The sequence below is a fragment of the Oxynema mangrovii CENA135 genome, from assembly GCF_016632315.1.
In the GTDB taxonomy this organism is placed as follows: domain Bacteria; phylum Cyanobacteriota; class Cyanobacteriia; order Cyanobacteriales; family Laspinemataceae; genus Oxynema; species Oxynema aestuarii.
Map to the genome: position 1 here is coordinate 57,672 of NZ_JAEOXH010000001.1, position 461,373 is coordinate 519,044.

361 protein-coding genes, 5 tRNA genes, 6 rRNA genes, 1 other RNA gene, 3 pseudogenes, 1 CRISPR repeat array and 1 riboswitch (2 of these 378 running past the window's edge) are annotated in these 461,373 nt (G+C 52.0%); of the genes and pseudogenes, 192 read left to right on the forward strand and 184 right to left on the reverse strand.

Going from position 1 to position 461,373, the window contains the following annotated elements:
• From JJD41_RS00190 to JJD41_RS00200, 3 genes are all read left to right on the forward strand, one after another.
• Positions 1–1,187, forward strand: the 3' portion of a protein-coding gene (locus JJD41_RS00190; protein ID WP_200664194.1) for a right-handed parallel beta-helix repeat-containing protein. The gene continues 247 nt to the left of window position 1, outside the view; only the last 1,187 of its 1,434 coding nucleotides appear in the window; the start codon falls outside the window, past its left edge; it ends in the stop codon at positions 1,185–1,187.
• 65 nt (positions 1,188–1,252) lie between these two features.
• A complete protein-coding gene (locus JJD41_RS00195) occupies positions 1,253–3,451 on the forward strand; it encodes a right-handed parallel beta-helix repeat-containing protein (RefSeq protein WP_200664195.1) in 2,199 nt (732 codons plus the stop codon).
• Between the two features lie 194 nt (positions 3,452–3,645).
• A complete protein-coding gene (locus tag JJD41_RS00200; protein ID WP_200664196.1) occupies positions 3,646–4,359 on the forward strand; it encodes a pentapeptide repeat-containing protein in 714 nt (237 codons plus the stop codon).
• A 240-nt stretch (positions 4,360–4,599) separates the two neighbouring features.
• Here JJD41_RS00200 and hypD read toward each other — a convergent pair whose 3' ends face one another.
• The 3 genes from hypD to JJD41_RS00215 all read right to left on the reverse strand — a co-directional run bounded on the left by hypD (position 4,600) and on the right by JJD41_RS00215 (position 9,563).
• Positions 4,600–5,706 carry a hydrogenase formation protein HypD gene (gene hypD, locus JJD41_RS00205; RefSeq protein ID WP_200664197.1) on the reverse strand — a complete coding sequence of 369 codons (1,107 nt, stop codon included), beginning with the start codon at positions 5,704–5,706 and terminating at the stop codon, positions 4,600–4,602.
• 51 nt (positions 5,707–5,757) lie between these two features.
• On the reverse strand, positions 5,758–8,061 hold the full coding sequence (locus JJD41_RS00210; protein ID WP_200664198.1) for a 6-phosphofructokinase: 2,304 nt from the start codon (positions 8,059–8,061) through the stop codon (positions 5,758–5,760).
• 260 nt (positions 8,062–8,321) lie between these two features.
• Positions 8,322–9,563: an ATP-dependent 6-phosphofructokinase gene (locus tag JJD41_RS00215; protein ID WP_200664199.1), complete on the reverse strand. Its 1,242-nt coding sequence runs from the start codon at positions 9,561–9,563 to the stop codon at positions 8,322–8,324.
• Positions 9,564–9,945: 382 nt separating this feature from the next.
• On the opposite strand from JJD41_RS00215, the gene JJD41_RS00220 reads away from it, so the two are divergent.
• Entirely contained in the window at positions 9,946–10,416 is a 471-nt protein-coding gene (locus JJD41_RS00220) for a hypothetical protein (protein WP_200664200.1), read from the forward strand.
• Positions 10,409–11,335 (forward strand): 3'(2'),5'-bisphosphate nucleotidase CysQ family protein, encoded by a 927-nt coding sequence (locus tag JJD41_RS00225; protein ID WP_200664201.1) that lies wholly within the window; start codon positions 10,409–10,411, stop codon positions 11,333–11,335. The genes JJD41_RS00220 and JJD41_RS00225 overlap by 8 nt, the downstream gene beginning before the upstream one ends.
• 20 nt (positions 11,336–11,355) lie before the next feature.
• Here the strand turns inward: JJD41_RS00225 and JJD41_RS00230 are convergent, their stop codons facing one another.
• From JJD41_RS00230 to JJD41_RS00240, 3 genes are all read right to left on the reverse strand, one after another.
• Complete coding sequence (locus JJD41_RS00230) at positions 11,356–12,006, reverse strand: methyltransferase domain-containing protein (RefSeq protein WP_200664202.1); 651 nt, start codon at positions 12,004–12,006, stop codon at positions 11,356–11,358.
• A gap of 169 nt (positions 12,007–12,175) precedes the next feature.
• Positions 12,176–12,523 carry a 4a-hydroxytetrahydrobiopterin dehydratase gene (locus JJD41_RS00235; RefSeq protein ID WP_200664203.1) on the reverse strand — a complete coding sequence of 116 codons (348 nt, stop codon included), beginning with the start codon at positions 12,521–12,523 and terminating at the stop codon, positions 12,176–12,178.
• A gap of 301 nt (positions 12,524–12,824) precedes the next feature.
• Positions 12,825–13,679, reverse strand: a complete 855-nt coding sequence (locus tag JJD41_RS00240; RefSeq protein ID WP_200664204.1) for a DUF6671 family protein — start codon at positions 13,677–13,679, stop codon at positions 12,825–12,827.
• Between the two features lie 175 nt (positions 13,680–13,854).
• Here JJD41_RS00240 and JJD41_RS00245 point away from each other — a divergent pair, with 175 nt between their 5' ends.
• Entirely contained in the window at positions 13,855–14,247 is a 393-nt protein-coding gene (locus JJD41_RS00245) for a hypothetical protein (RefSeq protein WP_200664205.1), read from the forward strand.
• Positions 14,248–14,318: 71 nt separating this feature from the next.
• Here the strand turns inward: JJD41_RS00245 and JJD41_RS00250 are convergent, their stop codons facing one another.
• Positions 14,319–15,800, reverse strand: coding sequence for a protein adenylyltransferase SelO (locus JJD41_RS00250; RefSeq protein WP_200664206.1), 1,482 nt, complete (start codon positions 15,798–15,800; stop codon positions 14,319–14,321).
• Positions 15,801–16,555: 755 nt separating this feature from the next.
• Between JJD41_RS00250 and JJD41_RS00255 the strand changes: the two genes are divergently transcribed.
• From JJD41_RS00255 to JJD41_RS00265, 3 genes are all read left to right on the forward strand, one after another.
• A complete protein-coding gene (locus JJD41_RS00255; RefSeq protein ID WP_200664207.1) occupies positions 16,556–17,656 on the forward strand; it encodes a mechanosensitive ion channel family protein in 1,101 nt (366 codons plus the stop codon).
• Positions 17,631–18,776: a mechanosensitive ion channel family protein gene (locus JJD41_RS00260; RefSeq protein ID WP_234488440.1), complete on the forward strand. Its 1,146-nt coding sequence runs from the start codon at positions 17,631–17,633 to the stop codon at positions 18,774–18,776. Before JJD41_RS00255 ends, JJD41_RS00260 begins: the two co-directional genes overlap by 26 nt.
• Before the next feature lie 177 nt (positions 18,777–18,953).
• Positions 18,954–19,229, forward strand: a complete 276-nt coding sequence (locus JJD41_RS00265) for a Calvin cycle protein CP12 (RefSeq protein ID WP_234488441.1) — start codon at positions 18,954–18,956, stop codon at positions 19,227–19,229.
• 115 nt (positions 19,230–19,344) lie between these two features.
• Here JJD41_RS00265 and JJD41_RS00270 read toward each other — a convergent pair whose 3' ends face one another.
• Together JJD41_RS00270 and JJD41_RS00275 are read right to left on the reverse strand one after the other, a co-directional pair.
• A complete protein-coding gene (locus tag JJD41_RS00270; RefSeq protein ID WP_200664209.1) occupies positions 19,345–20,526 on the reverse strand; it encodes an HNH endonuclease in 1,182 nt (393 codons plus the stop codon).
• A 53-nt stretch (positions 20,527–20,579) separates the two neighbouring features.
• Positions 20,580–22,223 (reverse strand): Ppx/GppA phosphatase family protein, encoded by a 1,644-nt coding sequence (locus JJD41_RS00275; protein ID WP_200664210.1) that lies wholly within the window; start codon positions 22,221–22,223, stop codon positions 20,580–20,582.
• Positions 22,224–22,460: 237 nt separating this feature from the next.
• Between JJD41_RS00275 and JJD41_RS00280 the strand changes: the two genes are divergently transcribed.
• The 4 genes from JJD41_RS00280 to JJD41_RS00295 all read left to right on the forward strand — a co-directional run bounded on the left by JJD41_RS00280 (position 22,461) and on the right by JJD41_RS00295 (position 26,634).
• Positions 22,461–23,342 (forward strand): 4-hydroxybenzoate solanesyltransferase, encoded by an 882-nt coding sequence (locus JJD41_RS00280; protein WP_200664211.1) that lies wholly within the window; start codon positions 22,461–22,463, stop codon positions 23,340–23,342.
• Positions 23,343–23,449: 107 nt separating this feature from the next.
• Positions 23,450–24,049, forward strand: coding sequence for an FHA domain-containing protein (locus JJD41_RS00285; RefSeq protein ID WP_200664212.1), 600 nt, complete (start codon positions 23,450–23,452; stop codon positions 24,047–24,049).
• A 139-nt stretch (positions 24,050–24,188) separates the two neighbouring features.
• Positions 24,189–26,132, forward strand: coding sequence for an FHA domain-containing protein (locus tag JJD41_RS00290; RefSeq protein ID WP_200664213.1), 1,944 nt, complete (start codon positions 24,189–24,191; stop codon positions 26,130–26,132).
• Positions 26,133–26,214: 82 nt separating this feature from the next.
• Positions 26,215–26,634, forward strand: coding sequence for a hypothetical protein (locus JJD41_RS00295; RefSeq protein ID WP_200664214.1), 420 nt, complete (start codon positions 26,215–26,217; stop codon positions 26,632–26,634).
• A gap of 372 nt (positions 26,635–27,006) precedes the next feature.
• On the opposite strand, the gene JJD41_RS00300 is transcribed toward JJD41_RS00295, so the two are convergent.
• The 3 genes from JJD41_RS00300 to JJD41_RS00310 form a co-directional block, all read right to left on the reverse strand.
• A complete protein-coding gene (locus JJD41_RS00300; protein ID WP_200664215.1) occupies positions 27,007–27,552 on the reverse strand; it encodes a GIY-YIG nuclease family protein in 546 nt (181 codons plus the stop codon).
• A 115-nt stretch (positions 27,553–27,667) separates the two neighbouring features.
• On the reverse strand, positions 27,668–28,000 hold the full coding sequence (locus tag JJD41_RS00305; RefSeq protein ID WP_200664216.1) for a hypothetical protein: 333 nt from the start codon (positions 27,998–28,000) through the stop codon (positions 27,668–27,670).
• 178 nt (positions 28,001–28,178) lie between these two features.
• Positions 28,179–28,535, reverse strand: coding sequence for a HepT-like ribonuclease domain-containing protein (locus JJD41_RS00310; protein WP_234488442.1), 357 nt, complete (start codon positions 28,533–28,535; stop codon positions 28,179–28,181).
• A gap of 399 nt (positions 28,536–28,934) precedes the next feature.
• Here JJD41_RS00310 and JJD41_RS00315 point away from each other — a divergent pair, with 399 nt between their 5' ends.
• Positions 28,935–29,099 carry a YqaE/Pmp3 family membrane protein gene (locus JJD41_RS00315; protein WP_168570015.1) on the forward strand — a complete coding sequence of 55 codons (165 nt, stop codon included), beginning with the start codon at positions 28,935–28,937 and terminating at the stop codon, positions 29,097–29,099.
• 50 nt (positions 29,100–29,149) lie between these two features.
• Here the strand turns inward: JJD41_RS00315 and JJD41_RS00320 are convergent, their stop codons facing one another.
• The 4 genes from JJD41_RS00320 to JJD41_RS00335 form a co-directional block, all read right to left on the reverse strand.
• Positions 29,150–29,653 (reverse strand): hypothetical protein, encoded by a 504-nt coding sequence (locus JJD41_RS00320; RefSeq protein WP_234488443.1) that lies wholly within the window; start codon positions 29,651–29,653, stop codon positions 29,150–29,152.
• 205 nt (positions 29,654–29,858) lie between these two features.
• Positions 29,859–30,056 (reverse strand): hypothetical protein, encoded by a 198-nt coding sequence (locus JJD41_RS00325; RefSeq protein ID WP_200664217.1) that lies wholly within the window; start codon positions 30,054–30,056, stop codon positions 29,859–29,861.
• 378 nt (positions 30,057–30,434) lie between these two features.
• Positions 30,435–30,761 (reverse strand): DUF2973 domain-containing protein, encoded by a 327-nt coding sequence (locus JJD41_RS00330; RefSeq protein ID WP_168570016.1) that lies wholly within the window; start codon positions 30,759–30,761, stop codon positions 30,435–30,437.
• Positions 30,762–30,871: 110 nt separating this feature from the next.
• On the reverse strand, positions 30,872–31,207 hold the full coding sequence (locus tag JJD41_RS00335; RefSeq protein WP_200664218.1) for a DUF2605 domain-containing protein: 336 nt from the start codon (positions 31,205–31,207) through the stop codon (positions 30,872–30,874).
• A 246-nt stretch (positions 31,208–31,453) separates the two neighbouring features.
• On the opposite strand from JJD41_RS00335, the gene thrS reads away from it, so the two are divergent.
• The 3 genes from thrS to thrB all read left to right on the forward strand — a co-directional run bounded on the left by thrS (position 31,454) and on the right by thrB (position 35,475).
• The gene (gene thrS / locus JJD41_RS00340) at positions 31,454–33,280 is read left to right on the forward strand and encodes a threonine--tRNA ligase (protein WP_200664219.1); all 1,827 of its coding nucleotides are present in this window, start codon (positions 31,454–31,456) and stop codon (positions 33,278–33,280) included.
• 193 nt (positions 33,281–33,473) lie between these two features.
• Positions 33,474–34,280 carry a hypothetical protein gene (locus tag JJD41_RS00345; protein ID WP_200664220.1) on the forward strand — a complete coding sequence of 269 codons (807 nt, stop codon included), beginning with the start codon at positions 33,474–33,476 and terminating at the stop codon, positions 34,278–34,280.
• 223 nt (positions 34,281–34,503) lie between these two features.
• Positions 34,504–35,475: a homoserine kinase gene (gene thrB, locus JJD41_RS00350; RefSeq protein WP_200664221.1), complete on the forward strand. Its 972-nt coding sequence runs from the start codon at positions 34,504–34,506 to the stop codon at positions 35,473–35,475.
• A 129-nt stretch (positions 35,476–35,604) separates the two neighbouring features.
• Here thrB and JJD41_RS00355 read toward each other — a convergent pair whose 3' ends face one another.
• The 3 genes from JJD41_RS00355 to JJD41_RS00365 all read right to left on the reverse strand — a co-directional run bounded on the left by JJD41_RS00355 (position 35,605) and on the right by JJD41_RS00365 (position 39,064).
• Positions 35,605–36,225 (reverse strand): HhH-GPD family protein, encoded by a 621-nt coding sequence (locus JJD41_RS00355; RefSeq protein ID WP_234488444.1) that lies wholly within the window; start codon positions 36,223–36,225, stop codon positions 35,605–35,607.
• Positions 36,226–36,358: 133 nt separating this feature from the next.
• Positions 36,359–37,480 (reverse strand): homoserine O-acetyltransferase MetX, encoded by a 1,122-nt coding sequence (gene metX, locus JJD41_RS00360; protein WP_200664222.1) that lies wholly within the window; start codon positions 37,478–37,480, stop codon positions 36,359–36,361.
• A 270-nt stretch (positions 37,481–37,750) separates the two neighbouring features.
• Entirely contained in the window at positions 37,751–39,064 is a 1,314-nt protein-coding gene (locus JJD41_RS00365; protein ID WP_200664223.1) for an O-acetylhomoserine aminocarboxypropyltransferase/cysteine synthase family protein, read from the reverse strand.
• A gap of 629 nt (positions 39,065–39,693) precedes the next feature.
• Between JJD41_RS00365 and JJD41_RS00370 the strand changes: the two genes are divergently transcribed.
• On the forward strand, positions 39,694–41,322 hold the full coding sequence (locus JJD41_RS00370; RefSeq protein WP_200664224.1) for an NAD(P)H-quinone oxidoreductase subunit 4: 1,629 nt from the start codon (positions 39,694–39,696) through the stop codon (positions 41,320–41,322).
• Positions 41,323–41,571: 249 nt separating this feature from the next.
• Positions 41,572–42,306, forward strand: a complete 735-nt coding sequence (locus JJD41_RS00375; protein WP_200664225.1) for a 2-phosphosulfolactate phosphatase family protein — start codon at positions 41,572–41,574, stop codon at positions 42,304–42,306.
• 31 nt (positions 42,307–42,337) lie between these two features.
• On the opposite strand, the gene JJD41_RS00380 is transcribed toward JJD41_RS00375, so the two are convergent.
• On the reverse strand, positions 42,338–43,657 hold the full coding sequence (locus JJD41_RS00380) for a lipid-A-disaccharide synthase-related protein (protein ID WP_200664226.1): 1,320 nt from the start codon (positions 43,655–43,657) through the stop codon (positions 42,338–42,340).
• A gap of 198 nt (positions 43,658–43,855) precedes the next feature.
• On the opposite strand from JJD41_RS00380, the gene ssrA reads away from it, so the two are divergent.
• Positions 43,856–44,244, forward strand: a transfer-messenger RNA (tmRNA) gene (gene ssrA / locus JJD41_RS00385).
• Between the two features lie 86 nt (positions 44,245–44,330).
• Here ssrA and apcB read toward each other — a convergent pair.
• Entirely contained in the window at positions 44,331–44,840 is a 510-nt protein-coding gene (gene apcB / locus JJD41_RS00390) for an allophycocyanin subunit beta (protein WP_200664227.1), read from the reverse strand.
• 467 nt (positions 44,841–45,307) lie between these two features.
• On the opposite strand from apcB, the gene JJD41_RS00395 reads away from it, so the two are divergent.
• From JJD41_RS00395 to JJD41_RS00415, 5 genes are all read left to right on the forward strand, one after another.
• Complete coding sequence (locus tag JJD41_RS00395) at positions 45,308–46,090, forward strand: RNA-guided endonuclease InsQ/TnpB family protein (protein ID WP_200664228.1); 783 nt, start codon at positions 45,308–45,310, stop codon at positions 46,088–46,090.
• Between the two features lie 465 nt (positions 46,091–46,555).
• On the forward strand, positions 46,556–47,977 hold the full coding sequence (gene glnA, locus JJD41_RS00400; RefSeq protein WP_168570027.1) for a type I glutamate--ammonia ligase: 1,422 nt from the start codon (positions 46,556–46,558) through the stop codon (positions 47,975–47,977).
• Between the two features lie 127 nt (positions 47,978–48,104).
• Positions 48,105–49,178, forward strand: a complete 1,074-nt coding sequence (locus tag JJD41_RS00405) for a class I SAM-dependent methyltransferase (protein ID WP_200664229.1) — start codon at positions 48,105–48,107, stop codon at positions 49,176–49,178.
• Positions 49,179–49,315: 137 nt separating this feature from the next.
• Entirely contained in the window at positions 49,316–49,789 is a 474-nt protein-coding gene (locus JJD41_RS00410; RefSeq protein ID WP_200664230.1) for a YbjN domain-containing protein, read from the forward strand.
• Between the two features lie 36 nt (positions 49,790–49,825).
• Positions 49,826–50,656, forward strand: a complete 831-nt coding sequence (locus JJD41_RS00415) for a lipoate--protein ligase family protein (protein WP_200664231.1) — start codon at positions 49,826–49,828, stop codon at positions 50,654–50,656.
• Between the two features lie 15 nt (positions 50,657–50,671).
• Here the strand turns inward: JJD41_RS00415 and JJD41_RS00420 are convergent, their stop codons facing one another.
• Positions 50,672–51,910, reverse strand: coding sequence for a site-2 protease family protein (locus JJD41_RS00420; protein ID WP_200664232.1), 1,239 nt, complete (start codon positions 51,908–51,910; stop codon positions 50,672–50,674).
• Positions 51,911–52,144: 234 nt separating this feature from the next.
• The gene (gene psaK / locus JJD41_RS00425) at positions 52,145–52,411 is read right to left on the reverse strand and encodes a photosystem I reaction center subunit PsaK (protein ID WP_200664233.1); all 267 of its coding nucleotides are present in this window, start codon (positions 52,409–52,411) and stop codon (positions 52,145–52,147) included.
• Positions 52,412–52,553: 142 nt separating this feature from the next.
• Here psaK and JJD41_RS00430 point away from each other — a divergent pair, with 142 nt between their 5' ends.
• Complete coding sequence (locus JJD41_RS00430; RefSeq protein ID WP_200666930.1) at positions 52,554–53,204, forward strand: phosphoribosylanthranilate isomerase; 651 nt, start codon at positions 52,554–52,556, stop codon at positions 53,202–53,204.
• Between the two features lie 37 nt (positions 53,205–53,241).
• On the opposite strand, the gene folE is transcribed toward JJD41_RS00430, so the two are convergent.
• The 6 genes from folE to JJD41_RS00460 form a co-directional block, all read right to left on the reverse strand.
• Positions 53,242–53,973, reverse strand: a complete 732-nt coding sequence (folE, locus tag JJD41_RS00435; protein WP_200664234.1) for a GTP cyclohydrolase I FolE — start codon at positions 53,971–53,973, stop codon at positions 53,242–53,244.
• A gap of 56 nt (positions 53,974–54,029) precedes the next feature.
• Positions 54,030–54,755, reverse strand: coding sequence for an SDR family oxidoreductase (locus JJD41_RS00440; protein ID WP_200664235.1), 726 nt, complete (start codon positions 54,753–54,755; stop codon positions 54,030–54,032).
• Between the two features lie 64 nt (positions 54,756–54,819).
• The gene (locus JJD41_RS00445; RefSeq protein ID WP_200664236.1) at positions 54,820–55,032 is read right to left on the reverse strand and encodes a hypothetical protein; all 213 of its coding nucleotides are present in this window, start codon (positions 55,030–55,032) and stop codon (positions 54,820–54,822) included.
• Positions 55,033–55,255: 223 nt separating this feature from the next.
• Positions 55,256–56,236: an acetyl-CoA carboxylase carboxyl transferase subunit alpha gene (gene accA / locus JJD41_RS00450; RefSeq protein WP_200664237.1), complete on the reverse strand. Its 981-nt coding sequence runs from the start codon at positions 56,234–56,236 to the stop codon at positions 55,256–55,258.
• 102 nt (positions 56,237–56,338) lie between these two features.
• Positions 56,339–57,361 carry a long-chain acyl-[acyl-carrier-protein] reductase gene (locus tag JJD41_RS00455; protein ID WP_200664238.1) on the reverse strand — a complete coding sequence of 341 codons (1,023 nt, stop codon included), beginning with the start codon at positions 57,359–57,361 and terminating at the stop codon, positions 56,339–56,341.
• Between the two features lie 310 nt (positions 57,362–57,671).
• Complete coding sequence (locus tag JJD41_RS00460) at positions 57,672–58,367, reverse strand: aldehyde oxygenase (deformylating) (RefSeq protein WP_200664239.1); 696 nt, start codon at positions 58,365–58,367, stop codon at positions 57,672–57,674.
• 151 nt (positions 58,368–58,518) lie between these two features.
• Here JJD41_RS00460 and JJD41_RS00465 point away from each other — a divergent pair, with 151 nt between their 5' ends.
• From JJD41_RS00465 to purF, 3 genes are all read left to right on the forward strand, one after another.
• Entirely contained in the window at positions 58,519–59,331 is an 813-nt protein-coding gene (locus JJD41_RS00465) for a carbohydrate ABC transporter permease (protein WP_370583692.1), read from the forward strand.
• A 314-nt stretch (positions 59,332–59,645) separates the two neighbouring features.
• Complete coding sequence (gene purL, locus JJD41_RS00470; protein WP_200664240.1) at positions 59,646–62,000, forward strand: phosphoribosylformylglycinamidine synthase subunit PurL; 2,355 nt, start codon at positions 59,646–59,648, stop codon at positions 61,998–62,000.
• 50 nt (positions 62,001–62,050) lie between these two features.
• Complete coding sequence (gene purF / locus JJD41_RS00475) at positions 62,051–63,577, forward strand: amidophosphoribosyltransferase (RefSeq protein WP_200664241.1); 1,527 nt, start codon at positions 62,051–62,053, stop codon at positions 63,575–63,577.
• A gap of 101 nt (positions 63,578–63,678) precedes the next feature.
• Here the strand turns inward: purF and JJD41_RS00480 are convergent, their stop codons facing one another.
• A complete protein-coding gene (locus tag JJD41_RS00480) occupies positions 63,679–64,254 on the reverse strand; it encodes a chorismate lyase (RefSeq protein WP_168570042.1) in 576 nt (191 codons plus the stop codon).
• A 156-nt stretch (positions 64,255–64,410) separates the two neighbouring features.
• On the opposite strand from JJD41_RS00480, the gene JJD41_RS00485 reads away from it, so the two are divergent.
• The gene (locus tag JJD41_RS00485) at positions 64,411–64,965 is read left to right on the forward strand and encodes a heme-binding protein (RefSeq protein ID WP_200664242.1); all 555 of its coding nucleotides are present in this window, start codon (positions 64,411–64,413) and stop codon (positions 64,963–64,965) included.
• A gap of 8 nt (positions 64,966–64,973) precedes the next feature.
• On the opposite strand, the gene JJD41_RS00490 is transcribed toward JJD41_RS00485, so the two are convergent.
• From JJD41_RS00490 to JJD41_RS00525, 8 genes are all read right to left on the reverse strand, one after another.
• Positions 64,974–67,322 (reverse strand): PAS domain S-box protein, encoded by a 2,349-nt coding sequence (locus JJD41_RS00490; RefSeq protein ID WP_200664243.1) that lies wholly within the window; start codon positions 67,320–67,322, stop codon positions 64,974–64,976.
• Positions 67,323–67,397: 75 nt separating this feature from the next.
• The gene (locus JJD41_RS00495; RefSeq protein WP_200664244.1) at positions 67,398–70,922 is read right to left on the reverse strand and encodes a PAS domain S-box protein; all 3,525 of its coding nucleotides are present in this window, start codon (positions 70,920–70,922) and stop codon (positions 67,398–67,400) included.
• A 165-nt stretch (positions 70,923–71,087) separates the two neighbouring features.
• On the reverse strand, positions 71,088–71,507 hold the full coding sequence (locus tag JJD41_RS00500) for a secondary thiamine-phosphate synthase enzyme YjbQ (RefSeq protein ID WP_200664245.1): 420 nt from the start codon (positions 71,505–71,507) through the stop codon (positions 71,088–71,090).
• Between the two features lie 34 nt (positions 71,508–71,541).
• Positions 71,542–71,958, reverse strand: coding sequence for a hypothetical protein (locus JJD41_RS00505; protein ID WP_200664246.1), 417 nt, complete (start codon positions 71,956–71,958; stop codon positions 71,542–71,544).
• On the reverse strand, positions 71,955–72,518 hold the full coding sequence (locus tag JJD41_RS00510; protein ID WP_168570048.1) for a hypothetical protein: 564 nt from the start codon (positions 72,516–72,518) through the stop codon (positions 71,955–71,957). The genes JJD41_RS00505 and JJD41_RS00510 overlap by 4 nt, the downstream gene beginning before the upstream one ends.
• Positions 72,515–73,654: a glycosyl transferase gene (locus tag JJD41_RS00515; protein ID WP_200664247.1), complete on the reverse strand. Its 1,140-nt coding sequence runs from the start codon at positions 73,652–73,654 to the stop codon at positions 72,515–72,517. The genes JJD41_RS00510 and JJD41_RS00515 overlap by 4 nt, the downstream gene beginning before the upstream one ends.
• Positions 73,655–73,829: 175 nt before the next feature.
• On the reverse strand, positions 73,830–75,050 hold the full coding sequence (locus JJD41_RS00520; RefSeq protein ID WP_168570050.1) for an aminotransferase class V-fold PLP-dependent enzyme: 1,221 nt from the start codon (positions 75,048–75,050) through the stop codon (positions 73,830–73,832).
• A 529-nt stretch (positions 75,051–75,579) separates the two neighbouring features.
• A complete protein-coding gene (locus JJD41_RS00525; protein WP_200664248.1) occupies positions 75,580–78,480 on the reverse strand; it encodes a response regulator in 2,901 nt (966 codons plus the stop codon).
• A gap of 421 nt (positions 78,481–78,901) precedes the next feature.
• On the opposite strand from JJD41_RS00525, the gene JJD41_RS00530 reads away from it, so the two are divergent.
• Positions 78,902–80,398, forward strand: coding sequence for a TM0106 family RecB-like putative nuclease (locus JJD41_RS00530; RefSeq protein WP_200664249.1), 1,497 nt, complete (start codon positions 78,902–78,904; stop codon positions 80,396–80,398).
• A gap of 7 nt (positions 80,399–80,405) precedes the next feature.
• Positions 80,406–81,599: an esterase-like activity of phytase family protein gene (locus JJD41_RS00535; RefSeq protein ID WP_200664250.1), complete on the forward strand. Its 1,194-nt coding sequence runs from the start codon at positions 80,406–80,408 to the stop codon at positions 81,597–81,599.
• Between the two features lie 9 nt (positions 81,600–81,608).
• On the opposite strand, the gene JJD41_RS00540 is transcribed toward JJD41_RS00535, so the two are convergent.
• The 7 genes from JJD41_RS00540 to JJD41_RS00570 all read right to left on the reverse strand — a co-directional run bounded on the left by JJD41_RS00540 (position 81,609) and on the right by JJD41_RS00570 (position 90,723).
• On the reverse strand, positions 81,609–83,564 hold the full coding sequence (locus tag JJD41_RS00540) for an NACHT domain-containing protein (RefSeq protein WP_200664251.1): 1,956 nt from the start codon (positions 83,562–83,564) through the stop codon (positions 81,609–81,611).
• 310 nt (positions 83,565–83,874) lie between these two features.
• Positions 83,875–85,545: a DNA mismatch repair endonuclease MutL gene (mutL, locus tag JJD41_RS00545; RefSeq protein WP_200664252.1), complete on the reverse strand. Its 1,671-nt coding sequence runs from the start codon at positions 85,543–85,545 to the stop codon at positions 83,875–83,877.
• A 184-nt stretch (positions 85,546–85,729) separates the two neighbouring features.
• Positions 85,730–85,847: ribosomal RNA gene (rrf, locus tag JJD41_RS00550) — 5S ribosomal RNA — on the reverse strand.
• A 53-nt stretch (positions 85,848–85,900) separates the two neighbouring features.
• Positions 85,901–88,789: ribosomal RNA gene (locus JJD41_RS00555) — 23S ribosomal RNA — on the reverse strand.
• Between the two features lie 154 nt (positions 88,790–88,943).
• Positions 88,944–89,016 (reverse strand) — tRNA-Ala (locus tag JJD41_RS00560).
• 12 nt (positions 89,017–89,028) lie between these two features.
• Positions 89,029–89,102, reverse strand: a tRNA-Ile gene (locus tag JJD41_RS00565).
• A 131-nt stretch (positions 89,103–89,233) separates the two neighbouring features.
• Positions 89,234–90,723, reverse strand: a 16S ribosomal RNA gene (locus JJD41_RS00570).
• The 16S, 23S and 5S rRNA genes sit together here with 2 tRNA genes alongside, the layout of an rRNA operon.
• 311 nt (positions 90,724–91,034) lie before the next feature.
• Here JJD41_RS00570 and nadC point away from each other — a divergent pair.
• Positions 91,035–91,895, forward strand: a complete 861-nt coding sequence (gene nadC, locus JJD41_RS00575; RefSeq protein WP_200664253.1) for a carboxylating nicotinate-nucleotide diphosphorylase — start codon at positions 91,035–91,037, stop codon at positions 91,893–91,895.
• 93 nt (positions 91,896–91,988) lie between these two features.
• Here nadC and JJD41_RS00580 read toward each other — a convergent pair whose 3' ends face one another.
• Complete coding sequence (locus tag JJD41_RS00580; protein WP_234488446.1) at positions 91,989–93,629, reverse strand: WD40 domain-containing protein; 1,641 nt, start codon at positions 93,627–93,629, stop codon at positions 91,989–91,991.
• Positions 93,630–94,213: 584 nt separating this feature from the next.
• On the reverse strand, positions 94,214–95,995 hold the full coding sequence (gene radA, locus JJD41_RS00585; protein WP_200664255.1) for a DNA repair protein RadA: 1,782 nt from the start codon (positions 95,993–95,995) through the stop codon (positions 94,214–94,216).
• Positions 95,996–96,164: 169 nt separating this feature from the next.
• Here radA and rpaB point away from each other — a divergent pair, with 169 nt between their 5' ends.
• From rpaB to JJD41_RS00600, 3 genes are all read left to right on the forward strand, one after another.
• Positions 96,165–96,893 (forward strand): response regulator transcription factor RpaB, encoded by a 729-nt coding sequence (rpaB, locus tag JJD41_RS00590; protein ID WP_168571755.1) that lies wholly within the window; start codon positions 96,165–96,167, stop codon positions 96,891–96,893.
• Positions 96,894–97,037: 144 nt separating this feature from the next.
• Entirely contained in the window at positions 97,038–97,688 is a 651-nt protein-coding gene (locus tag JJD41_RS00595) for a cofactor assembly of complex C subunit B (RefSeq protein ID WP_200666934.1), read from the forward strand.
• Between the two features lie 33 nt (positions 97,689–97,721).
• On the forward strand, positions 97,722–98,225 hold the full coding sequence (locus JJD41_RS00600) for a DUF456 domain-containing protein (RefSeq protein WP_200664256.1): 504 nt from the start codon (positions 97,722–97,724) through the stop codon (positions 98,223–98,225).
• Positions 98,226–98,288: 63 nt separating this feature from the next.
• Here the strand turns inward: JJD41_RS00600 and JJD41_RS00605 are convergent, their stop codons facing one another.
• The gene (locus tag JJD41_RS00605; protein WP_200664257.1) at positions 98,289–99,035 is read right to left on the reverse strand and encodes a creatininase family protein; all 747 of its coding nucleotides are present in this window, start codon (positions 99,033–99,035) and stop codon (positions 98,289–98,291) included.
• Positions 99,036–99,337: 302 nt separating this feature from the next.
• Here JJD41_RS00605 and JJD41_RS00610 point away from each other — a divergent pair, with 302 nt between their 5' ends.
• Together JJD41_RS00610 and purB are read left to right on the forward strand one after the other, a co-directional pair.
• On the forward strand, positions 99,338–99,967 hold the full coding sequence (locus JJD41_RS00610) for a hypothetical protein (RefSeq protein ID WP_200664258.1): 630 nt from the start codon (positions 99,338–99,340) through the stop codon (positions 99,965–99,967).
• Between the two features lie 110 nt (positions 99,968–100,077).
• Positions 100,078–101,373 (forward strand): adenylosuccinate lyase, encoded by a 1,296-nt coding sequence (gene purB, locus JJD41_RS00615; RefSeq protein ID WP_200664259.1) that lies wholly within the window; start codon positions 100,078–100,080, stop codon positions 101,371–101,373.
• Between the two features lie 54 nt (positions 101,374–101,427).
• Here purB and mrdA read toward each other — a convergent pair whose 3' ends face one another.
• Positions 101,428–103,224, reverse strand: a complete 1,797-nt coding sequence (gene mrdA / locus JJD41_RS00620; RefSeq protein WP_200666936.1) for a penicillin-binding protein 2 — start codon at positions 103,222–103,224, stop codon at positions 101,428–101,430.
• 578 nt (positions 103,225–103,802) lie between these two features.
• On the opposite strand from mrdA, the gene modA reads away from it, so the two are divergent.
• Together modA and modB are read left to right on the forward strand one after the other, a co-directional pair.
• The gene (gene modA, locus JJD41_RS00625; protein WP_200664260.1) at positions 103,803–104,639 is read left to right on the forward strand and encodes a molybdate ABC transporter substrate-binding protein; all 837 of its coding nucleotides are present in this window, start codon (positions 103,803–103,805) and stop codon (positions 104,637–104,639) included.
• A gap of 177 nt (positions 104,640–104,816) precedes the next feature.
• Positions 104,817–106,730, forward strand: a complete 1,914-nt coding sequence (gene modB / locus JJD41_RS00630; protein ID WP_200664261.1) for a molybdate ABC transporter permease subunit — start codon at positions 104,817–104,819, stop codon at positions 106,728–106,730.
• 78 nt (positions 106,731–106,808) lie between these two features.
• Here the strand turns inward: modB and JJD41_RS00635 are convergent, their stop codons facing one another.
• The 4 genes from JJD41_RS00635 to JJD41_RS00650 form a co-directional block, all read right to left on the reverse strand.
• Positions 106,809–107,234, reverse strand: coding sequence for a DUF3887 domain-containing protein (locus JJD41_RS00635; RefSeq protein ID WP_200664262.1), 426 nt, complete (start codon positions 107,232–107,234; stop codon positions 106,809–106,811).
• 30 nt (positions 107,235–107,264) lie between these two features.
• Complete coding sequence (locus JJD41_RS00640; protein ID WP_200664263.1) at positions 107,265–108,794, reverse strand: YifB family Mg chelatase-like AAA ATPase; 1,530 nt, start codon at positions 108,792–108,794, stop codon at positions 107,265–107,267.
• A 234-nt stretch (positions 108,795–109,028) separates the two neighbouring features.
• The gene (locus JJD41_RS00645) at positions 109,029–114,434 is read right to left on the reverse strand and encodes a trifunctional serine/threonine-protein kinase/ATP-binding protein/sensor histidine kinase (RefSeq protein WP_200664264.1); all 5,406 of its coding nucleotides are present in this window, start codon (positions 114,432–114,434) and stop codon (positions 109,029–109,031) included.
• Positions 114,435–114,665: 231 nt separating this feature from the next.
• The gene (locus JJD41_RS00650; RefSeq protein WP_234488637.1) at positions 114,666–115,511 is read right to left on the reverse strand and encodes an undecaprenyl-diphosphate phosphatase; all 846 of its coding nucleotides are present in this window, start codon (positions 115,509–115,511) and stop codon (positions 114,666–114,668) included.
• Positions 115,512–115,962: 451 nt separating this feature from the next.
• Between JJD41_RS00650 and JJD41_RS00655 the strand changes: the two genes are divergently transcribed.
• From JJD41_RS00655 to nadB, 4 genes are all read left to right on the forward strand, one after another.
• Positions 115,963–116,664 carry a DUF3120 domain-containing protein gene (locus JJD41_RS00655; RefSeq protein WP_370583693.1) on the forward strand — a complete coding sequence of 234 codons (702 nt, stop codon included), beginning with the start codon at positions 115,963–115,965 and terminating at the stop codon, positions 116,662–116,664.
• A gap of 124 nt (positions 116,665–116,788) precedes the next feature.
• Positions 116,789–117,769: an adenylate/guanylate cyclase domain-containing protein gene (locus tag JJD41_RS00660; protein WP_200664266.1), complete on the forward strand. Its 981-nt coding sequence runs from the start codon at positions 116,789–116,791 to the stop codon at positions 117,767–117,769.
• Positions 117,770–117,872: 103 nt separating this feature from the next.
• Positions 117,873–118,301 (forward strand): photosystem II complex extrinsic protein PsbU, encoded by a 429-nt coding sequence (gene psbU / locus JJD41_RS00665; RefSeq protein WP_168568207.1) that lies wholly within the window; start codon positions 117,873–117,875, stop codon positions 118,299–118,301.
• 180 nt (positions 118,302–118,481) lie between these two features.
• On the forward strand, positions 118,482–120,254 hold the full coding sequence (gene nadB / locus JJD41_RS00670; RefSeq protein ID WP_200664267.1) for an L-aspartate oxidase: 1,773 nt from the start codon (positions 118,482–118,484) through the stop codon (positions 120,252–120,254).
• A gap of 94 nt (positions 120,255–120,348) precedes the next feature.
• On the opposite strand, the gene JJD41_RS00675 is transcribed toward nadB, so the two are convergent.
• A complete protein-coding gene (locus JJD41_RS00675) occupies positions 120,349–120,573 on the reverse strand; it encodes a hypothetical protein (RefSeq protein WP_200664268.1) in 225 nt (74 codons plus the stop codon).
• 383 nt (positions 120,574–120,956) lie between these two features.
• Positions 120,957–123,191, reverse strand: a complete 2,235-nt coding sequence (locus JJD41_RS00680) for a CHASE2 domain-containing protein (RefSeq protein ID WP_200664269.1) — start codon at positions 123,189–123,191, stop codon at positions 120,957–120,959.
• Between the two features lie 286 nt (positions 123,192–123,477).
• On the opposite strand from JJD41_RS00680, the gene JJD41_RS00685 reads away from it, so the two are divergent.
• Entirely contained in the window at positions 123,478–123,660 is a 183-nt protein-coding gene (locus tag JJD41_RS00685; RefSeq protein ID WP_234488447.1) for a hypothetical protein, read from the forward strand.
• Here JJD41_RS00685 and btpA read toward each other — a convergent pair.
• Entirely contained in the window at positions 123,638–124,495 is an 858-nt protein-coding gene (gene btpA / locus JJD41_RS00690; RefSeq protein WP_200664271.1) for a photosystem I biogenesis protein BtpA, read from the reverse strand. The two genes, JJD41_RS00685 and btpA, sit on opposite strands and share 23 nt — an antisense overlap.
• 751 nt (positions 124,496–125,246) lie before the next feature.
• On the opposite strand from btpA, the gene JJD41_RS00695 reads away from it, so the two are divergent.
• Entirely contained in the window at positions 125,247–126,170 is a 924-nt protein-coding gene (locus JJD41_RS00695; RefSeq protein WP_200664272.1) for an SGNH/GDSL hydrolase family protein, read from the forward strand.
• Positions 126,171–126,216: 46 nt separating this feature from the next.
• Here JJD41_RS00695 and JJD41_RS00700 read toward each other — a convergent pair whose 3' ends face one another.
• The 10 genes from JJD41_RS00700 to dapF form a co-directional block, all read right to left on the reverse strand.
• On the reverse strand, positions 126,217–127,293 hold the full coding sequence (locus tag JJD41_RS00700; RefSeq protein ID WP_200664273.1) for a Gfo/Idh/MocA family protein: 1,077 nt from the start codon (positions 127,291–127,293) through the stop codon (positions 126,217–126,219).
• Between the two features lie 299 nt (positions 127,294–127,592).
• Positions 127,593–128,282 (reverse strand): hypothetical protein, encoded by a 690-nt coding sequence (locus JJD41_RS00705; protein WP_200664274.1) that lies wholly within the window; start codon positions 128,280–128,282, stop codon positions 127,593–127,595.
• A gap of 66 nt (positions 128,283–128,348) precedes the next feature.
• Positions 128,349–128,768 (reverse strand): hypothetical protein, encoded by a 420-nt coding sequence (locus JJD41_RS00710; protein ID WP_168568216.1) that lies wholly within the window; start codon positions 128,766–128,768, stop codon positions 128,349–128,351.
• A 29-nt stretch (positions 128,769–128,797) separates the two neighbouring features.
• Positions 128,798–130,171, reverse strand: coding sequence for a hypothetical protein (locus JJD41_RS00715; RefSeq protein ID WP_200664275.1), 1,374 nt, complete (start codon positions 130,169–130,171; stop codon positions 128,798–128,800).
• A gap of 481 nt (positions 130,172–130,652) precedes the next feature.
• Complete coding sequence (locus tag JJD41_RS00720) at positions 130,653–131,009, reverse strand: phenylpyruvate tautomerase MIF-related protein (protein WP_200664276.1); 357 nt, start codon at positions 131,007–131,009, stop codon at positions 130,653–130,655.
• Between the two features lie 170 nt (positions 131,010–131,179).
• Positions 131,180–131,659: a flavin reductase family protein gene (locus JJD41_RS00725; protein WP_168571758.1), complete on the reverse strand. Its 480-nt coding sequence runs from the start codon at positions 131,657–131,659 to the stop codon at positions 131,180–131,182.
• A 39-nt stretch (positions 131,660–131,698) separates the two neighbouring features.
• A complete protein-coding gene (cobM, locus tag JJD41_RS00730) occupies positions 131,699–132,544 on the reverse strand; it encodes a precorrin-4 C(11)-methyltransferase (protein WP_200664277.1) in 846 nt (281 codons plus the stop codon).
• Between the two features lie 151 nt (positions 132,545–132,695).
• A complete protein-coding gene (gene lgt / locus JJD41_RS00735; protein ID WP_200664278.1) occupies positions 132,696–133,538 on the reverse strand; it encodes a prolipoprotein diacylglyceryl transferase in 843 nt (280 codons plus the stop codon).
• A 135-nt stretch (positions 133,539–133,673) separates the two neighbouring features.
• The gene (locus tag JJD41_RS00740) at positions 133,674–134,831 is read right to left on the reverse strand and encodes a hypothetical protein (protein ID WP_200664279.1); all 1,158 of its coding nucleotides are present in this window, start codon (positions 134,829–134,831) and stop codon (positions 133,674–133,676) included.
• 297 nt (positions 134,832–135,128) lie between these two features.
• Positions 135,129–135,980 (reverse strand): diaminopimelate epimerase, encoded by an 852-nt coding sequence (gene dapF, locus JJD41_RS00745; RefSeq protein WP_200666940.1) that lies wholly within the window; start codon positions 135,978–135,980, stop codon positions 135,129–135,131.
• A gap of 245 nt (positions 135,981–136,225) precedes the next feature.
• Between dapF and JJD41_RS00750 the strand changes: the two genes are divergently transcribed.
• Positions 136,226–136,438 carry an Hfq-related RNA-binding protein gene (locus JJD41_RS00750; protein WP_200664280.1) on the forward strand — a complete coding sequence of 71 codons (213 nt, stop codon included), beginning with the start codon at positions 136,226–136,228 and terminating at the stop codon, positions 136,436–136,438.
• A 10-nt stretch (positions 136,439–136,448) separates the two neighbouring features.
• On the opposite strand, the gene JJD41_RS00755 is transcribed toward JJD41_RS00750, so the two are convergent.
• Positions 136,449–138,755, reverse strand: a complete 2,307-nt coding sequence (locus tag JJD41_RS00755) for a cation:proton antiporter domain-containing protein (protein ID WP_200664281.1) — start codon at positions 138,753–138,755, stop codon at positions 136,449–136,451.
• Positions 138,756–139,070: 315 nt separating this feature from the next.
• Here JJD41_RS00755 and JJD41_RS00760 point away from each other — a divergent pair, with 315 nt between their 5' ends.
• Positions 139,071–140,021: a M23 family metallopeptidase gene (locus JJD41_RS00760; RefSeq protein WP_234488449.1), complete on the forward strand. Its 951-nt coding sequence runs from the start codon at positions 139,071–139,073 to the stop codon at positions 140,019–140,021.
• Positions 140,022–140,169: 148 nt separating this feature from the next.
• A complete protein-coding gene (locus tag JJD41_RS00765) occupies positions 140,170–140,727 on the forward strand; it encodes a late competence development ComFB family protein (RefSeq protein ID WP_168568226.1) in 558 nt (185 codons plus the stop codon).
• Between the two features lie 121 nt (positions 140,728–140,848).
• On the opposite strand, the gene JJD41_RS00770 is transcribed toward JJD41_RS00765, so the two are convergent.
• Complete coding sequence (locus JJD41_RS00770; RefSeq protein ID WP_200664282.1) at positions 140,849–141,301, reverse strand: ATP-binding protein; 453 nt, start codon at positions 141,299–141,301, stop codon at positions 140,849–140,851.
• A gap of 279 nt (positions 141,302–141,580) precedes the next feature.
• Positions 141,581–141,709, reverse strand: a complete 129-nt coding sequence (locus JJD41_RS25160) for a hypothetical protein (protein WP_255547197.1) — start codon at positions 141,707–141,709, stop codon at positions 141,581–141,583.
• Between the two features lie 59 nt (positions 141,710–141,768).
• Between JJD41_RS25160 and JJD41_RS00775 the strand changes: the two genes are divergently transcribed.
• Positions 141,769–142,935: a PP2C family protein-serine/threonine phosphatase gene (locus JJD41_RS00775; protein ID WP_200664283.1), complete on the forward strand. Its 1,167-nt coding sequence runs from the start codon at positions 141,769–141,771 to the stop codon at positions 142,933–142,935.
• A 30-nt stretch (positions 142,936–142,965) separates the two neighbouring features.
• Here the strand turns inward: JJD41_RS00775 and JJD41_RS00780 are convergent, their stop codons facing one another.
• A complete protein-coding gene (locus JJD41_RS00780; protein WP_200664284.1) occupies positions 142,966–143,304 on the reverse strand; it encodes an STAS domain-containing protein in 339 nt (112 codons plus the stop codon).
• A 260-nt stretch (positions 143,305–143,564) separates the two neighbouring features.
• Here JJD41_RS00780 and JJD41_RS00785 point away from each other — a divergent pair, with 260 nt between their 5' ends.
• The gene (locus JJD41_RS00785; protein ID WP_200664285.1) at positions 143,565–144,638 is read left to right on the forward strand and encodes a DUF3474 domain-containing protein; all 1,074 of its coding nucleotides are present in this window, start codon (positions 143,565–143,567) and stop codon (positions 144,636–144,638) included.
• A gap of 142 nt (positions 144,639–144,780) precedes the next feature.
• A complete protein-coding gene (locus JJD41_RS00790; protein ID WP_200664286.1) occupies positions 144,781–145,119 on the forward strand; it encodes a P-II family nitrogen regulator in 339 nt (112 codons plus the stop codon).
• A gap of 120 nt (positions 145,120–145,239) precedes the next feature.
• Here JJD41_RS00790 and rdgB read toward each other — a convergent pair whose 3' ends face one another.
• The 3 genes from rdgB to JJD41_RS25165 all read right to left on the reverse strand — a co-directional run bounded on the left by rdgB (position 145,240) and on the right by JJD41_RS25165 (position 147,556).
• Entirely contained in the window at positions 145,240–145,851 is a 612-nt protein-coding gene (rdgB, locus tag JJD41_RS00795) for an RdgB/HAM1 family non-canonical purine NTP pyrophosphatase (RefSeq protein ID WP_200664287.1), read from the reverse strand.
• A gap of 83 nt (positions 145,852–145,934) precedes the next feature.
• Entirely contained in the window at positions 145,935–147,410 is a 1,476-nt protein-coding gene (locus JJD41_RS00800) for a phosphoglucomutase/phosphomannomutase family protein (RefSeq protein ID WP_200664288.1), read from the reverse strand.
• A 14-nt stretch (positions 147,411–147,424) separates the two neighbouring features.
• Positions 147,425–147,556: a hypothetical protein gene (locus tag JJD41_RS25165; protein ID WP_255547198.1), complete on the reverse strand. Its 132-nt coding sequence runs from the start codon at positions 147,554–147,556 to the stop codon at positions 147,425–147,427.
• Between the two features lie 301 nt (positions 147,557–147,857).
• Here JJD41_RS25165 and JJD41_RS00805 point away from each other — a divergent pair, with 301 nt between their 5' ends.
• On the forward strand, positions 147,858–149,006 hold the full coding sequence (locus tag JJD41_RS00805; RefSeq protein ID WP_200664289.1) for a calcium-binding protein: 1,149 nt from the start codon (positions 147,858–147,860) through the stop codon (positions 149,004–149,006).
• Positions 149,007–149,092: 86 nt separating this feature from the next.
• Here the strand turns inward: JJD41_RS00805 and JJD41_RS00810 are convergent, their stop codons facing one another.
• A complete protein-coding gene (locus JJD41_RS00810) occupies positions 149,093–149,458 on the reverse strand; it encodes a hypothetical protein (RefSeq protein WP_200664290.1) in 366 nt (121 codons plus the stop codon).
• Between the two features lie 276 nt (positions 149,459–149,734).
• Here JJD41_RS00810 and JJD41_RS00815 point away from each other — a divergent pair, with 276 nt between their 5' ends.
• From JJD41_RS00815 to JJD41_RS00855, 9 genes are all read left to right on the forward strand, one after another.
• Entirely contained in the window at positions 149,735–149,914 is a 180-nt protein-coding gene (locus tag JJD41_RS00815) for a hypothetical protein (RefSeq protein ID WP_200664291.1), read from the forward strand.
• Between the two features lie 194 nt (positions 149,915–150,108).
• On the forward strand, positions 150,109–150,939 hold the full coding sequence (gene psbO, locus JJD41_RS00820) for a photosystem II manganese-stabilizing polypeptide (RefSeq protein ID WP_200664292.1): 831 nt from the start codon (positions 150,109–150,111) through the stop codon (positions 150,937–150,939).
• A 281-nt stretch (positions 150,940–151,220) separates the two neighbouring features.
• Positions 151,221–153,446, forward strand: a complete 2,226-nt coding sequence (locus tag JJD41_RS00825; protein WP_200664293.1) for a protein kinase domain-containing protein — start codon at positions 151,221–151,223, stop codon at positions 153,444–153,446.
• Between the two features lie 260 nt (positions 153,447–153,706).
• The gene (locus JJD41_RS00830; protein ID WP_234488450.1) at positions 153,707–154,252 is read left to right on the forward strand and encodes a hypothetical protein; all 546 of its coding nucleotides are present in this window, start codon (positions 153,707–153,709) and stop codon (positions 154,250–154,252) included.
• Between the two features lie 56 nt (positions 154,253–154,308).
• A complete protein-coding gene (locus JJD41_RS00835) occupies positions 154,309–154,914 on the forward strand; it encodes a hypothetical protein (RefSeq protein ID WP_200664295.1) in 606 nt (201 codons plus the stop codon).
• Positions 154,915–155,033: 119 nt separating this feature from the next.
• Entirely contained in the window at positions 155,034–156,374 is a 1,341-nt protein-coding gene (locus JJD41_RS00840) for a TIGR03279 family radical SAM protein (RefSeq protein ID WP_200664296.1), read from the forward strand.
• Positions 156,375–156,563: 189 nt separating this feature from the next.
• Positions 156,564–157,076 (forward strand): PadR family transcriptional regulator, encoded by a 513-nt coding sequence (locus JJD41_RS00845; protein WP_200664297.1) that lies wholly within the window; start codon positions 156,564–156,566, stop codon positions 157,074–157,076.
• 449 nt (positions 157,077–157,525) lie between these two features.
• Positions 157,526–159,331, forward strand: coding sequence for an efflux RND transporter periplasmic adaptor subunit (locus JJD41_RS00850; protein WP_200664298.1), 1,806 nt, complete (start codon positions 157,526–157,528; stop codon positions 159,329–159,331).
• A 10-nt stretch (positions 159,332–159,341) separates the two neighbouring features.
• Complete coding sequence (locus JJD41_RS00855) at positions 159,342–162,536, forward strand: efflux RND transporter permease subunit (protein ID WP_200664299.1); 3,195 nt, start codon at positions 159,342–159,344, stop codon at positions 162,534–162,536.
• 156 nt (positions 162,537–162,692) lie between these two features.
• Here the strand turns inward: JJD41_RS00855 and JJD41_RS00860 are convergent, their stop codons facing one another.
• The 5 genes from JJD41_RS00860 to JJD41_RS00880 all read right to left on the reverse strand — a co-directional run bounded on the left by JJD41_RS00860 (position 162,693) and on the right by JJD41_RS00880 (position 166,837).
• Entirely contained in the window at positions 162,693–163,166 is a 474-nt protein-coding gene (locus JJD41_RS00860; RefSeq protein WP_200664300.1) for a hypothetical protein, read from the reverse strand.
• Between the two features lie 66 nt (positions 163,167–163,232).
• On the reverse strand, positions 163,233–163,400 hold the full coding sequence (locus JJD41_RS00865; protein ID WP_200664301.1) for a hypothetical protein: 168 nt from the start codon (positions 163,398–163,400) through the stop codon (positions 163,233–163,235).
• A gap of 88 nt (positions 163,401–163,488) precedes the next feature.
• Positions 163,489–164,616, reverse strand: coding sequence for a ribonuclease III (rnc, locus tag JJD41_RS25565; RefSeq protein ID WP_200664302.1), 1,128 nt, complete (start codon positions 164,614–164,616; stop codon positions 163,489–163,491).
• Positions 164,617–164,679: 63 nt separating this feature from the next.
• Positions 164,680–165,033 carry an HNH endonuclease gene (locus JJD41_RS00875; RefSeq protein WP_200664303.1) on the reverse strand — a complete coding sequence of 118 codons (354 nt, stop codon included), beginning with the start codon at positions 165,031–165,033 and terminating at the stop codon, positions 164,680–164,682.
• Between the two features lie 292 nt (positions 165,034–165,325).
• A complete protein-coding gene (locus tag JJD41_RS00880; protein ID WP_200664304.1) occupies positions 165,326–166,837 on the reverse strand; it encodes a hydroxysqualene dehydroxylase in 1,512 nt (503 codons plus the stop codon).
• 863 nt (positions 166,838–167,700) lie between these two features.
• Between JJD41_RS00880 and JJD41_RS00885 the strand changes: the two genes are divergently transcribed.
• On the forward strand, positions 167,701–169,242 hold the full coding sequence (locus JJD41_RS00885) for a methyl-accepting chemotaxis protein (protein ID WP_200664305.1): 1,542 nt from the start codon (positions 167,701–167,703) through the stop codon (positions 169,240–169,242).
• Positions 169,243–169,301: 59 nt separating this feature from the next.
• On the opposite strand, the gene JJD41_RS00890 is transcribed toward JJD41_RS00885, so the two are convergent.
• Both JJD41_RS00890 and JJD41_RS00895 read right to left on the reverse strand, forming a co-directional pair.
• Entirely contained in the window at positions 169,302–169,652 is a 351-nt protein-coding gene (locus tag JJD41_RS00890) for a histidine triad nucleotide-binding protein (RefSeq protein ID WP_200664306.1), read from the reverse strand.
• Between the two features lie 178 nt (positions 169,653–169,830).
• Positions 169,831–170,460: an NAD(P)-dependent oxidoreductase gene (locus JJD41_RS00895; protein WP_200664307.1), complete on the reverse strand. Its 630-nt coding sequence runs from the start codon at positions 170,458–170,460 to the stop codon at positions 169,831–169,833.
• Positions 170,461–170,748: 288 nt separating this feature from the next.
• Here JJD41_RS00895 and JJD41_RS00900 point away from each other — a divergent pair, with 288 nt between their 5' ends.
• Positions 170,749–171,543, forward strand: coding sequence for an AraC family transcriptional regulator (locus JJD41_RS00900; RefSeq protein WP_234488451.1), 795 nt, complete (start codon positions 170,749–170,751; stop codon positions 171,541–171,543).
• A 3-nt stretch (positions 171,544–171,546) separates the two neighbouring features.
• Here JJD41_RS00900 and JJD41_RS00905 read toward each other — a convergent pair whose 3' ends face one another.
• Positions 171,547–172,473 carry an SRPBCC family protein gene (locus JJD41_RS00905; protein WP_200664309.1) on the reverse strand — a complete coding sequence of 309 codons (927 nt, stop codon included), beginning with the start codon at positions 172,471–172,473 and terminating at the stop codon, positions 171,547–171,549.
• Between the two features lie 28 nt (positions 172,474–172,501).
• On the opposite strand from JJD41_RS00905, the gene JJD41_RS00910 reads away from it, so the two are divergent.
• The 9 genes from JJD41_RS00910 to aroF all read left to right on the forward strand — a co-directional run bounded on the left by JJD41_RS00910 (position 172,502) and on the right by aroF (position 179,447).
• On the forward strand, positions 172,502–172,984 hold the full coding sequence (locus JJD41_RS00910) for a MarR family winged helix-turn-helix transcriptional regulator (RefSeq protein ID WP_200664310.1): 483 nt from the start codon (positions 172,502–172,504) through the stop codon (positions 172,982–172,984).
• Between the two features lie 427 nt (positions 172,985–173,411).
• Positions 173,412–173,930, forward strand: a complete 519-nt coding sequence (locus tag JJD41_RS00915) for a dihydrofolate reductase family protein (protein ID WP_200664311.1) — start codon at positions 173,412–173,414, stop codon at positions 173,928–173,930.
• Between the two features lie 294 nt (positions 173,931–174,224).
• Positions 174,225–174,701 (forward strand): hypothetical protein, encoded by a 477-nt coding sequence (locus JJD41_RS00920; RefSeq protein WP_234488452.1) that lies wholly within the window; start codon positions 174,225–174,227, stop codon positions 174,699–174,701.
• 85 nt (positions 174,702–174,786) lie between these two features.
• The gene (locus JJD41_RS00925) at positions 174,787–175,689 is read left to right on the forward strand and encodes a hypothetical protein (protein WP_200664312.1); all 903 of its coding nucleotides are present in this window, start codon (positions 174,787–174,789) and stop codon (positions 175,687–175,689) included.
• A gap of 76 nt (positions 175,690–175,765) precedes the next feature.
• Positions 175,766–176,512 (forward strand): sucrose-phosphate phosphatase, encoded by a 747-nt coding sequence (locus JJD41_RS00930; protein ID WP_200664313.1) that lies wholly within the window; start codon positions 175,766–175,768, stop codon positions 176,510–176,512.
• A 222-nt stretch (positions 176,513–176,734) separates the two neighbouring features.
• Entirely contained in the window at positions 176,735–177,367 is a 633-nt protein-coding gene (gene ruvA, locus JJD41_RS00935) for a Holliday junction branch migration protein RuvA (protein WP_200664314.1), read from the forward strand.
• Positions 177,368–177,462: 95 nt separating this feature from the next.
• Positions 177,463–177,732, forward strand: coding sequence for a 30S ribosomal protein S15 (gene rpsO, locus JJD41_RS00940; protein ID WP_200664315.1), 270 nt, complete (start codon positions 177,463–177,465; stop codon positions 177,730–177,732).
• A gap of 14 nt (positions 177,733–177,746) precedes the next feature.
• On the forward strand, positions 177,747–178,202 hold the full coding sequence (locus tag JJD41_RS00945) for a PAM68 family protein (RefSeq protein WP_200664316.1): 456 nt from the start codon (positions 177,747–177,749) through the stop codon (positions 178,200–178,202).
• 183 nt (positions 178,203–178,385) lie between these two features.
• Positions 178,386–179,447 carry a 3-deoxy-7-phosphoheptulonate synthase gene (gene aroF, locus JJD41_RS00950; RefSeq protein WP_200664317.1) on the forward strand — a complete coding sequence of 354 codons (1,062 nt, stop codon included), beginning with the start codon at positions 178,386–178,388 and terminating at the stop codon, positions 179,445–179,447.
• A gap of 129 nt (positions 179,448–179,576) precedes the next feature.
• Here aroF and JJD41_RS00955 read toward each other — a convergent pair whose 3' ends face one another.
• Together JJD41_RS00955 and JJD41_RS00960 are read right to left on the reverse strand one after the other, a co-directional pair.
• On the reverse strand, positions 179,577–180,692 hold the full coding sequence (locus tag JJD41_RS00955; protein WP_200664318.1) for an ATPase, T2SS/T4P/T4SS family: 1,116 nt from the start codon (positions 180,690–180,692) through the stop codon (positions 179,577–179,579).
• Positions 180,693–181,433: 741 nt separating this feature from the next.
• Entirely contained in the window at positions 181,434–181,604 is a 171-nt protein-coding gene (locus JJD41_RS00960; protein WP_234488453.1) for a hypothetical protein, read from the reverse strand.
• A gap of 441 nt (positions 181,605–182,045) precedes the next feature.
• On the opposite strand from JJD41_RS00960, the gene JJD41_RS00965 reads away from it, so the two are divergent.
• The 3 genes from JJD41_RS00965 to JJD41_RS00975 all read left to right on the forward strand — a co-directional run bounded on the left by JJD41_RS00965 (position 182,046) and on the right by JJD41_RS00975 (position 185,286).
• A complete protein-coding gene (locus JJD41_RS00965; protein ID WP_200664320.1) occupies positions 182,046–183,272 on the forward strand; it encodes an RNA-guided endonuclease InsQ/TnpB family protein in 1,227 nt (408 codons plus the stop codon).
• Between the two features lie 370 nt (positions 183,273–183,642).
• Positions 183,643–184,467 (forward strand): sulfurtransferase, encoded by an 825-nt coding sequence (locus tag JJD41_RS00970; RefSeq protein ID WP_200664321.1) that lies wholly within the window; start codon positions 183,643–183,645, stop codon positions 184,465–184,467.
• Positions 184,468–184,536: 69 nt separating this feature from the next.
• The gene (locus tag JJD41_RS00975) at positions 184,537–185,286 is read left to right on the forward strand and encodes a DUF561 domain-containing protein (protein WP_200664322.1); all 750 of its coding nucleotides are present in this window, start codon (positions 184,537–184,539) and stop codon (positions 185,284–185,286) included.
• A gap of 32 nt (positions 185,287–185,318) precedes the next feature.
• Here JJD41_RS00975 and JJD41_RS00980 read toward each other — a convergent pair whose 3' ends face one another.
• Together JJD41_RS00980 and JJD41_RS00985 are read right to left on the reverse strand one after the other, a co-directional pair.
• The gene (locus JJD41_RS00980; RefSeq protein WP_200664323.1) at positions 185,319–186,920 is read right to left on the reverse strand and encodes a sensor histidine kinase; all 1,602 of its coding nucleotides are present in this window, start codon (positions 186,918–186,920) and stop codon (positions 185,319–185,321) included.
• Between the two features lie 212 nt (positions 186,921–187,132).
• Complete coding sequence (locus tag JJD41_RS00985; protein ID WP_200664324.1) at positions 187,133–187,882, reverse strand: hypothetical protein; 750 nt, start codon at positions 187,880–187,882, stop codon at positions 187,133–187,135.
• 459 nt (positions 187,883–188,341) lie between these two features.
• On the opposite strand from JJD41_RS00985, the gene JJD41_RS00990 reads away from it, so the two are divergent.
• Both JJD41_RS00990 and JJD41_RS00995 read left to right on the forward strand, forming a co-directional pair.
• Positions 188,342–191,242: a DNA phosphorothioation-associated putative methyltransferase gene (locus JJD41_RS00990; protein ID WP_200664325.1), complete on the forward strand. Its 2,901-nt coding sequence runs from the start codon at positions 188,342–188,344 to the stop codon at positions 191,240–191,242.
• 237 nt (positions 191,243–191,479) lie between these two features.
• Positions 191,480–194,302 (forward strand): FG-GAP-like repeat-containing protein, encoded by a 2,823-nt coding sequence (locus JJD41_RS00995; protein ID WP_200664326.1) that lies wholly within the window; start codon positions 191,480–191,482, stop codon positions 194,300–194,302.
• 101 nt (positions 194,303–194,403) lie between these two features.
• Here the strand turns inward: JJD41_RS00995 and JJD41_RS01000 are convergent, their stop codons facing one another.
• Both JJD41_RS01000 and folB read right to left on the reverse strand, forming a co-directional pair.
• Complete coding sequence (locus JJD41_RS01000; RefSeq protein ID WP_200664327.1) at positions 194,404–195,390, reverse strand: patatin-like phospholipase family protein; 987 nt, start codon at positions 195,388–195,390, stop codon at positions 194,404–194,406.
• A 51-nt stretch (positions 195,391–195,441) separates the two neighbouring features.
• On the reverse strand, positions 195,442–195,810 hold the full coding sequence (gene folB / locus JJD41_RS01005) for a dihydroneopterin aldolase (RefSeq protein WP_200664328.1): 369 nt from the start codon (positions 195,808–195,810) through the stop codon (positions 195,442–195,444).
• Between the two features lie 185 nt (positions 195,811–195,995).
• Here folB and JJD41_RS01010 point away from each other — a divergent pair, with 185 nt between their 5' ends.
• A complete protein-coding gene (locus JJD41_RS01010) occupies positions 195,996–196,448 on the forward strand; it encodes a DUF4864 domain-containing protein (protein ID WP_200664329.1) in 453 nt (150 codons plus the stop codon).
• Between the two features lie 75 nt (positions 196,449–196,523).
• Here the strand turns inward: JJD41_RS01010 and JJD41_RS25570 are convergent, their stop codons facing one another.
• Genes JJD41_RS25570 through JJD41_RS01030 form a run of 4 tightly spaced genes read right to left on the reverse strand, consistent with a single transcriptional unit; the run spans position 196,524 to position 198,922 of the window.
• On the reverse strand, positions 196,524–196,991 hold the full coding sequence (locus tag JJD41_RS25570; protein WP_200664330.1) for a M28 family peptidase: 468 nt from the start codon (positions 196,989–196,991) through the stop codon (positions 196,524–196,526).
• Positions 196,979–197,164 (reverse strand): M28 family peptidase, encoded by a 186-nt coding sequence (locus JJD41_RS25575; protein WP_370583694.1) that lies wholly within the window; start codon positions 197,162–197,164, stop codon positions 196,979–196,981. The genes JJD41_RS25570 and JJD41_RS25575 overlap by 13 nt, the downstream gene beginning before the upstream one ends.
• Positions 197,165–197,191: 27 nt before the next feature.
• The gene (locus JJD41_RS25580; protein WP_200664331.1) at positions 197,192–197,563 is read right to left on the reverse strand and encodes a hypothetical protein; all 372 of its coding nucleotides are present in this window, start codon (positions 197,561–197,563) and stop codon (positions 197,192–197,194) included.
• A gap of 51 nt (positions 197,564–197,614) precedes the next feature.
• Complete coding sequence (locus JJD41_RS01030; RefSeq protein WP_200666948.1) at positions 197,615–198,922, reverse strand: glutamate-5-semialdehyde dehydrogenase; 1,308 nt, start codon at positions 198,920–198,922, stop codon at positions 197,615–197,617.
• 441 nt (positions 198,923–199,363) lie between these two features.
• Between JJD41_RS01030 and JJD41_RS01040 the strand changes: the two genes are divergently transcribed.
• From JJD41_RS01040 to JJD41_RS01050, 3 genes are all read left to right on the forward strand, one after another.
• Entirely contained in the window at positions 199,364–201,103 is a 1,740-nt protein-coding gene (locus tag JJD41_RS01040; RefSeq protein WP_370583695.1) for a M48 family metalloprotease, read from the forward strand.
• A gap of 117 nt (positions 201,104–201,220) precedes the next feature.
• Positions 201,221–202,186: a 3'(2'),5'-bisphosphate nucleotidase gene (locus JJD41_RS01045; protein ID WP_200664333.1), complete on the forward strand. Its 966-nt coding sequence runs from the start codon at positions 201,221–201,223 to the stop codon at positions 202,184–202,186.
• A gap of 532 nt (positions 202,187–202,718) precedes the next feature.
• Positions 202,719–203,669: a class I SAM-dependent methyltransferase gene (locus tag JJD41_RS01050; RefSeq protein WP_200664334.1), complete on the forward strand. Its 951-nt coding sequence runs from the start codon at positions 202,719–202,721 to the stop codon at positions 203,667–203,669.
• 135 nt (positions 203,670–203,804) lie between these two features.
• Here JJD41_RS01050 and JJD41_RS01055 read toward each other — a convergent pair whose 3' ends face one another.
• A complete protein-coding gene (locus JJD41_RS01055; RefSeq protein ID WP_234488454.1) occupies positions 203,805–204,050 on the reverse strand; it encodes a hypothetical protein in 246 nt (81 codons plus the stop codon).
• A gap of 428 nt (positions 204,051–204,478) precedes the next feature.
• On the opposite strand from JJD41_RS01055, the gene JJD41_RS01060 reads away from it, so the two are divergent.
• Both JJD41_RS01060 and JJD41_RS01065 read left to right on the forward strand, forming a co-directional pair.
• Positions 204,479–206,080 (forward strand): polyamine aminopropyltransferase, encoded by a 1,602-nt coding sequence (locus tag JJD41_RS01060; RefSeq protein WP_200664335.1) that lies wholly within the window; start codon positions 204,479–204,481, stop codon positions 206,078–206,080.
• 92 nt (positions 206,081–206,172) lie between these two features.
• A complete protein-coding gene (locus tag JJD41_RS01065; RefSeq protein WP_200664336.1) occupies positions 206,173–206,754 on the forward strand; it encodes a DUF4178 domain-containing protein in 582 nt (193 codons plus the stop codon).
• Between the two features lie 20 nt (positions 206,755–206,774).
• Here JJD41_RS01065 and JJD41_RS01070 read toward each other — a convergent pair whose 3' ends face one another.
• Positions 206,775–208,151, reverse strand: a complete 1,377-nt coding sequence (locus JJD41_RS01070; protein WP_200664337.1) for a protein kinase domain-containing protein — start codon at positions 208,149–208,151, stop codon at positions 206,775–206,777.
• A 201-nt stretch (positions 208,152–208,352) separates the two neighbouring features.
• Positions 208,353–209,045: an NUDIX hydrolase gene (locus JJD41_RS01075; protein ID WP_200664338.1), complete on the reverse strand. Its 693-nt coding sequence runs from the start codon at positions 209,043–209,045 to the stop codon at positions 208,353–208,355.
• A gap of 172 nt (positions 209,046–209,217) precedes the next feature.
• On the opposite strand from JJD41_RS01075, the gene JJD41_RS01080 reads away from it, so the two are divergent.
• The 8 genes from JJD41_RS01080 to JJD41_RS01110 all read left to right on the forward strand — a co-directional run bounded on the left by JJD41_RS01080 (position 209,218) and on the right by JJD41_RS01110 (position 218,776).
• On the forward strand, positions 209,218–210,048 hold the full coding sequence (locus JJD41_RS01080; protein WP_200664339.1) for a protein phosphatase 2C domain-containing protein: 831 nt from the start codon (positions 209,218–209,220) through the stop codon (positions 210,046–210,048).
• 85 nt (positions 210,049–210,133) lie between these two features.
• Positions 210,134–212,020 carry a hypothetical protein gene (locus tag JJD41_RS01085; RefSeq protein WP_200664340.1) on the forward strand — a complete coding sequence of 629 codons (1,887 nt, stop codon included), beginning with the start codon at positions 210,134–210,136 and terminating at the stop codon, positions 212,018–212,020.
• A 109-nt stretch (positions 212,021–212,129) separates the two neighbouring features.
• Positions 212,130–213,161, forward strand: coding sequence for a cysteine hydrolase family protein (locus JJD41_RS01090; RefSeq protein WP_200664341.1), 1,032 nt, complete (start codon positions 212,130–212,132; stop codon positions 213,159–213,161).
• Between the two features lie 124 nt (positions 213,162–213,285).
• Entirely contained in the window at positions 213,286–214,074 is a 789-nt protein-coding gene (locus JJD41_RS01095; RefSeq protein ID WP_200664342.1) for a hypothetical protein, read from the forward strand.
• Positions 214,075–214,185: 111 nt separating this feature from the next.
• The gene (locus JJD41_RS25170; RefSeq protein WP_255547199.1) at positions 214,186–214,308 is read left to right on the forward strand and encodes a hypothetical protein; all 123 of its coding nucleotides are present in this window, start codon (positions 214,186–214,188) and stop codon (positions 214,306–214,308) included.
• A 252-nt stretch (positions 214,309–214,560) separates the two neighbouring features.
• A riboswitch (Glutamine riboswitch) is annotated at positions 214,561–214,652 on the forward strand.
• A 32-nt stretch (positions 214,653–214,684) separates the two neighbouring features.
• Entirely contained in the window at positions 214,685–215,134 is a 450-nt protein-coding gene (gene gifA / locus JJD41_RS25585) for a glutamine synthetase inactivation factor IF7A (protein ID WP_168568285.1), read from the forward strand.
• 497 nt (positions 215,135–215,631) lie between these two features.
• A complete protein-coding gene (locus JJD41_RS01105; protein ID WP_200664343.1) occupies positions 215,632–215,790 on the forward strand; it encodes a hypothetical protein in 159 nt (52 codons plus the stop codon).
• A 67-nt stretch (positions 215,791–215,857) separates the two neighbouring features.
• Positions 215,858–218,776, forward strand: a complete 2,919-nt coding sequence (locus tag JJD41_RS01110) for an ATP-binding protein (protein WP_200664344.1) — start codon at positions 215,858–215,860, stop codon at positions 218,774–218,776.
• Positions 218,777–218,791: 15 nt separating this feature from the next.
• On the opposite strand, the gene JJD41_RS01115 is transcribed toward JJD41_RS01110, so the two are convergent.
• Entirely contained in the window at positions 218,792–219,733 is a 942-nt protein-coding gene (locus tag JJD41_RS01115) for an isoaspartyl peptidase/L-asparaginase (protein WP_200664345.1), read from the reverse strand.
• A 242-nt stretch (positions 219,734–219,975) separates the two neighbouring features.
• On the opposite strand from JJD41_RS01115, the gene JJD41_RS01120 reads away from it, so the two are divergent.
• The 5 genes from JJD41_RS01120 to JJD41_RS01140 all read left to right on the forward strand — a co-directional run bounded on the left by JJD41_RS01120 (position 219,976) and on the right by JJD41_RS01140 (position 227,197).
• A protein-coding gene (locus tag JJD41_RS01120; RefSeq protein ID WP_200664346.1) for an IS5 family transposase occupies positions 219,976–220,736 on the forward strand; the annotation gives its coding sequence in 2 pieces (ribosomal slippage) (positions 219,976–220,402 and positions 220,402–220,736; 762 coding nt in all).
• A 269-nt stretch (positions 220,737–221,005) separates the two neighbouring features.
• Positions 221,006–221,452, forward strand: a complete 447-nt coding sequence (locus JJD41_RS01125) for a helix-turn-helix domain-containing protein (RefSeq protein WP_200664347.1) — start codon at positions 221,006–221,008, stop codon at positions 221,450–221,452.
• A gap of 677 nt (positions 221,453–222,129) precedes the next feature.
• Positions 222,130–224,607 carry a PAS domain S-box protein gene (locus JJD41_RS01130; RefSeq protein ID WP_200664348.1) on the forward strand — a complete coding sequence of 826 codons (2,478 nt, stop codon included), beginning with the start codon at positions 222,130–222,132 and terminating at the stop codon, positions 224,605–224,607.
• A gap of 174 nt (positions 224,608–224,781) precedes the next feature.
• Positions 224,782–226,155 carry a VWA domain-containing protein gene (locus JJD41_RS01135; RefSeq protein ID WP_200664349.1) on the forward strand — a complete coding sequence of 458 codons (1,374 nt, stop codon included), beginning with the start codon at positions 224,782–224,784 and terminating at the stop codon, positions 226,153–226,155.
• Positions 226,156–226,228: 73 nt separating this feature from the next.
• The gene (locus tag JJD41_RS01140; RefSeq protein WP_200664350.1) at positions 226,229–227,197 is read left to right on the forward strand and encodes an ARPP-1 family domain-containing protein; all 969 of its coding nucleotides are present in this window, start codon (positions 226,229–226,231) and stop codon (positions 227,195–227,197) included.
• A 730-nt stretch (positions 227,198–227,927) separates the two neighbouring features.
• On the opposite strand, the gene pyk is transcribed toward JJD41_RS01140, so the two are convergent.
• From pyk to JJD41_RS01160, 4 genes are all read right to left on the reverse strand, one after another.
• The gene (gene pyk / locus JJD41_RS01145) at positions 227,928–229,349 is read right to left on the reverse strand and encodes a pyruvate kinase (protein ID WP_200664351.1); all 1,422 of its coding nucleotides are present in this window, start codon (positions 229,347–229,349) and stop codon (positions 227,928–227,930) included.
• Between the two features lie 459 nt (positions 229,350–229,808).
• Positions 229,809–230,516 (reverse strand): hypothetical protein, encoded by a 708-nt coding sequence (locus tag JJD41_RS01150; RefSeq protein WP_200664352.1) that lies wholly within the window; start codon positions 230,514–230,516, stop codon positions 229,809–229,811.
• 29 nt (positions 230,517–230,545) lie between these two features.
• Positions 230,546–231,016: a hypothetical protein gene (locus tag JJD41_RS01155; RefSeq protein ID WP_200664353.1), complete on the reverse strand. Its 471-nt coding sequence runs from the start codon at positions 231,014–231,016 to the stop codon at positions 230,546–230,548.
• A gap of 18 nt (positions 231,017–231,034) precedes the next feature.
• A complete protein-coding gene (locus JJD41_RS01160; RefSeq protein ID WP_200664354.1) occupies positions 231,035–232,477 on the reverse strand; it encodes a MotA/TolQ/ExbB proton channel family protein in 1,443 nt (480 codons plus the stop codon).
• A 538-nt stretch (positions 232,478–233,015) separates the two neighbouring features.
• Between JJD41_RS01160 and JJD41_RS01165 the strand changes: the two genes are divergently transcribed.
• Together JJD41_RS01165 and JJD41_RS01170 are read left to right on the forward strand one after the other, a co-directional pair.
• Positions 233,016–234,866 (forward strand): DUF3352 domain-containing protein, encoded by a 1,851-nt coding sequence (locus JJD41_RS01165; protein WP_200664355.1) that lies wholly within the window; start codon positions 233,016–233,018, stop codon positions 234,864–234,866.
• A gap of 105 nt (positions 234,867–234,971) precedes the next feature.
• Entirely contained in the window at positions 234,972–237,146 is a 2,175-nt protein-coding gene (locus JJD41_RS01170; protein WP_200664356.1) for a serine/threonine-protein kinase, read from the forward strand.
• A gap of 2 nt (positions 237,147–237,148) precedes the next feature.
• On the opposite strand, the gene JJD41_RS01175 is transcribed toward JJD41_RS01170, so the two are convergent.
• A complete protein-coding gene (locus tag JJD41_RS01175; RefSeq protein ID WP_200666964.1) occupies positions 237,149–237,445 on the reverse strand; it encodes a hypothetical protein in 297 nt (98 codons plus the stop codon).
• A 217-nt stretch (positions 237,446–237,662) separates the two neighbouring features.
• On the opposite strand from JJD41_RS01175, the gene pap reads away from it, so the two are divergent.
• The gene (gene pap, locus JJD41_RS01180) at positions 237,663–239,153 is read left to right on the forward strand and encodes a polyphosphate:AMP phosphotransferase (RefSeq protein ID WP_200664357.1); all 1,491 of its coding nucleotides are present in this window, start codon (positions 237,663–237,665) and stop codon (positions 239,151–239,153) included.
• Between the two features lie 8 nt (positions 239,154–239,161).
• Here pap and JJD41_RS01185 read toward each other — a convergent pair whose 3' ends face one another.
• Positions 239,162–240,019: a pentapeptide repeat-containing protein gene (locus tag JJD41_RS01185; protein ID WP_200664358.1), complete on the reverse strand. Its 858-nt coding sequence runs from the start codon at positions 240,017–240,019 to the stop codon at positions 239,162–239,164.
• Positions 240,020–240,655: 636 nt separating this feature from the next.
• On the opposite strand from JJD41_RS01185, the gene JJD41_RS01190 reads away from it, so the two are divergent.
• From JJD41_RS01190 to JJD41_RS01205, 4 genes are all read left to right on the forward strand, one after another.
• Positions 240,656–241,669, forward strand: coding sequence for an ElyC/SanA/YdcF family protein (locus JJD41_RS01190; RefSeq protein WP_200664359.1), 1,014 nt, complete (start codon positions 240,656–240,658; stop codon positions 241,667–241,669).
• Positions 241,670–241,758: 89 nt separating this feature from the next.
• Positions 241,759–243,504: an ABC transporter ATP-binding protein gene (locus JJD41_RS01195; RefSeq protein ID WP_200664360.1), complete on the forward strand. Its 1,746-nt coding sequence runs from the start codon at positions 241,759–241,761 to the stop codon at positions 243,502–243,504.
• Positions 243,505–243,587: 83 nt separating this feature from the next.
• Positions 243,588–244,343: a peptidylprolyl isomerase gene (locus JJD41_RS01200; RefSeq protein WP_200664361.1), complete on the forward strand. Its 756-nt coding sequence runs from the start codon at positions 243,588–243,590 to the stop codon at positions 244,341–244,343.
• A 208-nt stretch (positions 244,344–244,551) separates the two neighbouring features.
• Positions 244,552–245,679 carry a HetZ-related protein 2 gene (locus JJD41_RS01205; RefSeq protein ID WP_200664362.1) on the forward strand — a complete coding sequence of 376 codons (1,128 nt, stop codon included), beginning with the start codon at positions 244,552–244,554 and terminating at the stop codon, positions 245,677–245,679.
• Between the two features lie 246 nt (positions 245,680–245,925).
• Here the strand turns inward: JJD41_RS01205 and JJD41_RS25590 are convergent, their stop codons facing one another.
• Both JJD41_RS25590 and JJD41_RS01220 read right to left on the reverse strand, forming a co-directional pair.
• Positions 245,926–246,399, reverse strand: coding sequence for an IS5 family transposase (locus JJD41_RS25590; RefSeq protein ID WP_200664364.1), 474 nt, complete (start codon positions 246,397–246,399; stop codon positions 245,926–245,928).
• 98 nt (positions 246,400–246,497) lie between these two features.
• Positions 246,498–247,316 carry a hypothetical protein gene (locus JJD41_RS01220; RefSeq protein WP_200664365.1) on the reverse strand — a complete coding sequence of 273 codons (819 nt, stop codon included), beginning with the start codon at positions 247,314–247,316 and terminating at the stop codon, positions 246,498–246,500.
• A 264-nt stretch (positions 247,317–247,580) separates the two neighbouring features.
• Between JJD41_RS01220 and JJD41_RS01225 the strand changes: the two genes are divergently transcribed.
• A complete protein-coding gene (locus tag JJD41_RS01225) occupies positions 247,581–247,964 on the forward strand; it encodes a hypothetical protein (protein ID WP_200664366.1) in 384 nt (127 codons plus the stop codon).
• 453 nt (positions 247,965–248,417) lie between these two features.
• Here JJD41_RS01225 and rrf (JJD41_RS01230) read toward each other — a convergent pair.
• The 7 genes from rrf (JJD41_RS01230) to JJD41_RS01260 form a co-directional block, all read right to left on the reverse strand.
• Positions 248,418–248,535, reverse strand: a 5S ribosomal RNA gene (gene rrf, locus JJD41_RS01230).
• A gap of 53 nt (positions 248,536–248,588) precedes the next feature.
• Positions 248,589–251,477 (reverse strand): 23S ribosomal RNA (locus tag JJD41_RS01235).
• Positions 251,478–251,631: 154 nt separating this feature from the next.
• A tRNA-Ala gene (locus tag JJD41_RS01240) sits at positions 251,632–251,704 on the reverse strand.
• A gap of 12 nt (positions 251,705–251,716) precedes the next feature.
• Positions 251,717–251,790: transfer RNA gene (locus JJD41_RS01245), tRNA-Ile, on the reverse strand.
• Positions 251,791–251,921: 131 nt separating this feature from the next.
• Positions 251,922–253,411 (reverse strand): 16S ribosomal RNA (locus JJD41_RS01250).
• A gap of 430 nt (positions 253,412–253,841) precedes the next feature.
• Positions 253,842–255,584, reverse strand: coding sequence for a M23 family metallopeptidase (locus tag JJD41_RS25530; protein WP_305082415.1), 1,743 nt, complete (start codon positions 255,582–255,584; stop codon positions 253,842–253,844).
• Positions 255,585–255,662: 78 nt separating this feature from the next.
• Positions 255,663–256,520 (reverse strand): biotin--[acetyl-CoA-carboxylase] ligase, encoded by an 858-nt coding sequence (locus tag JJD41_RS01260; protein WP_200664367.1) that lies wholly within the window; start codon positions 256,518–256,520, stop codon positions 255,663–255,665.
• Positions 256,521–256,691: 171 nt separating this feature from the next.
• Between JJD41_RS01260 and pgeF the strand changes: the two genes are divergently transcribed.
• Complete coding sequence (pgeF, locus tag JJD41_RS01265) at positions 256,692–257,495, forward strand: peptidoglycan editing factor PgeF (RefSeq protein ID WP_200666968.1); 804 nt, start codon at positions 256,692–256,694, stop codon at positions 257,493–257,495.
• Positions 257,496–257,971: 476 nt separating this feature from the next.
• The gene (locus JJD41_RS01270) at positions 257,972–258,583 is read left to right on the forward strand and encodes a CPP1-like family protein (RefSeq protein WP_200666970.1); all 612 of its coding nucleotides are present in this window, start codon (positions 257,972–257,974) and stop codon (positions 258,581–258,583) included.
• A 163-nt stretch (positions 258,584–258,746) separates the two neighbouring features.
• On the opposite strand, the gene JJD41_RS01275 is transcribed toward JJD41_RS01270, so the two are convergent.
• On the reverse strand, positions 258,747–261,218 hold the full coding sequence (locus JJD41_RS01275) for an ATP-dependent Clp protease ATP-binding subunit (RefSeq protein WP_200664368.1): 2,472 nt from the start codon (positions 261,216–261,218) through the stop codon (positions 258,747–258,749).
• Between the two features lie 891 nt (positions 261,219–262,109).
• Here JJD41_RS01275 and JJD41_RS01280 point away from each other — a divergent pair.
• The 5 genes from JJD41_RS01280 to JJD41_RS01300 all read left to right on the forward strand — a co-directional run bounded on the left by JJD41_RS01280 (position 262,110) and on the right by JJD41_RS01300 (position 265,960).
• The gene (locus tag JJD41_RS01280) at positions 262,110–262,748 is read left to right on the forward strand and encodes a hypothetical protein (RefSeq protein ID WP_200664369.1); all 639 of its coding nucleotides are present in this window, start codon (positions 262,110–262,112) and stop codon (positions 262,746–262,748) included.
• 550 nt (positions 262,749–263,298) lie between these two features.
• A complete protein-coding gene (locus JJD41_RS01285) occupies positions 263,299–263,448 on the forward strand; it encodes a hypothetical protein (RefSeq protein WP_234488456.1) in 150 nt (49 codons plus the stop codon).
• Positions 263,449–263,565: 117 nt separating this feature from the next.
• Positions 263,566–264,000, forward strand: a complete 435-nt coding sequence (locus JJD41_RS01290) for a ferritin-like domain-containing protein (RefSeq protein ID WP_168570784.1) — start codon at positions 263,566–263,568, stop codon at positions 263,998–264,000.
• 154 nt (positions 264,001–264,154) lie between these two features.
• The gene (locus JJD41_RS01295) at positions 264,155–265,084 is read left to right on the forward strand and encodes an FTR1 family iron permease (RefSeq protein WP_200664371.1); all 930 of its coding nucleotides are present in this window, start codon (positions 264,155–264,157) and stop codon (positions 265,082–265,084) included.
• A gap of 87 nt (positions 265,085–265,171) precedes the next feature.
• A complete protein-coding gene (locus JJD41_RS01300; RefSeq protein ID WP_370583696.1) occupies positions 265,172–265,960 on the forward strand; it encodes an MOSC domain-containing protein in 789 nt (262 codons plus the stop codon).
• Between the two features lie 276 nt (positions 265,961–266,236).
• Here the strand turns inward: JJD41_RS01300 and polA are convergent, their stop codons facing one another.
• Positions 266,237–269,170, reverse strand: coding sequence for a DNA polymerase I (polA, locus tag JJD41_RS01305; protein WP_200664372.1), 2,934 nt, complete (start codon positions 269,168–269,170; stop codon positions 266,237–266,239).
• A gap of 214 nt (positions 269,171–269,384) precedes the next feature.
• Here polA and JJD41_RS01310 point away from each other — a divergent pair, with 214 nt between their 5' ends.
• Together JJD41_RS01310 and JJD41_RS01315 are read left to right on the forward strand one after the other, a co-directional pair.
• The gene (locus tag JJD41_RS01310) at positions 269,385–276,254 is read left to right on the forward strand and encodes a hybrid sensor histidine kinase/response regulator (RefSeq protein ID WP_200664373.1); all 6,870 of its coding nucleotides are present in this window, start codon (positions 269,385–269,387) and stop codon (positions 276,252–276,254) included.
• 247 nt (positions 276,255–276,501) lie between these two features.
• On the forward strand, positions 276,502–278,385 hold the full coding sequence (locus JJD41_RS01315; protein ID WP_200664374.1) for a two-component system response regulator: 1,884 nt from the start codon (positions 276,502–276,504) through the stop codon (positions 278,383–278,385).
• A 226-nt stretch (positions 278,386–278,611) separates the two neighbouring features.
• Here JJD41_RS01315 and JJD41_RS01320 read toward each other — a convergent pair whose 3' ends face one another.
• Both JJD41_RS01320 and JJD41_RS01325 read right to left on the reverse strand, forming a co-directional pair.
• Positions 278,612–279,352, reverse strand: a complete 741-nt coding sequence (locus JJD41_RS01320; protein ID WP_200664375.1) for an SAM-dependent methyltransferase — start codon at positions 279,350–279,352, stop codon at positions 278,612–278,614.
• A gap of 35 nt (positions 279,353–279,387) precedes the next feature.
• On the reverse strand, positions 279,388–279,567 hold the full coding sequence (locus tag JJD41_RS01325; RefSeq protein WP_200664376.1) for a hypothetical protein: 180 nt from the start codon (positions 279,565–279,567) through the stop codon (positions 279,388–279,390).
• Between the two features lie 195 nt (positions 279,568–279,762).
• Here JJD41_RS01325 and cobA point away from each other — a divergent pair, with 195 nt between their 5' ends.
• Positions 279,763–280,545, forward strand: coding sequence for a uroporphyrinogen-III C-methyltransferase (cobA, locus tag JJD41_RS01330; protein ID WP_168568784.1), 783 nt, complete (start codon positions 279,763–279,765; stop codon positions 280,543–280,545).
• Between the two features lie 707 nt (positions 280,546–281,252).
• Here the strand turns inward: cobA and JJD41_RS01335 are convergent.
• The 8 genes from JJD41_RS01335 to hemL all read right to left on the reverse strand — a co-directional run bounded on the left by JJD41_RS01335 (position 281,253) and on the right by hemL (position 288,299).
• Positions 281,253–282,056: an MBL fold metallo-hydrolase gene (locus JJD41_RS01335; protein ID WP_200666974.1), complete on the reverse strand. Its 804-nt coding sequence runs from the start codon at positions 282,054–282,056 to the stop codon at positions 281,253–281,255.
• Between the two features lie 58 nt (positions 282,057–282,114).
• Complete coding sequence (locus tag JJD41_RS01340; RefSeq protein WP_200664377.1) at positions 282,115–282,723, reverse strand: anthranilate synthase component II; 609 nt, start codon at positions 282,721–282,723, stop codon at positions 282,115–282,117.
• 129 nt (positions 282,724–282,852) lie between these two features.
• Entirely contained in the window at positions 282,853–283,308 is a 456-nt protein-coding gene (locus JJD41_RS01345) for a diacylglycerol kinase family protein (protein ID WP_200664378.1), read from the reverse strand.
• Between the two features lie 185 nt (positions 283,309–283,493).
• Positions 283,494–284,000, reverse strand: coding sequence for an rRNA maturation RNase YbeY (gene ybeY / locus JJD41_RS01350; protein WP_200666976.1), 507 nt, complete (start codon positions 283,998–284,000; stop codon positions 283,494–283,496).
• Between the two features lie 27 nt (positions 284,001–284,027).
• A complete protein-coding gene (locus tag JJD41_RS01355; protein ID WP_168568781.1) occupies positions 284,028–284,237 on the reverse strand; it encodes a DUF3285 domain-containing protein in 210 nt (69 codons plus the stop codon).
• Between the two features lie 309 nt (positions 284,238–284,546).
• Positions 284,547–285,675 (reverse strand): peptide chain release factor 2 gene (gene prfB, locus JJD41_RS01365; protein ID WP_200664380.1). Its coding sequence is split into 2 segments (ribosomal slippage): positions 284,547–285,602 and positions 285,604–285,675, totalling 1,128 coding nucleotides; the frame shifts between segments, so codons are not numbered across the junction.
• A gap of 221 nt (positions 285,676–285,896) precedes the next feature.
• A complete protein-coding gene (locus tag JJD41_RS01370; RefSeq protein WP_200664381.1) occupies positions 285,897–286,622 on the reverse strand; it encodes a Bax inhibitor-1/YccA family protein in 726 nt (241 codons plus the stop codon).
• Between the two features lie 378 nt (positions 286,623–287,000).
• Complete coding sequence (hemL, locus tag JJD41_RS01375; protein ID WP_200664382.1) at positions 287,001–288,299, reverse strand: glutamate-1-semialdehyde 2,1-aminomutase; 1,299 nt, start codon at positions 288,297–288,299, stop codon at positions 287,001–287,003.
• Between the two features lie 317 nt (positions 288,300–288,616).
• Here hemL and JJD41_RS01380 point away from each other — a divergent pair, with 317 nt between their 5' ends.
• The 3 genes from JJD41_RS01380 (at position 288,617) to JJD41_RS01390 (ending at position 292,663) form a co-directional block, all read left to right on the forward strand.
• The gene (locus tag JJD41_RS01380) at positions 288,617–289,489 is read left to right on the forward strand and encodes a calcium-binding protein (protein WP_200664383.1); all 873 of its coding nucleotides are present in this window, start codon (positions 288,617–288,619) and stop codon (positions 289,487–289,489) included.
• Positions 289,490–290,149: a bifunctional phosphoribosyl-AMP cyclohydrolase/phosphoribosyl-ATP diphosphatase HisIE gene (gene hisIE / locus JJD41_RS01385; RefSeq protein ID WP_168570061.1), complete on the forward strand. Its 660-nt coding sequence runs from the start codon at positions 289,490–289,492 to the stop codon at positions 290,147–290,149.
• A gap of 540 nt (positions 290,150–290,689) precedes the next feature.
• The gene (locus JJD41_RS01390; RefSeq protein WP_200664384.1) at positions 290,690–292,663 is read left to right on the forward strand and encodes an adenylate/guanylate cyclase domain-containing protein; all 1,974 of its coding nucleotides are present in this window, start codon (positions 290,690–290,692) and stop codon (positions 292,661–292,663) included.
• 265 nt (positions 292,664–292,928) lie between these two features.
• On the opposite strand, the gene JJD41_RS01395 is transcribed toward JJD41_RS01390, so the two are convergent.
• Positions 292,929–293,810, reverse strand: a complete 882-nt coding sequence (locus JJD41_RS01395) for an EI24 domain-containing protein (protein ID WP_200664385.1) — start codon at positions 293,808–293,810, stop codon at positions 292,929–292,931.
• A gap of 231 nt (positions 293,811–294,041) precedes the next feature.
• The gene (locus JJD41_RS01400; RefSeq protein WP_200664386.1) at positions 294,042–295,154 is read right to left on the reverse strand and encodes a hypothetical protein; all 1,113 of its coding nucleotides are present in this window, start codon (positions 295,152–295,154) and stop codon (positions 294,042–294,044) included.
• Positions 295,155–295,364: 210 nt separating this feature from the next.
• Here JJD41_RS01400 and JJD41_RS01405 point away from each other — a divergent pair, with 210 nt between their 5' ends.
• Positions 295,365–295,718: a hypothetical protein gene (locus JJD41_RS01405; RefSeq protein ID WP_200664387.1), complete on the forward strand. Its 354-nt coding sequence runs from the start codon at positions 295,365–295,367 to the stop codon at positions 295,716–295,718.
• 66 nt (positions 295,719–295,784) lie between these two features.
• Here JJD41_RS01405 and JJD41_RS01410 read toward each other — a convergent pair whose 3' ends face one another.
• Positions 295,785–296,957 (reverse strand): helix-turn-helix transcriptional regulator, encoded by a 1,173-nt coding sequence (locus JJD41_RS01410; protein ID WP_200664388.1) that lies wholly within the window; start codon positions 296,955–296,957, stop codon positions 295,785–295,787.
• Between the two features lie 254 nt (positions 296,958–297,211).
• Between JJD41_RS01410 and cas10 the strand changes: the two genes are divergently transcribed.
• The 14 genes from cas10 (at position 297,212) to JJD41_RS01480 (ending at position 314,485) form a co-directional block, all read left to right on the forward strand.
• A complete protein-coding gene (gene cas10, locus JJD41_RS01415; RefSeq protein WP_200664389.1) occupies positions 297,212–300,190 on the forward strand; it encodes a type III-B CRISPR-associated protein Cas10/Cmr2 in 2,979 nt (992 codons plus the stop codon).
• Positions 300,190–301,296, forward strand: a complete 1,107-nt coding sequence (locus JJD41_RS01420) for a type III-B CRISPR module-associated Cmr3 family protein (protein ID WP_200664390.1) — start codon at positions 300,190–300,192, stop codon at positions 301,294–301,296. The genes cas10 and JJD41_RS01420 overlap by 1 nt, the downstream gene beginning before the upstream one ends.
• Positions 301,296–302,150 carry a type III-B CRISPR module RAMP protein Cmr4 gene (gene cmr4, locus JJD41_RS01425; RefSeq protein WP_200664391.1) on the forward strand — a complete coding sequence of 285 codons (855 nt, stop codon included), beginning with the start codon at positions 301,296–301,298 and terminating at the stop codon, positions 302,148–302,150. Before JJD41_RS01420 ends, cmr4 begins: the two co-directional genes overlap by 1 nt.
• A 51-nt stretch (positions 302,151–302,201) precedes the next feature.
• Entirely contained in the window at positions 302,202–302,591 is a 390-nt protein-coding gene (locus JJD41_RS01430) for a hypothetical protein (protein WP_234488458.1), read from the forward strand.
• A gap of 4 nt (positions 302,592–302,595) precedes the next feature.
• Positions 302,596–304,560, forward strand: a complete 1,965-nt coding sequence (locus JJD41_RS01435) for an RAMP superfamily CRISPR-associated protein (RefSeq protein WP_234488459.1) — start codon at positions 302,596–302,598, stop codon at positions 304,558–304,560.
• Entirely contained in the window at positions 304,545–306,239 is a 1,695-nt protein-coding gene (locus JJD41_RS01440; RefSeq protein WP_200664392.1) for a hypothetical protein, read from the forward strand. Before JJD41_RS01435 ends, JJD41_RS01440 begins: the two co-directional genes overlap by 16 nt.
• Positions 306,240–306,373: 134 nt before the next feature.
• Positions 306,374–306,652 carry a CRISPR-associated protein Csx18 gene (csx18, locus tag JJD41_RS01445; RefSeq protein ID WP_200664393.1) on the forward strand — a complete coding sequence of 93 codons (279 nt, stop codon included), beginning with the start codon at positions 306,374–306,376 and terminating at the stop codon, positions 306,650–306,652.
• A complete protein-coding gene (gene cas1 / locus JJD41_RS01450; RefSeq protein ID WP_200664394.1) occupies positions 306,649–307,644 on the forward strand; it encodes a CRISPR-associated endonuclease Cas1 in 996 nt (331 codons plus the stop codon). Before csx18 ends, cas1 begins: the two co-directional genes overlap by 4 nt.
• Positions 307,644–307,925, forward strand: coding sequence for a CRISPR-associated endonuclease Cas2 (gene cas2, locus JJD41_RS01455; RefSeq protein ID WP_200664395.1), 282 nt, complete (start codon positions 307,644–307,646; stop codon positions 307,923–307,925). The genes cas1 and cas2 overlap by 1 nt, the downstream gene beginning before the upstream one ends.
• Before the next feature lie 185 nt (positions 307,926–308,110).
• Positions 308,111–309,640: a CRISPR direct-repeat array (repeat unit 36 nt; unit sequence GTCCCCACTCGCTGGGGAAACTAATTGAATGGAAAC).
• A gap of 443 nt (positions 309,641–310,083) precedes the next feature.
• On the forward strand, positions 310,084–310,923 hold the full coding sequence (locus JJD41_RS01460; RefSeq protein ID WP_200664396.1) for a DUF4382 domain-containing protein: 840 nt from the start codon (positions 310,084–310,086) through the stop codon (positions 310,921–310,923).
• Between the two features lie 38 nt (positions 310,924–310,961).
• Positions 310,962–311,450 (forward strand): carboxypeptidase regulatory-like domain-containing protein, encoded by a 489-nt coding sequence (locus tag JJD41_RS01465; protein ID WP_370583697.1) that lies wholly within the window; start codon positions 310,962–310,964, stop codon positions 311,448–311,450.
• 3 nt (positions 311,451–311,453) lie between these two features.
• A complete protein-coding gene (gene cbiM / locus JJD41_RS01470) occupies positions 311,454–312,101 on the forward strand; it encodes a cobalt transporter CbiM (protein WP_200664397.1) in 648 nt (215 codons plus the stop codon).
• The gene (cbiQ, locus tag JJD41_RS01475) at positions 312,098–312,859 is read left to right on the forward strand and encodes a cobalt ECF transporter T component CbiQ (protein ID WP_200664398.1); all 762 of its coding nucleotides are present in this window, start codon (positions 312,098–312,100) and stop codon (positions 312,857–312,859) included. The genes cbiM and cbiQ overlap by 4 nt, the downstream gene beginning before the upstream one ends.
• A 429-nt stretch (positions 312,860–313,288) precedes the next feature.
• Positions 313,289–314,485: an HhoA/HhoB/HtrA family serine endopeptidase gene (locus tag JJD41_RS01480; protein ID WP_200664399.1), complete on the forward strand. Its 1,197-nt coding sequence runs from the start codon at positions 313,289–313,291 to the stop codon at positions 314,483–314,485.
• A gap of 245 nt (positions 314,486–314,730) precedes the next feature.
• Here JJD41_RS01480 and JJD41_RS01485 read toward each other — a convergent pair whose 3' ends face one another.
• The 5 genes from JJD41_RS01485 to rpsT all read right to left on the reverse strand — a co-directional run bounded on the left by JJD41_RS01485 (position 314,731) and on the right by rpsT (position 326,178).
• Positions 314,731–318,822 carry a DNA-directed RNA polymerase subunit beta' gene (locus JJD41_RS01485; RefSeq protein ID WP_200664400.1) on the reverse strand — a complete coding sequence of 1,364 codons (4,092 nt, stop codon included), beginning with the start codon at positions 318,820–318,822 and terminating at the stop codon, positions 314,731–314,733.
• Between the two features lie 106 nt (positions 318,823–318,928).
• Entirely contained in the window at positions 318,929–320,809 is a 1,881-nt protein-coding gene (locus tag JJD41_RS01490; RefSeq protein WP_168570777.1) for a DNA-directed RNA polymerase subunit gamma, read from the reverse strand.
• Positions 320,810–321,071: 262 nt separating this feature from the next.
• Positions 321,072–324,374, reverse strand: a complete 3,303-nt coding sequence (rpoB, locus tag JJD41_RS01495; RefSeq protein ID WP_200664401.1) for a DNA-directed RNA polymerase subunit beta — start codon at positions 324,372–324,374, stop codon at positions 321,072–321,074.
• A gap of 288 nt (positions 324,375–324,662) precedes the next feature.
• Positions 324,663–325,481 (reverse strand): TatD family hydrolase, encoded by an 819-nt coding sequence (locus JJD41_RS01500; protein WP_200664402.1) that lies wholly within the window; start codon positions 325,479–325,481, stop codon positions 324,663–324,665.
• A 391-nt stretch (positions 325,482–325,872) separates the two neighbouring features.
• Entirely contained in the window at positions 325,873–326,178 is a 306-nt protein-coding gene (gene rpsT / locus JJD41_RS01505) for a 30S ribosomal protein S20 (RefSeq protein WP_200664403.1), read from the reverse strand.
• 213 nt (positions 326,179–326,391) lie between these two features.
• Here rpsT and hisD point away from each other — a divergent pair, with 213 nt between their 5' ends.
• A complete protein-coding gene (gene hisD / locus JJD41_RS01510) occupies positions 326,392–327,690 on the forward strand; it encodes a histidinol dehydrogenase (RefSeq protein ID WP_200664404.1) in 1,299 nt (432 codons plus the stop codon).
• Between the two features lie 290 nt (positions 327,691–327,980).
• Positions 327,981–328,412 carry a universal stress protein gene (locus JJD41_RS01515; protein ID WP_200664405.1) on the forward strand — a complete coding sequence of 144 codons (432 nt, stop codon included), beginning with the start codon at positions 327,981–327,983 and terminating at the stop codon, positions 328,410–328,412.
• A gap of 8 nt (positions 328,413–328,420) precedes the next feature.
• Here the strand turns inward: JJD41_RS01515 and JJD41_RS01520 are convergent, their stop codons facing one another.
• Complete coding sequence (locus tag JJD41_RS01520; protein WP_234488461.1) at positions 328,421–330,187, reverse strand: ShlB/FhaC/HecB family hemolysin secretion/activation protein; 1,767 nt, start codon at positions 330,185–330,187, stop codon at positions 328,421–328,423.
• Positions 330,188–330,800: 613 nt separating this feature from the next.
• On the opposite strand from JJD41_RS01520, the pseudogene JJD41_RS01525 reads away from it, so the two are divergent.
• The 5 genes and pseudogenes from JJD41_RS01525 to JJD41_RS01545 all read left to right on the forward strand — a co-directional run bounded on the left by JJD41_RS01525 (position 330,801) and on the right by JJD41_RS01545 (position 336,576).
• Positions 330,801–331,403: pseudogene (locus JJD41_RS01525) on the forward strand (IS607 family transposase).
• A gap of 37 nt (positions 331,404–331,440) precedes the next feature.
• A pseudogene (locus JJD41_RS25595) lies at positions 331,441–332,505 on the forward strand (RNA-guided endonuclease InsQ/TnpB family protein).
• Between the two features lie 143 nt (positions 332,506–332,648).
• Positions 332,649–335,216 (forward strand): CHAT domain-containing protein, encoded by a 2,568-nt coding sequence (locus JJD41_RS01535; RefSeq protein ID WP_200664406.1) that lies wholly within the window; start codon positions 332,649–332,651, stop codon positions 335,214–335,216.
• Positions 335,217–335,320: 104 nt separating this feature from the next.
• Positions 335,321–335,764, forward strand: a complete 444-nt coding sequence (locus JJD41_RS01540; protein ID WP_200664407.1) for a metal-sensing transcriptional repressor — start codon at positions 335,321–335,323, stop codon at positions 335,762–335,764.
• 200 nt (positions 335,765–335,964) lie between these two features.
• Positions 335,965–336,576, forward strand: a complete 612-nt coding sequence (locus JJD41_RS01545; protein ID WP_200664408.1) for a hypothetical protein — start codon at positions 335,965–335,967, stop codon at positions 336,574–336,576.
• 20 nt (positions 336,577–336,596) lie between these two features.
• Here the strand turns inward: JJD41_RS01545 and JJD41_RS01550 are convergent, their stop codons facing one another.
• The 3 genes and pseudogenes from JJD41_RS01550 to JJD41_RS01560 all read right to left on the reverse strand — a co-directional run bounded on the left by JJD41_RS01550 (position 336,597) and on the right by JJD41_RS01560 (position 338,157).
• Positions 336,597–336,743, reverse strand: a complete 147-nt coding sequence (locus JJD41_RS01550) for a hypothetical protein (protein WP_200664409.1) — start codon at positions 336,741–336,743, stop codon at positions 336,597–336,599.
• A pseudogene (locus tag JJD41_RS01555) lies at positions 336,730–337,347 on the reverse strand (type IIL restriction-modification enzyme MmeI); the annotation flags it as partial. The pseudogene JJD41_RS01555 and the gene JJD41_RS01550, both read right to left, overlap by 14 nt.
• A 375-nt stretch (positions 337,348–337,722) precedes the next feature.
• Entirely contained in the window at positions 337,723–338,157 is a 435-nt protein-coding gene (locus JJD41_RS01560; RefSeq protein WP_200664411.1) for a hypothetical protein, read from the reverse strand.
• A gap of 722 nt (positions 338,158–338,879) precedes the next feature.
• Here JJD41_RS01560 and JJD41_RS01565 point away from each other — a divergent pair.
• Positions 338,880–339,410 (forward strand): pentapeptide repeat-containing protein, encoded by a 531-nt coding sequence (locus JJD41_RS01565; protein WP_200664412.1) that lies wholly within the window; start codon positions 338,880–338,882, stop codon positions 339,408–339,410.
• A gap of 124 nt (positions 339,411–339,534) precedes the next feature.
• Here JJD41_RS01565 and JJD41_RS01570 read toward each other — a convergent pair whose 3' ends face one another.
• Complete coding sequence (locus JJD41_RS01570; RefSeq protein WP_200664413.1) at positions 339,535–339,714, reverse strand: hypothetical protein; 180 nt, start codon at positions 339,712–339,714, stop codon at positions 339,535–339,537.
• Positions 339,715–339,727: 13 nt separating this feature from the next.
• Here JJD41_RS01570 and JJD41_RS01575 point away from each other — a divergent pair, with 13 nt between their 5' ends.
• The gene (locus JJD41_RS01575) at positions 339,728–342,850 is read left to right on the forward strand and encodes a PAS domain S-box protein (protein WP_200664414.1); all 3,123 of its coding nucleotides are present in this window, start codon (positions 339,728–339,730) and stop codon (positions 342,848–342,850) included.
• On the opposite strand, the gene rimM is transcribed toward JJD41_RS01575, so the two are convergent.
• Complete coding sequence (gene rimM, locus JJD41_RS01580) at positions 342,847–343,509, reverse strand: ribosome maturation factor RimM (protein ID WP_200664415.1); 663 nt, start codon at positions 343,507–343,509, stop codon at positions 342,847–342,849. The two genes, JJD41_RS01575 and rimM, sit on opposite strands and share 4 nt — an antisense overlap.
• Positions 343,510–343,513: 4 nt before the next feature.
• Positions 343,514–344,794, reverse strand: a complete 1,281-nt coding sequence (locus tag JJD41_RS01585) for a valine--pyruvate transaminase (protein ID WP_200664416.1) — start codon at positions 344,792–344,794, stop codon at positions 343,514–343,516.
• A gap of 603 nt (positions 344,795–345,397) precedes the next feature.
• On the opposite strand from JJD41_RS01585, the gene glgP reads away from it, so the two are divergent.
• Positions 345,398–347,626, forward strand: coding sequence for an alpha-glucan family phosphorylase (gene glgP, locus JJD41_RS01590; protein WP_200664417.1), 2,229 nt, complete (start codon positions 345,398–345,400; stop codon positions 347,624–347,626).
• 128 nt (positions 347,627–347,754) lie between these two features.
• Here glgP and JJD41_RS01595 read toward each other — a convergent pair whose 3' ends face one another.
• From JJD41_RS01595 to JJD41_RS01630, 8 genes are all read right to left on the reverse strand, one after another.
• Positions 347,755–348,144: an SH3 domain-containing protein gene (locus JJD41_RS01595; RefSeq protein ID WP_200664418.1), complete on the reverse strand. Its 390-nt coding sequence runs from the start codon at positions 348,142–348,144 to the stop codon at positions 347,755–347,757.
• A gap of 354 nt (positions 348,145–348,498) precedes the next feature.
• The gene (locus tag JJD41_RS01600; protein ID WP_200664419.1) at positions 348,499–349,365 is read right to left on the reverse strand and encodes an aldo/keto reductase; all 867 of its coding nucleotides are present in this window, start codon (positions 349,363–349,365) and stop codon (positions 348,499–348,501) included.
• Between the two features lie 289 nt (positions 349,366–349,654).
• A complete protein-coding gene (locus JJD41_RS01605; protein ID WP_200664420.1) occupies positions 349,655–350,437 on the reverse strand; it encodes an ABC transporter permease in 783 nt (260 codons plus the stop codon).
• A gap of 392 nt (positions 350,438–350,829) precedes the next feature.
• Entirely contained in the window at positions 350,830–351,621 is a 792-nt protein-coding gene (locus JJD41_RS01610) for an ABC transporter permease (RefSeq protein ID WP_200664421.1), read from the reverse strand.
• A 58-nt stretch (positions 351,622–351,679) separates the two neighbouring features.
• On the reverse strand, positions 351,680–352,720 hold the full coding sequence (locus tag JJD41_RS01615; protein WP_200664422.1) for an ABC transporter ATP-binding protein: 1,041 nt from the start codon (positions 352,718–352,720) through the stop codon (positions 351,680–351,682).
• Between the two features lie 20 nt (positions 352,721–352,740).
• Positions 352,741–353,916 carry a DNA replication/repair protein RecF gene (gene recF, locus JJD41_RS01620; RefSeq protein ID WP_200664423.1) on the reverse strand — a complete coding sequence of 392 codons (1,176 nt, stop codon included), beginning with the start codon at positions 353,914–353,916 and terminating at the stop codon, positions 352,741–352,743.
• 168 nt (positions 353,917–354,084) lie between these two features.
• On the reverse strand, positions 354,085–356,928 hold the full coding sequence (locus tag JJD41_RS01625) for a cation-translocating P-type ATPase (protein ID WP_200664424.1): 2,844 nt from the start codon (positions 356,926–356,928) through the stop codon (positions 354,085–354,087).
• A gap of 199 nt (positions 356,929–357,127) precedes the next feature.
• A complete protein-coding gene (locus JJD41_RS01630; RefSeq protein ID WP_200664425.1) occupies positions 357,128–357,970 on the reverse strand; it encodes an SDR family oxidoreductase in 843 nt (280 codons plus the stop codon).
• A gap of 132 nt (positions 357,971–358,102) precedes the next feature.
• Between JJD41_RS01630 and JJD41_RS01635 the strand changes: the two genes are divergently transcribed.
• Positions 358,103–360,493 (forward strand): nitric-oxide reductase large subunit, encoded by a 2,391-nt coding sequence (locus tag JJD41_RS01635; RefSeq protein ID WP_234488463.1) that lies wholly within the window; start codon positions 358,103–358,105, stop codon positions 360,491–360,493.
• A gap of 118 nt (positions 360,494–360,611) precedes the next feature.
• Here JJD41_RS01635 and JJD41_RS01640 read toward each other — a convergent pair whose 3' ends face one another.
• From JJD41_RS01640 to purE, 6 genes are all read right to left on the reverse strand, one after another.
• On the reverse strand, positions 360,612–363,113 hold the full coding sequence (locus tag JJD41_RS01640; protein WP_200664427.1) for an eCIS core domain-containing protein: 2,502 nt from the start codon (positions 363,111–363,113) through the stop codon (positions 360,612–360,614).
• A 386-nt stretch (positions 363,114–363,499) separates the two neighbouring features.
• Entirely contained in the window at positions 363,500–364,741 is a 1,242-nt protein-coding gene (gene dcm / locus JJD41_RS01645) for a DNA (cytosine-5-)-methyltransferase (RefSeq protein WP_200664428.1), read from the reverse strand.
• 238 nt (positions 364,742–364,979) lie between these two features.
• Positions 364,980–366,185: a 4-hydroxy-3-methylbut-2-enyl diphosphate reductase gene (locus tag JJD41_RS01650; protein ID WP_200664429.1), complete on the reverse strand. Its 1,206-nt coding sequence runs from the start codon at positions 366,183–366,185 to the stop codon at positions 364,980–364,982.
• Positions 366,186–366,319: 134 nt separating this feature from the next.
• Positions 366,320–367,162, reverse strand: a complete 843-nt coding sequence (locus tag JJD41_RS01655) for an SGNH/GDSL hydrolase family protein (RefSeq protein ID WP_370583698.1) — start codon at positions 367,160–367,162, stop codon at positions 366,320–366,322.
• 287 nt (positions 367,163–367,449) lie between these two features.
• Positions 367,450–368,973, reverse strand: a complete 1,524-nt coding sequence (locus JJD41_RS01660; RefSeq protein WP_200664431.1) for an ammonium transporter — start codon at positions 368,971–368,973, stop codon at positions 367,450–367,452.
• Between the two features lie 663 nt (positions 368,974–369,636).
• The gene (gene purE, locus JJD41_RS01665; protein ID WP_200664432.1) at positions 369,637–370,158 is read right to left on the reverse strand and encodes a 5-(carboxyamino)imidazole ribonucleotide mutase; all 522 of its coding nucleotides are present in this window, start codon (positions 370,156–370,158) and stop codon (positions 369,637–369,639) included.
• Positions 370,159–370,261: 103 nt separating this feature from the next.
• Here purE and nagA point away from each other — a divergent pair, with 103 nt between their 5' ends.
• The gene (gene nagA, locus JJD41_RS01670; protein WP_200664433.1) at positions 370,262–371,524 is read left to right on the forward strand and encodes an N-acetylglucosamine-6-phosphate deacetylase; all 1,263 of its coding nucleotides are present in this window, start codon (positions 370,262–370,264) and stop codon (positions 371,522–371,524) included.
• Positions 371,525–371,693: 169 nt separating this feature from the next.
• Here the strand turns inward: nagA and purM are convergent, their stop codons facing one another.
• A complete protein-coding gene (gene purM / locus JJD41_RS01675; protein ID WP_200664434.1) occupies positions 371,694–372,725 on the reverse strand; it encodes a phosphoribosylformylglycinamidine cyclo-ligase in 1,032 nt (343 codons plus the stop codon).
• A 517-nt stretch (positions 372,726–373,242) separates the two neighbouring features.
• On the opposite strand from purM, the gene JJD41_RS01680 reads away from it, so the two are divergent.
• The 3 genes from JJD41_RS01680 to JJD41_RS01690 all read left to right on the forward strand — a co-directional run bounded on the left by JJD41_RS01680 (position 373,243) and on the right by JJD41_RS01690 (position 377,722).
• Positions 373,243–374,466 (forward strand): septal ring lytic transglycosylase RlpA family protein, encoded by a 1,224-nt coding sequence (locus tag JJD41_RS01680; RefSeq protein ID WP_200664435.1) that lies wholly within the window; start codon positions 373,243–373,245, stop codon positions 374,464–374,466.
• Between the two features lie 142 nt (positions 374,467–374,608).
• Positions 374,609–376,177, forward strand: coding sequence for a bifunctional pantoate--beta-alanine ligase/(d)CMP kinase (locus tag JJD41_RS01685; protein WP_200664436.1), 1,569 nt, complete (start codon positions 374,609–374,611; stop codon positions 376,175–376,177).
• 561 nt (positions 376,178–376,738) lie between these two features.
• Positions 376,739–377,722: a polysaccharide deacetylase family protein gene (locus JJD41_RS01690; protein WP_234488464.1), complete on the forward strand. Its 984-nt coding sequence runs from the start codon at positions 376,739–376,741 to the stop codon at positions 377,720–377,722.
• A gap of 150 nt (positions 377,723–377,872) precedes the next feature.
• Here JJD41_RS01690 and JJD41_RS01695 read toward each other — a convergent pair whose 3' ends face one another.
• On the reverse strand, positions 377,873–382,540 hold the full coding sequence (locus tag JJD41_RS01695; protein ID WP_200664437.1) for a glutamate synthase-related protein: 4,668 nt from the start codon (positions 382,538–382,540) through the stop codon (positions 377,873–377,875).
• A gap of 689 nt (positions 382,541–383,229) precedes the next feature.
• Positions 383,230–383,928, reverse strand: a complete 699-nt coding sequence (locus JJD41_RS01700) for an RNA-guided endonuclease InsQ/TnpB family protein (RefSeq protein WP_234488465.1) — start codon at positions 383,926–383,928, stop codon at positions 383,230–383,232.
• Positions 383,929–385,203: 1,275 nt separating this feature from the next.
• On the opposite strand from JJD41_RS01700, the gene JJD41_RS01705 reads away from it, so the two are divergent.
• From JJD41_RS01705 to JJD41_RS01740, 8 genes are all read left to right on the forward strand, one after another.
• On the forward strand, positions 385,204–385,620 hold the full coding sequence (locus JJD41_RS01705; protein ID WP_200664438.1) for a cupin domain-containing protein: 417 nt from the start codon (positions 385,204–385,206) through the stop codon (positions 385,618–385,620).
• Between the two features lie 129 nt (positions 385,621–385,749).
• Positions 385,750–386,121 carry a HesB/IscA family protein gene (locus tag JJD41_RS01710; protein ID WP_370583699.1) on the forward strand — a complete coding sequence of 124 codons (372 nt, stop codon included), beginning with the start codon at positions 385,750–385,752 and terminating at the stop codon, positions 386,119–386,121.
• Positions 386,122–386,315: 194 nt separating this feature from the next.
• Positions 386,316–386,687, forward strand: a complete 372-nt coding sequence (rpsL, locus tag JJD41_RS01715; protein ID WP_168570733.1) for a 30S ribosomal protein S12 — start codon at positions 386,316–386,318, stop codon at positions 386,685–386,687.
• A gap of 294 nt (positions 386,688–386,981) precedes the next feature.
• Entirely contained in the window at positions 386,982–387,452 is a 471-nt protein-coding gene (gene rpsG / locus JJD41_RS01720) for a 30S ribosomal protein S7 (RefSeq protein ID WP_168570732.1), read from the forward strand.
• 864 nt (positions 387,453–388,316) lie between these two features.
• Positions 388,317–390,392: an elongation factor G gene (gene fusA / locus JJD41_RS01725; RefSeq protein WP_200664439.1), complete on the forward strand. Its 2,076-nt coding sequence runs from the start codon at positions 388,317–388,319 to the stop codon at positions 390,390–390,392.
• Positions 390,393–390,554: 162 nt separating this feature from the next.
• Positions 390,555–391,784 (forward strand): elongation factor Tu, encoded by a 1,230-nt coding sequence (tuf, locus tag JJD41_RS01730; protein WP_200664440.1) that lies wholly within the window; start codon positions 390,555–390,557, stop codon positions 391,782–391,784.
• Positions 391,785–391,938: 154 nt separating this feature from the next.
• Entirely contained in the window at positions 391,939–392,256 is a 318-nt protein-coding gene (gene rpsJ, locus JJD41_RS01735; RefSeq protein ID WP_168570729.1) for a 30S ribosomal protein S10, read from the forward strand.
• 364 nt (positions 392,257–392,620) lie between these two features.
• Positions 392,621–393,265 (forward strand): LON peptidase substrate-binding domain-containing protein, encoded by a 645-nt coding sequence (locus JJD41_RS01740; protein ID WP_200664441.1) that lies wholly within the window; start codon positions 392,621–392,623, stop codon positions 393,263–393,265.
• 59 nt (positions 393,266–393,324) lie between these two features.
• Here JJD41_RS01740 and JJD41_RS01745 read toward each other — a convergent pair whose 3' ends face one another.
• Both JJD41_RS01745 and pheA read right to left on the reverse strand, forming a co-directional pair.
• Positions 393,325–394,743: a hypothetical protein gene (locus JJD41_RS01745; protein ID WP_200664442.1), complete on the reverse strand. Its 1,419-nt coding sequence runs from the start codon at positions 394,741–394,743 to the stop codon at positions 393,325–393,327.
• 77 nt (positions 394,744–394,820) lie between these two features.
• A complete protein-coding gene (gene pheA, locus JJD41_RS01750) occupies positions 394,821–395,660 on the reverse strand; it encodes a prephenate dehydratase (RefSeq protein WP_200664443.1) in 840 nt (279 codons plus the stop codon).
• A gap of 362 nt (positions 395,661–396,022) precedes the next feature.
• On the opposite strand from pheA, the gene JJD41_RS01755 reads away from it, so the two are divergent.
• Both JJD41_RS01755 and JJD41_RS01760 read left to right on the forward strand, forming a co-directional pair.
• Positions 396,023–396,613 (forward strand): DUF1997 domain-containing protein, encoded by a 591-nt coding sequence (locus tag JJD41_RS01755; RefSeq protein WP_200664444.1) that lies wholly within the window; start codon positions 396,023–396,025, stop codon positions 396,611–396,613.
• 98 nt (positions 396,614–396,711) lie between these two features.
• The gene (locus JJD41_RS01760; RefSeq protein WP_200664445.1) at positions 396,712–397,263 is read left to right on the forward strand and encodes a DUF1997 domain-containing protein; all 552 of its coding nucleotides are present in this window, start codon (positions 396,712–396,714) and stop codon (positions 397,261–397,263) included.
• Between the two features lie 204 nt (positions 397,264–397,467).
• On the opposite strand, the gene JJD41_RS01765 is transcribed toward JJD41_RS01760, so the two are convergent.
• Entirely contained in the window at positions 397,468–398,619 is a 1,152-nt protein-coding gene (locus JJD41_RS01765) for a GUN4 domain-containing protein (RefSeq protein WP_200664446.1), read from the reverse strand.
• A 76-nt stretch (positions 398,620–398,695) separates the two neighbouring features.
• Between JJD41_RS01765 and JJD41_RS01770 the strand changes: the two genes are divergently transcribed.
• Positions 398,696–399,456, forward strand: a protein-coding gene (locus JJD41_RS01770; protein WP_200664346.1) for an IS5 family transposase whose coding sequence is annotated in 2 segments (ribosomal slippage) — positions 398,696–399,122 and positions 399,122–399,456 — 762 coding nt in all. Because the reading frame shifts where the segments join, the coding sequence is not laid out codon by codon here.
• Here JJD41_RS01770 and JJD41_RS25600 read toward each other — a convergent pair.
• The 3 genes from JJD41_RS25600 to rne all read right to left on the reverse strand — a co-directional run bounded on the left by JJD41_RS25600 (position 399,359) and on the right by rne (position 402,992).
• Complete coding sequence (locus JJD41_RS25600) at positions 399,359–399,925, reverse strand: 4-Cys prefix domain-containing protein (RefSeq protein ID WP_200664447.1); 567 nt, start codon at positions 399,923–399,925, stop codon at positions 399,359–399,361. The two genes, JJD41_RS01770 and JJD41_RS25600, sit on opposite strands and share 98 nt — an antisense overlap.
• 263 nt (positions 399,926–400,188) lie before the next feature.
• Positions 400,189–400,800 (reverse strand): ribonuclease HII, encoded by a 612-nt coding sequence (locus JJD41_RS01780; protein WP_370583816.1) that lies wholly within the window; start codon positions 400,798–400,800, stop codon positions 400,189–400,191.
• Positions 400,801–400,928: 128 nt separating this feature from the next.
• Positions 400,929–402,992 (reverse strand): ribonuclease E, encoded by a 2,064-nt coding sequence (gene rne / locus JJD41_RS01785; protein WP_200664448.1) that lies wholly within the window; start codon positions 402,990–402,992, stop codon positions 400,929–400,931.
• A gap of 42 nt (positions 402,993–403,034) precedes the next feature.
• Here rne and JJD41_RS25175 point away from each other — a divergent pair, with 42 nt between their 5' ends.
• Positions 403,035–403,160: a hypothetical protein gene (locus tag JJD41_RS25175; protein WP_255547201.1), complete on the forward strand. Its 126-nt coding sequence runs from the start codon at positions 403,035–403,037 to the stop codon at positions 403,158–403,160.
• A gap of 19 nt (positions 403,161–403,179) precedes the next feature.
• On the opposite strand, the gene JJD41_RS01790 is transcribed toward JJD41_RS25175, so the two are convergent.
• The 3 genes from JJD41_RS01790 to JJD41_RS01800 form a co-directional block, all read right to left on the reverse strand.
• Entirely contained in the window at positions 403,180–404,466 is a 1,287-nt protein-coding gene (locus tag JJD41_RS01790; RefSeq protein WP_200664449.1) for an RNA-guided endonuclease InsQ/TnpB family protein, read from the reverse strand.
• Between the two features lie 870 nt (positions 404,467–405,336).
• Complete coding sequence (locus JJD41_RS01795; protein WP_200664450.1) at positions 405,337–407,979, reverse strand: TIGR03960 family B12-binding radical SAM protein; 2,643 nt, start codon at positions 407,977–407,979, stop codon at positions 405,337–405,339.
• A gap of 462 nt (positions 407,980–408,441) precedes the next feature.
• Complete coding sequence (locus JJD41_RS01800; RefSeq protein ID WP_200664451.1) at positions 408,442–408,777, reverse strand: STAS domain-containing protein; 336 nt, start codon at positions 408,775–408,777, stop codon at positions 408,442–408,444.
• 382 nt (positions 408,778–409,159) lie between these two features.
• On the opposite strand from JJD41_RS01800, the gene JJD41_RS01805 reads away from it, so the two are divergent.
• Positions 409,160–409,339: a hypothetical protein gene (locus JJD41_RS01805; RefSeq protein ID WP_168570717.1), complete on the forward strand. Its 180-nt coding sequence runs from the start codon at positions 409,160–409,162 to the stop codon at positions 409,337–409,339.
• 301 nt (positions 409,340–409,640) lie between these two features.
• A complete protein-coding gene (locus tag JJD41_RS01810; protein ID WP_200664452.1) occupies positions 409,641–410,834 on the forward strand; it encodes a pyridoxal phosphate-dependent aminotransferase in 1,194 nt (397 codons plus the stop codon).
• Here the strand turns inward: JJD41_RS01810 and JJD41_RS01815 are convergent.
• Positions 410,804–411,160, reverse strand: a complete 357-nt coding sequence (locus JJD41_RS01815) for a hypothetical protein (protein WP_200664453.1) — start codon at positions 411,158–411,160, stop codon at positions 410,804–410,806. The genes JJD41_RS01810 and JJD41_RS01815 overlap by 31 nt on opposite strands.
• Positions 411,161–411,254: 94 nt before the next feature.
• On the opposite strand from JJD41_RS01815, the gene pth reads away from it, so the two are divergent.
• A complete protein-coding gene (gene pth / locus JJD41_RS01820; protein WP_200664454.1) occupies positions 411,255–411,890 on the forward strand; it encodes an aminoacyl-tRNA hydrolase in 636 nt (211 codons plus the stop codon).
• Positions 411,887–412,150, forward strand: a complete 264-nt coding sequence (locus JJD41_RS01825) for a DUF3146 family protein (RefSeq protein WP_168570713.1) — start codon at positions 411,887–411,889, stop codon at positions 412,148–412,150. Before pth ends, JJD41_RS01825 begins: the two co-directional genes overlap by 4 nt.
• Here JJD41_RS01825 and JJD41_RS01830 read toward each other — a convergent pair.
• The 5 genes from JJD41_RS01830 to JJD41_RS01850 form a co-directional block, all read right to left on the reverse strand.
• The gene (locus JJD41_RS01830) at positions 412,147–412,578 is read right to left on the reverse strand and encodes a RuvC family protein (RefSeq protein WP_200664455.1); all 432 of its coding nucleotides are present in this window, start codon (positions 412,576–412,578) and stop codon (positions 412,147–412,149) included. The two genes, JJD41_RS01825 and JJD41_RS01830, sit on opposite strands and share 4 nt — an antisense overlap.
• A gap of 81 nt (positions 412,579–412,659) precedes the next feature.
• On the reverse strand, positions 412,660–414,291 hold the full coding sequence (locus tag JJD41_RS01835) for a DUF3084 domain-containing protein (RefSeq protein ID WP_200664456.1): 1,632 nt from the start codon (positions 414,289–414,291) through the stop codon (positions 412,660–412,662).
• Positions 414,292–414,325: 34 nt separating this feature from the next.
• Positions 414,326–414,487, reverse strand: a complete 162-nt coding sequence (locus tag JJD41_RS01840) for a hypothetical protein (RefSeq protein WP_234488466.1) — start codon at positions 414,485–414,487, stop codon at positions 414,326–414,328.
• Positions 414,488–414,575: 88 nt separating this feature from the next.
• Positions 414,576–415,241: a global nitrogen regulator NtcA gene (gene ntcA / locus JJD41_RS01845; protein ID WP_445974485.1), complete on the reverse strand. Its 666-nt coding sequence runs from the start codon at positions 415,239–415,241 to the stop codon at positions 414,576–414,578.
• Between the two features lie 371 nt (positions 415,242–415,612).
• A complete protein-coding gene (locus JJD41_RS01850) occupies positions 415,613–415,813 on the reverse strand; it encodes a hypothetical protein (RefSeq protein WP_200664458.1) in 201 nt (66 codons plus the stop codon).
• Positions 415,814–415,815: 2 nt separating this feature from the next.
• On the opposite strand from JJD41_RS01850, the gene fabI reads away from it, so the two are divergent.
• The 7 genes from fabI (at position 415,816) to JJD41_RS01885 (ending at position 425,881) form a co-directional block, all read left to right on the forward strand.
• Complete coding sequence (gene fabI, locus JJD41_RS01855) at positions 415,816–416,592, forward strand: enoyl-ACP reductase FabI (RefSeq protein ID WP_168570709.1); 777 nt, start codon at positions 415,816–415,818, stop codon at positions 416,590–416,592.
• A gap of 224 nt (positions 416,593–416,816) precedes the next feature.
• A complete protein-coding gene (gene hisB, locus JJD41_RS01860; protein ID WP_200664459.1) occupies positions 416,817–417,473 on the forward strand; it encodes an imidazoleglycerol-phosphate dehydratase HisB in 657 nt (218 codons plus the stop codon).
• A gap of 311 nt (positions 417,474–417,784) precedes the next feature.
• A complete protein-coding gene (locus JJD41_RS01865; RefSeq protein ID WP_200664460.1) occupies positions 417,785–418,669 on the forward strand; it encodes a Tab2/Atab2 family RNA-binding protein in 885 nt (294 codons plus the stop codon).
• A 120-nt stretch (positions 418,670–418,789) separates the two neighbouring features.
• Positions 418,790–420,103, forward strand: coding sequence for a TldD/PmbA family protein (locus JJD41_RS01870; protein WP_200664461.1), 1,314 nt, complete (start codon positions 418,790–418,792; stop codon positions 420,101–420,103).
• Between the two features lie 152 nt (positions 420,104–420,255).
• On the forward strand, positions 420,256–422,952 hold the full coding sequence (locus JJD41_RS01875) for a chloride channel protein (protein WP_200664462.1): 2,697 nt from the start codon (positions 420,256–420,258) through the stop codon (positions 422,950–422,952).
• 111 nt (positions 422,953–423,063) lie between these two features.
• A complete protein-coding gene (locus JJD41_RS01880) occupies positions 423,064–424,179 on the forward strand; it encodes a glycosyltransferase family 4 protein (protein WP_200664463.1) in 1,116 nt (371 codons plus the stop codon).
• A 388-nt stretch (positions 424,180–424,567) separates the two neighbouring features.
• Positions 424,568–425,881: an NYN domain-containing protein gene (locus JJD41_RS01885; protein ID WP_234488467.1), complete on the forward strand. Its 1,314-nt coding sequence runs from the start codon at positions 424,568–424,570 to the stop codon at positions 425,879–425,881.
• 218 nt (positions 425,882–426,099) lie between these two features.
• Here JJD41_RS01885 and JJD41_RS01890 read toward each other — a convergent pair whose 3' ends face one another.
• Both JJD41_RS01890 and JJD41_RS01895 read right to left on the reverse strand, forming a co-directional pair.
• Complete coding sequence (locus JJD41_RS01890) at positions 426,100–426,309, reverse strand: hypothetical protein (RefSeq protein ID WP_168567323.1); 210 nt, start codon at positions 426,307–426,309, stop codon at positions 426,100–426,102.
• A 302-nt stretch (positions 426,310–426,611) separates the two neighbouring features.
• Positions 426,612–427,745, reverse strand: coding sequence for a cob(I)yrinic acid a,c-diamide adenosyltransferase (locus JJD41_RS01895; RefSeq protein WP_168570702.1), 1,134 nt, complete (start codon positions 427,743–427,745; stop codon positions 426,612–426,614).
• A 226-nt stretch (positions 427,746–427,971) separates the two neighbouring features.
• Between JJD41_RS01895 and fraC the strand changes: the two genes are divergently transcribed.
• The 7 genes from fraC (at position 427,972) to JJD41_RS01930 (ending at position 434,396) form a co-directional block, all read left to right on the forward strand.
• Positions 427,972–428,505 carry a filament integrity protein FraC gene (gene fraC, locus JJD41_RS01900; protein WP_200664464.1) on the forward strand — a complete coding sequence of 178 codons (534 nt, stop codon included), beginning with the start codon at positions 427,972–427,974 and terminating at the stop codon, positions 428,503–428,505.
• A gap of 1 nt (position 428,506) precedes the next feature.
• Positions 428,507–429,601: a DUF5357 family protein gene (locus tag JJD41_RS01905; protein WP_200664465.1), complete on the forward strand. Its 1,095-nt coding sequence runs from the start codon at positions 428,507–428,509 to the stop codon at positions 429,599–429,601.
• A gap of 78 nt (positions 429,602–429,679) precedes the next feature.
• Positions 429,680–430,453 (forward strand): ABC transporter permease, encoded by a 774-nt coding sequence (locus JJD41_RS01910; RefSeq protein WP_200664466.1) that lies wholly within the window; start codon positions 429,680–429,682, stop codon positions 430,451–430,453.
• Between the two features lie 95 nt (positions 430,454–430,548).
• A complete protein-coding gene (gene larE / locus JJD41_RS01915; protein ID WP_168570698.1) occupies positions 430,549–431,379 on the forward strand; it encodes an ATP-dependent sacrificial sulfur transferase LarE in 831 nt (276 codons plus the stop codon).
• Positions 431,380–431,781: 402 nt separating this feature from the next.
• A complete protein-coding gene (locus JJD41_RS01920) occupies positions 431,782–432,426 on the forward strand; it encodes a histidine phosphatase family protein (protein ID WP_200664467.1) in 645 nt (214 codons plus the stop codon).
• A 63-nt stretch (positions 432,427–432,489) separates the two neighbouring features.
• Positions 432,490–433,509 carry a glucokinase gene (locus tag JJD41_RS01925; protein WP_200664468.1) on the forward strand — a complete coding sequence of 340 codons (1,020 nt, stop codon included), beginning with the start codon at positions 432,490–432,492 and terminating at the stop codon, positions 433,507–433,509.
• Positions 433,510–433,625: 116 nt separating this feature from the next.
• Positions 433,626–434,396 carry a YebC/PmpR family DNA-binding transcriptional regulator gene (locus tag JJD41_RS01930; RefSeq protein WP_200664469.1) on the forward strand — a complete coding sequence of 257 codons (771 nt, stop codon included), beginning with the start codon at positions 433,626–433,628 and terminating at the stop codon, positions 434,394–434,396.
• Between the two features lie 299 nt (positions 434,397–434,695).
• On the opposite strand, the gene JJD41_RS01935 is transcribed toward JJD41_RS01930, so the two are convergent.
• Both JJD41_RS01935 and psbH read right to left on the reverse strand, forming a co-directional pair.
• Complete coding sequence (locus tag JJD41_RS01935) at positions 434,696–434,959, reverse strand: TatA/E family twin arginine-targeting protein translocase (protein WP_200664470.1); 264 nt, start codon at positions 434,957–434,959, stop codon at positions 434,696–434,698.
• 139 nt (positions 434,960–435,098) lie between these two features.
• Entirely contained in the window at positions 435,099–435,302 is a 204-nt protein-coding gene (psbH, locus tag JJD41_RS01940) for a photosystem II reaction center phosphoprotein PsbH (protein ID WP_168570693.1), read from the reverse strand.
• 84 nt (positions 435,303–435,386) lie between these two features.
• On the opposite strand from psbH, the gene psbN reads away from it, so the two are divergent.
• Complete coding sequence (gene psbN / locus JJD41_RS01945) at positions 435,387–435,518, forward strand: photosystem II reaction center protein PsbN (protein WP_168570692.1); 132 nt, start codon at positions 435,387–435,389, stop codon at positions 435,516–435,518.
• Between the two features lie 44 nt (positions 435,519–435,562).
• On the opposite strand, the gene JJD41_RS01950 is transcribed toward psbN, so the two are convergent.
• Positions 435,563–435,769, reverse strand: coding sequence for a hypothetical protein (locus tag JJD41_RS01950; RefSeq protein WP_234488468.1), 207 nt, complete (start codon positions 435,767–435,769; stop codon positions 435,563–435,565).
• Between the two features lie 65 nt (positions 435,770–435,834).
• Here JJD41_RS01950 and JJD41_RS01955 point away from each other — a divergent pair, with 65 nt between their 5' ends.
• From JJD41_RS01955 to JJD41_RS01980, 6 genes are all read left to right on the forward strand, one after another.
• Positions 435,835–436,260: a hypothetical protein gene (locus tag JJD41_RS01955; RefSeq protein ID WP_200664472.1), complete on the forward strand. Its 426-nt coding sequence runs from the start codon at positions 435,835–435,837 to the stop codon at positions 436,258–436,260.
• A 109-nt stretch (positions 436,261–436,369) separates the two neighbouring features.
• Complete coding sequence (locus tag JJD41_RS01960) at positions 436,370–436,795, forward strand: hypothetical protein (protein ID WP_200664473.1); 426 nt, start codon at positions 436,370–436,372, stop codon at positions 436,793–436,795.
• Between the two features lie 242 nt (positions 436,796–437,037).
• Positions 437,038–439,809, forward strand: coding sequence for a TIGR02921 family PEP-CTERM protein (locus tag JJD41_RS01965; RefSeq protein WP_200664474.1), 2,772 nt, complete (start codon positions 437,038–437,040; stop codon positions 439,807–439,809).
• Positions 439,810–440,034: 225 nt separating this feature from the next.
• Positions 440,035–440,814 carry an SAM-dependent methyltransferase gene (locus tag JJD41_RS01970; protein ID WP_200664475.1) on the forward strand — a complete coding sequence of 260 codons (780 nt, stop codon included), beginning with the start codon at positions 440,035–440,037 and terminating at the stop codon, positions 440,812–440,814.
• A gap of 65 nt (positions 440,815–440,879) precedes the next feature.
• Positions 440,880–441,215, forward strand: coding sequence for a cupin domain-containing protein (locus JJD41_RS01975; protein WP_200664476.1), 336 nt, complete (start codon positions 440,880–440,882; stop codon positions 441,213–441,215).
• Positions 441,216–441,444: 229 nt separating this feature from the next.
• Positions 441,445–441,921, forward strand: a complete 477-nt coding sequence (locus JJD41_RS01980; RefSeq protein ID WP_200664477.1) for a hypothetical protein — start codon at positions 441,445–441,447, stop codon at positions 441,919–441,921.
• 7 nt (positions 441,922–441,928) lie between these two features.
• Here JJD41_RS01980 and JJD41_RS01985 read toward each other — a convergent pair.
• Positions 441,929–441,999: transfer RNA gene (locus tag JJD41_RS01985), tRNA-Gly, on the reverse strand.
• Between the two features lie 55 nt (positions 442,000–442,054).
• The gene (locus JJD41_RS01990) at positions 442,055–442,672 is read right to left on the reverse strand and encodes a hypothetical protein (RefSeq protein WP_200664478.1); all 618 of its coding nucleotides are present in this window, start codon (positions 442,670–442,672) and stop codon (positions 442,055–442,057) included.
• Positions 442,673–442,848: 176 nt separating this feature from the next.
• Between JJD41_RS01990 and JJD41_RS01995 the strand changes: the two genes are divergently transcribed.
• Together JJD41_RS01995 and JJD41_RS02000 are read left to right on the forward strand one after the other, a co-directional pair.
• Entirely contained in the window at positions 442,849–443,448 is a 600-nt protein-coding gene (locus JJD41_RS01995; RefSeq protein WP_200664479.1) for a MiaE family protein, read from the forward strand.
• Between the two features lie 279 nt (positions 443,449–443,727).
• Positions 443,728–447,921 carry a PAS domain S-box protein gene (locus tag JJD41_RS02000; protein WP_234488469.1) on the forward strand — a complete coding sequence of 1,398 codons (4,194 nt, stop codon included), beginning with the start codon at positions 443,728–443,730 and terminating at the stop codon, positions 447,919–447,921.
• On the opposite strand, the gene JJD41_RS02005 is transcribed toward JJD41_RS02000, so the two are convergent.
• Positions 447,918–448,865, reverse strand: coding sequence for a glycosyltransferase family 2 protein (locus JJD41_RS02005; RefSeq protein WP_200664481.1), 948 nt, complete (start codon positions 448,863–448,865; stop codon positions 447,918–447,920). The genes JJD41_RS02000 and JJD41_RS02005 overlap by 4 nt on opposite strands.
• A gap of 347 nt (positions 448,866–449,212) precedes the next feature.
• On the reverse strand, positions 449,213–450,268 hold the full coding sequence (locus JJD41_RS02010) for an Npun_R2821/Npun_R2822 family protein (protein WP_200664482.1): 1,056 nt from the start codon (positions 450,266–450,268) through the stop codon (positions 449,213–449,215).
• 223 nt (positions 450,269–450,491) lie between these two features.
• Here JJD41_RS02010 and JJD41_RS02015 point away from each other — a divergent pair, with 223 nt between their 5' ends.
• Together JJD41_RS02015 and JJD41_RS02020 are read left to right on the forward strand one after the other, a co-directional pair.
• A complete protein-coding gene (locus JJD41_RS02015) occupies positions 450,492–451,715 on the forward strand; it encodes a glycosyltransferase family 4 protein (RefSeq protein WP_459543057.1) in 1,224 nt (407 codons plus the stop codon).
• A 173-nt stretch (positions 451,716–451,888) separates the two neighbouring features.
• Positions 451,889–454,345, forward strand: coding sequence for a hypothetical protein (locus JJD41_RS02020; protein WP_200664484.1), 2,457 nt, complete (start codon positions 451,889–451,891; stop codon positions 454,343–454,345).
• Here the strand turns inward: JJD41_RS02020 and JJD41_RS02025 are convergent.
• Entirely contained in the window at positions 454,342–454,830 is a 489-nt protein-coding gene (locus JJD41_RS02025) for a hypothetical protein (RefSeq protein ID WP_200664485.1), read from the reverse strand. The two genes, JJD41_RS02020 and JJD41_RS02025, sit on opposite strands and share 4 nt — an antisense overlap.
• A 413-nt stretch (positions 454,831–455,243) precedes the next feature.
• Positions 455,244–456,293, reverse strand: coding sequence for a fatty acid desaturase (locus JJD41_RS02030; RefSeq protein WP_200667001.1), 1,050 nt, complete (start codon positions 456,291–456,293; stop codon positions 455,244–455,246).
• Positions 456,294–457,115: 822 nt separating this feature from the next.
• On the opposite strand from JJD41_RS02030, the gene JJD41_RS02035 reads away from it, so the two are divergent.
• Positions 457,116–457,571, forward strand: coding sequence for a hypothetical protein (locus tag JJD41_RS02035; protein ID WP_200664486.1), 456 nt, complete (start codon positions 457,116–457,118; stop codon positions 457,569–457,571).
• A gap of 44 nt (positions 457,572–457,615) precedes the next feature.
• Here the strand turns inward: JJD41_RS02035 and JJD41_RS02040 are convergent, their stop codons facing one another.
• Complete coding sequence (locus JJD41_RS02040) at positions 457,616–457,807, reverse strand: hypothetical protein (RefSeq protein WP_200667357.1); 192 nt, start codon at positions 457,805–457,807, stop codon at positions 457,616–457,618.
• Positions 457,808–458,134: 327 nt separating this feature from the next.
• Here JJD41_RS02040 and thrC point away from each other — a divergent pair, with 327 nt between their 5' ends.
• Positions 458,135–459,175 (forward strand): threonine synthase, encoded by a 1,041-nt coding sequence (thrC, locus tag JJD41_RS02045; RefSeq protein ID WP_234488663.1) that lies wholly within the window; start codon positions 458,135–458,137, stop codon positions 459,173–459,175.
• Positions 459,176–459,288: 113 nt separating this feature from the next.
• Here thrC and JJD41_RS02050 read toward each other — a convergent pair whose 3' ends face one another.
• Entirely contained in the window at positions 459,289–459,831 is a 543-nt protein-coding gene (locus tag JJD41_RS02050; RefSeq protein WP_200664488.1) for a hypothetical protein, read from the reverse strand.
• Between the two features lie 259 nt (positions 459,832–460,090).
• Here JJD41_RS02050 and JJD41_RS02055 point away from each other — a divergent pair, with 259 nt between their 5' ends.
• On the forward strand, positions 460,091–461,278 hold the full coding sequence (locus JJD41_RS02055) for a YihY/virulence factor BrkB family protein (RefSeq protein ID WP_200664489.1): 1,188 nt from the start codon (positions 460,091–460,093) through the stop codon (positions 461,276–461,278).
• 18 nt (positions 461,279–461,296) lie between these two features.
• Here the strand turns inward: JJD41_RS02055 and JJD41_RS02060 are convergent, their stop codons facing one another.
• A protein-coding gene (locus JJD41_RS02060) for a hypothetical protein (RefSeq protein WP_200664490.1) crosses the window boundary here: on the reverse strand, positions 461,297–461,373 show its end. 121 nt of this gene lie beyond the right edge of the window; 77 of the gene's 198 nt are visible here — the last part of the coding sequence; the start codon falls outside the window, past its right edge; it ends in the stop codon at positions 461,297–461,299.

The following is a 461,373-nucleotide window of genomic DNA, read 5'->3' on the forward strand; positions in this document are numbered from 1 at the left end:
GCGCCACCTCTGGAACCACCATCCAGCTTGCTCCCGGTCGTTACAGTGCGGGAGAAAACTTTCCCCTAGAAGTGAAAAGTGGCGTCATTTTGCGTGGGGACGAATCGCAACACGGCGAACGAGTGGTGATTACCGGAGGCGGCGATCGCCTGACGCGCAGTTGGGCCAAACAAAATATCACGATCGCGGCGGGAAATAACAGTCAAATTCTCGGGGTTACCGTGACCAATCCCAACACCCGAGGAACGGGAATTTGGGTAGAAAATACCAATCCGACGATCCGCAATAGCACCTTTGTCAACAACAATCGCGAGGGAATTTTTGTTTCGGGAACGGGAAATCCGACGATCGAAAATAATAAATTTACCTACAACGGCGGCAACGGAATTTCGGTGACGCGCGACGCGAGTGGGCAAATTATCGGCAATGAATTTCACGATACCGGATTTGGCTTGGCGATCGGTCACAATTCCACGCCGATGATTGCCAATAACCAAATTCGCCAGAACCGAATTGGCATCGTCGTCACCCAACAAGCGCGCCCGGTCTTGCAAGGAAATACGATCGAAAATAATACGGATTACGGTTTGGTGGCGATCGCCCAATCTCAGCCCCAAATTGCCTCAAGTAACGTATTTCGCGGCAACGAACGCACGAATCAACTGATTACCCGAGCGCAACAAGATACGCCCCCGACACCGGACGATCGCCTCTCTCATAACACCCAATTTAGTTGCGAACCTTACGGAAACGGCTACGCGACGATCGCCCATAAAACTCTCGCATCGATTCCCCAACCGATGATTACTTGGAATAATCGGGAATTCGATACGCCGCAAAATCGCTGTAGCGAAGTGACGCAAAAATTAAATCAATTAGTGGTGAATCATGGCGGTCAGTTAGATCGAATGCTGTTTGCGACCGGACGGGTGAATAACTCCAAAGTGGTCTGTTTGGTCGATGACGTGCGCCAAAGTTGCCAACCGGAGAACATGCTATTTAATTTGAGCGGTGACAACGCCAGCAATCCCGCCGAAGTGTTGCGCCGATTAGTTGCGTTTAGCGTGCAAGGTAAAGGCAATCCGGTGCAGGAATTGGGAGAAGAGGCGATCGCCCCTCTCGAATCGGTCGCGCGCAATTTAGAACCGGAATTGGGCTTGTGGTTCGTGAAGGAAGGAAAGATCTGACTTTTTAGCCCTCAATCATCGCGGGTTCGCGATCGCGGTCGATGGCGAACCCGCCATCGATCTCTATGAATCAAAACTATTTTGTCGGCGCGATCGCCTTGGGCACCTGCGTGGCGATCGCCGTTTCCGAAATTGCCGTATTCGCCCTGACTCCGGCGCAAGTCAACGATATCGCCGCCCAAGTTTCCGTGTTAATCGGTCCCAATTTGACCGCCAAAGGCAATCGGGCGATCGTCGAAGGGGAAAAAACGGGCAGTGGGGCGATCGTCGCGCGCAGTGGTAATACCTATTATGTGGTCACGGCGTGGCACGTCGTCTGGCGGACGGGTGGGTTCCACGCGATCGTCACTCCCGACGGACAAGTGCATTACGTCGATGCATCTGAAGGGAGTCCGGACGTTATCGGGTTCGGGCGTCTCGACCCGCAAAGCGAACGGGCGATCGTCGGTTCGGATCTAGCTCTGTTGCGGTTTCGCAGCGATCGCGATTATCCCGTCGCCTCCGTGGGCAGCCAAAAGGTGCAATCCGGTGACACTGTGTATATTAGCGGTTGGCCGAATCCGGACGATTTACGTCGCACGAGGCGCGATCGCACTTTCAGTGCCGGGGCGATCGCCCAAGTCGTCAACCCGCCCTCCGCCGATGGCGGTTACAGTTTACTCTACGACAACCGCACCCGCAGTGGCTTGAGCGGCGCCCCCATTTTTAACGCCGACGGCGAATTGATCGGCATTCACGGACGGGGCAAAGGGGCAGAAAATAATTGCTCGACTCCGGAAATCAACGCCCGTCACAGTTGTGGTATGGCGATCGATCTCTTGATCGCCGCCACCCGCGATCGCGGGCTGTCCGTCGCCTTCAATCGCACGCCGCCGAGGTTGGCGATCGATCGCGACCGCCCCCCGGCTCAACCTCCCGCGAATCCGACGCCGCCGCCCGTTTCGCCGTCCCCGTCGGCAACTTCTGCGGAGGTTCCCGATTCCAGCCATACTGTCTATTACGTCGATCCCTTGCGGGGTAACAATAGCGCCAGCGCCGGAAACAGCCCGGATAACCCCTTTCGCACGATTTCTTACGCGATCGACGGCGCCCGTCCGGGAACGGTGATTAACCTCGCCCCCGGTCAATATAGTAGTGGCGAAACCTTTCCCTTGATTCTCAATCGTGGCGTTATTCTCCAAGGAAATGAAGCTCGACAAGGGGAAGGAATTGTCATTCGTGGCGGCGATTTTTATTCGACGCGCAGCGCGGCGAATCAACATTTAACTATTTTAGCATTAGCAGATACTCAAATTGCGGGAGTAACGATTAGTAATCCCGACCCGGAAGGAACGGGGGTCTGGATTGAAGATAGTGCGGCGGCGATCGTCCGCAATAATACATTTATTAATAACGGACGGGATGGAATTTACGTGGGCGGTAGCGCCAATCCTGCGATTGATAATAATCGGTTTACGAACAGTGGAGGCAGTGGAATTTCTGTGGATCGCAATGCGACTGGAGAAATTCGTAATAATTTATTTGTCAATCTGGGAGTGGCGATCGCGATCGGCGGGGATGCGTCGCCGACGATCGCCGCCAATCAAGTGCGCGCTAACGATACGGGAATGGTGGTTTCCGAACGGTCTCGACCGCGATTAAACGGAAATTTGGTCGATAATAATCGCGAGTACGGACTGTTGATTTTAGAGGGGGGTCAGCCGGAGGTTAGCGAGGATAATTTATTTGAAAACAACGCGATCGCCGATCGGTTGAACGCGCCGACGGCAGCGTGGGGATTGGACGTTCCCTCGCAAAGTTCAGAACAAACTTTATTCGCTTGTTTGGAATATAACGGCCAGTTGGCAACTTTTGTTAAAACGGGAGTCGATTCGATCCCGCAACCGTCGATCGCCTGGGAAGATAGCGAGTTGGGTTCGGCTCTCAATCGCTGTCGTTTGGTAACGCCAAGTTTAAATCGAATTGTAGCGCTCAATAACGGCAATCCGAACGGGATCTTTTTGGCAACGGGTCGGGTGAATAATAATAATGCGATTTGCGCGATCGAGGGCGCGCAAGGGGTTTGTCGCGATGAAAATGTGTTGTTGTATTTGAGTGGAGAGGAACAACGTAATCCGAGTGAAGTGTTACGAAATTTACTGATTTTCGATCGCACTCAAGGGCGAGGAAATCCGGTGCAAGAGGTAGAAACGGGGGCGATCGTGCCGTTGGCTTTTTGGGGCGATCTCGTGCAACCGGAACCGGGATTGTGGTTTACTGATTGAGGGGCGATCGATCGGCGATCGAGGGGCGATCGATCGTTGACGGGACAGGAGGAACCGATGGGGCGGAGATCGGTCGATTGCTGGCATTTCGCAGAGATTTTACCGAACGTCTAGCAGAGTTCATCGACTCTTTAAATAGAACTCAGTGAATCTACGGTATAACAACATTTGTCAGCTACATCAGGGGAATCGTCATGGCTAGAAACACGGGGTTTTCAGGCGCGAAATGCAACGGGGTGTCGCCATCCGTGCCAGGTTTCGGGAATGCAGAGGAGGGGAGGATAACTCGCCAGCTAGAGAGTCGCTATTGTGCGGGTTGCGACTTGAACGGCGCCAATTTATCCGAACGGGACTTAAGCGGTGCGGATTTGGGATTTACGAACCTCAGCAGCGCCACTCTGCGCGCGACGAAGTTGAGTGGGGCCAATCTCAACAGTGCGGACCTCAGCAGCGCCAATCTCTACGATGCCAATTTGGCGGATGCTCATTTAGGTAATGCGGATCTCAGTGGCGCCGATTTGAGTTTTGCTCGCTTAAATCGCGCTCGTTTGACGAATGCGGACCTCAAAGGTGCGAACTTGAAGGGGACGAATTTGAGCGGTGCCAACTTACGGTTTACGGATTTGCGATTTGCGGACTTGCGCGGTGCGGATTTAAGTGGTGCGGATTTGCGTTTTGCAGATTTACGCTTTGCGGATCTGCGTTTTGCCCATTTGCGCCATACCATTTATAACGAAAATACGATTTTTCCCGATCGCTTCGATCGCGCAACCCCTGGATTGCAGTGTGAAAGCCGTGACGCCCAAGATCGCCGCAGTTGCAATTTAGAAAAACGGGTTGACGATTCGGTCTTGTCGCAATTTTTAAACTTCCGCCTGTTTTCTTGCAAACAGAAAAAAGTTTCCTGAATTTTGAATCGAATTTTGGGCGATCGAAGGGTTTAAAATAGATTGTCAACAGTTCGGCCAGACTCGGCGCGATCGCTCCTCTTTTCGATCGTCAAAAACTAAATCGTCAACACCTAATTTTTCTCTAGAACTCATTGTTGGGTTCACTCCGATACATTTTCAAAGAAATTAAAAGAAAAACAGCTCGGTCAATCTCGATGGGTTCGGCGATCGCCTTCCGAGGGATCCCCTCCCTCCTTCTCACACCATCGCCCGTTCCGTCGCGTGCTTGCGGTAGCGGTAGTAAGCCGCACAAGCCCCTTCGGAAGAGACCATCGGCGCGCCGAGAGGATGTTCCGGGGTGCAGGTGGTACCGAACGCGGGGCAGTCGTGAGGTTTCTTGACCCCTTGCAAGATTTCGCCACTGATACAATCCGGGGATTCGCTGCTGCGGACGTGACCGAGGTCGAAACGACGTTCGGCGTCGAACTCGGCATATTCCGGGCGCAGTCCCAAACCGCTTTGGGGGATTTCGCCAATGCCGCGCCACTGGCGGGAGATGACTTGAAACACTTGCCTGACGAGCTTTTGAGCGGTGGGGTTGCCTTGATAGCGGACGGAACGGGTATATTGATTTTCGACTTCGGCGCGTCCTCGTTCCAGTTGTTGCACGCACATGTAAATCCCTTGGAGGATATCGACGGGTTCAAATCCGGTGACGACGATCGGCACTTGATATTTAGGGGCGATCGCCTCATATTCGCGATATCCCATCACGGTGCAGACGTGACCCGCCGCCAGGAACCCTCGCACGGCACAATTGGGGGCGGATAAAATCGCTTCCATCGCCGGGGGTACGAGGACGTGAGAGACGATCGTCGAGAAATTGGCAATTTGCTGTAGGCGCGCTTGATAGACGGCCATGGCGGTCGCGGGGGTGGTGGTTTCAAAGCCGACGGCGAAGAATACCACCTGCTTGTCCGGGTTCTCTTTGGCGAGTTTGAGACAGTCGAGGGGGGAGTAAACGATCCGCACGTCGCCGCCGTCGGCTTTGACGCCGAGCAGGTCGGTGTCGCTGCCGGGAACGCGGAGCATGTCGCCGAAGGAACAAAAGATAACCTCCGGACGCTTGGCGATCGCGATCGCCCGATCGATCGCGCTGACGGGGGTGACGCATACCGGACAGCCGGGGCCGTGAATTAAGGTAATTTCCGGCGGCAATAACTCGTCAATGCCGAATTTGACGATCGCGTGGGTTTGACCGCCGCAAATTTCCATGATCGTCCACGGACGGGTGACGAGTTCGGCGATCGCGCGGGCGTAATCCCGGGCTAAGTCGGCGTTGCGATATTCTTCTACATATTTCATGGCTACTCGCTCTCTCCCTGATTGTGAGATTATTTCTTTCGATCGACGGATTTAACCGATTTTTTTCGGCGGTTGAGCCAACATTTTACTCATCGGCCAAATATCAAACCACCATTGATCTTTCGGACGTCGGAACGTCTTATCGACCATGCGCGGCATCAAGCTGAGGTCGATAAATTTGACCTGACCGCCTTCAACCCCCATCAACGCTCCGGCGGGATTGGGTTTTTGGGCTTCGTCGATTAAGAAATCCAGCCCTTTTTCCGCGAGGCGGGTGGCTTGGATGCGATCGAACGGGGTGGGGTCGCCCCCTTGTTGCAGGTGTCCGAGAATCGCCTGTCGGACTTGAAAGACTTCGCGCCCTTCTTCGGCAAACAGGGAACAAATAAAGTCGGTATTGTAAACCGGGTGGGCGTTTTCGTTGCAGACGATCAGACCGACGCGCTTGCCGTGTTTGAAGCCTTCGATCAGGTCGGTGATATCTTTTTGCAGGTCCGTGAGGGTAATTTGTTCCTCGTGGATGTAAACCCGTTCGGCTCCGGTCGCCAAGCCGCTCATGACGGCGAGATAACCGCAGTAACGTCCCATGACTTTGACGACAAAACAACGGTTGGAGGCGACGGCGGACTGTTTGATTTTATCGACGGCTTCGATGATGTTGTTGAGGGCTGTATCGGTGCCGATGCTCAATTCGGCGCCGGGGAGGTTATTGTCGATGCTGGCGGGGACGCAGAGCATGGGGATGTTGAAGGCGGGGAAGGTATCGCGCTGGGAGTAAAGCTGGTAAATGGCTTCGTATCCGGCCCAACCGCCAATCATGAGCAGACCGTGGATGTCGTGGGCTTCCAACTGGCGGGCAATTTGGTAAAAGTCGCGCCCTTCGGGAAGTTTGCGGCTGGTTCCCAGTTCCGAACCCCCCGTGGTGGCCCAGCCGCGAACGCTCAGCCAGCCGAGTTCTTTGATGCTGCCGTCGATCAAGCCCCGAAAACCGCGATCGATGCCGAGCATGGTGTGACCGCGATCGATGCCGAGGCGGACGGCGGCGCGGACGGCGGTGTTCATGCCGGGGGCGGCGGCGCCGCAGTTGAGGACGGCGATCCGCCGGGATTGACGATCGCTCGATGGGGTATGGGGAGCGGCTTGCATCAAGGTTTGGAAGGTGTGGCAGGCGTCTTTAAAACTGTTGCCGCGCAGGTCCATGGCGCGCTCGTACTCGCCGTTGGCGATCGCCTCGGCGACGACGTGGGTTTGTTGGACGCAGTGCATCAGGGGCGATCGCACGATGCGGTTGCCGTGCATCCCGATCAGCAGGGGTTCCGGATGGGGTTCGTCTTTGAGAATTTCGTCAACGGCGGCGCAACCGAGCAAGGTGCTGAGGTTGCGATCGAAGGCGCTGGGAGACCCGCCGCGTTGGACGTGACCGAGGATCGTCACCCGCGCGTCTTCGCCGAGGCGTTCTTCGAGGACTTGTTTGATGCGATCGCTCGAAATCGGATTGCCGTCACTGTCGCGGGACCCCTCGGCGACGATGACGATCGTGTCCCGGCGTCCGGAGTCGCGTCCGGCTTTGAGGACGCTACACATTCGATCTTCCCAGGAACCGTTATCTTGCGGCGGTTGTTCCGGAATCATCACCCAGTCGGCCCCGGTGGCGATCGCCCCCATCAAGGCCAAATAGCCGCAATTGCGCCCCATCACTTCGACAACAAAGGTGCGCTGGTGGCTGGCGGCGGTGGAGGAAATCGCGTCTACTGCTTCCGTAATCCGGTGTAAGGCCGTATCCGTGCCGATCGTCATGTCGCTGCCGTACATGTCGTTGTCGATCGAAGCGGTTAGCCCGACGATCGCGAGCTGGGGATAGGCGGCGGCTTCTTCCGGGCGAATTTCGCCATTTTCGACTAATTCCTTCAGTAATTCCGACCATTCGCGCCGGAAGAGGTCGGCCCCGGTGAGGGTGCCGTCACCGCCGATCGCCACGAGGCGATCGATCCCTTCCCGGATTAAGTTGCGGGCGGCCCGGCGGCGACCTTCCCGGGTTTTAAAGGCCAAACTGCGCGCGGTTCCAATAATCGTTCCTCCTTTTTGGAGGATGCCACTGACTTCGTGCCAGAAGATCGGACGGATGCAGGCTTGTTGCGGCAGGCTGACATTGCCCATAAACGGTTCGTTGTCGCGACTCGAAGGCGCCGGGAGGGGGCATTCTCCCCCTTCCACCATGCCTTGGTAGCCTTCGTAAATGGCGTAGACTTCCGCCCCTTTGGCGAGGGCCGCGCGGACTACCGCCCGGACGGCGGCGTTCATTCCCGGCGAGTCGCCGCCACTGGTGAGAACTCCGAGACGTTTTTTCTCCTGCACGATCTATCTCCCAATTTTGCTGACAATGACGACGGTGACGACCCCTCAGCTTGCACCTCAGACCGAAACCAGAAAAATTTTATCGTCCTCACCCCCTCCCGATCCCGATCGCCGGGTGGATTGCCGAGGCGAATTTGTGCGGTTCCGATGGCCGCGATCGCCCGCGTCAAGCGCCGTCAAGGCCGATCGCTCGCTCGGCGGAACCCGCCGGGGATGTCAGGATTTTTAGGTTTTTTTTCGGGATCGATCGCCGCGCGAGCCTAGAGACTGGACTGACTCGCTTCTTCCACCGTCGCCACTTCCACCGTCGGCCCTGGCGCTTGGGGAGAATTCCAGGCGCTCGGGTCGCCGACGTAAATCCCCAGCGCTCTCGCGCTTTGTACCATAAAGCCGTTGGAATCCACCGGGGACGGACAGCGCTGCTGTTGGTGCGCTTGGGAAATCAGGGCGATCGCCTGTTCTAACGGCTTGCTCTCGACTTTGCCCCCTTCCCACACCACGAGGCGGTTGTATTGTTCGCCATCGATCAGTTGCACCGCTTTGATGCCGAAACTGGTCGCCAACAGGCGATCGAACGACGACGGCGTACCACTGCGCTGCAAGTGACCCAACACCGTCACCCGGGTATCGACTTCCTGCATCCCGCAAAACTCGATCGCGTCGCGATCGCACAAATGCTTGCTGTACGCCTTAATTTGCTTCGCTACGTAATCCCCGATCGCCCGCGACTGGCGCCGATCCTCGTGCTTGACCCCTTCCGCGACCACGACCAACGCGAATTTGCGCTTTTCCTGGTGCAAGCGCGCAATTTTATGGCAAATATTATGCACGACCTCCTTATTGACGATCGGGGTCAGTTCGGGAATCAAAATCACGTCCGCCCCCCCGGCAATCCCGGCATGAAGGGCCAAATGTCCCGCATCTCGTCCCATCACTTCCACCACCATCACCCGTTCGTGAGAAGCGGCGGTAAAGGTCAAATCGTAAAGCGCCTCGGTCACCGTATCCACTGCGGTATCGAAGCCCACGGAGCGTTCGGTAAACGGTACGTCGTTGTCAATGGTTTTCGGCACCCCGATCAACTTCCACTGCCCTTTTTGAGCGAGTTGGTACAGAATTTCCAAACTGCCGTCGCCGCCGACTCCGATCAGGGCGTCGAGTCCCAATCGGTTATATCCTTGTATAATTTTCTCGGCGATCTCCGGATCTCCCGTGTTGCCTTTACTCAACGATCCGAGGACGCTACCGCTTAGAAATTGCAAGACATCTAGCCCCTGCAGCAGTCCGGGGATGTCGTAGCCGTGTTCGTACAGTTTCAGGTCTTCCGGCTGGCGATCGCCGTTGGTAATGTCGATAAAACCGTCCGTTCCGTAAGGAATCCCGTAGACTTCCCAGCCTTTATGCGAAGCGCATTTGACCACGGCACGGATCACCGCGTTCAATCCCGGACAATCGCCCCCACTGGTGAGAATCCCGATGCGTTTTTTCGACGAATTATTCATAAACTATGGTTAAAATGACAAGACGCTGTTTTTCTAATTTAACAAGGAATCAATCCCTTGCCAGCCCGCTATGTCGTTAAAATTACATTTTTTTCAAAAACTTAAGATCTTGTTGTTAAAGCCAACAACTACTCATTTTAACCCTGTTTTTTCGATCGCCCCCTCGGCAAAAACCCCAATCTATATTCTTAATAAAAACTAAAACGGCAAATTTCTTGATTCTCCATTGTAGGGATTGGATCGCCGCTACCATTCTACCTTTAAAAAGCCGTTAAAAAGCCGTTTCGATCCCCCTTTCCCCTGCGATCGCCGCCGCAGGAGGGTAGATTTTTCCGCCAAAGCCAGAGACAATCGAGAAGAACACCCACGATTGTCAGATTGTATGCAGACCAACGATCTAAAACTCGGTTTGACCCGCGCGCAACATTTGTGGATTGCTGGGGCCATTTGGACCCTCGTCGGAACGGGGTTGCTGACAATGGGATTAGTTTTCTGGTTTCACTTCCCCTATTTAGGATTCCTCGACCGCACCCATTTACTCGGAGGATTCGCCGCCGTCACGGTCGGTTCGATCAAAGGAAAACTGATTCTCGATCGCACCGCCAACCGCGTCATCGATCGTGTCGAAACCCTCAACGAACCCAACCCCTTTAAAAGCATCTTTCAGATGTTCGGCGCCAAAACAATTGCCCTGATTCTCGCCATGATGGGAATCGGGATCGTCTTGCGCCTCGCCGGGGTCAGCTTTGAAGTGCGCGGTCTGATTTACATCGCCGTCGGAACGGCCCTGGTCTGGAGTTGTCGCCGTTATTGGATTTCGTCCTTCCAGCCCCCTATCGCCGCCGATGAGTAACCCCCCCTCGATCGCCTCGACCGCCGCCCGGATAGACGGGCGGGATTTAAACCGACTCGGCGCGATCGCTCGTGAGATCGCTTGGGGCGCTGCCGATATACTCATCCCCCACCACGGCAACGCCACCGGAGGCTTGCGGGTTCGTCACCAAGCGGACGGCCCGGTGACCAGCGCCGATTTGGCCGCCAGTCACTACATTTTGCAACAATTGCGCGTCGCCGTCGGTAGTCAAGACTACGCCTTCGTCAGCGAAGAAACCTACAAACTCGATCCCGACTCGCGCGATCGCTGTCGCCACGATTGGGTCTGGATTATCGACCCGATCGACGGGACGCGATCGTTCATCCACGGCGATCCCAACTACGCCATTCATATCGCCCTCGCTTACCGGGGGCGTCCGGCGGTCGCCGTGGTCGCCATTCCCGCCGCCGACAAGCTCTATTACGCCCACCTCGGCGGTGGGGCGTTCCTCGAAACCCGCGACCGACAGCACACTCGGGTCCGCGTTTCCCCGCGCGATCGCCTCCAAGAATTGTGCGTCGTCACCCGTCGCTCCGATCGCGACAGTCGCTTGTATCAATTATTGGCTCACCTTCCCTGTCGTCACCGCCCGCAGCTCGGAAGTATCGGTTGTAAGATGGCCGCTTTGATCGAAGGCAACGGCGACGCTTATATTTCTCTGTCCGGTCGGACGGCTCCCAAGGACTGGGATTTGGCCGCGCCGGAATTGATTTTGACCGAAGCGGGGGGACGATGTACCTATCTCGACGGTACGCCGTTGCAGTACAATCGCGCCGATATCAGTCAGTGGGGTTGCGCGATCGCTTCCACGGGAGGCTGTCACGACGCCCTGCGATCGGCGATCGCGCGGAGGTTGAGTGAGATCGATCGCCGCCGCAGCCAGATCGAGTATAGATGAACGGAGCGATCGCCTCGGCGTTAGGGAACCCGTTTCTCGGCGACGACCGCATAAAACGGATCGCCGCCTCCGATTCCCAATAATTGCAAAATCGTGGGAACCTCCGACTGACGGGCGATCGCTTCTACTTCCCCAAAGCCTTCGACCGAGTTAAAATAACCTTTGACTAATTTCAAGCGATCGCCCTCACTTCCGTCCCGCCAGACTTGAATCGCCTTTTGATAAAACATCCGATTCGAGAAACTGACGATCGCCACCCCTCCCGGCTTGAGAACGCGCAGCATTTCCCCAAAAATAATTTCCGGCTGTTGCAAATACTGCACCGATACCGCGTTGAGAACGGCATCAAAACGGTTATCTTCTAACGGTAAAATCGGATTTTTATTCAAATCTTGCACGAAATATTCGTCAAAACACGGGTTTTTTGCCAATTCTTCCTCATTGAGTCCGTGTCCCACCACCCGGGAAAATTCCAGATCGTCGGGAAGGTGAGACACCCAAGAACTCATTAAATCGAGAATTTCCGCCTTCGGTCGGAGGCGATCGCGGTATAACTGGGTGAGGCGATCGATAAAGCCATTATCGACATGGGTGACGAATCGGGGATAAGCATAAAAAAGGCGATCGTCACTTTCATCTAACTTAGTTCGCTGACTCGTTTTCAGTTGCATCCTCTACCCCTCCGTTCGATTTCATCTCAATATTTTAAGCGAAGGATTGACAAAAATAGAAAAGATAGGACACGGCAATGCCGCATCCCTACGGAGATATGGGGTTAGATCCTGGCTGAATCCTAGACCCCATTGGATCGATTTGCACCGACGGGCGATCGCCTTTATATTAATTCGCAGAACTAGCGATTTCATCGGTTTTTGCCGCCATAATAAAATCATTGCGGTGCAATCCCGAAATCGTATGCGTCCACCAGGTAACCGTCACTTTTCCCCATTCAGTCAATAAGGCGGGATGGTGTCCTTCCGCTTCTGCTAAATGACCGATTTGATGGGTAAAGGCGAGGGCTTCTTTGAAGTTTTTAAAAGCATAGCTTCGCTGTAGTCGTGGTTCTCCCTCGACTTCGATTAAATTCCACTCCGGAATTTGCGGTTTTAATTCGGCAATTTCTTCGGCATTTGCAGGTTGAGACTGCTTGTTACACGCCGAGCATTTTTCTTGAGTTAAGGTAGCCATTGCGATTTTTAATGTCTTTAACTGCATTCTCAAACTATCGTTTTTTGTGCCAATCTGCCTCTTCCAAAAGTTAGAAAATTCCCTGTTTTAATTTTAAAACGATTGGCTTCCCGATCTCGCGATCGGCAGAAAATGCACCTACAGCACTCGGGGGGATCGAGGAAAGTAGGGGTTTGGTGACCAAACCCCTACCTGGCGAGGGGGATTTAGGGGGATCTAAATGTCTTGCATAACAGAGGACAATGCTATATCTCGATTTTGGAGTGAACCCAATGAGGAATCTATAAAAGCCACAGTTAGTTTAGGGATTGCAATAATGACATTCCCCAGGATTGGCGGTCTTTCGTCCTTCAGGAAACAAAACTTCCTGTTTGAATCCACATTTTTTACAGCCATGAATTTCAGCTAACATCAATGCGGTGGGTAAATTACACCACTCGCAAGGTAATCCCGCTTTGCGTTCGACAACATCAAATCCGGGCCAATTGCATTCGGGACAACTGCACCCTAATTTTCGGATTAAATCTAAGGTTGCTTGTTCGATCGCTTGGAGACGTAAAGGATTGAAATGAGCGCGCATATCGGTTTCTAAATGAACTTTTTTATCTGCCGATCGCGCGAGTCCAGTTTCGATAATCTCTGCTAACTGTTCTGAATCGTTAATTCCTTTAAAAATCTCCTCTTTCTCGCGATCGCCGACAATCGCCACTAATCCATGTTCGGGAAATCGAATCTTTTCGGCAAATTCTAAGGCTTCCTCAACGGAAGAAACCCGCCGATGACTGTAGTTTGTTTTTGTAGAAATGGCTTCGCCAATCACTTCTAAATCTGTCGTGCGATCGTACAGTAAAACCACTTCCCGATTGGAGGGTAAAAACGGGATGGCAGGATGGGGGCCAAAACTGCCTTCACTGGCGATCGCCAACGTTTCTCCCGTCAGTTCGATCGCCGCGATCGCCTTCAAGCGTGCGGTTTCGATTTGGGTTCCCTTCCGCTTAATTTCGCGGGTAAACGTCCCAAAGCGATCGGTGTTAAAGTTTGGCGGGACAATGCTGCGAATTGCCAATTTTTCCGCCAAAATTGGCGCGATCGCCCGTTCTTTACCGTGCATAGTCGCGATCGCCGCTACCCGTTTTTTTAAAAAATCTGCGGTCATCGTTAATCGATCTTTGACTTCCTGAGTTGACAAGAATTTTAAAATTAAATTAGGGATTATTTGAGGGATTTCAATTATAATTATTTATAAACCGATTAATAACAGGTGATGACTCGACTTCCACGAGTTCGCTATAATCGGCGATCGACCCATCGACACCCATTAACCCCAAACCGTGACTGAAAATTTCAATCTAAATCGTGAAATTCCCTCCGCTTGGCACAGCAAACTTGAAGAAATTGCTCGACTGAGACAGACATCGAGCGATTCCATTGTAGCAGAGGCGATCGCGCAATATCTCGGTGAAGACACCCCACCGCCCGATCGCCGTCTGGAAGCGCTAGAAAATCGTGTTTCTCAATTAAGCCAAAATCTCGATCGCCTCCATACAATTTTATCTCAATTACAACTGCAAAACTTATCCGGCGATCGCGATCGGCCATTACCCCCCTCTCCAAAAACTCCCACTGTTTCACCTCCTCCCAATTTCTCGCCGATGGATGAAGTCATTTACGACGAACCCGACGAAATTCTTTACGATTTTCTCGAACCGGAAGCAACGGAATAAGATTTATCGAGAATTTCCTACAGGAATCTATTCCCTACCGACTCGATCGCCGATCGATACCAATCGATTATCTATCGTTGGATCCGTTTGAGCAAATGGTAAAAGGGATCCCAATTGTCGTGTAAGGCGATCGGTTCCCAAATGGCCTCAATTTCCGGACGGACAATAACCGTTTCTGGGTTGTAACGGGTTAAGCGTTCGGTCATCGTCTCTCGTTCGTCTACAGAAATAAATTGCAGTAAATGATAGTAACAATGCCGCCAATGAGTGACAATTTCTTCATCGGAGAAGTTCGGTAAAACTTGGGTGATATCCTCCCACCAGTTGCGATCGAATTGTTTGCGAATTTGCCAGAAAAACTCGTGATAACCGACGTCTGTTTGCTGCAACAAGGCAATCGTTGTTTTCACTAACTCCGTCCCGGCTTCTTCTGGGAAGCCTTCGGCAAATCCCAACTTTGCCAGCATCAAACGGCGATATTCTCGATTGTAATCATCGTAAAATGGCTCTAAAGCAGCGTCCATTTCTTGGGAGTCGGCGATCGCTCGCAAAGGCACTTGTAACATTTGTAAATTCCAGCGACAAATCGGCGCTTGGTTACCGTAACTGTAACGTCCGAAATAGTCGAAATAAGCGGCAGTAAATTGGGGATCGTAACGGGGAATAAATGCATAAGGGCCGTAATCGAAACTTTCCCCAGTAATGGCCATATTATCGGTGTTGAGAACGGCATGACAAAAGCCTGCCGCCATCCACTGCGCCGCCAATTTGGCCACCCGTTTGACTAACTCGGCATAAAACAATATATATTTTTCGGTCGAACTCGGGCGATCGCCGGGTGCATAAGGAACGACCGGATCGGCGTTGGCGCGATCGACCTCGGGATAGTATTGCGCGATCGCGCGATCGAGCAATTTGGCGATTAAATCTTTACGACCCAGATAGTGTAAGCGCTCGAAGGTTCCGAAACGAATGTGAGACTCACTCAGGCGCACCATCACGCACGATCTCGTCGGCGAGGGTTCGTCCCCGCGCCACAATTGTTCCCCCGTTTCAATGACCGTCAAACAGCGCGATGTCCTAACCCCCATGCGATGCAGCATCTCCCCGGCCAAAACTTCCCGAACGCCACCTTTGAGGGTCAGGCGACCGTCTGCGGTACGAGAATAAGGCGTCCTGCCGCTTCCTTTAGTGCCGAGGTCGTATAATTTACCATCCGTACCTCTGAGCTGGCCGTAAATAAAGCCGCGACCGTCGCCGAGTTGGGGGTTATACTCGCCAAATTGATAGCCGTGATAGCGCAAAGCGAGAAACGGACGCACTCCCCGAAACTGTCCGAAGGCTTCGATCAAGTCGTCATCGCGGACGGTCGCCGGATTGAGGCCAATTTTAGCCAGCAAGTCATCATTGCGAAAACGCAACCGATGCAGGGGAAAATCGGCGGCAGTTACGATATCGTAATAGTCGTCCCCTAGGTTTTCTAGGAAGGGTTCGTAAGCGAGATCGAGCAGGGGATTGTCGGTCGCGGGGTTGGGGGTTTCCTCTAGAGTCATCAGTCCGATTTTGCCAGTGGTCTGTTTTGATTTTGCCAGGAAGTGCGATCGATCGCACGGTTGGGAATTTTAGATTTTAGATCTGAGATTTTAGATCTTGCTTTTCGTCTTCCTCGGCGTTGGTGAGGGAATCCGTTTTTACACGGGATACAGTTTATTTTAGGTCAATTTGGGGACGATCGATATAAGTTTAGCCAACAGACATGATTGGGAAAGAGTTATATAGTAATTTTAAATAATTTGTAACCCAACTAGGGAGCAGTATGCTCCCACTTCCAGGGGGTTCGGGGGGTCACCTTGACTTAACTGATTTAGGACGGCTATATAGCAGTTTCTTGAATCCTTTAAATTCAAAAATTACCGCACTAAAAATTAGATTGAAAGGCCAATTCTCCCGTCGTCAATTGTTTATGCTGACTCGCGAACGGCAATCCCGATTTTCCAACGATCGCGATCGCCGTTATATAATATAGGCAGATTACTCGATAAGCTGTCGTTGTTGGCAATGGCGTACCTCTAAGGATTGTGGCAACCTGTCTCTGTACTGGTGCCGATTTGTTTGGGGATTTTTGCTTACTTTTTAGCATTGCCCTGTTTTAGATCGTTATCTCCGTTGACGGACGGTAATAGAAGCCAAAAACTTCTCTATAGATCTCCGATTTTATACCGTATTTTGGCTTTTTGATAAAATTTATTCCCCCCTAATTGTCGAGTAATCTTTTTTGATGTCATCGGTAAGCTAGTGGAGTTTTGCTATGTTAGATGCTTTTCCTGAAGGAGTCATCGTCGATCCGGGATTCCAGTTTTTTTTATTAGGAATTTCCGGCGCGATCGCCTTTCTAGCAGGATATTTCATTCCGAAAATGATTCAACCCGCGATCGCGATCGCCGTTTCCGAAAAAGCCGGAGATACTTATTCTAAAATTGTCGATCCTTATCGGAGTTTAATTGGGATTGTCATTGCTTTAGGAATTACCGATATTTCTTGGTTGATTATTCCTTCTCCCAACGATCTATGGTTTGAGATTGTTGAAATTCCTCTGAGTTTAACATTGGCGATCGCCGCAACTTGGTTAGCCTCTCGGTTATTTTCAAATTTCTTCGATGTCTACTTACTCGATGCGGCGTTGAGAAAGGGGAGAAAAACGAATAGCGAATTGCTAATCCTCGGCAAATATATCGCTAATGCTGCCTTTATTTTTGTCGCAATTGTTATTTTCGCTCAAGCTCATCAAATCAATATTTTAGGGATTTTGGCAAGCTTGGGAATTGGCGGTTTAGCGGTAGCTTTTGCGGCGCAAAAAACCTTAGAACAACTCCTCGGTGGAATCGTGCTTTATGTCGATCGCCCTTTCTCGGTCGATGACTATATCGGCTTACCCGACGGCACTTTTGGACGGATCGAATCGATCGGATTGCGATCGACAAAAATCCGCTCTTCCGGGAAAGGAACCTTAATCATCGTCCCCAATAGTTCCCTGACTCAAGTTACTATTGAAAACTTCACTGGGGCGAAAAAAGTGATGGCTATTTTATATCTCAATTTGCATCAAGTTATCCCCAGTGAAGAACGCGCCTTAATCCGTCAAACCATTGTCAATAGTACCGACGATATTTTTGGGATCGACTCGCGCAATACCGATGTAGCGTTCCGCGATCGCAAAAATGGCGGTGACAATATCACCCAAGTTCAAATTACCTTTTTCATCTTAGGTTCGGGCGATGTATCGATGGATTTACGGCGTCAACTGCTCGATTTAGCCACTCAAAGTATTACTCAACAGTTGAGAGGTTACGGCATTGAATTTGATATTGAAGAGTCTACCATTTATGTTGATTCCCCAATTACTATCTAACATGGATTTTTCCGATGTATTGAGTTTCTTTGTCAAGCCAGAAATCCGGCGATTAATCGGATTTTTCATATTTTTCTGCTTGTCTTTGCTGGTCGGCGAATATACCCCGAGCATCGTTAGAATCATTATTCACCGCTTTTCTCCCCAGCAAGTTACGATTATTTACGATAACTTGATCGACCCAATTAAAGGAGCCTTCAAAACCGCCGGGAAGTTTATTTTGATTTCTCTAACCTTTATCTGGTTGGAGCAAGATTATCAAGCGATTAACAACTTTCTAACTCCATTTATTAATCTCGGAGTTGTCAGTAGTGTGGCTTGGTTGCTCTCGCGGTTGTTCCGTCAGTTCGTCCGCTTTTACGGAATTGACTTGATTCGCAAACTCGGGCGAGAAGTCGATGAATTTTTGCTCGTTTTCGAGACATTAGCTAATATCGTGATTGGTTTTTTTGCCGCCTTGGTTTATGCCAATAGTTTGCGCATCAATTTAATTGGTTTAATGGCCAGTTTGGGGATTGGGGGTTTGGCGGTGGCTTTCGCCGCCCAAAAGATTTTAGAACAGTTACTCAGTACGATCGTGTTGTATTTAGATCGTCCTTTTATTCCCGGGGATTACATTCGCTTGCAAAACGGTCAGTTAGGACGGGTCGAATCGATTGGGTTGCGTTCTACTAAAATCAGGACTTCGGCCAAAAGTACCTTATTTATCGTTCCGAATTCGACGTTGATTAGTATGGAAATTGAAAATATTACCCGGGCGAAAAAGGTGATGGTCTTACTCTATCTTGAGTTTTTCCGGGTATTAGACCAACGGGAACATGCTCTCGTTCAACAGACGGTGAAGGAAAGCACGAATTCTCTGTTTGGAATCGATCCGGGGAGTACGAAAATTACGTTTAACGATCGCTTCATCAAGCGCAATGAGGAAGGGTTTGAGAAAGAAATTACCCAAGCTCGCATTACTTTCTTCATTCTCGGATCGAGTGAAAACTCTATTGAGTTGAGAAAGCGATTGCTCGAAATTGCCAACGATTCGATTTCGCACAAATTGCGATCGTTCGGCGTCGAATTTACGATGCAAGACCCGACGATTTACGTGGAATCCCCGGTCACACTGTGAGATAAGTCAGGTAAGTTTACACTCGATCGCGTTTGGTAATGAAGTGTTACGGTTTTACCCCCTTCCAGATCGGGTTTACGGGGCTAGAATAAAAACATGAGGTCCAAAAACGATGGTTTTCGACGGATTCACTCTGTCAAAGAACCGCAGATTTATATTTCAGGAGGGATACACCTCATGTCTCCAACGTTCGCTAGTTCCGCAACTCCCCTCGGTGTCAGCCCTTATACCGAAAAAACTTTAGGCGATCGCATTGACGACGCGATCGCCGAAGCACGAGCGATTACCGACGAAAAAGGGGTAGAATCTCGTGAAAGCGCAGTTGCGTGGGATATTGTCGAAGAATTACTGTCAGCTTCGGCTCATCGTCGCGAAAAATTGCCCAAAAACGCCTTTGAAGTCTATTGTTCGGAACATCCCGAAGCTCAAGAAGCGCTGATGTACGACGTTTGATCCCGATCGCTCCCGACGGTTGACGGTTAACGATTGACCTCAAAAGATCGCGCGATCGCCCGACCCCAACGATCGCGCGAAGCGGCCCCAGGCTTTGCGGTTATCCGCACTACAGTTAAGGCGATCGCTCGCCTTCTAAATCGATCCAAGAACACCGACGATAGTGCCGTTCGAGTAACTCTAAATTCGGGCGCGCTTCCTCATCTGAAGGCAGTTCCAAGCGTCGCCCCGCTAATTTTCCATAGCTCGTTTGCGCTAATTCTGGCGCGATCGCTACGGTCAGTGTTTTTGGATCGATCGCCAGTAAATTCTGGTTAAATAAGTTATGTAAATCGGCGCGCAAAATTAAGCCATTTTCTAAGTCTTTTGCCCCCGCCGCGCGATCGCGATCCAGCCGCACCGCGTCGATCGCCGCCTCTACCTCACATCCAGTCAAAGGGCAGCGACCGCTATATGCAGCGAGCAACTTCGTGCGAAACTCGGGTGATTCGCGTCGGCTCCACCACCACGCGACCCAAGGGATCGCGCCGCCGCCGACGATCGCTCCGGCGATCGCCCCGGCGCCCAAGATCAGAAAAAATTGACGGTTCGAGTCCGGAACCGCGCCCACCTGGGGCATTTGGGCGATCGCCAAACTGCTGCCGATCTCCTCTTGCGCCGCCTCCGCATCCACCGCCGCCTCTCGAACCCGGTCTAACTGCTGTTGCTTGAGTTCGACTCGTTTCTCCAATTTTTGCCGCTCTTCGGCGTCGCCACCTGTATAATTGTCCCGTGCTTGGCGGGCCGCCTCCAACTCCTTGCTAATTTCCGGCAATTGCCGCTCGATATTTTGTAACACCCCTTGCAAAGAATTTTGATTGAGCAAACGGCTTTGTTGGATCATCGCTTGCATCAATAATTGCGCGGTTTCTTGCGCCGATTGCGCCGTTTCGTCGCGATAGTAAACCTCCAGCGCCGAATTCCCGTCTCGATTGACAACCCGCAGTGAAATTCGCTCCAATAACGTCGGTGGGGTTTCGTTCACCCGCGAACTCACCGCTTCTAAAATATTATCTGCCAGCAAAATTTCTTTAGACAGTTGCTTCCCTTGTTCGAGAATTTGGGTAGCCGTTTGGGAAAAAGAAATCGGCGGATTTGCACCGACTAAAACCCCACGGGCCACATATTTCGGAAGGGGATCGAGACCCATAAAGGCCCAAATTCCCGCGCCGCCGACGCTCATTGTAAAACAGGCGATCGCGATCCATTTCGAGCGATTTAAAAGCTGAAAATAACGTCGCATTAATGACCCGTTCATGGGGAATTCCCGAACGACAACAAACCCGCACGATTTTGAAGCTTCACCCCAGTTTATCTCACGCCCATCGGCGTTTTGATTAACTCGACAACTAACTTCACCTCATATTCCTGCTCGAAGACTTCTTTTTTCTGTTCCAAACTCCACAATTCGAGGGCGCATTCGTCGCCGGGATCGGTGGGGTGTAACTTCAAGCAAACCTCTTGCTTCTGTTTGTCGTACTCGCATTTTACTTGGGCGATCGCCCCGATCGAACGGCGATCGAGCGCCACCGCCAAGCGCAACAGCGCACTTAACTGAGACACTAACTTCCGTTCTTGTTTGCTCGGTAAATTGCTATAATTATCGTGTTTTTTCTTCGGCGCACTCTTGCGGTGGTAGCGCGCTAAATTGGCGATAATTTCAATTTCCGTTTCCGTATAACCGAGCAGTTCGCTATTGCGAATTAAATAATAAGAATGTTTGTGGTGCGACGAATGATTGACGTGAACCCCGCAATTGTGCAGGATCGCCGCCGTCCACAGCAATTCGCGCTCTTCGAGGCCCCACTCGTGGAGGCGATCGCGGGTTTGGTCGAACAAACTCAGCGCAAACGCCGCAATTCGCTCGCTAGAGTCCAAATCCACCTGATATTTGCGCGCAATTTTCATCGTACTGCGCTGGCGGATCGAACTTTGAAACCGCAAGCGGTCTTCGATCAACCCGTGGGTCAACATCCAATCGACGATCGTCCCTTCGCGCAACGCCCGCTCGCAAATAGCGATCGACTCGACCCCCAACATCGCCATCGTTTCTTGTAAAATCAGCGCCCCCGCCACGATGATCTCCGATCGCCGCTCCGACATCCCCGGAACGTCCGCGCGTTCCTCCTCGGACATCTTGCGCAACCGAGAGATAATCCCGCGCAGATCGTCCAAACTCATCTCGTATCCCGTCAACACTGACGGTTCCGTTCCCAAGGTCTCGCGCGCGTGAATTTCCGCCAGGGTTTCGATCGTTCCCGAGGTTCCCACCAAGCGCGGACGTTCCCCGGGTTTGAGATGCGCTTGCAACTCTTCCACCGGACGTTCCATCATCCCGCGAATGTACGCTTGCAAATATTTAAACTCTTGACTGCTAATCGGGTCCGTCGAGACAAATTCGCTCGTCAGTCGCACCGCGCCGACCTTGGTACTACTCAGCGATCGTGGTTCCTGTCCGTCCCCGAGAATCAGTTCCGTCGAACCGCCGCCGATATCGATAATCACGTGGGGTTCCTGGTTGAAATCCATCCCCGAAAGCACCCCGAGATAAATCCGCCGTGCTTCTTCCTGACCGGGGATTAAATTGACCCGTACCCCCACCTCTTTTTCGAGCAGTTTTAAAAAATCTTTACCGTTAGGCGCTTCGCGAACCGCACTCGTCGCCACCGCGACCACCTGTTCGGCGTTGAGCACCGTGGCAATTTCGCAAAAGCGTTGCATTGCAGCGATCGCGCCCTTCATGATTTCCGGTTTCAGATTCCCGGTCTTCACCTCGCGATCGCCCAAACGAACCGTTTCCTTTTCTCTCGCGATAATCGTAAACGTCGGTAGGGTCGGATCGATCCGCACCACCACCATATGCAGGGAATTCGTCCCCATATCGATCGCCGCTAGCGTGCGCTGTTTCTCCGCCGACGGCGCCGGAATTCTCATGACTGGAACAGACTTGATCATAACGATCTCTTTTGAGGGATACCCTCACTCAGACCTCCAGCCTAACAATATCGTATCCCGTGCGGGGAATTTTAGATTTTAAATTTTAGATTTTAAATTTTAGATGGAGAGGGCCACGTTTTTCGTTCTAATTTCTATAGTCTGACGGGTAGGGAGACCCCCGCTACCGACCCTCCAATCTTCTCAATCCCTTACCATCGCTGTAATCATTCATCCAACAAGCCATCCAACAAGCTCATGCTGAGTTTACATCCTCACGAAACCGAACCCACTTGGTCTAAAATCGTGCGACTTTTACGGTGGGACAAACCCGCCGGACGCCTTATTTTAATGGTTCCCGCCCTTTGGGCCGTCTTTTTAGCCGCCGAAGGAACTCCACCACTTCCCCTTGTCGGCGTGATTATTTTAGGAACCCTCGCCACCAGCGCCACCGGATGCGTCGTCAATGACTTGTGGGACCGCGACATCGACCCCCAAGTCGAACGCACTCGAACCCGTCCCCTCGCCTCGCGCGCTTTATCGGTCAAAACCGGGATCGTCGTCGCCGTTATCGGCTTAATTTGCGCCGCAATTTTGGCGTTTTATCTCAATCCCCTCAGTTTTGTCCTCTGCGTCGCCGCCGTTCCCTTGATTATTGGCTATCCTCTCGCCAAACGGGTGTTTCCCGTCCCCCAACTCGTTCTTTCTCTCGCTTGGGGATTTGCAGTGTTGATTAGTTGGAGTGCGGTTACCGCCGATTTGAGCCGTCCCACCTGGATTTTATGGGGCGCAACCGTGTTGTGGACCCTCGGTTTCGATACGGTTTATGCGATGAGCGATCGCGAAGATGACCGCCAAGTTGGTATTAATTCTAGCGCTCTCTTTTTCGGCGATCGCGCCCCGGAAGCCGTCGGTATCTTTTTTCTCGGAACCAGCGCCTGTCTGGCGAGTTTGGGCATGATTTTAAATCTGTATTTTTCCTTTTGGATTGCCCTCGCCGTTGCCATCTTTTTCTGGGCTTGGCATTACTATCAACTCCGCTTTCACGAAGAGTCCCGACCCTATAGCGCCATTTTCGGTCAAAATGTTTGGATCGGCTTTATCGTCCTTTTGGGTCTAATTTCCGGCAGTCTATTTTAGATGAACTCCCCGTAAGGACATGGCATTGCCGTGTCCTTACCCTTTTCAAAACAGGGGATAAATTATGGCATTTTTTCACACTTTTTTCACACCACGAGTCCTCTTTTATGAATCCTCAATCGTCATCAACTCAATGGCAATTAACCCTAAGTTGGACTGAGTTAGGACAACAAAGAACCGAAACCATTAGCGAAACCCAAGCGGCTAAAACTCCCGGACTGGTTCGCCTCGGTCGCGACCCCCAACAATGTGATTTTGTCTTTGCTGAAGAAGCAGACAGTCAAAGTATTTCGCGCCTCCATATCGAAATTTTTTTTAAATCTGACTGGCAACGCTTTTATTTACGCAATCTCAAACCCAATAATCCTGCGATCGTCGATGGCGGTCGTTTGATTGAAGGGGAAATCGCCTTAAATACTGGAAATATTATTTATTTAGGACACAAGAAAATAGAAGTGGTTGAAATTGCTAAAATTCGAGGCGATCGCCCTCCCGAAACCGTCTTACTGTCTCAAGATCCTCCTCCTTCTGGACAACCCGAAGAAGTCGATCGGCCCGTTTTATTCTCTCCGCCAAAATCGAGTCATTTAAAATGTCCGAACTGTGGTAAAATATTGCCTGCAGACATGCGAAACTCAGCCTGTACTACCTGCGGTCATTTTCTCGTAGATGCCGTTAGTATCGTCACGAACGATCCGATCGAATAAGTTTTATAGTGTGTACAAATTTCAGTCACTAATCGTTAGATAAATTCTATTTTATCAAAAAACATAAATTAATTTGGCAAAAAGATGCGGATCGACGGTCTATTACAAATCACTGGATAACTGATTCAATTGAAGATTCATGAATTCCGAATTTGGTCAAATCCAATTACAGTGGACCGATCCGAAAACCGGACAGGTGCGATCGCCCTATTTAAACCCACCGATCGCCCTCGGACGAGTGTTTAACGAAATGCCCGCCGAAATCAACGGTCGGCGCGTTTCTCGCATCGTTCTCGACGGCGATCGCGTCTCCCGTTACCACGCGACAATCGCCGTCGAACATAACCATTTAGTCATCATCGATCGCCTCAGTCGCAACGGCACTTTTATCAACGGCAATCCTTGCGATCGCCTCATGCTTTCCCACGGCGATCGGCTCCAAATTGGCCCTTTTGAAATCACTGTTTCTTTTAAAAACAATAGCCCGACCGTCGTTCCCTTTCATCCCCAAACAGGCTTACCCGATCCCGCCCCTTCTCCAACTCAAACCTCCTCTAACTTTCCCCCCGCCGAATTTAGCAAAGCCGAATTTATTTCCTTAAAATTCCTCCAAAAAACGGGCAATTTCAATCCAGAAACCGATGAATTTCTGTATGCAGCCGTCGGCGCCGGAATCGGTAGTTATATCTTCGTCGATTATCTAAGAATTTGTGGCGTCAGAAGTCGCCATATTGTCGCCATCGGGAACCAGCCCAAACCTTACGGAAAATATCAACAACTCTGTCTCAATTCTCAAATTCCCTTACACGAACGCTTGCAATCGAATTCCGATTCTTGTCCCGATAACCTTTGGGGATGGCCCGGTTACGCCTTACGGGAAGCATGGCGCGACCTTCGCCAAGGAAAAGGCGATCGCGCCGTCCGCTATTTGTGGCAGGTCTTCGCCGAACCCAATTTCGCCGAAACCTATACCCCGCGCGCCGTTGACCTGTTTCGTTCCATCGATCGCGAAGCCAAGCGGATCGGCTGGGACGAGATTTATCGTTATGGAAGCGTGCGCGCCATTCGCAAAACCACCGACGGACGTTATGCGATCGCCTACTCCCTCGGCGGCGGTCACTACGGCTATCTCGTCGCCCAAAACGTCCAGATCGCCACGGGTTATCCCGCCATCCGCTTTCTCGAACACCTGCAAGCCTACCGCGATCGGACTGGAGATCTCACCGCCGTCGTCAACGCCTACGAAGACCACGAAACAATTTACGAAAAACTTGCACAAAATGGCGGGACGGCGATCGTCGAAGGACGCGGAATCGTCGCCTCGCGCATCATTCAGCGTCTCTGGGAAGTCCGCCAAACCTCCGGATCGAATTTGCAGATCGTGCATTTAATGCGATCTCCCGTCGCCGACGGTCATCAATTCGGTTGGGCCCGCCGTCCGGTGAAACATCATTGCGAACTGCAACCCTTCAACTGGCCCAAAGCCTGCTGGGGCGGCGACTTGCGCGAAATGTTAGAAAAAGCCAACCCCAAAGAACGCCTCGCCTTGCTACAAACTTGGGGCGGAACCACCACCGCCGACCGCCAAGATTGGCAGCAGATTATCGAAACTGGATTGCGCCAGGGCTGGTATGAAATGACCTTCGCCACCGTCAGCGAAGTCCGACAAAAACCCGATCGTCGTCTCCACGTTACCCTGCAAGCCGCCCAGGGCGATCGCGAACTTGACGCAAACTTCATCATCGACGCCACCGGACTCGAAGCCGACCTCAGCAGCAGTCCCCTCCTCAACGATTTAGTCACCCACTACCAACTCCCCCGCCTCGATAATGGCAGACTCGCCGTGTCGAACGACTTTGAAATCAGTTCGATGTATAACAATCCCGGTCGGATGTATGCCGCAGGCGCCATTACCCTCGGCGGACCCTATGCGGCGGTCGATAGTTTCCTCGGTTTACAATATGCTGCCCTGCGGACCATCCACAGCCTGCGATCGTGCGAAGCCCCGCAAATCAAGGCTTTAAGCGGCTGGCGGTCTCTCAGTCAATGGTTGAAATGGGCCGTGGGGCGATCTCCCGGTTAATACGGTTCTCTTTCTCGCCGACCTAAATCAAATAATAATAAATCTAAAATCTAAACTCTAAACTCTAAACTCTAAATTCCCCATGACTTTTACCCTATTCGGACGCTGGCAAACCCGGATATTCCTGATTTCAACAGTTGGCGTACTCGTGACGGTTCCGTTCGCAGCGATCGCCTCTTATTCCTCATTAACTTTTTTGCTAATTCTATTTTATCTCACCCTATTGGGACTCATTTGGGATGGATTGTACAACTTTTTACAACAGTTTAAATGGGATCGAGATTGGCCGGGGATTTTTCAACTCTTCGCCGGAATTTGGGAAGCTTTGTTTCTCATCACGCTCATCAAATCGATCGGTTTACCCCTGATTCCCAAAACCTTAGCTATCCCGATCTTTGTCGTTCACTACACTTGTGTGTGGTTGGCGATCTATCTCAGTTCTCAAATTTTAATGAAACTCCTGTTTCCTCACTGGCGGTTTCACGGCGGTCGTTTATTTTAAACCTCCAAGCTGTTAAGTCACCCCAACTCAGGGGTTTGGAAACCACAGCCCTACTTGTCTAGGGTTTGGAAACCACAGGGTTTGGAAACCACAGGGTTTGGAAACCAAACCCCTACTAGATTATTTTTATTCTCTTTATCAACAGTCTCTTCAACTGTACCGGAGTAACTATAGTTTGGAAACCACAGGGTTTAGAAACCAAACCCCTAGATTATTTTTATTCTCTTTATCAACAGTCTCTTCAACTGTACCGGAGTAACTATAGCCAGCCTTATTTTTCTAATAAAAAAAGCCTTTAACTGTTACCCTTATCCAAAACAAAAGGTGGGTCAATTTCCCACCTAAAAAATATTTTGTCATCGCCTCAAACACCTATTTGAGATCGAGTAACCCCGTTTCTTTTTGCTTCGGATTAAAACGCAATTTTTCGCTCAATCCTCTTGCTTGTAATGTCTCTAAAAGTTCCGCTTCTACTCGTCGGGCTATTTTTTTCAAACATTTAATTTGAGACAGTTCGTACCCCGATACTTTTTCATAACTTTCTCGTTCTTCCTCGGTCATCATTGTTTTAACATCGATCGCCTGCGTCCACTTTGCCTCGTCTTCGCCATTTCCCGGCGGAACGGAACCATTTTCGGCAATCCACGCATCGCGAATTTGTTCGAGAATGCTGCGACTGGGGCGATCGATCGTTTCAACTTTAAACCAATAACAGCGATCGCACTGGCGGACGAAATGCTGTTTTAAACTCAGAGAAATATCCCGAGAATAACCGATAAACTGTAGGTTTTTGGCTTCGTCAAAGATAGCGTAAACCCCAACTTTCTTAGCAAAACTTTCGTCGAACAGTCCCCCTTCGTTCAAATAGGGAAGATAATCGAGACTGGCGAGGGTAGGAATATTTGTTTGGGTTGTCATGGTAAATTGAGAAAGATTGGATTCGAGCAAAGGGCGATCGCCTGGGAAAGGCGATCGATAGCCGTCTGCGAACAAGCGTCAATGGCAACAATCAGCTAAAAAAGCCGTAAGTTATTTAATTTTCCGAGTTAATTTTCCGATAAATGGCACAGAGGCGACTCGGTTTAAAAACTTTGGCTTTAAACATGAACGGCGGCGGGACATTAATCACGAGATAATCGTCGGATTCGTGATAGGACTCGAATTCTTTAGGCATTCCTTTCGGCGTATTTTCGCTATAAGGAACGGGTTGAAACAGTTTTTCGGTAAATTCCAAGGCTTTACACTCGGTTTGCGCCATCATTTGCCTTAAGAAGGTTTCGTCTGTCAGCAAGCTGAAGAGGGTTGCTTGGGCGTCCGGGGTGAGGGTAAAGCTGGCGTCAAAGTTTTGAACGATCTTGAGACCCATTAGCAATCGGTTGGGATAACGTCAAACGGGACTGGGCCGATTCTCCTGGGGAGACGCTTTCGCGTTCCCCTCGAATCGTTTTCATGGCGATCGGCTCGCAGTTCCCTCACCGATTTTACGATCGCTGTTTCGATTTGAAGGTTAAGTTTTACCAAGCGCGCGATCGCCTTAGATCGCCTTAGAACGCTTCTTGCAGTTTTTCCTCGGGCATCACTTTTTCAATTTCTGCAATCAATTTAGGTAAGTCATTCTGCACGGTATTCCAAACCACCTCTAAATCGATCTTGTCGTATTCTTTGACAATCTGATTTCTCATTAAAATTAACGGAATCTTAGATAGGGAAATTCTCGTCCCTTCAGACAGTCGGCGTTCGGCTTCTCCGATAATTTCCAAGCGTCGGATCGCGGCATCTTGCAGTTGGATATCTTCTAAAAAGTGACTCCAAGAATGTTGCGATAAATAACTTTCTGCAATTTTGGCCGACACTAACATATCGTACAAGTAATGTAAGTCTCGCGGTGGCATCGGTCGCATGAAAATTCCCCTCGATTGACTAAAAAACATTAATTTTGAGGTGTTGAATGCCTCTCAATCTCCTCGATCGCCATTGCTGGCGTTGACCGCGCCCCTCGGGGAAATATTCAACCGTCGAGGCTTAAATTGTACGGGGAGGCGATCGCGCGGCAATTCGGGTAACAAGATAATGGGTCTAATCTAACAAAGGTCTTTTCCCGATTGGGAACCATCGACCCGAACAGATCCGACCATCCGAACGACGAACCGGATTGCCTTCTGGTTTTTTCTACCTTGGTGCAGATAGCTAGGGGCAAGCCGAATCGTTATTATCAATATAGATGTAGCGCGAACCCTTGCAATTGGCTAGGGCGATCGCGAAAACCCAACTCGAATTTTAACCGAAGGGAGGATTTGACAATGGATTTGGTCAGAATCTTATGTGCGATTTTTTTACCGCCCCTGGGCGTTTTCTTGCAAGTGGGATTGGGGAAACATTTTTGGATTAACTTGCTGCTGACAATTTTTGGGTTCTATATCCTCGGGATCGTTCACGCGGTCTGGATTATTGCCAAAGTCGATTGACCCAGACCCGCTACCGTCGAACGGCGATCGCCCGCCCCCCGGCGAGTCCCTCAAACGACCCGATTGACAATCGTCCACACTTCGCCGTCGGATCGGACGTGTGGGACGGAAATGCTTTTAAATCCGGTAATAAAGGGCTTGTAATAGACCTGCCAATAACTCGGGGAAATTTCATCGGCGATCGCCTTGAGCGCTTTGACTTCTTCGGCCAGTTCCACTGCCAGGTCGTTAATCCGTTCGGCGTGGACGATCGCCCGATCCCGCGCTCGCTCCACGCGCTCTTGCATCGGGTGGCGTCGGTGGTAGCGAGCCAGTTCCCCTTGTTTGCGCTCTAATTGCACGTTCAAGGCGGCGATCGCGTCGTCGATCCCCTTCAATTCGGCGGCAATTTCCGAGGTTTCGCGCGCCTGACGCCGATAAGCCTGGGCGAGTGCTTCCGGCGAAATTTCGCCCGGATCGACTTCGATCGCGGGCAATTGGGCGCGTTCTCGTTTTAACGATTCAATTTGAGTGACAATCGCCGCTATCTCGGCTTTTAGTTCGTCGATCTTCATGGGTTCTCACGTGGATGGTAAAAGAGAGGTCGTCAGGATCGACTCGCTCCCCCTCTGCTATTATCCACTCTCCCTAGAGGCGATCGCGCGATCTCCAATGCACTGGTCGCCGACAAAGAAACGTGCTGGGTGCGGGTTCGCCGAACTGAGCGATGTTTGGAGATCGCCGCCAACTGGAGTATCGGCGCGATCGCCACTCCCGAGTCTATACCGATTCCGATTGGCTCGGGGTCGCCACCGCCACCGATCCCCGAGAACTCTCGTTCTCTCTACTTTTCTGCGTCTTCGACACCAGATCGGCGATCGCCTTCGACCAATCCAAGGTCAGCAACCTCGGCAGCAGAATGCAGATCGTTGCGTTGAAAAGGGTTAATAAAGTAAAGTCAAGCCAGTTTGTAAACATAAATTTCTAACTCCGTATTCAACTGATTGAGGCGATCGCCCGCCGTGCCGATCCAAAAATTGGTAATAGAACCCCCAAGGTGGAGGAGTCAAAGGCTCCCCCACCTGCATCAAATATTTCGATTCTTTCCTCTTGGGCGACACCTTGCCGCCGATTAGAACCAGTATGACGGCAAAGTTGGAGCAATCGTCACAAACGCAAGTTTAATTTTCTTTTGTTTTGGATAAGATATTTTGATGGTTTTGCCATCTCAAGCGATCGTTTTTATGGTAATAAAACCGGAATAAAAACAACGAGGGGCGATCGCCATGCTCGTTCCAACGGCCAACTGCCCCTCCAACTTATTCAAATGGGTTAAGATTCGATCGCACCCCAGCCTCAAACGTCGTCCCGTCTTTCCCCCGCTTTCCCCGGAGAGGAATCGTAAAGGGCGTCAAGCCGTTCGCGCACGTCGTCCACACTCATCGATTTCATCACCATCAACGGTTCGCTGACCACCTGACCCGACGCATCGAGCAGTTCCGGATGGGGCGTCGGACGTCCCTGAGAACGAGCTACGGGAGAGGTCGGCGCTTGCTGGTTCCATTGTTTGGGAGGATAAGTACGGCTCGATTCGCTACTGAGGGTCACTAAAGAGCGAATTAAGTTTCCCACCGCCAGAAAAGCCAAAATCGTAAACGCAAGAATATAAAGCAGGTGCAACATAGTAGAGTTCCTCCGGGGCGAACAGACGTTAGGGTGAAAATGAGAAGCCAATCCCAATTGGCTAAAAAATTTTATCTTTAACAAGCGATCGAGCGCACCACTGACAAGCTTTAGCCGTCAGTAGACCGACGGGCGGAATTTTCCATACGAAACCGCATCGCCACTTGCCAGCATTCAGTCAACAATCGGTGCCACGGCATTAACACTTCCATCTCTACACCCGCTTTGCCGTCGGTGGCGTCAAACAGCATCTGAGCCGTGCTGACTTCTTGCTGGGCGCGTTCTACCCGGGACAGTAACTCTGCTTGCGCCCGATCGCCGAGAAAGCCGATTTTTTCAGTTTCTAAGAGCTTGCGCGATCGCCCAAACCAATATTGGAAATCTTCTAACAACGGTTCGAGTACGCTTTTAAGCAAATCCGGTTCGGGTAGATTGGGATTCAGCATAAATGAAAAATGACTTACTATTCTAGGCCAATTTTAACTTACTTTACAATTTGTAACATTTGAAGGCGGGTTTTTCAAGAGCCAACGGCCCCCGGGGAGCGGCATTCGCCCCGATCCCCGAGGATCCCAGCCCCTCCGAATCGCGAGAGTGGGCGATCGCCGCCGAGGAACCCGAGGACTCACGCAACAGCCATTAAAATGAAAAGTTGTAAGACCTAAAACATAGGGATTGAAATTAAGCAGCCGATGCCTAGTTCGTCTCCGCCTCCCGAGGAAAACCCCGCCAAAATCGATCTTCCGAAAACGGAAGAATCCGATCGCTTAAAACGGATTCGCCATACCGCCTCCCACGTCATGGCCATGGCCGTTCAGAAGCTCTTTCCCAAAGCTCAAGTCACGATCGGCCCGTGGATTGACTACGGCTTTTACTACGACTTCGACCATCCCGAACCGTTTACGGAACAAGACCTCAAAGCCATCAAAAAAGAGATGGTCAAACTGATTAACAAAAAGCTGCCCGTGATTCGGGAAGAAGTCAGCCGCGAAGAAGCCCGACGCCGCATCGAAGCCATTCAAGAACCGTACAAACTCGAAATTCTCGCCGACATCAAACAAGAACCGATTACCATCTATCACCTCGGCGAGGATTGGTGGGACTTGTGCGCCGGGCCTCACGTCGAAAATACCGCCGAACTCCACCCCAAGGCGATCGACCTCGAAAACGTTGCCGGAGCATACTGGCGCGGCGATGCCAAGAAGCAACAACTGCAGCGCATTTACGGTACCGCCTGGGAAACCCCCGAGCAACTGCAAGAATACAAACGCCGCAAACAAGAAGCCCTCAAACGCGATCACCGTCGTTTGGGTAAAGAACTCGGCTTATTCATCTTTTCCGATGCCGTCGGCCCGGGACTGCCCTTGTGGACCGGGAAAGGAACGATCGTGCGATCGCTGCTCGAAAACTTCCTCAAAGAAGAACAAGTCAAACGGGGCTATCAAGGGGTCGTCACCCCCCACATCGCCCGGGTAGACCTGTTCAAGCGATCGGGCCACTGGCAAAACTATCAAGAAGATATGTTTCCAATGATGGCCGAGGACGAGCAAGCCGCCGCCGCCGAGCAAGGCTTCGTCCTCAAACCGATGAACTGCCCCTTTCACATCCAAATCTATCAAAGCGAGTTGCACTCCTATCGCGACTTGCCGATCCGACTCGCCGAATTCGGCACCGTCTACCGCTACGAACAGTCCGGCGAACTCGGCGGCTTGACCCGGGTGCGCGGCTTTACCCAAGACGACTCCCATCTATTCGTCACCCCGGAACAGTTAGAGTCGGAATTCCTCAACGTCGTCGATTTAATCCTGTCCGTCTTTAACAGCTTGCACTTGCAAAACTTTAAAGCGCGACTGAGTACCCGCGACCCCGAATCGGACAAGTATATCGGCGATGACGAAGCCTGGGAAAAAGCCGAAAATGCCATCCGTCACGCCCTCCAAACCCAGGGGATGGATTACTTTGAAGCCCCGGGAGAAGCGGCCTTTTACGGCCCGAAACTCGACTTTATTTTCCGCGACGCCCTCGAACGGGAGTGGCAGTTGGGAACGGTGCAAGTCGATTACAACTTGCCGGAACGCTTCGAGTTGGAATACGTCGCCGAAGATGGCACCCGTCGCCGTCCGGTGATGATTCACCGCGCGCCGTTCGGTTCGTTAGAACGCTTGATCGGGATTTTGATCGAGGAGTATGCCGGGGATTTCCCCTTGTGGCTGGCTCCGGTTCAAGTGCGCTTGTTGCCCGTCAGCGACCAGTTTTTACCCTATGCCCAACAGGTGGTCGCTCGGATGCGTCAACGGGGCATTCGCGCCGAAGTCGATACCAGTGGCGAACGACTGGGCAAATCGATCCGCAATGCGGAGAAACAAAAGGTTCCCGTGATGGCGATCGTCGGCGCGAAAGAGGTCGAATCTGAAAGTTTGAGTATTCGGACTCGGGCTTCGGGAGAACTCGGCTCGATGAGTGCGAGGGATGTCATCGAGAAAGTAGAAGGGGCGATCGCCGATCGCACTAACTTCTAAGCGCTGAGGTGGGCGACCGTGCCCACCTTATCCGTGGAGTCCTTGCAATTGCCCGGTCGGCTAAGATTTTTGGCCTCGACGACCGCGATCGCACCGATTGGGACAGGCCCGAAGGGTCTCGATCGGAGCCGTTCTCCCAAATGGGATAACATACTTTAACAACTTGGAAAATCACAGACGTGCGCTAAACCCTATGGGGCAGAAACGCTGGCTATTTCTTTTAAAACTCTTCCTGTTAATCCTGTTAGGGGGCGCGTTGGGTTTGGCTGCGTTTTGGTCTGCGTTTTGGGGCGATTCGATCTATCGGACCGTCGCCTTATGCTTGCCTGCGGCTTTAGTGGTCTTTTGGCCGATCGCCAACCATTTAGCCACTCGCCCTTACCGTCGGACTCTCGCCAGACACGAAAGTGTCCTCGAAGTCGGTCTTCGCTTTTTGGGAACCGTTCTCGCGGCGATCGCGGGGGCGGGAGCGGCGATCGCCGGGGGAACGGCCCTCGTGTGGGCGGCCATGGGTCAGAGCGATCGCGCCATTTGGGCGGCCCTGTTGGGGCTCAAAGCCCTCGGTATCTGTGCCGGATTGGTCGCTTTCGTCCTCGCCCTCGTTTTTGGCGGCGATTGGCTCAGTCGGAAGGTGAAAGCGGTCGAAATCGATATCCTCTATCTCTGTGGCGCCGGAACGGCGATGTTAGTCTTCGGGAGCTTGGTGTTGGGCGAAACCTGGATCGGCTATCTCGACCCGCAACAGGTGGCCGATCGCAATGCCCTCGCCACTTGGATCGGCGTTCTCGGTGTCGTTTACGCGATCGTCCAAATTATTGCCGCCACCGAGAAAGAAAAGCGCGCGGTCACCTCAGACTCGACGACCACGGCTGTGGTAGTAATAATAATGGCTGCTTTATTTTGGGCGCTCGGAGAAGCCTTTGTGCCTGTAGTCATCGGCGTTTTAGCGTGGCTCGGGGCCTTGGTGTTGGACAAGGAATGCAATCGTTCCAAATGGTAGGGAGTTCGGGGCGAGCGAACCCCGCCTTGGGCGCGCGATCGCCCCAAGTGACGGTTGCCCCTCTCCTTGTCTGAGTGAAGTGAGCCGTCCCTTAAGCGTACTGCGATCGGTTGACGCGCCCAGCTCCCGATTCAATTCCCTCTAACCGACCCTAACTGCGATCTCCATGCTTAACTCTAATTTGGCATCTCCTCTTTCACTCTCTAGCCCTGAGAAATCGTTCATGTCCCGCACCTCGTCTGTTACCGTAACTGTTCCGGCCACAACTGCGAATCTCGGTCCCGGGTTTGACTGTATTGGCGCGGCACTGACGCTCTACAATCACTTTAAGTTTTCTCGCCTCGACCGCCACCCCCGGCGCTACGATTCCGAGCAGTCTCTGGAAATTTCGGTCAGTGGTGCGGAAGCCCATCGGGTCAGTACGGATGAGAGCAATCTCGTTTATCGTTCGTTTCTCAAATTGTACGACTGTCTCGGTCACGAACCTCCCCCAGTGGCGATCGAGATCGATTTGGGGGTTCCGTTAGCCAGAGGCTTAGGGAGTTCCGCCACGGCGATCGCCGGAGGCTTGGTCGCCGCTAATGCCTTGGCGGGAACGCCGTTAACCCGCGCCGAAATCGTCCAACTGGCGATCGAGATCGAACGCCATCCCGATAATGTGGTTCCCGCTTTGCTCGGGGGCTGTCGTCTGGCGGCGGCGAGTACCTTTGGCGAGCGATCGGACCTTCCCCGAATGTGGGAAATTTGCGAGATTCCCTGGCACCCGACGATCGTCCCGGTGGTCGCCATTCCCACTTTTGAACTCTCTACAGAAAAAGCCCGTGGGGTATTGCCGGAGCAGTATACCCGCGCCGATGCGATTTTCAATACTTCTCATTTAGGATTGCTCGTGCGCGGTTTGGAAACGGGTAACGGCAATTGGCTGCGCGCCGCCATGCAAGACCGCATCCACCAGCCCTATCGCGAAATACTCATCCCCGGCTATCAAGCGGTACGGGCGGCGGCGATCGAGGCTGGAGCTTACGGGATGGCGATTAGCGGTGCCGGACCGACCGCATTAGCCCTCGCGTCGATCGCCGATGCTCCCGCCGTCGCCGCCGCTATGAGTTTGACTTGGAAAGAATACGACATCAAAGCCGAAGCGCGATCGCTCTCCTTGGATAGTCGCGGCGCAATGGTCAAATATGGCGATTGACACTCCCCTGCCTCAAGGCGAGGGGATGCTTCATTCATAGACCCAACTTGCTGTAAGAAAACCAGAATTCCCCACCTTGGGGTGCGGGCATCTTGCCCGCAACTCCCCTTCTGGCTTACCCTCTAAACTCTAAAATCCAAACTCCCCAAACTTGCATCGTTTCAGCAAAATGCACTCCGAACAACGAGGCTTTTGCGCCGTACAAACTGCCGCCCCAAAGTCGATTAAGGTCAGATTCCAGGTGCCCATCTCCCGTTTTGGGGCTACCTCCTGGGCGAGAGACCACAACAGGGCATCTCGGGACTTGACCCGCCCGCCTTCGACGCCGAAAAAGCGTTCGAGAATGCGTGCAATATTGGTATCGAGGACGGCGAGGGGGCGGTTGAAGGCTTGCGAAAGGATCGAGCGGGCAGTGTAGCGACCCACTCCAGGCAATTTGAGCAATTCCGTTTCGCAATCGGGCAGTTGACCGCCGTAGGCTTCATTTTCCAAGATCGATCGCGCCGCATCGAGCAGACGGGAGGCGCGAAATCGCAGTCCGAGGGGTTCGAGTAAGGCGCTCAACTCTTCCAGGGAAGCGTCCCCAAGGGCGGCTAAGGTGGGATATCGAGCCATAAATGCCCGATAAATCGGTAAGGCGTGATTGGCTTCGGTTTTTTGCAGCAAGCACTCGGCGACGAAGATCCCATAGGGATCGCGCGATCGCCGCCAGGGAAAATCTCGCCTGTGGGTTTGCCCCCAGTTCTTCAAGTTTTTGCGAAACCAGCGCACGGTTTTTGGATCGGGTACACTCTCGGGCGATCGCCCTGATGCCCGAGATCCTGTCAACTCCTTTGATGGCTTCGATCGCCCGCGATCGTCAACGCCATCCACACCATGCACCTCAAAATAAAAAAGGAGAGCGCCGTACCACGGGAGCCAATCCGTTGACACGGGAGTTGGAGCGATGGCGCTTTAACTGCTCGTGACGAAAGTTCACCAAGATCGCATTGAGTTCCTCCATATCGATCAAGAACGCATCGTGACCGTGAGGGGAATGCAACCAGCTCAATTGAGCGTTAGGCATATAAGTCGCTAATTCTTGTTGTTCCGTCGGCGGATAAAGTAAATCGGAATCGATCGCCACAATCGAGGCGGGCTGGGAAATCCGCGCCAACACCTTGTAATAATCCTCCAAACCGCGCGAGAGATCGTGAGTGTCCATCGCTTGGGTCAAGGTGATGTAAGTATTCGCATCGAAGCGTTTGACCAGTTTATCGCCTTGATGCTGCAAATAACTCGCGATCGCCAAGCGTCCGTCTTCCTGCACGGTTCGGGAAAAACGCTGCTCGAAACTTCCCCAAGCGCGATAAGTACACATCGCCATCATCCGCGCCGCCGCCAATCCGGCTGCAGGCGGTTCGTCAATCGTGTACAAGCCCCCGCGCCAATTCGGATCGGCATAAATCGCCTGTCGTTGGGCTTCGCTCAACCCGATACACCACGCCGAATGTCGCCCCGATGCGGCAATCGAGGCGATCGCCTCCACCTTATCCGCATACAAAATCGCCCATTCCAACACTTGCATCCCGCCGAGGGAACCGCCGACCACGAGCTTGATCTGTTCGACCCCGAGCACCTCCAACAGCGCCGCCTGAACCCGCACCATATCCCGGATCGTAATCCGTGGAAAATCCGGGCCGTAAGGGCATCCCGTCGCCGGATTGACCGAGGTCGGTCCGGTCGTCCCGTAACAACTGCCCAACACGTTGCTGCAAATGATGAAATCTTGCTCTGGGTCAAACGCCCTGCCCGGCCCGAACAAGGGTTCCCACCACTCATCCGCATCGGCCCATCCGGTTAACGCATGGCAAATCACCACCGCATTATCCCGTGCGGCGTTCAGTTTGCCCCAGGTCCGGTAACCCACTTGCACGTTGCCGAGCATTTCTCCCGACTCGAGCAAAATCGGTTCGGGAAGTTCGCAAAATTGCGTGTTTGGGGAAATAAACCACTGGTATTTCATAATCTTTCGCTTTGGCGATCGCGCGCGCTTACTTTCTTGAACTATACGCTCGATCGGTCAACCCGATCGAGGGCAAGCCCCGGGTAAAGGTCAAATCCGTCGAGCCGATCTCAATGCCTTCGTTCCTTTGACGCCGGGATCTTTGGCCGCTCCAGAATTGAGGGAACCGAGATCTTCTGTCGATTTCGGGCGATCGCCGTCTTCTCAAAACCGCCATCCGCCCCGCCGACACCTCGCTCCCCTCTTTCCCTTTAGCGACACCCGCCGTCTCTAACCGACCGCTTTAAAAGCTTGCTCGAAATCAGCCTTGATATCGTCGATATGTTCGATTCCTACGGAGACCCTGACCATATCCGGAGTCACCCCAGAAGATGCTTGTTCCGCTTCACTTAACTGTTGGTGAGTCGTCGAAGCCGGATGGATGACCAACGTCTTCGCATCTCCGACATTCGCCAGGTGACTCGCCAGCTTGACGTGATTGATAAAGGTGCGTCCCGCTTCCATTCCGCCTTTAATGCCGAAGTTGAGCACGCATCCAAAGCCGTTGGTCAGGTATTTTTTCGCTTGGGCGTGATAGGGATTGCTTTCCAATCCCGCATATTTGACCCAATTGACTTTGGGATGGTCCGACAGCCACTGAGCTAAAGCCAGGGCATTGTCCGCATGGCGTTGCACCCGCAAGGATAAGGTTTCCAATCCTTGCAACAGTAAGAAGGCGTTAAATGGACTCATGCAACCGCCCAAATCGCGCAACCCTTCCACTCGGGCGCGGATGATAAAGGCAATGTTGCCAAATTGGCTCTGCGGTCCGAAGGTCTCGTAAAAATTGAGGCCGTGGTAACCTTCGGACGGTTCGGTAAACATGGGGAATTTGCCATTGCCCCAGTCAAAGTTACCCGAATCGACAACGACGCCGCCAATCGAGGTGCCGTGACCGCCGATCCATTTGGTAGCGGAGGCGGTGACGATGTCGGCGCCGTGGGCGATCGGGCGGCAGAGATATCCCGCACAGCCGAAGGTGTTGTCTACGACTAAGGGAATGCCGTTTTCGTGGGCGATGTGGGATAAGAGCGCAAAATCGGGGATGTTGCACTCGGGGTTGCCGATGCTTTCGACGTAAATCGCTTTCGTGTTTTCGTCGATCGCCTTGCGGAAGCCTTCGGGATCGTCTCCTTCCACGAATTTGACGTCGATTCCCAACCGGGGAAAGGCAACTTTGAACTGGTTGTAGGTTCCCCCGTACAAGAAACTCGTCGAAACGATGTTATCTCCCTTTTGGCAAATCGTCGCCAGTGCCAGGAACTGCGCCGCTTGACCGCTTGCCGTCGCCAGGGCCGCTACCCCGCCTTCTAACGCGGCAATCCGCTTCTCGAAGACGTCGTTGGTCGGGTTCATGATTCGGGTGTAAATATTCCCGAATTCTTGTAAGCCAAACAGTCTGGCACCGTGATCGGCATCGTCGAAGACGTAGGACGTGGTCTGGTAAATCGGCACCGCCCGGGCATTCGTTCCCGGCGCGGGTTCCTGTCCTGCGTGGATTTGTAGCGTTTCAAACTTATAGTTCTGGGCTTCGTTGGTAGACATTCAAACTTCCTCAAATTTTTAATTGACGGTCGCACGGGTCGGCAATGCGTCCGCCCGGGCGGACGAGCCACCTCGATCGCGGCGCAAACCATCCGAAAGCAGGACTTTTCGGATGTTCTCGATTATACTCCCAAATCCCGCTCGGGAAACCGTATTTTAAAATTATTAACAATAAGAACTTGCTTTTTTGCCATCAATGCTTTATATCGCGCGATCGCGAAGAGCTTGGGAAGGGCGATCGGCAACGGAAACCCAGAACAGACGGTCGAAATCGTCGGTGGCGAGCCAATCTCGATGACGCCCGACTGACTCAGATCCTCATGGGTACAGGCGTAATAGAGATTTTATCATTGTAGTTTGGCAAAACTGGATACAGACAAGGACTCGGACTTATCGATTTGTTAACGGCGATCGCCCCGGCGCCCCAACCCAACCGTCCGAACCCTCGTCAACCCCGGTTTTGGCACGAGTCGAGCAGGTGCTTACCACAGAAATCCCCCGGCAAAGATAGTAAGTATTTATTCTCCTTTAGCCTTGCCATTGGTTTTTCCTACTCAACACCTGTTTTCAAAACTTCATTCAACTTAATATACTGAAATAGTTGGTAATGAGTATTTATTCCCATCCACATGTTTTCCCTCAACATTCCCTGGCTCAGCGCCATCCTCCTCTTACCCATCGTCGCCTGTATCGCCATTCCCTTCATTCCCGATAAAGACGGCAAAACCCTGCGTTGGTATGCCCTGGCGATCGGAATCGCCGACTTCGCCCTGACCGTCTTCGGCTTCGCCCGAGACTACAACCTCAGCGACCCCAACTTCCAACTCGTCGAACGTTACGCCTGGGTGCCTCAACTCGGCTTGAACTGGAGCCTCGCCGTCGATGGCATCTCCATGCCCCTAATTTTGCTGACCGGGTTCGTGACCACCTTAGCGATTTTCGCCTCGTGGAACGTCACCTACAAACCCCGGCTATTTTACACCCTGATGCTGCTGCTCTATAGCGGCCAGATCGGCGTCTTTGCCGCATCCGACCTCTTACTATTCTTCTTAATGTGGGAACTCGAACTCGTTCCCGTGTACCTGCTCATTTCGATCTGGGGCGGACCGAAACGGCTCTACGCCGCCACTAAATTTATTCTTTATACTGCATTAGCCTCTATCTTTATTTTGATCGGTGGCTTGGCGATGGCCTTCTACGGCGATACCGTCACCTTCGACATGGCCGAACTGAGCGCCAAACACTATCCCATCGCCCTCGAACTGCTGCTTTACGGCGGCTTGTTAATTTCCTTCGGCGTCAAACTGCCAATTTTCCCCCTCCACACCTGGTTACCGGACGCCCACGGCGAAGCTTCCGCCCCAGTTTCGATGATTTTGGCCGGAGTGCTGCTCAAAATGGGCGGTTATGGCTTAATTCGCCTCAACGTTGAAATGCTGCCCCACGCGCACATTTACTTCGCCCCGGTCCTCGCGATTTTAGGCGTCGTCAACGTCGTTTACGGGGCGCTGACCGCCTTCGGACAGGAAAACCTCAAGCGTCGTCTCGCTTGTTCGTCGATTTCCCACATGGGATTTGTGTTAATCGGAATTGCCGCCCTCAACGAGCTGGGAATTAGCGGCGCCGTCTTGCAAATGCTGTCCCACGGTTTGATTGCTGCCGCCTTGTTCTTCCTGTGCGGCGTTACCTACGAACGGACTCATACCCTGCTGATCGAGAAAATGGGCGGTATGGCGAAATCGATGCCGAAAGTGTTCGCTTTGTTCACCGCCGGATCGATGGCGTCGTTAGCCTTACCGGGAATGAGTGGTTTTGTCAGCGAATTGACCGTGTTCTTGGGTTTGGCGAGCAGCTACGCTTACAGTACCCCGTTTAAAGTGGTCGTGATTTTCTTGGCGGCGGTCGGGTTAATCGTGACGCCGATTTACCTGCTGTCGATGTTGCGTCGGGTGTTTTACGGGAAAGAGAATTTGGGTTTCGAGTTCGACTTGCAACAGTTTGTCGATGCGAAACCGCGCGAAATTGCGATCGCCGCCTGCTTGTTGTTGCCGATTGTCGGAATCGGGTTGTATCCGAAAGTAGCGACTCAGACCTACGACGTCAAAACGACTGCAGTGGCGACTCAAGTGCAGAATGCGTTACCCGTGTTCGCTCAAGAGCAAGATCGCTTGTTCTCCGGCGGTTTGTTCGCGCCGAAGCTGGCGCCGAGTCAAACGACTGGATTGCTCAGTATTGCGGATTTGGGTAAAGGAGCCTAAGCCGGGATTTAAGGTTGCCATGCCTTAATACGAGGAGAAAACAAAAAGTCCGACTGGGATCGCTTCAGTCGGGCTTTTTTGTCGAGGGGGCGATCGCCGCCGACGCCAGGGATCCGAGGGTTATGGAGATGGAGATCGAGGGATAGATTGGCCGATCGCTGATGGAAAACAAAACAAAGTCATTTCTATTTCGTCCCCACAAGCTCATAGAATGAGAAATCGGCAGTTTCAGAAGCAAAGACCCCAGCCTTGAAACTATTTGTCTATCACACTCCCGAATTAACTCCGAGCGATCGCGTCGCGGACTGCGCGATCGCCGTCGATGTCCTACGAGCGACAACGACGATGGTCACGGCCCTGGATGCAGGAGCCGAAGCCGTTCAGGTCTTCAGCGATATCGAGCAGTTAAAACAAGTTAGCGAACAGTGGCCGTCCGAGAAACGAATTCGGGCGGGAGAACGCGGCGGATCGATGGTTGACGGGTGTGACATGGGGAATTCTCCCCTGGACTGCACGCCGGATCGGGTGAGCGGACGCCGTTTGTTTATCAGTACGACGAACGGAACCCGCGCCCTGCAGTGCGTGGCAAAGGCGCCGTCGGTGTTGGCGGCGGCGTTAATCAATCGCCGAGCGGTCGTCGAGTTGCTGGCTCGGAAGCGTCCCGAAACCCTTTGGATTGTCGGTTCCGGTTGGGAAGGGAGTTTTTCCTTAGAAGATACGGTGTGTGCGGGGGCGATCGCCCACAGCTTGCAGGAGATGACGGGCATTTCCCTCGTCGATTTGGCTGGAAATGACGAAACGATCGCCGCGATCGCCCTTTACTTGCAATGGCAAGACCGCCTGTTAGAACTGATGCACCACGCCAGCCACGGTCATCGCTTACTGCGCTTGAACAACTCCGCCGATTTGGAGTATTGCGCCCAAACCGATATCCTCACCACGGTCCCGGTTCAAAAAGAACCGGGGGTTTTGGTTAAACAATAACCTGCGCGTCCCCTCTTCATTTTCGGGGAAGCTACCGACGGGGAAAGGATCGATCGGTTTGCCAACATTGGCAAAGGTGTCGGGCAATTCGGCGTGCGGCTCCCGGTTCGCCCATGCGGCGCCCTCCGTTCGTGGCAATCGCCTGTAACGTATCGGGATCGCGCAACAAATCGGCGATCGCCCCCGCCGCACGATCGGGGCGATCGAGCAAAATTAACGACGGTCCGAGTAACCGACTTTGAGCCTCGGCGAAAGCGGGGGTAAATTGCGGGCCGCCTCCGGGAAAGGCGATCGCGGGTTTACCTAAACCGATAAACTGCTCCGTCGCCGTTCCCGCCATGGCCAAGGCGAGATCCCCCTGGCGCAAGCATTCGACAAAGCCTTCGCAGGTTAACAGCACCGTTGCGCTTTGCTGCTGGTAGAGGGCGCTGGACGCTCTCGAAAACAAGGGTTCTAGGGATTCGGGAACGGCAATGGGCGCGCGATCGTCGATTTTCTGCCAGCCGAAATTTTCTAATTCTTGCCCTAAATGTTCGAGACTGAGGTCCGGCGCGATCGCCCCTAGAAACATCTGCGGGCGTCGGGGGTTGGCTTCGACCAAACCCGCCACCGCCGCTAGAATTTGTTGCCAATTCCGATAAGCTTCCGGAACCCGCGACCCCGGTAACAGGGTCACTACCAGCGATCGTTCCGTTTCCTTGCGTTCCGCATCGCGATCGTCAAAAATAGGCGCCGGGCGATCGACCTCCAAATCGTCCATCATCGGATTGCCCAAATCGAGCGCCGCAATCCCCAATTTCACTAACGTTTCCGTCGTCAACGAATCCCTCGGAAATACGGCCCGACAGCGCCGATGTCGCATCAACCAGCGTTCCCACGGCAGATAAACCGAACCCGACCAGCTTTCCAAACCCTCGAACCACGTCCGACGCGGTAAAACCCCGGCTTCGTCGCGCAAGTAATATTCCGATTTCGCCGTCCCGACAAAGGCATACTCGGCCCCACTGGCCCACGCCATCAACAACGGTAAAATATCGCCGACGGCTAGAAGAACTCCTCCCTGTTTCGCCCAATGGCGCACCGCCTGCAACTGCGCCCAGGTGAGTTGAATTAAGCCCTGACGAAGATCGCCCCAGAATTGGCGTCCGTCCATATAGATAAATCCCCCCGAGGGCATTTTTTTGACCGGACCGATAAAGCTGACCCCTTCGAGGGTTTCGTAAGCTCTTCCCTCCCCGACGAGGGGTAAAACGAACAGTTCTAGGGAATCGTCTTGTTGTTGCAGTTGGCGCAAAATGCGAACGGCGATCGCATCTTCCCCATGACCGTTACTCAAACACAGTAGTTTCATTCAATCTATAAGTTTTCGGGATTTTAGAGTTTAGAGTTAGCGAAACCATAAAAGCGCTCATCTTCAGTGCGCTACAGATGTGGGCTTCTACCTCCTGCGCTCTACTTTTTGCCTCTTGGCTTCTCCCTTCCCACTCCCAACTGCTGCCTACTCCCTTGCGATCGCAGAATCTTTGATTATAATGGAAAGAGAACACGGGGGGCCGTACTGGTTTCGACAAGTTGGTGAAATCCAACCCGTGATTCAGGCCGAGAGTGAGTCTCCTCTCGTAAATCCAAGACTCAAACAAAAAAGTAAATGCGAACAACATTGTTCCTTTCGCTCGCAAGGCAGTTGCTGTTGCCTAAAACTTCTCTATAAGTTTGAGCGGTCTGTGGTTCGACTCCGTTAAGAGCTGCGGACAAAACCCCAACGGATGCCCTAGCAACCTTTCTCTGGTTGATTGCTAGTTAAGACTAAACCAGTGCATCCCGCCACTAGGGATAATTAGTGGTCCCCGCCTGGAGGGTAACCCGGGCTAAGCCTGTGAACGAGCGGTAGGCCACTACCCAGCTTGGACAGCAGTTCGATTCTGCTCGGCTCCACTCATAAAGAAAGCCACTCTTTGAAACAAAAGGGTGGCTTTCTCTTTGAGAGCGTTTTTGCCGTCAAGAATGGCTAAACCAAGCAGCAGTTAAACGTCTTTTTCACTTAAATCTTGAATGAGATGCTCGAAGGGTTCGTCCAGCCAAGCACCGATGGTAATTCCCGCTTGAGCGACTTGCTCTTTAACCAATTCTTGCAGGATGGAAATACCGACGACGGTCGGACCGATGGGTACACCTAAAGAATTGTAGGTTTCGCGCAAGCCTTGCAGCACTCTTTCATCGAGGACGTCGGTATTGCCAGCGACTAAAGCGTAGCTGGCATAGCGCAGATAATAGTCCATATCCCGCAGACAAGCCGCATAGCGGCGGGTGGTGTAAGCGTTGCCACCAGGACGAATCAACTCGGGTAATTCGGCAAACAGACGGGAACCCGCTTGTTTGACCAAAGTCGCTGCATTGGCGTTGATGATAGCTGCGGCTCGAACGCGAGCCGTGCCACTCTCGAAGTAAGATTTGAGTCGGTCGATGGCGTCGCGGTCGAAATAGCGACCCGTCACGTCATAGTTTCTAATCAGGCTTGTTACTGCGTCGCGCATTAAATTCCTTCTCCCAACAATAATAAAAGGGTTGTCTCACTAACTTTCGCTGTTTTGAGTAGTCGTATTTCAACAGCAGAAAACTCTAACGCCCAAATTCAATACATAAGGGAAGAGTGGGATGACTTGATGAAAAACTCCGCACCCATCTTTACTATCTGGTCTTGTGGGCGTCAGATCCGTAGACGTTTCGTAGTCTACTACAAAGCGATACCCAGCAACATATCTCAATCCCTCAAGGATAAAGAACTTCATATTTCGATCGCCCGACGTCGAGAGCTCCCGGAGGGGAAGGGGGCAAGACTTTAACTTTTGAGGGGTTCGGGGAGCGATAAGTCCCGCACTGTACCTGAAAGGTCAGGGTCGGGATACATGGACTCCCCGCGTCGATTGAGGGGTTCAATGCCCCGAAAATCGACACACTGCCGATAGTCTAACGGAAAGCGCAAATCGGTTAGGCTGTAGGTATGTTGAACTTGACCTACAACTACCGAATCTATCCAGGACTTGACCAGGAAGCTCAAATGCTCGATTGGTTGGAGCAATGTTGTCGCGTCTATAACTACGCTTTCGCAGAGCGAAAAGACTGGATCGGCTCGCGTAAATGTCCGGTCAATGCTTGCAGTATCAAGCAGGAATATATCATTTCTGCTGATGCACCCTATCCCGACTATTACAAACAGCAGAATGCGCTGACTAGGGCGAAACGGGAAATCCCAGAACTGAAGGCTGTTCATTCTCAGGTCTTGCAAGATGCCTTGAAGCGATTGGATAAGTCGTTCAAGTTCATGCAGAAAAGAGGGTTCGGATTTCCTCGATTCAAAAAGTTTGGTCAGTACCGCTCGTTTGTATTTCCGCAGTTCAAATTCAAGATGACCAGTCGCGGGATCTTGGCCAAGCATTGTTTGGATGCTGCTTGGGGAAGCTTCTTGGAAATCCTCAAGTGGGTTGCCTGGAAGCGTGGCGTCTACTTTGCCAGGGTCGATCCCAACGGGACCCGTCAAACTTGCCCTCAGTGTGGGGTGCATACTGGGAAGAAAGAACTCGGCGAACGGGTGCATCACTACAGTGAATGTGGATATACGACAGACCGGGATGTTGCTGCCGCTCAAGTAGTCATGCAACGAGGTCTTGTACTTGCAGCCGACGGACAGTCGGTGATGCTGCCTGCAGAGGAAGGTTGCTTGGGAACCCCGATGAAGCAGGAAAACCCAACCGCGAGGAAGGGAAGCCCGCGCTCTACCCGTTAGGGGGAGCATCGGGAGGATGTCACGATTTTCTCAATAGGCGATCGCCCGCCAATGTGATTAAATCCATCCAAGGTTCGCTGACACGGCGGAAGTTTGGTAGCGTTTGATACAAAACGACCGAGAGCCTATCCCTAGGATGATTCAGATAAGTTCGGCTTTGACAAGGCGTGTGGCCCGCATCGGCCACAGGAGTCAAACGTTAGAGCGAATCCGCATCCCCGAGCGGCGATCGCGAAACGCTCTGGCCCTCGCCGTCGAGTTGAGTCGAATTCGGCTCAAGTCACCCCAACCCCTGTCAACATTCACTTTGAATCAGGCCCGCCTAAATGACCCCTCCCCAGTCTGACTCACGCAGGTGCTGGGATTTCATACCTAGGGCATTCGCCCCACTGAGCCGTTCTAACTTGTCACGACACTCCTGCATCGTCGTGAACTTCCAACCCAGTCAAAACTGAGGAGATATTTATGCCCGAGACTGCCCAACAAGTTCTAGATCTCATCCGCGAGCAAGATATCCAAATTATCGACCTCAAATTTGTCGATATGCCCGGAATCTGGCAGCACTGCTCGTTTTACCGGGATCTGATCGACGAGAGCGCCTTTACCGAGGGTGTTGCCTTTGATGGTTCGAGTATTCGTGGCTGGAAAGCGATCAACGAATCGGACATGGCAATGGTTCCCGATCCGACGACGGCGTGGATCGATCCGTTCATGGAACAGCCGACCTTGAGCATGATCTGCAGCATCAAGGAACCGCGAACGGGAGAATGGTACAGCCGCGACCCGCGCACGATCGCCCAAAAAGCCCTGGATTACTTGATTTCGTCCGGGCTTGGCGATATTGCGTACTTCGGACCGGAAGCCGAATTCTTCATCTTTGAAGACGTCCGCTTCGATCAAACCCACAACGAAGGCTTTTACCACGTCGATAGCGTCGAAGGGCGTTGGAACTCTGGAAAACAAGAACCGGGTGGAAACCTCGGCTACAAACCCCGCTATAAAGAAGGTTATTTCCCCGTCTCGCCGACCGACACCATGCAAGACATGCGGACGGAAATGCTGCTGACGATGGGCAAATGCGGCGTGCCGATTGAAAAACACCATCACGAGGTAGCCTCGGGGGGTCAAAACGAGCTGGGAGTTCGCTTCGCTCCGATTATCCAAGCGGCAGACTACTTGATGGTGTACAAGTACGTCGTCAAAAACGTTGCCAAGAAATATGGCAAAACGGCGACCTTCATGCCCAAACCGATCTTTAACGATAACGGTTCCGGGATGCACACCCACCAGTCGATCTGGAAAGACGGTCAACCCTTGTTCTGGGGTGACGGCTACGCCAATATGAGTAAAATGGCCCTGAACTATATCGGTGGCTTGCTCAAACACGCTCCGGCGATTTTGGCCCTGAGTAACCCTTCGACCAACTCTTACAAACGGTTGGTTCCCGGATTTGAAGCCCCGGTGAACTTGGCCTATTCTCAAGGGAACCGTTCCGCCTCGATTCGGATTCCTCTCTCCGGCGAGAATCCGAAAGCGAAGCGCATGGAGTTCCGTTGTCCCGATGCGACCTGCAACCCCTATTTGGCGTTTGCGGCGATGCTGTGTGCGGGGATTGACGGCATCAAAAATGAAATCGATCCGGGGGATCCCCTCGATGTCGATATCTACGACCTCAGCCCGGAAGAATTGGCGAAGATTCCTTCGACCCCCGGCTCCCTGCTCGACGCTCTCAAAGCTCTCGAAGCGGATCACGAGTTCTTGTTGGCGGGTAACGTGTTTACGGAAGATTTCATCACCAACTGGATCGAGTACAAGTTGGATAACGAAGTCAACCCGATGCGCCTGCGTCCCCATCCTTACGAGTTCTCGCTCTACTACGACGCTTAAACTCCCCCGGAGGGCGATCGTTGCCTGACGCGAAAGGCCACCTCACTAGAGGTGGCTTTTTCGTTACAATTATTGACGTTTTTAGAGAGATTTGACGTTCTGACGATCGCCTCGGGATAGCCGAACCATGACTGATTTGCTCGCCAAACTGGCTTATCAAACCGTTCAATACACAAAAAGCTCTTTCGCACTCACCCACAAGACGTTAAGTTCCCGTCTGCTCAACTTGTTTTACGACGTTCCCGGAAAAGATCAACTCAAACCCCTGTCCCCGGAACTCCTCGAAACCTTACAAACGAGTTTGGCTCGATTGCTCGAAACCGAGTGGAAAGATGCCGAACGGGGGATTTATCCAGTGGAATTGCTGTTTGATAATCCCTGGGAAGACTTTTTATCCTACTATCCCGCTCTTTTACTCGACCTGCCTCGCCTTCGCGAGCGATCGCTGCAACAGAACTATCGCGATTTTGCCGAAGATCTCGACACCAACAACTATCCCAACTACTATCGCCGCAACTTCCATTTCCAAACTGACGGCTATTTCAGCGACCTGTCGGCGAATCTGTACGATTTACAAGTCGAAATTCTCTTTAACGGCTGTGCGGATGCAATGCGCCGCCGCGTACTCGCGCCCCTCAAACAAGGGCTGGAAGCGGGATTTCCCTCGGTTCCTTCCCGAGATCTGCGGATTTTAGATATTGCCTGCGGGACGGGTCGCACCCTCAAATTCTTACGGGCCATGCTCCCCCAAGCGAACTTATTTGGGGTAGATTTATCGACGGCCTATTTGCGTAAAGCTGCCCGATGGCTGGGACAATTGCCCGGAGAACTGCCCCAACTGGTCGGGGGAAAGGTCGAAGAACTGCCCTATCGCGGGGGTTATTTCCATGCCGCGACCAGTGTCTTTTTATTCCACGAACTGCCCGGAACTGTTCGCCAACGGGCGATCGAGGAATGTTTCCGGGTCATCAAACCGGGAGGGTGGTTCGTCATTTGCGATTCGATCCAACTCGGGGACGTTCCCGACTGGGACCCGTTACTGCACAATTTCCCGATTTCCTTTCACGAACCCTACTATAACGATTACATCCGCGACGATTTGGAACGCCGTTTGCACCGTGCCGGGTTTGGCGAAGTTTACACTCAAATGCACCACGCGAGTAAATATTGGGTGGCGCGCAAACCGCAAATCGAGCCATAACGGGGATCGGAGATCGCCGAGCTGGAGTGAGGGGCAGACGCGCCTAAAATAGCGAGATCGCCCCGGCTTCCTACGGTACGATGAATTGCACTATAGACTGAAATGGAAATACCCCTATTCAACCATACGGAGAGGTCATGACCCCAGAAGTAGAAACCCAATCAAGTGAGAGCCAATCGACTCAAGAACTGCTCGACACTTCGACCCCGATCGATTTGGTCGAAGAAATTGAAACGGTGATCGCCAGCATGGCTCAAGATCAAAAAGTCATGTTCGCTCACAGTGAAGCGGGCTATTTTTGGAAATTTCAATACGGTAGCGTTCAAGTGTTCGTGCAGTTGACTGGAACTGGCGATGAGGATACCTTGAGTGTTTGGTCGTTTGTTTTAGACCTTCCGGCGAAGAACGAGCCGCAATTAATGCGAAAACTGCTGGAAATGAACTGGCTGTCTACTTACGAAGCCCGTTTTGCGATCGTGGACGATCGCGTGGTGGTTCTGTCGAATCGCACTGTCGCCGATATCAATCCGAGCGAAATCTCCCAGGCGATTACGATCGTGGCGACCCTCGCCGACGACAACGACGAACTGCTGCAAGCCGAATACAAGTAAACCGAACGCGCTTAGCGATTTCACCCCCTTTTTGCGATGAGTTTCCCTACCTGGCGTTTGATTCCTCCGATCGCGGCGAACGGTCGCCTGCAAATGGCGGTCGATTCTTGGCTGCTGCAAGAACATCGCGCCGGGAGGCAACCGCCGAGTCTGCGCTTTTACACCTGGACCCCGGTGGCGATTTCTTTGGGATACCACCAACGACGGTGGCCCCGACGCTGGCAGGAGTTAACCTGGCAAGGCGAACCGATCGCCTTAATTCGCCGACCGACCGGAGGACGGGCCGTTTTGCATCAGGGGGATCTCACCTATGCGGTGGTTACCTCGGAGGGCTGTGGCAATTTGACGGCGGCAACGCGGGGCGATCGCCGTGCCACTTACGAGGCAATTTCTCAGTTTTTAGTCGAAGGCTGGACTCGTTTGGGGGTGCCGTTAAATTACGGCCAGGAGCGATCGCCCGACCGTTCCACCCCGAACTGTTTCGATACCGCCACCGTCGCCGATTTAGTCCGACCGGATGGGGTCAAAGCGATCGGTAGCGCTCAATTGCGTCAGCGTCACAGCATCTTACAGCACGGTTCGATCCCGATCGACCCCTGTCCCCAGTTGTGCGAGCGGATCTTCGGCTCTTCGGGTCGAGGGTCGGGAATGAGGCGCTATTTAGAGGCGATCGCCCCCGATTCTGCCGCTCTCGACCCTCGACAACCGTGGTTGGAACGGGCGATCGCCGTCCTCGTCGAAGCCGCCGAGCAGTGTTTTCGGGTGCGCCTGGTTCCCGAACCGCTTACTGAGGAGGAATGGGAGCAAATTTCTCGGCTCGCTTCCCCTCCCCTGAACCCGGAAAAGCCCGCCCTGCGGCCTTCCTGAGAATTAAGATTTAGATTAAGATTTTTTGGCGCGATCGCCCCCGTCGATCGCCTCTGCGGTGGCTTTGGCGATCGCCCCGAGTTGCAATCCCGGGGGATAGGTTCCTTCTTCTTTAATCCGTTTGATTTCCGCCGCCGAAATCGAGAAATTGAGCTTTTGTGCCAAACTGCGGACGATATCGCCGCGATCGATAATCCCCGCGACCGCACCCGCGCGCGACAATACGGTAATTTGATTGAGTTGGTGCGACTCCAAACGCTCGATCGCCTCCACCATCGATACCTCTTCGCCGACGGCCACGATCTCGCCCAACGGTCGCACGATCGTCTGTAACCGTTGCGTTTCCCACTCGCTGCGTTCGATCTCCCGTAACCGTTCGGGCATCACCAAACCGCGATAGCGCCCGTCGGAAGCGGCAAAGTAAACGGTGGGTTGCAACTCGCCGAGTAAGTAATCGTCGGCAAACTCGCGCAAGGTCATGTTCGCATCGACGACCCGAAATTGTCGGGTCATCACTTCTTGCGCTTTGAGTTGAATCAGGGCTTCTTGCAAGTCGGTCAGGCGGTCGTAAGCGCTGGCGTTGCGCAAGCCAAACCAACCGAGTAAGGCAATCCACAAGCCTCCGGTTCCGGCGCCGGCCCCTCCGACTAACAGGGCTGTCAACCCGAAGGCGATCGCGACCGAGCCGAGGATTTTACCCGTTTTTGCGGCCCAATGGACCCCGCGAAAGCGATCGCCCGTAATCTTCCAGACCGCCGCTTTGAGCACTTGACCGCCGTCGAGGGGCAACCCGGGAATTAAGTTAAACGAGGCCAGCACTAAGTTAATCGTGGCCAGATCCCGGGCTAAAACGGCGATCGGGGACAGTTGCGGCAAAGTACCCCCCAACAGCCCCAAACCGATAAATAAACCAAAACTGACCGCAGGTCCGGCGATCGCCACTTGAAACGCTTGACCGGGGGTTTTCGATTCCTGTTCGATCGAGGCAATCCCGCCAAAAATAAATAGGGTAATCGAATTGACGGTAATCCCTTGGGATTTGGCGACCAAACTGTGACCGAGTTCGTGCAGTAACACCGAGCCGAACAACAGCAACGGCATCGCCAATCCAGCCCCCCAGCCGACGACGGATCCCCACTGCGGCACGAATTTGGACCCGTTGAAGAGGGTGAGGAGCGCAACAATTACAAACCACGAAGAATCGACGTACAGGGGAATCCCAAAAACCGATCCGATTCGCCAACCTGCCTGCATGAAATTTTCCTTATCCGAATCTGTACTGCGACGGCTCGGAGCCTCGCTCGTCTCGATGAAGCCGACCGATCTTTATTTATTGTACTGACTTTGCCGTCGTCCATTCGGAGATCGCCCGAACGGATAAGGAATCGGTGGTGGCGATCTCTCCATAAAAAAATGCCCCTTTATTGGGGGCATTTTTGAAATATTCGAGCGGATGACGGTGCGATCGCCGTTCTTAAATAAAGGCTCTTAAAGGACGCCTGCGTTCGCCAAACCCAAGATCATTCCCGCACCGAGAATATGACCCAAACAAGCGGTACCGAGCAGTTCGGGAACGCCAAAGTTTTTCCACAACGGGGTTAAAGAAACGGGTAACGCCGGACCGACCCCGGGGTTTTGAATGGCTTTGTAACCGATCGCGATCGCGAATAAATTACAAAGGATCATGACGATCCCGACGCTGGGAGACCAGGCAACGGTGGTAGCCGTAGCAGCGAGTAAAGTAGTGTAAAGCAAGTTGCTATCTCCTGAGTTGATAAATTCAAGAAGTCAGGAGAATTATAAGAATTTCTCCGGAGAAAACAATAATTTGTCTCAATAGTTAACAGTTATGCAAAATTTCGATACAAAAGTAGATAATTCATTTCAAAATACGGCGATTAGAGTTAAGATTTGTGGCATTACTCGGGATGAAGACGGCGAGGCGATCGCCCGTATGGGAGCGAATGCCTTGGGATTTATCTGCGTGCCGAGTTCGCCGCGCTATGTCGGCGTCGGCCAAATTCGCCAGATGGTCGATCGTCTCCATTCGTGGAGGGTCGGGGCGATCGGGGTTTTTGCCAATGTCGGAACCGAGGCAATTAGTCAAGTCGTCCGCGAGGCGGGACTGACGGGAGTTCAGTTACACGGAGACGAGACGCCGGAGTTTTGCGATCGCCTGCGCGTCGAATTAGCTGACGGAATCGAAATCATTAAAGCCTTCCGCATTAAAAGCGAGGCAGATTTAGAACGCACCCGACTTTACCGCGATCGGGTCGATACCTTCTTATTAGATGCCTACCATCCGGGTCAACTCGGCGGAACCGGACGCCAACTCGACTGGACCCTACTCGACCGCTTCGATCCGGGGGTTCCCTGGTTGTTGGCGGGAGGCTTAAACCCGGATAACGTGCTGACGGCGATCGCCCGAGCCCGTCCGACCGGGATCGACTTGTCGAGCGGAGTAGAGCGATCTCCCGGGATTAAAGATCTGGCCAAAGTCGCCCGCTTGTTCGAGCAATTGGGGGCGCGGGGCCAACACCGACCGTAACCCGGAATTCCCGGGTTACGGTCTCCATCGGGAAATCTTAGAAAAATGCGGGTTGGTGGCGGATCAAATTAAGAAACTCTTCGCGAGTTTTTTGATCTTCTTGAAAAACACCGACCATCGCACTCGTCACAGTCCAAGAACCGGGTTTTTGCACCCCGCGCATGACCATGCACATGTGGGTCGCTTCCATCACCACGGCGACCCCTTGCGGGTCGAGAATCTCTTGAATCGCTTCCGCCACCTGACGGTTGAGACGCTCCTGCACCTGCAAGCGTCGGGAGTACATTTCGACAATCCGCGCCAACTTACTCAACCCCACCACTTTCTCGTTGGGGATGTACGCCACGTGAGCGCGTCCCATAAACGGCAGCATGTGGTGTTCGCAGAGGCTGAAGAAATTAATATCGCGCACCAAGACCATTTCGTTGTGGCCCTCGTCGAAAATGGCATTATTGACAATTTCTTCGAGAGATTGGTGATAGCCACTGGTGAGAAAGCGCATGGCTTCGGCGACCCGCTTGGGCGTTTTGAGCAAGCCTTCGCGTTCCGGGTCTTCGCCGACGCCGAGGAGCATTTCGTGTACCGCCTCGGTCAAGCGTCGTTCGTTTTCTGCTTCGTCCGTTTCCGGAGGGATGTAGTTTTCCCGAACGCTGTCACGAGCGGGTCGCGTTTGAACGGAACGCGGCTCGGTGGGGTTCGGGGTTGCAGAGGAACTGGCAGTCATTTTCGATGTCGAGCCACTGGACCCGTTAGAAGAAGCAATAGTCATGACGAGTTGTTGGTTAGGGTTTGGAATAGTGCGGATACAGAGCGGTTAGACGGGGGTTAAAAGTTCCCGGCATTGGAGACGAGGGTTAATTCGTCGATCGCCGCACTGGCGGGTAATAAGGCGGCGTGAACGATCGACTCGGCGACGATTTCGGGGGTGAGCATTTGCGAGCGGTCGAAATCGGCGTTTACCGTCGGGGTATCCCAAATTGGCGAGTTGACCGCGCCGGGAGAAATGATGGTGACGCGAATGCCATTGGCGCGCTCTTCGGCTGCCAGGGTTTTGGAAAGGCAGACGAGGGCGGCTTTGCTGACGTTGTAGGCGCCCCAACCCGGAAAGGCTTCGTAGGCGGCGACTGAGGCGACGTTGAGGATGGTTCCTTGCTGGCGATCGCGCATGGCGGGTAAGATCGCGCCAATGCACTCGAAGACGCTGGTTAGGTTGAGATCCATGACCCGTTGCCAGTCGGAGAGGGGGGTGTCGATCAGGTTGCCTGTATAGCCCATTCCGGCGTTGTTGATCAGCAGGTCGATCGGGCCGAAGTCATCGGCGATCGCCCCAATCTGCTGCCGCACCTGGGAGAGTTGAGCCAGATCTACGGGATAAGGTTTACATTCGACTCCGTAGGTGGCGGCTTCGGCGGCGACGGCAGCCAAGCGGTCTGCACGACGGCTGACCAGGGCTGAGGGAACGCCTGCTTTGGCCAAGGCGAGGGCGGTGGCTTTGCCGATGCCACTGCTCGCTCCGGTGATCAGGGCGCGTAATGGTGTTCGATCGCTCATGAAAAGGTTCGATCTGTTTTGATAGAATTACTTATTGCTCGACGTTGGCGGTAGACTTTATAATCTACTGTTCTAAACCGCCGCGATCGCTCGGAGCGGGTGGGGAGATGGGCGACGTGCGCGCGCCGGAACCGAACCCCATCCGATCGAGGGTGGGGGAGAACCACGAAAAAGCCCACAAAAAAGTCCGATCGCGAATCGTCGGAGGAATCGTCCGGGCGATCGTCGCGAGAGCGGGCGACGAGGCAGCGCGAACGAGCCGCTCGCCGGACGCCACGAGCCCACGAGGGTTCTGTATTTCCCTCTACAGAACGATGCCGGGGTCGGTGTCGTGGGAGGGGTGGGGAAAGTTCGATCGCGATCGCCCAAGCGGCAGCCGCGAGCGCCGTGCAGACTGGACTGGAGCCAGTCTGAGAAAAAGGTAAACAAATGTGACAACTTGCACGATTATATCACTGAGAATGGCGATGCCGGGAGCGATCGCCAATTTCTCGGGGGACTCAGGCGGGCAACTCCATAAACACGCCGATCCGCCGGAATTTTTGATAGCGTTGTTCCCGGCGTTGTTGGCTGGTGAGTTGGCTGAGTTCTTCTAAGGTGCTTAACAGGGCTTCTTTGAGGGTTTCTGCCGCTTTGAGGGGGTTGGAATGGGCGCCGCCGACGGGTTCGGGTAAGAGACGGTCTAAGATGCCGAGATTTTTGAGATCCCAGGAGGTAATTTTGAGAGCTTCGGCGGCTTGGGAGGCTTTGGCGGCATCTTTCCAGAGAATGGCCGCGCAGGCTTCCGGGGTGGCGACGGTGTAAACGGCGTGTTCTAACATCAGCAGGCGATCGGCGACGCCAATACCGAGGGCGCCACCGGAACCGCCCTCGCCGATCACCGTACTGAGGATCGGCACGTCGAGGCGGAACATTTCGCGCAAGTTATAGGCGATCGCCTCTCCTTGACCTTGGTGCTCGGCTTCGATGCCCGCCCAAGCCCCGGGGGTGTCGATAAAGGTAAAAATCGGCATTCCGAACCGATTGGCATGTTCCATCAGGCGCATGGCCTTGCGGTAGCCCCCCGGGGAGGCCATGCCGAAGTTGCGGGCGACGTTATCTTTGGTATCGCGGCCTTTTTGGTGGCCGAGCATGACCACGGGAATGCCGCCGACGCGACCGATGCCGCCGACGAGGGCGGGATCGTCGTTACCCCGGCGATCGCCGTGCAGTTCCATCCATTCGTCGGCGATCGCCTGGATGTAGTCCAGGGTACTCGGGCGCCGGGGATGGCGGGCGAGTTGCAGCCGTTGGTAGGGGGACAAACTGCTAAAAATTTCTTGCCGCAGTTGGGAGGCGCGGGCTTCGAGCTGGTGGATTTGATCCGAGACATCGACGCCATTTTCGGTGGCGAGGTCTCGAATTTGTTGGATGCGTCCTTCCAGCTCCGCGAGGGGTTTTTCAAATTCTAAAAGAAAGGTTCTGCGCTCAGTCGTTGCCATAGTGAATATTCCGTTACCAGCGCTCGCAAGTTCGGCGATCGCCCGGCGGCGGGCCAGTCTTCCAAGTCCGGGCGATCGCCTCGGATCGGGTCGCGCGATCGGCTAATTGACCAAAAGCGGCTTGAAACCGTGTTTGACCGACCATTGACCGATCTGCTCCATTTTTTCCACCCCGATTTGATTGCGTCCCCACGAGAAATTCGTATAGAGCTTTTCAAATTCGAGAATCATCGATTCGGCAAAGCAGGCGAACAGTTGGCGCGCCGGAACTTCCATTTTGGCGATCGACATGATCCGCCAGTCGATATCCAGGGAATGTTCGACAATGCCGCCGTTGAGGACGTACACTTCGGGATGTTGAATCTGGGTGGCCATGTTTTTCGGATAGCCCCCGTCAACGATCAAACACGGATGTTTTAAGCCGTTCGGGTCGATTTCTACCCCTTTGGGCATACTGGCAACCCAGACGATGATATCCGCTTGGGGTAAGGCTTCTTCCAAGCCGACCACTTGACCGCGACCGAGTTCTTCTTGCAGGGCGCTCAAGCGGGCGCGATCGCGGGCGATCAGCAGCATTTCTTTAACGTCGGTGCGGGCGTTGAGCCAGCGACAGACCCCACTGCCGATATCTCCCGTGGCGCCACATATAGCGACGGTCGCGTTCGACAGCGAAATCCCTAACTGGCGGGACGCTTGCTCGACTTGTTTGCAAATGATATAAGCAGTGTGGGTGTTGCCCGTGGTAAAGCGCTCGAATTCGAGTTTGATATTCCGAACCTGTTGGATTTGGTACAGGTTGAAGTTTTCAAAGATAATCGAGGAAAAGCCGCCGAGGGCAGTGATATCGATCCCATGTTTTTGGGCGTGAGCCATCGCGTTGACAATTTTGCGCGTGGCCGCTTTAATGCGACGGTTGGCGAGCATTTCCGGCAGAAAACACGATTCGACGTACCGACCTTCGATCGTCTCACCTGTCAGGCTGGTAACCTTGATGGTATCGACAATTTGCGGGGGAGCGGAACACCAGAAGTCCAAACCGCGATCGGCATATTCCGGATAGCCGAGTTCGTTGGCGACAGATTGGGCGTGAGCCAAACTTGTAAGATGACCGATAAGACCAAACATGAAGCGTTGTATGGGGGTCCTTTAGATGGAGACCAGAATGGGGTTGACGAAAAAAAATCGCGAGCTTGAAGCGATCGCACTCCTGCATACAAGTACCAGCCAAGGATGCTGGCCTTCCGAACACACGAGGGTTGAGACGAGCTGGCGCAGGCCGATAAACCCCGATCTCCAGCCCGACGGATAGGGCGACGAGCTTCGCGGTAACCGCTTCGATCTCGTCCTCGCCGACTCGGATCGGGATCGCCTTCGCTCCGATGGGACACACCGCGATCTCGGGTAGCGATCGCGGTGGCAGTCACAATCTCGACCTTCAAGCGCCGATTAAGCCGTAAGCGGACATTTTCATGATGTCGCGAGTGCTAAACCCGATTTCGCCTAGGGCTTCCCCGTAGGCAATCATGAAGTCCTCTACTAAGGCATCTTTCTCCATGCCTAAAGTAGCGGCGTCCCGTTCGACTTGGTTGAGCATTTTCCAAACAAGCGGCAAGTTCTCGCGATTGGCTTTTTCGATTTCCGCTTTGTTCTGTTCAAAATGCGCTTTGAGCCATTCCTGACCGTAGTTGAGATGGCTGTACTCGTCTTTGACGACCCCTTCGGTGATTTTGCGCGCAAACGGATCGGCCACGGGGATGTAAATGTTATAGGCGGCGATCGCAAAACACTCGATAATTAGCGCTTGGATGACCAAACAAGTCGCTATCTGGCCCTGTTCGGCGGCTTTTTGGAAATTTTCGTGGAGTTTGGCAAAATACTCCCGCGCAAACTCCATATCCGGGGTCACTTTCAAATTGCGACCACAGGCTTGGAATCCCTTCTTGTGGCGGTTTTCCATTTTTGACAATGCGATCAGTTCGTCGTGACTGTCCGGCAGCAGTTCTGCCAATTTCACGTAGTTGCTCGTGGCTTCGTCTTCGCCTTCGATGACGATCGCATTAATCCGGCTGTATGCGTCTTTGTAAGTTTCGCTTTGAAAGTCTAGTGCTGGGGCTGCCTCAAGCTGCGGCATAACTGTGTTGTCTCCTGATTCTGATTTCGCCTACGATCCTAAATTGACCTTATAACTTCTAAGTTAAAGGATAAATGGGTAGACCGGACTAAAACAACTTATAGTTTACTTTACTCATTACAATCGAAGCTAAGTATTCCGATTATCAATCGTGAACATCAACCGATTTGGCCGCCAGCTCAGCTCGATCGTGCTGTTTTGCGGTGCGATTTTAGTCTTGTTGCCCTTGGCCGTCGCCCTTGCCAAATCCCTGATCCCCCCTAGTGCGATTAGTGGCATTTTCCCACCAAGACTTACTTTTGCCAACTATCGCGAAGCCTGGGAGCGGGCGAACTTTTGGCTGGCCTTTGCTAATTCTACCGTAGTTGCCTTGGCCGTTACCGCCCTCCAGACCCTCACCTCCTCTCTGGGGGGTTATGCCTTGGCTCGCTTGCAGTTTCGCGGGCGCCAGATTGTTTTAGTGGGGATCCTCGCGACGTTGGTGATTCCCTTCCAATTATTAGTGATTCCCATTTTCCTCGTGCTCAAATGGCTCGGGGCGATCGATACTTATGCCGCCCTGATTTTACCCAGTGCCGTCAGTGGATTCGGCATTTTCTTGATGCGTCAGTATTTCCTGACAATCCCCGTCGAACTCGAAGAAGCCGCCGCCTTGGACGGGGCAACACGCTGGCAAATTTTGTGGCGAATTTTGTTACCCTTAGCCCGTCCCGCATTAGTCACCCTATTTTTATTTACCTTTATCGGCGAGTGGAACGACCTGTTTAAACCTTTGATTTTTACGACCCGACCGGAATTGAGGACGGTTCAGTTAGCGTTAGCTCAATTTCAAGAACAATTTACCAGTCGTTGGGAATTATTGATGGCTGCCGTGGGAATTGCCACTTTTCCCGTAACGGTTTTATTTGCGATCGGACAACGGCAATTCATTCGCGGAATTGCCAGTACCGGGATTAAAAATTAGGGGAGATCGGGACTGGCGAATCGGCAATGGCAGCAAAGCGGTGGGGCTTTCGATCGGGGTTTCGGATCGATCTAGAACAAGTTACGGACCCGTTTAAACTCTAGAAAATTTCAACATGATTGTTGCGAGAAATTCGGCGATCGCCCCATGGAGGCTGACATGTTAGCGCGGCTCACCCTTAAAAAAAACCAAACCGATCGCGATCGCGGGCGATCGCGATCCAAGCTAAACTCTAAACGCTCAAATATAAAATCTAAAACCCCATCGCTTCTCGATAAAATAGTTTTGCTGTTTTATCGTCCGATACCGCCGTCATGTCTGCAATTTCCGAAGCCCCCTTTTCTCCACAAGAAATCGCTGCCGAAGGTCTCAAACCCGAAGAATACCAAGAAATCGTCAATCGCTTGGGACGTCATCCCAACAAAGCCGAATTGGGGATGTTCGGGGTCATGTGGTCCGAACACTGCTGCTACAAAAACTCCCGTCCCTTGCTCAAACAATTTCCCACCCAAGGCGATCGCATCCTCGTCGGTCCCGGGGAAAATGCGGGAGTCGTGGACTTCGGCGACGGAGTGCGACTCGCCTTTAAAATCGAGTCCCACAACCACCCCTCGGCGATCGAACCCTACCAAGGTGCCGCTACGGGGGTCGGTGGCATCCTGCGCGACATTTTCACCATGGGCGCCCGACCGATCGCCGTCCTCAACTCCCTGCGTTTCGGCACCCTCGACAATCCCCGTACCCGCCGCATCTTCATGGGCGTTGTCGAAGGCATTTCCGGTTACGGTAACTCCGTCGGCGTTCCCACCGTCGGCGGCGAAGTGTACTTCGATCGATCTTATGCAGGCAACCCCCTCGTCAACGTCATGGCCCTCGGACTGATGGAAACCGAGGAGATCGTCAAAGCGGGCGCCTCCGGCATCGGCAATCCCGTGTTGTACGTCGGATCGACCACCGGACGGGACGGAATGGGCGGCGCCAGCTTCGCCAGTGCCGAACTCACCGAAGAGTCCGCCGACGATCGCCCCGCCGTGCAAGTTGGGGACCCCTTCCTCGAAAAATCCCTGATCGAAGCCTGTCTCGAAGCCTTTAAAACCGGAGCCGTCGTCGCCGCGCAAGATATGGGCGCCGCCGGGATTACCTGTTCCACCTCGGAAATGGCCGCCAAAGGGGGCATCGGGATCGAGCTCGATCTCGACTTAATCCCGGTACGCGAAACTGGAATGGTCCCTTACGAATTCCTCCTGTCCGAATCCCAAGAACGGATGTTATTCGTCGCCCACAAAGGACGGGAACAAGAGCTAATCGACGTATTCGAGCGCTGGGGACTGCACGCCGTCGTCGCCGGAACCACGATCGCCGAACCCCTGGTGCGGATCCTCTACCGAGGGGCGATCGCCGCCGAAGTCCCCTCCAGCGCCCTCGCCGAAGACACCCCGCTTTACCCGCGCGAACTGCTCGCCGAACCTCCCGCTTACGCCCGAGAAGCGTGGCAGTGGTCCGCCAGTGCGTTACCGGAGGCGGCGATCGCCGGGATCGAAATTAACGGAAAACAGACAACTTGGAGCGAAATCCTGCTACAACTGCTCGATACCCCGACGATCGCCTCCAAAAAATGGGTTTATCGCCAATACGACCATCAAGTTCAAAATAACACCGTCTTTTTACCCGGCGGTGCCGATGCCTCCGTCGTCCGCTTGCGCCCGCAAGTCGGCGAGAACGCCCGTCAAGGAACCTTTAATCGCGGGGTCGCCGCCACCGTCGATTGCAATTCCCGCTACGTCTATCTCGACCCTTACGAAGGTGCGAAAGCCGTCGTCGCCGAAGCCGCGCGCAACTTAAGTTGTGTCGGCGCCGAGCCCCTCGCCGTCACCGATAACTTAAACTTCGGCAGTCCCGAAAAACCCGTCGGATACTGGCAACTCGCCCGCGCTTGCGAAGGAATTGCCGAAGCCTGTCGAGAATTTGCCACTCCAGTGACCGGGGGGAATGTCTCCCTGTATAACGAAACCCTCGACAGCAACGGACAACCGACGCCGATTTACCCGACCCCGGTGATTGGGATGGTCGGCGATCTGCCCGATTTGAGCAAAGCCTGCGCTCAAGGTTGGCGCGCGGAAGGGGATGTTATCTATTTATTGGGGGTTCCCGTCGGTGAAGAACGCGGCGGCGAGGTCACCTTGGGAGCCTCGGAATATTTGGCGGCGATTCACGAAACCGTTGCGGGACGTCCGCCGAAGGTGAATTTCGAGTTAGAACGGCAGGTACAAGCGGTTTGTCGTCACGGAATTCGCCAAGGATGGGTGAAGTCGGCTCACGATTGCGCGGAAGGGGGTTTGGCGATCGCCCTGGCTGAATCCTGCCTCAGTGGAGATCTCGGAGCCGAAGTACAGTTGAAGATCGGCGCTACCATAGAACGGTGGGATGAAATTTTATTTGCCGAAGGGGGGGCGCGGATTCTCGTCTCGGTTTCGCCGCAACAGGCGGGCGAGTGGGAGTCTTATTTACGAGCGCAACTGCGAGAAACTTGGCAAAATATAGGAATCGTATCACGAAAAGATCGCGGTTTACGCATCTTTACGGTTGATAACCTCTCCTTAATCAACGTTAGTATGACAGAGATGGGCGATCGTTGGCAGGGTGCCATCGAACGCCGCTTGTCCATCTAGCGGATATTCCCCGTTCGCTGATTTATCCTAAGCAGGAGCCGATCTTTAGCATGATTCCCAAGCATCCCGTATCTTCTGACGTGCCATCGCCCCCGTCTGAGAATTCGCCCCGCGACCGCATCGATCTGCTGTCGAACCCATCTTTTGAGGTTGACAAACCCGAGGAAGCTTGCGGTGTGTTTGCGGTTTACGCCCCTGGGGAGGATGTGGCCAAGCTAACCTATTTCGGTCTCTACGCCCTTCAACATCGGGGTCAAGAATCTGCCGGAATTGCCACCTTTGAGAAGGACGGGCGGGTTCACAGCCACAAGGATATGGGGCTGGTCTCCCAAGTGTTTAACGAGTCGATGTTAGCCAAACTGACCGGAAATCTCGGCATCGGTCACACTCGTTACTCGACCACGGGTTCGAGTCGCATTGTTAATGCCCAACCCGCTTTGGTCGAAACCCGCTTGGGTACGTTAGCTTTAGCACATAATGGGAATTTAGTCAATACTGCCGAGTTGCGTCAAGAATTGTTAGATCGCAATTGCAATTTAGTGACGACGACGGATTCGGAATCGATCGCGATCGCGATCGGCTTGGAAGTCGATAACGGCAAAGACTGGCTCGAAGCGGCGATCGGCGCCTTTCAGAAGTGCCGGGGCGCCTTTAGTTTGGCGATCGGTACCCCGGCGGGGATGATGGGGGTGCGCGATCCCCACGGCATCCGCCCCTTGGTCATTGGAGAACTCGAAGGCAATCCCAGCCGCTACGTCCTCGCCTCCGAAACCTGCGGTCTCGACATCATCGGCGCCCGCTACCTGCGCGACGTGCAACCGGGCGAGTTAGTCTGGATTACCGATGAAGGATTGGCCTCCTTCCAATGGAACCGAGAACCGAGCCGCAAATTGTGCATCTTCGAGATGATCTACTTTGCTCGTCCCGATAGCGTCATGCACGACGAAAGCTTGTACAGCTACCGGATGCGCTTGGGACGCCAACTCGCCGAAGAATCTCCCGCCGACGTGGATATTATTATCGGCGTACCGGATTCGGGCATTCCGGCGGCGATCGGGTTTTCTCAAGCCACGGGGATTCGTTACGCCGAAGGCTTGATCAAAAACCGCTACGTCGGTCGCACCTTCATTCAACCGACCCAGACTATGCGCGAATCCGGGATTCGGATGAAACTCAACCCCCTCAAAGACGTTCTCCAGGGTCAGCGCGTCCTCATGGTAGACGATTCGATCGTGCGCGGAACCACGAGCCGCAAAATCGTCCAAGCGCTGCGCGATGCGGGCGCCACGGAAGTTCACATGCGGATTTCCTCGCCTCCGGTCACTCATCCCTGTTTCTACGGGATCGATACGGACAATCAAGATCAGTTGATCGCGGCAACCCAATCGGTAGAACAAATCGAGGCCAAAATTGGCGTCGATTCCCTAGCGTATTTGAGCTGGGAAGGGATGTTAAAAGCTACCGGAGAAGATCCGACTCAGTTCTGTTCGGCGTGCTTTACCGGAGATTATCCGATCGCCATTGCCGAACCGCTCAAGCGCTCTAAATTGATGTTGGAAAAAGTCGGGAAAGTTTAACGATCTTTTCTAAACAGTTGCTCGATTGAAATCGACGAGCCGGGGGTCAATCCGATTCTCCCGGCTCGTCGATTTTTTAGGATCTTTTGATAATGTTTTGATTATCGCTGCATCGGCCCTAAATAGCGGGTTAGATAGGGGGAAAAGACTTCATAAATCAAGGTTAATGGCTTTTTTTGATGCCAAAATAAATAATGGCGTCCCCAAAACGGGCCCGATTGGCCGAAAGCTTTTTCTAAAATGGCACTGTGTCCGTAATGAATGCCGCGCACGTCGCGATAGAGTTCCGCGTGCAGGCGCGAGAGACTGTCCCAAATGGGAATCGAGCGATTTTGCAGGTACTCATCTACATGGGCGGCTTCCCACCAGGAGGCGGCGTAAGCGAGGCGCTGACCCGAGGGCGTTCTCAACCAAACTTGTCGCCGCAAATGGGGGGCGGGAACTGCTTTGATAATGGCTGGCGCGCCGTCGGGATGGGTTCCGATCGCCGACATGTCGATCACATCGACTTCGGTGGTTTCTCCGGTAAGTAATTTGAGGTGGCGAGTGGGAGAACCGTCGCCGAGGAGTAACATTTGCCAACCGGGAGCGAGTCGATCGTGGGGTAAGCCGTCGCGCACGATCGCCTCATCTCCTTCCCAGATCGGATCGAGGGCGTACCAAGTTTGGGGCAGCATCACGCGGTCTGTAGGTCTGGAAGTCGCACTCAATGGTCGTTACACAACTTAACATCTATCTCATCATAGCGCGGGGGGTTCGGCGCGATCCTGCTTTGCCGTTACTGGGCGATCGCGCACCCTTACAATACAACTAGCCGAGCAAGAGGATCGAGGATGGCCGCTCAGTTACCGAAGCAGTTCCCGCCGCCGACAGCCAACGGCGAGATCGAAATCAAACAGTATCCCGCCTATCGGGCCGTCACTTACACCCATCAGGGAGACGTGAAACTCGCGACCCGGGCGGCATTTGATGCGCTTTACCGACATATCAGCGCCAATCAAATCGCGATGACGACCCCGGTAGAAGTGCGCTATTACGGTGCCGATCCGATGGCGGGAGGCACCCGAGATCGCTCGGGGTCTCCCCAGGAGAAGCGCGCCGACGTGTCCTTCCTCTATCCCGACGCGACGATCGCCCCGGCGAAGGTCGCCCCCGACGTAGAAGTGAGAGACTATCCGGAGATCGCCGTGGTCAGCATCGGCATTCAAGGAGCGTATACCTGGGACAGTTACGAACGACATCGCGATCGCCTTTACCGATGGTTGGGCGAAAACCCGCAATATCGGGCGATCGCTCCACCTCGCCGACTGCTCTACAACTCGCCGATGACCCCGGAAGCCCTCAAACAGAGCGAAGTCCAAATCGCGATCGCCTTACCGTCCGACTGAAAGACGAATTAGGGGTAGCGAGATTGACGAATCGGAATCGTGACCGTAAATTCCGTCCCGCGACCGGGTTCGGACACGCACTCGATCTGTCCCCCATGTCGTTCGACCACAATTTGATAACTAATCGCCAACCCCAGCCCCGTTCCCTTCCCGACGGGTTTGGTAGTAAAGAACGGGTCGAAGAGGCGAGCTTGAATTTCCTCACTCATCCCCGGTCCGTTATCCACGATCCGAATCGCGATCGCCTCGAACCCTTCCGAACCCGCACTGGGGGCGATCGCCCGGGTTTCGATGGTAATTTGATGGGGCGGATCTTTCAAATCCAACGCATCGATGGCGTTGTTGAGCAAATTCATAAACACCTGATTGAGTTGTCCGGGATAGCACTCCACTTTTGGCAAGTTCCCGTACTCTTTCATCAAGGCAATTTCCGGACGACAATCTTGCGCTTTGAAACGATTGTGCAAAATCGATAAGGTACTTTCCAACCCTTCATGAATATCTACCTGCTTCATTTGGGCTTCGTCGAGACGGGAAAAATTGCGTAAATTGCGAACAATTTCGCGAATGCGATCGGCGCCGACCTTCATAGAAACCAGTAACTTCGGCAAATCTTCGCGCAGAAACTCCAGCTCGATTTCCTCCGCCATTTCCGTAATTTCCGGCACCTTTCCCGCCTCGTGTTGACCGTACAGATCGACCAAGGCCAGCAAATCTTGTAAATAGTCTTGGGCGTGATCTAAATTGGCATAAATAAAATTCACCGGATTGTTAATTTCGTGGGCAATTCCGGCGACCATCTGACCCAAACTCGACATTTTTTCCGTTTGAATCAGTTGAGTTTGAGTGCGTTGTAATTCCGATAAGGCCGTTTCTAATTGTTGATTTTTTTCTTGCAACTCTTGAGACGTTTGATGCAAGCGTTCTACGGTTTGGCGTAACGTCGCTTCCGCTTCGACGCGATCGCTGATATCGCGAGCGACCCCAATTAAACCGATAATATTACCCCGGGCCGAACGATATACACTTTTCGTACATAAATAAGTTCGCGCCGCAGGGATTTCGCCGTTATTCGAGCGCGGGACGATCGATTCTTCCACCCGTTGTGTTTGACCTTCCATCATCACCCGACGGTCATTTTTAGCGATTTGGCGGGCGCTTTCAGGGGTTAACAAATCCGTATCCGATTTGCCGATAATTTCATCGGCAGGTTTGCCCATTATCGCCGCTCCCGCCGAGTTGATCGTGATGTAGTGACCTTGCAAGTCTTTTAAAAAAATGGGGTCGGCAGTTCCTTCGGTAATCGCTTGTAAGAGGTTGTAACTTTGTTCGAGGGCTTCTTGGGAGCGCTTGCGTTCGGTAATGTCGCGAACGAATAGAGTAAACAGTCGCCCGCTTTGTAAGCGCACTTCGGTGACCGTCAGTTCCATAGGAAAAGTGGTGCCGTTGTGACGTTTGCCGATGACTTCGTAGCCTTTGTGATTTTGATTGTAAAAGGCTTTATTGAGGTAAATATTTAAGTAGGCATCGAGTTCTTGATGGACTAATTTCGGCATCAAAATTTTTAAATTTTGACCGATTAACTCGTCGGGGGTCGGGTAACCAAAAATATCGAGGATGGCTTGATTGACCCAGTGAATTTTACCGCGATCGCTAATGGTGAGAATGCCGTCGGCTGCGGCTTGTAAAATGCCGCGATGTTTGGCTTCGTTATCTTCGAGTTCGCGTAGGAGTTTGTTGGTAATGCCGAAGAAGAGAGACACGCCGACGAAGACGACCCAAATCCCGATGACCCCGGTGAGGACGACCGTTTTTAAGAAAGGGGCGCGGACGCTGGTGCGTTCGATCTGGGCGACGATCGCCCAATCGAACGGGGCGATCGGTTCGTAAGCGCCAAAGACGATCTCGCCGCGATCGTCGCGGATGACGAAGCTGCCCGACTCACCGGAGAGCGCCCGTTGTAGGGGGTCGGCGAGGGGGTCGTCCGGGGGGAGGTCTGCCGGGGTGGCCACCGGGAGGCGCCGACTGGAGACGAGCAACACGAGGCGATCGCCCTGACGTTCGACGAGCATCAGTTCCCCTAAAGGGGAGTTGCGGAGATCGCCTGCGTAAGCGTTGCGGGCGATGTCCAAGGTTTGTTCGCGATCGCGGGTCTGACGGGCGATCGCCTCGATCGCGCGCCGTTCGGTATAAACTTGATCGAGGAGGCGAGATCGCACGCTCGCCAAAGCGGTACGATACAGCATGTAAATCGCAAAAGAAGAGATCGCCATCGATACGACCGCCATGGTCAGGGTTAACAAGACCAGTCGTTGGCGATGGGAGATCCTTGGCTCGTGGCGCTCCGTTGTACCCAAAATTGATATCCTCAATCGATAACTCAAGAGGGAGAGAGGTCGATGTCGATGCTTACCCTGCGATCTTAATCGGGTTTAACATGGGAGCGTTTCCGGGGGCGGTGTCGGCGATGGCGCGACGGGAATTTCGATGCAAAACTTGGCGCCGCGATCGGGTTGGGATTCGCACCAGAGTTGACCTTGATGTTTGTCCACGACAATTTGATAGCTGATCGCCAGTCCCAATCCGGTCCCTTTGCCGACGGGTTTGGTGGTAAAAAAGGGATCGAACAAACTGGCTTTGACCTCTTCATTCATCCCCGGACCGTTATCGGCGATCGAAATGAAAACCCTTTCCGAGGCGTTGAATTCGGTAGGGGCGATCGCCGGATCTCCATCGGGGTGAGGGAGTTTTCTCAAGGTGCGAATCGTAATCGTATGCGGCGGCGGTTGACCTTCGAGGGCGTCGATCGCGTTGGCGAGCAGATTCATAAAGACTTGATTGAGTTCGCCGCCATAACATTCGACTAAGGGCAACTCGTCGTAATCGCGGACAATTGTAATTTCCGGTTTTTCGCCTTTCCCTTTGAGGCGATTGTGCAGGATTAACAAAGTGCTTTCGATGCCTTCGTGAATATCGACGGGCTTCATTTTGGCTTCGTCGAGGCGGGAGAAGTTGCGTAAACTCCGCACGATTTCGCGAATGCGATCGGCGCCGACTTTCATCGAAGAGAGGAGTTTGGGCAAATCTTCGATTAAAAAATCGACTTCGATCGCCTCGGCTTCCTCCTCGATTTCCTCGACGGGATCGGGATAGTGCTGGCGGTAGAGTTCGATCAAGCCGAGCAGGTCTTTAATGTACTCGTCGGCGTGTTGCAAATTCCCGGTAATGAAATTGACCGGATTGTTAATTTCGTGGGCGACCCCGGCGACCATCTGCCCCAAACTCGACATTTTTTCCGTTTGAATGAGTTGGGTTTGGGTTTGTTGTAATTCGCGCAAAGTGGCTTCGAGTTGTTTGGTTTGGGCTTGCGCTTGGCTGGCGGCGAGAGTCGCTTTTTTGTAGAGTTCGGCTTGGTGGATGGCGATCGCCAGTTGGTTGGCGGCGGCTTGGAGCAGTTCGATTTCGGCGTTTTTCCACGGTCGCGGGCCGCTATGGTGACCGCAGGCGATCGCCCCGATTTCGCCGCCGAGGGTTTGCAAGGGCAGCAGGACTAAAGCCGTGTAATTCCATTCGGAACAGAGGCGATAGCTGGAGGGGGTCGGGAGGTCGCCGAGATCGTCGAGGCGGATCGGTTCGAGGGCCAGGAGGCGATCGCTCAGTTGGGGATCTAAGATTTGCGGGTAACAGCCGACAAAATCGCCGAGGTCTTCCCGTCGGGATTCCTTGACAATTTCCCAGTACGACTGTCCCGGTACGATCCCGGAGATCTCGCAGCTTTCCGAATCCGCCATCTTAATCGTGGCGTCGTCCGCTTCGTCGGCGCGGTGAAACCAAATAAAGTGACAGCGATCGATATAGAGCAGTTGGCGGATCGCGGTGACGGCGGTTTCTAAAATCGTGTCGAGTTCGAGAGAGGTGCGAATTTGTTCGGTGAGTTGGTTGAGGAGGGCTTCGCGTTCGGCAATTTGGCGAAAGCGGGCTTCGGAATCGCGCAATGCTTGTTCGGCCTGCTTGCGTTCGGTAATGTTCGATAAGATGCCGACGATCCGCTCGGCTTCGCCGCGTTCGTTGTAGTGAATGGCGCCTTTATCGTGCATCCACAGGTAAAAGCCGTCTCGGTGGCGCAAGCGATATTCGATGTTGTAGAGGCGGCGACCGTCAACGGCTTGGTCGAGTTCTTTGAATACGCCGTCGAGATCGTCGGGGTGGACGCGATCGAGCCAAGAAATTTTGGCATCGGTGACCATTTCGGCGGGGCTGTATCCCAAAACGGCGGTGTAGGCGCCATCCCAGACGATAAATTCGGTAGAGACGAAGTAATCGTAAACGATTTCGCCGAGGGCTTCGACGAGGGATTCGTTACGTCTGAGCAGTTCTTCTTGAATGATGCTGGCTTGTTTGCGTTCGGTGATGTCTTGCAAGCAACCGACGATTTCGATGGGCTGACCGTGGCGATCGCGCAGGACTTCGATCGCGTCGAGCAACCAGTGATAGTTACCTCGGGCGTCGCAAAATCGATATTCGAGGCTGAGGGTGTGGCGTCCTTCGAGGTGGTGCAAAACTTCGCCGAGGCGATCGCGGTCTTGCGGATGGACGCATTCTTCCCAAAATCCCGGGTTGTCCAGAAAGGCTTGGGGAGAGTAGCCCATTTGCGCTTCGATATTTTGGCTGATGAAAGTGGGGCGATAATCTTGTTGGGGATCGCAACTGTAAAGCACCATCGGACTCGCGGCGAGCAGGTTTTGCAAGCGCGTCTGAGCGGCTTTGAGTTCGGCTTCGGCTTGCTTGCGATCGGTAATGTCTACCATAATCAAGCCGAGTCCTTTGGGGCGATCGTCGCTGCCGAATAAGGGGAACAGAGATGCATCCCAGGTGCGATTTTCGGTTTGGGTGCCGACTTGTCCGCTCACCTCGATATTGAGCATCGGTTCGCCACTGGCTAAAATCAAGCGCATGATCGGCTCGAAGTTTTTGGCGATGTTCGGCATCACCTCTGCAAACGCTTTGCCCAACTGTTCGCTGACGGACAAGCCTTTCATTTCGGCGAGGCGTTCGTTGATCTGTACGTAGCGCAGTTGGTGGTTTAAGATCGCCATTCCCGCCGGAGCCGAGGAGAAAAAGGCCCGCCAGAGTTCCTCGCGCCAGGCGAGTTCTTTTTGCAGGGCTTTACGATCGCCCACATCTTGCACGACGAGGAGCGCGCCGTCGATCGTTTCTGGGGTGGCGGTTGCCTCGTTACAGGCAATGGGGATCGCCGTCATTTCGTATTCCCGGCTGAGTTTGCCCGACCTCCAGGGGAGTTCGCCTTTGCGGGGTTTGGCGGTCTCGAAGACCTGGTGGTGGAGGGCGGCGATCGCCTCGCGACTGCCCGCAGGTAAGGCGAATTCGCTCAAAGGTTTGCCTCGGACGTTTTCGGGACGGTGACCCCACAGCCGCGCCCCGGCGTCGTTAGTCGTCAGCACTCGGGTCTCGCGATCGAGCAGGTAAATCGGCTGGGGCAAGGCGGCGACAATGGCGGCGAGGCGGTCGGTCTGGGGCGATCGCCTCGTCGTCAGCGCGGGAGGAGGCGCGGGATCGTCGAGTTCTCGACCGACGAGATAGACCGATTCGCCGTTGGGATGAAATTGCACGAGCCACCGGAGGCGGCGATCGCCCCGTGGGGATAACTGACAGCGACGTTCCCACTCGGCGCGCGGGTTCTCCGGGGTCAAACTGGCCCAGTCTCGTTCGAGTTGCGGGCGATCGTCGGGATGGGCGATCGCGAAAATGTCTCGGTACCCCCCCCGGTCGGGATGGCCGAAACATCGCTCCCAGGAAGCATTTACCCGTTGTAACTGCCCGTCGCGCTTGGCGAGTGCCATGCAATCGGGAGCGATCTCGAAGAACGGGTCTAACTCGCCCGCATTGGCTGCGCCTTGATTCACAGGGTTGACCCGATTGGAATCTAAACCAGACATGTGCTAAGTTCCTTGTCTTTTCCCGAGTCGTACTAAGAACGTCGGTGGCGTCCGTACTGTTTCCCCGGCGGATCGTTGATTCGCTTCCATTTTAGAGTTTAGATTTGGGAAGTTAGGGGTGTAGACCCCCCGATCGCCGCTCCTGTCACCCCACACCGCTCTCGCTTACGATTCTCCGGAAACGTGAATGACAATTTCTCGGTAATGTCCGCGATCGCGATGTTCCCATACGTAAATCCCCTGCCAGGTTCCCAGAACCAATCGCCCTCGGCTGACCGGAATTTGTTGCGAGGTTTGGGTCAGCGCCGTGCGGATGTGCGCGGGCATGTCGTCCGGGCCTTCCGTACTGTGCAGATAGCGCCGCGATTCGGGGACTAAATCGGCAAAGAAGTTCTCTAGATCGTGCAGCACGTCGGGATCGGCATTTTCTTGAATCAGCAAACTCGCAGAAGTATGCCGCAAAAAAATCGTACACAATCCCGTTTCGATCCCGGATTGGGCGACGACTTCTTCGACTTTTGCCGTAATTTTTGATAGCGATTTTCCGGTTGTTTGCAGTTTGAGATATTTTTGATAGTGGCTCATGAGCGCCCTTGAAAATTAAAGTTTAAAATGGGATTTATTCTAGGGAGGATTCCGGGCGATCGCGAAGCGAGTCCCTTGGCGCATCGCCGTTTTCCTCCGGTCCGACATCCGCTTCGGCGTCGATCTCGCCAGAGGGGCGATTTGGCTTGGCAGAGGCTTCGCGATCGCCAGAAAACCCGTTTTCTCCTAGGGTCGGATCCTCCTCTTCCCCCGCTTTGTTGTCGTCATCTCGATCCTCCCCTTCCTGGCGCTTGCGCTTTTTCTTTTTGCCCCGTTTGGCTTTGCTCGTTTCTTCTTCAGGTTCGCGCCAGGGGGAATCGTAACGATTCCAGGGGAGAATCGGTTCGTTGGGGAGTTTGTTCGTCAAAACCGTGATGTTATCCGGATCTGGTTCTGGCAGTTGGATCGGTTCGTTCGGTGGTTTTTTGCCACCTTCGCGGTCGGAAGTCATAACGAAAAACTGTCTAACAAGATCTGCAAGTTTTGCATTTGCGGGAAGAAATTCGCAACGACCAAATCGAGTAAAATCGTCAGGGCCAGAATCCAGGTGACATAGGCCGAGTATGATAGGGACTGGGAGACGTCATCTAGACGTTGCTTATTGGCATTATAAGTCTCGACCCAATTGACGAGCATCTGAATTTGGTATTGGTCGGGAGGAAGGGAAAGATAGCGTTCGAGAAACTTGCGATCGCCCAAATTGGGCGTCACGGCTAACTGACGCGGCAAAAAGGCATTAATCAACAAGGTGAAGTTAATCAAAAATCCGAGTAATTCCACAATCGTGAACAAACTCGGGACGAGTACCAGATGCGAAAGGGTCAAACTGGTCAGTAATGCCCCGTTGGTAACAAATAAAATATTTAATTTGGTGGTCAAACGCTGAATTTGTTCTCGCTGTTCTTCGAGAACCATTCGCACGTCCCGGACGGCTAATTTTAGGGTGGCTGACGAGTTTGATTGAGTCGGATCGGCAATTTGTTTCAATAACGAATTAACGGTGAGGGTCATTGTGGGTGAGGAGGCGGTGAGTGAGTCGCAAAATGGTTGACGACAGCACGCGCGATCGCGAGGGATCCATCTTTTAAAATTCGATTGGATTCACGAGGGGGATCGAGCGGTTGGCGCAGAAAATCCCACTCTCCCTCGAAAAATTCTGCTGGGGTCACAACTTTATGGTAAGCGTTATTTCTCAAAGCTTCCACTAAAATCGGCGATTCTGCAAAATCTTCTCGCGTCAGGGAAACAATCGGGATTTCTAAGCGACAGGCTTCGGCAAAGGTACTATATCCCGGTTTGGAAATGACCCGCCCGCATAAGGGCATAAAATCGACGGGACGAATATGTTGAAAAACAGAATCGGGATTGCCCATATCCGGTCCGTCTCGAGTAATTTTAATTAAGTTTGGTAAATCCGGAGCTTTAGCATCAAAGCTGAGAAATTGCCAGTCCGGAAACTGAGCTAAATTTTGATAAGGAATGCGATCGAGTCCCAAGCCACCAAAGGTGAGTAAAACGGTTTTTTCTGGGGGCGTCTTTAAGTTCCAATGAGCGCGCATGGCGTCGAGATCGTAACGCGGCGTTCCCCCGGTCAATCCAACTTCGGTATGGTGGGGAAAAGCGCTCATCGGTTCGCAAAAAGGCAGGCGAAATAACAAATCGCATTGATGGAAACACTCGCCAATCCAATCGGCGATCGCCTCAAATTCGCCCCCCCAGGGTCGATAGATGAAATCCCAGCCGAAATTACCGAGCATCCACCCGGGAATCCCCGCCGCACGGGCGATCGGTGCCGCTAACGGCGGAATATCGCCGAGAACCAATCCCACCCGATTGAGTTTGATAAAATTCACTTCTGCGGCAATAATTTCGTTTTGTCGTTTCCGGACCTCGCGCAGTTTGTCTAGAGTTGCATTTTTATCCATTTGGATGCTGTCGGACTGAATCACGCCGACGTCCAACCCACGGGGACGCACGATAAAATCGCCGGGGATATAAGATTCGAGCAACCAACGCGGGGCCGTGGTCACCAGGACGAGCAAGATTTCGGGATCGAGTCGTTGAATTTCGGCAGCGACGGAGGCGGCGCGAACGGCATGACCGAAACCGTGATTGGTAATGGCGATGTAGATAGTAGGTCGAGACACGATTGGATATTAGGGAGATTTAGGGTTTAGATTTGTAATTGGCGGAATGGAAAGGGTCGAGTTCCCCTCACTCGGGATTCAGGTTATTGGCCGGATTCCTTCTGCTTTTTGGCATTGTGGACAAGCCGCGATCTTGCCCGTACTCGGGACGGGCTGTTTTTCTTTAGCGACTGTGTCAAAATTGACGTAAAAATCGATCGATCCCGATCGCGAGCTGCTCGATTTCTCGATCGGTGGTGAAATAATGAACGCAGGCTCGAACACAGTTGGGATTGAGGATAGTTCTAACCATAACTTGCTGTTCTCGTTCTAAGAATTTGACTAATTCTCGATGCAGTTTGGTTCTTTCTTCCGGGTTTGAGGAGAGTTGAAAGGACACTAAGCCGCATTCGGGAGGGGACGTTCGCAGGCAGTGAACTTCCGGGAAATTTTGAAGTTTTTCCCAGAGCAATTTACTGCGATCGCAGATTTTTTGGTAACGTTCTTCGGCGGTTCCCCATTGGTGGTGAACGGCGATCGCCGATCGCAGTCCTGCATATAAAGGATAGGCGGAAGTGGCCACCTCAAATACCCGTCCGTCGGGTTTGAAGCGGATCGGTTCTCCGGTTTCGTTCACCTCAATCCCCCGCCACCCGATAAAGGTCGGATGCAAACTGGTTGCAGCTTCGGAACTGATATAAAGTCCTCCCAAGCCTTCGGGACCGCACCACCATTTATGTCCGGTAAAGGCATAAAAATCGACATCGGATCGAGCCAGTTTTAAGGGGAGGACGCCGACGGATTGAGCGGCATCGACTAAGACTTTTGCTTTGCGCGAGTGCATACTTTGGGCGCCCCAATCGTGGCAGACCCGCACGAGGCGATCGAGGGGCAAGACTTGACCTGTATTCCATAAAATATGACTGAGAACGATCAGTCGTGTATGTGAAGTGAGGTGCTGGGCTAGCACTTCAACGGGATTGCCCCGATTGAGGGTTTCTCTCAAGGGACAGACCGTCACTTCCAGGCGAAAACGGCGCTGCAACTCCCGAACGGCAGCCACGATGCTCGGATGTTCGCAATCGGTGATTAAAATACCGTCTCCGGCTTGCCAGGGGAGACCCCACAAGACGATATTGCAGCCGACGCTCACATTTTCGGTCAAGGTAATGGTGTGGGGAGGGACGCCGAGTTCGACGGCGATCGCCTCCCGGGTCGCGGTCGCTTCGCGCACGATCCAGGCGTTGGTTTGTCCCGAGAACGGCCCGAGTTGTTGGATATCTCGATAAGACTGGGCGATCGCCTCTAATGCCTGTTGCGGCAGTGGACCTTGACCGCCATAGTTAAAATAGGCTTTATTCGCGAGGGCTGAAAATTGACTTCGGTATTCTTCGATACGGGTCAAAGGATCGGTCATAAAATTCCTTTCGTTACAGCACTTTTAAGCGTACCATTGCCCTCTCTACACCGTTAAGGGATTCGATGTTTGAGGGTCATTATTTTTCACTCGGATTGAGGGGCGATCGCCTTACACCGTCACGAACAATCATTGTCAATCGAGTCAATTGTCTATGTTTTTAGTTTTTAGTCGATCGGGGAATTGTCTGTAAACTGGTTGAGAGCGATCGCGGGTAATACCATTTTTCTAAAACCTCGATCTCTCTCATTATTTTTGAAAATCGGTATAATTCCCTCAGTTAATAAGTTACTACAATCCCAAAATATAGGATTATTTGAGTATTTCTTATAAACCTCAACTAGGATATTTGTTTATTGTGTTTATAAAAAATTTATCGATAGGTATTTTTTATTTTGAAAATAGATTTTTATAGGTAATTTGTATTCCAATTCCTTAAGTGTACGATTGATATTTGTGGATTTTTGATATCGGCGATCGCCCTCTATAAAAAAACAATCGATCTGTATTTTTATTATTTTTTTATCGTTCAACCTTCGATCTTTTGCGTTTCTAGAACTTTTTTGACTCGTAAAAATTCAGTTTCTAAGTTAGTAATATCTTCCTGGATTCCATCTAAATACCCCTCGGCGGCTTTTAACTGAATGGTTTTACACATGCCGGACAAGGCGACCGCCCCTAAATTCCCGCTACTACCTTTGAGGGTATGGGCGGCTTCTTTTAAGGCTTCTGGATTATTTTGTTCCAAGGCTTCGCGAATATTTTTTAACAGGGGAATCGTATCTTCTAAAAACATTTCAATTAATTCCGTAACCACATCCGGTTCCCCAGGGGCTTGGAGTTCGTAACGCAGGCGGGTCAACCGTTTGAGATCTACCGTCGGAATGTAAGACGGCGCGATCGCCTCGGGAACCGCCTCGACCGATGGGGATCGAGAGGAGGGTTCAGACGAGGGGAGAACCGTCCCGTTGAGGGGGTCTTGACCGACGGGGAAGAGCAAACGCTCAAGGGCGGTTTGTAACGCTTCCACGCGAACGGGTTTGCTCAAATAATCGTCCATTCCCGCCGCCAGACATTGGGCGCGATCGCCTTCCATCGCCCCGGCGGTGAGTGCGATAATCCGGGGACGGCGATCGGCGTCGAACTCCCGCACGATCGCTCGAGTTGCCTCGATCCCGCTCATGCGCGGCATCTGCACGTCCATTAAAATCGCGTCGTAAGCGTCTTTTTTCACCGCTTCGACCGCCTCTACGCCGTCGCCGACTGCATCCGCCACGTAACCGAGACGTTCTAATAACTTGAGAACCACTTTGCGGTTGACCGCATTATCTTCCGCCACCAAAATCCGCAGGGGAATCCGGCGGGCAAATTCCGCATCGAGACGGCGCACGGACAAATCGCCGATCGCCGCCGCCACTTTGGGATCGAACTGGGGGGTCGGAGAGTCTTTCGAGGGAGCACGCAGATCGACGGGCGGCTTTTCTCGGGCGATCGCCCCGACTAAAGCCCAGTAAGAGGATTCCAACCCCAACGGCTTGTATAAAGGAAAGAGCTTGTCCCCGGCGAGTTTCCCGTCCACTTGCGAGGGAAAACCGAGCAGCAAGAGGGGAAGATCGGGCTGTTGCTGCTGCAATTGTCGCCACAAGGCTTCCCCATTGCTCGTTTCCGGGAGGACTTCGACGATCGCCCCATCGAGGCGATCGCCGCCTTCCAATCCTCGATCGACTTCCGCCGCACTGGTGGCCACGCGCACGTTCATCCCCCATCCGGTGGCGCGATCGCGCAAAATCTCGCGATTGGTAGTATTAGACACCAACAGCGCGATCGTTTTCCCCGCCAACCTCGGATCTTCGCCGCGTTCGTAAACTTGCGGCAATTTTTGGACTTCCGGCACCGCGATCGCAAAGCCGAAGGTCGAACCGACCCCGACCTCACTTTCTACCCACATGCGACCGCCCATCAACTCGCTCAAGCGCTTGGAAATTGCCAGTCCCAATCCCGTTCCGCCGTGAGAACGGGTGGTCGAGCCGTCCACCTGCGAAAACGAGCGAAACAGGCGGTGGGTCTTCTCCGGTGGAATGCCGATTCCAGTATCTTTAACCGCAAAGTGAATTTCATAATAGGTTGGATTTTCTGCCTCAGCGCCGGACTTCTCCGGGCGCGCCAGTTGCGCGAGCAGATGTCCGGCGGACCAGGACCAATTGCCCATCTCCTCCGCCGTTATGCTGACGCTAACTTCGCCAACTTCCGTAAATTTAATCGCATTGCCGAGTAAATTTAGCAAAATTTGCTGCAAGCGACGGACGTCGGCGATCGCCACCCTCGGCGTGGTCTCGTCCATCTGATAGGCCAAATTGAGCGACTTGCGGGCTGCTTCCGGCGCCACCAGGGCCAGGGTTTTTTCAACGCACTGGCGCAAGTCGCACGGTTGCAAATTGAGAACCATTCGGCCCGCTTCGAGTTCGGACAAGTCGAGCAAATCCTCGATCGTCGCCAGCAGGGTTTCGGAACTGTCGAGAATAGTTTCGGTCAAATCTTGTTGTTCCGGATTGAGCGGGGTATCCAACAACAACCGCGTCATTCCCATCACCGCATTCATCGGCGTTCGCAGTTCGTGACTGATATTGGCGAGAAATTCCGATTTGAGCCGCGTCGCCGAGTACGCTACTTGCAAAGCGTTATCGAGTCGCTCGTTGCTTTCTTCGAGTTCGCTCAGTTGCTCGGCGCTTCGTTCTCGCGCTTCGATCGATTCGTCGATGTAATTGCGTAATTGTCGCACGGTAGGGCGGAAGATCGCGAAGGCTTCTAAGAGGAGAACGCACAGAATCACGGCGAGGAGTAAGTTTTGAAGCCGTTGCAGTTGAGCCAGTTGCGATCGCGCTTCGCCTTCGTAAAGGGCGACGATGGTTTCCATTCCGGCGAGAAAGTCGTCTTCGCGATCGAGGATTTGGCGAACGAGGGCGCCGACTTGTTCGTCGGTGGTCGTGGCGGGCGATCGAGCGAGCAGGTCGATCAGTTCTTGAGCGCTTTGCACGAGAACTTGATAGTCCGGTTCGACCTCGTTAAAGGCTTGACCGATGCGATCGCTCGGGTTCCCTTGCAAACGCAGTTGGGGATCCCCTTGCTGCAATCCCTGATGGGCTTGTCGGAATTGGTCTAAGGCGGTTTGGAAGCCGTCGAGATCCGTGGGGATTTCCCGGTCGGTCGTGCGCGCAACTTCGACGGCGAGAGCGTTTTTGCTCAATTTTTGACTGAGCATTCGCTGGCGTCCGGCAATGTTAATTGCTTGAGAATAGGGCGCTTGAGACCGAATCGCGCGATCGACGAAAAGATTGCCCGCGACCGACACGATCGCCACGACACTCAGAGAGGTGATGTAGAGTAGGTTGAGCCGACGAGCGGGAGAAGAGGGGAACTCTGGCGAGGACATGGCGATAACAGGATCTCAAAATCTCAACGGGTTTGGCAGTCGTTTCCAATTAGGATGCCCAAAATGATTCGATTTGACTTCCCAAAAGCAGACGGGTCTCACGATCGTGCTAGTCAAGGAAAGCGATCTCTGGGTTGGGTCCGTGCCGATCGCCCCGATCTCATTGGCACAGTTCGATTCGGATCGAGTCGATCTGTTTCGAGTTTAGCGGCTGTCTGGCACGCTTGGGGGATTGCGCGGTATGTTGGAGAGTGGATCGTTTGAAATTGTCCCCTTCCGAATGGGGTTTCGCGGATCGTCCTCTCGGGGTTGTCTGGCGATACGCCTCCGGCGTCGCTTGGCGAAGGCGTTCGGATTCGGAGAATTCAAATCGATCGAGGTGACCGGGATCTCCCGAGCGATCGTTGCCGATCTACAATTCATGCTGCTTACTGATTCTGTTCTGTTCGATTACCAACGTTGTCGGCGCCGTGCTTTTCTCAATCTCTATGGCGATCCGAGCGATCGCGATCCCCCAAACGATTTTCTGTTGAAACTGCAAGCAGACAGTCGCGACTATCAAAAAACGGTTTTGGAGTCCCAACCCCCTTACCAACGCCCCCAGTATCCGTACCGCGATTGGTTCGCCGGAGCTCGATCCACCCTGACGTTGATGGAACGGGGAATCGAGCAGATCTATCAAGGGGTGTTACTGGTCGAAACGGAAAACGGCACCACTCTGGTGAGTTGTCCGGATTTGTTAGTGAAAGAACCGGGGGAATCCCGCTTTGGATCGTGGCATTACATCCCCAAAGATATCAAGTTCAGCAAACGCCCCAAACGGGAATATCAAGTGATTGCGGCGTTTCACGCCCAATTGTTATCTGAAATTCAACAATGCTGGCCCGATCGCGCGACCCTGTTTTTCCGCGATCGCGACGAATATACTGTTTCTCTCTCCCAGTATTTGCCCCAAATGCGGCGTATTTTAGCCGAATGTCTGGCGATCTTAGAACGACGGGAGGAACCGGAAGTTTTTCTGGCGCGCCATCCGTGTTCTTTATGCGACTGGTTGAGCAGTTGCTACGCGATCGCCTCGGAAAATCAGCATTTGTCCCTGTTACCCGGTGTCACTCCCACCCGCTACCGCCAACTGCAACAAGCCCAAATTACCACTCTCGAAACCCTCGCCTCGACCCCGTGCGATCGGCTCGCGGCGGCGTTCGATCCGGCGACCACGGGAAATGTAGACCCCAAGGATATAGCGCGTTTGTTGGTCTTTCAGGCGCGCGCCGCCGTGGAAGGGTGCGCCTTGGTCAAACCGGACAGCACCGGGTTGACGGCGGCAGAACTCCCGGTCTCTCCGGTTGAATTATATTTCGATATCGAAGCTCAACCGGAATTGGGGTTAGATTTCTTACACGGCGTTTTAGTGGTAGACCGTCGCCCCCTCGATCGCGGCGATCGCCCCAAACAAACGTTTTATCCCTTTCTCGCCGAAAACCCCCAGGAGGAAGGTACGGTCTGGAACCAGTTTTTAGATTTAGTCTGGACTTATCCGATCGCCCCGATCTTCCACTTTTGCAACTACGAGGTCAAAGCGTTTCGCCAACTCGCCAAGCGGTATGGAACGCCCTCCCATCGCTGGCGTCCCGTTCTCAACCGCTTTATCGATATCCACGAACGCGTCACCCGCAGCGCCGTGCTTCCCGTGGAAAATTACGCCCTCAAATCGATCGCGCGCTGGGTCGGGTTCGAGTGGCGCGATCGCCGCGCCAGTGGTGCCCAATGTGTTTTTTGGTACGATCGCTGGCTCAAAACGGGCGATCGGGCCTATCTCGATTCGATCGCGATCTATAACGAGGATGACTGTCGCGCCACCTATTGGGTGAAAGATTGGTTAGTCGAGTTTTTACAAACGAATAACTATTATTCTTGACGACAACATGACGATCGAATTTCACCCCCCGGCGTTCGCTCGGCATCTCTGGAAGACGATTGCCCCTCGGACAAAAGCGCGATATTTGTATAAAGCCAATCTCTGTTTATTGTGCGCCGCGATCTCCCTGAGCGGTTGCGACGACCTGCCCCGAGGACGCGCCGAAAGTCAACCCCCCGCCCCCGCCGCGTTCGCCTTGCTCGGACAAGCCTCATTCCGCACGGGGACTGAGTTTGAAGGCACCGAAATCGGCGGCCTGTCCGGCATCACTTACGACAGCGAACGGGATCTTTACTATGCCATCTCCGACGACCGCCAAGCACCGGGATTTCCCCGCTTTTATACCCTCAACATCGACCTCGACCCTTTCGGCGTCACTCCTGTCGCCGTTACTCCCGTAACCGATAACAACGGTCGTCCTTTCGGCGAATTTCAAGTCGATTTGGAAGGAATTGCTCGGACAAGCGACCGCACTTTGTGGATATCTTCCGAAGGAGACCTCCGTTTTTCCGTGTCTCCCTTTCTCCAGTCGTTCTCCCTGTCCGGACAGGCGATCGCCTCGCTTCCCCTTCCCGAAAAGTTTTTACCCGATCGCGATCGTCGTCGAGGTATCCGTCATAATTTAGCCTTTGAAAGTCTCGCACTCACTCCTGACGGTCGCTACCTATTTTCGGCAACGGAAAATGCACTCGTCCAAGACGGACCGATCGCCGATACCCGTCAAGGATCTCCCTCACGTTTGCTCCGTTGCGATCTCGATCGCCAACGTTGCGATCGCGAATATCTTTATCTCACCGAGGCGATCGCCGACGAACCCAATCCCGCCGACGGTTTTAAAAGTAATGGTTTAGTCGAATTAGTCGCCTTAGACGAACGCCACCTGTTGAGTTTGGAACGGTCTTATTCCGCAGGCGTTGGCAATACTATTCGCTTATTTGCGATCGATTTAACGGCGGCGACCCCAATCGAACCGATCGACGCCCTTCAATGGCCCCTGGATCCGGCGATCGTCCCCGTCGAAAAACGTCTTCTTTTAGATTTAAACAGCTTGGGAATTCCCTTAGATAATCTCGAAGGGATGACCTGGGGACCCCCCTTACCCGACGGACGGCGATCGCTCGTGTTAGTTTCTGACAATAACTTCAATCCCTTTCAATTTACCCAAATCATCGTGTTTTCCGTCGATCCAGATTCACTTTAAAGGACTCGTTTAAGGACGACTGTTAATAAAATGCTCCTGAAAGAGTTCGTGGACGAATCGATAGCGATCTCCGATTTTCTGCAAAAACAAGCGCTCGGTCGCGTAATTGAGAAACCGTTTCAAGTTCCAAGGAATATCGCCTTTACGCCAGAGAATTAACCGCAAACTTAAATGTTTAATGCCCGGAAGTGCCGCCGCTAATGTGACTACCAATCCGAGAACCGGGAGGAGTTGACTCACTCGCAGAATCCCGGAAAAAATAGAGGGATCTTCGGCATTTTGAATCGCAAACCAAACCAGTTCGCTCACGCGCAAACTCAGCCAGCCAATTAAGGCACAAATAATCGGGGCGATCCACCACAACCACAAGTTTTTATCGGCAATGGGAGCGAGTTGTATTTTTTTAGAATAAGGCGCCATTGTTAAGATAAAAACGATCGTGGCGATCGCGAATAAAGGCAAGTATGTTTGAGTCTGACCGCTCCCATAGATGAGGGCAAAGATTAGAGTGTAGACTAAGGCTAAAAGGAGAAGTAAGGCGATCGGATATAAGGTATTGGAAGCGGGAGAATGGAGTAAAATTGGTGGAATTTCTTCGATCGCAAACTCGCTTTCTCGGCGCTCGACCAGGGTTTCTCCCAGCCATTTGAGCCATTGGCGCGTTTGGTGTGGCGTCGGTTCTTTCCCTTTTGCATACCAGTGGGAGCGATCGTGGGTCACGGACTGGCGACGAATAAAGGCATTTAAAACATATTCGGCGCGATCGTCAAAACAAGTTAAGCGTTTCCACGAATGAATGAGAATTTCTTCATAGGCTAAGGTCATTATATTGAGTAATAAGGGTTTTTTAGCCAACGCCAACAGTTCCGGGCTATCTTTAATGTTTTCCCAGAGTTCTCTACTTCTGGAGTTGAGCAAATAATCCTCAATTTGGTCAATTTTGAGCAGCCGCAATCCGATCGCCCCTCGCAAGCGTAAGCGCCGTTCGCATTTTTGATATAAATCCATTCGGTGACAAACAATTAAAGGTAAAGGTTTGCCATCGGCTTTACGTGCTTGGTTAATCGCGTGAATACAGTCTTCTTGGTTCGCAAGGTCGAGCCATTCTAGTCCATCGACTAGGGGAACGATCGCGCCGTTGTTTAGCCAAAATTTAACTTTTTCTCGGTTGATTTTATATTTTTTAGCGATGGTTTCTGCAAGCCAATCGATCGCGTTTGCTCCCCTTTGCCAGTCCGTTAATTCGACTAAGACCGGAAGAGGCGATCGATCGTCGGACTGTGCTTTTTTAGATAAGCTTTTTCCCAACTCTAATAAGGTCGTTGTTTTTCCCGCCCCCGATCCTCCTAAGATTAATAATTTTCCCGGAATTGTCCGGTCTTTAAAGAGATCTAACAGGTCGGCTTGTTTGTCAACTTTTTCTCTAGCTTTTTTACCTAATTTGAGTTCCACATCCCACAATCTTCGTGCTGTCGGCGTGCTACGATCGAGCGCCAAATTAGAGAAAACGGCATGATGGATCGACTGTTGCCAGCGCGATTCTATTTCACGATCGACGGCGGCTAAAAGTTGGCTTTTCTCGGAAATTGTTGCATGTTTCCACGCCGACCAACGTCTGACGACAATCGCGATTGCAGGTAGACCTGTCCCGAGAAAAAATAAGAGTAAAGATAAATAAATACTGGTTTGAGTAGAATTGAGATCTAAAGGCGCGATCGTCAAGTAAGCGTAAATGACGAAGTTGACGGAAAAAGGGAGTAAAGGAGCGCTCCAAAACCAGTTGAGTTCCGAAGCGCCGGGTAATTTCTCGATCGAGCCAAATATGAATGCAAAGCAAATGCTCAATAGAGCGATAACAACGGACAGATCGGGAAAATTGCCCAGTTGACGGACAATCGCGATCGTGACCAAGCCATTGAATAATATTGTCAGCAGACAGACAGAGGTCGGACGAATTTTAGGCATGGTAGATGTCACTCGTTGAGCGCAGTAATGATTACCAATTTACAGGCGAAATGGATATCTTGCACTCGGATCTTTATCTCAGTCAATTTTTCACTGTCTTGCGTAACCCTAGGGTCGGCGATCGTGACTGTGGCGGCGAGAATCGAACCCGGACTTTTTTCTAGACAATTTAGGCTCTATTTTGGCAGGTTCGGCGCGATCGTGAGGATTGGCACGGATAAGCGATCCATCCGGCAAAATTGCTGCATCTAACTTGTATCTAAGTTCTAAAGTCTCAACTCATGTTAATCGCGAATCCAGCACGAATTGATTAAATTCCGTGACTTTTACCGATAACCCACTGTCTGCGGAAAAAACGTGCCAAGCTGGATTCTTCTAAGGCTAAATAAATGGGTCGTCCGTGGGGACAGGTGTGGGGATGACGGGTTCGTTGCCAGCGATCGAGAATCGTTTGCATTTCGGGAACGGTTAAGGTCATGCCATTACGGATTGCACTCCGACAGGCGGTTGCAACTTGAGCCGCTTGCAAGTCTCCAGCGCAACTCAGTTCGATTAAAGCATCGCTACAATCGTCTCGTTCTGCTAACAGTTGAGGAACCGATCGAATTGCCCACAAATCATTACCAAAGGGCGTGACTTCGAGTCCTAAGCGATCGAGCTGTTCGAGTTGTCCGGTCGTGAGTTGGTTGAGAATAATGGGAGTTTCGACGGGAACAATTTGCCAGCGATCGCAAAGTTCTTCATACAAAATTCGCTCGTGAGCAATATGTTGCTCGATTAACCAAAGACCGTTTTCATGTTCGCCAACGATATAGGTTTTATTCACTTGTGCAACGGCTCGCAAGGGGATTAAAGCGGGTTGTTCGGCGATATTTTCTGGTTGTTCTGGGGATGAGTTTAGTTTTTTTTCAACGCGATACGCTGCTTTGTCTTCAGAAGCTTTGAGTAATTGAGTCGTTCGTTTTTGACTGTCAGGATCGAGGCTAGGATCGTTGAGTTTCAGGCATTGCGCGATGGTTTGTTTAACCCGTTCTTGCCAATCCGCTAAATCGTGCAAGTAGAGTTCGGTTTTAGCGGGATGTCGATTCCAATCAATTCGATCTGGGGGTAATTTGAGGTGTAAGAAGCAAATTGGATAGCGATCGCGCGGTAAGGTACGGGCAAAGCTTGAAATAATGATTTGTTCTAATTCTCGGCAGCGAACGACTCGACCGTTAACGGCTACTTTGATCCAATCCGGTCGGCGTCGATGAGCGCGATCGGGCAATCCTAAAATGAGGTCGATGGTTCCGTTTTCGAGGCGCAATTGTTCGGATTTGAGGTCGCTGAGATCGAGATTTCCTAAAATTTGAGGTAACCTTTCTCGGGGACTTTTGACAGAAGTGAGGGTCATCCATCGGCGATCGTTTTGGTTGACAATCCAGGTTACGTGAGGGTGACACAAGGCCATTTGCTGAAGGGTTAGCTGTACGGCTTTTAATTGTTGAGAGATTGAAGGTAGTCCCTGACGCCGTGCTTCCCAATTGGCAAATAAATTAGAAACGTTCACAATTGTACCGGGGGCGATCGCTGTCGGTTCGATGTCTACGGGCAATCCTTGCTCGTCATAGGTGATATGCCACGCTTCTCCATCGCGCGATCGACTGAAAATGTCTAATTTTGCCAAATGCGCTAAACTGTAAAGCGCTTCACCGCGAAAGCCCAAGGTTTTAATCTCGGACAAATCCGTTAAATTGTGAATTTTGCTAGTCGTATGCGCCGCAGCCGCTAATTTTAAATTCTCTAAATTCATGCCACCGCCATTATCGACGACTCTCAGGCTCCAGCGATCGAGCCACAGTGAAATCACGATGCGAGTAGCATCAGCATCTATGGCATTTTCTATAAGTTCTCGAAGAGCTGCGGAGATCGAATCAATGACCTCTCCAGCCGCGATCGTGTAGACAACTTCCCTAGGTAAATATTGAATAGAAGATGCCATGAACTCCTAAATTATTGTATTGATGTTTAATGATGTTTAATTAATCTCTATTTTTCCTGTTTATTTCTAGCTTCTTTTACCCGATATAGCTACTTACTAACTAACTGCTGATTTTTCAAAACAACAATAGCCCCTTTATCCAACTAGAAAAACCTAGGAATAAAGGGGCTATCATCATTAAAGAACCGGGCAGCGAGCTATTGTCCCAGGAGGCAACCCTCCAAGTATCGTGGCCGTACTTGAGTTTCACAACCGAGTTCGGGAAGGGATCGGAGTGGGGCCTCAAGGCCATAGGCACCCGGAAAGAGAATGAAGGAAAAACCTTCAAAAAAGCAAAGACAACCAAGAGAGAAAAGAGGTCAAGCGCTCGGTCGGTTAGTACGTCTCGGCTACATCCCTCGCAGGACTTCCACCTAACGCCTATCAACGGGTAATCTGCCCGGGACCTTACTGGATTAACTCCACCAGAGCACTCATCTTGAGGTGGGCTTCCCACTTAGATGCTTTCAGCGGTTATCCACGCCACACATGGCTACCCTGCGTCTACCGTTGGCACGATAACAGGTACACCAGCGGTGTGTCCCTCCCGGTCCTCTCGTACTAAGGAGGGCGCCTCTCAATGCTCTTACGCCTGCACCGGATATGGACCGAACTGTCTCACGACGTTCTGAACCCAGCTCACGTACCGCTTTAATGGGCGAACAGCCCAACCCTTGGGACGTACTTCCGCCCCAGGTTGCGATGAGCCGACATCGAGGTGCCAAACCTCCCCGTCGATGTGAACTCTTGGGGGAGATCAGCCTGTTATCCCTAGAGTAACTTTTATCCGTTGAGCGACGGCCCTTCCACTCGGAACCGTCGGATCACTAAGGCCGACTTTCGTCCCTGCTCGACTTGTAGGTCTCGCAGTCAAGCTCCCTTGTGCCTTTACACTCGACGGCTGATTTCCAACCAGCCTGAGGGAACCTTTGCGCGCCTCCGTTACCTTTTAGGAGGCGACCGCCCCAGTCAAACTGCCCACCTGAAACGGTTCCCCGCCCCGCTTAGGGGTCGAGGTTAGACTTCTAGCTTCGCCAGAGTGGTATCTCACCGGATGGCTCCAGTTTCCCCGCAAGGAAACCTTCCACGCCTCCCACCTATGCTGCGCAAGCGAAGCCCGAAGCCAATTCCAGGCTACAGTAAAGCTTCATAGGGTCTTTCTGTCCAGGTGCAGGGAGTCCGTATCTTCACAGACAATCCTATTTCGCCGAGCCTCTCTCCGAGACAGCGCCCAGATCGTTACGCCTTTCGTGCGGGTCGGAACTTACCCGACAAGGAATTTCGCTACCTTAGGACCGTTATAGTTACGGCCGCCGTTCACCGGGGCTTCGGTCGCCAGCTTTACCCCGCAGGGCTGACCGACTTCCTTAACCTTCCGGCACTGGGCAGGCGTCAGCCTCCATACAGCGTCTTGCGACTTGGCGGAGACCTGTGTTTTTGGTAAACAGTCGCCTGGGCCTCTTCACTGCGACCCCCCATCAGGGGGCACCCCTTCTCCCGAAGTTACGGGGCCATTTTGCCGAGTTCCTTAGAGAGAGTTAGCTCGCGCCCCTCGGTTTTCTCAACCTCCCTACCTGTGTCGGTTTCGGGTACAGGGAATTGAAGCTTATGGCGGTTGGGGCTTTTCTTGGAAGTTCGATCTGTACCACTTCGACCTCGTAAGGTCTCGTACTCGTGCCTTAACTCCCGACGTTTTCGCCGTCGGTCTTCGTCTCGAACACTTGAACCGGTAACCAACTTCCGGCTGGTCTCGACCCGCTCCGTCCTCCCGCGCCAACTTCAATCCGTACGGGAATGTTCACCCGTTGTCCATCGACTACGCCTTTCGGCCTCGCCTTAGGTCCTGACTAACCCTCCGCGGACGAACCTGCCGGAGGAACCCTTAGGGTTTCGGGGCATTGGATTCTCACCAATGTTTGCGCTACTCAAGCCGACATTCTCACTTCCCCGACGTCCACACCTGCTCTCGCTAGTGCTTCTCCCGTCGGGGAACGCTCCCCTACCAACGATTGCTCGTTCCACAGCTTCGGTAGACCGCTTAGCCCCGTTCATTTTCGGCGCCAGAGCGCTTGACCAGTGAGCTATTACGCACTCTTTCAAGGGTGGCTGCTTCTAGGCCAACCTCCTGGTTGTCTTTGCACTCTCACCTCCTTAATCACTGAGCGGTCATTTGGGGACCTTAGCTGGTGGTCTGGGCTGTTTCCCTTTCGACGATGAAGCTTATCCCCCACCGTCTCACTGGCCGAGTTCTTGACGAGTATTCTGAGTTTGTCTCGATTTGGTACCGCTCTCGCAGCCCGCACCGAAACAGTGCTTTACCCCTCGTCATCATCTTCGACCGCTGCGCCTCAACGCATTTCGGGGAGAACCAGCTAGCTCCGGGTTCGATTGGCATTTCACCCCTAACCACACCTCATCCGCCGATTTTTCAACATCGGTCGGTTCGGACCTCCACTTGGTGTTACCCAAGCTTCATCCTGGACATGGTTAGATCACCCGGGTTCGGGTCTATTAAACGAGACTGTTAACGCCCTGTTCGGACTCGCTTTCGCTCGGGCTGCGGCTCTTTGGCCTTAACCTAGCCTCGTCTAATAACTCGCCGGCTCATTCTTCAACAGGCACGCGGTCAGACGTTTAATCGTCCTCCCACTGCTTGTAGGCTAACGGGTTCAGGTTCTATTTCACTCCCCTGCTCGGGGTTCTTTTCACCTTTCCCTCACGGTACTGTTTCTCTATCGGTCACGTCGGAGTATTTAGCCTTACGAGGTGGTCCTCGCTGATTCACACGGAATTCCACGGGCTCCGTGCTACTCGGGATTCGGCTGAGGCGTTGGCGGTTTCGACTACGGGACTTTCACCCCCTCTGGTGCGGTATTCAGCCGCTTCGTCTACTGCCTCGGCTCTCGTTGTTGCCGTCCCACGACCCCGATGACTTAATGTCTTCGGTTTAGGCTGTTCCCGCTTCGCTCGCCGCTACTGAGGGAATCGATTTTTCTTTCTGTTCCTCTGGTTACTAAGATGTTTCAGTTCGCCAGGTTCGCTCGTTCCCGTCTATGGATTCGACGGGTCGTGCTTGGGGTTGCCCCATTCGGAGACCTCCGGCTCGATGCTTGTTTCCAGCTCCCCGGAGCGTTTCGTCGGTCACCACGTCCTTCTTCGCCTCGACGTGCCTAGGGATCCACCGTTAGCCCTTTGTAGCTTGACCACTTTTGGCTTTTCTAGGATTTTTTTCCCTATGCTTTTCTCTTGGTGTCTATGCTTTTTTCAAGGTTCTTTGCTGGCTTTCAATCCAGCAGTCCGTTTCTCTGCTCGAGTTGACGGGTGCTGTTTTGAATTCCCTTTGACTTTGATTCGTTAGGTGGAGGTAAGCGGACTCGAACCGCTGGCATCTGCCTTGCAAAGGCAGCGCTCTACCCACTGAGCTATACCCCCTCCGGTTCTAGGTGGGCCATCCTGGACTCGAACCAGGGACCTCACCCTTATCAGGGGTGCGCTCTAACCACCTGAGCTAATAGCCCTCGCTGCGAACCGCACGAAGAGTTTGACAGTTCTTTTTTGATCTTCCTTCTTTGACCTCGACCGACCTCGGGATGCTTTGGTTTGAGGGGCTCTTTTTGGCTCTCCCTGTTTCCAAAGTTGGGTCTCCCTTAAAGGAGGTGATCCAGCCACACCTTCCGGTACGGCTACCTTGTTACGACTTCACCCCAGTCATCAGCCCGGCCTTCGGCATCCCCCTCCTTTTACGGTTAGGGTAATGACTTCGGGCCTGGCCAACTTCCATGGTGTGACGGGCGGTGTGTACAAGGCCCGGGAACGTATTCACCGCCGTATGCTGACCGGCGATTACTAGCGATTCCTCCTTCATGCAGGCGAGTTGCAGCCTGCAATCCGAACTGGGGCAAGGTTTTCGAGATTCGCTTGCACTTGCGCGCTTGCTGCTCTTTGTCCTTCCCATTGTAGTACGTGTGTAGCCCAGGACGTAAGGGGCATGCTGACTTGACGTCATCCCCACCTTCCTCCGGTTTGTCACCGGCAGTCTCCCTAGAGTTCCCACCTTCGTGCTGGCAACTAAGGACGAGGGTTGCGCTCGTTGCGGGACTTAACCCAACATCTCACGACACGAGCTGACGACAGCCATGCACCACCTGTGTTCGCGCTCCCTAAGGCACCCCCAGGTTTCCCCGGGGTTCGCGACATGTCAAGCCCTGGTAAGGTTCTTCGCGTTGCATCGAATTAAACCACATACTCCACCGCTTGTGCGGGCCCCCGTCAATTCCTTTGAGTTTCACACTTGCGTGCGTACTCCCCAGGCGGGAGACTTAACGCGTTAGCTCCGGCACGGCCCGGGTCGATACAGGCCACACCTAGTCTCCATCGTTTACAGCTAGGACTACAGGGGTATCTAATCCCTTTCGCTCCCCTAGCTTTCGTCCCTCAGTGTCAGTTTCGGCCTAGCAGAGCGCTTTCGCCACCGGTGTTCTTCCCAATCTCTACGCATTTCACCGCTACACTGGGAATTCCCTCTGCCCCTACCGTACTCTAGCCTTTCAGTTTCCACAGCCTTTTCGGGGTTGAGCCCCGACCTTTGACTGCAGACTTGAATGGCCACCTGCGGACCCTTTACGCCCAATAATTCCGGATAACGCTTGCCTCCTCCGTCTTACCGCGGCTGCTGGCACGGAGTTAGCCGAGGCTTTTTCCTCGGGTACCGTCAGTTCTTCTTCCCCGAGAAAAGGAGTTTACAACCCAAGGGCCTTCCTCCCCCACGCGGTCTTGCTCCGTCAGGCTTTCGCCCATTGCGGAAAATTCCCCACTGCTGCCTCCCGTAGGAGTCTGGGCCGTGTCTCAGTCCCAGTGTGGCTGCTCGTCCTCTCAGACCAGCTACCGATCGTTGCCTTGGTAGGCTTTTACCCTCCCAACTAGCTAATCGGACGCGAGCTCTTCTGTAGGCGGTTTCCTTTTTACCTCTCGGCTCATTGGGTATTAGCTGTCGTTTCCAACAGTTATCCCCATCCTTCAGGTAGATTCTCACGCGTTACTCACCCGTCCGCCACTGACTTCCGAGGAAGTCCGTTCGACTTGCATGTGTTAAGCAGACCGCCAGCGTTCATCCTGAGCCAGGATCAAACTCTCCGTGTTATCCTCTTGTTAATGAGGACGGAAGAGCTGATTTGCTCTTGGTTCTTTGAGGTCGTTTTTCAGACCTCTTTTTAGTTATTTTGACGAGGTTTTTGTCGGTCAATCCGACTGTCAAACTCTTGTGTTGTCTAGGTTCGGTCGCTCGGTCGCGGCGCGCTGCCGCTTTCGAGCGCTTTACTAATCTAGCAATCCCCTCTGCCTCTGTCAACCCTTTTTTTGAACTTTTTTTGGAGATGGCTGGAAAGCTTGTCATAGCTGGGGCGAAGGATGAATAATCGGGGGGTAATGCTTGAGAGTTCGATCGCGCGCAGATGGCAGTTTTACCGCATCGCTTGATTGTAGATAGGTTGCTAGAACAGTGGTTGTTGGAAGATCTGGGTCGAGGAGACCGTGCGAGTCAGGTTTTGCTGGCTGCACAAGCACGACGATCGCACGTCGCGCGATGGACCGTCAAAGCTGCGGGAACGATCGCCGGACTCCCATTCGCCCGTAGAGTTTTTGAATTGCTCGATCCGTCAATCCAATTTGAACCCTTAGTAACAGAAGGGCAACATTGCCGGGCTTCAGAACCGATCGCCCAACTGACGGGAAGCGCAGATACTTTATTAATCGGCGAGCGGGTGGCTCTCAACTTAGTCATGCGCTTGAGTGGGATTGCAACAGTGACGCGACAGTATGCCGATCGCATCGCCGATCTGCCGACCCACTTAGTTGATACGCGCAAAACCACACCCGGATTGAGAATTCTGGAAAAATACGCCTCTCAAGTGGGTGGGGCGCTCAACCACCGCATGGGACTCGACGATGCCGTCATGATCAAAGACAACCATATTATTGCTGCGGGTGGGATCGCCAAAGCCGTAACTCGCCTGCGGGCCGAACTACCTTATCCCCTGAGTATAGAAGTCGAGACCGAAACCCTCGAACAAGTTCGCGAAGCACTCGACTGTGACGTTGAGATCATCATGCTCGATAACATGCGGTGCGATCGCATGAAAGAAGCCGTCGCCATCATTCGCACACAAAACCCGCGCATCAAAATCGAAGCCTCCGGGAACGTCACCCTCGAAACCATTCGCGCCGTCGCCGAAACAGGAGTGGACTATATCTCAACCAGCGCCCCCATCACCCGTTCGTCCTGGCTCGACATCAGCATGAAACTGCTCGATTAACCCGTATTTCCCTCAAGCTTATAACTTAGTTCCCCGACAAGCTTATAACTTAATGCCCCGAAATTCGATCGCCGTTCGTTATTCAATCGCCCCTTAGCGCATCATCCGCCAAATCTTAATCGTTTTATCGTGACTCGCACTGGTCAAAAGCTGACCGTCCGGACTGAACGCCACCGCATTGACCGAATCGAAATGACCCGTCAGCGTCCCTATCAATTGCCCACTGCCCAAGTGCCAGAGTTTAATCGTTTTATCATGACTGCCACTGGCTAAAATCGGCGATCGCGGACTGACCGCCACACATAAAACTTCGGCGGAATGACCCGTCAGCGTGCGTGTGGGAGCGGGTCGAGTCCCCGCTTCCAGGGTACTAGTTTCCAACTGCCACAACTTGATCGTCTCATCCCGACTGGCACTTGCCAACGTCCGTCCGTCCGGACTGAACGTCACTGAAGTCACCGCCGCATTCCCAATCAACGTTCGCAATAACTTCCTCGTACTCACCTGCCAGAGTTTAATCGTTTTATCCGCGCTACCCGTCGCCAAAATTTTGCCATCCGGACTGAACGCAACCGAATAAACAAAACCCGAATGTCCGATTAACGTTTCTAGCAATTCGCCACTACTAACATCCCATAACTTCACCGTTTGATCGCCACTGCCACTCGCCAAAAAGCGACCGTCCGGACTAAACGCCACGGAATAAATCGGCACGGAATGGCCCGTTAAAATTCGATTAGATTGTGAATCACTCAAATGCCAAAGACGGACCGTGTAATCGACACAACCCGTCGCTAAAAATTGGCGATCCGGACTGATAGCCACGGAATACACTGAAGCCGAACGGTTATTGAGAGTGTAGGGAGAACGATGCACTTGACCGTTATTACCGAGATACCAAAGATTGATCGTTTTATCCCAACTCCCACTCACTAAAATATAACTAGAGCGTTGAGTTCGTTCCGCCAATTGTTGGGCGTAAGTAATAGAAACGACGGAATCGGAATGAGCCGTTAATGTATTGACGCATTTCCAAACGATCGGTTCGCGAGGGGAGGGAGAATTACCCGAAATAGGTTGAGGGAGAGAGCGGTTCGATTCGCTCGATGCAGAACGGTTATTTTCCGGGGAGTTACCGTTAATTTTTGGGGCAAAACTTTGGGTTTGCGCGGTTTGACTTGACCGATCGATCGCCCCAGGTCGAACAGGATCGGGAGTCGCACTCGAAGGAGAATCGAGTAAATCTAAAAGGCGATCGACTTGAGTATCAGTTTGAGCTAAGCCACTATCCGAAGAAGTCATTCTAGCCGCATCTACCTCATCTCCACTTAACGCTTTCGACTCAAGGGGATACATCATTTCGGCGCGCAACTGTTGAACGTCAAAATCGATCGCCTGGATCAAACATAAATACTTTTGGGGATATCTCAACAAGTGGATAAAATTTTGTTGAATTCCCTGAAGATCTTGAAAAGAGTTGGCAAAGAGAGGAGACTTACTAAAAATTTGCAGTTCTTGTTCGAGAATTTTGTAAATTGTGCTATTGCTCCGAAGACGCTCACCCAAATGTAAGCTCGTACAGACGAGCCAATCTTGCTCGAATCCATAGCGAAATTGAACGGGGAGAGCGTCGAGATAAAAATTCGACTCGATCCCTTTTTTTAAACTACTCAAAGCTTGACTTTGCTCTCTAACCGATAAGCGAGCGATTTCTTCAGCTCGAAAAAAAATCATTTTATTTTTGTTTTTGCTCGCATCTAATCCTCCCGATTGCGGCAAATTGTTTTGTTTTTTGAGATAATTTACCCTTCTTTTCAACCAAGCATAAATTTGTTTTTGATGGGCAGGAGTAACGCGATCTATATGGAGAGAAATAGCTAAATTTATCGCATAGATCGCCGCATCTAAAACCACCTTTTTAAAGGCATGATCGGTATTTCTTAAAGCCCGATTTCGCCCGGAAACAAACAATTGGCAAAGATCTTCGGACGACAGTTTTCCCAAACTGTCAGCTTCTAGAGATCCGGTGATTCTCCCTCCAAAAAGCAACGTTCCCAAAATCAAACTGTAAAGTTCGTCTAGCACCAATGGTCTCCTGCTAGGGTGTTATAAATAATCCTCCAATCCCTTGCGATTGAAGAAAACTTAGATTTGCAAAAATGATAAGATGAAACCCTCCCCAAAAGTTAACGATCGCCGTTGTTAACCCCCCCGATCGCCAAACCCGGCTTGAGGATTGACAAAAGTGCTAACATAACAGGTAAATCTCTTGCGCTCCTTATGGATAAGGCGATCGATCGTCGCCTTGTTTTCAACACTTAAAATACCGGATCGTCATCGTCTAGTTCGTCATTAAAATCATCTTCAAAATCATCTTCAAAACTATCATCTAATGGCGTTTCGACGATCGGAGAAAGTTCGTCCGTGGCGGGTGCTAAGCTCGTCAACTCCGAAGGATTCAAAGGAGCTGGGATCGCTTCAATAATGGCATCGAGAACTTTAGCAACGGGGATAATTTCCATCCCGAGGTCGGGAGGAATTTGACCTTTAGGAATGATGGCTCGTTTAAATCCTAGTTTAGCGGCTTCGCGCAATCTCAGTTCGAGTTGGGAGATCGGACGGACTTGACCGCCCAAACCGACTTCGCCGAGTAAAATCGTGTGGGGATCGACGACCCGATCGCGGAATGAGGCGACCACGGCGATCGCCACCCCCAAATCCGCCGCAGGTTCGGAAACACTCAACCCCCCCACGGAACTGACATAAGTATCTAATTTCGAGAGAGGAACGCCGACTCGTTTCTCCAACACCGCCAGAATCTGAACCAGACGATTGCTATCGACTCCAGTGGTGGCGCGACGCGGCGATCCGAAACTCGCCGGACTCACCAGCGCCTGCAATTCGACGACAATCGGTCGCGTTCCTTCACAAGCGACAATCGTCGAACTCCCGGACACGAATTCCTCGCGATTTCCCAAAAATAATTCCGAAGGGTTGGTCACTTCTTCCAACCCTTGCGCGACCATTTCAAACACCCCGATTTCGTGGGTGGCGCCAAAACGATTTTTCATCGATCGCAACAGACGATGACTCGCAAAGCGATCGCCTTCAAAAAACAAAACCGTATCGACCAAGTGTTCCAAAACGCGCGGTCCGGCGATTCCACCTTCTTTGGTAACGTGACCGACAATCAATAACGTAATATTTTCCCGCTTCGCCACCTGCATTAACGCCGAAGTACATTCGCGAACTTGAGCGACGGAACCGGGAGCGGAGGTTAGGGACGGAAAGTAAATCGTTTGAATACTATCGATAATGGCGAGATTGGGTTTTAAAGATTCCAGTTCTCTTAAAATTTCCTCTAAATCTGTTTCCGGGAGCAGATAAAAATTCGAGTGACCGTTCCCCTCTCCCCGACGACCCTCACCCTCATCCGAGGGGGGAAACTCGGACGCCATGTCGAGGATCGAGTCGTCCGGGTTCTGCGCCACCTCCGAACCCGTGGCGACACTTTCTTCCCGCTCGTCTCTCTCGGAACTGACCATTTGTTCCAGCTCGTTCGACGACGACGAGGGAGGCAATTCGAGGCGATCGTCGGGGTCGAGTTCGGGGGGATCTTCCGGTTGAATTCCCAAGCGTTGGGCGCGTAATTTAACCTGCTGACCGGATTCTTCCGCAGACACGTACAAAATTTTATAGCGCGATCGCGATAGGCGATTGGCAACTTGGAGCAATAAGGTCGATTTCCCAATTCCCGGTTCGCCGCCAATGAGTACCAGAGAACCGGGGACGATCCCGCCGCCGAGGACGCGATCGAGTTCGCTATACCCCGAGGGCCAGCGCGTCACCATTTGGTCGGCGATCTGAGATAACCTAAATGCGGAGCGCGGTTGACCGGATGACGAGGGTTGAGGGCGCGGTCCGGTTCGCATCCAAGACATATCCGGGTTTAAACTCGGTCGCGTCCCCGCATGACTACCGGAATTGACCACTTGCTCCACGAGGGTCCCGTAAATGTTACAAGAGGGGCATTTCCCGTACCATTGGGGAAATTCGGCACCGCATTCGTCGCAAGTGTACTGAATTCGCTGCTTGGGCATTCTTGAGTGTCGGATAGACCCTGACGGATAACATGAATCTGAAAATTAGCTGAAATCTAGTATAGATGAGAGTTTCAGCGCGATCGCTCCCTCGGAAAACGAGGCGATCCAGATGGTAGAGTATTAAGAATTAAGGATGAAAAATCACGGTTAAGGAGCCTTGAGTCGCTTGGAAAACCATAAAGAAAAAATCTTGGTTGTCGATGACGAAGCGAGTATCCGTCGCATTCTGGAAACTCGACTTTCAATGATTGGCTACGATGTCGTTACGGCAGCAGATGGGGAAGAAGCACTCGAAACCTTCCGCAATGCCAATCCCGATTTAGTGGTTTTGGATGTCATGATGCCGAAATTAGATGGCTATGGCGTCTGTCAGGAGCTGCGAAAAGAATCGGATGTCCCCATCATCATGCTAACAGCCTTGGGCGACGTGGCCGATCGCATTACGGGTCTCGAACTCGGGGCGGATGATTACGTGGTCAAGCCGTTTTCGCCGAAAGAGCTCGAAGCTCGCATCCGGTCGGTGTTGCGGCGCGTGGATAAAACGGGCAATTCCGGGATTCCCAGTTCCGGCGTGATTCATGTCAATCACCTCAGAATCGATACGAATAAACGTCAAGTTTATAAGGGCGACGAACGCATTCGCCTGACGGGAATGGAGTTCAGTTTGCTCGAATTGTTGGTGAGCAAATCGGGCGAACCGTTTTCGCGATCGGAAATTTTGCAGGAAGTTTGGGGTTATACGCCGGAAAGACACGTGGATACCCGGGTGGTAGACGTTCATATTTCCCGACTTAGGGCGAAGTTGGAGGACGATCCGAGCAATCCCGAACTGATTTTGACCGCGCGGGGAACGGGTTATTTGTTTCAGCGCATTATCGAACCGGACGAGCTTTAAACGGCTTTAAACTGACTGGATTGCCTTCGCCGCAGGTCGAATGCGGTGGCAAGGTTCAGACCGAACGGGCGATCGCTCGGCGGGCGATCGCAATCACGAGGGTTCGACCCCCTGGGAGTTTACGCGCACAGTACCGAGCACATCATGGCCAAACCAGATCGAAATGAGGTTTTGCGGCAACTCCCGATCGCGGTCGGGATTTTGGGAGGGGTGTTACTCCTGGTCAATCGTTACTCTACAGGCGATTTAACGGCTTCACAAGCTCGTTCCGACGTGGTTGGAGTCATTTTAAGTGCGCTGCTCGTTTTAAGCGGTCTGCTGTGGCAACAAATCCAACCGCGATCGCCCGATGCCGTCGAACTGCTCGGTCCGCAAGGATTTGAGTTGGATTCCGATTTGCCCAACCCAGTGAAAACCGAACTGGCTTGGGCATCCCACTTGTTACTGACCAATACGGTCACCCGGTCTGTCGTGGTTTGGGACCGGGGGCGCGTGCTGCTGCGGCGCGGCATTTTAGGACCCCATTCGGAGGTCAAACCGGGGGCGATCGTCACTCGGGTGTTAGAAAAGCAAAAAGCCGTTTATTTAGTCGCCCTCAATCTCTATCCGGGACGGGTAGAATTTGACTATTTACCGGAAAATACTCAAGGGTTAATCTGTCAACCCATCGGCGATCGCGGGGTGCTGATCTTAGGCGCCAACGCACCGCGCAGTTATACTCGACAAGACGAACGCTGGATCGAAGGAATTGCCGATAAATTAACGGCAACTTTTGACGAATATTTAGCGGATTGAGACGATGTTTCAATAACAAAAACGTGAGTCTTTATGATGATTCTTTATTGGGTATTGGTGGGGGTTGCCCTGTTGGGCGCGATCGGAGCCGTCATTCCCGGACTGCCCGGTTCGAGTCTGATCGTCGGGGCGATCGGGGTTTGGGCCCTCGTTCACGGTCTGTCTGGGGTCGAGTGGGCCTTGTCGATCGCCGTTTTGGTGTTGGTCGCCAGTGTCGGGATTGATTTTCTCGCCACTTATCTCGGCGCCAAACAGGCGGGAGCGAGCAAGTGGGGTCAAATTGGGGCGATCGTCGGCCTCTTCCTCGGCTTATTCGGCTTGCTACCCCCGATTTTGCCCTTCGGCGGTCTTTTCGGTCTGTTGATCGGTCCACTCCTCGGCGCGATTATCGGCGAATATCTCTACTGTCGGGATTTGAAGTTCGCCGTTAAAGCGGGAGTCGCCGTGGTGGTCAGCTCCTTGATCGGCAATATCATTCAAGGGGTGTTAGCTTTGGCCGCAGTAGTGGTTTTCTTGGTCAGCACTTGGCCTTACTGAGCGGGCGAACCCACGAATTGACGCTAAATTGACGCTTAATTGAGGGCGATCGCCTCGGCTCGCTCAATCCGCTTTGAGAAATTCCCGATAAGCCTCTGTTAATTCTTTCACGGCCAATTCGTAGAACTTTTGGCCGTGTTCCGGTCGGGCTAGAGCCGGGTTCGACCCCATGCGACCGTCGGGATAGTGGCGACGAAAGTCTGCCGGACCGTAAATCGGATAGCCGGAGGCCACTTGCGGATCGAGGGGCGCGTCTTTGATGGCTTCGGCGTAGAGATATTGAGTCAGTGCGATTTCACTCGGGGTGGCGTGGGAGCCTTCTTGAGAGCCGTAAAGCTCTTTGGCGAGTTGATAAACCCGATGGCAAGTAAACCAGTTGCTCAAACGACAGCGAACGCGATCGCCGTGGGGGAGGTTTAACTCGGCGATCGCCGTGTAAGTTTCGGCAAAAGCGGCCTTGAGGGTGGCAATATTGCCCCCATGTCCGTTAATAAAGAAAAAATGCGTAAATCCGGCTTTCGTCAAACTGGTCAGATAGTCCCGGACGACAAGCATTAAGGTACTCGGACGCAAGGAGATCGTACCGGGAAAGCTGGTATGGTGCAGGGCCATACCGACGTTAATGGTGGGCGCGACGAGCGCTTCGGTGGCATCGCCGACCCCTCGGGCGATCGCCTCCGCACAAATGGCGTCGGTGCCAATTACCCCCGTCGGTCCGTGTTGTTCGGTCGAACCGATGGGAATGACGATGCCGCGCGATCGCTCTAAATAGGCTTCGACTTCGGGCCAGGTGGTTAAATGTAATAACACGGTGGACGGTCGATCTCCTTAGCGAGAAATGGGGAGGCGCGATCGCCCCTCCCGATGGACTGGAATTTTCATACTACAATAGCCCCAGCTACGGCAAAAAATAGGGGCGCGATCGCGCTTACCCCCTCGGGTTTCGCGACAATTGGCAACAATTTCTTGACGAATCGAGATCGGAGTTGTTCTAATTCTAGAAATACATTGACTGCCAAGCCCCAATGGCATTTCTTTAAACGCAAAAGCTTTAACAACCCTTCCTCTCTCGCCAACCGGAAAAATTCATCCTCGATCTATATCTAAGACTCATGGAAAATACCCCCGATTCTAACAACACTCCCACTAAAGTCACCTCCACTTACTCCCCTTCGGTGCCGATTTCTCTCTATCGAGAAGTGGTCGCGGAATTGCAAGCCTCTCAAGCGATGCTCGATTCGCTCAACGCCCAAAACCACGAATTGACCAAACAAAACCAACAATTGCGGCAAGAGGTGGAACAGGTGGTGCAATCGGTGGTTCGGCTTCAAAAAACGATCGATTCTTTATCCCCCGTCTCCTCTAATTTTGCGGCGGTGCGTTCTCACCAACAGACTTTAAATCCGTCCCGTCCTTCCCCGAGTTTCAATTCGCCGATCGCCTTTGAAAGTCATACCAGCTCGACGAAGGAGAGTGTTGCTCGGGATAACAGTTCTGCACCGATCGAACCGACCCCCACTCCCCACGGGCCGGAACCGAGCTTACCGAATACGGATTTTAGCCCCGAGTCCCTCTCCCTGGTCACCGAACAGGCAGACAATCGCTATCGGCGCGGTTCCCGTCGGGTCGGCAGTCAAGATCTCGGAGCGGCTTGGTTGGCGATCGCGATCGTCGTCATCTTAAGTGCCTTCGGTCTCGGCTTTTGGGTCGTCCGTCCCTTGTTGATGAAAACCGATCGCTAAACGTCCCATTCCCCTCCCTCGCCCTCCCAAGTGGGGCGATCGACCCGTGGGGTTCTCAATAAGGGGGGTGTTAAGCGGTAAAATAGGACAGTCGTTTTCTGTGACGGACGTTGATCGAGCGTTACACCTTGCCCGAAATGGGCGAATTGTGGACAGAAACTTATAAGTTTAAAACCTGGCTACAGGTTGAAATTGCCGTATGTGAAGCGCAAGCCGAACTGGGTTACATTCCGACGGCAGCCGTTGAAGAAATCAAAGCCAAAGCACACTTCGATCCGCAACGGATTAAAGAGATCGAGGCGGAAGTCCGTCACGATGTGATTGCGTTTTTGACGAACGTCAACGAATATGTCGGCGATGTGGGACGTTATATTCACTTGGGATTGACCAGCTCGGACGTGTTGGATACGGCGTTGGCCCTCCAGTTGGTCGCCAGTGTGGACGTGTTACTCGAACCGTTGGAAGATCTGATTCATGCGATTCGCTACCAAGCGCAGCAACATCGCTCGACGGTGACCATCGGGAGGTCCCACGGCATTCACGCCGAACCGATGACCTTTGGATTTAAGTTGGCCGGATGGTTGGCGGAGATGCTCCGCAATCGCGAACGGTTGGTGAAATTGCGATCGCACATTGCCGTAGGTAAAATTTCCGGGGCGGTGGGAACCTATGCCAATATCGAGCCGCGCGTGGAGGCGATCGCCTGCCAAAAACTCGGCCTCGAACCGGATACCGCGTCAACCCAAGTGATCTCGCGCGATCGCCATGCCGAATTCGTGCAGTGCTTGGCCTTGGTCGCCGCCTCCCTCGAACGGTTTGCCGTAGAAATTCGCAACCTCCAGCGCACGGACGTTCTCGAAGTCGAAGAATTCTTTGCCAAGGGACAAAAAGGCTCCTCGGCGATGCCGCACAAGCGCAATCCGATCCGTTCCGAACGGATTACCGGACTGGCGCGGGTGATTCGCGGCAATGCGATGGCGGCGTTAGAAAATGTCGCCTTGTGGCACGAACGGGATATTTCTCACAGCAGTGTCGAGCGCGTGATTCTTCCGGATTCCTGTACGTTGACTCATTTCATGTTGGCGGAGATGGCGGACTTGGTGAAACACCTGCTCGTCTATCCCGAAAATATGGAACGGAATATGAACGTTTACGGTGGCGTCGTTTTCAGCCAGCGCGTCTTACTGGCGTTAGTGGAAAAAGGGGTCAGCCGGGAAGATGCCTATCGCATCGTGCAGTCGAATGCCCACCAAGCTTGGAATCGAGCTGACGGAGATTTTCGCGCCTTAATCAGTGCGGACGATCGCGTGAAAGCGCACCTGAGTGCGGCGGAACTCGACGAGTGCTTTAATCCCCAGCAGCATCTCAAACATTTGGACGCCGTTTATCAGCGTTTGGGAATTTAACGGGAACGTCAGAGGAGCGAACCAGAGCGATCGCTCCTCTTTCCTTTTTCCCCTTTACGGAGTCGCCGCGCTCGTTTTCGGCGTCGTCCCGTTAAAATAGGTTTTGAAAATTTCGTGGGCGATCGGAGCCGCCGCTACCCCGCCGTAGCCGCCGTTTTCCACCACCACGGCGATCGCGATTTCCGGCTTGACTGCCGGACCGAAGGCCACGTACAAGGCGTGAGATGGTTGGCCGATCACTTCCGAAGTTCCCGTTTTTCCGGCAGTCAGGGGAATCGTGCCGTCATTCAAGCGCCGCGCCGTTCCTTTTTGCACCACCGCCGTCAGTCCTTCTTTAATGACGGCGATCGTCTCGGGGGCGATCCCGGTCGGAATCGGCTTGGTTTCCGGGGTGTTAGTTTGCGAAGTCAGCAAGTGCGGTTTGATCCGATTTCCCCCATTGGCGACCGTCCCCACCATCACCGCCAATTCGAGGGGCGTCACCAAAACCAACCCCTGACCGATCGCCATCGTCACCGTATCTCCCGCATACCAAGGCTGTCCGTACAGTTCTTGTTTCTCTTCCGGGGTGGGAATCGAACCGTGTTGGCCCCCGTCGAGCCCTAAAAATTCTAAATCGGTGTTGGTGCCGATGCCCAATAATTTGCCCCATTTGGAAATCGCTTCGGGTCCGGCAGCCAAACCCATTTGATAGAAAAAGGTGTTGCTACTGTACGCCAGGGCGTCGCGAATTCCGATCGTCCCGTAGCCGCCACTGTGTTCGTGGAATTGGAAGCCGCCGACGGTAATGTAAGAGGAGGTGGCCAGCATCACGTCCGGCGAAAAGGTGCCGGATTCGATCCCCGCCGCCGCCGTGACGATTTTAAAGGTACTGCCTGGGGGATAGCCTTGCAGGGCGCGGTTGAGCAGGGGATTTTCCGGAGCTTGCAGGTGTTCCCACTCGGCAGCTTTCACCGGACGGGTGAAAATATTGGGGTCGAAGGTGCTGTGACTGGCCATCGCCAAAATGCCTCCGGTGTTGACATCTAAGGCGACGACGGCACCCTGGCGATCGCCGAGCGCCATTTCTGCGGTTTTCTGCACGGCCAGATCGAGGGTCAGTTGCACCGATTTCCCCGACTCGGGCGATCGCATCCCCAGTTCGCGCAGTTCTTCCCCTTGAGCGTTGACTTCGATCAGCAGATTCCCCCATTTCCCCGTGAGGTAATCGTTGAGCGCCCGTTCGATCCCGGTTTTGCCGATCGTGATCCCCATCGGATATTCGGGATGGGCTTTGAGATCTTCCGCATTCGCTTCGCTAATGTAGCCGAGGACGTGAGCCGCTAAAGACCCTTGAGGATATTGGCGACTGGTTTCCACCCGGATTTCTAAACCGGGAAATTCGTCGGCCCGTTCTCCGAGGGCGACGAAGGCTTCTTGGCTCAAGTTTTGGGAAACCCGCACGGGCATTGCCGATCTATACCCCATCTGCTCGATCCGCTCCACGATATTCTCGACAGGAAGCTTCAGAATCGGTGCGAGTTTGGTAGCAGTTGTATACCAGTCTTCCGGGGATTGTTCTTGCGGCCAAACGTAGACCGATCTCGACAGGCGATTCGCGGCCAAGATTTTGCCCTGGCGGTCGAGAATGGCCCCCCGCGCCGCCGGAACCGGAACCAGGCGAATCCGGTTTTCTTCCGCACGCTGTTGGTGGTAATCTCCCTCCACTAACTGGAGTTGTGCCAAGCGCGTGAGACAGGCTCCGATCAAACTCGTTACCACTAACATGATGACGATCGCGCGACCGACTTGGGACCGATGGGCGCGATCGCCGGAACTGACGACCGAAGAAAAAAACTGTTGGCTAATCATGTGAACCGCTTGGGGGAAAAGTTGAAAATTTTGGCTCTCTGACGGGAAGTTGTAGATGAACCCGGTGGAGCGATCGATCTCTGCTACATTGCACTCTGAAGGCGCCTCCATCCGGAAGTTTCTGACCGTTTCACTCGGCCCGTCCCCCCCGATCGCCCGGTGTTGTTTTTGCGCGAGATCTGCCCCTTCCAACGCACAGCCTTCCGAGTTCGGCGATCGGTACTTTACCGTGCCGCTTCCCGACGCGATCGCCCGATGGATTAAATCAGGATTATGTTTGTGTGAGTCTGCCTGCTGTCATTATAAAACTGTTTCTTCTCTGAGGAGTAAAAATTTTTCTCGATTCGATTCTTAAAAGAAGTTTATGATTTTGTCCCGACTCAAGTAACTGTGTGAGAATAACTTATTTTCCTCCGATCTTAAATAAAACTTTTGTCTTTTTTGTTAGCATTTTTCAACAATAGATTGTCCCCGATTTTGTTTTTACCCGCACTTCTCCCGATCGCGGTGAAATTTTATTTTATTGTTTTTTTCTCTACCCCCCAACCCTCGCCGCCTATCCCTCCGACCGTATCCGGATGAATCTTCAACGTCAAACCCTCGCCTTCACCGCCTTGGCGATCGCCGCCATCAGTGCATTATTTTTTCAAAAATTTAACCAATTTTCATCGCTTCAGCGCCTGCCAAAGAAAGAAATCACCGTCTCTGCCGCTATTAGTTTGACAGATGCCATGCAAGATATTAAAGCCGCTTACACCGCGATCGCCCCCGACACGACCGTAACCTACAACTTCGCCGCCTCCGGGACATTACAGCGTCAAATCGAACAAGGGGCGCCCGTCGATGTTTTCCTGTCCGCCGGAGTCAAACAGATGGACGCCCTCGACGATCGCCATTTGCTGGTTCGAGGAACTCGCCGGGACTTATTGCAAAACCGGATCGTGGCGATCGCCCCGTCCGGAACGGAGGCGATCGCCGACTTTCGTGACTTACAAAAACCAGAAATTAAACGGATTGCGATTGGAGAACCCGAAATTGTCCCCGCTGGACAATACGCACGCGAATTACTCCTAAATTTAAACATTTTCGAGCAAATTAAACCCAAAATTATCTTTGCCCGTAACGTGCGTCAGGTGTTGACCTTGGTCGAAACCGGGAACGTCGAAGCCGGAATCGTCTATCAAACCGACGCCTTAAACTCCCCCCAGGTCGAAGTCGAGGCGATCGCCCGCGAAGGACTGCATTCAAAAATCATCTATCCGGTAGCGGCGATCGAGAACCGCCCGAATCTGGAAACCGCACGCGCGTTCGTGGACTTTTTAGAGAGCGATCGCGCCCGGGAAATTTTTGAAATCTATGGGTTTATACCGTTGACAAAATCCGAAAATCGATCGGAGAGTTCTGCAAATTTTTAAACTTAAATTTTTGCCGATCTTTTCAATAACTGGATCGCTAAAAAAAATAAATTGCCCATTAACTAACCCCTTATTCAATCGATAGAATAAACTAAAAAAAATCGGCTAAAATAAACAAAAATTGCGATAAATTATCGATCTACATTTCCGAGAACTGACAATGCCGTTACCACCTCGATGAATTTTGACTGGTCGCCCTTGTGGATTTCCTTGCAGACTGGGATCGTCGCTACCGCTATTGCCACCGTATTGGGAATCGGAACCGCCCATTGGATGACGACCTATCGGGGCAAAGGGAAAGCCCTGCTAGAAACGATCGCGATTTCCCCTTTAGTGTTACCGCCCACCGTCGTCGGATTCTTGTTACTGTGGCTTTTGGGCAAAAACGGACCGTTGGGACGCTGGTTCCTCCATTGGGGATTCGAGGTCGTTTTTTCCTGGCCCGCAACGGCGATCGCCGCGACCGTCGTCGCCTTTCCCCTCACGTATAAAATGACGGCTGCCGCCTTTGCTCAACTCGATCCCAACTGGTTGCGGGCCGCGCGCAGCTTGGGAGCCTCCGAAGGGCGGATCGCGATCGCCGTCATGCTGCCCTTAGCGTGGCCCGGGATCGCCGCCGGAATCTTACTCGCCTTCGCGCGGGCGTTGGGAGAATTTGGGGCGACCTTAATGCTGGCGGGCAATATCCCCGGCAAAACCCAGACGATCCCCTTAGCGATTTACTTTGCCGTCGAAACCGGGAACACCCAAGCTGCGCGATTCTGGGTGACCGTAGTTTTAGGCATTTCCTTGAGTGCGATCGCCGTCGTCAACGGGCGATCGCCACGGAAACGATACTGGCGTCAACGGCGACAGCGCCAATCCCAGATCGAACACGAGATCCCCCGGGTCGAAGCGACTCCCTCGCCGAACGACGTTCGCCTAGGGTTTCCCCAGGAGAATCGCCCGTCCCCGAGGGCGACTCAACTAGAGGTCGAGATCGAGAAAGAATTAGAAGAATTCGACTTAAACATTGCCCTACAAAGCGGGTCGGAAACCTTGGGACTGCTAGGGGCCTCCGGTTCCGGAAAAAGTATGACCCTGCTGTGTATCGCCGGACTGGAAGAACCGACCCGGGGGCGCATCGAACTCAACGGGCGGGTATTGTTCGATCGCGCACGCGGGATCGACCTGCCCGCCCGCGATCGCCGTGTCGGGATCGTCTTTCAGAATTACGCCTTATTTCCCCATCTAACCGTCGCCGAAAACATTGCCTTCGGCTTGCCCCGCGATCGCCGTCATCCCAAAGCCAAGCGCGATCGCGCCGTCGCCGACTACCTGCGACGAATGCACCTCGAAGGCTTAGAAAACCGCTATCCCGAACAACTTTCCGGGGGACAACAACAACGGGTTGCCCTGGCGCGGGCGATCGCCGCCCGACCGGAAGTTTTACTACTCGACGAACCCTTTTCCGCCCTCGATACCTACCTTCGCAGCCAATTAGAACGGCAGTTAGTCGAAACCTTGAGCGACTACGGCGGCGTCACGATCTTCGTCACCCACAACCTCGAAGAAGCCTATCGGGTCTGTCAAAACTTGCTCGTTTTGTCCCGGGGAAGGGCGATCGCCTACGGGAGTAAACAAGCCATTTTCGAGCGACCCGAAACTTATACCGTGGCGCAATTAACCGGATGTAAAAACTTTTCGCGAGCACGAGAACTCGGCGACGGACAAATTGAAGCCCTCGATTGGGGATGTCGGTTGCGCGCGATCGACTCGATCCCGGCAGAATTCGCATTTATCGGCATTCGCGCCCATCAAATTCGTTTTTTAGAAGAATGGGACGAAAGCACGACGCTACGCGATCGCCCCTCGCAAAACCGATATCCCTGTTGGATCGCCCAAACCAGCGAAACCCAACATCGGATGACCTTGTACCTGAAACTGCACGATCGCCCGAGTAGCCCGCAAGACTACCACTTACAAGCGGAATTATTTAAAGAAAAATGGGAACGGCTCAAAGATCGTCCGTTCCCCTGGCAAGTTTATTTAGATCCGTTGCGATTGATCCTGATGCGATCGCGAAGCGACGCCTCCGGCGTATCGCCGTGAGTGGGGGTTAAGTTCCCCCATCGAGTCGGCGCGAGACACCTTTGGTGTCGCTTCGCGATCGCCGTTAGAATCCCGGGTTTAGATTTCGTCGGGATAGTTGAACGCGGTGACATTGCCGTCAGTATTAAAAATCACCAGAATGTCGATCGTCGCGTTCTCAAATTCGCAGGTCACCACGGCAATCTGGGAGCTATCCACCGTATCGACCTCGACATTGACGATATTTTCAAAGGCTCCCGTTTTCGCGATCAGGTCGCTCCATTCGTCTTCGAGAGTTTGTGGTGTAACGCTTTCTCTGAGTTCGCTATCGTACTTTTGGACGGCGACGGCATATTTTTCCTCGGCGAGGTCGGTGATGAACTCTTGGGCCATGTCGGTAACGTCCGTCGCTTGAGCGAGGATCGAAACCGAAGAAGGTGTCGGGGTAACGGGGGCGGCGTGGGTGGGGACGCTAGCAAATACACCGACGACGGCAAGGCATAAAACGGCGAGATTGGCTTTCATTTTTTCTCCTATTGCAGTGAAAAAATAGATCTACTGCATTCTATCTATGGTCCGGTATTGGATCGCCTCTGCCACATGGACGGTTTTTAGGTCGTCCTCTCCGGAAAGATCGGCGATCGTGCGGGCAACTTTGAGGATGCGATCGCTGGCCCGGGCGGAGAGACCGAGTTTGCGGATCGCCCCTTCGAGCAGGTTGCGAGTGGCCTCGTTGAGGCTGCACCACTGGCGGATGTGGGTGCTTTGCATGTCCGCATTACATTGGAGGTTGGCGACGGTTTTAAAGCGCTGGCAGGCGCGATCGCGTGCCGCCATCACTCGTTCGCGCACCGGGGTGGAGGATTCTCCGGTCGGTTGCCGGGTAATTTCTTCCGGCTTGAGGCGGTTGACGGCCACTTGCAAATCAATGCGGTCCATGAGCGGGCCGGAGAGTTTCGCCCAATATTGTTCTCGTTGGCGCGGCGAACAGGTACACGCTTGGAGGGGATCGCCGAAATAGCCGCAGGGACAGGGGTTAGTGCTGGCCACGAGGGTAAATTGGGCGGGAAAGGTGACCGATTGGCGAGTGCGAGAGATACTGACGTAACCGTCTTCTAAAGGTTGCCGCAAGAATTCTAAAACGTCGCGTTTGAACTCGGTGAGTTCGTCGAGAAAGAGAACCCCGCGATGGGCGAGGGAGATTTCGCCGGGACGCGGATAGGTACCGCCGCCGACGAGAGACGGGCCGGAGGCGGAATGGTGGGGACTGCGGTAGGGGCGATCGCCGACCAATTTGCCCCGTTCTTTTAACAGGCCCGCCACGGAGTGAATTTGGGTGACTTCTAAGGCTTCGGTAAAGTTGAGGGGCGGGAGAATTCCGGGTAAGCGGCGGGCGAGCATGGTTTTGCCACTGCCCGGGGGCCCGACAAAAATGAGGTTGTGACCTCCGGCGGCGGCAATTTCCAAGGCGCGACGGGCGTGGGCTTGTCCTTTGACATCGCACAAGTCGAGGGCGGGCGATCGCCCCTGGTTGAGTTCGGCGCGTCGGTCGAGTGTTAAGGGGCTGTGGCGGTCGGGGCAATTGAGCAACTCGGCGACTTCATCCAGGTGGCGGCAGCCGTAAACGTCGATCCCTTCGACGACGGCAGCTTCTCGGGCGTTGGCTTCCGGGACGACGAGGGCGCGGATCCGCAGTTGGGCGGCGGCGGCGGCGATCGGCAACACTCCGGCGACGGGTCGCAAACTGCCGTCGAGGGAGAGTTCGCCTAAAAAGAGGGAATCGCGCAACGGTTCGGGGTTGACTTGTTCGGAAGCGGCGAGAATGCCCACGGCGATCGGCAAATCGAAGCAGGGGCCTTCTTTGCGCAAGTCTGCCGGGGTTAAATTGACGACGATTTTACGTTGGGGAAAGGCAAAACCAGAATTTTTGAGTGCGGCTTTGACTCGTTCGCGGGATTCCTGAACGGCAGTATCGGGCAGTCCGACGACGACGATGCCCGGAAGTCCGCCGGAAACATCGACTTCGACTCCGACTTTGACGGCATCAATGCCGACTAGGGACGCACTCCAAATTCGAGCTAGCACTTGTATATCCTTATTTTGCGATCGGACAAGGGGGAACGGGGGCGGCGATCGCCCGTTTATATTGAATTCGGTTTTGATATATTTTGATATTTTAAGGATAAAAGCGCGTTTTTGCGTCGTCCCGATGCGACGGCGCTCGCGAAGCGACGCCGTTCGCGAAGCGACACCGTAGGCGTAGCCGCCCCGAAGGGGCTAGGAGTTAGGCGTCTCGCCCCGGATTCTCAAGTGCGATCGCTAGGGGTGCGATCGTGGCGGCGGCGAAATGGGAATGCGGATCGTAAACTCCGAGCCTTTCCCGAGTTGAGAAACACAACTGAGTTCCCCGCCGTGAGCGTCCACAACAATCGAATATCCGATCGACAACCCCAACCCCGTTCCGCCGCCGACGGGTTTGGTGGTGTAAAACGGATCGAAAATCCGTTGACACACCTCCTCACTCATCCCGCAACCGTTATCCGCAATGCGAATCAGGATCGAGAGATCGTCCGGGGCCTCGGTGTGAATGCGAATCGTCGGCGCCGGATCGGACGGCCCGCCATTCTCGAACGCATCGATCGCATTGCTGAAAATATTCATAAAGACCTGATTGAGTTGCGAAGCGTAGCAGGTCACTTTCGGCAATCGACCGTATTCTTCGATCGTTTGAATGCCCCGACCGCCGCCCCCTTGTTTCAGACGCGGCTGTAAAATCGTCAGCGTACTGGCAATTCCTTCGTGAATGTCTACGGGTTTCATTTCCGCTTCGTCGTGACGGGAGAAATTTCGCAAAGACAGGACGATATTGCGAATCCGTTCGGCCCCGACTTTCATCGAATTGAGCAACTTTTGCAGGTCTTCGACCAAGAAATCGAGGTCGATGTCTTCAATTTCTGCTTGAATTTCCGGCCCCGGATCGGGATAGCGTTCCCGATACAATTGGATCAAACCGAGCAAATCTCGCACGTAATCTCCCGCCGGGGAAAGATTGCCGTAAATAAAGCTGACCGGGTTATTAATTTCGTGGGCGACTCCGGCGACCAATTGACCCAAACTCGACATTTTTTCCGATTGAATCAGTTGTGCTTGGGTGCGTTGCAGTTCGCGCAAGGTTTGTTCGAGACGTAAATTTTTTTCGTTGAGTTCTTGGGTGCGTTCGCGCACTTTTTGTTCGACGGAAGCGTACAGTAACGCATTTTCTAACGAGATCGCCGCTTGCGAAGAAATTAACCGCAAAAATTCGAGGCGATCGGGGGTAAAGGCGCCTACGGTTAAGTTATTTTCGAGGTAGAGAATGGCAATCAGTTGTCCGCGATCGAGAATCGGCGTGCACAGTAAAGATTTGACTTGGTAGCGGACGATATACGGATCGGTATTAAATCGTCCTTCCTCCGTGGCCCGATCTAAGACAATATCTCCCCGCGTCCGTTCGACGTAATTGATCGCCGTAACGGGCAAATCTTCCGGGGAAAGACCGCGCATTTGCAAGTCTCCCGCGTTATAGTCTCGCACTACAACTCGTTCTTGCGTGGCAGAGGCTTCGGCGGCGATCGCCAATTCCCCATTTTTAGGAAACAGCAAAACTCCCCGTTCGGCTCCCGCATTTTCAATTAAGATTTTCATCAGCGACGAGAGCAATTTATCTAAGACAATTTCGCTAGAAATGGCTTGAGAAGCTTTCATGACTGTTGCCAAATCTAACAGTCCGGAACTGCCCCCGGATGTAGTCGTGTGAATCGCCGTCGTTCGGGTGTCGATGGTGGCGGGAGGCGGTGGCGTTTTGACTAATAAATGGGAATATCCCTGTTCTAATTGTTCGATTTTTCGTCGAGCCCCCCAACGTCGGTAAGCGTAATATGCATCGGTCAGATGGACTTTTGCATATTTTTCTTTCCCTTGTTCGAGCCAAAAGCGGGCGGCTAATTCATTGGCGAGGGCTTCGTTTTGTACGAAGTCAAATTCATGGGCGGATTGAATGGCGCGATCGTAGGCGGCGATCGCTCCTTCAATATTTCCAGAAATTCTCGCCATTTCTGCTTCGACCAAACAGCATTTATGGAGAAAATTCGCCGGACAATTGTCAGCCCAAACCTTCATCTGTTGTTGGTTGGCTTCTAATTTTCCCCAATACTGCGATTGTTCTTCAGCCGAACTTGTTGGATATAAAGCCGCCCACAATAAAGAGGAAAAAAAGTTATATTCCGTTGCGGGTATCGTCCCGGTAATCGATGCGAGTTGCCCTTCCGCTTCTCGGGCCCACTCTAAGGCATTCTCGAAGTCTCCTTCTAAATAGAGCAGGTGGAATTTATGAATTTGGTAGATACACAGCGAATAGAAATTTTGATGTTCGCGACAGTTGGCTAAATATTCCGCTTCGTCAAGTTCTTCTGAGTCAAGAAAATTCTGTCCTTTGTTATTCCATAAATCCCTCAACATTATTTGTAATCCTAGTAAGGTGTCGGTAGACAGTTGGTTTTTTGTTCTTCGAGCAAAATGCAAATATTTGGGGATTTTTGAGGAAATTTCCTCTAAAGGTTTACCCTGGAAAAACGCATTCAATTCTTCGTTGTGTAAGAAATATCCGGCATATTCTAAATCTCCGGATTCTAAGGCAGCTTTATATCCTTCTTGGTTGAGAAGATTCGATTCTTGAATCGGTTTAAACCAATAATTTAATCCGTTGGCGATCGAGGCGAGGGCTTTGCATTTAAACTGCAAGTTATTCCATTTTTCTGTTAGTTCGAGGGCCAGACGCCCGAACTGATAAGCCGCATGATAGTCCTGAGACATCGATCCAGCTAACAGACCGTAGTTACAATATAAAAGACCCGATTCGGCGATTGACCCGTGTTTTAAGGAAAGATTCACCCCTTTAAGTAGACTTAAAATCCACAGTTGCAAGCTGCTTAAATAAGCAGGAGTGAGCAAATTAGTCAGTAAAGACAGGGCGATTTTAATTTCTGGATTTTCCAGGGGATTATCTTCACTTAAAGTAATAATTTCGCGATCGCCTAAATTTCTTTTTACTTGTTCTAATTCTCGGGCGATCGCCTCGTCTAACCCTTCTTCTTCTAATTCGACATTTAATAACTTTAGTCCTTCTTTACCCGCTTGAGTCGCTTCTTTGTATTTCGCTCTCAAAGAATTTTGAACGATCAGGAGATTGTAAAGTTCTGCTTTTTGCAGGTTATTATTTATATTGGCTAAAGTCTTAACGATAAACTGCTCCGACCCTTCAAAATTACCATTTAAATACTCGACATCTGCTCGTTCTCGATACAATGAAAAAGCCAGATCGTAGTCGATCTTCCAGAGGCGATCGCTCAACCCTTCCATCCCCGCAATTAAATACTGTCGCGCCGCCACATAAGCAGTTGCCATTTTCGCTTTTTTAGCCGCTTCTAAATTCAATTGTGCTAATTGAATTTTCTCCGCTTCGTCCTCGATAGATTCCCGCGCGACGTTCAAATGATCGACTAATTCAAAAATCCTTTCTGTCCAATATTCCGGAGGCGTACTCACCAAAAGCATTCGACCGATTCGCAGGTGAACGGCTTTTTTATCCGCATCTTCGATCAAGGCGTAAGCGGCTTGTTGCACGCGATCGTGGAGGAATTTATAATTGAGAATTAAGAGCGGATTGATCGGCTGATTTTCATTTTCGTCCGATTCACCCCCCGGCAAAATTAAACGATCTTCGATCGCGGGTAACAGATGTTGCAGGGTCTCTGAGGCTTCTTTTTCGTGAATGAGCGATAACGTATTCAAATCGAATTGGTTGCCCAAACAAGCCGCCAATCGCAACACTTCTTGAGTCGAATCGGGCAGTTTCTTCAGTTTACCCACCATCAATTCGATCACGTTATCTGTAATTCCAACCGCTTCGATGCGATCGATATCCCAATCCCAGCCCCCGACTTTTCCCGGTTGCGGCGGGATAAAGGTCAGCATATTTTCTTGATAGAGGGTTTTGAGAAATTGAATGACGAAAAAGGGATTACCTTGGGTTTTACTTTGAATCAGTTTTCCCAACCGTTGCACTTTCGCCAACTCGGCGTGAAGCGTTTCTGCTGTTAATTCGCAAATATGCTCTAAATTTAACGGTTGCAAAACCATTTTGTGAATGGTAGAACCCCGTTTCTCCAAGGCTTCGAGACTCATCATTAACGGATGGGTCGGACTGACTTCGTTATCGCGATAAGCTCCCAAGATTAATAACGATCCGATCGCCTCTTCTCCCATCATCAATTCCAGCAGTTTTAACGTAGCGGAATCGGCCCACTGGAGATCGTCGATAAAAATCACGAGGGGATGTTCGCGATCGCAAAAAACCCGAATAAAGTTTTGAAAAACAAGATTAAAACGATTTTGAGATTCGTTCGGTCCGAGGACTTGTACCGGAGGTTGCGGTCCGACGATAAACTCGATTTCCGGAATCACATCGATAATAATTTGGCCGTTGGAACCAAAAGAATCGATTAATTTTCCTTTCCACACCTCCAACTCTTCCTCACTTTGAGTTAACAGTTGTTGGACGAGTTCGGAAAAAGCGGAGACGATCGCCGAATAAGGAATACTCCGTTGAAACTGATCGAATTTTCCGGCAATAAAATAACCGCCATTGTCGCTAATTTGCTTGGAGATTTCGCGAACGAGGGCAGATTTTCCAATCCCGGAATATCCGGCGACGAGCATCAATTCGCTGCGACCTTGACGGGCATTCTCGAAGGCTTGCGCCAGGGTATTGAGTTCTTTTTCTCTCCCGTAAAGTTTTTGCGGAATTTGGAATTTATCGGAAATATCCTGAGTGGCGAGGGGAAAGGCTTCGATGCGATCGTTTTGTTCTAGTTGTTTCAAACATTCTTCGAGGTCGGTTCCCAATCCCCACGCACTTTGATAGCGTTTTTCAGGGGTTTTCGCGAGCAGTTTGAGAATGATTTCGGAGAGAACGGGGGGAATCTCGGGGTTAATTTCGTGCGGTGGGGTCGGTTGTTTGGCGAGGTGAGCGTGAACCAACTCCATTGCGTCGGTACTGGGAAAAGGGAGTTGTCCGGTTAACAACTCGTAAAAGGTGACGCCGAGGGAATAAAAGTCAGTGCGATAGTCGAGGGATCGATTCATGCGCCCAGTTTGTTCCGGGGACATGTAGGCGAGGGTTCCTTCTAAGGCGTGGGGATTTTGAATGGTGGGGTTGTCCCGAGTCAGGATACTGGCAATACTAAAATCAATAATTTTGAGATCGCCCGTGGCGGGATTGAAAGTAATATTGGAAGGATTTATATCTTTATGAATAATATTGGCGGCGTGGATTTCACCCAGGCTTTGGGTAATTTGAATCGCTAAATTTAAAAATCCTAAGAGGGTGAATTTCTGAGAATTCATTAAAATTCTCAAGGATTCGCCGCCAAAATCTTCGAGAATGGTGACCAGGGTATTTTGATATTTTTCGAGAGCGTAAGCTTTGACGACGCTAGGGAGGTTGAGGCTGCGGGTGATTTCGTATTCTTGTCGGTATCGGCTGATTTCTTCGGCGGTGGGATAGTCTTTTTTGAGAACTTTAAGAACGACGGGCTGTTTATCTTGCTCGCGGCGACCTCGATAGACGATCGAGCGATCGCTTTCGTAAATTAAGGCTAAAATTTGGTAGCCTGGAATGTCGATCATCGTCCGCAATCTCCTGTCGGGGTCAATGACTCAATTATGCCCAATTATAAATTTGTGATTTCGACGCTGGGCTTAAAATTCGATAGAGGAAGTCATGGCTGAGGCGGTTAAATTCGGGGTTGGAAATGAGCGTAATGGGTACGGCTTAAGATTAAAAATTGTAACGACGATCGCCTCGGATCGAAGGTGAATCGAACTCTAGGCGATCGTCGCGGGAGGGAGATCGCCAAATTAATTGGCGATCTCGACCCCTGAAAAGACGATCGCCAACAGGGCTACCCCAAACGCCAACCGATACCATACGAAAATAAAAGTGCTGCGTTTTTGCAAAAACTGGATTAACCAAGAAATCGCCGCATAAGAAAACACGGTAGACGAGAGCAAACCGACGCCGAGGGGGAGTAAACCACTTTGAACCGAACCACTGGCGATCTCGGCGAGGAGATCTTTGAGTTCGACGAGTCCGGCGAGGGTAATGGCGGGAATACCTAACAGGAAGGAAAAGCGCGCCGCACTGGCGCGGTCTAAGCCGAGGTACAGTCCCGCCGTAATCGTCGATCCGGAGCGCGAAACCCCGGGAATTAAGGCCATGGTTTGCGCCAACCCCATCAATACCCCGTCGGCGAGTTCTAACTGTCCGAAGTGGCGTTTGCGCCGACCGATGCGTTCGGCGAGGGCCAGTAGGGCCGACATGACGATCGAGACGATCGCGATCGCCGTCAAACTCCGCAGGGTCTGTTCGTAAAATTGGGAGGCACTCGCTTTGAGCAGCAATCCCACACAGGCGATCGGGATCGTTCCCAAGATAATCCCTAAAACAATCCGAAAGTCCGGATCGTCGTATTCGCGGCGAATTACGGCTCGCAGCGCTCCATTACTCAGATCGCCCAAATCTTGCCGGAAATACCATAAAACGGCGGCAATGCTTCCTAATTGAATCACCGCGCTGAACGAGACCCCCGGATCGCCCCATCCCAAGAGTACGGGAACGACTTTTAAATGCGCCGTACTGCTGATCGGGATAAATTCGGTCAATCCCTGAACCATTCCCAAAACGAACGCTTCAAACCAATTCATCTCGGGAGGAGCGCTCAGTCCTGCAGTGGCACTCGGTTCGGCGCCCGTTAGGGGAGCCGCTACGGCGAGGGGGTGGCCGATCGCGATCGAGGCGAGCAGAGTTGCAATCCCCACGAATCTAACCCATTGAGTGCGAGAGAAAGTCATTAATCGTGCCTGTAGGTGTTGATGGTCCAACTGAAACGATCCTTCAATCGATGGTGCCCTGTTCCAGGAAGGGGGAATGGCGTCGAACGGTTCTCAAAGCAATCAAACCCTAGATCGCCGCCAGTGGCGACCCAACGATAATATCCGCCATTCTATCTGTTTGTCGGGTCGGCAAAATGAGAAAAATCCCCCTGGGTTACAATGCCCCCAAGGGGGATAATGCCTGTGATATCTTAAATAAGATGAAGTTACGTAAAGAATATTAAAAAAATTGTTAAACGACTCTTGGCCTCTGCCTACAGTTGTGGCTCAGTCCGTGAAAAGCGCGATCGACCTGCTCAAAACGAGGGTGGCTCAGTTGCCGATCGCCGAACGACAATGGATGTTTGGGGCGGCGGTATTTTTGGTCACCGTTCCCGTCTTTTTTGAAGCCCCCCTAGTGCGCTACGCCCCCCTGTGCGCCTGTTTGATAACTGGGGGGTGGTGGGCGATTTCTTGGGGGTTGCTCTCGCGCCGAGAGACCGAGGTGTGGGGAGATCTGCTGCTCGGTTTTACCGGAACCTGGTTGACCGGATCGGTTTATTGGGGGGGACTGCGCTGGGAACCCTTGCTGCACCTGCCCGTAGAGGCCCTCGGCTTGCCGATCGCCCTGTGGTGTTTGTGGCGCGCTCGCATGGCGGTCGGTACCTGGTTTTACCTCGGCTCCCTGTTAGGAACGGCAGTCACTGACTTATATTTTTATATAGTGGATTTAATTCCTCACTGGCGCCAGCTCATGCACGGCGAACCGGAATTAGCCGGAGTGATTTTGAGCGCGGCTCTGGAACGGGTCAACAGCCCTACCGGAACCGCATGGGCGATCGCCCTCGCCCTCGTTCTCTTAGCAACGGGCGCCATCCCTTTGCGTTCCCGTCACCTCCATTGGTGGGCTTTCGGGGGCGCGGTATTGAGTACAATTTTGGTAGACGGCCTTTTTTGGCTCGCAGCTTGGGCAGGTCGAGCGTAACCCCTCACTCCCAGTGGAGAACGGGGGCGAGCGATCGCTTCGAGATCCCACAATTACGATTGAGGACTGGCATCTACTCTTACAATTAAGAGCGTTAGGATCGACCATCGTTGATGCTGAGCCCGTGGTGACTTTTGCGAACACACCCCACCTGCTGCTCCGGACCGACTCTGGCGATCGTCAAATTCCCCTCGTCGAGGGGAGTTGCTGGACGATCGGACGCAGCGAAGATAATAACCTGGTCCTGCGCGACCGTTGGATTTCTCGCAATCATGCGATGTTGCAATGCATGGAAAGCGGGGAGTTCTATTTAATCGATTTAGGAAGTCGCAATGGCTCGTTTCTAAATGGACGGCGCGTTAGCATTCCCGTCGTTCTCCAACACGGAGATCGCCTGACTTTCGGTCAAACCGAAGTCGAGTTTCGCGCGCCTTCAGAAAGCCCGGACGACCTGTCAGAAGATTTAGATTCTCAAGATTTTACCGTAACGGCGGCCTTGCACGTGCGGCGATTGATTTCGGTGATGGTCGTCGATATTCGTAACTTTACGGTATTGACCCGCCAACTCGACGAAAAAATCCTCTCCGAACTGATCGGGACCTGGTTTCGCTGTGCGGGCAATATCATTCGCGAAGAGGGCAGTTGGGTCGATAAATATATCGGCGATGCGGTGATGGCGGTCTGGTTTCACAGCACTCAAGAAGTCTCGGATAAAGAAGTGCTGCATATTTTTCGCGCCCTCAACAACCTCCAGCGCGTGACCGAGGAACTCAACCAACGCTATACCCTCCCGTTTCCCTTACGCATCGGCGCCGGGGTCAATACGGGATACGCGATGGTCGGCAATACGGGAACGGGCGATCGCCCGGACTATACGGCGTTGGGGGATACGGTCAATGCCGCTTTTCGGCTGGAGTCGGCGACGAAAGAAATTGGTTTGGATATCGCCTTGGGCGAAAAAACCTACCAGCATTTTTCCGCCTTGGGAGAACATGCGGGACTGTTCGATCGCCACGCCGTCCAGCTTAAAGGATACGACACGCCGACGGTGACTTATGCTTCGTCGTTTGCGGCCCTGGATGCCTTCTTGAAAGGTGAAGGCTAATCGAGATCGCCCCCGAGGGACCCGACAAATCTAAAGAAAACCTGTAACTAAAATGGTAGTCTTGAAGATAAAGGCTGTTTATAAGAGAGAGAGGAAATCGAAGATGAAAAGAGTGTTTCGCTGGGTGATGGCTTTGGCATTGGCGATCGGTGCGTTAGGTTGGTTGGGGCAAGCGCCAGAGGCGATCGCCGCCAACACGATGCCGACAAATGGGCAAACCCCCGTATTGCTGGCGGAAGCGACCTATCGCAATCCGGTGGATGACAAACTCTCTACCGAATTCGGCCAGAAACTGGACTTAAACAACACCAACGTTCGCGCTTTTCGCAAATATCGGGGCATGTACCCCACCCTCGCCCGTAAAATTGTGGCTAACGCCCCTTTTGACAAGGTCGAAGACGTTCTCGAAATGCCCGGATTGAGCGAGCGTCAAAAAGAGGTCTTGCAAGCGAATCTCGACAACTTCACCGTCACTCCTCCGACCCCCTCTTTAATTGAAGGGGACGACCGGATTAACAACGGCTTGTACTAAGCGCTTCAAGCCATTTCTCCAGCAAACCGTCAACGTCGGAGTTGGCGGTTTGCTTTATGTTTGGGGGCGATCGCAGCGAGACCCGGACGAAGGGCGATCGCGACCCCAAATTTCTGCTAAGGTTAACAACACGGCGCGCTAGCGTAGTGCAACTGCTCGAACATAAGGGGCGATTCTGAATTGGCCAACTCTTCCAACGGTGAGAACTTCCCCCACAGTGACTTTCCCCCCGTCTTTGACGTCATTGTCGTTGGGGCAGGAGCTGCCGGACTGTATGCGGCTTTGTGCGTTCCCGAATCCCTGCAGGTCGGCTTGATTGCCAAAGACAGCTTGCCCTTATCCGCCAGCGATTGGGCCCAAGGGGGCATGGCGGCGGCGATCGCCCCCGAAGACTCCGCCTTACTCCACATCGAAGATACCCTCAAAGCCGGAGCCGGACTGTGCGACTGGGAAGCAGTCAAGTTCCTCGCCGAACGAGCCGGGCAATCCGTCGCCGCCCTGCTCGAACTCGGCGTCAGCTTCGATCGCGCCAGCCAGGGAGATTTAGCCCTCACCCTCGAAGCCGCCCATTCCCGGCGTCGCGTCCTGCACGCGGCGGACACCACCGGACGGGCCGTGGTCAGTACCCTCAGCGCCCAAGTCTTGCGCCGTCCCAACATTCGGGCAATTCCCGGCGCCTTCGCCCTCGACCTGTGGCTGAATCCGACGAACGGGCGCACTCAGGGGGTCGTCCTCGTCTACGGCGATCGCCTCTGGTGGGTCAAAGCCGGAGCCGTCGTCCTTGCCACGGGTGGCGGCGGTCAAGTTTTTTCCCAGACCACCAACCCCTCGGTCAGCACCGGAGATGGGGTGGCGATCTCCTGGAGAGCGGGCGCCATCTTGCGCGATTTAGAATTCGTTCAATTTCATCCCACCGCCCTCACCCAACCCGGCGCCCCCCGCTTTCTGATCAGCGAAGCCGTTCGCGGCGAAGGCGCTCACGTCGTCGATGCCAACGGTTACCGTTTTCTGTTCGACTACCACCCGGCGGGAGAACTCGCCCCCCGCGATGTCGTCAGTCGCTCCATTTTCTTGCACCTGCAACATCTCGCCGACGGCGATCGCCCTCCGACCGACAGACCCGCCGACCCCTCGGAACGAGACCCGCGCGAACGCGTCTGGCTGGACTTGCGACCGATTCCCGCCGCCAAAATTCGCCGCCGCTTTCCCAATATCGTCCAAGTTTGCCAGAAATGGGGCATCGACCCGTTTTCTCAACCGATTCCCGTCGCCCCCGCCGCCCATTATTGGATGGGTGGCATCCTGACCGATTTAAAAGGTCGCACCTCCATTCCCGGACTCTACGCCGTCGGCGAAACTGCCAGTACGGGGGTTCACGGCGCCAACCGTCTCGCCAGCAATTCCTTACTCGAATGCATCGTTTTCGGCGCGCAGTTATCCCAGGTTGAAATTGAATTTCCCGAAGGGAAAGACCCTTGCAGCGCAAGCGGCACCCTCACCGCCGACGAACTCGGCGACCTCGACGCCCAACGGGCGACCTTGAGGGAGTTGCGTCGCGCCTTGCCCCATCTGGTCTGGCAAAGTGCCGGAATTTGCCGGGGACAGGCCATGCTGGACACGGCGATCGCCCAAATCGAAACCTGGCAAGCCGAGTTCTGCCGCCAGCCCCTCAGTCAATCTTTACTCCACCTCACCCCCGCCCGTCACCTCGACTTGAAACTTCCCGAGGCCAACCGTCTCTTGCGCGATTGGGGTGAAACTCGCAATTTGCTCGATGTTGCTTACTTAATTCTGACCAGTGCGGCGTTCCGTAAAGAGAGTCGCGGCGGTCACTACCGTCTGGATTATCCGTCTCCGCTTCCCACCTGGCAAGTTCACACCCTCGTTAAAAATCGGCTCTGGAGTACCGTTCCCCTTTCTGCGGCGCCCGGGGAGCTTTCAAGCGATTCTTAACGGGCTGCGGGCGATTTTAGCGGCGCCCCTAGTGTATTTTTTACTCAGAAGCCCTCTGTTGCTGGCATCCCTGCACGCAGGCGACGAACTCGGCCTACAAAATGCAACGAGTCCCCGCGCCACCCGTCCCGTCCGGGTTTCCTTTGTCTGCAGGGGGTTCGTATTCTTCAGCCACGAGAAGGGGAACGGGAGAACCGAGTTGCTCTTCAACCGCAAAGTGACTTGCTTGAGGTGTAGTTGTATTCAAAGCTACAACAGCCAGGAGGTGAAAACTCGTTAATAAAATTCCCGTGCTGGTAACTCTTGCCAAAGTAACCATAACACCTACTGTCTTACTGACAAGATCGAGGTTATGACTCCAGTCTATCAGTAGGATCACTGACTTGTCTACCGAGACATTTCCAGAGCATCGAACCTCTATCCGTGAAAATACGCAAAAAGTTCCACGACTGAAAAATTGAAACGGCTTTTATTCAATCTCAGCCAAAGAAAAGCGATCGAAATCGGATTTTTGGAGGTTTCATTCCTATTTTTCCCTTAAAACGGTCAGATTTATTACAATTTGCTTGAAACTTGCTTAAAAAGAGATTAAAATCACCTCCTTTGCTCCGATAATTTTCATAAAAATTAATATCACAATCCCCGATCGCGAGGGCTAGGGCGCCGACGATTCCCCGCGTCGATCCTCGAACCAGCCGTCAATTAGAAAAACTCATACTGATTCTTGCCGCGATGTTTCGCGCGATACATCGCTTCGTCCGCTTGTTTGGTAAGTTCGTCAGCATTTTCACTGGTGAGAGGATACAAACTGATGCCGATACTGGTAGTGACCTCAATTTCCGACTGCTCGACAATAAACGGAACGAGCAAGGCCCTCATGATTTTTTGAGCGACGCTGGCGACATCTTGTTCCCGAGGAATTCCCGGTAAAATTACGGTAAATTCGTCGCCACCGAGACGGGCGACCGTATCGCTAGAGCGCAAACAGCCTGTCAGCCGTTTGGCGACGCCTTCGAGCACGAAGTTGCCAATATCGTGACCGAAATTATCGTTGATTGTTTTAAAGCCATCTAAATCGAGAAATAAAATGGCAACTAATTGATTGTTAAAACTCGCCCATTCTAATGCTTGATTTAAGCGTTCGTAAAATAATTTGCGATTGGGCAATCCGGTCAAACTATCGTGATAAGCTTGATGGCGCAAGTTTTCTTGAGACAGTTTGAGTTCTTCATAAGAATTGGCCAATTCTCGTGCTGTTTGTTTGAGTTGTTCCTCCATTTTTTTGCGTTCGGTAATATCGCGAATTACGCCGACTAAGAAGAGATTGCCTGCGGGATCTTTATGCAGGGAACGTTTGGTGGCTAAATAATGGGTAAAACCTCGGGTATCGGTAAATTGTTCTTCGTGGTCGTGCGCTTCGCCGCTTTTGAGGACGAGTTCGTCTTGCTGCCAAAAATTATGGGCTTGTTCGGAATCGAGAAAGTCGTATTCTGATTTATCTAGAAGGGCTTCGAGGGGTTGGCCGACTAATTCGCAGTAGGCTTGGTTGAGGACGATCCATTTGTGATTTTTATCTTTGACAAAGATAGGGTCGGGGATCGTGTTGATAATTTGGTTGAGAAAGTCTTTAGATTCGGCAAAAGCGCGTTTGAGTTTTTCTTCTTGGTAAGCGATATTGGCGGCGATCGCCCCGGTCGAACCGAGGAGGGTGATTAAGGGGGGAATCGAGGGAATCCACCACCCCCATAAAAACCAGAGGAAGGCGCTGCCGCCGAGGATCCCGAGGGCGCAGACGAGGGCGCACAGCAGCCACAAGGGCGATCGCCACTTGCAGGCGATCGCCGCCCCGACTACGGACCATCCCAAGATCCATAACCCTTCACTCGCGTCATTCCAGACTCTGATGTAAGGGGGGCGTCCGTCTAAGGCGGCGCTGAGAATCTGGCCGAGAAAATTGGCGTGGAGTTCGACCCCGAACACTTGTTCTTGGGGATCGAGCAAGCTGCTGGTGTAAGGGGTGTCAAAGAAGTCTTTAATGCTGGTGGTGGTCGAACCGATGAGGACGACGCGATCGCGCATCCAACTTTGCGGGACGCGATCCTCTAGCACCTCCGTCAGGGAGACGCGCAGGTAGCCACGGCGCGCGGGGCGTTCGCCCTGGGTCTGCGCAGGAGAATCCCCCGGTGGCGGGACGTAAAAATTCGCCAACATTTGATAGCCGCCATCGTCGGCGCGGACGTAGCCGCCGTCGTTTTCGTGAAAAATATTGAAGGTCGCGCGCCCCAGGCGAAAGGAATAGACCCCGACCCGTTCGATTTTGACCCCCATCGGCTGCAAGTATTGCAAGGCGAGTTTAAAGGCAAAACTTTGCTGCCAGGTGCCGTTTTCGTCGGCTAAATAGATGAGATTGCGGCGGACTTTGCGATCGTCGTCGATCATGACGTTGTTAAAGCCAACGCGACCTTGAGATTTGAGGATCTCGGGGGCGGGAACGCCGGGTTGCAACCGTGTGGGGAGCTGCTCGATGCCGATCGCGTTTGGAGTTTGGGCGAAAACCCGTTGTAGTTCTTGGTGACCGGGGGCGACGGGTAAATCGCGAAAAATATCTAAGCCGATCGCCCGGGGTTCGAGGGCGGCAATTTTTTCGATCGCCCGAGCCATCGTGCGATCGGAAATCGGCCATTGTTGGAGTTGTTGTAAATCGGCTTCTTCGATCCCGACGATCGTGATGCGAGAGTCGTGGGCTTCGGGCGATCGCAATAAAAATAATTGGTCGTAAGCGGCCCATTCGAGGGTTTGCAGCAGCCCCAAGGCGCGCAAACCGATGATGATTCCACCCACCCCCCCGGCGACAACCAGCAATCTACGCAGGCGATCGAAGGTCTCGGCAGCGTGTTGCCACAAGGGGATCGGAGGGGTGGGCGACTTGAGGATCATGGAGCGTGGAATCCATTGACGAGTGAAGGTTGGATCGTGCCGCCAATTCCTCGACCTCACGAGGCGATCGCCCTACCCAATCCCGGCGTTCGCGAAGTGACTCCACAGGAGAAAGGAGCCCGGAGGATCGCCGAGGAACGAACCGGGAACGGCCCGGCTTCCGAGATCGAGATCGGCACGGGAGAGAAAAGCTGGCAGGAAACACCGAGCTTGAAAAGCGTCGCACCCTTTGAGAACTGTTCGCAGAGGATTTCAACCCTTGCATGTTTTTTTTGAAGCTCGGCCCGTGGGCAAAGTTCCAGCCCCCCAGACCGATGCGGTTCGCCGCCCGGGAATTGACTTGGGCGATCGCAACGCGACGCCGAAGACGGATCGCGCGAACCCGCCCGACCGACCCGCCGGGACCGTTGGGAACCTTCGCCCCTGTCCTCCCGCGTCGGAAGCACTCACGAGCGAGAATGCAACTTGACGGAGGAGCGTTGGGCCGCTACGGAAGAGGAACTGGCGATCGAGCGGCGGGTGGCTTCGACAAACTGACCGACCCGAATCGGATCGATCGGTTCGTCGATTTTGCCGTGACGCTTGAGCGAACTGCACACGATCGCCCCGTCAGCCGCTTGCATCAGGGTCGAAATATTTTCCCAAGACGCCCCACTGCCGATAAACACAGGGGTCCCGCGAGCGGCAGCCCTCGCCAGTTCGAGATCTTCGAGGGTCGGCGGACTGCCCGTGGCCCATCCCGAGAGGATAATCCCGTCCGCCAAACCGCGTTCGATCGTTTCTTGCACGGCAGTGGTGAGGTTGGGAGATCCTAAAGGACGGGCGTGTTTGACCAGAACGTCCGCCAAAATCTTGACATCGGCCCCCAATTCCCGTCGGTAGCGCAAGACTTGGTGGGCTTGTCCTTCGATCAACCCTTGATCGGTGGCCATCACTCCGGTCAAGACGTTGACTCGGATAAATTTGGCCCCCACACACGAGGCGATCGCCAACCCACTCAGAGCGTCGTTGCGCAAGACATTAATCCCGATCGGCAAGGTCACTAAATTCATGACCCGTTGCACGATCAGCGTCATCGCGCTGACCACGGCGGGATCGACCTGTCCGGCGGTAAACGGAGCGTCGAAAAAGTTCTCGATGATAATGCCATCGACGCCACCCGAAGCGAGAGCCGTGGCTTCTCGTTCGGCGCGCTCGATGACTGCATTGAGATTGCCTGCCCATCTCGGCGAGGTGGGGAGAGGCATTAAGTGGACGACACCAATAATCGGATTCGGGGTTTTGAAGATTTGAGTTAAATCCACGTTTTTAGAATGTAGACGCGGCAGTAGAGTTGGCTCAAGTGACATCCTCCCGGCGCCTACACTGGGTAGAGCGCGGGCTTCCCAACCTCACGGTTGGGCATTCCTGCCCCACGCCACTTATCTAGCCAAACCATTGCTGGTCTGACCCCGACAGATCGACTTGACAGGCGGTTTCCCCTTCCCAGAGTCCCTGGGTACAGCGTGGTGACAAAAGCTTGCCTTAGTACTGCGAAGTTTTACCCACCCACAGCCACCGACCATCGCTCGGTGTTTCTGGATGGAACCCCCTAACTTCGGTTGTCAAGGTTCGATCCCGTTCCCAGAATTTGGAGTTCTCGGCCAAGCCTGACATTCACTCTCAATCTGGTCAGTGGTTAGCTGATAGAATTGTTGTAGCACAAATAGGCTACAGCTCTGGCGAGAGGCGGTTTGGGATTCGGCTGACTCAGCAAGAATTGGACAAGCTAAAACGCAACGCGCAGGAACGGGGGATATCCTAGTGCGGAACCGATCCGGGACGAGATCGAGAGGTTCCCGAATCTACCTGCTTCGGGGGCATCGTAGACGCGAAGGGGCTTCTCGCGACCCCACCGGGCAGGCATGAGGGATTGATGGATCCCGACGTTTATGCTTCGCATAGAGCGCCGGACCGATCGCCCCTCAAACTCCCCAGGAGTTAAGGAATTTCCATTTTACCAAGAACTGGCCACCACACGGGCCCGAGGCTAGCCCTTTCTGGAGAATCGACGCTGTGAACGTACTGGCAATCCTACTGGCACTCTTTGCAGTTGCATTGCTCGTTTTGGAAGTCAGCTTGCGCTGGGGACTGGGATTGGGCGATCCTCCCCTGTACCTTCCCGACGACGAGATCGGCTATTTGCTCGCTCCCAACGCCCGAGTGCGCCGCTTTGGTCGTCGGATTGAAATTAACCAGTATTCCATGCGATCGGGTCCGATCGCCCCCCTTCCAGCTCCCGGAACGACCCGCGTGCTGCTGTTGGGGGATTCCGTCGCCAATGGCGGCTGGTGGACCGACCAAGAACAGACGATTTCCGCCCTCATGGCTCGTGAATTGGAGCAGACCGAAGTCTTGAACGCTTCCGCAAATTCCTGGGGGCCGCGCAACGAATTGGCCTACTTGCGGCGTTTTGGCACCTTTGGCGCCCGCATTTTAGTCTTGCTGCTCAATACCGACGATTTGTTCGGGCGCCGCCCGACCCCCCAACTCGTCGGCGTCGATCGCAACTACCCGATCCGACGACCCCTCGGGGCGATCGGCGAATTGCTCGAACGCTACATTTTACCGCGTCCGCCCCTTCCGGAGTTACCGAAGGAAAACGGCGATCTCGTCGGGATCAACTTGGAGGCGATCGCCCAGATCCATCAGATCGCGCGCGATCGCGATCTTTACTTCTTACTCGCTCTGACGCCCCTGCGTCGCGAACTCGGCGAACCCGGTCCGCGCGACTACGAATGGACATTGCGATCGCGCCTGCAGAGCTTGAGTGAAGAGCGCCAAATCCCCTATCTCGATTTCCTCGAACCGTTTAACGCGATCGACAACCCCGCCAGCCTCTACCGCGACCACATCCATCTCAGTCCCAAAGGGAACGAGTACGTCAGTCGCTCTCTCGTCGAAAGAATTTTAGAATTGAGATCGAAGCTCTCCAATTGAAGCCAAAAGACCAACGGAAGCAAGGATTTTTCCGACGCCCGACTCCCTAGACCGGAACCGATCGCGGCTGCACGCAACTGAGATATTCCGTATCCCACATCTGACCGTCGAGAGCCATTTGTTCGATCGCACTCGCCAACCGCAGCGCCTTGAGCGCCTGTTCGCCCCCTACCGACGGTTGGTGACCGCCGCGAACGCAGTTGACAAAATGCTCCAACTCTGCATGAAGCGGTTCGATATTACTCGTATAAACTTTTTCGATTAACCCATCTTGTCGATAGAGAACCTGACCGTATTCGGTCATGTAATCTGCCGTCGTTTGGCGGTGAATTAAGATTTCATTGTTGAGAAAATCCGCTTCGGTCAGGGAATTTTTACAATGGGCGACAATCGAGCGAATCTTGCGGTGGGTGACCTTACTCGCCGTCAACGTCGCGACCATCCCGTTCGCAAATCCTAACGTTGCGGTCACGTAATCTAAATAAGGAGAAGCCGTCGGTTCGTCCTTGCACGCCCGACTGCCACTCGCCGTCAAGCGCACCACTGGCGCCGCAGCCAACTCCAAAAGTAAATCGATATCGTGGATCATCAAATCCAACACCACCGATACATCGTTCGCCCGATGGGAATAGGGACTCATGCGATGGGCTTCGAGAGCGAGCAACTCTTCTGTTTTGAGAACCTTACTCAGTTCTTGAAACGCCGGATTGAAACGTTCGATATGACCGACTTGAAGAATGCAGCCAAATTCGGCAGCCGCATTGACCAACAACTCCGCCTCGTTAATGCTGGCGGCGATCGGTTTTTCGATTAAAACGTGAATTCCCGATTCCAAGCAATTCATACCGACTTCGTAATGCAAGCGAGTCGGTACGGCAATGCAAACCGCATCCACGTGGGGAAATAATTCCCGATAATCTTCAAAAAAACGAATTCGATACTTACTCGCCGTGTCCAAACCGCGTTCGACATTAATATCGGCGACACCGACTAATTGAACGTCTTTAAGCAGACTCAGAACGCGGGTATGATGCTGTCCCATGTTCCCCACCCCGATCACCCCAATGCGGAGGGGTTCCGATTGGGTTCGTTGCGGGTAGGGTGTTGACTGCCTCGCTGACATGCGTTTATTTTGCACTCCTGGAATTCTCCTCCACCACCACGGGGCCAGCGCCTAATCAAGCCTAGGCATTAGCCGTCTCGAATCATCCAGATGTTATCACAGGCTATCATTTTGTGAAGAATTTCAAAGTTTGAGGAACCCGGGCGATCGCCCGTTCTCGCCTCGGGATTGAAACCCCTTGAGATCGGCGCGGGTCACTGACGGCAAACTCCTCTTGCGAGAGAGGCAAGCGATCGGATCGAGAGGAGTGGCTCGCCGCCAGTAGAGGACCCGCGATCGGTCTCAATATTTCCCCTTCCCTAACGAGAAGTGGAGGAATCGAACTCACTGATTTCGTCGTAAGGACAGTCCTGATACCCTCCGACGATCACGATAAAGTCGTCGAAGTCGCGGTCTTGGTCGGAATCGCGAACGAGGGCTTCTCCGGTGTCGTCCCAGCGAATGAGCGCGCCTTCACCGTTAGCGAGAGCCGAAAAATCGCCGCGAAATTCTGCCTGACGGCGGCTGTTGGGATTTTGGGCGTCGGTGGAATATAACAAATTAACGGGTCTGCCGTTGTAGCTCGATTCGAGATAGAGGGCATAACGAGTATTGGCTTCAAACTCGAATTCGACTAAGGGTTGGGGAACCGTATTGCCGGGAGTTCCCAAAAAGTCTTGGCTTTGGGATTGTCCGGTATCGTCGGTGTAGGTTGAGGGACGTTCGACCGTTTGGGAGCGGTCTGAGGGTTTGACTTCGACGAGTAAGGGGGTTTTGACCCCGGTATCTAAATTAATGACCCCAAAGGTGGATTGAAACGCCCCGTTAGACTCGGCAAATTCAAATTCGACGATCGTATCGACATCAAATTCAATGCCGCCATTGCCAAATAAATCGCGGGCTTGGGCCGGGTCGGAAAAACTGCCGAGTAACATTCCGGCGATCGCTCCCCAGAGCAGGGGGCGGCTTTTCAAGCCACGCTTAGATCCTATAGATCCTAATAGTTGCATAATCCGGTCACTTCTCCTGAGCAAAAGCGAATCGAGGGTATACGGAAGGGATGGAACGCATCAGCCTTACCACGGTCGCGATTCCGGTCCGCCTCTGAGGATGTTGGCTTGTTCCTCGTCGATACTGTCGAGAAACACCCGAGCTTCTTCCACGAGACGATTGAGGCGTTCGGCATAAGGGTTGACGCATTCGGCTCGCGATTGTCGGCGGGCAAAGCGGCGGGGTTCTTCGGCGGCGGCGCGTTCGGCGGCTTCGTAATCGGCTTTGGCGCTGTCAATTTCCGAGGCGAGTTCGGAAGCGCGCGCTAGAACTTGAGGGTCGATGCTGGAGGTTTCGCCTCCGAGTTGGGGAACGGTGTTGTTCCAAATATGAGTTCCGGTAATATCAGATTGATTGGGGGGGTTGGCGATCGCGGATAACGATGCCAAGGTACCGACGAGAACGCAAGAGGCGATCGCCCACCCCAGAAATTTAATAGGTCGCATAAATGCTTCTCCGATAGCAGCAACAAGAATTAGAACTTGAAGGAAAAGCCCGTTCCCAACACAAAGCGGGCGCCATCTCCGGCGCCAGTGATGTCGCGCACTGCCGGGGTAATCACGAAAGGAATGTTTTTCAACGGGACTAAGGACGCACCGATCGCCAAATCTTGACCGGTCCATTCCACGATCAAACTCACGGGTTCGGCGACGCGCAAAGCCGCACTCCCGAAGACGCCGACGGTATCGCGATCGTCGTCTACGTCGTCTTCGGTACGGAATTGTCCGTTACCGACCCCCGCACTGAGGGCTAGGCGGCTCAACGGTAAGGAAATATCCTCGCGCAAGCGGAAGATCTTACTCCCGACGGCATAAAACGAATTTTTAAAGTCGTGTTCGTCGCCGAGATTGAGCGCGCCGTTCCAACCGACGGCGATCGCGAAATCTTCGGGTAAGCGGCGGTGAACTTTAACGTTAAATCCCCCGGTTCCAAAGTCGCGGTTGGTTCCCAAACTGGCTAAAGCATAGGAAATTTCGACCCCGACGGCTTCGGTGGCATCTCCCAAACCGATGCCGACCCCGATCGCCCCGTCTAGATCGCTATCGTTGCCGTAACGGGTATCGGTTTGGAAGGTCGCATTGACAAATCCGGTGAAATCGTCAGCCCCGAAGGCTTGCGGGTTGACGATCGTAATCGAGGGCGACCCGCGATAAAAGTCCCGTTCTACGGGGATGACTTCCACCGATCGCAATCGTTGTTGTACGTTATCGACCTCCGCATCGGAGGGAACGACATTCGCCGTGGGCGATTGCTGTAATTGTTTGGCGGGGGCGGGTTGGGGGTTGTCGATATAGGTGACTCGCGGCCCGGACTCTCGTGTGGAGGGAGAGACTCTCGGAGTCGTTCTCACCGAAGACGGTCCGCTTCTCATGCGATCGTCTGGCGGGACGACTTCCGCCGCGGGAAGCGGGTTCGTCGTGGCTTGGGCGACGATCGCCGGGGAATCGCTCTCGTTCCCTTGTCGGTAGCGATCGCTCAACGGGGCGATCCGGCGGGCGGACGGACGGGAGCGAATCTGATGGGCCGGATCCTCGGCGCTGACTAAATCGTCCGGAGGTAAGGAGGATTCGGACCCTACCGCGACGGAGGCTGTCTCGTTCGCGGCGGCGGGGGGATCCGGCGCCGATCGCGGCGAATGACTCCAATCCGGTTCGACGGCGAAACTTTGCGCCGGGGCGATCGACACGACAGGTACGGGCGCCTCTGTCACTTCCTGTCGGGAAGACTCGCTCGTATTGTGGCGGGACTCCGGCGAGAAGGACGGGTTATTTTCCGCACTCGCTTTAGATAAGAAACCTTGGGAAATCAAGACGGCCAAGGTTAAAATTGCAGTTTTGGATACACGCATAACGCACGAGAATTTTCCAAAAAATAGGGCTGCCACCTACTGTTACGTCCCGGCGATAGAATTTCAGGAAAAATGCTCGTGAGATTGCTGTTAAAAAACGATCGCGCGATCGCTTCGTTTGAAGAAACTTTTGAGAGCGATCCTCGTCTTAATCTACGGAGTTTTAGATTTTAGATTTTCGAGTTTAAGATTTTCGATTTTAAGCCTTTTCAATTTAAGAAGATTTTGAAGCCCGGACGACCTGACTGACGGGCGATCGCGACCGCCTCCCATCGGCCATCTCAAACCGAAAAAGTGCTACCCATTTGCCGCCGTAACGATTCACGAGCAGCCGATGGATAGCACCGTAGGGGCGATCGCGCCATGGCCTTCAAAGGCGATCTCAGTCGCGTTTAAACCCGAGCCCTATCGACTTGCGATTTTCATCCTGGTTGACTCAGCGCGATCGATCGCCGTTCTCTTATCGATCGCGGGCGATCTTCTAACCGAACGTCGAACTATTCCAGCCCCACATCGACCCTTTAGCATCGGCAAATTCAATATAAATCCGATTTTTTGGCACCCCCAAAGTCGCATTGATCTTCTGACAAAAATCATCGCTCATTGCTTTAGTTTGTGCCGAACTCATCGAGCCAATACTTTTGACTTCCAAATAACAAACGGGTTCCTCACTCGACCCGGCGAAGGTCATCGGTACGCCCGCTTCTAAAGCCGTCATCACGTAAGATTCCGGCTTGCTAAAATGCTTGGCCATGCTCGCCGAAAGGTCTTTGAGCAAGGCATCGACTTGGGCTCGATCCGGTTCGCTAACGGAGGTTTTAACTTTAATTAAAGGCATAATCGATCTCTATCGAACAACTCACAAAAATCGCAGTCAAATTTTGATGTTTCGCCTTAGCCAATCGTCTACCCAACCCAGAGTTTTCGTCGAGAAGACGCTACGGACTTGCAAACTCCAAGGGGGTAAGCTTTCCGCCCTCCAGAGTCGGGACTGGCGACGGCGGAGCATTAGCCTCCGTAATTCCAACCCGTACTTTCTAACAACAACGGTTCGCCTTCTCGGTGGACGCCTGCAGCGACAACCTCCCCGACGAAAACCGTGTGATCGCCTTTTTCCACGGAACCGACCACGCGACATTCGACGTAACCGAGAGAATCCGAAATAATCGGACAGCCCGTTTCGCCCAAATAAAACTCGACATCTTCAAACTTATTGCCAACCCGACGTTGGGGCTTGAAAAACTTCTGGGCTAACTCTTTTTGGTTGGCTTCCAACACGCTCAACGCAAAGACCCCACTCGCCTTAATCATGGCGTGAGAACCGGAATCGCTTTTGACGCAATTGACGACTAACGGCGGTTGGAACGAAGCCTGCATGACCCAACTGGCCGTAAATCCGTTGACGTTGTCGCCTTCTTGAACCCCGCAGATATAGAGTCCGTGAGGGATTTTGCGGAGGATAGTTTTTTTAGCTTGTTCGTCTAGCAAGGCTTTACCCAATTTTTCTCTACTCTAGTGTTTAGTGTATTATGTTTGCTCTTTACGGGGACGAAATAGGTGGGTGTGTTCCGGATGGTAAAGACGCGATCGCGCGGTGGACTCTTCCTCCGGTTCCGGAGTTCGACCCGCCGCCAACGCGGGAGAAATAACGTACATCGTCGTCCGTTCTAACTGCGCCGCTTCCGTCGCTTGCGCCATCTCTCGCAAGGGAACGCGGATAATTTGCTCGTCGGGCCAGCCGAGGCGATAACAAATGGCGACGGGCATATCCCCAGGATAATGTTGCATCAATTTTTCCTGCGCCGATCGCGCGTGGCGGGCTGCCAAATAGAGGCACAAACTGGCGCGATGGGCCGCTAGAGAGGCGAGTTCCTCGGTGTCGGGAACTGAAGAGGCGCGACCGGAGATGCGCGTGAGAATAATCGTTTGCACCAATCCGGGGACGGTCAACTCGACGCCTAATTTAGCGGCGGCATCTTGATAGGCACTAATTCCAGGAATAATTTCAAAAGCAATCCCCGCTTCGGCTAAAGCTTGCATTTGCTCGAAAATGGCACTGTAGAGGCTCGGATCTCCCGAATGCAAACGCACCACCGATTTACCTTGACGGACGCGATCGACCATTATCGGTAAAATCTGTTCGAGGGTTTTATTCGCCGTGGGAATGCGTTCCGCATCCGGGCGAACCCCATGCAAGACCTGACGGGGGACGAGGGAATCGGCAAACACGATCGCGTCCGCCCGCGACAAAATTTTATAAGCTTTCAGCGTCAGTAAATCCGGGTCGCCCGGACCGGCCCCGACAATATAAACGGCGGGGGCGAGAGGGGTTTCGCTAGAGCTTTCGAGGGAAGGGAGAACAGTTCGTGTCATGCCAAAAAAAAGTAAGTTTCCATTGCCAGACCTGCGGAGAGGCTCAACTGGATTCAACCGGAAAGGGTAGATGCACCCTGGTTTGCAGCCTAGACGTTTGTTCTAGGGTTTTTTTGGGGATCGACGACTTCCAAAGACGACAGCCACTCCGTCAGTCGTCGCCGACCGCATCCGGTAAGCGCCGCTTGAAGCCGTACAGCCAAACTAACCCGGCGACGCCGAAGACGATTCCTAAAAGGCTGACGAGTTGGGCGATGCGGAGTGGACCGAGCATGAGGCTGTCGGTTCGCAAGGCTTCGATCCAGATGCGACCGCTACTGTAGGCGATCGCGTAGAGTAAAAACAAGCTTCCGGTTTTGAGAAACGGCTGGCGTAAGTCCCGCAAAAACAGGGTCAGCAGCAATATAAAGACGCCCAAATCCCATAACGATTCGTAGAGAAAGGTGGGATGAAAGTAATCGAATTCGAGATATTGGGGCGGTCGCGCCAGGGGAGGGATGTAGAGTTTCCAAGGTAATTGGGTGGGTCTACCAAAGGCTTCGGAATTGAAGAAATTGCCCCACCGTCCGATCGCCTGACCGAGAATTAGAGAGGGCGCCACTAAATCCGCCAGTTGCCAAAACGAAATCTTCTGGACGCGGGCAAAAATTGCCGCAGCGATAACCCCGCCGATAATGGCGCCGTGGATGGCAATCCCGCCTTCCCAGATGGCGAAGATATCTAAAGGATTGGCGGCGTACTGTGGCCAATGAAAGGCCACGTAATACAATCTGGCACAAGGAATGGCAGCCAAGACCAAATAAAGGGTTAAATCGGCGAGGATGTCCGGATTGACCTGGCGGCGTTTGGCGAGCCATTGGGAGAGGGTGAAGCCGATTAACACCGCCATTGCAATTAATAAACCGTACCAGCGAATCGTCAACGGACCGAGTTTGAAGAGAATCGGTCCGGGAGAGGTGAATTGAAAGCCTAAAACTAAGGTAGGGATATCCATGGAAGCTAGGGGAGAAGATGGCACCTGCCAGACAGGAACCGGGAAGGACGGGCGACGATCCGTTCGCGTAGCGACTCCAAAGGAGTCAGGAACCGCTTCGCAAACGATCGCGACGACGAAAACCTCGGCGTCCGGTTAGTGGGAAACAGGGTGAGATTGAATTTGGGCGATCGCCCATTCAAACGTTTCGAGGACTTGTTCGAGGGAACTATCGTCTTGCAAGGTCGAGAGGGGAAAGGTCGGCAATCGGGTTTCCGTCGGATCCGCAGGGAGGGACAGACCGATCGAACTCATGCGACCGCGCAGTTCCAACCATTTCTCCTCGCGATCGAACGGCGGTTGGGATCCGTAGGCGATCGAGGAAAGGAAAAACTCGCCCGAAATCCCTACGGTAAACAATGCCAGAGGTTTGCGCCCTTTTTGTTTGAGTTTGGCGGTAAATCCGCCGTAAGTATCTCCCGTCCCCCAAACGACTTCCACCTGCGGTTCGCGACCGCGAACCCATTCGTGAATTTTGCGGGCCATCACCGCTTCTTCCGTTCCCTGACGGGCTTCAAATTCCTGGAAGAAAGAGGCTTCATTCCACCTACGCCGTTCGCGAGTGGCACTGGTTTTCTTCTGTTGCGCTTCCGCCGTTTGACCGATCACGCGCGGGACGAGGGTTCTCAAGCCATCTTGACTGACGTACTGCTTGATCTCCAAGGCGAGAACTTCCGTGGGGTCGAGTTGTTCGTTGAGAAATTCGACCACCCGGCGCAGTTCGGGAGCAATTTCGTCGGCGACGAAAACCAGACGCAATTTCCCCGCTTGCAAGTTAGTTTTCACCTTTTGCCAAAAGCGTTCTTCGTCGGCGTCGCTACCGAGAAATTCCTCAAACACTTGTTCGGGGTCGCGTCCGCCATCGCGACAGTTCGCCTCAAATTGAGCGACGATCGATTCGAGGGGCCAGTAAAGCGACACGTTGGCGGCATAGTCGAGCATTTGGCCGATGGTTTCCCGTCGAACCCGAGACTCGCTGGTGCGTTTGACTTCGACGAGGGTGGGAATTGCGTTTTGATCGAGAAATAAATGCTCGAAAGTCCACAGTTGCGTCCCTTCTTCTTCGGAAGGGAGGGGAATTTCCCGCGAGATCAACAACCACTGACGCGGGGTTTCGCGATCGACGCGATCGCCTGCAACTAAATTCGGATATTTTTCGAGCAGTTCTTCTAATCGGTCTTCGGAGTCATAAGCTTGTTCTAGCATTTCGACGAGCCGATCTTCATCTTGAATTAGGTAAATGCCGCCACCCATCCATACTCTCCCTTATTAAATAATTTAACTGCATCGGTTTACTATTTTAGATTTTAGAGTTTAGAGTGGAAATCGCCGAAGGGGTTAAAACTAGTGGAAAACCCCTCTTTTTGAGAGGGTGGCGATCGCTGAAAAAGGGTAATGTTGACGCGATCGCCTCTTAAATTTCGCTATCTTTGCCCGATATTGTCGGACGATTCCGATCTCAAGCACACTTCAATGGCGATCGGCATTTTTCGTCCTTCTCAACTGTGCGAAATGATTGCCTTCTCTAAAATTTCTAAAATCTTGGGGGGGTTAAATCTGCCCGGTAAACACGCATTCCGCCGGTCCGGTCATGTAAATGCGACCGTCGCCACCGGACCATTCGATCGCCAACGGACCGCCGGGAAGTTCCACCGTGGCGGCGCGATCGCACCGTCCGGTCAGCACTCCCGCCACCAGGGTGGCACAGGCCCCCGTCCCGCAGGCGAGGGTAATCCCCGCACCCCGTTCCCAAACCCGCATTTTGAGGCGATCGCGAGCGACGACTTCCACAAATTCCACGTTCGTCCGTTGGGGAAATACCGGATGATGCTCGAAAAGCGGACCGATTTTTTCCAGGTCGATCGCCGCCACGTCTTCGACAAAGGTAATACAGTGGGGATTGCCCATACTCACGCAGGTGACCGACCACTGGCGATCCGCGACCTCCATCGAGCGATCGATCGCTTTTTCTTCTGCATCGACTAAGGTGGTCGGAATTTCCCGGGCCAACAGGTGAGGAACCCCCATATCCACGCGCACTTGACCGTCGGCGACGATCTGCGGCACGATCGTTCCGGCTAGAGTATGAATCCGAAAGGTCGATCGCGGCGTTTCGCGCCCTCGGGCCGCTTCGAGATCCGCCAGAAAGCGCGCCAAACAGCGAATCCCGTTGCCGCACATTTCCGGTTCCGACCCGTCGGAGTTGAAAATCCGCATAGTGTAGTCGGTTTCGGAATTCGCCGCAGGTAAGGCAAAAATGACGCCATCGGCCCCAATTCCGAAGTGGCGATCGCACAACTTCACCGCGCGATCGCGATCGAGTCGCGGTTCGTCTCGGTCGCGATTGTCGATCAAGATAAAGTCATTTCCCAGACCGTGATATTTGCTAAATTCGATACTCATTGCCTGTAATGCTTCTTCGTTCGTTGAGGGATTGAGGGATTCGGATTGGGTCGCCGGGGAAAACCCGAAGCCGGACAACGGCGCGATCGCCCACCGTCTCTTTAGCGTTGCATGACGCCGGACAAAGGACAAGGGAACTGTTACCGATCTGCTAGCGCTTCGCCCTTGAGAGGGATGGAGCGTAACGTCACGAGAATGTCAGAATTTGTACAATTGCTACAACTCGTTAAAAAGTGGTGCAAATTATGCCTGACTTAGATACTAACCTTCCGAGCATTCGCCAAATTCAAAGTTTGATTAAAGAGAAAAAAGAGGTCGAACTCAAAGTGGTGACCGGGGATCTGATCGCGGGGAAAATTTTTTGGCAAGATAGCGAATGTCTCTCGGTGCTCGACCATTACGACCGACAGACGGTGATCTGGAAACACGCGATCGTCTTCATCCAGCCGAAGGCGTAAGTTGCCCTCACTAGGGGCGATCGTGCTGGGAACCGATCGCGACAGAAACCGGAGTAGAGACCGCTTCCTCCGCCAAAGCGATCGCGTCTCGAACCCGTTGCAGGGAGGTTCTGGCGCCGCAGAGCAACAGGCGATCGCCCCCTTCAATCGCCGTATCTCCGTGAGGAAAGCGGATAAAATGGGCCTCGCGGCGAATCGCCTGCACCTGCACCGCGTACTGACGCCGCAAGTCGAGTTCGGACAGGGTTTTGCCCCGGTTCAGACTGCGATCGGGAACGGTCAGCCACTGACAGGAACGGTGTTCGCGAGGGACGGCGATCTCCCCTTCCGCCAAATCTTCAACGGTGGCGAATTCTTCCGGTTCGCCGACGAGTAACAATTTATCCCCCGCCTCGAAGTTGACTTGAGAATCGGGGTAGTCCAGTTGTTCCCCGTCCCGGCGGCGGATCGCCAACAGACTCACCCCGGTCAGGCGGCGCAAGTCGGTTTGCTCGACCGTCATCCCGATCAGGGGCGATCGCTGGGGCAAATCGTACCATTTACCGTTGAGATCCTGGGTTGCACTTTGCAATTCTCGGGCCACGTCCGACGCCGATCGTTCCGGTCGCAGGTCGAGATAGTGATGTTGGCGAATTTGTTCGATTTCTCGTCGAATCCCGCTCAAGGGGAAGCCGACCCCCATTAATAAATGGGTGGCGACTTCCAAACTGACCTCGAACTCGGACTGAACGACTTCCCACGCGCCCAATTGATAGAGCATTTCGATGTCTTTTTCGCGATCGGTTTCGACCACGACATCCAAATCGGGCGAGAGTTCGAGGGCTCGCTTCAAGCACAGGCGCGTACTCATCGGGTCGTGTACGGCGATCGCCATCGCACTGGCGCGATCGATTCCCGCCGCTTGCAGCACGTGTAGGGAGGCTGCATTGCCGTAAATATAAGGAATTCCAGCCCCTCTAAGCTGCTGGATCGCCCGTTCGGTCGAATCGATCGCCACCACGGGATAATTGTGACTTTGCAGCAGTTGCACGACTTTTTTACCGATCCGTCCGTAACCGCAAACCACCACGTGATTTTCTAAGGGTCGCTCCTCCGACATCCCTAAAGGCATCGCCGTTCGATCGAAAAAGCCCGTCAATCCGGGCATGGTTTCGGCCCAATTGAGCACTTGGGGCATTAATTTTAATAAAAATGGGGTCAGCACTAAGGTCAGGGCGGTAGTGCCTAAAATTAATAAGTAAACTTGTCGCGAGACCAATCCCAACGCCTGCCCTTGGGCGGTCAGCACGAAGGAAAATTCCCCGATTTGACCCAAGCCAAATCCGGCAATGAGCGCGGTTCTTAAGGAATAGCCAAATAGGCGCACGATCGGCGCGACAATTAAAAATTTTCCGATTAAAACCAGACAGACCAAACTTAAAATGATTTCGAGATGGTTCCACAAGAACACCGGGTCGATCAGCATTCCGACGGAGACGAAAAATAAGGCGGCGAGTAAGTCGCGCAGGGGTTCGACATAGGTTAAGGTTTGGTCGGCATATTCGACTTCAGAAATCATCAATCCGGCGACGAAGGCGCCCATTTCGATGGAAAAGCCCAAATAGTAGGTGACTAAGGCGATGCCCAAACACAGGGTGACGACGCCGAGTAAGAATAATTCCTGACTTTCGGTTTTGGCGAGCATCCGCAGCAGCCGGGGAACGATATAGGTGCCGAAGCCGATCGCGGCGATCGCGAATAAGCCAATCCGCAGTAAAGCCGAGGCGACGCTCATCGATATCGCTTCGGCGGGTTCGTTTAAGGCGGGCAATACCGCCAACATCAACCCCAAGGCCAAGTCTTGCACGACGAGGATCCCCAGCATCACCTGTCCGTGAGGGGTTTCCATCTCGTTGCGTTCCATCAGGGATTTGATGACGACGGCGGTGGAGGAGAGGGATAAGATCGCCCCGAGAAAAATCCCTTGTACCGGAGAGGTCAACCAGCCCATCATCAGGGCGACGCTACTGGTGACGGCGATCGTGAGGGTAATTTGCAAGGTGCCGCCGCCGAGGGCGATCGCTTTGACTTTTTTGAGCTCGGCGAGGGAAAATTCGACGCCGAGGGTAAACAGGAGTAGAGCCACGCCAAACTGGGCAAGGGTTTCGACTTGGATCAGTTCTTTAATCCATCCCAATCCGGCAGGACCGACGATCGTACCGCCGAGTAAGTAGCCGAGGAGGGCGGGTTGACGCAGGGCAGAAGCCAACAGTCCGCCGACGGAGGCGGCGGCTAATAAAGTGACTAAATCGAGGATTAATCTGAAGTCTTCTTGCACGGCTGTTTTTGAAAATGAGAGAAATATGAAGGTACATAACAAGTTCAGGATAACTATTTTTGATGGGACGGGGCGATCGCCACCGCAGCCCGCTCTTGCAAAAAGCCGCGTTCCGGGTGGACGAGACCGGGAAGGCGCGCGATCGTCCTGACCGAAAACGGGTAGGTTGAGAGTAAAATAATAGATTTGATATTTGTTAAATGTTTGAAGCCCCCTCAACAGGCGTGGGCTGGGGTGCAACGACTCGATTCATATGGAAACTGAACGTAGCGATCGTCAGTCTCTCTAGCAAAAGAAAAAGGCAGTTTTTTACCGATGATCATTCCTGTGCATGGATTGAATGCGATCGCCGAGGAACGAGGGATGTCCCTCGTCTCGGGATGGGCACGACAGGTCAAGTCGTCCTGGGACGCTTTGCTCGGGCGCTCTTTACTGTCGGGGATTTCTGTAGTGGTCGCGTTGGGCTTACCTGCGCAAGCCCTACAAGTCGAAATCAAACCGGAAAATCCCCAATTGGGGGATACCCTCTCGATCGTGGTCGAGAACGATCCCGGGGAAACGGAAGCGCCGACCGTCGAGATCGGGTCGCAAACTTATCCCGTATTTGCCATTGGCGGCAACCGCTTTCGCGCCTTGTTCCCGACCACCCCTTTAGACGAACCGGGACGGCAGGTGGTGCGCGTTACGGGCGGGGGAGAAGTCCGCAACCTGGCGGTCTGGGTGGGCGATCGCTCCTTCCCGACCCAATCGATTTGGCTGCCGCCAGATAAGGAAGATCTCGAAGGGACCGATTACGAATTCGATCTAGTCGATGCATTCAAAGAACTGGTGACCCCGCAAAAATTCTGGAACGGTCCGTTCCTGCGCCCGAACAACGGCGTCGTGACCACAATTTTCGGGGTTCGGCGTTATTATAACGGGGTCTTTGCCGAAGATTACTACCATCGTGGGGTAGACTATGGCGGAGCGACTGGTTCGGCGGTCGTGGCTCCGGCGGGGGGACGCATCGCCCTCGTCGGTCGCGAAGCCGACGGCTTTGAGATTCACGGTAACACCGTCGGCATCGACCACGGTCAAGGGGTTCTCAGTATTTTGATTCACCTGAGCCGGATCGATGTCAAAGAAGGCGATATGGTTAAAGCAGGTCAGATCGTCGGTGGAGTCGGTTCGACTGGCGCATCGACCGGACCGCATTTACATTGGGGATTGTACGTCCACGGTCGAGCGGTCGATCCGGTGCCGTGGCGCTTTGAAGGGTTCGAGTAAATGGCGATCGCCGCTCTCCTAGCGGCTGGATTCAAATCGTTGACGAACCTTATTTTTCTCGATTTTGATTTATTTTAGGGCGGTTTGTAAGGCAAAATCATTGCAGGATTGCCCGTTGAAGAAAGTGCCGTGGAGCAGTAGAGGCATTATGAGTATCGAAAAAATCGTCGAACAGGCACTGCAGGATGGTTATCTGACCCCCGCGATGGAAGCCGAAGTGGGACGAATCTGTAACACTGCATCGGAGTTGTCGATCGAAGAGTACATGGCGCTCGATCGCCTGATGGGAGCGCTGTTGACTGGGGAGGTGGTCGTTCTCCCGCGCAAACAATTCATCAATGTGATGGAGGAGTTGGTGTTGTCGGAAGCGATCGCCCGGGTGGCAGAAATTGAGGCGACCAGCGATCGCACCCTCGATGTGGGGGATATCGCCGCCTACGGACTCAACCGCCTGCCCCCCCTTTATGCCACCACCGAAGAAGGGGCGAACTACCAGCGATCGCGCGCCAAGGAGGAGTTACAGACTCTGATTACCCAAAGAGTGGAGGAGGCGATCGCCCGCTATCTCGACCGACCGGATTTTTTCCCGGAACGAGTCGCTTTGGGCAAAAGTTCGGGCAAGGAAGTCCTCTCTCAGGTCAGTTCCTTACTTCAGGCTTACGCGCCCAATTACGAAAGCCAACCCAATCCCCAAAATCCCAGTTAGTTCGCCCTTCTCGCGGGGGTCGGTTCCGGCGGCGATCTCCTGGTTCGCTTTGCGGTGGAGTCTCTCCACCGCCTTGGATCCACCGCCGTTACGGGGGCGTCGCGGTTCCGGTGGAGGCAGCTTAGAGGTACTTGATCCAATACAAACAGTTGCCGCCATCCTCCGTGCGCCTGTACTCCAGGCGATCGCCAATCCGATCCATCAGGTAAAGTCCGCGCCCCCGTTCCGCTTCCGGGTCGATTTCCTGGCACTCGCGTTCGATCGCCGTCGGCAAGTCGAACGGGTCGCCGCGATCGAAAATCCTCAATTCTAAGCATTGAGAACTGACCGCTACTTCGATCTCGATTTCGACCTCTGGGGGAAGATGTTTGTGGGCGTGACGGACGGCATTCGTAAACCCTTCAGCCAACACTAACTGGCACTGCATCCAAGTGGGTGTTGCCAGGGGAGGCCCGTTAAAACGCTCGAACCACGTTAACAGGTCGGGAAGTAGGGTTAAATCAGTTTTGACCGTAATCCGTTGACAATCAGGAACTTGCAATTCAACTGCAACCTTATCAATCAGGGACACCATTTCAGCCGTTGTTGACCTGACTCGGGGGATCTCGGTGCGTTTCCCGTGTCATTTCACCAACCGTTGACCCACCCCAGAAACTAACCGCAACCCTGGACTCTTCGTGCGCTTCACGTCCGATCTGCTCGAACCCACTGGGAGAAGAAACTTCGAGAAGCGTGCTTCGGCGAGTCTCCTCCCGACTCGGCGCGATCGCCCGCCGTGGTTTCGCCACCTGCTCGCAGAAAAAAGAAACCTCTCTATTTTAGCTACATTTTTTCTCACGCCACTCAGGCCGATCTACCCCAGAATCCCCCCCGACTGCTGGCCGAGATCCTCCAAATAGGCGATCGCCACCCTGAAGCTCGGGAGCGAACCGACCCCGACCTCCTCACCGCCGTAGAACGGACGTTGATTCCTAAAAGGCATGTCCCGAGCGGCGTCGAAGGGACGGGGTTCTAGACCCGTTTGTTTCGATAAGATCGCGAATGATCAAAATTTTAGTCATTGACGACGACTCGACGATCTGCTTGGTTTTGAGCAAAAGTCTCACCAAACAAGGCTATCAAGTCGCCTTGGCCTCCAATGGCCTTCAAGGTATTGAATTAGCGCGACAGTTGCGCCCCGCCCTAATTATTTGCGATTGGATGATGCCCGGTCTCGACGGCTTGCAGGTCTGCCGCCAGATCAAAGCGATGCCGGAGTTATCCACCACCTTTTTTATCCTGCTGACGGCTCGCGACACCCCCGAAGATCGCATTTTAGGCTTGGATACCGGAGCCGACGAATTTCTCTCCAAACCGATTCACCTCCAGGAACTCAAAGCCCGCGTTCGGGCCGGACTTCGCATCCACCAACTGACACAAGATTTGCACCTCACCAATCGGGAGTTAGAACACGAACGGCTCGAAGCGGCTCAATACCTGCAATCCCTGCTTCCGACACAATTAGCAACGCCGATTAAAATTGCCAGCCGTTTTTTACCGTCGCGACAACTCGGCGGCGATTGTTTTGATTATTATTGGCTCGATCGCGATCGCCTCGCCCTCTATTTACTCGACGTGTCCGGTCACGGCTTGGGAGCCACTTTACCCGCCCTGTCGGTGCTCCAGTGGATGCGATCGCGCAATGACAAGGACCGGACTCATCGCCCCCACCACCCCCTCGATCGCGCGGAACCCGCCCGGGTCTTGGACGCCTTAAATCAAGCATTCGAGATGGAAAACTATCAAGATAAATACTTTACGATCTGGTACGGCATCTACGATCGAACCCGGCGCCAATTAGTCTATGCCAGCGCCGGACATCCCCCCGCCTTGTTATTGGCGCCGGAAGCCGAACCAGCAGAAGCGGTGCGACGCTTGCACACCCCCGGGTTACCCATCGGCATGTTTTCCGAAGCCCAATACGAGCAGGACTGTTGCGCGATCGCCCCGGGTAGCACCTTATACCTGTTCAGCGACGGCGCTTACGAACTGCACCGCGAGAACGGGACGCGCTGGAATTTAGAAGAATTCGTGAAGCTGTTAGTCGAATTACGCCAGCACGACGGCGCCGATCTCGATATCCTCTTAGACCGATTGCGCCACATCGAAACGCAACCGTTTTTCGACGACGACCTGTCCATATTGCAGCTCGACTTTCCCGAAAACTGAATCCAGATTGCCCCCTAACCCCTCTTCCAGCTACGCGAAGGGGCGATCGAGGGCATCTTGCTTGAAACTTTCCTCATTCTCGTAAATCTTAAACACCCTATCCATACTCGTCAGATCGAATAACATCCTGACTTGATCGTTGATCGAACAAATAAACAACGCCCCTCCCGAATTTTTCACCATCTTGAGTGCGGACACCAAAGCCCCCAACCCCGAACTATCAATAAACGCTACCTGTTCGAGATTCACCAGCACGATTTCGGTCTCCTTCTCCAGACAATGGGCGATCTCTCGCCGGAGTTGACTGGCTTGAGTGGCGTCTAAAATTCCCGTCGGTCGGATCACTTCAAAATTTGCGGGAGAACTCATGGTGGTTTCAGCAAGTGATGGAGGGCAGTCTATAGACAGTCTATAGATAACGAACTGACGCTCTCACCCGGCTCGTCGCCAGTCCGGAGCGCAAGTCGCACGGTCAGGGAGGGAATTGGGGCTTCATTCCTTATTATGCCTTCTGGCTCGGCACAGGGGGGAACGGCAGAAAATTTTGACTTTCGGACAACGCCTCTGTACCTTTAGATCTCGGTACAGTCGAACGCAAAATTTATTCTCTTCCTCCAAAGCAAATTCACGTGCAAGTCAATACATACGAGTTTACAGAAAATCTCAAGCACGAAACCGCCTCGGAAAGTGCCGATCTGCCTTTCACCCTCGCCCAGTTGAAAGCTGCGATTCCGAGCGATTGTTTCGAGCCTTCGACCTGGCGCTCTCTGAGCTACTTTTTCTTAGATATCGGGGCGATCGCCGGATTGTACGCGATCGCCCATACCGTTGACTCTTGGTTTTTTTGGCCGATCTTCTGGCTGGCTCAAGGAACCTTATTCTGGGCTTTATTTGTCGTCGGACACGACTGCGGTCACCGTTCGTTCTCCCGCCATTTGTGGGTCAACGACCTGTTCGGACATTTAGCCCATACCCCGATTCTGGTGCCCTTCCACGGTTGGCGCATCAGTCACCGCACTCATCATAAAAACACGGGCAGTTTGGAAAATGATGAAAGTTGGTATCCCATCAGCGAAAGCCAGTACCAGCAAATGAGTTGGCTGGAAAAATTCGCCCGTTTCCAGATGGTTCCTTTCCTGTATCCCTTGTATCTGTTCAAGCGATCGCCCGGGAAAAAAGGGTCTCACTTCAATCCGAGCAGTCCCTTATTCCGTCCTTCGGAAAAAGGACAAATTCTCACCAGTACGGTCTGTTGGATCGCGATGGTCGGCTTACTCGCCGTCTTGACCTACCAATGGGGCTGGCTGTGGTTGCTCAAATACTACCTCGGCCCTTACGTAGTCTTTGTCGTCTGGCTGGATTTAGTCACCTTCTTACACCACACCGATCCCGAAATTCCCTGGTATCGCGGTGACGAGTGGACTTTCCTCAAAGGGGCGCTGTCGAGCATCGATCGCAGCTACGGATTCATCGACCCGATCCACCACAATATCGGCACCCACGTCGCCCACCACATCTTTCTGAGTATGCCCCACTACCACCTGAAGCGGGCAACCGAAGCGATTAAACCCATTTTGGGCGACTATTACCGTCATTCCGACGAGTCGATCCTCAAAGCCTTCTGGAAGTCTTACCGCCGTTGTTATTTCGTTCCGAATACGGGAAAAGTCGTTTACTACCAACCCCCGAACACAGGGAACTAAATCCACAGTTCGATCGCGGGGGGGCGATCGAAAATTTGGTATCAAAAGCTACAAAAAACTCTCGCTAGCCAGTGATACTAGGGTACGATGCGATTGAACGCGATTTCCTAGTAGTCTTAGAAACGCCAGAGGAGTAACGAGCTTGAAAAAAGTAGAAGCGATTATCCGTCCGTTTAAATTGGATGAAGTCAAAATTGCCCTCGTCAACGCCGGGGTCGTGGGGATGACGGTTTCGGAAGTGCGCGGCTTCGGTCGGCAAAAAGGTCAAACCGAACGTTATCGCGGTTCGGAATATACCGTCGAATTCCTCCAAAAACTGAAAGTCGAAATCGTGATCGATGACGACCAGGTCGATATGGTGGTGGATAAAATTGTCTCTGCTGCCCGAACGGGAGAAATCGGCGACGGGAAAATCTTCGTCAGTCCCGTCGATGAGATTATCCGGATTCGGACGGGGGAAAAGGACGAGGAAGCCATCTAAACCGCCCGACGATCAGAAGAACGAGCCAAAGACAAAAGCAATGGAGCGTTTTGCTCTTGTCTTTGGTTGGCGAGTCGCCAGCTTCACATCCCACTCGATCGAATCAGAGAGTGGGATTTTTCATGGGGTGGAATGCTCCAAACGGGCGAGTTGGGGAATCAAGGCGGCGAAGGCTTGGCCCCGATGGCTGATGCGCTGTTTGACCTCGGGAGACATTTCGGCGAAGGTCAGACGCTGTTCGGGAACGTAAAAAATGGGGTCGTAGCCGAAGCCGTTGTTTCCGCGCGGGCGGTGGATGATGCGACCGGGACAAATGCCTTCGGTTTGGAGGGCGATCGCCCCGTCGGGACGGGCGATCGCGATCGCGCAGACGAACTGGGCCTCGCGATCTAATTCATTCCCCAACTCGAACAGCAAGCGTTCGATCCGTTCCGCATCGGTGGCGCCGTAACGGGCGGAAAAAATCCCCGGGGCGCCGTCGAGGGCGTCCACTTCCAAACCGGAATCGTCGGCGATCGCCCACTGTCCGGTAGCGCGGGCGACTTCCGACGCTTTCAAACAAGCATTTTCCATAAACGTCTCCCCCGTTTCTTCGACCTCCAAACTGTCCGGTTTGAGCTGCAATTCCCAACCGAGATCGGTGAGGTAAACTTGCATCTCTTCGAGCTTGCCCGGGTTTCCCGTGGCGACTACCATGATTTTCGAGGGATTGGCTTCGATTGGCGAATTCATCGTGTAAATCGGCGCGTTATTTCGACAATGGACGATATAGATTTTCCGTTAGCGAAGCGACGCCGGAGGCGTTTTTTCCAACTTTAAAACCGATTGGCCCACTCTTTCGCCCAAGATAGAGTTTGACGGACGCGATCGAGAGTGGGGGCTTCGCAGTAGAGGCGCAAGACGGGTTCGGTTCCGCTAAAGCGAATCAGCAGCCAACTGCTATCGGCGAGCCGGAATTTGTAGCCGTCGATGCTCAAACAATCGACCACGGACTGTCCGGCGATTTCGCGGAGGGGTTGGGACCGCAACTGCTCTAAGAGGCGATCGCGCACGTCCATGCTCGTCAGGGGCAGGTCTACGCGATCGTAAGCGAAATGATAGTCTACGCGGTCTTGGAGTTGGCGGTAAAGGACGCCTAAATCGGTTTTGGCTTCGACGAGGGCTTCGAGCAGGTAGAGAGCCGAGAGCAAGCCGTCGCGTTCGGGAACGTGGGTGCCGTAACCGATACCGCCGGACTCTTCGCCGCCGATCGCCACCCGATTTTCTAACATGCGATCGGCGATGTATTTAAAGCCGATCGGGGTTTCCATGACGGGCAACTCGTATAATTTGGCCACGCGCGGGATCAGGTCGGAACCGCTCACGGTTTTGATCGCCGACCCGGTGACCTGGCGGCGTCCGGCGATATGTTCGATCAGGATCGGGATCAGGATTTGGGAACTGAGGAAGTTGCCGTCGCCGTCCACGGCGGCAATGCGATCGCCGTCCCCGTCGAAGACGAAGCCGACGGCGAGGCGATCGCGATGTTGGCGGCGGTGGGTGCGGATGGCGCGAAACAGGTGCGACAGATAGCGCGGTAACGGTTCCGGGGCGCCGCCGTCGAATAAGGGGTCGCGATTGCCGTTAAGTTCGCACACCGGGGCGTCGAGGATCCGACCGAGACCGTCGGTGGTGGCGCCGTGCATGACATCGACGAACACGGTCAGTTCTTCCCGGGCGATCGCCTCTCGAATTTTCTCAATTTGGACTTTTTGGCGCAGCATGGCGCAATATTCCGGCCAAATATCGAAGGTTTCTAGTTTTCCCGGTTCTGCCGTTTCCGGCGATCGCGCCCCTATCTGCTGGGATTGCAACAGCGCCTCGATTTGCCCGGTGACTTCCGGCGGCACCGAACCGCCAAAGGATCCCTTAACTTTCAAGCCCAAATAAGAGCCGGGATTGTGGCTCGCCGTCATGACGATCGCGCCGAGGGCGTTGTGTTGTTTCGCCATCCAGCTAAACGCTGGAGTCGGGGCGTAGGTTTGTGACAGCCACACGTCAAATCCCGCCCGACGCACGGACTCCGCCGCTTCCCGGGCGAAATCTTCCGCCATAAAACGGCGATCGTAGCCCACAATCACCGTGCGCTTCGCCACCGTCTTCCCATAAACCTGTTGCAGAACCCGAGCGGCCAAGGGCGCCACTAAGGCCACCCGCTCGAACGTGAAGTCCGCCGCAATTTCGCCGCGCCAACCGTCGGTTCCAAACTTAATCGGTTGGGAATCGGCCCTAGAAGAACCTCGAATGCTCATCAGCGATTTGCCTCTCAAAATAACGATAGTGAACTGAAGTCGCCCGAGAGATCGGCGATCGCCGGATCGGTTTTGTGCGATCGCCCCGCCGCCACGGACGCCAATTCTGCCTCGCTGTTTTTGGCGATCGCTACCGAGGAAAGCAAAGAACATTTAACCGACCGACCAAAAAGAATCCTTCGCCTTTTTTGGGCGATCGCACCCTTAAATGAAATCCCTTTTTCTTCCTCGGGAGAAACTGAAACATCGAGGGTATTTCCTCTGAGAAATTGGCGGTCGTGGCAAATTTCCAGTTCCCGGCGAGTCAGCCTTTCAAGAACCCTCCCCAGTTTAAAACAAAAATTGCTACTCTTAATCCGGCGAGGGCGATCTCTAAAATCATTCGACCTCGTGAGTATACTTGAGGAACTCATAGCTTGTTGTCAATTAAGGAGAAATCTATCCACCATGGCTAATTTAGTGGGTGACGACCAAGGAAACACGATCTTGGGAACCGAAGAATCCGATCTAATTTTCGGTCTCGGCGGTTCCGATACCATCGACGCTTCCCTTGGGGACAATACCATCAACGGCAACCTCGGTCCCGATCAAATTAGAGGCGGTCAAGGAGATGATTGCATCAGAGGCGGTCAGGGAAATGACCTCATTTTTGCAGGAGACGGGAGCGATACTCTATTCGGCGATCTCGACAACGACACTTTATATGGAGAACGGGGAAACGACTTAATTTTTGGCAATCCCGGACGCGATTTCCTCTTCGGCGGCAGCGATAACGATACCCTCGTCGGCGGCGAAGATGACGATACCGTCCTCGGGGAAGACGGGGACGACCTGATCTTTGGCGAAACCAACGACGATTTATTGTTCGGTAATGACGGACGCGATTTCCTCTTCGGTCAACAAGGGGCGGACAGCTTGTATGGAGGACGTAGCGACGATACGCTCTTCGGCGAGGATGGTAACGATCTCGTCTGGGGAGATTTGGGGAATGATTTGTTAAATGGCAACGTCGATAACGACACCCTGCGAGGCGGAGACGGGGACGACAGTCTCTATGGCGGTCGCAACGACGACAGCTTACTCGGAGGAACGGGGAGCGATTGGCTCGTCGGCGATAAAGGGTCCGACACCCTGACCGGAGGAACGGGAACGGATTATTTTATGTTGCAAGTCAACTCCGGGATCGATTTAATTACCGATTACAGTGGTTCCGAAGACTTTCTCGCCTTAGAAGAAGGGTTGAATTTCGACGATTTGAATATCGTACAAATCGAGAATATCGGACCGGATAATAGTTTGATTCAGAGTACGGTGATTCAGTTAATTGACAGCGAGAAAGTGATTGCGATCTTGCAAGGGGTGGAAGCGGCCAACTTCACGGGAGCCGATTTTGTCGATAGTGCGGGAGAGGCAATTTCGATCGGACGACCGAGTGACGGGTCGGAGAACGGGTTTGATATTACGGAGGGAATGGGTTCGACGGATTCGACGACCGATTCGACGACGGATTCCACGGACAGTGCGAGTACGGCGGACAGCTCGAACGGCTCCAGTGACGGGTCGAGTTCTTCCATCGATTTAGGTTCGTTGATTTAAGTGGATTGAAAATGGGGGCAAGGGAGAGACTTGCCGATTTTCGATCGCCCGAAAAAGCTAGGGGCGATCGCCCAAATTCATCGGATTTAACCGTCAGAGTCGAAGGTTAAATCTTTAGGAGAGATGGCGGGTTCTCGGGTTAGTTCCTCGACCATCTCTTCTGGTAATTTTTGTAAAATCCATTCGAGTTTTCGACGATAAATGTAAGGCCAGCCCCCGGTATTTTCGATATCTCTTAAGAGCGCGTAGAGAGCTTGACGGTTGTCCGGTAAAGAATCGAGAAAGAGATTTTCACAAATTTCACGATGGAGATTTTCTAAAGAGCGTAATAACTCTAGAAGGACGAGGGCATCGCCCTGATGCTGTTCGGCCAAATCGTGCAAAGCGCTGATGAGGGCGGGTAACTGTTGGTGTAACTGTTGTGAGTCCGATGAAGGGGTAGTGCCGTTCATGACATTCAGTCCTGTGAATTATCGAGTTGAGATGGTTTGCGATCGCGCGGCGACCCCCCGGGCGGGGTGACGGCTCGGGATCGCCCCAGAAGGTAGGGGCCGACCCTTCCCCGGGAGAGGAAGCGGCACGTCGCAGAGAAAATCGTCCCTGGCATTTTAGCGTTAGAAGTTTGCCCGGGGAAATCGATAAAGGGCTTAATAATGACCGCAAAACTTCGGGGATCGATCGCGGCGAAAAGGTCGAAGTAGATTGACGGTTTTTCGGTACAATGCTTTATGGCATCTTGGATCGACATAGAACCCTTGCTGATTCGGTCCGTGCGAGGAGCGATGGAAAGAGCCACTTTCTCTCGCGATCTACAGCGTTACTGCCATTGGCAAGCCCGCCTTGCCGGAACGGCGATCGGTCGAACGCGACTCGCGAACGATCGCGAACTGGGAATGCGAGGACTGTAGTTACGCTTGACACGAATCGGGTGAATTAGCGCGGACGTGGCGTTCCAGAGCGATCGCAATTACCGTTCGTCCCCCCGTCGCTCGCGATCGGGGCGTGCGGGTCGATCGCGGCGAAGGGTGCCACGGCTGTAGGCTCGATCTCCAATAATATCGCCGGATGGGATTGTTTGAATTTTTAGAAACAGAGGTTGACCATGAGGTATCGCGCTTTAATTGCAGCACTCTTGGCCGTGTGCTTGAGTGTACTGACCGCTTGTAGTGAAGGGCCGGATCTGGCCAGTAAAGAAAATCTAACCTACGACGACATCAGAGGAACGGGCTTGGCGAACAACTGTCCGGAACTCGCCGAAACCGCACGGGGCTTTATTCCCTTAGACCAAAGTCAATCGTACTTGTTAACCGACTTGTGCTTGCAGCCGACGGACTACTTCGTTAAAGAAGAAACGACGAGCAAACGTCAAGAAGCGGAATTCGTCCCCGGCAAACCCTTGACTCGTCAGACTTCGACCTTAACGCAAATCCAAGGGTCGTTGAATTTTGAATCCGACGGCAGCTTGAAATTTGTGGAAGAAGACGGGATCGACTTCCAAGCGATCACCGTGATGCTGCCTGGGGGTGAAGAAGTTCCCTTCTTGTTCACCGTTAAAAGCTTGGTCGCCTCTTCCCAGCCCAACCTGGAAAGCATCAACACGTCCACCGACTTTGAAGGCGAATATCGCGTTCCTTCCTATCGTAGTGCCAGTTTCCTCGACCCCAAAGGTCGTGGGGGAACCACTGGGTATGACACGGCGGTCGCACTGCCCGCCAGTGGCGACACGACCGATTACACCCGGGCCAATGTCAAGCGCGCTTTGAGCGGTCAGGGACACATTTCTCTGAAAGTCTCTAAAGTAGACAGCCGCACGGGCGAAATTGCTGGAATCTTTGAGAGCGATCAGCCCTCCGATACGGATATGGGTGCGAAAGAATCGTTAGATCTCAAAATTCGCGGTCGTTTCTACGCTCGGATCGAACCGAATGCGTAAGTTACATTAAGTTGACGATCGCCCGAACGAGCGATCGCGGCACGAAATCTTGAGGGGGGCAAAGCGGAACTGAGCCCCTCTTTTTTTTGCCCGTTCGACCCTTTTTGAGATCCTTGACGCAAAGATCCCCCGAACTCCATCGAGAATTTCGATCGAGAATTTTGTCCGTCTGCCACACCCTATCCAGAAGCGGGCCATCTACAATGCAAGATGAATAACAAGCTTACTGGGGCGATCGCCCGGTGCCGAGCCTTCCCCTTCACCGATCGGATAAAGCTGCTGTGAGTTACTGCCTAAATCCCCATTGTCCCAAGCCAGCAGACCCCGTAAATGCTGACAATCGGATCTGTCGGCACTGCGGTTCGGCATTGTTATTGCCGCAAGGATATCGCGTCAGCCATCTGTTAGGAGAAGGGGGCTTTGCCAAAACCTTCGAGCTGTCGTGTTCGGGGCGATCGCCCAAAGTCTTAAAAGTCCTGCTCGATACCAACCCGAAAGCGATCGCCCTGTTTCGGAGAGAAGCCCAAGTCCTCAGTTCCCTCAACCATCCCGGAATCCCCCACGTCGAACCCGACGGCTATTTCACCTTTTGGCCGCGCGACAGTCACCAACCCCTGCACTGTTTGGTGATGGAAAAAATCGAAGGGACGAACCTCGAACAATGGATGCACGGGCGCTACCACCAACCGATCGCCACGGACCTCGCCGTGCGCTGGTTCGTCCAACTGGTCGAAATCCTCGATCGCGTCCACCGCCAGCAATATTTCCACCGAGATATCAAACCGTCCAATATCATGCTGCAACCGGACGGACAACTCGCCTTAATCGACTTTGGCAGCGCTCGCGAAGTCACTGGAACCTACCTCGTCAAAGTGGGAGGCGGCCAAAAAATGACCGGGATTGTCTCGCCGGGTTACACCCCCCCGGAACAGTCCAACGGCAAAGCCGTCCCTCAATCGGATTTTTTCGCCCTGGGGCGCACCTTCGTCTATTTACTCACCGGGAAAGAGCCGGGGGAGTTTCCCGAAGATAGCCGCACGGGTCAGCTCCTCTGGCGCGATCGCGCGGGGCGCGCTTTGGTGGGGCGCGATCGCCAAACCCAAGCCCTCGCCGACTTGATCGACTACACGATCGCCACTTTTCCCGGCAATCGCCCCCAAAATACTCAGGTGATCTTGCAGTGCTTGCAAGACATCGTCCAACAAACACCCCAGTTCGGCCAAACCCCACCCCCGACGACTCCCGTCCCCACCCCACGGGTCGGGAACGGACGATCGCCCCATCCGGCGATCGCCCGGATTCGCACCTACTATTCTGGGGTCGCCGTTCCCGCCAAATTACAACAATTCGCCCCGACTCCCCGCTCCCGGCGCCGTTCGCGTACCAAGCAGAAACGCAAGCGGATCGCACGGTTCAAAAACCTATTAGCGGGGAGCTTCCTGCTCGGCGTCGGCTTGAGCGCCACTCATTTTTACGGTTACCTCGACTTTCCGCCGCTTTCGCGGGCGATCGCGTCGCTGTCTCAACCCCGGGATCCCGTCACCGAAGTCGCGGTCAAGTCCCAAATCGACCTCGGACTCGGGCCGTCCTCCGCCCAACGGACCGCAGCCCCGGAATTGAAATTAGTCAAAACCCTCAATACCTTATGGCCCGTGAATTCCGTCGCCCTCAATCCGAACCTCGGGGCGATCGCCAGTGGCACCGCCGATAAAATGGTTACCATTTGGGACTGGCAAACTGGGGAAACTCGCTACACCCTTTCCGGACATACCCAACAAATCTGGTCCGTGGCGATCGCCCCCGACGGCAACACCCTCGCCAGTGCCAGCGCCGACGGCAGCATCAAACTCTGGAATCCCCGTAACGGCGAACTTTTACGCACTCTCACCGGACATCAGATGTCCGTCCTCAGCGTCGCTTTCAGCCCCGACAGCCAACGGCTGGCCAGTGGCGGCTACGAAAATGAAATTAAACTGTGGAATCCGACCACGGGCCAATTGCTGCATACCCTCGTCGGACATCAAGGTTGGGTATTTGCCGTGGCTTTTTCCCCGGATAACGACCGCCTCGCCAGTGGCAGCCTCGATCGCACGATCAAGATCTGGCACGTCGGAACCGGGGAGTTAATGCAAACCTTGAATGTGGGATCCCAACGGGTGCGATCGATCGCTTTCAGTCCCGACGGTCAACTGATTGCCGGGGGGCGCGGCGACGGTCGGATCGAGATTTGGCATCTCAATAGTGGCCGACGGTTGGCGACTTTATACGGTCATTCCGATACGGTTTACGCCCTCGCCTTCGATCCGCAGGGACAACGGCTCGTCAGTGGGGGCGGTCCGTTGGACCCGACGATCAAACTCTGGCAGCTCTCGACTGGGGAACTGCTGCAGGTCATAGAAAGTCATACAGGTACAGTTCACTCCCTCGCGATCGCCGCCGACGGCAAGCGACTGGTGAGCGGCAGCGAAGACAATACGATTCAACTGTGGCAGTTGCTTTCCCCCTGACGGGCGATCGCCGCCGATCCCCTCATTTTTTCCGTCCAGGGATGACTCGTGCAACCGTATAATAAGAGACAGATGGCGAGTTACGGTGCCAGTGTAGGTAGGGGGAATGCGGTTTGCAAGCCAAGGAGATCGAAAGTCAACTGAAAGAACTCATCGCAATCGCATCTTGCATCGAGCCTGCCTTGGCCTACAGGTTAGATCAAATTCGGCGTTGGATTAAAGACATCAAACCCGGTTCTCTTACTCAGAAAAAAGTTTTGATGGATTTTTTGTTGGAATTGATTTACGATGCCCAATTTTGGCTGGATTTAAAAATTCTCACTCCGGAAGAACGAGAGGCTTTTTTTCATCAAATTGCCCCTACCACTCGTTATTGGTACGAAGATTTATTTTATAAATGGTTTAGCGAACGCGATCGCAAGTTTTATACATGGAAACAAAAGTTAAGGTCCGGCGAATTCGACCGCGAAGACGCTGAAATTGTCAATTCGATCGCCTCTCAAATTCAAAGCTGTGAAGGGACGATCGTCTATCGTTACGTTGCCGATTTGTCCATGGCGACCGACGCGATCGTCAGCAGTCCGACGGGACAACCCCTTTGCGTCCAACTGACCAGCATGTCCGATCGCTTCGCTCAAAACAAATACGAGCAGTGGGAAAAAACCCTCCGCGAATGGGGGATCGAACGGGGAATTTTTGTGAGTTACAATCCCGGAGGTGATGATTTTATCCTGAAATTAGTCAATGTTGTTTTATACAACAGCAAAAATCTACCCGCCCAAAAATATCTCAAGTTCAGTTTTTAAAGCCGATTTAATCTTTTTCTTTGAGCTCCGTCAAACAAGCGTTAATAAACAGTTACATGGTGACTACAAGCAGCATTTCTCGCGAAGAGCGCCTGGCGAAAGTCTGGCAATCTTTACAAACGGTCGAAAAGTTTCAACAGGAAAGAGTCCGGTTTGGGGTCGATCGCGTCAATCTTCACGTTGAAGATGTAGACGGAGAGTGGCTGGAAAATTGGGGAGAAGACAGCGACGGGAACGAACGGGAGGCGATCGCCTTACAACCGTGGTTCGAGGGTCAATTCCCCTTCGACTGGCAGCCGAAGGACATTCTCGGCGAGTCAACCCCGGGTCTGGGGTCGGAATCCGGGGCGATCGCGCGGACCAAAATTCTCGAATTAGAAGGCAATCCCGAACAACCCCTCGCCGTGACCGTCACCCTGCGACCTCGGGGGGAAACCGCCGTGCAAATCGGGGTAAAATTACAACCGTTGTGGCACGATGGGAACCTGCCGGAATACACCAAATTGGTGCGATCGCTCCCGGAAGGAGATTTCCTCGATAAGGCGATCGCCGACGGTCGCAACCGAGACCTCACCCTCGACTTCGAGACGACTCTCGCCGAGCCATTTACCATTGAAATTGTCTCGGATCTCGGCAACGTTACCCTTCATTTTCACCCTTAATTTTCACGCTTACAGGGGGCGGCGATCGCCGATTGGCTCCGAGATCGGGCAGTTGTGAGGATTTCCCACGACCCTCCGTCCGGCGATCGCGCGCCACCCTCTTTCCTGCGATAATCTCCATGAGTCAGCACTCGATCCAACCCGCTCGAATTACGAAAGTATTACCCGATTCGATCGCCGCCGAAATCGGTCTCGAACCGGGAGATGCGATCGTGGCGATCGACCGTCAACCCCCCCGCGACTTAATCGATTACCAATTTCTCTGCGCCGAAGAATTCCTCGAACTCGAAATCCTCGACGCCAAAGGCAAAACCCACTATATCGAAATCGAGAAAGACTACGACGAAGACCTCGGACTCGAATTTGAAACCGCCTTATTTGACGGACTGATTCAATGCAACAATCGCTGTCCGTTCTGCTTCATCGACCAAAAACCGCCGGGGATGCGCAATACCCTCTATCTCAAAGATGACGATTACCGCCTCAGCTTTCTCTACGGATCCTATCTGACCCTGACCAACATTACCGAAAAAGAATGGCAGCGCATCGAGCAAATGCGCCTGTCTCCCCTCTACGTTTCCGTTCACGCCACCGAAGCGGATATTCGCACTCGCCTGCTCAAAAACCCGCGCGCCGCTCTCATTCTCGACCAATTGCAATGGTTTCAAGAGCGCCGCTTGCAAATTCACGCCCAAGTGGTCGTCTGTCCCGGAATTAATGACGGGATTCACCTCGATCGCACCTTGCAAGATTTAGCCAAATTTGGTGGCGGCGAGATCCCCGCCGTGGTTTCGGCGGCGGTGGTTCCGGTGGGACTGACCCGCTTTCGTCCCCCGGAAGACGAGTTAATCCCGGTTTCGCCGGAAAAAGCGCGGGAAGTCATCGAACAAGTGCGCCGTTGGCAAGCTCAATTCCGCGATCGCCTCGGTTCTACCTTTGCTTGGCTCGCAGACGAATGGTTTCTGATTGCGGGAGAAGACCTCCCCCCCGCCTCGGAGTACGAAGATTATCCCCAAATTGGCAATGGGGTCGGTTCGATCCGCCAGTTTCTCGAAGCGTTCGATCGCGCCTCCGTCGCTCTCCCCAAAGCGATCTCCCCGTCTCGTTGCTTGACTTGGGTGGTCGGAAATGCCGTAGAACGGGCGTTCGAGCCGATTTGCGATCGCCTCAACCGCGTTGAAGGGTTGCAGGTTCGCATGGTCGCGCTCAATAGCGATTTTTGGGGACAGTCGATGAGTGTTACCGGAGTGCTGACGGGTCAAGACTTGCTCGAAGGCTTGCAGGACCGAGGGTTAGGGGACGGTTTGTTGCTTCCCGACGTGATGCTCAAACAGGGAGAAACCCGCTTTTTAGACGATCTGACCGTGGAGCAATTAGCGGTCGCTCTCAACGTTCCCGTGATTCCCGTGAGCGGAATTGACGGGTTAATTAAAGCGTGCGCTCGGGGGAAAGTTCTTTAATTTTTTGCGAAGGTTGCCGACTTTCTCCGGCGCCCTCCCTCGACTCGTGGCGATCGCGTAGCAATTCTATTTTTAAAATAGTCTCTTATTATAACTTAATTCATATTCAAAAACAATCTACATCAAGATTGTTAACAAAACGCGATCGAATCGGGTACACTGCGCTTTAGATATATCAATTTGATATAAATGCTCGAACTCGCCGCTTTAGGCTTGCTGCAACGAGAACCACTTCACGGTTATAAGTTAAAGCAAGAACTAGAACTTTTTGTCAGTAGCTGTATTAGCGTCAACTACGGCGCTATTTATCCCCTACTCAAACGGTTGGAGGAACGGGGTTATATCCTTGGCGAGAGGATGGAAAGGGGAGAGACTGGAATCAGTCGCAAGATTTATCAAATTACTGAAAAAGGGCGCGATCGCTGGCGCGAAAAGATGCTTGAATTGCCGAAAGAGAGCTGGGTAAACAGTCGTTCTCGATTTGGAATTAAGTTTTTTTTCTTCAGCGATTTGCGCCCGGAAGAAAGACAAAAATTAATTGATAAGCGGCTAATTGCTTGCCGTTTGCGATTAAAGGAGTTTGAGGATAAATCAATTCCAGGCGATCCCTATCGCGCTAATATTTGGAAACGGCATTTATGGTTATTGCGTTCTGAGATTGATTGGTTGGAAGACGTGCGATCGCAAGAAGGGGAAAGTTGAGACATCGAGGGAGAAGATGGGGAGAGAAAAAGGAGGGAGTCGAGGGTTATAAAACCCGCGATCGGGGCGATCGCGCCTTGGCTGACGGGTCACCCAATCGGGTGAGACAAGTGCAGGAAGACAAAAGAGAGGAGTAATGATTAGAGTAGGAGTTATCTCCGAGAAATGAGTGCGATCGCCGTCAACAAGGGCTAAAAGGGCGATCGAGAGACCTGTCACCCGATCGGGTGAAGGAATTGCGGGGGAGTCAACCTGATGTTGGGCGATTGAAAATAGACCCCTGAAACGGGGGGTGTAAAGGGTGGACGATCGCCTATCGAAGCAGTCAAATTAATTGGCGATCGCAATCTCCCAATCCCTTCACTTACTGTCATTTAAAATACAGGTTAAAAACTCACGCTAGTTATCAAAAAAAACACTTGCAGTCGATCGATAGAGGGGCGAACGTCATGGAGCATTCCAGAAGCCAAAATTCTACAGTAGAACTTGAAGAAAAGGGTGCGAAACTTGAAAGCGATCGCCCCTTCGAGACTGAGGAGCAAGGAAAGGAAATGGAATCGGAGCCAAAATCGAAACGAGGGGGGCGTGGGAAGTGGAACCCGGCCCGATCGCTCCGATTTAAAAATAACAAACAGCTATGGATTTGGCTGCTCGTGGCGATCGCCCTCGGGGTTGGCGGTAGTTTTGGCTGGCAGTGGTGGAGCGGGCGCCAGTCCGGAGGAGCCAATAGCGCTCAGTCGGCGCCGGGAGGAGGGCAACCGTCCGGGGTTCCCGTGCGGGTCTCTCCGGTGGAGATGACCTTGTTGAGGGAAACCTCGGATTTTGTCGGCAACTTGGAAGCGCGCCAGTCCGTGGGGATCCAGTCGGAAATCTCGGGAAGAGTCAGCGAGATTTACATCCGCGACGGCGATCGCGTCGGCCAAGGGGATCCCCTGCTCCAGATCGACGCGCGAAATGCCGAAGTGCAGTTACAGCAAGCCCGAGCCGCCCGAGCTAGCGCCGAAGCGAGATTAGAAGAGTTGCGCGCCGGACCGCGCCGGGAAGCGATCGCCTCGGCCCGGGCGCGATTGCAACAAGCCGAAGCCCAACTCGCCGAACTCAGGGCCGGAAATCGACCGCAAGAGATCGCCCAAGCCAGAGCGCGCTTGGAACGGGCGCGATCGAAACTGGACGCCTTGCGCGGCGGCAGTCGTAGCGACGAAATCGCCCAAGCCGAAGCCGCGTTAGAAGAAGCGAAAGCGCGGGTGGAGTTGAGTGCGAAGCGGGTGGAGCGCAATCGCGAACTACTCGCAGAAGGGGCGATCGCCCGGGACACCTTCGACGCCGTACAGACCGAAAACGAGCAGGCGCGAGCGAGTGTGGAACGGGCGCGCCAACGGATCGAAGAACTCGAACGGGCGCGACAAGAAGACATCGAGCAAGCGGAAGCCGAAGAGCGGGAAGCGCGGGAAGCCTTTGACTTGCAGCGCGCCGGGGCTCGTCCGGAAGAGATCGCCCAAGCGGAGGCGATCGTCGCCGAACGAGAACAAGCCTTGCGCGAACTGGAAAACGGAACGCGACCGGAGGCGATCGCCGCCGCCGAAGCGCAAGTGTCCGAGGCGGTCGCCCGGGTACGCGCCGCCCAAGTTCAATTAGAAGATACCGTCGTCTTCGCCCCGTTCTCGGGCACCGTGGGCGATGTCACCGTCAAACTCGGGGATTACGTGGATTCCGGCGATCGCCTGACCACCTTGACACAAAATCAGGCATTAGAACTCGAAATGCCGATCCCCGTGGAACGACTCGCCGAATTGAGAACCGGATTGCCCGTAGAAATCACCGATAGCGCGGGCAACTCCTTAGCCGAAGGTCGTATCAGCTTCGTCTCGCCGACCATCGATCGCGACTCCCAAACAGTCCTCGCGAAAGCGAGTTTCGACAATGCTAAAGGACAACTGATCGACGGGCAGTTCGTGCGCGCCAAAGTGATTTGGGAACAGCGCCCCAATAGCGTCGTAGTACCGAGTAACGCCATCATCTTTCAAGGACAAGATCGCTTCGTGTTCGTGGCCCGGGGGAACGACCCGCAAGTTGCCGAACGCCGCGCCGTCAAACTCGGAACCGTCCAGGGCGATCGCTCCGAAATCCTCGAAGGACTCCGACCCGGCGACCAACTGATCGTCTCCGGCTTGCAGCAACTCGCCGACGGCGCCCCAATCATGCCTCTGGGCGACCCCCAAGCCGACGCCAGCCCCGCGACCGAAGCCCAACCGTAAGCCGCCAGCCATGTTTACCAACTTTTTCATCAAGCGTCCCGTCTTCGCGTCGGTCTGTTCGCTGTTGGTGGTCTTGATCGGACTGGTCGGCTATACCCGGCTGCCCGTCCAGGAATATCCGACCATCGATCCCCCCGTGGTCAACGTCACCACCGTCTATCCCGGGGCCAACCCCCAGGTGGTCGAGACCGACGTCACCGAAACCCTGGAAGCCGAAATTAACGGCGTCGAAGGCATTAAAACCCTCAGTTCCGTCAGTCGCGAATCGGTCAGCTCGATTACGGTGCAGTTCGACCTCGATCGCGATATCGACATTGCCGCCCAAGACGTGCGATCGCGGGTCGATCGCGCCCGGGGCAACCTCCCCGACGAAGTAGAATCGCCCATTGTCAGCAAACAATCCGGGGACGCCTCCCCGATCATGTGGTTTGCCCTCTACAGTCCCGACAGTTCCTTCTCTACCCTCGAACTGAGCGACTACGCCGATCGCTTCGTCGTCGATGCCCTCGAAACCGTCTCCGGCGTCAGTAGCGTCATCATCGGCGGCGAGCGCAAATACGCCATGCGCCTCTGGATCGACCCCAAAAAACTCGCCGCCCGTCAGCTCACCGTTCTCGACATCGAACAAGCCCTACGCCGAGAAAACGTCGAAATTCCGAGCGGGATCGTCGAAGGGGAATCGTCGGAATTTTCCGTGCGGACCCTCGGCAGACTGCAAACCCCCCCGGAATACGAAAACCTCGTCATCGCCCGTCGCGAGAACGGCACCCAAATTCGCCTCAAAGATGTCGGACGGGCCGAAATCGGCGCCGAAAGCTATCGGTCCTTCGTGCGCTTTAACGGCGATCCTGCCGTCGGGTTGGGAGTCGTTAAAATTTCCAAAGCCAACACCCTCGACGTCGCCCGAGGGGCAAAAGAGCGCATGGAACAACTCGCCAAAAGTTTTCCCTCGGGAATGAGCTACCGCTTGGCGTTCGACAGTTCCGAGTTTGTGGATTTGGCGATCGAGGAGGTCTGGTCCTCCCTATATTTGGCGATCTTCCTCGTGATCTTGGTGATCTTCTTCTTCCTGCGCGACTGGCGCGCCACGATCGTCCCGGCGGTCACGATTCCCATCTCCTTGATCGGCGCCTTCGGCGTCATGTTTTTCCTCGACTTCTCGATCAACACCCTAACCCTGTTCGCCTTAACCCTCTGTACCGGGTTGGTGGTCGATGACACGATCGTCGTCCTCGAAAACATCGTGCGCTACATCGAGGAAAAAAATATGAAACCGCTTCCCGCCGCCTTCGCCGGAGTCGGGGAAGTGGTTTTTGCCGTGATCGCGACCACGGCGGTGCTGATCGCCGTGTTTCTCCCCGTCGGCTTCTCTGCAGGCACCACCGGGCGCCTGTTTACCGAATTTGCCCTGACGATCGCCGGATCCGTCGTGATCTCCTCTTTCGTCGCCTTAACCCTCGCCCCGGCCCTGTCCGGTCGCGTTCTCAAGCAACACGGGCAAATGACCGGGGGCATTTTTCACTGGATCGAAGCGAGCTTAGATTGGATCCAAGCCGGGTACGCCTGGACTTTGCGCCGTTTGATGTCTTTGCGCTTGGTCGTGGTTCTCGGCTTTTTCGCCTCGTTAGCCCTGACCGCTTACCTGTTCGGACTCGTCCCCCAAGGCTTTCTCCCCACGGAAGATCGCGGCGCCATTTTTACGATCGTGCGCGGACCGGAAGGGGTGACCATCGATTACACCGATCGCGTGTTAGAACAGGTCGAACAGGTCTACAGCGAAGTGCCGGAAGTTCGCAGTTACTTTACCGTCGGCGCCCTCGCCCGCCAAGGCCCGGGAGAGGTCAATCAAGGATTTGCCTTCGTCCGCCTCAAAACCTGGTCCGAACGAACCGAACCGGGACAGTCGCAACAAGCCGTCATCGGCGGACTCTACCCGAAATTGGGGGCGATTACCGATGCCTTCGTCTTGCCGATCGACCCGCCCGCCTTACCGGGTCAGGGGTTCAGCCAACCCGTGCAGTTTGTGGTGCAAGGGACCGACCTACAGAAACTGGCCGATATTTCCGCCCAGGTGGCCAATCAAGCCAGACAACTGCCGCAGTTGGTGAATATCGACACGGATTTAAAACTGAATAAACCGGAGTTGACGATCGCGATCGACCGCGCCCAAGCGGCGAATTTGGGCATTTCCGTGCAGGAAATCTCCCGAACCTTGCAAATTCTGCTCGGTGGGGAAGAAATTACCAATTTCAACCGAGGCAATCGCCGTTACGAGGTCGTCGTGCAAGCGGAGGACGAATTCCGCGCCAACCCGGATGACATTCGCGATTTTTACATTCGCACTCAAACCGGGCAACTGGTTCCCCTCAGTAGCGTGGTGACCGTGACCCCGAGTACGACACCCCCGGCGATTAACCATTACAATCGCTTCCGGGCGGCGACGATCGAAGGGAGTCCGGCCCCCAATGTCAGCTTGGGGGAAGCCCTGACGGCGTTGCAGCAGGTGGCGGACGAGATCGTTCCGGAAGACATGCGAACGGCGTTAAAAGGAACGTCGTTGGAGTTTAAAGAAGCAGGTCAGGCGACGTTTTTTATCTTTGGATTGGCGTTGGCGTTTATTTTTTTGGTACTGGCGGCCCAGTTCGAGAGTTATATCGATCCGTTGATTATTTTATTGGCGGTTCCCCTGTCGTTGTTGGGGGCATTGGTGGCCTTGCTGTTGGCAAAAATTGAGCTGAATGTTTACAGTCAGATCGGCTTAATTATGTTGATCGGATTGTCTACGAAAAACTCGATTTTGATTGTGGAGTTTGCCAACCAACGACGGGAGGAAGGGTTATCGATTGTTAAGGCGGCGTTAGAGGCGGGGAAAGTTCGTTTTCGCCCGATTTTGATGACGGCGTTTTCGACGATTTTCGGCTTGATGCCTCTGGCGTTTGCCAGTGGCGCCGGGGCCGCCAGTCGGTCGGCGATCGGGATGTCGGTGGTCGGCGGGATGTTGGTGTCTACGCTGTTGAGTTTGTACATGGTTCCGGTGTTCTACACGATCGCCATGAAAGCGCAATATCGCATCAGTCACCGGGGTCACAAGGAACAAGAAGATCTTTACATCACCGAAGTATTGGGAGAGACCCCGACTGAAGCGTTACACGGGTACGACGGCGGACGAGATCCGTCGAGTCGGGAACCGTCGGAGATTCCTTAAAAAGCCGATCGAGGGGGAATCAAAAAGACTGCAAATACTACAATACCCGGCAGAGATGCCGGGTATTTTTTGAAGAAAGACGCGAGAGTCCGTTCACTGAGATCGACGACTGGGGAATCGGATTCCAAGTTCCCGATCCGGTGACGGGGTTCTGGGTCAATCGATTTGAGATTGAAAATTGCCTAAATGAGGCGATCGCCGGATCTTTTGGCGATCGAGTCCGGCTTTAATCCAAGTCATACATTCATATTCGGATTCAAACAGTTTGGGGGCGGCAATGTTGTTTAAATTATCGGGTTTGTAGTGATCGTAATAGTATTGGCGACCCACTTGATGGATGATAATCAAATCGTAGTGATAGGTGTAGCGGGATTTAAACAAGTCGAAACGGTCGAGAACGTCGGAATTTTCTTCTAAATGTTCTCGGGCAATTTCGATCGTTTCTTCTAGATTACTCGAATACATTCCGGCGGGATTGTCGGCTTTGTGAAACTCGCCTTTATGTCCGAGGGCGGAGAGGAGTTTGTAGGAGTAAATGTTTTCTCCGTTGACGCGATCGAAACAGTAGGGAATGATGAGATGTCCGCAATACGCGACGGATTTTTCGTAGAGTAAGCGGTTATTTTTCATTTTAGATTTTAGATTTAGATTGGGGGAATTTTAAAAATTTTGGGCGTTCGACCGCAACCAACGCCCCTACGGCGATCGCTCGATTTCATGTAGATGGCGCACTGATGGGGAAGTCGCGATCGCACTCCCGGTGAGTCTATCATTGTCGGTGCTACAAACGACCGGATCGGGGGGGCGATCGGGTATTGTTAAAACTAATGCTTTACCTTGACACTGATTTATAACGGTTTTCACCCGTCCTCAAGTTCTCCCTGACGATCGCCGATTGAGGGGGTCTCTCAAAAAAGTTCAAGCCTCGAATCGCACAAAAATTATCAAACGGTTATAAAACACCGACTTTTTTTAATCCATTTTCAGCCGCCCGTTTTTCCGCTTCCTTCTTAGTGCGACCCCTTCCCATTCCGTAAACTTTGCCTTGAACTTGCACTTCAGCCGTAAATTCTTTGTGATGATCCGGTCCACTTTGATCCACAATAATATATTCTGGATGACAACTAAAATGTTCGAGCGTCCATTGTTGAAAGCGGTTTTTAGAATCGACTAAAATCGGCGCGCTAATATCAGTTTGCATGTCATCAAAACTTTCCGCCGCCGCAATAAAAAGCGGTTCGATAAATTCCCAAACTGCATCCAAACCGGAATCGAGAAAATAGCCGCCGACGATCGCCTCAAACGTATCGCTCAATAAAGATTCGTTATTATACCCTTTATCTTTAATCGCGCCTTTTCCGAGGCGAATTTGTTTGCCAATTTCGAGATAATTGGCAAAATCTGCAAGTTGAACTTCATCGACTAAAGCCGATCGCAATCGCGTTAATTGTGCTTCGTTAATTTCCGGATAGCGATTGAATAAAAAGCGACTGCTGAGAAAATTTAAAACCGAATCTCCTAAAAATTCCAGCCGTTCGTTATCCTCGCCAGCGTTAGCATATTCGTTGACATAAGACCGATGAGTTAACGCCCGAATTAACAAAGAAACATCGCGAAAAATAGGTAATTTGGCCGTGTCGGGCGATCGCTCGATCGGCTGGACTTCATCGGCTAAATCCAGTAAACTCTGGCTAGAACCGCCTTCTCTCGCAAAAACAACGGTTTTCTTTCCTTGCGCTTTAAGAATCGAAAGCAATCCAGAAAAATCCCCATCTCCGGAAACGATAATAAAAATATCGGCGGATTTTTCGCCAAATGCTTCTTGAGTCGCATCGACAATCAACTGATAGTCAACGCTATTTTTACTGGTATCCGGGACGTCAACCCTTTCAAATCCCAAGCGTTCTATATATTTAGCGCGATCGCCGTTTTCTCGCTTCCAATTAGAATAAGCGCGCTGATGGGATACGGTTCCTCTTGTTTGAGCAAACTTGACTAAGTTATCCGCTAATTCAGAGGTTATTTTAATATTTTGACAATCCCAATAAATGGAAAGTAACGGTTTTTTCTTTCTAGGCATTTTTCCGATCGCGTGAGGATTTGACGATGCAAGAGAATTTTAACGATGGGAGGATCTACAAACTCAGCCCTGTTTTATCCCCAAACTATGAGCAGGTGGATAAAGACTATTTCCCCGGGCGCGGTTGCATTCCACGCAAGACAGGCGTAAATTTTCTAAAGAATTCGATCCTCCCCGACTTTTGGGGATTAAATGATCTAGGGTTAACTGCTTTTTAGGAAGGTTTTTACGACACCACCAACAACACGCGCCGTAAAGGGTCACGAGTTTATTTTTCTTATGGCGTTTGGCGTGACAGTTCACAAGGGTGACTCCTGTTTTCAGGAAGTGTTCGGCGATTTGACTCGGAAACGGGCCGTTGAAAAACAACGAGTTTTTCACCCCTCGCCCGTTGGAGCTTTTCGGCTGAATTTGCATTGTAACCGCACATTTTTTAGGAGAAGTTTCCCGCCCCACCAACGTTTTACTCGCTGGAAATGTGCAAATACAGCGCAAATTCAACAATAACTAATAAAAATTAGCAATTGTAGATCGGAATGCTTCAGGGTATATCATATTTTTAGCCAAATGTCAATTAAGGGGCGATCGCAACCCAAAGGCGTCTTAAAATAGGGTCGTTTCCCCCGCGATCTGACGGGTCAATTTCGACGATTTTAACTTCAATTCTTGCAACCATATAGGACGGGCAAAAAGCCCGCCCAAAATCGATTTAAGGCAACCAAAAATCGGGTAAATAGCTATTGGCAAACTCGCGCAGCTTTTGATTGATTTGGCGAGCGATCGCGATATGAGGTTCGTCCGCTTCTACGGGGATAATTTCCGCTTTTTGACCGCGACCGAAGCGATCGATAATTAAATTAGCTGCTTCCAATCCGGTGACGTAGGCTTTTTCTTGAGACCAAGAACCGTGACGGTTGACAATCCAATCGCCACTCATCAATAAATTGTCAAAACTGGTTTCAACTGGAAGCATATACTGATAGCTTCCCGGGGAAAAGTGGGTAACGGATTGACCTAAGCGAATGACGCTGCTGTCAATAATTTCTGCATTGCGAAATGCCGGAATACAGGTGCCGATATCTTGCTTGACTTTATCAATAATTTGGCGATCGTCTTGTACCATTAATTGATTGGCGTGGTAAAAATCGGCTTCGATAACCGTTCCCGGTTCGTCGTGATATTCGTCGTGCAAGGTGTTGAGATCGAAAAACGTCCATCCGGTGGTTTGGTCGAAACCAAAACAAGCATTAGAAGCGCGAGGAATATTAATTTTGCGATCGCACCACAAGCGAGTAGCGACGACATCAATTCCACTTAAATTCTGCAAGTTTTGAAATTCCGGACGGCTTTTCAATACGGAACTTCCGGCGACAATCTTTTTGATTCCATTAATACCGACGGCAAAAATAACCGCATCGGCATCAAATTTTTCATCGCCACAAATGACCGCATTAATTTGACCGGATTCGTCAATTTGTACGTCGGTTACGCGGCGTTGAGTGCGAATTTTTCCCCCAGCTTGTTCGATGCGATCGCACCAGGGACGAAAGATTTTTTCGCCGACGGTTCCGCGACACCAAACCACGTCAAAATTGGGCTGGTGCGCCAAAATAAAGTAGTAAAGCATTCCTAAAGCTGCCGCCGCCGAACATTGTTCGCCGGGCGCAAACAAGCCGACGAGTAACATCGGTTCAAACGCATCTCGATAGAGGCGGGCGGAGACGCCGAACTCTTTAAATAATTCGCGGGCAGTGACGCGATCGTAGCGCTGCCAAGCTTCTGAGGAATTGTCGAAATCTAATAAAGCATAGAGTAAGGGCAGGGCCGAGAGGCGATCGAGGAAAGGTAAGCGCTTGAATTGCGGGTAAAGAAAAGTCCCCAACGGGGTCGGCAAAAGTGGCTCATTTTGGAAAATAGGCGATTCAACTTCCAATCCTGCCGGGGAATATTGAGCCGATCGCGTCCACGGTGTAAACGGGTCGAGTCCTAATTGGTCGATGCGGGCGAAAATATTGCGATAGGGATACCAAAATCCGTGGATTCCGGCTTCTACCGATCGCCCGGCGGCAGTTTTCCATCCGGCGACCAAACCGCCAGGATAGGCGCCTGCTTCGAGGAGGGTGACGTCGTACCCCTGTTCTACGAGGGCGTCGGTGGCCCCCAAACCCGCCCATCCGGCGCCGACAACGACGATTTTAGGCGGTTGCAATCCATCGGTCATAGTTGTTGCTGAAATCAGTTTGATTTGAAGGTTCGGGAATGGCGATCGATGGGAATGGGCAATTGGCCCTCTCAAACTCATCGGAAACCCTCTCAAGACTTTAACGAAAATTGAGCTTGATTTAAAGCGATCGCCTTGAGTATTTCAGCGATTTTGTTAGATTTTTTGAGGGTTCAATTGGGCGATCGATTCAAAGTCGATCGAAGGTCAATTTTGTTCTATTCTAAACGAGAGCAATTGTCTGTAGGGTAAGGTGACGGTTTTATTGTCATTTCCTTTAGGTTTTTTCTATTAAGGCGATCGCCCCACCCTAGTTCTAATCTAAGTGAGAATGAGAATCAAATGACCTAACTCTGGCCGGATTCCATCGAGACCCACTTTATTAACTTTTACCCAAGATTTAATGCTTCTGACTTTAATTAGTATTGACGAACGTAAAGATATAGGCGTTATTTTCAATGTTTTTGAAGGCTTGACATATAATTAAACTCTGGCGATCGCAGACTCTTTTAAAGTGATGGAACCTCTATAAAATTAGCCTTGAAAAGGTGAAATAAAAATTAGCAATCGCGCGATCGTCTCGACCGCACCCTCGATCTACTTTGTTCGATCGCTTCTCGACTTTAACAACCGATCTAAATTATCAGTCGATTGCATCTTAATTATTAATAAAAAGCAAGGAATGTAACTATATACTACCTGCAATATAAAAAATTGTAGGTCATTCCAGATCCTCTGGAATAGAAACAAGTTAATAACTGAAAGTTTTTTGAATTTTTGAAAAATATTTACTTTTACAACACCTTGAGATCGAGATCGTCTTAAAAAGATAACTTTCAAACTTAAAAGGAGAGAAACCTCTCATGCTCGTCACATTAAATATGAGAAATCGAATGATTTTCGGTTATGCTATTCCGGTCTTAATTGCGTTGGGAGGACTGGTCGCTTTAGTTTATATTTCTGCGGATAAAGTAAAACAAGCTTTCTCTAAAGTCGAGCAAGTTCAAGAGAAAATTTTAACTGTCAATGAGATGGTTTTAGCGGCAGAGGGGATGATCGATACCAGTCGCGGCTACCTCATCAACCAAGATCCTGTTTTTTTAACGAGATACGATGAATTTGTCAAAGTTTTTGAAGAAAGTAGCAAAAAGAGCGAAGTTTTAATGCAAGAGGACGAACATAAAGAAATTGTCAACAATACGATCGCCTTAATTGAAGAATATCGGGTGTTTTCAGACCAATTAATTACCTTAGCTCGAGAGGGTAAAAAAGCCGAAGCAACTTCTTTATTTTCTACAGGACAAGGGCGCAATATTGTCGATCGAATTTACGAACTCAAAGATAAATTTGACAGCGTAAAAGTTGACTCGTTAAAACAGGAAAACACGACTTCTACAGAAACTCTAGCATCCTTAATTTTTTGGCTACTCATCGGATCTTTTGCCTTGGTTATAGTGGTGATTATTGTAGCCATTTTTATTTCTTCAGGAATCACTAAAATTGTCAAAGAAGCGACCAATGCGATCGCCTCATCTTCCCAAGAAATTGCGGCGACAATCGAGCAACAAGAACGAATTATTAACCAACAAGCGACATCGGTCAATGAAACGACAACGACGATGAATGAGTTGGGAAGTTCTTCTAAAGCGACTGCCAAACAAGCCGAATCGTCGGCAAAAAATGCTAATGAAGTTTTGAATTTAGCAGAATCTTCGGCGGAAGGAGCCAATCAAGTTTTAGATTTAGCGCAAGAGGGAACGGCTTCCGTCGGTCGGACGATGGAAGGGATGAGTCAGTTACAGAAGAAAGTAGAATCGATCGCCCAAGAAATTAGGCATTTAAGCGAACAAAATACGCAAATCAGTACGATTACTAACCTCGTGACTGATATTGCCAATCAGACGAATATGTTAGCTTTAAATGCAGCAGTTGAAGCGGTTAGAGCGGGAGAAAACGGCAAAGGATTTGGGGTGATTGCCACGGAAATTCGTAAACTTGCCGATCAAAGTAAATCTTCCGCGCAGAAAATTAATACTTTAGTGATCAATATCGAAGAAGCGATCGAATCGACAGTAATGGTGACTGAAGAAGGAACAAAAACTGTACAATATAGTATGGAGCTTTCTCAAGTGACTGCCGAAGCTTTCGCTAAAGTCACTGAAGCGATTGACAATATTATTCTTCGCAATCAAGAGATGTCGCGCAATGCGATCGAACAAGTGGTCGTCAATTCTCAACAAATTTCACTGACAACAAAACAACAGGCGATCGCCATCAATCAAGTCGTCGAAGCCATGAACACCCTCAATCAAGGCGCTGTCGAAACAGTGAGTGGGATCAACCAAACACGGATTGGCGTCCAAAAATTAAACGAAGCCGCTCAAGATTTAAATGCTTTGGTTTAAGTTGAAACAGTCGGAAGGCGATCGCGCCTTCTATGCGATCGCCGTAACCTTTGACAGCCTTAACCTGGGGGCCATTGCATCTGACGACCGCCGAGAATATGCAAGTGCAAATGATAAACCGTTTGTCCGCCATCGGCGTCGGTATTGATGACAATGCGATAGCCATTTCCGAGTCCGGCTTCTGCAGCAACTTGCTTTGCTGTTAATAATAAATGACCCAACAAATCGCGATCGTCTTCTTGAGCTTCTGAGAGGTTAACAATTGGCTTTTTCGGAATCACCAAAATATGAACGGGTGCTTGTGGGTGAATGTCGGTAAACGCCAATGCTAAATCATCTTCATAGACAATATTAGCCGGGATTTCTCGGTTGATAATCTTAGAAAAAATGGTGGGTTGGTTTTCGCTCATTGGCTATTCGTGATTCGTGAAAAAATCGCTTGCGATTCGACAAATTTAGAGATCGGAATCTTTCTGAATCCGATAGCGATCGCCGTTATCACAATCCTAAATCATTTGGAACAATAAGGCGATAGAATCTTAACCCAATTTCCCTAGACGGTTAACTCCGAAGTCGTCCGAGGCAGACTCAATAAGACAGGCTCGGGGCTTGATGAAGGTAGGTATTGTCAGCCAGTTGCTTCAGAATGAAGTCGGCAATATCGGCCCGTGAAATTTTGAGCTGGGAACTTCGATCGGTGCCGGGGAAACCGTGACGGTAGCGACCCGTGCGTTCCCCATCCAAAAAAGCACCCGGGCGCACGATTGTCCAATCTAGCTGACTCTGGCGAACGTAGTGTTCCTGTTTTTCATGGTCGGCAAATACATCCCGCAGAATCAGACCGAACATGATGTATTTCCAATAGAAGTTGAGACTCCCCCAGCTATCCCCCGCTCCCAAGGTGGACTGGCAAATCAGGCGGCGAACGCCCGTTGCTTCCATCGCTCGGATAATCTGTTGGGTTCCGCGCGATCGCACCGTCCCCGTCAGCTTTTTGCCCGAACCGAGGACACAGACCACCGCATCTTGTCCCTGGATTGCTTGTTTCACTACCGAGAACTCCATGACATCACCCCGAACCCGACTGAGTTGAGGATGCTCGATCTCGAGCCTGTGAGGATTTCGGGCAAAGGCGGTGACTAAATGTCCCTGAGTGAGAGCCTGCTCGACCACTTGACGACCGACAGTCCCTGTGGCTCCAAAAATAATCAGTTTCATGGGGTTGCCTCCTAAACGATGACATCCCTAACTTACGAAGATTACCCGGAGACCGCTTTTACGTTCTTGCGGTTCTATCGCGTTCTTGCGGTGAGTTGTGCGTTGGGGTTGAAACGCCTAGAATTGCCGAAGTATGCCCCTACTTGCATGAAGGGTAAAAGCGCCGTTGTCTCGTCGTCGATCGCTAGCCAGGGAAGGCATTTCAAACTTATGGCCAATGCGCAATCACAGCCCGCTTTGTCCCCGGACGGATCGCCGCAGAGCGCTCCATCTCTACGGACTGAGACCATGCAGCTTGAGCTTTTGCAGTTTCCTCCAGGTGAAGGCCAGGTTCACAGCAAGAGTGCACACACGTTATTTGTAAATTTAACGACTCGTCCGATCGATTATCTGCAAACTCAAGATGGCAAGACCCACACGGGGCTATATCGGCGGGGGGACTTTACCCTGACGCCAGCCGATCTGCCCTTTTTTGCTCGCTGGCAGGGAACTGAGAATTGTTTAAAGATTCAGCTTGGCGATCGCTTTCTACGTTCCGTCGCCCAGGAAACCCTGACTGGCAATCGAGATCGCCTCTCCCTCATCCCCACCTTTCAAAGCCGCAACGGACAAATAGAAGCGATCGCAACCCTCCTATTGGCAGAGTTGCAACAAAACCAGTCCGGCGATGCATTGTATTTGGACTCTTTGGCCAATGTTCTCGCAGTGCAACTGCTGCGAAATTACAGTAGTACCCTGGTTCAATTGCCCAACTACGAAGGTGGGTTACCCCCTCACCACCTGCGGCAGGTTTTGGAGTACGTTGACGCTTATCTCACCGAGGAGATTAAGCTAGCTGATTTAGCTCAACTTCTGAGCATGAGTCCCTTTCATTTCAGTCGTCTATTCAAACAATCGATGGGCATTGCACCCCACCAATACTTGATTCAACAACGAGTCGAGCGGGCCAAACGGTTGCTGAAACAAGGCGATCGCGCGATCGTCGAGATCGCCTTGGAATGTGGGTTCAACAGCCACAGCCATCTCAGCAAGCAGTTCCGGCAGGTAACGGGCATGACTCCCAATGCTTTTAGAAAAAGCTAGGCGTTAGCACAAACGGAGTGCGAGCCTCGTTTTATTGTCCTTCCGAGGGATTGTATCATCTGCCATCAGTCGAATCACCTCGACGAAATCGCGATCGGCACCGAAGGCCAAGATCGGCAACAGGATGGGCGCTAGGAAACGTGGTTTGGGAGCAAGTTCCCACCAAACCATCACCTCCGATCCAGTGCCAACCGACATTACCTTCCAGCCTCCGAGCATCGTACTGGCCGGGAAGGGAAAATCTGGGGCCTCGGCAACAAAGCGCATCGTCAGTGATTGACCTGGCTCGAATTCAATACACTTTTCCCTCCAGCACCTGCCGGATTTGTCAGTACAGCGCCGCAGGACACCAACCCCAGGGGACTTCCCCTCAAGAATCTCCGAGCTGACCAGCGACGGCATATAGTTCTGGATATCACCCATACGGGCGATCGCATCCCAGAGGGCTGCGGCAGGAGCCTCCGTACCCACAATCAAACAATGTCGATACAGGGCGGGATTTTTGGCTCGATGAGCGCGATCGATCCCCCAGATCTGCCAGCAACCCAACGCCAAAACTACCCCAGCCACGATCGCCACGACCCCTACCCCCATCGGGGACAACCAATCGGAAAAGAGCAGCAGCCCCACTACCGAACTGATGACCCAAAGAACATCAGCAACACTGGCATAGAGCGCACGCCAGGTTGCTAACCTTGGCCGTGTCGCCTGACAAACCAGATCGACGGCAAACAGCAGCAATCCGAAGCCCAGCGATCGCAAAAGCAAGCCAGCTTGGATGCCCAGTAATTTCTCGACAAAAACAGGCTCGACCAACATCAATAACCCACAGACAGCCGAAAAAACAGCATTCGCAAGCAACGCGGTACGCAGAGGACGGGTATAGTTCATAGCAACCTTCAGCCCCTTTCTTGTAAACTTAGTTGACATAAATCCAATTTAGAGCTGGTGTCTCTTTATGTCAACCAAGTTTACAAAAAGAGGAATCCTGATGGTGGATAGCCAGTCCCTGAAACTGCTGTTTGCCTCCGCCAATCTCCACGATCGATTCACCGAATATGTCGCCGCACAACTGCGCTTAAAAGGGTTTGATGACATCTCTCCTTCGATGCTTCATTTTCTCAGCGCCCTCGATTGCGGCATTAACTATGGGGCCGAGATCGCTCGCCGTTTGAAGGTATCCCGGCAAATGGTGACAAAAACAGTCAAGGAACTTTCGCGGGCGGGTTATCTGGAACAGATCGAGGGAGTAGGCAGGCAGAAGCAAATCCTATTTACCGAAAAAGGAGAGCGTCTCATTTCCACCGCCAGATCGGTATTAGCCGATCTCGATCGGGTATTTATCGAGCGCTTTAGCGAAGTGCAAGTAGCAGACATTACTGCAAGCTTAGAGGCATTGACAGATCTGTTAACAGGAATGAAAGATGAACCCGAACTATAAACAAATTCTAGCTTTGCACAATTTGAGTATGATTTAAGAGGAGATGAAGATAACTTTAGTTTTTTATGTTTTAAGTTTTCAATGAACCATCGAACAAGATCGTTAATAAATTTCGGATCGACTGATTTTTAGTGCTGTTGCCTGATTTTTAGAATTTAAATACAGCACTCGGGCGATCTGATGAGGTACAGTGCCGATCCCCCTATCCCCCCAACCCCCCTTTGAAAGGGGGGCGAAGGGGGGATTTCGGGGGGAACGAAGAAAGTAGGGGTTTGGTAACCAAACCCCTACCTGGCAAGGGGGATTTAGGGGGATCTAAATATCTTGCATAGCAGAGGAAAATGCTATATTCCAGAAACCGGGGTCTGTGGGTTAGGGTAAAAATCTGGGCGATCGCTCTATCTTGCCAATCATCTTTGATTACATTATGCGAAAAATTCGGTTATTTATTGCATCGAGCTTAGATGGTTATATTGCTCGCGAATCGGGGGCGGTGGATTGGTTATTTACCGATTACGACTATGGTTATCATCAATTTTTTGACGAAATTGATACAGTCATCATGGGGCGTAAAACCTACGACCAACTTTTTGAGTTAAGCAACTATCCCTATGTTGACAAAAAAGGATTTGTTCTATCGACGACCTTGCACGGACAACGGGATAAATATGTGGAATTTGTCGGATATAATTTAGATAATTTTGTCAAAAACCTGCATTCGAGTCCCGGTAAAGATATTTGGTTGATTGGCGGATCTGAAGTCATTCATTTATTTTTAAAACAGCACTGGGTTGATGAATTAATTTTGTCAATCCATCCTAAAATTTTGGGCAGTGGAATCCCCTTAATTGTCAACGATCCGAATTTAGAAATGGAATTAAGTTTAACCGATGTCAAAACTTTTGATTCCGGATTGGTTCAGTTGGTTTACCGTTTGGATCCCTAAAATATTATTCAATTAGATCGAAAAATCGCCCAATTTCGAGTAGGAGATCCTTAACATTAGCTTGGCGATTTTGGGGGATAAAACCGAACAAAAATGATTTTCCTCCGTCTTAAAACTCATCCATTACTCCGCCAGCGTGAGGGAGGGCGACGGTCAACAAGAATGTAAGTCTTCGAGACAGTCACCCCTCGCGCTTTTTTTGGTCGAGGGAATGAATAGTACAATTGGCAACACCGCAGTCAAACAATGCGGTAGAATTAAAACTCTACAATTTAGCATCTCAAAACAGGGTGTATGTTTGAGCTATTTTCTCAAAATAAGCGTCCGAAACTGTTGGTTTTAACGGCGGTTCTCGCCAGTGCGCTGTTGTTGGCGCTACCCGCAAGAGCGCAAATGACCGATGAAAAAATTGATGATTTTGTGGAAGCTTTGCGACGTGCCGCGCCAGATACGGGGATGACAAACGACGGACTTTATAGCGATTGGCAAATTAAACCGGAGAATATTCCCCGTTGGTCGCGGCTGTGTATCGAAGAGGAAATGACCCCGGCGCAATTTGAAGCGAACGAGACGAAAGCAAGAGCTGTTCTGGCTTGTGTGATGGGAGATATCCTCAAACAGGAATACCGAAATAGCAATGATGAAGCTCTCGCCGTGCGTCGGGCCGCCGCCTGGTGGATGAGTGGGGATCCGAATCGCTACGATACTCCAAATATTGCAGAGTATACGGAAAAAGTCTGGAATTTTTATCAAGAAGAACGGGGGCGCTGACCGTCGGACTCGCCCCGATCGCCGAATGTTGCACTCGTTGGTAAGATCTATAAAGTATCTGCCACTAAAGGGTTGAGAGGCGATCGTGTTAGAAGAAAATCGAGAACGAGCTTTGCAATTTATCGCAGGCATCGAGGCGGAAATGCTCGATGCCTCTGCTTATCAAATCGCGAACGAACTGCGTCGATATACGCGCAAATCTTACAATAATTTGCAATTTGCGATCGCCACCCTTTCACCGCAAGATTATCGCGGAAATCAGCTCGATCTCGCCGTCGATCTCAGTAGTGAAGAAATCGATCTGGCTCATTTTATTGCGTCTTTATCCGATCGCGTCGCTTTACCCGGCTTGGCGGCGGCGGTTGATTTTGCTACGGCTTGGACCGCGAAACATAGCTCGTGGAGTGGCGATTTGGGACAGGCGATCGACGATTGGCGAAAAGATAAATTTACTTCGTTTCAAGAGGCATTAAATGCCGATGCGTCTTATGTGGATCTCGCCTCTAATATTGCAGCGTTTCAAGTCGGTGAAATTCTCAATCGAAGTGACGATCGCCCGGTATCCATTGCGAAAGTAATTCGAGATTATCATCGGATTCGCTATCCGGAACACGTGCGCGATTTTATCCGGGACGAACTCGGTGGGGCGATCGAACTCAATACCCTGAGCAACCCGCAAAAAGTCGAAGCTAAAATTCGCCGCAGTATTGCCATTTTTCTCGCGTTTCTAGACATGCAGCGCCTCGGAAAAAGCCCTGACAAACCGGAGGTGATCGAACGAGCTGCTAAAACATTAGCGGCAAATTCGGGGGGTTCCCAAAACGATTTGCTCTCCAGTTCTCTTTATTTTCTGAAATATTTACTACATAAAGGTGAGTTGAATGGGGTATGTTTTAAACCCTATAAAAATCCTTTCTGGATGTTTGATTTTGCCGGATGGGGAACCGGGGAACCCGTGCGGGTCGATCGCGTCGTTCCAAGCGCTTAAGTTGTCCCACTATTGACAGGTATCGCGAAACGACGGAGAGTAAAAGTAAATTGGTTGAATTAATTAGAATCCAATCGTGAATCCCTTTCTTTTTGTGACGGATTTAGATAATACCTTTGTCGGCGACGATGCCGCATTGGCACGCTTGCAGCAAGTTTTGAGCGAACACCGTCAAACTTACGGCACGAAAATCGTCTATTCCACCGGGCGATCGCCGACCCTTTACAAGCAGCTCAAAGCCGAAAAACAACTGCTCGATCCCGATGCCTTGGTGACTTCGGTGGGAACTGAAATTTATACCGACGGGAAGGAAACCCCGGATCAAGATTGGGCCGCTATCTTGTCTCAAGGTTGGGATCGCGAGGCGATCGTTGCCGCCAGCGCCCATTTTGGAGATTTAGTCGCCCAACCGGATACGGAACAGCGACCGTTTAAAGTCAGTTATTTCTTAACTGAAGAAGCGGCGATCGAAGTGTTGCCGGGTTTCGAGTCGGCGTTGCAAGAGCGCAATTTATCGGTGAAGTTAATTTACAGTGCCGGGAAAGATTTAGATGTGTTGCCGGATAATGGAAATAAGGGACTGGCAATGCAGTTTTTAGCAAAACGTCTCGGGTTTAGTCCCGATCTCACCGTCGCTTGCGGAGATTCGGGCAATGATATTGCTTTGTTCAGTGTCGGTGACGAACGCGGGATCATTGTCGGCAATGCGAAGCCAGAATTACGGCAGTGGTACGAAGAAAATACCAGCGATTCGCTCTATTTAGCCCGCGCTGTTTGTGCGGGAGGGATTCTCGAAGGCTTGGAGCATTTTAAATTCGTGTAAAAGAAATCACTTGAGGGTGATTTTGTTTGATTTTGTTGGTCGAACTCGCCCTTTCACCCTTGAGAACTCCGCGATCGCCCGCCGTTCTTGAGGGTGTTTCTCGTCGCTTTAAAATCGGCCTGATTGCACTGCAAATATGTATTAAGGCTGATAAAATCTAAAAATCTAAAAATCTAAAAATCTAAAATCTAAAAATCTAAAATCTAAAATCTAAAATTTCCCATGATTGGTTATCTCAAAGGCGAGATCGTCGGCGTTTATAAAACGACGGGCAATCGGGTTTTTTTAACCGTCGATGTCCGTGGCGTCGGTTACGAAGTCCAAATTCCCCCCCGTTGGTTGGCGGATCTTCCGGCGGTGTCGGAATCGGTTTGCGTGTTTACTCACCTGCAAGTGCGCGAGGACCAGCTCGTCTTTTACGGATTTGCGAGTCAAGCACAACGGGATGTTTTTCGTCAGCTCGTCTCCGTGAGTGGGATCGGGTCGCAACTGGCGATCGCCCTACTCGACACCTTAGACTTGCCGGAGTTAGTCGGGGCGATCGTTTCCGCAGACACCAGCGCCCTCGTTAAAACCCCGGGAGTGGGGAAGAAAACCGCCGAACGCATTGCCTTAGAACTGAAAAGCAAACTGGCTGCGTGGCGCGAACAGGCGGGACTGAGCGTGACTTTAACCCCTCAAGTCGATCGCCAACTGCAGGAAGATTTAGAAATGACCTTATTAGCCCTCGGCTATAGCACCAGTGAAGTGAGCGAGGCGATCGCCGCGATCGCCAGCGAACCGGAACTCTCCGGCGAAACCCCCGTCGAACAGTGGCTCAAACGGGCGATCGCTTGGCTGAGCGATCGGGCCTAATCCATTGACGAAGCGCCGGGACGCCCTATTCCCCAATCCACTCCCCTATGCTATGATTGTCAATTGCTGTGTTTATACCTCGATTGACCGCAGTCATGGCACTGACCCAAAACCTCAAACAAGAGATTATTACTGGATACCAAGTCCACGAAACCGACACCGGATCGGTAGAAGTTCAAGTGGCTTTACTCACCGAGCGCATTAATCGCCTCAGCCAACATCTCAAAAGCAACAAAAAAGATCACACCTCCAGACGCGGCTTGCTCAAAATGATCGGCCAGCGCAAGCGTCTGTTAGCATACATTAACAAGAATGACAAACAGCGTTACCGCCAGCTCATCGAGCGCCTCGGTATTCGTGGTTAAACCACCCATCAGTTATGTCCTCAGAACCCCAACGCTCTCCCATTCCCTTTGAGCCGAAAAACCGCAAAAAACAGCGTCGGAAAGCGGCTAACAAAGGCTCGAACGTCGGTAAAACTGGCCGAGAACAAGCAGAAGTAGCCCGTCGGGCCTCTCCAAGTCAACGGACCATTCCCGAAGCCGTCAGCCGCCGGATGATCCGCCGCATGGTTTTCTTTTGCGGCTTGCCGACCGCCCTGGGGATTTCGAGCTTCATTCTCAGTTACTTCATCGTGACCGAGCAGTGGTTTCCCCTGCCGAACGCGGCGGTCGTCGCCGTCAGTATGGGCTTCTTTGGGATGGGAGTCTTAGGGTTGAGCTACAGTGTTTTGTCTGCCTCTTGGGATGAAAACACCCCTGGAAGTTGGCTCGGATGGAACGAATTTGTCGTTAACTTCCGGCGGATGACCCAAGCATGGCGCTCCTCGCGCTAATTTGACTCCGCACTCGGCGATCGCGCGGCGAACGGGGCGTTTGAGAAAGCCGCTCGATGATTGCCACCAACAATGGTTGTCATTGTTTTGAAACTTCACCCAATACAAAGCCGATCGCAAATCGCTTACCTTAAGTTCATAAAGAAGATTTTGTACACGAATAATCGAGCTGGGTAACTCACCATGATCATTGTCATGAAAAGTGGCGCTCCCGAGGCCGAAGTCGATCGCTTGACTGAGGAACTCAACCAAACCTGGGGACTGACGCCAGAAAAAATTGTCGGTCGTTATAAAGTCGTCATCGGCTTGGTGGGAGACACCGCCGATCTCGATCCCCTGCAACTGCAAGAAATGAGTTCGTGGATCGAACAAGTCTTGCGGGTCGAGCAGCCATTCAAACGCGCCAGTCGCGAATTTCGCCACGGCGAAGCCTCGGACGTGATCGTCAACACGCCCAATGGCCCGGTACATTTTTGCGAACATCATCCCCTCGTCGTCATTGCCGGACCGTGTTCCGTCGAGAACGAAGAGATGATCGTCGAAACTGCGCGACGAGTGAAAGCAGCCGGGGCTAAATTCTTGCGTGGAGGGGCTTACAAGCCGCGCACCTCGCCCTATTCTTTCCAAGGACACGGAGAAAGCGCCTTAGAACTGCTCGCCGCCGCCCGGGAAGAGACTGGATTGGGGATCATCACCGAATTGATGGATACGGCGGATTTAGAGGTCTTGGGTGAATTCGCCGACATCATCCAAGTGGGGGCGCGCAACATGCAAAACTTCGCCCTCCTCAAGAAAGTGGGCGCTCAGGACAAACCCGTATTTCTCAAGCGCGGGATGTCTTCGACCATTGAAGAATGGTTGATGGCGGCAGAATATATCATGGCCGCAGGTAATCCCAACGTGATTCTGTGCGAGCGGGGCATTCGTACCTACGATCGCCAGTATTGCCGCAATACGTTGGATTTATCCGTGATTCCGGTGTTGCGATCGCTGACCCACTTGCCGATCGCCATCGATCCGAGTCACGGGACCGGGTGGGCCGAGTACGTCCCGGCGATGGCGAAAGCGGCGATCGCTGCCGGAACCGACTCCCTGATGATCGAAGTTCACCCCAACCCGCAGAAAGCCTTATCTGACGGACCGCAATCCCTGACCCCCGATCGCTTCGATCGCCTCATGGAAGAACTCGCCGTCATCGGTAAAGCCGTCAACCGTTGGCCCCAACCCGAGGCCGTTCTCGCCTGATCTTCCCGATCCGGGACAACGGCTCGGGCGCCATCCTCAAAGCAAAAAACGGCAACAGTCAGATCTCGCGATCTGGCTTTTGCCGTTTTTTCGTGTTGGACTCGCCACGAACCCTCCCCGATTGTCCCCTCAATCTTTCGTTTCCAGATGCCGCAAGACATCGAGTTGGCGATCGACCTGTTTGAGCAGTTGGTCGAGAGCGGGCAGCGCTTCGAGGGGTTGATCTTCCAGTAACTTCGGATGGTTCCCCGCCTGCTTGTGCAGCTCGTCCACCTTGCGCTGCAATTGCTGGGCCAAGCGCAACGCATCCCGGCTCAAGGTCACCAATTGCTGTTGCTGGTAAAACTTCAACGCCGCCCCACGCAACACTTGCAAGGTCGCATCTTCCCCGTGGTCGCTGGGCATCACCCGTAAGCGCAACAACAGATCCGCGCCTTGATAGCGTCGTTCGATCTCGATTTGTCGCGGTTTTTCCACAGGCAATAACGGCAAGTGGGTCAGGCGTTTGAGTTCGTTAATCACCGATTGGAATAAGGACAAGTCCAACCGATCCAACACCGATTGGACGACCCCATCTTGACTCCATAAAATCCGCCCGTATTCTGCCTGACGCTCGAAATAGAGCCGACCGATCCCTCCGGTCAAGACCCGTCCCAACAACTCTTGTAACAGTTGTTTCGGCGGCAAACTGGCGATAACTTCTAACGGACTATCTAAATGGGACGCACTAATTTCTAAAACTGGAACTTCCGCATCGGGATGGGGGGGAGGTAATTTCGGCGGTTGGGGTAACGTCGGCGGTTTGGGCGGGGGAGAGGGCTTGTTGACGAGCTGTCCGAGCCGATTGAGGACGACAGCCGATTGACCGCGATGGGTGCTACTGCCCCCAGCCATTGGCGGACTGGCATGTTTGGCTTCGGGTTTGGGCGGGGATACGGAAGCTTTTTGTTCCGCACTGGTATGGGTGTGGTTGAGATACGACGTCAGTACCGAACGGTGGGTGGTGGCGTCGATTTGTTTGGGAACTAAAGAACATTTCATGTAGCCGAGCAACCGCCGGACGTAATCAAGCGCGGCTGTATCCTCTAAATCCACCATACCGAGAAGTAAACGACTTCCGTTGATGGACAAGGGTAGGACTTCGTAATAGAGGCAGGCTTCAAACGGTAGGATATTGTCGATCAATTGAAAAATGCGATCGGTATCCATAGGATTGGCCCGCTCGGTCTCAGAGTTGGATTGCATTGGCGGATTGGTAGTCGCAAACACAAGAAAGGGTGGAGCAATGGTGACACCAATGCCTCGAAGTTCCCCGATTGGCCCAGAGAGGCAATGACGAGCGAGACAAGCCCGCAGGTGTTGGCGAACCTGCCAGCGCGGGAATTAGGCTCCATGTCAAGGGCTTGACAGTAATGGGGTTGGTCATGGCGATCGCCCTGGGAGAAAGCTGGCGCTCTCTACGGAATTTCGGGTCACGATTGGATCCAGATGCACCTCAAGCCGATCTGAGGATTTTAGCCACCATCGTGGATCGATCTCATCCCGTTATCGGGCAACCCTCCCTCGCTGGGGATGAGGAATCAATTATGGCATACCTGCGTTTTGAGGCTGAGTCAGGCTCTCGAATAAAACGCCAACGGACCCCAAGGGGACAGGTTTGATAATCTCTAACGGGAGGGGTAAATTCTCCTCAGGAATCGACCCCGATCGGTTGTACGATTGCACGGTCTCATTCACAGTATTACTTATGGTTTGAGAAAATTAAAGATTTTTTCAAAAAATGTTATGCAGCGATCGCCCTCGATTTCGCTTCCAATTTCGCCCCCGATTTGACCCCCGATCGCGGGGCATTCTAGGGTATGGCATCAATTCAGCTAGATAACAGTACCAGCGAGGTAGATGGCTCCGAGAAAGTTGCTCGCCCTTTTCTTATAATGGGTTGCTATGGCTCTGTATGGTTTGAGTTTTTGGAATTTTCAAGAATTTTCAGGAATTTTCAACAATTAGATGCCGCCACTTGTACATTTCTCGATCGTAGGGTCTTTGTTCGGTTCGGTTGGTTTTCAAGGGAATAACCCCTTGGCAATCTGCTTGTTTGAGGCGATCGAGAACTCGTTGTGCTCCATCATCGGCGCGCGCGGCTAACAGGGCGCCCATGCGCTCGATCTCTTCCAACAAGACATCAGCACCTTGTCAATCGTGGGCTTGGCCAGGAGTCAGCTCGAATCGTGTGGGAGTAACCCAGGGCATCCCCAGTCAGATGAATCTTAATCGATAATTCTCCCTTGTTCCGGCCTATCGCTTCAGTTTCGCAGGGATCGTGGGTTGTTTTTTGGGCTCCGGCACGACGTTGATGGGCGCGTACAAGGCTTGAATCGAGGGAAACATATTCGTTGTCGGCATCCTCAGCTAACACCTCAAAAACCCGCTTCGCAACCCCCTTTTTAGACCCTCGGGTATGGCGGGGATGAACGACCCGAAAATCCCTTTTAACAATGGGAACGGGAATTCCCCGATTCTACCGAAGGTGAATCGGGGGATGAAAGCGACTCTTCGGCAAATCAGTTATAATCCGATCGTCTGGCTATATCGGCGATAATGTTCAAGGCGTACAAATACCGCATCTATCCAACCCACGAGCAACAAGCGACTTTAGCCAAGAGCTTTGGTTGCTGTCGTTGGTATTGGAACTATGCGTTAAATTTGTGCCAAGAGACTTATCGATCGACCGGAAAAGGTCGATCGAGGGGTTATCTTCAGGGATTATTACCTGCCCTCAAAAAGGAATACCCTTGGCTTAAAGAAGATGTCTATTCCCAATGCTTGCAAGTCGTGGCGTTGAACTTATCAACCGCTTATCGAAACTTCTTTGAGAACCGGGCAAAATTACCCCGATTCAAATCCAAGCAGGGAAGGCAATCTATCAGTTATCCTCAAAATGTTAAGGTTGAGGGAAATTACATCAAACTGCCTAAAGTTGGGTTAGTGCGTTGTCGTCAGCATCGAAGTTTTGAGGGAAAAATCAAAACTGTAACCCTCTCCAAAAATCCAGATGGTAAATATTATGCTTCAGTTTTGGTAGAGGGTAAAAAAGAACCTCCCCTTCTCTCAACTGAAGGAAAAGCCATTGGCATTGATTTAGGGCTGACCGATTTTGCGATTACCAGTGAGGGGTCGAAATATAATAATCCCAAGCATTTTAATAAACACGCGCGAAACCTCAAAAGAAAACAGCAAAAACACGCTCGAAAAAGGAAAGGCAGCAACAACCGCAATAAATCGCGGGTAAAAGTTGCCAAGATTCACGCCAAAATAAGTCGCTGTCGTGAAGATTTTCTCCACAAGCTATCCCGTAAGATAGTGAACGAAAACCAAGTGATTGTGGTCGAATCCCCCCTAACCCCCCTTAATAAGGGGGGAACTAAAGGGGGGATAGGCATGGTTCGCCATCACCAACTCGCCAAAGCGATTAGTGATGTCGGTTGGGGAATGTTTTGTACGATGTTAAAGTACAAGGCTGAATCAGAAGGAAAAGTTTATCTAGAAGTCGAGCGATTTTTTCCTTCTTCTAAAACCTGCCATGTATGTCTCAATCAAATCAAAAGCTTGTCTCTTGATGCGAGAAGCTGGACTTGCGAACATTGCCAAACCCATCATGACAGGGATATCAATGCCGCCATCAATCTCAAAAATGAAGGCTTACGGATATTAGAGTTAGGAACTCGCTCTACTGCCCTTGGAGGGGATGTAAGACGAGGTGGTAGAACTTCAGTTCTATCTAGCGCAGTCCCCAGTGAAGAGGGAAGCCGCTATTGTAATCTTTGATTCAATAGCGGTAGTTCACTTGATGACACCTGTCTCCAGCCCTCTAGCCAACGACAAAAATGGAGAGATTGACAACCTTTGAAAGCGATCGCTAGCAATCTCCCCTCTCTCTACAATCCGAGGCTTTGACTCCAAGAAACCCCGGATAATCCCCATAAAATTACTGCTAACAATCGGCTCAAACCAACCCGAGTTCATTCTAAACTATACCCTCCCCGGAGAGGGGAAAGAGCTACGCAGCCGATCGCGGTCAATCAATGTCACTCCTCAAATGTGATGGCTAGAAGTTAGGCAGATTGAAAATTGTTTTGCGAGAGTTCTACTTTAAAATGGCCCTAAGCTCAGTATTAAGGTTGGAAAAGATCGGGCTATGACGGATACAAAGTGGATTGTTTCGGTAGACTGGTTGGCGGAGCATATTGACGATCGCAATTTAGTGATTGTCGATTGTCGGTTTGCGTTAGCCGATCCGGAGTTGGGACGGCGACAGTATTTGACCGAGCATATTCCGAATGCATTTTACTTGCATCTCAATGAGGATTTGTCTTCTGCGGTGAGAGAACATGGCGGGCGTCATCCGTTGCCCGAGGTGGAGAAATTGGCAAAAACTCTCAGCGCGATCGGGATAACTTCTGGGGAAACCCAGGTGGTGGTGTACGACGATTCTCGCTTTGCGTTTGCGGCGCGTTTTTGGTGGTTGCTGCGCTATTTGGGACACGATCGCGTCGTCTTGTTAGATGGAGGTTATCGAGCTTGGGAAACGGCGGGATATCCGGTGACGGATGCCCTGCCGAATCCGACGCCCGGGGAATTTATCCCCAACGTGAGATCGCAATGGGTGGTCGATATCGAACAAGTGAGAGAACGGAAGGATTTGCCGGGGGTGGTGCTGGTGGATTCGCGCGATCGCGATCGCTACCTCGGCAAACACGAACGGATCGATCCGATCGCCGGACATATCCCCGGAGCGGCGAACTACCCGTGGCAAGAGGTCAGCGACGATCGCGGACGGATGCGATCGCGCGAGGAACTCCAACGACGCTGGCAAGAAATCGCCCACGGTCGAGAAATTATCGTCTATTGCGGCTCCGGAGTGACCGCCTGCGTCAACCTGTTCGCTTTAGAACTCGCCGGGATTTCCCACGGCCAACTTTACGCGGGTAGTTGGAGTGATTGGTGTTCCTATCAAGGTTGATGGAGAAAACTTGGTATCTGGAGCCAGTCAGTGTCAAAATTATCCACAGTCTCTTGCAGTTAAAATCTAATGACCATGCATTCCAGCCTAAAACGCGCTTTCGATCGCGCCAATGCTTTAAAAATTATTGCAGGTTTAACCAATTTTGACGCCGATCGCGTGGCTGCTGTCGTGCGCGCCGCCGATCGCGGGGGCGCCACTTTTATCGATCTCGCTGCGGATCCGGCGTTAGTCCAATTGGCCAAAAGCTTAACCGACCTGCCGATCTGCGTCTCGGCGGTCGAGGCGGCTAAATTCGTCGCTCCGGTGGAAGCCGGGGCGGACCTGATCGAAATCGGCAACTTCGATGCCTTCTACGCGCGCGGTCTGCGCTTTGAAGCCGAGGACGTGCTGCGACTGACCCGCGAAACCCGTCAGTTATTACCGGAAATCACCCTTTCCGCGACCGTTCCCCATATCCTCCCCCTCGACGAACAAGTCGAACTCGCCCAAGGGTTAGTCGAAGCTGGAGCCGACATCATCCAAACTGAAGGCGGCACCAGCAGCAGCCCGACTCATGCCGGAACCTTGGGTCTGATCGAAAAAGCGGCCCCCACCTTAGCGGCGGCGGCAGAAATTTCCCGCGCCGTTTCCGTTCCGGTGCTGTGTGCGTCGGGCTTGTCTAGCGTCACGGCGCCGATGGCGATCGCGGCGGGCGCCTCCGGGATTGGCGTCGGCTCTGCCATCAACCGCCTCGATAACGAAGTGGCGATGGTGGCGGTGGTTCGTAGCTTGGTGGAAGCGTTGGCGACGGTGAGCCGCGATCGCGTCACCCCTTAAGCTTCTCCCCCGCTAGAATCGATAGTGGGCGCTCAGGCGCTCACTACCCAATTACTCGCCCCTTCTTCGACGGTTTGAGGCTGACGCGGAATCGTAACTTTAAACGTCGTCCCCACGCCGATTTCGCTGACAAACGTGATGTGACCGCCACAAACTTCGACGTATTTTTTAACAATACTCAAACCCAATCCCGTCCCGGGAATATTGCCCGTATTGCGGGCGCGATGGAACGACTCGAACAAATGCTCGCGGTCTTCTTCAGGAATACCGATACCGCGATCGGTAATTTGGAAAAACACATCCCGTTCGCGATAGTCCAACTCGAAAGTCACCGGACTACCTTTCGGAGAATACTTGGTCGCATTCGAGAGTAAATTAATCAGAATGTGGCGCAATAACTTTTCGTCGAGACAGGGTAAAGAATTATTCGCATCTAAGGCCGAATAAGTCGAGCGCTCGCTAAAACTAATCCGGTGTTCTCTACCGACTCCGGTTTCGATTTCTTCGACCAATTCCCGACAAAAAGCACTGACATCTAAAGGATTCGGTTTAAACGGCAATTTGCCGGATTCAACTTTACTCAAACTCAAAACATCATCGACGAGCATTCCCATGTGACTCGCCGCCGTTTGAATGCGGTGCAAATGCTTGAGTTTTTTCTCAGTCAACCACGTATGACCGTAATGTTCGAGCAACTCGGCAGAGGTGAAAATCGTCGTGAGCGGGTTGCGAAATTCGTGGGTGGCGATCGAAATAAAACTGGTTTTAAGTTTGTTGAGTTCTTTTTCTTTTTCTAACGCCTGACGGATTTCGACTTCTGCTTTTTTGCGTTCGCTAATGTCGTTATTAATTAACAAACAACGCCAAGGACGACCCGCTTCGTCGTACTGCAACGACCAACGACTGGAGACGACCACCCGCCTACAATCGCGGGAATAATTCACCAACTCTCCTTCCCAATATCCAGCGCGAAGTAAATCCGCTTGAATCGCCGCCAAGGGTTTAGGAAACTCCGTATTGAGAAGTTCGTGAGCGTTGCGACCGAGCATGTCTTCTTGACTCCAGCCGTACATCTGGCAGGCGCCCCGGTTCCAAAACTGCACGACGCCGTGGAGGTTGCAAACGATCACGCTGTCGTGAGTTAACTCTAACAATTGCGCTTGCTCGCGCAATTTCACCGCCTGTCTTTCGAGTTCCCGATTGGCTTCGGCGAGTTGGGTGGCTTGTCGTTTAATCTCTTCTGTTTTTTTGTAAAGCTCGATAAAAACAGAAACTTTTGAGGTTAATATTTCCGGAACGATTGGCTTGAGCAAATAATCGACTGCTCCGACGGTATACCCTTTGAAAATTTTAATTTCACTTTTCTCGATTCCCGTCAAAAAAATGATCGGCGTATGCTGGGTTCGCTGCCGTTCTCGAATCAACTTTGCCGTCTCGAAGCCGTCGAGTTTGGGCATGTTGACATCTAAAAGGATGACGGCAAATTCTTGAGTGAGCAAGCATTTTAAAGCTTCTTCACCGGAGGTTGCAGTGACGATGTTTTGTCCGAGATCGGATAAAATTGCTTCCAATGCCAGCAAATTTTTAGCATCGTCATCAACTAGAAGAATATTGGCTTGGGTGTCCACCTGCATTTTATCACCTAATCTTCAATCATTACCCCAATCATCATCCGTCGTGCCTACTTGAAAATTGTATTCTTGCCGATTCTAGCCCGTGGTTTTCTATTTGACAACCGTAGAGAAATGACAAAAAGCAATTGATTTTTCAACGCCGTTAGATCCATGCGTTTGATTCAATTAACTTGCCGATTTTTCGCTCAAAAAGTTGGGGGAACGCGGGAGGGTCAACAGCGATCGCGCACGTTGGTTCGCCACGCCCAACCGCGCAATCCCTCGCCCTCGATCGCCTGCCAGGATCCGCGCGCCCTTCCGCGACGCCGCACCGGGGTTCCACTGGGAAATAAGCCGATTAACTGCCTCCCAGGACGGGCGAAAATTTTTAAGCGCGCCCCTCGGGTACAGATAAAGGCATCGGCCCGATCGCCCGAGGTGAAAGTCGCCGACGACGCGATCGCCTCGACCCATTGGGTGACGATCGCCCGGTTCGCCGATGGCGGTTCGCGCCACCCTGTAGCTGTCACCCAACTGAGGGAAAGTGCTTCGGACAACTGCACTGCGAGATCGTCACCGGGGACGCGGGCATCCAACCTGTTTAACTGTTGCTCTAGTGCTTCTAATGTGCTGTCAACGGCAGCCGATCGGGTACCGGGAATGTCCGGAATCTCTTGCAAGCGCCAGCGTGCGGCCAACAGGCGATCGCGGGCTTGCTGGAGGGTCGGCCAGTCCCCATCGAGGTCGAGTTGGGCGATTTGAGCAATAAGCTCCCCTGAGTCGGAGATCGCCCGGTTAGAATGTTGTATTTTCGCCCAATAGTCCGCAAAACCCCATAATAACAGTGAAAATCCCGAAATTGCGCATACAATCAAGCCGCCACCCACTTGAGGACGTTGCTGCAACCAACCCTTGAGAATCGTTTCTACTCCGATGGCAGTCATGGCGCGATCGGCACGAACCCTCGCCTGATTTCTAACCATTGATGCCACCTCCAACCTGGCTTTTGTTCGCGAATTCCGAGAGTTTTGTTGCCTTTCGATCCACCCTTTAATGAACGCAATCCTTCGATCGCGCGATCGCCCCTAGATTACCCTCATGTTATCAATCTACACGATAAACTTTACAAATACGGAAAATCACTGAGGGAAAGCGGATTTTTTTTGAACGTCGATAATTAAGCGGATTGTCCCCGCACTTAAGCGACCGGAAACTTTTTCTAAAATACTTCTAAAACATCAATTTTCTTAACTTAAAATTTCGCGGGCTTCGGAGAGTTCCGCCGGAAAGCCCCCGCGTTTTTATGGCGATCGCGGGGGGGGATTCTCCGCGATCGTGCGATCGTCGTTACCGATCTCGATCGGGTTTAATCTTAAAATGGAACCATCGATCGCCGTGCGATCGCATTTTCTTTGAGGGATTACATTTATACTTTAAAAACAATGTTTGATTCTGCTTCGACCGGGTTCGAGATCGACGGCAATCGCCGTTTTCGTCCGATTCAAATCGCCATCAAAACGGGCATTATTAACGAAAAAACAATTTTCAAAAAAGTGAGCGACCTCGGAGATCGAGAAAAGGTAGATATTGTTTGGATCGATGATTTTACAAAAGCTTGCGAAAATCAAGCGGAAGCGATCGCCGGATGGGATCGCGCCCGAGTTGCCGCTATTTTTAGCAACCCGATCGCGATCGAAAATAACGGCGACGGGGCGATCGTTTACGGCGATTTTCATGGAAATGGGACACCCTTGACTTACCCCCTATCTAAGGATAATTCCTACTGGTCTCATCTCCAATTAAAATTCTATTTGCAACAACAGATCGACCTCACCCCCATCGCCGTAGCCCCGGGAATTTTTGTCGGTTTTCGCGATCCCTTCGACGCCGAACGTTTTCGGCTACAGCAATTGCGCGCCTCGGTGAGTCTTCCCGCACTTTCAGCGCAATGGTCTGTCGAAGATCGGGGGATTCTCGACCCATTAATTAGCTTTTTCGGCGATCGCGGACGGCTACCTTTTCCGGGAGAATTGAGTGCAGAAGCAGCGATTTGCGATCGCTTTGGAAATGTCGGTCGCGCCTACGAAGCGATCGCCCGGACTGGCGATCGTCCCGGTTGGGAGAGTCTCGCTTACCAACGACGGCAAGACCTGTTAATTTATCTATGCTGTCGTCATATTTTGGAAAAATTGGATCGAAAAATTGCCAATTTTCCTCCAGAAATAGAAAACGATCTCAAAGCTTTTTTCGGGACAGTTGAAAAAGCTGAAAGTATGGCTCAAGGATTGGGCGATCGCGCGACTTATGACGGTGTTTTACTGAATTATTGCGAACAAAGTCGGTTCGGTAAAAAATTACCCGGTGCTTTTTATATCCATCACAGCGCCATCGATCGCCTCGATCCCATTTTGCGCGTTTACGAAGCGATCGCCCGCGTCGAAATTGGCGCGATCGACGGCGCGACTTTGGTTAAATTTAATCTCGACAAACCCAAAATTTCCTATTTATTTTACCCCGACTTCGATCGCGAAGAACACCCGATTTTACGCGCCAGCTTGCAACTCGACTGTCGCGATCGCCGCCTGAGTTACCGCGATTATACAAAGGTAGAAAATCCGCCGATCCTCCACCGTAAAGAAACCTTCGTCACCCCCGACTATCCCCACTACGAACGCTTCGCCCATCTGACCCGCCAGGAGGAACGCTGGGGACTGCTGGACAAGGGGCGCGCGATCGGTACGACCGACGGCTGGCAGCAGTGTTTGAGCGATCGCCGTGTGGAGATTTGTAATTACGAAGTCGTTCCCTTGCGCGACTTGGAAACGGGGGCGATCGCCCTTCCCAAGATCGAACGCCACCGGGCGGCGATCGCCCGGTCCGATCTCTCACGTCCGGTTCGCCTCGCCCTGGAAGCGGAGTTGTTCGAGGAAGGAACCACCTTTTTTGATTACGGTTGTGGCTACGGTGGCGACGTCACCCGGATCGGCGATCGCGGCTACAGCAGCGCCGGATGGGATCCCTATTACTTTCCCGACAACCCCATCTCACCTGCGGATATTGTCAATCTCGGCTACGTGATTAACGTGATTGAGGCGATCGACGAACGTCGCGACGCCTTGCGCCACGCCTGGGAACTGACCCGAGGACTGTTAATCGTTGCCGCCCAAGTTTCGGTATACGATCGCCAATATGGTTTAGTCGCTTACGGCGATGGTGTCATTACAAAACGCAACACATTTCAGAAGTATTACGAACAAGAAGAACTGAAAACCTATATCGAACAAACTTTAGAGATAGAAGCGATTCCCGTCGGTCTGGGGATTTACTTCGCGTTTCGCGATCGCGATCGTGCCGAAACCTTCAAAGCATCTCGGTTTCGATCGCGGATGAACACGCCACGCGTGAGAATTCCCAGTAAACGCTTTGAAGATTACGAAGATCTCCTCACGCCCTTAATGCAATTTGTGAGCGATCGCGGTCGCCTCCCCGTCAAAGGCGAACTGACTCAAGAAGCTGCAATCTTGGCAGAGTTTCGCAACTATCGCCGCGCTTTCGAGGTCGTCGTTCAAGCCACCGATCGCGAAGAATGGGACGCCATACAAGAAGCCCGACGCCACGACCTGCTCATTTACCTGGCGCCTCAATTAGCGAATTTGCCGAAATTAAGCCAGTTTTCAAACCAAACGCGCAACGATATTAAAGGACTGTTCGGGAGTTATCGTCAAGCCTGCGCGATCGCCCGTCTTCTCACGTTCAGCCTGCGCGATATCGGCTTAATCGCCGATTGCTGTCGGGAAAGCGACCTCGGTCTCAAACTCCCGGATGCCTTGTGCATTCACACTAGCGCCCTCGATCGCCTCGACCCCTTATTACGCCTATACGAAGCCGTCGTCAGTCGTATTATCGGCAGCATGGACGGCGCGACCTTGATTAAATTTCACTTAAAAACACACAAAATCTCTTACTTATTTTATCCCGACTTCGATCTCGACCCCCATCCCGCTTTACAGACGAGTATGCAGATCGACTTGCGAGACTTGCGCGTCATTTATCGCGACTACGATTTAGAGGATAACCCACCAATTTTGCATCGGAAAGATGCCTGCGTTACCCCAGAATACCCGAATTACGAAAAATTTGCCAAATTAACCCAACAGGAGGAAAATTGGGGCTTATTGGACAATTTAAAAGCCATTCGCACTCGCCGAGACTGGCAGCGCCACCTTGCCGAACATTGTGCCGAACTGCGCGGAAACCGCCTCTACTGGCGCAAAGATGCCGATCCCTATCGCCTTAAATTAATGCAATCTTTACGGCGATCGCGGTTAAAAAGAAAAGATTGAATTTTAGATGAAAGATATAGTCTTTTTCAAGACCATGAAATAGAACTCCAATCCCCCTAAATGCCCCTTAAAAAGGGGGATTGAACTTGCTCTTACTGCTGAGGAAATCGACCGCTTTGTATCGATCGCGATCGCGGTCGTTCCTCAAAGTCTTAAATCTTTTTAGAAAAAACCTCTATTTTAAAAAACTTAGATTACAATCGGCGAAACTGTACCTCAAGTTACCCAATTTCTTGTATGGAATCTACCTTAAACTCTCCTCAATTTTGGCCGTCGCGCGATCGCCTTCCTTCCCTGTCCGATCCCCGTTGGGGAGTGTTAGCAATTTTAGCCAGTTATATTATTTTAGGCATTACTGTTTTAGGCTTTAATCGATCGCCCGCCCAAATTTTACTGATTATTAGTTCGGCTTGCTGCCTCGATATTGCTTATCATTGGTTATTTCGCAAACGAGAAATATTATTTCCCTTAAGTGGGGCAATTACGGGCTGTTCTTTGAGTATTTTAACGAATTTCGGTCATGGGTTGTGGTTGCCCTTCGTTCCCGTATTTTTTGCGATTTCATCTAAATATTTAATCACCTTCCAAGGTCGTCACGTTTTCAATCCAGCGTTATTCGGAATTACTCTCAGCTTGCTCTTGACAAATGGCGCCATTAGTGCAGCACCTGCATATCAATGGGGCGGATCGGTCGCCACGATCGCATTTATTATTACGGCGGCTTTAATTGCTTTTGTTTTTAAAATAAAACGAACCGCTTTAATTATTTCATTTCTTATTTTTTACACCCTGCAACTGTGCATTCGCGCCTTTTTGATGCAGTGGCATTTACCGCCAGAAACCTTGTTTATGGGGGCGTTAAGTTCTCCCGCATTTTACTTATTCACCTTTTTCATGATTACCGATCCCAAAACTTCTCCTCAAACTACGCGGGGACAAATTGGGATGGCTTTTTTTATTGTTTTTATCGATTTAATTTTGCATAAATTTGAAACTTTATCCACTTTCTTTTTTGCGGGATTTGCTTATTTTGCGCTGCGGTTTATTGGGTTGCATCTCAAGTCTTTTATTGTTAGTCTAAACGCCAGTATAAAAACAAGAGATTTCAGCTCATTTTCGATTAGTAAAGGCTTCAGTGTTCTTTATCGATGGAGTGCGATCGCGGCGATCGCCAGCTTGGGTTTACTCTTTTATCAAAACATCATTACCGCTAAATCCCCGGTCAATCCCGAATTTAAATTCGTCGAAATATCGGCAGAATCGGCAGGAATTTCTAGTCAGCCGAGTAACTTACTCGATCGCGTCGATTCCCGAGTCAAAAATGTTGCTAAATGGATGTTATCGGTGGGCGATGCGGTCGCTGTTTCCGATTTCGACAATGACGGTTTGCAAGATGTTTTCTTAACTTATCCCTTAAAAAGCGATCGCGATCGGGCCGCCTTATATCGCAACCGGGGTAACTTTCAGTTTGAACGAGTTCCCTTACCGATTTTAAATAAATTTGTCACCCATCCGACTCGCGACGGACTGCCCGCCGGGGCGTTATGGTTTGACTGGGATAACGATCGCGATTCTGACTTATTAATTACAGTCGGTTATGGCAAAACAAAATTATTGCAAAATCGAATTGTGGAAGATGGAAAGATCGGTTTTCGAGACATTAGCGAACGAGTAGGAATCGAAGAATACACGATTAGTTTGACCGCCAATGCTTTCGACATGAACCGGGACGGTCACCTCGATTTGTTGGTGGGAAATGCGATGAATCCGTACTTATCCGATTATGAAAAACCGACAAAATTTAATATTTTTAAATTACCGGAAGCCGAATATCCGGGCGATCGCCGAATGTTTAATTTCATGCATCGTAGTTGGTATGACGCCAACAACGGTGGCGAAAATCTCTTTTATCTCAATCGTGGGGATCGTTTTGAAAAACAAGATATCGTCAAACTGGGTTTTTCCAGTCATCGCTGGACTTTAGATATTGGAACGGGAGACCTCGACGGCGACGGATGGACCGATATTTATCTCGCCAACGATTTCGGTCCCGACCAGATGTTTTTAAATCAAACAGGGAAAAATTTTCGTCCGATTGTCGGTCGATTGGTCGGAGAAATGGGACGGGATACCTATAAAGGGATGAATGCGTCTTTAGGCGATCTTGACAATAACGGTTATCCCGATATTTATGTTTCTAACGTCCACGAAAAACTGCAAGCAGAAGGGAGTTTGTTGTGGATGAATGCTGGAACGGTCAAATCGGACGGCGATCGCGCTTTTTCTGACGAAGCGATGCGACGAAATGCCCTCAATGAAAACCGTTTTGGTTGGGGTGGGGCGATGGGAGATTTAAACCGAGACGGACGTTTAGATTTGCTACAAGCAAATGGAATGGTGGACGATAATTACGATCGCCCCACGGAAAATCGAGAGTTGACGAAACCCGGTGCATTATTTCCCGCCCCAACCTTTGAAAAAGGCGATCGCCACTGCCCGGATTATTGGTATTGGAACGCCCAAATTGCCCTTACCAATCCCGACGTTCACGGATATGCGGATCGCTGGGCAGATTTACAGGGACGTTGTATTTTCCCCTATGAAAACAATCGAGTTTATCTCAATCAAGGGGATAAATTTATCGATATTGCCCGCGATGTCGGCTGGGACGAACCGGGGAACTTCCGAGGAATTGCCTTATCCGATCTCGACAACGATGGGGATTTAGATGGGTTAGTCACCCATCAATTTGCCCCGGTTTCAATTTACCGCAATGACAGTATTGCTAAACCTTGGATCGGGTTGAAGTTAGAGGGGAATGGCATCACTTGCAACCGCGATGCGGTGGGAACGAAAGTAATTTTACAAACCCAAAATAGCCGTCAATTGCGAGAAGTTCGCGAATCGAATGGCTTTTCCGCCCAAGGCGATCGTCGTCTGTTGTTTGGATTTCCGACACCTCCCGAAAAAATAGATGCGGAAATTTATTGGTGTGGGGATTCTAGGGCAGAAAAACTTGCTTTATCTGCGAATCGTTACCATCATCTCATTCAACCATGACGGGTTAAGGTTAATGGCAGGCAAGATGCCTGCCCTACAGCTTTTTCGACCGATGTAAAAATCTAGCAAATCTCCATGTTTTTAAGTAGATTGAGAATCGGTTAAATCTCAGGATTTGGAACCGGGCGATCGCGCAAACAGGCATCTAATGCCTGGGAAACTAAGGGAATACTTAAATATGCCTCCGCCGCTTCAATTAAATTGTTAATATTCTCGTCACTGGCATCGTCCATATCATCACTTAACCGCTTATCGGTTAACTGGCGATCGAGAGGAAATTGCAATCTTAAATAACGGGAAGTATCACCAATTACGTAATCGGTAATATAATGATACACTTCTGCCGGGGCATCGGTCATGACCTTAACTACGCGACCGTCCCAAATCCATTGCAACGGTCCCCAAGTTCGGGCATCTTCCCAGCGAATTGTTCGCGTTGCCGATCCCGTTCCGATGGAAATTACTTGTAAATCTCCGAGAGAATTCCCCAAGCGAATCGCTTCTGCTACTGCACAAGCGGTGGGATTATTAGCAGCTAATCCACCATCAATAGCGGAGTGAACTTCTCCCCCAATAATAATTTTATGGGCGGGGAAAAAGGTTGGGGCTGCGGTAGAACAGACACAAGCTTCCCACAAACAAATATCGGCAAAGCGATCGCGCCAACTTTTAAAAATAATCGGCTGGCGACCGATCGTGTCGTAGCTGGTAATTAATAGTTTGGGATCGGTAATATCGGAAAATGTTGTATTGCCAAATAAGTTTTTGAGCAGATCGACGAGCCCTTTTTCAGAAAATTTGGGGCCGGACAGACCGTATTCTAAAATTAAAGGCAAACGTTTTAAAGACCAGCGACTGGTATAGGGAAAGATATTTTTGGCCTTTTTTCGATACAGTTCGACAATATCTTGACAAGACAAACCGCAGGCGATCGCCGCCGCCAACATCGACCCGGTAGAGGTTCCGGAAATTAAATCGAAATATTCGTTTAACGGTTGTTGTAAACGGCGTTGGATATTGACCAACATTTGGGCCGCCAAAACGCCACGAATTCCGCCGCCGTCGATACTTAAAATGCGATAAGACACAGCGTTATCCTCTTCACCCTTCTTGAAATATGCGTTCTCTAACGATATCTATTATCCCTCGATCGCCTTTTCCCGGTCGATCGTTACGCTAATTTTTCCATTAAAATTCGGGATCGGCGCGTTGGGTTTGCTTAACCTCACTTTTACCCGGGTCACTCGTTCCGCTTTTAAGATACTTTGCGCGATCGCCTCCGCCAAGCGTTCGATCAAGGCAAATTTCGAGGTTTCCACCAGCTTTTGAATCGCGGAGATCGTCTCGCGGTAGTCGAGGGTCTCCTCGATCCGATCGCTGTTCCCCGCCGCCGCCAAATCCACCCACAAGGTCGCGTCCACCTCAAACCACTGTCCGAGGACGCGTTCTTCGTCGAGATATCCCGTATACCCGTAACAGCGAATTCCCGTCAGTTCGATGCAATCCATATTTGAAATAATGATTAGTCTCGATGTGTCCTTTCTTAGATTATCTGGTTTGACGACATTCGGGGAAGTCGAAGCGATCGCCAACGGCTTACTAGACGACGCCATCCCCCTAAAAAATGATTGCAGAGTGAGCGATCTTTTTATAAGATAGATTTTGTTAAATTGATAAAACTCAAGAATTTTCTGTGGAAATTATCCAACCTTATCTCGGTTATATCGGTCTTGGAATCGGTGCAGTGTTTGGTGTTCTCGTCCTGGTTTGGATCGTTGTTTCTCTCAGTATTTTTCTAAAAACTAAAGGAATGCCACAACTCATTTCTAATTTTTTTATTTCCATTTCAGACGGCAATATTAATGGGGCGTATGAAATGACAAGCGATCGCTTTCAGGCCAAAATGTCAAAAAAACAACTGACTAAGTTTGCAATCAATAACAAATTAACACAATATCGACGAACTCAAATGACTATCCCGACGTCCGAAGAGGGAGTTTATAGTTTGGAAGTTGTGGTCGAAACAAAAACCGGACGAAAAATTCCTTTATTGTTAAATTTAGTCAAAGAGGAGGAAGGTTGGAAAATTGACGACTTGGAATATGCGAAAGTTTCTAAAATTTTAGCCAAAGAATCGAAATCTTAATCGATCTTTCCCGCAAAGGTGAAAATCCAAAAATTATCTCAGTGGATGACGAATGGCGATCGATGAAGAAAAGGGTTAGTTTTTGACTTTGACTAAATCAGCAACAACTCGTTCGATTCCGGCGACCACACGGGCGAGGCGATCGTCATTAATTTTATCCGGCGTGTCTTCGATCGTGTGGTAATAGGCATAGCGAAATGGGGCAGTATCGGTAATCATAATCGCGGGATAATCTTGTTGCCAAAATGACCGACCATCCGACCATCCAATCCCGGGAAGAAGATGGGGAACGATCGCCCCTTCCGAGGGAAATTGGCTATGACTGCGAAAAGAGGCGATCGCCTGTCGCAACAGGTTTCCCGAAGAGAGATTACTAATAAAGCCAATAAAATTTCCAGTAAGAGGATAGGCAAGATTTAAAGGAAACGGACATTTTTGACTGCCCGGTTCGTCACAATAGTAACCGATGGTTTCTAACCATAACATGGCCACAATATATTCGCCGCGATCGCGGCATTCTTTCGCATAAACTAAACTCCCCATATCCTCCGTCCAAAAAACGGAGGTTCCTCGTTAACGAACTCGACAAATCGCAACGTTCGCGCCATTTTCTTGCCTACAAATGCTCGCCCCAAGGCTAACACCGTCGCCGCCCCACTTCCGTTGTCATTCGCCCCCGGACTGCCGACGACGGAATCGTAATGGGCGCCAATCACGACAATTTCATCGGACTTTTCTTTCCTTCAAATTTCAACTTCTAAGTTGTTAAAAACTTGTCCGTCTACTTGATAACTATGGCGGTTGACGGTGTAGCCAGCCGCCGATAAAGACGATTCTAAAAATCGTTCTACTTCAATCAGGCGATCGTAAACTAGATAATTATGTTCGCCAAGATCGCCACAGATTGTCTCGATATCTCGGCGCAACAAGCGGGCTAAATCGGCTTCATACGCGGTTAGAGGGGGTAATTCACCGCGATAACTTTTTCCTGGTATATTAAGCACGGTTGCCCATCCGCCAAAGCTAATAAAAAATAAAATTGCGATCGGAAACACCAATTTCTTGAAAGAGGAGCGATCGAGCCATTTTATTTTAGCAAATTTTAATGGTTTCATGAAGTAATAGGAGGGACGTGGTCATGTCATGTCCCTCCCCATCGATCGCCCTTATAAATCGCGATGGGTAAAAGATTTTGCATTTACACCGGAATAAGTGGCGGCAATTTGACCGGAACCGACCACTTTATATTTGTAGGTAATCAACCCTTCTAAACCGACCGGACCGCGTGGGGGCATTTGTTGGGTACTGATGCCAACTTCGGCGCCAAAACCGTAGCGGAAACCGTCCGCAAAGCGAGTAGAACAGTTATGAAAAACTCCGGCGGCATCGACTTGGGCGAGGAAAATTTCGGCAGTATGATGATTTTCAGTAACGATCGCCTCCGTATGTTTGGAACCGTAAGTCGTAATATGGGCGATCGCAGCGTCCATATCGTTGACGACTTTCACCGATAAAATTAAATCGCTGTATTCCGTAGACCAATCTGATTCAGTCGCTACTTTTACATCGGTTAAAACTTCTCGCGTGGCTTCGTCGCCGCGCAATTCGACCCCTTTTTCCGCCATTTTCGGCGACATTGCCGTTAAAAATTGGGGGGCGATCGCCCGGTGAACCAGCAAAGTTTCGATCGCGTTACAGGCTGCCGGATATTGAGTTTTGGCATCGATCGCGATCGCCACGGCTTTCTCTAAATCCGCCGCTTCGTCAATATATAAATGACAAATTCCATCGGCGTGACCCAACACCGGAATTCGCGTATTTTCTTGTACGAAGCGGACGAAACTATTCGATCCTCTCGGAATAATTAAATCCACATATTCATCTAATTTCAGCAATTCGATCGTTTCTTCCCGCGTCGTCAGTAACTGAACCACATCGGGATCGATTTCGGTTTTTGCCAATCCCGCACGAATCGCTTTAACAATCGCCGTACACGAGGCGATCGCCTCTTTTCCTCCTTTAAGAATAACACCATTTCCCGACTTAATTGCTAGGGAAGAAATCTGGATGGCAGCTTCCGGACGGGCTTCAAAAATAACCCCCAAAACACCCAACGGACAGGTCACCCGTTTGAGGATCAATCCCTCATCTAATTCTCGATGAATTTGTACTTGACCGACCGGATCGGGCAGTTTTCCGACATCGCGAACTCCGGCGACCGTCGCTTTCAATTTGGTTTCGTCCATTTTCAAACGGTTGTAAAGGGGTTTGGAAATCCCCATTTTTTCCGCCGCCTGACAGTCTTGTTGATTCGCCGCCACAATCTCCGATGCTGCCGATTCTAAGGCTTCGGCGATCGCCGCGATCGCTTGATTTTTGGCTTCTGTGGAAAGTACCCCCAATTTTCGGGAAGCATTGCGGGTCTTGCGCGCAATTTCAACTAAAGGAATCGATGCGAGTTCAACCGTACTCATAATTTCTCTAATCACACTTGCTCTTTTCATGCTACCGCTATTTGGGGAGTCCGGAAGAGGGCGTCGGGGGTCGCGTCCGGATTCCGTCCGAGACGTTGAAAGTAGAGTTGAGCTGAGGTGACGGGCGATCGCGATCGATTCGTCGCCAAACCTCTCTCAATCAATTCACTACACCCATTGTGCTTTTCATTGGGGCTTACACGGAAATTGACGCAGATGTTTTCGCTTACCTTGAGTAAAAACTCACGCTCAAATTGTAAAAAATTTGTAGAAAATTGAGCCATTTCAAAAATTTTAAGCTATCACGGAAGCAACGGCGATCGCTCCGACTGGCATAACAGACGGTTTTTAATTTATTCCAAGTTTCTTTCCTTTCCAACCTTCTATCCAATCGTGGCGCGATCGCCCGTATCCATACGCTAATTGGGAGAAAAAACGATCGTGTCAGACGAATCACATTCTTTTCCAAAAGCCGGACGGGCAGCGATGACCGGGGTCACTTTAACGATGAAAGGAATCGGAGGAAACCTGGCGCTTGCCTCGGGAATCACCATGACCTTAATGGGTGGTATGGTGCTCGTTCTCTGTCTTGCCCTCGTTTTTATTATTAGCAGTGAAAACCCCACCACGGGGCTGTTAATTTCCGTAGCGATCGCCCTTGCTTTTAATGTACTTGCCTTTTTTATTGCCCCCTGGTTTATGGATTTAAGCCAAAAATGGCTTTACAAAACCCGGTGGATCGATTTAACCGAACTCGAAACAAAAAGCCCGGAAACCCTAGAAGTTCTCCAGCGTGTTTGTAGCGAAAACAACTTAAAAACACCGCGCGTCGGCATCATCGACGACCAAAATCCGACCGCGTTCACTTACGGTTCTTTACCCAATAGCGCCCGCTTGGTCGTCAGCGAAGGATTATTTACCTACCTCGATGACGATGAAGTTGCGGCAGTATACGCCCACGAATTAGGTCACATCGTCCATTGGGATTTTGCGGTGATGACCGTCGCCTCAACCTTAGTTCAAATCACCTATTTGATTTACGTTTTTGCCACTCGCATGGGCAATAAAGGCGGCGAAAAAGTTAAAGATGTCGTGGGAACAGTCGGCTTAGTTGCCTACATTTTTTACATTATCGGAACCTATTTGCTGCTGTATTTATCCCGCACTCGCGAATACTTTGCCGATCGCTTTGCCGCCGAAACCACGGGCAATCCGAACGCCCTGTCTCGGGCCTTAGTAAAAATTGCTTACGGTTTAGTAGAAGAAGCTCAAAAAGCCACCGAACCCAGCCGCTTAATGGAGGGAACTCGGGCATTAGGCATTTACGACCATAAAGCCGCCCCCTCGACGGGAACCGCTTACCGAATTTCTGCCGCCCCCGCCCAAATTGGCCGCGTGTTTTTATGGGATTTATTCAATCCTTGGGGGTGGTGGATGGAACTCAATTCCACTCATCCTTTAACGGGAAAACGAGTGCGCGCTTTGAGTACCTATGCGGAACAATTGGGCTTAGAGATCGAATTCGATATGGGTCGCATTGTCGGCGAAGGTCGCCACTTAAGTAAAAGCAAACTTTACGGCAATTTTGTCTTAGATTTGCTGTTGTATCTCGCCCCAATTCTCGGATTTGTGGGCGGTTTGATTGTCGGTATCGCAACCCTCAAGCCCGGTTTAGAAATCTTGCCGATCGCCTGTCCCTTAATCGGTGTAGGCATTGGTATTCTGGCGAAAACCTTGGTGATGTTCCCGAATTTTCACGATGCCCCTGAAACCGATATTCTCACCCTGATGTCCGATCCTTACGCCAGTCCCTTGCGCGGTCAACCTGCTTATTTACAGGGAGAACTGATCGGTCGGGGAGATGCGGGATATCGCTTTGGTTCCGATTTGAAATTGCAAGATCCGACGGGCTTGTTATTCCTGCGTTATGCTTCCCGCTTCGGCCCGATCGGTAACTTTTTATTCGGGATGAAAAAAGTTAAAAGTTTAATCGGAATGGAGTTAAAAACCCTCGGTTGGTTCCGCCGGGGGGTGATGCCTTGGATGGATTTAATTCGCTTAGAAAGCGATAGTGGAACGACGGTGAAAAGTTACCATCGCTTCTGGTCTTTTATCCTCGGGGGTGGGGCGATCGCCCTCGGGATCGGCGCGATCGTTTTCTGGTTGCAACCGTCGATCTAGACAGAGCTGAACGAACAGTCTACAGTCGGTAAGGGTGTTTTTCTCCGGAGATTAACTCCATTTTAGAGAAAAATTCCCTTACCTTTTTATCGGCTTATTTTTTACCTTTGCACTCCCATGTCTTACGAACGCGAGAAACAAGTTGTCATCGAAGCGGCGATCGCTGCCGCCAAATTATGCCAAGAGGTCCGGCGAGACATTCCTCCGGCGATGGAAAAAAGCGATAAAAGTCCCGTCACCGTGGCGGATTACGGGTCTCAAGCGGTCATTTGTAAGGCGATTGGCGATGCTTTTCCCGAAGATGCGATCGTCGGCGAAGAGGACGCAACGGCGTTGCGCGATCCGGAAATGGCGGCACAATTAGAGAAAATTACGCAATATGTGAGAACTATTCTGCCGGAGGTGACCTCGGAACAAGTGACCGAATGGATCGATCGCGGTAACGGTCAAGTCGGTTCTCGCTACTGGACCTTAGACCCGATCGACGGTACCAAGGGCTTTTTACGGCAAGATCAGTATGCGGTCGCGATCGCGTTGGTGGAAAATGGGGAGGTCAAACTCGGCGTCATGGCTTGTCCGGCGTTGGCGATCGAAGAGGGGGACGAACCGGGAACTTTATTTGTGGCGGTACGCGGCGAAGGGGCAACGCGGATGTCCCTCCACGGCGGCGAGGCCCAAACGATTCGCGTGGTCAAAGCGGACGACATGGAAAATTTGCGCTTTGTCGAAAGTGTCGAAGCCAGTCACGGCGATCGGGGGCGTCAAAATGCGGTGGCGCAAGCGGTCGGGATTACGGCGGACTCGGTTCGCGTCGATTCTCAAGCGAAATATGGAATCGTGGCGTCCGGGAAGGCGGCGTTATACATGCGCTTGCCGTCGCCGAAATCGCCGAATTATCGGGAGAATATCTGGGATCATGCGGCGGGGGCGATCGTGGTCGAAGAAGCGGGGGGTCGCGTCACGGATATGCACGGCAAACCCCTCAATTTTGCCGACAGTTCTAAGATGACGGAAAATCGGGGCGTGGTGGTCAGTAATGGGGTGATTCACGAGACGGTGTTAGCGGCGTTGCGAGATTCCTAAACTGGGCTGCAAGATGGGTGAGGCGATCGCCTCTGGGTTTTGAGCTTTTAAAAAGTCTATCTCTGGATAGAGTGACCCTCAAGCTGTTCCAAGTTATCTTAAGAACAAGATAAATAACGGTTCGCCTCCCTCTCGATAAAATTGCGAGCCTTTTAGTATAGCGCTTTCAAAACTGTCTTACTCAGTTCCCCGCCGAAGTTCTCCTACCCTTCCGGCGGGATTCTTTTATGGAAATTCGATCGCCGGAAAACTGAAGCGGGTAGGAGACTCGCAAGACGAAAACCTTCTTCAATCCTTCTTCAATCGTGATTTCAGAAAAATCACTAACTTTATCCATGCCCTTTGTATGTCTAACAGCTTACCGTCATTACTAACTAGAATTTTTAGCAATAAAGCGGGGAGTAAAGGCGATCGCGATCGCCCTTCTTAACCTATCTTAAAATATCTGCGGGGCTTTAACCTTCAAATAAAGTCGTATAATCTTTAAGGATTCTTTCCGCAAACGACTTGAGTTAAACCCCTTGAATCTACGATGCAAGCAAAAACGAAACCCAACTGGGCAGGAGACGATCTCCTCTCTCAATTTGTCAACGTTCTGATTAAAACCCCACCGATTTACAGCCTGATGAAGCGACAGGCGCGACAAGTGTTAATTAAGACGGCTGAAAAAAAAGGGGTTCCTTGGCGCGAAGAATGTCAAACCCTGGACAATCCAGAAGTTAAAAGCTGTTTCGATCGCGTCAACAATCCCAATCTGATTTATCCCGACTACTATCAAGTCCCCTTTCACGCCTATTCCGAAGGAAATTTGTGTTGGCAAGCGGCATTTGAAGCATCACCCGCTACAAAAGCGATGGCGCTGAGAGTGTGGCCGAAAGAAGAATTAACCTGGGAAAAAGCGCAGGATAAATTACGCCATAGTTTTTATCAAATCGTGGAAAAATATCTGCCCGAACGGATATCCGACCTGTTAGATGTAGGGTGTTCGGTCGGCCTTTCAACTCTTTACTTGCACCGCTATTTTAGCCGACGACAAACGAGTGCGGTTCGCACGGTGGGATTGGATTTATCCCCTTACATGCTCGCTGTCGCGCAAATGAGCGATCTCCACGGCGAAATCGCGCGCTGGGTTCACTCCAAAGCGGAAGCAACGGGCTTTGCTGGGGATTCTTTCGATCTGGTCACGTTGCAATTTGTCTTACACGAACTCCCTCGTGATGCCACTCGTGAAATCTTCCGAGAGGCACTGCGAATTTTGCGACCGGGAGGGTGTTTGGCGATCGTCGATAACAATCCCAAATCGGCGGTTATTCAGAATTTACCGCCAGCGTTATTTGTACTGATGAAAAGTACCGAGCCGTGGAGTGACGATTACTACACCTTTGATGTGGAAACGGCGTTAAAAGAGGTGGGGTTTAACTATCGAGAAACCGTCGAGAGCGATCCGCGCCATAGGGCGATCGTTGCGATTAAACCCAATTGAGTTCGAGAACTGGGGATGAGGAAAACATGGCTAAAGCTCGAACAAGGTTTCGGCGTCCGCGATCTGACGAACGGTGGCGATGCTTGATTGCATCAGAAACCATCAAAAATTATCGGCCTTTCCGGTGAATTTCGCTCAATCAATCATTTGCAACCATCCCCGTCGAACGGCATAAACGAGGCGATCGATGAGGTGCATTTCTTCCGGGGTTAGGGGATGGTTTAAGATGGCAGATTGTAAAAATTGGCGATCGCGCCCGGTGATTTTCCGAACGGCATAAACTTGGGAAAACAGTTCGGTGATATTGGGATTGTAAAGGGTGTAAGTCGCTTCCATGTTAGTAGAGAAAAAGATAAAAGGTTGGCACTGAGAGCCAGTCATCTATTCGCTACCATAGTCACCGCGATCGCGAAGCGACAACCGCAGATTTATAGAAATCGAGTTTGCGTGAATATACGGTTGCTGCTTTCGGTATTTTTACGGAATTGGCTAACAGCAAGGGGGTCGCGAGGAGAGATGGAGGCGATCTCCTGGCGATCGATAGGGGGTTAAATAGTTTAATTTCGTCTCATCCTCCGGCGACCGCACCCGTATTCAACTTTAGAGCGGGTCAGACCCTTTTTCCATCCAATCCACTCAATGGGGAGGGGCGATCGCGGGTTTATGGCTCGATGATTTGGGCTTAAAATATAGAGCGACCTTGACACAAAAGACCAAAAAAATGCAGTCAAGGGATAGAGGGAACTGAACCAAAATTTAAGACTTTCCTTAGTATTTTCCATGCAATCACCCAACCGTCGCACCACCAAATGACAAAATTGAGCGATACTCATCCCGAGACAGACACCGATCGCGGCGACAACGTCGAGCCGAATTTCGTCCCCTTAACCCGATCGCAGCGCAACTTATTATTATTGGCAACGGCGATTTGTTCCGCCTGTGGTTTGGCGGTCGAACTGCTCCTCGGAACCCTCGCCAGCTATTTAGTCGGCAATCAAGCCCTCGCCTACGGGGTCGCCGTTGGCGGTTTTCTCGCCGCGATGGGGATCGGGTCGTATCTGAGCCGCTTTATCGCCACCGAAGGCGATCGCGCCGAGCAACAATTCCAACTCCTCGGGGCCTTCGTGCGCGTAGAATTGGCGATCGCCCCCCTGAGTGCGTTCTTACCCCTCGGCTTATTTGCCCTTTTTGTCGTTAACGGTCCGGTGTGGCTCGGATTGAGCCTGGTGACCTTGCTCCTCGGTCTCCTCGCAGGCATCGAGATTCCCCTACTGACCCGAATTCTCGAACAAGATGAAGGGGTCAAAGACGCGATCGCCGGAGTCCTCGCCCTCGATTATGCAGGCGCCCTGCTCGGTTCTCTCGCCTTTCCCGTCTTGCTGTTGCCCCTGTTCGGTTTATTTCCGTCGGCGGCGATCGTCGGCGCCCTCCCCGCGTTGACGGTATTCGTACTTGCCGGAACCTTCCCACAACTGCGATCGTGGCGCTGGTGGGGCTTACTGGTCGGCTTGCTGTTAATCGCCTTCGCCCCGATCGCCATTCCCGCCAGTAACGCCCTCGAAAATAACCTCTACGACGCCCCGATCGTCGCCCGAGTGCGATCGCCCTACCAACGCATCGTCCTCACCCGGTGGCGCCAGGACGTGCGCCTGTTTCTCGACGGCGACCTGCAACTGTCCACCCTCGACGAATATCGCTATCACGAGGCCCTCGTCCATCCCGCCATGAGCGCCACCCCCCATCCCCGGCGGGTTCTCCTCCTCGGCGCCGGAGACGGAATGGCGGCTCGCGAAGTCCTCAAATGGCCCGAAGTCGAGCGCGTCTTACTCATCGACCTCGATCGCGAAGTCGTCGAACTCTCCCGGCGCCATCCCTTTCTCCAGCGCGTCAACCAAGGCGCCCTCGACGATCCGAGACTGGAAATTCGCATCGCCGATGCCTTCGTCAGCGCCCCCACCTTAGACGAAAGCTTCGACGCGATAATCGCCGATTTTCCCGACCCAGACAGCGAAATCCTCGCTAAACTTTACGCCGACGGTTTTTATCGCCGCCTTCTTCCCCGTCTCGCCCCCGATGGCGTCTTCGTCACTCAAGCATCGAGCTCCTTTTTCGCCCCCGGCGTGATGGCGTGCATCGCCGCAACCCTCGATTCCGTCGGCGTTTCCACCCATCCTTATACCGTTCACGTCCCCAGTTTCGGTCCGTGGGGTTTCGTCCTCGCCCGTCGGGAGGCGATCGATCCGCAGACGTTAAAATTACCCGTGACCACCCGTTTTTTAACCGAACCCCTGTTAGCCGATTTATTCGACCTTCCCGGAGATCTAAAATTCGACAACGTCGCCATCAATCGCCTCTCCCGTCCGGCGATCGTTCAATATCAAAATCACAATCGCTGGGAAGGCTACAACTAAAAATCCAGGGATTTTACAAAATCCTGGCGACAGTCGTTATTCTCATTGCAAAATAGGAAATCTACCTCAAAAAATATTCTTAAAGATTTAAAATGCTGACATATATTTGGTTAATCATTATCGTCGCGATCGCCATAGGCGTCGTAGTCGTCATCCGACAAAAACAACTCCCCGCCAGCAGTCGCCGCCAAGAGTTACCCCCTTTAGAACGGACGATCTTCACCCTCCAAATTGGCGATATCGTCGAACACATGGGAGTCGATTGGGTCGTCGAAGGCAAATTAATGTACGACGATAACGGTTACAACTGGATTGAATACTTATTGCAGGAGGGCGATCGGATTTGTTGGTTGGCGGTGGAAGAAGACGATCGCGTTCAAGTCAGTTTATTAGACCCCACCGACGAACTCGAAATTACCGGAGACCCCCCCGCCGAATTAAGCTTTACAGGAGAAAGTTACCGTCGCATCGAGTCCGGCGAAGCCTTTATGAATCGAGTGGGAACCACACTCAATCGCACCTCGCAAAAATGCCGTTATTTCGATTATCAAGGTCCCGGCGATAAGGTGCTGTCCGTAGAAGATTGGGACGGCAATCTCGAAGTCACCGTCGGTCGGCTTATTCGTCCCTCTAGTTTAACTTTGCTCCCCGGAGACGGACGGCGAGTGTATTGATGTTTCAAACAAGGGTGTCATCAAAAGTCTGTTCGCGAAAGCAAAGCACTCCAATAACCGACCTTGAACCCCAACCATACCCCCGGAAGATTTCCCGGAGGTGCTTTGAGGCTAAAAGGTAACTGAGAATAACTCAACCAACTGCCATTCATTCGCCAACCGATTTCATCGCAGAAAGATCGCCAAATTTTGCGATCGTGTTTTCTGGTTCCACCCAGACTTTGATAAATTTTTTTCTGTATGGAAAAACCAAATTTTCCTTGACTATATTTTAGCCAAAGTTCATCGATTGTCCGTAGATCTTCCGCCGGAAACTCATCGAGGTCTTGAGTCGATAGCCAATCCGATTTCCAATCTTTACCGATAACGTCAAACATTTGCACTGCACTTTCATAATCGGCCTCTTTCCATCGGCTTTCCGATAATAACCGATCTAGACGATAATAGCGAAGTGAAATAGCTGAATGGGTCGCATCTTTCCTCAGAGAGGAACGAAGTTGAGACGGTTTAAAACGCGCAGAATAAGATTGAAATTCCTTTAAGACTTCATCAACTGACTGATAGCGATATTTTGGTTTTGGCTCGACTAGACGATCTAAAATATTACCGAGTTCTTGACTGATTAAATTACCGTTTAAAAACTCGCGCCATATCCATTCGGACTCGATAATATCATATAAATCGAAAGAGCTGCTATGGGTTAATAAATACAAGCAAGTAACGCCTAAACTATATAAATCGCTCGCAAAAATTGGTTTACCCATTGCTTGTTCTGGCGCGCAATATTCTGCGGAACCGATAATAGTTCCGATCGCTGTAGATCGCCTATCTTGAATATATTTAGATGCACCAAAATCTACCAAAACTAAGTGACGATCGCGCGATCGTCGAATAATATTGTCCGGTTTGATATCCCGATGAATGACATGATGGTGATGGACGAACTTTAAAACAGTTAACAAATCTTTTAAAAGTTCGCGAATTTTATTTTCGTTAAAAACTCCAGATCGTTCTAATTCTTGCTGTAACGTTTCACCCTCGATAAATTCTTGGACTAAATATTGTTTGTTATTCGTCGAGAAGTAAGCGAAGAGTTCGGGAATCTGCGGATGTTTTCCCAGTTCTTCTAAGCGTCCGGCCTCTTGAGCAAATAATTCATAAGCTTTAGCAAGATTTGCCGCTCCTTGAGTTTGGGGAAGAAACTGTTTAATCACGCAAGTCGGCTTGGAGGGCTTAAAGTCATCGATCGCTAAAAATGTGCGTCCAAAGCCTCCTTGTCCGAGGATTTTTGTCGCCCAATACCTTTCGACTAATAACAGTTTATGACCGCATTTCTGACAAAATAGACAATCCTCGGGATTGGAGTGGAGACACTCGGGGTTAAGACATTGACGCATAGCAATTCCGAGCGAGGTTTGTTAGATAATTTTATCGATTGAGGGAAAATTTTAGCCTAGGGATTTTAACTTGATGAGAGACGCCGAGTTAACCTGTCATTCCCCAATTAACGTCGCCATTTCTGAAAGAATATAAGCTCTAAATTTATCCATCGATGCGGCAACTTATGGAAGTGAGACTGGCGATCGCTGCATGGTGGATTAAATCTCGAAATTAAAGCCTTTCTTCTTCAAGTTTCGATATTTTTCAGGGTCGAAACGATAGAGTCTAGCCGCGCGGTGGGAGACTCCTGTTTGATATTCATCGAGTTGGATTAAGAGATTCATTTTGAGGATCTTTTTGCGAAAATTTCGTTTGTCGAGTTCTTGTTCTAAAATGGTTTCGTAAAGGCGCTGCAATTGAGTTAAAGTGAATTTTTCGGGTAAGAGTTCAAATCCGATCGGTTCGTAGCGAACTTTACCTTTTAAACGAGTGAGGGCTCGTTGGACGATCGCCTCGTGATCGAAGGCTAAAGGCGGTAAATCGGCAACGGCAAACCATCGGGCGTCACGGGCGTCTGTCGCCGCTTTCAGGCGATATTCCCATAAATTTACTAAACCATAATAAGCCACAGTCACCACCCGATCGCGCGGATCGCGATCGCGCGATCCAAAGGTGTACAGTTGTTCCAAAAAAACATTTTCCAGCCCAGTTTCTTCCACTAATTCCCGTCGCGCTGCGGTTTCTAAAGATTCTTCGATCCGCACGAAACCACCGGGTAAAGCCCACTGGTTTTCAAATGGCGCTAAATTACGCTGAATTAACAAGATTTTGAGTAAATTCTCCTCATCTAGTCCGAAAACAACGCAATCGACGGTTAAAGCAGGTCTGGGAAACTCGTAGGTGTAAGCCATAGTCAACAGATTTTAGAGTTTGGATTGCAAAATTTAAATTTGGCGGAATCGCTTATGGTGCAAGGCTTAGAGGGTTTTTTGGATCTCTCGATCGCCCGGAAGCGGGCGTTCGCGCTCTTGACATCGTGTTTTTTGGACACTAATATGAGTGTATCAACTACACTATACAGCCATGAAAGAGCTGTTTGAAGTGGCTGCCGGGACAGTTGTGGGGAGACATCACGTCCGACTCGGCGTCAATAACCAGGACGGGTATTACCTGACCTCGACGGAAGAAGCAACGATCGCCATTGTCTGCGACGGTTGCAGCAGTGGAGTCCATAGCGAAGTTGGCGCTAAAGTCGGGGCGCGTTTGGTGGGGGAAGCGATTCGACGATCGCTATTTGAAGGTGAAGCGATCGCCGAACCCGAGAAATGTTTAGAAATCGTTCGCCAAAACGTTCTCGAAAACATCAAAACTATGGCGATCGCCATGGGGGGAAATACCAACGAAATCCCGCCTAAAATCCTACAGCATTACTTTTTATTTACCATTGTTGGCGTTTGGATCGCGCGATCGGGCATCGTCACCTTTTCCCTCGGAGATGGTTTATTAATCGTCAACGATCGCCCCACCCAAATAGGACCCTTTGCCAATAATGCCCCACCTTATTTAGTTTACGACTTCCTCGATCCCAATTCCGATCGCTGGAAATTCACCATCCACGATCGCCTCAACCCAGAAGATCTCAACTCGATCTTAATTGGAACCGATGGAGTCAACGATCTGATGAAACTCGCTCATTGTCCTTTTCCCGGAAAAACCGACCTCATCGGCGACATCCGTCAGTTTTGGATCCAAGACCGCTACTTCCACAATCCAGATACCATCCGTCGGCAATTATCCCTGATCAACCGCGAAATTCATAAACCCAACTGGGAATACCGACAAATGCTAAAAGAAACGGGATTATTACCCGACGATACCACCTTAATTGTCATCCGAAAACGTAAATCCACATAAACGACCTTCAAAGCTCGTTCCGTCTAATTCTTTCTGAAAATCTTTCCCGATTTACAGAGTCCCCACTCCCTTATCCCCAACATTTATGGACATCTACATCAATGGAAATAGAATTCATTTAACCCCAACTCAATCCATTGGGAAAGGGGGCGAAGCCGATATTTACGATATCGGTGGCGGAAAAGCGCTCAAACTGTTCAAACAGCCGGATCACCCCGATTATCAAGACTGGCCCGAACAACAACAAGCCGCCTTCGATCGCCTCGCCGAACATCAATATAAATTGCGTTTGTTTCCCAAAAATTTGCCGATTCGCGTCGTCCAACCCCAAGAATTTGCCATGAATGCGATCGGCGATACCATTTTGGGCTATACCATGCGACGTATCAAAGCAGCCGAAGTTTTAATGCGCTACAGCGATCGCGCCTTTCGTCAGTCGGGAATTTCTCATCAAAGCGTCGTTGAAATTTTCCAAGATTTACATCAAACCGTCAGCGACATTCATAAAGTTGGGGTAGTGATTGGAGATTTTAACGATTTAAACGTTCTCATTCGCCAGAATCGAGCGTATATTATCGATGCCGATTCTTTCGGAACTCAAACCTTTGCGTGTCGGGTATTTACCGCTCGCTTTCTCGATCCGCTTTTATGCGATCCCAACTATACTAAACCCGTTTTAAACGGATCGTATTCGCCATTATCCGACTGGTATGCTTTTTCAGTCATGTTAATGCAATGTTTATTATTCGTTCATCCTTTTGGAGGCGTTTATAAGCCCAAAGACACGAGCAAGCGCCTCCCGCAAGATGCGCGATCGCTGCACGGAATCAGCATTTTTCATCCAGAAGTTAAATATCCAAAACCTGCGATTCCTTATAAAGTTTTACCCGATGAATTACTAGATTATTTCTACAGTTGCTTTACGAGCGATCGCCGAGAACCGTTCGATCGCGCCCTCCTCGATCGCTTGCAATGGACGAAATGCACCGCGTGCGGACTCGACCACGCCCGCCCCACCTGTCCCGACTGCACCCCTTCGACCCCCGCCCCCGTCCCCACACCTGTCGTGACACAAGTCAGGGGAACCGTCAGTGCGGCGTCCGTATTTTTCACCGAAGGGGTCATTTTATTCGCCCTTGTCCAAGGCGATCGCCTGCGGTGGGTGTATTACGATCGCGGCGAGTTCAAACGGGAAGACGGAAACACGATTCTCGCCGGAGAACTCGATCCGGAAGTCCACTTTCGCATACGAAGTGAGATCACTTTAATTGGGAAATCGGGACACATGGTGACCTTAACCCCCGGCGAACCGCCCCAACGGGAGGCGATCGAAACCCGGGCGATCGCCTCCCAACAAGGAGAAGTCTTCGACGCCAACGAAACCTGTCGCTACTGGATTTACAACGGTCAACTGCTCCGCGACGGCGACCTCGGACCGGAATATATCGGCGACGTTTTAGCCGGACAAACCCAGTTTTGGGTCGGTGAAAGCTTCGGTTTCGGTTTCTATCGCGCGGGGGATCTCGATGTCGCGTTCGTGTTCGATACTCGAAGGAAAGGGATTTACGATCGCGTCACCTTACCGCGATCGCCCGGTCCGACGATCGATATGCATTGTATTTTCAGCCGCGATCGCTGCTGGGTATTTAGTATCACCGAATTGAACGGGGAAACGTGGCACCATTGCGCGATCGTGCGTCCCGACGGTTCCGTAGAAGCTACCGCACAAGTCCGACCCGACGGTAAATCGTGGCTGTCCGTCATCCGGGGTCATTGTGCGATCGATCCCTTCTTATTCGCCGCCACCGACGACGGAATCGTGCGCGTCGAAGTTCAAAACGGGCAAATTGTCACGACTAAGGAATTTCCCGATACCGAACCTTTTGTCAACAGCGAATCCCAATTATTCCCCGGACCCAAAGGACTTTACGTAGTCAACTCTCAAGAAATTTTGTTGTTATCCATGAGTTGAACCGTCGAATTTTTCTGCGGGTAAAAACTTCGCTAACCCCTTAGCAAACTTGCATCCGATCGACGCCAACCGATCGAGACTTAAAACAATTTATCCTCAATCCTCAACCATGACTCATCAACTCCCCATTCCCCCTCACTTCGATCGCCAAAAAGTCGGCGATGTCTGGCGCGTCCTCTATCAACAACGGGCCATGGATGCCAAACATTGGGCGCAACAATATAACCTCGAACCCGCCGCCAAAGATCGAACCCGAATTTGTTTGATGGCGATCGACGTTCAAAATACATTTTGCATTCCCAAATTTGAATTATTTGTCGGCGGTCGGAGTGGGACGGGTGCCGTCCAAGATAATATCCGACTTTGCGAATTTATCTATCGCAATTTGGGCATCATTACCGCGATCGCGCCGACCATGGACACCCACACCGCCATGCAAATTTTCCATCCCGTATTTTGGGTCAACGATGCTGGAGAAAATCCCGAACCGATGACCCAAATCTCGATGGAAAACGTCGAAAATGGCCTGTGGAAAGTGAATCCCGCGATCGCCTACAGCATCGCAGGCGGTAACTATATGGCCTTGCAAAATTACGCCCTGCACTATGTCAAAAAATTAAATCTCGATAGTAAATATCCCCTGACCATTTGGCCCTATCATTCCATGTTGGGGGGGATCGGTCACGCCCTCGTTTCCGCCTTAGAAGAAGCGATGTTTTTCCACAATATGGCGCGCAACAGTCAAACCCAATATGAAATTAAAGGCGGCAATCCCCTCACTGAAAATTACTCCGTGTTGCGTCCGGAAGTTCTCGAAGATTCTCAAGGTCGTCCCATCGCCCAAAAAAATACTCGCTTTATTCAAAAACTGCTCGACTACGATGCGGTGATTATTGCAGGTCAAGCAAAAAGTCATTGTGTTGCCTGGACTATTGACGATTTACTCACGGAAATTCAAGCCCAAGATCCGAAATTAGCCCAGAAAGTTTATCTTTTAGAAGATTGCACCTCACCCGTTGTCGTTCCCGGGGTGGTGGACTTCACAGACCAAGCCGATGCGGCGTTCGATCGCTTTTCTAAGGCAGGAATGCACCTGGTCAAATCCACCGAGGCGATCGATTCTTGGCCGGATTTATTATAAGTGTGTGAGGGGGAGAGGAAGTCGGGAATCGGGAAACAAAAGATATCTAACTTTTGCCCTCCTTCCTTGCACCGTTTGCCTTCTTCCCTCCCCCAACCTTCTAACTCCTCAACCCAACAAGATCATGAGCCAAACACCCGATCTCAATTCCTTATTCCAAAGCGCCCACGATGAGGGTTTGCTTTCCAATGCCTCCATGCAAGCGCTCAATGTGGTCGATATCGGCGCCCAAATTCAAGCGGGTTTGGGAATCGATGTCGATGACGTGATGGCGTCTGAGGTGGTGTTAGTCACCATCATGCCTGACGACTCGGGATCGATCGCCTACAACGGCAATACACAAGCGGTTTGCGACGGTCACAATGCAGTTATCGATGCTTTGATCGCCTCGAAACAGAAAGATAATATCCTCATTCACAATCGCTATCTTAACGGATTTTTATTGTATCCCTACTGTCCGCTCTCTCACGCCGTGCGGATGGACGATCGCAACTACCATCCGGATAAAGGCACGCCCCTATACGACCAAACGGTCGCGATCTTGGGAACGGTGCTCGCCAAATCCCAGGAGTTTGCCGATAATGGGGTTCCGGTGCGAACGGTGACGTTAATTATTTCCGACGGCGCCGATCTCCATTCCGTGCGGGCGCGGGCGAATACGGTGGAAGCTCTGGTTAAAGATATGCTGATGACGGAAAATCATATTATTGCCGCGATGGGGATTGACGACGGCAGCACGGATTTTCGGCAAGTTTTCCGCGAAATGGGGATTCGCGATCGCTGGATTCTGACGCCGGGAAATCAGGAAAGCGAAATTCGCAAGGCGTTCCAAGTGTTTTCCCAATCGGCGATTCAAGCGTCTCAAGGGGCGATCGGATTCAGCCAAACCTCGTTAGGGGGTTTTGGTGGTTAGGATTGCCAACAGCCCTTGACGCGAAGCGTAGACGGGGGATTTGGGGGGTTTTAGAATGGGAGGTGGAGTGCGATGCTCTTGGTTGTTTCGTTTTCGTGTTTTAGGAGTGATATGGATATCAAGTTAATTCTGCCGATTTTGAGCGTTGTCTTTACGATCGCCTGTTTGTTTTTCGGGACGAAAAACGGTTTTTACGACACGGACAAGTATCACGGTAACGGTTCGGCTCATTAATACCGAAGCGATCGCGAGCCTTCGTATTTTTTAACATTTTTTGAACAGATACTCGTCACGGGTGTCTGTTTTTTACTTTTGGGTCGGGCGATCGCCCTGAAATCAAGCCATAGAGAACCATCCAACCGTTCGTATGCTGTCGCTCCGTTTGTCGCCCTCGGGGGGCGATCGTCGCAAGAAATCCCTGCCCGAGTGCATATCGATACTTGACATCCCCAGAAAAAACTGTAAAAATGGCTACAGACAAGAAAAATCGTTCATCTTTCTTAAACGTCTTGAGAGTTAAGCTTCAAAAAGAGGTTTAGGGAAGACGGAAGTAGGGAGTTATCCCGAAGGAACGCGCCTGACTTCATTGAAACGAAAGGAGTTCAAGCGCATGAAACTGACTTATCGCGGTGTTAGCTACGAATACACCCCCCCAACCATTGAAACCACCGAAGGCGAACTCGCCGGGAAATACCGAGGATTGGATTGGCGCTTCTGCAACCTCAAGAAAGCGCCCGTCCAGCAACCGACCGTCGAGTTAATGTATCGCGGCGTCGCCTATGGCAGCGCCGAGCAAGCGCCGACGGTTCCCGTCCGCCAACCGATCGCCGTTCCCTCCGTGGCGCCTGCGGGATCTGCGAGTCTGTTTGAAGATAAAGCACGCTCGTTGATGATGAGTAACTGCCGCGCCATTAAAAAGCGCCAACAGTCGATGTTGAGCCGTTTGGCGAGTGAAGTGGGCCTGGCGGGTGACGTTTCCGGTTATTGGAATCGCATTCAAGGGAAAGTGCATCCCACCTTCCGCTTATCCTACGATCGCTCCCGCGCGGCGATGAGCTAAACCGTCATGACAACAGAGTGGCTCGTCATCTCTGTTAATCATCTCTGTTAATTAAAAAACGCCTCTCCGGGGGCGTTTTTTTGTGCTTTTTTAGGTGCGGATTGCCTGTCAACTTATCAATTAGATTAGAAACATTAACATCGATCGCTCGTAAGGTAAAAGGCAACGATCGCGCCGTTTGAGGAGATTTAAATCTGAAAAAATAGGGACGATCGCCACCGGGGAAACCCCAACTCTAGAATGGATCGAAGGCGAACTCAACTGGGGGGGAAGCGATCGCCTTAACTCGGATAACCCATAGAAATCAACGACGAATGTCAAGCCTGTTCTGAAAAAGCCCCTTCAAAGATTTAAAAGAGAATCAATCTATAAAAGTTTTTTTTACGCTCGAAAATTGTTACAAATGTAACATTAACAAAATCGTCAGCACAACAAGATCGATTGAGGGGGTGCATCACTGAGATCCACAAACAAATAAAAAAGTTCTCGAACCAGTCATGAATCATCGGCAACACCCCAAAAAACAAGCTATTCCCCCGGTACTCGCCCAAAAATCGCCATTTTTCTCAAGAGCTGGAGGAAAACACCACACGACGATCGGCGATCGCCGCACGCGGGCTGAGAACTATTGGAATTTAGAATTCGACGGACATTAGAACCGAGATTCCTGTAAGGAAGAACATTCGAGGTGACATCCTCCTGACCGGAAACAAGAATTTGAACATGGAAACCAAGAGATTGCCATCACTACAGCTTAAACGGAGCTTGAGTTCTTTAGAAACCTGGGGATTTGGATTGAGCGGACTGTTACTGTGGCTCGGTCCGGCTCCCGCCATGCACGCAGCATTAGGCGATCGCGCGATCTTCGTCTGGCTCCCTGGGGCAATCGTCGGTTTTTTACTCAACCTGCAAGTCAAGGGTCTGGGAACCCACTGGCCCGAGATGTCCGGCGGCACCCCCAATTACGCCGCGAGACTGTTGGCGAACTATCCCCTCATCGCGCGCTACGGGGCGATCGGATATTGGCTCGGATGGGTCTCCGTTCCCCCGATGAACGCGATCATCCTCACGGATTTAGTCAAAGCCAACTTAGATCCCGTCGGCATTTACACCCCAGAAACCGTATTAAGAATAGGATTTACCGCGATCGCCTACATCGTTGCCTTCAGTGGAATCCGTACCTTAGCTATCTTGCACCTCTGTTTCGTGATTCCGGCGATCGGCTTGTTATTGGCCTTTTCCGTGCAAGGGATCGGCTGGCTGAGCTTCGGACCGCTCACCCCCGGACTGATGCCCCATGACTGGTCCGGATTCGATCCGGTGGAATGGTGTAAGTGGTTTTTCCTCGCCGTTTATGCCGTTTACGGCTGCGAAACCGCCTCGTCCTTCGTCGCCGACAGTCGCCGCCCCCAGAGTACCCTCAAAGCCTTATCCTTTGCCGCGATCCTCCTCCCCGTCGTTTACATCGGGGGTTCGTGGGTGTTGATGCGCTTGGCCACCGCGCCGGGATTGGGAGAGAATACCTTTTTACATCTCGTAGCCGCAGGGAAGCCCTTTTGGGGGTCGGCTACCTCGACCCTGGTTACCTTTCTCCTATCTGCCGGATGTTTGCTCAGTTCGGCGACCGCCGTTTCCAACTCGCCGCGCGTCTTGTACCAGTTAGCGCGCGACGGCTATCTCTCCCCCGTGTTCGGGGTCGTGTCACCTCGGGGGGTTCTCGGTCCGGGGTTGCTCTTTACCTTTTTGCTCAGCCTCATTTGTCTGGTGTGGGGCGATGTCTCTCACGTAGTGATGGTGACCGGGACGGGCTATCTCTCCTCGATGATGGCAGTACATTTGAGCTTGTGGCTCAACCGCGATCGCCCCGAAGCCAAATGGCCCCGTCTGTCCCTGATGTTCCTGATCGTCGAAACGACCGTGATGGTCGTCGGCGGTTTGGCGTGGGGATGGAATTACTGGGTGATGGGACTGTTACTCGCGCCGACAATTTTAGTCGTAGATCGTTGGATGCGCCGCAGTCGCTTGCGGATCTTCCAACCACAATGGTGGATGGAGCGCTACCGCCAACGCCATCGGGAACTGGTGCTGGATTTTGCCGTTTTGCAAGTGGGGGTCGTGCTGCTGTTAGTCTGTGGGGCGCTGACCGTCGGTTGGTTGGTGCGCATGGAAATTGACAACAGCAGTTTTCAGGTCGGCAGCGATCTGTACGTATTGTTGTTGTTGAGCGGTGCTTTTGTAGGGGTGGCGATCGCCTGCTGGACGAGTTTGCCCCAGGTCAGCTCGATTGTCGAAGCGCGCGAAGCGGCAGAGCATTTATTTGTCGTGGCCCTCGACGCGATCGTCATTCTCGACGAAAATGGGGCGATCGTGCGGGTCAATCCGGCAGGTTCTGACTTACTCGGCTTGTCGTCGGAGAGACTCGAAGGAATGGCGATCGCCCAATTCCTGCCCGGACTGAGCGGTTCTCCCGAAGAGTGGCCGACTCGGTGCGAACAGATGCTCGCCGACGAAAACCTCCTGGCGCCATCGCACCCGGATGGAGGCGATCGCCGCGTTCCGCGCACCGTCGAAGTCTCGATTTCCGCGCGATCGAATTGGGATACCCGCGAATATATCGTCATCCTGCGCGAGGTCACCGAACGCAAGCAAGCGGAAGTTGAATTACAACTCGCCTTCAAGCGCCAAGAAGAACTCGCCGCCACCGCCACCCAACAAGCGCGCGAACTCGAACGAGCCCTCGCCGAACTCAAACAAACCCAAGCGCAGTTAATTCAAACCGAAAAAATGTCGAGTTTGGGACAACTCGTGGCGGGGGTCGCCCACGAAATCAACAACCCGGTCAATTTCATTTACGGCAATTTGACCCATACCAACGACTACGCCAACGATTTACTCACCTTAATCCGTCTGTACCAGCAACGTTATTCCCGAGGCGATCGCGAAATCGACGAATTCACCGAGCAGATCGACTTGGAATTTTTAGTCGAGGATTTGCCCAAAACCCTCGCCTCGATGAAGCTCGGAGCCGAACGCATCCGCCAAATTGTCTTGACTTTGCGCAATTTCTCGCGCCTCGACGAAGCCGAGATGAAAGCGGTCAAGATTCACGAAGGCATTGACAGCACTTTATTGATTTTGCAAAATCGTTTGAAAGCGAAGCTGCAACGTCCCGGGATTCAAGTGGTGGAGCGCTATGCAAACTTGCCCCCGGTCGAATGTTTTGCCAGCCAACTCAATCAAGTGTTTATGAATATTTTGGGCAACGCGATCGATGCCCTCCACGATCGCTCCCGCGCCTTAGCCGTGACCGGAGACCTGGACGAACAATGGACGCCGACGATTTGGATTAGCACGGAAGCGATTTCGTCCCAATGGATCCGGATCTCGATTGAAGACAACGGACCGGGTATCCCGGAAAAGATCCAAAACCGTTTATTCGAGCCATTTTTTACGACCAAAGGCATCGGCGAGGGAACGGGGTTGGGCTTGTCGATTTGCTATCAGATCGTGGTCGAAAAACATGGGGGTCGCTTGCAGTGTTATTCTCAGCCGGGACAAGGTTGTCAGTTCGTCATTGAAATCCCGGTGGAACAACACTACAATCCCCGAACGCCTCAAAGGTTGACTGAGGTCAGATCGTGAGAACGAGACATCGATCTAGCACGATTCGATTAAGTTAGCGTTACCCATTTCTAAGGTGTCTCCCAGGCGATCGCCATTGTGGTAAGCGGCGAGCAAGACATCGCAGGTTTTGCCCCAGGCGATCGCCCCGTTCGCATCGATCCCGATCGCCCCTAAATCCCGTCCGTTGCGTTGGGCTTCCGCAAAGGAGCGCTCGAACGCCGTCGCGATGCCCAAGCCGTCGGTCACCCGGATGACAATGCGCGCCGCCAAACATTCATCGATAATATCTTCCCCAATTCCCGTACAACTGACCCCCGCTTTCCCGGTGGCGTAATTGCCCGCAGGCATCGCCGAATCGCTCACCCGTCCGATGCGCTCGAATCCTTTGCCTCCCGTGGAGGTTCCCGCCGCCAAGCGCCCCTCGCCGTCTAACGCAACGACTCCGATCGTTCCCCGTCCGGCAGACTCGGACTCGGCGACCACATTCGCCATCGATCGCGAAAAATTATCTTTACGCTCTTCGATCCATTCTTGCAAGCGGCGATCGGTCAGGGGATCGAACGGAGGCAGTTGCAATTCCCTTAACAGTTCCGCCGCACCGTAATCGGACAATACGCGATCGGGACAAGTTTGTAAAAACCGAGCCAGATCGATCGGATTTTTCACCCGCGCCACGTTGATCGTGCCGCTAAATGACTGTTTCTCGCCGTCCATTAAAGCCGCACTCATGCGAATTTGTCCGTCGGACTGCAACACCGAACCCGTCCCCGCATTGAAAAGCGGATCGTCTTCGAGTAATTGACAACCACGCACGACCGCATCGACCGCACTCGCCCCTTCACCCAACAAGCGATAGACTTCTTCAACAATTTTAGAAAGCGATTCTCTCACCGCCCGGGCGCCGCCTTTCCCTTGCAGCGAACTCCCCGCCCCTCCATGAATAATGAGTTTGGGTTGAATGTCGTCAGTTGTCATCGCGTCCACCTTTTGCCCCGATCGTGATTGTTTTTGCAGTTTTTTATTCTACGCCACGGCGCGATCGTGCAGGTTGAGGCAAACGGCAAAAGGGGAAAGGGAAAAAATGCAAATTCCCAACGGCCCACGGCCCGAATCTAAAATCTAAAAATCTAGGGTCTGTCATCAATTAAGAAAATTGACAAAAATAGTGAAATGTGTGTAGCCTGCTACCCGTTCACTCAAGATAGCTCAAAACCGGGATGAAACGGCGTTACGCTTTACGAGACGACCAATGGCAACGCATTGAACACCTGCTTCCGGGTCGTCCGGGTACAGTTGGGGTCACAGCTAAAGATAACCGTTTATTCGTCGAAGCCGTGTTGTATCGCTTTCGAGCAGGGATTCCTTGGCGAGATCTTCCCGAACGCTTTGGGGATTTTCGAGTCGTCCACACACGCTTCACTCGCTGGTCAAAAACTGGGGTGTGGGAGCGCGTTTTCCAAGTCCTCTGCGAGGAAGCCGATAACGAATATGCTGCCATCGATTCCACCATTGTGCGAGCGCATCAGCACAGTGCTGGAGCATCAGGGAGTTCAGCCGAAGAGGAAAATATCGGTCGTAGCCGAGGCGGGTTGAGTACGAAAATTCATGCGGTGGTGGATGCTTTGGGGAATCCCATATCTTTTTTTTAACTCCCGGTCAGGCCAGTGATCTAGTCGGTGCCGAGCGGTTGCTACCATCAGTGGAAGTCCAGGCACTGCTAGCGGATAAAGCTTACGATGCCGACGAACGAGTCAGACAACCGTTGCACGAGCGAGGGATTGAAGTCGTCATTCCCTCGAAAAAGAATCGAAAACAAGCCCACGATTACGATCGATTCTTGTATCAAACCCGACATCTGGTGGAAAACTTCTTTGCCAAGCTCAAACAGTATCGAGGGATTGCCACTCGTTATGACAAGCGCTCGGTGAACTTCCTGGGTGGCATTTACCTGGCTGCATCCGTGATTTGGCTGGCTTAAATGTCCGCAGGCGCTTTCCTCCACATTTGGTCACTTTTGTCAACCTACATAATTGATGACACGCCCTAAATCCCCCTCGCCAGGTAGGGGTTTGGTTACCAAACCCCTACTTTCCTCGTTGCTCCCGAAATCCCCCCAACCCCCCTTTGAAAGGGGGGCGAAGGGGGGATAGGGGGGATCGGCACTGTACCTCATCAGATCGCCAAATCCTGTAGATAACATCTAAATAGCATAAAATCTAATTAGATGGATTCTGGTTTTCAGTGGCAATGCCAGCAAAAAACTTTTTGACTGCCGAACAGAAAAAAGCGCTACGGACGGCCATTCGCGAAAACAGTTGCCCGCGCTTGCGCGAACACGCTTTAATTTTACTGCTACAAAACGACGGCAAAACCTATGAAGAAATCGCCGAATTCTTAGGCTGTTCTTACCGAACGGTGGCCTATTGGTGCGTCCACGGCGATCCGGATAACATCGAGAGCCTCAGAGACCGCAGAGAGCGGGGAAACTACCGTAAAGCCGACGACAATTATATTCAAACCTTATTAGACTTAGTCAACACCCCTCCCGAGAGCTTGGGATATGACTGTCAGTATTGGACCAGTCAACGTCTCGCGACTCATTTATCTAAAAAAACGGGAATAGAGTTAAGCGGGACGCAAATTCTCCGTATTTTACGCAAGCATAAGATCCGCCTGCCGATGAGTCGAGTTTAGCGATCGCCCCCCGGGATGCAAACAGATTGCGATTGCAAACTAAATGTGAAACCAATTCACCGATCGCGGGAAGACTCCAACCTCGACCTCAAGATCGACCCGCTTGAGTCCCGATCTAACTCGACGACAGCTTGCATGGCATCCGCAAGATCGCTGAAACAAATTAAGCCATTTGGCTGATGCCCTTTATTGGCCGTTTTAGCCACAATGATATTGCGATCACCCTGAATTTGTTCGACACCCTGAGTGTGACATGCCCCCCAGCCCTAGGGGGGTTTTTTATTTTTGGACTATTTTTAAATACGCGCTCCGAGAGCGAGTGACGACCGCTAGCAATACCGCCCGCGATGCCAGAGTCCGCGCCCCACATCCGGACCGGCGATCGCGCCCCTTGAGACCCGAGGATCGTCACCGTCTCTCCTCGCGGTCGGTCGGGAGGGTTCCCGAGGCGATCGTGCGACAAAAGCTGTCATCCTGTCAAAATAGCTAAAGACAGGCGATCGAGTGTCAGTACCCCGCACCCCAGTGACGGGGCTTGATGCCTCACCTTCTAGTTAGCTGACCAGCCTAAATCTTGACTGACTACGTTATTTCTTCAGAGATGCAAGAGACACGAGAGCGTTTCCCCCGGGCGCCTCGATCGTCTCCCTGCTTTGCACTTCAATTCCAGCTTTACTATGGCCAAAATTTTAATCGTCGATGACGATCTCACCGTTCAACTCGTGTTACGCGACTTACTCGAAAGCGAAGGACATCAAGTTTCGGTCGCCCTCAACGGACAAGAAGGCTTGCAGCGTGCCCGAGCAGAACATCCGGATCTGATGATTTGCGACTGGATGATGCCCGTCCTCGACGGTTTGCAAGTCTGTCGCCAAGTGAAAGCGGACCCGCAACTGGCGACGATGTTTTTCATCCTGCTCACCGCTCGTGAAGAAGTAGACGATCGCGTCAAAGGCTTAGATACCGGAGCGGACGATTTTCTCTCCAAACCCGTCGAAGCTGAAGAACTCTTGGCTCGCGTGCGCGCCGCTTTGCGCTTGCATCACCTCACCCGAGAGTTGAGTCAAGCCAACCAGCAACTGGCCACCTTAGTTGAAGTGCAACGTCGCTTGCTGGCGTTTCAAGGCGATCGCCCGGCGCGCGACTTGGAGCGATCGCCCTATCCAGAAGTCCTCGAACCCTTGGGAAAAGCTGCAGGCGCCACCCGAGTATATTTATTCCAGATCCCCTCGCCCTCCACTGGGGACGTTCGCCTAGGGAGTCGGGCGGAGAATTGCCCCCCCTTAGAAGATCGCGCCGTCTGTCTCGCCGATTGGTCCGCCAGCGAGACCGATGCCCCCGAGGCAAGCAGTTCGAGAATCTGCGATCGCCAGTGGCGCGATCGCCTGATCCAATTCCCCGCTCGCTGGCTACACCACCTGACGCACGGCGAAACCGTCGCCGGAATCAGCAGCGATTTTTCCCACGCCGAACGCCACATGTTAGAAGCGGCGGGGGTGCGTTCGATTTTAATATTGCCCTTAATCGTCAACGGTGAATTTTTCGGTTTTATCGGGTTCGACAACGCCCGCGAAGCCCGCCCCTGGTCCGAGTCGGAAGTCTCCCTCTTAAAAGCGGCGGCGGCAGCAATTTCCCTGCATCAAGAACGGATCGGGGCCGAAGCGGCGTTACGCAAAAGCGAGGCGCGTTATCGGGCGATCGTCGAAGATCAAACCGAACTGATCTGTCGCTTCGCCCCGAACGGGCGCCTCACCTTCGTCAACGATGCCTACTGCCGCTATTTCAACGTCGAACGGGAACAACTGATGGATGGCTCTTTAGTTCCCCTCATCCCCCACGAACCCCTCGATGTCGGCGAAACCCCCGTGGTCAGTCGGGAACATCGGATCGTGATGCCCGACGGCACGATTCGCACCCAACAGTGGACCGAACGGGCAATTTTTGACGAACGAGGTCGCTTGAGCGAGTTTCAAGCCGTCGGACGGGATATTACCGAACGCAAGCAAGCAGAAGCGGCGTTGCGATCGAGTGAGGAACGCTTTCGCCAGTTGGCGGAAAATATCGAGGCGGTCTTTTGGATCGGCGATCGCCACGGTCGAGAACTTCTCTACGTCAGTCCCGCTTACGAACAGATTTGGGGATTGACCTGCCAAGACCTCTACCGCAATCCTGCCGCCCGGTTTGAAGCGGTCCACCCGGAAGACCGCGATCGCCTCTGGGCGGCTCTCCATCGCCTCGATTGCCTCGATTTGGAATATCGCATCGTCCGACCGGACGGGTCGATTCGCTGGATTCGCGATCGCGGCTTCCCGATTCGCGACGAGTCCGGCGAAATCTACCGCGTCGCCGGAATTGCCGAAGATATTACCGAACGCAAACACGCCGAAGAACAATTACGACAGGCGATCGCCAAAGAACGCGAAGTCATGGAACTCAAAACCCGTTTTATCTCGATGGTCTCCCACGAGTTCCGCACCCCCCTGACGACCATCCTCTCCTCTGCCGATTTACTCGAATTCTATATCGAAGAATCTGCCGTCGATCGCCTCGAAAAGAAACGACAAGCCCTCAATCGCATCCAAAATTCCGCCGTCAACATGACTCAATTGCTCGAAGATGTCTTATTCATCGGGCGCAGCGAAGCCAACGGCATCAGTTTTCAACCGCAATCCCTCGACCTTGAGAAATTTTGTCAGAATTTGATCGAAGAACTGCACTTGGTCAATACCCAAGATCGCAAGATTAAATTTTTCCAAAACGATCGCCGCCTCGGGCCCGATTCCCCCCCACCGCGTCTCGACTCCAAACTCTTACGCCAAATCCTCAGTAATTTACTCTCCAATGCCCTCAAATATTCCCCCCCGGGCGGTCGAGTTAACTTTACCGTCGATTATTACGATCGCCAGATCGCTTTCACGGTCAAAGATTCCGGCATCGGCATCAAATCGGAAGACTTACCGCGCCTGTTCGAGTTATTCCATCGCTGTAGCAACGTCGGCGATATACCCGGCACCGGATTGGGATTGGCGATCGTCAAGCGCAGCGTCGATTTACACGGCGGCGAAATTACCGTCGATACACAAGTGGGCCTCGGCACCACTTTTAAAGTGACTTTACCCTTATCTACCCCGCCTTCCGTTCCTCCACAAGAGTAGACTTGACATTAATGTAATATGCATGTAGTATGCATATTACGCAGGGATAGCTCTCCTGTTTTTAGAGAAGCTGCACGACCTTAGTGCAGCCTTCTATTTTTTAGAAATCGGGCTTTTAGACCTCAAATATCTAAAATTCCAATTTTAAAATACCCATCAAGAGGAGGTCGGCAGATGGAGCGAAACCCATACACCCTCGCGACCGTGTTCAACCACCTGCGATCGCACGCGGAAGCTTTCGTCCTGCGCGACAACGGACAACCCCCCGAGTGGAGCGACGAAGCACTGCATCGCACGCTCTACGAGCGCCAAAGCGAGCTGTACGCCCTGTTAGCCCTAGCCGGAGGGGTCCAAACCGTCCAGCGCGAGCGCGTCTTATTCCAACTGCTGCGCGCCTCTCGTGTCGGTCTCGACGACAACGTGCGACAAACCCTCGATCGCGTCACCCGGATCCTCCTAGAAACCCTCGGTGCCGATCGCGTCCTGCGCGTATTTCTCGCCCTGCGACGGGAACGGGCCAACCACAAACACGCCCGTAAAGCGATCTTGCGCTACATCCTCAACCATCCGCAGTTTGAAGACCTCCTCGGCAGTCGCCGTCCGGCAGTTGCGGACAGTCTCGAACACGCGATCGGCAAAAATGTCGCCCGGGCTTGTGCCAAATGGCTCGCCGAGGGCGAACGGAGCCGTCAAACCTACGTGCGGCGCAACCTGCTGCGTTTTGCCCGCGACCCGGCGCGCGTCGGGAGCCTGTTTCCGGCCCTCTATCGCGGGGGCGTGCGATCGCTCGCCACGGGAGCGTACCAGCAGACCCACCGAGATCGCGCCGAACAACTCGATCGCGAACCGGAACGCCCGAAAACCGTGACCGCCACCAATCGCGGCGATATCGCCGCCACCTTGGTTCACCTGTATCGCGGCGGCAGTTCTCCGGAACTGGAACGGGCGGTGGAGGCTTACGTCGAAGCCGCCGCCCGTCCCCTACCGTACTTCGAGGGCAAGGTCGCCGTGGTCCTCGATGCGTCCGCCTCCACCCGGGGCTATGGCGAGCGGGAATATTGCGCGATCGCCCAGTCCGTGGCTTTCCAACGGGTGTTACAACGCCGTTGCGATCGCCTGGCAGTCTTTCCCGTCGGCGGTTCCGGTACGTTACCCCAGCCCCAAGGGCCGAGCGATTTGGCAATGGCGACGATCGCCGCGATCGAAAGTCAACCGGATCTGGTGGCGATCGTCTCCGACGGCTACGAGAACACCTATCCCGGCGATTTAGCCCGAGTTACGGCCACGTTTACGCAATTGGGCATTCAAAACCCCGTGGTGTTTTGCCATAGCAAATTCAGTCCTAACGACGATTTGAGTTTGCGCCGCAACGCGCCCAATTTACCCCAATTTGAGTTTTGGCATCAAGAAGACTTTGAAGGGGTGTTAGTTGCGCTCTTCAGCTTTGTTGAAGGCGAAAAAGGCGAGCGAACGATTCACCAGTTCTTATTGAAAAAACTGGAAATTGTCGAACAATGGCTCGACCGACAACTCGAAAAAGTGGCTTGACGCTCACTTGGGGCGATCGGGCGATCGCCCCTTCACCACCCAACATTTTTTAAGATATTGAGGGGGTCAACCTATGGATTGTCAACAATTAGTTCCCCAAACTTTCGACCTGTCCCGCTACCAATTTGGCGCGCCCCAAGTCTCCGGTCGCCTGAGTGTCGTTCCTATTTTTGGAGGCGATCGTCCGGGACAATTTACCAGTCCTTTAAGCGGTTTAAAATTAAATCGGGTCGCCGGATACGGCAGTGTCGAACTGTCCAATCCCAGCCGCGAAGGCGTGGCGATCGTCCCGTTGCATATCGGTTACGTTCAAGACCAAGCGCAAAACCACGCTTTGTGTCGGTCCGCCTTTATTGCTGCCGGACAAAAACTGATGTTTGAGGATGCGTGCTGCGTTCAAGAATCCCAAGGCGGATATTTAGAAGGTCGCGAACAGTGGTTCTTTATTTTACCCCTGCAATTGCGATCTCCCGCCCTGGAGGTTCGCCACCAAGCCTCTTATAGCAAATTGTGGGGTAAAATTTCCGAACTCAATCGCGATTTTGGCTTGAGCGATCGCGGTCACCTCGAACAAATTATTACCCGCAAACGGGGCTTTTTAACCCAATATCAAAGCCGTTTGGAATACTTGAACGGTCAAACCGGGGCGTTATTCTTTCTCGATGACAAACTCGCCGGGATTGAAATTGCACCCACGGCGGCTTATTTCCAAGAACTGTGGATGCCGTTAGTTTGTTTTTGCTATGGCGTCGCCGCTTTTAAGGACGAAGCAGTTCGCAAACCGATTGCCGAACCGTTCCCCGTTAAAAGCCTCGGCGAACTGCGCGAAAGCCTGCAAGCCAGTCGCCAGCAGTTGCAACAAACCGTGCAGGAAAATTTAGCCAAAACGCCGCAACAAACCTTTGAAGTTCGAGAAGAAGAACGCTTTCTCAATCTGCGTTTAAAAACGGCGATCGGCGACCAGTTTGCCGGACAATTTGTCGAAGCTGATGACGAACTCATCTATGCTTCTCTCTTCGCCAAACCGGAGTATCTCAATTAGAGATATGCGATGCAATGAAGCGAAGAAAACCGTAGGGGCAAAAAAATACCCCTACAGATGGCGCAATTTTTCTATCAAAATATGGAAAATAACGCCATTTGATTTAACTCATTAAAACCGATTTATGCTTCTCAAGCGGTCATCTAGACCGCTTTTTTTACCTCACCCATTCCACCCAAAAAATGGAGCTTTTTAGCAAAATTTAGCTCCCAACCCTTGACATCTTCCCAGGATCGTACTACACTGTATTACATAAGGAACTGAGTTAGGTGCGGCGTTACACACCAACCTGATTCCAAGTTAGGAAAAACTGTAGTTAACAGTCTCGGAACGCCGTTATGCTGACCGCCTGTCCTTATTTCAATCCTTCCTTCCCGACGACATCCACTCAACTTTCCTTTTTGGGTCTCTTCCTTTATAACTGAAGAGAACGTTACAAAAGCCAAAATATGGCAGGAACTGTGTAAGGTTGAATTACCGCACTGGATTGCACTTGTGGAGCATTTCCCTAAGTTTGGGGGTTCGATTCCCTCCCTCGGCTCTTTTTCTTTTGTCTACAATGCTCGCCGAGGAACAAAGTAGTTAATAACGCTTACCACCTGTCCTGCCATTTTTAATCATATCAGAGCGCGATCGCCCGAACTGTAGCGATCGCGCTTTGTCTATTGCGCTTTGTTTATCGCAACCGTCACGCTCTTATTTGAATTCTCAAATTAAGGAAAAAATAGAGCTAAATTGCATAACTTTCGCCGATGCGATGGACTTTAATCAAATTCGTCACCCCAGTAATTGGAAGAGGTAATCCAGCAATAATCACCACCAAATCCCCTCGTTCGACAAAGCGGCGTTTGACCACCGCTTGTTCGACCTGCAAAATCATTTCATCGGTATTGGTGACTTCTTCTAAACAAATCGATTGCAATCCCCAATAGAGAGCCAAACGACGTTCTACAAAAGCATCGGTCGTCACTCCAATGGCCGGAATCATCGGTCTATATTTCGAGAGCAAACGTCCGGTAAATCCGCTTTCAGTAAAACAAATAATGGCCTTAGCTTTGAGATTTTCCGCCAAGCGACACGCCGCATACACCACGGAATTACCGATTCCTTCATCTTCAAAGCCGTTGAGATATTGATGGGAAGCAGTCAGGCGAGCTTCCGTGGTTTCTGCAATTCGCGCCATCGTTCGCACCGCTTCTACCGGATAGTTTCCCACCGCAGTTTCTCCCGAGAGCATCAGCGCATCCGTACCATCTAAAATCGCGTTGGCGATATCAGAAACTTCCGCGCGAGTCGGACGGGGATTGTGAATCATCGACTCTAGCATTTGGGTCGCGGTAATCGCGGGTTTGAGATGCATTCGACAGCTTTGCAAAATTGTTTTTTGCAGCATCGGTACGCGGTCTAAGGGAATTTCGACCCCCAAATCGCCGCGCGCCACCATGACTGCATCCGCCGTCATCACTATTTGTTCTAAATCTTCTATCGCTTCGTGACGTTCGATTTTAGCGACGACATGGGCCTGTTTATCTTTGCGTCTGACGGCGCCTTTGACTTCCTTGAGATCGGACGCTTCGCGCACAAAAGAAAGCGCCACGTAATCGACATCTTCACTCAAGCCAAAATCGAGGTCTTTAATATCTTTGTCCGTGAGTGCTGGCGTCGAAATTGAAGAGTGACGCAAGTTAATCCCTTTGTGACTTTTGAGCGCTCCTCCATGCACGACGGTGCCGTAAATTTCGTTATTCAAAACGCGATCCGCTTGAATGCAAATTAAGCCGTCATCGATCAGGATCGTATCGCCTTCGTTGATATCGCCGGACAATCCTTTATAAGTAGAGCTAAATTTTTGAGCATTTCCTACCACGTTTTGCATAGTAATGGTAGTTTTTTGACCCGCTTCGAGGACGGTTCCTTCTTCCATATCGCCAACCCGAATTTTGGGACCTTGTAAGTCTTGAAGGATGGCGATCGGTTTGTCGAGTTCGAGAGAGATTTGGCGTAAGGTTTCGATGTTTTTTTGATGGGTGCTATGGTCGCCATGAGAAAAGTTCAACCGCGCCACATCCATTCCTGCTTCTACCATTGCTTTAATGGTTTCGTAGTCGGAACTCGCAGGACCGAGAGTGCAGATGATTTTAGTTTTACGCATAAGGGTTAAGTTGAGGTGAACGAAAGCATTTTCTCAATGACAATAATAATCAATGAGATTGGTTGCTATTTTAAAGTTGAAAAGCAACAGGCGATCGCTCCCCCCTGAATCGATCGCTCGATCTCAAAATTCTAGTGTATGACAAGTCAATCCGGATGGCTGTTGGCTGGACTACACGGGATTTATTTTAAAAGGTTTGCGATCGCAAATTTCATAAAAAGTCGGAACTTTCGGAAAAGAATAAAGATCGACCTCAGAAAACTACTCAATTATTTAGAAAACATTAATTACGATCGCTTTTTCCGGATTAGAGAAATGCTCGATGTCGCGAGTTACGCAATTGCTCGATTCCCGTTCCACAGAAATGACAAATTGATTGAGTGCATTTTATGACGATCAAAAATAATATAATAATTTATGCCAATAATTTATGCGTTTGAAGCGTCTATCCCACCCAAATTACTGAACTCCGATCGCCCGTCCTCCGGAACCAAAAACGATAATACTATCGGGTTCTAGGGGTTCCCAACCAACATCAAATCCGTCGTTCCAGGCTTGTTTTCTGGCTGCACGAAAGGCTTCAAAACTATCCGGTCTGACAATAAATGCTAGATAATCCGTTTTCGGATCGAACTGTTTTAAGGTTTGTTTAAATCGAGAATCTGGCGATCGCAGTTCTTGAGGGGTTTCACCTGAAAACTCAGGTTTTGGTAAATAAATGAGTCCGTTAGGATTGAGTTTAATTCGGACTTCATAGGCGGGAGTTTCAGCCGAAAACTGCTCCACTCTTGCAGTTTTTGCATTCAAACAACGACGATATTCTTCAATTAAATCCAAATAATAAGGGACGATCGCCGGATCGACGGCTGGAGGAACGTAAGGTTCGTAGCATTGGGGTAAAGATTGGAAAAATTGATTAATTTCTCGTTCGGCTTCTTGTTTATCAATAAAATAAATTCGATTATTTCTAAATTCAAAAAAATGGGCGTTTTTACGAGTTTCCGAAACAATCGGCGTCCGCACGATCGTCCCGGATTCTACGGCAACAATACTAATAAATAAGCCGACAAACATTAAGACACCGACGGTGTTAGTAAGGATATCTAAAAAGGAATCTAAGTTTTGTCCGGGGATCCCAGATTGTCGAATTCGGCGTCTTCTTCTCATCTCAATCTCTCAATTTACAATCTCTCAATTTATAATCTCTCAATTTCATCTTCAATTTTTAAGCGCCATCCTTCATCGAGGGGTTCGTAACCGATATCAATTCCCCGACGTTCGATCGCCTCCCTAACTCGTTTAAAAACTTCAATTCCTTGGGGACGCATGGTGACGATTAAATATTGGCGATCGCGGTTTTTCTCGACTTCATCGAGTAATTGGACTAACGCCGAATCGGGACGGTCAATTTCAGCTAAGGGAACGAAGGTTTGATGGGGGTAAATAATAACCCCATCTTGCTGACATTCAATATATCGCGGGGTTTTACTCTCATTGGTTCCGGTTTCTCCCCGCGCAATAATGGTCACTTCCCGTTCGTTGCCTAAAATTTGTGTAGACACGACAATAATTAATAAAATTAAAGTTCCGATCGTGCAGGCGAGAACAGATAAAAAGGGAAACAGTTCGATTTGGATCGATCGCCGGGTAAAGCGACGCCTGTACATAAAATACCTCCTAAAATACTACTCGATGCTATCTTCACTTTCAACTAAAGTGATACGACGGGGTTTGTTCAATTGTTTTAACAGGGGTTTAAGTTCGGCTAAATGTTCTCTAATTTCTGCTAAAACTGCTTCTATGTGACCGTCTCTGGCAATCGATCGCAGATTTTTATCTAATCGTTCTTGTAATTCTAAAATTTGAGCAATATTGGTTTTTGACTTTTCCAAAAGTGCGATGCGACTGTCGAGAGATTTAGACGCATGTTCGAGACGATCGCCGATTTTCTCGGCTTGTTGAATTAAGTTTTGCGCGATCGCCCGATTTCCTGCTTCCATTTCTTCGGAAACTTTGCGATAAGTGCCATTAATTTCCGCAATTAAATCGGCGATCGCCTGTCGATAATTTTCTTCATTTTCAGAAAAACTAAGCTCAAATGCTTCTCGTTCTTCCAAGGTTTTTTCTTGTAAGCGATCCAGTCTTTCTATGAGTCTCTCGTGCTGAGTTTGTACGGTGTTGAGTTGAGCGATAAATGTCTGCGATAAAACTTCGGCGGCGCGTTCTGCATAGGTTCTTGCCGGATCGATGAGAGCTTCTGGACTGGGTAAATGACGGGCGATCGCCGCATCGATGACTTGAGTTAACTGTTCGTTTTCTAAAGGCGTTCCACTGTCTTTAAAACGAGGTAGAAGGCGATCGTTTAAATAGATATCCATCGCCAATAATAACCGAGATTCAAAGCGTTCGACTAAAACCAAAGGAATCATCACGAGAACGCTTAAAAATAAAGCAACTAACGTGGTGTCGAAAGCGACGGCAAGACCACTAGTTACCGTGCCAATCCCTTCTTTAATTTGGTCGATTTCTCCGGCTTCTTCTAAAAAGCCAGAAAACCCAGTAACCGCTTGACTGATCCCGATCACCGTACCGATAAATCCTAATAAAGGAATCGCCCATACTAAAATTCTAGGAAGGGAATAAGATGACTCCGAGGCGCTTAAGTAAAAAGACGAATCATCGAGGGCGAGTTCGGCGGCGGCTTTACGATTTCCAGAATGAATATAAGCGGCGATCGCGCGAGCGCAACGGCGGGCGATCGCGCTACCATCGGCGAGTAATCTTTCCTGCAAGCGAAATAATAGAGGGGATTGAGGATCGTGCCAGTCTAAATCGACAGCAACCCAGTTTTCACGAAGGGCAAAAAACTCCCGTTGCAGTTTGACAAATTTTAAAACAGTAAAGGATAAAACAATTCCGGCAAAGAAAACGACGGCAACTTGAGTAAAACCGCGATCGTAAAGTAACGTCCCGAGATACGTTTGTCGGCGTTCGAGAAAAATGGCGTAAATTACCCCAGTCAATCCGGCAGCAAGCGTTAACACGAGGGGGATAGAGACTTCTAATTCTTGACGGGGACTGTGGGACATTTGTAGGAAGTGTCGATCGGACAAACGGTTTTTATTCATGAGTATTTTTTAAAAGGAATTTGACTGAAAAATAAAACAGCTTGACAGCCAGAGAAACCGCAAGATTTGACGGGTCGATCGCGACCTGAACGTTCTTAATTTTAGGGGAGTAATAGCACAGAAGTTCGAGGCGATCGCCGACTCCGCGCTGAACCCATACAACCTTCAAGGATAATAAGTGCGATCGCCACAGGCTAAATCTTCTTAATTTTAGCGATCGCCCGCGCTCCTCATACGGATCGCTTCAAAATCTAGCGAAAAATACACACATTTCTCGTCACTCCCCTAATTTCTACCAATCTAGAGTCTGGAGTGAGCGATCGCCCCGGCTGGATGGCGCCCCCAAAATAGGAATAAATTCGGGGCAGGCGTGCGGACGAGGAACTGCTAAATTGATGTCGGGTATCCTGACCTAGGGTATTTTCGATCCGGCATCGGAAAGCGGCTAAGGCGGCCCCCTCAGCCACAAACCGTTCGGTCTGCGGTACGACGAAGACCTGCTAAATTAACATTGCACTGCCGAGGCTGTGTGAACTTCATGTCTGAAAGTAAATCTGAATCTAAACCCGAGAATCAAACCCCTCAAAAAATACCTCTAGCGGTTGCCGTAGCGGGAGTTGGGTTGTTGGTCGGTGGCGGCGTGGCGGCGTTGTGGTTTCTGTGGAAACAACAACCGTCGGCCCGACTGCCTTCGGGAACCACCTTAGTTCCTAACGAAGCCTTGATGAGTATTTCTCTGTCTACGGATCCTCGGCAGTGGGAGAAACTCAGACAGTTCGGGACGCCGGAAAGTCAAGCCTGGTTTGACGAACAACTGTTGACCCTGCGCGATCGCCTCTTAAGCGACAACGGCTATAACTACCAAGAAGATATCGAACCGTGGGTGGGTAAAGAAATCACGATCGCCTTTTTACCGCCGATTCCGGTAGAGGTCTCCGAGAGTGAAGGCGAGGGAGAGACCGCCAATTCCGACGGCGACGGCGAACCGGAACAAAACGGCGAGGAGAATACCGAAAGTCCCTCCCTGACTGGCATTCCTCGGGGGAATGAATCGATCGTGTTACTCTTACCGATCGCCAATGCATCCCGGGCCCAACAAGTTTTAGAAAACGCGCCGACGCCGCAAAGTGGCGCCTGGACCACTCGGGAATATAAAGGGGTCGAGATTAAAGAAAATCCCGGTACCGACAGCGATCTGTATGCAGTCACCGTGCTCGACGGCAAATTTTTAGCGGTCGCCAACAGTCGCTACGGGATCGATCGCACCGTCGATACGTACAAAGGGGCGCTTTCCCTGGCGGATTTGCCGAACGCGGGTAAAATTTGGCAAAAACTGGAAGGCGATCGTGCCTTTGCCCGTGTTTTCGTTAATATCCCCGTCGCTTCGGCGGTGGCTTCGCTCAACCGTCAAAATTCCAGGATCGATGAAATTGCGAAACTACAACCCAATCAGGGGTTTGCGGCGACGGCGACGATCGAGAATGACGGGATTGCCTTCGACAGTGCGATGTGGCGCCGACCGAACAGCGAGAGAACCTACAGCGTCGAGAATAAGGCTAAAATGATGGCCGATCGCCTGCCTGCGGCCATGTCGATCGCGATCGTCGGCAGTAACTTACAAGGGTTGTGGAACGATTACGTCGCCGAAATCGACGTGAACCCGATCGCGGTGATTAACCCGCAGTGGTTGCAAACGGCGATTAAAACCACGACGAACCTCGATTTAGAACAAGATTTACTCAGTTGGATGGCGGGAGAATTTGCCCTCGCCATCATTCCCCCCGCCGAAGACAATCAGTCTGCATTTCCCGCAAGCGTCGTCCTGATGGTGCAAGCGAGTGACGTCAGAGTGGGGGAAGAAACCCTGGCCCAACTCGACGAACGAATGCAAGACGAGTATCAATTTAAACTGAGTCGAGAAACGATCGGCGATCGCGAACTGGTGACCTGGCAATCGCCCCAAGGTTCGCTGACCGTAACGCGGGGTTGGTTGGATGGCAATGTCGCCTTTTTAACTGTAGGCGCTCCTGCGGTCGATCGCATCGTTCCCAAACCCGAAACCTCGTTAAGGACAAACACGTTATTTCAAACCACGGTTCCGGCGCAACCGACCCCCAGCAACGGTTACGTTTTTATCGATGTCGAAAATTTGCTCGCACTCAACGCGCCTGAGTTGCGCCTACCGACCCAACAAGGGGCATTCCTCGATGCAATTCGCGCGATCGGTCTGAGAATGGCGGTGGAGAACGATCGCACCCTCCGCCATCACCTGTTTGTCCGTTTAAAACAAGCCGGAGAAGCCCTCCCCCTACCCCCCGCACAACCCGATCGCCCGCCGTCTTCCGAATCCGGTTCGCCAACGACGCCGACCCCGGAAAATAATAATTGAGCTTCCAGGGATGACGCTGAAACGGCGATCGCGCTCATCGTCTCCAAAGGAGAATCGCGCGATCGGAGGATCCCCCCTTTTATTCCCATCGGTAACATTTGCCTTATGTCCCTGTGCATTAATCCCGAGTGTTCCCATCCGCACAATCCCGATACGGTCGGCTTTTGCCAAAGTTGCGGCACCTCGCTGCTATTTGCCGATTGCTACCGCGTCGTCCGCGAACTGGGTCAGGGAGGATTCGGGCGCACTTACGAAGTCACGGACGGTTCGGGTCGCAAAGTCCTCAAAATTTTGACCGCACGAGACCCGAAAGCGGTTTCCCTGTTTCAGCAAGAAGCTCAACTGTTGCAATCGTTAGACCGTCCCGGAATTCCCAAAGGGGACGGCTATTTTAGCTTTCCCCTGCGCAATGGTGGGCGATCGCTCCACGGGTTGGTGATGGAATATGTCGAAGGCGAGGACTTGAGTCAGTGGTTGCACTCCCGAGGCGATCGCCCCCTCGACGAACCCTCCGCCTTGGAATGGTTGCGCGAGTTGGTGACGATCTTGCATTACGTCCACCAAGAGAACTTTTTTCACCGCGATATCAAACCGTCGAATATCATCCTCAAACCCGACGGACATTTAACGTTGATCGATTTTGGCTCCGCCCGGGAAGTCAGTGCAACATATTTGCAAAAAGTTGGGCAAGGCAAACCCGTGACGGGGATCGTCTCCGCCGGATATACCGCTCCGGAACAGGCCATGGGTCGCGCCCGCCCGCAATCGGATTTTTTTGCGTTAGGGCGCACGTTTGTTTTTTTACTGACCGCCAAAGCTCCCACGGACTTTCAGGAAGATCCGCGATCGGGTCGGCTGTTGTGGCGCGACAGTGCGCCGGGAGTCTCGTCCGAGTTGGCCGATTTACTCGATGAGTTGATGGCACTGTTACCGGGCGATCGCCCCCAAACGACGGTGGAGTTACTCAAACGCCTCGATACCCTGCTCCCCAGTACTACTGCAAGCGGATCGACGGCTTCCCCGAGTGCCACTGCAGCCACTTTGGCGGTTAACCGTCAAGCGTATAACCCTCCGACGACGACGACACAAATCCCGGGAACTCGGGGGCGATCGTGGATTCTGGCGGGAATGTTAGCCCTTTTAGGCTTTATCGGCGTTCAAGTCGTCTCCCAGCAACGTCAAGGGGGGCAATTCTCCTCTGGAGACCCTACGCGATCGCCCGAACCGATGACCGAAGTGCCGACGGCTTCCCCTTCTGCTCCCTCCTCCCCCAATCCGACGCCGACGCCGACGCCGACACCAACCGCGACGCCGACACCAACCGCAACGCCGACCCCGACCGCGACCCCGACGCCGACTCCGACGACATCTCCTGAAACCTTTACCCTGCAACGGGCGATCGCCGCTCATCCCAAACCCGTTTACGCCGTCGCCGTCGCCAGCGATCGCGGTATCGTCGCCACCAGCAGCGCCGAAAACGAGATCGAATTATGGAACGTCGAGACCGGAGAGGAAATCCGCCGCCTCGCCCGTCATGGCGGTCCGGTATGGAGTCTGTCGGTCAGTCCCGACGGGCAAACCCTCGCCAGTGGCAGTGCGGACAATCAAATTCTGCTGTGGAACTTAAGCAACGGTCGCGTCAAGCGAAATTTGTACGGTCACCGCGACCAAGTGCGAACCGTCGCCTTCGATCCTCGGGGTCGCTGGCTCGCCAGTGGGGCGGGAGGAGTCTACGAGAGCGATCGCAGCATCCGCATTTGGGATCTCGACACCGGAGAAACGCGCTACACCCTCACCGGACACACCGATCGCGTCTTGGCGATCGCCTGGAGTCCCGACGGGCAAACCCTCGCCAGTGGAAGCGCCGACCAAACGATCAAACTGTGGGATGTCGCTACCCAAAATATCATTCAGGAATTGCCCGGTAACACCCCCTACGTCGAAGCCCTCGCCTTCACCCCAGACGGACGCACCCTCGTCAGCAGCAATTCTAACGAGATTAAACTCTGGAATGTCGCCACCGGATCGCTGACCCGGCGCATCGACGGTCACCAACGGGAAGTCAGCGCGATCGCCATTACCCCAGACGGACGTTACCTCGCCAGTGGAAGCGGCGATACCACCGTCAAACTGTGGAATCTCAACACCGGGGAACTCGTCGAAACCTTGCCCGATGCGACCGACGGCATTCGTTCCCTGACCTTTAGCGCCGACGGGCGCACCGCGATCGCCGGAGACGACGGGGGAAAGCTTTACATCTGGCAAACCCCGTCCCCTTAACTTTACTTCGTCGGTTCCTCTTCTTCCTCGACGATCGCCCCTAACAGCCGTTCCACGCTGTCGGTCAATTGCACCAACCGTTCCAGCGATCGATCCTGCCCTTCGGCCAAAGTTTGCACCGCATCGCACAACGCAAAAATCTGATAGCCCTGTTGTTGCACTTGCTGGCTTTGCTGTTTCACCTGCACCGCCAAATCGTCCACCCGCCGGGCCAATTGCTCCACGGTTTCCGTCGTCGCCAACACGGCTTCGCCAATCTCTTTGACGATGGAGTTGAGATGATGCTGTTGTTCTTCCACGCCCCTCGATCCTTTCTCTGGGTTCACTGCATTTTAGATTTTAGATTTTCGGCGAGTGAGGCGGCGAACCCGAAAAGGGCGATCGCCGTCCCTGAAACCGCGATTTTTCTCCGAACTTCTGTGTTCGAGATCGCAGCGCGATCGCCCGACATTCGCTAGCCTTTTAAAGGCATTGCCGATGCCAAGCGCCCATCTTTTTCATCGTTCGACGAGCGACATGTTAGACACTCTCGATTTAAGCCTTTCTCTCGACAAACCCAGCTACAAAGAACAGATCGAATCGTTAATGCGGCAATTGCGCCAACTGCAAAAAGCCTGCCGCGACAAAAAATTACCCGTGATTATCGTCCTCGAAGGATGGGCGGCGGCGGGTAAAGGGTCTCTGGTTCAGAAAATGGTCGGCTACATGGATCCGCGCGGCTTTATCGTGCATCCCATTTGGCCTCCGAGCGAGCAAGAGCGCCAATTTCCGCTTTTGTGGCGATTTTGGCAAAAACTACCCGCCAACGGCACCATCGGCTTTTTTTACCACAGTTGGTACACCCACGTTTTAGAAGATCGGTTGTTCGGACGGGTGGACGATTCGGAAATTCCGATGTTAATGCGCGAAATCAATGCATTCGAGCGCCAACTGTTCGACGACGGCGCGGCGATCGCCAAATTTTGGATTCACCTCAGCCGCAAGGAACTCAAAAAACGCCTCAAAAAAGCCGCCGCCGACCCCCTCGACTCCTGGCGGGTCCGTCCGGAAGACTGGCAACAAGCTAAAAATTACCAGCACTACGCCGCCCTCGCCGAAGAAATGGTCATCCATACCAGTACCGGACCGGCCCCGTGGACTTTGGTGGAAGGGGACTGCAAGCGCTGGACCCGGGTCAAAGTGCTGACCAAAATGGCGACGACGATTACGGAAGCGCTCGACTTGCGTTACTGTCAGGTTCCACCGCCGAGTTTACCCGCCCAAACCGAACTGCATCCGACGGAACCGGATTTTCTGGGGCAGGTAGACTTATCCCAAAGTTTGACCAAAGCCGAGTATAAGAAGCAATTGCGCCAGGAACAGGTCAGACTCAGAGAACTCCAGCTCAAAATGCACGAGTTGCAAATCCCGGTGATTGCCTTGTTTGAAGGCTGGGATGCGGCGGGGAAAGGGGGCGCGATCAAACGCCTCACCGATATTCTCGACCCGCGCAGTTACGTGGTCAGTGCGTTTGCGGCGCCGACTGACGAAGAAAAAGCCCATCACTATCTGTGGCGGTTTTGGCGGCGCTTACCGACGGCGGGCAGTTTCGGTATTTTCGATCGCAGTTGGTACGGTCGCGTTTTGGTCGAACGGGTCGAGGAGTTCGCCACGGAACCGGAATGGCGGCGCGCCTATCGCGAAATTAATGAGTTTGAGGAACAACTCGTCAATGCGGGCTACGTCCTGCTCAAGTTCTGGCTGCATATCAGTGCGGAAGAACAATTGCGCCGCTTCCAAGAGCGACAGGACAATCCGTTCAAACAGCACAAGCTTACGGAGGAAGACTGGCGCAACCGCGATCGCTGGCCCTTGTATTACGTGGCGGTCAATCAGACGATCCAGCGCACCAGCACGCCGTTAGCGCCGTGGACCGTGGTCGCGGGAGATAATAAATACTACGCTCGCGTGCAGACGATTAAAACGGTGGTCGCGGCGATCGAACAAGAACTCGATCGCCGCCGCTAACCCATCTCTCAACAACCCACGCTCACTGTGGTTTCCCGGGCTTTCCAAGCAGGATGGGGCATCGAAAGCGAGCGTCGCCCCTCCCAACCCGGCGAGGCGATCGTCCGGTGTGAAGGGCGATCCTCGACGATCGCTTCGTTCAAATTCACCGCTCGCAATTGAGCCCCTTCTAAAAACGCCCGGGTTAAATTCGCCCCGCTTAAATTCGCTCCGGTCAAGTTGACGTTGCGCAATTTCGCTCCCCAACAGTTAGCCGACATCAACTTTGCCCCCGCCAAGTTCGCCCCATTCAATTTCGCCCAGCTCAAATTTACGCCGTCGAGATCGACGCCTTCGAGATCCGCTCCGTTTAAAAAAGCGCCTGTCAGTTGCCCTCCGGTCAAGCAGGCCCCTTGCAAACAAGCCCCGCTCAAGCGCGCTCCCCCTAAGTTCGCCCAGCGCAAATTTGCCCCCTTCAGATTGGCCCCGCGCAAGTTAATCCCTTCTAAATTCGCCCCGCACAAGTTCGCCCCGCTCAAATCGGCTTCGCGCAAGTTGGCGCCCGCCAAATTTGCCCCGCTCATTTGCGCTTCGGACAATCGGGATTTCACCAGAAAGGCTCCGTGAAGGTCGGCTTTTCTCAATTGGGCGCCCGTTAAATCGGCGTCGCTGAGTTTGACAAAACTTAAATTCGTCCGATTTAAAGCGGCGTGGCTGAGGTTGGCTTTGGTTAAAAAGGCACGAGTGCAGTCCGCTCCATCCAAGTAAGCATTGGATAAGTTGACTTGCACGAAGGTGATGCCACTGAGGTTTTGCCCTCGCAAGTCAAGACCCGAAAAGTCTCTAATTCCTTTCTCGTAAAGTTCGAGTAAATAGTCGATCGACATCTGCTTTCGAGTTTTTGAGAACCGTTGGGTGAGTGGATTTCGCTCGTTGTTTGGCCGTCGCCGAGACCGAGGCTTCGGGGGATCTGGGGCGATCGCGCCTTTCTTCCTCTTGCTTAGAATGCCCCTCTATTCGGGGGAAATTGACCGATAAGTGCTGCCATTTTTTCTAAAGATTTATGAACCCTTTGGTTTCGGTGGCTGTCGATCCCGAGGATACTGGCGATCGCCCATGGCTGCTTTGCCCCCAAATTGCGCTCGATCGCCTCGGTCGAGGATCTCTTTTCTCTTGGCTTTCCCCCTGATTTCAAATCTTACTTTGAGAAAGGATCGAGAAAACGTAAGAAAAACATAGTTTTATAAAGAAAAATTGAGAACGGGCGATCGGATAACCTTTTACAAAACGCAATACGCTCCACAGACACAGAAGGGGGCGCGATCGCGCGATCGCCCGTCCCGGCGCAACCCGCCCCCTCAATTTTCGTCATTCGAGGGAAACCGATCCGCCTAACCCCTTCGAGCCGGAGACGTCTAAACTGTCAACTAAACCCCCAACAAATAGAGTCGCGACCCCCGACGCCCTCGTTACGCCCTCCCGATGAATCCTGCCGACCCCTTGCGCCTTAAGGACCTTCACCGATGTTTCTGCTGATCGCCCAAATTTTGCTTTGGGTTCTGCTCGGTTTGGCGATTTGGTTCGTCCTCCTGCGCCTGATTCCCAAAGAATATCTGACTTGGTTGGGAGGGGCTATTCTCTTGACCGTAATTATTTTGGCGTTTTTCTTCCCCACCGATCGCAGTATCGCTACGATTTGGAATATTATTTCTCTGCCGCTCAAACCCCTCGGTTTGACCTTATTACTCTTAATTTTAGGAACCAAAAAAAAGAAAGAATCCAAATTAATTTGGGCTGCGGTCGCGATTTTACTGCTGTCAAGTATTCCTTGGTTAGCCGACCGATACGAATATGGTCTGATTCGCTCCAATTTGGCAGTTCAAACTAATGTTTGTACGACCAGAACGGTATCTGAGGCGGACGCGATCGTTCTCTTCTCCAAAGGCACCACCCAACCGTTTTTACGCTATCAACCGGATGTGGTCGCCCAACAAACGAGCGCCCGCATCGTTGAAATGGCCAGAGTTTATAACGAGTTGCGAACCGCCGGACGAGTTCCCCAGGCGATCGTCGTCGGTCGCTCCACCCCCTTCGCCTGGACCGTCGGACAGCAAACCCCCAATCCCAATCTGGAAGCGGCAACGATCGCCCGCCGTTTCGCGTCCCTCGTCGGCTTACCCCTCGGCGATATTGCCCTCTTAAAAGGGGATACGGTCCGCGAAGCCGCCACTCAAGTGCAAGACTATTTAGAACGCCGCACGGACCTCGGAAGGCGGATCGTGACGATTTCTTCCTCCGTCGATAGTCCCCGGGTCGTTGCCGCCTTCACTCAGGATAATTTTGTCGTCATTCCCCGAGCCCCCGCCTTGGACACGGTGATGTGCGATCGCGAAAATGAAGTCGTCGAACTCGAACAACTCATTCCCAATGCGGAAAGTGTTTTACAGACCAGTCAGGTGGTTGACGAGTTTTTTACTTTGATATACTACTTTTTGCGCGGTTGGATTGCCCCGTGTGCTGACTGTTGGGACAATTAAAGTTTCTAGCTGGGGATCTCTGACTCCTAACCCCCGACTCGTGAGTTCGCAAGTTTTCCCACGCCCTCATTATTTTTCCCCCAAATTCCATGTCGCAATCGCAACTCCAAAAACTCGGTACCTACATGCGTCCCCACTGGCGAACCGCCGCCTTGGGGATTGCCGCCTTATTCGTCGTCAACGCCCTTTCGGTTTATATCCGTCGCCTGATCGGTAATGTCGTCGATCGCCTGCAAATCTCTTTAGACTTCGATCGCGTTTTATTCTTCGTCTTCGTCATCCTCAGTTTGGCTACGGTCATGTGGGTGATTCGGGTGGCTTCGCGAATGCTCTTATTCGGCGTCGGGCGTCAAGTGGAATTCGACTTAAAACAGGGGATCTTTCAACATTTATTGCGCCTCGAACCTGCCTATTTTTCGGCGAACACCTCCGGAGACTTGATCAACCGCGCCACCAGCGATGTAGACAATATCCGGCGGCTGTTGGGATTTGCCGTTCTCAGTTTGGTCAATACGATTTTTGCTTACGGCTTGACCTTACCCGTGATGTTGGCAATCGATGTCAAACTCACCCTGTGGGCGATCGCCGTCTATCCGGTGATGTTGATGTTGGTGCAGTTATTCAGCGATCGCCTGCGATCGCAGCAACAGCTCGTCCAAGAAGAACTGTCTAGCTTGAGCGAACTGATTCAAGAAGATGTAAGCGGGATCGCTTCCATTAAAATTTACGCCCAAGAAGAGAACGAAAGAAATGTTTTTCGTCAACTCAACGATCGCCTCCTGTCGGCGAACTTAAAACTGGCTAAAACACGCAGTTTACTCTTTCCAATTTTGGGCGGTCTCGCCAGTTTGAGCCTGCTGATCCTACTCGTCATCGGTTCCGGGGCGATCGCCAACGGCGACATCAGCATCGGCGATTTTATTTCCTTATTGCTTTATGTCGAAGGACTGGTGTTTCCCACCGCCTTACTCGGGTTTACGATTACCGCCTACCAACGCGGCGAAGTCAGCATCGATCGCGTCGAATCGATTTTTGCCGTCGAACCGCGCATCCAGGACGAAAGGAAGGCGCGATCGCTGCAACCCCCGGTCACGGGTCGCTTGAGCGCCCGCGAACTGGTCTATACTTATTTCGGCGCCAAACAGCCGAGTCTCGATGGCATTAGTTTCGAGATCTTACCCGGCGAAACCGTCGCCATTGTCGGCCCGATCGGTTCGGGAAAATCCACCTTAGCCAACGCCATTCCGCGACTGCTCGACATTGCCCCCGGTCAACTGTTTCTCGACGGACAGGATATTACGGAAGTGGCTTTAAACGACTTGCGCGGGGCGATCGCCTACGTCCCCCAAGAAAGCTTCCTGTTCAGTACCACCATCCGCAATAACATCCGCTACGGTAACCCCCTCGCCTCCGATGCGGCGGTGGAAGATGTCGCCAAACAAGCCCAAATTTACGAGGAAATTCTCAATTTTCCCCAACAATACGACACCCTCGTCGGCGAACGGGGCATCACGTTATCCGGGGGTCAGCGCCAACGGATGGCCCTGGCGCGCGCCTTATTACTCGACGCTCCCGTGTTGATTCTTGACGACGCCCTTTCCAGCGTGGACAATCAAACCGCTACGGATATCCTGCACAATCTCTCGACTGGAACCAACAAGAAGACGGTTTTGTTTATTTCTCACCAAATGTCGGCGGCGGCGAGTGCGGATCGGATTTTAGTGATGGATCGCGGGGCGATCGTGCAGACGGGCACCCACGGCGAGTTAGTCCGCCAGTCCGGTTTATATCAGTCCCTGTGGGAACAGCAGAAGTTCGAGGAAATGCTGCGTTAGGGTTGAGAGTAGAGTTTTTCTACACCTTTTGAGATAGGATAGCTCGGATCGATTGCGATCGTTGTGGTTGGAGTGGAACGAACATGGATCCCGAAAAGTTTATCACCATCGACGAAGAACAAATTTCTTTGCGTCAGGCGCTGGAGTATTTGCGTAAAAGTGGCGATTTGCCGCAATTGTTGACCCGGATTTTGCGCCAGTACATTCTCGAACGGGAATTGCAAGAGCGATCGGATCTGGAAGTCGATCCGAGTCGTCTGGAACAGGTGATGGTCAATTTTCGCCTGCAAAATCAGTTGACCGACTCGGAAAAGTTCAATCAATGGTTGCAAAGTCAGGGGTTGACCTATGCGACGTTTCGCGAGCAGATGGCGACGGCGGTGAAGGTCGAGCAGTTAAAAGCGGAGACGATCGCCGATAAGGTTCGCGATTATTTCACTCAAAATCAAGCGTTTTTCGAGCAGGTGGTGCTGTCGCGCATTGTCGTCAACGAAGCGGATAAAGCGGCTCAACTCAAGGGTCAAGTTGACGAAAACCCGCCATCGTTCGAGGCGTTGGCGAAAGAACATTCGATCGTCGCCGATCGCGTGTTTAACGGCATGATGGGGGCGATCGGCCTCAATCAACTCCCCCCATCGATGCGCGAAGCACTGCGTCAAGCGGAACCGGGGGAGATTGTCGGGCCGCTCGAACATGAAGGACGGTACAGTATTTTGCGTTTGGAACGCCGTTTGCCCGCCAAGTTGGAAGGGCAGTTGAAACAGACTCTAGAAGAGCAGTTTTTTACCCAATGGTGGCAGCAGAAATTACAAAATAAAAAGGTGAAACTCAATTTATAGCGGGTTGGCGAACGGAACGTAAAAAACAGGGATAGCTATCAATTTTATCCCTGTTTTTGATGAACCTGTTTTTGATGAAAAGGTTTCACGAGAAAACTGGATAATCAATCCCAATGTTATAGCGACAATCTAGAATCATAAATCTAAAATCATAAATCTAAAATCCTATTATTCCATCCCCGAGGGATGTGGTGAGGAGTTCCTCTCTATGATGGTGTCAGAACAATTAGCCCGAGAGTGGCGATCGCGGCTGGCTGAGGAATGTTCGCAATATTCGCAAAGCGTTCGAGATAGTATTGTCGAATGGCTTTTAGGAGAAAAACGCGAACGCTTCGAGTCGGTTTCTCCAGAAAAATTGAAAACGATTTGTTCGGGGATCGATTATCGCTATCAGATTTTGCGACAGCGTTATCTGGGGGTGTCTCCGGAACGGGGTTACACCCAGTTGATTCGGCGGTTGTCGAGTTTGGTGTTGTTACGCAATAAAATTCGGACGTGGGTGGCGCTCAGTCGCGATCGCCAGCGTACCGTGGTCGATGTAGTTCAAGAAGTGGTTCACCAACTGTGCGAGCGCGATCGCTACATGCAGCAGCAAATTGCCTGGATCGGTCGTTGCAGCCGCGATCCGAGGGTTCGCAATGCGTTGGTGTTGGCGACGACGGAGGAATATTGTTTGCGTCCGGTACGCAATCAACCCCTGCTCGCCTATCGCTTTTTTAATTATTTACGCCGTTCCCAGCGTGGCGGGTTGACTCAGGTTCCGGAAGCGGAGTTAATTCGGTTGGTGTCTGACGAGATCGCGCCGGACGATGCGGACGGAGCGGTGAGTTTGCTCGACGCCGAGGCGATCGCGATGGCGGAAGATGCGACCTTGTGGGAAGAACAGCAACTGTTACGGCTTTCGGTACAAAAGGAATTCGAGCAGTATTTACAGCAGAATATTGACGAAACGGCTGCCGAGTGGTTGCGTTTGTATTTAAAAGGTCGTTCCCAGGACGAAATCGCTAAGCTTTTGAATTTACCCGTGCGTCAAGTTTATCGCTTGCGCGAAAAGGTCAGTTACCATGCCATTCGCGTTTTTTCTTTAAAAACCGAACCGGAATTAGTGGCGAGTTGGTTGCAGACGAGTTTAAACGAACACGGTCTCGGACTGACCCCCAACCAGTGGGAACAGTATTGGGATCGACTCACTCCGGAGCAGCGTCAATTTTTAAATGCACTCAAAGCGGGCAATAGTTTTGAAGAGATCGCCCGCGATCGAGGGATGAAGGTTTCTCAAGTAGTTTCTGAATGGACTCAGTTATATTTAATGGCTCAATCCCTTCGTAACGAGTAAGGTGGCGATCTCTAGGGTGTGGCATCAATTAAGCCAGATGACAGCAGCAGCGAGGTGGATGGCTCTCTATGGTTTGAGCTTTTGGAATTTTCAACAATTAGATGCCGCCACTTGTACATTTCTCGATCGTAGGGTCTTTGTTCGGTTCGGTTGGTTTCTTTGAGGCGATCGAGAACTCGTTGTGCTCCATCATCAGCGCGCGCGGCTAACAGGGCGCCCATGCGCTCGATCTCTTCCAACAAGACATCAGCACCTTGTCAATCGTCGGCTTGGCCAGGAGTCAGCTCGAATCGTGTGGGAGTGACCCAGGGCATCCCCAGTCAGATGAATCTTAATCGATAATCCTCCCTTGCTCCGGCCTATCGCTTCAGTTTCGCAGGGATCGTGGGCTGTTTTTTGGGCTCCGGCACGACGTTGATGGGCGCGTACAAGGGTTGAATCGAGGGAAACATATTCCTTGTTGACATCCTCGGCTAACACCTCAAAAACCCGCTTCGCAATCCCCTTTTTAGACCATCGGGTATGCCGAGGATGAACGACTCGAAAATCCCCAAACCGCTCCGGTAAATCCCGCCAAGGAATCTCTGCACGATAACGATAGAGAACTGCTTCGACAAACAAACGATTATCTTTGGTCGTGACCCCGACTGACCCTTTTCTCCCCAGGAGAAGATGTTCTATTTTTTCCCATTGGTCGTCTCTAAGGCCGTCACGGCGCATACTGGTTTCTCTTTTATTTATTCGTTAGACGTCTTTTGACTGCACATCCTCTGTTGTTTTTGTCAACCCTTTTAATTGATGGCACTCGCGGGTCTTGTTTATGCCTGACTCAAATGTTGCAAAAACTCCAGGACTACCCGATCGCTTTGTACACTACATTCGGTAACGTTGTAATGGTGGATAATGTGGATCCCCTGAAATTGGAGAAGGCGATCGGTTGCCCCCTCATCCGCCTCCTCAAAATCCACCGCCAGAATACCTAACTTGCCTTCGTAACAGATAAGAAAATGAGGGTCTTGGTTTTGCCTACCATCTGGAGTAGCTAAGCGCGCCGTAGCCTTTGGGAAAAAGAGAACCCCAGCGCGATCGAGTGCCTCTGCAATCTTCACCTCCGCCAGCGATCGAAACTGCCAACCGTTCCAGGAATAGGAGAGCATTTCAGAAGTTGAATCGGCTGAATCGGCGATCGGATTTACCTCCGGTTCCCGGGTTACATCCTCTTCCTCTAATCCAGTCTTATCCTCCGGTTTTTTTGCTTTGTATAAATTGGCTTGACAAAAGTTTGATTCATGTAAGTTGCCAACAACTCTTGTCCCACTAATAGTTGCGCCACTGAGATTCACGCCAATCACGCGATCGCGATGTACAGTTATTTGATTCCGCCGTAAATATCGCTTCAGAACAGACTGGAGATTACCTTTTTTAACCTTTTCTCCAAATGCTTCTGAGAGTAACTTCCAGAGCTTAGCACCCGTTGCCTTAATATATTCATAATCGTATCCAGAGACTTGAGCGATTTCCTGATAAGACTGTCTTCTTTCCCAACATTGACGAAAGATCAACTCTTGAACGTCACTGAGACCAGCATCGTCCTCCAGGACAATTTCCACAAGTGCTAGTGCTTCGTCAACCCTCATCTATCAAGTCCACTCCAGCTTTATTATGTTAATCTCACTAAGGGTTAGGAGGACGTGGTATGCTTTTGCTGGTTCCCTGCAACTTCTTGGCAAAAGGAGTCAGTCCGCTAGGCTATCTCCGCCCTCACATTTCCCATCATCCTACCACAACCTGCCAAAAGTTGTTACTTTTTATCACTTTTTATCACTTTTTATCACTGTCGGAACGAAGCCAGGAGTGTTACCGTAGGCAAAAGTTATACGAATTTGAGTGAGGACAACCACATGAATATAAATCATGGTAAACTCTGCGCGGGCGCGATCGCCTTACTTAGCACCACTTTGAGTTTGGTGCCCAATCTAGCTGAAGCCAAGAGTCAGTCTTTGACAATAAGTAGAGACTATGTTGGTGATGCTTGCATTGTTTTAGGATCGGTGGACATAGGAACAGAAGTAACAGTTTATTGGGGGGCATTTCGAGGAACAAGGTATGTAGATGCAAACCGAGGGGCGGGCGAAATCTATGGTGTAAATATTTATGCCAAAGGCAATAACGTAGAAAATTTAACTGTTGAGGTTCATGATAAACTTCATCCATATTTGGTGGAGAGTAGATGCCAAGATCAAGGAATTCCAGAGCCTTTTTATCTCGACTGGAGACCTTTTTGAATAGCTTCCTGCCATTTATTGTTAAAGGAGCTAGGATTATTTTCACGTTTGTTGACGATTATCCCCTCACCTTAATAACACGGCATCATTATTTCTTGAACAGCTTTAGTGATGCCGGGCTTCTTGCCCTACCTCATACTATAGATTTGTATATCCAACACAGAAAAACTATTATACCATCGCAGCCGATTATCTCATAATTGCTTTAGCTCCTCATATAAAATAAAGAGACTATCCCCTAAATTTCCCCTAAATTTCTCTGTCCTATTCGCCCCCAACATTCCCCACATCTCCAACCTAAGAACTCATGCACATATGGGGTGGTGGTCTTAATCTCTCACTCTTTTTTTTCAGCGACGATCATCTACCGTACTGTGAGTATTCTCAAGCGACAACTAGCCCCAAAACCCGAAAACCCCTGCACTTCCGTGGAGGGGTTTTATCTAAAAAAGAACCGGGCAGCGAGCTATTGTCCCAGGAGGCAACCCTCCAAGTATCGTGGCCGTACTTGAGTTTCACAACCGAGTTCGGGAAGGGATCGGAGTGGGGCCTCAAGGCCATAGGCACCCGGAAAGAGAATGAAGGAAAAACCTTCAAAAAAGCAAAGACAACCAAGAGAGAAAAGAGGTCAAGCGCTCGGTCGGTTAGTACGTCTCGGCTACATCCCTCGCAGGACTTCCACCTAACGCCTATCAACGGGTAATCTGCCCGGGACCTTACTGGATTAACTCCACCAGAGCACTCATCTTGAGGTGGGCTTCCCACTTAGATGCTTTCAGCGGTTATCCACGCCACACATGGCTACCCTGCGTCTACCGTTGGCACGATAACAGGTACACCAGCGGTGTGTCCCTCCCGGTCCTCTCGTACTAAGGAGGGCGCCTCTCAATGCTCTTACGCCTGCACCGGATATGGACCGAACTGTCTCACGACGTTCTGAACCCAGCTCACGTACCGCTTTAATGGGCGAACAGCCCAACCCTTGGGACGTACTTCCGCCCCAGGTTGCGATGAGCCGACATCGAGGTGCCAAACCTCCCCGTCGATGTGAACTCTTGGGGGAGATCAGCCTGTTATCCCTAGAGTAACTTTTATCCGTTGAGCGACGGCCCTTCCACTCGGAACCGTCGGATCACTAAGGCCGACTTTCGTCCCTGCTCGACTTGTAGGTCTCGCAGTCAAGCTCCCTTGTGCCTTTACACTCGACGGCTGATTTCCAACCAGCCTGAGGGAACCTTTGCGCGCCTCCGTTACCTTTTAGGAGGCGACCGCCCCAGTCAAACTGCCCACCTGAAACGGTTCCCCGCCCCGCTTAGGGGTCGAGGTTAGACTTCTAGCTTCGCCAGAGTGGTATCTCACCGGATGGCTCCAGTTTCCCCGCAAGGAAACCTTCCACGCCTCCCACCTATGCTGCGCAAGCGAAGCCCGAAGCCAATTCCAGGCTACAGTAAAGCTTCATAGGGTCTTTCTGTCCAGGTGCAGGGAGTCCGTATCTTCACAGACAATCCTATTTCGCCGAGCCTCTCTCCGAGACAGCGCCCAGATCGTTACGCCTTTCGTGCGGGTCGGAACTTACCCGACAAGGAATTTCGCTACCTTAGGACCGTTATAGTTACGGCCGCCGTTCACCGGGGCTTCGGTCGCCAGCTTTACCCCGCAGGGCTGACCGACTTCCTTAACCTTCCGGCACTGGGCAGGCGTCAGCCTCCATACAGCGTCTTGCGACTTGGCGGAGACCTGTGTTTTTGGTAAACAGTCGCCTGGGCCTCTTCACTGCGACCCCCCATCAGGGGGCACCCCTTCTCCCGAAGTTACGGGGCCATTTTGCCGAGTTCCTTAGAGAGAGTTAGCTCGCGCCCCTCGGTTTTCTCAACCTCCCTACCTGTGTCGGTTTCGGGTACAGGGAATTGAAGCTTATGGCGGTTGGGGCTTTTCTTGGAAGTTCGATCTGTACCACTTCGACCTCGTAAGGTCTCGTACTCGTGCCTTAACTCCCGACGTTTTCGCCGTCGGTCTTCGTCTCGAACACTTGAACCGGTAACCAACTTCCGGCTGGTCTCGACCCGCTCCGTCCTCCCGCGCCAACTTCAATCCGTACGGGAATGTTCACCCGTTGTCCATCGACTACGCCTTTCGGCCTCGCCTTAGGTCCTGACTAACCCTCCGCGGACGAACCTGCCGGAGGAACCCTTAGGGTTTCGGGGCATTGGATTCTCACCAATGTTTGCGCTACTCAAGCCGACATTCTCACTTCCCCGACGTCCACACCTGCTCTCGCTAGTGCTTCTCCCGTCGGGGAACGCTCCCCTACCAACGATTGCTCGTTCCACAGCTTCGGTAGACCGCTTAGCCCCGTTCATTTTCGGCGCCAGAGCGCTTGACCAGTGAGCTATTACGCACTCTTTCAAGGGTGGCTGCTTCTAGGCCAACCTCCTGGTTGTCTTTGCACTCTCACCTCCTTAATCACTGAGCGGTCATTTGGGGACCTTAGCTGGTGGTCTGGGCTGTTTCCCTTTCGACGATGAAGCTTATCCCCCACCGTCTCACTGGCCGAGTTCTTGACGAGTATTCTGAGTTTGTCTCGATTTGGTACCGCTCTCGCAGCCCGCACCGAAACAGTGCTTTACCCCTCGTCATCATCTTCGACCGCTGCGCCTCAACGCATTTCGGGGAGAACCAGCTAGCTCCGGGTTCGATTGGCATTTCACCCCTAACCACACCTCATCCGCCGATTTTTCAACATCGGTCGGTTCGGACCTCCACTTGGTGTTACCCAAGCTTCATCCTGGACATGGTTAGATCACCCGGGTTCGGGTCTATTAAACGAGACTGTTAACGCCCTGTTCGGACTCGCTTTCGCTCGGGCTGCGGCTCTTTGGCCTTAACCTAGCCTCGTCTAATAACTCGCCGGCTCATTCTTCAACAGGCACGCGGTCAGACGTTTAATCGTCCTCCCACTGCTTGTAGGCTAACGGGTTCAGGTTCTATTTCACTCCCCTGCTCGGGGTTCTTTTCACCTTTCCCTCACGGTACTGTTTCTCTATCGGTCACGTCGGAGTATTTAGCCTTACGAGGTGGTCCTCGCTGATTCACACGGAATTCCACGGGCTCCGTGCTACTCGGGATTCGGCTGAGGCGTTGGCGGTTTCGACTACGGGACTTTCACCCCCTCTGGTGCGGTATTCAGCCGCTTCGTCTACTGCCTCGGCTCTCGTTGTTGCCGTCCCACGACCCCGATGACTTAATGTCTTCGGTTTAGGCTGTTCCCGCTTCGCTCGCCGCTACTGAGGGAATCGATTTTTCTTTCTGTTCCTCTGGTTACTAAGATGTTTCAGTTCGCCAGGTTCGCTCGTTCCCGTCTATGGATTCGACGGGTCGTGCTTGGGGTTGCCCCATTCGGAGACCTCCGGCTCGATGCTTGTTTCCAGCTCCCCGGAGCGTTTCGTCGGTCACCACGTCCTTCTTCGCCTCGACGTGCCTAGGGATCCACCGTTAGCCCTTTGTAGCTTGACCACTTTTGGCTTTTCTAGGATTTTTTTCCCTATGCTTTTCTCTTGGTGTCTATGCTTTTTTCAAGGTTCTTTGCTGGCTTTCAATCCAGCAGTCCGTTTCTCTGCTCGAGTTGACGGGTGCTGTTTTGAATTCCCTTTGACTTTGATTCGTTAGGTGGAGGTAAGCGGACTCGAACCGCTGGCATCTGCCTTGCAAAGGCAGCGCTCTACCCACTGAGCTATACCCCCTCCGGTTCTAGGTGGGCCATCCTGGACTCGAACCAGGGACCTCACCCTTATCAGGGGTGCGCTCTAACCACCTGAGCTAATAGCCCTCGCTGCGAACCGCACGAAGAGTTTGACAGTTCTTTTTTGATCTTCCTTCTTTGACCTCGACCGACCTCGGGATGCTTTGGTTTGAGGGGCTCTTTTTGGCTCTCCCTGTTTCCAAAGTTGGGTCTCCCTTAAAGGAGGTGATCCAGCCACACCTTCCGGTACGGCTACCTTGTTACGACTTCACCCCAGTCATCAGCCCGGCCTTCGGCATCCCCCTCCTTTTACGGTTAGGGTAATGACTTCGGGCCTGGCCAACTTCCATGGTGTGACGGGCGGTGTGTACAAGGCCCGGGAACGTATTCACCGCCGTATGCTGACCGGCGATTACTAGCGATTCCTCCTTCATGCAGGCGAGTTGCAGCCTGCAATCCGAACTGGGGCAAGGTTTTCGAGATTCGCTTGCACTTGCGCGCTTGCTGCTCTTTGTCCTTCCCATTGTAGTACGTGTGTAGCCCAGGACGTAAGGGGCATGCTGACTTGACGTCATCCCCACCTTCCTCCGGTTTGTCACCGGCAGTCTCCCTAGAGTTCCCACCTTCGTGCTGGCAACTAAGGACGAGGGTTGCGCTCGTTGCGGGACTTAACCCAACATCTCACGACACGAGCTGACGACAGCCATGCACCACCTGTGTTCGCGCTCCCTAAGGCACCCCCAGGTTTCCCCGGGGTTCGCGACATGTCAAGCCCTGGTAAGGTTCTTCGCGTTGCATCGAATTAAACCACATACTCCACCGCTTGTGCGGGCCCCCGTCAATTCCTTTGAGTTTCACACTTGCGTGCGTACTCCCCAGGCGGGAGACTTAACGCGTTAGCTCCGGCACGGCCCGGGTCGATACAGGCCACACCTAGTCTCCATCGTTTACAGCTAGGACTACAGGGGTATCTAATCCCTTTCGCTCCCCTAGCTTTCGTCCCTCAGTGTCAGTTTCGGCCTAGCAGAGCGCTTTCGCCACCGGTGTTCTTCCCAATCTCTACGCATTTCACCGCTACACTGGGAATTCCCTCTGCCCCTACCGTACTCTAGCCTTTCAGTTTCCACAGCCTTTTCGGGGTTGAGCCCCGACCTTTGACTGCAGACTTGAATGGCCACCTGCGGACCCTTTACGCCCAATAATTCCGGATAACGCTTGCCTCCTCCGTCTTACCGCGGCTGCTGGCACGGAGTTAGCCGAGGCTTTTTCCTCGGGTACCGTCAGTTCTTCTTCCCCGAGAAAAGGAGTTTACAACCCAAGGGCCTTCCTCCCCCACGCGGTCTTGCTCCGTCAGGCTTTCGCCCATTGCGGAAAATTCCCCACTGCTGCCTCCCGTAGGAGTCTGGGCCGTGTCTCAGTCCCAGTGTGGCTGCTCGTCCTCTCAGACCAGCTACCGATCGTTGCCTTGGTAGGCTTTTACCCTCCCAACTAGCTAATCGGACGCGAGCTCTTCTGTAGGCGGTTTCCTTTTTACCTCTCGGCTCATTGGGTATTAGCTGTCGTTTCCAACAGTTATCCCCATCCTTCAGGTAGATTCTCACGCGTTACTCACCCGTCCGCCACTGACTTCCGAGGAAGTCCGTTCGACTTGCATGTGTTAAGCAGACCGCCAGCGTTCATCCTGAGCCAGGATCAAACTCTCCGTGTTATCCTCTTGTTAATGAGGACGGAAGAGCTGATTTGCTCTTGGTTCTTTGAGGTCGTTTTTCAGACCTCTTTTTAGTTATTTTGACGAGGTTTTTGTCGGTCAATCCGACTGTCAAACTCTTGTGTTGTCTAGGTTCGGTCGCTCGGTTGCGGCGCACTGCCGCTTTCGAGCGCTTTACTAATCTAGCAATCCCCTTTGCCTCTGTCAACCCTTTTTTGAAAAAAATTTTCGGGGGGTGTTGCGGGCTTAGATTGGCTTGGCTTTCGCCCTGGCAGTTTGGTTTTTGTGGGTTGTGGGTTGAGCAGATGGGAGTCTTTTTGAGAAATCTAATCGTCTCAAAATTTCTGAAAAATGCGAAAAGCTCCTAATTTAGGAGCTTTTCAGGCAATATGGCTAGACAGTGACCGACCGATCGCCTCTCCGGGCTAGGTTATGAGGAACTTTGAGGACGATTGGAACTCAGTGGGGCTGGAGAAGATGGGGGTAAAGACGATGTTTGCTGCTCGGAGTTGACGCCAGGAGTCGCCAAAAATTGCTCTAGAACGGGATCGAGGTTGGCAGGAACCACAATTTCGGGCATGGCCGTACTCGAAACTAAACGATCGCCGCTCAAAAGGCCAGAAATCTCGGATGGAAGATTCGGCAGCGTCTGTGAAGTCCGTGCTAACTCATCGGAGCCTTGCGCGTCGGCAATTTCCAAACTCCTTACTAACTGAGCGAGCGCATATTCTAACTGGGTTCCCGGATCCAATGTCACCCATCCTTCCGGTGTCATCTGCCTCCATTCAAAATGAAGGTGAGGCCCGGTAGAATTCCCCGTGCTGCCCACTCTGCCAATGACTTGACCTTGTTTGACGTTTTCCCCCGGTTGGACGAGCAATTCGGATAGATGAGCGTAGAGGGTTTCTTCTGTAGCGTCGTTATGTTCGAGAACGACCGTTAAACCGTAACCCCCCAACCAATCGGCGATCGCCACTTGCCCGGTATAAGCCGCCAGGACGGGGGTTCCCATCGCTGCGCCCAAGTCCGTCCCTGAATGAAATTGACGGTTGCCGAAAATCGGATGAGTTCGCCAGCCAAACAATGAAGTAATGGGAGCGGGAATCGACAGAGGAAAAATCATGCTCTTGTCGCCATTACCGGGACGTCCTGACGGACGGGCGAGCTTGCGAGTATCGAAGTGATTGGCAGAAGCTTTAGTCGCCAGATGAATCCCACTGCGTTTGATACTGACCGGCCCGACCGGGATCGGTTGGATCTCTCCGGTGGGGGTTGGCGGGACATAGTTATAACCCGGTGCAGATTGAGATGGAGCGGGTTGAGCCGCGACACCATAAGCTGGGGCAGCTTGGTTATAAACGGGTGAACTATTTGGAGCGGTCGAGATTGGATTAGGGGAATAACCGCCTTGGGGATTCAGTTGTGCGGAATAGGCCGAGGGTTGCTCGTTGGCAACGGGATAATTCTGAGGACTGGCGGCATTCCCATGATGGTAAGGAGTGCCGGAAGCGGCGGCGGTGGGTTGACACCCGGCTCCGGAAACGACTTGGCCGGGTTGTAAAACCGTTTCGCAACCTGTAGAGTTTTCGCTGAAAACCACGGTTGAGGGGGCTTCTTCTGCTTCGGCGTAGTGACTGGCAGGGATTTGGTCGGTCGCGCCGATACTGTAGTCCGTCGGATCGATATAGACGTTGGCGTAGTCGCCGGATACTTGCGTATTGGATGGATTGACCGGGTACGTTTCTGGAGAAACGCCGGGGGGGGGAGCCGCAATCGGTTCGGCGGGAATATATTCTTCTACAGGCGCGGCATAAGGTTCGGGAGCGGGTTCCGGTGCCGCTTGCCATTGCTCTTGTGCCGGAGCGGCATAAGGTTCGGGAGCGGGTTCCGGTGCCGCTTGCCATTGCTCTTGTGCCGGAGCGGCATAAGGTTCGGGAGCGGGTTCCGGTGCGGGAGCGCTGTAGGGGTCTGCGGCTTCGGAGGGTACAGGTTCGGTTACAAAGTCATCGCTCCCCAAGCGGTCGATGGGATTGGAAGGGGTTTGGGCTTGCGCTCGATTGAAGTCAGTATCGAGGGATCCGGCGATCGGAATCCAAGCAAATCCCTGTACGAGTAGGGAAAACTGACAGACGATGCTTAAGGGAGTTCGGGCAAATTGAGTTCGCTGGCTCATCTGATTTCACTTAACTGTCACGTGCAATGCGGATCGGTGATGTTGATGTGTCCCCCGGCATAACTTTGGGCAATCTGCCTAGAGATTTTCGTACCCCAGGTTGATTGTACCGGGCTGAAGCAAGATTTCTGAAGGGTGTCGATCGCGGGATCGATTTTCAGAAGGGGGGTCTGTTGGCGATAAGGTCACTTGCAATTGACCTGTGGGGCTGACTCCGGTAATGATGCCGGGACGACCTTCTACAATGGCCTGCCGACCGAGGTGGGTTAGCAGCTTGAGGTAAGACGGCAGTAGATGCTCTACGCCGTAGCGACGAAAATAACGGTATCCGTAGGTCATACCCTGTAGCGTCAGAGCTGCTAACTGTTCTAGAGATGCAACCCCGGGTAATGCCTTTTGAGAGAGGAAAGAATGTAGGTTGATGCCGTGGTCTGGGACGGGGTTAGTCCAATTGATCCCTACGCCGACAACGGCGCTGTGAATTCGATCGCCTTCCAGACGAGTTTCTGTCAGGATACCACCTAATTTCCGTCGGTCGAGGACGAGATCGTTGGGCCATTTAATTGCAATGGGAATGTCGCGATCGCGCAAGACGGTTGCAATTCCCCACGCACTGCACAAGGTCAGGATCTGTGCTTGAGTAACGGGGAGGTCGGGTCTTAACGCAAGGGATAAATAAAGTCCCCCTTCGGGCGATCGCCACTGGCGTCCCCACTGGCCTCGTCCTCCACTTTGTCGGCGGGCAAGCACTACGGTTCCTTCTGTCGCTCCCGCTTCGATTAAGTTCCACAAGCTTTGATTGGTAGAGACCAATTCGGGAAAAATATGAAGAGAAAAACCGGATTCCAACCCATATTCGCAGAGAGTTGAGCCAAAAAGATCCTCTGGAGACCAGGAGGCGATCGCCCGTTCTAATTCTTGTTTGTCCAATCCCACTCGTCTCGGTTACCGTTGAGAGATCGTGGCTTAAGTTACCATAAAATAGCGTGCTAACCGATGGCCCGATCGCGTCGAGGCCGATCGCCTGACCGAGCGGCATGATTCAATAAGGGTGCTGCTCTGACGAGATTTCGTCAATTGTCAATCAATTTATTTTTTAAACTCAATATGGATAACTGGCATTGGCGCAGTTGGAACGATCTGCCTTATTTGACTTGCTCTCTTTTAGAAGAATGGCCTCACGGTTTTTTTACCCAACCGTGTTGGCCGCGATCGCCCCGTGAGTTAGTCGGCATTCTCAACCCGGAGGCTCCGGTCTATCGGCTCAAACAAGTTCACGGCAATACGGTTCTCAGCACCGATCGACTGACGCCGGATGCGCCGGAAACGGCGCTGGAAGCCTCCCCAGTTGGCGAATCTCGACCGGAAGGGGACGGCTTGTTGACGACGGAAGCGGGACAGTCGGTATGGGTTTGTACGGCGGATTGCGCTCCGGTTCTGATTGCGGACGAGCGCACGGGCCAGGTGGCGGCAGTCCATGCGGGATGGCGCGGGACGGCAGCCGAAATCGTGCCGGAGGCGATTGTCAAGTTCCAACGTCAAGGCAGCGAGTTGCACCATTTACGGTTGGCGATCGGTCCGGCGATCGCGGGAGAAGTTTACCAAGTTTCCGAGGAGGTCGCCGCTCGGGTTTGCGCGACGATTGTCAATACAATTCCGGAAAATTTTTCTCTAGATGCGATTTACCAATTACCGCAACCGCCGATTTTAGAAGATCCCCAACCGGAACGGGTGCGTTTGGACGTGCGCCGGGCGATCGCCTTGCAGGTGGAACAACTCGGCGTTCCGGCGGCCCATGTGGCGATCGCCCCCCACTGTACTTACCAAGAACCGGACAAGTTTTTTTCTTATCGCCGCGACGGACAGAAAAAGGTGCAATGGTCGGCGATTGTCAGTCAGGGGAAAGATTAAGGAGACCGACTGGCGGGCTCGACAAGCTTTAATCTCTTCCTTGCCGTGGCGATCGCGCGGCTCCTAAGCAGATCGCCGTGAATTTCTCTATCTTAAGTGGTAAGGAAGATCGCGAAGCCATCAAATTTTAGCTGGAAGCAAGGGGCGTCAGATGCCGCTCTCGTTCGACGCTCGATCTCAAATCATCTATTCGACGAGCAACGCCGATCTGCTTCAATGGGTTGCTACGCTTGAAGGGAAGAGTACTCTAGATCGCGATCGGCAATCCGGTTCGAGACCAGTAGACATCTTTTGTACAAAATCGGATTTGAGTAAGCCGATCCGAACCGCCAAGTTGGGCGATCGCCGATCCTCAATAACAACCCCCGTCGCTATTGTTACTATTTGTCAAGCGAGGCTGAGGGTTGAGCCGTAGACAGGACTTGTAAAGTTCGACCTGGCTAAGTTAGTTTGAATAAGAGGTGAATAAAAATCCGATGAGCGAGTACAGTTGCTACGAACAGCTTGGTTTAAAAGAAGATGCCTCGTTTGAGGAAATACAAGACGCTCGCGATCGCCTGATGCAAGAACACAGTGGCGATCCCAAACGGGTTGAAAGCATCGAAGCGGCTTATGACGAAATTCTGATGCTCCGACTCAAGCAGCGTCAAGAAGGGAAAATCAAGGTTCCTGAAGGGATTCGTTTTCCAGAAAGAACGACGACCATCCCGACGAAAATCCCGACGCCACCGACCCAAGAAGCTCCGGCTTGGTTGCAAAATCTCCTCGATACGCCTTCGCAGCCCGATATCCTCTGGCCGGGTGGGATTTTTCTCGGCTTGAGCGCTCTGACGTTATTTCAACCTAGTTCGGCGCCCCTGGCGTTAGCTGTTGGCGTCGGATTTAGCCTTTATTTTCTCAATCGTAAGGAAAATAAGTTCGGTCGTGCGGTCACCATTGCGGTCATCTCGCTGACGTTGGGTTTAGTTCTGGGAACTCCGTTGGGTAATTTATTGCATGGTTCGATGGGGGTGCTGCTCTCCCCGGACGCGATCGCCGCCGGATTTACGTTCTTTGCAATGTGGTTAGCAACTAGCTTTTTACGTTAATTTCGCATTCTTTCAATCGCTGTTAAAGCGATTTTTCCCATTCAAACGCCTAAAATAGCGAGCCACTGATAGCGACTCCATTAAAAAGGGTAGAGATCTTCCAATCTCTACCCTTTCGATCGTTTAATCTTTGAGGCTTTCGCCAAGGGGGCGATCGCCCGGATTACGAATCCGCCGTTTGGGGCATCAATTCGCGATTCTCTTCTTTCGGTCCGACTTGGACTTTCCCTTCTTCGTCTACATCGACTAAAGCGGTTTCGCCTTCTTGAATCCGACCGGAAAGAATCTCTTCGGCGAGGCTATCTTCCAACAGCCGCATGATCGCGCGACGTAACGGACGCGCGCCGTAGCTGGGATTGTACCCTTCTTCGACCAACCGATTTTTGAACCCTTCGGTAACTTCCAAAGTAATTCCTTTCTCGGTCAGTCGCGAGAAGACCTCGCGCAACATAATTTCGGCGATCTCTTTGACTTCCTCTTTGTTCAACTGGCGGAAGACGATGATCTCGTCGAGACGGTTGAGGAATTCCGGACGGAAGTATTGCTTGAGTTCTTCGTTGACCAGGTTGCGAATGCGGTTGTATTGCGCGTCCGCTTGGTCTTCGGCAAACTCGAAGCCCAAACCGCCGCCACCTTTCTCGATCACTTTCGACCCGATGTTCGAGGTCATAATCAATAAGGTGTTCTTGAAGTCCACCGTGCGACCTTTGGCGTCGGTGAGGCGCCCGTCTTCGAGAATTTGCAGCAACATGTTGAACACGTCGGGGTGCGCTTTCTCGATTTCGTCGAACAACACGACGGTGTAGGGACGGCGCCGGACGGCTTCGGTGAGTTGACCGCCTTCGTTATAACCGACGTAACCCGGAGGAGACCCGATCAATTTGGACACCGTGTGGCGTTCCATATATTCGGACATGTCCAGGCGAATCATCGCTTCTTCGGAACCGAAGAAGTAGGAGGCGAGGGCTTTGGTCAGCTCGGTTTTCCCGACCCCGGTCGGACCGGAGAAGATGAAGCTGGCGATCGGACGGTTGGGGTTTTTCAAGCCGACTCGGGCGCGACGGATGGCGCGGGAAACGGCTTTGACGGCTTCTTCCTGTCCGATGAGGCGCTGGTGCAAGGTGTCTTCCATGTGCAGCAGCTTTTCGGATTCGGATTCGGTGAGTTTGTTAACCGGGACTCCGGTCCAACTGGCGACGATCTGGGCGATGTCTTCTTCGGTGACCATCGGCGAGAGATCGGCGCTGCCGTCGGTTTTTTTGCTGCTGGCGATCGCCCGAATCTGGGATTTGATTTCCATTTCGCGATCGCGCAGTTCCCCGGCGCGATCGAAGTCTTGCGATCGCACGGCGTCGTCTTTCTCTTTCAACACCTGGCGCAACTCTTTATCGAGTTCTTTCGCCGCAGGCGGTAATTGCGAGTTGATCAGGCGCACTCGGGATCCGGCTTCGTCGATCAAGTCGATCGCCTTGTCCGGTAAGTAGCGATCGCTGATGTAGCGATCGGACAGTTTCGCCGCCGCTTCTAACGCTTCGTCGGCAATTTTTAATTTGTGGTGTTGTTCGTAGCGATCGCGCAGTCCAAACAGGATCTCGATCGTTTCTTCCACGCTCGGTTCGCCAACCATCACGGGCTGGAAGCGCCGTTCTAAGGCGGCATCGCGCTCGATATGCTTGCGATATTCGTCCAAGGTGGTCGCGCCGATGCACTGCAGTTCCCCACGCGCGAGGGCGGGTTTGAGAATATTCGCCGCGTCGATCGCCCCTTCTGCGGCCCCGGCGCCGATCAGGGTATGCACCTCGTCAATCACCAAAATCACGTTCCGCGCCGAGCGGATTTCGTCCATGATTTTCTTGAGGCGTTCCTCAAATTCTCCGCGATATTTCGTTCCGGCGACGAGTAAGCCGATATCTAAGGTGACGACGCGCTTATCTTCTAAAATATCCGGCACGTCGTTGTTGGCAATCCGTTGGGCCAGCCCTTCGGCGATCGCCGTTTTCCCGACCCCCGGTTCCCCGATCAACACCGGATTGTTCTTGGTCCGCCGTCCGAGAATCTGAATCACCCGCTCGATTTCTTTCTGACGCCCGACCACCGGGTCTAATTTGCCTTCGGCAGCCATTTGGGTCAAGTTTGCCCCAAATTCGTCGAGGGTCGGCGTTTTCGTCCGGGCATTGCTCGATCCGGCGGTCACTTCCGCCGTTTCTCCCAACATCCGAATCACTTGAGTGCGGACTTTAGACAGATCCACGCCTAAGTTTTCCAAGACCCGCGCCGCAACGCCTTCGCCTTCGCGAATCAATCCCAGCAGCAGGTGTTCCGTGCCGATGTAATTGTGACCGAGTTGACGCGCTTCTTCTAAAGATAGCTCCAGAACGCGCTTGGCCCGAGGTGTGAAGGGAATTTCTACCGCGACAAAGCCCGAACCCCGACCGATGATCTTTTCGACCTCAATGCGGGCGTCTTTGAGGTTGACCCCCATCGACTTGAGAACTTTGGCGGCAACGCCCGTTCCTTCTCCGATAAGACCCAAGAGGATCTGCTCCGTTCCGACAAAATTATGTCCCAGGCGACGGGCTTCCTCCTGGGCCAGCATGATCACTTTAATGGCTTTTTCTGTGAAGCGTTCAAACATGGTTTATTCCCACTACCGACACATTTGGCGCGTACAAACTCCCCTTCTGGGTATTGTAAGGAAGCACCGCCTCCGCTAAAATCACCCCTTGGGGTTTTTGAGAAAGTATGAGATTCGATTTGATGTTAATTTTGCGATCCTCTGCTTCTCTTGTCCCCATTTTTGCTTTTGACTCACCCCCTGAAGTTTGAGTTTCAAGTCCCGACTCTAGAGCTTCCGCTAGTTCTTCGCTCTGGAGTGCAGAACTCAGAACTCGGGTCAAACGGGTTATCTGTTATGGATCCTAGAAGCCTCTGTGATTAGGCACGGGGCTTATAACCTGTTCCCTTCTGGTACTTTGCCCTTTAGCATAGCAAAACTCTCGGTTTTCGTGCCACCAGTTGCGTTTTTAGCTTGAGGGTCTTGAAGGTTGCGAACGCGGTGGGATCGTCGCCGTTGGACTTTGGGGAAAGCCATCGCTTTTGAGACGATCGGAAAATGACTCGATTGTTGGCGAAGATCGAGATTTTTTTGGCAAAACCACTAAAATCGGTATGTTGGGTTACAGACAGCGATTCCGATCGAGCATAAGTCTGGGGTCGGTTTCTACCGGGTGGCGATCGCCGTGCCTCGATTTCTAGAGATTTGCCAAATTTTAACTCAAAAATTTATGGTGGCGATCGACTCGCGGGATTCTTTCTAAGGAGATAAATTTAGAAAGATCGTCTTTTGTTTTTTGGCGATCGCCATTTTCACGCTGAGAAAATGATGATTTCTGTAGGCGTTTTTAAAATAAGATGCGTTATTTTAAACCCTCAGATTTTCCAAAGTCAAACCCCAATCTCCAGACTTTTAAACTTTTTTTACCTTTTAAACAAAAGCAACCGCCCCTTTCCACCCATTTCTAAGACGATGCCAAAACTCAAATCGATCGCCTGTACCCTGACTTTGCTCTTGTCGGCCTGTACCGCCGCGACGACGCCCTCCCAGCCAACTGTCACGCCGACGCCAGAGGCCACGCCACCCTCGCAGTCCGTTCCGACCTCAACTTACAATAGCGCCGACAACTCCGCCAATAATCCTGCCAATCCCGCCACGACGGCTCAACGTTCTCCCATTCCCAACCCCGTTTTTGAACCGATTTTACCGGAGCTCAAACAACAAGCAGGGATTCCGGTTCTTTTACCCGATTATCTCTTTGGCGGCGATGGCGCTACTGAGGTTTACGCCATTTTAGAAACGGCCAATCCGTCTCAATATCGGGTGATGTTGGCCTTCACCCCCGATTGTACTGGGGGAACGGCGTGCCGTCTCGGAGAAGTGACCGGAGCGCAACTCACCCCAGACCTCCCCCCTTTAGAAGGTAAAACCGTTCCCCTCGATAACGGGATCTCCGGTTATTTTGTCGATGCGGTCTGTGCGGCGAACTGTTCCGACGCTACCCTGTCTTGGGAACAAAACGGGGGACGCTATACGGTGGGTCTGAAGGCGGGAAAACCCGAAAACCTCGTCAAGATGGCGAATTCGGCGATCGCTGCCGGACCGTTTTAGGGTTCGTATCGGGGCGCGTTTTCGTGCGCAACGGTCTCTTTGTAAAGATTTGTTAACAGGGGTGTGGGGTTTCACCCTTCCTGGGGTTATACTGGGGTGAGTAGATGCACCCTGATGGCAACGCCCACCTCGTGGGCGTTTTTTTTTGGCTTGTTTGAGGACGATATCCCATTACGCAAATATATGAGGATATTCTCGAAAGGCTGCATCAAGACAATTTGGAAGACTGTCAAATGGGTGAATTCTCTGTTTCATCGAGTTTTTAAGAAAGAACCCTGTTCTATTTTTTTTAAATCCAGAGAAGAAGTTGGTCAATATAATCAACTACATCCAGCTTTTTCTATGAGTTCTCGAACTGGGGCTGATTGATGAGAGCTGGTCTTGTTAATAAGAACAACATCTCCTGGTTCCAGTTGAGGAATTCTAGAATGCTATCCAAGCAAGCTTAAAATATCCCTCTTCAGTTATTGTCGGAGATAGCGATCGCCGTATCCGCGATCGGGAGAGACCTAGACGACTCCGACCCGATTTTTGAGTCTCTATGAAGAAAATGCGTCTAGGAAAATGCGTCGCGATCGCCTACCCTGTAAGGGTTCTAGAATTAAGTCAAGATCGGAGTTTTCCTAGAGTAACAGAAGAGGGATATATCGTCCAAGTGGTGGGCGATCGGTTGTTGTGGGCGACGGTAGGAACTTTGTAGTTTCGCAATTTCGTCCTCAATCCGCTCTTCGATCGCTCCAATCTGCCGCTAGCTCTTGAGTAAACGACTCGAAAAATGCTCAAATATAGTTAATACCTTCGTCAAAACCCCAGAAACATGAAAGATCTTGACGTGAAAAAAACCATCGACTTGCTCAACACGATTATGGAATTCGAGTTGGCGGGAGTCGTGCGCTACACTCATTACTCCCTGATGGTGACCGGACCGAACCGGATCCCAATTGTGGAATTTTTCAAGATGCAGGCGACGGAATCGCTCACCCACGCCCAACAAGTCGGCGAAATTCTCACGGGTTTGGAAGGTCACCCCACCTTACGCATTGCCCCGATGGAAGAAACTTACAAACATGCGGTGAAAGATATTCTCGAAGAGAGTGTCAATCACGAACGCAAAGCCCTCGAATTGTATAAAGACTTGCTCGAAACCGTCGAAAATGCCAGCGTTTATCTCGAAGAATTCGCGCGCACGATGATCGGTACGGAAGAGCTGCACAATATCGAACTGAAAAAGATGCTGCGAGATTTCAGCTAATTTCAGCGAAAAGGAGGGGATCGAGATCCCGCGTTTTTGAGATCGAATTCTCCGGCGATCGATTCTTCTTTTCCCGTTGCTTCTATTCTTCAAGAATAGATAACTCGCCGGGGCGGGTTTGATGTTTGTCGGGTTGAGATATGGAGCGGTAATTATGGAGTGGTCTGCAGCTTTACCGACGTTTTTGGTGACGTTACGCGAAGGGGTCGAAGCGGCGTTAGTCGTGGGAATCGTGTTGGCGTGTTTGAGTAAAGCGCAGGCGCGGGATCTCAATCCCTGGGTCTATGCGGGGGTTGGCGGCGGCGCGATCGCCAGTGCGGGGATCGGGGCCTTGTTTGTTTCCGGACTGCAGGCGGTCGCGAGATCGCGATCGACTTACGCCCCAGTGCTGAAACCCTTGTTAGAAGCGGGTTTTTGCCTGGTGGCGATCGCCATGCTCAGTTGGATGTTAATTTGGATGACCCAACAAGCCAAATCTCTCAAAGGAGAGATCGAAACGGCGGTGAAGGCGGCGGTCAAACCGGAACGGGAAGATCGGGAACGCCCCAAGATTTGGCACAGTGCGGGATGGGGAGTGTTCACCCTCGTTTTTATTGCCGTTTTGCGCGAAGGGTTTGAAACCGTCGTGTTTATTACCGCCCAATTCGAGCAAGGTTTAGCTCCCGTTTTAGGCGCAATTTTCGGCTTGCTGGGTGCGGTGGCGATCGGTTTTTTACTGTTTGAATGGGGCGTAAAAATTGACCTGCGCCGTTTTTTTCAAATCATGGGAATTCTGTTACTGGCGATCGTTTCGGGATTAGTAATTTCTGCCTTAAAAAATATCAACGCGGCGGCGGCGGTTCTCTCCAGTCTCGACCCGCAATATGCCCAGATTTGCGCGTCGGGGGCGGCGTCGTGTCTTCTCGGACCGCAAGTGTGGGATACTACCGCATTTTTGCCGGACGATCGCTTTCCCGGCGTCGTTTTCAAAGCGTTATTCGGTTATCGATCGCACCTGTATTTAGCTCAGGCGATCGCCTACGTTCTGTTTTTAGCGACGGCGGGAACGTTGTACTTTCAAAGTTTGTCGAATAAAACATCGTGAAGTTTTAGATTTTAGCTTTTAGATTTTAGATTTTAGATTGCTTATATTCTTAATTTTTTCGCGTTACTTGAGGGAGAGGAGGCGATCGTGGCACGAGTCAAACAGATTTTTACTTATCCGATTAAAGGGTTAACTCCACAAACTCACGATCGCGCCCGCTTGGAACGGGATTGGGGGATTCCCGGCGATCGCGCCTTCGCTTTAATGTTTGTCGATCCGGGAAAAGCAACACCGGAAATGACGGTCGAATGGCTGAGTAAAGGGCATTTCGCCATGCAAAATGATTGGCCCGGATTGGCGGCGTTAAACTGTCGGCACGATCGCGAAATTTTGACTGTTTCGATCGAGGGCAATCCCTTACTCGCCGCCAGTTTAGAAGACGAAGGCGATCGCGATCGCATCGGCCAATTTTTTACCGGATACCTCGCCGGATTAACACCGACTCCAGAAGCGCGACATCCGCAAAAAAGTCCCCTTAAATTAGTGGGAAATAGTAAGGGCAAAACCCGCTATCCCGATCGCCATCCCGTTCATATTTCAATCTTAAGTCAAGCCACCCTCGACGCCCTCAGCGAAGCCTGTGGAAAAAGCGTAGATGTCCGCCGTTTTCGCCCCAATATTCTCATCGATGGGGTAGAAGCCTGGGAAGAGTTTAATTGGGTTGGGAAAACGTGGCAACTCGGGGAAGCAAAAATCGAGATTGCTGCCAGAATTGGGCGCTGTCCGAACATCGAAGTCGATCCGGAAACGGGCGATCGGGATTTAGGCTTATTAAGCTTATTAAAAGACCGTTACGGACATTGTCAAACTGGGGTTTTAGCCAAAGTATTAACCAGTGGCGATTTAGCCGTGGGCGATCGGTTGGAAGCGCTTTAATTGACCGGAGGAGAGAACGGTAGGAACGAAACCTGTTTCGCCCCTAGATCGGATTCAATTGACGATCGCAAAAAACGCCATATATTTTCTTACAGCAATTCGCGCTGTCATGAGGTACAAGAGGCAAAGATCCCCCCAACCCCCCTTAAATCCCCCTAAATCCCCCTTAATAAGGGGGATTTAGGGGAATCGAAATGTACCGCAGAACAGCAAAAACTGGTGTATACCGTTTTTCAAAAATAATGAGAGAGAGATCGAGGGTTTAGAAAAACGGTATTACTTCGCTTCCATCCAATTCTCTCCAGCATGAATATCGACCACGAGAGGGACGGTAAGTTCTACAGCTTTTTCCATCATCTCTTTAATTTTTGGTTGTAATTCCTCCCATTCTTGGCGGGGAACTTCAAACACTAATTCATCGTGGACTTGCAACAACAAACGCGCTTGATACGGTTGTAAAAGTTCGTCAATTTTCACCATTGCGATTTTGATGATATCCGCACTCGATCCTTGAATGGGCGCATTGGCGGCGGCGCGCAACAGACCCGCATCTTGATAGTTCATGCGTTCCATATCGTCGAAATCGATCGCCGCCGGATCTGTTCCTTTAAGCTTCTGGAGGCTTTCTCCGGCAAAGTAAAAATTGCGGCGACGTCCAAAAATTGTTTCGACATAACCGCGCGCGATCGCCTCTTTTTTAACCGTTTCTAGATACTCAAAAACATTGGGATAGCGATCGTAGAAGCGATCGATAAACGCTTTTCCTTGCGCCGTACTTACTCCGATCGATCGCGCGAACCGTTGCGCCCCCATTCCGTAAATAACGCCGAAATTGATCGTTTTACCGACTCGCCGTTCTTCCGAACTAATGTCCTCTTTTTCAAATAACAATTTACTCGTCAAAGTATGGACATCTTCATTATTTTTATACGCCGAAATCAGTACGGGTTCTTGGCTTAAATGAGCCAAAATTCGCAACTCAATTTGAGAATAGTCCGCCGAAACCAGCAACCAATCTTTTTCCGGTAAAAATGCTTGTCGGATTTGGCGGGAAAATTCCGTGCGAATGGGAATATTTTGTAAGTTAGGATTCGAGGAAGACAGGCGACCCGTCGCCGTTGCAGTTTGATTGAAATCGGTATGAACTCGTCCGGTATCTGCCCTCACTAATTGCGGTAAAGCGTCCACATACGTCGATTTCAGTTTGGATAAGGTGCGATGTTCGAGAATCAGATCGATAATTTCGTGGTCGCCTTGCAGCTTTTCCAAGGTGGCGGCGTCGGTAGAATAGCCTGTTTTCGTTTTTCTCGACTTTTTCCGATTCAATCCCAATTTTTCAAATAAAATTTCACTGAGTTGTTTCGGCGATCCTAAATTAAAGGTTTCTCCAGCAACACCGTAAGCCCGATTTTCGATCGCGCTCAATTTTTCTTCTAACTCGTCAGAAAGTCTGGCTAAATATTCCGTATCGATGCGAATTCCCACCGATTCCATTTGCGTTAATACGGGTTCTAAAGGCTGCTCTATCTTTAATAAAACCTCGTACAATTTGGGACTATCTTGCAGTTCGGCGCGCAGTTTGGACACCAGTAAATAGGTGCTGTGAACGTCCATCCCGCAGTAGTTCGCCACTTCGGGAATGCCGAGATCGGCGATCGTTTTGCCTTTGGGAACTAAATCTTTATAACTTTGAGCGCTGAGGTTTAAATATACCTGAGCTAAATAAGCTAAATTATGGGTTCCTTCGGGGTTGAGAACGTAACTGGCTAACATCGTTTCAAAAGTGACCCCGTCGAGTTCGATTCCCTGACAGTGCAAGATGGCGCGATCGAATTTAGCGTTATGTAAGGTTTTGGGATAATCCGCCGTTTCTAAAATCGGTTTTAGGGCAGTTATAACCCGATTTAACTCTAAATTTTTGCCGTGTTTGTGGCCGATTGGAATATAGGCGAGGTCTTCTTTGCCACTGCCCCAACAACAGCCAATTCCAACTAATTGGGCGTCTCGGGGTTCGAGGTCGGTGGTTTCCGTATCCCAAGCGACGGGATATTCGGGATCGGTATAGGTTTTTAGCTGTTCGACTAAGCGATTTAATTGTTCGTAGGTATCGATAATTTGAGGATCGATAGGATTGGCATCGCGGGCTTGTTGTTGGGATGTTGCGGTATCTTCGGCGCTAAAAAACCAGGTATCCTCGGGGTTGAGATCGGGGGAAATTTGCGATCGCTCTTGACTCGATTTAGGGGTCGCTTGACCGCCAAATTGCTGTTGGAGGCGATCGATTTGTTCGAGGAAGGAGTGAAACTCGTATTTTTCAAAGAGAGGCTGAATTTTTTCGGTGTCGAAGCCTTGAAGGTGGCACTGTTTTAAGGATAAAGTTAAGGGAATATCCCGGACAATTTTTGCTAAATGTTGGGAGTGATAAGCAGCATCGCGATCGCCTTTCAATTTCTTTTGATTGGCGCCTTTTATCGTATCGATCTCCTCATAAATTCCCTCTAAGGTGTGGTATTGAGTCAGCAGCTTGACCGCCGTCTTTTCGCCAATCCCTTTAACCCCGGGAATATTATCGGATTTGTCGCCACAGAGGGCTTTATAATCGACAACTTGCTCGGGTTTAATTCCGAGTTTTTCGACAACTTGTTCCGGGTGAAATTCGGTAGTTTTATTGCCTTTACCCGGGCTGAGGTAGAGAACGCAAATGCGATCTTCGTCGCTGACTAATTGAAATAAATCGCGATCGCCACTGAGGATCTTTACAGTATAATTTTCTTGACTGGCGCGGGTAGCGAGGGTTCCGAGAATGTCGTCGGCTTCGTAACCGGGTTGAGTAATGACTTGCAAATTGAGGGTTCGCAACAGTTCTTGCAAGTTGGGAATTTCCACCAGTAAATCGGCTGGAGTTTCGGCCCGATCGCTCTTATAGTTTGTATCGGCTTCGTGGCGAAAGGTCGGTTCGGCTAAGTCGAAAGCAATGGCGACCGCTTGCGGTTGGTACTCGTCCATCACTTCCAGCAAGGCTTTGAGGAAACCGTAGCAGACGCTGGTGGGAATTCCGCTTTGAGTTCGCAAACCGCCATCGCGCCCTTTTGCAAAGGCGTAATAGGCGCGAAAAGCCAGGGAATGACCGTCAACGAGGAGAAAAGTAGGAGAGGTAGCCGACACGATCGCACGAGGGTTGTACTCAACCCATTTAAACAACTCATTCATTGTATCGGCTAACGGCAAGGAATCCCAGAGTTTATCGAAAAAAAACGATCGAGAAATAGAGAAAGCCCGTGGCTGAATTGACTTAAAAATCGCTGCAAGAGATTTTGCGGACGATCGCCATTTTCGATTTTAATTTGTTACCCTAGTAGAGCAAGCAATCCCCGATAGATTGCTCGTTGCTCACACCTTTTTTCGCTTGAGTTCACTTTAGATTATGCTTTCTCTGCCTGGATATCGCAACTGTACTCCGATTTACGATAGTTCGGGTTCGCTGATTTATCGAGGATGGCAAATCGAAGGCGATCGCCCGGTTGTTATCAAATTACTGAAAGGCGCCCATCCCAGCCCCTCAGAACTCAGTCGCTACCAACAAGAATACGATATTATTCGCCATTTTCAAAGTCCCGAGATTATCCAAGCTTACGGTATCGAAAACCATGAAAATAGTCTCGCTATTATTTTAGAGGATTTTGGCGGCGAATCCCTACGCAAACTATTTCAAATTCAATCTTTTAACCTGCTAGAATTTATTGAAATTACTTTAAAAATTGTGCGTGCTTTGGGAGTGATTCACCATGCAGGAGTCATTCACAAAGATCTCAACCCCTCTAATATTATTTGGAATCCAGAACGAGATCTTTTAAAAATTATTGATTTTGGCATTTCGACGACCGTCGATCGCGAAACTCAGCCCCTTAGAAATCCCCAGATTCTAGAAGGGACGTTAGCATATATGTCCCCGGAACAAACCGGACGGATGAATCGCTTGTTGGACTATCGGACAGATTTTTATTCTCTCGGAGTGACCTTCTACGAGTTACTGACAGGTCAATTGCCGTTTGTAGGAAATGATGCGATCGAATTGGTTCACGCTCATTTAGCAAAAACGCCAGTTTCTCCCCATGAAATCGATCGCGAAATTCCGCCCGTTCTGGCGGCGATTGTTTTAAAGCTATTGGCAAAAAATGCAGAAGATCGATATCAAAGCTGCGAAGGAATTGAAGCAGATTTACAACAATGTCGGCAGCAACTTTCAGAAACAGGAGAGATTAAAGCATTTAAAATTGCCCAAAAAGATCGCGCCGCTAAATTTCAAGTTCCTCAAAAACTTTATGGAAGATCGCGAGAACTGGCAGTGCTGATCGATGGTTTTATTCGCAGCACTTGCTTTCCCGAACGGGCGATCGCCACGGCGGGAGATCGAGCTGATTTCCCGCCGGGAGAACTCTTTTTAATTTCCGGTTATTCGGGAATTGGTAAAACATCTTTAGTCCAAGAAATTTACAAACCAATTACCGAACGTCATGGTTATTTTATCTCTGGAAAATTTGACCCTTATCATCGCAATATTCCTTATAGCGCGATCGCCCGGGCTTTTTCAGATTTACTGCGACAATTATTGAGTGAAAATGAAACTCCACTGAGTCAATGGTGCGATCTTTTTCGCACTACATTAGGCGATCTCGGTGGGGTTATCGCCGAAGTAATTCCCGAACTTGAATTAATTGTGGGAACTCAGCCGAAAGTTCCGGTTTTACCGCCTAGGGAAGCGCAAAATCGTTTTAATCTTCTCTTTCACAAGTTCATCCAAACTTTTGCACGATCGCCGCATCCGATCGTTCTATTTCTCGACGATTTACAATGGGCCGATCTGGCGAGTTTACAGTTAATTGAGCGCTTAACTCTCGGACTCGAATCTGGATTATTCTTGATAGGGGCTTATCGCGATCGTGAAGTTTCGCCGACTCATCCTTTAACCGGGATGTTAAATAAATTACAAGAAGCAGGAGTAAGAATCAATAGCATTCATCTCGAACCTTTGCAGTTAGAAGATATCAATCTGTTAATTGCCGATACTTTAAATTGTCCGCCTACTTACTGTCTGCCATTAGCCGAACTAACCGTTGCTAAAACTCAAGGAAATCCATTTTTTGTCAGCGAATTTCTTAAGGCACTGTACGACGATCGCCTCCTCTATTTCGATCGCGAGACTCACCGTTGGCAGTGGAATTTTAAAGAAATTCAAAGGCGAGAAATTACCGATAATTTAGTCGAACTCCTTTCGGGACAAATTCAGCGTTTTCCCAAAAAGACTCAAACCTTATTAACCACAGCAGCTTGTATTGGTAACCCTTTCAATTTGGCCACTCTCGCGCATATTTGCGAGCAGTCAGAGACGGAGACGATCGCCGATCTCAATCCGGCAATCGCCCGAGGTTTGTTATTTCCCCTCGGCAATTTAAAAGCATGGGAATTTGCTGTAAAACAAGGGCAAGACGATCGCGTTTCTATCCCCGAATGTAAGTTCGCTCACGATCGCATCCGCCAAGCTGCTTACAGTTTACTCTCGCAAAGCGATCGTCAACGATTACACGAAAAAATTGGCTTATTTCTGCTGGCTAATACGCCGGAAAACAAACGAGAAGAGCATATTTTTCAAATCGTCAATCACCTCAATCTTGCTATTCTTCTCGTCGGCGATCGCCAACGCAGACAAGAACTCGCCGAACTCAATTTAATCGCAGGGAAAAGAGCTAAAAATGCAGCCGCTTATCAAAGTGCTTTTACTTATTTTAAGACTGCGATCGATCTGCTCGCAACAGAGAGCTGGGAAAGCGATTATAATTTTACTTTAGATCTCTATATTGAAGCGGCAGAAACTGCTTACGTCAGTGGCGATTTTGAAAGCATGGAAACCTGGGTCTGTACCGTAGGCGATCGCGCGCACACCCTCCTCGATAGCGTCCGCGCCGACCAAATTTTAATTCAAGCCTATGCGGCTCAAAATCGCTTGACTGAAGCCATACAAATCGCCTTAAATCGTTTACAACTGCTCGAAATTTATTTACCAGAAAATCCGACCCCCGAAACGATCGAAGCAGAATTATTAGAAACATTTACCCTCTGGGAAGACGGAGAAATTGCCAGTTTGATCGAGCTGCCTGCGATGGAAGATCCTTATAAATTGGCAGCTTTGCGCTTGTTATCGGGGATTTTTTCGCCGTGTTTTCGGGCAATGCCGCAGTTGTTACCTTCAGTTGTTTTTAACCTGTTACAGTTGTCAATTCGTTATGGAAATGAGTTTATTTCTCCTTACGCTTATGCGACTTACGGTTTAATTTTATGCGGAATAGTTGGCAATATTGAGGCGGGCTATCAATTTGGTAATTTGGCATTAAATTTATTGGAACGATCGCCGACTAAAGAAATTAAAACGCGAACTTCGATGGTGGTCAATAACAATATCCGCCATTGGAAAGAGCCGATCCGCGCGACGATCGAACCGTTGAGGCAATCCTATAATAGCGGGTTGGAAACGGGAGATTTAGAATACGGTTCTTATGCAATTTTAAATTATTGCGCTCACGGTTATTTTGCGGGGCAAAGTTTGGAAAAGCTCCAGTCAGAAATTACTAGTTATGCCCGAGCTTTAAAACAGTTCAAACAAGAAACAGCCTTCAATCATTTATGTTTGTACGGGCAAGCTATTGCCAATTTATGCGACAATATAGACGAGACGATCGCCCCGGCTTGGGAGTTAGAAACAGGGGAGTCGGCGCGGGAGGCGATCGCCCAAATCATCGCGGCGAACGATCGCAGTGGAACCTGTAAAATTTACCTGCACCAACTGATTCTCAGCTATCTATTCGATCGCCCCGACAAAGCCCTCGAAAATGCGGATCGTGCCGAATCTTATCTCGATGGAGAAACGGGAACGTTCGTAATTCCATTATGCTATTTCTATTCGGCTTTAGCCCGGTTAGCGGTGGCGACTAACGGCGAAAACAGCGCGCGATCGCCCCAACTGGAAAGAGTGAGAGAAATTCAGAAAAAATTAGAAACTTGGGCGAGTTTTGCGCCGACCAACCACTTGCATAAATGGGAATTAATCGAAGCCGAATTACAAAGTTTACTCGGTAACGATCGCGCCGCTACGGACGCTTACGATCGCGCGATCGAAGGGGCAAAAAGTGGAGAATTTTTCCAAGAAGAAGCCCTCGCCAACGAACGGGCGGCCCTGTTCTATTTAAACCGAGGAAAATCTAAAATTGCCCGGGCTTACTTAGAAGATGCGCGCTACGGTTATCTACGGTGGGGAGCTTCACGCAAAGTAGCTCACTTAGAGCGTCAATATCCGAGCCTGCTGGGGCGATCGCCGTCGGACACTACCGCGTCAACGGCTCACTCCCTGTCCACCACCGGGTCTCAGAGTACGGACGCCCTCGATTTGAATACGGTGATGAAGGCGTCTCAAGCCCTGTGCGGGGAAATCGTTCTCGATCGCCTTTTGGCGAAATTGATGCAAATTATTTTAGAAAATGCGGGGGCGCAGTTGGGCGGCTTGATCCTCGAAGGAGAGGGGGGATTGGCGATCGAGGCGTGGGGAGAAGCCCAGGGCGATCGAGTGGCAGTGCGTCAGGGAATTGCACTCGAAACGAGCGATCGCCTGCCGATTTCGCCGATTCATTACGCGATGCGAACCGGGGAAACGGTGGTGTTAGCGGATGCGGCCCAAGAATCGATGTTTGCCGGAGATCCTTATATTCAGCGCTACCAACCGAAATCGATTTTATGTATGCCCATTCAAGGGCAAGGTCAGGCGATCGGGGTTTTATACTTAGACAATAACTTGGCAACGGGAGCGTTTACGCCGCAACGGCTTGCGGTGTTGGGTCTGCTGACCGCACAGGCGGCGATTTCGATCGAAAATGCGCGGCTTTACGACCGTCTCGGAGACTATTCGCGCACGTTGGAACTAAAAGTGAGGGAGCGCACGGAAGAACTGCGCCGAGAAATTAGCATTCGGGCGGCGACAGAAGGGGCGTTGCGGGTGTCTGAAGAAAAGTTTTCTAAAGCATTTCGGTCCAGTCCCGACGCGATCGCTCTCACCCGCTTGTCCGACGGACGCTATCTCGACGTGAACGAAAGTTTTTGTCTGCTCACCGGATATAGCCGTTCCGAAGCGATCGGTCGCACCCCGGGAGAGTTAAATTTGTGGATCGATCCCGAAATGCCCCAGTTCGTGAGACATCGATTGCAAGAAGACGGCGCGATTCGCAATTGCGAGATCGCCTACCGCAGCCAATCCGGCAAAATTCGCACCGTGTTGCTCTCCGCCGAACGGATTCGAGTGGGGGGAGAAGAATGCTTGTTAGCGGTGAGTAAAGATATCAGCGATCGCAAGGTGGCGGAAGAACGATTGCGACGCAGCGAGGCATCGTTGGCGACGGCCCAGGAAATCGCTCACATCGGCAATTGGGAGTTTGACGTCGGCAGCGAAACGATCGCCTGGTCTACCGAGTTGCTGCGGATTTTCGGCTTCGGGATCGACGATCCGGCGCCGACCTTGAGCGAGCATTTGCAGCAAATCCATCCCGAAGATTTGCCCTTTTGGAAAAAAACGATTTCCGAGGCGATCGCCCGAGGAACTTCGTATCAATTCGATTTTCGGATCGTGCGATCGGACGGGGCGATCCGCCATCTCGAAGCCCGAGGACAAGCCGTCCGCGACGGGACGGGGAAGGTGGTGCGCCTGTTGGGAACCGCAATGGACATCACCGAACGCAAACAAGCCGAAGCGGCGATCGAGCAGGCTAAAGAAGCGGCAGAAGCGGCCAATCGGGCGAAAAGTGAGTTTCTGGCGAACATGAGTCACGAGTTACGCACGCCCCTGAATGCGATTCTCGGATTTACTCAACTGATGGAAAAACTCTTGCGCGACGATCGCCCGAGTTCGATGTCGCAAGTGCGCGAATACGTCGGTATTATCAGCCGTTCGGGAGAACATTTACTCGCCTTAATTAACGATGTTTTAGAAATGTCGAAAATTGAAGCGGGTAAAGTCATTCTCAATGCCAATAGTTTCGACCTTTATCGTTTGCTCGACAGTCTCGAAGAAATCTTTCAATTGCGCGCGGGGGAACGGGGGTTGCAATTGATCTGCGATCGCGATCCGACGGTTCCCCAATATTTGCGAACCGACGAAAATAAATTACGTCAAGTCCTGATTAACTTACTCGGCAATGCGATTAAATTTACCGAAAACGGCAGCGTCACCCTGCGCGTCAGTCCCACCGATTGCCCGAATTTGAGCGAGATTCCCGAATTCTTGCACGCCCGTCCCGATACCTACTGTCTCCAGTTCCAAATTGAAGATACCGGACCGGGGATCGCCCCGGAAGAACTCGACGGCTTATTCGATCCGTTCGTGCAAACGGAAACCGGGCGACAATCCCAACAGGGAACCGGATTGGGGTTGCCGATTTCTCGAAAATTCGTGCAACTGATGGGCGGCGAGATCCGGGTTCGTTCGACAGTGGGACGGGGAACCACGTTCGAGTTCGACATAGAAGCCGAAGCTGCGCACCCTTCGGAGATCGTCGCCGAGGGACCGACCCGACAGGCGATCGCCCTGGCCCCCCATCAAGGCCCCTATCGGATTTTGATTGCCGAGGATCGGTGGGCGAATCGGCAATTGTTGCTCAAACTGCTCGAACCGTTGGGATTTGAAGTGCGCGAAGCCCTCAACGGTCGAGAGGCAGTGGAGATTTGGGAAGCGTGGCAACCCCATTTAATTTGGATGGACATGCGAATGCCCGTCATGGACGGTTACGAAGCCACCCAACAGATTAAATCTCATCTGAAAGGACAGGCGACGGTGATTATCGCCCTCACGGCGAGTGCGTTTGACGAAGAACGGGCTCTGGTGTTGTCGGCGGGGTGCGATGATTTCGTCCGCAAACCGTTTCGGGGGGAGACGATTTTAGGCAAAATTGCCGAATATTTGGGGGTGGAGTACGTTTACGAGGAAGTGGCCGATCGCGAGGGCGATCGCCCGCAAAGCGAAGCATTGCCGAGTACGGCGAGTTTCGATCGCGCCGCGTTTGCGGTGATGCCTGACGAGTGGGTGGCGCGCTTGCACGAACGGGCGCAACAACTCGATGCGGAACTGATCGAGGAATCGATCGCCGAAATTCCGCCAGAATCGGCGGATTTAGCCCGGGCGATCGCCCAATTGGTCGAAAATTTTCGCTTCGATCGCCTCGTCGAGTTAACCGAACCAGAGACAGACCGATCGAGTTAGGATACGGCGATGGAATCGGCAACGGGATCGGAATTTCGCCAATTTCCGCACGACCCGATAAGATCTAAAGTCTAAGGCGGTTTGCAGGGGAAATCGCGATCGCCCGCCATCGCTCTACTCCAGAAAGGTCGAGAAATTCGGGCGATCGCCATTGATAGAATTCAACCTTGAAGTGCGATCGGCAATTTCACAATTTTTCTGGGATTTATTACCATCGGGACTCTAACTCGACACTCAACAGCCAGTTATGAATAGCGATCGAGGGGATACATGGAAAGCCAACATCTTAATTGTTGACGATACACCGGAAAACTTGCGTTTGTTATCGGCAGCATTGATGGAACGCGGCTATAAAGTCCGCAATGCAATTAGCGGTCGCATGGCGTTGATGGGAGCTAAAGCCGCCCCGCCGGATCTGATTCTGCTCGATATTAAAATGCCGGATATGAACGGTTACGAAGTCTGTCGCCGTTTGAAAGAAGATCCGCAAATGCACGAAATTCCGGTGATTTTTTTGAGCGCTTTAGATGCGGTCTTCGATAAAGTCAAAGCGTTTACCGTCGGCGGAGTCGATTACATCAGCAAACCGTTTCATTTAGAAGAAGTGTTAGTCCGGGTCGAAAATCAACTGACGATTCGTAAGGCAAAAGCGCAAGTGCGCCAACTCAACAGCGAACTCGAACGGCGCGTCCACCAGCGTACCGCCCAACTGCAAGCCGCCAATCAAGAGTTAGAACGGCAAATCAGCGAACGCCAGCGTATCGAACAGAAGCTGATTTATATGGCATCTCACGACGCCCTCACCGGACTGGCGAATCGGACGTTGTTTTTAAAACAGTTAGAAACGGCGATCGCCCGGACCCAGCCCGACCGAGAGGACTGCTTTGCAGTGTTGTTTCTCGACTGCGATCGCTTTAAAGTGATTAACGACTCCCTCGGTCATTTATTCGGCGATCGCCTCCTCGTCGCGATCGCCCGACGCTTGCAAGAATTACTCGATCGCACCCTTCCCCACCCCAACGATCGCCTCAACACCCTCGCCCGTTTGGGGGGTGACGAGTTCACCATTTTACTCGACCCGATCGCCGATCTCACAGAAGCTACCGAACTCGCCGAAACCATTCAAAGCGCGCTGACCTTACCCTTTCAACTCGACGATTACGAAGTGTTTATCAACGTCAGCATCGGGATCGTTCTCGGTTGTCCCAGCTACACCCAACCCGAACACGTCCTGCGCGATGCCGATAACGCCATGTACCGCGCCAAAGCCCTCGGAAAAGCGCGCTATCAAGTTTTCGACCAACACATGCACCAGCGCGCCGTCACCTTATTGCAACTCGAAACCGACCTGCGTCTCGCGATCGAACGGGAAGAATTCGTCGTCTACTACCAACCGATCGTTTCCTTGCAAACCGGACAAATCGAGGGTTTTGAAGCACTCGTGCGTTGGGAACATCCCAAACGCGGTTTTATTTCCCCCGGGGAGTTTATACCCGCCGCCGAAGAAACCGGGGCGATCGTTCCGATTGGCTTGCTCGTTTTGCGTCAAGCCTGTCACCAACTCCACCAATGGCAAAATCAATGTTTGCTCGACACTGGCTTATCCCTCGCCGAAGAATTGAGCATCAGCGTCAACTTGTCCGTCAAACAGTTTTCTCAAGCGAATTTAATCGAGAAAATTGATGAAATCCTCGACGAAACCGACCTCAACAGTTGCCGCTTGAAATTAGAAATTACCGAAAGCGCGATTATGGACAATCCCGAAGCCGCGAACAAAGTTTTACAAAAACTCAGACAACGTCAGATTCAACTGTGTATCGACGATTTCGGCACCGGATATTCGTCGTTGAGTTATTTGCACCATTTCCCCGTAGATAGTTTGAAAATCGATCGCTCCTTTATTCGCCGCTTGCAGGAAGGGAATAAAAACTTAGAAATTGTCACGGCGATCGTTACTTTATCCCAAAATCTGGCCATGCAAGTTGTCGCCGAAGGGGTCGAAACTGCCACCCAAGCCAAGATGCTTAAAAATTTGGGGTGTCAATTCGGACAAGGTTACTTTTTTGCTAAGGCGATCGATGCAGCGACTGCCGAACAACTCTTGTTTTCTCCCCCGAATTGGCAATTTTAAATCAATTTAAAAATATCCCTCTTCTGTTCCCCTAGGAAAGCCCTTGTCTTGACGTCAGCACGTCGCACGCTCAGTGACGAGGCTTTATGCCTCATGTCATTTTTATAAACCCTCGATCTCTCTCATTATTTTTGAAAATCGGTATCACTTTCCGTTAGGCTATATGGATGTTTTTAAATCGGTTTTGGGTCGATCTTTTTTGCATTAATTGTGCATTAATTGTGCATTAAATTTTTTGCATTAAATAAAAGACATAACCGAAACAGTCGCCGTAGCGATCGAACACTTCGATTTCCCGTTCGGTCTCGTCGAGAACTTGGAGAAAATTTTCATCTAAGTTGGGTTGGGTTCGCCAGTAGCGCACGCGATCGCGCAACGGGTCGTAATAGGCGTCCCAGGCGGCGCGGTTTAAAACAAAATGGTCGAAAACTTTGTAACCCGCCTGGGTGGCGAGTTCGAGATTGCTGGAAATATCGGTCATTTCGGGATATTCTTGCGCCCAAAAGGCGATCGCCTCCGGCGGTGGCGTCGGATCGAGCCAGGTGGCTTCGCTAACGACGGCGAATCCGGCAGGTTTGAGTAGGGAGTGCCAGTAGCGCAAACCTCGCTCAAAGCCGATCGTGTAAACTGCTGCTTCCGACCAGATTAAATCGATACTTTCCGGGGGTTCGTCGAGTTGGCTCATATCCCCGACGCGAGTTTCGATGCGATCGCTCAAATTGGCTTCGGTCGCCGCTTCGCGCAATTGGACTAAAAACTGTTTGTACAAGTCTACCGCCACGATCCGCGTGTCGAGCGCCCGGGCTAAAACGAGGGTGTGCCGTCCCGGACCGCAGCCGAGATCGAAGACGCGGGAGCCACTGGGAAGGGGAGGCAGGCGCCGCAAGGCGTCTAAGGTGGCTTCGTCACTTCCGGGGCCTTCTTGGGGTAAATCGCAATGCAGTTTGAAAAAGGCGTCTAATTCCATCGATTCGTACGGGTAAGGGTCGGCGCAATCCCATTTTAGAATTTAGGATTGAGATTGGCGATGGAAGGGGAATCGGGGGGGACGGACGGCGGAAGGGGCGATCGCTCTCCGGTCAATCGTTTTAAAATAAGGGAGCGACCCTCAAGATCTGCCGTTGAGATCGCGCCGAGTTGTCGGCTCGTCGATCGTGCAGAAATTTCATCAAGTCGATGCATTAAAATCATACTCTGGGCGGAGTGGTAATTAAGGATACGATGGCACGCAGAAGCGAATTTTACTCTGGGGGCAATGGCGGCGCGAGTCAGGCGATCGCCTTGGGGTGTTGAGCGGCGATCGAGGTTTCCAGTGATTTTGGTAATTTGATGGTTGAGTGAACAGAGCGAGGGGAAGTCTATCTTTTGGCGATCGTTATGAATCAGAGCGAACAGATCCGTTGCGTGGGTAAAGTTTATTTAGTCGGTGCGGGACCGGGAGACCCCGGTTTGCTCACCCTCAAGGGCAAAACTCTACTGGAATATGCGGATGTGGTGGTTTACGATGCGTTGGTCAGTCCGCAAATTCTGGAGACGATCAACCCGAAGGCGGAGCGGATTGATGCGGGAAAACGTCGGGGTCGTCATTCCCTCAAGCAAGAGGAAACGACGCGGATTTTAATTGAGAAGGCGCGCACTCACGCGGCGGTGGTGCGTCTGAAGGGGGGCGATCCGTTTGTGTTCGGTCGCGGCGGCGAGGAGATGGAAGATTTAATCGCGGCGGGGGTTCCGGTGGAAGTGGTGCCCGGCGTAACGGCGGGAATTGCGGCGCCTGCTTATGCGGGGATTCCCTTGACTCACCGTCATTACAGCTCGTCGGTGACCTTCGTGACGGGCCACGAGGCGGCGGGGAAGTACCGACCCGAGGTGAATTGGTCGGCGATCGCCCACGGTTCGGAAACGATCGTCATTTATATGGGGATTCACAATTTACCCTATATTACTCGGGAGTTACAAAAGGCGGGTTTGTCCCCAGAAACGCCGATCGCCTTGATTCGTTGGGGTACTCGCATCGAGCAGGAGGAGTTGATCGGCACGATCGGCTCGATCGTGCGGCAGGTGGAGGAAACGGGGTTTGAGGCTCCGGCGATCGCGGCGATCGGATCGGTGGTGAAGTTACACGAAATTTTCGGTAACAGTCGTCCCGTAGTGTTTGCTTGAACGGGCGATCGATGTCTGAGTAATCGATGAGTCGTGCGCGAATACGAACAGAGAGACCGTTCCGGCGGTCTTTTTTGATGGCGATCGAGGGCTTGCCATCCCCTTCAGGGGATTGGTTCACTTGCAAGATCGAGTGCGATGGGGACTCGAAGATAAAGAAGTTTCAATCCCGTTGCCGGGATTGAGTTAATTGAAAGGTTGTGTCGTCACAGCGATTTTCGGGATACTTTCTGTCGTTTCAATCCCGTTGCCGGGATTCAGTTAATTGAAAGTTCTCTCTCTTCGGATTCTCGTTCGGATTCTCTAAGTTTCAATCCCGTTGCCGGGATTCAGTTAATTGAAAGCTACAGCAAGCTTTCGCGTCGATTTCAAGTCTAGTTTCAATCCCGTTGCCGGGATTCAGTTAATTGAAAGACCGGGTGCTGAAACGTACACCCAGAGGGCTTCGGTAAGCGGTTTTTGGCGGGAGTCTACTCAAACCCCCGTTTCAGCCGTTGGCCTTCGGCCAACCGAGGCACTCAAAAACTCGAAAACTATTGATTTGTAAAGGTTCTAGACTTTTGGCGGGCCCCCCGGGGAAATCGACCCCGCTTTCCCCCGCCAGAAATTGGCTTAGTTGACATCATCCGATCGCCACTCACTCCTGTCTACCCCCTCAGAAAAATTTTTCCGATCGCCCCTCCACCCACCTTAACCCATCCGATCGCCTAAAACCGATAACTCAACACCTTCACCCTCGTCCCCGTTTCCGGCAAACTTTCCCGAGTCAGTTGCAGGGTATCGCCTCCAGCGCGATCGACGATCGCCGGATCCACCAAACTCAAAAACCGATCCACCGCCACCAACTCGCACCCTTGCCCCGCCGCTTCCGTTAGATAATGAGTCGGAATCACCAAACGCGGATTGAGTCGATCCATCGTCGCCTTCGCCGCTTCCGGACCGTAGGCTTTCGGACCGCCACCGACTGGAAGCAACAACACGTCCGGACGACCGATCAAAATTTGCTGCTCCATCGTAATCGGCGCCGCCGCCCCGCCCAAATGGACGATCCGAATCCCCGCCTGAGACCATACCCAAACTACATTAATCCCAAAACGGCGACCGCCTTCGAGATCGTGATCCGTGCGAATCCCCTGAATCGATTCACTCCCGAGTTGATAAGCTCCCGGTTCGTACAGCAACCTCGGACTCCCCGGCAGCCCGTCGGTGGCGCCCTCGTCGAGCAAGCGCGAACTAATCAGCACCAAATCCGCCCCCACTTTCGGCGGGCGATACCCGGCGGTACAACCGAGATTGCGAAAAGGATTGACTAAAACGCGCCGCCCTCCACCGCTAAACAAAAACGCCGTATGACCCAACCACTGCACGGTCAAAGCATTGCTCGCCGGGGCCGGACTCGGCGACGGACTGGCACTCTGCGCCCGTCCCGGCTGTCCCGTGGAGAGCCCCCCGGTGCCTACTGCACTCAAGACTCCGAAACTGGCATATTTCAATAACTGTCGGCGATTCACGATCGTTCCCAAAAAAATCGACATCCGTATCACTCGATCCGCGCCCGGTCGAACCGGATTAACGGGCGACGGACAACTCCTTCACTTGACTGAGAAAATTGGTCAGCAACTGTTTGCCCGATTGGGTCAGAATACTTTCCGGATGGAATTGAACCCCTTCGATGTGGGGATAGTGGCGGTGACGGACCCCCATAATCGTACCGTCTTCCACCCACGCGGTGATTTCGAGATCCGGCGGGCAGGTGTTGCGGTCGATGACCAGGCTGTGATAGCGGGTGGCGGTCATCGGATTTTCGATGCCTCGGAAGACGCCGACATCGTCGTGATGGACTTCGGAGGTTTTGCCGTGCATCAGTTCCGGCGCCGAAACGATTTTACCGCCAAAGACTTGACCGATACATTGGTGACCCAAGCAAACGCCGAGAATCGGGATCGTCGGCCCTAATTTTTCGATAATTTCGAGGGAAATTCCCGCATCTTCCGGGCGTCCGGGACCGGGGGAAATAACGATCGCGCTCGGTTGCAGTTGTTCGAGTTCTTCGACCGAAAGGCGATCGTTGCGATAGACCCGAATTTCAGAGGCGACGGGCCAATCGTTCCCAAGTTCGCCCAAATACTGGACGAGGTTGTAGGTAAAGCTGTCATAGTTATCGATAACGACGATCACGGCTCGTACTCCTTGGCGAATGGGAAAATTGGGGTTGACATAACCGCGTTGTTGTGCTATAAGGCGATCGACCTTGAAGGCGGATGTTTCTACAACTTTTCTAGAGTACGATCTTTCTAGAACAAGAGGCTAGAAAAACAGGGCGGCGATCGCCCCGTACAAGCGCGGGATAATCAGCAATCCCGCCACCGTAATCGCCGCAAACGAAGACACCATCACCGCACCCGCCGCGCAGTCTTTGGCAATTTTAGCCAGTTCGTGGTAAGTATGCTCGACGGTCAAATCGACCACCGACTCGATCGCCGTATTGAGCAGTTCCAACGTCAACACCAAGCCAATCGTGAGGCTAATAATCGCCAGTTCCAGTCCAGTCAGACTCAGCGCCACCCCCAAACTGACCGCCAAACTCCCGATCGCGACGTGAATGCGAAAATTACGCTGGGTGCCAAAAGCATAGGTGATGCCCTGCCAAGCATATTTAAAACTAATCAGCAGACTGTTAGCGATTTTCCAGGAAAATTTACGATCGATCGGGCTCGATTTCCCGCTTCGCTTGGTCGGCGGCGTCGGGACTTCGTGGGACATAGGCAGACTCTCAGACAAGAACGATTGATGGGCAAGGCTTTGGGATAAGTCTACAGGTACGGACCGTCGATTTGCATTCATGGCTAAAACCTTTTTGGAACGGTTGACGTTGACCTCGGGCCGTCTCATCCTACAACTGGATTGAATAGATAATTGTTATCTGGCACGCTTTTCCCGGTCAACGGTTAAATTTCAAGACCGACAGCATGGAGCAAAGTTTCTTGCTGCGCTAACATGCGCGAGAGGCTGTCGTCGTCGGGGTGATCCCAGCCCAACAAATGTAGCAACCCGTGAGCCGCCAACCACGCCAGTTCGACGCTTAAATCGTGGCCCCGGGCGATCGCCTGACGCGCAGCCGTTTCTACAGAAATCGCAATATCTCCTAAATAGAGGGGGTCATCCGACTCCAACGGCCCCGCCAGTGGGGAATCGACTTCCAAGGCAGAAAATGCTAACACGTCCGTGGGCTTATCTTGCTGGCGATATCCGGCGTTGAGTTGTTGAATTTCCCCATCGTCACTCAGACGCACGCTCAGTTCGTAGCCCCTCGCACTGGGTAATTCAGCCTGCATCAGCGCCAACCAGGATGCAAACCAGCTTTCCCAGGTCTCGGCGGCGATCGCGGGATCCGGGAAAGACGCCGCCGCCGGACTTTCCCAGAAAGGTTGCTGCACGCTCAGTTCGAGTTCGATCCGTCGGTCAATCACTGAAGTGGGTACTCAACGGGTTAAATAAGACAGACCGACGAGAAGGGCAATCAGCCCGGTGGCGGTCAAAAAGAAGTGTTTGAGGGACTTGCCCCCTTTGCGAACCATATTCCGCATCGCCAGCTTGACATAACTCGGCGGCGGTTCGCCAGCACTGGCGGCTTCAGGGGTGGGGTTGTTTTCTAGGTCGGCAGTTTCTGGAGCAGTCGAAGAGTCGTTCATCGATAAGGATTAGCGCGGTAGAAGATTACACAAAAGTACAGAAAAGTACGGAAAAGTACGGAAAAGTACGGAAAATCAACAAAAATTCGAGACGATTAGAAGATGACAAAAAGCGAGGATTGTCCCAAATTCTAACAAAAAGGAAGCCGCAAGCATGGCGGATTTCCGAGGGGCGATCGCCACGGATCCTCTCTACAGTTCCCAAGAAATCGCCCGGGGACTTGCTCAAAATAAAAAAATCGGAAAAAACGAAGGCGATCGCCGCTTCCGCTTTTTCCGAACCGTTGCGGTCTCGAAACGATCTCCACGTCAGACAGAAGCACTGGCAAATTCACCAATTTGATTGTCTTGACGCAAGTAAGTTTCGACAAACTCGTCGAGTTCTCCATCCATCACGTCGCCAATCGCCGTGGTTTCGGTCCCGGTTCGCAAATCCTTGACCATTTGATAGGGATGAAAAACATAATTGCGGATTTGGTTTCCCCAAGCCGCCTCGACCATATCGCCCCGAATTTCGGCGATTTCCTTGGCCCGTTGCTCTTGGGCGACCGTCAGCAATTTTGCCTTTAAAATCACCAGAGCTTTTTCTTTATTTTGCAGTTGCGATCGCTCCTGAGTACAGCGAACCGCAATCCCCGTGGGAACGTGGACGATTCGCACCGCCGTTTCCACCTTGTTGACATTCTGCCCGCCTTTGCCGCCGGAACGAGTGGTGGTAATTTCCAAATCCTTCTCCGGAATCTCCAACTCGATCGAATCGTCGAGAATCGGCATCACTTCCACCCCGGCGAAACTCGTCTGACGCTTCCCGTTGGCATTAAACGGCGAAATCCGCACCAAGCGATGGGTGCCTTTCTCCCCGCGTAAATAGCCGTAAGCATAACGCCCTTCGAGTTCTAAGGTGGCCGATTTGATCCCGGCTTCGTCCCCTTCGGACAGTTCCATACAGTGGACTTTATAGCCGTGGGCTTCTCCCCAACGGGTGTACATCCGCAGCAACATTTCGGCCCAATCTTGAGCGTCGGTACCTCCCGCCCCCGCATTAATGGACAGGATGGCGCCGTTCTTGTCGTAAGGACCCGAGAGCAGTTGTTGGAGTTCCCAGCGATCGAGTTCCCGGGCCAGCCGGGTAAGATTCTGTTCGGCTTCTTGGTTCAACCCTTCATCGCTTTCGAGTTCGAGCAATTCGAGAATGGCTTTCGTATCTTCCAGCGAACCGGTCCATTCTGCGTATTGCTCCAGATGGGACTTCAAGTCGTTGAGCTCTTGTAACGTCTGCTGGGCGTGGGTTTGGTCGTCCCAAAAGTCCGGCTGAGCCGCCAACTGCTCTAAGTCGTGGATTTTAGCTTTCAGTGCGGGTAAGTCAAAGATACTCCTGGGTTTTACCCAGGCGATCGGACAACATTTCGATTTCGCGTTTGATTTCTAGCAAGTCCATCGTTATTCCAGGGAGTTTCTGCGATCGAGAGGTTCACTACACTCTCGATTCTAGCCGGATTTGAGAGGAAATCGATCTGGGATGGACTATTCTCGCAACCGTTCCCGCCCTCCAAAAACAAGATCGGGGTACGTGGCAGCATACCCCGATCTCGTTCGTCCGATCTCGTTCGTCCGATCTCGTTTAAATGTCGGTTAGTGGGTTAGCCTATCCGTCGCTTCTCAGTCGCGATTGAAGGCAATCAGCAGGCGCAGAATGAAGATGAACAGGTTAATGTAGGTCAAGTACATCGACAGCGCCGCACTCAGATATTGTTCGTCGCGATAGGTGCGCGGCAAAATGTAGAAATCGACCACCGCCGCCCCACAAAAGAGCAGCACTCCCAAACCGGAGATCCCGATTTCGAGCCACGTGGGGGTGTAAATGCCAAAAAAGCCGAGCAACAGTTGGGCGACGAGAACCACCAGTAAGGCGATAATGCCCAGTTGCACGGTTTGGGTAAGGGCGAGTCCGTCTTCGTCGCCGAGGTTGGAACCAATTTGGCGGGCGGCGATGAAGGTGACCCCGCACCCTAAGGCGGCGATGCCGACGCCTTCGATGCCGACGCCTTGGGTGCTGAGGGCGAGAGAGACGATCCCGGCGAGGGTATAGCCGGAGAGCAAGCTATAGGTCACCAACAGGGGCAAGGCGACGCTGTTATTGGCTTTTTCGGCGACCCCGCGCACGACGAAGAAGAGGATTAATTCGAGAATTAAGGCGCCCCAAAATGTCGTCCCGAACAGGTTGGGGGAGTTTGTCAACACGCTCAAACCGCCATAGGTGCCTAACGCGGTGAGAACGAGTCCGCCGCCGAGGAAGGGGAGGGCTTTGGGGATGACATTGGGGCCGACGAGGGATTGCGATCGCGCTTTTTGAAAGGCGTTTTGAAAATTACTGGTATTGCTCATGAGTGATTTTCAGTTTGGTTTCAGTCTGATATTGGTAGGCTATTGAGCGATCTTTGCACTCAACCCACGGATCTGCCAACACCGGATGAGTTGACAAGGTCTTCAACCTTTGACAAGAGTCGCGAGTCCAGAAAAGTTGAGCATTTGGTTGAGCATTTGCTCAAATACTTTCCAAGGTGCCGTGGGGCGCACTGAAACGTAAAAGCCTGGAAAGATCGGCTCTCTGGGGTCTTCAGCGATCGCCTCAATGCTACGATCTCAAATCTACAATCCCCCGTGGGGCGGGCATCTTGCCCGCCGCCATGGCGAGCTTATATCTATTACGAGATATCTATTGCCGATTTTCAATATCTCGTAATAGATAAATTTAGTGCGAGTTTACCAACTCGCCATTACTTCGCGAGCCGCATCCAGAGTACGCTTGATGTCCTCTTCCGTATGCGCCAACGAGGTAAAACCCGCTTCAAACTGAGACGGAGCCAAATAAACACCGCGTTCCAACATCCCGCGATGCCAACGGCTGAACTTGTTGGTATCGCACTTTTTCGCATCTTCGTAGCTGTGCACTGGACCGGGGGTGAAGAACAGACCGAACATGGCGCTGATTTGACCGCCGCAGACTTCGTGTCCGGTTTCTTTGGCAATATCGAGTAACCCGTCTACTAACATTTTGGTGATTTTGTCGAGATACTCGTAAGAGCCGGGCTTGTTGAGCAGTTCCAAAGTTTTAATCCCGGCGGTCATCGCCAAGGGGTTACCGGAAAGGGTGCCTGCTTGGTACATCGGACCGGAGGGGGCGACCATTTCCATGATGTCCCGGCGTCCGCCGTAGGCGCCGACGGGCAACCCGCCGCCAATGACTTTCCCCAAAGTGGTTAAATCGGGAGTGACGCCGAATTTTTCTTGGGCGCCGCCGTAGGAAATCCGAAATCCGGTCATCACTTCGTCGAAGACGAGTAGGGCGCCGTTGTCTTTGGTAATTTCGCGCAAGCCTTCGAGGAAGCCCGCATCGGGGGGAATAAAGCCTGCATTACCGACGACGGGTTCGAGGATGACTCCGGCGATTTGGTCGGGATTGTCGGCAAACAGGGCTTTGACGGCTTCGAGGTCGTTGTAGGGGGCGGCGAGGGTGTTGCTGGTGACGGATTTGGGAACTCCGGGGGAGTCGGGTAGACCGAGGGTGGCGACGCCGGACCCGGCTTGTACGAGGAACATGTCGCCGTGACCGTGATAGCAGCCTTGGAATTTAATGACTTTGTCGCGTCCGGTGAAGGCGCGCATGAGGCGCAATACTGCCATACAGGCTTCGGTTCCGGAGTTGACGAAGCGGACCATTTCGATGCTGGGAACGGCATCGATGACCATTTCGGCGAGGACGTTTTCTTGATAGCACGGGGCGCCGAAGCTGGTGCCTTTGTCGAGGGTTTCTTTGAGGGCGGCGATGACTTCGGGATGGCTGTGACCGCAGATGGCGGGTCCCCAGGTGCCGACGTAATCGATGTATTGGTTGTCATCGACATCCCAGACGTAGGCGCCTTGGACTCTATCGAAGACGATGGGTTGTCCGCCGACGGATTTAAAGGCGCGAACGGGAGAGCTGACGCCCCCTGGCATCAGTTTTTGGGCGGCGGCAAAGATTTCTTCAGATTTGGTGGTTTTGAAAGTGCTGGTCACCAAATTTCTCTCCTTTGTTGTATGGCAATGGTTGTACGGTGAAGTGTTAGATGGGGACTGGCCGTTGATTTCAGACAACAATCGCGGTTATAATTGGAGGCTGGCTCGGTGTGATTCGAGAAGACATTTAGCTTGAAAGAAAATTCATTTCAAGGGACAAACCAGTCCGACGGTTCGGATGTTAATTGTACAGGGTATTGAGAAAAATCTTATCGTCAATCTTAATGAAGGTTAAATTTTGAGACGATCGCCTTGAGGGATTTTGCGAAACATTCGTCGAGTTCGATCGCGGATTTTAAAGTTTCAAGATTTTATCAAAGATGCGTATTTTAGTCACGATCCCCCATGTTTTCGATCCCAATGGTGGGGGGAATTATGGGTCGCTCAGTCCGGATCCCCAACCGAGAATTAAAGCGCTGACTCAATGTTTGCGATCGCTGCACAGTCTGTTCAACCACAAGGCACAATTTTGTTTTGAATACCGCGATCGCCTTTATACTTTACCTGCCAATCAAGGGCGATCGGTTCTCATTCAAGTCATTATCTGTACCACCCAAGGCTTGCATTTACTCGATCGCCTCCCGATCCCCTCCTGGTCTTACCAACATCACGAGGTCAATTGCCATCCGATGTTAGTAGGATTTGAATGTCATGCACTGTTGCGAGAACATCTCGGGCAGTACGATTATTATTGCTATTTAGAAGACGATCTAATTTTGTCCGATCCGGAGTGGTTCGTAAAGCTGGGGTGGTTCAACCACTACATCGGCGATCGCGCCGTGTTGCATCCCAATCGCTTTGAAATTGTCAACCATCCGGAAATTAAGAAAATTTACATCGATCCCGAACTCGAATTTAAAACGGGTAAAAAAGATAACTTTGCCCATTACTTCTCCGACAATTTAACCATTGCCGGAAATGTAATGGGACAACAAATTATTATCAATCGTGCCGAAAATCCCCATTCGGGGTGTTTTTTTCTCAATCACAGACAAATGGCGGATTGGGCGAGCCGGGACTACTTTCTCGATGGCGACTCCCGCTTCTTCGGTCCGCTCGAAAGTGCGGCGACTTTGGGAATCGCGCGGACTTTCAGAGTGTACAAGCCCGCCGCGTCCAATGCCAACTTTTTAGAAATCCAACATTTCGGACAGGCGTGGAGCGAGAAAATTAAAGCGGTAAAATTTACCTAGATGTTTGCATTTCCAACTCAACCCCTAACTACCGTGCAACAATCGATTCCCCTCGATCGCATTCGTTATAACGACCAAGGACTCGTCCCGGCGATCGCCCAAGACTACCTCGACGGTACCGTTTTGATGATGGCCTGGATGAACCGAGATTCCTTACAAAAAACCCTCGAAACTGGAGAATGCTGGTACTGGAGTCGATCCCGCCAAGAACTCTGGCATAAAGGCGCTACCTCCGGTCACTTACAAAAAGTGCGATCGCTTCGCTACGACTGCGATAGCGACTGCTTGCTCGTCGGGATCGAGCAGATCGGCGATATTGCCTGCCACACCGGAGAACGAAGCTGTTTCCACCAAATTGACGGCCAGATCCAGCCCCCTCCCGCCGATACCCTCTCCCAAGTCTTTGAAATTATCTGCGATCGCCGCGACCGTCCCACCGAAGGCTCCTACACCGCCCAACTCCTCGCCGCCGGAGATAACAAAATCCTCAAAAAACTCGGCGAAGAAACTGCCGAAGTCGTGATGGCGTTTAAAGACGACGACCCCGAACAGATCGCCGGAGAAGTCGCCGACTGGATCTACCATGCCATGGTTGCCCTCGCCCATCACCAGGTCGATTTGCGCGACGTTTACCGCAAATTGCAACAACGCCGCCGCTAATCTTTCCTACACGGGCGATCGCCTCTGGGGAACCAGGCGATCGCCCCTCGACCCACACCCCGCCTGCCAGCCACAAACCGCCCCAGTGCGCTCGGATCGCTTCCTAACCCCTACCCTTACCGCAATCCCCCGACTGCCGCCACCGCCGACGATCGCCCGAATCGGCCATTTCCGGAGCGCGCGATTCTCCTTTGGAGAGGCTTTCGCGAACGCCCCTCCCCAGTCGAAATCGAACCTACAAATATCGATCGCGCCTCAATCACCCTAAATCAAACCCTGGATCGTCACAGGTTGAGTGAAGAGTTGATGAAAGATCTCCGAATACCGAGGAGCATCCGAAATCCCGGAAACATCCCGTGGCGAGAGCCAAATTTTTAGGCACCCAGGGGGCTGTGATAGATAATTAGAAAAGAACTTCATCTGTTCTCGAACGTCGAGTCATTTGACCGGGGTGGCATTAACAGAATCTCCCAATCCACGGGTTGTAGTGCCGTACAAAAGCCAACCGCCCACTGGGATGCCGATTGTTAAGAGGCAATTATGCCAGAAAAATACCATTTACCCTGGATTCGTTACCTCCCTGCTGCCATTATTTTTATCGTAGGCGTTGGCTTCTCAGTTGGGGCTTTTATCTTCGTGTGGCATTGGGAACACAGACGCCGAGACTACGAATTCAATCGCGCATCGGATATCATTGCCGGACGGCTCCAACAACATGCCGACGAAGATTTAGAAGTCATCCGCACCCTGGGAGATTTCTTTGATGCGTCCGGGGTTCCGCCAGAGCAAGCCTTTAGTCAATTCGTCCACCGTTCGATGAAAGAACATCCCACGATTCGACTCTTAGCTTGGGCGCCTCGGGTCGGGGATGAAGAACGGGAATTCTTCGAGTACGACAACCAACTCGCCCGCGATCGCAACTTTGAGATTCACCAAAAAAATGGGGACGGGGACTACATTCGCGCCCAGCCTAGTCCCGACTACTATCCCCTGCACTACATCGTTCCGGAAGCGGGAAACGAAGGCGCCCTCGGATTTAATCTGACCTCCAATCCACTTTATCAAGTCGCTTTAAATCATGCGGCCCAAACCGGGGAAATGGTGGTGACGGGAAAATTGGAGTGGAATCCCGACGGTAAGACCCAACAGGGGGTCTTGGCGATCGTTCCCGTGTACGCACCTGTGGACGAAGAAACTGGATTAGCCCTCGGCGACGATCGCCACGATCGCCTCCAAGGTTATATCCTCGGACTGCTCACCCTCAATGATATTTTTGAAGTCTCCGGAGCCGATCGCGGCGTCAGCCTCATTAACCTCTACCTGTGCGACGAAACCGTGCAGACCGCCGCCGGAACCGCCGCCACCCAACCCGCTAAAATCTTATTAGCCAGTTACGAAACCCTTCCCCAACTCCCCGAATCCACCGCTACCAAGATCGTTTGTCCCATCGACACCCTATCGAGATCGGAAGCATCGGTCTCCACTGCTTCCGGTATTTCCCCCACCCAGGGAGTGACCCGGCGCCAAATTGAAATCGCGAACCGCCATTGGTCCGTGTACGCAGTTCCCACCGAAGAATTTCAAGCGAAACGTCGTCATTGGCGTTCTTGGGCGACGTTAATTGTCGGCTTACTCTGGACTCATATCCCGGTGACCTATTTATTGACTTCCTTGAGTCGCACGGCGCAAATCGAACGACTCGCCCGCGAACGGGCCCTCAAAGCCGAACAATTACGGCAGGCATTTCGACAGTTGGAAGCGGAACAGGCGAAATCCGAGCGTTTGTTGCTCAACGTCTTACCCAAGGCGATCGCCGATCGCCTCAAGCAAAATGAAAATACGATCGCCGATAGTTTTCCGGAAGTCACCGTCTTATTTGCCGATATCGTCGGCTTTACCCGCTTGGCGTCCCGGGTCTCTCCTCCGGAATTAGTCAAAATCCTCAATCGCATTTTCAGCGCCTTCGACCGCCTCGCTTCGGAATACGGGTTGGAAAAAATTAAAACCATTGGCGATGCTTATATGGTCGTCGGCGGACTGCCCGTTCCCCGTACCGACCACGCCGAAGCGATCGCCCGAATGGCGATCGCCATGCTCGAAGAAATCGAACAGTTTGACAGCCAAGACCGCGAATCGTTTTCCATGCGGATCGGCATTCATACCGGGCCCGTCGTCGCCGGAGTGATCGGCACCAATAAATTTATTTACGACCTCTGGGGAGATACGGTCAATACCGCCAGCCGCATGGAGTCTCACGGCGTTCCCGGACGCATTCAGGTCTCGCCGACCACTTACGAGCGCTTGCGCCACGCCTACGATTTCGAGCCGCGCGGTCCGATCCGGATTAAAGGAAAAGGAGACATGATGGTTTATTTACTCTCAACTCGCAAAAATCGCCCGATCCCCCGCTCTTCTGCCTGGCAACTGAGCAGTTCTGAAGCTTCGACGTTCAATTCTGAAGATGCGGACGATTCCCCCGACGCGATCGCCTCTTTTCGACCCGATCCCATTTGAATTCGCTCGGATTAAAGTATAAAAACTTGGGCTTTGGAGTCGCGTAATTTCTCACTTTCGCGAGCGATCGCCCCCATTTCGAGGCCGTCGAGGGAGAACTCGACCGTCCGTAATTTATATATTTATTCTACGCAATTTTATGTAATTGCTATCGATGACTGAATTTCTGGACGATGCACAGAACTTGTGGAGACCAAAAACGTTTCGCCCCTACTCATTTTTATTGAAAGTATCTATATTCAAATCATTATATTTAAGATTCGATCTACTCCCCCACCTCTTCCCCAAATTTCGGCCAAACGCGATCGCAAAAAAACAGCGTTCCCGCCGCCACGCAAACTGGAACGGCAAGTAAATTGAGCATCGGAATGCTAATCATCACCAAACAGACCAATGCAAACGACCCACTCGCCGGGAGGTGACCGAAGACAATGCCCAATTTTCGGCGAAAACGCAGGCGGCGCCGTTCTAAAGGGGCGTCGAGAAAGTCCAAACAAACGATCGTGGCGGCGATCGCAATTCCTCCCACACTGGCGGCAATCGTTCCAATTAAAGGAACTCCATTGAATAAGAGCAATATTAAGGCGAATCCTGCTGCAAAAACCAGTTTTTTGATTTCAAACATCAACGCCCGCCAAATATCGCGGGCGATCGTCTTGAGGGTCATCGGTTCGGCGATCGGGAGTTTGCCATTGCGTAACAGTTCCAACTGTTCGGAAAGTTGCCCGTACCACGGCGCCCCCAGAATAGCTCCAAATTGAACCAGCAACAAGCCGATCGCCACGAGTAACAATCCCACTAAAACCAGCCGCAATCCCCAGCCTAAAAGATTGTCGATCGCGTTGAGAAAGCTCAACCATGCGGGGAGACGGGCGACGAACGCCTCTAAATAGGTCCCGACCCGGGCGATCGTCGCGTCAATCCCATTTAATCCCGGTAGCAATAATCCCACGTACAAGGCAATGCCGACCACGACATTGACCGCGATCGGGATCGAGACGTACGGTCGTAATTTGGGGGTGTGGATGAAGGTGGCGATCGCCCGAACCGGATAAGTCGCCCCCGCAATCAATCCAAAACCGCCGAGAACGGTGGATAAAACAGTGTTCGGGGAAGACGGGCGATCGGGAGTGGGTTGTTGTGACATCGTCGAACAATTTTGGGAACCAGTTTCCCCATTTTAGCTAGGGCTTTCTTCAGCAAGCTCTAGTTATAGCCGAATGTGGAGAGCGATCGATCGGTTTTTTCGATTTTCTAAACAGTCGAGATTCGTCGCTCGTTTCTACGGACAAACCTGGGGCTTTTAACGATGGGAAGGTTTTAATATTGATAAATACCTCATTATTGATGCTAGGAATTAGTCAATAAATAACGTTAATTAATCAAAGAATTGCCCAAATGATGATTGACGTAATGATTCATATAGAGGGTTTAACGGCTCATTGCCTGAATCTTCGGATTGAGAATCATCAGTTTCAGATGCTGGGTTGACAGCATTAGCTTTCTTAAAAAGCTTGAGATTTTTATCGATCTGTTTAATGGTTAGATCTATGGTATCCTTTTTAAGATCCTTGACAATAGGAATCGCTTCAGAAATAGATTCAACTAAATCTTTACAAGCATTAATCAAGCTTCTAATAAGTGATAGTTGCTTAACATAATCTTCTTTGTTATTGATGGATTTGAGGTCTTTCAAAGCATCTTTCAAAGCTTTAACATTTTTGATAAAATCATGTCCTGCTCTTAAAATCGGTGTAGGAGAAAGAATAGCACTCGCTAAACTTGGTGGAACGGCTTCATTGAATTCTTCCATTAATTCTTTAGCTCTTTCTGGATCTTCAGCTAAATTCCAAGTAACATAAGCTATTCCTTTCGCCGCCAGATAAGTGAGTGAGTAAGTCACTCCAATAGCATTAAGCGCTAAAGCTTTTCCACTCATACTCGTGCGACGATCTACAATTTTTTTGAAATTATCAAAAGCTTCTTTAATAGAATCAAAAACAGAAAGTAAATCATTAATACGATCGGTAGTTTCAGTAAGTGCATTAATAGCTCGGTCGAAAAATTCCTCAGCCATGAGGTCATTCGGGCAAGTCATATTGACGCCACATTCCCCACGTTGCACGGTCATTTCGGCAAGGGGGGTCTGAGTTACTGTTAATTCAGTCGTTTCAGCAGTCGATTGTTGTTCGCTATCGTCTGGAGTTTGTGAATCGGAAGTCGAACGTTGAATCGTGGCACTTTCAATCGCAGAGGATTCAGAAGAAGATGGACTGGAATCAATTAAAGGTTGTTGAAACTTCTTCATTAATGGACGATCGTTCGGATTCCATTCTTGAGGTAATGGACTATAAGGAGGTAAAGGTTTTGATATCTGATAATTGGTCGATTCCGATCCACTAGCCGAGAAGCGAGCAGTTAAAGGTGTTTTTTTCTGTAGCTTTGGGATGGAAACGCGATCGCCAGTGTATTGGGATGAGTGAAAAGGCATTTTTACTTATCAAGTGTCAACTAATTATGGTTAAACAACTGGTAAGTACGAGTTTTAATTCAGTTAATAGACTAACGATAATTAGCTTCTTAGTAGCATGGCTTTAATGAAATGTCAAAAAGGAAAACAAAAATCGAAGAGGAGAAGAGTTTTACACCGATCGCATCCAAGGAGTCCGAACAATAAGGAAATAGCCATGAGATCGAAACGATGTCGAGTTTGAAAGATCGAATTGAAAATAATTTAGTCGTTTTTACCCTCAGTACCTTACTGGCAGGCTTCACTGCCGGATTTGGCGCCTATCATACGATTCTGACGTTATCCGGCAATCGCAGCCTTTCCGATACTCAAGTCGAACACCTCCGCCAAGAGCTGCGATCTCAATATTGTGATTCCTCGTATCCCGATTTTTGCATTCCGCCATATCAAACCGATCTCGATTGCGAACATCTTCCATTCCAGAATATTCGCGTCATTGGGTCGGACCCACACAATCTTGATGGCGATCGCGACGGTATCGGTTGCGAATCGCCCAGTTCCGATCTGAAGGATGGGGAGTCTTGAGGAGATCGTCGGGTTGCGTAAATTTACGCGGCTGATTGGCGATCGCGGCTCATCAGATTGTGTTGACTAGCGATCGCGGGTAGAGGAGTAACGAGCGAGTAAATTGATGGCGGATTGTAGGTGTCGTTGAGCCAAGGATTCGGGAGCGAGAATTTTGGCACGGTCGGTATAACGGTTAACCCAAAGCAAGAACTCTTCTAAGGAACGTTCGGGCAAGGGAAGAGAATAATCGACATATTGATGCTCGCCTTGTCGATCTTTGGGGCCGAGTTTGATGTGTTGATGAGGATGGCGACGCTCGCCTTCGAGAATGAAATTGACGACCGGAGGGAAAAAGCGCACTTTCACCGAGATCGGTTCTAAGGTGCCATTGAGTTCGGCTTGTTGTTCGTCGAGTTCGCCTAAATACAAACCCCATCCGTTTTCGAGTAGCCCATGAGCCGCCTCTAAACGTTGTTCTTGTATAGTGAGAGGACGTTGCTGGTTGAGGAATCGGCAATAGTTACGGAAGCGATTCAACCGACTGACGGCGAGTTGTCCGGTTTCGACATATTCGTAAACCAGATACCAAGCAATATCGTGATAAATCAATTGTAACGGCCAGATGCGGGTAGAACCATACCGATCGCGACCGTAAAGATCGAGGGAGCGCGATAATTCGACAGCTTGACCGTCGAGGATGGCGGTTTCGAGTCGGTCGAGTTGAGCGAAAAGGGTATCTCGTCTGGAACCGCGCAGATGTTCCGGGTCGGTTTCGACAATCGTGCGATTGAGATGGGAGCGCACGGGATAGAACAATTTCCCTTGAGCTTCTACATCTAAACCGCGCAATCTTTTGCTGACTTGTTGGTAAACGCGACGGGCGATCGGATTGGCTTGATACTGGGCTTGAGAGGCTAAAGCGTGCAATGCCACTTGCAATTCTTCTAAGGTCATGGCGCCCGTGCCGAGATAGTAACCCCAACGATACATGCGGCGATCGAGGATCTTGTAATCGCGTAAGGTTTCTAGATCTTTGCGTAACGTTGCCGGAGCTGGATAATCCGGCGGCCATTGAAACTCACTCCCCAACTCCAAGACTTTCGCTCGCACAGCATCGAGAGCATTGCGATGTTTGTCCGATTCCTTGATTTTGCATTCCCCCACCCCTGGATAACGCACTAGGGTGGCCATCAACACCATCAATCGCTCGAAAGCCGTGCGATCCGAATAAGCATGAATACTGGGTTTTTTGGCCATTTCGCCCTCTCCCCTCTCTATTGCCGCTTTCCAAAAAAAAGATAATATCGATCTCTTTCTTACGAGAATCCTTCAACCCCAGACGTAAAGAAACATTACCCGCTTGAAAGAAAAATTGGTAAATATTGTGAAATTAAAGACAAGCGGGAATAGAAAGTCTATACTTGAGGGAGAGAATTAAATGAGATTAAAACCCGTCAAAGGGGAAGAGGGGTAAAGCCCTCACTGGATGGCGATTACTTAACTATAAGGATATGAGTAAGGAACCTTTTTGGCAAGCAAAAATCTGGGGATTGTTACACGATCCGGCGTTGAAAGCATTGCATGACCATACGGGCCGTGGTCGCGAGGGGTTTTGGGAGATTGTCCCCTTAATGGAGGGATGGCAATCTCCGAAAGAATCAGGGAAAACAATTTTTGAACATATCGGTGCCTCGGATTTGATTGCATCGGCGAGCGATCGCGCAATTTTAGGGAATGTTCCGAGCAACATTAATTACGCACCGAGAAATCAACAAGAGAAAGGGTTAGAAATTTGTCACTTACTTTCTGGAGAAAAACTCAGTAATTGGAAATTTGCTGGACATGAAGAATTGATCCAACAATCAAATCGGAGGGAGTATCTTGTTGAGCGAGAAAGCTCGCTTATCAAATTACTGAGCGCAGAAATTGAAGCACTCCAGCAAGAAACGGTTGAGTCCAACAAAGTTCTGTTGCAAAAGAAATTATTTTGGAAGTTGTGGCGTTGTTGGCCGATCGCCATCTGTCGGGCATTTAACGATGATTCTTTGATGTTGATGCCTGCTGACACTCGATTACCTGATGCTTCAATTTGGAGTCACAATAGTATAACCGCAGCACTTGCAGGAGCTTTAGCCGGATATAATCTGACTTCTGAAGAATTGGAGGCGCGGTGGAATAAAGAGCGGAGTTTGTCTCATGCTTACATGGCCATCTTCAGCTTTACTCCCGTTCAGGAATTAATCAAATCTAGTCGCAAAATGCGGGATTTTTGGGCAGGGTCTTGGCTATTACATTACTTGTCAGCCAAGGTATGTTGGGAATTGGCCAAAATTTATGGGCCGGATAGTTTTTTATATCCGAGTTTATTTGACCAACCCCTGATTGATGAATGGCTATTGCAAGAATATCCTGATTTTCAAGAATGGATCGAGCGTCCGACCGAACGACAATTATTGACGGCGGGTTTTCCCAATGTTATTGTCCTGGTTTTGCCGAAAGAACGAGTTGAAGCAGCAATGCAAACCGCCCGACAACTCATTCTCACTCATTGGAAAGAATTAGGGAATAGCGTTTTTGAACAACTCCAAAATCAACGTCATTGGATGTCCGATCTCAAGGCAGAAAGTTCGAGTTGGGATGGATGGCTAAAAGCTCAATGGCAAACTTATTGGACGGCTTTACCCATCGGGAAAGAAGGCGAAAATCTCAAAAGTTCAGCGATTCCCATCGAGCGAGAACAAGAGTTACAAAATTGGCTCGATGCTCTCAACAAGGGATATAAATTAAATTCAGAGCAACAGCTATTTTATGATGAAGAAATTGATTTTATGCGTGCGAGTTATCAATATTTATTGGAACAACGAGGACGGCGCTTTAGTGTTAATATTGGGTCTTGGTGGCCGTTTATTTTCGATCGCCTTCGCTACAGTTTGAGTGCGGTCAAAAATTCAAGAACGTGGCAAATCCCAACGGCCTTTGGACCGCGTTCTACGATTTCTGGATTAGGCCCGGTGGTTCATCCCGATGAAGAAACCGATTGGATTGTTGAAGGAGAAACCAAAAAACTTTGGCGACACCATGCTGGATTATTTGACGGTCGCGAACAACTCAATGCAACGGAAACGGTCAAACGTGCTTTGCATAAGATTTTACCGAATTTACTCGGTCGTGACTCCAAGCAATTAGCAGCTGCCTATCCCGATTTGAGTTCGGGACTGGCAGGATACTTGAAAAAAAATGGACGTTTGACTTTAGAACATTTTCATCGAGCCTGTCAGTCCGTACTTGATTTACTGCGACAAGATCGAACCGTTCAATCAGAAGATTTACTCTCACAAGATTGGGGGATTCCGTGGATTGACGAACATCAAGATCAAGGATGGCATCGCTACAACCCGCGCTTTATCCATGCAGGTTGGCTGGTTGAAGAATTGGAAATTCCCGAAGAAGAGCGTGTCCGTTATCGCAATCAACTCTCTGCAACGATCGCCCAGTTTTATCCTTACAATAATCCAACGGATTGGTATGTATTAGCGGCAGGAGATGGGGATGGAATGAGCCAGTGGCTGAAAGGAGAGAAAATGCAACCGTATCGGACTTATATTCCCTCCGAATTGAAAGTTACCGAACCTTTAAATGAAAGTTTCGAGAAGTTTCTCAGTCATAAAAAGCGAATGGGTCCGGCTACCCACAATGCTCTGAGTCGTGCCTTACTTGACTTTTCCAATCAACTGTTGCCTTACTTGACAGAAAAGCGTTATGCCGGACGTTTAATTTATGGGGGTGGAGATGACGTTTTAGCTTATACGAATTTGTGGGAATGGGATGAATGGTTACACGATATTCGTGAATGCTTTCGAGGAGACAAAGACCCAAAAAATGAATTTCGGAATGAAGGCGATTACTGGCAATGGCAGCAAGGAAAAACCGAACCGCCTTCGGGTTTAGCGAGTCGTCCACTCTTTACCATGGGGCGGTATGCAACAATCAGTTTTGGGATAACGATCGCCCATCAATCTGTACCCCTGGCCATTGCTTTAGAAAACTTGTGGGCAGCCGAAGACGCGGCGAAAAAACATCGCAATCCCAATGGAGAGCAGAAAGATGCCGTACAAATTCGGTTGCTTTACGGTAATGGCAATATTCTCGAAGCCACTGCCAAGTTTGATGTTTTTTATCGATGGCAGTCTTTATTAAATTATCCCGAACTCGATAGTGCCTTATTCGAGCAAGCGGCGGCATGGTGGAGCGAACATCCTGCCCCGGTTCTGGAAGCGATTAATTCATGGACAGCTTTATTTTGCATTCGCCGCGAGACATTTAAGACTCAGGTAGATCGCGATCGATTTCAAGAGCATTTGACGGAGTTTCTGGAATGTTTATATTCAACTACCGAAGAGCAACAGCGCGATCGCGAAATCAATAATTGGCTCAAATTAGCCGCCTTTATGCTTCGCAATCGTCAGATCGCATTAGGAGGTCAATTGTAATGTACTGGTACACCCTCACTCCACTGGATGTCTTACTGCTGCGAGATGCAAAGCCCTTCACCCCTGGAGAAAGAGCTTGGGCAGGTAGCGTATTTCCTCCTAATGGTCATGCGATCGCAGCCGCTTTACGCGCTTCGGTTGGAAAGCGGTTAGATTTTAAAATCAAAGGAGTTTTTTTCTGTTATCAAGAGACTTTATATTTTCCGCGTCCATTAGGCTTTTTCGGTTCAATTCCTTTAGTTCCTTTAGCATGGATAGACCAGACAGAATCGTTTTCATTCTTGTGGGATCGCTCATTACCTTGCCCTCTTGTCAAACCTCAAGATATTTTTATGGATCGAGACCATGAGCAATTAGAACCCGGTGTTCTTTACCATCAATTTTTACCGAGTTCGACGGTCAAGCATTATTTAGAAACTGGAACGATTGAGGATTCACAATGGCGAACAAAGGATTCCGATCGAGTTCAACCCTGGAGCGTTGAAATGCGATCGCACAATTCCTTACAGGAAGGAACCCGCCAAGTTAAAGAAGCCGACGGTTATTTTGTCGAAAATGCGATCCGCATGAGTTCGGGATGGAGTTTAGCGATCGCCGTCGATTGCATCTTCAAGTCTACAATCGTTCAACTCGGCGGTGAAGGACATCGAGCCATTCTAGAACCCTGCGAGCGATTAAAAGCACAATGGGAAGAAATTGCGGCCATTTCTCAACAAAATTTTCTCAGAGGAGGTAAAAGTGTAGGCTATTTGATTACACCTGGAGTATTCGAGCGCAAGCACGATCGCGGTCAAAGTATCTGTCGAGCGTGGCCGTGGGAATGGAAATTAGCTCATACCGTCAATCAAAATCAAAATCCTGGCCATTTAGTCAGCGTTGCAACCGAAAGAGCCGTACCCATTAGTCGCCGAATCCGCGATCGTCGCCACGACAACCGCAGTATTCCCGCTCCCCAAGTGTTTGCTGCTCCTGCGGGGAGTATGTATTACCTCAATCAACCGGAAACATTATTTCAAGATCGCACGGAAGCTCCCGCCTCCATTCAACGCTGGCGGCAATTAGGTTACTCAGAATTATTGTGGATTTCCTACCGAGGAGAAAATTGATGTCAAACTTAGTTTACCTCTACCTTTTAGCCCCATTACATACTGGGGGAACGACGCAAGAAGGGAATTTATTAGGCATTGCACGAGAATCTCATACTGATTTACCATACATTCCATCAAGCACCATTCGTGGACGCCAACGGGCCAGTGTGAGCGATCGCCTCATTCGGACTCAACTTTTCGGTCCGGAATTAAAAGATTTAGAAGATCGTGACTTTGTCGAACAATATCAATCAGAAACGGGTCACCAACTCACTCAGCTCGAACAGGGCAATATCTGGATCGGTGACGGTTCCATTTTATGGTTGCCCGTTCCTTCTCTCAGTCACGGTGTGATTTGGATAACTTGTCCGATGTTACTGCATCGTTGGAAACGCTTCAATCCCGGTTTGCCAGAAATTCCCCCTAAGTATTCCACCAATCTCAATTCTAATCGCTCGGCCATTTATTTAAAAGATGCCATTTTCAAAAATCAGCAGCTTCAAAATTGGAATGAATGGAGAGCTTTTATTCCCCACCATGAAACGACACAAGTAATAGAGCGCGTCCTAGTATTATCGGATCGAGATTGTGCAATCTTAATTCAAATGAGTTTATGGCGTCAAGTCAAGATTAAACTCGACGAACATAAAACTGTAGATGGTGGATTTCGTTATGAAGAAGCCATTCCTCCGGAGACAATCATTTATTTTCCGTGGGGATTGACATCAGCAGCTAATGGCCAAAGTGCTGAGGCTGAAGACAAGTTTAAAGAGCATTTAGAAAAACATGAAATTATCCAAATCGGCGGCCAAGAAAGTTTGGGGCGTGGCTTCGTGCAGCAATGGTCGGGAACGACGGCTAATCAATCGTAAAAAGCTTCTAATTAGCTGCCATCTTTCTTTGATTTTTTAGGAAAATTACTGATGATTTTAGACCCACGTGCAATTTCTACCCCCGTGTATGAAGCGCTTTCTGAATTGCGATCCCAAACTCAAGACAATACTGGTCTCAAAGAACAGAAAAACCAAGCGGTTGAACTTTATACTTATCTCTCGACTTGGGGAATGATGCGTCTGAAAGCTGAAGAACAAGCACTCAGTCAAGACGGAAAAAAGCAGGTCGTTCGTGAATACTTCAAATGCTTGCAAGAGCTTTCTGAAATAGAAAATCTGGAAGGCGATCGCGGATTAGCTACGCTTAAAAATCTCACAACGGAAGACTATCTAGGTTTGACAGGTTTGGGATTGTCACTGGCGCGAGAATTTAGCTTTTGGGCGAGTGCTATTTATCATGACGTTTCTGGAGAGGACTAAGGCAATGACACCCAACCCAATGGAACGACCCAAACAACCTAATCCGCCTCAGCCTCCGAAAAAGAGCAAACCCGACCCGAATCAATCGGTTCAACGACCCAATCGCCCTACTCCTCGGAATAATACGAATAACCACCAGGGTGGCGGTGGTAACCGGGGTGGTGGTAACCGGGGTGGTGGCGGTGGGAGAGATCCCCAGCAAAGTCCCTCTCCGTGGTTGTATGAGGATTGCGAACGGCAAGCCGATCGCACGGCAAGTTTTGTGGAATATCTACGTTGGATGCGATCGCCGGACCCTACCCATAAAGATGCGACCAAGGTGCAGATTCTGCAAAAGGCAGAAGAGAACGCTCAATATCACCAGCGTCTGAAACAACTCAACGATCGCACCAAAGCCATCGCCGGAAATGACAATACTTTTCAAGTTAAATGTTCTTGGCGGATTCGCGTCGGCGGACATCGCGGTCCAGAAAGTATTTTATTGCCTGCTTTCGATGCCCTGGGAATGCCCTACATTCCTTCCGCCACTTTGCGCGGTGTTGCCCGAACTCAGGCGATTCGAGAGAAAATGTCTGAATCTGGCATGACTTGGAAGGAGGCAGATAAAGCCGTTGCGCCCTATTTCGGACATCTGGAAGCCTCCAACAAAGCCAACCGTTCCGGGAAAGTCGTATTTCTCGATGCTTATCCCTTACCGAATAAACTTGGCTTGACTGTCGATATGGCCAACAATATTTGGAAATGGGAGAATGATGCTTTACCTTCCTATAATCCCAATCCCAATCCATTTTTATCCCTCAAAGAACCTACATTTTTAATTGGCTTGCGCTTGGTTACCTCTTGTAGAAACACCGCCATTTTAGACCAAGTTAAAAAATGGTTGATTGCTGGATTGCAAAAAGGAATCGGTTCTCAAATCAATAGTGGCTATGGAGCATTGATGAAAGCTGGGGCTGGTCAAGCAGAATGTGGATTTTTTACTGTCCAATTTAGTTTAGAAGGTCAACTCATTCACGGACGCCAAAAGTTTACTAAATGGTCTTGGAACAATCGGCATCAAAAATGGCAAATGAGAGGACGAGCTGATGCCGAAGTTCGCCCCATTGCCTTTAAATCAATGTTACGCTACTGGTTTCGTACTTTTGCATTAGGCGTACTGCCCCCAGCACAAGTACAAGACTGGGAAGCTACCCTATTCGGTGGGATTAATCCCAAACGATGGGGTTGGGTTCGGGTTCAAATTTTGAACGGTCGGGTCACCAAAGAAGAACCACAGGGTAAACAAGATCAGTGTGGCGAACAAGTCGGCGACTTAATTTTGAGCTATTCTCCCGAAGCTCCTCTAAACGAACACCAAACTATTGAAAAATTATTCAAAGCGTTAACCTGGATGATGTTTCATCTTGGAGGAGTCGGACAAGGTGCGCGGCGTCCTTGTTATTCTCGAACAACGCGACAGCACGCACCTTGGTATCGGGGTTCGACGTTATATCCAGAAGGCAACGATAACTTCTGGAAGTTGCCCGATACTGTTGACGAGTTTAAGGACTTATTTCAACAGCGCCTGCAAGATTTTTATCAGGCTTTAGGTCAGTTCAATCAACGTCAGATTCTAACCAATCATCCTTTAGTTGTAGGACAAGTTAACGGCAATTCTTGGAGTGAGGCGATCGATCGTCACTGTCAGATCGTTGTAGTTTCCGGTTCTGACGCTAACGATAAAGGTTTTGCCGTAAAAGTTCTCCACCAACAATTTCATGATTTAGAACATAACAGGAGTGTTCAAGAGGCTAAAAATTTATGTGGTGGAATAGGAAGAACCGTTATAGCTTCTCCAATTTGGATTGCTGATTTAGGCGACTATCAAGTTGTTACTGTATTCGGTGCTAATGAGAATCCTAGAAAAACCTACCTTGAGAGTTTAAAACATAAGTCTGACGAATTTTCTAAAATTTGGCCGATGCCTTAAATCGATTAAAACTTTTAATTTCTATTGAAACGTTGAATTCTCTAGCAACGCTTCAATTTTTCGAGAATACATTCATTCAGGTTACTAAAACAATGGCTCAATCTTCAAACTTCAAGCTCGATCGCGTAGATACTTTAATTATTACGGTTGGGACTCGTCAAGTCGGTTGGCGCTCTTCAGACGGAATTATTCGTTGTTTTGGAGCCGATGGAGATCGCAGTCATCCTCCTCATATCGATCAATTATATGAAGAATTAAAGATCGAACGTCAATATTACGAAGCGGATAAACCTGCAATGCGTTGGAGTGTACGTGATTTGGGTAAGCGTTACTACGACCATTGTGAAGAATGGTTGGGTGGTGATTTTAGCCAAGTTGAGTTGTTACTCGACCATAAAATCATAGAAGATAGTGTTAAACTTGGTTTAAAACATATTATTTTGTGGGCGACAAATCAACCAGAAACGATCGCCTGGAATTACCGTCGCGCAGATACTTTATGGCTCGCTCAATTAATGAAACGAAAAATTGAAACGACCTGGAAAGAGGTAAAAGTTGATGCGATCGATCCGATGGTCAATGCCGTAAATCGTCGTCTGATTCGGGAAGAATTTGAGAAGTTTATCTTACCTTTTGCTTTAGAAACTCGTCAGTCCTCCCCTCAGAGCGATTTGGTTTTATTAATCGAAAATAAAGGAGCCGTTCCAGCTATTGCAGAAAGTTTAGAAATTTGTGCGGCTGCCTTAGTCAGAGAATTCCAAGTCATTAATGCAAACCCGAAAGAACCTAACCCGCTTTATCAAGAGATAGAAGGGCTATCTTCAGCATCTCGTTCCCAAGAATATGATTTGGTGCCAGTGAGCGAGTATTTTTGGCCTTTGGAGCGATCTCGTATCATTTCTGCATGGGAGCGAGGAGATTTTAAAGAAGCTCAAGTTTGGTTGTCAGCTCATCAGCTGCGCTACAAATATTTATATCAGCTTGCCGGATATTTGTCATTAGTATCCAACTGGGAAATTCTCAAGTTTTTTAATGATAAAGATCTTGAAAATGGTTGGTTGAGATCTCGCAAAGTCGAGCAAGTGGCTGGAAATGAAGCAGTGCAACAATGGCGGGATTCTTTACTGAAAATCAGAAACAATCGAGTTTTACAAACCTGGGAAACTATTTTTTTGATTTCTTTAGAACTTCAACAAGAAAATTACTCTACGGCCTTCATGCAATTTTCTCAGACGTTGGAACGCTTATTGTATATTCGGAGTCAACAAGAAAATTGGTTAAGCCTCAATTTGATTACCATTCCCCCATCTTTTACTAGGCCTTCTGAATCTTACAATCCAAGTTTTAAAGACTTAATTGTTGGGTGGAGTAAGAAAGATAATATTTCTCGTAACGATCGATGGTACAAAATCCTACACGAAATTCGTAACAAACGAAATGAGTTAATTCATGAAGCTAAACCCATGACGCGATCGCAACTGCGTTCTCTATGGGCAAATAATTGCTTTCCCGTGACTATTAATGACGATCCAAAAATTTTAAGGCAGTTAATGTTAGAAGTTTTCACGAAAATTAGCGATCAAGATTGGGAGTTACCTCAAACACCTTTGTTGGAACAACTCTCCCAATGGGGTCTAGAGATTTTGCAAAATGAATTAGCCCAAGCACAACTCGCTTAGTTTTCACTTTTCGCTTTTTGGGGAAGACGATCGCCGCTCTCTACTACAGTGCGATCGCCTCCCCCCCTTCATCTCATCGAGGCATCTTTACGCGCCTCTTTCCAGCTTTTTACCAATCAAATAGGAGTACCTTTATGTACTTGACTTATCGTTCCGCGTTGGTTCGTAATATTTCTGTTGCCGCTCTCAATGGTTTGATTACGTTAGTCATTTTGCTGATTGCCCCATTAGGGTTAGCTGCGGTAATTGGCAATACTTTTTTAATTACCCTCGCCAGTTTCTTCACTGGAACCTTTGCCGATGTCGTCGTTCGTTATTTGCAACCGAGTCATCCCCCTCACTCGGTTGGAGCCAGCTTGGAGAATGAATCGGCTCTCGGACAACGCCACCCCAACCACCTCGACCGCCAATGAGAGCGCTGTATGTTTCCGAGCAAGGGTGTTATTTATCCTTGAATGACCAACTTGTGCGAGTTAAGCGCCAAGAGACCCTGTATGCCGAAGTACAACTTCCCTTGCTCCAAATGATTTTGATTTTCGGCAAATCGCAAGTCACGACCCAAGTGATTCGGGCTTGTCTCTGGCGCAATATTCCCATCGTCTACCTCTCTCGCATGGGATATTGCTACGGGCGCATTTTGCCCATCGAACGGGGCTACCGACAACTCGCACGCTATCAAGACGACCTCACCCTTAGCGACCGCTTGCAAGTTGCTCGCGAAATCGTCTGCACCAAATTGCGTAATTCTCGTACCGTTTTGATGCGACAACATCGCCGTCAACCTTCGTCTTCTTTAGATTTGGTCATTCAATCCCTAGCCGTGCTTGTCGAAAAAGTACGTCAAGCCGACAACATCCCCCGGATTATGGGTTTGGAAGGAGCGGGGGCCGCTCAATATTTCTCAGCTTTTGGCGATTGTCTCAGTTCTGATGAGTTCATTTTTGGAGATCGTTCTCGTCGCCCGCCCGGAAATCCCGTCAATGCTTTGCTGAGTTTTGGCTATCAAGTCTTGTGGAATCACTTACTGGCTTTGATTGAAGTTCACGGACTCGATCCTTATGTTGCTTGTTTGCACGAAGGTCATCGTACTCATGCGGCTTTGGCTTCCGATTTACTCGAAGAATTTCGCGCTCCTTTCATTGATGCGTTCGTGATGTATTTAATTAATCGCAAGATGATGGACGTTCGTGATGATTTTGTTTACCACAATGGAGGCTGTTATCTCAATGATGTCGGACGAGTTAAATATCTGAAAGCTTTTGTCAAACGGATGGAGGAAACTATTACCGATGAGTTTGGGGAAAGTCAACCGAAATGGGATTTGCTCAATCAACAGGTCAAAGCTTTCAAACAATTCGTTTATGACCCCGTGAAACAACCTTATGTTGCCTACCAAATTCGCTAATGTTGTTGTATGTTATCGTTTACGATCTTCCAGACAATAAGCGTCGTCAGAAAATCCACGACTTGTTAGAAGGATACGGACAATGGGTACAGTATTCGACCTTTGAATGTTGGCTCAGTTCTGACAAATATGCAGAACTCCAAAAACGGTTGCGTTGCCAACTTAATTTGGATGAAGACAGTATTCGATTCTATCCTCTTTCGCGGCATACAGTCGCTCAAGTCGAAACCTGGGGCATCGGTCCGCCTTTATGGAAAATACCCGGTTCCACAATTGTCTGACTCTCCTGCGAGGCTCGTCTCAAATCCCTGAAATGCCCAATCTTCGTTACGAGCCTCGATCCCTTGTCTGTCAAGCCTTTGAGCCTTCTTCCCTCCTCTCTTTTGGGCCGAATGTCATGACAAAATGGCTGAGGCTCGCAAACCGCCTCTGGACATCTGACTGCATAAGGGTTTCAATAGAGGGGGTCCCCACTCGCTGGGGAAACTAATTGAATGGAAACCTAATAAAACTGCTTTGGGGTTTTTTGGTTTGGCTTTGGTCCCCACTCGCTGGGGAAACTAATTGAATGGAAACGTTTTTTTTATCGGTCTGTTTGTATAAATTTTTATCTAGTCCCCACTCGCTGGGGAAACTAATTGAATGGAAACCTTAGGAGCGCAATGGTTAAAATGTAGAAATTCACAATTGTCCCCACTCGCTGGGGAAACTAATTGAATGGAAACGTTCCTCGTCCCACCCCTCGAAAAGGGCCTCCCAATAGTCCCCACTCGCTGGGGAAACTAATTGAATGGAAACCGCAGAGAGGAACACAACTCTGGCGATCGAGAAGCATCGTCCCCACTCGCTGGGGAAACTAATTGAATGGAAACTTCGCCTCCAAGGAAAGAAACTTCTGACCGAAACTGTAGTAAGTCCCCACTCGCTGGGGAAACTAATTGAATGGAAACGTATTTATCCATTATTCCTATTCCTCCAGGATACGGTGTCCCCACTCGCTGGGGAAACTAATTGAATGGAAACCAGCAGAGATCAAGTACTCGGTTTTTGCGTGGTGGCTTAAGTCCCCACTCGCTGGGGAAACTAATTGAATGGAAACGTGATGACCGTCAAAGTTGACCAAAAAGATCACCTTTGGGGTCCCCACTCGCTGGGGAAACTAATTGAATGGAAACTTGCCAATCGCGAGCAGCGTATTTCTTAATTTATCGAATTCGTCCCCACTCGCTGGGGAAACTAATTGAATGGAAACGATCTGTCTGCCGAACCCGTCGCTCTTTCCCTTCTTAATAGTCCCCACTCGCTGGGGAAACTAATTGAATGGAAACCCGCCCCCACTCTTGCTACTTTTAAATGGGGATAAGGAGTCCCCACTCGCTGGGGAAACTAATTGAATGGAAACTCTCTTACGGGGGACTGCCCCGTGACGATCCGGTAATTCCGGGTCCCCACTCGCTGGGGAAACTAATTGAATGGAAACTTTCTGGGCTGAACCGTCCCTGCAAAGGATGTTCCCTTCAGTCCCCACTCGCTGGGGAAACTAATTGAATGGAAACGCCCGTGAGGTTGGTGCCCGTGAGGTTAGCACCGAGTCCCCACTCGCTGGGGAAACTAATTGAATGGAAACGAGGCGCCCGAAAAATCCCATATTTTGCGCCCGAAAATAGTCCCCACTCGCTGGGGAAACTAATTGAATGGAAACCTGTTCTCGACTTTGGTCAGAGAGGGTCCCACGATCGTGTCCCCACTCGCTGGGGAAACTAATTGAATGGAAACAGGGGGAGACAGCGAAAGACTGACAACCCTTCAAGGAGTCCCCACTCGCTGGGGAAACTAATTGAATGGAAACTCTAAACGATAAGATCCAAGTTCCTCTTCTGTATTATCTGTCCCCACTCGCTGGGGAAACTAATTGAATGGAAACCAGAGGTATTCTTACCTGAACGAGGTTTAGCTGTAGGTCCCCACTCGCTGGGGAAACTAATTGAATGGAAACCTTGGGCAAGCCATTGAACAACCCGTCAGTAGTAGGGGCAGTGGGTTTGGCTGGAGTCCCTACGGGGGCGATCGCACTGAGGGCGCACGAGGGCTGCTGACAGGAAACCCTAAAAAAAGATAAAAATTTCCCCCGATCGCCACCTCAAAATTCAGGGAAATTCCCCGCCAAAACATCGACGGCGCGATCGCGATCGATCGTCGAATTCTCAAGACGCAGACAGACTGAAAATGCCCTGCCATCGGTAGAACAATGGCTTTTTCTCCCGGGCGATCGATCCCTCAAATCCTTGCCATTTTGCCGATTCATGCCCTAGGAGGGGATTGTAAACTTTCGAGAAAAACGCTTTTGTGTTGGATAGATAAGCAAAACGGAGCGCGACTCACTCCCCCCGCGCCCCCCATGCTTGTCGAAATTTTAGATGAATTAAGGGCGAACCGATTGTGAATAAACCCTCTTTCAGCGTAGCAACCTTGGCCGCGATCGCGATCGCCTCGGCGACTGTCGGGTGCGAACGCAGCCAACCCCCCGAAAGCGGAACCGCACAATCTCCTACTGGAGACCCCGGAACCCTCGCCCTGCGCGCTAATGGCGAAGATTTCGTGCGTCGGGGCTTCGTGTCCAAAGATGGCTGGCAAATTAACTTCGATCGCGTGGCGGTCCACCTCAGTGACGTCACCGCCTACCAAACCGATCCCCCTTACAACGCCGAAGCGGGCGGTCCGATTCAAGGACAAACAGAAATTACCCTCGTCGAGGCAAAAACCGTGGATTTAGCCGCAGGTGACGCCACCGCCGAACCGATCCTCGTCGGCGAAGTCTCCGCCCCCGCAGGTCAGTACAATGCCTTGGCGTGGACTCTCGCCAAAGCCCCCGAGGAACCGGAGGGCGGATATCCCTTAATTTTGGAAGGAACTGCCCAAAAAGACGGCGAAACCGTCGAATTTACTCTCAAAATTGAAGATGAAATCACTTTTCATTGCGGCGAATTTGTCGGCGACGAACGCAAAGGGATCGTGCAACCTGCCAGCAATGCCGAATTGGAGGCGACGTTCCACTTCGACCATTTATTCGGCGATGGCGAACTGCCTCCCGAGGACGAACTCAACCGAGGGGCGATCGGTTTTGAACCCCTCGCCGCTTTAGCCCAGGAGGGTAAAGTCGAAACGGATTTGGCCCAACTGAAACAAACGTCCCCGACGACTTACGACAAAATCGAGCAAATTTTGCCGTCGTTGGGTCACGTCGGCGAAGGTCACTGTCACGCCATGCCCAAATCTTAAGGGCGTTGGTGGGTTGATTGGAAACGAGAGGAGCGATCGTGAAGCGAAAATATCCTAATTCTACGACCGATCGCCTCGGGCGAGCGATGCGGTTGCTGGCGTTCCTGGGGATGTTCCTGTTGGGCGATCGCGGTTCGGAGGCGATCGCCCACGGCGTCTACCTGGACTATCGAACCGAACGGGCGATCGCCATTACAGCCCGTTTCGATAGCGGTCAACCGATGCAAAATGCCCAAGTCACCGTTTACGCGACCGACGATCCCGCCAATCCTTGGCTGAAAGGAACCACGGACGAGAACGGTCAATTTTTCTTCATTCCCGACCGCGCCGTCGGCCCGGCTTGGGATATCCAAGTGAGACAGGCGGGTCATGGAGAAATCGTCCGCGTCGCTCTCGATCCGGACGGAGAACCCGCGATCGCACAACAAGGCCAGACTGGGTATACACCGCTTCAAATGCTGTTGATGGGGGCATCCGGGGTTTGGGGGTTTGTCGGAACGGCGTTATTTTTTTCGCGAGGCAAATAGTCGATGCACATTCCTGACGGTATTCTCCCGGCTAAAATCTGCATTGCCGGATACGCGATCGCCAGTGGCGTCACTTGGTATAGCTTGCGCCAGATCGACCGCCAACCCGACAGCCACGCCCAAATTCCCAAAGCCTCTTTACTGACGGCGGGGTTTTTCGTCGCTTCTTGGATTCACATCCCCATTCCCCCAGTCAGCGTCCATTTGATTCTCAACGGGTTGTTAGGAACGGTGTTAGGGTATTATGCCTTTCCCGCGATCGCGATCGGCTTGTTTTTTCAAGCGGTGATGTTCGGTCATGGCGGACTGTCTACCTTGGGCGTCAATGCAACGATGATGGGGGTTCCGGCGTTAATTTCCTATCACTTGTTTCAATGGCGCTATCCTTTCGTCAAACGCTGGGGATCGTGGGCGAGTAACTTGTTTGCGTTTTTCGCCGGGGCGATCGGTTTGGGACTGGCGGCCCTCATCTTTTTTAGCCTCGTGATTACTACGATTCCCGAAGGCTTCGACGATCGCACGGAACGCGGCGCTATTTACGGTTTAATCCTGGCACACTTGCCGTTAATGGCAATTGAAGGCGCGTTTACGGCGATGTTAGTCGGATTTTTGCAACGGGTTAAACCGGAGTTAATCGAGGATCGCCGATGAAATTAGGTTTGGATGAATACGCCCATCTCGACTCGCCGCTTCATCGGTGGGAACCGCGATCGAAACTGTTAGGCTTGAGTAGTTTAATTCTGGCTTATACGTTTGTGGAAGATTGGCGCTTGTTGTTGCCGACGGTCGCAATTACGGTTTTGATTTATTGGCTGTCTCAATTACCGTTTTCGTTTTGGTTGCAACGCATTCGTTATCCCGGGGTTTTTCTATTGGGAATTGTGTTAATTTTACCCTTCGCTTCGGGGGAAACGGTCTGGTTGCATCTCGGTCCGATCGCCCTTTACGCGGAAGGGGTGCAGGGGATGATTTTAATTGCGAGTCGTTTTTTGGCGATCGTGACCGTCGCCCTCGTTTTGTTTGGAACGGGTTCATTTTTAAGCACGGTAGAAGCCATGCGATCGCTGGGACTGTCTCCGATTCTCGCCGATATGATGTTGTTATTTTATCGCTACTTATTCGAGATCGGCGATCGCCTCAAAACGATGCAAATGGCGATGAGATTGCGCGGTTTTCAGCCGCAGAAACTCAGCCCTCGCAATTTAACTCTGTTGGCGTCTCTCGCCGGAACTTTATTAATTCGCAGTTACGAACAATCGGAACAAGTTTATCGGGCGATGTTGCTGCGGGGTTACGGTCGTATCCGACAAAATCGCGATCGTCAACCGATTCGTCTCCCGGATGCGATCGCCTTGTCTGCGGTGGCGATCGTGGCGATGAGTTTAATCGGTTTACAATGGCAATTATAGTCTATTTTGACTGAATTGATTTGATGGATTTCTTGTTAGATAGTGAATGAGTGTCCTGTAGGGGTTGGGTGACCCAACCCCTACAAGATTTTTTGATATGTTCTCGATCGACTGTCTCATAGGAACTTATTGTGTTGGGTAGGGGTTTGGCAACCAAACCCCTACAAATTTTACTCATGCAGTTGAAATGTCTAACCACTTAATATCGCCGTCTTCAATCCGTTGACTCTCAGATCGACTGGGTCAAGTCGCCAAATCTCTACGAAAAGTCTGATTCAATTGAGGAATGCTATTTTTTTCAAAATGCAATTCAGCTAACCCCAAATCTAAAACAATGGAAAGCCGATCGCCGGGTGGTGATTTCTCTACTTGGCTCGGGCAGAAACTGACTCTTTACAATAAATAAAACCCTTATTTTCAAACTATCCGATGGAAGAGTCGAATCGATTCAGCCGTTATTTGCGGCAAATTACAAGCTTATTCTGGGTCGGCCCGATCGCCCTGGTTCTCGCGATCGCCGCCCCCCTCATGCCCGTGCGTGCCGCGATCGTGCCGGATTCCCAGGCGATCGCCTTGGCCCCGCAAGCGGTAGACGCCACGGGAACCGGGAGTTTCGTCACCCAAGCGGTCGATCGGGTCGGCCCTGCAGTGGTTCGCATCGACACCGAACGCACCGTGACCATGCGCGGTTTCGATCCCTTTGCCGAAGATCCCTTTTTTGAGCGCTTTTTCGGCGATCGCTTCGTGGCGCCCGTGCCTCAAGAACGACGGTTGCGCGGTCAGGGGTCGGGCTTTATTATCGATAAAAAGGGAATTGTCGTCACCAACGCTCACGTCGTCGATCGCGCCGATCGCGTGACGGTCACCCTCAAAGACGGTCGGCAATTGGAAGGACAAGTTTTAGGAACCGATGAAGTCACCGATCTCGCCGTCGTCCAAATCGACAGCAACCGAGGGGATTTACCCGTAGCACCCTTGGGGGACTCGACTCAGGTAAAGGTCGGAGACTGGGCGATCGCCGTCGGCAATCCCCTCGGACTCGACAATACGGTTACACTCGGCATTGTCAGCACCTTGAAGCGATCGAGCAGCGAAGCGGGAATCCCGGACAAGCGTCTCGACTTCATCCAAACCGACGCCGCCATCAACCCCGGCAATTCCGGCGGACCGTTGCTCAACGCACGCGGGGAGGTAATCGGGATCAATACGGCCATTCGCGCCGACGCCAACGGGATTGGTTTTGCGATTCCCATCGACCAGTTTAAAGCGATTCAAGCTCAATTAATTAGCGGAGAGGCGATCGCCCATCCTTATTTAGGGATTCAAATGATTACCCTGACCCCGGAAATTGCCCGGGAACACAATCGCGACCCCAACGCTTCTTTCCAACTGCCAGAAATGGACGGGGTTTTGATCCTTAACGTGCTTCCGAATACTCCCGCCGCCGCCGCCGGATTGCGTGCGGGGGACATCGTGACGGCCCTCGACGGCGACCCCGTTCGCACGGCGGGACAGTTGCAACATTTGGTAGAACAGTCTCAAGTCGGTCAAAACGTTGAATTGACGATCCGACGGGGCGATCGCACCCGGGCGATCGCGGTTCGCACGGCTCAATTACAAGCCTGAAGTGAGAACGAACGGGGTTTTGGATGAGTCCGAAACTCCGTTCGCCCTCAAACCATAGATACTGTAGGGAGCGATATAATACCGTTTTTCAAAAATAATCAGAGAGATCGCCTGTACGGGTCGCCCCCGAACAATCACTAAAAAAGGAGAGTCCGGACGGCGCCGAACTCCCCTCATCGAACGATCTACAGCAACTCTCCTCGGTCGTCATCGACGAGAGTGAGAGCGATGCTTACATTTCAGGCTTACATGTCATCGTCGTCGTCATCGTTATCGAGATCGTCGTCATCGTCCTCGTCGAAGTCGCCGCCGATTAACTCCTCATCGTCATCAAAGGAGCCAAACTCCTCGTCCTCGTCCTTCGAGGCACGCGATCGCCGCTTGGAAGACTGGGGCGACTCTTGTTCGCCATCGTCATCCCCCATCGCCTCAAACATGCCATTGGTACTGTAAGACCGGGCCGTGCGATCGTCGAGAACGATATCTTGTAAATCGTCCTCCTCATCCAACACGCTCTCCGGCATTGCCAAACCGACATCGAGATCCGACGCTTGCAACTCCTCGTAAGCATTGAACCCAGTTCCCGCCGGAATCAAGCGACCGATAATCACATTTTCCTTGAGACCGCGCAGCCAATCGGACTTGCCCTCGATCGCCGCCTCCGTCAACACCCGGGTCGTCTCCTGGAAACTCGCCGCCGAAATGAAACTGTCCGTATTCAGCGACGCCTTCGTAATCCCGAGCAACATCGGCGTATATTCCGCCGGAGCGCCCCCGGTAATCGACATCGCCTCGTTGACCTGTTCCACCTGGCGCAGTTCCACCAACTCACCCGGCAACATCGTCGTATCGCCGCCGTCGTCGATGCGAACCTTATTCGTCATCTGACGCACGATCACCTCGATATGCTTGTCCGAAATATCGATCCCTTGGGATTGATACACCGACTGCACCTCGTTGACCAAGAACGTCTGCACCTTGGCGAAACTTTCCAACGCCGCCTCGTAAACCCCCAAGCGTTCCTGATTGACCTTGAAATGGATCTCCAGAATTTCGTGAGGATTCGCCGGACCGTCGGTCAGCGGTTGGGCTGCCTCCACTTGTTCCCCATCGGACACCAGGGCATTCTGCCCCGGGCCGATCGGATAGTCCTCGACATTGCCGTCCGGCTCCACGACTTTGATTTCGACGCTCTCGTCGTCGTTGTAAATCACCTGGGCCGTCCCGGCGCCCTTCGCTAAAATACACGCTTCCTTGGGCTTGCGCGCTTCGAGCAATTCCTCGATCCGGGGCAAACCTTGAATGATATCCCCGGTCTTGGCGCGCTCGAACACCAAAATCACCAAATTATCGCCCCGTTGCACCAACGAGCCATCTTCCACGTGCAGGACCGCCCCCGGCGAAACCCGGTAAGGCCGTCCGGTTCGCAAGGTCACCTCGTAACCGTCGCCCTCCGAGGACGGCGCGATCGCCATCACCTGACCCGACTCTTCCAGGACTTCTCCCGGCGCCACTTCCACCCCGGAGACCAACAAATCGCGCGGCTGGCAACTCGGTTCCCCGGTCGTCCTCACCTTGACCAAATCCGCCTCGCGCACCACCAGCACCCGCCGGATCGCCTCGCCACCCTCGCGGATGCCTTGCACTTCCCCAGCTTCCTTGCACTGAATTTCCGTGCGCGCGACCACGGCCCCGGGGGTGATTTCGTCGCCGTCGCCGACCAGCAAGCGCGTCGCCGTACTACCCTGGGTCGGATCCGCCGCCACGTCGCGCCGAATCACCAGCGATTCGAGAATCACCAACTGCAAGCGCATCAACTCCGGATCTTCCGGATCCGGCACCAACTCGATATCCGCCGCCAACTGCGGCGCTTCCTTCTCAATTTCGAGAATCAACTGGGTGCGTAACAACTCCAAGCCTTCCACGGACTTGACTCGTTCCCCATCTTTATAGGGAATCCGTTGCACCGCGCGCAGGCGAATGATGCCGTTGTCGTTGGCTTCCCCGATCGAATCCTGAGACGGAATCGCAGGCTCGTCCGGCACCGCAAACTCGATCGCCGGACGCAGCAGAATCGCCGGACCTTCGGGGGTCTCCACGTGTTCCACGTAGCGCAACTCGTCCACGCTCAGCCCCGGTACCACTTCCTGGCCCGGATAAGCTAACTGGCCCGATTCCACTGCCACCTCGTCGGGGTCGTCTACCATGTGCAGTTCCCCGGGCTTGATCGTAATCTCGCGCAAAATATCGTTCTTTTGCGTGACTTCGACCACCCCGGAACTGCTGCACTTGATATCTTTGACCACCTCGGTCGCGGCTTCGACGAACTGGCCGTCTTCCACCTGCAACAGGGAAATATCTTTATTGACCTCGTGGCATTCTTCCGGTACCCAGAGCAAGGTGCCGCCTTTGACGACTTCGTAGCCTTGCTTCGCTTTGCCGCGCTTCTGAACTTCTACCCCGCCGTATTTGAGGATGCCCCCGGTTTGGGTGCGATAGCGTTCGTCGATCAACTCGGCGACTACTTGATGGTTGAGGACTTTCGTCCCCGGGGTTGCTTTCAGGGAGAACAACTGATTGCCCGCCGTTTCGATAATGTAACGGTCGTGACCTCCCATGGATTCCGATCGCACGATCGCGCGATCGAGCAGGACCGACGCCGTAATAATTTCGACCTCGCGCGGGCCGTCGGTCTTCTGCTCCGGCGCCAAGCGCACGACGCCGCCATTTTCGGTCACGAGCTTCGTTTCCGCCAGCACGCTCCCGGCTTCGACGCGATCGCCATTCTTGACCACGGGTTCGGCCCCGGGCAGCAAGTTATAGACCTCACCGGAGAGAATCCAAATCAAGCCGCCGCGTTGGGCGATCCGCGTCGTGTTCCCCTGGCGGTCTTTTTTCTCTTCCGGCACCAGGTCGGCGAACAATGCTTCTCCGGCCAAATCCGCATCCACGTCCATGGTCGCCTTCTCCGTCGTCTTGCGCGAAGAACGACCCGCCGCGAGGACCTCGGCGACGATCTTAGTGGCGGCGATCGCCCCGCCATCGGCCACGAACACCGTCGAACCTTGGGTCAGACTGAAACTTTCACTGCGACCCTGACCGTCCACCACGCTCAACTGCGCGTTGGGGCTTTCCACCACGAACGCATCCTGACCGTGACGCGTGCGGAACGGTCGCACCCGCATCGACGCTTCGTAACGCACGGTGCCGTCGAACGGCGCCACCACCGTTCGCGCCACCTCCCCGGTGAACACGCCCCCGGTATGGAACGTCCGCATCGTCAATTGAGTCCCCGGTTCCCCGATCGACTGTGCCGCGATGATGCCGACCGCCTCGCCCATATCGACTAAATGAGCGTGAGCCAAGCTCCACCCGTAGCAATGCTGGCACACCGATCGCGTCGCCTCGCAGGTCAGGGGCGATCGGACGAACACTTCCTCGACTCCCGCCGCCTCGATCGCCCGCGCCAACTCGTCGGAAATCGGTTGGTTGCGAACCGCATAAATCCGTCTCGGTTCTTTATCCCGGCTCGTAAACTGAATGCTGCTGACGGGTTCTCCGGTCTTCGGATCGATGACATCGCGCGCCAGAGCTCGTCCCAGCAGGCGATCGCGCAGTGGAATCAACACGCGATCGCCGTCGGTCATCGCCCGCAACGGAATCCCCCGCATCGTCGAACAATCGATCTCGCGCACGATCACGTCCTGGGACACGTCCACCAAGCGCCGGGTCAAATATCCCGAGTCCGCCGTCCGCAGCGCCGTATCGACTAAGCCCTTACGGGCGCCATACGACGAAATAATATACTCCGTTACCGTCAGCCCCTCGCGGAAATTGGTCTTGATCGGCAAGCCGATAATCTGCCCTTGCGGATCCGCCATCAAGCCCCGCATTCCTACCAATTGCCGCACCTGGGAAATATTCCCCCGCGCCCCGCTAAACGCCATCATGTATACACTGTTGAGCGGATCCGAGGACTTAAAGTGTCTCACAACCTCGTCTTTGAGGTTCTCACTCGTCGAGTTCCACGTATCGATCACTTTTTGGAACCGCTCGACTTCCGTAATTTCCCCTCGGGTATAGCGCGTCTCGGTTTCGTAAATCTCCTGTTCGGCTTCGTCGAGGAGTTCCCGTTTGCTCGGGGGAATCATCAAATCGTCAACGCTAATCGACACTCCGGCTTTCGTCGCATAACGAAACCCCAAGTCTTTCAAACGGTCTGCCACTTCCGCCGTCCGGGCCGTCCCGAAATTGGTAAACGACCAATAAATTAAATTCTTGAGTTGTCCTTTGTTGACCACTCGATTGCGGAAAATCATCGATTTTTTTTCAGCCATCTTTTAAAGCTTCCCTCGCTTTGCAAACTCCTCGATCGCTCCAGCCATCCCGACCGCTTGGCGATCGGGCGGCGCCTTGGCAAAAACACGGGCGGCGTTTCCCATCTCAAACCGCCAGCGCTTCCTGAATCGTCTTGTTAAAAATAATCCGTCCCGGCGTCGTATAAACGTAGAGCGATAACACGTTCCCGTCCGCATCCTCGCGAACCCGACTGTACGGGTACGTTTTGCTGACGGTTCCATCGGCTAAGGTCTCGACTTTCGGTTTTCCTTCCAACGCCTCCTCTTCGACGTCCCACTCTTCGGGGTCGAGGCGCACCCACACGTAAGCGTGTAAATCCACTTCTTGTTGTTCGTACGCAACGATCGCATCGTCGAGATTGGCAAAATGACGCCCGGCCCCTTTTTGTTGGTGCGGGTTTTCTGCGGTTAAATAGTAACAACCCAACACCATATCCTGGGACGGCGTCACGATCGGACGCCCCGTCGCTGGAGACATGATATTGTTCGACGCCAGCATCAACAAGCGCGCTTCCGCTTGCGCTTCTAAAGATAACGGGACGTGAACCGCCATTTGGTCGCCGTCGAAGTCGGCGTTAAAGGCGGGACAGACCAACGGGTGCAATTGAATGGCGCGCCCTTCTACCAAAATCGGCTCGAAGGCTTGAATTCCCAAGCGGTGCAACGTCGGCGCCCGGTTGAGCATCACCGGGTGTCCTTCGATCACTTCTTCGAGAACGTCCCAAATGCTCGGATCGTTACGCTGAATCAGTTTCTTCGCCGCTTTGATGTTGTTAACCAGTCCGGCGCGAATCAAACGGTGAATCACGAACGGTTGGAACAACTCGATCGCCATTTCCCGAGGCAACCCGCATTGGTGGATCTTCAGTTTCGGCCCGACCACGATCACGGAACGACCGGAATAATCGACCCGCTTCCCGAGCAAGTTCTGACGGAAGCGCCCTTGTTTCCCTTCAATAATATCGGACAGGGATTTGAGCGGTCGGTTGTTGGCGCCGACCACGGTGCGACCCCGGCGCCCGTTGTCGATCAGGGCATCTACCGCTTCTTGCAACATCCGTTTTTCGTTGCGGATGATGATCTCCGGCGCCAGAATCTCTTGCAATCTCGCCAGACGGTTGTTGCGGTTGATCACCCGGCGATACAAGTCGTTGAGGTCGGAGGTGGCAAAGCGTCCGCCGTCGAGCTGTACCATCGGGCGCAAATCCGGCGGAATCACGGGAATGTAGGATAACACCATCCATTCGGCTTGGGATCCGGTGGCGACGAAGTTATCGATCACCCGCAGCCGTTTGATCAGTTTGGCCCGCTTTTGTCCTTTGGAGTTAGCGATCTCTTCGCGCAGGCTTTCGGCTTCCGACTCTAAATTGATATCTTGAAGCAGCCGTTGCAGGGCTTCGGCCCCGATCCCGACTTCGACCCCGGTGAGTTCGGTGTCTTCGCTATACAGTCGATCCTCGATTTCCATCCAGGCGTCTTCGGTGAGCAGTTGTTTGTACTGCAAATTCTCCGCATTGCCCGGATTGAGGACGACATAGGCATTGAAGTAAACAATTTGCTCGACATCGCGCAAGGGCATGTCCAGCAAGATCGACATGTAACTGGGAATCCCTTTGAGATACCACACGTGAGCCACCGGGGCGGCTAACTTAATATAGCCCATCCGGTGACGGCGCACGCGCGATTCGGTCACTTCGACGCCGCAGCGCTCGCACACGATCCCCCGGTGGCGGACGCGCTTGTATTTACCGCAATGACATTCCCAATCTTTAGCCGGACCGAAAATCCGCTCGCAAAACAGCCCGTCCATTTCCGGTTTGAGGGTGCGGTAGTTGATCGTTTCGGGTTTGGTGACTTCCCCGACCACTTGCCCGTTTGGTAGCGTTCTTTCCCCCCATACACGAATCCGATCCGGAGATGCCAGACCAATTTTGACATAATCAAAACGCTGTTCGAGCTTTGGCATTGTTTCCCTCTGAAATAAGCGTGACGTTCTTGCTAATTACACTCTCGGGCTGCGCTCCACAGACGGCAGCCTCCTGTTTCCAAGCGGCTTGGCGACGGTGCGATCGCCTACAACTCCAAGTCAACGCAATCCTTGAAAAAGCTCGATCGAGCCTCACTGTCCCTTGAAACCGGATATTGCGTCGCCTCCCCGAGGGGGGAGGGTTCCCCAGCGAGTCCCCTCGGAGGGGAACCCTCCCCCTCCGAGTCGGGGTCTGGCTCAATTATTCGTCTTCTTCCAATGCCTCCTTGGATACGGATTCGTAAGTCGGACGCGAAGGGGTGCGGCGGTTGTTGACGTCGGCCATCAAATCCACTTCCACATCCTGAGAGGTGCCGTCATCTTTGGTTTCTACTTTGTGAACCGCAATATCCAAACACAGGGATTGCAATTCGCGCATCAACACCTTGAAAGATTCGGGAGTTCCCGGACGCGGAATCGCCTTGCCTTTGACGATCGCATTTAACGCCTCGTTGCGTCCTTGCATGTCGTCGGACTTGACTGTGAGCAACTCTTGCAACGTATACGCCGCGCCGAAAGCTTCGAGGGCCCACACCTCCATTTCTCCGAAACGCTGTCCCCCTTGTTGAGCTTTCCCACCCAAGGGTTGCTGGGTCACCAGGGAGTACGGTCCGGTAGAACGGGCGTGGATCTTGTCGTCTACCAAGTGAACCAGCTTGAGCATGTACGCCTTACCGACGGTCACCGGGCGATCGAACGGTTCTCCGGTTCGTCCGTCGTAGACCATCGTCTTACCGGGATGGTCTTCGTTGAAAATCCAATCTTTATGCAACTTCTCGCGGGCTTCGCCGAGTTTGGCGTGAACCGACTCCCGCGATTTCTGGGGCCCGTGCATTTCGTCGAACGGCACCACCTTAAACCGCGAGTTCAAACATTCCCCGGCCCAGCCGAGCAAGCATTCAAAAATCTGGCCGACGTTCATCCGCGACGGTACCCCCAACGGATTCAAGACGATATCCACCGGGCGACCGTCGGGCAGGTAGGGCATGTCTTCTACGGGTAAAATCCGGGAAATAATCCCTTTATTCCCGTGGCGACCCGCCATTTTATCCCCGACTTGGATTTTGCGTTTCTGGGCGACGTAGACGCGAACGACCATATTCGCTCCCGGAGGCAGTTCGTCCCCTTGTTCCCGGGTGAACACGCGCACGTCTACCACCCGACCTTTTTCGCCGTTGGGGACGCGCAGGGAGTTGTCGCGCACGTCGCGCGCTTTTTCGCCGAAAATGGCGCGCAGCAGTTTTTCTTCCGGGGGTTGGTCGGATTCGCCTTTGGGGGTGACTTTACCGACGAGAATATCTCCGGCTTCCACCCAAGCCCCGATCCGAATAATCCCGTTTTCGTCTAACTGACGCAGGGCGTCTTCGCCGACGTTGGGGATTTCTCGGGTAATTTCTTCCGGGCCTAATTTGGTCTGGCGCGCTTCGATTTCGTATTTTTCGATGTGAATCGAGGTATAGACGTCGTCGTAGACCAATCGCTCGCTAATGAGGATGGCGTCTTCGTAGTTGTAGCCTTCCCAAGGCATGTACGCTACTAAGATGTTTTGTCCGAGGGCGAGTTCGCCGCCTTCGGTGGCGGAACCGTCGGCGAGGACTTGGCCGACTTCTACTTCGTCGCCTTCAAAGACTAAGGGGCGCTGGTTTAAGCAGGTGTCTTGGTTGGAGCGCTGGTATTTTTGCAGGGCATATTCCATCTCCAACCCGGTATCGTCGCGCCGGACGCGAATTTTGGTGGCATCGCAAAAGGTGACGGTGCCGTTGGTGCGCGCGACGACGACCATGCCGCTATCCCGGGCGGCTTGGGCTTCTAAGCCCGTTCCGACGAGGGGACGTTCGGGTTTCAACAGGGGAACGGCCTGACGTTGCATGTTGGATCCCATCAGAGCCCGGTTGGCGTCGTCGTGTTCCAGGAAGGGAATTAAGGAGGTGGCCACGGAGATGATTTGGACCGGGGAGACCGCCACGTAGTCGACTTGGTCGGGACTGGTGGTGGTGAAGTCCTGCCGGTAGCGCACGGGTACGGTGTCGCCGAGGATGTAGCCGTCGGCGTCCATGGGGATGTCTCCGGGGGCGACGCGCAGGTCGTCTTCTTCGTCGGCGGTCATGAACGTGGGGGGGCGATCGCGCAAAACGCGCCCGTCTTCTACGGGATAGTACGGGGTTTCGATAAAGCCGTAGGCGTTGACTTTGGCGTGGGTCGCCAGGGAGCCGATCAAGCCCGCGTTGGGACCTTCTGGGGTTTCGATGGGGCAGATCCGCCCGTAGTGGGAGGGGTGAATGTCACGCACGGCAAATCCCGCCCGTTCTCGGGTCAGACCCCCGGGACCGAGGGCGCTCAAGCGCCGCTTGTGGGTCAATTCGGCGAGGGGGTTGGTCTGGTCCATGAACTGGGACAGTTGGGAGGAGCCGAAGAATTCTTTAATCGCCGCGACTAGGGGTTTGGGGTTGACTAAGGAGGCGGGGGTTAAGGAGTCGGCGTCGGAAACGGTCATGCGTTCGCGGATGATCCGCTCTAGGCGGTTCAAGCCGACGCGCACTTGGTTTTGCAGCAGTTCGCCGACGGAGCGCACCCGACGGTTGCCGAGGTGGTCGATGTCGTCGGTGGAACCGATGTCAAATTTGAGGTTGATCAGGTAGTCGATCGCCGTCAAAATGTCTTGAGGGGTCAGGACTCGGGTGGTTTCGGGGACGTTCAAGCGCAGTTTGCGGTTGAGTTTGTAGCGTCCGACGCGCCCTAAGTCGTAGCGTTTGGGGTCGAAGAAGCGCGATTCGAGCAACTGGGAGCCTCCGGAAACCGTGGGCGGTTCGCCGGGTCGCAGTTTTTTGTACAGCTCCATGAGGGCTTCTTCTTCGGTGAATTGCCCTTCTTTTTCGATGGTTTTTTGGAAGTATTCGGGGTGGCGCAGGGCGTCGAAAATTTCGTTGTCGGTCAGACCGAGGGCTTTGAGTAGAATTTGGGTGGAGAGTTTGCGGGTTTTGTCGATCCGGACCCAGACGAGATCGTTTTTGTCGGTTTCAAATTTGAGCCACGCGCCTCGGTTGGGGATTAAGGAAGCGTTGTAGGTCCGGCGGCCATTTTTATCGGTGTCGGATTTGTAGTAGACTCCTGGCGATCGCACGATTTGGTTGACGATGACTCGTTCGGCGCCGTTGATGATGAAGGTGCCGCGTTCGGTCATCAAGGGCAAGTCGCCGATGAAGACTTCTTGTTCTTTGATTTCTCCGGTTTCTTTGTTGATCAGCCGCGTGGGGACGTACATCTGCACGGCGTAGGTGCTGTCGCGCCGTTTGGCTTCGTCTACGTCGTATTTCGGGCGTTTGAGTTTGTAATCTTTACCAATAAAATGGAGTTCTAATTTTCCGGTGTAATCGGTAATCGGCGAGAAACTATCGAGTTCTTCGATCAGTCCTTCTTCGAGAAACCAACGAAAGCTCGATCGCTGGATTTCTACGAGGTCGGGCAGGGTAAACGTGGGTGCGCTGCTGATTGTTGGGTTGTTCATGACTAGGAGTCTCTTTCACCGATACGCTTCAATGGAGGCAAGGGCTGCGAACGTCGCTCGACTCGGATCCGATCGCGCCGCGTGCGGGGGAATGCGGGGATTCACGCGTTAGGGGCGTCGATCTTCAGTCCGTACGAGGCTCAAACGACCCGAGGGGCGATCGCCCTTCGGGGAAATCTGGGGGTGGCGGTTGACGGATGAATCCCAATGGCATAGGAGTGAAGGTCACAAGGCGCGTTGATAAACCCGCCACTATACTACAGTCTTTACGTTTTGTCTAGGCTTCGGTTAGGGACTCGCCGCCGGGGCGGGCGTTCCTTCGCCGTCGGGTAAGGATAAACGGAACAGCCGAACGGCATTTTGCGTGGTTTGGCGGGCGAGTTCGTCGAGGTCTACTCCTCTCAATTGGGCGATCGCCTCGGCGACGTAGCGCACGAAGGCGGGTTCGTTCCGCTTGCCCCGACGGGGAACGGGTGCTAAAAAGGGACAGTCGGTTTCGACGAGCAGGCGATCGCCGGGAACCAGCCGCGCCGATTCCTGGATGTCGTCGGCCTTTTTGAAGGTGACGATCCCACTAAAACTAATGTAAAATCCCAAATCTAAAAACCATTGGGTTTCCTCTGGAGTGCCGCTCCAACAGTGCATGACTCCCGCGATCGGGCCGCGTTCTTTAGTAAACTGTCGCAACAGTTCGGCCAGTTCGGCAGCCGCCTCCCGACAGTGAATGATGACGGGTTTGTCTAACTCTCGGGCAATTTTGAGTTGGGCTTCAAAAACTTCTTTTTGCTGTTGTTGGTTTGCCGCTTTATAAAAATCTAGCCCCATTTCGCCAATGGCGACTACGCGCGAATCGCGGCGGGCTAAGGTTTCGATCTGCCGGGCCGTATCGCCGTGCCATTGATGGGCTTCTAAAGGATGCAAACCGACGGCGAACGAAAGTTCTTCAAACTGATTGGCTAAGGCTTGGATGCTGTCAAACTCTTCGGGAGTGACGCACGAATGAACGAGCCGGACTACTCCGGCCTCTTGCCACCGTTGTCGAACTGCTTCTAAATCGGACTGGAACCGCTCGAAATTGATATGTACGTGGGTATCTACCAATTGCATGGGGCAAGGTGGCTGGCTGTTCGGGGATGGATGGAATCTGGTATCCAGGATTCATTGTAGCGCTTTCGACGGCGGAAAACCGACGGCCATGCGAAAACGACCCACGAGATCGGGAGGCTGAAGGCTTCACTGTCCGCGAAGCGGATAACCTGATACCCGATAAGGCCGTAGGTTGAATGGGCGTGTTGAGGAAGTGGCGATCGCGGCGATCGCGAACTGAACTCAACTCGAACCTCCTGGTCTAGGGGAATCGGACTCGGCGCGATCGCCACGACTGTCCTGGAAGACGGGGGCGGGAACTCCAGTGGTCGCAACCACCGAGTTGCCCGCGACTTCTGAACGAAGAGGGCATCGGCCTTCGGCAACGGCGATCGCCAAAGGCTGCCGGGATTCAGGAGGCCGCCGAATAGGGTTCCACGTTGGTTTTGAACGCTTTGGCCAGTCGCGCTTTTTTGCGCGAGCCATTGTTCTTGTGGTAGGCGCCCCGCTTGACGGCCTTGTCAATCTTGCTGTAAGCCGCACTCATGCGACGGTCGATTTCTTGGCGGAGTTCGTCAGACGGATTCTGAGAATACTCCTCTATCGACACGAAAACCTTTTTCATCAAGGTTTTGACGGCGGATTTGTAGGACTTGTTGCGCAAGCGGTTGCGCTCGTTGATCTTGATGCGCTTGATTGCTGACTTGATATTCGCCACGATCGATGCTCGGAGAAATGCCTTAAGAAACAAACATACAAAATACTAGATATACTACTATAACATCTTCGCTGCCAAGACAACGGTGGAAACGAAAAATCCACGTTAAGCTAGATCGAGAGGGGTTCGGGTCAGCCTGGCATCGGCAGTGGCGGTTGATGTCGCCCAGACCCGTTCTCTGACGGGCATAACTTCTGATTCATTCCTAACTCCATGCTGCGAATCATTACAGAGCGGACTGAGGCACGAGCCGAACTGCGACGGATCTGCGATCGCACCCACGACGAGCGCGTGGTTCACAAAGAGGCCACCGTGCGAGAAGTCATCCAAGCGGTTCAGCGCCAAGGTGACCGGGCATTGCTGCACTATACCAGTGAATTCGACGGGCAGACGCTCAAGCCGGAAGAACTGCGGGTGAGTGGGTCCGAACTCGATGCCGCCTACCAACAGGTATCGAAAGAATTACTCGATGCGATTCGCTTGGCCAGAGTCCAAGTGGAAGCCTTTCACCGACAGCGCGTTCCCAAGTCTTGGGTTCAGTTTGGGGAAAACGAAGTGGTTCTCGGCAAGCGCTACACCCCGGTCGATCGCGCCGGACTGTACGTTCCTGGAGGGCGCGCGGCTTATCCGAGTACGGTATTGATGAATGCGATTCCGGCTAAAGTGGCCGGAGTGCCGCGCATCGTCATGTGTACGCCCCCCGGTCCGGACAAAACCCTCAATCCGGCGGTGTTGGTGGCGGCGCAAGAAGCGGGGGTCACCGAAATTTATCGCGTCGGCGGCGCCCAGGCGATCGCCGCATTGGCTTACGGCACGCAAACGATTCCCAACGTCCACGTGATTACCGGACCGGGCAACATTTACGTGACCTTAGCCAAAAAACTCGTCTACGGAACCGTCGGGATCGATTCCCTGGCCGGACCGTCGGAAGTTTTAGTCATTGCCGACTCTCAAGCCAATCCGGTTCACGTCGCCGCCGACTTACTCGCCCAAGCCGAACACGATCCGCTCGCCGCCGCCATTTTAATCACCCCGGACGGCAACTTGGCGAAGCAAGTGGTCGCCGAGGTGGAGAACCAATTAGCCGAACATCCGCGCCGAACCCTGACGGAAAAGGCGATCGCCCATTACGGCGTGGCGATTGTGGTCGAATCCCTAGAGGTAGCTGCCGAACTGTCCAACGAGTTCGCACCGGAACACCTCGAACTCGAAATCGCCGAACCGTGGGACTTACTGCCTCAAATCCGTCATGCGGGGGCAATTTTCTTGGGGAACTCCACCCCGGAAGCGGTGGGGGATTACCTCGCCGGGCCCAATCATACCTTACCCACCTCCGGGGCGGCTCGCTATGCCTCGGCCCTGAGTGTGGAAGTATTTATGAAGCATTCGAGCTTGATTCAATATTCGCCGAAAGCCTTGCAAAAAGTGGCCGGGGCGATCGAAGTGCTGGCCCAAGCTGAAGGACTGCCCTCTCATGCCGAATCGGTGCGCTTGCGCCGGGAAAACCTGTAAAAACCCTCGGCGATCGCCTCGCGGCTGACCTCAATTGCTGATGTCTTCTACCGCCTATCCCGTAAGCAGACGTCAGCAAATTCGATTCTTCGCCGGGGCGATCGCCGTCAGCGTTACGAGCTCCAACGCTCCACCGACTCGCCCCGCCAACCCCTCGCCCTATAATCCCGACAGGAATGCCGCTAAACTATCCTGTGGGGTAATTTTTTTGGGAAATTCGGGGATCGACCTTGCCCCAGTATGCGGGCGCTCCCGCTAGCCCGTCCCCGCAATCCTTTTAGGAGACTTCCGTGATTAAAACAATTTTAGTAGCTCTCGACGCTTCCAATTTATCCGAGTCAGTAATGGCGAGTTTGCACGAACTGCAATTAGAAAACGTCGATAAGATCGTCCTCTCCCACGTGTTGAGCGAACAGAACCCCGATCTCGAACTGGCCGCCGATCGCCCCCACGGCTACGCCGACAACCTCGCCTACCGCCAGATCGAACAACAACTGCAAGCCTATCAAGAACAATTACCCTGCCCCAGTGACATCGAAATCGTCACTGGAGATCCGGCAGAAGAAATCGTGCGTCTGGCCAATATCTACAAAGCCAATTTAATCGTGATCGGCAATCGCGGCTTGACCGGATTAAAACGGATTTTACAAGGGTCGGTCAGTTCCCAAGTCTTAGAAGACGCGCCCTGTTCCGTGTGGGTCGTCAAGCCGCCCGTGGCCTGAGCGATCGCTCAAAACGGATACACTTGTAGCGAGAAAAATAGCCCGCTATCTTGCAAGGAATCCCCGCCGTCGTCCGCATCGGTGAGGGGCAATCCCCAATCGACCCGGGCGCTAAAATGGGGCGCATTCCAGCGCAAGCCCAATCCCGTACTGACGAGGGTATTCGGCGAGGGAATGCTCCCACTGTTATTCCAGACGATGCCCGCATCCACGAAGGGAGCGACTTCGACTACCCCCAACCATTCTGGCCCGGAGAATACCGGAATGCGAACTTCCAGCGAACCGATCGCCCCGTTATCGCCGACTCGTTGGTTCTGACGGTAACCGCGCACGGTATCGACGCCGCCGATACTGAACTGCTCCAACGGTAACAGCGAGTTGGGGGTGAGCTGGGTGGCGACCCGGGCGACGCCGACCACGTTTTTACCTAAGCCTTGCACCCATTGAAATTGGCCGATCCAACTGATGAATCGACCGTCCGGGGTGTCGTCGTTGCTGGTCGCCCCCAAGATATCCAATCCGAGGCTGAGTTGCGATCGCGCCGCCAGAACCCGGTTGGGACTGCGACGCACCCAATCCCCACTCAAGCGCAGTGCGGTGACTTTCGATTCCCCTTTTTCCGGCCCTTCGGAAAAGGAAAAGGGGATATCGTCTAATAAAAACGTGCGACTCTGACGCCAATCGAGGGTCAATCCCAATGCCAACTCCTCTGTGGAACGGCGGACGATCGGCTGGCGGAACCCGAGGGAAACGGTTTGGGTTCGTCCCTTGATGTCGAGTTCGTCGAAGGGATTTTCGACAATGGTGCTGCGGCTGTTGTTGTAGCCTAACTGTAAGGTGCCGTCCCGAGGGTTGAGGGGGATCTCGTAACGGAAGTTATAGTCGTTGACCCCTTCGGTGCGTCCGTATTCGAGATGGAGGCGATCGCCGAATCCGAGTAAATTATTATGGTTCAAGGCGGCACTGTAGCGGATCGAACCGACGGTGGGCGAGTCGTTGTTGTCGATCCCGAGGGAACTGCCCAAGGCAGACGCCTCGCGCACGTCAACGGTTAAAATGCTGCGTCCCGGCGTGGTTCCCGCTTTGAGATCCGCTTGGACGGAACGAATGCGCGGGTCGAGTTGCAACAGTTGCAAGGCTTGTTCTAATTGTTCGATATTCACCGGAGGTCCGGCAGCTATTCCGAGGCGATCGCGCACGTAACTAGTTTTCAGACGATTTAACCCGGCAATTTCGATCCGTTCTAACTCTCCCTCCACTGCTTGAATGCGCACGACGCCATCGGAGACATCTTGAGGCGGTAAAAAAGCTCCCGAGGTCATGTAGCCTCTACGGGTATAGAGATCGGTAATCGCCGTGCGAATCGAGAGCAATTCCTCGAAGGAGAGCGATCGCCCTTCGTAAGGCGCCACGACGGGGGCGAGGTCTTCAGCCGAAAACACTGTATTGCCCAATACTTCCACCCGAAGAACCTCGACGGTTAGATCGGGGGCGGTGGGCAGGTTCTGCCCTGGGGTCGGGACGGACTCCAAAATTTCGTTACCATTAGGAACCGAAAGATCGCCGGGTAAAGGTTGCAGGTCGCGGCGATCGCGATCGATCGTTCCCGGCGGAATCGATTCCGGGGGGGCTTGGCTGAGAAATTGGCGCGCGAAGATACGGGCGCCCGATTCCCCAGGGGCGATCGTTTGGGCGTTCGCCAACGGCCCATCCAGGTACAGTAACAGGGCGATAACTGGAGAAAGTTGAGCAAAGAGAGCAAAGATCGATTTCATAGCTGGGGAGTCCCGATGAGAGAGAACGGGCGATCGCACCCTATTTTTAAGAATAATTTGGCGTTTTCTGTTATTTCTTCGCCGAAAAAGTAGGAGAACCGTTTAGATTTTAGATTTTCTTGGGGGGGAGTGGGCAAGAGGGAAGAGGGCGCCGGGAACGGTCAGGATTGCCTCAGACGTTCCAGTTGCAGGCTTAGCAGTCCCTTTTCATCTATAGCGATTCTCAATTCTATGAGGTACAGAATTGGGCTGGTAGATTCCCGCTTACGCGGGCATCACCGATGGATTGAGGTAAAAGCTAAAAGCTAAAAGCTAAAATTCCTCAACTTAGGGGATAGAGAAAGATGCGCCCAAGTTAAAGAAATGAAATATTAAGCTATCTGCGCGAATATCCGGTTAAATTAAGGAGAGTTGGGGAAAGAAAATCGTCGGTCAAGCGATGTCGGTGATTCCCTCGCGATAAAGAAAAAACCGTTAAAGGTTCTCTAGCCGATCGCCCGTTTTTTCCCGAATTTTATGGCAAGTTGGCGATCGCGGCGAGGGCTGGAGACAGAGTTTAAATTTCTCACTAAAAATTTTTAAGCTTACTCATTTTTTAAGCCATAATCAGATTATGAGTAAGTCTAGCAGTTCCGAAGCCGCAAAAATCAAAGGAGTATCACCATCGACATTAAGACGTTGGGAATCAGAAGGGAAATTAATCCCTGAGCGCACGGCGTCGGGGCACCGGAGATACTCTATGTCTCAATTGCTCGGTGTTGAATCTCATAGAGCGTACACAATCGGTTATGCACGAGTCAGTAGCCACGACCAGAAACAAGACCTAGAACGTCAAAAGGAAATTATTGAATTGTTCTGCGCTCAAAATGGTTGGGAGCATGAAATTATCCAAGACTTAGGCTCTGGGATGAATTACAGTAAGCGTGGGTTAAAGCGTCTTCTGAGGTGAATCACATCGGGTGAAATCGACAGACTGGTTCTTATCCATAAAGATAGATTACTTAGATTCGGGGCTGAACTGGTGTTCAGCATCTGTGAGCAGTTGGGTGTAGAGATTGTGATTATAAATCGGACTGAGGATGCCAGTTTTGAGGAAGACTTAGCCAACGATGTGTTAGAAATCATTACCGTGTTTTCACCTCGTCTTTATGGTAGCCGAAATGGCCAGAACAAAAAGATGGTTGAGGAGTTAAGAAAAGTCAGTGAAAAGCTTTAAGACCAAGCTAGACTTAAATAACCGACAACGAACGCTGATGGCGAAACACGCAGGAGTAGCTCGACACGCTTGGAATTGGGGACTCGCTACCTGTCAAGAAATATTAGAAGCCGGAGGTAAACTCCCAACCGCCATAGACTTACACAAAAGATTAGTCGCCGAGGTAAAAAGTCAGAATCCTTGGTACTATGAAGTCTCCAAATGTAGCCCTCAAGAAGCGTTGCGTCACGTCAATAAATCGTTTAAGCGAGTTGGGCAAGTCAAAGGAACAGGTTTGCCCAAGTTTAAGAAAAAGAATGTCAAAGATAGTTTTTACCTGGAAGGAAGCATTAAAGTTTCCGGTTATTGGGTGAAGCTACCTCGGATCGGTTGGGTAAAAAGCCACGAACAATTACCGCCAGTCCATCCCAAAAATGTCACGATCGGTAAACGAGCAGGGGACTGGTATATTGCCTTCAAAATTGATTTTGAACCCCAGCCCACTTTAAAAGGAAGAGAGCGGATTGGGGTAGACGTAGGAATTAAAAGGCCACCCTGAGCGATGGTAAAACCTATGCCAACCCAAAAGCTTATCGTCAGGCTCAGAAAAAACTAGCCCAACTCCAGAAAGAACTAAGTCGCCGTCAAAAAGGAGGTAAAAACCGAGAAAAAACTAAACTCAAGTTAGCTAAAGCCCACCGACGCATCGCCGATATGAGAGCCGACCATCTACACAAGTTAACAACTTACTTAGCCAAAAACCACGGTGAAGTGAAAAGTGAAAAGTGAAAAGGGAAAAGGGGAAAGTGAAAAGTGAAAAGTGAAAAGTGAAGACTTAAATGTGTCAGGGATGCTCAAAAATCACAAGCTGGCTGGTGCGATTGCGGATGGTGGGTTTGATGAGTTCCGTCGTCAGCTTGAGTATAAATGCGAGTGGTATGGGAGCAAATTAACGCTGATTGACCCGTGGTATCCCAGTTCGCCGATCTGTTCTAAGTGCGGACACCGACAAAAAATGCCACTGGACCGAAGACAGTATGATTGTCCGAACGGTCACGTCTCCATAGATCGTGACTTAAATGCGGCAATTAATGTAGAAAACGCGGAGAGCTCAGCCGTGTAAGCAAGCGTGATGGAAAGGTCTCGGAAGATCCAAGCTAGGAACTAAAGATCAAATGATTAAGTTTGAGTAAGTTTTAGAGAGCGGAAATAGACAAATTGTGAAAGTCGGGGTCGCGGTTTGTAAGAACGGAGTCAAAAATAGGGATGGGAATTCAAAAAATACTGGGGTTATTTCTCGTCAGTTTACTGTTGACGATCGCCGCGCCCGGGATTCAGGCGATCGAGGGAGCACGGGCGAACGCCCAAACTCCTCCGGTTTCGGTTTGGGTCGATCGCGGGATCGAACGTTACGACGCGGGGAATTATCCGGAGGCGATCGCCTTGTGGGAACGAGCGCTGTCGGACTTGTGCGCGGGACGCAACTGCAGCTCGTCCCTGGATGCGGCGACGATTCACACCAATTTAGGGCGCGCTTACCGCACCGTCGGCGAACTCGATCGCGCGATCGCCCAGTGGGAAAGCGCTTACGAGATTTACCGACAACAACCGCACGGGGGAGGGCGCGATCGCGCGATCGCCGCCGCGATCGCCGATCGCGCTCAGGCTTACAACGATCTGGGCCAGCACCAACGGGCGATCGAACTCTTGACAGAAGCACTAGAATATGGTATTGAAGTAGGCGATCCGGCAATCCTGGCGGGGATTCGAGGAAGCTTGGGAAACGCTTACTGGGGCGCGGGGGACTATGAGGCGGCGATCGAGAATCTGTCCCAAAGTTTGGACGACGCCCGCGAAGCCGGACAGACCCCTTACGCCAGTTCGGCCCTCAATAATTTGGGGAACGTTTATCTGAGTCGGTCCGATCGCCTGCGCTATCAAGCCAACGTCGCCGAGTTAGAAGGGGACATTCGCGAAGCCCGACAGTTGGAAGAGATCGCCCGCAAAGACCTCGATCGCGCCCGCGAAGCCTTTGAAGGCAGCCTCGCCGAAGCAAAATCTCTGGGGGGCATCGCTCAAGTCCACGCCTTGTTAAACCTCAATCGGGTTCTGCACGAACTGGCGCCGACGCCGATGGAACGGGAAGCCATCGATACGGCGATCGCCCAAAACCGCGATCGTGCGGCAATCTTACTCGCAGACGAACCGGATTCGCGCGATAAAGCTTTTGCCCTGATTAATTTAGCGACCTCCGGCGATGCAGTAGCATGGCCCGGTTCGGACAATAGCAACCTGTTGGAACAGGCGATCGCGATCGCGCGGCGGATCGGCGATCGGCGGGCGGAATCCTTTGCCCTCGGCAGTTTGGGGCGACTCAACGAAGTCAACGGAGATCGCGATCGCGCCATGGAACTGACCCGCGAGGCGCAATTTGCCGCCCAACAAGTGAGCGCCGCCGATAGCCTCTATCGCTGGCAGTGGCAAGCCGGACGCCTGTTAGTGGCCCAAGGAAAACCGACCCAAGCGATCGGCGCCTACCGCGAGGCGATCGCCACTTTACAAAGTATCCGCAGCGATATCCTCGCCGCCAATCCCGACATTCAATTCGACTTTCGCGATTCCGTCGAACCGATTTATCGCGAATTAATCGCCCTGCTGCTCGATCGCGATCCGGAAACCGCCGTCAACGCCACTTTTAAATCTACCGAGTCCCCTTCCACCGTTCGCGAAGCCCTCGACATTCTCGAACTGCTCAAACTGGCGGAATTGCGTAACTTTTTTGGCGATGACTGCGTGGAAGTCGCCCGGGATGGGGCTAATGACGAAATCGACCCGCAAGCGGCGATCGCTTATTCGGTGATTTTGGGCGATCGCACCGAATTGATTTTAGACCTTCCCGGCGATCGACCCGGACGACGGCGCCTCACCCGCCATCCCGTCGAAATTTCCGCCGCACAATTACAACAAGAGATCGATCGCTTGCGCCAATTGTTAGAAAAACGCGCCACCGACGAATATTTACCCCAATCTCAAACCGTTTACGATTGGCTCGTCCGTCCTCTCGAAGCGGATTTGAACGGTGCCAATGTCAAAACTATTTTATTTATTCAGGACGGGGTCTTGCGGAAAATTCCGATGGCTGCACTGCACGACGGCGAACGGTTTTTAATTGAAAAATACGCGATCGCCACGACCCCGAGTCTCAAGGTCACCAGCAACAGCCCCCTACGACGGGAGGGACTGCGATCGCTCACATTAGGATTGAGTGTCGAACGCCCGCCCTTTGCTCCTTTGACCAATGTGAAAGCGGAAGTGACCGAAGTCAATCAAATCCTCGGGGGTTCTAAATTACTCGACGAAGAGTTTACTTTAGAACGGTTACGCCAACAATTAGAAAAAGGCAATTATCCGATCGTTCACATGGCAACTCACGGCAAATTTGGCGCCGATGCGAACAATACGTTTTTACTCGCGTTTGACAATCGCATTACGATCGAACAATTGGATAATTTATTGCGCGCCTATCGAAAAGAACGCCCGGTGGAATTGTTAACTTTAAGTGCTTGTCAAACGGCGGCGGGAGACGATCGCTCCGCCTTGGGAATTGCCGGGGTTGCCGTTCGCGCCGGAGTCAATAGTGCTTTGGCGACGTTGTGGTTTATTAACGACCAAGCGACGGTAGAGTTAATTGAGGAGTTTTATCGTCAATTACAACGACCGGAAATTAGTAAAGCTGAAGCTTTGCGTCAGGCACAATTAAAGTTAATTGGCATTCTCGATTACAGCCATCCGGCGGTCTGGTCGCCGTTTATTTTAATCGGCAATTGGCAGTAACTGGCGCGACGGAAGCGCTCCCGATTGGGAGCCTTCCGTGACAAGTTGAGTATTTTGCACTACCCTGTAGGAAAGTGTTAAGTTCAGCCCCCCGCCCCTCGCCGATGATGGTATCCGATTCTTCCAGGGATAACAGCCCTACTCACAACTCCGAGTCTGGAGAGGACTGGGCGGGCGATCGCCACGTCTCCGGTCATTCTCATCATAGTTCTCACACTCACGCTCATCCTCACGTCCACAGTGAAGAATCTTTGCGCCGTCTCGTCAATCGCCTCTCCCGCATCGAAGGGCATATTCGCGGCATCAAGCGCATGGTACAACAGAGCGATCCCTGTCCGGACGTGTTGATTCAAATTGCCGCCGTGCGCGGCGCCCTCGATCGCGTCGCCCGGATTATCCTGGACGAACATTTGAGCGAATGTATCACTCGTGCGGCAAATGAGGGCAACATTGCCGACGAAATCGAGGAACTGAAAGCAGCGATCGATCGCTTTTTACCCGGAGAAGGGACGAAGAAAAACACCGGGAAACGCGGCTCTCAATCCTAATGATTTCGATATTTTCTTCGTTAATAGCACTTAGTGTGGAGCGATGCCCACCTCAATCTAAAATCTAAAATTCTTATTGTTCGTCGGGAACGCCGAATCGGGAAAGCAGATTATAATAACAGCAACCTATTTTCCGGTTCGATTTTCCGGTTCGGAAAGCGAGGAAAGACTGTCTGTAACAACGACCAGAGCGGTTTCTCATGGCGCAGGTTTACAGTACGCAGGAACTCATCGAAATCTTGGCGGAGGAACGCCGCGCTTGTTTGCAAGGAAAGCGCCTCAATTTAGCGGCGAATCCTTCGATTGGGTTACCCGCGATCGACTATTTTATCAAACCGGAAGCGGTGCAGAAATTCAGCGCCTATCAGGATTTTAAGGCAACGGTTCACGAATACCAGCGATCGCACCAAGTTTCTGGTTTAATTTGGCAAACTCTCACGGTCAAGGGGAAAACCCTGCAACATCCCCGGGTTCACGATCAATTAATTGCTCTTCCCGGCGATCTGGAAATCTTGAAAGCGCACAAAGAGGAGTTGCTGGAGTTTTGGGATGCAGTGACGGCGGGGATGGATTTATATTTAAGTTTAAATGGCGGCAAAGATCACCGCGCAATCGGGCGATCGGATGTAGAGGCGATCGCTCGTAAAACGGAATGGGGGATCGTTAGTAAATGGGAAAAAGGTAACTTTTTAGAAATGCTCCTCCAACTCGGTTGGGGTCAGCCGCAACATGCCTCCTACCGACGCGGATGGCCCGAATCCGGTAGCGAATCCATTCACGCCGTCCGTCCCGGGGAAGAACCGATTTGTTAAGATTCACTGAACGAGGTTGATTAACTGGCGATCTCTCCTAATTCGGCATTATGCCAGTAGGTGATATTCTCGTCTCGACGACTGATGAGAATTCCCAGAAATTCCAGACTTTCTAGATGTTGTAAAATCACTTTCTTCTTACGTCCGGCATTTTTAAATTGAGCCACCACTTGTTCGAGATCGCATTAAAAATCCGGCGACTTGGTGGGGTTCTTGGGCTTGTTCTTCGAGAGATTTGGCGAGTTTGGCTAAATCGGCGGCGACTTCGCGGGTGACGCGGGCGCTGATTTTTTCGGGGTTGCGTTTTTGCGGATCGGTGAAGATATCGACGAACAGATCGAAAATCTCGGGGTCGCGCAATTGGTTGAGGGGGATCGTTCGTCGGGCGCCGTAGCCGCCGTAGTCGCCGCTAAAGCCGAACCAAAGGTCGAAGTGCAAGCCAATGTCACAAGTGAACAAAAAGGGCGGTTGGCGATCGAGGTCGCGGGTGTAAGAGGAGGCTTGGACAAATGCCTTTTTCATTTCTTTTTTATACCGTTTGGTGCCGCGTTTGGCGGTGCCTTTATTGCTTTGGGTTCCGCCTTGTTTGGCTTCGATGAGAAAGTGGTCGGCTTTATAAAAGTCGGCGAAACAGGTGGTGACTTTTCCACTGGGATGGGGGATTTTAACGTCTTTCTCAAAGCAGTAACGATCCCCGGGAATGCTATTTTTCGGCGGTGGTGGTTGGACGCGGAGGGTTTCGCACAAGTCGCGAAAGAACGAGTCTTTGTTGGCGCTTTCGTCACCACTCTACCGCTGCCATTGGGTGAGAAATTTCTCGACTTGGTGTTGATTGACCTCGTTCATGCTCGGACTCGCAGTGAAGGTACTTTTTAGTATACTTCGATTTCGCGGGAATGCTGCAATCGGAGGTCTCAACTGGGCCTGGCGGGAGTGTGGGTTATGAGTTGAAATTTTGAGAATCTGCAAGATCCGGTAGGTGCGATCGCCTGTTCGCTATCGAGGGGAGATCTTGCCAGAGGAAAAGAAGCGAGAGGGAAAGAAGTAGAGATGCACCCAAAACGACCGCGTCAAATCATCGTCGAGGGGATGATTGTATTTGAGGCGATCGATGAAATCGGAACGTTACGGATGAAATGTTCCAATTTAGTAGGTGGATTCGTACCAGATTTGTTCGCCGTTTTCGTACACCTCTAAAGATGCTCCGACCATGTAGGTGTACTCGTTGCCATAGTCGTCGTAGGTGGTCGCCATATAATAGCCACGATCGGTAAAGGTAACGCCATATACGTTGACCGATTCGCCAGTGGAACGGTTGACGCCATAGTAAAAATAATCGCCGTTCCCATCTTCACAAATATAGGCGTAATAGGTATCGGTGGTGAAGGCTTCTATAGTGGTAGCACGAGGACATCCACCTTGAGCGATTAATAGTTCTTCGGTCGCAGCAGAATTAGAAGTTTCTGCAACATTCGAGGTGGGAGAAAGGGCGACAGCAGGCAAGACGGGCATCAATAAGCCGACGGTGGCACCGACTAAAGCGGGTAGATTGAACCCTTTGACGAAAGATTTCGAGATCATGGAATTTTCCTTATGGTTGGTGTATCTCGGATCTTTCATAACTAATTTAGATCGGGGGTGTCAAGGGCCTTTTAACTTTGTATTGTAAGTCACTTTTGGGGTTTACATTTTGTAATTTTTTATTGTTATTTCTCCACAGTAATTCTCTTGAAGCCGAGCTGTTGTTGTTAAAATTTGCTGACGTTTAATGCTTAAAATAAATTTGCTTTTAACTTTTATTCGACGATCCTCACTCGGAAATGCTCGGCAGAAACCTTGGAAAATTGGAGGTTTATGGATTTTTTAAAAATTTTGCGATCGCCCCCAACTTTTGAACCGATCGCACGAAACTTTCAAAACATGGATCGCAAAACTCTCGATAAGTTAGAATGTTGAGGAAGGATAGACCCAATTTAATCCGTGTTAAAAAGGGGATGAATTGTTCTTGTTTACGTAAAAATACTGGCTAAATCCATCGTTACATTTCTTATCTCAGTAAAAGTAGCTAAATTGAGCGGGTCGAGGGTGGTGGAGTTTCTCAGGAGGCGAATGATGGTTACTCTTTAGTTGGGGCAACCCAACGGTTGTAACGATTTGTCAGAGAATTGGAAGATCGCCGGGGATTGCAGACGGAGCGATCGCCGAACAATAGACAATAGACTTAATAAAGTTTTAAGATTAAAATCAAAACTTGGAAGCGATTCTTTTGTGGATTTGGAGCATTTAAAAAACTAATAATAACCATGAGTAAAGCGACCAACCCCATACCGATCGCCCTAGCCGTAGTTGTCATCGCCCTCGGTACCTCTGCCCCCGCACGGTCTCAAACTGAGGACTTGGCCGAACGCTTTTTGCGCGGGGAAGTCCGTAACTGCCAAGGATGCAATTTGGCGCAGACGAATTTAAGTAAAACCATCCGCAAAAACGCCCGTTTGAGACAAAGCAATTTAAGGGGAGCCGATCTGAGCGAGAGTAATTTTGAAGGGGCTTATTTTACCTGCGCTCGTTTGAACGGTGCCAATTTAAGCAATAGTAATTTTGCTTTTGCCAATTTCGTAGATGCGGATTTGGTAGGAGCCAATTTAGCGGGGGCAGATCTACGTTATGCCGATCTCAGTGGGGCCGATTTAACCGGAGCCAATTTAAGTGGGGCGAAGTTAGACGGCGCCAAACTCTGGGATGCGGCGACGATCTACGATGGCAGCCAAGATCTCGACCGCATCGAGCGATCGCCGAAAACGGCGCGAGTTCGCTGTGAAGCTGCCGACACTTGAGCGGCGATCGCTCCGCAAACGGGCAGGTCTCGATCGCCCCGAATGGCGAGGGGTTGAGGTTGCCGCGAGACTATCCCCGAACCGGAGGGAGGAGGAAACGAAAGGTGAAAATTTGTTACATTCATTAACATTGGGGGGAACCTGCCAGCAATCTCGGAAGACAGGGGACAATAACTGGGGGCGGGAAAGGTAAAGAATATTGCAAATTGTAAATCGTTTCTCTTGAGGGGAAACTATCTTCCCGAGGGTGGACGGCGATCGCGGGGGACTCGGCGATCGCAGTGGCAATAATTTTTTTTTCCAAGCCAAAGTTAGCGATGCAATTAGAAGTACAATTCCGTAGCGCGGCCAGCCCAGAGCAGGCTCAACCCCACGTCCGTTATCACTTGTGGACAGAGATGACATCGAATTTACAGATGGGGTTAGGGGCAATTGTCGAGACGATCGCCGAAGGGGCGATCGTCAAAGATGTGGCCAATCGCTGGTTGTTCGCCAACGATCGGGCGCTCGAACTGTTCGAGCTAAAAGGATTGGACTATCGCGGTAAAACCGACAGCCAATTGATGCGCGAACGGGAAAGCTGCCGACCCTACTTGTCGCTGTTCGCCGAACTCGAAACTACCGCCAAAGCCACGCAAACCCGGGTCGATCGCCCCCTAACCCTGACCCGCTCCGACGGAACGACCGCACAAATCCAAGTGCGAGCCATCCCGTTAGCCGCTCCCAATGGGGGGGCGATGGGAGTGGCGATCGTGGCGGGAGCCAACGGCTCGAATCCACCCGCGATCGCCAAAGCCGGGGACTCGCAGACGTTGTGCGATTTTGCCGATCGCCTGCCGTCGCTGTTCTGGGGCGCCGACCCGACGGGCGATCGCCCCTTCTTCAACCGCGCTTGGCTCGCCTTTACCGGACGCCCCCTCGAACGAGAACGGGGGCGCGGCTGGTTAGAAAACGTCCATGAAGACGATCGCGCCGCCTGTTGGGAAAACTACTGCCAGGGCTTAAAAAGCGGAAAAATTTTCGAGCTGCAGTACCGCTTGCGCCGCCACGACGGGCAATATCGCTGGATCTTGGACATCGGCATTCCCCAAAATCGCCCAGATCGTAGCCGGGAGGCGATCGCCTATGTCGGGTCTTGCGTCGATATCACCGATTCCCTGCACGACAGCTTCGCCTACCGCCAGCAAGTCCAAGATCGGCTCGACAACAGCGAAGCCAAACATCGCGCCTTGGTCGAAGCGATTCCCGATCTGATTTTGCGAATTCGCGGGGACGGCACGATTTTAGAGTACAAAGACGCCCCCGAACACGCCATGCCTACCCTGTCCGACGTCCAAGTCGGACAGCATTTAACCCAAGCCTGGCCCCCAGCCGTCGCTCGCGAGGCGATGGGTCACATCGAACGGGCGATCGCCTCCGGGAATATCCAAACCTGGGAATATCAGCTCCAAATTGACGGTCGCTGGCGCCACCGAGAAGGTCGGATCGTCCCTTACGCCGAAAACGAAGTGCTGGCGATCTTGCGCGATATCACCGATCGCAAACAGGCGCTAGAAGCCTTGGTGCGCGTGACCCAAGCGGTAGAAAGTACCACGGATGCGATCTCGATTGCCAATTCCGAGGGCAGTCAAATTTATCAAAATCGCGCCTTCGGTCAGTTATTCGGCTATCCAACGGTAGCGGAATTCAACAAGGAAGGGGGATTGCCGATCTTGTTCGAGGATCGCGCCGTCGCCGAGACCGTGTTAGGGGCGATCGCCGAGGGACTCCCCTGGAGTGGTCGCGTCAGCCAACGATCGCGCGACGGTCGGCGCCTGAAAGTCCTACTGCGGGTCAATCCTATCGAAGACGAGACGGGTCAGACGATCGGCTCGATCGCGATCGCCACGGACTTGACCCAACGCCGACAAGTGGAAGCCGCCTTACGCAACTCCCAACAAAAGCTGTCGTTGCACTTACAACAAACACCCCTCGGCGTGGTCGAATGCAACTTGCAAGGTCGAATTCTCGAATGGAATCCGGCGGCGGAAGCGATTTTTGGCTATCACAAAGACGAAATTATCGGACGTTCGATCGAAGTTTTGCTTCCCGTGTCTCAAATCGATTCGGCCCGGGAACTGTGGCGCGAACGCCTCGAACAGAAAGGGGGCGCCTGTTGCATCAGCGAAAATGAAACGAAAGACGGCAGGCGGATTATTTGCGAGTGGTACAATACGCCGTTAATCGGTCGCGACGGCGAAACGATCGCGATCGCCTCGTTAGTCCAAGACATTACCGAACGAGTGCGCGCCGAACAAGCCCTGCGCTATCAAAGCCAGCGCGAACGCTTGGTCAGCGCCACCCAAGCGCGGATCCGCCAGTCGTTGAAGTTAGAGGAAATTTTAGAAACGGCGGTGAGTGAGGTGCGCCAGTTGTTGGAGTGCGATCGCGTCGTCATTTATCGAATTATGAGCGATCGCCGGGGCAAAGTGATGACTGAAGCGGTGGCGCCGAATCAAGTTTCGATTCTCGGTCAGGATTTCGACGAGGAAATCTTTCCCACCTCTTGTTACGCGCGCTACCGTCGGGGAACGGTCCGGGCGATCGCCGATATGGAACGGCAGCACGTCCCCGAATGCTTGATCCAGATGCTCAAACCCTTCGGGGTCAAAGCGAAAATGATCGCCCCGCTTCTGGTCGAGTCCAAACTTCCCCATCGCACCACTCAACACGGCGAACCCAATCCGATCGCCGAAAGTCAAGACGGCTTGTGGGGTCTGCTCGTCGCTCACCACTGTCGCGGACCGCGCGACTGGCAACCCTTCGAGATCGAGGTCTTCGAGCAGCTTTCTACCCAACTGGCGATCGCCATCCAGCAATCGATCTTATTTAAAGAATTAGAAGTCGCCAACGAAGAGTTACATCGCCTCGCCAGTCTCGACGGTCTGACGCAAGTTGCCAATCGCCGTACTTTTAACGAGTATTTAGACCGCGAATGGCGGCGCACGATCCGCGATCGGGGGACGATCGCCCTGATTTTGGCGGATATCGATTATTTTAAACGCTACAACGATACTTACGGCCATCAAGCGGGCGATCGCTGCTTGCAACAAGTCGCCCAAACCCTCGATCGCGCCGTCAAGCGTCCCGGAGATTTAGTCGCCCGCTACGGCGGCGAAGAGTTCGCGATCGTCCTTCCCAATACCTCTTGTGAGGGAGCGATGACCGTCGCCAGCAATATTCGCACGAGTGTGAGAGGTCTGGAAATCGCACACGAACAGTCGCCCATGAACTGGGTATCTCTGAGTTTGGGGGTGGTCGTCTGCCAACCGAGGCTCAATTCCCGCAGCGATCGCGCCTTGGCGGTGGCCGACGGCGCCTTATACGAGGCCAAATCCCAGGGACGCGATCGCGCCATTTTAAAAACCGTCTCCCTGCAATCCCTCGCCGCCAATTCTTAGCCCTTGTCCGACTTGCGCGATTTCCCCGACTTGCGCGATTTCGACGACTGGGGCGATCGCGCGTTGACCTCCAACAACCCCTCCGGCGGCTCGATTTCCAAGCGCCCCGCCTCCAAGTCCACCACCGGGACGATCTCGCGCACGAAGGGAATATAAATCGGCCCCGCCGTCCCTTCCGCCTCGAACCCGCCGTGAGGAAGAACCACGAGCAAATCATGCCCCGTCGGGATCAAATCCACCACGGTTCCCACCGCCGTGCCCGTGCGCCCGTCGAACACTTCCAACCCGATCAGGTCGCGCACGTGAAATTCGTCCGCTTCCAAAACCGGGCGATCGCTTTGGGGAACGACAAAAATGCAGCCGCGCAGGGCTTCGGCGCCGTCGCGATCGCTCACCTGCGCCAACTGCACCACGTACAGCCCCTTATTCGGGACAAAATACCCCGAAATTAACTCGACGGGTTCCGGTCGGGTCTGTCCCGGATAGCGCAACCAGCGCCGTCCCGGTTGCTCGAACCGTTCGGGAAAATCCGTAGACGGATAAACCCGCATTTCCCCCTTCAATCCTTGCGCGGCGACCACTTTACCAATTTCGATCCATTCGTCCAACTCCGGGGCGATCGCTTCTGGAGAGGACCGTTGACGACGCTCTCGATTCATCTTGTTAGCTCACCGCCGCACGAGCGTAAACACTTTCGGTCATTTTCGCCAGGCGCTGCATCCCGGTCCGCAGTTCGTCGGCGCTAGCGGTCAAGCTGATGCGGATGCACTGGTGTTTGTGAGCCCACTCCTCGCGCAATCCGGGGAAGAAGGTGCTACCGGGAACGACGATTACGCCGACTTCTTTGAGTTTTTGATAGAATTCCCAATCGCTCATCGGCAGGTCTTTTAACCACAACCAGGCGAAGATCGCCCCTTCGCCGCGATGGAGGAACCAGGGGAGGTCTTTGGGCATCGAGGCATCGAGGGTACTTTCGAGAATCACAAATTTTTCTTGATAGTGAGGACGAATGACCGTTTCGGCAATTTCGCCCAAGGATCCCGAGGCGATCGCCCGCGCCGCGATCGCCTGTCCGTAGCGGGGGGAGTGAATACACAAATTCGTCTGGAAGGATTCTAAAATTTGGATGGCTCCTTCGTCGGCGATCGCGATCCCGATCCGTTCTCCGGGTAACCCGGCTTTCGACAAGCTCATTCCGTGAATGATATTGCCCCCAAACGCCGGAGTCATCTCGGTAAAGTTCAACGCCGGGAACGGCGGTGCGTAAGCGGAATCGACAATCACGGGAACGTCGTAAGGGGCGCCGAGATCGGCGATTTTTTTCAGTTCTTCGTCGGTCAGCACGTTCCCCGTCGGGTTGCACGGACGGGAGAAAATCACGCAGCCCGTGTTTTCGTCGATCGCCAGTTGGTTGAAGTCCGGACGGTATTTAAAGCGATGTCTGGCTTCGTCGATTTCGAGGGTCGGTTTGTAAGCGACGAGGGCTTCGGGAACCAGACTGATGCCCCCGTATCCGGTATAGTCGGGACTCAAGGGCATCACCATCCGCTTGAGTTCGCCGTCGGTGGTGCGTCCGGCGAAGGCGTTGGCGGCGTAGAAGTAGAGGGATTGACTGCCGGGGGTGATTAAGATGTTGCGATCGCTCAAATTCAACCCGTAGCGTCGGTTAAAATCTTGTTTGACCGCTTCGATTAACGGTTGGTAGCCTTGGGAGGAACCGTAGCGACAGACGACCTCGCCGTATTCGGGACTGGCGAGCAGTTCGGCAGTACAATCGCGCCACAGTTGTTCGACTTCCGGCAAAATCACCGGATTGCCCGCACTCAAGTTAATGAACTCTCGCCCTTCTCCGGCTCGTAGGGTTTCGATAATGTCTTTCATAATGGCTCGCACGCCAGTCAGGTGAGACATCTGTTCGCCGAATTGGGTCAGGGCAGGGTTCATAGGTTTTGCGATCGGGGAAAAGGACTTGTTTTATTTTAATAATTTAACGATTCTAGCCGATTTTCGACCCTCGCGATCGCTTCGCCCCAGACCCGTACTGCGGGTGTTCGCCGACCCTCGCCGAGCGCCCGGAACTCATCGGTGTGGTTTTCGTTGATTTGAACTGATTTTTTGGATTAATTTTTATTGAAATGGATGACTTTCGATCGCTCCCGTGCCGATCCCTACCTCGTTAAAATTTCCAGACGCGATCGCCTACTATTTCACAACTCAGAAAACCCCCCAATAAGTCAACAACTCCGTACAAGATAAACGGGATTTTATAAAAGTTAAAAAAAGATAAAATTTTTGGTTAAAATTTAGGGCTTAATCTGTGTAAGAATTGACTGACAGCAACGAGTCAAGAATCGCAAGTCCCGGTGTAAAACCTCAAGAACCTAGAGAGACCTTCCCCTCAACAAACATCCCCTCCATCTAAAACGAGTCGCAGATGGAGAGCTTTTTCCAAATGCCGTTACCATTGCGGAACCGATCGGTTACCGAAGTCCAAAGATTCTCGATCTGTCGAGATCGAGAACGAGCAAACCGTAAGAGAGTGAACTTATGCAGAATTCTATCGTGAGCCAATCTGCCAGCACGGCTGTGGAGCAACTGCGCGAGAAATTACCCTACACCCTCAAACCCCTCGCCAATATTGCCTATAACTACTGGTGGTGTTGGACGGGCGATCGCATCTCCATCTTTCGCAATATCGATCCCGAAGCCTGGGATCGCTTGGAACACAATCCCGTTGCGATTCTCAAATATGCCGATCCCAACCGTTTGAGCCAATTGGCCAGCGATCCGAGCTACATCAAACGGGTGGACAAAGTCGCCCAACAGTTCGATCGCTACATGAACGAGCCGCAAACCTGGGCCAGTCGCGTCGCCCCACAAATTTCGCGCGATCGCCCCGTGGCCTACTTTTGCGCCGAATTCGGCATCCACGAATCCTTACCGATCTACTCCGGCGGCTTAGGCATCCTCGCCGGGGATCACCTCAAATCCGCCTCCGATTTGGGCGTACCCATGGTCGGCGTCGGCTTGATGTACCGTCAGGGCTACTTCCGCCAGCGCCTGAGCGTCAACGGGTGGCAAGAAGACTATTACATCGATCACATCTTCGAGGACATGCCCTTGCAGTTGATGACCGACGACAACGACGAACCGATTCTCGTCGAGATCGAACTGCGCCAACGTCGAGTCAACCTGCAAATTTGGCGGGCCCAAGTCGGGCGCGTCAACCTCTACCTCCTCGATACGGACCGCGATGATAACGACCCGATCGATCGCTGGTTGACCGGACACCTCTACGGCGGCAACCAAGACACCCGAATCGCCCAAGAAGTCGTCCTCGGGATCGGTGGGGTCCGCGCCCTCAAAGCCCTCGGTATTACCCCTTCCATCCACCACCTCAACGAAGGTCATGCCGCCTTCTCCACCTTGGAAGTCGCCCGCCAAGAAATGATCGCCACGGGTAAATCCTTCTACGATGTCGAAGCCTCGGTGCGCGAGCGTTGCGTCTTCACGACTCACACCCCCGTTCCCGCCGGACACGATGCGTTCTCCGGGGATTTGATGGAGTCGTATTTCTCCCACTACTGGCCCGAACTCGGTCTCGACCAAGAACAGTTTATGGCCTTGGGCGCCCGCCGTCTCGGCGACCCGTGGGAACCGTTCGGCATGACCGTGATCGCCTTGCGCTTGTGTCGGACGGCGAACGGGGTTTCCAAACTGCACGGGGAAGTTTCGCGCAAAATGTGGAACATTCTCTATCCCGATTCCCCGGTGGATAAGGTGCCCATCGGTCACATTACCAACGGCGTCCACGCGCGTACCTGGACCGCGCCGATTATGAGCGACTTGTACGCCCAATATTTCGGCGAGGACTGGTCGAGTCGCATGGCGGACCCTCAAGTCTGGGCGAAGGTTCACGAGATTCCTGACGAGGAGTTGTGGTGGCGTCACCAATTGCTCAAAGAGCGCTTGATTGCCTACACTCGCAATAAGATTCGCCAGGCTCGCGAGGAAGCGGGTGAAGACCATTACTGGATCGAAAATGCGAATCAGTTGCTCGATCCGAATGTGTTGACCATCGGGTTTGCGCGCCGCTTCAGTACGTACAAGCGCGGTTATCTGTTAATGCACGATACGGAACGAGCCCTGCGGATTTTGACGAATATGGATCGTCCGGTGCAACTGCTGTTCGCCGGAAAAGCTCACCCGGCGGACGAACAAGGCAAGCGGATTTTGCAACGCTTGTTTGAATGGTCGCGCCAGCACCCGCACTTGCAATCGCGAGTAGTCATCGTCCCGGATTACGATATGTACACGGCTCGCAAGTTGATTCAAGGGGTGGATGTGTGGTTGAATACGCCGCGCCGTCCTCTGGAAGCGTCGGGAACGAGCGGTCAGAAGGTCTGTTTTAATGGCGGCTTGAATTGCAGCATTCTCGATGGCTGGTGGTGCGAGGGCTATCAAGAAGGCCCCGACGGTAAGGGTCTCAACGGTTGGGCGATCGGTGAAGATGCCCACACGAGCGATCAGGACTTGCAGGATAAAATCGATGCGGAGTCGCTGTACAAGTTGCTCGAAGAGGAGATCGTGCCGTTGTATTACGATCGCGACGCCAACGGGATTCCCCACGGTTGGATTCGGATGATGAAAAAATCGATCGAGACTAACGGTCAGGCGTTCAATACGGATCGCATGATTGGGGATTACGTGGCGAAGGTGTACGCGCCGGGAACGGCGATCGATTTGACCCAACTGCGATCGAGCGTGTTGGCTTAGGGGTTGCGATCGCCTCAAGTTAATTGAATTCGATTGAATTCGATTGAATTTAACTAACTGTAAAACAAGAATGGGGGGTGTTCTCAGCCAACGCCCCCCTTTTCGTTGATGTTTTCAATCGGCGTTCTTCAGTTGCGACATTCCGTCGGCGGTAACACGAGAAAATCTTCCCGTACCCAGCCGTAAGCGCGACTGGCAGGAAAGCCGACTTGATACCAAATATAGCCCGAGCGGTCTTCGGCGGCGGCCCAGGTATTCGGATCGCCGCCCCGATTGGCGCGCAGGATATCGACGTAATCGCCGTCAACGCCGTAATGGCGGGCTTCGTAACCGAGACCCGGGCCTTCGCGGACGTTGACGCGCCCGTTGTAATCTTCGGTATAGAGTTCGGTGGAACAGTAGGAGGTATCGGAAATTTGATAGCCGATTCCGGCACCTTGTGCGAGTGCGGCTGCGGAGTGTATGGCGATCGCCGCTACTGGGGCGATCGCGCCGAGAATTAAAGGTCTGACCTTCATCGTTTTATTGAGTTGAGTTTAAAGATTGGCGATCGCGCGTTGATGCACCTCGAATGTGGCGATCGCGATGCACCGACTATAGCCGCCCAAAAGGGCGATCGTCACTGATTTCAATAAATCTTTAATATTGTCTTGTGTAGAGTAAAACGGGTTGAATTTGCACGGTTTACGGTCGATCTGGCTTTGCTAAATTAAGAGATGAATCTCAGTAGGGACGAAAAACTTTTCGCCTTTTGATGTTGATTTTTCCTGTTATCCCTCGTTCAATTTATACCCAATTTGCGCAACGCCGACGGCATTATGGTGAGCTTTCATCCCTCGATCGCTTGCATCGAGAGATGAACTCAGATATAATTAAATCCCGTCGTCAATTTGTCGCACTTCTTCGGGACTTAACTGCACCTCGATCGCCCGCACCGAATCCTCGATACTAGATACCTTGCTCGCGCCGGGAATGGGAATAATACAAGGTGATTTAGCCCGTAACCAGGCTAAAACGATACAATATACAGAAACTCCTTTCTCCGTGGCCAGTTGGGCGATCGCCCGGATATCTTGCACATTGCCGACGCGACGGGACCCGCCGAGGGGACTCCAGGGGAAAAAAGTGAGTCCCTCGCGTTCGCAATAGTCCAATACCCCCTCGGTTTCCGGGTTGCGGTGCCAGGGATTGTATTGATTCTGCACGGAAACGATCTCGACGACTCGGCGCGCTTCCTCGATTTGTTTGACCGAGAAATTGGAAACGCCGATATAGCGAATTTTTCCTGCTGCCACCGCTTCCTTCGCCGGGGCCAGGGACTCGGCGATCGCATAGGCCGGATCCGGCGCGTGGTATTGCCACAAATCGATCGGCTTTTCGCCGCCGAGGGCTTCAAAACTCCGGGCGATCGCCCCTCGTATGTGCTTGGGGTCGCCGTTGAGCTTCCAGGTTCCCCCGGGACGCATCAGCCCCCCTTTTGTTGCTACAAAAATACGACTTTTATCCCCGGAGTAAGATTGCAGAGCTTTCGCAATTAACTGCTCGCTGTGATGCTTGTCCGATTCGTCCTGGCAATAGGAATCTGCCGTATCGATGAGGGTCACCCCCAGATCTAAGGCGCGATGAATGACGGCGATCGCCTCAGATTCCGGCGGTCTGCCACTAATCGACATCGGCATCGCCCCCAATCCGATCGCGCTGACTTCTATGTTTGTATTGCCTAATGTTTTAGTTTCCATATCGATGCTTTTTGAGATTTTGCTCTCTTCATTTGGTATCATTTTTTAGCCAATTTTCAATCTTTCATTTGTTAGATTTTTGAATGAAATATATCAATTCTAGATTGCCTGTCATCGTCCAGGGATAACATTCAACTCGATTCGACCCTGGGTAACCTCCGAGTTCGGTGGGTGGATTGGATGCAGACCATCCGATTTACATCGGATCTCTATAAATGTTTGAGAACCTGCAATTTCACCCTGGATTCGATCTCAATCTAAAATCTAAAATTTACAATCTAAAATCCCTTTAACTCGAAGCACTGGTGTAAAAACGAGTTGCAAACCGCCAAAATTTATTAGAAATAAAAAAGAGGGCGATCGCCAAAAATAGGGAAGCGAGAATCGAGGGAAAGTTCACCCGTCCGAGAAAGGTTTCCGCCGGAACTGTCGTTAAAAAGGCAACGGGAACGATAAAGGTAAAAAAGACTCGATAAGCGACAGGATAGGCGACCATCGGAAATCGTCCCGCTTCCAGCAATCCTCGCAGAACTTCCGTAACATTATAGATTTTGACAAACCAAATACTGGTAGAACCCAACATAAACCAAAGACTATAAAGCACGATCGTGCCAAAGATTATAGGAATAATTCCGAGCAGATAATTAGATGGCGCAATTCCGATCTTACTGCCTCCATAACCAATTAAAATACAGCCAAAAATTAAATCTGGGATACCCCAAAGTGAAACGATGCGACTCGACAACCAAAACTGAGAACTTATCGGTTTGAGTAAAATAAAATCGAGAGTTCCCTCTTGGACTTGTCGGACGATACGATTGAGATTGGGAACGAGAAAAATAGTAGAAAATCCTTGTAATAAGGTAAAAATCCCCAAAACAATGAGGGATTCTTCCCAACGCCAACCCGCAAAGCTGTATCCGGTTCGATAAAATAGAAATAAACTAAAACAACTACCGATCAGGTTACCAATACTGCTCAAAGTCGCCATTAAAAAGTTAAATCGATATTCTAATTCGGCGGCGATCGCCGTTTTCCAAAATAAGCTTAAAACTTTTAAATATCGTCTCATTGTCTTTCTATAAAATGTCTATTGTTTACGGGCGATCGACAATCGAGCCATCTTAAATTAGTTGAAACAATCAACAGATAAACTTTGCTTCGGTGGGTGGATTCGGTGTTGGTCTGGGAAGGATACAGCACTCAGGCGATCTGATGAGGTACAGTGCCGATCCCTCTATCCCCCCAACCCCCCTTTCAAAGGGGGGTTGGGGGGATAAAGGGGGGAACGAGGAAAGTAGGGGTTTGGTAACCAAACCCCTACTTGGAGAGGGGGATTTAGGGGGATCTAAATGTTTTACATAGCAGAGGAAAATGCTATAGGTTAAGCGGTTGAGCCTTGAAATTGGGCGATCGCTCGCAGTTCCAGCAAGCTGAAATTCCTTAATCTAAAATCTGAAATTCTCAAGCTCCCATTCCAGAATAGCGCTTTACTCCTTGTTTCCATAACCAACGATTAAAAATTAGGAACGCCAACAACCACGCGATCGTTACCATGAATCCGCGACCAATATCTATGGGTAAACCGATTAAAAGGGCGGTGGGGAAATAGAGTAAATAGGGAAATGGCGTCCATAAAACGATTTGGCGTAAGGTTTCGGGAAATACATCTAAAGGGGCAATCATTCCCGATAAAAAGATATAGATTAAATACCAAAACTGCTCGATCGCGACGACTCGTTCCAACCAAAATGAAAATAAAGCAAAGGTATATTGAATTAAAAATCGCAATGAGAAAACTAAAACGACGGCGATCGCCGTTAACAAGAATTGACTGAGAGAGGGAATCCAAAAGACTTCGGGATAAATCGCAAAAAATAATAACAATAGTCCTACTAAAAAGGGTAATCGAGCCAGTCGTTCGCTCAGATGTTCGCTTAACGGATGCCATACGGGATCTACCGGTTGTAAAAGCTTCGGCGAAAGACTGCCCGTAACCACTTCTTTTTCAAATGTCCAAATGACCCAAACTACTGTTAATTGACGGATGATAAATACCGAGAGAAAATAGCGAAAAATATCAAGTGAATCGAGATTAAAATTGACTGTTTGTGAGGCTTCACTCCAAATTCCCATCATGATTAATGGGAAAGAACCTGAGAGTACCCAAAACACAATTTCAACTCGATATTCGAGACTGTTTGCGTAGTAAGTAGACAGAAAAACTTTTGCCAGTCCGAACAGACGTGATAGCATTTTAAAGAGCATTTTACAAAAGGCGATGGAGTAATAATAAGCAATGTTGAGATCGAATTCATTCCGGAGTTTTAATAATAGAACCATCGATAGTTCCGGCTTGAAAGACCCGGGCGATCGTTTCTTCGATGGGCGGATCGGTGATGGTGAGGTCTAAAATATCTAATTCCGAGATAATTTTACTGACCGTTTTGGTCAAGTTTTCTCGGAAAACGAGCAAGCGAATCGATTGACCTTCGAGGGATTCTATCTCTCCATACATGGCGAGTTTTTCTTTGAACTTTTCTTGGTTTTCAATCGGATAAGTTAACTCTAATTGAACTTCTCTATAAGGGGCAAAGTTTTCGACTAAACCTTCCAGACTGCCATTGTAAATTAACTGTCCCGAGTAAATAACGATGACACGATCGCACAGGGCTGTAATGTCCGCCATGTAGTGACTGGTTAATAAAATAGTCGCCCCGGTGAGTTCGTTGTATTCCTTCAAAAATTGGCGGACACTGACTTGGGCGTTGACATCTAAACCGAGGGTCGGTTCGTCGAGAAATAAAACTTGTGGTTGGTGTAACAACGCCGCCATTAACTCGACTTTCATGCGTTCGCCGAGAGATAATTTACGGACGGGTTGATTGAGTTTTCCCGATAAAGATAACATTTCGGTGAGTTCGTCGATGCGACGCTGACATTCACGATCGCCAATTCCATAAACGGCCCCATTAATACGGAGGGAATCGAGGGCGGGAAGATCCCACAAGAGTTGTTGTTTCTGCCCCATAACGAGGGTAATTTTTTCCAAAAATCGGGATTCGCGACGATAGGGAAGGTACCCCGCCACTTCTACCCGTCCTTCGGAGGGATGAATCAGTCCGGTGAGCATTTTGAGTGTCGTTGTTTTTCCGGCGCCATTAGGTCCGAGAAAGCCGACAAATTCGCCAGGTTGGATGTCGAACGAAACCTGTTTGACCGCTTCAATATGGCGATATTTGCGCCGAAAAAAGTGATCGATCGTACCTTTCAGTCCGGGTTCTTTAATGGGAACGGGATAAACTTTACTGAGTTTTTCTGTAATAATAATAGGCTGAGTTGAGGGGTCTTGCATGATTCGTGTTAATCTTTTTTTTAGAACAATTCGCGACTCCCGATCGCCTCGGCCCAAATTTCTCCGGCTTTAACTTGAAGAATTTGCGAGGAACGAATCCAATCTTGCTCGAAAGCATCGAGATGGGTAGCTGTAATGAGGGTTTGAAAACGGGTTTGAATGGCGTCGAGCAGTTGATTTTGTCGTTTGGGATCGAGTTCGGCGAGGACGTCGTCGAGGAGTAAAACGGGCGGTTCGCCGACGACTTCTTCAATCAGTTTGAGTTCGGCGAGTTTGAGGGCGAGAACGAGGGTGCGTTGCTGTCCTTGTGACCCAAATTGTCTCACGGGGAGGTCGTTGAGGTTGAATTCGATTTCGTCGCGGTGGGGACCGACTAAGGTGGTTCCTTGATAGTGTTCGGCGATCGCCTTTTCCTGAATTTTATCGAGAAACGCTTGTTTGCCGCGATCGAGATCGTCTCTCACTTCTGGATCGCTCATTGCTTCTACATTAGGAGCGTATCTCATCTGTAACGCTTCGGTTCTGCCGCTAATGGCGCCGTGCCAGGTTTCCGCGACTGGGGCGAGACGGTCGATCGCCCGCGATCGTCGCAAGGTGACTCGGGCGCCGATCGCCGCCAGTTGGGCATCCCAGAGGGCTAACTCGGAATCGAATTGGGCGGGATCGGGGCGTTCTCCCCCGTCGCGCGTTCGCATTTCTTTGAGTAAGGCATTGCGCTGTTTTAGGACTTTACTATACTTAGCGAGCAAGTCCGCATAGATCGGTTCGAGTTGGATCAATAAAGTATCTAACCAAGTTCTACGCCCGTCGGGACCGCCGCGAACCAAATCTAAATCCAAACTGGAGAATTGAACGACATTGAGGATGCCCAAAAAATCGACCTGACGGCGACAGGTTTCGTTATTGACCGTCACCGTTCGGCGACCGTTACTCCGCAGGGCGATCGCCAAATCGACGGGATTGTCAAACCGCTTGAGAGTGGCATGAATTTGGGCGATCGTTTCATCGTTGAGAATCAAATCGCGATCGCGCCGGGCTCTGGCACTTTTCAACGTCGAAAGCAAGGCAACAGCTTCGAGTACATTGGTCTTACCTTGAGCGTTGTCCCCGACCAAAATCGTTTTGGGGGCGTTAAATTCGACTTCGGCGTCGCGATAATTGCGAAACTGCCGCAGGTGCAGGCTTTGGAGAAACATAAAAGGTGGGGAGGGCAACTCGACAGTCTGTGGGGCGGGCATCTTGCCCGCCTCGAACCCAGTTAGAAATCGGAATTCAGAAAGATTCAGCAATTAGAAGAATTGCACTCGGATTGCCAAGATCCCTCTAAAATCCAAACTCTAACTTTCCAACAAGGTTTTTAGTTTTTAGTCTTTATTCATCCGTGGAAACAGGCGTAAAAAGATTTTTTCGAGTTCGACCCAAATAAACAACAACGTACTGAACCCGAGACAGACCGCCAGTTCCGTAGGAGTGAGAACGTCGGTTCCGAAAAAGTTACGCAGGGGTTCGACATAAATGAGCATGAGCTGCAATAAGGTCGTAATCGCCACGGCCCCGAGAACGTAAGGATTGGAAAAGGGGTTGACTTCCACCGTGAGGCGCGTTTTCGATCGCACGGCGATCGCGTGACCCATTTGAGAGACGCACAGCGTCGTAAATACCATCGTTTTCCAGGTTTCCGAATTCTGATGGTAAGACCAATACATCAAAGTAATCGTAATGATGGAGAACACGATTCCGATGCGGATCATGTAGGCGCCGAGTCCTCGGGCGAAAATACTTTCGCGGGGGCTGTAGGGCGGGTGTTGCATCACGTCCGGGGCGGGGGGTTCCACCGCTAACGCCAACGCCGGGAAGCCGTCGGTGACCAAGTTCATCCAGAGAATTTGCAACGGCGTCAGGGGAACGTCGGGGAGGGCGAGAATCGGGGCGGCGGCGATCGTGAGCACTTCGCCGATGTTGGAACCGAGAATATATTTAATAAAACGGCGAATGTTGGTATACACGACACGCCCTTCTTCCGTAGCGGCGACGATCGTCGCGAAGTTATCGTCGAGCAGGACCATATCGCTCGCTTCTTTGCTGACGTCGGTTCCGGTAATCCCCATCGCGATGCCGATATCCGACTGTTTGAGGGCGGGGGCGTCGTTGACCCCATCTCCGGTCATGGCGACGAATTTACCGCGTTTTTGCAGGGTTTGAACGATCCGCAGTTTGTGTTCCGGGGAGACGCGGGCGTAAACGCTGACGGTATCGACGATTTGGTCGAGGTCGGCGTCGGACATTTTTTCGAGTTCCTGTCCGGTGAGGACGCGATCGCCTTCCTGGGCGATGCCGAGATCGAAGGCGATCGCCCGGGCGGTCAACTGGTGATCTCCGGTAATCACCACCGGGCGAATCCCGGCGTTGCGGCATTTTTCGACGGCGTTGCGAACCTCCGGACGGGGGGCGTCGAGCATTCCCACTAAACCGATCCAGATTAACTCCCGTTCGTGTTTGGCTTCCGAACCTTCGGCGGGTCGTGCGTCGAGGGGTTTGTAGGCGAAACCGAGAACCCGCAAGCCGCGAGAGGCCATTTCGTTATTTTGGCGGACGATCGCCTCGCGGTGGTCCTCGTTCAACGGTTCGAGGCGATCGCCCACCTGAATTTGAGTGCAGCAGTCGAGGGTCAGTTCCGGCGAGCCTTTGGTAAACATTAAAAACGGCGGATCGTCCCGGGTCGCCTCGGTTCGCGGGAAGGGCAAACTGCCGCCATCGGTCAACTCGTCCCAACTGCCGACCTTACAAATGGCGCTCATCCGTTTGCGTTCGGAAGAAAAAGGAAACTCCGCCACGCGGGCGAGGCGATCGGCAAATCGATCCTTAGTAATTTCTAATTTCCCCGCCAACGACAGCAGCGCCCCTTCTGTCGGATCGCCGACGATCGCCCACTGGTCGTCCTCGTACTGTAAAAAAGCATCGTTGCACAAAACACAAGCAAGCAACAGGGGCGGCAGTTCCGGATATTTCTCTAAGTTCTGAATCGTCGCTTGGCTGTCGCGATCGGAATCACCGGGATTTTGACCGTCATGCTTAAATTCTCCGCTCGGTTCGTAGCCGTCTCCCGTGACTTTAAAGCGGTGGCTGGGAGTTTCGACCGCCTGAACCACCATTTTATTTTGCGTTAGCGTCCCCGTTTTATCCGAGCAGATCGTGGTCACCGAGCCGAGGGTTTCCACCGCAGGCAAACGGCGAATTAAGGCATTGCGCTTGACCATGCGCTGGGTGCCCAGGGCCAAGGTCACCGTAATCACGGCGGGCAAGCCTTCGGGAACCACCGCCACCGCCATACTCAAGGACACTTCGAGTAGATTGCGGAAGCTTTCGACCCCCTTCGCCCACGTCCCGCCAATCACGACGATCGCCACCAAAATTAACGATCCGGTGACCAAGACGTTGCCCAATTGGGTCATGCGGCGCTGTAAGGGCGTTTCCTCGTCTTCCACGGACTGGATCATCGCGGCGATTTTGCCCAATTCCGTCTGCATTCCGGTACTGGTGACGATCGCCTTCGCCCGTCCTTTGACCACTTCGGTCCCTTGGAAAATCATGTTGACGCGATCGCCGATTCCCGTATCCGCCTCCAGGGCGATCGGAGCATCCTTATCCACTGATTGCGCTTCCCCGGTTAACGCCGCTTCGATGACTTGCAAGTTCGACTCTTCAATCAAGCGCCCGTCTGCCGAGACTTGCACCCCCGCTTCGAGCAGGATGACGTCTCCCGGAACTAATTCTTTTGCAGAAACTTCGACAATTTTGCCGTCGCGCACCACTCGCACTTGCGGGGAGGCCATATTTTTGAGGGCGGCGAGGGCTTGTTCCGCTTTGCTTTCTTGCAAGTAGCCCAACACGCCATTGAGAATGACGATCGACATAATCGCGATCGCGTCCTTCGGAAATTCCCCATCTTGTAAGGACAATCCGCCGGACACGAAGGCGACGGCGATCAACATCAACAGCATGATGTTTTTGAACTGATCGAGCAAGATCGCCCACGCCGTGCGACCTCCCGTATCCTCGATTTCGTTCGAACCGTAGCGTTCGAGCCGTCGTTCGGCTTCTGAAGCACTCAAACCCTGTTCCGGATCGCTTTGCAGTCGCTCCAGGGTTTGCTCGATTTCTAATGAATGCCAGGCGATTTTAGAATCCTGCACAGATTGGTCAGACATGAGTATGCTCGTGCTTGCGAAAAAGATCGGTTGCCCAACTCCCCTCAACGGGAGGATCGTACCGAGGGTTGGCGCGATCGAACTGACCCTATTGTATGATTTTCGCGGGATAGAGCTTTGCCGCGAGCCATGGCGACCCACCCTGATTCGCCTGAATATGGCCGACTGCAAGGGGAGCGTGGGTTGAGGACGCGGTGGCTTAATCCGATCGCCACACTTGGGTTAGAGAAGTGAGCTGTATTCCGAAAGCGGCGATCGCCGCGTCGGGGTTGCCGACACTGTCCGCTAACATGACCTCAATTAACGCCCCAGGCAGATCGGGAACGATTCGAGGCAACCATCGCGCGATAAATGCGGGCAGATGCACGAGTTTAACGCGATCGCTACCGTTGAATGCGCAGATCCACTCATCCAGGGGGCGACATTCCGGCCCGGCTAAATCGAAAATGCCATCGCGATCGCGATCGAGGGCCGCCACGATCGCCCCGACCACGTCATCGAGATAAATCGGCGCGATCTGCTGCCGACCGGAACCGAGGACGAGAACCGTTTTCCCCGCTTCGGCGAGCCAGTTTTGCGCCGTCCGCCCGGGGTTGTGGGGAGAACCGACAATGTGGGTGCAGCGAAAAATCGTCACCGGACAACCACTCGCCTGTAGCAGGCGTTCCGCTTGCGCTTTCGTCCGTAAATACGGATTCGTCGCCTCTTCGTGCGCCCCCACATAACTGAGAAAAACCAGGCGCCGGGTTCGATCGCCCGCGATCTCCGACAGTAGGGCTTGAGTGGTCTCCAGATTGGCCGCCCTATAGTCGCCGCGAGCGGGTTTGAGGCTGCCTGCGAGATGCACGATCGCCTCCGATCTCGCGATCGCCTCTCGGGCCTCGGCTGAATTCGTCCAATCCGCAATCACTTCGCTCGCCGGAAGGTCGGCGGGGTCTCGAACCAGGGCGATCGTCGTTTCGCACCGACCTCGCAGGGACGCGAGTAATTGCCGCCCGACTTGGCCATTAGCGCCCGTTATCGCTACTGTTCCCCATTTCATTGCTTCTTATTTTTTAACCTTATTTATTGACAAATCCCCTTATAAAATAGGCGATCGCCCTCAATTTTGTTGAGTATAAATCTTCATTCCAATACTTAAGAAAATATAAATTCAAAATAATTTCAGTAATTATTGTCGATTTTCAGTTTAATTCGCTACCATTTAGCCAAATTGACGACTGAAAACCCACTTTTTGGAGGTTTGGCGATGGCCAACACCACCGCATTTGACACCGAAACTGGAGGGCGATCGCAAAAGCGACAACTGAGCCTCCCCGCTTGGTTGGCGCTGATTTGTATCGTCGCTTTTAGCGTTTTACTGATTGCCGGAGCTGCTATTTGGAAAAATGCACCTCCCGTTCCCGAAATCGTGCGATCGTCCCAACAAGAAACCGTTCTCACCCGCGCCGACATCCAAGACGGACAAGAAACTTATCTCGCCCGTGGCGGTCAACATATCGGCAGTATTTGGGGACACGGCAGTTATCTCGCCCCCGACTGGACCGCCGACGTTCTCCACCGTTGGGGGTTAGCCACCGCCGGGATTTTATACCGCAACAATCCCGACTTTTCCCAACAAGATTTAGACACCTTATCTCCCGTAGACCGCGCCAGCTTACAAGCGCGCGTCAGCGAGCAATTTAAAACCAACCGCTACGATCCTAAAACTCACAGCTTAATCCTAACCAAAGCTCAAACTAAAGGATTACAAAAAGTCTTTGAAGACTATCGCGACCTCTTGAAAAACGGCTCCGTCGTCCACTCCATCCCCCGAGGTTGGTTCAAAGACGACAGCCAAATTCACAACGTTACCGCCTTCTTTACCTGGACCGCTTGGGCCGCCTCCGCCAACCGTCCCAACGCCCCTTTTTCCTACACCGCCAACTGGCCTCACGATGATTTAATCGGCAACCAACCCCCGGCTCAATTCATCATTTGGTCGATCGTTTCCGTCATCGTTTTAATCGCCGGAATTGGCGCCTTTGTTTTTATCTATCTCGCTCAAGAAGAAACTGACGAAATCCTCCCCGTTCCCGCCCGTCCTGCGGTTCGCATTCCCACCGCCAGCCAAAAAGTAACCGCCCTCTTTTTCGGCGTCGCAATGGCCCTATTTTTAGTGCAAATTATCATGGGAATGGTGACCGCACACTACGCTGTTGAAGGCGATGCATTTTACGGCATTCCCTTAGACCAATTCCTCCCCTACGCCGCCTCTCGTACCTGGCATTTACAATTGGCGATCTTTTGGATTGCCACCTGTTGGCTCGCTGCGGGACTTTATTTCGCCCCACGTTTCGGCGGATTTGAACCGAAACATCAAGCATTAGGAAATACAGTTTTACTGGTTGCCTTAACCGTAGTCGTTCTCGGCGCGCTGGCAGGATCTTGGGCCGCCGTTCAAGGGGTTTTAACCGGAAATAATAGTTTTTGGTGGGGTCATCAAGGCTACGAATATATCGAACTCGGTCGAGTTTGGCAGTTGCTGTTAATTGGCGGCATGGTTTTCTGGTTGTGGTTGATGTACCGCGCTTTTAAACCTGCGTTGAAAAAAGAGAAAAATCCGACGGGATTGAGTCACTTTTTCCTCTACAGTGCCATTACTATTCCCCTCTTTTATTCTGTCGGTTTGATGTACACGAACCACACGCCGTTAAGCGTGGCGGAATATTGGCGCTGGTGGGTAGTTCACCTCTGGGTGGAAGGCTTTTTTGAGGTGTTCGCCACGGTGGTCATTGCCTATTTGTGCAGTGAATTGGGCTTTTTGAAAAAGTCCTCGGCCTTGCGAGCCACCTATTTAACCACGTTGCTGTATTTGGGCAGTGGGGTGATTGGCACGTTGCATCACTTGTATTTTTCCGGAACGCCCTCGTTTATTGCTGCCTTGGGTGCAGTTTTTTCGGCGCTGGAAGTGGTGCCGCTCACGTTGATTGGATTTGAAGTTTTAAAGACTTTAAAACTCTCCAAAGAAGCGGAAGGATTTTATCGTTGGCCGTTGCGCTTTTTTATCGCAACTTGTTTTTGGAATTTAATTGGCGCGGGGGTGTTTGGATTTTTAATTAATCCGCCGATCGTGTTGTATTATTCTCAAGGATTGAATACCACGCCGATTCACGCTCATGCAGCTTTATTTGGGGTTTACGGTTGTTTGGCGATCGCCCTGATGTTGTTTGCGTTACGGGAGTTCGTACCCGATCGCGCCTGGGACGAACGCTCGATAAAATTTGGCTTTTGGGCGATTAATGGCGGCTTGGTGATGATGCTAATTTTCGGCTTAATTCCCAATGGCTTTTATCAACTCGTTCAGTCGGTCAATCACGGTACCTGGTACGCGCGCAGTGCGGAAGTAATTAGTATGCCGTGGATGCGCTGGACGGTATGGTTGAGAATTCCCGGCGACGTGATTTTCTCGATCGGAACGATCGCCCTATTTTTCTTTACAGTCAAGGCGATTTATGCCGTTTATCGTTTCCCGGTAAAAGGGACTGAACCCGAATTTAGTTCCCTCGAAGAATCCGTCAAATAGAGGATATCGACTGATTCGCCAATAAAGGAGAAAAGCCCCAATCGGCGATCGCCATTGGGGCTGTTTTCAACTCTATAAGTGTTAATTTGCACGAGCAATTATTGAATGGAGATAGCGATTAATGTTGACCGCTACCGCCGCCGACTTGTAATTGTGACAGGAGAGCGCCCGCGCGAGATTCCACACCGCTAAACAGTTCGTCAATCGTACTGACATTACTGCCAAAAGTACGAATTTGCGACCAAATACTGCTCAAACGAGACCATTCTTGCTCGCCAACCTCGAAAATAGGGATATCGGTGCGCGGAGGTCGGGCGCCGCGATCGGCCACAATCCCTTGAGCCCAGCGCTCGAACTCGTCAGGGGCGTAAATTCCCGCTTTGGCGCCCTTACCGACGACGAGAGCTTCGCGAATTTGGCCGACTAAAGTCATTATCGTGGCATAGCGTTCTTCACCGCGACCGGGCGCTTGACTGCCCTGGCGGGATTCTCGGTCTTGACGGGCGAAATTATCCAGATCGACCCCCAATTGCCAGTATTCCCGACGGCGATCGGCAATTCGACCTTGCAATTCGTTGCACTTGAGTGCAAACGCATTCAGTTTAGTTTGATAAGTTGCCGCCGCTTGCTGCAGTGCAAGTAATTCCCGAACCCCTTCAATGGCAGCACACCGCGTTTTAATTTGTTCCAGTCGCGAATTAATTTCGCGCACTTCACTGGCATAGACAAAATCGGCAATTTGTCCGAGGGTATCGGAAATATTTTGAGGAAAACTCAGGGACGGTCCCGCAGGTGATGCCGTCGCTTCGCCCCCTCCTGCGGGACGATCCATTCCCGTTTGGACGTTGCGAACGACCATTTCTCCTTGTTCGTTGAGGGTCACGTAAGTCGGATTGTGGGTCGGTCGCTGTCCGCTAATGATTTGGCGGCGATTGCGAACGGCACCGACCCATGCTTCCCCATGACGCACGGTTCGAGTGACACTGGCAATCCGTGCAGGCGCTCCACTGACTAGGGAGGCGGTGGTGTCGATGGTCGAGCCGATCTGACGGACGACTTGTTTCACTTGATTGATTTGTTCGAGTCGGGTGCGATCTTCGGCGCCTTCCCGATTCACTTCATCCTGTCGGATGGCTAATAAGTTGCGCTGAAAGCCGAGATAGGCGGCGTTCATTTCTTGAGCCGCTTGGGTCGTTTGGTTCGAGAGTTGGGTAACGGTTTCGTCTGTTTCGGGGACGCTCAAGCGCGCGGCGATATTGCCTCCCTCGTAAGCGTCCATCGCGCGAGCCGCAACCGCTCGCGCATCGTCTAAACCCGTTTCGAGGGCGCCGACCATCTGTTGTGGGTTGGTGACGCCTAAGAGATTTTGCATGGCTTCGAGACGGGTTAAGGAGGTAAAGAAGCCGTTCGCACGGGGAACCCAAGCGTTATAGCTTTCGGCACGCTGTTGTTCTTCGGCGCGCTGGGTTTCCATGGTGCTGATGTGGTCCGTACACCAATCGACCCCCCCTTGATACATTTCTTGGGCAATCCCCGTTGGCGCACCCCAGATCGAGCCATCGCCGCGCACTAACCCTTGATAACGGGCTTTGGTTCGACCACGGGCGATAATTTGTTGGTCGAGGTAGTTGGTTGAGGGCGCGACATTGGTCAAGCGGGCGTCGGCGTATAGTCCTTGCTCGACTAGGTTTTCGGTTTCTTCTCCGGCAGCACCGAGCAAGCGACGGCTGTAGCCTGCTTCTCCCGGGGCTTTTTCGTTGCCCATTTCGTCGGGGAGGAAGGTCATGCGACCTGGATCGGCGCCGACGTGTTCATTACCATCGCGCTGGATGGTCGGGTCGGAGATCTGACGCTGAAGGGAAGCAGTTCCGGTTTGTTGGACGACGTGAGTTAATTCGTGAGCGAGAAGTTGTTGTCCTCCGGAGCTGTTGGGATTGTATTCTCCTTGTTTGAAGAAGATATCGGATCCGGTCGTGAAGGCGCGGGCGTTGAGGGAACGGTTGAGGCGATCGCTGGGTGCATCGTGATGAACTTTAACTTGGCTGAAATCGTTAGCAAAGGCATTTTCCATCGGTTCGCGGACGGTTTCGTCTAAGGGATGTCCGCTACCGCGCGCTTGCTCGATACTCGTTTCGATTGCCGGTTGGGCGATCGCCTCTGCTGCAGAATCCGCACGCTTTCGCATGAGTGTGATGGGTAACTTGGGCGTCGCGGGACGATCGCCCCGACGTTGTACGGAGTGGTTCGCCTCGGAGGAATGGATCTGCTGTACGACTTGCTCGGCAACGCGATCGGCTTCCTGTTCGTATTCGTCCCCCGGTGCGCCCACGGCGAGTTTAGTTTGCACGTCAAGTCCGTCGCTCTCTTCGGGATCTGCCGATTCGGAACTACGCTGAACCGTGTCTAAGGTCGTGTTTGGGCGATCGCCCCCGCTTTGCATTAACGGATGTACCTCTGCCCAATTCTCTGGCAGTGGATTATAAGCGGGTAAGGCTTCTTCTGGGGAGGTTTCAGCTATAGGATCGCTTTGAATACTAATGGGTGGCGAACTCAGATGTGTTGTTTTTTGAGAACTCCCTAGAACCCAATTCGACTGTTTTTGAATTTTTTGATGGGTCATTGTTCGCCACTCCCTGAAATCAATCTCGATCCTGAAATTAATCATTTTTTAGCATTGATTTTGATAGACTTGTCCGTTTTGTAAACATTTCTGAATAATTGGGGCGAGCCTCTCTCAAAATCCTTTAAAAATAAGTAATTTAACTTATTTAAAATCGACGTCGCGAGCCGGATGCCCGCCCTCTACATTGCTCAAATCACACAATATTTTCCTGCAATAACCTGGCAATCATTGCCACTCTAGAAGAAACCGACCCACAAGCAAGAGTCGCGTGACCCTTGAAAAAGCGACTGTGGCAGTTCCTGTAAGGGTTTATGGAAAGCTTGCCGAAACATCCGTCATCGAGAACAGTTTTATCCGCGTTTATACTGATGATTACTGATGACTTATGCGTCTGAGGCGATCGCCTCCCTACAATTTCGATCTCTCCGATCTATTCGATCTATTTTGCCTTCTAAAATAGCGATCGCGCCGCAACCGATATGGTAAGCTAAATTAACCGGAACCGCATTGCCAATTTGTCGATATTGAGAGGCGATCGAACCGACAAATTGCCAGTCGTCGGGAAAGGTTTGAATCCTCGCATATTCGCGAATATTGAGCGGTCTCGTCTCTTGAGGATGACAGCGTTCGGTTTGTTTTTGCGCCGGACTACACGTTAAAGTGAGCGAAGGTTCTTCCCAAGACAATCGTCGCGCCATTCCCGTTTTCCCACCACCGAGATAAAAGCTTTTTTGCATGTAAGCTTTTTGGACTTCTAGGGGTAAATCCCGCCAATATCCCCCTGGGGGAACGAGTTCGAGAACTTTTTTCTTGTGTTCGGGATAAGTCGTTCCCACCGATGGCGGACAATCTTTTAACGCCGCTCTCAGAGAGATCGTATAGTCTTTTTCTTGAGGAAAAATAGGCTGTATTGGATAATCTTTTCTGACGCCAATCAGAAATAAACGCTCGCGTTTTTGAGGAACGTCTAAAAATTGGGCGCGGAGTAATTTATAGTCAATGCGATAACCTAATTCATCTAAAACTCCCAACATCGTCGTCAAAGTTCTACCGGAATCGTGCTTGAGTAGACCGCGCACATTTTCGGCGATCGCTATTTTTGGTCGCACTTCATCGACGCAACGCGCAAACTCAAAAAACAGGGTTCCGCGAACGTCTGCAAAGCCTTTTCCCAATCCCGCATAACTGAACGCCTGACAGGGGAATCCTCCCGCTACAATATCAATTTTATGTTGATATTCGTTTAAATTCACTTGAGCGATATCTTCGTGAATGACGTTCCATTGCGGACGGTTTAATCTTAAAGTTTGCGTGCAGTCGCGATCGCACTCTACTAATAATTGAGTTTGCAAGCCTGCATTTTCAAATCCCAACGCCATCCCGCCACAACCGGAAAATAACTCGATCGCCGTGTACGCAGTTGACGGACGGGTTAAAACTTTGAATTCTCCCGATTTCGACGGGTTTCCTAAAAAGTTATTGTGAATTCTTTTTAATTCTTCGAGTTCAAATATTTTGCGACGATCGCTCGTTCTTTTTGATTTAATTAATTGTTTCTTTTCCCACTGGCGGATCGTGTCTGGAGAAATACCTAAAATTCGGGCAGCTTCTTGGACGGTGACCATGTTTGAGGAAGGCGATCGTTGAGTGAGTTAGGGTAAAAAGGCGAGAGGGTCGTTCCGCTTGGGATACAAGAATCGAGATCGAAGCTGTTGCGATCGCCCGGATCTAAATTGACCCTGAATTTATTTTAAATTCAGTCTTTTAAAGCGATCGCAAACTTCCCGAATTGAACCGGAGATCCCTATTCTTGTAAACGGCGGTAACGACGCTCTCGGTTAACGATTGAACGCTCTGTTTTCCCTAAACGACCACCGCAGCTTTTTGTGCGAAAATCTTTTCTAAGATTTCTTCCACCGCGCGATCGGGGGTGGAAGCACCGGAAGTGACGCCGACGATGATTTTACCTTCGGGTAACCAATTGTCTTGGATCTCAATGTCTTTATTTAACGGTTTGTGTTCGATCCGATTCCCGGGAAGAATGCGATCGGGACTGTCGATATGATAGGACGGAATCCCCCGCTCGATCGCGATTTCTTGTAAGTGGGTGGTATTGGAAGAATTAAAACCGCCGATGACAACCATTAAATCGAGTCGATCTTCGACGAGATTTAACATCGCATCTTGTCGTTCTTGGGTGGCGTCACAAATGGTATTGAACGCCATAAAATGCTCGTTTAATTTATCCGGACCGTATTTTTTCATCATCGTGCGCTCGAACAGTTTACCGAGTTGTTCGGTTTCACTTTTGAGCATGGTGGTTTGATTGGCAATTCCCAACCGTTGCAAGTCGCGATCGGGATCGAAGCCTGCGGAGGTCGCGTTGGCGAATTTCGCCATAAATTCTTGTTTGTCGCCGCCGTTGAGGATGTAGTCGGCGACATATTCGGCTTCTTTCATGTTGAGAATCACCAGATATTTTCCAGCGAAGGAACTGGTCGCTAGGGTTTCTTCGTGTTTGTATTTCCCGTGAATAATCGAGGTGTAATCGGCTTTTTTATGTTTTTCAACGCTGTTCCAAACTTTGGCAACCCAGGGACAGGTGGTATCGACGATGGTGCAACCTTTTTCGTCGAGGAGTTGCATTTCTTGAACGGTGGCGCCAAAGGCGGGAAGAATGACCACGTCGCCATTTCCGACGCCGGAAAAGTCTTTTTCACCGTTCTTGACATCGATAAAATCGACGTTCATCTCGCGCAGGTGTTGGTTGACGCCGGGATTGTGGATAATTTCGTTGGTAATCCAGATGCGTTCGGTGGGAAAATGTTGACGAGTTTCGTAGGCGATCGCCACGGCCCGTTCGACCCCCCAGCAAAAGCCGAAAGCTTCGGCGAGACGGATGGTCACGTCCCCACGGGTAAGGGTGTAGTTCAGATCGCGGATCTCTTGAATGAGGCTACTTTGATAGGCGCTATTCATCACGCCGGAAACTTCTTCGTCGTGACCGAACCCTTTCCGGTGATATTTTTCGGAACGTTGGAGCGATCGCTTAAATGCTTTGGTATCCATGCGGCAGTTGTCGAGATGATCTTCGCTTAGATCTTAGAATGCTTAGCCGATCGCCGCACGATCTAGATTTTAGATTTTAGATTTTGCACTTTAGATGAGCAAGGGGAATGGTGGCGTTGTCACTCCCGACTTCCCTAGAGTTCCAACTCAATATAGGTCATCAGCGCCGCGCGCCAAATCTCGTAACCTTCATCGTTGAGGTGCAATCCGTCGGTGCTTAACTCTGGTTTGAGATTCCCTTCGGCGTTGGCGAACAGGGGATAAAGATTGAGAAAGCGAACGCCTTCGTTGCGGGCGATCGCTTCGAGTTCGCGATTGATCGATTTAATTTGTTCGTTTGGGATCTCCAAGAGGCGATCGCGCCCTTCCCACGTCGCCTGTGGCCCGCTATGGGGCAAAATGGACTGGACTACAATCTCGCTATTGGGATGCCAGGTGAGCAGATCGCGGATAATCAGCCGTTGATTCTCTAAAATTTGGGCGGGGGGGATCCCGCGTAACAAGTCGTTAATGCCGATCATCACGAAGATGACCTCGGCTTTCACCTCGTCAAATAATGGCAGCCGTTCTAATAAACCTCGCGAAATTTCGCCGGAAATCCCTTGATTGAGCCAGGTCAGTTGGGGGGGCAGTAACTGCGGCGGAAACCACAAACTGATCGAGTCCCCGGCGAGAATACCGAGACGAGGGGGCGGATTGGCGGCGATCGCCCGGGCTTCTTTACCCAGTTGTTCGACCCATTCCTCGTAAGTCCAGGTATGGCGCGGCCCCAATTGGGGGGTCGGCGTCGGCGTTGGGGCAGTGGTTGGGGTCGCCGGACGATTGCCGTCGAGACGGGCCGCTTCCGAGTCACTGGTTTTCGGCGTTTCGAGTAGCAGCAACACGACCGTAAACAGCAAAATCGCATTCGTCGCCAAAGACAACACGGCCCACGGCGGTACGGGAGTAGCAGTAGAAGCGGCTAAATTTGATTTCACGGGGTTTGAAAGAGACTTGAAACCCAAAGCCATCGCTGGTAAAGAACAATCGATCCCGCCTCGATTGGCCATCTCAAACAAGGGCTTATAGGCGGGCGCGGCGATTCTCCGTTGGAGACGCTGCGCGATCGCCCACCCAAAAAAAAGCGGTAAGGATCTTATCCCAGTCTATTGAAAACTTTCCAAAAACCGCAATCGATCCACAACACCTTGACTACATTTTGACCTCGGCGCGATCGCCTCGGCGCTATACTCGTACACCGAGTCCGGCGATCGCCCCGAAACCGCTAGCCTCGAGGCATTCCTCCCGTATCTTTTAAAAAGCCACTGTACGCTTCCATCCCGTGTTCGCTAATATCCAACCCTTTGAGTTCTTCTTCGGCTTCCACGCGAATACCCAGAGTGGACTTGAGAACGACCCAAAAGATCGTCGAAGCGAGGACCGTCATCAATCCGATTGCGGCAATCCCGAGCAACTGAGTCCCCAGTAACTGCACGCCACCCGTGTAAAACAGTCCTGCATCGATATTGAACAGTCCCACGGCAAAAGTGCCCCAAGCGCCGTTGACCAAGTGAACCGAGGTCGCACCGACGGGATCGTCAATTTGCATCCGATCGAAGAACGTCACGGCAAAGACGACCAAAACACCACCGATCGCGCCGATAATCGCCGCACCGATGACGCTGACGCCATCGCAGCCCGCCGTGATCGCCACCAGTCCGGCCAGGATCCCGTTAATAATCATCGATAAATCCGGTTTACCCAGGTAAACCCAAGCGACGATCGTCGCCGCAATTCCGCCCGTCGCCGCCGCAATATTCGTGGTCACGGCAATATGGGCAATTTGCATGTTGACCGCCATCGTCGAACCCGGGTTAAAGCCGAACCAGCCGATCCAGAGAATCAAACAACCGAGGGTCGCAATACTCATGTTGTGACCCGGTAACGCACTCGGTCTTCCTTCTTGATATTTACCCAAACGAGGCCCGAGGAAATAAGCACCCGTCAACGCGGCCCAACCGCCGACCGAGTGAACCACGGTAGACCCGGCAAAATCTTTGAAGCCCATATTTCCGAGCCAACCGCCGCCCCAAACCCAATGTCCGGTAATCGGGTAAGCAATACCGACGAGTAAGAGGCTGAAGATCAAAAAGTCTACAAATTTAATCCGTTCGGCGACGGCCCCGGAAACGATCGTGGCGGCGGTTCCGGCGAAGGCAACTTGAAACAGGAATTTCGCCGCGAGGGGAACCCCAGTCCAACTCAGGGAACTGAACACCCCTTCGTAAGCGTCTTCCATGGCCGGACTGTTATCCGGTCCGGCGAGGAAAAAGCCGTTCATCCCGACAAAATCCGTACCGTCGCCAAACATCAAACCGAAACCGATCGCCCAGAACGCCACCGTCGCCAGGGCGAACACGATTAAGTTTTTCGAGAGGATGTTGACGGCATTTTTCTGGCGGCAAAAGCCCGTTTCTAACATCCCGAAGCCCGCGTTCATGAAAATCACGAGGATCGAGGCCACGACCACCCACATGGTATCGAGGGCGATCCGATTTTGTTGGGCCAAATCGGTGACATCGTCGGGAAAAGCGGGGGGAGGGCTTTGAGCCACTGCCGCCACACCCCAGAGTAAGACAATAATGGAGGCTAGGGGCAGACAAGCCTGCCAGCTTGGGGAGAGTCTCCCGATAGCCTGTTTTAAGGATTGCCAAAACGTAGCACCCTGCCGCGAACGGAAGTTCCGAGACGGAGAGCGCCGCTTGCTTGTACGTTTCAACTTCCGGTTAAACGAGAATTTAGTGGTCATGCAAACCTCGCGGTAGAACGGAAACCGCCATTTCCGAGGAACGATTCGCAAATCGCCCCGGTGGCGGAGGAAGTTTGACCCGGTGGATTTTCCACCGTCCCCACCAAGGGGGAGAACGAGAAGAGGTGCAGTTCTCGCCCGCTCCGGTTTGTCGTAGCCGGAATCGCTTACCCTGCACGGTGTTGTTGTAGGGGGGGCTTGACGAACGGCCCCTAAGCGCTGAGTTTAGATATCCCACTCAAGCAGGATAAAGAGGCGGTGAGTCCGGTGGTCTCGATCGCCCTTCAGAAAGTGCGATCGCCACGAGACCCCTTTTCGGGCGCCACCTGCATTTATCTCTCCAGACGTCGGAGCGAGTTGTAGTAGTCGATACATCCGATCGAGGGATCCGATGCCTGCGCGAGAATTGGCCAACCCTGCGCGCTGCCATACAGAAAAAGCCGACAGATGGCCATGCTCCGAGTCACAATGATTGCACCAATTCTGGGAAGTTCATTCTGTATAACAGGATACCGTTTCTAATTTGCAAGCGGCTCCAGCCGGGAAAGCGATCGCCCTATCCGTCCGGTTTACATTGCCGTGTCTAATCCTCGTTTGTCTTGAGTCCGGGCATCCCACGAGGTCTGCCCACGGCGATCGGGGGCGGCAATCGGTGGGGAAATGTTAAGACATTTGTGTTAAATATTCCTGATATCCCAACTCGTCCAAACGCCCTTGTTTTTCGAGGACGGACGCGGCTAATTGTTCGCGATAACGTTGGATGCGATCGCGCAATTCGGGCCGAGTCGCCCCTAAAATCTGAACCGCCAACAAGCCCGCATTTTTAGCATTGCCGATCGCCACCGTCGCCACTGGAATCCCCCCGGGCATCTGGACGATCGAATAGAGCGAATCCACCCCCTGGAGGTGGCGGGTGGTCACGGGAACGCCAATCACGGGTAACGGCGTCAGAGAAGCTACCATCCCCGGCAAATGCGCCGCGCCTCCGGCTCCGGCAATAATCACTTGAATCCCCCGGTGGTGAGCCGTTTGGGCGTACTCCACCATCCGAGTCGGGGTGCGGTGCGCCGAGACGATCGCCACTTCGACCGGGATCTCGAAATCTTCGCAAACCGCGATCGCCGCTTGCATCGTCGGCAAGTCGGAATCGCTACCCATAATGATGCCGATTTGAGGTTCGTTCATTAGAAGTTTAAAGTTGAGATTTGAAAAAAATTGTAGATTTAGAGTGGTTCCCTACCCAAATTCCCAACTCGACTCCTCTTTAGGGCTATTGTCAGCACCCGCGATGAGTACACCAACTCCCCCTCTCAATTCCTCAACAGTGTCTCAGTGCGTCAACTTAGACCTGATTAACGCTCAATTGCCCGGTTATAACGGTTTGCATTGGGTCCGAACCGATCGCGAAGGCTATATCGAATCGATCCAGCCGATGCGCAGTGAAAAACCCCCCGCCCCCTGTTTGGAACAGTGGCAAGAAATGTCCTTGCTCGATGTCAACGGGGATTGGGTCTCTCTCGGCGGCGTAGACCTGCAAATTAACGGCGCCTTGGGCTTGGCGTTTCCCGAGGTCACCGACGCCGACGGCGATCGCCTCCAACAGATTTGCGATCGCCTCTGGGAACAAGGGGTAGACGGCTTTTTACCCACCATTGTCACCACCTCCACCGACAAGATCCAACGGGCCCTCGCCGCGATCGCCGCATGGGCCAGCCACCAACACCCTCAACAACAAACGGCCCAGATCCTCGGCGTCCACCTCGAAGGTCCCTTCCTCAACCCCGCCAAACGGGGCGCCCATCCCGAAGCCGACCTGCAACCCCTCACCCGCGATCGCGTCAACCGGGTTCTGGGGGAATTTGCCGATCTCGTCAAGATCGTCACCCTCGCCCCGGAACTCGACCCCACAGGGGAAGTCATCTCGGAATTGCGATCGCGCGGGATCGTCGTCAGTCTCGGTCATTCCCTCGCCACCGCCGCCCAAGCGAACGACGCCTTCGATCGCGGCGCCTCGATGGTCACCCACGCCTTTAACGCCATGCCGAGTCTGCACCACCGCGAACCCGGCTTACTCGGTCCGGCCATCTTGCGCCCGGACGTGCGCTGCGGCTTAATCGCCGACGGTCAGCACGTCTGCCCGATCGCTATCGAACTACTCCTGCGATCGGCCAATTACGGCAAAGGCGTGTTTCTCGTCAGCGACGCCCTCGCTCCCCTCGGTCTCCCGGATGGCGTCTATCCCTGGGACGAGCGCCAGATCGAAGTCAAAAACGGAACCGCCCGCCTCCCGGACGGCACCCTCGCCGGAACCACCTTACCCCTATTAACGGGAGTCGAAAACTTAGTGCGCTGGGGTTTGTGCGATGTCGGCGAGGCGATCGCCCTGGCGACGGTTTCCCCGCGCAAGGCGATCGGCTTGCCCACCCTCACCGTCGGACAACCCGCCAATCTCCTGCGATGGTCTTATCGAGAAGATACTGGAAACTTGAGCTGGGAACGACTCCAATGCAATCGCCACCGCAATCGTCAGTCGTCGCCGACCGATCCCTAGAACATCCCATACCGTCCGGATGTGACTCCCACGGTCGAGAATCAAACGATTACTCTTGATGAGTTGATTATCGGTTCGTCAGGAGTGTCCTTGAGTCAATCAACTATCCATCCCAGAGTCTAGCTTTGCCTAGGCTCTTTTTTCGATCGCCCCGGCCCGTTCCCGGCCCCTAACTCGCCGTCGGCAGTCCCGTTAAGGTGCGATCGCCTGCAATCACTTCACCGATCGCCCGCGCTTCTATCCCTTGGCTGGTAAACCATTGCAATGCTGCCTCCTGTTGCGAAGCACTCACTACTAACACAAAACCAATCCCCATATTAAAGGTATCGAACATTTCCGGCAGGGCTACCCCTCCCGTCCGTGCCAACCATTGGAAAATGGGCGGTACCGACCAACTCGCCGGATCGATCGCGATCGCTTTGTCTTCGGGCAAACACCGGGGCAAGTTCTCCGGCAACCCGCCCCCGGTAATGTGCGCCATCGCCCGAATCTCGATCCCCTGGCGGCGCGCTTCCAAAATCGGCTTGACGTAAATGCGCGTCGGCGTCAGCAAGATCTCTCCCAAACTGGTTCCGAGTTCTTCCGGGCGATCGCTCCAGTTCCAGCCGCGATCGCTCACAATTTTTCTCACTAAGCTGAACCCATTACTGTGAACCCCCGAACTGGCCAATCCGATCGCCACGTCGCCGACCGCCACCCGCGACCCGTCGAGCAGTTCGCTTTTTTCCGCGACCCCCACGCAAAATCCCGCCAAGTCGTACTCTCCCGGTCCGTAAAATCCCGGCATTTCCGCCGTTTCTCCCCCTTGTAGGGCACATCCGGCCTCTTGGCAGCCTCGGGCAATCCCTTTGACGACGTCGGCGAGTTGTTCCGCTTCCAGTTTGCCCGTCGCTAAATAATCCAGAAAAAAGAGCGGTTCGGCCCCGGAGGTCAGAACGTCGTTGACACACATCGCCACGAGGTCGATCCCTACGGTGTCGTGGCGGTTCAATTGCTGCGCTAATTTGAGTTTGGTTCCGACGCCATCGGTTCCCGACACTAACACGGGTTGTCGGTATCCGGCGGGCAGTTCAAAAAAACCGCTAAATCCGCCAATTCCACCTAAAACTTCCGGTCGGTGCGTACTTTCGACTAAATGGCGGATTTTTTCGACAAATGCTCGTCCCGCTTCGACGTCAACCCCGGCTTCTCGATAATCCATAACTCAATCTACAGTTGCGAATTTACTCTCGCGCTATTGTTCGTCTTCGGTATTCTACTGTCCTACGGGTCTCGCCGCTTCGCCGGGGCGATCGATGTCCTCTTTTTTCCGGCATTTCTACTCTTTTCGCGATTTAGGAAATCAGATGGGCGATCGCCCCCTTTTGTCAACCCACGGGGAAATTTAGGAGCTATGCATAACTTGGCGTTTTTGCGCGTAAATTTTTGATGAAGCGCTCTTACCCCCGAAAATTCGGGAACGTCAGTAAAAATTGCATTCAGAGAAAATCTCATCCGCCCTAAATTTGTAAAGTTTTAGTAAAGTTAGGGGGATTTTCCCCCTTCCACCGATCCCCAATCCTAAAAGTTCGTGTTAGTCTGTTGCAGTTCCAACTATTAAAGTGAACACGAAACGAGTATGAGTTAATGCTCGGGCGTTAAATGGAGTTTCGATCGTGAACAATCCAAAGCTCAATACGACTCGAACTCGGTTTCCGAATCACCTTCACAGTGGATGTATGAAGCAAAGATTTTGGTGGACTACGGCAGTCGTGCTGGTCACGGCGTTCGGGGCGACTTCCTCCAGTCACGCACAGCAGAATCGGCCCGTTGACGGGAGTGGAGAGCCAAGCCTATCGGCCTCCCCATCCGGAGATCGCGCGCAACCGCAAGCGCAGACCGTCTCGTCTGAAGTGAGCGAACTGCAAGCGCGCCGTTCGACCGACGCGATCGAACTCGGCGAGTACCCGTCCGAAACCGAAGCGGGTCAAAGCGAGATCTTGACCAAGATTCACCGACACCAATTCAACGGGCGATCGGCAGCGACCCTGTACGTGCGAGATCTTCCCGTCGTCACCTTCCTGGGAACTGCCGTCAATCGCGAACGGGCCACGGCGACGGTCACCAAAGTGGCGGCAGCACCGGACGACACAGGTGCGACGACCAAAGCGGAAGGAGCCGAGGTCAAGCCAGTCGCCCGGGGGACTTATGAAGAATTTGAAAGGGTCACCAATATTGGAACTGTGGCACCATCGGCATTGTCGCTGCTTTCTCGGGCGATCGCCGCGAATAGCGAGGTAGACAGAAGCGATCCCGTATGGCGGGCTAGCGCGATCGCCGCCAAATTGAACCAGATCGAGCGCACTAATGCCCCCGTAGAGATTGCCTTGACCTGGAACGGTTTAGTCGATAAAGAAGGCGAAATCGTCAGTGAAAGTTATTTGATTAAAGTCGATGACGAAGCGTTATTAGTCGTCGATGAGAATACCCGGCTTCCCGACACCACCGCCAACTTGGAGCAAGATGCGCTGCAGATGACCAATCGCCTGCGCCGTCTGGTCGCCGATGCGGCGCCGTTGAGTCAAGTTGCGAACAAACCCAAACCCAAACCGAAAGCCCCCGAGATCGTCACCAGTCCCGTTCAATTTGTCGTTAACGGCTGGGCCTCGTGGTACGGTCCGGGATTTCACGGACGCTTGAGCGCCAGTGGCGAAGTGTTCGATCAAAACGCACTCACCGCAGCCCACCGAACCTTGCCGTTCGGCACCGAGGTGCGGGTGACGAATTTGAACAACGGGCGATCGATCGTGGTGCGGATCAACGATCGCGGGCCGTTCGTCGGCAATCGCGTGATCGATTTGTCCGCCGCCGCCGCTCAAGTATTGGGGATGATGGATACGGGCGTCGCCCCGGTTCGCCTGGATATTTTGGGAGGGCGCAGGACCGCCTCGAACGTCCGCTAAGGAGTCGATTGAGCCGCGATCGCGACAGGAAAATAAGGACGAGAACATCGATTTTTCCTGTCGCGTTCTCACTCGATCGCAGGAGCCGTAGGGCGCTTTTTGCTAAACTACGGGGCGGAGAGTTGGCAGAGGGATCTGGGGTGTGGTAAAACTGTTGGCCGAAATTGCGCCGTTGCGTTACGAGTTAAAGCAATATCGACCCCGGCAATCGATCGCCTTGGTGCCGACCATGGGAGCGTTACATCGCGGACACCTGAGTTTGATCGAACGGGCGAGACAAGAGAACGAGATCGTCGTCGTCAGTATTTTTGTCAATCCTTTGCAGTTCGGCCCGAATGAAGATTTTCAGCAATATCCCCGGACGTTAGAACGCGATCGCGACATTTGCGATCGCGCGGGGGTGGATGTGATTTTTGCGCCGAATGCGTCAGAAATGTTAGGCGATCCCAACACTTCACCGGAGGATACGCCTCCGGCGTCGCTACGCGAACGCACCGTGGTGATTCCGCCTCAGTCGATGACCCGACATCTGTGCGGGCGATCGCGCGTCGGTCATTTCCAAGGGGTGGCGACGATCGTCACCAAGCTGCTCGATATCGTCCAACCCGATCGCGCCTATTTCGGACAGAAGGACGCCCAACAGCTCGCGATCGTCCGGCGTTTGGTCGCCGATCTCAATTTACCCGTGGAGATTATCGGCTGTCCGATCGTGCGCGAAGCCTCCGGATTGGCGATGAGTTCGCGCAATCGCTATTTAACCGACGAACAGAAACAAGAAGCGGCAGCACTCTATCGCAGTTTGTGCAAAGCCCGTCAGATCTTTCGTGCGGGAGAGCGATCGGCGGCGGCTATAATTGCAACGGTTAAAGCAGAACTGTCTGCAATTGAGGCAATCGAACTGGAGTATTGCGAATTGGTCGAACCGACGACATTAAAACCCTTAGAGACGATTGAAGAATCTGGATTGTTAGCCGTCGCCGCCCGAGTCGGTCTCACTCGCGCGATCGACAATATTATGCTGCACGACCGCCAAGCCATTGTCGCGATCGACGGTCCGGCAGGGGCGGGCAAATCCACGGTCGCGCGCTCGGTCGCCCGAGAATTGGGATTGATGTATCTCGATACGGGAGCGATGTATCGCGCCGTGACTTGGTTGTTGCGCGATCGCGACATTCCCCTCGACGATGAAGCTGCCGTGGAGGAAGTGGTCGCCCAAGCTGAAATTCGCTTGCAAGTCCCGGACGACGATCCGCAAGCCCCTTGCCAAGTGTGGATTAACGATCGCGACGTTACCGAAGCGATTCGCTCTTTGGACGTGACCGCCCACGTGTCCGCCGTCGCCGCCTTGGGCTGCGTGCGTCGCTATTTGCTGAAACAACAACAGCGTTACGGTCGTCAGGGCGGCGTAGTTGCAGAAGGACGCGATATTGGCACCCACGTGTTCCCCGATGCGGAGTTGAAGATTTTCTTAACTGCATCGGTAGAAGAACGCGCCCGTCGCCGCCATCAAGATCTCGCCGATCGCGGTGAAGGACAGATCGGTCTCGAACGACTCGCCCGGGATTTACAAGAACGAGATCGTAAAGATAGTACGCGGGACATTGCTCCCCTGATGAAAGCTCCCGACGCGATCGAAATCGATACGGACGGTCTGAGCATCGAACAAGTGGTGCGCGCGATCGTCGATCGATATCGCGATCGCCATTTGTAAAGTGGGATCCTCCCCTGGCGGCTCCTTCTCGATCGCCCTCGCTCGGAATTGAACCGGGTTCTTCTGGCCCGTGCCAATTCTCCGGTTGCGGTCGGTCGGGGGATGAAACTCCCGAGAGAGATTCACATTCACCCTCTCTCGGGAAGCCGCCAACCATCGATCTAAGCTCGAGCGGGTTTCATTTCAGATGGAAAGCTGCCGATTGATGCGATCGGGTAGGACATTCCAGCTCGTTTCCCCGCCTGTGGAAATCTGGCGAGGTGTTTCTACATGAGTTTATTGAGAAGTGCTAGAGAGTCGATCTCCGTTCTCCGACGGATGTACTACATTTCCTCAAGCTGTCATTTCTGGAATGTCGTTGCTGGAAAAACGGGCATTCAGCCATCAGGTTTGTGCCTGAGTCGAGCGAAAGTTGCGGTAACCATCGCTCGTTATCGCTCGTTTTCGCCCAGTCTCGATCGCCGATCGCTCGATTGTTAAATCTTCTCCTTGCCATGAGGGTGCCATAACGATTCGCTCTTGCTTGACAACTCCGAAAAAATATCATTTAGGAGATTGAATTTGGCAACCTTTCGTCCCTCGGCTATTTGGCAAAAACTGGCGATCGCCCTCGGCGCTACCCTCGCCAGTCTCCTTGCGGGTTCGTTTTTTCCTTCGAGCCACGTTTCCTCTCACGCCTTTCCTTTTTTATCTTTCTTGAAACGAGAAACGAAGGTACGAGACTCTTATTCCCCTCCGGTCAATGCTTTACAATTCGGTCGGGTTTCGATCGCCCGTCTCGATAACTTTCAACAGGCGATCGAGCAAAAACAAATTGAAAAAGAAAAGCGGTTAATTGTTGACGTTCCTGTTTCTTTTCAAGGAACGACGATTTACGATGTCGAATTAGGGAGCGAACAGAAATATATTGCCCTAACTTTCGATGACGGACCGTGGCCGAACTATACCGAACAAGTTTTAGATATTCTCAAACAGAATCAAGTTCCGGGAACGTTCTTTTGGATTGGCAAGCATTTAAAAGCTTTTCCCGAGATCGCCAAAAAAGTAGTCGCCGACGGCCATGCGATCGCCAATCACACCTGGAGTCACCACTATCACCCCGTCCCCCCGGAAGTCGCCGCCCGAGAAATCGAAGATACCGCCTCGTTAATCTACGAAATCACGGGGGTGCAAACCAGAATTTTTCGCCCCCCCGGTGGCGTTCTTACTAATGGTTTGGCGAGTTATGCCCGCAGCCAAAACTATCTCGTCGCCATGTGGTCGAGTGATGCCCGAGAAGCTAGCTTACCCTCGTTACAACAATTAATTAATAATGTGGTCAATACGGCCCGTTCGGGTGGCATCGTCCTCATGCACGATGGTGGCGGCGATCGCTCGGTGACCGTTCGAGCATTACCGACGATTATCGCCGCACTCAAACAGCGTCAATATCAATTCTTAACTTTACCCGAACTGCTCGAACTCAAAGAACGAGAGTTACAACAACCACCGGAAACGGAACCACCTGCGGAAGTTCAAACGCCGAAACCGGATGGAATTGAGTAAGAAGGGAAGAGGGAAGAGGCAAAAGGCAATAAAAAAGGCAGTCCCCGACTCCCTTCGGTTGACTGCCTTCTTTTGTAGGAATTGCGCAATTGGACGATCGCGGGGAACTCGAATCGATGCGCGTTCCCCCGATCTCCAGAAACTACCTCATTAGGCTTTTACCGCAACCTTTTCCCCTGCCGCTTGCGCACTGGCTTCCGGCGTGTCGGCTTCCGAAGGTGGTACGACTTGCCAGAACTGGGGCAAATATTGTTCCCAATTGGCTAAAATCGCCTTCGCTTTGCCGCTTCCCGTGCGTTCGGCGTGCAGTTCGATCAGTTCTCGTAACTGTTTCTCCCCTGCTGGGGTGCTGACGCGCTGAATACTGACAATTTCCGGATTGACTTTCGCCGGGAAACTGTCATCTTCATCTAAGAAGTAGGCCAAACCGCCTGTCATCCCGGCGCCGACGTTACGTCCGGCTTTACCGAGAACGACGATAACGCCGCCCGTCATGTACTCGCAGCAGTGATCTCCCGCGCCTTCGATGACGGCTTTACCCATCGAGTTGCGAACGCCGAAGCGTTCTCCGGCTTGACCTCGGGCGAGGAGAACGCCACCCGTGGCGCCGTAGAGGCAGGTGTTGCCGACGATCGCATTTTCCGCCGGGTCGTAGTTGGCGGCGGCGGGAGGATAAATAATAATCTCGCCGCCGTGCATCCCTTTACCGACGTAATCGTTACTTTCGCCTTCGAGAATCAGGCTCATTCCCGGCAAGTTGAAGGCGCCGAAGCTTTGACCTGCGGCCCCTTGGAACTTGAGGGTAATCTGACCTTGAAAGCCCGTATTGCCGTATTGAGAGGCAATATGTCCGGCAAGTCGGGCGCCGACGCTGCGATCGGTATTCACCAGGGGAATCGTTTTTTCGACGGTTCCTTGATTTTGGATGGCGGCTTGAATCTGGGCATCGGCGAGTAACTGGTCGTCGAGGACCGGACCGTTACTGTGAACGGGCCCGTGATTTAACCAGGAGCGATCGCCGCGAGTATCGGGTAACTCGGTGATGCAGTCGAGATTGAGCGTCCCCGTTTTAGTCAGGTTCAAATTCGCGGTCGGGGTCAGCAGGTCGGCGCGACCGATTACTTCGTCGAGAGAACGATAGCCGAGTTTGGCGAGCAGACTGCGGACTTCTTCGGCGATGAAGTAGAAGAAGTTGACCACGTGTTCGGGAACACCCGTGAAGCGCGCTCGCAGTTTTTCTTGCTGGGTGGCGACGCCGACGGGGCAGGAGTTGGTATGGCAGATGCGGGCCATGATGCAGCCTTCGGCGATCATGGCGATCGAGCCGAAGCCGAACTCTTCGGCGCCCATTAAGGCACCCATCAGCACATCCCAACCCGTTTTCAAACCGCCATCGACGCGCAGGACGACGCGATCGCGCAGTTTGTTTTCCATCAAGACGCGGTGAACTTCAGTCAATCCCAGTTCCCACGGGGTTCCGGCGTGTTTGATCGAGGAGAGTGGCGAGGCTCCGGTTCCGCCGTCGTGACCGGAAATTTGAATGATATCGGCGTTCGCTTTCGCCACCCCGGCGGCGATCGTGCCGATGCCGATTTCCGCCACTAATTTCACCGAAACCCCCGCATTCGGGTTGATTTGGTGCAGGTCGAAGATCAATTGCGCCAAATCTTCGATGGAATAGATATCGTGGTGCGGCGGCGGCGAAATCAGGGAAACGCCGGGTTTCGATCGCCGCAGCATGGCGATGTAGGGGCTCACTTTCTTGCCGGGAAGCTGTCCGCCTTCACCGGGTTTCGCCCCTTGGGCGACCTTAATTTCGATCTGCTTGGCATTCATCAGGTACTCGGGAGTGACCCCAAAGCGTCCCGACGCCACCTGTTTGATCGCCGAAGAGGCCGTATCGCCGTTACGCAAGCCTTTTAAGTGAGGCAGTAAGGGGGAATGGCCCCGTTCGTCCACGTCGTCGAGGACTTTAAAACGAGTCGGATCTTCGCCGCCTTCGCCGGAGTTGGATTTCCCGCCGAGGCGGTTCATGGCGATCGCCAAAGTCTCGTGAGCTTCCCGCGACAGGGCGCCCAAAGACATCCCCCCGGTGCAGAAGCGCTTGACAATCGCTTCGACGGGTTCGACCTCTTCGATCGCGATCGAGGGGCGATCGCTGTTAAAGTCGAGCAAATCCCGCAAAGCCGTGCGCGGACGCCCTTGCAAATACTTCTGATAAACCGTGTAGTGGTCGTAACCGCTCTTCGCCGTTTCCGCCACCGCGCCGTTGCCATTTCCGGCGGCCTCACCTTGGAAGCTGGCGACCGCTTTATGCAGCGCTTTCGCCATTTCCGGGCTGTTCATGTGGTACTCGCCCCCGGGACGGTATTGGATGAACCCGAGGTTTTCCAGTTTCTTGGTACTCAGTTCCGGGAACGCTTTCTTATGGAAGGCCAACACTTCTTGGGCCAGTTCTTCGACGCTCAAGCCGCCGACCCGGGAAGTGGTTCCGGAAAACGCCAGTTCCAACAGCTCGTTACCGATGCCGATCGCCTCGAAAATTTGGGCGCCGTGATAGCTCGACAGCAGGGAAATGCCCATTTTCGAGAGAATCTTCAACAAGCCCAATTCGACCGCATGGCGGTAATTCCCTTGCGCTTGCTCCACGGACAGTTGCGGCAATTTGCCCCGTTCCATCTGTTTCTGGGTTTTGGCATCGGCCCACCAGTGGCGCACGGTTTCTAAGGCCAAATAGGGGCAAATGGCACTAGCTCCGTAGCCGATCGCGCAAGCGAAATGATGGGTACTCCAGCATTGCGCCGTATCGACCACCAGGGAGGCTTTCATCCGCAACCCTTGGCGGATCAAGTGGTGGTGAACCGCACCGACGGCGAGCAGGGGCGGAATGTAGGTGGTTTCGGCGTTGAGGGCACACTGCCCGCCAGAGCGATCGCTTAAAATTAAGATTTTCGTTCCTGCGCGCACGGCTTGCGCCGCCCGTTCGCAAAGGCGATCGACGGCGGTGCGTAAGGCGCCCGGACCGCCGGAAATTGAGAACAAGGTACTCAAGGTCTCGGTTTGGAAGCCACTGCTGCGAATGCTTTCTAATTCGGCTTCGTTGAGTACCGGGGTCTCGATCTTCAACTGTCCGGCATATTCCGGCTTGACTTCGAGCAGGTTCCCCCGTTCGCCGAGGACCATGTTCAGCGACATCACCAAGCTTTCGCGCAAGGGGTCGATCGCCGGATTGGTCACCTGGGCGAATCGTTGTTTGAAATAGTCGTAGAGTAAGTGCGGTTTTTCCGACAGCACGGCCAGGGGAATGTCATCTCCCATGCAGAAGGTCGGCTCTTTCCCGGCGCTGGCCATGTCTTGGATAATCATTTCCACGTCTTCCGTGGTGTAGCCGAACGCGGTTTGCCGTTGCAGGAGGGTGTTGTCTTCCAAACGCGCTTGCCCTTCAAAGCTTTGCGGCTCTAATTGGGCGCGGTGTTCCGCCAGCCAGGTGCCGTACGGTTGGCTGCGGGCAATCCGTTCTTTGATTTCCCAGTTTTTGAGGATTTCGTGACTTTCGAGATCCACCGCAATCATTTGACCCGGCCCCAAGCGTCCTTTTTCGACGATTTCGGCTTCGGGAAGTTCGACGACTCCGGCTTCGGAGGCGACGACGATGTAGCCGTCTTTGGTGATGACGTAACGGGCCGGGCGCAAGCCGTTGCGATCGAGGGTGGCGCCGATTTGCTTGCCGTCGCCGAAGACGAGCAAGGCCGGACCGTCCCACGCTTCTTGGATGCCGCTATAGTATTCGTAAAAATCGACGATTTCTTGGCGATTCGCCAGTTCTGGCTGATTTTGGTACGCTTCGGGCACCATGACGGTGAGGGCTTCCATCGGCGATCGCCCGGAAAGTACCAGCAGTTCCATGACGTTATCGAGGGTCGCCGAGTCGCTGTTCTCTCGGCTGACAATCGGTTTGAGATCCTCGATGCGATCGCCCCACACCGGATGGGTCAAATCCACTTCGCGCGCCATCATCCAGTTAATATTGCCCAGCAGGGTGTTAATTTCCCCGTTGTGCCCGAGCAGCCTCATCGGCTGGGCGAGGGGCCATCGCGGCATCGTATTCGTGCTGAACCGTCGGTGGTACACCGCAAAGTGACTGACGTAATCGGGATCTTTGAGATCCAGATAGAAGTCTCCTAGCACGGCGGAGCGCACCATACCTTTGTAGACGATCGTGCGGCTGGAGAACGAACAAATATAAAAATTATCGCCCCAGGTCAGCCGATCGTCGGCGGCGATCGCTTTGCCGATCGACCGCCGCGCTAAATACAACCGCCGTTCGAGTGCGTCTCCACTCACCCCTTCGGCTTCGACGATCAGTTGTTGACACCCGGGTTGATTTTCTCGGGCCTGGATCCCTAACACGTCCGGATTGACGGGAACCGGACGCCAGGCGATCGCTTTCAACCCCTCGCTGTCGAGGACTCCCTCGACGACTTCGCGCGCGATGCTGAATTCCTGCGGATCTCGCGGCACGAACATCATCGCCACCCCCAAACTTTCACGGGGGGGCAAACTCTGAGCGCTCTTGGCTAAATCCCGTTCGAGCAGAGCCCAGGGGATGGCACTCATCACTCCGGCTCCATCTCCGGAATCTCGGTCTGCCGAACAACCGCCGCGATGTTCCAGACAGGTTAAGGCACTTAAAGCTTTGGCAACAATCTCGTGATTGGCAGCCTGACGCGGATTGGCAATGAATCCGACGCCACAGGCATCCCGTTCTTCGACCAACCATCGTTGGCCTCCATACCCAGCTTCTAACCCCTGATTCATTGGTTTATTCTGATTCAACGCTCTCCCTCCCGGAGTGGCTTACTGTATTTGTTGACTCAAGACTGACGAGGATGGCACCGTGCCTAGAACGGTCGCGCGACGAGTTGACTTGGCTGTAGCGCTGCGATCGAGGCAGTTCGTTCGCCGAGGATCGAACGGTTAATGGTAATTTCCCTCTTTTTCGGGGAAGCGGAGCCGGATCGGACGACGCACTGGCTCCTTTCTGGCGACTTGCCGAGTCGGCTGCAGTCGCATTCGCTTCATTCGATCGTTCATTTTTAATTCCCGCGCTTTGACTCCCCGGCGGCTGCGGGCTAAGGAAAATCTAGTCTCTTCACCGTTGCTCCAACGGGGGCGATCGCGATAGCCAAATCCTTGAAAAGCAAAAAATTAATTTCAGAGGTAACTACTAATTTCAGAGGTAACTACTATCTTAAACAAAAACAGCTCAAAAGCAGATATCGCCAAATTCCTCTCCTTTGGGGATCGCCAGAACTGCCGGGTCAACGATTTGCTTTTCAACTCTGCTTGCCGTTACTCGATGCTCGTTCAATGCTTTTCTCCCTATTTCTTGCCGCCGTCGATCGTCGTTTCCCTTTCTCTTGAGCGAGATCTCCGCCGCGTTGTCCGCTTGTCTCACTCCACCATCCCACTAGCGCTTTCCAGTATAGATTGACCACCTCCCCCACTTAAGCCATCTGTTTACGCTTGATGTCCTTCAAGTGGGGAAGTCCAGTCCCTCGCGACACTGGTTTTCTGCTTCGTCCCGTGCCAACTAGAGCATCGTAACCGATACTCCCCGTCACTTCCAGTCCACAGAGATTTTCTGCTCGTTTGAGTGCAAACCCTTCTGGAATCGACCTTGACTGTCGCCATCGAACCCATCCTAGTTTGGGAAACTCGATCGCATCACTCCTTATCGGGTCTTTCCCTAATTGAGGAAAAACAAACGAACGCATCCGATACTTACTTTTAAAACGAGGGCAGCCCAACCCCTTGACTTTCAGGTCATCCCCAGCTCGGTCTAAAGTCCTTAAAACCTGCTGTACAACTTGGGAGTGAACTGTTTTTAGTTGAGAGTATTGTTTTTTGGCCTCGGTTAATTGCTTGGCTTGCCTGTCATCGTTTGGGAAGGGTTCGTCAGCCGCAATGATGTATTCAGATTGAATCGAGCAAGCATGAATAGGAGACTTACGGGAGCTACACCCATTTTTACGCTGTCCAAGGGCAAAGTTCCAAACCGAACGACATCCATCTAGAGTAGATTCGATGACGGCCATCTGTTCGGCACTGGGTTGTAACTTGTATTCGTAAGTCATGGTTAGCATGAAGACGGGATAGTTGATCTGGACTGCATCGCTGTGTAAAGGATTTAAAGCATTTGCCAACGATCGGGGCATCGAACCGCTTAGTTGGCTTGTGGGAGTCGATCTATGCCCGCCCTCAAACATTTCTCGTCTGGACGACTCGCTCGTTTTTGAGGACGGGGTTTTATAGCTCCCTCAAACTCCCTCGTTCCGAAAAATAATATATAAGTGATTCTCATCTGGCAATCCCTTACACGGTGAGTCGGAGCGATCGCCTCGGCATTCGGTGAATCGTTCGTTTTCCGCTTACGCTCGTCCCCTCCCTCGCCTCGGTAATCTCGGGAGCGAGCGACCCGATCGCTTGTCCGGTCTCTTTTTCGCTCCACGGGCGGCGCCGACTCCCTACGAGTCTGACCGCCTTCGGCGATCGTCCCCCCGTCTCGAAGAGATCGGAATCGCACCCTCGGTTCGAGGGGAGGCTCCTCAATTCAACCCGTGTTCTCGGAGGCTGTTCGCTTGCTTCCGCTCCCTGCCGATGAGGATTGAAGCGAGGAAATGTCTTTACCGCTTGTCGTTCTTCGGAAAGATTCTTTTGTGAAACAATCCGAAGGCCGACGGATCTTTCCAATTGTGTTTATTATGAACCGATTTACTCGAAAATAAGTCAAGAGATCTTGATAGTCCTCTGAGGGTCTACATTCCAAGCTTTATTTTGTTGTCCCAACTCCGTTGATTTTCAAATAACTTTTTTTGAGTAAATCTACTTAAAAGTTGACGGGAAGGTGAGTACAAATACGCGATCGCCTCGGCCTAACCCTCCACCTAATCCCTATCCATCTTCGGAGATCGTCGCAGTGCAGCAGCAAGTGATTCGTTTTTCCCGGGTTGCTTTTTCCGTTACTATCAAGTCTAAAAAGATGATTTAAAACAGGTTTGCGCTCTAGAGTCAGCCCCCAACTTTCGGCGATCGCTCCATCTCAACTGAGGTTGTCTCCCCGACTCCCTTTTTATTTTTGACGCTAAAAATAGCGGCTTTTTAATAAAGTTCCTTTAAAGGATCGAAGCTCTGATTAAAGACTTGATGTAGATCGGTTAAATTCATTTCACGAACGGATGACACCACCGCGATCGAGTTGTTAGGCTGAACGGGAAAGATTCGATAACTCGTTTCTCCTCCTCACGGTTCGCCGCTTCCACGGCTTCTGACGTCCCCACCCGGGAGCCGTATCGATCGCCCGCACGATGACTCGCACTTCGGGATCGACCGGAGTTGTCCCATCGAGTCCCAGTGTTCGAGGGGGTTAGATGCAACTCCCAACCTTTTCGGAACTTACAGCTTTATCAGGAGACAGGATTATGGTTAACGTCCAACCCAGCACTCGTGATGCAGGAGTCTCGACCCCGGTCGGTTCTCCCCCCGGCGTCGCCGCGACGGAATTGCGACCCTGGGGGTCTTTCACGGTTCTTGAAGAAGGAAAAGATTATAAAATTAAAAGAATTGAAGTTAAACCGGGTCATCGGTTGAGTTTGCAAATGCACCACCACCGCAGCGAACATTGGATCGTGGTTTGCGGTACGGCGAAAGTGGTTTGTGGCGATCGCGAATTGATGCTCACTAGCAACCAATCGACTTACGTCCCCCAATGCACCAATCATCGGCTGGAAAATCCCGGCGTCATTCCCCTAGTTTTGATTGAAGTTCAAAACGGCGAGTATTTAGGGGAAGATGACATCGTTCGCTTCCAAGATGACTATGCTCGCACCAAGTCTTAACAAGTCTTCATTAGTCCGCGCCAGCCATTCGACCGTCAATCCCTTGGCGGTCGATGCTGTTCTTGTTTGACCCCCTAGGCGACCAAGGCGTTTACTTGTCGATCGCGCGCCCCTACAATCAAACTACAGTTGAAGGTCATCGTTATCGCTTTAATGATTCATCTGAGTAAGACGGCCTTGAAAGAAGTTAGCCGCCTGAAAGCTAAGCAAAATAACCCGGATGCGGTGTTTCGCGTCGGAATTGGCGCCGGAAGCTGTGCGAGTTTTTGCTATAGCCTCCAGTTTGATTCGTCTGTGGGAGCCGAGGATACCGTATTTGAGAGTAACGGGCTTCGCGTTGTTGTCGATCGCGCCAGCTTGAATTACCTTGACGGTCTGACGATCGATTATTCTGAGGATCTGATGGGGGGCGCCTTTCGCTTTCACAACCCCAACGCTACCGAAACTTGTGGTTGCAGTAACGCTTTTGAGGTCGATCGCGATCGTCTCAACTCCGTTTAAGAGCGGCAGTTAGGCTAGAGCGCGATCGCGGCGAGACGTCCATTTTGAAGGCGATCGCCACTCGGGTCGATCCCCTCTCGCGGGCGATCGCCGCCCTTTTTCGAGCCAAAAAATTGACAGGCACTCATCAAACCCGATATAGTTGTAGTTTGTTAGAAAGATACAAACGCAAACCTTTGCAAAAGCTGTAGCTCATGCCCACAATTCAGCAGCTCATTCGTAGTGAACGCCAAAAAATTCAGAAGAAAACCAAATCGCCCGCTCTGAAAAGTTGCCCCCAGCGTCGGGGAGTCTGCACGCGCGTTTACACCACCACCCCCAAAAAGCCGAACTCCGCCCTGCGGAAAGTGGCTCGGGTTCGCTTGACATCTGGGTTTGAAGTCACCGCCTATATTCCGGGCATCGGTCACAACCTTCAAGAACACTCCGTCGTGATGATTCGAGGCGGTCGGGTTAAAGATTTACCTGGCGTGCGCTACCACATCATCCGTGGCACCTTAGATACTGCCGGAGTGAAAGATCGCCGTCAAGGTCGCTCCAAGTACGGAGCCAAGCGTCCTAAGTAATTGCCGCTCTCTTTAAAGATCGAGTCACGCTTCGAGTAGCTCGCCATGACAACGCCTGACGAGCCTCGCGGCGATCGGTCAAGGAAAAACCAACGGGTTCGCCTGTCAGTCGAGTTTTGCTAATAAAGAGCGCAACTTCATCTCTGAATTGCCGAGTGCAACCGTGGGGCACACGGTCAAGAAGCTCGCCGAGGGGAAAGTCGTCGGACTCCCGATGAAGCGAGAATCTCCGTCCCTTTAGGTCGGAGAGTGTCAATCAAGCTCTAGAATAATTTTCGTCGTCAAGAGTTTACTATGTCTCGTCGCACTGCCATTCAAAAACGTCCGATTCCTCCTGATTCCGTTTATAACAGCCGCCTCGTGAGCATGATGATCCGGCGGATCATGAAGAATGGCAAGAAATCCGTTGCCTCTCGCATCATTTACGATGCCATGAAAACGATCGAAGAACGCACGGGTTCCGATGCGCTCGAAACGTTTGAAAAAGCTGTCAAAAATGTAACGCCTTTGGTTGAAGTAAAAGGTCGGCGCGTTGGTGGGGCCACCTACCAAGTTCCGATGGAAGTCCGACCGGATCGAGGCACCAGTTTGGCACTGCGTTGGATTACCCAGTTTGCGCGTTCTCGTTCCGGGAAAACGATGGCCATGAAATTGGCGAACGAACTGATGGATGCCGCCAACGAAACGGGAAATGCCATTCGCAAGCGGGAAGAAACCCATCGGATGGCGGAAGCCAACAAAGCATTTGCTCACTATCGGTATTAAACTCGTTTCAGGTGAGTGGACGACTGCGAAGCGATCGCCATCTATGTAAACAAATCTTGCGAAAAATATTAAAATGTAACAAGATAGAGAAATCCGCGTTCGCTGCCTCCCAATCGGGAAGGATGTCAGACGTGGATTGTAGTCGTCAGAGGGTTGAGTCAGTCAAAGGCGAGAGCCGCCAACCCGTCCCCAATTGACGATTCAAGACTCCTTCAGTGCGATCTTTGGCGATAGCCGACCGTTCGAGATCGTCGTCTGGCCTGGCTTACAGGCAGATAGCGCGATCGAAGAGGATCGGGTGGATTCGACCCGGTACGAACCGCCAGTCCAAGGGAACCCCGCCGAGCAGTACAATCATCTGTGGAGGAAATCAGGGCTTCGCGATCGGCGAGTCAACTTCCCAAGCGATGAAAACATTGCCCCACCAGTGGGGCAGTTAGTGTGGAAATGTCTTCATCGAAAGCAGTTCCACCCCTCCCATCGGGGAACCGCTCGTAACGGTCGATCCTCCGAGAACCGATCGCTCCGATCGAGTGAGCCAGAAAACGGGGGGAGCGCCGTGGCTCTTGAGAGCAACGAGTCGTAAGGCTCACGTGGCGCGATCGTCCCACTTGGGTCAATCTCCCCCCTCAACAGTGCAATACCCCGCGATCGAGATCGGGGAGAATTGGCAACCGAGGTGCTACGCCTGACGCTCGCTCTCGGGACACCTGAAGCGAGAACCGACGGCATTAGCCCGTCCCGTCAAAGTTCTGAGGCTCTCTAGGGAATTTTGACCAGTCCGATTGCTGCGATCGCAATTGACACCGTTAGAATCATTTCCTGAAGGCACAACCACTTGCAGCAAAGACTAAGGAGGTAGCTGTGGCACGTAATGTCCCGCTTGAGAAACTAAGAAATATAGGAATCGCTGCTCATATTGACGCGGGAAAAACGACAACAACCGAGCGAATTCTGTTCTATTCCGGCATGATTCACAAATTAGGTGAAGTTCATGAAGGAAGCGCGGTAATGGACTGGATGGCTCAGGAGCGAGAGCGGGGCATTACGATTACTGCCGCTGCGATCACGACCAACTGGAAAGAGCATCAAATCAACATTATCGATACTCCCGGACACGTGGACTTCACCATCGAAGTGGAACGATCCATGCGGGTGTTAGATGGTGTTGTCGCGGTTTTCTGCTCCGTTGGTGGCGTTCAGCCTCAATCTGAAACCGTCTGGCGGCAAGCCGATCGCTACAAAGTGCCTCGGATTGCATTCGTCAACAAGATGGATCGCACGGGAGCGAACTTCTTCAAAGTTTATGACCAACTTTGCGATCGCCTCAGAGCCAACGCCGTTCCGATTCAAATCCCCATTGGGAGCGAAGATAACTTCCGGGGCATCGTCGATCTGGTGCGGATGCGTGCCAAGATCTACACCAACGATGTAGGAACGGACATCGAAGATGCCGAAATCCCCGACGATATCCTCGAAGTCGCTCAAGAATATCGCGCCAAACTCGTCGAATCGGTTGCCGAAACCGACGACGCCTTGACCGAAAAATATTTGGAAGGCGAAGCGCTCACCGAAGACGAAATTCGCGACGCCCTGCGTAAAGGCACGATCGCCGGAACGATCGTCCCCACCCTATGCGGTTCGGCCTTCAAAAACAAAGGGGTTCAACTGTTACTCGATGCCGTCGTCGATTACCTGCCCGCACCGACGGAAGTGCCTCCCATTCAGGGCATCCTTCCCGACGGCGAAACGGCTACCCGACCCGCCGACGACGATGCGCCGATGTCCGCCCTTGCCTTCAAGATCATGTCCGATCCCTACGGACGTTTGACGTTCCTGCGGGTTTACTCGGGGATCATCGAAAAAGGGAGTTACGTTTACAACTCCTCCAAAGGCAAAAAAGAGCGGATCTCCCGCTTGATCGTCCTTAAATCCGACGAACGGATCGAAGTCGATCAACTGCGAGCCGGACAGTTGGGAGCCGCCCTGGGTCTGAAAGAAACCTTCACCGGGGACACGATTTGCGACGATTCAAATCCGATCGTCCTCGAATCCCTGTACATTCCCGAACCCGTCATTTCCGTGGCGGTCGAACCGAAGACCAAGCAAGACATGGAGAAACTCTCCAAAGCCTTGCAATCCCTGTCCGAAGAAGACCCCACCTTCCGCGTCAGCATCGATCCCGAGACCAATCAGACCGTGATCGCCGGAATGGGCGAATTGCACCTGGAAATTCTCGTCGATCGGATGCTTCGGGAATTTAAGGTCGAAGCGAACGTGGGCGCCCCGCAAGTGGCCTATCGCGAAACCGTCCGCAAAGCCATTACCGCCGAAGGCAAATTCGTCCGCCAGAGCGGTGGTAAAGGGCAATACGGTCACGTCGTGATCGAACTGGAACCCGGAGACCCGGGAACGGGCTTCGAGTTTGTCTCCAAAATCGTCGGTGGTTCCGTACCGAAAGAGTACATCAACCCCGCCGAACAAGGGATGAAAGAAGCCTGCGAATCTGGTATTCTAGCAGGTTACCCCCTCATCGACGTCAAAGTGACGCTGGTAGACGGTTCCTATCACGACGTAGACTCGTCGGAAATGGCCTTTAAGATCGCCGGATCGATGGCGATGAAAGAGGCCGTCATGAAAGCTTCACCGGTTCTGTTAGAGCCGATGATGAAAGTTGAGGTTGAGGTTCCCGAAAACTTCCTCGGGGACGTCATGGGCGACCTCAACTCCCGTCGGGGTCAAATCGAAGGCATGGGTTCCGATGAAGGAATTGCCAAAGTGACTGCTAAAGTTCCGCTAGCAGAAATGTTTGGTTATGCCACCGATATCCGCTCGAAGACCCAAGGACGCGGTATATTTTCAATGGAGTTCAGCCACTATGAAGAGGTGCCTCGCAATGTGGCCGAACCCATTATCGCCAAGAGCAAAGGGAACGCATAAAACAGCCGTCAGCAGTCAGCCATCAGCACGAGCGCTCTTTGGCTGACGCTCCCTCAAGGCTCAGTTCAAGCCAGAGTCTGGCACTCACGCCCAATTCTATTAAAGCTGACAGCCGATTGCTGATAGCTGATTGGTATTTCAGGAATAAGGAACACATCATTCATGGCACGCGCAAAGTTTGAACGGAATAAGCCTCACGTTAACATCGGTACGATCGGCCACGTCGATCACGGCAAGACGACTTTAACCGCAGCGATCACGCTGACCCTTGCCTCTCTCGGTCAAGCCCGCGCGAGAAAGTACGATGAAATCGATGCGGCTCCCGAAGAAAAAGCTCGGGGGATCACGATCAACACGGCTCACGTGGAGTATCAAACCGACGACCGTCACTACGCCCACGTCGATTGCCCGGGTCACGCCGACTACGTGAAAAATATGATTACCGGAGCCGCCCAGATGGACGGGGCGATCCTGGTGGTCTCTGCTGCCGATGGGCCGATGCCTCAAACCCGCGAGCATATCCTGTTGGCCAAGCAGGTCGGCGTTCCCAACATCGTGGTTTTCTTGAACAAGCAAGACCAAGTTGACGACGAAGAACTGCTCGAACTCGTCGAACTCGAAGTCCGCGAACTGCTCAGCGACTACGACTTCCCCGGCGATGACATTCCGATCGTTTCGGGTTCTGCCTTGTTGGCCCTCGAAGCGCTCACCAGCAACCCGAACATCAAGAAAGGTGACAACGAGTGGGTTGACAAAATCTACGCGCTGATGGACGAGGTCGATGCTTACATCCCGACTCCGGAACGCGATATTGACAAGCCGTTCTTGATGGCGGTGGAAGACGTCTTCTCGATTACGGGTCGCGGTACGGTGGCGACGGGTCGGATCGAACGCGGTAAGGTCAAAGTTGGCGATACCGTCGAACTCGTCGGCATCAAAGATACTCGTAGCACCACGGTGACGGGCGTCGAGATGTTCCAAAAGGTTCTCGATGAAGGGATGGCTGGCGATAACGTCGGCGTCCTCCTGCGCGGGATCCAAAAAGCCGATATCGAACGCGGTATGGTGATTGCCAAGCCCGGTTCGATCACCCCTCACACCAAGTTCGAGTCTGAGGTTTACGTTCTCAAGAAAGAAGAAGGCGGTCGTCACACTCCTTTCTTCCCCGGTTACCGTCCTCAGTTCTACGTGCGGACGACCGACGTGACGGGAACGATCGATGCGTTCACGGCTGACGATGGCAGTCCGGCGGAAATGGTGATGCCGGGAGACCGCGTCAAAATGACTGTCGAATTGATCAACCCGATCGCCATCGAACAAGGAATGCGTTTCGCCATCCGTGAAGGCGGTCGCACCGTCGGCGCTGGCGTCGTTTCCAAAATCCTCGTGTAGATTGACGCGCTGAGGATTTTTGGGGAGCAGAAAAGCCTCTTGACAAAAACGAGCTTTTCTGCTCTCCTCCTTTGTCTGGTTGTTCTTTCAGGGAAGCAACCAGCCTCAATTCATCCGAACCTGGACAACTTAAGAGAGATAAAGAGCAATTCTCATGGCTACCCTACAGCAGCAAAAAATTCGCATCCGTTTGAAAGCTTTCGATCGCCGCTTACTCGATACGTCTTGCGAGAAGATCGTGGAAACCGCCAATCGCACTAACGCCACGGCGATCGGTCCGATTCCCTTACCGACCAAGCGACGCATTTATTGCTTGCTGCGTTCTCCTCACGTCGATAAGGACTCGCGCGAACATTTTGAAACCCGCACCCACCGACGCATCATCGATATTTATCAACCGTCCTCGAAAACGATCGACGCGCTGATGAAATTAGATTTACCTGCTGGGGTAGATATCGAAGTCAAACTCTAAACAAGTTGGCTCGATCCCGTACTCTTTTCAATGATTTTTGAAGACTGGGAAAGCTGAGTAAAGACGGGAAAATCCCGTGCTTTACTTGGCTTTTTGTTCGTTTTATCCCCGGTGTCGATCTCCTGGTTCTCTAACCTCTCATTCTTGAAATGATTCTTTTGCCGCTTCGATCTAGCCCTGGGATGGGGGACGGATGGAAGCATAAGAGCTCAACTCGGCCTCGATCGCCGCACCCCAAAAAAGAGGTTAATTATTCATCATATAAAAACACGATTCAAACCCGCCGCGACTTTCGGGGTGATTCCCTCGGTAAAATCCGCTAGAGTAAGAAAAGAAGCGCAGTTACCGTTTTAACTGAGGGACAATGCCATCCTCCTCATCGATCGCCGTTCGAGAACTTCCCCTATTTCCTTTACCCGAGGTCGTTCTCTTTCCCAGCCGACCCTTACCCCTCCACATCTTTGAATTTCGCTACCGAATCATGATGAACACGATTCTGGAGAGCGATCGCCGTTTCGGGGTCGTCATGTGGGATCCCGTCAAAGGTCAGCCCGCCAGCGTCGGTTCTTGTGCCGAAATCCTTCAATACCAACGTTTGCCCGACGATCGCATGAAAATGCTCACCCTCGGACAACAACGGTTTAGAGTGCTCGAATACGTGCGCGAAAAACCCTATCTCGTCGGTTTGGTCGAATGGATCGAAGATCGACCCCCCGAACGGGATTTGCGCCCTCTCGCCGCCGAAGTAGACCGACTGTTGCGCGATGTAGTCCACCTGTCGGCGAAATTAATGGATCAAAAGATCGAATTACCCGAGGACGTCCCCACCTTACCCACGGAACTGTCCTACTGGGTGGCGAGCAACTTAGCCGGGGTCGCCGCCGAACAGCAAACCCTTTTAGAAATGCAAGATACGGCAGCGCGCCTGGAACGCGAAGCCGAAATCCTCAGTTCGACGCGCTCCCACCTGGCGGCGCGAACCGCCCTTAAAGATGCGCTCGACGATTGATGGAACGGCGATCGCCCCGGGTTCCCAGGACGATCGCCTCCCGATGGGTTGAGTCATTCTCATCCCCCGAGGCTCGATCTGGCAGACGGGCGATCGCCCCCCACCACCGACCAACCGTACCACTGGCGGACGCTCAACCAGGCGACCGAGAGCAAACCCGCCAAACTCAACGTCAGACCGCTATAAGTGACGATCAGCCCCCAAATGGGTAACACCCCTCCGGCGATCGTCGCCACGATCGCCCCCAAAGATGCCTGACGGTTAGAACCGAGTCCCCACACCAACCCCAAAAACACCGGAGTGAGCAAGGTCCACGCCCATTTGACATCGATCGCCCGACTCAGATAAGTCAAACTCAACAAACAGGCAAAGAAAATTCCGGCGGCGATCGCCACATCTCGCCAGCGCATCGGCACCGAAAAATATAACAACAACACCCACCACAAAAAGATCCCCGGCGCCAACAATAACAAACGGGGCAACACCCCCGTATGGCGGATCGGATCCGTCGCCGTAAACACGCCAAATGGATTACTCACCGACACATTATCCTCAAAAATCCAAGTAAACCGGGTTCCTTCCCGTTCCGGTTTCGTCTCCGTGGGTACGATCCCGCTCGCAAAATCGGCGTTCGGGAAATTCGCCAACACGCTCAAGCGGAAATTCGACACCGGAGCGCCCCCGGCACTGTAGACCCACCGGGGCGCCCCTTGCACCTGATAGCTCACGCGAAAGCGGCTTTCTTCTCCCGCTTCCAGGCGAAACGGAAACCCATAATCCCCGGGATTGACTTGCACCAAGCGTTCTCCATTGCGCTCCACCCGAAAATTTTGCAGCAGGGAATAACTGTAGGGCGGACGAAACTCGAAAAAGAAATCCTCCGGTTCCCTCAACTGGTTGACCACCTCGTATTCCCCGGCAAAATCGACCTGATAAACCTGTCGGTCGTCTTGCACCCCTTCGGTTTGGTTGACCGTGACCTCGATTTGAGAACTCGTCAAACTCATGTAACGGTCTACTTCCCGAGTATCTTCGACGCGCACGGGTTCGCCGTTCACCCAGCGATCGTAAGTGTAAGTTTCTTCCACTTGATAGCGAATTTGCGGCGCCATTTGTTCGAGACGATCGCCCGCTACCGTCGCCGCCACTTGTTGGATACGCCCTTGTTCCCAATGATGGTATCGGTTCGCCAAGGTGGAACAGAGGAAAAATCCGCCCAGACAAAACACGAGAATCAGTCCGAGGTGGGGTAACTGATAGAGCAAGCGCACGTAACGCCCCACCCCTTGGGAGATCGGGGCGATCGCCCCCTCCTGGCGTCGGTTCGACCAATTGAGCAGCGCCAGGACGATCCCGACGCCGACGATAAAAATGGCCAAGCTAACCGATAAGTCGAGAATTTTCGAGCCGAATTGGAGCAGTTCGTCGGGATGGGTCAAATCCGGCAAACTGGGGATACCTTGAAAGCTGGGATACATAAAGAGGATCCTACGGTCGCAACGACAACGCGAAACACGACGAATTCGACGAACGGAGGCGATTGCCTCGCCTCCGTTCAACCTTGGACGATCGAGTAACTGCCGAAAATTTTGAGGATGTTGGTGTAACCTTTTAATTCTTCGAGGGCCGATTGGACGATCGCCGTGCGCGTATCGGCTTCCAAATCGATAAAAAATAAGTAGTCGCCGAGCGATCGCTTCGTCGGACGCGATTCGATCCGACTCATATTAATGTTTCGCTGGGCAAATACTTGCAACGGTTGCACCAACGAACCCGGAACGTTCGCCGGAACGGTAAACGCCAGGGACGTATGACTCCCCCCGGGAGACGGCTGCAAACTGACCACCCAAAACCGGGTGCAGTTGTCCGGAGAATCGTTAATCGGATACGCCGCGATCGGCATTTCGTACAGTTCGGCGGCCCGACACGAGGCGATCGCCCCCGCCTCCGGATCCCCTTCGAGCTGCCGCACCGCCTCCGTCGTCGAATTCGTCGGAATTAACTGCACCTGCGGTAAAAACTGCTCCAACCACCCCTGACACTGCGCCAGCGCTTGCGGGTGAGAATAAATCGTTTTAATCTGGCTGAGCGATTTCATCGGCGAAATCAACGCATGAGAAATCGGCAACACCAACGCTTCTTGAATGCGAAGCTTGTCGAGCTGCCAAACCGTATCGAGGGTGACCGTCACGCTCCCTTCGATCGAATTTTCGACCGGAACCACGGCAATTTGCACCTCCCCACCCGCCACCGCCTGCAACGTTTGGGCGATGCTCGGATACGGACATAACAGGTATTCCATTCCCGTGCGGGTTCGGGCCTGTTTGACATAACTCAAAGCTGCCGCCTCCGAGTAGGTTCCCGGCGGGCCTAAATAAGCGAGAGAGACATTCATAACGTCGAGCTAGTGGTAATGCCTTGCAAGCGGTTCAATTTTAGAGGGCGGGCGATCGCCGCGCGAACCGAACTCAGTTGGATAGCTCAATTCTACGCGGCTTCTTCCCCAACTTAGAGAAGCAGGAGCATTGAAGTTCTCCGGACCGCGCGATCGCCCTATTGCAACTATTTTTTAACTTTTCTCAGCAATACAGTAGGATTATGAGAAGCTCCGATTTTCCAGGCAAATTTTACCCTCAGTTTTTCTCTGAGGAATTCCTAGAACTGCCCTCGTTCGGCAGTTCATCGCCGAAGTTAAAATTTGTTAAATATTGTTAATTTCGTTAACATTGTCCTAGCGTTGTCATTCACCTCTTGCTCATGCAGATACGGTTCGTTGCCTCCCAATCGGTTCGCATTCCCGTTGTGGAACAACCCGTTCCCATCCGTCACTATCTGCGTCAACCCCAACGCTTAGTGAAAGCACTCGTCGATCCGAGTCGGACCGAACAACTTTCCCCAGAGCGATTTCGCCTGAAAATGCGACCCCTCGAATTTATGATGCTGCGGATTCAACCCACCGTCGATATGCGCGTGTGGGCCAAACCCGATGGCACCGTCAACATTGTCTCCGTCGGTTGCGAAATTCGCGGCGTCGAATATATCAATCGCCGTTTTTCACTCGATTTAGTCGGTCAACTTTCTCCCCATGAAGTTGACGGAATCACTTATTTAACCGGAAAAGCCGATTTAACCGTTTCTGTAGAATTACCGCCGCCATTGTTGATGACCCCCAAACCGATTTTAGAAACCACGGGGAATGGATTATTAAAAAGCGTTTTGCTGACCATTAAACAGCGACTGCTTCATCATTTAATTGCCGATTACCGTCACTGGGCGTCGGATACCAACGAATCTGAAATCGCCGTACAAGGACAGCAAGTTTTATCGCCCCATACGCCCACCGCTTGAACTCGGGTCTATTTTTTGTCCCTTGATTGCCAAGGTGAAGAAAGTCTAGTAACCTTGAGTGCATATTTTTGGATAAATCCTTCCTTTAATTATTGCTGATGTACTACACCTTTATTGCTTCGCAATCGTTACAACTCGCCGTACCCGAACAACCCGTCCCCATTCAACATTATTTGAGCGAACCGCAACGTATCGTCAGGGCGATCGCCGATCCCAAGCGCATCCAAAGCCTCGAAACAGACGCTTATCGCTTGACCATGCGCCCCCTTAAATTCTTCAGCCTTAAGATCGAACCGACAGTTGACCTCAAGATTTGGAGCGATCGCGAAGGAACGATTCATTTAAAATCCGTCGGTTGCGAATTGCGCGGTATCGAAACGATTAACGAACATTTTAAACTCAATCTTTATGGAACCATGCAACCGCGCCAACTCGTCGATCGCAGCTATTTGCGAGGCGGCGCCGAATTGAGTTTAAAAATATTTCTCCCCCCGCCGTTTTCGCTGATGCCAAAAGCGATCGTGCAATCCACCGGAAATCGACTCCTCGGCAATGTTTTGCTGAAAATGAAACAGGGATTGATGGAACAACTGCTATTAGATTATGGGGTATGGGCGCGAGAAACGGCCAAACCGTCGATCGCCGCTTGACGCTATTTTTCGATCGCCCTTCTCAATCGGTTCAAGTTGATTGTCAGTGGGTGAATTGCCGCCGATCTGGAAATGACCGGAGGGTCGAAAAATTGCTCGCCCCTCCTCCTATCAATCGGATCGCAAGCAACGAGATAGAGATAGTTTTTAGATGATTTTTGAACTTTCAATAACTGTTCAAATCGCTTTTTTACAAATAACTTTCTAAAATTCCTCGCGACAAAGTAAAGCGTTTAAAGTTCGCAAACACCAACCGCAAAAAACGTGAAATCCCTGTCCCCAACGCGCGGTAAAATGTAAAGGCAAATGGCCGATCTCCGCACCTCGGGCAAAGGTAATTTGTTCGTAATACAGCCAACGATTACCCCGTCGCCAACCCACGCGATCGCCGAACGCTTTAACCGAATGTGCGTTAGGATTTTCTTTTCCTAAAATTTCCAACCAAATCCGTTTTTGTACCCCAAATCCAAACCGTCCTTGGGAATAAATCACCCACAGTCGATTGAGAGTTTTTAAATCCGTGGTCGGAATCCGTGCAATACTGTCACAATCCAGCCAACCGACCCGATCGCGACCTGCCAATTTGAGGATTAAATTCGTGGTTTCGCGATCGGCATCTTGCCATTTTCCCTCGATTAAATACTCCCCTAACCCTCGATAATCCATCCCCACTTCACTCGCTAAAAACATCTTTAACGGCGGTTTTGGTGGCGGTGGTAATGTGGAAAATAACATTTTCGGTTTGGCAGAGTTTAAAACAGATTCGGGAGTAAATTTAACCGATATCGTGGGGATGGTTAAGCTTGGAAACTCCGGCAATTCGGGAAACTCGGGTAATTCCGGAATCTGGCGATCGCTGGCGATACTGTCTAACACTTCACTCGCCGATTGATAGCGTCGTACCAGTTGTTCTTGTAGTAGTTTATTGAGAATAAAAACAAGGCGATCGCCGACCCTTATTCCGCGATCGGATAACTTTTTTTCCCAGATCCAACTTCCCGATAACGGATCGTACAAATCGTCCGAACCGTCCGCATTTAACCAACATCCAACCAGCAAGCGAATGCAGGTTAATCCCAAACTGTATAAGTCACTCGCCGGATAGACTCGACCTCTCATTTGTTCTAAAGGGGCATATCCTGGGGTTCCCGTCACCGTGGCGATCGCCGCGCCTTCGCGGACGGCTAACTGCTTGGATACCCCAAAATCAATTAACACTAAAGTCCCGTCAGGTTTGCGAATAATATTCTCCGGTTTGAGGTCGCGGTGAATGACTCCCGCTTGATGAATAAATTGGAGAACGGGTAATAATTGCTTGAGTAAATCCCAGATTTTTGCTTCGCTAGGGTCTGTCATCAATTAAGAAAATTGACAAAAATAGTGAAATGTGTGTAGCCTGCTACCCGTTCACTCAAGATAGCTCAAAACCGGGATGAAACGGCGTTACGCTTTACGAGACGACCAATGGCAACGCATTGAACACCTGCTTCCGGGTCGTCCGGGTACAGTTGGGGTCACAGCTAAAGATAACCGTTTATTCGTCGAAGCCGTGTTGTATCGCTTTCGAGCAGGGATTCCTTGGCGAGATCTTCCCGAACGCTTTGGGGATTTTCGAGTCGTCCACACACGCTTCACTCGCTGGTCAAAAACTGGGGTGTGGGAGCGCGTTTTCCAAGTCCTCTGCGAGGAAGCCGATAACGAATATGCTGCCATCGATTCCACCATTGTGCGAGCGCATCAGCACAGTGCTGGAGCATCAGGGAGTTCAGCCGAAGAGGAAAATATCGGTCGTAGCCGAGGCGGGTTGAGTACGAAAATTCATGCGGTGGTGGATGCTTTGGGGAATCCCATATCTTTTTTTTAACTCCCGGTCAGGCCAGCGATCTAGTCGGTGCCGAGCGGTTGCTACCATCAGTGGAAGTCCAGGCACTGCTAGCGGATAAAGCTTACGATGCCGACGAACGAGTCAGACAACCGTTGCACGAGCGAGGGATTGAAGTCGTCATTCCCTCGAAAAAGAATCGAAAACAAGCCCACGATTACGATCGATTCTTGTATCAAACCCGACATCTGGTGGAAAACTTCTTTGCCAAGCTCAAACAGTATCGAGGGATTGCCACTCGTTATGACAAGCGCTCGGTGAACTTCCTGGGTGGCATTTACCTGGCTGCATCCGTGATTTGGCTGGCTTAAATGTCCGCAGGCGCTTTCCTCCACATTTGGTCACTTTTGTCAACCTACATAATTGATGACACGCCCTAAAACATCCTTGTTGTTGAAATTCTTGATATAAATTACAACCCTCTATGAAATCTTCAACCAAATAAAGATATCGATCGCCTTCAAAATACGCCCATAAATTGGGAATTTGGGGATGATAGCCGAGTAGATAAAGGCGATGAGCTTCTCCTTTAAACAATTCGCCAGCTTTGGTAATAGCTGGCTGATTGTAAGCTTGCGGTAAAAACTGTTTGATAACGCAAAAACTGTTAAGACGATCGCGATCGATCGCTTTAAAGATACGGGCAAATCCTCCCTCTCCTAAAAATTGAAGGGCTTTATAGCGATTGTTCAGCCATAAATTGGCACCGCAATAAAGACAAAAATTTTCTTTGTCAAGATTATGGGGATTGGGACATTGAGGATTGAGACAATAGCTCATTTAATTTTAGATTTTAGATTCTAAATTTTAGAAGAATTTAGGAGGTTAATTTGATGCTTCTTTTGTTGTTTGTATTTTTTGTATTTTTTGTATTTTTTGGGTATTCTGTCACAACTGATTCAACCGAAATAATTCTTTTATTGCCCCTGGAAAGATTCACAAAACGCGCGATCGCTGGGAGTTAATTGAGAAATTCGATCTAAAAATAACGATCGCTCGCGATCGGAATGAAGGAAAAAATAAGAACGGATTTTTAGGTAAAATTAAGACAGGCGATCGCCGTGCAGTTGACAAGGGCGAAACGAACGGCGATGTTGTGGAGAAATGCCGTATTTTTGCAATGCCAAACGGTGTTTTTTCGTACCGTACCCTTTATTATTTTCAAGATCGTATTCCGGGTACTTTTTCGCCAGACGGACGATGAGGGTATCGCGCCATACTTTGGCGACGATACTGGCGGCGGCGATCGCCGTGACTCGCGAATCTCCCTTGACAATTGTTTTCTGCTCGATCGATAAATCCGGAACCAACTGATTGCCGTCAATCAAACATAACTGGGGGGTGACCTGTAGTTTTAAAATCGCCCGTTTCATCGCCAGTAAGGACGCTTGCAAGATGTTGAGGCGATCGATTTCGCGTACCGAAGCGATCCCAATCGAACAAGCGATCGCGCTTTCTCCCACGGACAAAGCGAGGCGCGATCGCTGTTTGACACTCAACCGCTTGCTATCGGTCACCCCAGCTTCGCGTAAGTCGGCGATCGCCTCCCCAGACAAAATTGCTGCCGCCGCGACCACCGGACCGAACCAACAACCCCGTCCGACCTCATCGACCCCCGCCACCAGTTGACCCCGACCCAGGGCGTCGAGATCCACGTCGGCGAAGGTCGAAGCTTCCCATAAATTCAGTTGTCGGGTACAGAGACGGTTCACGGGACTAGCCAGTAAAGAAAAGAGTGCGACGCCCTCCGAGAGAGAGAGGGCGCGCGATCGCGATCGGGGACTTAACTTTCTACCGAAGGACGGCGGCGGCGGCGGCGGATGACCGGAGAAGATTTACCCTCGCTGTCATCGTTACCGTCATTCCCATCGTTACTGTCGAACTCGTCGGACTCGTCGGAGCGATCGTTCTCGTCCTCTGGCAGTTCTTCAGAGGCGATCGCCACCGAAGCCGCATCGTCGTCCTCCGGTTCTGCATTCGCCAGCTTCGGAGGGCTATAAGACCCTTCTGGTTTGGGCGGCGCCTCCCCCGGTTCCACCACGGAAATCGCTACATTTTTGGGATTTTTGACTTCGCCATTAAACAACACGAGTGGCGAAATCCCCATCAAGGCATAAACTTCCTGCTCGTCCGGGGTCATTTCAATACACACCACTTCCGGCGTATCGTCGCCACCGCGATCGAAATCCCGCTTACTCGAACGACTGCGTTCTGTCTTTTCAGGGCGATCGTCCTTACCGGAATTCAAGCCCCCCTCATTGTCCGAATCACTCCAATCGCCATTATTATTCCGCAGCGAAGGCGTACCGACCGAGCGATTATTTCTCGTCGATTCCTCCTCGCCCAAATCCACTCGACGACGACGGCGGCGGCGATTACTTCCCACCCCGAGTTCCTGATAACTCGGATGGTTCATCAAATCGAGTTCTTGCAAATCGTTGCCGTAATCGAGATCCGCCGTTTCGCGCACCGGAGTTTCCGTCGGACGAGTCTCGGGACTCGCAGAAGGCATCGGCGTGGGCGTCGGACGGGACTCCGGCGGACTCGTCGTCGGACGCACACTCGTTTCCGGTAACGGGGTCGCTGCCGTTTCCACCGCCGCCGTATCCCCCTGCCCGGGTAAGTGAACCAAATGTCCCAACCCGCCACAAGTCGGACAGGGACGACCGAACAACTCGTAAATATTCTGTCCTTGACGTTTGCGAGTCAACTCCACCAATCCGAGTTCGGAGAGTTGGGCGATTTGCGGTCGGGCTTTATCCGCCTTGAGGGCTTTATTAAAGTGTTCGAGAACTTGGAGTTGGTCGCGGCGGGAATCCATATCGATAAAATCGACAATAATCACCCCGGCGATATTTCTCAAGCGCAGTTGACGGGCGATTTCCGTCGCCGCTTCGCAGTTCGTCCACAACACCGTTTCCCGGGCGGTGGAAGAGCGGGTAAACGAACCGGAGTTAACGTCGATGACCGTGAGCGCTTCCGTCGGTTCGATGATGATATAACCGCCGGAGGGCAGATCGACTCTCGGTTTGAGGGCTTCGCGAATGGCCGCGTTAACCCGGAAAAATTCGAGAATGTTGCTGCGTTCTTGGTGCTGGTCGATCAACACCCCCTGGGGCGACTTGCCGCCATTCCAGTTCATCAGGTGTTGTTTGACCCGTTTGACCCCAGTGGGGGAATCGACCACGATCCGGTTGACTTCGGTGCTGTACATATCTCGCAGCACGCGCTGGATAAAGTCGTCGTCGCGGTTGAGTAGGGCCGGAGGGCGCGTCGAAGCGGCTTCGCGGACGATCGCCTCCCATTGTTTTTGCAAAAATTCGAGATCTTCGAGGATCGCCTCTTCAGTCACGGATTCCGCTTCCGTGCGGACTAACAAGCCCATTCCCGAAGGTTTGATCAAGATCGCTAAAGCCCGCAGGCGGTTGCGTTCCGTTTCGTTGCGGATGCGTCGCGATAAGTTGACGCCGCGACCGAAAGGCATCAAAACCAGATAGCGACCGGGGAGGGTAATATTACCCGTCAGTCTCGGTCCTTTGTTTCCCGTCGGCTCTTTCATCACCTGAACCAGCACTTTTTGCTGGGGGGAGAGCAGTTCGGTGATCGCTCCGGCAGAGCGTTTCAGCCGTAGGGGGCCGAGGTCGCTGACGTGGATAAATCCGTTACGTTCCGCATCGCCGATATTGACAAAAGCGGCATCGATTCCGGGCAATACATTTTCGACGACGCCGAGATAAATATCCCCAACCTGGTGGCTACCCGTAGCGACAACCAGTTCTTGGATTTGATCTTCAGAAAACACTGCAGCAATACGATGCTGCTCCGCGATAATAATTTGCTTTGGCATTCAATTTCCTCAAAACCTAGCGTGTAGCTCTTCGCGAGGGGTATGGTCATTGGTGTGGACTCGGATGGGGTCAGTCACGAGTCGTGTCCGTTACCGACGACTGATGAGTGCTGTCCCGCCAAACAGTCCCTACACAAATGCGCGCGCTACGTGAAAAATCAAACGTGACATCCTCCCGACGCTGACCCTACAGGTACAGCGCGGGCTTCCCAATCTCGCGATTGGATGTTCGGGCCCCACGCCAACGATCTAGGTCATCGACCCCCGACAGACCGACTTGACAGGCACTTTCGTTTTCCCAGAGTCTCTGGCGACTGACTGGTTCGAGTCCACGATGCAAAACCATCTCTGCTGCGACCCGTTCGCGTAGCGACGCCGGAGGCGTATCGCGATGAGTTCGATCCCGACAGTCAGGGCAATGATGTTCTCTGACGTTCAACCCCTTGCTGACCATAGCAAAGCAGTTAGGGCGAGTGCCGTTGGGATCGACCTTAGCAAAGTAGACCCCACGCTTCCAACACACCCCTTCCGTTAGAGACAAAAATTGCCCGAAGGCAGCGTCAACACAATCTTCTCGCAGCATCCCTCGCCTTAACCCTTTAACGTTGAGGTCTTCGGCAAAGATGGTTTGCGCTCGGTCACAAAGCTTGTGAGCCGTTTTTAGATGAAAGTCTTGGCGACGGTTGGCAATCCGATGGTACACTCTAGCGATGGCGAGTTGAGCTTTCTCCCAGTTTTTAGAGCCCTTCTGTTTTCTCGCCGCTCTGTGTTGCAGCAATTTCAGTTTACTTTGCATCGACTCGAAACATTGGGGAGACTCCTCAACGCTGCTATCAGATGCCATCAAGAATCGCTCCAAGCCCAGGTCGATGCCAATGCAAGGGCTGCGAGGCTCGATCTCGGGAACTGATACGTCCGAAGTGATGGTGACAACGGCGTACCACTGGGTTCCCCGAACTTTGGATCCTACTCGAACCGACTTGAGAGCGAACCCATTGGGGATAGAACGGTGTAGGTTGATGGGGACTTTCCCAATTGTAGGCAGCTTGATGGTGTGCCCACTAATGGGATTGTTTTTCAACTGGGGAAAGACAAAGGATTTGAATTGACCGAGCTTGTTGAAACGAGGGAATCCATACCCACGCTTCTGAAACGCTTCCCAGGTATCGTACACTCTCCGAATAGTCGTCTGCAAAACCTGAGAATGCACCTTGCCCAAATGCGGGAATTGCTTCTTCGCTTTGGGTAGGTTGTTCTGCTGACGATGGTAGGACGGGAACAGTTCGTCCGCCGGAATAGTATATTCCTTTTCCAGAGAACATCTGTCTGCCGGACACTTACGCGAAGCCATCCAATCCTTGAGTTCGCGCAAGGCGTAGTTATATACCCCTCGGCAGGTCTCGATCCACTCCAACAGTTCAGTCTGCTGGGTGGTGTTTGGATAGATTCGGTAGGTGTAGTTGATGGTCAGCATGGCCGGAGTTTACCACAAGCTATGGCTACTGGTTGCTTGTCTTATGCCCATCGTAGGGCTTGGCCCTTCCCGTCGGGTGGGGAATCGACAAGGGCGGGGTGTCCATGTATCCCGACGCTCGCGTTTCAGGTAGAGCGCGGGACTTATCGTCCCCCGAACCCCCCATTAGTTAACGATTCCCTACGGGCCGTGAAGGGGGGAACAATCCCTCGGGGTTCTCAATAGCAACCCGTGATTCTCACTCCCGAGGGAGTTCGTCGCTGCAATTGACAGACAACCTGCGTTCCTGTCGGCAAATAGTCTGGATTCAGCCAGCACATCTGCGAACGGGGTCGAGCATCGATACTAAATCTTGGAAGTCTTGCAGAAAGGCAGAAAGGAAAAGCTGGACACTCCCCGACCGCAAGGTACGGGGATTCTCGCTTCATCGGGAGTCTAACGACTTTACCCTCGGCGAGTTTCTTGACCGCGTGTCCCACGGTTGCATGGAAAGAAAAACTCTCCGGTTGGCCGCCCATTGCGAGCCAGGTTCCTCCGGTTGGCCGCGAGACTCTGGCTGTGTTGGGGATCCTGTTAATTCTATCCACAAGCCGTCGTAGAAGGACGGGGCTTGTATCCCATTATTTTTGGTCGGGGGTGAGTTTGCACCGGGGACGGACTTGGCACCCCTTGGCCTTAGCGCCCGATCGCCCGGTCGGTTGCTGTTGACTCTCGAACGTTTTCCAAACCTACTTTGACCAGCCATCAGCTCGGGATCGGAGTCGCGAACTCCTGAAAACATTCTACCAAAGTTACCTCCATTCGATCGGAATTTCTTCGAGCCATTCCCGGGTTGAATGCCGGATCTGAGCGATATTCCGTTCGGGGGAGCTACCCTTGCCCTGCATCGAGGATGAGCTGTTGGCGGTGGGTGCGAACCAATTGAATTTCGCCATCGCCGACTTGCTCGAATAAGGTCACCACGTGAGCGGGACGCAGGAGATTGCCGTCGTTGCGACAGGTGCCGAGATAGCGGACGACCGCCGTGGGAGAGTCGTCGGCCACCTCGACGATCTCCAGCTCGAAGAGGCGATCGCGCAGGTTAATCTGCTTCACTTTACCTTTTTTCGTGGTGGTTTCCCACCACAATTCCTCGGCGGCGAGAATGCGATCGCACCACTGCCGCCATTGTTCCCCCTTCGGGGGTTCGCCTCCCTCTGGGGACGGCACCCAACTTAAGGTCAGCAGGTATTCGGCTCGTTCTAAAAGCTGCGTCGCCGAGGGCGATTTAACATCGACCTCTTCGACGCGATAAATCGGAATCTCCGACGGCAATTGTGCGGCTAACTCGGCCCGGAAGCGCTCGGGTTCGATCGCCTCGGTCAGCTCGAAATCGACAATCTCGCCGCTCGACGTCGCCCCCAATGTCAAGGCATTCGCCGGAGAAATGCGCGGACCGGGATGGTATCCTCCGGTAAAGGCGATCGGCAAATCCGCCCGCCGGACGGCGCGATCGAACAACCGCAATAAATCCAAATGACTCACCAACGCCAGATCGCCGTGTTTGCCCAACCGGACCCGCAGCCGCATCGCCCGGGTCGTAGAGGGTTGAAAATGTCCGGAAAAGGCCGGAATCTCCGGGGGTTCCACCACCACGTTGTGACCGAAATCGACGCCGCAGACCCCGCAGTGAGAACAGCCCTCAAAGGAGCAATCCGGAACCGTCGCCGCTTCTAAAGCACGCTGGAGGTCGGCTTTGAGCCAGTTTTTATCGATCCCCGTATCCAGGTGATCCCAAGGTAACGGCGCGTCGAGATCGGCGCTACTCGTGGCTTCCCCGGTTTCCATGACGTTCCATTCGCCTCGTTCGACTCGGGCGTATTTCCACGTCAGTCCGGCTTCGGCGATCGCCTTCTCCCAGGCTTCAAAGGCGCGATCGAGATTTTCCCACCACGAGTCCATCCCGGCGCCGAGTTCCCACGCCCGACGCACCACCGCACTCAAACGGCGATCGCCCCGTCCGACAAAATCCTCCATCGCCGAAATTCGCACGTCGGTAAAGTTCGCCTTCACCCCGCGCATCCGGCGAAATTCCCCTCGCAATAACTCTTGCTTGCGTAAAAACTCCGCCGTCGAGACCGAATGCCACTGAAACGGCGTGTGCGGTTTCGGCGTAAAATTAGAAATCGTCAAATTCACCGACAAACGCCTGCGTCCGCCCCCGCGACATTCTTGCTGCAACCAGTGAACCGTTTCGGCAATCCCGAGTACGTCCGCATCGGTTTCCCCGGGCAATCCGATCATGAAATACAACTTCACCTTATCCCAGCCCTGTTCCCAGGCCGTTTTCACCCCGCGCAGCAACTCTTCATTACTCAACCCCTTATTAATGATGTCGCGCATCCGTTGGGTTCCCGCTTCCGGCGCGAAGGTCAGACCGCTTTTGCGCGTTCCGCCGATAATGTTGGCGATATTCTCGTCGAAGCGATCCACGCGCTGACTCGGGAGGGACAGGGAAATATTCTGATTTTGGAGCCGATTTTTAATCTCCATCCCCACGGCGGGAAGCGCCAGGTAGTCGGAACAACTCAGGGATAATAAGGAAAACTCGTTATATCCCGTCGCCCGCATTCCTGCTTCGATCGCGTCTACCACGGTTTCCGGTTCCACGTCGCGCGCGGGTCGGGTCAGCATTCCCGGCTGGCAAAAACGACAGCCCCGGGTACAACCGCGCCGAATTTCCATCGTCAGGCGATCGTGAACGGTTTGAATATAAGGCACCAACCCGATCGAATACGCTGGAATCGGGTCGGCGACGCGCCGCAGCACCCGGGCCGGAACGTCCCTGCGGTTGGGATGCACGGAACCGTCGGGTGCCATGTCGTAAAACTGGGGAACGTAGACCCCCGGAACTTGGGCTAAATCGAGCAAGAGAGCTTCGCGGGTCAGTCCGGCGGCTTTCCCTTCTTCGAGGACGAGACCGATTTCGGGTAACAGTTCTTCCCCGTCGCCGAGAACGATAAAGTCGAAAAAGTCGGCGTAAGGTTCGGGATTGGAGGTGGCGGTTTGACCTCCGGCAAAAATAAGCGGCCAACTGCCGTTCTCGACGTTCCAGGCTTCATCTTGGCGGCGTCGTTCCCAGGTCAGGGGAATTTGAGCCAGGGACAACATTTCTAAAATATTGGTCGCCCCGAGTTCGTAACTCAGACTGAAGCCGAGCAGGTCGAAGTCGGTGAGGGCGCGTCGGGATTCGACGGCAAACAGGGGGGTTTGGGTGTCCCGTAGCTTTTGCGCCAAGTCCGGGGCGCTCAAGTAGGCGCGATCGCACAGTTGGCGCGGTTGGGTGTTGAGGATGTTGTAAAGAATGATATGCCCCAAGTTGGAGGCTCCGACTTCGTACACTTCGGGATAGGTCAGAACCCAGCGAACGGCGGCGCTGTCCCAGGGTTTGTGGACGGCGCCCAGTTCGTTTCCGAGGTAACGAGCGGGTTGTAAGATGTCTGAGGTTAAAAGTTGTTCTACTGCGACTGCCACGGCCAAACTCTACTCTAAAAACTTTTTCAATCTACACGAGGGTGCCGGGGCGCCACACCGTTCGGCTGGCGCCCCGGGACGCGCGATCGCCGGACAGGTCTGGGAATCTTTCAAGGCCAGACCGAACAGCAGCGAGATTTACTATCGATCTCGGCGAACCGCTCTCGCGGCAGCTGAGGCGATCGCGCCCTCGGCAAGGTTGTTAATCAAATCATAATCGATGTTCGTAGAGTTTCCCGGGGGATTGGGACTCGATTGCTACCCATCCGCCGGGTAGCCAGGCAAAAACCGAGGCGAGGGATGTAGGGGGACTCGAACCTTGATTTTGGCCGGACAGCAGCGAGCAGGCTGTTGCTTCAAACTGGAGCTGGGAGAAGCAACGAGCCTTAATGCTCGTCCGTATTCAGTTCTGAGGGCGCCGTCGTCAGGCGCGAGAAACCCGATGGCAAAAGAACTGGAGTGTTAGGCAAGAGAAGCTTCAAAAGATGCACGATTTTCAAAAATCTCGAAAACTCGATCGAGTTGGGTCAGTTCAAAAATAATCGCGATCGCCGGGGCTACGCCACACAAGCTAAATCTGCGATTGAGTTTTTGTGCCAAAGTCAACGCGGAAACTAATGCCATTAACCCCGCACTGTCGAGGGAATCGACATTTTCCATATCGACCAACACGCTCTCGTGAGTGGAAGAGGCAACGGCTTTCGTCAGACGGCTTTGAAGTTCTCCGGCATTGGCCGCATTCAGATGACCGTTGAGTTCGAGAACACTAACTTGAGGAATGGCAACAGCAGTAAGCATGATTTAACCCCATTGAAATACTCGATCGTGTGCAAAAAATTGATCCGATGCTTTAAGTTAATCTGTTCCGTTGGCAATTGGCTACCTCTGAAGAGGGATTTTGTCGAATCTTTTTGGTAGCCCCTAGTTTTTTAAAGATTTCAGCAAGAAGACATCAATAGCCGTATTCCTCGATACGAATTGACCCGGGGTTTATAGTGATAAATTGAAGGGAAACATCAAAGGGGCTTCTACGGGTAAGGGGTTTAACCCATCAGTCTGAAAGGAGCAGCGATCGAGATCACGGAAAAGGGTCGGGGTGGGTCACGCTGAGTCCTAAAAATTCAGCCGAAAATGGATTTAGTGTCGAAAATCTTCTCAACCCATCGTCTGAGAGCGAACCATGATTCGTCAACTTGTCGAAAAAGCGCTCTATTTCAAGCGCTTGACGCCAGAGATCGAAAACGGGATTAATTCCGAACTGACCCGTTTGGGTTACATCGATGAGGTCGATTACGAAGCACTCGAACTCTTGATGGCGGAAATGGATGCCGGAAGAATTCAGCTTGTTTCCAGCCGATAAATCGTACGGAGTGATTATTTCCTCTCAATTGAGATGCACCGATCGCCTCGAATCCCATCGAAAGGGCGACGGAAAAAACTTGGCTTGACTCGCGATCTTCGAGATCGAAACGCTGCTGAAGAGTCATTCAAGCGAGAGTTTTAACGAGTTTAAAATCGCGACATTCAACCGATTGAAAAGACCGGAACGATGGCGACCGGATGGCGACGGGAAAAGGTTGCGCGTCGAGAGGGGCGGCTGAGTGCGGTAAACTGTCTTAGGATTTTACAATGCTCAAGCCCGATCCGGTTGTCGAGTCGATATGCAATTTGCCAAGCGTTTAGAAAGAATTCCCCCGTATTTATTTGTCGAGATTGACCGCAAACGAGCGCAGTTACTGGCTCGGGGGGTAGATATTATTAATTTGGGGGTGGGCGATCCCGACAAACCAACGCCAACCGCGATTCGAGAGGCGATGCACGAAGCGATCGAAGATCCGGCGACGCACAACTATCCTCCCTATCAAGGGATCCGCGAGTTTCGCGAAGCGGCGATCGCCTGGATGGAACGCCGATTTGGGGTCGGCGGACTCGATCCGGACCGGGAAGCGATCGCCTCGATCGGCTCGAAGGAAGCAATTCATAATACGTTTTTGGCTTTTGTGGATCCGGGCGATTGCACCTTGATTCCGGATCCGGGTTATCCGGTCTATCGGACGGCAACGTTATTTGCCGGAGGCGAACCCTACGCGATGCCTCTGAAAGCGGAAAATGGCTTTTTGCCGGATTTGACCGCGATTCCCGAAACCGTGGCCAGACGGGCTAAATTACTGTGGGTGAATTATCCGAACAATCCCACGGGAGCCGTGGCGCCGTTGGAGTTTTTCGAGAAATTGGTGGCCTTCTGCCGCGATTACGAGATTTTACTGTGCCACGATCACGCTTATTCGGAAGTGGGTTATGACGGGTATCGGGCGCCGAGCGTGCTACAGGTGCCGGGGGCGAAAGAGGTGGCGATCGAGTTTCACAGTTTGTCGAAATCGTACAACATGACGGGCTGGCGGATCGGCTTCGTCGTGGGGAGTGCGATCGGCATTAAGGGCTTGAGTCAGGTGAAGAGTAATGTGGATTCGGGGGCGTTTAAGGCGATCCAACGGGCGGCGATCGCCGCGTTTTCGACGCCGCAAGCCGAGGTACAAGCGGTGATGTCGGTTTACCAACAACGCCGGGATTTTATCGTGGCCGGACTGCAAGGGCTGGGATGGCCCCTCGCGGCGCCTCAAGCGACGCTCTACGTTTGGGCTGCAGTTCCTCCCGTTTATACCTCTAGCGAATTTGCCAACCTGTTACTGGATCGCTGCGGGATCGTGGTGCCGCCGGGGAACGGTTACGGCGCGGCGGGAGAGGGCTTTTTCCGGATTGCCCTGACTGTGAGCCAAGAGCGCATGGCTGCAGCGCTCGATCGCATGAAAGCGGCGGGGATTCGTTACGAGCGATCGCCAAAATCGTCGGGATAAGCCCGCCAGAGGCGATCGACGAACCGCCGCAATTGCTGGTGTCCTTGGGTTTTATCCGCGATCGCGCGATCGGGGGCATTCAGATCCCCCAGCAGGGGAATCACTTCGGTATCGAGGGCGACCCGAAATCGGGACGCGGGCCAGACGAGATCGGCCCCCTGGCGCAGGTCGTAGAGGCGCGCCGATTCTCCGACGACGAGGACGAGCGGTCGCACCCAGCACATCTGACGCTCGGCGATCGTTTCGATGACTTCGGCGTAAAGGCGCGTGTGTTCGTATTCGAGACAGACGATTTCACAGGCTTGAAAGGAACCCGATAATTTCATGTCGGCGACCCGTGGCAGAAAGTGAACCGGGGAATCCGTTTACAATGAAACGCGACCCCTAATTTGTTGTATAGCATTACCCGACGCGATCGCGATGACTTCGACGGAAACCGCAGTGAATTTAATTGTCCCGCAGTTGATTGTCGGCTTGGGCAATCCCGAGCCGAAATACGAACAAACTCGCCATAATGTCGGTTTTATGGCGGTGGATTTGTTGGCCCGCTCCTGGCAAATTTCCTGTGCCGAACATCGCAAGTTTCACGGGGTATTTGGTGAGGGGTTAGCCCCGAATCGGGAGAAAATTCGCCTGCTCAAACCTTTAACTTACATGAATCGTTCGGGACAGTCGATTCGAGCGGTGACGGATTGGTATAAGTTGCCACCTTCTTCGGTGTTGGTGGTGTACGACGATATGGATTTACCCGTCGGACGAGTGCGTCTGAGATTGTCCGGTTCGGCGGGGGGACACAATGGCATGAAATCGACGATTTCGCATTTGGGAACCCAAAATTTCCCCCGCTTGCGGATCGGGATCGGCAAACCGCGATCGGCATCAACCGATTCGGATACCGTTTCTCACGTCCTCGGGAAGTTTGCCCCCAGAGAAAATGAGTTGATTTCAGAGGTGCTTTACCTCGTGCGCGATGCGATAGAATTAAGCCTCAAAGAAGGCGTGGAAAAAGCCATGAGCCTTTATAACGGTCGCAGCATTGTCGGAAGTCACTCGTGAGTGCAAAGCGTTTGCCGCAAACTACTGCCCACGTCCGAGTTACCCAGCATTCTTGGCATCGAGGCACCCTGGAAGGGGAGGTCAGTGCGGGACAGTTTGTCTGGAATTTCCAATGGTGTTTTCGCCTGGGAAAACTGGCGATCGAACCGTCCCGAGGAAGAGCGTTGATCCAAGAACCGCTCGGTCGTTTTTTAGAAAGATGGGACTACAAACTCGAACCGGGAGGAGATTATTCATTTACCATTCGAGGCAAGTTTTAGCGGTTTGAGGACGCTGAAAAGTAGCGTTCGATTAATAAAATAGCGACGATATCGTCGATGGGACGCGGCGGTTGTCGCATTCCTTGAGGAACGAGACGGGTCAAGCCTTTGGGGGGATACATTTCCCAATAGCGATCGCGCGCTTCTAAGGTGGAGTAGCGTTCGTCTACCATGACGATCTCGATCGGGGTGGAGAGTCCGGCTTCGATTTGCGCTTTCCACTGTTTGGCGGTGGTGCGATCGCCCATGACGAGCAGGGTTGAGCCGAATTGTTGCCGCAGGGATTCCAGGGTGGCGATCGCCTCTTCTGAGGGGATGACTTGATGAAAGAGCAAGGTGCGATCGTCCCCCATCACGGCAATCCCGCATTTGAGCCGTCCGGGGTCGAATCCTAGAAGAGTTGGGTTGGCAGTGAGTTTGGAGGTCATGGCGTTGAGAGTCCCGACATGAATTGAATCATCTAAAATCTAAAATCTAAAATCTAATAAAATCTAAAATCTAAAATTACCCTACTCGCTACGAAAAATTGGCTGTCCATTTTGAACTACCACCCATTGAATTCTGAGTGGCCCGATCGTGTAAGCGGTTTCGGCGGCGATCGCCTGTAAAACTACATTATCTTTTTCTGGAGATAGCCCTTTCATAAATTCAATTAAACGGGCAATACTGCCATCGCCGATCTGAATCGTATCGGCAACGATGCCCGATCGCCGCGCCCGGAAATTGGCCGCAGCAATTAATAAATCGAGCCGTTCTTGAATCTCTTTTTCAGAAATTGGCTCTCCGGATAAAGAAGCACTCGCGACCACTTCATCTTTTTGAAAGATCGCCTGATTGACGACCACATCGGCAAACACGTCAACTTGCTTTTCTCCTAAAAGATAATTGGCTGCCGAAAGAATGCGAACCACATAATCCTTACCGTCATCAATACTTTGAATCAGTTGTTCGAGATCCGCTTCTGGAATGGCGATCGCCCATTCATTTTCCGAAGGAGTTCCGGGTTGAATCATTTCGAGTGCCGCCCGATTGGCTTCTAACAATAACTGACGGGCGGCTTCGCGGGCGCCTTCCGGTTTCAAAACCCGCACGACTCCGGACGCTAAAACCTGATTGCGGCGTAAAGCAACCGTACCTTCACGCAGGAGTTGAAAATCCCGTTCGAGGATTTGTACTTCCCGTTGAAGTACGGCTTGTTGTTGGGCGAGTTCTCCGAGCAGTTGCTTTTGACTGGCGATATTAGCTTCTTGTTGTTGAATTTCTTGTTTTTGTTGTTGAATTTCCTGAGTTTGTTGGCTGATTTGTTGTTTTTGGCGGTCGATTTGTTGAGTTTGTGCCTGAATTTCTTGTTGTTGACGGGTGATGGCGAGTTCTTGACGTTGAACTTCGATTTGTTGTCGTAGGAGTTCGAGTTCTTGAACTTCGAGCTGTTGTTTTTGACGTTCGAGTTGTCCTTGAGTGCGGGCGAGTTCGCGATCGCGCTGTTCGATTTGAAAGCGGACTTGTTCGAGTTCTTGAGTCAGTTGCGATCGTTCATTTTCGAGGTTTTGAACTTCGCGACGGCGAATTTGAGCTTCTTGAGAAACTTTTTGTAACTGATTTTGGGTACGCTCGAATTTCGATTCGATCGCGCTGAGTTGAGTTTTCGCCTGTTGGTAGTCGGTTTCGATTTCGGCAAGTTGACTTTGGGTAGTTTGCAGTTCGGTTTGGGTTTGCTGGAGTCGAGCTTGGGTTTGGGTTTGTTTTTCAATCGCGCTTTGCAAAGACTGATTGATGGCGTCGAGTTGTTGTTGAGCTTGGATTTGCTCTTCTCGGGCTTCGGCGAGTTCGGCTTCGACGCGCTCTTTGGCGTTGGTGACGTCGGTCAAACTTTTACTGACTTGGCGCAATTGTTTGAGTTTGTCGTCGAGGCGAAAGACACCGACGCGCAACGATTCGCTCAACGCAAACAGAATCCCCAGGGTTGAAGCGGCAATGACAATACCCGTAACGATCGTGACGACCGTCGCCGTTTGTCGGGGACGCAGTTTAAACAGGGACAGTCTAGCTTTACCGACCTTGGTTCCGAGGCGATCGCCCAAAGTAGCAAGCAATCCCCCCAAAACTAAAACGGCCAAAATCAGGACGTAGGCGCTAGTCATCGTTGGCTACAGTGAGTCGAGATCTCGCCTAATCTCAATGCGTTACGGCGGGGGGTTCCAGGGCAAACTTGACATCGGCGAACCGGATCGCGGCGACCGACGCGATCGCCAAAACCGACGGTGACACCAGGTGCCACCGCCACCCATCGGGTAAATCGGCTAAACTCAATCGGGCGATCGCGCTTCGAGACATCAAGATCGTGAAATCGGTCGCCCTCAATGACGACCGATTAACAGTCTACCCGTTATCTGCGAAAAAAGAGGCGATCGCGATCGCCGCAGACTTATGTAAATTGTTGGCTCAAGGCCACGGGATTGTGAACGGTAATTTTTTTCTTGTGAATCGAAATCATTTTTTCCTGTCTGAGATCGCCGAGTAAGCGGGTGACGGTGACCCGGGTCGAACCGATGGCTTCGGCGATCGCCTGGTGGGACAATTTCAGATCGATGGTGATCCCGTCCGGGCTGGGAATGCCGAAATCCCGGCATAAGATTAATAAAAAACTCACCAGGCGAGATCCCATATCCCGGTGAGCCAAGGTTTCGATCATCATTTCCGTTTGCAAAATCCGTGACGACAGACCGCGCAGCATCACCATCGATAAGTCCGGGTCTTCCTTGAGCGCTTTTTCGACTTGTTCGATGGGAACCGAGAGTAGTTCGACCGGAGTAAAGGCGACGGCGTGGTAAAAGCGATCGGAACGATGGCCCGTAATTAACGAGAGTACGCCAAAGACGCTGTTTTCTCGCAAAAGGGCGACGGTGATTTCTTCTCCGGCTTCGTACACCCGCGAGAGCTTGACGGCACCTTTGAGCAAGAAGTAAACTCGTTCCGCCGGATCCCCGGGGAAAAAGATCGTCTTGCCGCGCTCGAAGGTTTCGACGATGGGCGGGAAGGTCCCCGTTCCCATTTGTCGGAAGACGGCAGCTAAAGGCTTGTCCTGGGTCATTACCATATCCATTGCTCTATCTCGTCTTTATAAAAAATTTCGGGCGATCGCGCTTCGATGCACCTGTTTAATCAAACTTGAATTTCTTGAATTTTCTTATCAGCATTTTGTGACTTTTACACTTTAAAAAACTTAAACTGAGGTTCTATCGGATTTTTGTACTCCTGGATACACAATAACCCCATCAGAAGCGATCGCCTATGGAACTTTTATCTAGAGGGGATCCCCCCGGGAGTACAATCCGATCGCTTTACGGGTAAAGCTTGCAGCCGTCGAGATCGCCGTTGATTTCCGAGGGAAAGGGGTGACGGGCGATCGCGGCGGCGTGGGAGGCAGATCCGACCAATTTAATGAAGCGCACCCACTGTGATTCAATCAAATGGGGGAAGACCTGCAACACTCCAGAGGCGATCGCCGTTGGCGTCTTTCGTCAGTCTCGGCGACCGACACCCCACCATCACTCTCACTCGGCCCAGGGGATCGCATCTGCCCAACCCGTTGACCTCGGTTTGTGCAATCGTCCTTCTCGGTTGTAGATTGAGCTGCTCGGTAATTGTTCCTAAAAGAAACATCCATGCTTGATTTAACCGGAAAAAACGCCCTCGTCACGGGTATCGCCAACAATCGCTCCATCGCGTGGGGCATTGCCCAAAAACTACACGAAGCAGGAGCCAATCTCGGCGTCACCTATCTCCCCGACGACAAAGGCAAAATAGAGCGTAAAGTCGGCGAACTCGTCGAACCCCTCAATCCCAGCTTGTTCGTCCCCTGTAACGTCCAAGACGACAGCCAGATCGAATCGACCTTTGCAACCGTTCAAGAAAAATGGGGCAAACTCGACATCCTCATCCACTGTCTCGCCTTTGCGGGAAAAGACGAACTGACCGGGGATTTTAGCAACACCTCCCGCGAAGGTTTCGCCCGGGCTTTAGATATCAGTTCCTATTCTTTAGTCGCCATGTCCAAAGCTGCCAAACCTTTAATGACCGAAGGCGGCAGCATCGTTACCCTCAGTTACTTGGGCGGGGTGCGCGTCGTTCCCAACTACAACGTCATGGGGATTGCCAAAGCGGCTTTAGAAATGAACGTGCGCTATCTCGCCGCCGAACTCGGTTCCCAAAATGTCCGCGTCAACGCCATTTCTGCCGGACCGATCCGCACTTTAGCCTCTTCCGCCGTGGGAGGAATTCGCGACATGATCCACCACGTCGAAGAGGTGGCGCCCTTAAAACGCAGTGTCACTCAAGAAGAGGTCGGGGGTGCGGCGGCTTTCTTGTGTAGCGACCTGTCCAGTGGGATTACGGGACAAGTGCTGTATGTAGATTCGGGCTATTGCATTATGGGGATGTAGGGAAGAATCGAACAGTCAGAACTCCCAAGCCTACAGTGCGGGCAAAATGCCCGCCGGGGAGGAGAACTCGGGAGTTGGGAGTCGGGAGTCGGGAGTCGGGAAAGTTTGTACGGCCCACTGATTTCCGATGCCCTACCTGTGGCACTCTAAAGTCTAAACTCTCAAATCCCGAGTCAAAAAGGGCGATAATAAAGGGTGTTGAGCGAGCTTAAGAATTAGAGACTATGCAAACGAGCGATCGTAGCCGCAGTGCGACCGAGAACGCGGTAGTCAATGGGGTGCAGCAAGCTTTAGTGCGGCGGGCTTCCGTGCGCCGAACGACGGGGGAGACCGATGTTGAGGTGAGTGTAGACCTCGACGGGTCCGGTCGGTGTACGGCTCAAACGGGAATTCCGTTTCTCGATCACATGCTGCACCAGATTTCCTCCCACGGTCTGATCGATCTCGACGTTAAGGCGACTGGGGATTTGGAAATTGACGACCACCACACCAATGAAGATGTGGGAATTACCCTCGGTCAGGCGCTGGCAAAGGCGTTGGGCGATCGCAAGGGCATCGTTCGCTTCGGTCATTTTATCGCTCCCCTCGACGAAGCCTTGATTCAAGTCTCCCTCGATTTTTCCGGGCGACCTCATTTGAGTTACGGTTTAGAGATTCCCACGGAGCGCGTCGGGAGTTACGATACCCAATTGGTGCGCGAGTTTTTCGTGGCGATCGTCAATCACACCCAAATGACGTTACACGTGCGCCAACTCGACGGGATCAACTCCCATCACATCATCGAAGCGACCTTTAAAGCCTTTGCGAGAGCGATCCGCATGGCGGTAGAAATCGACCCGCGACGGGCGAGCGAAATTCCCAGTTCTAAAGGGGTTTTGTAAGCCGTTCTCGGAAAAGATGGCTCGGCGCGATCGCGTTAAAATGCTCCTTCCTGCGAACCCGAGGGAGGAGCGCTCGATCGCGGAACCGTCGTGGGCTCGCGCCGCCGTTGGAAACACGAACTCGCCTAAAAACACCAGGGGTGGAGCGATTTGCACGGGCGGATCGGCGTGGGTTGAAAAGGGGGTCGCGACGTTCCCTTCTCAACGGTGACTACGGCGATAAATTCTGTTGATTTCGGGCGATCGGGAGAGGCTCCCATTGATGATAGGATGGCAGATAAACGGTATTCTGGGGCAATTACGCAAAACTGATGGGCAAAACGTGGGAACTGGATTTTTATTCAAAACCGATTCTTGACGAAAACGGAAAGAAACTATGGGAAGTGCTCATCTGCGAGAGTCTGTGTCAGCCTTGCTCTCCTGAAATGACGGGATTTCGCTACAGCAAATATTATCCGAGTACGGAAGTCAATTCGATCGCCCTCGGTCAAGCCATTGAGGAGGCGATCGCCCAAGTGGGAGAACCGCCGACCCAAATCCGGTTTTTCCGACGCCAGATGAATAACATGATTACGAAAGCGTGCAAGGATTTGGGCATGGCGTCAAAACCGAGTCGCCGGACTCTAACCTTACTGTCTTGGTTGGAGGAGCGATCGCAACAGGTCTACCCCCACGAACCGGGTTACGACGAAGCGGCGGCTAAAAGCACCTCGGTCAAAATGGAGTCCCTACCGCCGCAACGGCTTCCCGACGCGCTCATCGGTCAAAAATGGGCGTTTGTCTCCTTGGAAGCAGAGGCATTTGCCGATTTTAACGAGTGGGAGATCGGCTTTGGCGAAGCATTTCCGATCCTCGGGGACAAAAGTTTGGTGGCGGATCTCTCCCCAAACACCTCAATTCCCGGTTTAATTATCTTTTCCTCCCGGGCTCTACCGATGGCGGCTTGGATCTCCGGGATCGAGTTAGCGTTTCTGCGCTTTGACGGGAAAGAACAACCGCGTTTGATCTTGGAAACCGGACCGAATGAAAGCTGGATTTTAGCCAATATTAACGATCGCAAAACCCAGAAGGAAGCGGAAGCGTTTGAAGCGGCGAAAACGAAAGCCAGTGGGGTTCACTTTTTAGCCGTTCAGTCCGATCCGAACTCGGAATCGTTTGCGGGATTTTGGCTATTACGCGAAGTCGAATTAGCGTAAAGTAATTTATATATATCCTACGAATATTCTCAACTCAGGCGTACAGAAGACATCGAAGTTGCCAGCGATCGAGCGGACTGCTGAGTGCTTCTGCGTGCAATACGGACACCTAACAAGATCATGGGATCTGAAAATTTACAACTCGAACAACTGGCACAACAGTTATTGGATTTGGCTCGTCGATCCGGTGCCGAAGCTGCCGAAGTCCTCCAGTCGCGATCGCATTCTCGACCCGTCTTTTTTGAAGCGAATCGACTCAAACAACTCGAAAGTACCCAATCGGAAGGGACGGCCCTGCGAGTGTGGAGAAATGGCAGACCGGGATTGGCGGTGGCTTACGGCCCGGTAGACCCGCAAAGTTTGGTCGATAAAGCCTTGGCGTTGGGGGAGTTGAACGAACCGGAAACGATCGAGTTAGCTCATCCTCAAGCCTGTCTCTATCCGGATATCGGCGAAGCGGTTGCGGTGGAACAGTTGGTGGAATGGGGCCGGATGGCGATCGCCTTGATTCGCGAAGCCTATCCGGAAATTCTCTGTACGGGGGAATGGGATTGCGAGGTCGAAACCACCCGCTTGATGAACTCCAACGGTTTGGAATGCGCCTATACGGATACGACGTTAAGCTGTTATCTGTCGGCGGAATGGGTACGCGGTGACGATTTTCTCAGCGTGTCCGACGGACAAACCCAACGGGGAAAATTAGATCCGGTTTCCGTGGTCAACCAAATTTTGCAACGCTTGGAATGGAGTCGGGACAACGTGGCGCCGCCGATCGGACGAGTACCGATTTTATTTACGGCGAAGGCGGCGGACATGCTGTGGGCGACGTTACAGGCGGCGCTCAATGGCAAACGGGTTTTAGAACGGGCTTCGCCGTGGAGCGATCGCCTCGGACAGATGGTGACCTCTCCGTCCCTGACGATTTACCAAGATCCGACGGCGGGACCGTTTAGCTGTCCGTTCGACGATGAAGGGACGCCGACCCGACCGATTACGTTTATTCGAGAGGGAATTTTACAAAATTTCTACAGCGATCGCGTCACGGGAAATCGCTTGGGAACCGGAACGACGGGAAACGGGTTTCGCCCCGGTTTGGGGAGTTATCCGACGCCGGGATTGTTTAATTTCGCGATTCAACCCGGTGCGACTTCGTTCGAGGAGTCGATCGCCAGTATCTCCCGAGGGGCGATCGTCGATCAAATTCTAGGTTCGGGCGCCGGAATTTCCGGAGATTTCTCCATTAACGTCGATCTTGGCTATCGGGTCGAGAACGGTCAGGTCGTCGGTCGCATCAAGGATACGATGGTGGCGGGCAATGTATACAACGCCCTCAAGCAACTGGTGACGATCTGTTCCGATGCGGAGTGGAATGGTTCTTGTTATACGCCGTCGCTAATCGTGGAGGGCTTATCAGTGACCGGGAAGCAGGGGTGAGGCATCGAAACGTGAGAGCAAACACTAAAAACGATCGCCAAAGTTCGGCCTAGATCGAGATACACACAAAAAATAAATACCGAAAGAGAGAAATCTGTAACGCAGCCAAAATCCCTTAGTCTAAAATTTAAAATCTAAAATCGAAAATCAATATGTGGCGTTGGGGGTATTATTCTCTCGTAAAAGATTGGAATCGGGCGATCGCCTCGATTCTCAAACCCAAACGCCTAGCGATTCTCGAAGCTTGCGCGATCGGGTTGATCTCCGGAATTGCGGCAGTGTTGCTCATGCAAGGGGTCGGCTCCCTCGGCACCTGGCGGGTCGGTTTGTCGCGAACCTTTGCAATCTCGATCTACTTACCCATTATCGGGATAGTCGGTGGGTTTCTCGCCGGGTGGCTGGTGGAACGGTGGGCGCCGGAAACCACGGGCAGTGGCATTCCCCAGGTGAAAGCCGCATTTGCCGGACTCAACTTTCCCCTGGATTGGCGGGTGGCGATCGTCAAATTATTCGGTACGATCCTCACCGTCGGTTCCGGACTCACCCTCGGTCGCCAAGGGCCTACGGTTCAAATCGGCGCCGCCCTCGCCGCTCAACTCAGTCGCTGGCTTCCCACTTCCCCAGACTACCGCAAACAACTGATCGCGGCAGGGGCCGCCGCCGGATTGGCTGCCGGATTTAACACCCCGATCGCCGGAGTGCTGTTCGCCGTCGAAGAACTCCTACAAGACATTTCCGGCTTCAGCCTCGGTCCGGCTCTCATTGCCTCCTTCATCGGCGCCGCAGTCTCGCGAATTCTCGGCGGTCGGGGTTTAGATCTCGGCTTGCCCCTGAGTGCGTCCCACACCAGCTTTTCCGCCCAAGAAATTCCCTTTTATCTCTTCCTCGGCATTCTCGCCGGAGCCTTCGGCACCCTGTTCAGTCGCGGTATTGTCGAAGCGGTCAAATTGAATCGCCGTTTTCTGAGCTTTCCCTTACCGTGGCGGGTGGCTCTCGCCGGAGCGATCTGCTCCACCGTCGTCGCCCATTTGCCGCCCCTATTCCGCAGCAATACGGGGTTGCGGGAATTTCTGCTCGCCGGACAAGCGGATGCCTCGGTGACGGCGATCGCCTTTGTCGCGCATTTCCTGCTCACCTTAATCGCCGCCGGATCGGGGGCCCCCGGGGGCTTATTTGCCCCCTGTCTGGTGCTCGGTTCGGCATTGGGTTATTTAGTCGGCTTGTGGCAGGCGAGTTTATTAGGAGTGGGATTGCCGACCACCTACGCCCTCACCGGAATGGGGGCGTTTTTCTGTGCCGTGTGTAAAGCGCCGATTACGGCGGTGGTGATGATTTTCGAGATTACGATGGATTTTAATCTCGTGCTGCCGTTGATGGTCGGCTCCGTGGTCGCTTACTCGGTCTCGGAAACCCTGGCTAAGGGATCGCTTTACGATTGGTTGTTGAAACTCAAAGGGGTGGAACTGAAAAAAGACAAACCGGGAGACAGTCCCCTCGGCGGCTTGACGGCGGGCCAGGTGATGGAGCATCGCGTCGAAACTCTCAGCAGCGACATGTCTTTAGAAGAGACGATGCAGGCGTTCGCGCGATCGCATCATCGCGGGTTCCCGGTGGTGGAAGGTAAAAAGCTCGTCGGCATTATTACCCAAAGGGATTTGGTGGAGATCCGAAAAAGGGATCCCGACCCGACGACTCCCCTGCGCGAAATTATGACCGTCACCCCGGTGACGGTTTCGACAGAAGAATCGTTGAGCGAGGTTCTCTACGAACTCGATCGCTACCAACTCAGTCGCCTCCCGGTGATCGAACGCGGTAAATTGGTCGGGATTATTACCCGCAGCGACATCATTCGCGCGGAAAGCGCCCATTTGACGGGCAAACATGTCGAAACCCGCCATCCGGATCCGTCTTACGTGGTCTATCAGACGCGCGGCCCGGCGACTGGGGCCGGACGGTTGTTAGTGCCGTTGGGGAATCCGGCGACCGCTCCGGCGTTGCTACAATTGGCGGCGGCGATCGCCCGCGATCGCAACTACGAAATTGAATGTTTACGCGCCATCCCCATTTCCCGACATTGCGCCCCCCACGAAAGCCGAGTCGAAGTCACCGCCAGTCGTCGCTTGCTGCAACACGCCCAACGGTTGGCACGGCGCTGGGACATCCCGATTCATACCCAAATCCGGGTCACTCACGACGTCTCTGATGCGATTCTCGAAACGATTGAAGAGCGCCACATCGATTTATTGTTGATGGGGTGGAAAGGGCGTACCTCTTCCCCAGCGCGCATTTTTGGCGATATTGTCGATACGGCGATCCGTCAGGCGCCTTGTGATGTGGTGATGGTTAAATGGGGGGTGGATCTGAAAAAAGAGCTGGAATATCGCCAAGCGGAACCGCTAGAGGTGACTACCCGGTTTAATTTGCGCTTAAATCGCTGGTTGGTGCCGATTCGTGGCAGCGAAAGCGCGATCGCGACGATTCACTTGTTACCGTCGTTGGTGGCGATCGCCGATCGCCCCGAAGTGTATTTATGCCAGATCTTGTCTCCGGATCTGCGATCGCTCGATCGCAAAATCTTGAGTCGAGCCCGGGGTATTCTGGCGAAAAAAGTCAATTATCCGGTGTTTTCCGCCCACCGACGCGGTAATTCGGTTCCCGAGGTCACGATCGATTTAGCCCACCAGAAACAGTGCGATGCGATCGTCGTCGGCGCCAGTCGCGAAGGGTTGTTAAAACAAGCCCTTGAAGGCAATATTCCCGAGGCGATCGCCCGTCAGAGCAAATCTACGGTGTTTTTGGTGCGTAGCGCGATCGCTAATTCACAATTTCGGGCGATCGAAGAAAAATAGGGAGAGGAATTGAGAGTCGGGAGTTGACGAGAGTCTAGTTTCTAAATTCATTAAAAATTAAGATAGCCTATCTCGATCTAAGCTTTCGATCTTTGATTTTTATGGTTTTTTATGTTTCATTTTAAAGTTGATTTTACCGCCTTTAACTCGTTTTCCGATATTGCTTTATCCCTGGCCAAACATTTAACAAGTCTGGGCATCCCCGTATCTTTACAAAGATCGGAAATTAGCGCGGCGTTTGTGGCCGAAGATGACTCGAATTATGCCACGATCGCCCAATTAATGAAACCCGAACCCTATCGGCGCTGTCAAATTAAATGGTCTCATTATTGGCCCGCCACTGCCGCCTTACAGCTCGATGGCGAGCTCAATTTTGAACTATTTGCCATTAACTATCACTTCACCCGCGATCGCGAACCGTTCGATCTGTGGCTGCAAGAATGTATCGGCAATCCCTATTACAAACTCGCAATCAGTCAATTTTGTCGCGACGTTCTTATTCAAGCCGGGTGCAATCCCGATCGAATCTTTGTTTTACCTTTAGCTTTCAATCCCCTCCTATCCGAACTTCCTTTCGTCGCCAAACCGTCGGAAAATAGCGGCATTAAGCGCATTTTACATTGTACGTCCTCCGCCGATTTATATCGCTTCGGAACGGACTTACTGTTAACCGCTTATTGCGAGGAGTTTTACGGCGACACTCAGATCGAGTTAGTGCTTAAAGAAGGTCAATCTCAACATTGTTTGCTCGATCGCTACATTCAGATGGCGCGCGATCGCTTCGGAACGGGAATGCCCCGAATTCGCTATATTAAACGATTTCTAAATAAAGCCGAACTCGCTCAACTCTATTACTCCGTCGATGGATTTATTGCTCCTTTTCGGGGCGAAGGATTCGCTATTAAAATTTTAGATGCGTTTGCGGCTGGATTGCCCGTCGCTTTACCGCTTTATGGCGGCCCTACGGAATATGCAGATCGCAACAATTGCTATCCGATTGAATATGATTTGGTTCCCGTGGGTCATTGTTTGGATACCCAAAATTTGGCGTTAAGAAATGCCCCCCACTGGGCCGAACCTAAAATAAGTTCGTTGCGGCAACAATTACGGGCGATCGTCGAAGATTCCCAACGATTTGAACGGGCGCAAAAGGCACGTAATCGGGCGTTACAGTTTTCTTGGTCGGCGGCGGCGCAGAGGTTGGAAAGTTTAGTCACTTCGATGTAATTGAAAATGAGATATCGCTTTTATTGTAGATAAAATATGTAAACAAAATAATAAGCTATAGGTAAATGGGAAGAAGAAATTGGCAACAACAAAGTATTTTCAGCAAATCCAACAACACAGTTTGCAGTTCGGGGAGCATTCCAGTTTAACACCGAGTAGTTATACTTGGCATTGAGTTGGGACTGCCTCCCATTTCCATAATACGCCTTTTGTAATTGATAAATTTCTTAAAACTACGAATATGAGGTATGCTGTATAATAAATTTTTAGCTCATGAGTTAGGGTTGGGATCGCTCATTATTATTTTCGCGAGAATCCAACAAAAGAGTTTCATGCCTGACTCTATCGAGATTAGCTATAAATCTATTTCTATTATTCAGCAACAACAATGGTAAATACAATAAAATCGAATGTAGCTGTTTTTTACGATATTGAAAATTTGTTGAAAGGCTATAACTTTTCTCAAAATTTGATTGACAATCTTTCATTGAAAGATATTTTATTAGAAATTAAACAAATCGATGTAGTAAATCGAATTGCGGTTCAAAGAGCTTATGCAAATTGGAGCGATTCTAGATTAGCAGTAATGAAAGGTGAAATCAATGAACTAGGAATAGAACCAATTCAGATTTTTGGATTTTCTCGACAACAAAAAAAGAATGCTGCCGATATTCAATTAGCAGTTGATGCTATTGATTTAGCCTATATTAGACCGGGTATAGAAGTTTTTGTAATTATTTCCGGAGATGGGGGATTTTCCTCATTAGCTAAAAAGCTTCATGAATATGGAAAATTTGTGATTGGATGTGCCTATAGATCTAGTAAAAATAAAGTATTTGAGTCTGTTTGCGATCGATTTATTGAAATTACCGATCCAGAGTTTGATGATTACGAACGCAGTGACGATGATTTACTAGAATCACAGCCTAATATTACGAATCCGACGGTTCTTAGGATGGCAAAAGTCATCAATCCTATTGAATCCAAGGATAAAGATAAGGTTTTAGAGAAGTCCAGAGAGATTATTAATTGGTTTGCTAACGATACTCAACTCTCAAAAGATCTATCTAAACATGGAATACATGTATCGGTAATTCGAGAAGCATTTAAATATGGAATTAAAGATTTCGATCACACAATCGTAGGATTTCCTAAGTTTGGTCAATATTTACAATTAGTTTGCGCCGACACAAAAATTGGTTTATTTAATCTTCCACCTTCAGATTTAAAACTGGCTTACCGAAATTCTTTATTGAAGGAGGATTATCAACCGCTAGAAGATTTAGATCGAGATTATTTACATTCTTTAGAGAATTATCATTCCATTTTATGTCATAAAAAACCGATCGTTAGACTTCCAGATAAAGATATTTTTCAGGTAATGGTCAATATTATTTGCACCTTACCGGAACAAGAATTGAGCTTTGGTGATACGATGGAATATGTCAGCGATCGAGCAGAAGAAGTTGAGAGTAAGTCTATCAATAATTTTTTATTTACTTTAATTAACCTGGAAATACTTTCTAGTTACCCTAAAGACTTACCGTTGGTCGAACAAAAACTTTTTTTGAAATCCAATTATAAAACTCAAGAGTCAATCACCAAAAAAATTATTGAAGCGATTGAAGATAAGCTGACTTCTTTTTGGGGAGATGAACTCAATACAGATACTTTAAACGAACTTATTTCTGGATTGAGTTAGCAGATATAGTGTTCCTAAATCAGGTAAAAGAATAAGCAAACAGAACTTGAATCCAATTCTCAATTGGATTCAAGCCGGAGTTCGGTGTCTGTATTCCCGTTTATAGTCCTTCAGACATGGCTTCGCCAACACGGTAATCACAGCTTAGATTGGTGGATTGAGACCCTAAGATAAACAAGGGATACTAATTATCATAAAATATCTGTGAAATGAAAAACTTACAATTGAACGGGTTCTTTTAACCAAAGTTTTTCCAATTCTTCGACCGTTCGCCAGTGGGTACCGAAAATTGGCAGCGCTAAAGAACAGGTTTTCCAATCGCCACGAACGGGGACGCCCAGTTTATGACAAGACCCCCCACGCCGTCCTTCGATTTGGTAATGTTGACAGTAGCGACAACGGGACGCCGAATATCGATTGTCTGTCATGACCTTAATTGAACTCGGAGCGACACTTTCCACGATGGAGCACCAATAAAAGAATGAGGGTGAGAATGAGGTCGGTTTTTTGTGACAAATACGCTTGACAAATGCGCCAGTTCATGAATACAGCGATCGCCGTATTCGATCGCCCGTCGCAGCGCACCGAGGAGATCTCTACAGCCGGGGCGATCGCCGATCCGGAGGCAAATCGAGGGAGGAAATAGGCAAGCCAAGGAACAGAAAACCGACAAAAAGAGAGGACGATCGCCCTCTCTTGCTTTGACTCATCGATCGTCAAGTTTTAGGGTTTAAAAATCCACGCCGCGCTTGAGTTCCACCCCTTGATTGGCGTAATGCTTGTGGCAGTACACTTCCGAATGAACCGAGGCGAGGTCGAAATAAGGCGGAATATTTTGACAGCGCCCGGTAATAATCACTTCCGTATCTTTGGGCTTGCGTAGCAGCGCTTCGACAATCGGTTCGACCGGGAGCAATTCCAAATCTACCGTGGGATTGAGTTCGTCGAGAATAATGGTTTTGTAGAGTCCCGAGGCGATCGCCGCCCGGGCAATTTCCCAACCCCGTTCGGCTTCGACGTAATCGATTTCCTTTTGCTGGTTGCGCCAGACGATTGCATCGGCGCCGCAGCGCTGGTGATCCACCAAATTCGGATAACTTTGCTGCAACGCAGAGATCGCGGCATCTTCCGTATAACCGCTACCCCCTTTAAGCCACTGCACGATCAAGACCCGGTGCGATCGATCTTGACCGATCCCTTTTCCGATCGCCTGGAGTGCTTTTCCCAGGGCGCTAGTGGACTTACCTTTTCCCGATCCGGTATAGATCTCGATTCCGGTAATCCCGCGTTCCGACGCCATCGCATGTAAGTGGGCCTTCATTTCCGAGTGCAAATCGGCAATTTCGAGCAATTGGGGCGGCGCCGAGCGCCCGGTCGCAATAATTTCGAGGTGTTCGGGCTTGTTGAGCAACGTTTTAACCACGTCGTCCACCGCCAACAAGCCGAGATCCAACACCGGATTGAGTTCGTCCAAAACGACCACGGAATATAAACCCGAGGCGATCGCCCCTTTCGCCACATCCCAACCGCGCTGGGCTTCGAGGCGATCGAAGCGGGTAATTTCCTCCGCACTGAAAAACTCCGCGCGACCCGTGCGAACCTGGTCGATCAGGTGGGGAAACCCTCGTTGTAGGGCTTCGATCGCCGCATCTTCCTCATAGTCGCGTTCGGGGCCTTTGAGAAAGCGCAACAGCAGCACCCGGCTTTGCTGGGGGGTATTGATCCCCAATCCGATCGAGCGCAACACGACCCCGAGGGCAGCTTGAGACTTACCTTTCCCCGCGCCGTCATAAACATGTATTTGACCGATAATACGCTCGCTGCGGGCTGCTGCCGTGCGAATGCCGATCCCAGTCCTTGTCATAAACTCCCCGTCATTTCTCGTCGAATCCAAACTTGGAGAAGGTTGAGCCGAGTTAACCTTTCCTAGCAAACTTACGAATCGTAGCACAATCGGCGAACATTTTTACTGTCCTTACAAGCGGACAGTCGATTCAATTTTGATTGGCTTGAAATCCATTATAAAACTAAAGTAGACTCAAAAGGTAAGCTCGGCAAAAACTCAGCTCGACGAGGAGAACATCGCGATCGTGACCGATACCCTTCCGTTTCCTACTATTTTATTTCAAAGCCTCTTTGTTATGCTGGCGATCGTTATCGAATCTTCCGTGTTTCACTACCGTTTAAATTTAAGTCGAAAAGATAGCATCGAATATGCAGGTTGTATTAACTTATTTGCCACAATTTTCGGATGGTTGATGTTTTTTTATGCCGAATTGCTTTTGCCAGAGAACCTCAGATTGAGATTGATCGAATTCGTGCTATTCAATCGTTATATCATCGAAGATTTAACTCCGATTTTATTTCTTGTTTTTCTTGCCTTTTTTTCTACCTTTTTTGTTAAAGTTTTGGGCGCAAAAATTGTTAATAGAATGCGCCATATCAATGAAACTTTAACCATAGACGAGCAACGAGAAACAGAAGAAAAATTTCACAAACGTAAAACCGAAAGTTATATTACCGAACGCCGTCAAGCCCTTGCCATCTTAAGAGGTCATGCCTATAGTCACACTTCGATCTTAGTCATTTTATTACTGAAAGACTTAACCCCGTTGGGAAGATAACGTGAATTTCCTGGGTAAAATTATCGACTATTTAGCCAAGGAATTAAAACCCCCACGACCTTTTTCTTGGCAGACCCTGATTCTTTTAAGTCTGTTTTCAGCCGCGATGGCTTATGTGGCTACCCTCGTTCCTTCTCCCACCTCATTCGTTCACAATTTTATTAAATTTTGCGGTTGGTTTTTTCTAATTTTAGGAGCAATTTGGTGGCAGCTAGAAAAACCTTTAAAATTATTTGGCTTAAAAGTCGGTTGGTGGGCGATCGCCATTCCCATTGATGTTTTGATTTTTACCCATATTAATTATTCTTTAAAATCCCTACCCTTTATTAGTTTGCCGATTTTAGCCGGATTTTTGAGTCTGATTCGCATTTTTTTTAGACGAACTTTTTATCCAACCTTTCCGCCGCCGGAACTGCGCCTTTCCGCCACAATTATTTTTTTAGTTCACGTCTTGATGAGTTGCTGGATTCAATTTTATTTTGTTTTAAGTGATTGGTCTGCCGATTATCCGACCTTAACCAGCGAAAATCTCGATCGCAGTTCCTTTGTGTTTGATTTTCGATGGGTCGATCGCCGACGAGACCGGGGGGAATACGCGATCGAGACAATGGAAGGGTTTTTAAAAAGTAATATTCAAGGGAAACCCTGGGAAAATGTACGGCAATTCATGCAAAATTTAGAAATCCGTCCGGGTAGACTAGATCTCGACGAACCCGTTAAAGGGAGAATGGTTCAACTCCCGGAAAATTCTTTATGGTCTTTTAAAGCAAATAGCGTTCAAACGAATGTGGGTTATCGATTGCAATTGCTGGCGATTTGGGAAGGACCGAGGATGGAAAAAGAACTATTTTATTTTGAGAAGTTGTGCGAAATTTCTCAAAATTTCGTGCAACCGCGATCTCCGGACAGTCCGTTACCCGATTTAGGGCGATCGCGGGGTAATATCGAATGCGAACCGAGAATCGATTTATTTTACGAATCGCCTCCCTCGCGGTTAAATGTGGAAGGCGATCGCGCGCCGATCGAGAATCCACCGACCCCGGAAACGGAAGATTCGCCGCCACCGCGATCGACCTCCGAACCGATCGATACCTAATCATTGGGGTCAAAATTTAGTCGAGATCCGCATCGAAAATAAGTCACAATATTGTCAAATAATTAGGAGGAGGATCTTGTGAATTTTGCAAGAATTTTTGCGATCGCCAACAATGTATTTTCTGAGGTCATTCGCGATCGCGTTTTGTACTTAATTGGCTTATTTGTTTTATTCCTCGCCGGGATAATTCGCCTGCTGCCAGAATTAGCAGCCCAAACCCACAATAAAATGATCGTCGATATCGGTATCGCGGCGATCGGCATTCTCGGACTGATCGTGACCGCTTTTGTGGGAACGGGATTAATTAATAAAGAAATTGAACGGCGAACAGTTTTAGTTTTGCTGTCAAAACCGATCGGTCGCGCCGAATTAATTGTCGGCAAACATTTGGGACTTTCTGGAGTTTTGGCGGTTTTAATTAGTTCGACCACCCTATTTTATTTTATCCTGTTAGCTATCAACGATATTCGCTTCCCTTTCGGTAGTTTGTTGGTGGCGATGCTTTATCTGTTTCTAGAATTGTCTTTGCTAACCGCCGTGGCGATCCTCTTTGGAGTTTTAACCAGTTCGTTACTGGCAACTTTACTAACTTTTGGGATTTATGTCATCGGACATTTGAGTGCGGATATTCTCAAAGCCGGAGAACTGAGTCAAAGTCCGTCCCTAGAAGCGATTACGAAAGGGATTTATTTCATTATCCCCAACTTATCCCGATTGGATTTAAAAAATGATGCGGTGTACGGCGTTTTGCCGGATGTAATGACGTTACTGCTCAATGCGGGATATGCCTTGATTTACATTGTTTTGCTTTTGGCGATCGCCAACTTAATTTTTGCCCGCCGCGAGTTTTGAGCGATCGCCTTTGTAAAATCGTTACAATATTCGATAGCCGATCGAAAAATTGGCAATTTTTGGAAAAATTATCTCATTTTTTAACTGATTCAACCATGACAATTGACGCCAAACTCGAACGACTGCAAGCCTTGTTTTCCGAAATGGATCGCGCCTTAATTGCCTATTCTGGAGGGATTGACAGCACTTTAGTCGCCAAAGTGGCGTGGGATGTCCTCGGCGATCGCGCCTTGGCGGTGACGGCGGTGTCTCCGTCCCTACTTCCGGAAGACCTCGAAGACGCGCGGGTTCAAGCGGCGGCGATCGGGATCCCTCATGAAGAGGTGCAGACCCACGAAATGGCGAATCCCAACTACACCTCCAATCCGGTCAATCGCTGTTATTTCTGCAAAAGCGAACTTCACGACACCCTCAAACCCCTTGCTCTTTCTAGAGGTTATCCCTATGTCGTCGATGGGGTAAATGCGGATGACTTGCACGATTACCGTCCCGGAATCCAGGCGGCGAAAGAACGCGGCGCGCGATCGCCTTTGGCGGAAGTGGGAATTAGCAAGGCGGAAGTCCGCCAAATCGCCCGCCACCTGGCTTTACCCTGGTGGGACAAACCCGCCCAACCCTGTTTGAGTTCGCGCTTCCCCTACGGTGAAGAAATTACCGTTGCGAAGTTGCAGCGTGTCGGACGCGCCGAACGGTATTTGCGCGAGTTGGGGTGGAAAAATCTGCGGGTGCGATCGGAAGGAGACACCGCCAAAATTGAATTATTGCCGGAACAAATCAAGGAATTCGTATTAGCCACGGAGTTACCCGATTTAGTCTCGGCGTTTCAAGAATTTGGCTTTGTTTATGTCACTTTGGATTTGGAAGGATATCGCAGTGGCAAACTCAATCAAGTTTTAGCCCCAGAATTGCTTGAGGCTCGAACTTAGTCAATGGGTTGCTTATCTTTTAAATAAGATGAAGATCGGCCATTGACAAAACCAAGATAGCAATATAGAGGATACGGCAATGCCGTATCCCTACGGATGTTTTAGATAATGTTATGGGGTGAATTTGAGGAAAAATATGATCAAAGATAATGGAGCATTTTTCGTTAAAAGAAATTCCTCGAATGATGACGTATCGTATAGTTATAAAATCTAAAATCTGAAATCTGAAATCTGAAAATTTCATGTAAACCAGAATACATTCATTCAGCAGATCGGGAGAAAAACACTTTATAGTAAAGTTTTAACGTGCGCTAAGGAATGGCAAGCTTGACAATTATCCGAAAAAAAGGGAGCCAATCCAGCGCGATCGCCGTTGTATGTAATGTATGTAAGGAGTTATTCATGTCTCAAACGGTTTGGATTGCCAGACACGCCAACCGCCTCGATTTTGTCAACCCGGAATGGTTTAATACAGCCGATCGCCCCTACGATCCGCCCTTGTCCGACGATGGCTTGATGCAAGCCCGAGAACTCGGCTTGCGCTTGCAAAATGAAGGGATTAAAAAAATATTTGCTTCGCCCTTCTTGCGAACGGTGCAAACGGCGAACGCGGTGGCGGAATCGTTGGATTTATCGATTCATTTAGAATGGGGCTTGTGCGAGTGGCTCAATCCCGAATGGATGCCCTCGATGCCGGAAACGTTACCGTTAGAAACTCTGGCGGAAAAATACCCGCGAATTAATCGAGATTACACCTCGCGAGTGGTGCCGAGTTATCCCGAAGTAGACGATGCTTGTATCGATCGCAGTGGGAAAACGGCGAAACAACTGGCGGCAGAATTCGGGGAAGATATTCTGTTAGTCGGTCATGGGGCGTCGGCGATCGGTAGCGTCGTGGGATTGCAGCCAAAGGCGGCAGAAAAAGAGTTAGAAGCGGCTTTATGCTGTTTGTACAAACTGGTTAAGCGGGAAGGCACTTGGGAAGTAGAATTATGGGGCGATCGCTCCCATTTGAGCGAACGGGAAGCCGTCATCCGCTATAACTAAGATCGATCGCGGTGGAAAACTAGCACGTCAGGCGATCGCCCAACATCAAATTTACGAGCAGAGATGACCTTACTATTAGTTGGAGATATTGGCGGAACTAAAACCTTGTTGCGGCTGGTAGAAACCACTACCGATCGCCCGCCCAAGACATGGAAACCGGACAAGCTTTACGAAGCGCTCTATTCCAGTGCCGATTTTCCCGATTTAGTGCCGATGGTGCGCCAATTTCTCGATGGGGCGCGAACCGAATTAGGACGCAAACTCGAACCGAAAAAAGCCTGTTTCGCGATCGCCGGACCCGTAATCGGAACCGAATCGAAACTGACCAATTTGGGATGGACCTTAAGCGTCGAACGCTTGGAAGCGGATTTAGGGATCCCCTCGATTACCCTGATTAACGATTTCGCCGCCGTCGGTTACGGGATTTTGGGCTTGAGTGAGGACGACCTGCACACCTTGCAAGCTGGGGAACCGTTAGAAGACGCCCCGATCGCCACCATCGGCGCCGGAACCGGACTCGGGGAAGGTTTTCTCATCCGCCATCACGAGGGCGATCGGGTTTACGCCTCCGAAGGCGGTCACGCCGATTTTTCGCCGCGATCGCCCGTAGAATTCGAGTTACAGCAATATTTGCGCGATCGCCACCAACTGCCTCGGGTCTCCGTGGAACGAGTCGTCTCCGGTCAGGGGATCGTCTCGATTTATCAGTTCCTGTACGATCGCGCCGTCAGTGCTACCGGAACGGCGATCGGCGATCGCGACCTCCCGGCGGCGGAAATCTCCAAAGCAGCCCTAGACGGAAGTCATCCCCTGTGTCAGCAAACCCTACAAATTTTCGTCGATGCCTACGGCGCCGAAGCAGGTAACCTCGCCCTCAAACTCCTCCCTTATGGCGGCTTGTACCTCGCCGGAGGGATCGCCGCGAAAATCTTGCCCTTAATTGAAAAAGGCGATCGCTTTCTCAATGCCTTTCACGACAAAGGACGGATGAGTCCCCTGTTGCAAAAAGTTCCGATTCATATCGTCCTCAACCCGCAAGTCGGTTTGGTCGGGGCGGCTATTTGCGCGGCCCAACTCGATTAGATCCGATCCCAGTCGCACGGCGATCGCGCGAAGCGGACGGGCGATCGCCTGACACGGCGCGCGGTTTATCCCGATCTTGACAAATCGTATCGTTAAAACATTTCCCAAAAAACGTTATGGCCGGACATAGTAAGTGGGCAAACATCAAACGCCAAAAAGCCAGAGTCGATGCGGTCAAAGGCAAAATTTTTACAAAAATCTCCAGAGAGATTATCGTCGCGGCCCGTAGCGGTCTTCCAGACCCGGAAGCGAATTTTCAGTTACGGACGGCAGTAGACAAAGCCAAAGCCGCAGGAATTCCCAACGACAATATCGAACGGGCGATCGCCAAAGGCGCCGGGACTTGGGATTCCGGTAGCGACGCTTACGAAGCGATCCGCTACGAAGGCTACGGCCCCGGTGGCGTGGCGGTTTTAGTCGAAGCCCTCACGGACAACCGCAACCGAACGGCTGCGGATTTACGGGCCGCTTTTAGTAAAAATGGCGGCAACCTCGGCGAGACGGGTTGCGTCAGTTGGATGTTCGAACAAAAAGGCGTGGTCACTCTCGAAGGGGAACTCGACGAAGATGAATTATTAGAAGCCTCGGTCGAAGGGGGCGCCGAAACTTACGAATTACTCGAAATTGACGAAGATCGACCCGGGGCCGAGGTCTTGACGGAGGTGACGAACCTCGAAACTCTCAACCGAACCTTGAAAGAGAAAGGTTACGAGATCGTCGAAGCGCAGTTACGCTGGATTCCCAACAATCAGGTCGAAGTGACCGATCCGGACCGGGCGCGATCGCTGTTGAAGTTGATGGATGCGTTGGAAGATTTGGACGACGTGCAGAGTGTGACGGCGAATTTCGAGATGGCCGAAGAGTTGATGTCTTTGGATTTGGTGTAGGGAAAGGGACCAGATAAGAGATCGGAGAGAAAATGCCCGTACTCGGGGGTTTCTAGAGGCGGGCAAGAGGCGGACAAGATGCCCGCCCCACAGGGTTTGCTTACAGCACTCGGGCGATCCGATCGGGTACAGCGCCGATCGGTCTATCCCCCCTTCGCCCCCCTTTGAAAGGGGGGTTGGGGGGATTTCGGGGGCAACGAGGAAAGTAGGGGTTTGGTAACCCAACCCCTACCTGGCGAGGGGGATTTAGGGGGATCTAAGTGTCTTGCATGGCAGAGGAAAATGCTGTAAGAGACTGCTTAGGAGACTTCGGCTTCTTTCTCCTCGGCTTTTTCGACCTTCTGCGTTGCTTCCGCGTCCGCAACTTTGGGAGATTTTGAGGCGTCGAGTTGTTGTACTTCTTGCTTTAATTCATTTTCAAATTCTTTGGAGGCTTCTTGGAATCCTCGCAGGGCCTTTCCCATGCTGCGTCCGATTTCTGGCAGTTTTTTCGGCCCGAAAATCAGTAAGGCAACCACTAAAATAACGACGATTTCCGGTAATCCCAATCCAAAGATATTCACGGATTTTCCCTCAAGTGTAATATTGCTCGCTCAAGACCAGTATAAAAAAATCCCGGTCGAGCCGGGAATTTGAATCAGGTGGAGTGGCGATCGAGATCGCCACTCCACCTGAGTTTAGCGATCGAGATCGCCAATCGGACTAACGACCGAGGGTTGTCCAATCCACATTCACGCCATTGAGCAGCAGTGAAGAGTTGTAAATATCGAGAATGATGATCAAGAACAGGGCAAATAAGGCCATGAACAGGCCCATCACGGGAGTCGTCCCCCAACCGGGGGCAACTTTACCATATTCCGCGTTTAAAGGACGCAGCAGGTTTCCTAACTTAGTCTGTTGTGCCATTCTTTACCTCTATGTGAATGCAGACGGCAAAATTTAATGTTTTGTAATATTCTATAAGGATAAGCGCCATTCGTTTAAGAGAATATGGAACCCGCAACAGTTCTTAGCATTTCAATTGTCGCGATTTTGCTCGCGATCACGGGCATTGCGATTTATACCTCCTTCGGTCCTCCCGCCAAAGCCCTCGACGATCCCTTTGACGATCACGAAGATTAGAACCCTTGCCATTAGGCGGTTACAAAGATTGACCAGCGAATTTTTTAACGGTTTTGTCCGGTCTCATCTAACCCCAAAAAAGGATCCCGATCGCGATCGCCTGGAAACGGGCGATCGTGTTTTTTTAAGGGAAATTTTGCGGAAAATTTTTTAAGCGGCGCGATCGCGGGAGCGGCGATCGCTGTCACCACAACCCAAAATAGGATAGAATTTCGGCAAGCTTGGCGATCGCCCCCGAGAGATCGGCGCACCCTTCGTTCGGACGGGAGATCCGGCAATTCTAGCCTTCTCAATCGCATCTGAGAGGTTTGCAACGATGAAAGCCATTAAAAAAGTTGTCGCTGGGTTTTTATTAGCGTTGGGGGTTCCCTTGTCCGCCTTGGCGATCGCCGATATTGTCAGCCAAGACACGAGCGACGAAGATAAAGAAGGCGCGATCGCTGCCTTAGCCATCTTTACCTTACCCGCCACGATCGCCGGAACGTCGATGCTGTGGGGATTGTATCGCGACGGACGCAAACACGATCGCATCGCCGCACAACAAGAGCGCGATCGGCTACAACATTTATTTTATCGGATCGTCAGAGAATATGACGGTCGCATCGGTGTTTTAGGTTTTGCAATGGAAGCAGAAATTACCGGGGAAGAAGCTAAGTTATTCTTAGATGAAAAAGCCCGAGAATTTGATGCCAGTTTTGAAGTTAGGGAAGACGGTTCGATTTATTATCGTTTTCCGTTATAAAGAAATTTTAGATAGGGGGCAGTGAAAGTCCCCCTTTTTAAGGGGGATTTAGGGGGATCGAAATGTACCGTAAAACAGCGAAAATGTAAAAACAATTTATGTTCCAATCGTGAAACTTTTTAAAACATCTGCCGCCGCCTTACTGCTCACCTTCGGCTTGTCCATTCTCGTCATTGCCGATCGCAAATTAGATAACGAACATACACCAGCGAGCGATCGCGAAGAACTTAAAGCCACGATCGTTATTTTTGGCTTACCGATGACCGTTTTAGGCAGTATTTTAGGTGTCAGCCTTTATCGCGAAGGGAAAGAAAGCCAATTAAAGCAAATAGAGGGCGATCGCCGACAAATTCAGGAACAGTTTTATCAAGTTTTGCAAGCCAACCACGGCAGAATTAGCATCATGCAATTGGCAATGGCAGCCAAACTGCCCGGACGAGAAGCGAAAGCCTTTTTAGACGAACGAGCAAAAGAATTTAACGCCAATTTTGAAGTCACCCCAGAAGGGGATATTTATTATAAATTCGATCTCTAGTTTCGTAGAAACGATACGCCATTGGCCTATCGTTACAGGGAAGAGCAAATAGGTAAAAAGACGTACACCGAGGGAAGAGAAACACGATCGCCCCTTAAAGACTCGGGGAGATTCGCGTAAAAAAACGATAAAGCGCTGTAGGTAACCCTTGACGTTTTGCGCTGTGAGGCTTCAATGGAAAAGAACCCGCATTATTCCTAAGTTTTGCGATCGCACCAACCGTTCGAGTAGGAATTGCAGCGATGAAAAATTGGCTCAATCGATTCTTTCACTTTACCTTTTGGGCGTGGAACCTAACGTTTCTCGCCGTCGTCTACTTGGGGATTTTGCCGCCGATTGGCATTCCCTTAATCGAAGCGACGATCGACGGGTGGATTCCCCTCGGTTTTTCCCTCACTTTATTGGGAATTATCGCCATTGTGCCGATTTCTTGCGTTATTGGATTCAAATATTTACGAAAACAACCCCTCCAGTTAATGCGCTTCTTTTATGGAGTAGAAGCGCCGTTATTGCTGCTGGGATTCACGCGCTTATTTTTAATCCGACAACTGACCCCGGCGAGTAGTTTAGTCCTCGCCACGATTGCCGTGGCGATCGCCACCTTTGCGGCAGAATTAAAGTGGCGTTATAGCGAAGGCGATCGCCGTCTCAACGCGCTGCATCTCGGCTTTCACGCGATCGCCGGAATGGTCGGCACTTATGTCGGAATCCTCTTACTCTTTTACGCCGTTCCCCTCACCCTTTGGTTTGTCAAAGGCTTGGTCAGCTTGGAATGGCTGTGGATTCTCGGCGACATGTTACGCTACGCCTCCGCCGATGTTTTCTGGTGGTTACCGTTGATGTTTCTGCTGTTCGGCTTTAGCTGTACCTTATTTATTGCGATGCCGTCAGCATTTGCCAGTTTTTACATCTATTCCAGTTACCGCGTCTGGCGCCAATTTGGGGCGCAATACGGGCGCAACTGGGCATCGGTCGGCGCTGGCGCCGTCGTGACGGCAGGATTATTAATCTTTTTCGCCGCGCAGCAACAGCCGCAAATTCAGGCATTCGAGCAGTTGAAGACGCCGCCAAGCAGCGATCGCGATCGCCAAGAACTCCTCGACAACCGCGACCAATTACGCGCCGGACTGACCAACGCCTACCTCTCCTCTTACCGCTATTTAAGTACCACCGAGGAAAACAACCACATCGCGCTGATGTACCACCATTTGTTGGGCTGGAACGACGCGGCCTCCGGGTGGGTACAGCAGGCTTACAATCAAGTGATGGCACCGTTTTTGTATCGCGGATCGCGATCGGAAGACGAGAAAGCGGCGCAACGGTATGCCGAGTTTTTCGATACCTCGATCCAACAAGGAGAACGATCGCCGATCCTCGATGCGGTGAGATCGACCTACAGCCAAGACCAAGCCAAAGCGGGAGTTCTCAACGTCAATGAGGAACGAGTTTGGCTGGCGCAACAAGACGTTAACGTGACCGAACGCGGCGACTGGGCCGAGGTCGAAGTGCACGAAGTGTACGCGAATCAAACGAACTTGGATGAGGAAGTTTTTTATTCCTTCTCCTTACCGGAAAGTGCCGTGATTACGGGCTTGTGGCTGGGAAATACGGACGATCTCGACGATCGCTTCCGCTTCCAAATTTCCCCGCGAGGGGCCGCGCAGCAAGTATATAACGAGCAAGTGCAGCGACAGGTCGATCCGGCGTTACTCGAACAAGTCGGACCGCGCCACTATCGTTTACGCGCCTATCCGATCCCCAGAAAGCTCAGTTCTGAAGAAAAGCGCCAGGGAGAAGAACAGCCGCAACTGCACTTATGGTTGACCTATAAGGTGATGCGCGACGATCGCGGCTGGCCGATGCCCGATCTCGGCGAGAAACGGAATATTTTCTGGACTCACAAGACGCAACGGGTTTATAACGGCGAAACTGTCAAAGCGTCGGTCGAAGATTGGTTACCTGCTTTTGTCGCAGCCAGGAATTCCGCACCAGCGACGACCCATCAAAGTTCGGAGATCGCCGGATATCGCGTCACGGCGCAACCGTTGAGCGATACAGACGAGCAATTGCCGCAAAATCGGCGTTTTGCCGTGATTCTCGATCGCTCCTACAGTATGGGCGATCGCGCCGAGGCGATCGCGGAAACCTTCGCCTGGTTAAAACAAAATGGATTCGCCGATAACCAATTTGCCAATAACGACGCCGACTTATATCTGACGGGGTCACCCGGAGTGCAACCCCAGCGTCTCGACGATCTGAGTCGCTTCGATCTCGACGGGATCCAATTTTACGGATCGATCTCGTTCCAGCAAATGTTGCAGCAATTTGCCCAATTGCGCGCCGATACGCCCTATGACGGGATCTTGCTGGTCACCGACGAGGGGAGTTACGAGTTAGCAGAAGAGACCAAAGAGCTGCCGAAATTGTCGGCGCCGTTGTGGATGGTTCACTTAGGCGGTCTCCCCCGTGCTTACGACGATGGGACGGTGCAGAGTTTGCAACAAAGTCGCGGTGGGGTGGCGACAGATGTCGGATCGGTGTTGCGGCGTCTGGGCACTCAAGCGCAACTCGGGGACGACGCGATCGGAGCCTTTGACGGGTATATTTGGCGGGTTAGCCCCCTCGAAAATGCCGCCAATCTTGGCAATTCGCCAAAAAATGACGGATTTGAGGCGATCGCCGCCCGTCAAGTGATTCTGGCGATGACGGAAAATCTCGATCCGAAGGACTTGACCAATCTCGATGCGGTCCACGCGATCGCCAAACAGTACGAAATTGTCTCGCCGTACTCGTCGGCGATCGTCCTGGTCAACGACGCCCAACGGGACGCCCTCAAACGCGCCGAAGCGAAAGACGATCGCTTCGACCGCGAGGTAGAAGACGGACAGGAAACTTTATCGAAACCGCCGGATTTGATGGCATCTCCGGTTCCGGAACCCCATCAATATTTAGGGGCGATCGCGGCGATCGGCTTGTTAATCTTTTTCAAGCGTCAGTACCCTAAATCGTCCTAATTTCGACGACCTTATCAACTCGCCAAATCCCTTTAGGGACACGGCAATGCAGTGTCCCTACAACCCCTGAATTTGACGACAAGATTGAGGATGGCTATATATTGCTTCTTAACCCGCCTCGGCGGGTTATTTTTAGGTGCCCTTTTCCCGCAACCTTGAGCTACCTCACAGACAGTTTTAAAAAAATTTGTCACGATCGCAAGTGTAGCAAAGGCCACAAATAAGATGAGTACGACAACATTAAATTATCAAACTGCACCGGGTCATCAAGTGTTAGCGGCGGCGGGCAAAACGGTGTTAAGACCGGGAGGACGACGCGCTACCGAACAGTTATTGAATTGGGCAAATTTGCAGCAGGAACAGACTGTTTTAGAGTTAGCCGCCAGCTTCGGCGAAAGCGCGATCGCGATCGCCCGTCGGTTTGGAGTTCGGGTCGTTGGAATTGAAAAAAATCCCGATAGTGTCGCCAAAGCGCGCGCCAATATCGAAGCGGCGGGATTGAGCGATCGGATTGAAATCATCGAGGGCGATATTTTTAAACTCGACGAGATCGATCGTCAGTTTGACTGCATTTTTGCCGAAGCGATTTTAACCATGCAGTCGCAACCGGGAAAAGAGAAAATGGCACGCTTATTACAAGCGAAACTCAAACCCGACGGTCAACTCCTTTCCCACGAAATGCTCGCTCGCGCGGATGAACAACAGCTACATAAAAACCTCGCACAAATTATTCGCGTCAGTTCCCAACCCCTTTTCCAAGATCGTTGGCGCAGTCTATGGGAAACCGTAGGATTGCAAATCAAAAATCTTGATACTGGGGCGTTAGAAATGCTCACTTTGCCACAACTCATCCGCGATGAAGGATTAGGGCAGACTATTCGCATCGCCCGTAATATTTTAGCCAACCCAGCATTACGAAATCGAGTGTTTCAAATGCGGAAAACTTTTCTGAAATACCACGATGACTTAGGTTATATTGTTTTGCAAGTCATACGACCTGAATAAGCTTTTTGCTGTTATTTGCTTTCAATTTTGAGAATTGTAAAACCATCAAACATAGAGGTTCTATTATGAATGCGATCGCTCCATCAAACCGTTGTTTTAACAGCAACTTTACTGAGTTAATCGAATATCCACAAGACGGCGTACTCAGTAAAGTGTTACTCAAAGATGACAACTGTCAGTACAGTTTATTTTGTCTGGCTGCGGAAACGGATATTTCCGAACATACTTCCAGCCGCAATGCGTCGATTGTCGTCCTCGAAGGTCGCGGAATTTTAACCTTGGAAGGCGAAGACATTCAACTCGAACCGGGGGTGTTTGTCTTTATGACTGCTCACGCTCCTCATGCACTGAAAGCGCAAGACAATTTAGCTTTTCTACTGACTCTTTCGGAAACAAAATAGTAGAAAAAGTAGAAAAATCGTAATTCAAATTATCGACGATCGCGGTTGGGGGAGATTCCCACCGCGATTTTTTAGTGGCTGGAATACCTGTAATCACCTTAAAATGACCTGACAAAGAGATAGCGATCGCCCGTTTTCAGATAATGGGTGGCGAAAACTGAGCTATCTCATAGTCAGGGCGATCGTTTTCGCCAATAATCACAATATCTACCAACACTCAAGTTAGAAAATGTTACAAACTTTCCGCGATCGCCTCGATGTTTCCGAAACTCAATTAGAGTATTGGCTGACCCTTTCCCTCGACGAGTTTTTAGCCTTACCGGAATCGCAGACTTTATTGGGCAGTTTGGATGTAGAATTACTCAAAGAAACCCTACCGACTGCCGGACAGACGTTAGCCAAACAATTGCCGCCATTTTATGGGTGGTTGAAGAACGAGTTAAAACTCAAACGAGTGCCCGACAGTCCGGACCATACGATTAAATGGACGATTGGATTTCTCAATAACCAAGAAAGTTTGCAGCGTTTGGTCGAGTTACACCGTCCGGTTCCCCTTCCGGCGTTAGAAGCGTCGATTCCCCGCTTGGTGGGGACCTTTGACGCCGTAGAGGACGATCGCGTGCGTCAAGAATGGCAAAAGGCGATTTCGGCGTTATGCTTGGTACTGGCGATCGCGGCGCGATCGGAAAATAGGGAAGCCAGTTAATCTCAAAAGCGGGCAGCGGGAATCGAACCCGCATCAATAGCTTGGAAGGCTATGGTTTTACCACTAAACTATGCCCGCGCCAGTCACGTAAAACTCATATTAACATAAGTTTTGCAGGGCGCAATACCCCGGCTCAAAGTGGATCGAGTTTGAGATAGAGATCGAGCAAGCTCGCCACGGGCCGATCGCCCATCTCGGCGGGCTGAAACTCCCAGGTTTCCAAAATTTGGCGGGCGAGGTCGTTGTAAGACGGGCTGAGATGTTCCGGGTAAACGGCAATGAGCTGGGGGTTGCCGTTGGGAGCGACGAGAACGCTTAAAATCAGTAATTGTTCGTCCTGACGCTGTTGCGATCGCGGATAGGCGAGGTCGGGAAATTCGATTTGTTGCGCCGACACGGTGGCGGGGAGGTCGGGAACGTCGCGCCCGTAGTTGGCAAGTTTAGCATTGACGAGGGTGGCGATCGCCCCACGTCGAGGGACGGGAGACGGTTGAGGGTTAGGGGGTTGAGCGGAAGAGTCCGGAGTCGATTCGACTGAGGGGCGATCGCCGTCCGCCGCCAACGGGAGGTCTTCCGAAGATAGTGACGGCGAGGGGATCGTCGCCAATTCTCCCACGGGCCAATCCCGTAACACGTCGATCGCCAACGCCGTAGTAGTTGCGGCGAGCAAGAGGGCGAACCCCCACGAGGAACGGGTGCGATCGCGCCGAAAAGACAGTCGGGAGGGTTTCACGGAACGGTCGAGAAACATAAATCCGTCAACTCAACAGAAACAACAAGCTTGACGCACCCCGACCCCATTAACCGGGTGTCTCTAGTGTGACCCGAACGGCACGATCCTGACTAGGGGGAGAAGAGTAGGGAGCGATCGCCCGTCGCTTTCGCGTAAAATCAAACAGCGATCGCTATTCCTGAAACAAATTACCGATGAACCGTCCTCCCCTACCGACGATCGAATTTCTGCAAACCCCCACCTCTCCCGCTTGGGTCGAGCAAGCGATCGCCCATCTCGACACGATCTTGCTCGATCATTCCCACTGCGAACGCAAAGCCGCCGGAGTGGCGTTAAACTTGATGTTTCGCTATCCGTCCAATAGCGAATTAGTGCGCGCCCTCACGAGCATAGCCCGCGAAGAATTAGAACATTTTGAACTCGTCAACCAGCACCTCGAACGGCGGGGAATCGCCCTCGGACCCCTTTCGTCGCCCCCTTACGCCGCCGGACTCAAAGCCCAAATTCGCCCGCAAGAACCCGATCGCCTTTTAGACTCCCTCCTGGTCGCCGGGGCGATCGAAGCCCGCAGTCACGAGCGTTTGGGCTTACTCGCCAGCCACTGTCCCGAACCGGAATTGGCGAAATTCTATCGGAGTTTGATGGCGTCGGAAGCGCGCCATTACGGCACCTATTGGATTCTGGCGACGACTTACTTCGATCGCGATCGCGTCACCGCCCGGTTGAACGAACTGGCTGTCGTCGAAAGTGAGTTACTTTCAACTTTACATCCCGAGCCGCGCATTCACAGTTAAGTATATATAAGTTTTGTTCGTCCCGAAATCTGCATCACCTCATGCATTCAGTTCACCCACTTGGGTGAAAACAAAGCCGATGAGAAAGCTGACAATGTAGGGGAAGACCGCGCGCGAGCAAAATTGCGCTTACAATCTTGCCCTGAGACACCCAATCGCGATCGCACAAACCGGAGCACGGAACGCGGCCATCATGGCGAGCTAGGGGGGTCGCTCCAGAGGATTAGATCGTGTCGAACGAGCGAGAGACCGCAGCCTGACGAGGACAGAACCGTGAAGATGCAACTGAGTTCCCATCCCAAAGGATTTCGAGGCAAACCCCACAAACGCCAAAGCCAACAAACTTTATCTCATGCCAAACTCTTGCAAGGGATTGCCCAAGCCAATTATCAACTGCTCAGCATCGACGATCGCGAGCGGGCGATCGACAGTGCCTTACAAATTTTAGGCACCGCGACCCAAGTCGATCGCGTCTACCTGTTAGAAGCGCACCCCCATCCGGAAACCGAACAAAGCTGCATGACCCAACGTTTCGGGTGGGTGCGTCCGTGTCTGCGGTCCGAACTGAGCGCCTGTCTCGTCGAAAACCTGACCATGGAAACCGAGCAGTTGCGAGAGTGGTACGATCGCCTAAGCTGCGGTCAGCCGATCGCCGCCACCCTCGAAAACCTCAGCGCCAGTACCCGAGAGCTGTTCGAGCGCGATCGCACCCAATCGATGCTGTTAGTCCCGATTCGCATTCGCGGCGACTTCTGGGGGGCGATCGGCTTTGACGACTGTCACCACTGTCGCCAGTGGACCGACGAAGAAATAGCCGTATTAATTACCATGGCTGCCAGTATCGGCAGTTTGTTAGAACGAGAACGAGCCCATCAAAAAATCTCTAAACTACAAAATCATTACGATCGCTGCCTGCAGCAAATTGCCGCCAACGTTCCCGGTTTCATCTATCAATTTATCCAACATGCCGACGGCTCTCAAGCCGTCATTTACGCCAGCAACGGTTCGCGAGAACTGTTCGAGTTAGAACCGGAACAAATCCAAGCCGATTTTCACGCTCTCACCGACGCCATCCATCCCGACGATCGCCCCAGTTACCTCGAATCCGTCGCTCGATCCGCCGAAACCTTAGAACCCTGGCACTGGGAAGGGCGCTTACTCACCCCAAAGGGTATCCTGAAATGGGTCAAAGGAATCGCCCGAGCCAGAAAAGAGGGCGATAATATTATTTGGGATGGCTTGGTGATGGATATCAGCGATCGCGCCTTCGCTCAAGAGCAGCTACGCGCCAGTGAAGAACGCTTGCAAAGCTTTTTCAATGCCACCTTTGAAGCGGTCTTCTTCCATCAAAACGGGATCCTCGTCGATCTCAATCCCGCCGCCGAAGCCTTATTCGGCTATTCGGCGCACGAACTGATCGGGCGATCGGTCTTGCAACTGACTCCCCCCGAAGGGCAAGCACTCATCCGCGAACGACTGCGATCGCCCTCCGACGAGCCCTTCGAGGCGATCGGCTTGAAAAAAGACGGCACCGTTTTTCCCTGCGAAGTGCGCGCCAAAGACATCACCTACCGGGGACAACCCGCGCGAGTCGTCAGCTTGCGCGATCTGGCCGAGTTGAAGCGATCTCTCGCCGCCGTCAAAGCCAGCGAAGCCAAAAATCGGGCCTTACTCAACGCCATTCCCGATTTAATGTTTCGCTTTAGCATCGATGGGGTTTATCTCGACTTTAAAGCCGAAAAAGATAGCGATCTCGCCGCCCCTCCCAATCAAATTATCGGCAGAACAGTTTACGACTTAATCCCGAAATGGGTCGCCGACTTATTTATCAAAAACGTTAAAATAGCCATCGAAACCGGGGAAACCCAAAGTTTTGAATATTATTTATGGCATCGCAACCCCGACGGAAGCCAACAGCGACGGGATTGGGAAGCGCGCCTGGCCCTGTGCGGCGATCGCGAAGTGATGGCGATCGTGCGCGACATCAGCGATCGCAAATCGTCCGAACAAGTCCGCAACCAGCTCATCGCCTCCCTGCAACAAGCACGCGATCGCCTCAAAGCCGCGATCGATGCCGTCCCCGGATCCGTCTCCTGGATTGCCTCCGACTACACCTATCTCGGCGTTAACGAATCCCTCGCGAGCAGTTTTGGCCTCTCCCCGGAAGAATTCGTCGGCCAAAAAGTCGGATTTATCAACGGTTTTATCGATCCCAACGGCGAATTTCCCGAATTCGTGCGCGAATTTTTTACCAGCGACGTCCAGCAAGCCTCCCGGGAAATTACCAGCCCTCACGGGTCGAACGGCCCCAAACATTATCTGATCGTCGCCCAGAAATACCAACGGGGACAAGCGGCGATCTTTGTCGGGATCGACATTACCGAACGCCAGCGCATGGAAGAAGCCTTGCGCGTCTCCGAAGATAAATTTTCCAAAGCGTTTCGTTCCTCTCCCGACTCGATCGCGATCTCCTCCCTCGCCGACGGACGCTATCTCGAAGTCAACGACAGTTGTCTGCGGATCTTCGGCTACGAACGCGAAGAGCTCATCGGTCGCTGTCCTTGCGAACTCAAGATCTGGGTGGATCCCGAGGCGCGATCGCGCCTACTCGAACGCCTGCAACGGGAAGGCGGCATTTATAACGAAGAAGTCGAACTGCGCAGCAAATCGGGAGAAATCCGTATCGGTTTGCTCTCCGCCGAACCGATCCAACTCGGAGACGAAGCCTGCATGTTGACCGTCACCAACGACATCACCGAACGCAAGCGCGCCGAAGCGCAATTACGGGAAAAAGAAGAGCAATATCGGCAAATTTTCGAGGCAACCAGCGATGCATTGATGATTAACGACCCGGAAACCGGAAAGGTCGTCGAAGTCAATCCCGCCTGCTGTCACATGCACGGCTATACTTACGAAGAATTCATCGGGATGCACCCGAAAGATTACGTCTATCCCGAGAACTATCATTTATTTGAGGAATTTCGCGAAAACGTACAAGCGGGAGGCAGTCAGTTCTTCCAACGGGCCAAAGCCCGACGCAAAGACGGCAGCACGTTTTACGTCGATGTCCTCGGGACCAGTTTTACCTATCGCGGCAAACCGCACTTGTTAGGAGTGGGTAGGGACGTGACCTCTCAGGTGCTTTACGAACAAAAACTACGGGCGGCGGCGGAACGGGAACACTTGCTCGGAGAAATTGCGATCCGCATCCGGCGATCGCTCGATCTGGGTCAAATCCTCAAGACGGCAGTCGATGAAGTGCGCCATTTTTTACAAGCGGACCGGGTGTTCATCACCCATTTAGACGGCAAATCCGACGGTACGGTCGTGGCGGAATCCGTCGCCGACGAACGCCAATCGGTACTCGGCTATACGGTCGAACGGGAACTGTACGATCGCGAAATCGTCTCTTTTTTCGACCGCCGCACCGTCCGGGCGATCGACGATACGACCCAGATCTCGGTGTCGCCGTCGATGGATCGCTATTTTCAAGAGTTCGAGATTAAAGCGAGTTTGGCGGTGAGAATTTTAGTAGACGATCGCCTGTTCGGTTTGTTGGTGGTCAATCAATGCGATCGCACCCGCCATTGGGAGTCTTCGGAAAAGGAATTTCTCGAACGCCTCGCGACCCAGTTGGCGATCGCCATGCAACAAGCTCAACTCTACCAACAATTGGCCGCTCTCAATGCCAATTTGGAACGACAAGTCGAGGAACGGACCTGCGAATTGCAACAAGCGGTCACCGAACTGCAAGAACTGCACAAACTCAAAGATTTATTTCTGCACGCCGTCACCCACGATTTGCGCACCCCGGTCATGGGGACGTTGTTGTTAGTCAAGAACTTATTGCAAAGCCAAAGCGAGCAAAATACTATTTCCGTGGGGCGATCGGTTCTCGAACGCACGATCCAAGGGTGCAATCGCCAGTTACACTTGATCGATTCTCTCTTAGAAGTGCATTCGAGTGAAGTACGCGGCACGATCTTACATTGCGAACGGCTGCGGATTGCCTCGTTGGTACGATCGCTCGTCGTCGAATTACAACCCTTACTCGATAAAAATCAAGCGACCCTCACCAACACGATCCCCGAAGATTTACCCGAGCTCGAAGGCGACCCGTCCCAACTGTGGCGAGTCTGGGAAAATTTAATCGTCAATGCGTTAAACCACAATCCTCCCGGGATTGAGTTAACTTTAAACGCCACTTTCAATCGAGTTAACGGCAACCGATCCGAGATTCGCTGCACGATCGCCGATAATGGGGTGGGAATGCAGCCGGAACAATGCGAAAACTTATTTGAATTGTACGCCCGAGGCGATCGCGCCCGTCAGTCTACCGGAATCGGTTTGGGGCTGTATTTGTGCCGCCAAATTATTAACGCCCACGGCGGCGAAATCGGCGCGATCGCCCGTCCCGGAGACGGCGCGACCTTCTGGTTTACCTTACCCCTCGTTCGCCCGTCCTCGCCCTAATTTCGCCATTTCCGCAGGCGATCGAACGCCATCTGACGCCAGTTTAACGGCAAAAAAGATAAGCCCAATCCCAGCCACGCTTTGGCGGGTGAATGGGCTTTGGCTTGCCAAACGTGCTGGCGTCCTTCTCGGGTTTTTCCCGCTTCAATTTCTCGCAATCCTAACAGTAACTGGGTTTCGATCGCCCGGGCTTTGCGAACGGCTTCTAAAGGGGGCGCATCGAAATGATACCGTTCTAAATACCTTAATTTATCTCGTAAATACGGCAAAGCCCGATTCAGTCCTTCCTGTTCGGCGTGGACGCGATATTCCATTAACAATTCCGGTAAATAATACCCTTGTTTGCCCGCCAGCGCCAATCGGACAAACAAATCGTTATCTTCGCAATTTTGCAATCCCGGCAACATAAACCCGACCGCTTCTAACGCCGATCGCCGGAAGAGGGTGGCGCCGATTTGAAAACTTTGCTTCACAAACACGACTTCTAATAAATTATCGACGATTCCCGCCCCTAATTCGCTGCGTCCCCACTGTCGAGAATTGCGTTGGGTGCGATCGCGATCGCGTCGGTTGTGAATGTCGATAATCCAATGATCTGTTCCTACAAAGTCTACGGCAGAATTTTTATCTAAAATGGCGACCGTTCGCTTGAGAAAGTCCGAAGTGAGGCGATCGTCGTCGTCAAATTTGATAAAATAATCCCCGATTGCCGCTTCAAAACCCGATCGCATATTATTGCTTTTACCGATATTGCGATCGTGACGGATATAACGCACTCTCGGATCGCTCAGCTTTGCCATCAATTCCGGCGTGTCGTCCGTAGAACCATCATCGCAAACCAATAGTTCAAAGTCGCTATAAGTTTGCCGTAAAACACTTTCGATCGCTTGAGGAAGCAGTTCGACTCGATTGTAAGTAGGAATACAAACACTAACTTTCGGCATTGAGAAGTAGAGAAAATCGGATAAGTTTTAGGATTACAAAGATTGATGAGAATAGTCAAGCATTGCTGGGGGCGATCGGGTTAGTTTTTGTTGCTTAAACATTTAAGCTGCATGACTCAAGCCAGTGATTTTCTTAAACCCATGATTCAAATCATTAAAAATAGTTTTTCAGTAGTACAGTCCTCCTGTCCGCTTTGTTGCTCTCGGACAAAACAAAGAAATAGCTTATCGCATTCCTGATTCAACTGTATTTAGGAATAATTCGATCGCCGGATTCACTAAAATTGAATCCGTACATGTTTAGAAGATTAAGTTAAAAACAAACTTAATTTTAGGCGCATATTAGATTACACTCCAATTGCAGCTTTTTCCTTGATGAGGGTACTTTGTAATAACTTTTTGCGGATTTTTTGGAGTTTTTTGCTGATTTGATAAGCCAGCTCGATCGCGGGGGGCGGCGTTTTGAGCTCTTTAGGTTTAGCCTCCGGATGTTTGAGAAACCGATAGTGTAGAAAAACATCTTGATGGGGGATATTTAAATTTTCCCCCTTACTCAAGCGATTGAAATAGATCGAGGGATAATTCATGTAATGGATGCGGTGAATGGGCTTTAATCCTTGTTCGTTGTAAAGGATATTGTCGATATTGACAAACGGATCGGAATCCGCACAGTTTCCCGTGCGTTCGTAAGGGTTGTCACTTAAAGTAAAGTTAAACACCGAGCGATCGCGCGGTAAAGTCAAATAACAAAATAAAAATGCATCGTCCCACCATCCGCGTCCGTTAATCCACTCAATTTCGCCGCCGTCAATCAAGCGTGTTTTTAATTGCGCGATCGCCGCCGCATCAAATAAACCGCGTTTCGAGGCAAAAAAACTGCCGCAGTGAAGTTTGGGACGAATTTCTGCTTCCGTATAGCGTCCATTCTTTTCGATCAGGGGAATATTTAAAGCTGCGACAGGAGTGGGTTTTTGATGTTCCCAATCGTCAAAGACAAAATCCCACCGATCTAAACGTTCAAAAACCCGATCTAAGGGTTTCATCGCCAGACTGTCGCAATCGTAATAGACGAAGCGATCGAAATCGCCCTCAAAAGCGGCCAATCTTCGTTGTAGATTTCCACCGTACCAGTCCGAATGAGACTGATGTTTTTGAGCGACAGAATGGGCCGCCCAAATATCGCGTGCAAATTCATCCCAACGCCGCATCGCTTCCCAATTCTCGAATAAACTAAGCTGGGGGCGAAATTGAATTTCTTTTTGAATCAGTTCGAGTCGGTCGTTATAGGGAATAACGCAAATGGGAAGATCGGGAGAGACATTAGCTTCAATACTATTAACCAAGGCCACGAATTGATCGTAAACGACATCATTGGCCAAGATGTAGACACCGGATGATGGCATAGAATGACTCCTGTAGGGGATAACCTCCCGCGATCGCAACAAGGTTGACGGGGGACGATCGGGTTCAATTCGGGGAGGAAAAGGGGAAGGGTTGGACGATCGCCTTGCCGACCCTTGATTCTATTGTCGCTCTTGTCGTTAAAAAAATGGTATCAGTGGGAGAAAGAATCGCTCGCGATCGCCTGTCCGTTAGTTGGGGGGTGAACCCTGAATGAAAATTCTAATGATTTCTGCGACCTTTCCCTATCCACCGTCGCGGGGGGGAACTCAGGTCAGAACATTTAATTTCATGAAATATTTAAGTCAGAAACATGCAGTGACTCTGGTCACACAAAGCGGCGAAGAGGTCGGCGATTGCGAAATCGAGCAATTGCGCGGTTGTGTGTCTGAATTGCGGGTGTTCCGGCGTCCGAAAAACTCGCCGGAAAATCGGCTCAAACTCTTTAAGAAACTGCAACGTTTTGGACGTTTTATTCAAACGGGAATTCCACCGAGTGTTTTATCCTCTTATTCGATCGAAATGCAAGAGGCGATCGACGCTTACGCCAGCGATCGCTCCTATGACGTGGTAACCTGCGAGCATAGCGTCAACGAAATTTACGTGCGACCGGAATGGTGCGATCGCCTGCCGACAGTCGCCAACATCCACAGTTCGATTTACGGAACCTACCGCCAGCAAGTCGAAACCTCCACCTCGGAAAAACCATTGCGCGATCGCGTCCAACTCCCCCTGATCCGTCGCTACGAACGAGGGTACTGTCGCAAATTTTCCGCCTTGGTCGTCACCACCGAGGACGACGCCCGCCAATTTCGGGAATTCGGCACCGAGGCGCGCCTCGAAATCATTGCCAATGGGGTCGATTTTGACGAATTTACCCCGCGAGAACGGGATCCCGGGGGCTATCGGATTGTCTTTATCGGCGCGATGGATAACTTACCGAATATCGACGCCGCGCGCTTCTTCGCCTTAGAAGTCCTCCCGTTAGTCCAAATCCGCTATCCCGAGACCACTTTCGAGATTGCCGGGGCCCGTCCGGTTCCGTCGGTGTTGGAATTGCAAAACCTGCGCGGGGTCACGGTGACGGGGACCGTTCCCGCGATCGCCGATTACCTCCATCAAGCCACGGTGTGCGTGGTTCCCATGCGAACGGGATACGGAATTAAAAATAAGACCTTACAGGCGATGGCGGCGGGCACTCCGGTGGTGGCGAGCGATCGCGGTTTGGAAGGCTTGAAAGTCGAGGGTTCCGAGGTTCCCTTGCGTGCGTTGCGCGCCAATCAAGTTAACGAATATGTCTACGCCATCGGTCGCCTGTTCGAGGATCGCCGTTTGCGAGAGCAACTTTCGCGTCAGGGGCGCAAAATGGTGGAACGGGAGTATAACTGGGAAATTTTAGGCAGACGTTACGAGCAACTCCTGCTAGAGTTAGTGGAGTCTCGCCCCTAAAAACCGCGCGAATCGTAATTTTTCCCCTACAATGGCGACAACCCGGAGAATCTAACCCTCAACTTCCCGCAGATTCCCAGGAGTGGCCCGCGATCGCCCCCAAAACGCCAAACCTCTTAAAACGCTAAACTCTAAAATCTTCCAGCCGTTTTTGCGCGCCGATTGAGTCTCGAATGAATCACAACCTTCGCCATCGATCCAGACCGTCTCCAGCTTCCCGACCCCTACCGCGTCGGTCTAGACCGCCTCTGAGTACCGATCGCCGCGAGAGAACGACCCAACCAAAGCGCCGCCGTCCCCCAGAACCCCGGCAACCCTGGCAGCCCTTTGTCGGGGCGATCGCCGCCTTTTGTGGTGGAACCGCCGTTCTCGTTATCGGTTTGTCGATTAGCGTGCGCTTGATTGTAGACCCGCAATCGGTGGCGTGGTTGCAACCGTTCCTTCCGGCGTGGAGTCAAGTTCCGATCGCCACCAAAGAACCGCCGCAAACCCTCAGTCAAATCGAAGCGGCGATCGCCGAATCCGGCTTGATTCCCGGGGAAATTCTCCCTTTGGATCGACCCGCGCGCACGAACCCAGATACCGAAAATCCCGGCTTTCTGGGGCGATCGCGCGCCCCCGTCCGCAACGGGATCTTACTCCCCGTCCTCGAATCTGTTTCCTGTCCCGAGAACGGCGCCAAAGCCGACTGTCAGAAATTTGTCGCCCTTCGCATGTACCAGCCCGTTTTCAACAGCAGCGAACCGGATAGCAAACAAATTTCCTATCAACTGATGGCGGAACTGACCGTCGCCGGGCCGGAAAAATCATTTGCGATCGCCTCTCTCGACGAAAATGCGATCGCGGATGAGGGCGCTAACGAAGTTTTAGCCCTCACCGAACTCAAATCCTTTGAGGGCACCGTTCCCGATAACGGCCTTTGGTTTAATTTAGTCGGAGAACGCCAGATCGGCGATCGCAACGTCACTTACGGACAAATCATCCACTACAACCCGATTTCAGCCCATTTCAGCATGATGCTGCAGTGGAACAGTCCCGGCGGTCACTTCCCGGTTTGGGAAAACGTCACCGGGGACGCCGAAGCAGAGTTAATGGTCGATCGCGGCGTCGGAATGGAACCGCAATTGAGCATTTACCAACTCACCCCGGTCGAGTTTTTCCTCAATCCCATTCAACTCGACGAAATCTCCTTGCGCGAACCCGCCTTATCCGCCCAAGGGTATAAAGATGCCCTCTTACTGGCGAACAATGGTCTGTGGACCCCCGCATGGCAGTTAATGGAAGCCATCAAGCGCGATCGCCTCACCCCGGAAGATTGGCCCGCCACCGCCCAAGCCCAACTCGACTTAATTCGCTACCACGCCACGATCGCCCAAAAACAAGCCCGTGCGGACTGGCCGAACCCGACGGACAAAATTCGCATCGCCTTGCTCGATGGCGCCTGGAAACAGGCGTTAGACCTCTCAGAAAGCCAATTCAAGCAGGGCGATCGTCTCTCGTCCTTGCTCGAAGACCCACGGCAGCGTCTCTGGCAGCGCGTCGAAACCGCCGTCCGGGTCAACCCCGCCCAAACCGAAGCGAAAATTTGGGGAACCCTGTTAGTCGCCGCCCGCGAAGGCGAAGCTGCCGGGATCTCCTGGTTTGACGCCCAACCCCAAGCCACGCCAGAATCCCGCGATCGTGCCTTGCAAGTATTGGAGTTATACGGCAAAGCCGCCGCCTATGCCGAAAATCTGCGCGATCACCGCAGTCAACTGTTCGGCAGCGCCACGGTTCTCAATACGGCCCAACCCGGGGAATGGCTCAAGCCCGCCAATACCGCCAGTTTGGAACTTCTTCCCGGCGAAATCTGGTATCGAATTCGCTTGAGGGGTTTTCACGATTCCCTCGGCTGGCGTCAGACCCCCTTTACCGACCTTCCCAGGGTCAACCCCAGCACCTTGGAAACCCTCTGGCAAGAATTGGGCTTGCATACCGATCCGGATGTGGTGGTAGCCCTGTGGGGAAGCAACGGCGAACAGCAAAGCACGATCGCGACGGTGAAAGCCGTGCAAGCGAAGGATGGGGAACTGACCCTGCTAGCCGCAGGTTCGCCCCTCTCCAGTATGGACACGGGACGAGGAAGCGGGCCAAATGCCCTGGCGTTTAGCAGTTCGGTCCTCGAATGGCGATCGCCCCAAACCCAAACCCTCGCCCAACTTTACCAAAGCGATCCGGAATGGGTGCGAACTTTATTACCCACCTTATGGGTCGAGTTGCAATCCGCCGGACAGTTGCCCCCACAAGCAGTTCCCAGCCTCGAACAAATGCTCAAACAACTCGGCGGCTGGTTGGTTCAGTCGATCGACTTGACCGCCAACGGCTGGCCCGAGGCCGTATTTACCCTGCGATCGGATGCGTTGCTCCCCTCGTCAACGGTCTCTGGAACCGGGGTGACTCCTTACCGAACCCGCACGATCGTTTTCGACGATAAAGGCACGTTGATTTACAGCGAACTGACCACCGCCGCCCAACAAGCGGTCACCGGGATTGCCGAGGTCGCCCGAGGCGGATTGGCTTTAGTGGTCGAAAGTCCCGACGGCTACACGTTACAGCGTTGGTCGTCCAGCCGGGAACGCTTCGAGTTCTAACGCGGCGGCAATACGGACCGCCACCAGGCGCGTAGGAATAGCCAGACTGGAAATTGGTAGTATTCGATCGCAAATCCGGCCACGATCGCCCCGTGAACGGCTAAGGTCAGTCCGACCCAAACATCGGGCAACCAGGCGAGACGACTCCCGGGAAGCGGCGGGAATAAGTGCGCCCCCAGCCACACGATCGTCGGTGGAAGCAGGCAAAAGGCGATCGCCAGCAGGATTAAGCCCCATCCAAATTCGCTCCCTTGCTGTTGTACTCCCTGCCATCCGCGACCGTTCCAATACCAACTCCGAGGTTGGGCGTTATCCGCTAATTGCAATTGATGGCGATCGAAGTTCGCCGTAAAGATGCGATCGCAAAAGTTACAGGAGAATGCCTCCATCATCACCATTTGCGACAGTTCCCCGTAACGACACACGGGACAACGGTAAACACCTTTAGGACTGAAGGGAATCGGACCGGGAGACGGATGAGACATGAGGAATTTTAGATTTTAGATGATTTTAGATTTTAGATTTTAGATGTTGGATGTTGGATGTTGGACTTTATCGCTTTTCCGATCCTCATTAGAGCTTTTAGAGACTGTTTATAAAATAAACATTAACAGCCTGGTTTGAACGGAGGCGATCGTCAGAACCTCAAATGACAGATGGCTGTCATCGGGTTAGCCCAATCCTCTCGATAGTCTATGGTGCATTGTAGGGGTTTGGTTGCCAAACCCTAGACAAGTAGGGGTTTGGTAACCAAACCCCTACTAGATTTTTCTATGTTTTCTTTATAAACGGTCTCTTAGGGCGCACAATTTTTCGCCCCTATACCAAGAAACCGGGCGATCGCCTTCTGAGAAATGCGCGATCGCCCGGTTTCTTGGCTTAAACCCTTGCCGTCGGATTACTGACGGGCGTGATATTCCTTAAACGAGATATAGCCGCGTTCCGGATCGTACAAATGACAGACATCGGTAATTTCTTTCATCAACTTCCACGAAAAGCGACTTTCTTTGAGAGAATCTCCCCACTTTTCTCGTAAAACTTGATGAGCTTTGCGCAAGTTATACGACGGAATCGCCGTAGACAAGTGATGGGGAACGTGGACGTTGATATCGTGGCAGAGAAATTCCACCCAACGAGGATAATCGCAGTGAACGGTTCCGCAGAGTTGAGCTTTCGCTTCATTCCAACGATCCGGCGTCGCAAAGGCAATATCCGGGGTGGTGTGGTGGACGATCGTAAAAGTACTCATCCAGAAGTGGTACACCAACCAAGGCAGCAGCCAGAACTTGACGAAACCCCAGACGCCGAGCGTTGCGAACATGACTGGGAAGGCGATCGCCGCCGAAACGATGACCAGTAAGGCGGAAAAGCGCACCTGTTCCCGTTGTTTGCCTTCAAAACGCCACCAGTCAAAGTGCAGAAAGGCCCAGTGCGTGACCGAACCAATCCACCAAAAGCGACCGCGTAACCGTCGGTAGAAGAAGCGGATTCCGGCGCTACGGTTGTCGTAGCCTTCTTGTTCCCAAGGTTCCCAAGCGTTATCCTCACCAATTTTATTGGTGTGCTTGTGGTGATGGTTGTGACCGATGCGCCAGCCGTGAAAGGGAAAAATTAAGGGCAGCATCATGACGTGCCCGACTAAATCGTTTACCCATTTCCGGTTCGCAAAGGAACGATGACCGCAATCGTGGCCGATCACAAAAAAACCGGTCAACGCCGTCCCGGTAAAAATCCACATTAGAGGTAATAAGTACCAGGGAGAAATCGCCAATCCCCAGTAACCCAAGCCAACCATCAAGACACTAACAAAAACTTTCGTCCACGCTTTACGCCGATTTTTAATAAAAATCTCTTTTGGCAGGGTTTGCAAAATATCTCTCAGGCGTAAGTCTTCTTTGAGCGATGTTGATGTCAAATCCTGAGACTTCTGTAATGTCGATGCTGTCATGAATAAATCAATTTTCTCCAGTTCACACTCGTTTCCGTACCGCGATCGCGGCACATTAAAAGCCCGCCAATTACGGGCTAATCGCAGGCTTTCGATCTCGTTCGGACGCTGCCGTCGTTCCCAGTGGGCGATCGCCCAGGGTCTGCGTTCGCTTAGCGACTCCAAAGGAGTCAGCAGAATCGCGCGATCGCGTTCGTACTGGAATTACGGCGGTCGTCTTACCTTCGAGTATTTTACTCGGCTCCGTTTATCCTAACCCCTAATTTCTCTAACGAACCATCGCAGATTCACGAATTTTTGAGAAAATCCCATCCGCGTCGGGCGATCGTCGAGGTCGGGGCGAATCAACATTGATGTTTATTGTGCCGTTAAAAGCTACATCTGTCCATAACTCTAAAAAAGACTAACGATAAGCTCCGGTCGGGGGCGATCGCCTGGGAAGGTGACCGGGACTTGCGAGCTGCATCTGCATAAGAGACGATCCCCTCATTCCCTCCCGGACAGCAAGGGAACGGAGCGAAGAACAATTTTGACCGAGAACCCGTCATTAAAAAAGAGCCTCACGACAGTTGCGGCGTGACGATTAAATTAGATTTGATTCTCTGGGACTGACACAGTTCGCGCGGCCAATTCTCGTGATAGTCGCGCTTGAAACATTTTTGATTTTGATACGTTAGGGTTATTTTTTCCTGGCTTTTACTCGTTGGAACTGTAAGGCGATCGCGTCTCGTCGGCGATCGTCGTGCCTTCCCTAATTACTGTTACCAAAAGGGGACTCGATCCCTTGTCATTCCTATTTTCGACAGAACAGGAGTTTGATTCATGTTAAAGTTTATCCAGCAAAAATCCTGGATAGAATTCCTGGCCTTTTTTTTAGGAACTTTAGGTTTATTACTCTGGCTTGCTCCAGTGACGCTCGCGAGCGTTTTAGACTTTTTAAAAGTTTTTAGTATCGCGGCGGGAGTTTTCCTCGCTCAGCGTTTCCGAGAAATTACCGTTATGGAAATTGTCGGATTTCTACTCGTCGTTGGCGCTGCTATTTTGGCAGCAATTCGCTTCTACTACCGACTGCGAACGACGCCCCGTTATATCGGCGTCCACTGTCCCCGTTGTGGCAGCAAATTACGCCGGAAACATCGCACGTCCCGCGATTTCCTCATCGATCGCTTTTTACCGGTTTACCGCTATCGCTGTTGTAACCGAGAATGCGGTTGGGAAGGGTTGCGCGTCAAGGCTCTGGAGGATGGAGTCGCCTTGAAATCGCGATCGCGCGACTAGGGGCGATCGCGATTTTGTCGTCCCATTGCTAAACTCGATCCGTCCTAATCGCACTGGGAGCGATCCTGTTGCCGAAGCGTCTGCAGTTGCTGAAACAAGGTTTCCGCTTCCGCTTGCAAGTGAAGGAATTTGACTTGTTGATCTGCCGCATATTGGGACTTGAGCCGTTCGAGCAGGCGATCGCTTTCACTCAGTCCGGGGTCAGCGTTGGGTCGGGTCGTTACAACAGTGGGCATTCGTCCTTAGCTAGTTATTTTTACTTAATTCAGGGGCAATCGCCATTTTATTATGTCTGGCGACAAAAAAAGCAGCGAATGTAGCAATTTTTTCCCATCGGGCGATCGCGATCGGCTTCCAAGCTAGCGCATTTCGGTGTCCTGGGGCGATCGATCCCGACCGTCGAGAAAAACAATCCACAAGGTAAACTGAAAAATAGACTAAATGTCCGTTCAAATTCAAACAGTTTAACCAAGGTGACCCTTAGTTTTTCTCCCGCCGACTCCGACTCTCCCGGTACCGTCCGCACTCAGGCCAACTCCAACGTTGCAGCAGGCTGGCCCGGTCTGATCGAAACCTATCGCTCCTATCTCCCCGTTAGCGAAAGCACCCCGGTCGTCACACTCCAAGAAGGAAATACCCCTCTCATTCCCGTCCCGTCCATTGCCGAGATCGTCGGTAAAGGCGTGCGCGTTTTCGTGAAATACGACGGTCTCAACCCCACGGGTAGCTTCAAAGACCGGGGCATGACCATGGCGATTTCCAAAGCCAAAGAAGAAGGCGCCCGCGCCGTGATTTGCGCCAGTACGGGCAACACGTCCGCTTCCGCCGCCGCCTACGCCCGCCGGGGAGGAATGCGAGCCTTCGTGCTGATTCCCGACGGCTATGTCGCCTTGGGGAAATTAGCCCAAGCCTTACTCTACGGCGCCGAAGTTTTGGCGATTAAAGGCAATTTCGATCGCGCCCTCGAAATCGTTCGGGAAATGGCCGAACGCTATCCCGTAACCTTGGTCAATTCCGTCAACCCTTACCGTCTCGAAGGCCAAAAAACCGGAGCGTTTGAAGTGGTAGACGTTCTCGGCAATGCCCCCGATTGGCTGTGCATTCCCGTGGGCAATGCAGGCAATATCAGCGCTTACTGGATGGGCTTTTGCCAGTACCACCAAGCCGGGAAATGCGATCGCCTCCCCCGGATGATGGGCTTCCAAGCCGCCGGAGCTGCGCCCTTAGTCAACGGCGCCCCGGTGACTCACCCAGAAACGATCGCCACCGCCATCCGCATTGGCAATCCCGCCAGTTGGGATAAAGCCACGGCTGCCGCACAAGCCAGCCAGGGCGGGTTTAAAGCCGTCACCGACGACGAAATCCTCGACGCCTACCGTCTGCTCGCCTCCAGAGAAGGCATTTTTTGCGAACCCGCCTCCGCCGCCTCCGTCGCGGGATTACTGCAAGTGAAAGACCAAGTCCCCGCCGGGGCGACGGTCGTCTGCGTCTTGACCGGAAACGGGTTGAAAGATCCCGATACCGCCATCAAACATAGCGACAGCCAGTTTACCCAAGGCATCGAACCCGATCCGGCAGAAATTGCCAAAATTATCGGATTTTAGATGAATTTTAAATCTCAAAATCCCTGTAGGGCGGTCATTTTGGCCGCCTATTTTTTATAAGAAAATTTAGTTTTTGTGAAAACTTGCACGTAAATCGAGGCGATCGCCTCCCCCTAATCCGTCTCGGGCGTCCCCGTCTGAGAAGCCGCCGGACTGTTAAAATTCGCCAATTGCAACGTTTGCGCCTTCGCGCGATCGACCGAACCCGTTTTTTTCAACAATTCCACCGTATCGCCAAGAGCGCAAGTTAACGTCTCTCGGGTCTTTTCGTGAGCGGTCTTTTCCGCTTCCAACGCTTCGCGAAGCGCTTCGAGTTCCTGACGGTCTTCTTCCCGTGCGCCCCACAGTTCCACCAATTTTCCCGTTAATTCCTCCCGCGACAACCCCGCCAACTCAGATTCCCAATTTGATAACGCATTCGGATCGTCGTGGCGCCTTGCTTTCCTTTGCTCCACCTGCTCGATTTGCAAACGCTGCGCCTCAATCGTCTCTCGGTTGAGCTTCGTTTCCGTGCGGCGTTGTTGCGCTTCCGTATTGTACAGTTGCCGCCAGCGATCGCTACTCGCATGGGCCGCGTCGAGTTCGCTTTGCAAGCGCGCAACTTCTTGTTTTAAGGCGTTGATTTCACTCAACCACTGGGATACATCTTGGCTCATGGGGAATAGATAGAAGGTAAAAGGGAATTAGGGAATCGGGAATCGGGAAGAAGCAAAGCTCAGGAGGTAGAAACTCGGTGGTGCGGGCATCTTGTCCGCTTAAAGAACATGGGCCTGTTGCCCGCCTGAGAAGATATTTATCATCAATGCTATAGGAATGGGGAAGCGTCCTCAATCCTCATCCTCGAACCTTTCGCTTCCGGACTCCCGACTTCCTGCGCCTCCTTCTAAAATCTAAAATATAACAATAGATTTCTCTATGCGATTAGCCGATTGGTTTCGTGCATTACAACATTTGCGGTTAATCAAAATAACCGAATTTTTCGACGCTAAAGTACGACAACAGCGTTGGTGGAAACCGCTTGCGCGCCTCGTTCAAAAACTGTTGGGGTTCTTGTGGCGCTTAGTTTGCAAGATCTTTACCAGCGTGGGGAAGCGGGTTGTTAACTTTTTTCGGTTTTTCCTTTATCTCAATTTTTCAACCTTGCGCGAAGCCGTCGATCGCGCCAACAAACAGCGATTGACAGGTTTATCTGCCGAAATGGCTTATCATGCCATGTTGGCCTTATTTCCGGCAATTTTAGCCTCGATCGCGGCGATCGGCTTGTTTGAATCCTTACAATCCACCTTGTTCGATCTCGCCCGCCAAATTGCCACCGTGGTTCCCGACGAGGTTCGCAGCACCATCCGTTCCCTGATTCAAGAAGTTCTCGAAAGTCGCAACCAAGAAATCTTTTCAATCGGCTTTGCTGGGGCGTTATGGGCCTTTTCCGGGGTCATGGGGGCGGCGATGGCAGCCCTCGATCGCATTCACGAAATCCCCCACGAACAAACGCGACCCTTTTGGAAAGCAAAGCCGATCGCGATCGTCTTGTCCGTCGGTACGATTATCCTGTTAATCGTGGCTTCTTTCTTAACCTTTATCAGCGATGCGATCGTCCGTTTGCTCGCACGGCGCAGTTGTTTGATCGAATCCGGTCAAGAATGCTTGATGGAATCGGGTTTGCTATGTTTGCTCGAACCGATTGAAAGTTGTCCTCTCGAATCCCAACTGCTCGATGCGTGGCAGGTTTGGAGTCGTTCGATGACGTTGGTGGTCGTTTCTGCGGCTTTTGCGTTTATTTATCGCTTCGGACCGAGCCAGCGCCATCCCGAAACACCTATTTTACCCGGGGCGGCGATCGCGGCGGTCTTGTGGGCGGTGATTTCCAATCTATTTCGGCTTTACGTGTCCCATTTTGGCAACTACAACCGGACTTACGGCGCGGTCGGAACGATCGTGATTTTGCTGTTGTGGTTGTACTTATCGTCCCTGGTCACTTTATTCGGCGCCCAACTGAATGTTACGGTCGGTGCGGCGATGCGACGGGCCAAAGCAACATCCGAGGCGATACGCCGGAGGCGTCGCGAAGCTAACGCGGCGTCGCACCAAGATTTACAATCGTAATTGAATCCTAATTCACAGTTAGTAGCGTCGGGGTCTTTGCACCCGGGCGATCGCCGCCGTCGCGATCGTGGCGAAGATCGAAACCCAGAAAATCC

What these genes read in the sequence shown, in the direction of transcription:
- JJD41_RS00195 (WP_200664195.1), top strand. Translation starts at nt 1,253, where the DNA reads ATGAATCAAAACTATTTTGTCGGCGCGATCGCCTTGGGCACCTGCGTG.
- JJD41_RS00200 (WP_200664196.1), top strand. Translation starts at nt 3,646, where the DNA reads ATGGCTAGAAACACGGGGTTTTCAGGCGCGAAATGCAACGGGGTGTCG.
- hypD (WP_200664197.1), bottom strand. Translation starts at nt 5,706, where the DNA reads ATGAAATATGTAGAAGAATATCGCAACGCCGACTTAGCCCGGGATTAC.
- JJD41_RS00215 (WP_200664199.1), bottom strand. Translation starts at nt 9,563, where the DNA reads ATGAATAATTCGTCGAAAAAACGCATCGGGATTCTCACCAGTGGGGGC.
- JJD41_RS00220 (WP_200664200.1), top strand. Translation starts at nt 9,946, where the DNA reads ATGCAGACCAACGATCTAAAACTCGGTTTGACCCGCGCGCAACATTTG.
- JJD41_RS00225 (WP_200664201.1), top strand. Translation starts at nt 10,409, where the DNA reads ATGAGTAACCCCCCCTCGATCGCCTCGACCGCCGCCCGGATAGACGGG.
- JJD41_RS00230 (WP_200664202.1), bottom strand. Translation starts at nt 12,006, where the DNA reads ATGCAACTGAAAACGAGTCAGCGAACTAAGTTAGATGAAAGTGACGAT.
- JJD41_RS00235 (WP_200664203.1), bottom strand. Translation starts at nt 12,523, where the DNA reads ATGGCTACCTTAACTCAAGAAAAATGCTCGGCGTGTAACAAGCAGTCT.
- JJD41_RS00240 (WP_200664204.1), bottom strand. Translation starts at nt 13,679, where the DNA reads ATGACCGCAGATTTTTTAAAAAAACGGGTAGCGGCGATCGCGACTATG.
- JJD41_RS00250 (WP_200664206.1), bottom strand. Translation starts at nt 15,800, where the DNA reads ATGACTCTAGAGGAAACCCCCAACCCCGCGACCGACAATCCCCTGCTC.
- JJD41_RS00255 (WP_200664207.1), top strand. Translation starts at nt 16,556, where the DNA reads ATGTTAGATGCTTTTCCTGAAGGAGTCATCGTCGATCCGGGATTCCAG.
- JJD41_RS00260 (WP_234488440.1), top strand. Translation starts at nt 17,631, where the DNA reads ATGTTGATTCCCCAATTACTATCTAACATGGATTTTTCCGATGTATTG.
- JJD41_RS00265 (WP_234488441.1), top strand. Translation starts at nt 18,954, where the DNA reads ATGTCTCCAACGTTCGCTAGTTCCGCAACTCCCCTCGGTGTCAGCCCT.
- JJD41_RS00270 (WP_200664209.1), bottom strand. Translation starts at nt 20,526, where the DNA reads ATGAACGGGTCATTAATGCGACGTTATTTTCAGCTTTTAAATCGCTCG.
- JJD41_RS00275 (WP_200664210.1), bottom strand. Translation starts at nt 22,223, where the DNA reads ATGATCAAGTCTGTTCCAGTCATGAGAATTCCGGCGCCGTCGGCGGAG.
- JJD41_RS00280 (WP_200664211.1), top strand. Translation starts at nt 22,461, where the DNA reads ATGCTGAGTTTACATCCTCACGAAACCGAACCCACTTGGTCTAAAATC.
- JJD41_RS00285 (WP_200664212.1), top strand. Translation starts at nt 23,450, where the DNA reads ATGAATCCTCAATCGTCATCAACTCAATGGCAATTAACCCTAAGTTGG.
- JJD41_RS00290 (WP_200664213.1), top strand. Translation starts at nt 24,189, where the DNA reads ATGAATTCCGAATTTGGTCAAATCCAATTACAGTGGACCGATCCGAAA.
- JJD41_RS00295 (WP_200664214.1), top strand. Translation starts at nt 26,215, where the DNA reads ATGACTTTTACCCTATTCGGACGCTGGCAAACCCGGATATTCCTGATT.
- JJD41_RS00300 (WP_200664215.1), bottom strand. Translation starts at nt 27,552, where the DNA reads ATGACAACCCAAACAAATATTCCTACCCTCGCCAGTCTCGATTATCTT.
- JJD41_RS00305 (WP_200664216.1), bottom strand. Translation starts at nt 28,000, where the DNA reads ATGGGTCTCAAGATCGTTCAAAACTTTGACGCCAGCTTTACCCTCACC.
- JJD41_RS00310 (WP_234488442.1), bottom strand. Translation starts at nt 28,535, where the DNA reads ATGCGACCGATGCCACCGCGAGACTTACATTACTTGTACGATATGTTA.
- JJD41_RS00315 (WP_168570015.1), top strand. Translation starts at nt 28,935, where the DNA reads ATGGATTTGGTCAGAATCTTATGTGCGATTTTTTTACCGCCCCTGGGC.
- JJD41_RS00320 (WP_234488443.1), bottom strand. Translation starts at nt 29,653, where the DNA reads ATGAAGATCGACGAACTAAAAGCCGAGATAGCGGCGATTGTCACTCAA.
- JJD41_RS00325 (WP_200664217.1), bottom strand. Translation starts at nt 30,056, where the DNA reads ATGTTTACAAACTGGCTTGACTTTACTTTATTAACCCTTTTCAACGCA.
- JJD41_RS00330 (WP_168570016.1), bottom strand. Translation starts at nt 30,761, where the DNA reads ATGTTGCACCTGCTTTATATTCTTGCGTTTACGATTTTGGCTTTTCTG.
- JJD41_RS00335 (WP_200664218.1), bottom strand. Translation starts at nt 31,207, where the DNA reads ATGCTGAATCCCAATCTACCCGAACCGGATTTGCTTAAAAGCGTACTC.
- thrS (WP_200664219.1), top strand. Translation starts at nt 31,454, where the DNA reads ATGCCTAGTTCGTCTCCGCCTCCCGAGGAAAACCCCGCCAAAATCGAT.
- JJD41_RS00345 (WP_200664220.1), top strand. Translation starts at nt 33,474, where the DNA reads ATGGGGCAGAAACGCTGGCTATTTCTTTTAAAACTCTTCCTGTTAATC.
- thrB (WP_200664221.1), top strand. Translation starts at nt 34,504, where the DNA reads ATGTCCCGCACCTCGTCTGTTACCGTAACTGTTCCGGCCACAACTGCG.
- metX (WP_200664222.1), bottom strand. Translation starts at nt 37,480, where the DNA reads ATGAAATACCAGTGGTTTATTTCCCCAAACACGCAATTTTGCGAACTT.
- JJD41_RS00365 (WP_200664223.1), bottom strand. Translation starts at nt 39,064, where the DNA reads ATGTCTACCAACGAAGCCCAGAACTATAAGTTTGAAACGCTACAAATC.
- JJD41_RS00370 (WP_200664224.1), top strand. Translation starts at nt 39,694, where the DNA reads ATGTTTTCCCTCAACATTCCCTGGCTCAGCGCCATCCTCCTCTTACCC.
- JJD41_RS00380 (WP_200664226.1), bottom strand. Translation starts at nt 43,657, where the DNA reads ATGAAACTACTGTGTTTGAGTAACGGTCATGGGGAAGATGCGATCGCC.
- apcB (WP_200664227.1), bottom strand. Translation starts at nt 44,840, where the DNA reads ATGCGCGACGCAGTAACAAGCCTGATTAGAAACTATGACGTGACGGGT.
- JJD41_RS00395 (WP_200664228.1), top strand. Translation starts at nt 45,308, where the DNA reads ATGTTGAACTTGACCTACAACTACCGAATCTATCCAGGACTTGACCAG.
- glnA (WP_168570027.1), top strand. Translation starts at nt 46,556, where the DNA reads ATGCCCGAGACTGCCCAACAAGTTCTAGATCTCATCCGCGAGCAAGAT.
- JJD41_RS00405 (WP_200664229.1), top strand. Translation starts at nt 48,105, where the DNA reads ATGACTGATTTGCTCGCCAAACTGGCTTATCAAACCGTTCAATACACA.
- JJD41_RS00410 (WP_200664230.1), top strand. Translation starts at nt 49,316, where the DNA reads ATGACCCCAGAAGTAGAAACCCAATCAAGTGAGAGCCAATCGACTCAA.
- JJD41_RS00415 (WP_200664231.1), top strand. Translation starts at nt 49,826, where the DNA reads ATGAGTTTCCCTACCTGGCGTTTGATTCCTCCGATCGCGGCGAACGGT.
- JJD41_RS00420 (WP_200664232.1), bottom strand. Translation starts at nt 51,910, where the DNA reads ATGCAGGCAGGTTGGCGAATCGGATCGGTTTTTGGGATTCCCCTGTAC.
- folE (WP_200664234.1), bottom strand. Translation starts at nt 53,973, where the DNA reads ATGACTATTGCTTCTTCTAACGGGTCCAGTGGCTCGACATCGAAAATG.
- JJD41_RS00440 (WP_200664235.1), bottom strand. Translation starts at nt 54,755, where the DNA reads ATGAGCGATCGAACACCATTACGCGCCCTGATCACCGGAGCGAGCAGT.
- accA (WP_200664237.1), bottom strand. Translation starts at nt 56,236, where the DNA reads ATGGCAACGACTGAGCGCAGAACCTTTCTTTTAGAATTTGAAAAACCC.
- JJD41_RS00455 (WP_200664238.1), bottom strand. Translation starts at nt 57,361, where the DNA reads ATGTTTGGTCTTATCGGTCATCTTACAAGTTTGGCTCACGCCCAATCT.
- JJD41_RS00460 (WP_200664239.1), bottom strand. Translation starts at nt 58,367, where the DNA reads ATGCCGCAGCTTGAGGCAGCCCCAGCACTAGACTTTCAAAGCGAAACT.
- purL (WP_200664240.1), top strand. Translation starts at nt 59,646, where the DNA reads ATGTCTGCAATTTCCGAAGCCCCCTTTTCTCCACAAGAAATCGCTGCC.
- purF (WP_200664241.1), top strand. Translation starts at nt 62,051, where the DNA reads ATGATTCCCAAGCATCCCGTATCTTCTGACGTGCCATCGCCCCCGTCT.
- JJD41_RS00480 (WP_168570042.1), bottom strand. Translation starts at nt 64,254, where the DNA reads ATGCTGCCCCAAACTTGGTACGCCCTCGATCCGATCTGGGAAGGAGAT.
- JJD41_RS00485 (WP_200664242.1), top strand. Translation starts at nt 64,411, where the DNA reads ATGGCCGCTCAGTTACCGAAGCAGTTCCCGCCGCCGACAGCCAACGGC.
- JJD41_RS00495 (WP_200664244.1), bottom strand. Translation starts at nt 70,922, where the DNA reads ATGTCTGGTTTAGATTCCAATCGGGTCAACCCTGTGAATCAAGGCGCA.
- JJD41_RS00500 (WP_200664245.1), bottom strand. Translation starts at nt 71,507, where the DNA reads ATGAGCCACTATCAAAAATATCTCAAACTGCAAACAACCGGAAAATCG.
- JJD41_RS00505 (WP_200664246.1), bottom strand. Translation starts at nt 71,958, where the DNA reads ATGACTTCCGACCGCGAAGGTGGCAAAAAACCACCGAACGAACCGATC.
- JJD41_RS00510 (WP_168570048.1), bottom strand. Translation starts at nt 72,518, where the DNA reads ATGACCCTCACCGTTAATTCGTTATTGAAACAAATTGCCGATCCGACT.
- JJD41_RS00520 (WP_168570050.1), bottom strand. Translation starts at nt 75,050, where the DNA reads ATGACCGATCCTTTGACCCGTATCGAAGAATACCGAAGTCAATTTTCA.
- JJD41_RS00525 (WP_200664248.1), bottom strand. Translation starts at nt 78,480, where the DNA reads ATGTCCTCGCCAGAGTTCCCCTCTTCTCCCGCTCGTCGGCTCAACCTA.
- JJD41_RS00530 (WP_200664249.1), top strand. Translation starts at nt 78,902, where the DNA reads ATGCTGCTTACTGATTCTGTTCTGTTCGATTACCAACGTTGTCGGCGC.
- JJD41_RS00535 (WP_200664250.1), top strand. Translation starts at nt 80,406, where the DNA reads ATGACGATCGAATTTCACCCCCCGGCGTTCGCTCGGCATCTCTGGAAG.
- JJD41_RS00540 (WP_200664251.1), bottom strand. Translation starts at nt 83,564, where the DNA reads ATGCCTAAAATTCGTCCGACCTCTGTCTGTCTGCTGACAATATTATTC.
- mutL (WP_200664252.1), bottom strand. Translation starts at nt 85,545, where the DNA reads ATGGCATCTTCTATTCAATATTTACCTAGGGAAGTTGTCTACACGATC.
- nadC (WP_200664253.1), top strand. Translation starts at nt 91,035, where the DNA reads ATGGCAGTTTTACCGCATCGCTTGATTGTAGATAGGTTGCTAGAACAG.
- JJD41_RS00580 (WP_234488446.1), bottom strand. Translation starts at nt 93,629, where the DNA reads ATGATTTTTTTTCGAGCTGAAGAAATCGCTCGCTTATCGGTTAGAGAG.
- radA (WP_200664255.1), bottom strand. Translation starts at nt 95,995, where the DNA reads ATGCCCAAGCAGCGAATTCAGTACACTTGCGACGAATGCGGTGCCGAA.
- JJD41_RS00595 (WP_200666934.1), top strand. Translation starts at nt 97,038, where the DNA reads ATGGCCAAACCAGATCGAAATGAGGTTTTGCGGCAACTCCCGATCGCG.
- JJD41_RS00600 (WP_200664256.1), top strand. Translation starts at nt 97,722, where the DNA reads ATGATGATTCTTTATTGGGTATTGGTGGGGGTTGCCCTGTTGGGCGCG.
- JJD41_RS00610 (WP_200664258.1), top strand. Translation starts at nt 99,338, where the DNA reads ATGGAAAATACCCCCGATTCTAACAACACTCCCACTAAAGTCACCTCC.
- mrdA (WP_200666936.1), bottom strand. Translation starts at nt 103,224, where the DNA reads ATGATTAGCCAACAGTTTTTTTCTTCGGTCGTCAGTTCCGGCGATCGC.
- modA (WP_200664260.1), top strand. Translation starts at nt 103,803, where the DNA reads ATGAATCTTCAACGTCAAACCCTCGCCTTCACCGCCTTGGCGATCGCC.
- modB (WP_200664261.1), top strand. Translation starts at nt 104,817, where the DNA reads ATGAATTTTGACTGGTCGCCCTTGTGGATTTCCTTGCAGACTGGGATC.
- JJD41_RS00635 (WP_200664262.1), bottom strand. Translation starts at nt 107,234, where the DNA reads ATGAAAGCCAATCTCGCCGTTTTATGCCTTGCCGTCGTCGGTGTATTT.
- JJD41_RS00645 (WP_200664264.1), bottom strand. Translation starts at nt 114,434, where the DNA reads ATGATCGACATTCCAGGCTACCAAATTTTAGCCTTAATTTACGAAAGC.
- JJD41_RS00650 (WP_234488637.1), bottom strand. Translation starts at nt 115,511, where the DNA reads ATGAATTGGTTTGAAGCGTTCGTTTTGGGAATGGTTCAGGGATTGACC.
- psbU (WP_168568207.1), top strand. Translation starts at nt 117,873, where the DNA reads ATGAAAAGAGTGTTTCGCTGGGTGATGGCTTTGGCATTGGCGATCGGT.
- JJD41_RS00675 (WP_200664268.1), bottom strand. Translation starts at nt 120,573, where the DNA reads ATGGTTACTTTGGCAAGAGTTACCAGCACGGGAATTTTATTAACGAGT.
- JJD41_RS00680 (WP_200664269.1), bottom strand. Translation starts at nt 123,191, where the DNA reads ATGATCCTCAAGTCGCCCACCCCTCCGATCCCCTTGTGGCAACACGCT.
- JJD41_RS00700 (WP_200664273.1), bottom strand. Translation starts at nt 127,293, where the DNA reads ATGTCAGCGAGGCAGTCAACACCCTACCCGCAACGAACCCAATCGGAA.
- JJD41_RS00705 (WP_200664274.1), bottom strand. Translation starts at nt 128,282, where the DNA reads ATGCAACTATTAGGATCTATAGGATCTAAGCGTGGCTTGAAAAGCCGC.
- JJD41_RS00710 (WP_168568216.1), bottom strand. Translation starts at nt 128,768, where the DNA reads ATGCGACCTATTAAATTTCTGGGGTGGGCGATCGCCTCTTGCGTTCTC.
- JJD41_RS00715 (WP_200664275.1), bottom strand. Translation starts at nt 130,171, where the DNA reads ATGCGTGTATCCAAAACTGCAATTTTAACCTTGGCCGTCTTGATTTCC.
- JJD41_RS00720 (WP_200664276.1), bottom strand. Translation starts at nt 131,009, where the DNA reads ATGCCTTTAATTAAAGTTAAAACCTCCGTTAGCGAACCGGATCGAGCC.
- cobM (WP_200664277.1), bottom strand. Translation starts at nt 132,544, where the DNA reads ATGACACGAACTGTTCTCCCTTCCCTCGAAAGCTCTAGCGAAACCCCT.
- lgt (WP_200664278.1), bottom strand. Translation starts at nt 133,538, where the DNA reads ATGGATATCCCTACCTTAGTTTTAGGCTTTCAATTCACCTCTCCCGGA.
- JJD41_RS00740 (WP_200664279.1), bottom strand. Translation starts at nt 134,831, where the DNA reads ATGGGTGGCGGCATTTACCTAATTCAAGATGAAGATCGGCTCGTCGAA.
- dapF (WP_200666940.1), bottom strand. Translation starts at nt 135,980, where the DNA reads ATGAGTATCGAATTTAGCAAATATCACGGTCTGGGAAATGACTTTATC.
- JJD41_RS00750 (WP_200664280.1), top strand. Translation starts at nt 136,226, where the DNA reads ATGCCTGACTTAGATACTAACCTTCCGAGCATTCGCCAAATTCAAAGT.
- JJD41_RS00760 (WP_234488449.1), top strand. Translation starts at nt 139,071, where the DNA reads ATGATCATTCCTGTGCATGGATTGAATGCGATCGCCGAGGAACGAGGG.
- JJD41_RS00765 (WP_168568226.1), top strand. Translation starts at nt 140,170, where the DNA reads ATGAGTATCGAAAAAATCGTCGAACAGGCACTGCAGGATGGTTATCTG.
- JJD41_RS00770 (WP_200664282.1), bottom strand. Translation starts at nt 141,301, where the DNA reads ATGGTGTCCCTGATTGATAAGGTTGCAGTTGAATTGCAAGTTCCTGAT.
- JJD41_RS25160 (WP_255547197.1), bottom strand. Translation starts at nt 141,709, where the DNA reads ATGCCTTTTAGGAATCAACGTCCGTTCTACGGCGGTGAGGAGGTCGGG.
- JJD41_RS00775 (WP_200664283.1), top strand. Translation starts at nt 141,769, where the DNA reads ATGATCAAAATTTTAGTCATTGACGACGACTCGACGATCTGCTTGGTT.
- JJD41_RS00780 (WP_200664284.1), bottom strand. Translation starts at nt 143,304, where the DNA reads ATGAGTTCTCCCGCAAATTTTGAAGTGATCCGACCGACGGGAATTTTA.
- rdgB (WP_200664287.1), bottom strand. Translation starts at nt 145,851, where the DNA reads ATGAATTCGCCAATCGAAGCCAATCCCTCGAAAATCATGGTAGTCGCC.
- JJD41_RS00800 (WP_200664288.1), bottom strand. Translation starts at nt 147,410, where the DNA reads ATGAGCATTCGAGGTTCTTCTAGGGCCGATTCCCAACCGATTAAGTTT.
- JJD41_RS00805 (WP_200664289.1), top strand. Translation starts at nt 147,858, where the DNA reads ATGGCTAATTTAGTGGGTGACGACCAAGGAAACACGATCTTGGGAACC.
- JJD41_RS00810 (WP_200664290.1), bottom strand. Translation starts at nt 149,458, where the DNA reads ATGAACGGCACTACCCCTTCATCGGACTCACAACAGTTACACCAACAG.
- JJD41_RS00815 (WP_200664291.1), top strand. Translation starts at nt 149,735, where the DNA reads ATGGCATCTTGGATCGACATAGAACCCTTGCTGATTCGGTCCGTGCGA.
- psbO (WP_200664292.1), top strand. Translation starts at nt 150,109, where the DNA reads ATGAGGTATCGCGCTTTAATTGCAGCACTCTTGGCCGTGTGCTTGAGT.
- JJD41_RS00830 (WP_234488450.1), top strand. Translation starts at nt 153,707, where the DNA reads ATGGATTTTTTGTTGGAATTGATTTACGATGCCCAATTTTGGCTGGAT.
- JJD41_RS00835 (WP_200664295.1), top strand. Translation starts at nt 154,309, where the DNA reads ATGGTGACTACAAGCAGCATTTCTCGCGAAGAGCGCCTGGCGAAAGTC.
- JJD41_RS00840 (WP_200664296.1), top strand. Translation starts at nt 155,034, where the DNA reads ATGAGTCAGCACTCGATCCAACCCGCTCGAATTACGAAAGTATTACCC.
- JJD41_RS00845 (WP_200664297.1), top strand. Translation starts at nt 156,564, where the DNA reads ATGCTCGAACTCGCCGCTTTAGGCTTGCTGCAACGAGAACCACTTCAC.
- JJD41_RS00850 (WP_200664298.1), top strand. Translation starts at nt 157,526, where the DNA reads ATGGAGCATTCCAGAAGCCAAAATTCTACAGTAGAACTTGAAGAAAAG.
- JJD41_RS00855 (WP_200664299.1), top strand. Translation starts at nt 159,342, where the DNA reads ATGTTTACCAACTTTTTCATCAAGCGTCCCGTCTTCGCGTCGGTCTGT.
- JJD41_RS00860 (WP_200664300.1), bottom strand. Translation starts at nt 163,166, where the DNA reads ATGAAAAATAACCGCTTACTCTACGAAAAATCCGTCGCGTATTGCGGA.
- rnc (WP_200664302.1), bottom strand. Translation starts at nt 164,616, where the DNA reads ATGCCTAGAAAGAAAAAACCGTTACTTTCCATTTATTGGGATTGTCAA.
- JJD41_RS00875 (WP_200664303.1), bottom strand. Translation starts at nt 165,033, where the DNA reads ATGCAAATTCAGCCGAAAAGCTCCAACGGGCGAGGGGTGAAAAACTCG.
- JJD41_RS00880 (WP_200664304.1), bottom strand. Translation starts at nt 166,837, where the DNA reads ATGACCGATGGATTGCAACCGCCTAAAATCGTCGTTGTCGGCGCCGGA.
- JJD41_RS00885 (WP_200664305.1), top strand. Translation starts at nt 167,701, where the DNA reads ATGCTCGTCACATTAAATATGAGAAATCGAATGATTTTCGGTTATGCT.
- JJD41_RS00890 (WP_200664306.1), bottom strand. Translation starts at nt 169,652, where the DNA reads ATGAGCGAAAACCAACCCACCATTTTTTCTAAGATTATCAACCGAGAA.
- JJD41_RS00895 (WP_200664307.1), bottom strand. Translation starts at nt 170,460, where the DNA reads ATGAAACTGATTATTTTTGGAGCCACAGGGACTGTCGGTCGTCAAGTG.
- JJD41_RS00900 (WP_234488451.1), top strand. Translation starts at nt 170,749, where the DNA reads ATGCAGCTTGAGCTTTTGCAGTTTCCTCCAGGTGAAGGCCAGGTTCAC.
- JJD41_RS00905 (WP_200664309.1), bottom strand. Translation starts at nt 172,473, where the DNA reads ATGTCAACTAAGTTTACAAGAAAGGGGCTGAAGGTTGCTATGAACTAT.
- JJD41_RS00910 (WP_200664310.1), top strand. Translation starts at nt 172,502, where the DNA reads ATGTCAACCAAGTTTACAAAAAGAGGAATCCTGATGGTGGATAGCCAG.
- JJD41_RS00915 (WP_200664311.1), top strand. Translation starts at nt 173,412, where the DNA reads ATGCGAAAAATTCGGTTATTTATTGCATCGAGCTTAGATGGTTATATT.
- JJD41_RS00920 (WP_234488452.1), top strand. Translation starts at nt 174,225, where the DNA reads ATGTTTGAGCTATTTTCTCAAAATAAGCGTCCGAAACTGTTGGTTTTA.
- ruvA (WP_200664314.1), top strand. Translation starts at nt 176,735, where the DNA reads ATGATTGGTTATCTCAAAGGCGAGATCGTCGGCGTTTATAAAACGACG.
- rpsO (WP_200664315.1), top strand. Translation starts at nt 177,463, where the DNA reads ATGGCACTGACCCAAAACCTCAAACAAGAGATTATTACTGGATACCAA.
- JJD41_RS00945 (WP_200664316.1), top strand. Translation starts at nt 177,747, where the DNA reads ATGTCCTCAGAACCCCAACGCTCTCCCATTCCCTTTGAGCCGAAAAAC.
- aroF (WP_200664317.1), top strand. Translation starts at nt 178,386, where the DNA reads ATGATCATTGTCATGAAAAGTGGCGCTCCCGAGGCCGAAGTCGATCGC.
- JJD41_RS00955 (WP_200664318.1), bottom strand. Translation starts at nt 180,692, where the DNA reads ATGCAATCCAACTCTGAGACCGAGCGGGCCAATCCTATGGATACCGAT.
- JJD41_RS00960 (WP_234488453.1), bottom strand. Translation starts at nt 181,604, where the DNA reads ATGGGCGCCCTGTTAGCCGCGCGCGCCGATGATGGAGCACAACGAGTT.
- JJD41_RS00965 (WP_200664320.1), top strand. Translation starts at nt 182,046, where the DNA reads ATGTTCAAGGCGTACAAATACCGCATCTATCCAACCCACGAGCAACAA.
- JJD41_RS00970 (WP_200664321.1), top strand. Translation starts at nt 183,643, where the DNA reads ATGACGGATACAAAGTGGATTGTTTCGGTAGACTGGTTGGCGGAGCAT.
- JJD41_RS00975 (WP_200664322.1), top strand. Translation starts at nt 184,537, where the DNA reads ATGACCATGCATTCCAGCCTAAAACGCGCTTTCGATCGCGCCAATGCT.
- JJD41_RS00980 (WP_200664323.1), bottom strand. Translation starts at nt 186,920, where the DNA reads ATGCAGGTGGACACCCAAGCCAATATTCTTCTAGTTGATGACGATGCT.
- JJD41_RS00985 (WP_200664324.1), bottom strand. Translation starts at nt 187,882, where the DNA reads ATGGTTAGAAATCAGGCGAGGGTTCGTGCCGATCGCGCCATGACTGCC.
- JJD41_RS00990 (WP_200664325.1), top strand. Translation starts at nt 188,342, where the DNA reads ATGTTTGATTCTGCTTCGACCGGGTTCGAGATCGACGGCAATCGCCGT.
- JJD41_RS00995 (WP_200664326.1), top strand. Translation starts at nt 191,480, where the DNA reads ATGGAATCTACCTTAAACTCTCCTCAATTTTGGCCGTCGCGCGATCGC.
- folB (WP_200664328.1), bottom strand. Translation starts at nt 195,810, where the DNA reads ATGGATTGCATCGAACTGACGGGAATTCGCTGTTACGGGTATACGGGA.
- JJD41_RS25570 (WP_200664330.1), bottom strand. Translation starts at nt 196,991, where the DNA reads ATGGGGAGTTTAGTTTATGCGAAAGAATGCCGCGATCGCGGCGAATAT.
- JJD41_RS25580 (WP_200664331.1), bottom strand. Translation starts at nt 197,563, where the DNA reads ATGAAACCATTAAAATTTGCTAAAATAAAATGGCTCGATCGCTCCTCT.
- JJD41_RS01030 (WP_200666948.1), bottom strand. Translation starts at nt 198,922, where the DNA reads ATGAGTACGGTTGAACTCGCATCGATTCCTTTAGTTGAAATTGCGCGC.
- JJD41_RS01045 (WP_200664333.1), top strand. Translation starts at nt 201,221, where the DNA reads ATGTCTTACGAACGCGAGAAACAAGTTGTCATCGAAGCGGCGATCGCT.
- JJD41_RS01050 (WP_200664334.1), top strand. Translation starts at nt 202,719, where the DNA reads ATGCAAGCAAAAACGAAACCCAACTGGGCAGGAGACGATCTCCTCTCT.
- JJD41_RS01055 (WP_234488454.1), bottom strand. Translation starts at nt 204,050, where the DNA reads ATGACTGGCTCTCAGTGCCAACCTTTTATCTTTTTCTCTACTAACATG.
- JJD41_RS01060 (WP_200664335.1), top strand. Translation starts at nt 204,479, where the DNA reads ATGACAAAATTGAGCGATACTCATCCCGAGACAGACACCGATCGCGGC.
- JJD41_RS01065 (WP_200664336.1), top strand. Translation starts at nt 206,173, where the DNA reads ATGCTGACATATATTTGGTTAATCATTATCGTCGCGATCGCCATAGGC.
- JJD41_RS01070 (WP_200664337.1), bottom strand. Translation starts at nt 208,151, where the DNA reads ATGCGTCAATGTCTTAACCCCGAGTGTCTCCACTCCAATCCCGAGGAT.
- JJD41_RS01075 (WP_200664338.1), bottom strand. Translation starts at nt 209,045, where the DNA reads ATGGCTTACACCTACGAGTTTCCCAGACCTGCTTTAACCGTCGATTGC.
- JJD41_RS01080 (WP_200664339.1), top strand. Translation starts at nt 209,218, where the DNA reads ATGAAAGAGCTGTTTGAAGTGGCTGCCGGGACAGTTGTGGGGAGACAT.
- JJD41_RS01085 (WP_200664340.1), top strand. Translation starts at nt 210,134, where the DNA reads ATGGACATCTACATCAATGGAAATAGAATTCATTTAACCCCAACTCAA.
- JJD41_RS01090 (WP_200664341.1), top strand. Translation starts at nt 212,130, where the DNA reads ATGACTCATCAACTCCCCATTCCCCCTCACTTCGATCGCCAAAAAGTC.
- JJD41_RS01095 (WP_200664342.1), top strand. Translation starts at nt 213,286, where the DNA reads ATGAGCCAAACACCCGATCTCAATTCCTTATTCCAAAGCGCCCACGAT.
- JJD41_RS25170 (WP_255547199.1), top strand. Translation starts at nt 214,186, where the DNA reads ATGGATATCAAGTTAATTCTGCCGATTTTGAGCGTTGTCTTTACGATC.
- gifA (WP_168568285.1), top strand. Translation starts at nt 214,685, where the DNA reads ATGAAACTGACTTATCGCGGTGTTAGCTACGAATACACCCCCCCAACC.
- JJD41_RS01105 (WP_200664343.1), top strand. Translation starts at nt 215,632, where the DNA reads ATGAATCATCGGCAACACCCCAAAAAACAAGCTATTCCCCCGGTACTC.
- JJD41_RS01110 (WP_200664344.1), top strand. Translation starts at nt 215,858, where the DNA reads ATGGAAACCAAGAGATTGCCATCACTACAGCTTAAACGGAGCTTGAGT.
- JJD41_RS01115 (WP_200664345.1), bottom strand. Translation starts at nt 219,733, where the DNA reads ATGACAACTGACGACATTCAACCCAAACTCATTATTCATGGAGGGGCG.
- JJD41_RS01125 (WP_200664347.1), top strand. Translation starts at nt 221,006, where the DNA reads ATGCCAGCAAAAAACTTTTTGACTGCCGAACAGAAAAAAGCGCTACGG.
- JJD41_RS01130 (WP_200664348.1), top strand. Translation starts at nt 222,130, where the DNA reads ATGGCCAAAATTTTAATCGTCGATGACGATCTCACCGTTCAACTCGTG.
- JJD41_RS01135 (WP_200664349.1), top strand. Translation starts at nt 224,782, where the DNA reads ATGGAGCGAAACCCATACACCCTCGCGACCGTGTTCAACCACCTGCGA.
- JJD41_RS01140 (WP_200664350.1), top strand. Translation starts at nt 226,229, where the DNA reads ATGGATTGTCAACAATTAGTTCCCCAAACTTTCGACCTGTCCCGCTAC.
- pyk (WP_200664351.1), bottom strand. Translation starts at nt 229,349, where the DNA reads ATGCGTAAAACTAAAATCATCTGCACTCTCGGTCCTGCGAGTTCCGAC.
- JJD41_RS01150 (WP_200664352.1), bottom strand. Translation starts at nt 230,516, where the DNA reads ATGAGAAGAAGACGCCGAATTCGACAATCTGGGATCCCCGGACAAAAC.
- JJD41_RS01155 (WP_200664353.1), bottom strand. Translation starts at nt 231,016, where the DNA reads ATGTACAGGCGTCGCTTTACCCGGCGATCGATCCAAATCGAACTGTTT.
- JJD41_RS01160 (WP_200664354.1), bottom strand. Translation starts at nt 232,477, where the DNA reads ATGAATAAAAACCGTTTGTCCGATCGACACTTCCTACAAATGTCCCAC.
- JJD41_RS01165 (WP_200664355.1), top strand. Translation starts at nt 233,016, where the DNA reads ATGTCTGAAAGTAAATCTGAATCTAAACCCGAGAATCAAACCCCTCAA.
- JJD41_RS01170 (WP_200664356.1), top strand. Translation starts at nt 234,972, where the DNA reads ATGTCCCTGTGCATTAATCCCGAGTGTTCCCATCCGCACAATCCCGAT.
- pap (WP_200664357.1), top strand. Translation starts at nt 237,663, where the DNA reads ATGTTAGACACTCTCGATTTAAGCCTTTCTCTCGACAAACCCAGCTAC.
- JJD41_RS01185 (WP_200664358.1), bottom strand. Translation starts at nt 240,019, where the DNA reads ATGTCGATCGACTATTTACTCGAACTTTACGAGAAAGGAATTAGAGAC.
- JJD41_RS01190 (WP_200664359.1), top strand. Translation starts at nt 240,656, where the DNA reads ATGTTTCTGCTGATCGCCCAAATTTTGCTTTGGGTTCTGCTCGGTTTG.
- JJD41_RS01195 (WP_200664360.1), top strand. Translation starts at nt 241,759, where the DNA reads ATGTCGCAATCGCAACTCCAAAAACTCGGTACCTACATGCGTCCCCAC.
- JJD41_RS01200 (WP_200664361.1), top strand. Translation starts at nt 243,588, where the DNA reads ATGGATCCCGAAAAGTTTATCACCATCGACGAAGAACAAATTTCTTTG.
- JJD41_RS01205 (WP_200664362.1), top strand. Translation starts at nt 244,552, where the DNA reads ATGATGGTGTCAGAACAATTAGCCCGAGAGTGGCGATCGCGGCTGGCT.
- JJD41_RS25590 (WP_200664364.1), bottom strand. Translation starts at nt 246,399, where the DNA reads ATGCGCCGTGACGGCCTTAGAGACGACCAATGGGAAAAAATAGAACAT.
- JJD41_RS01220 (WP_200664365.1), bottom strand. Translation starts at nt 247,316, where the DNA reads ATGAGGGTTGACGAAGCACTAGCACTTGTGGAAATTGTCCTGGAGGAC.
- JJD41_RS01225 (WP_200664366.1), top strand. Translation starts at nt 247,581, where the DNA reads ATGAATATAAATCATGGTAAACTCTGCGCGGGCGCGATCGCCTTACTT.
- JJD41_RS25530 (WP_305082415.1), bottom strand. Translation starts at nt 255,584, where the DNA reads ATGAGCCAGCGAACTCAATTTGCCCGAACTCCCTTAAGCATCGTCTGT.
- pgeF (WP_200666968.1), top strand. Translation starts at nt 256,692, where the DNA reads ATGGATAACTGGCATTGGCGCAGTTGGAACGATCTGCCTTATTTGACT.
- JJD41_RS01270 (WP_200666970.1), top strand. Translation starts at nt 257,972, where the DNA reads ATGAGCGAGTACAGTTGCTACGAACAGCTTGGTTTAAAAGAAGATGCC.
- JJD41_RS01275 (WP_200664368.1), bottom strand. Translation starts at nt 261,218, where the DNA reads ATGTTTGAACGCTTCACAGAAAAAGCCATTAAAGTGATCATGCTGGCC.
- JJD41_RS01280 (WP_200664369.1), top strand. Translation starts at nt 262,110, where the DNA reads ATGCCAAAACTCAAATCGATCGCCTGTACCCTGACTTTGCTCTTGTCG.
- JJD41_RS01285 (WP_234488456.1), top strand. Translation starts at nt 263,299, where the DNA reads ATGCGTCTAGGAAAATGCGTCGCGATCGCCTACCCTGTAAGGGTTCTA.
- JJD41_RS01290 (WP_168570784.1), top strand. Translation starts at nt 263,566, where the DNA reads ATGAAAGATCTTGACGTGAAAAAAACCATCGACTTGCTCAACACGATT.
- JJD41_RS01295 (WP_200664371.1), top strand. Translation starts at nt 264,155, where the DNA reads ATGGAGTGGTCTGCAGCTTTACCGACGTTTTTGGTGACGTTACGCGAA.
- polA (WP_200664372.1), bottom strand. Translation starts at nt 269,170, where the DNA reads ATGAATGAGTTGTTTAAATGGGTTGAGTACAACCCTCGTGCGATCGTG.
- JJD41_RS01310 (WP_200664373.1), top strand. Translation starts at nt 269,385, where the DNA reads ATGCTTTCTCTGCCTGGATATCGCAACTGTACTCCGATTTACGATAGT.
- JJD41_RS01315 (WP_200664374.1), top strand. Translation starts at nt 276,502, where the DNA reads ATGAATAGCGATCGAGGGGATACATGGAAAGCCAACATCTTAATTGTT.
- JJD41_RS01320 (WP_200664375.1), bottom strand. Translation starts at nt 279,352, where the DNA reads ATGGAATTAGACGCCTTTTTCAAACTGCATTGCGATTTACCCCAAGAA.
- JJD41_RS01325 (WP_200664376.1), bottom strand. Translation starts at nt 279,567, where the DNA reads ATGCATCGACTTGATGAAATTTCTGCACGATCGACGAGCCGACAACTC.
- cobA (WP_168568784.1), top strand. Translation starts at nt 279,763, where the DNA reads ATGAATCAGAGCGAACAGATCCGTTGCGTGGGTAAAGTTTATTTAGTC.
- JJD41_RS01345 (WP_200664378.1), bottom strand. Translation starts at nt 283,308, where the DNA reads ATGTCCCACGAAGTCCCGACGCCGCCGACCAAGCGAAGCGGGAAATCG.
- JJD41_RS01355 (WP_168568781.1), bottom strand. Translation starts at nt 284,237, where the DNA reads ATGAACGACTCTTCGACTGCTCCAGAAACTGCCGACCTAGAAAACAAC.
- JJD41_RS01370 (WP_200664381.1), bottom strand. Translation starts at nt 286,622, where the DNA reads ATGAGCAATACCAGTAATTTTCAAAACGCCTTTCAAAAAGCGCGATCG.
- JJD41_RS01380 (WP_200664383.1), top strand. Translation starts at nt 288,617, where the DNA reads ATGCGTATTTTAGTCACGATCCCCCATGTTTTCGATCCCAATGGTGGG.
- hisIE (WP_168570061.1), top strand. Translation starts at nt 289,490, where the DNA reads ATGTTTGCATTTCCAACTCAACCCCTAACTACCGTGCAACAATCGATT.
- JJD41_RS01390 (WP_200664384.1), top strand. Translation starts at nt 290,690, where the DNA reads ATGCCAGAAAAATACCATTTACCCTGGATTCGTTACCTCCCTGCTGCC.
- JJD41_RS01395 (WP_200664385.1), bottom strand. Translation starts at nt 293,810, where the DNA reads ATGTCACAACAACCCACTCCCGATCGCCCGTCTTCCCCGAACACTGTT.
- JJD41_RS01400 (WP_200664386.1), bottom strand. Translation starts at nt 295,154, where the DNA reads ATGCCTTTTCACTCATCCCAATACACTGGCGATCGCGTTTCCATCCCA.
- JJD41_RS01405 (WP_200664387.1), top strand. Translation starts at nt 295,365, where the DNA reads ATGTCGAGTTTGAAAGATCGAATTGAAAATAATTTAGTCGTTTTTACC.
- JJD41_RS01410 (WP_200664388.1), bottom strand. Translation starts at nt 296,957, where the DNA reads ATGGCCAAAAAACCCAGTATTCATGCTTATTCGGATCGCACGGCTTTC.
- cas10 (WP_200664389.1), top strand. Translation starts at nt 297,212, where the DNA reads ATGAGTAAGGAACCTTTTTGGCAAGCAAAAATCTGGGGATTGTTACAC.
- JJD41_RS01420 (WP_200664390.1), top strand. Translation starts at nt 300,190, where the DNA reads ATGTACTGGTACACCCTCACTCCACTGGATGTCTTACTGCTGCGAGAT.
- cmr4 (WP_200664391.1), top strand. Translation starts at nt 301,296, where the DNA reads ATGTCAAACTTAGTTTACCTCTACCTTTTAGCCCCATTACATACTGGG.
- JJD41_RS01430 (WP_234488458.1), top strand. Translation starts at nt 302,202, where the DNA reads ATGATTTTAGACCCACGTGCAATTTCTACCCCCGTGTATGAAGCGCTT.
- JJD41_RS01435 (WP_234488459.1), top strand. Translation starts at nt 302,596, where the DNA reads ATGACACCCAACCCAATGGAACGACCCAAACAACCTAATCCGCCTCAG.
- csx18 (WP_200664393.1), top strand. Translation starts at nt 306,374, where the DNA reads ATGTACTTGACTTATCGTTCCGCGTTGGTTCGTAATATTTCTGTTGCC.
- cas1 (WP_200664394.1), top strand. Translation starts at nt 306,649, where the DNA reads ATGAGAGCGCTGTATGTTTCCGAGCAAGGGTGTTATTTATCCTTGAAT.
- cas2 (WP_200664395.1), top strand. Translation starts at nt 307,644, where the DNA reads ATGTTGTTGTATGTTATCGTTTACGATCTTCCAGACAATAAGCGTCGT.
- cbiM (WP_200664397.1), top strand. Translation starts at nt 311,454, where the DNA reads ATGCACATTCCTGACGGTATTCTCCCGGCTAAAATCTGCATTGCCGGA.
- cbiQ (WP_200664398.1), top strand. Translation starts at nt 312,098, where the DNA reads ATGAAATTAGGTTTGGATGAATACGCCCATCTCGACTCGCCGCTTCAT.
- JJD41_RS01480 (WP_200664399.1), top strand. Translation starts at nt 313,289, where the DNA reads ATGGAAGAGTCGAATCGATTCAGCCGTTATTTGCGGCAAATTACAAGC.
- JJD41_RS01485 (WP_200664400.1), bottom strand. Translation starts at nt 318,822, where the DNA reads ATGGCTGAAAAAAAATCGATGATTTTCCGCAATCGAGTGGTCAACAAA.
- JJD41_RS01490 (WP_168570777.1), bottom strand. Translation starts at nt 320,809, where the DNA reads ATGCCAAAGCTCGAACAGCGTTTTGATTATGTCAAAATTGGTCTGGCA.
- rpoB (WP_200664401.1), bottom strand. Translation starts at nt 324,374, where the DNA reads ATGAACAACCCAACAATCAGCAGCGCACCCACGTTTACCCTGCCCGAC.
- JJD41_RS01500 (WP_200664402.1), bottom strand. Translation starts at nt 325,481, where the DNA reads ATGCAATTGGTAGATACCCACGTACATATCAATTTCGAGCGGTTCCAG.
- hisD (WP_200664404.1), top strand. Translation starts at nt 326,392, where the DNA reads ATGCTGCGAATCATTACAGAGCGGACTGAGGCACGAGCCGAACTGCGA.
- JJD41_RS01520 (WP_234488461.1), bottom strand. Translation starts at nt 330,187, where the DNA reads ATGAAATCGATCTTTGCTCTCTTTGCTCAACTTTCTCCAGTTATCGCC.
- JJD41_RS01535 (WP_200664406.1), top strand. Translation starts at nt 332,649, where the DNA reads ATGGGAATTCAAAAAATACTGGGGTTATTTCTCGTCAGTTTACTGTTG.
- JJD41_RS01540 (WP_200664407.1), top strand. Translation starts at nt 335,321, where the DNA reads ATGATGGTATCCGATTCTTCCAGGGATAACAGCCCTACTCACAACTCC.
- JJD41_RS01545 (WP_200664408.1), top strand. Translation starts at nt 335,965, where the DNA reads ATGGCGCAGGTTTACAGTACGCAGGAACTCATCGAAATCTTGGCGGAG.
- JJD41_RS01560 (WP_200664411.1), bottom strand. Translation starts at nt 338,157, where the DNA reads ATGATCTCGAAATCTTTCGTCAAAGGGTTCAATCTACCCGCTTTAGTC.
- JJD41_RS01565 (WP_200664412.1), top strand. Translation starts at nt 338,880, where the DNA reads ATGAGTAAAGCGACCAACCCCATACCGATCGCCCTAGCCGTAGTTGTC.
- JJD41_RS01575 (WP_200664414.1), top strand. Translation starts at nt 339,728, where the DNA reads ATGCAATTAGAAGTACAATTCCGTAGCGCGGCCAGCCCAGAGCAGGCT.
- rimM (WP_200664415.1), bottom strand. Translation starts at nt 343,509, where the DNA reads ATGAATCGAGAGCGTCGTCAACGGTCCTCTCCAGAAGCGATCGCCCCG.
- JJD41_RS01585 (WP_200664416.1), bottom strand. Translation starts at nt 344,794, where the DNA reads ATGAACCCTGCCCTGACCCAATTCGGCGAACAGATGTCTCACCTGACT.
- glgP (WP_200664417.1), top strand. Translation starts at nt 345,398, where the DNA reads ATGCAGAATTCTATCGTGAGCCAATCTGCCAGCACGGCTGTGGAGCAA.
- JJD41_RS01595 (WP_200664418.1), bottom strand. Translation starts at nt 348,144, where the DNA reads ATGAAGGTCAGACCTTTAATTCTCGGCGCGATCGCCCCAGTAGCGGCG.
- JJD41_RS01600 (WP_200664419.1), bottom strand. Translation starts at nt 349,365, where the DNA reads ATGGAAACTAAAACATTAGGCAATACAAACATAGAAGTCAGCGCGATC.
- JJD41_RS01605 (WP_200664420.1), bottom strand. Translation starts at nt 350,437, where the DNA reads ATGAGACGATATTTAAAAGTTTTAAGCTTATTTTGGAAAACGGCGATC.
- JJD41_RS01610 (WP_200664421.1), bottom strand. Translation starts at nt 351,621, where the DNA reads ATGCTATCACGTCTGTTCGGACTGGCAAAAGTTTTTCTGTCTACTTAC.
- JJD41_RS01615 (WP_200664422.1), bottom strand. Translation starts at nt 352,720, where the DNA reads ATGCAAGACCCCTCAACTCAGCCTATTATTATTACAGAAAAACTCAGT.
- recF (WP_200664423.1), bottom strand. Translation starts at nt 353,916, where the DNA reads ATGTTTCTCCAAAGCCTGCACCTGCGGCAGTTTCGCAATTATCGCGAC.
- JJD41_RS01625 (WP_200664424.1), bottom strand. Translation starts at nt 356,928, where the DNA reads ATGTCTGACCAATCTGTGCAGGATTCTAAAATCGCCTGGCATTCATTA.
- JJD41_RS01630 (WP_200664425.1), bottom strand. Translation starts at nt 357,970, where the DNA reads ATGAAATGGGGAACAGTAGCGATAACGGGCGCTAATGGCCAAGTCGGG.
- JJD41_RS01640 (WP_200664427.1), bottom strand. Translation starts at nt 363,113, where the DNA reads ATGACCCATCAAAAAATTCAAAAACAGTCGAATTGGGTTCTAGGGAGT.
- dcm (WP_200664428.1), bottom strand. Translation starts at nt 364,741, where the DNA reads ATGGTCACCGTCCAAGAAGCTGCCCGAATTTTAGGTATTTCTCCAGAC.
- JJD41_RS01650 (WP_200664429.1), bottom strand. Translation starts at nt 366,185, where the DNA reads ATGGATACCAAAGCATTTAAGCGATCGCTCCAACGTTCCGAAAAATAT.
- JJD41_RS01660 (WP_200664431.1), bottom strand. Translation starts at nt 368,973, where the DNA reads ATGACCACTAAATTCTCGTTTAACCGGAAGTTGAAACGTACAAGCAAG.
- purE (WP_200664432.1), bottom strand. Translation starts at nt 370,158, where the DNA reads ATGAACGAACCTCAAATCGGCATCATTATGGGTAGCGATTCCGACTTG.
- nagA (WP_200664433.1), top strand. Translation starts at nt 370,262, where the DNA reads ATGAGTACACCAACTCCCCCTCTCAATTCCTCAACAGTGTCTCAGTGC.
- purM (WP_200664434.1), bottom strand. Translation starts at nt 372,725, where the DNA reads ATGGATTATCGAGAAGCCGGGGTTGACGTCGAAGCGGGACGAGCATTT.
- JJD41_RS01680 (WP_200664435.1), top strand. Translation starts at nt 373,243, where the DNA reads ATGAAGCAAAGATTTTGGTGGACTACGGCAGTCGTGCTGGTCACGGCG.
- JJD41_RS01695 (WP_200664437.1), bottom strand. Translation starts at nt 382,540, where the DNA reads ATGAATCAGGGGTTAGAAGCTGGGTATGGAGGCCAACGATGGTTGGTC.
- JJD41_RS01705 (WP_200664438.1), top strand. Translation starts at nt 385,204, where the DNA reads ATGGTTAACGTCCAACCCAGCACTCGTGATGCAGGAGTCTCGACCCCG.
- rpsL (WP_168570733.1), top strand. Translation starts at nt 386,316, where the DNA reads ATGCCCACAATTCAGCAGCTCATTCGTAGTGAACGCCAAAAAATTCAG.
- rpsG (WP_168570732.1), top strand. Translation starts at nt 386,982, where the DNA reads ATGTCTCGTCGCACTGCCATTCAAAAACGTCCGATTCCTCCTGATTCC.
- tuf (WP_200664440.1), top strand. Translation starts at nt 390,555, where the DNA reads ATGGCACGCGCAAAGTTTGAACGGAATAAGCCTCACGTTAACATCGGT.
- rpsJ (WP_168570729.1), top strand. Translation starts at nt 391,939, where the DNA reads ATGGCTACCCTACAGCAGCAAAAAATTCGCATCCGTTTGAAAGCTTTC.
- JJD41_RS01740 (WP_200664441.1), top strand. Translation starts at nt 392,621, where the DNA reads ATGCCATCCTCCTCATCGATCGCCGTTCGAGAACTTCCCCTATTTCCT.
- JJD41_RS01745 (WP_200664442.1), bottom strand. Translation starts at nt 394,743, where the DNA reads ATGTATCCCAGCTTTCAAGGTATCCCCAGTTTGCCGGATTTGACCCAT.
- pheA (WP_200664443.1), bottom strand. Translation starts at nt 395,660, where the DNA reads ATGAATGTCTCTCTCGCTTATTTAGGCCCGCCGGGAACCTACTCGGAG.
- JJD41_RS01755 (WP_200664444.1), top strand. Translation starts at nt 396,023, where the DNA reads ATGCAGATACGGTTCGTTGCCTCCCAATCGGTTCGCATTCCCGTTGTG.
- JJD41_RS01760 (WP_200664445.1), top strand. Translation starts at nt 396,712, where the DNA reads ATGTACTACACCTTTATTGCTTCGCAATCGTTACAACTCGCCGTACCC.
- JJD41_RS01765 (WP_200664446.1), bottom strand. Translation starts at nt 398,619, where the DNA reads ATGACAGACCCTAGCGAAGCAAAAATCTGGGATTTACTCAAGCAATTA.
- JJD41_RS25600 (WP_200664447.1), bottom strand. Translation starts at nt 399,925, where the DNA reads ATGAGCTATTGTCTCAATCCTCAATGTCCCAATCCCCATAATCTTGAC.
- rne (WP_200664448.1), bottom strand. Translation starts at nt 402,992, where the DNA reads ATGCCAAAGCAAATTATTATCGCGGAGCAGCATCGTATTGCTGCAGTG.
- JJD41_RS25175 (WP_255547201.1), top strand. Translation starts at nt 403,035, where the DNA reads ATGGTCATTGGTGTGGACTCGGATGGGGTCAGTCACGAGTCGTGTCCG.
- JJD41_RS01790 (WP_200664449.1), bottom strand. Translation starts at nt 404,466, where the DNA reads ATGCTGACCATCAACTACACCTACCGAATCTATCCAAACACCACCCAG.
- JJD41_RS01800 (WP_200664451.1), bottom strand. Translation starts at nt 408,777, where the DNA reads ATGCTTACTGCTGTTGCCATTCCTCAAGTTAGTGTTCTCGAACTCAAC.
- JJD41_RS01805 (WP_168570717.1), top strand. Translation starts at nt 409,160, where the DNA reads ATGATTCGTCAACTTGTCGAAAAAGCGCTCTATTTCAAGCGCTTGACG.
- JJD41_RS01810 (WP_200664452.1), top strand. Translation starts at nt 409,641, where the DNA reads ATGCAATTTGCCAAGCGTTTAGAAAGAATTCCCCCGTATTTATTTGTC.
- JJD41_RS01815 (WP_200664453.1), bottom strand. Translation starts at nt 411,160, where the DNA reads ATGAAATTATCGGGTTCCTTTCAAGCCTGTGAAATCGTCTGTCTCGAA.
- pth (WP_200664454.1), top strand. Translation starts at nt 411,255, where the DNA reads ATGACTTCGACGGAAACCGCAGTGAATTTAATTGTCCCGCAGTTGATT.
- JJD41_RS01830 (WP_200664455.1), bottom strand. Translation starts at nt 412,578, where the DNA reads ATGACCTCCAAACTCACTGCCAACCCAACTCTTCTAGGATTCGACCCC.
- JJD41_RS01835 (WP_200664456.1), bottom strand. Translation starts at nt 414,291, where the DNA reads ATGACTAGCGCCTACGTCCTGATTTTGGCCGTTTTAGTTTTGGGGGGA.
- ntcA (WP_445974485.1), bottom strand. Translation starts at nt 415,241, where the DNA reads ATGACCCAGGACAAGCCTTTAGCTGCCGTCTTCCGACAAATGGGAACG.
- JJD41_RS01850 (WP_200664458.1), bottom strand. Translation starts at nt 415,813, where the DNA reads ATGTTTCTTTTAGGAACAATTACCGAGCAGCTCAATCTACAACCGAGA.
- fabI (WP_168570709.1), top strand. Translation starts at nt 415,816, where the DNA reads ATGCTTGATTTAACCGGAAAAAACGCCCTCGTCACGGGTATCGCCAAC.
- hisB (WP_200664459.1), top strand. Translation starts at nt 416,817, where the DNA reads ATGCAAACGAGCGATCGTAGCCGCAGTGCGACCGAGAACGCGGTAGTC.
- JJD41_RS01865 (WP_200664460.1), top strand. Translation starts at nt 417,785, where the DNA reads ATGGGCAAAACGTGGGAACTGGATTTTTATTCAAAACCGATTCTTGAC.
- JJD41_RS01870 (WP_200664461.1), top strand. Translation starts at nt 418,790, where the DNA reads ATGGGATCTGAAAATTTACAACTCGAACAACTGGCACAACAGTTATTG.
- JJD41_RS01875 (WP_200664462.1), top strand. Translation starts at nt 420,256, where the DNA reads ATGTGGCGTTGGGGGTATTATTCTCTCGTAAAAGATTGGAATCGGGCG.
- JJD41_RS01880 (WP_200664463.1), top strand. Translation starts at nt 423,064, where the DNA reads ATGTTTCATTTTAAAGTTGATTTTACCGCCTTTAACTCGTTTTCCGAT.
- JJD41_RS01885 (WP_234488467.1), top strand. Translation starts at nt 424,568, where the DNA reads ATGGTAAATACAATAAAATCGAATGTAGCTGTTTTTTACGATATTGAA.
- JJD41_RS01890 (WP_168567323.1), bottom strand. Translation starts at nt 426,309, where the DNA reads ATGACAGACAATCGATATTCGGCGTCCCGTTGTCGCTACTGTCAACAT.
- JJD41_RS01895 (WP_168570702.1), bottom strand. Translation starts at nt 427,745, where the DNA reads ATGACAAGGACTGGGATCGGCATTCGCACGGCAGCAGCCCGCAGCGAG.
- larE (WP_168570698.1), top strand. Translation starts at nt 430,549, where the DNA reads ATGACAATTGACGCCAAACTCGAACGACTGCAAGCCTTGTTTTCCGAA.
- JJD41_RS01920 (WP_200664467.1), top strand. Translation starts at nt 431,782, where the DNA reads ATGTCTCAAACGGTTTGGATTGCCAGACACGCCAACCGCCTCGATTTT.
- JJD41_RS01925 (WP_200664468.1), top strand. Translation starts at nt 432,490, where the DNA reads ATGACCTTACTATTAGTTGGAGATATTGGCGGAACTAAAACCTTGTTG.
- JJD41_RS01930 (WP_200664469.1), top strand. Translation starts at nt 433,626, where the DNA reads ATGGCCGGACATAGTAAGTGGGCAAACATCAAACGCCAAAAAGCCAGA.
- psbH (WP_168570693.1), bottom strand. Translation starts at nt 435,302, where the DNA reads ATGGCACAACAGACTAAGTTAGGAAACCTGCTGCGTCCTTTAAACGCG.
- psbN (WP_168570692.1), top strand. Translation starts at nt 435,387, where the DNA reads ATGGAACCCGCAACAGTTCTTAGCATTTCAATTGTCGCGATTTTGCTC.
- JJD41_RS01955 (WP_200664472.1), top strand. Translation starts at nt 435,835, where the DNA reads ATGAAAGCCATTAAAAAAGTTGTCGCTGGGTTTTTATTAGCGTTGGGG.
- JJD41_RS01965 (WP_200664474.1), top strand. Translation starts at nt 437,038, where the DNA reads ATGAAAAATTGGCTCAATCGATTCTTTCACTTTACCTTTTGGGCGTGG.
- JJD41_RS01970 (WP_200664475.1), top strand. Translation starts at nt 440,035, where the DNA reads ATGAGTACGACAACATTAAATTATCAAACTGCACCGGGTCATCAAGTG.
- JJD41_RS01975 (WP_200664476.1), top strand. Translation starts at nt 440,880, where the DNA reads ATGAATGCGATCGCTCCATCAAACCGTTGTTTTAACAGCAACTTTACT.
- JJD41_RS01980 (WP_200664477.1), top strand. Translation starts at nt 441,445, where the DNA reads ATGTTACAAACTTTCCGCGATCGCCTCGATGTTTCCGAAACTCAATTA.
- JJD41_RS01990 (WP_200664478.1), bottom strand. Translation starts at nt 442,672, where the DNA reads ATGTTTCTCGACCGTTCCGTGAAACCCTCCCGACTGTCTTTTCGGCGC.
- JJD41_RS01995 (WP_200664479.1), top strand. Translation starts at nt 442,849, where the DNA reads ATGAACCGTCCTCCCCTACCGACGATCGAATTTCTGCAAACCCCCACC.
- JJD41_RS02000 (WP_234488469.1), top strand. Translation starts at nt 443,728, where the DNA reads ATGCAACTGAGTTCCCATCCCAAAGGATTTCGAGGCAAACCCCACAAA.
- JJD41_RS02005 (WP_200664481.1), bottom strand. Translation starts at nt 448,865, where the DNA reads ATGCCGAAAGTTAGTGTTTGTATTCCTACTTACAATCGAGTCGAACTG.
- JJD41_RS02010 (WP_200664482.1), bottom strand. Translation starts at nt 450,268, where the DNA reads ATGCCATCATCCGGTGTCTACATCTTGGCCAATGATGTCGTTTACGAT.
- JJD41_RS02015 (WP_459543057.1), top strand. Translation starts at nt 450,492, where the DNA reads ATGATTTCTGCGACCTTTCCCTATCCACCGTCGCGGGGGGGAACTCAG.
- JJD41_RS02020 (WP_200664484.1), top strand. Translation starts at nt 451,889, where the DNA reads ATGAATCACAACCTTCGCCATCGATCCAGACCGTCTCCAGCTTCCCGA.
- JJD41_RS02025 (WP_200664485.1), bottom strand. Translation starts at nt 454,830, where the DNA reads ATGTCTCATCCGTCTCCCGGTCCGATTCCCTTCAGTCCTAAAGGTGTT.
- JJD41_RS02030 (WP_200667001.1), bottom strand. Translation starts at nt 456,293, where the DNA reads ATGACAGCATCGACATTACAGAAGTCTCAGGATTTGACATCAACATCG.
- JJD41_RS02035 (WP_200664486.1), top strand. Translation starts at nt 457,116, where the DNA reads ATGTTAAAGTTTATCCAGCAAAAATCCTGGATAGAATTCCTGGCCTTT.
- JJD41_RS02040 (WP_200667357.1), bottom strand. Translation starts at nt 457,807, where the DNA reads ATGCCCACTGTTGTAACGACCCGACCCAACGCTGACCCCGGACTGAGT.
- JJD41_RS02050 (WP_200664488.1), bottom strand. Translation starts at nt 459,831, where the DNA reads ATGAGCCAAGATGTATCCCAGTGGTTGAGTGAAATCAACGCCTTAAAA.
- JJD41_RS02055 (WP_200664489.1), top strand. Translation starts at nt 460,091, where the DNA reads ATGCGATTAGCCGATTGGTTTCGTGCATTACAACATTTGCGGTTAATC.